The following is a 461,373-nucleotide window of genomic DNA, read 5'->3' on the forward strand; positions in this document are numbered from 1 at the left end:
CCTGTCCAAGTTTTAAATCCGCCTTGAAGTTGGTTTAATTGTGTATATCCTTTTTTCTTTAGGAACATTGCTGCACGTGCACTTCTTGCGCCGTTTTGATCATATAGATAAACTGGTTTATCTGGACGAATTTCTTTATAACGTTGACGAAGCTGTGTGGAAGGGATATTTCTTGCACCAAGAATATGACCTGAATCAAACTCCTTAGGTTCTCTCACATCAATTAATTGTGCCTTACGATAGCCTTCGATAAATTGTTCCTGATTAAGGTTTGTAACGGTCTTCTTTAAACGGAGAGCTTGGATACCAGCATAAACTAGTAAAACAATAATTACTACAAGTAGAGTGTATAAAATATTTAACACGGTCTTTCCCCTTTCTATGTTTCCATATTCATTATAAAAGATTCACTAGATACAATTCAATCTATTTGATAAAATGAATAAGGTTGTTAGGGGGAAGATTTGATGGAAAAGAAAAAATGGTACTTTATTAATTCTGGACCTTGTAGTCCATCTTATAACATGGCGCTTGATGAGGCTTTGCTAGATTGGCACAGTGAAGGGCTGATTCCACCAGTAATTCGTTTTTATGAATGGAATCCAGCGACTCTATCTATCGGTTATTTTCAATCTGTTGAAAAAGAAATAGATTTAGATGCAGTAAATCGTTTAGGTCTGGGGTTTGTTCGTAGACCTACTGGGGGAAGAGGAGTACTACATGAGCATGAACTAACATATAGCGTGATTGTGACTGAAAGTTATCCTGATATGCCAGCAACCGTGACAGAAGCTTATCGTGTGATAAGTGAAGGGTTATTGCTTGGATTTCAAAATCTAGGTTTAGATGCATACTTTTCTATTCCAGACACAGAAGAGAAAAAGCAAAATCTAAAGAAGCCTAAAACTGCTGTCTGCTTTGATTCGCCAAGTTGGTATGAATTAGTAGTAGAAGGAAAGAAAGTTGCAGGAAGTGCCCAAACACGTCAAAAAGGTGTTATTTTACAGCATGGTGCAATCTTATTAGATCTGGATGAAGATAAACTTATCCAGACGTTTAAATTTTCTTCTGAAGCGCTACGTGAGAGAGTAAAAGCAAGTTTATCTAAAAAAGCTGTGGCCATCAACAAAATTAGTCAAAATCCTGTAACAATCGACGAGTGCAAAAAAGCATTCAAAAAAGGATTTGAAGATGCGTTGCAGATTGAATTAGTAGAATTTGCCCTATCAGAAGAACAAGAATTATACGTAAATGCGCTTGAAAAAAAGCGTTATGATAATAATCAATGGAATTTTAAAAAATAAAATTTATTTTTTTAGGAAATAAGTCCATTGACCATTGCTACATATGACTTTTGAAGAAATTCATATATTTGCAAAAAAACACAACATATAGTATGGTTTAAAAATAACCATACACCATATATGGTGTGTTTTATTTTTAAATAAAAGGGAGGCAATATGATGGTATTAGCATCTCAGAACAATAATGCAACCATTAACATTGATCAGTTAAACAAAGACATTCAACTATTTCCACAAGTACATCCAATTACAGAAGACATGAAATTGACGCACAAAGGTGTTTCCCGACTAGTAATGATTGACCGTTATTCATTTAAAGATACGGAAAAGAAAACGCTAAAAGCAGGAGATTTTGTCGTTCTTACTGTAAAAGCTGACCCGAAATTTCCTGCACGCGGTTTAGGTCATATCGTTTCAATCGACCAATCGACAAAAACTGCAGAAGTGCTTATTGAAGAAGACTATAGAAGTGCAATTGATGATCAAGATGAACTTGAATCAGGAATTGTAAAACGTTCTCTTAATGTTATTGAGAAACCGTTGGAAGTGTATTATGAGCAAATTGCCAAACGCAATGCTACTGGACTTGCTTCGGTTGAAAAAACAGAGGAAAAACGCAAGGAATGGTTTGAGAAGTTCTACCAACAATTAGTTTCTTTGAAATTTATTCCAGCTGGACGAGTTCTTTATGGAGCAGGTACAGGTACAGACGTAACTTACTTTAACTGCTACGTAATGCCATTTGTTCCCGATTCACGCGAGGGAATTAGTGACCATCGTAAGCAAGTGATGGAAATTATGAGTCGTGGTGGTGGTGTTGGAACGAACGGTTCGACGCTTCGCCCGCGTAATACATTAGCTAGAGGTGTAAATGGTAAATCTTCTGGTTCGGTATCATGGCTAGATGATATTGCTAAACTAACTCACTTAGTTGAGCAGGGTGGTTCACGAAGAGGAGCACAAATGATAATGCTTGCTGACTGGCACCCGGATATTGCGGAATTTATCATTTCTAAAATGCAAAACCCTCGAATTCTTCGTTTTTTAATTGAAAATACGAATGATGAGACGATTAAACAATTAGCTAAGGACAAGCTTAAATTTACCCCTTTATCCAATCAAGAAGAAGCAATGTACCAGGGAATAGTAAATTATAAAGCGATTCCTGGATTAGGTGGCTTCAGCGATGATATCATTCGTGAAGCAGAAACAAAACTTCGTGATGGTGGTAATTTTACTGTTCACAATCCTGAATTTTTAACAGGTGCAAATATTTCTGTTACGTTGACAGATGACTTTATGAAAGCAGTCGAAGAAGATGCAGACTTCGAACTACGTTTCCCAGCGATTGAAACCTATTCTCCAGAAGAGATGGTATTTTATAACAAACATTGGCATGAAGTTGGAGATGTTCGTGAATGGGAGAAAATGGGTTATGCTGTTCGAACATATCGCACTGTAAAAGCAAAAGAGTTATGGAATTTAATTAATATTTGTGCTACTTATTCTGCAGAGCCAGGTATTTTCTTTATAGATAATGCGAATGAAAAAACGAATGCAAAAGCATATGGACAAAAAGTAGTTGCTACGAATCCATGTGGGGAACAGCCGCTTGCTCCATATTCAGTTTGTAACCTTGCAGCTGTTAATTTAGCTCAATTTGCTAACAAGGAAACTAAAACGGTTAACTTTGAAGCTCTAAAAGAAACAGTGAGTGTTGGAGTTCGTATGCAGGATAATGTAATAGATGCAACTCCGTATTTCTTAGAAGAAAATAAAGTACAAGCTTTAGGTGAAAGACGTGTAGGTCTTGGAGTTATGGGACTAGCAGATCTTTTAATCTACTGCGAAAAAGAGTACGGATCTGAGGAAGGCAATATTCTCGTTGACGAGGTATTTAAAACGATTGCAATTGCTGCTTATGAAACTTCAGCGAACTTAGCAATTGAACGAGGAAGCTTCCCATTTTTAACTGCAGAAACAGAAGAAGAAACAAATCGTTTACGTAAAGCATTTACAGAGACTGGTTTTATGCAATCTATGCCAGAGGAAATTAGAAATTCTATCGTTGAAAATGGAATTAGAAACTCACATCTACTAACAGTTGCTCCAACAGGATCTACTGGAACTATGGTAGGAGTCTCTACTGGTTTAGAACCTTATTATTCTTTCACATATTATAGAAGTGGACGTTTAGGAAAGTTCATTGAAGTAAAAGCGGATATCGTTCAAGAGTACTTGCAAGCAAACAATGATGCAGATGAAAACAACTTACCTGAATGGTTTGTTACTGCAATGGAGTTAGCGCCAGAAGCTCATGCGGATGTTCAATGTATTATTCAACGCTGGATTGATAGTTCAATCTCTAAAACAGTTAATGCACCAAGAGGCTATACGGTTGAACAAGTAGAAGGTGTATATGAACGTCTATACCGTGGCGGAGCTAAAGGTGGAACTGTTTATGTTGATGGAAGTCGAGATTCTCAGGTTCTAACATTGAAAGCAGAAGAAAATACGCTTGACGATCAAAGACAAGAAGAAAAAGTATTTGAAAAACGACCAATCGTTTTAATTGATACGATTCAGGATTTGCGTTCAACAAATGTTACAATCGGTTCTGAAGTTGGTAATACTTGTCCAGTTTGCCGAAAAGGAACTGTGGAAGAAATGGGCGGATGTAACACATGTACAAATTGTAATGCGCAATTAAAGTGCGGATTATAAAATAAATGCGTAAAAAAACACATGCTCGAGAGTAACTCCTCGGTATGTGTTTTTTTGTTTTTTTAGAAGTTTTATACCTTTTTGTTTAATATTCATCTTTCAGCATCAAACTGAAGCAAAAAGGAGAGATGATTATGAAAGAAAAGGGATTATCGATTAGTACTAGTTTTGTAGCTGCATTAATTTGCACTTTATTGCTTAAAGTGATCGATTTGTTTCATTGGATCAAGTGGAGTCCAATTGGTTATGCAGACAAATTACAAATGTTCGAATCAGTCCGTCCTCTAGGGAAATGGGTCATTCTTTTTATTGTAGTATGGTTTATTTGTTTTGTATTTTATTATATAAGTCTGATTTTTATTAAAATTCCTGCCTCTATTACTAGCTTGGCACTTGGAATCATTTTTGCAATTATTATGGAATGGATATTTTTAGATAAGGATACGCTTGCGAAAACAATTAAACATTTGTCGATTCCATTTATTTGTATCGTTGTAATGTTAGTAAGGTTTATGATGGAATCTGCTATTTTTCATGCACAGGATAATCCTCTTAGTAAATGAAAAATTTACCCGCGTCTCTTCCTATGATAAAATAAAGTGAAGATATAAATAGAAAATGAGATGGGGTATAATGATGAAACTTGAGAAGTTACGTGCTGCTTTAGAAGAACAAGGTGTGGATGCTTTACTGATTACAAACGGTTATAGCAGACGTTATATGACTGGTTTTACTGGTACAGCTGGTGTAGCAATTGTGTCTAAAAACGATGCAGTATTCATTACAGATTTTCGTTACACAGAGCAAGCGGCTAGTCAGATAAAGGACTACCGTATTGTACAGCATACAAAAACTTTAATAGAAGAAGTTGCTAACCAAGTTACAGAAATGGGCATTAATTCTATTGGATTTGAAAAAGACGATTTAACGTATAGTGGCTATGAATTGTATAAACAAGCTATCCAAGCAGATTTAGTACCACTTTCAGGACTAGTGGAAAAAATTCGCTTGATTAAGACTGAGGAAGAGATTAGTATTATAAAGTCGGCTTGTCGTATTGCGGATGAGGCTTTTAACCATATTGTTACATACATAAAACCGGGGATGACAGAGCTTGAAGTGTCAAATGAGCTTGAATTCTTCATGAGAAAACTTGGTGCCTCGTCTTCATCTTTTGATACGATCGTTGCTTCTGGTGTAAGATCTGCACTTCCTCATGGCGTAGCAACTAGCAAAGTCATTGAAGTAGGGGACTTTGTGACACTTGACTTCGGTGCACTTTATAATGGGTATATTTCAGATACGACTCGAACAATTGCTGTTGGGGAACCGAGTGACCAATTAAAAGAGATTTATCAAGTAGTTTTAGATGCACAATTACTTGCATTGGAAAAAATAAAACCAGGAATGACAGGTAAAGAAGCAGACGCAATTGCACGTGATTATATTGCTTCAAAAGGATATGGTGAAGAATTTGGTCACTCTTTAGGTCACGGAATTGGGCTTGAAGTACATGAAGGTCCAGGGCTTTCTTTCCGATCTGATATTACACTAGAACCAGGGATGATTATTACAATTGAGCCGGGAATTTACTTACCGAATATCGGTGGAGTTCGTATAGAGGACGATGCAATTGTAACTGAAAATGGTCTAGAAAAACTTACGCATTCGACAAAAGAATTACTCATTTTATCTTAATATTTGGAGGAAAAATAATGATTTCTGTAAATGATTTTAAAACAGGTTTAACAATAGTAGTAGATGGAGTACTTTATCGTGTACTGGATTTCCAACACGTTAAACCAGGTAAAGGAGCAGCGTTTGTTCGCTCTAAACTTAGAAACCTTAGAAATGGTTCAGTAAATGAGAAAACTTTCCGTGCTGGTGAAAAAGTAGAGAAAGCTCAAATTGATAACAGAAAAATGCAATATCTATATGCAAGTGGAGATCAACACATTTTCATGGATACAGATTCTTATGAGCAACTTGAATTAAACGAAACACAAATCGAATACGAATTAAAATACTTACGTGAAAACATGGAAATTCATATTATTCAGTACCAAGGAGAAACACTTGGAGTGGAATTACCAAAATCAGTTGAACTGGAAGTGACTGAAACTGAACCTGGTATTAAAGGGGATACTTCTGGCGGTGGTTCTAAAACTGCAACTCTTGAAACTGGTTTAGTTGTAACTGTTCCACTTTTCATCAATGTTGGAGATCGACTAATTATCAACACAGATGAAGGATCATACGTATCAAGAGCTTAATTTAAAAATAGTTATATAGTTTAATTTCATTAAAGAGTCATGCAAAAATGTGACTCCTTAATGAGAAATAGAGGCAGTTGGAATGATTTCATTCTAACTGCCTTTTTTGCTGCATCATATAATTATATCTTAATGAATAAATGTCATAATTGCTTCTTGTAACAAAAAACACGAATATTCACTTATATAGAGTTCTATTACGTTGATTGGAGCGGAAAGCGTCCGCCTGGAACGAAAATCAATAGTTTCAATTTTTAATGCAAAAGAAACAATAAACTTCAGGTTTATCTAAAGATAAAAGAGTCACGCAAAATGCGTGACTCTTTTTCATATTTGAAGAACTTGTATCATATGCTGAAGATATGGAAGGGGGAGGCATTGTGGAACTTCACGATGTACTTCGAGTTGCTGGTATAGGGTTATTAATTGCTATACTTCATTTGTTTTTTGAATCAACCGGAAAAAAAGAGTTTGCCTTTTTTTTATTTTTTGTAGGATATATTTATATGACCATTGAGCTGCTTCGTTTACTGAGGGTATTTTTTTATGAAATATCCACATTCCTTGAATGGCTTATTATGTCGAGTTAGCAAATGATAGTATACATAACGATTATAATCGCATTCATTTTGCTGCAATTTATTGATGAAACTTATCCACGACTTCACTCTATTATTTATACAATTTTTATATTTTTATTCTTAACATACTTATTAATGACTTATATTATCCCTAATACAAATCAATTTATCTCCGTTATACCAACTAATCTCTTACCAGTATTTAAGCTACTTATGTTCTCTGTCATTCTTTTAATAGTTTCTCAAATAATTGAGGAACTTTTGACGGATTATGAGTATACAAGCCTTGCAACTATACTAACTTTTACAACAAAAGCAATATTGCTACTTGCCTGGCTCGATCATATGAAACAATTTTACTCTAAATTCTTTTCCATAATGGGACTACTCTCTTGAAGGAATGAATCAAAATGGATGAAATGCTCACGAATTTGCTACTCCCAGTAAAAGAAGTCATTCAAACATTTACGTATATCCTGCTATTTGGTTTTATTTTTCTTTGCTTAGAATGGCTCATTCCAAAGAGCAAAAGATTGTTAAAGTTATTATTTATTTATCTTATTTGCTTCTTATGTTTAGAACCTGCTTATCGAACGCTAGAAATGATTCAAACCCTTACAAGCCAGTTAGTTACACTTTTTTTAGGAATGTATCCAGTACTAACCGCAGGTATTGCTGTTTCTGGTGGAGCGTTGCTAGTAACTTTATGGAATCCAGCGGTAGTATTCTTTTCAACGTTTACAGCATTTATGGCAGAGAAAGTATTGATACCATCAATTATGGCTGCATTTCTTCTAGATTTGATCAGTCGAATACATCCAGCAACCTCTTTTTCGAAACTGTCAGATCTCATTAGGATGACATTAATTGGTATGACGTCAGTAATCCTTGTATTATATAGCTTCTTCATAACAGTCAATGGTGTGATTACATGGACGGTAGGAGGAGCGGTTAATGAATCTGTTAAACGATTAATACAAAACTCTATACCATTTGTAGGGTCCTTATTAACTGAAAGTATTAGCACGATGAAAACATATTCTTCATCTGCCTCGGTTATAACTGGAAATTCATTACTAATCTCCGTATTAGTTTTAGTTTCGATTCCAACGATTCAAACAATATTAATTGCTTTTTTATATAGACTATTAGCTGCAATTTTGGAACCGTTTTTAGATTCAGGGATAAGTGGGCTTCTAGATGATATTGGAAGAACACTCTTTGTTCTATCTATTATTTCGGTATTGATTGCTTTTGCGTTCTTTTTCACGATTATATTAACGATGCTCTTTGCAAAACTATTAGTTAGTGGGAAAGGATAACTCTCATCATTCAAACAATTTTATTTGGCATATTAATCATTGTCGTGATTGGGGAGCTTATTTCAATTCTATTAGAACATGTAGATAAAGAGAAATCGAGCTTTATAGTAAAAATTGCGATAATATTTTGGATTCTGTCTAATCTCTTCATATAAATAGTTTTTGATGCATAAAGTATTATATCCATAATGAAAAGAAGGGTGAAGCACTATCACACTTAAACAAAAACCCACTTTTCGTTTTGTTGTTATAGGAGGAGCAGTACTTTTCATAAGTCTACTTTTTTCAGGTCTTCTTAATATGGATAATGTTAGTAAAACAGAAACGAATGTAGAAGAACTTCAAACACCAGATGAGTTAGCTTCTGTTCTTGAAAGAATTAGAGGCGTTGGTCGAGTAGCTGTTTATTATCATTATTCAAATGGATCTGAGGAAGCTACGGAGAGTGATGTATCATTTTTCCAATGGACAAGTGACAGCAAAAGGGACAAGGAGGAGCTAATTGGAGTATTAGTTGTGGCGGAAGGAGCGAGCGATAAACGCATTCAAAACAAGCTTGTAATAACACTTTCATCTGTTTTACAAATATCCCCACATAGAATTGTGATTGAAGAAATGGAATTGGAGGAATAATAACATGAATGTAAAAAAGAGATCTATTTGGTTTTTAACTTTAATTAGTTTAGTAGCTGTTATTACTGTTTTTTATGTAACAGATCGACCATCGCCATTCGATGGAATAGCATTATTCTCAAATGATACAATAGAAGATGTAGACCTAGTTGAAACTTCTTCCACAAACGAACAGTCATTTACTTCAAGTAGCAATGCCTTTGAAGAAATGAGAATGGAAGTTCAAGGGAAAAGAAGTCAACTTCGTGAGCAATTAACGACTAAAGTAGGTAGTAACGATTTCACTGCAGAAGAAAAAGATGAAGCATATAACCAAATTGAAGAATTAGTGAAAATAGATTCAACAGAGGCTATGCTGGAGCTAATTATCAAATCATTAGGTTATGATGATGCGCTAGTAAGAATTGAAAATGAATCTGTATTAATAGATGTTGTGTCAAATGAGCAGTCCTCTCAAAAAGCGGATGAGATCATTTATGCTGTAAAAAGAGAGTGGCCACAAGCTTATAAGGTAGAAGTTAAGTTTGACGGTCAATAACATATATTATCGGTTCTGTCAAAAAAAGTGCCATACTGGCGCTTTTTTTTATTATTTCCGAAGTTTTATCCTCTAGCTATTTAAAATTATCATAAAAACGTCTAAAATGAGAAGAGTAAGTATAATTATGTATACAAAAGGGAGACAGGTAAAATGAAGATCCAAGAAATTAGAGAAATTATTAAATTAATTGATCAGTCCACACTAGATGAATTTTTATATGAATCAGAAGGAACTAAAATCAAATTAAAAAAGAATGATAAAGGTTCTGTAACTTCTACTGGATTCGCATTAGAAAGTTCTGTTGTTTCAGAACAACCTATAGTAGTGGAAGAAAAACAAGTACAGGTAAGTGAAACTCCTAAAGAAAAAGTGGAGGAAAAAGTGGAAGAAGTTGTAGAAGAAACTTCATTACATAAAATCACATCACCTATGGTAGGTACTTTCTATCAATCATCATCTCCTGATGCTGATGCATACGTTCAAGTTGGAACGAAGATTTCGACTGATTCTGTTGTGTGCATTGTAGAAGCAATGAAGTTATTCAATGAAATTGAAGCAGAAGTAAATGGAGAAGTGGTTGAGATCCTTGTAAAAGATGGACAATTAGTAGAATATGGTCAGCCTTTGTTCCTTGTAAAAGAAGTTTAAAAAGCAGACGCTATCTTCAACAAGGTAGATTCGGTTTAATGAAAAAATTTGCTTTTTAATTACGGAGGAAGGGGCAAGATTGATGAAAAAAGTATTAATAGCCAATCGTGGAGAAATTGCGGTTCGTATCATTCGAGCTTGCAAAGAAATGGATATAGAGACAGTTGCAGTATATTCAGAAGCAGATCGCGACGCGTTACATGTTCAGATAGCGGATGAAGCTTATTGTATCGGTCCGAGATTATCGAAGGATTCTTATTTAAATTTTTCTAATATTATTAGTGTTGCTAAACTAACTGGTTGTGATGGAATTCATCCTGGGTACGGATTTTTGGCAGAAAATGCAAGCTTTGCAGAGTTATGTGAAGAATGTGCTATCACATTTATCGGACCATCCTCATCTGCCATCTCAAGTATGGGTACTAAGGACGTTGCAAGAGAAACAATGAGAAAAGCTGGAGTACCAGTAGTACCAGGTTCTGTTGGAATTGTCGCAGATGAAGAAGAGGGTTTGAAAATTGCTAATGAGATTGGTTTTCCAGTAATCATTAAAGCAACTGCTGGAGGCGGCGGTAAAGGAATTCGTGTTGCTAGGGATGAAGAAGAACTAGTAAAAGGAATTAAAATTACTCAAAAAGAAGCCGCTGCTGCATTTGGTAATCCAGGAGTTTACTTAGAGAAATTTATAGAAGAATTTAGACATGTTGAAATCCAAGTATTGGCAGATGGACAAGGAAATGCTGTACACTTAGGTGAGCGAGATTGTTCTATTCAACGTAGAATGCAAAAGCTCGTGGAAGAAGCACCATCTCCAGCATTATCCGAAGAAATTCGTTCTGCAATGGGAGAGGCAGCTGTAAAAGCTGCGCTTGCTGTAGACTATAAGAGTGCTGGAACAGTAGAATTTATATTTGATCATATCAATCAAAAATTTTACTTTATGGAAATGAATACGCGTATTCAAGTAGAGCATCCAGTTACTGAAATGGTTACTGGTATTGATTTGATTCAACAACAGTTAAAAATTGCTTCTGGAGAAAAATTAGCTTTTGAACAAAAAGATATTCAAATTAAGGGATGGGCAATTGAATGTCGTATCAATGCAGAAAATCCAGCTAAAAACTTCATGCCATCTCCAGGGAAAATTGACATGTATCTTGCTCCAGGTGGGTATGGTGTTCGTGTTGATTCTGCAATGTATCCAGGCTATAGTATTCCACCATTTTATGATTCGATGGTAGCTAAACTGATTACGTTTGGAGATACTCGTGAAGAAGCAATTGCAAAAATGAAACGCGCATTAGGTGAATTTGTCATAGATGGTGTGGAAACGACTATTTTATTCCACGAAAAATTGATGAATCACGAAGTGTTTGTTTCTGGAGATTTTGACACAAAATTTTTAGAGAAGTACGATGTAATCAATTCATAAAAGGAGTGAAAAAAATGTCAGAAACAAACGAACAAAAATTTGTTCAAATGACTCCTGAAGGAAAAGATGACTTAGGGACAATTGAAATTGCACCTGAAGTTATTACTGTAATCGCAGGCATTGCAACAAATGAAGTAGATGGTATCGCTGGAACACGCGGAAACCTTGCTTCGGGAGTTGTAGAGCGTCTGGGTAAAAAAGTGCATGGCAAAGGTATTAAGACAGAAATAACAGCTGATGGTTTGTTTATCGATGTATATTGCCTTGTAAAATACGGTGCTTCCGTTCCCACGGTTGCTAGAGAAGTGCAATCTCAAATCCGACAAGCAATTGAAAATATGACTAGTTTAGTGCCAAAAGAAGTGAATGTTCATATTACAGGTGTACAATTCGATTCAGCCGAATAAAAAGAAAGGGTCATCCATGGATGGCTCTTTTTATATTTAGTATGTATTCTCCATGCATTTTCTTTATATTTTCTGCTTTCTAGTACGCAATCTAAAGAGAAATATGCTATGATTGTTTAGATAGTTACATTTAAAGGAGAACTAAATAATGAAACGAAGAAAAGCAAGAGAGCTAGCATTACAAGCGCTATTTCAGTTAGATAACCATGAAATTTCTATAGAGGAAGCAATTGGTCATGTTACAGATGAACAAGATACTTTTCTAACAATGTTAGTTAGAGGTGTGATTGAGCATAAAGAGCAGATTGATGCTTCATTAACAGAAAAGCTAGAAAATTGGTCGCTTTCTCGACTACCAAAAATTGAACGCACAGTTCTACGTATTGCTGTTTTTGAACTAATGTTTACAGAAGAAACCCCTGCAAAAGTAGCTATTAACGAGGCTTTAGAAATTTGTAAGGTTTTCGGAGATGAGAAATCTAGCCGATTTGTAAATGGTGTATTATCTAAATATACAGATCAATAATGGTCCGGAGTGAAGGAGAGTTAATGGTGTTAGACAATTTAATTGATGGTAAACAAATTGCTGGACAAGTTACAGAAAAAGTCCAAAAAAGAGTAGAAGCTTTAAAAGCAAAAGGTATTACACCTGGATTGGCTGTTGTGTTAGTTGGAAATAATCCTGCTTCTCAAACATATGTAAATAACAAAACTAAAACTTGTGAGAGATTAGGGATGTATTCTATCCTTATCCAATTGGACGAGGATGTTTCAGAAACTGAATTATTGAAACAAGTGGAGCTATTAAACAACGATGAAAAAATCCATGGAATCCTAGTTCAACTACCTTTACCAAAACAAATTGATGAAGATCGAGTGATCGCAAAAATCTCACCACTTAAAGATGTTGATGGTTTTCACCCCGAAAGTGTTGGTAAAATGATGATCGGACAACAAACCTTCCTTCCATGTACCCCATTTGGTATTTTAAAATTATTAGAATACAGTAATATTGATGTTGCAGGAAAACATGCTGTAATTATTGGTAGAAGTAATATTGTGGGCAAGCCAATGGGACAACTTTTACTCCAAAAAGATGCAACTGTTACATATTGTCATTCCAGAACAAAAGACCTGCATGCATATACAAAACAAGCGGATATTTTAGTAGTGGCAACTGGTCGTGCTAAAATGATCGATGCTAGCTATGTAAAAGAAGGTGCAGTTGTAATTGATGTAGGTATTAACCGAGATGAAAATAACAAATTATGTGGGGATGTAAATTTTGCTTCTGTAAAAGAAGTCGCATCTAAAATTACCCCAGTACCGGGTGGAGTAGGTCCAATGACGATTGCTATGCTAATGGAAAACACATGCTTAGCAGCCGAAAATACATCTAAAAATTAATAAGCTATAAGCTGTTTTTCTAGAAAAGCGAAAGTGACTTATGACTTCTTGAGAGGACATAGGCGCCGAAGCCTAGACAGGTAAAAAGTAAAGTATAACTACTTTGTAATCTGTTTAGAAAGGCAGCTTTTACCTTGTGATCATAATGGAGTTGTTCTTGTGACTGCACAAACACATACATACTTAACGGTAAAAGCTTTAACTAAATACATAAAACGTAAATTTGACGCAGATACTCACTTACGAGACGTATACGTAAAAGGTGAACTATCAAATGTGAAGGTTCACAGTAGTGGACATATTTACTTCACTTTAAAAGACGATACTGCACGTTTAACATCCGTTATGTTTGCAATGCACGCAAGATCGTTAAAGTTTAAACCTGAAAGCGGGATGAATGTACTCGTTCGTGGTGATATTAACGTTTTTGAAGCTGCTGGGCAATACCAATTATACGCTTCCACTATTCAACCGGATGGTATTGGGGAGCTTTTTTTAGCATTTGAACAATTAAAAAAGAAACTGGAGCAGGAAGGTTTATTCCATCCTAGTCGTAAAAAACAGATTCCTATATTTCCTAAAATGATAGGTGTAGTTACTTCTAAAACCGGTGCAGCTATTCGTGATGTTTTGACAACGTTAGAACGTAGGTATCCAATAAGTGAGGTAGTCGTTTTTCCAACTATTGTCCAAGGACCTCAAGCTGCCCCATCCATTGTAAAGTCAATTGAGCAAGCAAATAATATGCAAAACATTGATGTCTTAATTGTTGGTCGAGGTGGAGGATCTATCGAAGATTTATGGGCATTTAACGAGGAAGCGGTAGCAAGGGCTATTTCCAATAGTGCTATTCCTATTATAAGTGCTGTTGGGCATGAGACGGATACAACAATTGCCGATTTTGTTGCCGATTTACGAGCACCAACACCAACTGCAGCTGCTGAAATGGCTGTTCCTAGTAAAGAAAATTTATTAAAAAATATTTTTTCCTTCCAATCCGCTTGCTTGAATTTTGTTTCTAAGAAGCTACAGGATGAAAAAAATAGATATAACCGAGCTATACAATCTCCTGTACTTGCAACTCCTGAGAAACTATATCGTCCTTTTATAGAAAGATACGTACGTGTGGAGCAGCAATTACAAAGAGAAACTAATCGCTTGTATCGTGAAAAAGAACGAAACTTTACGCAAGTAGAAAAAAGAATGCTCCAACTTTCACCAAAAAAATTGATTGATTTGCAGTATAAGTCAGTCCAAGTCTTAACAAATCAACTAAATCAAGCAACTGTTTCTACATACGAAAAACATCGACAGCATTTTCATGGGTCGATTCGTACGTTAGAAGCTTTGAACCCATTGAAAATAATAGATCGAGGTTTTAGTATTACGTATAAAAATGGAAAAGTGGTTAAATCGGTGGAAGAAGTAGCTAAAGGAGATTCCATCTTTGTTACACTCCCGGATGGCCAAGTTGAAGCGATTGTAAAAGATGCTGAGAAGAGAGGGAAAGGGGACTAATTTTCATGGCTAAAAAAGAAATCCCGTTTGATGAGGCGATGTTGCAATTAGAAAATATCGTTCGTCAATTGGAGCAAGGCGACGTACCACTTGAAAATGCAATCGAACTCTATCAAAAAGGGATGGAGTTATCAAAATTATGTAGTGAAAAATTACAAAGTGCTGAAAAACAGCTAGTCTCTTATATAGGGGATAATACGGAAAAAGAAGGTAATAGTAATGAATAATTTATTGCATTCTTTTATCGATTCAAATTTACCAACTATTGAGCAAAAGATGTCTATATTAATAAATGACCTTAAAGCACCCCAGGAACTGAAAGATGCAATGGATTACTCTTTACAAGCAGGGGGTAAAAGAATAAGACCGTTATTCACATTAGCAGTTTTAAAAGAACTGCAAACAAATAATGAGGATGCGCTTGTTGTTGCCAGTGCGATTGAAATGATTCATACTTATTCACTGATACACGATGATCTACCTGCAATGGACAACGATGATCTTCGCCGTGGTAAACCGACGAATCATGTAGTCTTTGGAGAAGCACTTGCAATATTAGCAGGTGACGCACTTGTGACATTTTCTTTCGGGATAATTGCACGACTACCGAATCTTACTGCAGAACAAAAAGTAAAATTGATTGACAAGTTAAGTTTTTCAGCTGGTGCAGAAGGAATGGTCGGTGGGCAGGTGCTAGATATGCTAGGAGAAGGAAGATCTTTAACACTAGCGGAATTAGAAAAAGTTCATGTAAATAAAACTGGTGCACTCCTTACAATAAGTATTTTAGCAGGAGGCATCATAGCTAATGCAAGCGATGAAATAATGGAAGCATTAATGAAATATGCATACCATATAGGATTAGCATTTCAAATACAAGACGATATTCTGGATATAGAAGGAACTTCTGAACAATTAGGCAAAACTGCTGGAAAAGATATTTTGAGTGAGAAAAATACATACCCATCTATCTTAACGCTAGAAGGGGCAAAAGAAGAGTTGCAAAACCAATATAATATGGCTATTCAAGCTCTTCAGGAAGTTAATTTACATCAAGGACTATTAGTGGAACTCGCAAATTATATAACGAAAAGGGCCAATTGATAGCGAATAATTTTGTTTTATAACAGTTTATTGGTATGATATTACCTAACGTATTACGAAGGAAATCTAAAAGAAGGTGTGTGATGGCAATGGATTTAACTTCAATTTCTAGCCCATCCTTTTTGAAAAGTTTAAATAACGAACAATTAAAGGAATTAAGTGAAGACATCCGATCGTTTTTAATAGAAAAGTTATCTGTAACAGGTGGACATATCGGCCCAAATCTTGGAGTAGTAGAGCTCACCATTGCACTTCATCGTGCATTTAACAGTCCGGTTGATAAACTATTGTGGGATGTAGGACATCAAGCGTATGTGCACAAAATTTTAACTGGCAGAGCAGATCAGTTTGATACACTACGCCAATTTAAAGGATTGTGTGGATTTCCAAAGCGTATAGAGAGCGAACATGACGTGTGGGAAGCAGGTCATAGTTCTACGTCTCTTTCTGCTGCAATGGGAATGGCAAAGTCTCGTGATCTACAAAAAAAATCTAATTTCGTTATTCCGATTATTGGGGACGGAGCACTTACTGGCGGCATGGCTCTTGAGGCGTTAAACCACATTGGGCATGAAAAAACAGATATGATTGTTATTTTAAATGATAATGAAATGTCTATAGCTCCAAACGTTGGGGCGCTTCATAATATACTTGGAAAATTACGCACCCATGGTACGTATAACAGAGCTAAAGATGATTTAGAATATTTATTAAAGAAAATACCTGCAGTAGGTGGAAAGCTAGCAGGAACAGCAGAACGTGTAAAAGATAGTTTAAAATATTTACTTGTATCTGGTGTCTTTTTTGAAGAACTAGGATTTACGTATCTAGGTCCAATAGACGGGCATAACTTTGAAGCATTAGAAGAAAATCTTAAAAATGCCAAAAAGATGAAAGGCCCTGTCCTTCTTCATGTGATAACGAAAAAAGGTAAAGGCTACAAACCTGCTGAAAATGATAAAATAGGAACTTGGCATGGAACTGGTCCATATAAAATGGAAACAGGTGACCTTATCAAATCCTCATCAAAAGCACCATCTTGGAGTGGTTTAATCGCTGAGACCGCACGTAAATTGGCAAGGGATGATAAGCGTATCGTTGCTATTACACCTGCGATGCCAGTTGGATCTAAACTCGAGGGATTTGCTTCGGAATTTCCTGATCGTATGATTGATGTAGGTATTGCAGAACAACATGCAACTACAATGGCTGCGGGTCTTGCAGTAGACGGTATGAAACCGTTCTTAGTCATTTATTCCACGTTTCTACAACGTGCTTACGATCAAGTACTGCACGATATTTGTCGCCAAAACTTAAATGTGGTCATTGGTATTGATCGGGCGGGATTAGTCGGTGCAGATGGAGAGACCCATCAAGGTGTATTTGATATTCCATTTTTACGTCATATGCCTAATATGGTATTAATGATGCCAAAAGACGAAAATGAAGGGCAGCATATGGTTAAAACTGCATTTGAATATGCAGATGGACCAATAGCGCTTCGATATCCTCGAGGAAATGGACTAGGAGTACCAATGGATGAGGATTTAAAGTCTATTCCTATAGGTACTTGGGAAGTATTGAAAGAAGGCACTCAAGCTTCGATTTTAACTTTTGGTACAACAATTCCAATGGCGCTTCAAGCTGCAGAACGACTTGAACAAGCAAATATTTCAGTAGAAGTGATCAATGCTCGTTTCATTAAGCCTTTAGATGAAGAGATGCTTCGTTCTTTACAACAACGTAATATACCAATTATTACTGTAGAAGAAAGCATGCTCGAAGGTGGTTTCGGAAGTGCAGTTCTTGAATTCTTCAATGACAACAATTTACAAGCAAATGTTAATCGTATTGGTATTCCAGATATGTTTATCGAACACGGTGACGTCAATCAATTATTAGAAGAAATTAATATCACGAGTGATGATATAGTTGAATTAGTAGAAAAATCAGTCGCGTCAAATAACAGGTATATATCATCATGACGAAGTCTTCAAAAGAACGAGTAGATATATTATTAGTTGAACAAGGCTTATTTGAAACTCGAGAAAAAGCAAAGCGCGCCATAATGGCCGGGCAAATTTATCTTAAAGAAGAACGTATAGATAAACCAGGCGAAAAAATAGATGCTAACTCTATTTTATCTGTGAAGGGTCAAGTATTGAAATATGTCAGTAGAGGCGGTCTGAAGCTTGAAAAGGCATTAGAACAATTTGAACTGACAATTGAAGACAAAATCATGTTAGATATTGGCTCTTCTACAGGTGGTTTTACTGATTGTGGATTACAAAATGGCGTTAAACATGCATATGCACTTGATGTTGGTAGTAACCAGCTTGCATGGAAAATTCGTCAAGATTCACGAGTTACTGTGATGGAAAAGACAAATTTCCGGTACTCAACGCCAGCTGATTTTCATGAAGGATTACCTTCCTTTGCATCAATTGATGTTTCTTTTATATCTCTTAAACTAATCTTTCCTACTTTAAAAACTATTCTTGTTCCAAATGGTGATGTTATTGCCCTAGTCAAGCCTCAGTTTGAAGCTGGAAAAGATCGAGTTGGTAAAAAAGGGGTTGTTCGTGACAAATCAGTTCATATTGATGTTTTGAACGATATTGCAGATTTTGCAGAAAGTCAACATTACCAACTGAAAGACGCTTCCTATTCTCCTATAACCGGTGGAGAAGGAAATATTGAATTCCTGTTTCATTTAGTAAATGTTAATGAAGGTGAAGTAATTCCACATCAAATAGATTTTAAACAGCTAGTGAACGAAGCGCATTCTTTATTATAGGTGAGCGCGACTCATAATTAGAGTCGCGTTTTTTCTTGTGCCTTTTGGAATGAAATGCTAATGTATTAATTAACCGGTATAATTATACGAAGAGGTGAAAGAAATGAATAAAGGACAAAGACATATTAGAATACGCGATATTATTGCTAATAATGAAATAGAAACGCAAGATGATTTAGTAGATTCTTTAAAAAATGCTGGATACAATGTCACACAAGCAACTGTCTCAAGAGATATAAAAGAATTGCATTTAGTGAAAGTACCTCTTCCTAATGGAAGTTATAAATACAGTTTACCAGCTGATCAAAGATTCAATCCAACTCAAAAATTACGCCGTGCATTAACGGATGCATTTGTCAGTATTGATGGAGCAAGTCATTTTTTAGTCATGAAAACGTTACCAGGTAATGCACATGCTATCGGATCTTTGATCGATTATTTAGATTGGTCTGAAATATTAGGAACGATTTGTGGGGATGACACGTGTTTAATCTTATGTAGACAAGAATCGGAGACAGAAGAAGTAAAAAACCGATTACTTGAAATGCTATAATATAATGTCTTTAGCGTAGCTCGTATTTTTTAATATGAGGGAGTAATCCTAAAGTTAATTTAATGAGGTGAAAGCTAGTGTTAAAAGAATTATCGATTAAAAATTTTGCAATTATAGACGAATTAACAGTTAGCTTTGAAGAAGGACTTACAGTGTTAACTGGAGAGACAGGTGCAGGAAAATCGATAATAATTGATGCTGTACATTTATTGTGTGGTGGAAGAGGTTCGCAAGAATTTATAAGACATGGAACAAAGAAAGCAGAATTAGAAGGGTTATTCATAATCACGAATCCAAAACATGTAGTTTTTAACAAAATGGCGGATGTAGGTATAGATTTAGATGAAGAAACCATCATTTTAAGAAGAGATATTAATGACTCTGGAAAAAGTGTTTGTCGAATAAACGGTAAGCTAGTAACCATTGGTATATTACGTGAGATTGGAGCCTCTCTCATTGATATACATGGTCAGCACGAGAGCCAAGAATTAATGGATGAAAAAGCACATATTTATTTATTAGATCAGTTTGCAGGGGAAAAAATAAGACTTGTAAAAGAGTCATATAAAGAACTTTTTACAAAATATAAAAAGTTGAAAAAAGATTTAGCGACTTTAACTGAGAATGAACAGCAAATCGCTCATAAAATAGACCTGTTTATATTTCAAGTAGATGAAATAAATGATGCCAATTTAATTGTTGGGGAAGAGGAACAACTTCAAGAAGAAAAAAAGAAGCTCCAAAATTTTCATAAGGTATTTGACAAAATGAGTAGCGCTTATGAAGCGATACTATCCGAATCTAAAGGGTTAGATTATATCGGAACTGCTATGGCAGACTTACAGGATATTTCCGAAATTGATAAAAAGATGCTCGAGTTAAGTGAAAATGTATCATCCGCATTTTACATTTTACAAGATGCTGCATACCAACTAAAAAGTGAATTAGACGAAATGGAGTACGACAGCAATCAACTTCAAATTGTAGAAGACCGACTAGCATTTATTCAATCCTTAAAAAGGAAGTATGGCCAATCGATTGAAGATATTTTAGAATATAAAAATAAAATATCAAATAGTCTCGAGCAGTTAGTCAACAGAGATGAGCAAATTCAAAAAACTGCAGAAAAGATAAAACAAATAGAAAAAGATTTAGAATTAGAAGCTAAAGATTTAACGGATAAACGAAAAATAGCTGCAAAGCAACTAAGTAAAGCTATTATGGAACAATTAAAAGAACTCTATATGGAAAAAGCGACTTTTTCTGTTATGTTTCATGAGCATGCCAATACAACGTATAACGAAAATGGTATAGACGATTTATCATTTTATATATCAACAAATGTAGGGGAACCACTTAAAGCGTTAACTAAAATCGCATCTGGTGGAGAATTATCGAGGATGATGCTAGCATTAAAAAGCATTTTCTCCAAGCACCAAGGAATAACGTCCATTATATTTGATGAGGTTGATACTGGTGTAAGTGGACGAGTTGCCCAAGCGATTGCAGAAAAGATTGCAGGAATTGCAACAGATTCACAAGTATTATGCATTTCGCACTTACCACAAGTTGCAGCAATGGCCGATCAGCATTTAATGATAAAAAAGATTGTTTCAAGAAACAGAACATACACGAATCTGGAAGAAGTAGTTGATGATCAGCGAGCAGAGGAATTAAGTCGCATGATGTCAGGAGCTGAAATTACAAGCACTACATTGCAGCATTCAAAAGAACTGCTGAAATTGGCAAATGAAAGAAAAAAAATGTTAAGACATGCGTGAAGACCTTTCTAAAAGAGGTCTTCTTTTTTTATCAATTATTTACCTCACATAGACTTTATTCAACAGGATATAGTATTTGTATAGGAGGTGAAATATGAAGCCAAGCTATCGTATATGGTCGCTAATTACAATACTTTTCTTTACTTTATTCTTTGCAGTCAACTCCACTTTTGCACAAAATACTACTTCCTCAGTTGTCCCATTAGGACAATCCATTCAAATTGACCTACAGTACGGAGCTGTGGTACTTGGCAATGATGTCTTACTAACCGATGATTATTGGTTGCGAACAGGTGACGCAATTAAACAGGTCAATTCCGAAAATGTTCGAACGATGGAAGACGTTAAAACCCATATAAAAGATAAAGAACAAATCACTATTCATTATGAGCGAAATAAAAAAATGTATACAAGAGAAATCACTTCTGACCAAATACTGAAACTTCTTCCATTTTTGAAAGATGCTACAGAAGGAATCGGTACATTAACGTATTTTGATTTGGAAACGAATGAATTTGGTGCCTTAGGACATCAAATTGTGGATCATCCATCCGGTTTAACACCTAGTTTTTCGGAAGGATCGATATACTTGTCTTCCATACTTCAAATAAAGAAAAGTATTCCAGGTAAGCCAGGATACAAAATTACCTCACATCAAAATAACACTTCTCCCATCGGAGGAGTAAATGAAAACAATGTGTACGGTATTTTTGGAAAACTTGAAAAAAATGCGATTGAAAATATTCCGATGCAAGAAGTAGAAGTAGCTGACAAGGAAGCAATAACGACAGGTAAAGCAATTATGCGAACTTCAATCGATGGCGAAAAAGTACAGGACTTTTCAATAGAAATTACAACTGTTGAGGACTATCTTTTTCAGTTTACAGTAATTGATAAAACGCTCATAGAAAAAACAGGAGGAATTCTCCAAGGCATGAGTGGAAGTCCTATTATACAGCAAGATAAGCTAATCGGTGTTGTCACGCATATGTATGTAGATAAACCAAAAAACGGTGCAGCTTTGTCCATAAAAGAAATGATGAAAAAAAATCCATGATAAAAATGTAAAAGGCTACACCGTAATTAGGTGTAGCCTTTTTTGATGACAACATATACAATGAAATAAAGAAAATTCGACAAAAGGGTAGAAACCATTACCATATTGTCGTAATTCAAAGAAATCGTATTAGTAAAGACTTATTTTTAACAAAAATAAAGGAAGAAGTCAAAAAAGAGCGAATACTATCTAAGTGAAAAATTACAAAAGGTGGATGAGGCAAAATGGAAAAAATAAAAATTGTAATAGTGGATGACAATAAAGATTTAATTCGGACAATGGATTCATATTTTGACAAACATTCGGAAATAGAAGTAGTTGGTACAGCTGTCAATGGGAAACTTTGTTTAGAATTACTCGAAACAGTTGAACCTGACGTACTGCTATTAGATATAATAATGCCTCATTTAGATGGTATTGCTGTATTGGATAGTTTGCAAAAAAATGACAAAATCAATAATCTTCAAGTCATTATGTTAACTGCCTTTGGTCAAGAGGATGTAATGAAACAAGCAGCTGAACTTGGAGCATCTTATTTTATGCTGAAGCCTTTTGAATTTGACCGTTTAGTTACACAGATCAAACAAGTGGCTGGTAGAAAAGAAAGCATACAAGAAGTACCAGCAAAAGCAAATCCGGAAAGAGAAGCAATGCAAAATAAACGAGTTATTGACAACATCATCACAAATGTTATAAAAGAAATTGGTGTTCCTGCACATATAAAAGGTTACTCTTATTTAAGAGAGGCGATTCAAATGGTTTACACGGATATTGAGTTACTTGGTTCCATTACAAAAGTTCTTTATCCAGAAATCGCGAAAAAGTTCCAAACAACGCCATCTCGTGTAGAAAGAGCGATTCGTCATGCCATCGAAGTAGCATGGAACCGCGGAAATTACGAAACTATTTCTAAAATGTTTGGTTATACGGTACATCATCTGAAAAGCAAGCCAACTAATAGCGAATTCATCGCAATGATCGCAGATAAGATTCGTATGGAGAATATGGCTAGCTGAAATTCATAAATTAACTGAAAAGTTATACATTACAAAGTATCTTCCTTTGCTATAATAAATGAAGATACTTTTTATATTGTTGCCCTTATATTTTGAAAAGTGAGTATAATAGAAAGAGGAAGGATGTGAAGCATTTATGATAATAGAAGAAACGGATGAAATTATTCTTTCAGAAGAAAATGGAAGGGTTTTCATCGAGATAAAAAATAATAGTTTTAATTTGAAAAAGTTTGATCAAATGACTCGTAAATATGCTCGATTAAGAATTTCAAATTTTATGGCCTTAAAAAAAGCAGTTGATAAAAAGTCACTCGAACAGATAGAAATTGGTAGTTGGATTGATAGTGTTGAACTGGAAATAAGTCCTGATAAAATGCAAGCATTGGTAACAATTTATGAATCCCAAAGTTATATTCAAGAGCATACACAAGAAATTCAAACGATAATTCGTAAACTTCTAGCTGATCATCAAATTATTTATGGACAAGTACCAATTGATTTTCAAAAAGTTATGACAGGAAAACCTTACATAGTTGCAACAGGCTTGCACCCAAAAAAAGGTGCAGATGCGCAAATAACATACTTACAACAGGCAGAAAAGAAACCTGAAATAAAGGAAGACGGAAAAGCAGATTACTTTGATATGAATTTTTTAGTCGAAATAAAAGAAGGATCATGGCTAGGAGAAAAAATTCCACCACGTAAAGGTATAGATGGTATAAATATTTTTGGACAAGAAATAGCTGCGAGTATGGGTGAAGATCTACCATTAAAATATGATCCGCAAACTGCATATGAAGTCGAAGAAGTTGGGAAGATCGTTTTGCGTTCCAAAACAAATGGAGTAATTGGAGAAGTAAATGGAGCACTCACCGTTCAGAAGCATCTAGTTATTGATGGAGATGTCGGTTTAGAAACCGGAAACTTAAAATTTGATGGTTCGATTCAGGTGAAAGGAACTGTGATGCCGGGTTATTCGATTGTCGCTTCCGGAGACATTTCTATTGAAGCAAAAGATGGGGTAAATGCCGCAGAGCTTATTAAGTCTACTGAAGGTGATGTCTTTATCAAAGGTGGTATTTTTGGAAAAGATGTCACGAAAGTAGAGGCATTTAGAAATATATTCATCAAACATGCAAATGAATGTTCTTTAGAAGCAAAAGAAAACGTTCATATTGGACTTTATAGTTTAGGTTCCACTGTTTTCGGGAATGAAATTATTTTAGACGAGAGAAAAGGCAAAATTATTGGTGGAAAAGCAATTGCTATTAATTCCATCACTACTGCATACTCAGGAAACAATTTGGAGAGAAAAACGGAACTTATTGTGCAAGGGATAGATCGAAAAATATTAACAGAAAATGCAAAGATAAAAGCAGAAGAGTTAATGAAGCTACAAAATGAGTCCACAAAATTAAATGCTACCGTTAGTCAGCTACACCAATTTAAAGATACAATGTCTAAAGAGCAAATTGCTGTCTATGAACAGACAAAACAAAAGTACAATGTGTTGCAAGCAAATATGAAGGATTTGGATATAGAGATTCAGCGTATATTGAAGATGCTTCGTCAAACAACTGACTATTTTATAAATATTACAAAAGAAGCAAGTCCAGGTACTATTATTCAAATTAGCAATAAGTCATCGTTATTAACAAAATCAACAAAAGGTAAATTTAAGCTTGAAAATGGGGAATTAAATGTATAACATACCGGTTTATGCGCATAGAGGTGTTTCCAATAAATCAGTAGAAAATTCTTTGAATGCTTTTAAAAAAGCTGTAGATGTTCGTGTAGATGGCATTGAGTTAGATTTGCAATTATCTGCTGACGGCGTTGCATTTGTTACGCATGATATCGATTTTTTCCGTTTAGCTGGCAATAAACGAAGAATTACGGACATGCTTGCAGAAGAGGTTTTACAACTGAAACTAGGAAGTAGTTTTTTTCGAAAGTTTTTCGGAAGTAGAGTCTTAACGTTTGATCAATTCCTACAATTTATCATTCCGACAGGCATGAAGCTTAATATTGAATTGAAAGAATCCTTTCTAGGAAAAAGTGAAATGATTCGTGAAGTTGTCGAAAAGAGCATGGCAGTAAATGATGTTCATTTTTCATCTTTTGAATTTAGTATTTTAGAAACGATACACGCTATGAATTTAGATGTGCAAACTGCTTTTATTGGGAAAAAAAATTCTGATTGGGATTATGTCCTTTCTATAAAAAAGTTCAACGCAATTCATTTGAACAAAAAGTTCTATGGAACTAAGTTGATGAACACCATTTGGAATGAAGGTTATCCTATGCGGTTTTACAATATAAAAGGAAATGAAAAATACCTACAAGATCCACATGAATGTGTTATTGGTTGGATTACTGACTATCCAGAAAAAGTATTAAACATACAAAAAAGACGATGATCTGTTTAATCATCGTCTTTTTTGTATTGCTAGTCCTTCTTCTTCTCAAAGCGAGGAGCTACTTTTCCATTTTTTCGATCTCTGTTCAACAAAAAGCCTGCGAAGAAACCAAGACCTAAAACAGTAAAAACTATTCCGCAAATAAATTGAAACCATAAAGCACCAAAAGGGAGAATATGTATTCCGAAAAAGGTATCTCTCATTAATTTAATCCCAAATGCAGCTAAAATTCCAGGAATCAATAATACGATCAAAGCAGCTAAACGAGCCAACATTATCACTCCTGTATCTTATAAGCTTCATGCGCCGTCCAAAATTTAAAGTCGCCTTAAGACAGACGCCTTCCGCATTTCTACTTATAATTTAATATTACATGTGAGAAAATTATTGTCAACTCATGGAACTTACGTTATGATTATGAAGAAGTGCAATTACTTGCAGAGTTTAAATGGGGGTGTGCATATTTTTGCAAAACATATTAATCGTTGGAGCAGGTAAAGGCGGATATGCACTTTTGAAGTTATTTGAAGAGGCAGACTACCTTCAAGTGAAAGCAGTAGTTGATATTGACGAAAATGCTCTTGGCATGCAATATGCAAAAAAACAGCAAATTCCTACATATACCGATTGGAAGGATCTTATAAAAGGTGATATCCAAATAATTATTGACGTCACTGGAAAAAAAGAAGTTTTTTTAGAACTTCTAGCAGATAGACCGGCAACGGCAGTTTTAATTCCAGGTGAAATTGCAAATTTAATCGTCACATTATTAGAAGAGAAAAATAAATTTATTCAAATTTTAGATAACAAAAATACAATACAAGAACTAATTTTTAATTCAGTTGAAGAAGGTATGATTGGTATTGATGAAAATGGCATTGTGAACTTTTTTAATAAAAGCGCCTCAAAAATGACTAATGTCTCTATAGAGGATGCCATAGGAGAGCATATTTATAATGTTATTTCTCAAAGTGAATTACCAAGAGTATTCGATACAGGACAGACTGAGTTAAATAAAGAACTAATTCTTGAAAGCGGTACCAAAATAGTCACCTCAAGATATCCGATGATTAATGAGGAAGGACAAAAGATTGGTGCATTTGCTGTTTTTAAAGATATAACAGAAGTTGTCCAACTTGCAGAAGAAATCACCAATTTAACAGAAATACAAACGATGCTGGAAGCAATTATCCAGTCTAGCGATGATGCTATTTCCGTAGTAGATGAGGATGGAAAAGGGATACTTATTAATCCTGCATATTCGCGGATTACTGGATTGAAGGAAGAAGAAGTAATAGGGAAACCTGCGACAGCGGATATTTCTGAAGGAGAGAGTATACATTTAAAAGTTCTCCAAACACGCAAGCCTATTCGAGGAGTTAATATAAGAGTAGGTAAGGAGAAAAAAGATGTTATTGTGAACGTTGCTCCAATTGTTGTCAATGACCGGCTTAAAGGTAGTGTAGGTGTTATACACGATATGACCGAAATGAGATCTCTCATGAAAGAGCTCGATCAAGCACGTACTCTCATTCGAAACTTGGAGTTTAGCTTTTCATTTGAAGATATTGTCGGTAAATCTGAAATCATTCAATTTGCAGTCAATCAAGCAAAGCTTGCTGCAAGCGTTCCGGTAACCGTGCTTTTAAGGGGAGAAGTCGGTTCGGGTAAAGAATTGTTCGCACATGCAATTCATAGTGCCAGTAATAGAAAATTTAAGCAATTCATCCGAGTAAATTGTAGCTCTCAGGAAGAACACTTATTAGAGCGTGAATTATTTGGTTATGATGATGGTGAAGTTAGCTATCCTGGCCTTTTTGACGAAGCAAATATGGGTACCATTTTCTTAGACGAAGTCGGTGAGTTAACTATTAGAACACAAGCGAAGTTACTCCGTGTACTTAGAGAAAATGCAATTGTAAGAGTAGGTGGTACCACACCTATTCCAGTCGATGTCCGAATAATAGCAGCGAGTTATTTTAATCTGGAAAAGTTAATGCGTGAAAGTACATTTCGAGAGGACTTTTATTTTCAGTTAAGCCGCATGCCGATCCATGTGCCATCTTTAAGAGAGAGAAAACAAGACCTACCAGATATTGCGGATCATTTACTTGTGAAATTAAATAAGGAATTCGGTCGAAATATCGAAGGATTTACAAAATCCGCAATGGAAAGCTTGTTGTTATATGATTGGCCAGGAAATATACGTGAGCTTGAAAATGTTATTAGTCGAGCAATGATTTTTCTGGAAGCGCAAGATCGAATAATAGAAGAACATCATTTACCTAAATCGATATTGTCTATTTCAGATGACGCACAAGATGAAGTACAAATAGGTACACTTGCAGAGCAAATGGATGTTATGGAGAAAAAAGTACTACTGAATGCTCTCCGAGTTTGTGGAGGAAATAAATCTCAAACTGCAAAAAAGCTGAATATTTCATTGCGTACTTTATATTACAAATTAGAAAAATATAATCTAGATTAATGAGGTATTTTACATGGGGATGTAAAATCAAAGGAATGTCCATTGATATTTTTTCAAAGGGGTTTCAAACATAAAATTACATGGGGATGTATTTTACGAAAATAATATTTTCGAAAAAATAAATAATAACTTAACTACTAGGAGGAACTACAGATGGAAATTTTTAAATATATGGAGACTTACGATTATGAGCAATTGGTATTTTGCCAAGACAAAACATCCGGATTAAAAGCGATTATCGCTATTCATGATACTACATTAGGACCTGCACTTGGAGGTACACGCATGTGGAACTACGCAACAGAAGAAGAAGCGATTGAAGATGCACTACGTTTGGCAAAGGGAATGACTTATAAAAATGCAGCTGCGGGCTTAAACTTAGGTGGCGGAAAAACTGTTATTATTGGAGATCCATTGAAAGATAAAAATGAAGAAATGTTCCGTGCATTTGGTCGATTCATTCAAGGTTTAAACGGACGATATATTACTGCGGAAGATGTTGGTACAACAGTAGCAGATATGGATTTAATTCATGAAGAAACAAACTATGTGACTGGAATTTCTGAAGCGTTTGGTTCGTCAGGTAATCCTTCTCCAGTTACAGCTTATGGTGTGTATGTTGGAATGAAAGCTGCAGCAAAAGAAGCATTTGGTTCAGATTCATTAGCAGGAAAAACAGTTGCGGTACAAGGCGTAGGAAACGTAGCATACACTTTATGTGAGTATTTACACAATGAAGGTGCTAAACTAATTATAGCGGACATCAACCAAGCTTCGGTTGATCGTGCTGTAAATGCATTTGGAGCAGTTCAAGTTGGCGTGGATGAGATATATTCACAAGAAGCAGATATTTTTGCACCATGTGCACTTGGAGCAATTATTAACGATTCTACAATTCCACAGCTAAAAGCTAAAGTTATTGCAGGTTCTGCAAATAACCAATTAAAAGATACAAAGCACGGTGATTTGATCCACGAAATGGGAATTGCATATGCACCTGATTATGTTATCAACTCTGGTGGAGTGATCAATGTTGCAGATGAATTATATGGTTATAATCATGACCGTGCAATGAACCGAGTTGCAGGTATTTATGATAAAATCGAACGAATTTTTGAAATTTCTAAACGTGATGGTATTCCAACTTACGTTGCGGCTGACCGTTTAGCAGAAGAGCGTATTGCACGCGTAAGCAAATCACGTAGCCAATTCTTACAAAACGGAAAACATATCATCACAGGAAGATAAGTCGAACAACTAATTTCATCCAATAACAGAATGGCCGTTTTTCTTAACAGTGAAGCGGCCTTCAAGATGGATTAATAAGGGGATGTAAAAGTTGGCAAAAGAATATGATGTAGTCATTATTGGTGGCGGTACAGGTGGTTATGTAGCCGCTATTCGTTCAGCTCAATTAGGTTTGAAAACAGCAATTGTAGAAAAAGGAAATTTAGGTGGTACTTGCTTGCACAAAGGATGTATACCAAGTAAAGCTTTACTCCGAAGTGCTGAAGTATACGCTACAACGAAAAATCATGCTGCAGAATTTGGTGTAAATACCTCAGAAGTTACGCTTGATTTTAATCGAGTTCAATCTAGAAAAGAATCGATTGTTAGCCAATTACATCAAGGTGTGCAAGGCTTGATGAAAAAAGGGAAAATTGATGTCTATGAGGGTACAGGAAGAATGCTAGGGCCATCTATTTTCTCACCTTCTCCAGGCGGAACTATCTCAGTGGAGATGAATAGCGGCGATGAAAATGAGATGCTTATCCCTAAAAATGTAGTAATCGCTACTGGCTCTAGACCGCGTACATTACAAGGATTAACAATTGATGGGGAATATGTTATGAGCTCTGATGAAGCATTAGCTATGACAGAATTGCCGAAGTCAATTTTAATAGTTGGTGGAGGAGTAATTGGAATCGAGTGGGCTTCTATGTTAAATGATTTTGGTGTAGAAGTGACGGTTATCGAATATGCCGATCGTATTATTCCTACAGAAGATAAAGATATTTCAAAAGAAATGCAAAAACTTCTATCTAAAAAAGGGGTAACCTTTGCCACAAGTGCTAAGGTTCTTCCAGAGACACTTCAAACAGCGGATAATCAGGTGAGTATTTCTGCTGAGCTAAATGGAGAAACTAAAACTTTTACTGCTGAAAAAATGCTCGTCTCAGTCGGACGTCAAGCAAATGTTGAGGGCATCGGAATTGAGAATACGGATATAATTGTTGAAAATGGATTTATTCAAGTTTCCGAAACTTTTCAAACGAAAGAATCTCATATTTATGCGATTGGTGATGTAATTGGTGGGCTTCAGCTGGCTCATGTTGCAAGTCATGAAGGTATTAATGCAATTGAACATATTGCCGGTAACCACACATTACCTATCGACTATAAATTAGTTTCGCGTTGTATCTATTCTAGTCCAGAGGCTTCAAGTGTTGGTATTACAGAACAACAAGCAAAGGAACAAGGCTTTGATGTTAAAATAGGAAAATTCTCATTTAAAGCAATTGGAAAAGCACTAGTTTATGGGGAATCAGATGGTTTCGTTAAAATTGTTGCGGATAAAGAAACAAATGATATTTTAGGAGTTCATATGATTGGTCCACACGTGACGGATATGATATCTGAAGCTGGTCTTGCTATGGTTCTTGATGCAACACCATGGGAAATAGCACATACGATTCATCCACACCCAACGCTTAGCGAAGTAATTGGTGAAGCGGCATTAGCTGTTGACGGAAAAGCTATTCATATGTAAAAGGAGGAGTCCTGATGACAACAAATCGTCATGAAGAATTAGGTTTAACAAATGAAGATGTGCTAAAAATGTTTGAAACGATGTTAATGGCTCGTCGTATTGATGAACGTATGTGGTTATTAAACCGAGCAGGGAAAATTCCATTCGTTATTTCCTGCCAAGGTCAAGAAGCTGCACAAGTAGGCGCTGCGTATGCGCTTGATAATACAAAAGACTATATCGCACCATATTATCGTGATATGGGTGTAGTATTACACTTTGGTATGACACCTAGAGATTTAATGTTATCTGCTTTTGCAAAAGCAGAGGATCCAAACTCTGGTGGTCGTCAGATGCCAGGTCATTTTGGTCAAAAGAAAAATAGAATTTTAACTGGCTCATCACCGGTTACTACTCAATTACCACATGCGGTAGGCGTAGCATTAGCTGCTAAAATTGAGAAAAAAGATTTTATTACATTCGTAACTCTTGGAGAAGGCTCTTCGAACCAAGGAGACTTTCACGAAGGCTTAAACTTTGCAGGAGTACACCAATTACCTTGTATAACTATGGTTGAGAACAACAAATATGCAATTTCTGTCCCATTTGAACGCCAAGTGGCAAGTAAAAATGTAGCAGACCGTGCTATTAGTTATGGAATGCCTGGTGTTACAGTAGATGGTAAAGATCCTATTGAAGTGTATAAAGTAGTAAAAGAAGCAGCGGATCGTGCTCGTAATGGTGGAGGACCTAGCTTAATTGAAGCGGTAACATACCGTTTGACAGCCCATTCTTCAGATGATGATGACCGCCAATATCGTACAGCAGAAGATATAGCAGAAGGTAAAGCCCTAGACCCACTTATTACATTTGCTAAATATTTAAGAGATCTTGATATTTTATCCACGGATTTAGAAAAAGAAATAAACGACCGTGTGATGAAAGAAGTAAATGAAGCTACTGACTATGCAGAAAATGCGCCTTATGCTGCTCCCGAAGATGCATTGAAGCATGTATATGCTGAAAAAGATGGGGGGAATGCATAATGGCAGTTATGTCTTATATCGATGCAATCACACTTGCAATGAAAGAAGAAATGACTCGTGATGAGCGCGTCTTCATCTTAGGTGAAGACGTAGGTCGTAAAGGTGGCGTATTCAAAGCGACAAATGGCCTATATGATGAATTTGGGGAATACCGTGTCCTCGATACACCACTTGCTGAATCTGCGATTGCTGGAGTAGGAATTGGAGCAGCTATGTATGGTTTACGTCCGATTGCAGAAATGCAATTTGCTGACTTTATCATGCCAGCAGTAAACCAAATTATTTCCGAAGCATCCCGTATTCGTTACCGTTCTAATAATGATTGGACGTGTCCAATTGTTATTCGTGCTCCTTTTGGTGGCGGTATTCATGGTGCACTCTATCATTCCCAATCAGTAGAGGCAGTTTTTGCAAACCAACCTGGTTTGAAAATTGTTATTCCTTCTACTCCATATGATGCAAAGGGATTACTAAAAGCAGCTATTCGTGATGAGGACCCAGTTATGTTCTTTGAGCATAAGCGTGCATATCGTCTAATTAAAGGTGAAGTGCCAGAAGACGATTATACAATTGAAATTGGTAAAGCAGATGTAAAACGTGAAGGGGAAGATATTACGGTTATTACGTATGGTCTAGCTGTTCACTTTGCACTCCAAGCAGCTGAACGATTAGAAAAAGACGGAATTTCTGCCCATATTCTAGATTTACGTACGATTTATCCTTTAGATAAAGAAGCGATTATAGAAGCCGCATCTAAAACAGGAAAAGTATTACTTGTTACAGAAGATAACAAAGAAGGTAGTATCATCAGTGAGGTTGCTGCAATCATTGCAGAAAACTGCTTATTTGATTTAGATGCTCCGATTATGCGTCTTGCTGGTCCTGATGTTCCTGCTATGCCATATGCACCAACGATGGAAAAATTCTTCATGATCAATCCAGACAAAGTCGAAAAAGCAATGCGCGAGCTAGCGGAATATTAACAGGAAGGAGTAATTCATATGGCTCTAGAACAAATTAAAATGCCCCAGCTTGGTGAGAGTGTGACCGAGGGAACGATTGAAAAGTGGTTAGTAAAGCCAGGGGATCACGTAAACAAATACGATGCACTTGCAGAAGTAAATACAGACAAAGTAACAGCTGAAGTACCTTCTTCCTTTACAGGTGTTATTAAAGAGCTTATCGCCAACGAGGGCGATACACTTGCTGTTGGAGAAGTAGTCTGTACAATTGAAACAGAAGGTGGCTCTTCAGAAGAAGTAAATGAAGCAGCTCCTGAACAGCCTACTGCTGAAACAGTTAAACCGGCTGAATTACAAAAGCTTGATACTCCTGCACCAGTTCACCGTGAAAAAGGTGCAAAAGCACGCTATTCACCTGCTGTTTTAAAACTATCACAAGAACATGGTATTGATCTCTCACTAGTAAATGGTACTGGTAATGAAGGTCGTATAACTCGTAAAGATTTACTGAAAATTATTGAGAGTGGAGATATCCCAGTTGCAGCTCCTGAAATCTCTAAAGAAGAAAAGGTACATGAAACAGTGCAAACTACTTCAGCCCCAAAATCAGCTCCAGCTAATATTCCTGTAGCAGTTGGTGATATAGAGATTCCTGTTACAGGCGTTCGTAAAGCTATCGCTGCAAATATGCTTCGTAGTAAACACGAAGCCCCACATGCTTGGACAATGATTGAAGTGGATGTGACAAGTTTAGTTAACTACCGTGACTCCATAAAAAATGAGTTCAAGCAAAAAGAAGGCTTTAACGTTACCTATTTTGCGTTCTTCGTAAAAGCAGTTGCACAAGCGCTAAAAGAATTCCCTATGATGAATTCAATGTGGGCAGGAGATAAAATTGTACAGAAAAAAGATATCAACATATCAATTGCCGTAGCAACTGAAGATGCTCTTTTCGTTCCTGTTATTAAAAATGCAGATGAAAAAACGATTAAAGGTATAGCTCGTGAAGTAAACGAGCTTGCTTCAAAAGTTCGTTCTGGCAAATTAAAATCAGAGGAAATGCAAGGTGGTACATTCACTGTAAACAACACAGGGTCATTTGGTTCTGTTCAGTCGATGGGAATCATCAACTACCCGCAAGCAGCCATTCTTCAAGTAGAATCTATCGTGAAACGTCCAGTAATAATGGATGGCGGTATGATTGCAGCGCGTGATATGGTAAACCTTTGCCTTTCTTTAGATCATCGTGTACTTGACGGTCTAGTTTGTGGTCGCTTCCTAGCTAGAGTAAAAGAAATTTTAGAAAATATTTCTAAAGAAAATACATCTGTTTATTAACAAAAAGAGGCTCAAAATCGGTGAGATACGATTTTGAGTCATTTTTACATAATGGATGAAAAAAATTATAAAACATAAAATTTGATCGTCCAAAAAACTAATTGCAAAGTTAAATTTAATGCAATTTAGTTCATTCTAAATGGTACTATTGAAAAATTAAAAGAAAGAATATCCCCGTTTGCTACTCTAATGTTAGTGTAACAGACCGGGGAGATGATTCTGCTTCATATTTATTATGATCCAGAGTCTTCCGTATCAGAATCCTCATTTTTTTTGTTCTCATCAGGAACACCACTGTCATTTTGGCCGTCATCTTCTAATAAAGGATCGTTTACTTCAATTTCTTCTACATCTTTGTCATCCTCTCCACATGCTCCGAGTAAGAAGATAGAAGACAGTGCTAATGGTAATGCAATCGTTCTTTTTTTCATTGTTTATCCCTCCTAATATTAGGTTCTTTCTATTTATCTACCTCATTAATAATTTTATAAACTTATATTGAGTGTAATTAAAGAATAAATAGATTAATTCGAAGTGTAATATCATGTATAATAGATTATTGTTTAAAATAAGTATTTTTAATGAATTAAGAATCTCTTGCTGCTAATACAGAAGAGAGGAGGATATCTATTGCTAGAAACTTTTTTGATAAATATATTATTTATGATTTTTCCTGTGCTATTGTTTGTGATTTTCTTTGATAATTATAAAAAGGAATATAGCTATTCTCTCGTTATATTTTCTTTCTCTATATCAATGATTCTTTGCATGCTATATCCGATCGAATTGGAACTGGGATTTAATATTGATTTGCGATATATTGCATTTATAATTGTTGGACTTTATGGTGGATATAGAGGATTATTTCCACTTTACCTAGTACTGAATATATATCGATTTTTTATTGGAGGAGAAGGTACATTACAATCTTTAATTCATTCGACTTTGGCTTTTATTGTTCTACCATTATTATCTAAACAGTTCAATGAATATAGTCCAAAAAGGCGTATTATTACAGCTATAATGGTTGCATCCTTGAATGTTATTATATATCTGATTGCATTGTCTAATTATTTTGATGTATTAACGAATGAATATTGGTCATCAGCGTTTTTTATGTTGATCACTTCAATTATGGTGATGGGTCTAAATATGGCTATGATTGAAAAGATAATTTCCAATATCAAAAATCGGGAGAACCTCCTACGAACAGAGCGTTTACATGTTATGAGCGAACTTTCTGCAAGTGTATCCCATGAAATACGAAATCCGCTCACTGTTACAAAAGGGTTTCTTCAATTATTGAATGTCTCCAAAACTATTTCAGCTCAAGACAAGGAATGCATAGATTACTCTTTAAAAGAATTGTTACGAGCAGAAAATATTATAAATGATTATTTAGCATTCTCTAAACCACAATCGGAGTATATGGTTTACTCAAATTTAAAAGAAGAGCTGGAATATGTTCAAAATGTATTAAGTCCTTATGCTCTATACAATAAAGTTGAGATTGTCACTAAATTTTCGAACACATTAAATAAGGAATATGACCAAAATCAAATAAAGCAATGTTTCATCAACTTAATGAAAAATGGAATTGAAGCAATGAAGGGAGAAGGTGGTATTTTAAATGTTGAAATAATGGACCAAGGCAGACATATTATCATTTGTATAAAAGATTGTGGTGTAGGAATGTCCAAAGATGAAATTCTTCAACTAGGAAAACCGTATTTTTCAAATAAAAAAGAGGGAACCGGACTTGGAATGTTAATGGTCTATGGAACTCTAAGCAAGATGAAGGGGAAAATTGATGTCCAAAGCAAAAAAGGAGTAGGAACAACTTTTACCATTACTATACCGACCTGAACCAATAACGGTCACATTGTCTATCAAATTGTAAAAGATTTGGTAGGCATTTTCTTTGTCAAAATACATCCCATTACAAAAGAAGGTATCTATCTTCAAATCGTACTTTTATCAGCATGAAAGATGAGTTCGTTATAAAAATAGAAAGAAATAATAATATGGGATGTTTTACATTGATCTATTTATGAGTTTCATATTCTTACTCAACTTGAAGGAATATAATGGTTGAGTGTTAAATTGTTCTAAAAACTATTTACTATGGAGGAACATACAATGATTATAAAAAAACAGGAGTTTAATGTTAATGGGATATATTATATAGTTAGATCAGCAATGGTTCAGGATGCAAAAGAATTGTCTGAACTAAGATTACAGATTGATAGTGAGACAGAAAATATGGACAGAGAAAAAGGAGAAGCTTTCATAGATACGCTAGGTTTTGAAAAATTAATCAAAACTGATACAGAAAGTAAGTGTAATCTTTTTTTAGTTGGAGTTGTGAATAATCGGATTGTTGCTTTTTCAAGGTGTGAGGGTAATCCCTTGAAACGCTTTGCGCATAAAGTAGAATTTGGGGTTTGTGTATTAAAAGACTACTGGGGGTTCAAGATTGGAACAAATCTATTAAAAGAATCTATTGCTTGGGCAGATGCAAATGGACTAAAAAAAATATCCTTAAATGTTTTGGAAACAAACCAAAAAGCAATCAATCTATATAAAAAATATGGTTTTAGAACCGAAGGAATTTTACAAAATGATAAAATCCTTTCAGACGGTGAATTTTACAATACGGTAGTTATGGGAAGATTTAATGGATAAAGACTATAGCTCAGCTGAACAGTAGAATAAGGGAGTAAATAGGTTACATAAAAATAGTACGGAGAGATGAATATTGAAAATACTTATATTAGGAGCAACTGGATTTTTAGGTTCTACTCTATTTTTATATGGCTTCACAAAGTCACAATGTGAAAGTATATGGCACTTCACGTTATTTAAATGAGAATGTAAACATCGAGCTTTCCTTCCTTTAGTAGGAATAAAATCATCCAGCATTTGCATATTGTATACTTCTCATGCATAGCTACCAACAGGATATCCACCTAAAAAAATCATTACCTTCGTCCATCATCTAAGATTGCACACTGCAATAATAATTCCAGTTGGAAGATCTCTTCGTTTCATACTTCGTCAGAACCTTTTCAAAGTCATTTTTTCCTATGTAATCCAAAAATAAATAAAAATTATTAGCAACTACTTAAAGATAAATGTGGTAAATATTGATTTTAGATTCACGTCATACATTTTTATATTAAATAAGGTAAAAATTTTTGAAAATGTTCAAAGATTTTATCGTTTTCAAAGAGGATATAAACATAGAAACATAGAATATATTTAGTGACATTTAACAAAGGGAGGCAATTGTTTTGAATAATAAATTGTTAAGAGTAGGAACTTCTTATATACCAGTATCAAATGTAGAGCTTTCATCAGAATGGTATATAAACAAATTAGGTGCAGAGCTTAGCTATAAGGATGAGGATAAAGCAATTCTAAATTTTGCTAACCAAAGTTTATTTCTTGTTCGAGCAAAAGATGGCCAAAGTTCCAACTTCCTTGATATTAACGGGGAAGAACGTTTTTCAATGACATTTGAAGTGAATGGTTTAGATGCTTTAGAAATTATTCATAAAGACTTTTTAGAAAAAGAGATAAAAGTAGGTGGAATTGAAAACAGAGGTCATGCAGGAAAGAACTTTGTATTTTACGATCCGGACGGTAACAAGTTTGATGTTTGGAGTGAATTGAGTCCAAAATTTTTACATTTAGTGTGAATGTAAGAAGTTAAGCGTATCATTACTCTTGCATGATAGAAGAATTAAAAGTGTTTGGGATTGTTGTTTGTAAATACAGTTAGGGGGCTAAGAGGAAATGGAATTCAAACAGATAAAAAAGAATTTTAAAGTAGTAGGTATGAAAAATAGTGGTGTTTTTGCTGATTATGGGAGTGAGGTTCCCAAGTTTGCACAGCAATTTTTGAGACGAGCAAATGAAATAAAAAATAGTTCAGAAACTGAAATTGCACTATATGAACCAAAAAGAAATGATAACCATCTCGAGGGTCAGTATTATGTGGGGTTAATTGTTAATGGTACTCTAAATGAAGTTCCAACCGGTATGGAATATATTGAAACTACACAGGACTACGTTAATGTAAGAGGTAAAATTTCTGATATTGGAAAACTACATAAAGAATTATTAAAATGGGCAGATGAACAAGGATTTCAAAGGGAGTTAGAATCTTATATTGTTGAAACATATCATCAAAATGAAAATTATGAAGAGGAGGTAGAGATATACTTGCCAATACTTTTATAAATTAAAGCAAACATTAATGCATGGGTAGGAGGTATTAAATGCAGTACGATAACTTGGAAGATTTTAAAATAATAATGGCTACTAACGATAAATGCATGACCATTATTGACATGTTAAAGCAAGTTGCTCTATGGCTGAAAAAAAAAGAAATTAACCAATGGAGATTTCTGTTAGATAGCGGTGAAGATAAAGAAATTGAGCAAGACATAAATAATCGAAACACATATATTGTTTTAAAAGATGATGAAATCGTAGCAACATTCACACTTCTATCTAAACAAAGTGAATGGGATAGGCATATTTGGGGGGATGATCTAACATCATCTTCACTATATTTACATAGACTCGCAATCCAGCCCAATTATATGAACAAAGGAATAGGATCTAGTATTTTAGAGTGGATTCAAAAGAATATTAGAAGAGATATAGAATGTATAAAACTAGATTGTGTTGCTGACAATGTAAAACTAAATGATTTTTATAAGAGCAATGGCTTTGAACTAGTGGGCATAGAAGACAGTCATAGTAAATTTCAAAAAAGTGTAATAATAGATTAATTCTTATAGTATAAAATGATAAAAAACTAATAGTCCCTCAGTAATGAAGAATATAGTTTAGTTGATAGCATTCAGCTTTTGACAGAACAGTTCTGTCTTCTTCAACTAAAGATTGTTTTAGTTGAAGAAGAAAGTACATAAAATTTTAAGGGAGCTGCTGAATTTTTCTTAAGAACAGCTCATCATCTCTTTAAATTTTTCGATTACTATAGTTTACAACATCTTTTCTTCAAAGCGTTTTAAGTCATTATTATTACCCATTGCCACTAGTACATCGTTTTCTCGAATAATATCAGTAGGTAATGGAGAAACGTTAATTTGTTCATTTCTAATAATTGCTAGAATTGTAATGCCGAATTTTGCCCGTACATCTAAATCAAGCAATGATCGATTATGTATTAGATTTGTAGCTCGAAGTTCTACTACACTATATTCTTTGGACAAGTTAATATAATCTAACAATCGATCCGAGGACATAGATTGAGCAGTTCGAATCCCCATTTCCACTTCAGGATGTATAACACGATCTGCTCCAATTTTCTCTAAAACCTTTTGATGGTACGTATTTTGGGCTTTGACCCATACGGTATGGACCCCAAATTCCTTTAAATTGAGCGTCGTGAGTACACTATCTTGAATATTCTCTCCGATTGCTACTACAACATGGTCAAAATTCCGTATCCCGATCGACTTAAGAAAAGCCTCGTCTGTGGAGTTTCCATGAATTGCATGGGTTGAATACTGTATAAAGTTTTCAACTCTGTCTAGGTCACGATCTATTGCCAACACTTCATGACCAAGCGTATATAACTCTCTACACACACTTCCTCCAAATCTTCCCAACCCAATAACAGCAAATAGTTTCTCTTGTTTTGGCATTTTATTACCTCCTCTTTTCATTTGTAGACATCTAAAAAAATACTATTCGATTTATTGGCAATCACAAAGTTAGTTAGGAACTAAAATGATTTATATAGTAATCCTAAAGGTGATTTATCCAGTAAATACTTGGTCATATGGATAGCGATAATGGACCTTTTTAGGTTTCATTAGCAAGAAAAATAAAGTTAATGGACTAATTCTTCCTACGAACATAACCATACATAAAAGGACTTCACCTATATCGCTTAGTTGAGCTGTTATCCCCATTGACAATCCAACAGTGCCGAAAGCTGATACCACTTCAAACGCAAGTGGAAGGAAGGGAATATTTTCGGTAATGGTTAACAGAAAGATAAATGAAAGGACGATGAATAACCCAATTGTTGCAATCGCTAAAGATCGTATTACTATATCGAGACGAATAGATCGTCCAAATAATTCTGGTTCTCCACGTTGACGCAAGAATGCCAGTGTAGCAAGAATAATAACGATAAAAGTTGTTAGCTTTATCCCTGAAGCAGTTGATGCACTTCCAGCACCAATAAACATTAAGACCATCGTCAAAAGAATTGTAGGATCTTCCATATCACCATAATTTAACGTATTAAACCCTGCAGTGCGAGGGGATACGCCTTGAAAGTAGGAAACCATCACTTTCTCATATAATGGCATATTGCCGATAGTTGCTGGATTATCATATTCGAGTATGAAAACTATGCAGACAGCTACAACATTAATGATAATTGTGCCGATAATCATCATTTTCGTATGAAGTGACCATTCCTTGAATGATTTTTTCTGATGAATATCATATAAAACGGTAAAACCGATTCCACCAATTATAAAAAGCGCTGTTATCACAATATTCACAATAGGATCGTTTGCAAATCCGATTAAGTTATCTGGAAATAAGGAAAAACCAGCATTATTAAAGGCAGAAATAACATGGAAAATACTTATATACAACGCATCCTTAAAGCCAAAAGTAGGAATCCAGTGTATGGCCAAAATGATAATTGCAAAAAGTTGAACCGATAAAACAAATGATAAAATCAGCTTAACTAATTTGATAATGCCACCTATTGACTCTTGATTAAAAGATTCTTGCATATATATACGATTTTGTAGCCCTATTTTCTTTTTAAGAAGAATAAGTATAGCTACTGCAAATGTCATCAAGCCGATACCACCACATTGTATTAAAATCATTAATACAATTTCGCCAAACAGAGTGAGCGTAGTACCAGGGTCAAAAACGCTGAGCCCAGTTACTGTAGTTGCTGATGTTGCTACAAATAACGCATCCGTCCATGATATATACGTCGTTGTAGCAAAGGGGAGCTTTAAACAGAGTGTCCCAATCATTATTAAAAATAAGAAACTTCCAGCAATAATAACAGGAGGTGAAACTACAATTCTTTTCTTTTTAATTCCACGCATGCGAACACTCCCCATAATGTAAATTTAGAAACAAAACTCGAAAATCTTTTCATTACATAACATCACAAAATGAAAAATAAGTACAAAAAAAGTCCACAAGGCATAGGTAATAGCCTAGTGGACATTATTTCATTCTCACTAGCTCCAATTCCTCTCTCAGAACGCTTACGAGGTTAGCTGTCGGATTTGGGCCAATAGAGTAGCCCTACCTACATTCATAGGATTCACCCCACGCGGCATAAATGCCACAAATGGTTCCCCCGTTTCTAATGAATTAAGCGATTTAGAAATATGAAACTGCAAGTAATAATACTCCTATAAATTTAACTTGTAAATAGAATTTTTATGAGTTTAACTTGTACTCAATATATACCCTTTTCTAAGTTCTGAATACGATGGTGTTTCCGCGAAGAAATAGCGCCTAAAAATTTTAGTTTTACTTCTTTAAGAGGAATATTTCTAGTGTTTGTAGAAGTTTATAAAGAGTGTTGATAGTTAAGGGGTGAAATTTATGACAAAACAATTCATACAGAATCCATCTATTGAATGCCTTGATGAAATTAAGTTAGTTGGCTTTCGTATATTATGTGAGGGTACTCAATATGTAAACGAAATACCCAAAGTTGCTAACCAGCTAAATGAACGATTAAGTGAGATTAAAAATGTTCTAAATCCATTTGTACAATTTGGAGCATTTGTTGTTAATAGTCTTTCCGAAAATCAAGATGGCTACTGGGTATGTATACAGGTTAAAGAGTATGAGGAGATTCCTGAAGGGATGGTTACTTTAACTGTTCCACCTCAAAAATATATTGTGTGGAGACATAAGGGACCAAACCTTAAAATCAGAGATGCTTACGAACGTTTACATTCTTGGATGGAAGCAAACGGGTATGAAAGACAATTGGATAAATGGCATTTAGAGAGGTTTCATAGTTGGAATGATACAGAAAATGTGGATGTAGAGCTATTGGACACGGTTAAAATTGATTAAACCTGGTGAACTCACATATTCGTATTTTATGAAGCTTTACAGCATAAAAAATATTGGTAAAAATATAGAGAAATTTAAGGGGATCTAAATGAAGATCAAGTTCAAACATTTTTTTAAAGAAGAATTAACGATACATGAAATACAGGATGCATTAGAAGAAGGGGAAATAACCTCAAAAGAGTTAGTTATGTATTACCTTGATAGAATAGCGAAATTTGACCAAGAAGGTCCGATGATAAATTCTGTCCTTGAAATAAATCCAGATGCTATTTTTATAGCCGAAGCACTTGATTATGAAAGAAAGACAAAAGGAGCTAGAGGGCTTCTACATGGAATTCCTGTATTGCTTAAAGACAATATTGAAACAAATGATTTCATGCATACAAGTGCCGGAACACTCGCTTTAGAAAATCATCTTAGTAAGCATGACGCATTTCTTGTTGAAAAACTACGCGTATCAGGTGCAATTATTTTAGGTAAATCAAATATGACTGAATTGGCTAATGGAATGTCCTCTACTATGTGGGCAGGTTATAGTTCTAGAGGTGGACAAGTATTAAATCCATATGGGAGTGATCTATTTGTCGGTGGTTCTAGCTCGGGTTCTGCTGTGGCGGTTGCTTCCAATTTTACGGTAGTATCTGTTGGTACTGAGACAGATGCTTCTATACTCAGTCCTGCCATTCAAAATTCAGTAGTTGGAATTAAACCTACAGTTGGATTAATTAGTCGAACAGGCATCGTACCATTTACATATTCACAAGACACTGCAGGACCTTTTGCAAGAACAGTTACGGATGCAGCAATTTTATTGGGTGCCATGACAGGAGTCGATAAATTGGATGCAGCTACTCTTAAAAGTGAAGGTATTTCAAAGCAAGATTATACTGTATTCCTAGATTCTAAAGGATTGAAAGGAGCTAGAATCGGAGTATTTAACAATGCATCTGAAGATTTTTATACATCAGGGGAATACGATGAAAAACTGTTGTTAAAAGTTATTCAGACATTAAACGAAGAAGGAGCAGAAATTGTTGAAAATATCGAAATTCCTTCTTTTAAAAGGGATTGGAGTTGGGGAGTTCCTATATATGAACTGAAGCATAGTTTAGGAAATTATTTATCACAGCTTCCACACTACATACCAGTCCATTCAGATACCGAATTAATTCAATTCAATAAACAAAATGAGCAGAAAACATTAAAGTATGGGCAAAATAAGTTGGAATTTAGAGAAAGCCTTCCAAACACATTAAGAAACCCTGAATATTTAAATGCAAAATTAGAAGATTTGTATTTTTCACAGGAGATGGGAATCGACTATACTTTAAAAAAATATAACCTTGACGCAATTCTTTTTCCATCTTATATAGGATCTACAATAAGTGCTAAAGCTGGCTATCCATCTATAGCAGTTCCTGCTGGCTACATAGATAGTGGAAGACCATTTGGTGTAACTTTTGCAGGTACCGCATTTAGTGAAGGCTTATTAATAAAGCTTGCTTATGCTTTTGAACAAGCAACAAAACAACGAGTTTGTCCTGAATTTACATAATATAACTGTTAGGGAGAAATTAATTTTGGAATAGTAGGGTATAATTTATTTTGCCTAAAAATTCAATTATTCTTATATTTTGTTGATAGGTATTATTGCTAGGGGGCGTTCATTATGGTAAACAAAAGACTCTATATTGTAAATGACATTAAGGGGATTACGCTTTTTTAAAATACACGCGTTTCCCCAAAACAAAAAGGGGAAGTTTTATGAGAACAAATAATGTAAGATTGGTAGAATTAAATGATGATAACTGGTATGAATGTTGTCAATTAGAGATTTCAGAAGAACAAAGCAATTATATTGAACCAAATGCCATATCTATAGCTCAGTCTAAGTTCGAACCTACATTAGTGCTATATGGTATTTACTTAGAAGAAAAAGTTGTTGGTTTTTTAATGTATAACTCTGTTCCAGAGGAACTTGAGGGACATTGGGTATATAGAATAATGGTGGATAAGCAATTCCAGGGTCAAGGTATTGGTAAAGCTGCAACTAAGCTAATGATTAATGAGATGGCTAAATTACCAAATGTAAAGAAAATCGTAGTTGGTTATCATCCAGAAAATTTGGGGGCACATAATTTGTATGCCAGTTTGGGATTTATTGATCATGGTGATAGATTTGGAAAAGAAATGGCAGTTATTAAACATATAATTGAGTAATATATAAATGGATGAGTGAAGAAAAAAGATCATTTATTGGTCCTTTTTTTATGAAAAATATTTTTTCTAAGAACTTAATCTTTTGCTAATCGTCTTATATTTAAAAGGTGGGTGTGTATGGAACAAGCAATTATATTTGATATGGATGGTACATTATTTCGAACTAATTTAATTTTAGAGCCTGCATTAGAAAAAACGTTTAATATGCTAAGAAAGGAAAATTTATGGACTGGAGAAACACCTATTAATAAGTACCGTGAAATTATGGGTGTGCCGTTACCAGAGGTTTGGAAAACATTATGTCCAAACCACTCTATTGAGATAAGAGAAAAAAGCAATGAGTTCTTCCAAGAAAAGTTAATTGAATTAATTAAAAAAGGAAAGGGTTCATTATATCCTTATTCGGAAATGGTACTGGAATTGTTAAGTAAGAACTATAATCTCTACATAGCTAGCAATGGACAAGAAGATTACTTACAAGCAATTGTTCATACATATACATTAGACAAGTATATTAAAAAGATATACAGTATTCAGTCAATACCTTCAGGACATAAATCTGATTTAGTAAAGAAGGTACTACAGGAAAATAATATTAGTACTGGATCAGTTGTTGGTGACCGTTTATCGGATATTAACGCAGCCAAGGACAACGGGTTAGTTTCTATAGGAGTGAATTTTGATTTTGCTCAATCGATTGAATTAGAAAAAGCAGATATAGTCATTGATGATTTAAGGGAGCTAATAAACTTCGAGTTAAGAATTTAAATGTGTCAGACACTTTAAAAAGTAACTTCCCCAAGAATATTGTATATAGCACCGAAAATTCGGTGCTATAAATTTAATTACAAGTAGGTCTAACCCAAAGCTTTGAAAAGTCTACGTACCCAAAATGTTTTATATTAATATTCATTAAATCTACGGAGAAAGGAATTTGACGTTTCGCATAATAAAGTGGAACAAAAATAGATTCGTCAATCAAAGCTTTCTCTACCTTTAAATTTAATGATGTCCACTCTTCAAATGGAGTGTTTACGTATTCCTCTAAATAGTCCATCCATTTATTATTTTCTTTCAAAACAGATGCTAATGGAGAAAAACCATTTCTTAAGAAATAAAAGAATGAAAAGTTTTGATTCATTTCAAAAACTTCACCATGAATAAAGAGATCTACTTCTTCGTTCTTCACATTATTTGCTATCGTATCTTTAAAAGAGACCCATTTTATATGAACTGGAACTCCTTCTCTTTCAAATATAGTTTTCAACCAATTAGTAGTATTTTCCGTGTAATTTACTAACTTTATTATAAGTGGTTCTGAAAATGATGGGCGTTCCACTTCTGACAACATGTATTTCTTACTATGACCAATAAGGCAGCCATGAGGATTAGGTAGAATTCTCTGATCCACTTTACCAATTGTATGTCTATGCTTTGCTATTATAAAATGTAAATAATCACGTACTTCTTTTCTTTGAATAGCAGAGTTACGGTTTACATTCATGACAACCAATCCAAAGCCAGAATCACTTTCCACTTGAAATGTAGGTTGATTTTCTGTTGAAGAACGATACACTATCTCAAATCCGACTGGTAATTGGACAAACTCAATAATGTCTAATAAAGGTCTTTCTCCGTAAAACTCTTTAAACGCGACTAATTTTGTTTTGTAATCATTGTTCTCCTCGAGATAAAAGCAACCAGTCCCTATTAAGTTTCCTTTGATTTCTTTATAAATACTAGCATTCATTGTACCGAGCATTTGTAAACAATAGGTACAACCTCTCGGAAAATGTATATCTACTACTAATGGTGCAGCTACAACAATTTTTTTTACTGGCTCCCATATATCTTTATAGCAATCATGATTTCGAATCCTTTCCAAACAGTCTGTAACATCTTCTGCAGTTAATATGGAACCATCATGGAATTTAATATCTTTTTTTAAATATATTCGAAGCTTAGTTTCTCCTATGTCCCAGCTATGAGCTAGTTCCGGGTATACAATTCCTTCTTCATCCACAAAAACTAATCGGTTATAAATCGTTGCGACAATATTTGCGCTATGTACATCAGCAGCTTCAAGAGGATGCTTTGTTAAAAATGGAAATTTTCTTGGGACGACAAGTTTGTCATTTGTATTTTGAACATAACCGAAATTTGACCGAAATTTATTCATTAACCGGAGTTTACTTTCCAATGACCATTCGAATAACAAATATTTGCTACTTATATCAACGGCTTCCTCATCAATGATCTTCATAGCATGTTCTTCAAAAATACTTTCCACATCTTTTAGCCATTGTAGGTTAGATACCTTGCCACGTCCACGTCCAGAAGTATAAGTGAGCCAGCCTTCTTTAGACCATTTCTGTATATTACGTGTGGTTTGTTTTGTGCTTAATTGGAGGACATCTGCTAATTCTTCTTGTTTTATTGGTCCTGAAGACACTGAATGCCAAAGCTTCAATAAATTCTTATCCATTCTATCCTCCTATTAAAGTGGACATAGATTAATTATTTGTCCGTTTTTATTTTTCTTAGTCTAGTTTAATATACTAAAGACAGAGGAGGGGAACAACATGGGTTGGAAGAACTATCCGCAAAATATTAAGGTTCGTCTCATTACTTCATTTTTTAATCGCGCGGTATCCTCCGCAGTAATGCCTTTTATGGCACTATTTTTTGCACAAGAAATGAATAAGGTATGGGCAGGACTTTTTCTTGTTTTTACTGTAATCATTAGTTTTTTTGTGAATCTTATCGGGGGCTATATTTCGGATCGTTTTCCACGAAAAAGAGTATTAGTACTAACTTCATCTATTAGTGCATTCCTTTTTTTGTTGATGACAATTAGTTTATATCCTAGAGACAACATCATTTCGATTTTTGCCTTTGCTTACACATTATACATAGTGACAAGTAGCCTTGGACGTCCAGCGATGCACGCGATAATTATCGATTCGACCACTTCTGAAAATAGAAAAGAGGTGTATGCACTCGATTACTGGCTCGTAAATTTATCAATGGCTATAGGTGCTGCATTAGGCGGTTTGTTATATTTGCATCATCAAATAGAATTATTTGTATTGCTAACGATTACTTCCACGATATTACCAATTGCTTATCAAATTTGGTTAATTGATGAACATACCATTAGAAGAGAAAAGCAGCATCAAAATGTGTTTTTGGATTTAATTCAAAACTACAAAGTTGCTTTTCAAGACAGACCCTTTGTGAAAGTAGTTTTAGGATCCATGTTCATTTTTGCAGCGGAGTTTTCGTTAAACAGTTATATAGGTGTTCGATTAGCAGAGACATTTGAAACTGTACATATAGGAAACTTTGAGATTGCTGGTGTTCGAATGTTAAGCATACTTAATATTGAGAATATGCTTCTTGTCGTATGTTTTACGTTTCTGATCAATAAACTAACGGATAAATTTAGTAATAAAAACGTTTTATTGATTGGCTTGATCATATATGGTATCGGTTATGTAACAGTTACTTCAGCTAATACTTTTTATGTGCTAATCTTGTTTAATTTGATAGCAACTATGGGAGAATTAATCTATTCTCCAGTTAGAAACGCTGAACAAGCGAATATGATTCCATCAGACAAAAGAGGTTCTTATTCTGCGTTCACGAACTTTTCTTTTAGCGGTGCAGATTTGATTGCCCGTTCCACAATAATCATAGGGGCGTTTTTAATACCTACCATGATGTCTGTATATATTGGCATTTTAATTATGTTTGGAACTCTGTTAGTATACGCAGGATTATTTATGAGAAAAACTTAAATTAGATTTGTTGAGAACTATATATTACTAACCCATTTTAATCGAAGTGGGTTCAGACTGTATAAAAAGTACCCCGAGAGTTCTTTCGGGGTACTTTGTCAATTTTAAAGGTTTAAGTTCAAATTTCCCCTGAATTTTATGTGTGAGTCATCTCTACGAGACGTTTTCAACTCGCATTAGGAAGCTTCCATGTCCAAGTGGTGAGCTTTTTCAAATTCATCGCACAAAAGAAGTAAGTATCGCTTGCATAGACAATTTTTTAAGGGACCGAAAGGTTGTCCAACGCATACCATGCTTTTCTTTCACATCAGCAAAGACGCGTTCAATTGTTTCTTTGCGTTTAGCATATATCTCTTTTACTTCCACATAATACGTAGATGTTCCGCTTCCTCCACATACCCTTCCTAAATGTGTCGTTGAATCAGCTTCGTTTTTCAAGTTGTTCACGTTCATTAATTTGGTTTTTAGTCAGAATGATATTCAACACCTCAACGTCTTAGAAGATTTAGAAACTCAACACTTTTTAAATTAGTCAACACTTGTCGATTGGAGTGGAAGGCGCGAAGACTCCTACGGGAACAGCACGAGCCGAAGCACCCGGACTGAGCGTAGTGAGGGAGAAGGCTGAGGCCGTGCCCGTGGAAAGCGTAGGGCCTGAAACGGAAATCGACGATTTCTTACTATTTATTGCTTTAATAAATTTAATAACTTGGATAGGATTTTGTTCTTTCGGATATCCTATACGTATTACAGATTCTCATTAATTGAGGTGTATAAATTGAATACAAATGAGAAAACGAATCCTCCAGAGTTAATGAAGCAGTTATCAGATAAGTTTAGTCCTTCCATTGATATTATGTTAATACCTTTGCAAATGGAAGGAAATATAGTATACATTTTCTATTTAAAAACAGTAGTCAATGGCGTTAAATTACATGAAATGATAATCAAACCTTTTTTTGAGATTAAATCATGTACAAATTATAATTCGTATATTAAATCTCTACCTGACTTAATTGAAATGAAATCAGGGGAAGAACTAATGATTGAAATAACGAAAGGACATGTTTTAGTTGCAATTGAAGATAATTTTTATCTTTTAGATATTAAATTTGTTAATTCGAATGTTGTACAACAAACATTAATGGAGCCAACGGTTTATGGTCCACAATTAGCTCTAAGTGAAGATATAGAAACGAATCTGAACATTATCAGACATCGTTATCACGAGCCTTCCTTAAAGTTTGAATTACATCAATTAAAGGATAAATCTCATCAACCGGTAGCAATTATTTATGATGAAAAGACAGTAAATCAATCTGTCCTACAAAATATTCAAAAAAGATTAAAAGGCATAGATGTATCTCTTATTCAATCCGCTGGAGATTTACAGCTACACCTAAATGGTTCAAAGATTTCCCTTTTTCCAACACTCATTTTAACGGAGCGGCCTGATCGGATATCCTATAATCTTGCTGCGGGTAAAGTTGTTCTTATGGTAAATGGGAGTCCTCACGCTTTAATAGCACCAGTAGTATTTTTCGATTTTATGCTTTCCATGGAAGATAATTATCATACTTTTTGGATAACTACGTTTACTTCTATTCTCCGATATATTGGTTTGATTGCTTGCCTGATTTTGCCTGCCATGTATGTAGCAGTGACGTCTTATACTCCTGACATTTTGAGGACCGAATTAGCACTGACAGTTGCAGGGAGTAGAATTGGGATACCTTATCCGTCTTTTATTGAGGTATTATTAATGCTTATATTTATGGAGTTTCTTGTTGAGGCAAGTATACGGTTGCCTAAAGCTATTAGTGCAACTGCTACAACGGTTGGTGGATTAATCTTAGGTACTGCTGCTACAGAAGCTGCATTAACCTCTAACATAATGATTATTATTGTCTCTGCTGTTGCTATTACGAGCTTTGTCATTCCAATTAGTGAAATGAGTTTTTCTATTAGAATCTGCAGATATATGTTGCTTATTTTTACAACGTTTTTTGGAACTATAGGGTTAATGTTAGGCTCTCTTGGGATATTAATGTTCTTGACAAACAAAAGAAGTTTTGGAGAACCTTACTTAAAAATGAATTGGAAGAGTGAGAAGAAGGAAAAAGAGGTGAAAACAACAGGATGAGCCGCTATCTCTATTACTTAATTATTGTCACAATGGTTACGAATATCATAGCCTCTGTACCTAAAATTTTAATGAGTGAGAGTAAAAATGGAGTAATAATCTCCATGATTATTGCGGTCATCGCTGGAGTTATCCTAACAACTGTAGTAATTAACTTGTTTAGCTATTTTCCTAGTATGACTTTACCTGAAATATTAAAGCAAAGCACTTCCAAATGGGTTTATTATCCAGTATTATTTTATTTTGCTGTTTCTTGGTATTTAGCAGGTCTCATAACACTTATTACTTATGTGTTTTTGTTCAATACGTTTTTGTCATATGAAACTTCAATCACAATTACCACTCTTGCATTCATATTGATTGCCTCTTTTGGTGTGTTAATGAAAGAAAAAAGCGTTCTTTATACAACTGAGCTCGTATTGGTCTTATTTTTACCTGTCATTTTCATTTTGTTATTAAAAGCGTATGCAGATCCTCAGTTAGAATGGGATTTTGTAAAGGTAGCTATCATGAACATCAATAAAGAACCAAGTTATACTGCTTTTTCAGCATCTACATATGTTTTTATAGGGGCTGTGAATATAATAATTTTTAACAAGTTTATGAATATCACCCAAAGAATTGGCATAAAACAAGTAATATTTTTAGGCTTGGTAGGTATTTTTAGTTTATTTACAACGTATTTCATTCCAATTGGTTTTAATGGCTTCGAACAAATCGAAAATCTTAACTTTCCTTGGGTATCTACTAGTGATTCTATACGTTTGAGATATGGAATAATTGAACGAGTGATTTTCGTGTTTGTTATTGTATTTTTAGGCGTTGCATTTATCAGCCTATTGATACACTGGCATGTTTCTCTTAAATTGTTTGAGAGTATATTTCATTTTAAAAAGTTAAAATGGAAAAGCAAGAACCTTACATCCTATTTATTTGTTTTTTTGTTTGGTGTGATGGGAATCATTTCCACGCGGCAAATAAATGAATATCAATTATTTAAATACTCCAGTTATTTTTATAATACTTTACCAATCTTTTATGTCATTTTAATCAGTATTTTGCTTTTTGCTAAACGGAGGTCAAATTCTTAATGGTACATATAAAATTTCTAGCAATAATATTTGTCGTTACAATCTTTCTTTCAGGCTGCGGCTTTAAAGATATTGATAATCGAATATTTGTAACTGGGATTGGAATTGACCCTTCCGAGAAAGAAAATGGTAAATATAGAATCACACTAAAATTAGCTATTCCTGTTTCTCAAATTAAACAAGAAAAAGAAGCAAGCTATCAATATTTAGTTCACGAAGGTGAAAATCTAGAAGAAGCGATTCGAATATTAGAAACACATACTGATAAAGTTTTAGATTTTGGCCACGCAAAAATAATATTAATAAATGAGTCACTTTTAGAAGAGGAATTAAAGGATTTTATGGACTATTTAGTTAGAAGAGGTGATATACAATTCATCGCTTGGATAGCGGCAGCTAAACCTACTGCAGAAGAAATTCTTCGAACAGAGCCAAAAGGGGAATCTCCGGTTGCATCTCCACTTATAAAATTTTTCGGTAATACTGGCAGTGAAAGTCCATACATTGTTTCAACATATCTTTATGAATTTAGAAGGGATTTTTTTGGAAAAGGTGTTGATTCAATTTTGCCGGTAGTAGAAGCAAACGAAACAGGTACTCAACTAATAGTAAATAAATCAATAATAGTAAAGAGAAAAACAAAGCCATTAGAATTGTCGTCAAGCTTTACAAGAGATTTCAATTCCCTTGCAAACAGTATATCTGGATATAGTTTTAAAATAACTACTGACGGGTTAAATTTAGTATTAAATATGCGTTCCACTAAGATGAAATATAAAATAATGAAGGAAAATGGACAACCTACTTCTATTAAGATTAATGTTAAAATGTCCGGTGTAATAAGCCAGTCAAATAAAAATTTATCTCTGAAAAATTTAGATAACTATAATAAATTGGCTGCGAAAGAAATAAAAAAGGAACTAGAGAAATTATTTACTACTCTTCAAAAGGAAAACCTAGATCCTTTTGGATTTGGACTGAGGTATAGAACAATGCAGCTAAACCATAAAGATACATTTAAAAAGTGGGAAGAGGCTTATCCCACATTACCTTTTGATGTTACTGTTGATGTCGCATTAAAAAGTACAGGAACAATCGAGTGATTTACTTCAGCTCTTCTATAGAGAAGAGCTGTTTTGTGATCACTAAGGAAGTTCTTCTTTATAATGCCCTGGCAGTCAGTTAAAATATATATAGCAATGTTTAGATTGCAAAGGGGGAAGCGTAAGCGATTATATGACAATACAAAAAATGAAAGAAACTACATTTAATCCTGCTACAATTACGGATTGGGAACAAGCAGCAATTAAAACATTAAAAAATAAACCATTTGAATCTTTATCAACTAAAACGTTGGAAGATATCATTTTGAAACCGCTTTATACTTTAGCTGATTTAACTAATATTCCTTCAAATCAAACTTCTATAATAAGAGATTCAAAGAGTTCCTCTGACTGGTTGATTGCACAAGGAGTTACAGGTAATACGAGTAAGGAGATACTAGAGGACCTGAAAGAATCGATCTCAAAGGGTAATGAAATGATTTTTTATACAGTAGATACTCAACATAGTTGGGAAGGTTCAGAACTAGAGGAACTAAAGCTCTTGTTTAAGGAACATACTGTTTTACTCGATGTTACGAGCAATCCATCTTTTTTACATAACTTTACTGATTTAAATGGAATGATTAAAGGCGCAGATGGAAAAGAAAAAGATTTTCCAAATGCTCGAACTTATTTTTTGGATGCCTCTACTGTTCACAAACAAGGTGGAGATGCTATAAGTGAGCTTGCGAGTGTTCTATTACAAGCAGATACATTTGTAACCTCAATAGACATAGATAAACTTAGCGAAAAAGCTTTTGTCCAATTTTCTGTGGATACAAATTTCTTTATGGAAATTGCAAAACTTCGTGCATTTCGTATTCTTTGGAAAGCCTTTGGAGAAGCACATGGCAGTTTTGATATTGCTTCAATTCCTGTTCATACCGAAACTTCTCTACGTTCATTTTCTGCATTAGATTCTAATGTGAACATTCTTCGGGTAGGGAATAGTGCACTTTCTGCAGTTCTTGGAGGTTCAGACAGTATTACCACTTATCCACATGATTATTTGACTGGTGCAAAATCAACGTCAAAACGTATTGCGCGTAATATGCAATTAGTTCTAAAAGAAGAGACTCACATTAATCGAGTATTAGATGCTTCAGGAGGCTCTTACTATATAGAAAAGCTTACGCATGAACTAGTAGAAAAAAGCTGGGCATATTTCTTAGAGCTAATGTCTGAAGATACATTAAATGAAAGAAATCAAAAGTTAAAAGAAAGAGCGGAGGCTAAATGGAATCAGCAAATAGAAAACTTATCTACTCGCAAAAAATCTCTCATTGGAACAAACGTGTATGCTAATCCAGATGATTCATTGGAAAATCCAATTAAACATACGGATTATTTACGCCTAGCAGAGCCTTTCGAATTATTGAGAAAAGCTTTCCTTCAAAACAGTTTGAAAACAGCAATTATCCCATACGGAATCCTCAAGGAATACAAAGCTCGAATGGATTTTGTAAGTGGATTTTTAATAGCGATTGGCATTTCACCTTTGATAGCACCGGAAAACTTAAAACCATTCGATTTGCAACAGTGGATTGATGAACAGAACATAGATTATGTTGTATTTGTAGGAAACGATGAGCAAACTACTGGTCTAGTTCCAGCATTATTAAACGAGAAGTTATCTGTTCCTATCGATGTTGCAGGAAAATTTGAAGAATATGAAGATTGGTTAGAAGCAGGACTCTTCGGAAGAATTTATGCTGGACAATCACTACTGGAAAAAGGTAATGAATTGTTAGCACTTGCTAAACAGGAGGTTTCACATGAAAATGCCTAAATACTCAGATGTGAACATCGTAAAAGTTCTAGAAAGAACAACGAAGCAATTTAAAAATGAATCAATATCCTTTTTGACGAACGAAGGTATTGAATTAAAACAAACTTATAATGAATCAGATATAGAAAACTTAGTGCACATTCAAGATCTTCCGGGGATAGCTCCGAATACACGTGGACCTTATCCAACGATGTATGTAGCGAAACCATGGACAGTACGCCAATATGCAGGGTTTTCTACAGCAGAAGAAAGTAACGCTTTTTATAGACGTAACTTGGCAATGGGGCAAAAAGGATTATCAGTTGCATTTGATTTGGCTACGCATCGCGGTTATGATTCTGACCATGAACGAGTAACAGGTGACGTTGGGAAAGCTGGGGTTGCTATAGATTCAGTAGAAGATATGAAGATATTGTTTGACGGAATTCCGCTTGATCAGATGTCTGTTTCTATGACAATGAATGGTGCAGTACTGCCAATATTAGCTTTTTATATCGTAACAGCAGAGGAGCAAGGGGTAACACCAGAGCAACTTGCAGGCACAATTCAAAATGACATTTTAAAAGAATATATGGTTCGTAACACATACATTTATACACCTGAAATGTCGATGAAAATAATTGCAGATATCTTTTCTTACACTGCTAAAAACATGCCAAAGTTCAATTCCATTTCTATTTCTGGTTATCATATGCAAGAGGCGGGAGCTACTGCGGATATTGAACTTGCCTATACTTTAGCTGATGGTTTGGAGTATGTAAGAACGGGCCTGAATGCAGGAATAGACATTGATGCTTTCGCACCTAGACTCTCATTCTTTTGGGCTATTGGAATGAATTATTTTATGGAAGTGGCTAAAATGCGTGCAGCACGTAGAATTTGGGCACAAATGATGTCGAGTTTTGATCCGAAAAACCCGAAATCTTTAGCATTACGGACACATTCTCAGACTTCTGGATGGAGTTTAACTGAACAAGATCCATTTAATAATGTAACAAGAACATTAGTAGAAGCAAATGCTGCAGCAATGGGACATACACAGTCCCTACACACGAACGCATTAGATGAAGCGATTGCACTTCCAACTGATTTCTCAGCACGGATAGCGCGCAATACTCAGCTATTCTTACAAGAAGAAACGAATATGACCAAAGTAATAGACCCTTGGGGCGGTTCTTACTATGTGGAAAAATTGACAAATGAACTGATGGAAAAAGCTTGGGCACTAATTGAAGAAATAGAAGAGCTTGGTGGAATGGCAAAAGCTATTGAAACTGGCCTCCCTAAAATGAAAATAGAAGAAGCAGCAGCAAAAAAACAAGCACAAATAGATTCTTCCAAAGAAATAATTATTGGCGTAAACAAATATAGATTAGAACAAGAAGATGCAATCGACATATTAAACATTGATAATACAGTCGTACGCCAAAAGCAAATGGAACGACTTGCTCAGTTAAAAGAAAAACGTGACGAAAATGCTGTAAAAGAGGCACTTTTGGCATTAACCGAAGCTGCTCGAACTGGAAACGATAACTTGCTATCTGCCGCGGTAATTGCTGCTAGATATCGTGCAACAATTGGAGAAATTTCAGATGCCATAGAAGTTGTAGCAGGAAGACATAAGGCGGTGATCCGTTCCGTGAGTGGTGTATATAGTGCAAACTTTAATGATGCCGAGGAAATTGAAGCTGTTAAACAAATGGCTGAGGATTTCCGAGAAAATGAAGGAAGACGACCTCGAATTTTAATCGCAAAAATGGGTCAAGATGGACATGACCGAGGTGCAAAAGTTATAGCTACTGCATTTGCAGATTTAGGATTTGATGTAGATATTAGTCCTTTATTTCAAACTCCAGCTGAAACTGCGCAACAAGCAGTTGAAAATGATGTCCATGTAGTTGGCGTTAGCTCATTGGCAGCTGGCCATATGACGTTAGTTCCTGCTTTGAAAGAGGAACTTGCTAAGCTTGGTCGGGAAGATATATTGATCGTAGTAGGAGGCGTAATACCTGCACAGGACTATGCATTCTTACGTGAAAACGGAGCTTCAGCTATTTTTGGACCAGGTACTGTCATTCCAGTTGCTGCTCAAAAAGTAATTGAAGAAATCTATAAAAGATTGGGTTATGAGGAAGTGGAGGGCTAATGGCTGAAACGGATAAGACAAACCAATCGGCAATGCATGTGATGGGTGGTATAAAGTCACAGCACGATGGAATGGGAAAAGCTTCTGTAAAAAAATTTTCAAAGAAGAAACCATTTGTCATAGATCAAGCAGAATATGTTCAAGAAGTTCTAAATGGCTCCAGATTACATTTAGCAAAAACGATTACTCTCATTGAAAGCACTGTGGCTGACCAACAAACAATAGGACAACAGCTTTTGAAAGAACTACTCCCATATACGGGAAATACGATTCGTATAGGTATTACAGGTGTGCCTGGTGCAGGGAAGAGTACATTTATCGAAGCTTTTGGAAAAATGCTATGTGACCAAGGATATAAAGTCGCCGTGCTAGCTATTGATCCAAGTTCCTCTTTGACAGGAGGTAGTATACTGGGAGATAAAACTAGAATGGAAGAGCTTGCAAAACATCCAAATGCCTTTATTCGTCCTTCTCCATCTGCTGGTACATTGGGAGGGGTTCATAAGAAATCTAGAGAAACGATGTTAATATGCGAGGCTGCAGGATACGATGTAATTTTAGTAGAAACAGTAGGTGTTGGTCAAAGCGAGACAATCGTTCGAGGGATGGTAGATTTCTTTTTACTACTTGCATTAACTGGTGCTGGTGATGAGTTGCAAGGGATGAAAAAAGGAATAATGGAGCTGGCTGATGCCATTGTAGTAAATAAGGCAGATGGGTCAAATGAAAAACTAGCTAAAAAGACTGTTGCGGAATATAAACAAATCCTGCATTTTTTAGCACCAGCTACACCTAACTGGACTACACCAGCTTTAGCAGTCTCTTCGTTGTACAAAACAGGCTTAGAAACAGTTTGGGAAACCATCCAAACGTTTAAGAAAGAAATGCTTTCGAATAATGTTTGGCAAAATCGTAGAAAAGAACAAACAGTCGCTTGGTTTAAAACAATGATTGTGGATCGATTATATGATGACTTTTTTTCTTCTACCGATAAAAAACAAAATATGGCTAAATTAGAAGGTTTAGTAAGGGATGGGCAAGTAACAGTTTCGCAAGCAGTTGAAGAGTTATTTTCCTCGAATTCTAAGCAATAATCTGCTAATATAAAATTAATTGAAAAGGAGTGTTTTGATATGAATATGATGGATTTTAATTTATTAATGAATGATATGGTTCAGCAGGCTCGTGGAGAAATGGAAGCTAGCGGATATGAACAACTAACTTCTCCAGAAGAAGTTGATTCTGCTTTTGCGCGCCCAGGAACAACACTAGTTATGGTGAATTCGGTTTGTGGATGTGCTGGAGGTATCGCTCGTCCTGCAGCAGCAAACGCAATTCATTACGATAAAAGACCTGATCATTTAGTAACAGTTTTTGCAGGACAAGATAAATTAGCAACTCAACAAGCCCGCAATCTATTTGGTGAAGATCATTTACCATCTTCTCCATCGTTTGTTTTATTAAAAGATGGTCAGGCAGTAGCTGAAGTAGGTCGCCATGAAATAGAAGGACATGATCCAATGTCAGTTATCACTCATATTCAAGCATTGTTTGAAGAGCACTGCGAAGAAATTTAATAATGTCATAAAAAAGAGCGGAGCAATTGATTGCCTCCGCTCTTTTTTATGAACATTATAAGATAAAACTTAATCCAAAAAGTAGTGATGAAGCGACCATTGCAAAGATCATTAAATAGATTACGATTTTACGAAATGTTTGATTACGCATGAACTTCTCTCCTTTTACAATTACTTATATTTTAACAAATTCGAAAAAAATCACAAGAGGTAGCGTTTAATTTACCGACGAGAAGGCAAAACTTTTCTATTTAGTAAATGTCCAGTTTTCAGCACATTGCCCCTCGAGGTAAAATCTTAATAGGCAATGGTGGTTGATAAGCTGCCTCCTCACCATTCACCATTTGTTCCTGTGCAAAGCTCGTAGCAGAAGAACGTTGCTTGTCGGGGCAACATATGCGCTTGCGCTTTTCTTATTGAAATATGTACAATAGATTATATAGTCAAAATATGGGGTGTGAGACAATGGAAAAAGTAGATCATATTGGTATTGCTGTTAAGAGTATAGAAGCAACTCTATCATATTATACAGAAACACTGGGGTTAAAACTATTACATATTGAAGAAGTTCCTACTGAAAAGGTTCGTGTTGCTTTCATTGATAGTGGTAATGTAAATCTAGAATTACTTCAACCAATAGATGAAACAAGCACAATTCATTCCTTTATTGAGAAAAAAGGAGAAGGAATACATCACATTGCTTTCGGTGTATCCAATATTCAAGAACGTTTAAATGAGCTAAAAGAAAAAGGGGTAAGGCTCATTCAAGAAACACCTAAAGCCGGTGCTCATGGGGCACAAGTAGCTTTTATACATCCGAAAGCTTCAAGTGGCGTTTTATATGAATTATGTGATAAAACAGGGGGAGCGAAATAAAGATATGGATATTTATGATAAAATTAATGATTTATATGATCGCAAACGAAAAATTGAATTAGGTGGCGGAGACGCTCGCATTAAAAAGCAACACGAAAAAGGGAAACTCACTGCAAGAGAACGAATAGACTTACTCGTTGATAAAGATTCTTTTGTGGAGTTAAATCCTTTTATACAACACAGAACGGTTGATTTTGGTATGGACAAGCTGGAAGGCCCAGGTGATGGGGTAGTTACTGGCTATGGAAAAGTTAATGGTCGACCAGTTTATTTATTCTCCCAAGACTTTACTGTTTTTGGTGGGGCACTCGGAGAAATGCATGCATTAAAAATTGCGAATGTAATGGATTTAGCTGCAAAAAATGGTGCGCCGTTTATTGGTCTAAACGATTCAGGTGGAGCTCGTATTCAAGAAGGTGTTGTTTCCTTAGATGGATATGGACAAATCTTTTATAGGAATGCTATTTATTCTGGTGTAATCCCTCAAATTTCCGTTATTCTTGGCCCATGTGCAGGTGGAGCAGTTTACTCTCCAGCAATTACAGACTTTGTTTTCATGACGGATGAAACAAGTCAAATGTTTATTACAGGGCCAAAAGTGATTGAAACGGTTACCGGTGAAAAGATTTCAGCAGAAAATCTTGGAGGTTCTAAAGTACATAATACAATTAGTGGTAATGCGCATTTCCGTGGGAAAACGGAAGAAGAAGTATTAGAAAGTGTCCGTTTACTTCTAAGTTATTTACCGCAAAATTTTGAAGAGAAACCAGCAATAGTGGAAGTAACTAGTGAAAATGATGACAGACCTGATTTAGCTGATATCGTCCCATTTGAAGCAATTCGTCCATATGATATTCGAAAAGTGATTGAGCAAGTAGTAGATACTGACTCTTTTTTAGAGGTTCAAAAAGAATTTGCTAAAAATATCGTAGTCGGTTTAGCTCGTATTAAAGGGGAAGTAGTTGGTCTTGTTTGTAACCAACCAAAAGTAATGGCTGGTGGTCTGGATATAGATTCATCTGATAAAGCAGCACGCTTTATTCGTTTCTGTGATGCATTTAATATTCCTATTATTACCTTCGAAGATGTGACAGGGTTTTTCCCAGGCATTAAACAAGAGCATGGTGGGATAATACGTCACGGTGCTAAAATACTCTTTGCTTATTCAGAAGCAACTGTCCCGAAAATGACAGTTATTCTACGTAAAGCTTATGGTGGTGCTTATGTTGCGTTAAACTCCAAATCAATTGGTGCAGATGTAGTGTATGCGTGGCCAAATGCTGAAATTGCAGTTATGGGGCCACAGGGAGCAGCAAATATTATTTTCGCTAGGGAAATTGCAAATAGCAAAGATCCAGAACAAGTTCGTGCAGAGAAAATAGAGGAATATCGTTCCAAATTTGCGAATCCATATGTTGCGGCATCGATGGGAATGGTAGATGATGTAATTGATCCTCGTGAAACTCGTATTAAACTTATTCAAGCATTAGAAATGATGCGAAATAAAAAAGAAACTAGACCGAAGAAAAAGCATGGAAATATACCATTATAAAGGAGTCTAAATACAAGATGAATCGTTTAATAGAAGAATTTTTTGAACTAGTTAAAATTGACTCAGAAACAAAACACGAAGAAGTTATAGCACCTGTTTTAATTGATAAATTAGAGAAACTTGGATTTTCCGTTGTTCAAGACGATGCCCACACTAGAAATGGACATGGTGCAGGAAATTTAATAGCAACTTTAAAAGGTCAAAAATCAGAAGTAGATAGTATATATTTCACCGTTCATATGGATACAGTTGTACCTGGTAAAGGAATTCAACCAGTTTTAAAAGAAGATGGCTATATCTATTCAGATGGAACTACGATTTTAGGGGCTGATGACAAAGCAGGAATCGCTGCTCTATTTGAAGCAATCAAACGATTAAAAGAGGAAAACATCGCACACGGAGATATTCAAGTAGTTATTACTGCTGGAGAAGAAAGCGGTTTAGTTGGTGCAAAAGAATTGGATCCATCCATGATAACAGCCAAATATGGCTATGCAATTGATAGCGATGGAACTGTCGGTGGTATCGTAACAGCAGCACCGTTCCAATCGAAACTTTGGACGACTATAAAGGGTAGAACTGCACATGCAGGAGTAGCTCCAGAAAAAGGAATATCAGCAATCACACTAGCTTCCAAGGCAATTTCAGCAATGAAGCTAGGTCGCATTGATGAAGAAACTACTGCTAACATTGGGCGTTTTGAAGGTGGACAAGCTACTAATATCGTTTGTGATGAAGTTCACATTTTATCCGAGGCACGTTCCATCAACAAAGAAAAACTTGATGATCAAGTAGCACATATGGTTCAAATTTTTGCTGAGATTGCAGCTAATAACGGTGGTTCGGCTGAAACTGAAACCCAGTTAATGTATCCTGGATTCCACTTTGAGGAAGATCATCATGTAGTTCAAGTTGCGAAACGAGCAGTTGAAAGAATAGGAAGAACTGCCGATATTAAGAGAAGTGGCGGAGGTAGTGACGCTAATGTAATTGCTGGTTTTGGTATTCCAACGGTTATACTGTCGGTTGGTTATGAAGAAATTCATACAACTAACGAGCGTATGCCAGTAGAAGAGCTAGAAAAGCTTGCAGATTTACTTGTCGAAATTGTAAGAGTAGCTGCAGAATAATTCTTACAGGAGGTGTCTATTATTGAGTAGTGAGAAAGTAGTTGTCTTTCAATGTGGGAATGAAGATTATGCTGTACCTATTGAACATGTTATTTCTATTGAAAAATTAGAGCATATTAATCCAATACCACATTTACCAAATTATTTAATTGGATTAATGAAAATCCGAGGCGAACTTGTGCCAATTATCGATTTTGAGCAAATTTTATATAATCGTAATGGTGCAGATTTTGAATCTTCACGAGTTATAACGATGTATACACAAGATATGTCCATTGGACTTCTAGTGAAGGAAGCCAAAGAAATACTAGATATTCCATCAGTAGATATTAAGCAAATTGGTTTAGTAAACTATACAAAAACACAGTACTTTACTGGTGTTGCAAATTTAGAAAATCGAATGATTACAATTGTTGAACCATCCATTTTAGTTCGAACATTAGACGGGATCAAAGATATTCAGTCCTATTTAGAATTAGCAAAAAAAGAGGAAGTAGGTAGCTTATTATAGCTACTTCAGATTGAAGTTTTGATTTTTGTCTATAAGTTTGGAGAAAGCCTCCGCTCGACTCCTGCGGGAAAAGCGAGACAGACGATACCCTTCAGGAGCATAGCGAAGGCACTGAAAAGTCTATAGAATTTGACTTTACACTAAATAAAATCGTCCGACAAATAAGAAAATCGTTGAAACGGCTCCCTTTCCGCGGGCGTTGCCTTAGCCTCCTCGCTACGCTGCGGGGTCTTCGGCTAACGCTATTCCCGCAGGAGTATCGCCTTTTTCAACGATTTTCTATAAATACTATTTGAATAGATTTTATTGATTAAAACTTCTCTATTAATGACATAATGGTTTTCTAATTCAAAAGCGGAAAATAGTTGATTGGAGTGGAAGGCGGTGACTCCAGCCGGAATAGCATGAGCTGAAGACCCTGGACAGAGCGTAGCGAGGGAAGCGGCTGAAGCCATGCCGGCGGAAAGCGTCCGCCTGGAACGGAAATTAACGGGTCCAACATACTGTTATGAAATCTCATAGAGGACTCTTTCAGTGCCCTCAGCGTAGAGCGACAAAGCGGATCGCGCTCTCCAGCGAAAAGCGAGCAGAAAGCTTCGGAAAATCTGATCTATCCTATATAAATTCGAGTTTGTCTACAGTCTGAGGTAGCTAATTATAGCTGCCTTTTTTTCCTTAAAGGGGGTATTTAGTTGAAGAGAAAAAATAGAATAATTTTTCATATAGATATGAATAGTTTCTATGCTTCTGTTGAACAGGCGTATGATCCCTCATTAAAAGGAAAAGCAATCGCAATTGCTGGAAACCCAAAGGAACGCAGAGGCATCCTTGTAACTTGTTCTTATGAGGCAAGGGCTAAAGGTGTTTACACGACGATGTCCGTTTGGGAAGCGAAACGTAAATGCCCGGAGATTATTTTACTTCCTCCCAACTTTGAAAGATATCGTATTGCTTCTAAAGCTATGTTTGATATATTACGTTCATATACACCTCTTGTGGAACCTGTATCGATTGATGAAGGGTATATGGATGTAAGTGATTTGAATCTTTCAGGAAACGCAGTAAGTTTAGCAGAATCCATTCAAAATAGATTGGTAAGTGAATTGGATTTACCTAGCTCAATCGGAATAGCTCCCAATAAATTTCTAGCTAAAACTGCTTCTAATATGAAAAAGCCAATGGGTATTACCGTTCTGCGTAAACGAGAAGTTGCTGAAAAGCTATGGCCTCTACCTGTTATTGAAATGCATGGGGTAGGTGAAAGCACGTCAAACAAACTTGCAGAGTTAGGCATTAAAACCATTGGTGATTTGGCGTCTATCGAAACTGGAGTTATTAAAGAAAGATTAGGTAAAGTCGGTTTGCGCCTATTGGAAAGAGCAAATGGTGTAGATAATCGCGATGTAGATCCAACTTCCGTTTTTGATACAAAAAGCGTTGGCAATTCCACTACCCTACCTTACGATGAAACCAATCCGGACGAGCTAAACAAGGTAATTTTGAAACTCTCCAAAAAAGTGGCTTCCCGTCTAGAGGCTAAAAATCTTGCTGGACAGTCTATTAACATTCATATTCGCGATGCTGATTGGAAAAATAAGACGAGAAGCAAAACTGTTCAGAACCGTCTATTCGAAGAACGTGAGATATATCAGTTAGCAAAGTCCTTATTTCACTCTACTTGGAATGGAGAGGCTATACGACTTTTAGGTGTGACAGTGAATAATGTACATGATAAAGGTGATTATGTAGAACAATTATCGATTTTCAACTTTGAAGAACATGCTAAAGAAGAACCAATTTTGAAGCTAGTTGAACAGCTACAGGAAAAGTTCGGAAAAGACACGATCAAGAGAGGAATTAAATTGAAAAAGAATCCTTCTTTGGAATCGAAAACAAGCTTTAGCAAAGACTTTTTAGATGATCATAAATTGTAAAGGAGCATTCTATAAATGCTCCTTTTGGAAGGATAAAGAGTGATTTAGAAAATGTAATGTGTCCATATCAGACTTAGTTGGTAAAGAGAACGTTTGTTGGTAATCTTCTATGCCTTTCCCTGTAATCACTACCCAATCCTGGTCATGTGCTAGTTCCCATGCATGTTGAATAGCTAATGTACGATCAGGGATTACGATGCATTTATTCTGTAAATTGAGTTGAGTTAGTTCATTTATCATTTGGTCAGGAGTTAAACCATTTAGATCATCGAATGTAAGTATACTTACATCACAATTGCTTGTTGAAATGTCAATCATATTTTTTCTCTTCTGGACATCTCGATTACCTCTGAATCCAAATACATGTATAATTTTTCGAGGCTTATAAGAATGAACAGTATCCAGAATATGATAAAAAGCATTGCTTGTATGTGCGTAGTCTATTACAAAATTAGCACCTGAAGGGTGAGAGAATAACTGAAATCTTCCAGGGACACCTTCAAAATTAGTAAGCGCTTCGACAATAGAGGAAGGTTCAAGACCTAATGAAATAGAAGTTAAAAAAGCTAAAGAGGCATTTTCAACATTATGCTGACCTCTCATACATGTTGTAAGAGGGTAGGATATTGTCTCCGAATTTGAAGTTGTTAATAGCTCTTCTCCAGAAATAAAAAAAGCAGAGTCTTTACCATTAACTTTTAGTACGTTTTTGTTTTTAGATGAAACATAGGAACTTAATCTTTCGCCCCATTCAGTAACAGAATTTACGATAGCGACACCATTTAATTTTAAATGATCAAATAGGGATTGTTTTGCTAAATAGTAAGACTCCATGTTTTGGTGATAATCAAGGTGTTCAGGTTCTAAGTTTGTAAAAATACAATAGTCAAATTCAATGCCTTCAACTCTGTATTGTGTTAAGCCATGGGATGACACTTCCATAATCACAACCTCATCATGGCTAAAGGATAATAGTTGGTGAAAAGTTAAAGGATCTAAAGTCGTATGAGTAGACGTGTTTTCAAATCCATTTATTACAGTTGATACACTTCCAAACAACGCACAGGATATACCATGTGATTCAAGAATATGCTTGAGCATATAAGAGGTCGTTGTCTTTCCATTTGTACCAGTTATGCCGATCATTATTTTATTTTGAGTTGGATTATGGTGAAAAGTACTAGCTAAAACTGCTAACGCTTTCCTTGCATTAGGGACTTTAAAGTATGGTACAGCTAAATCTTGTATATCTTTTTCCCCTATTATTGCAGCCGCGCCGTTTTTAATAGCATCATTTATAAATAGGTGACCATCCGTATTCGTGCCAGCAATTGCTATAAATATGAAATTTTTATCGATCTTGGAAGAATCAAAAGACAATCCATTAATTACTAAAGATTGATCCTTGTCGCTTACTGTAATACCTAATGGTTTTAACAATAAATCTAAATTCATAAGGGTGGTTCGCTCCTTCTAGGTGTCTATTTATTGTTAGCTGAAATAAAAAATACATGCATTAACAATAGTAATAATGAAGCTTATTCTCATTTTTCCTAAGTCGCTTGTACAAATTTTCGAATAATTTGTATATGTATAATAATAAACAGTATACAGAAATAAGATTAAAAAGTTATGGATATAGCTTAATGTAACGAAAACTTAATAAAGCTGGAAAAGTTTGCAGTTATTTTATTCAAACATTATGATGAATGGAATAGAAGTTGAGGTGGAGATAGATGAAATTATTATTTTTAGGAACAGGTGCAGGAATGCCCTCTAAACAACGCAACACAACATCAACTGTTTTAAAACTATTAGAAGAAAGAGGAACTTTTTGGATGTTTGATTGTGGGGAAGCGACTCAACATCAAATTCTACGAACTACTCTTAAACCGAGAAAACTAGAGAAACTCTTTATTACTCACTTGCATGGTGACCATATTTATGGACTCCCAGGGTTGCTAGGGTCTCGATCTTTCCTTGGTGGAGAAGAGGAACTCACTATTTATGGTCCATCAGGTATCAAAGCATGGATAGAGTTGACACTCACCACTTCCAAAACATATATCAAATATCCACTAACGATAATAGAGATAGAGGAAGGGATTGTATTTGAGGACGAGCAATTCATTGTGGAAGCAAAATTACTAGAACATGTCATTCCATGCTTCGGTTATAAAATTACGCAAAAGCCTCTACCACCCGAGCTGCTTATCAGTAAAACGGATGCGCTTCGTGTACCAAGAGGACCATTATTAAAGTTATTAAAAGCAGGATTAGATATTGAACTTGAAGATGGTCGAATAGTGAAGAGTGCAGAAGTGACAGGTACACCAAAGAATGGTTTTCAGGTAACTGTTTTGGGGGATACAAGGTTTTGTGATAATTCTATTTTGCTAAGTAATGGTTCTGATATTATCATTCATGAAGGAACGTTTGATCATGAAACGGCTAATCTTGCAAGGGAATATGGTCACTCAACTATCTTGGATGCTGCAAATGTATGTAAGGAAGCGAATGCTAAGCATTTAATCATCAATCATATTAGTGCGCGATTTATGCCATCAGATATAAAAGAAATGTTAGCACAGGTTGATCATTTTTCTTTTCCAGTATTTATAGCAGATGATTTTTCTGAATATGAATGGCAAAATGGTACCTTAATAAAAATAAAAGATTCCGAGTGATTATAATAATCAATCGGAATCTTTCTTCATCTTATTCATATTGTTTACCAAGCACTCTGGATTTATTTTGAGCTGCATCGATACAAGCAAAAATAGCATCTTTTACATTATGCTGTATCAATTGTTCTAAACCAGCTTCAGTAGTTCCGCCTGGGCTAGTTACTCTTCGCCGTAATTCTAAAGGTTCTGCGTTACCAGTTTTAAGCATTTGAGCAGCACCTTCCATCGTTTGAACAAATAAATGACGCGCGTCCGATTTATCCATACCATGCTTTATTGCTGCAGCTTCAAATTGTTCAGCAAAGTAGTAAAAGTAGGCAGGACCACTACCTGATAGTGCGGTAACTACATGTAAATCCTCTTCCTCTACAGCTTTTACTGTTCCTATAGATTCTAATAAATGTATGATGGATATTTTTTCTTCCTCGGTAACTAAGTCATTCCAACATATGGCGGTTGCACTCAAGCCAACAGCTGCAGATGTATTTGGCATTACACGTGCAATCGGACGTCTCCCTAAATAATTTGTAATAGTTTGGATGGTTACTCCAGCTATAACTGAAATAATTGTTGCATTTTTATTAATAAAAGGAGCTATTTCAGTAAACGCAACTTTTGCATCTTTTGGTTTCATTGCTAAAAAAATTATATTAGCATCTGTAAGGGCTTTTTTCTCTTCACATACAATTTGTACATTGTATGTTTTTTTTAATAACTGAAGCTGATCTACATCTGATTTATTCATTACATGTATAAATTCTGGAGCAACTTTTTCTTCCTTCGTTAGTCCATTAATAATAGCCTCTGCCATTGATCCAGCACCGACAAATACAATTTTCGTCATAAAAACTCCTCCTTATAAAATAAAAAAAAGCGTTCCCGTCCCTAATAAATAAGGACGAAAACGCATGTCTCCGCGGTACCACCTAGATTTGCCGCAATGCGGCACAGCTTATCCTTCATATCGTGAAGGTCACGACTATGTTTGCATAGTAGCTCCGAAGTAGGTTCGATATATGAGCGGGAGGTGAAAATTGCAGCAGGTCATTTCACTCTCTTGACTCCATCATATATGTACTATTCTTCATCTTAGCTTTTATTTTCTGAATTAATGAAATTATATGGCTCTTCCAAATAAAAGTCAACTTGTATTTAGTGACGTCTTCGTTAAAAAAATGTACAATTATAATGAATCATCATTCATTTAGAGGGAGTTTACATATGACTATACATAAAATTATTATTCCTACGCCATTTGCTGTAGGTGATGTTAATGCATATTTATTAAAAGGCGATGCACTCACCTTAATAGATGTGGGTCCAAAAACAGAAGAAGCATTAGTAGCCATTAAGGCTGGAATTAAAGAAGCGGGATATTCGCTTTCAGATGTCGAGCAAGTACTGCTAACCCATCATCATCCAGATCACTCGGGCTGGGTAGAAGCATTTGAACAAGCAACATTATTGGGGCATGCTTATAACGAACCATGGCTAACGAGAGATGAAGAATTCTTTCACTTTCATGATGATTTTTATCTACAATGTTTAAAGGAAGAGGGTGTTCCAGAAAGTTACTTTCATTGGGTTGAAAAGATGAAAAGACCTATACACTTCATTGGAAATCGACCTCTACAAAAGATTTTAAGAGAAGGTGATTCTCTTCCAGGTCATCCTGATTTCACAATTTTAGAGACATTAGGGCACGCCCAAAGCCATCTCTCTTTTTGGTCGGAGAAATATAGAGTATTAATCGGAGGGGACTTAGTTCTTGAAAAAATTTCTTCAAATCCATTGATTGAACCACCCCTTGATAAAGTTTTGGAACGATCCAAATCAATGATCCAATATAATGCTTCATTAAAACGAATTCAAGATTTACCTGTTGAAAAGATTTTTAGTGGTCACGGAAATGAGGTATTTAACGTGCATCAACTTATTACGGATAGACTTGAAAAACAAAGAGAAAGAGCATTAAAAGTTTTAGATATGATGAAAGAGGAAGAAAAAACTATTTTTGAACTTACTCAACAGCTGTTTCCAAAAGTATATGAAAAAGAACTTGGTTTGACTTTGTCAGAGACAATTGGTCAAATTGATTATTTATTGGAAGAGGGTTACATCAAGGAACAAAAAAATGAGAAAGGTATATTGTTATATGAGCAAGCCTAAAAAAATTTTTATAACTGGGGCAACAAGTGGGGTTGGGTTGTTACTCACAAAAAAACTGAAAGCTGATGGTCACGACGTTTGGGCAACTGGTCGAAACATGGATGTTCTTGGGGAATTTGATCAACTTGGAATTCATTCCATCTATGCAGATTTAACTAAAGAACAATCTTTTAAGGAGCTTTTTCAGGAAATGGAGACACCTGATACAATCATATATTGTGCCGGTGTTGGAACATTTGCATATTTAACTGATTTAGAAGAGAAAAACATGATACAAATGATGAATGTAAATGTTACTGCTCCGATGTTACTTACAAAATACTTTGCAGATAAAATGAAAGAAAAGGGTAGCGGCCATTTTATTTTTATCGCATCTCAAGCTGGGAAGGTTGCCACACCAAAAGCCTCTGTTTATGCTGCTTCCAAACATGCCATACTCGGTTTTGCCAATGCCATTCGTATGGAGCTTAAAGATTTCGGTATACAGGTAACTACGATCAATCCCGGTCCAATTGATACACCATTCCTCGATTTAGCCGATCAGACAGGCACTTATAGAGGGAAACTTAGTAAACATCTATTACAACCAGAAAAAGTAGTGACTTCTATTATTAAAACAATAGATCATCCTGTGCGAGAAGTTAACTTGCCTTCGTATATGGGCCTTACTAGTAAGCTATATGCAGTTTTTCCAAAAAGCGTGGAGACTCTAGGAAAAGGGTTTTTTAATAAAAAGTAGCTTTTATGTTTATAATCCTGGAGGAAAACGAGATGAATTTACAAGATATTATTAGTTTGGATTTTGCTTATTTAGAAACTTTTTCTATGCGTAAGGATACTAAATGGGGATCATTATTTTATAATGAGAATCAGCCATCATATTATGATGCAAATCATGCACATATTAGTGAATTAAGTGAAAATCCATCCTTCATAATGGAAGAAGTAGTGAAATTTTATAATAGTAAAAATATTATACCAAGATTTTATCTATACAATTTAGATCTACAAAAAGAGCTAATTTCTATTTTACTTGAGAATAGCTTTGGGTATGAGGAGTTAATTAGTCCAGTTCAATTATGGGATAAAAAGCTTTTAGAAAAAGAGAAAAACGAGAATATAGTGATTGAACGTGTCGATAAACATAATTATTTTGAAGCCCTTCAAATTGAATGTAGTATAAAAGAGCTTGGAGGTTAAGAAGTGAGAGAAAAAGCATTTGAGCTAGAGTTTAATCATCCAAGTTTTGAACACTATATACTTCGATATAATGGGATTGCCTGTGCCACTGCCTGTATTTTTGTAAATGATAAACAAGCTCGTATGGAGAGTGTAGCAACTTTAGAAGAGTTTAGAAGTAGGGGATTGATTGGGGAGCTAATTCATTTTATTCAAACTGAAATAGAAAAAAGATGTTATGAAAACCTATGGGTCTTTCCAATCAACGAAAGAGTTGAAAAAGTATATCAAAGATACGGATTTAAAACAGTAGAAAAGCTCAAAACGGGACATGCTTATTTAGGTGGAAGAAGTATAACTGAGATCCAGGGATGATTTATATTGAAAGAAAAAAATTTTAAAGTACATATTGAAACCGATTAGTTCCCTTATTAGGAGACTAATCGGTTTTTTAGTGAATTTAAATTCTGATTATTATATTTTTCTTGATATCTATTTAGTAGTTGATCTAGCTCTTGGCTAACGGATACAACAAGGGGATGCGATAATCCTAATTTTTTTGCTTTTCTATACATGTCTTTACGCTTAATATCGATTCGAACCATTAAAGCCTTCTTATCCAATTTACTTTTCACTATTCTTCCTCCAAATAATATTTTATATTTAGCTTCCACCAAGAGGGTAATTTTTTACTAGTAATGAAGCAACTTGTCCAATTGTACGATAGATAAATTGCGAAATTTGTCTAGTTGTGTAGGAATGGTTCTATTTAATATAATTGTAATAAAAGTAAAAATTCTAAAAAATATAACAAATGAAAAATTAATATGAATTCTATTTTACTCATAGAGTGGATGTATACAACAACTGCTAAAAGGAAAGGAGATAGCTGGTGATTAAACGAAATGGGTTAGTACCAAAAAAGGCTCTTGTAGCTGCTATATCAGGTATATTTATAATTATCATCCTTTTTATGTTTTTTCCTTTCGGTTATTCTTTACAAGAAGATGGTAACGGAAAGGTTACGATTTCAGAAAACGGCATCTTGCGTAATGAATTTACTGTAGAGGTTACGGAAGCAAATGAATTAACAATCGTGTTGTTAAAATCGGTTTTGAAAGAATTTAAGACAATATGCATAATATTATTAATCATTTTTCCACTATTGCTACTTTCTCTTGCTTTTAACTATGTGCAGAAATCTAAAGGGATTTTTATAATTATGTGTGTTATTTCTATTTTCATGATGATCGCAATTACAATTTTATATTTTAACAATATAGAAATCATGGAAAACCTAATAAAAAGTTTAAGTCAGAATAAATAAAGTATTGAAAAATGCTTTCAATCAATTTATGATTATTCCTTATAATGCTAGAAGGTTTTTGGAGGAATTCTGATGACGACAGATTATTTACAACAGCTTTTGAAGGATTGGGAAAAAGCTTACATGCAGAATAATTATCTCCATGGATCATTGTTGGTTGCATATAAAGGAGAAATGTTATTAAACAATGGGTATGGGATGGCAAACTTTGAACATGATATAGTTAATACATCTGAAACCAAATTTAGAATTGGTTCTATTACTAAAAGTTTTACTGCATTGGCTATTTTCCAATTACATGAGGAAAACAGGATTAATATACATAATACAATAAATAATTACTTGCCATATTTCCCAAATGGAGACAAAATCACTGTTTATCAATGCTTAACACATACAGCAGGGATAAAGAATTTCACAAGTTATCCAGATTTTTGGAGTAATACGATGCGCCTTTCTTCCAGTTTAGAGGAGATAATTAATTCTTTTAAAAATGAGCCGTTAGAATTCGAGCCTGGCTCACAATTTGATTATAGCAATTCAGGCTATTTGTTATTAACCGCAATTATTGAAGAAGTTACTGGAGTTAAGTATGCTGAATATTTAAAGGAAAACATATTGAATCCACTTGGAATGTATAATACTGGCTGTGATAATGGAATAGAAATCGTACCAAACCTTGCAGCGGGATATTCATACAATGGTAAGCCAGTTCACGCCCCATATGCAGATCTTTCTTTTCCCTTAGGCGCTTATGGTCTTTATTCAACAACAGGTGATCTACTAATATGGGATAGAGCTATTAGATCTTCTACATTAATAAGTGAGGAAGCCACTAAAATCATGCTAACTGCTTATCAGGACTCCTATGCTTGTGGTTGGTTTAGAAAACAAGTAGCAGAAAGAGATTGCTACTTTCATTTTGGTGATATAAGTGGTTATGTAAATGAAATACTCTGTTTTGAAGAAGACCTCACGATTATTTTTTTATCCAATATGAATATTGTTCCTGTTAAAAAGCTGACAAGAGATATTGCTAAGAAAATTTTTGAACAACCAATTGAACTTCCTCAACCATTAAACCAAATAAACATATTTAATATGGATTTCATATGCGGTACCTATCAAAGTGATAATGGTCATTTGTCATTGCACATCACACAAGAAAAAGGCTTATTCCTCTCAGTTCCAAAAGATTACGGTGTGGTTTATAAGTTTGGGCTTATTCCTATTAGGCAGGAAAAAAACAAATTAACGATGAAAACGACAATAATAGATGAAACATTAGTATTGAGTTACTCTACCAAGAATGTGCTTTCCATTTGTTATACAGATTGCTATGGCAAACATAGCAATCTAAAAAAAGGGTAAATAGGTTATGAAAGGAAGAACATTGGTGTTTCGAATCCCTTTATTCGAAGCGCCTTTTAATTTGTTCGTATTTGGCATATGATAGTTAATATTTGACTCTCGGCACTTGTAATTATATACTAGGTTACGATAGGTAAGTGGAGTTAGATAAATTTATCAAGACAAAAATGAAACAGACAGTACTGTAAAGCATGTACTTATGTTTAATCTATAAGAATGGTGAGATCGAAATGACGATATTAAATGATACTTTAAATGTTTTGCAAGATAAAATGGATATGATAAAAATTTCGGACCAAGAGAATTTATGTTTAGTTGGTCCTGTTAAGTTACCTATTAAACAAGGTGATTTTTCTGCAACTTTTAATTGGTACTCTTGGCTAAAAGTAGATGCGATGGAGTCGAAGGAAGAAGTTATTGCTTCCATTACAAACTCCCGGTTAGCTTTTGGTCAGCAATCTTCTGCATTAGTGTATGGTGATTTTGCAAACGAGGAAGATGCACTCATTCGTATGCATAGCATTTGTCATACTGGAGACATTTTTGGAAGCCAGCGTTGTGATTGTGGATACCAGTTACATGAATCAATGAAGATGATCGTAGAACATGGTTGTGGGGCGATATTTTATTTGGCAGATCACGAAGGACGTGGGATTGGTCTTTTTTCTAAATCTTTGGCTTACCTTTTACAAGAGAATGGGTATGACACAGTGGAAGCAAATCAAGCTTTAGGGTTTGAGGATGATACTCGTTCCTATGAAGAGGCTATTCGAGTATTAGAAGCTTTAAGAGAAAAGCCAGTTACGCTTATTACGAACAATCCTAAGAAGCTTGACGCACTAAAAGCTCACGGGTTATTAGCAGATCATCATGTACCTTTATGGGGTGGAATGACAGATACAAATCGTTTTTATTTGGAAACAAAAGTGCAAAAATCAGGTCATATCAAAGAATCTACTTTAAATAGTTAAGGAGTGCATGGCGATGAATACCGATCAAGATTATATGCGCCTAGCACTTAATTTAGCTGCAAGTGCAAAAGGTAATACAAACCCAAATCCAATTGTCGGAGCTGTGATTGTGAAGAATGGTGTCATAGTTGGAACAGGATTACATCGTAAAGCAGGGGAACCGCATGCGGAAGTGCATGCATTTAATATGGCTGGTGAGCATTCTAAAGGAGCCACACTTTATGTAACGTTAGAACCTTGCTCGCATTTTGGAAAGACTCCACCCTGTGCAAACCTTGTAAAGGAATCAGATGTAAGTCGTGTAGTTGTTGCAATGCAGGATCCAAACCCAGAAGTTGCTGGTAGAGGTATAAAGCTTTTGCGTGATGCTGGAATTGAAGTAGAAGTCGGTGTACTAGAAGAAGAGGCAAAAAAACTTAATGAGCGATTCATTCATAACATGATTACACAACGTCCCTTTGTCATTTCAAAATTTGCAATGACGTTAGACGGTAAGCTTGCTACCCATACAGGTCATTCGAAATGGATTACTGGTGAGGAAGCAAGAGCAGATGTACACAAACTCCGCGATGAAGTAGATGCTATTTTGGTTGGGGTTGGAACTGTGTTGGCAGATAATCCTTCATTAACAACTAGATTACCGGAGGGCCAAGGAAAAAACCCAATCCGTATCGTTTTAGACAGTCAATTAAGAACGCCATTAGATGCACATGTTTTACAAACTGATGAGGCCGATACAATTATTGTAACATCCAATAGTGTAGATTTAGAAACAGTAAAACCGTATAAAGAAAAAGGTGTTTCCTTCATTTTTGTATCAAAAGATGACAAAGGATTGAACATTCTGGAGATGTTAAAAAAGCTTTTTGAAAGAGGAATTACGGACGTGCTCGTAGAAGGAGGAGGCGAGGTTAATGCTTCTTTTTTAAGAGCAGGTTTGATCGATAAATACTTTGTTTATATAGCGCCAAAAGTGTTAGGTGGAAGAAATTCGCTAACACCCTTTGCGGGAAGTAATATAGATTCAATGAATGCGGCAAACCTTTTATCTTTTGATGAAGTGCAAATCTTTGGGGAAGATATTAGGATTACTGCGTATCCAAATCAGGGTGTTGATCAGAAGTGAATTATAAAGTAGATGTTTGTATAGTTGGGGCAGGTCCTGGAGGTGCGCTGCTTGCCTATTTACTGGCGAAGAAAAATGTTTCGGTAGTGCTTTTGGAAAGATCCCACGAAGTTGGAAAAGCATTTCGAGGTGAACATTTAAATGAAGAAGGCGAAGCAATTTTAAAAGAACACGGTCTTTTTGATGCAGTGGAACAATTAGGATTACTTCGAATGGAAAAGCTAGAGTATTGGCATGATGGAAAACCATTTAAAACAATACTACCTGACCCACAAGTGGGACATCTTGGTATTCATGTTCCTCAAAGTCATCTTTTAACTGTTTTATTACAGGCTGCACAGCAATATCCAGCTTTTAACTGTATGATGAATACTAAAGTACTGGAGCTATTAAAAGATGATTCAGGAATTTTTTGTGGTGTCAAAGCAACTAAAGACGGGGAAGAAGTTATCATAGAGAGTCAATTAGTAGTTGGAGCAGATGGCCGATACTCAACCGTGAGAAAAAAAGCGGGAATTGATGCAACTCTTCGTAAACATGGATATGATTTGCTTTGGGCTAAAATACCTGCTCCTACTAGCTGGGAGCCATCGATAAAAATGGCACTTATTGGTGACAAACAACTTTCTCTCTTTACTCAAGCGCAGGGATATATACAAATTGGGTGGAATATTGAGGAAGGTTCTTTTTCTTCACTTAGAAAACAACCATTTACACCTTTTATTGAACAGCTTATTTTGGCATTTCCACAGCTTAAGGAAACTGTTCATCAGCATATTCAATCTTGGCAGGACTTTGTCTTATTAGATGTGTATAGTAGTAAAAGTGAGAATTGGGGTAAAGAAGGCGTAGTGTTGATCGGTGACGCTGTTCACACGATGACACCAACTGGTGCATTTGGTTTAAATAGTGCATTAAAAGATGCTGATTTACTGGCATCTCTCATTGATGAAAATTATATATCTCAGCTTGATTTTACAAGTTGTGCTACGCAAAGAAAAAAAGAAGTTGAAAAGATTCAAGCGATTCAAATTGAGAAAGAACAATCATTTGCCTCACAATTTGTCGTTTTGGCTTAATTTAGGAGGATATTCGTGAAGTTTGGTTTTGATATTGACGATACATTAATTAATCTAAGAGAGCATGCCTTTCATTTATATAACAAAAAATTGAATCAAAATATAGCTTTGGATGTATTTCAAGCATTGAAAACTGTGGAAATACATGAAGCGTTTGGGATGGAAAAAGAAGCAGGAAATACTATGTGGAATAACTTATTGGAAGAAATTTATTTTACTGATTGTCCTGCCTTTGAAGGAGCTCTAGAAACATTACAGCAACTAAAAAAAGATGGACATGAAATTTTTTATATTACTTCACGCCCAAAAAAATATTGTCTGCAAACACGTGAATGGATGAAAGCTAAAGGTTTTCCAGTGGAAGATGGGCATTTTTACTGTGGGATGCAAGATGCAGAAAAAATAGCAACAATTCAAGAACTTGAACTAGACTTTTATTTTGATGATAAACCAGCTGTATTGGAAACCCTAAGTGGGGTAGCTTCCAAAGTGTATATAATGGACCAGTCTTATAACCAACAGGTGGAACTACCTAGGTTGAAGAACTGGGCGGATTTAGAAAAAATTATTCACTAAGCAAATGTGCATATGAGAATTCTTCTGGACAATGGTTAGACTGACATGTAAGTTTAAACGGGTGACTTCAGTAAGCAAGTAATTAGAAGTAGGCTTATTATTTCATAAGTTAAGAAGAGTGATCACGTTCGTTAGGGAAAGCCTATCGTCTCTTTATGGGATGGTAGGCTTTTTTGCATTTTATTCGACGAGAATTGTTTCATATATGTAAAACATAGTGGAAGCATATTGATCATCGAGGTAATGATACATGAAGTTGTATATGTGTATATCAGACATATAGATCGAATCCCTACGCTTGTAGACATGAACTTCAAAGATGCAATGACCTTTGGATTAATCATGAACAGTATAAGTAAAGCGTTTGTGAAATCAGAAAACCCAGATCATGTTTATGCATGAGATAGTACAACTATCATTTCCTGGTTTATAATTTTTGAATCTAAAGCTACGTTTATCAATAAGTAATGACAAAACTAATCTGTATTTCAAAATAAGTACGGATCAGTTTTAATAAATGATTTTTAAAGCACTGATTAAGTTTGTGTATAAGCAACTTATAAAGTAAACCATGGATGTGCGCTTGCTGAAAACTACGCAAGCGCGTCTGTCTTTTTAACTATTGAGGAGCACAAGTTAAATAATATATGTTTTTAAGACACTTTTTCAAAATACTTATTGAGTAACACGTCTAGTTCTTGACTACAGCAGACGACAAGTGGATGGCTATATCCGAACTTCTTAGCCATATTGTACATAACTTTCCTTTTCATCTCAATCTGAACTAATAATGTATTACCTTTCAACAAAGTTTTCACAATTCTTCCTCCATAAAGTATATTTCGCTTCATTTCTTGACGAGTTTTTCTAGTATGTAGGGAAGCAACTAGTACATTGTATTATATCCAATTTAAAAAATTTGTCGTATTGTGGAAAAATAATGAAAGTTCACAAATTTGTCATAAGTTATATGTATAAAAGTCGAAGAAGCGAAAATTTTGGAAATCCGAAATGTAAATGAAACAATTTTCCCGTATAAACGTATACATTTCATGTGGAGAGAAGAAAACAGAGCAAAAGGTAGATCAATAAAATGAAAGTATAAAATACAGGTTTCAAGGAGATTTTCATGAAAAAGTGGAAAAAGTTAAACTCACAATATGTATATAAAACAGAATTTGGAAATTTACGAACGGATCAATGTGAATTACCTGATGGGCAAATCATAAACAATTATTACGTGAATGAATATGCGGATTGGGTCAATGCCATCGTTCTTACAAAAGAGAATAAGATTATTCTTGTTAAGCAATATAGGTATGCTGCTGAAGACTTCTTCTTAGAAATTCCTGCAGGCAAACCAGAGGGGGAGGAAAAATATGAGCAAGCTATAGTAAGGGAAGTACGAGAAGAGACAGGCTATATTACGGATAAAAATCCTATTTTAATTGGAGAGTTTTATGTGAATCCAGCTACTCAAACGAATAAAGTAGTGACGTTTTTATTAGAAGATACATATAAAGTATTTGGTCAAGAGCTAGACACCACTGAGTTTATAGATGTGGAGTTAGTCGACATCAATCATATGCACTCTATGATTACAAATGGTGAAATTAATCAACTTTTTACTGCTAGTGCTTTCTATATGTTTAAGGCATACTTAAACGAAAGAATTGGATTAAAAAATTTATAAGAATTATATTGAAGTGAAGAGAGGTTATGTAATTGTTCAGAGGGATTATATTTGATTTTGATGGTTTAATTGTAGATACAGAGACAGTCTGGTATGAGGCTTTTAAAGAAGCTTTGTTTAATAGTCATTCTGTTGAATTAGGGCTACCAGGGTACGCTAATTGTATAGGGACTGGTAATGAAGTTTTATATAAACATTTTCGTGAGGTGGTTGGAAATACAGTAGACTGTGAGCAAATAGAAAACGATGCATTATTAATATATACAAATAAAATGCAAGAACCAGTTCTTAGAGAAGGTGTGAAAGAATATTTGGAGGAAGCAAAAAGCCACAACTTAATAATTGGCTTAGCTTCAAGTTCATCCAAACAATGGGTAACTACTTATTTAGAACAACTAGGTATTATACAATATTTTGATGTGATTAATACAAGAGATGATGTCAACAAAGTTAAGCCCCATCCTGAGTTATATGTAAAAACCTTAAAGGACTGTGAGCTATTACCGACAGAGACGATTGCTTTTGAAGATTCATTAAATGGATTAACTGCAGCAAAAAAAGCAGGAATAAGATGTGTGATAGTTCCAAATGATGTGACTAGTAATCTACCATTTAATAATCATGATTATCATTTGAATTCCATGAAACAAGAATCACTAGAAGAAGTGATGAAAAAATTGGGACGTATAGTCTAATTAAAGGAGACGATTAATTTGACTACTGTTGCACTAATTGGAATGACAGAATGGAATGTATTAGGAAAAGCCCATGGAATAACTGATATCCCTTTAAATTTATCCGGTGAAAACCAAGCATATGCACTAGCAGATAGACTATCTATGGAAGGCAAATGGGAGATGATTGTATCAAGTGATTTACTTCGTGCGAAGGAAACTGCTCAAATTATTTCTCGCAAATTAGATGCTCTTACATGCATTTTTGACGAAAGAATTCGTGAAATTAACTGTGGAGATATCGAAGGAACTACGGAAGAAGAAAGGATAAACAAATGGGGGAACAATTGGAGAGAACAGGAGCTCGGAATGGAGAAATTTGAAGAAGTTTCTGTTCGAGGGTCGTTATTTTTAGATGAATTAGTGACTACATATAAAAATAAGCATATTTTAGTTGTAAGTCATGGTGCGTTAATTGGTCTCACATTACAACATTTACTTCCTGAGAAATTTACAACAACTTATATTGAAAATGCATCGATTACATTACTGACACACATGAAAAACGAATGGAATTGTTCTCTTTATAATTGCACAAATCACTTAGTGAATTAAGTTCTTAAATAAAAGGAGGAACTCCATAAATGAAGCATCTTCTTATAGTATAGAAGTGCTTTTTTTTATTTGTAATTGTTTTACATGTTTTAGATGAAGGATTAAGTTATCATGATGAAGAATATTATGAAATACAGGTATATTTTTCAAAAATAGTAAGTGCTTAATATAAAAAAGGCATGGTAGAGTCCTTTTATGTTAAGAACATATTATTAAAGAGAGGATAGGAAAATTGTTACAGGAGGTATAAATGGATGAATAAATTAGTTATCCCTCTCCTTTTTTTACTGTTGTTATCAGGATGTAAGGATGATTCCACTAAAGTTAATGGAATAGAAAAAGATTTGCAATCGCAAATAGCTCAGCTTGAAATAGAAAAGAAGCAGTTGAAAGACCAAATAACGGAAATGCAAAAGATTCTTGATGAAGAGAGAGATTCTTTAAGGACGACAATGAATTTAACATTTAAACTTTTAACAGCTATGGAGAAAAAAGATTTTATATATATCTCCTCCATCGCTTCATCAAATGTTCAAATGGATGAACAAGACGCTTCCATTTTATTTGATCAACAAAACTATAGGCTCGAAATTACCGATAAAACTGTACATAATTTAGAAAACTTAGAGTATCGATTTTATGATTTAGAGGATGACAAGATGACTATAGGTTTCGCTGAATATTTTTTGGAAGGGCATAGTACCACATATTTTGAATTTATCAACGTTGAAGGTACATGGTTAATAAATTATATAGTTACGAATGCATAATAGTATGGTTAGTGGAAGGAGTTTACTAATGAATATAAGACTTGCAGAGAGAAAAGACATTGACCAATTAATACAAATGAGATGGGACTTTACAATTGAAGATTATGAAACGAAATCTTTCGGTGAAAACGAGATGGAATCTTTTAAATTGGAGTGTCAAACATTTTTAGAAGATGCGATGAATAGTGGGAATTGGTTTATTTGGGTCGCTGAGGAGGACGAAAAAATCGTATCCCATATTTACATCGAACTAATTCAAAAAGTACCTCGTCCAGGAAGAATCACTTTTCCATTTGCTTATATGACGAATGTATATACGATTAAAAAATACAGAAGCAAAGGGATCGGAAGTAAATTGATGAAGACGATACATGAATGGGTGAAAGAAAATAAATATGAATTCATTATCGTATGGCCAAGTGATGCTAGCAGAAATTACTACGAAAGGAATGGATATAAGCTTTGTAATGATCCTATGGAATTTTTTTATTAAGTTAATTTAAGTAGAGTAGGGGAAGTATAAAAATGACATATAAAGTGATTGAAAAATTAAATGAGAACCAGCTTAATCATTTACTTGCTTTGTTTAAAAATGAATGGTGGACGAAAAATAGACAAACGATAGATATTAAAAAAATGCTAGAAAATAGTAATGTAGTTATTGGGCTTATTCATGAAGAAACGGATGAATTGGTTGGTTTTGCAAGAGTTATTACAGATACTGTTTACCGAGCTTTTATATTCGATGTAATTGCAAAAGAAGAATACAGAAATAGTGGTATAGGCAAGATTTTGATGGATTCTATTTTAAGCCATCCACTTGTACGAGATGTTGATAGAGTCGAACTTTATTGTCCTGATCGATTAGTTTCCTATTATGAGAAGTGGGGATTTTCAACAGATGTTAATGGCAGCAACTTAATGAGAAAAAAATAAGATGAAAATGAAAGAACCTCCACTATGTATATGCAAAGGGAGGTTCTAATTTCTGTTCTATAAGATAGCCAATTTAAAAACCTCTTTTATAAGGTGTAGGAGGCTCGACTTTCCCTGTGATTGACTCTTCTGCGTGAAGTGCCCAATAAGGGTCCTTCAACATTCCACGGCCTATGGCTACTAATTCTGCATCGCCTTCTTCGATAACTTTTTCCGCTAGATTAACATCTTCTAATATACCTACAGCAATGACTGGTAAATCCAGTGCTTGTTTAAATGCACGAGCAAATGGAACTTGATAGCCTGGTGTATTTGCAGGTTTTACTTTACCAGGTGGTGCCTCACCTCCACTTGAAACGTGGAAAACATCAACACCAGCTTCTTTATATTTTTTAGCAAGTTCTAAAGAATGTTGTAGACCATATCCATTATCCATATATTCAACAGCAGAAATTCTCATGATTAACGGCATTCCATCAGGCATAACACTTCGAATTGCTTGAATAACTTCTACGCCAAATTTAGATAAATCTTTTCCATAATCATCTGATCTATTGTTAATAGCAGGTGAATGGAATTGATGAATTAGGTAACCATGTGCCCCATGAATTTCAATTGTATCGAAACCGGCTACAATTGCTCGTTTTGCTGCATCTTTAAACTTATTGACCATTTCTTTCACTTCATCAGTTGAAAGAGCTCTCGGTTTTTTCCACTTACTATCTACTGGAATATCGGATGAACTAACAGGTTCTTTGGCGTCTGTTGCTTTTCTGCCAGCATGAGCAATTTGAATACCTATTTTCGATCCATATTTATGTACTTCTGAGACAATTCTTTCATAAGCAGGAATCTGTTCATCAGACCACAGTCCTAAATCATTGTCCGTAATTCTTCCATCAGGCTCCACATCAGTCATTTCAACTATTATTAAACCTGAACCACCGACAGCTCTAGAAACATAGTGAACAAAATGCCAATCATTTGGTATGCCGTCCTTAGCTTCAACGGAATATTGACACATTGGTGGCATTACAACTCTATTTTTTATTTCAAGCCCTTTTAGTTTTATAGGTGAAAATAAATGACTCATTCTAACACACTCCTTTCGTATTATTATCTTTGTTTCTTCTCTGGTAATCAAATCATGTGCTTTTAAATTTTAATATATCTAGATGGAGGGGAAAGTTAGGGGTATACAAAATAATATCATTTCCTAAACCTAGGGTATTCACTTTAAGATGAAATAACCGGTATATTACAAATGAAGGTAATAAAGATGCTATCCAAAAGGTTATTTTGCATACACAGGTAGAAGTTATAAAGAATACAATTGACGAAATTGAAAGACAGCTTAATACAACAGAAATCATATACACTTTTATTTGATATATGATTAAGAATAAAGTAGAGAAACCTACAATATAAGATACTCTAGTAAAATAAAAAAATGAAATATATTCCTCATAATCATAAAATATTAGTTGTATTTATACATTAAGCATGTTACATTATGTATATTAATACTAAAAAAACGTATAAACATACATTGGAGGAATATAAAATGAATAAAAAAGTCGTTTTAGCTTATTCAGGTGGTTTGGACACATCTGTAGCAATCACATGGTTAAAGGATGAAGGATATGATGTTGTTGCTGTTTGTCTAGATGTTGGTGAAGGAAAAGATTTAGAATTCGTTAAAAACAAAGCTCTTCAAGTTGGAGCAATCGAGAGCTATATGATCGATGCAAGAGAAGAATTTGCAAATGAATACGCTCTTATAGCACTTCAAGCTCATACATGGTATGAAAATAAATACCCACTTGTTTCTGCTTTATCGCGTCCGTTAATTTCGAAAAAATTAGTAGAAATTGCTGAACAAACAGGTGCAACTGCAGTGGCTCACGGCTGTACAGGTAAAGGGAACGACCAAGTACGTTTCGAGGTTTCGATTAAAGCTTTGAATCCAAGTTTAGAGGTAATTGCACCAGTTCGTGAATGGAGCTGGAGTCGTGAGGAAGAAATTGAATATGCAAAGACGAAAAATATTCCTATTCCTATTAACTTAGACAGTCCATTTTCTATTGACCAAAACCTTTGGGGCCGTTCAAATGAATGTGGAATTCTAGAAGATCCATGGGCAGCACCTCCAGTTGATGCATATGATTTAACAGTTGCATTAGAAGATGCTCCTGATACTCCGGATATTATTGAAATCGATTTTAAAAATGGCGTCCCAGTAGCGCTTGATGGTGTGGAATATAAATTATATGAGTTAATCCTAAAATTAAATGATTTAGCTGGTAAACATGGAGTTGGACGTATTGATCATGTAGAAAACCGATTAGTTGGGATTAAATCACGTGAAGTATATGAAATTCCAGGAGCTCACACTCTATTACTTGCCCATAAAGAGCTAGAAGATATTACTCTAGTAAAAGAATTGGCACACTTTAAACCAGTAATGGAGAAAAAATTAACTGAGCTTATTTATGAAGGTCTTTGGTTCTCTCCACTAAGAACTGCTCTTGAGGCTTTCTTAAGAGAAACACAAGTATATGTAAATGGTACAGTTCGCGTGAAGCTTTTCAAAGGCCATGCAATTGTCGAAGGGCGTAAATCTCCAAACTCTCTATACAATGAAAAGCTTGCAACATATACAAAAGATGATGAATTTAACCATGCTTCTGCAGTTGGATTTATCGAACTTTGGGGTCTTCCAACTAAAGTTCACGCTATGGTGAATAAGGGAGCAGAGAAGGTGCAATCATGACCAAATTGTGGGGCGGAAGATTCCAAAAATCTGCCGAGCAATGGGTAGATGAATTTGGTGCTTCCATTGGCTTTGACCAAACACTAGTAATGGAAGACTTAGATGGCAGTATCGCGCATGTAAAAATGCTTGGAGATTGCAAAATCCTACCTTCTAAAGATGTCCAACAAATATTGGTTGGTCTAGAAGAGTTAAAAAAACGTGCAGCAGAAAATGAGTTAGAGTTTTCTGTTGCAAATGAAGATATTCATTTAAATTTAGAAAAAATGCTAATTGATCTAATTGGTCCAGTTGGTGGTAAGCTACACACTGGCCGTAGTCGTAACGATCAAGTAGCTACTGATATGCATCTATTCCTGAAAAATAGGGTAAGTGAAATCATTGAGTTAATTGAGCTCTTCCAAAAAACACTGGTGGAACAAGCAGAAACACATGTGGAGACTCTTGCACCAGGTTACACCCATTTACAACGAGCGCAACCAATTTCGTTTGCACATCATTTAATGGCTTATTTCTGGATGCTAGAACGCGATAAAGATCGTTTTCATGACTCGATTAAACGTATCGATATCTCTCCGCTAGGAGCAGGTGCACTAGCAGGTACTACTTTTCCAATCGACCGAAAATTGGCCGCTGATTATTTAGGCTTTTCAAATGTATATGCTAACAGCATGGATGCTGTAAGCGACCGAGATTTTATCGTGGAATTCCTTAGTAACTCCTCGCTGCTGATGGCACACCTATCAAGATTTGCCGAAGAAATTATTCTATGGTCTAGTTCAGAATTCAATTTTATTGAACTGGATGATTCGTTCTCTACCGGTTCTAGTATTATGCCTCAAAAGAAAAATCCAGATATGGCCGAATTAATTCGTGGAAAAACAGGTCGTGTGTATGGAAATCTTATGGGCTTGCTGACCGTAATTAAAGGATTACCCCTTGCTTATAACAAAGACATGCAAGAAGATAAGGAAGGTATGTTCGATACAGTTCATACAATTGTTGGATCGTTGAAAATTTTTGAAGGTATGGTTCGAACAATGACGGTTCATACAGAGCGACTTCACGACACTGTTCATAAAGATTTTTCTAACGCAACAGAACTTGCTGATTATCTTGCTTCAAAAGGGCTTCCATTCAGAGAAGCACATGAGGTGACAGGAAAGTTGGTTTTCCTATGTATCCAACGAGGCTATTTCTTATTGGATCTTCCACTAGAAGATTTACAAGAAGCAAGCAATCTAATCGAGTCTGATATTTACGATGTCCTATCACCATTAGCGGCCGTAAAAAGAAGAAATTCATTAGGTGGAACTGGATTTGAGCAAGTTAAAATACAAATTAATGAAGCTAAAAATCGTTTAGCATAATAATAACTGTAGAAACCACTCACATTCTTGTGAGTTTTCTACAGTTTATTGGTTTTTAAGCATATCAGTGCTTGTGAAATATCTTACTTTACTCCCATTGCTAACTTTATAGAAAGTCGAATCGGCAGACTAGGGTTAGCAAATTGATTAACATCCCCGACAAAAAAAATGTCCTTCTGGGGATAGTAAAATGCAAAGGAACCAGATGAGCCGGAGTGACCCAGTAATTCTCCCTTTTCCATAAACGGCATTAATAATCCACCAAGAGTAATTCTCATATATCCTCCCCCATAGCTAATCGGTCCCATTGTGATTTGAAGCTTGTTATAATTAGCTAGTTCGTCAAATACAATTTTATTAAACAACTTACCGCCAAAAAATGCTTTAATAAATATCATCATTTCTCTAGCAGTAGTAACAGCACCGCCACTCGCATGACAACTACAAATAAACATAGGGCGGTTCAATACTTTATCCTTATAGTAAATATGTGGTATAAAATCATTTTCACTTTGTGGAAGATAAGTATTCTTAAGCTCTAGTGGAATAAAAATTAATTGCTGGTAGGCTTCTGCCAGTGTCGTTCCATTTACCTTTTCAATAATTTCACCAAGTAAATCAAAGTTGAGGTCAGAATAATAGGCTTTTCCATTAGTACGCGGAATGAAATGTGGTTTTAGTTCTTTTGCCCAATTTAAAAGTTCATGAAAAGAAAAGCTGAAATCTTGATTAATAACTTTTCTTTTAGTTGAACTCTTCTTCTCTTCAAATTTATCAGGTAATCCGCTAATTTGAAACAACAAGTCGTATAAAAGTAAGTCAAATGAATATTCCTTTGACTTGTATATATGCAGTCCGCTTAAATGTTCTTGGTCAATAAATTCAGATATTTTATTCCTCAAAGATAGCTTTCCTTGTTCTTGCAAAATTAAGATACAAGCAGTGGTCAAAAGCTTTGTTATGCTTGCCATAAGCAATGGTGAATCTAATTCCTTACCACCATAGCCTTTGTACCAAGAAAATTCACCTCTCGTATCTTCCATATAAACAATTCCTTCATGAATGCGCTTATTAACCATAGTTTTATTAAAAACCTTTTCTAAAATTATAGATTTATACATTTTCATAAGGTCTCCTTTCTAAGATCTGATACAAATTGTTGCTATTATTAATTTCTTTAATACTCATAAGTAAAGTGGAAGTAAATGTACAGAATCCTTTTATATTATTCTTTAAATAAAAAATATATCCCTTCTTTAAACATTTAAACAAATAGACCAATAAGAAACTGTTTAAAACACAACTTATAGAGTAATTCTCTACTGGTATTAAAGTAGATATAATCCAGAATATACACTTGTGTATACTTGACTGATTGAGCAATCTGATATATTAACAAATATAGGAAAGACAATTTACGTGTATAATTATTCTTTACGTGGTATTATAATTGCATAGATGAATAGTCCTTCGGGGTCGGGTGTAATTCCCAATCGACGGTGATGAAAAAATTCTAAGCCCGTGAGCCTTTTTAAGGCAGGATTTGGTGCGAATCCAAAGCCGACAGTATAGTCTGGATGGGAGAAGGACATTTGAACAACTTTATTTACTTATGGAGAAAAACTTCTTCTATAGGTTTATTTGTTGATGAAAATAACTTTTCTAACGACCCCGTAGAGATTCTCTATGGGTTTTTCTTTTTATAAAAATGAAAAACCAAATTACAACTTTATATTATATTCCTTCGGGGTCGGGTGAAATTCCCAATCGACGGTGATGAAGAAATTCTAAGCCCGTGAGCCTTTTTTAAGGCAGGATTTGGTGCTAATCCAAAGCCGACAGTTAAAGTCTGGATGGGAGAAGGATGTAAGAGCAAGAAGCCTTTTAAATTTTCTGGATTTAGATAGGTTTATTAAGTATTGCTTAAATTACATAATCCCAAAACCCCTTAATTTCTAAGGGGTTTTCTTTTGTTTATCAGAGAATTTTGTTGTCGAGACAGGAGGTTTTCTGAATTAAATAAAATATTTCTGAATAGAGGTGTTTATGTTGTTTACTGGAATTATAGAAGACTTAGGTAAAGTTAAGGCCCTTAAAAGTGGTACGAACAGTATGAAGTTAACATTGGAATCTTCTAAAATAGTTGAAGACATTCATTTAGGTGACAGTATTGCTGTTAATGGTGTTTGTTTAACAGTTATTGCTTATTCTAATAATCATTTCACTGTAGAAATAATGCCAGAAACTGTTAAGTCAACAAATATTCGTTCACTGCAAATTGGCCATGTAGTCAATTTAGAAAGAGCGATGGCGGCAAATGGAAGGTTTGGTGGACATTTTGTTTCTGGTCATGTGGATGGAACGGGTGTCATCTTAAGAAAAAGAAAACTGGAAAATGCGGTGTACGTAGATATCGGTATTGATAGAGAACTCAGTAAATATTGCATGCTAAAAGGTTCGGTAGCGATCGATGGAATTAGTTTAACTATTTTCGAAGTGCAGCCCACACAAATAACAGTATCGCTTATTCCACATACATTCAGCGAGACAATCTTAGGTATTAAAAGAGAGCAAGACATTGTAAATATTGAAAATGATTTATTGGGGAAATATGTTATTCAACAATTAGATCAAAAACAAGAGAAATCAACGAACTCAACAATAACGATGGATTTCTTAAGACAAAATGGATTTTAATAAAGGGGCTTTTACTATGTTTCATACAATTGAAGAAGCTATAGATGATTTAAAAAAAGGTAAAGTCATTATTGTAGTGGATGACGAAAGTCGAGAAAATGAAGGAGACTTTCTTGTTTTGGCAGATTACGCTACACCCGAAAATATTAACTTTATGGCAACGTATGGTCGTGGATTAATATGCACACCTATTACGAAGAATTTAGCTGATTATCTAAATTTATCTCCTATGGTCGAAAATAATACGGATAACCATCAAACAGCCTTCACTGTTAGTATAGATTATAAAACTACAGAGACCGGTATTAGTGCATTTGAGCGATCTGAAACAATATTACAACTCTTGAATGCTGAGTCGGTAGGCTCTGACTTCCGTCGACCTGGTCATGTGTTCCCTCTAATAGCAAAAGACAATGGTGTACTTGAACGTCCGGGTCATACGGAAGCAGCGGTTGATTTTGCAAAACTTTGCGGAGTTAAACCTGCTGGTGTCATTTGCGAAATTATGAGTGAAAATGGGGAAATGGCTAGAGTACCAGAATTAAAAGAAATAGCAAATCTTCATGGATTGAAATTTGTCACTATTGAAGCATTAGTAAATTATCGAAATGCACATGAAAAATTAGTGATGGGTGAATAGCTTTAATTCAGAGGAAATATTAACTTATAAAATTAAAAATTTAGGAGAGATAAAGAATGGGACAAATATTTGAAGCACAATTAATAGGAACAGATTTGAAAATAGGTATTGTAGTTGGTAGATTTAATGAGTTTATCAATGGAAAATTATTAGATGGTGCAATGGACGGCTTGAAACGTCACGGTGTTTCTTTGGATAATGTAGATGTAGCATGGGTACCTGGAGCATTTGAAGTACCATTTTTAGCGAAAAAAATGGCGGAAACAAAAAAATATGATGCAATTATCGGTTTAGGAACTGTTATTCGAGGCTCTACTACACATTACGATTATGTATGTAACGAAACAGCAAAAGGTATTGCAAGTGTGGGGTTAACAACAGGTGTGCCAGTTATGTTCGGCATTGTGACAACGGAAACAATTGAGCAAGCTATTGAACGTTCTGGTACAAAAGCTGGTAACAAAGGTTATGATGCGGCAGTATCTGCAATTGAAATGGCGAATTTAAGCCGTTTATTTTAATAGACATAAAAAACAGGCTATCATTAGCCTGTTTTTTTATATTCCCTTGTTCCAATCGATTAAAGAGGGCTGAAAATTGGATTAAATGGAGAAATGTCTCAAATTACTTAAAATTCTCTTTTTTTTATATTTTACTATGTTATGATATTTTCATCTTAGTTTTCAGACAGCAGGGGGATTTTTGTGAAGAAATTATCAATATGGTTGCTTCAATTGACGGTAGCTTTTATAGGTATTTTACTGATAAGTGGCTTACCTATATTGATCACAGGTATACAACAAGGGGAGTTTAGGGGAAAGGAATATTCGCAACATATACTTGCACTATTTCCAATTTCTAATTTTATGGATAAATACTATGGTCCACATATAAGGGAGTATATTACTTATTCTTTAGAGATATTATTTTTGGCATTAGTAGTTGCAATTTTTTTAGCACTATTATTTACGATTCTAACAATGCTGTTTAAAGAACGAACAAGACAGCGAATTAAAACGATCTTTTTCTTTTTGGAATCCTTTCCAGACATATTAGTGATCTTGCTTGTTCAGTTAACGGTAATTATGATTCATAGAAATACAGGTATTTTTCTTTCTAAAATAGCCGTCACTGGTGGAGAAAAGATTTATATGCTTCCTGTTTTTTGTTTGATGATTTTACCGATGGTACAGCTGTATCGCTTAAGCATGCTGACATTTGAGGCAGAGGAACGTAAAATGTATGTAGAACTTTCAAAGTCACTTGGTTTTAGTAAATTAATTATTTTAATTATACATATATTTAGGAATGCAATTGTGAGTATATTTTTTCAATCGAAAAAGACAATGTGGTTTATGCTTTCTAATTTATTTATTTTAGAACGAATGTTCAATATGCCAGGTATTATGTTTCACTTGAGCCAAAACATGTCTGGCGAGCTTTTTTTAATTACAGTTTGCAGTTTCTTTTTACCTGTTTTCATACTTTACAGCTTTGGTGAGTGGTACTTTTTACGCCGTTTGAATCGGGGAGGTGCTATCCTATGAAGTCTGTTTGGAAGCAACCTTATTTTGTTTTTGGATTTATCATTCTTGCATTCTTTTTAATAGGAAGTTTTGTATTCGAATGGATTAATGGACCGGATCCTAAGCAAACATTTTTTATATACGAAAAAGGTAAATTAGTAGAAGCAGCCCCACTTTCACCTAGTTGGGCTAATCCTTTTGGGACAGACCAGTTCGGTTATGATATGTTTGCAAAAGTTATGCTAGGTGCAAAATATACTATTATTGCTGCAATGGGAGTTGCTGCAGTCCGTATGTTTATTGCAGTACCCCTAGGTTTTATCATAGGTACGTATTGGCAAAAGAAACGTTCATTATTGAATAGTTTTATTGATCCGCTACATTATGTGCCAATGACCATATTTTCCTATCTCATGTTATTTCCCGTATTATGGGAGCCGATGGAAGGGTTCTCTACAACGGTATGGGAACGTATTGTTATTCAAGTTGTGTTAATGGCTATTATAACCGTGCCTATTGTGTCCGCTTTAATTGGGAATGAAGCGAATTTACTTTATCAGCAGGAATACATTTTAGCTGCAAGAACACTTGGAGCGAGTCGTCGAAGAATAATAACGAGACATCTCTTTCCAATGATGCGGGAAAAATTGTTTGTACTTTATGGTCAGCAAGTGGTTGAAACATTAGTTGTTTTTACACATTTAGGACTTCTTCAATTATTTATTGGGGGGACAAATGTGAGCTATGATCCGATGTTTGGAGATCCACCTAAATCGATAGCGTATGAATGGGCTGGACTATTTGGTTCTTCGTTTCGATATTTACAAGGTGTTCCATGGCTGCCCCTTGCTCCAGCAATCTGTTTCGCACTCGTTATATTAGCTGTTGCCACGATGATCGAGGGCTATACGCGAGCAGTGAGTGGGCAAGTAATCATTCCGAAACGAAGAAAAGCTGTATTTGTTTCGGATGACACAATTGAATGGAATCAACGACAGTTAAAAGAAAAGTTGCTTTTGCTACATCAAACTGAAAAACAAAAATCAACAAAACTGTAGGCTTTAGTCTACAGTTTTTTTACAGCATTTAAATTTTAGGAGGAATTTAAAATGAAAATGCCAACACATATATTAGCAGTTGGGGGAATAGTAGAGAACGAAAAAGGAGATATTCTGTTAGTGAAGACACTTTATGGGGGCTGGGTTTTTCCTGGCGGTCAAGTGGAAATTGGCGAAAATCTAATGGATGCCTTATGTAGAGAAATAAAAGAAGAAAGCGGAATAGATATAGATGTTTCTCACATGATTGGTATTTATTCAAATACTGGTATTCATAAATGGTATGACAATAAAACGGATGTCCCTACTAAGTTGATAGTAGATTTTTTGTGCAAGCCAACTGGTGGAGAACTATGTACTTCTGATGAAACGACAGAAAGTGACTGGGTGGCAAAAAATAAAGTGTTAGATTTAATTACTGCTCCAGCTATACTTGCACGTTACCAAGCTTATTTAGATTTTAATGGGACTGTAAATTATATGGAATATGTAACAAAACCAGATTTTGTACAAAAGTTAAACAGGAAAATATAGATTTAGTAAATCCTCTTCTTTAAAAAGTGAGTCAAAGAAGAGGTCCATATCAATAGTTTGGTTCTCTAAATAATATATCGCTAGATACAGGTTTAATACCGATTTCCCTAGACCAAATAGATAATTGTCCTATATGATGCGTTTCGTGTGAAATGATATGTTGCAAAATTTTATCGTAAGAAAATGAATAAGTAATACCTTTTTTACTAGTAATTTTTAATACTTGATTGTCCTGATTAGAAATCCACTTTTGGATAAAATTATAAGTATTTTGCTTTGTTTCATTCGAAAAATTAATTACTTCTTCAAGGTTGGTAATTAAGTCAATATTACTCTCTATAACAGGTGTACCACTCATTTGATTGATCCATAGTTGTTCACAATCTATTACATGGTATAAATTATGTAAAATACTACCCATCCCACCTATACGTTTTTTTGTTAGCTCTTCAAAAGATAAATCGAGACACCATTCAAACCAATCATTCCTTATTTGCCAATTATACAAAAACATCTCAAGCACTTTCTTACCTCCTATTCTTAAACTATTATTTCATATTATCGCAAATATTCTATAATATTGGTAGGATAGAAAAAAGTCTTAAGAAGACGGCTGCTAGAAGAAAGATTTTGTTGGGTTTAAGGAGAAATACTTAAATATTTTATAGAGTTTAGTAAAAGATGCTACAGCTAAATTTAGTCTAGAAGGGGGATGTATTAGATTTACATACAAAATAGATCAAATTCTTTAATTATTGTAGTTCATGAAATTTACGGAATTAATCAGCATATGAATTATATTTGTCGAACATTATCAGAAAAAGGTTTTGATGTTATTTGTCCCAGTTTATACGAACGTGAAACATCATTTGAATATATTCAAGAGGAAGTTGCTTATAAACATTTTATGGAGAACGTAGGTTTTACAAATGCTTCTAAAAAAATCAAATGTGTATTGTCTGACATTAAAGATAGATATGAGAAAGTATATATAGTTGGATTTAGTGTGGGGGCTACGATTGCTTGGTTGTGTAGTGATGAAAATGGTGTCGATGGAATTGTCGGATTTTATGGTTCTCGTATAAGAAGCTATATAGATATAGAACCCTTATGTCCTTCATTGCTTTTTTTTCCAGAAATAGAGAAATCGTTTAATGTGAACGAGTTAATCCAACGTTTAGTAGAAAAGAATATAAAGGTACATAAATTTAACGGCCATCACGGGTTTAGTGACCCATTTTCTCATAAATATCATGAAAAATCAGCACAAAAAGCATTTAACAAGATGTTCGATTTTTTTCAGAAAAATTGAGTAAAAAAGAGATGTAAAGCGATAGAAAAACTGAATAAAGGAGTGCTTAATATGAATGAAAGATACCCGATAGGTGAGTTTGAATTTGATGGAAAAATTACTAGGAATGAGATTGAGGAATGGATTAAGCAGATTGAAGATTTGCCTGAATTATTAGCAGTTGCTGTAAGTGACTTGAATGACCAACAAATGGATACAGCTTATCGTTTAGGAGGGTGGACAGTTCGTCAAGTAGTTCATCATCTTGCGGATAGCCATATGAATGCATATATTCGATTTAAATTAGCAATCACAGAAGATACTCCAGTAATCAAGCCTTATAACGAAGGAAAATGGGCAGAACTTCCTGATTACGAACTTCCGGTTGAGACTTCCATATCTCTTCTTAAAGCCTTACATATAAGATGGGTTAAACTATTAAAAAGCCTAACCTTTACGGATTTAGAGAAGACCTTTGTTCATCCAGATTCAGGTGAAATTTCAATTGGAAAAAATATTGGCATTTATGCTTGGCATGGTCAACACCATCTTGCTCATATAACTTCTTTATGTATTCGTAAGGGCTGGTAAATTGGACTTTTTTTGATAGAAGCATGGCTGTAACTAGTTTACTTTTTTAGAGAAATTGCTACAGGACATGCTAGTGAACAAGCTACATTTCTTTAGTGATTCAATCAAAGTATGGTTATTTACTATTAGGGAAGGGGGAAAAAAAATGAAAAACTGGTTGTATACTTTGTATTTTATTGTCCTTGGAGTTATATCTTTTATAACCCGGGAGGTTGTTACTTTCGTTATGTTGGGTATTATTTTAATAGCTCTTAATAATATTCATTCAACATTGAAGGAAATACTAAAAAATAATAAAACTAACATTAACTAAGGGGGACGCTTCTAAAAGGAAGATGCTTTTCCCTTATAAGACTAAATAGTGTTTAAATTTATTTAAAAGTTACCTTTCTTATGGAAAGAGGTGTGTCCTTGTATGCCTCTAGAATGCCTTTCTTGTCAATTTGATCTTTTAATACTTCCTTGTATGGTAGTTGTACTTCTAATTCATTATTTAAAGGAGAGAAGGAAAGCGAAACGGTTTCTGGATTTTCCCAATGAGCAACGATGGGTTTGTCCGTAACAAAAAGAAACAATTGTGGAAATCCGTTTTGAAAAAAGGGATGATTCCTTTTATTATCACCAGGTTCATTTAAACTAATATAAAGAGAAAGATAATCACTAAATTTTAGCAAATCCAATTGGTACATTAAGGTTTCATTCTTATCCGCATTTTCCTTCAATCCCAGTTCCTTTGAAAGTCGCTTTTTTCTTTGCTTTTCTTCATTCCAAAACTCCTTAACTACGGATTGGGTAGCATCATGAAGTAATGAGGAATAGTGTAAACTACATAACAAGCCTGCATACTTGCTCATTTTTTCAACCTCATCCAGTCCCTTTTTATAAAAAGGGATTTTAAGCTCAGTCGGGTAGTCAATAAATGAGTAGGGCTTATCTGTTTTATCATTCCATACTGGAGAAGTATCTAACTCTATCCATCCTCTATCATGTTCTTTGATCGCCAGTAGCACTTCTGGTGTTCGTTCAAGCTCAAAAAAATAATCCTTCTTACAATTTTGGGCGATTTTCCCTGCAATTTTGGCATGATCATTCTGAGTAACCATTACATAGCTTTGTTCTCGTTCTAATATAATCATTTCTGTATATCCTTTCTTTGTATAACTCGATTATATTGAGTTTCTCATGTTTAATAGGTACCTCATAACCAACAGATTTAAACAAATTTACTTTAATTGACTTTGCCAAGGGTGAAGTTAAATCCTTAAAGTCTTTTGAATAGGATGTCCAATTTAACCATGATAGACTCATTGGGAATTTAGAATTTGGATCTGTATTAGTTACATAGAGGAGATTATATCAGTTATTATGTTAATATTTATATTGCTTATAGTGTAGTTCTCAAAATGATTGTGAATCTCAGAAATGAGGTTCACTTCATTTTTTCCACTTTATGAATCTTTTATAGGTACTAACAGAAGAATTTGTTGACAGGATTTAAAATGTTTGTTATTTTTAACTGACGAACGTTCGGAAGGGTGATAGTATGACAATAAATAGAATAAAAGAAGTTGCGCTTAACCGATTTGCCCAGAATGGATATGATGGAACATCAATGGCTCACATTGCTGATGAGGTAGGAATAAAAAAACAATCTATTTACACATACTTTAAAGGAAAAGACGAGCTTTTTCTTGATGTTTGTAACGACGTGTTTGCTAATGAATTAAGAATAGTTACCAATTTTATTGACGGTAACAAGAAGCTTCCTATTAAGGATTTCTTATTTAATTTTCTGTTGCATTATAAAGAGCAATATGAAAAAAATGGCTATACTAAATTTTGGCTTCGTATATCGTTTTTTCCTCCTACTCATCTCTATAATGAAGTCATGAAATATGTATATGAATACTTAGACAAGGTAGAAGAACTACTAGTTCCAATTTTAGGAGAAGCAATCATAAAAAAGGAAATTAGCTCTTCAATTGAAGCTAAGAAAGCTACAGTAGCATTCTTAGGGGTATTAGATGGAATTTTTGTAGAAATGTTATATGGTGGCCCTGAGCGTTCGAATAAAAGATTAGATGCTTCTTGGTATCTTTATTGGCGTGGATTATCGAAGGATTAAGAAGCTTTACGGAGGGAAACTATATGAATCGAAATTGGTCACTTGTAATTATTGCTGGTGTTATTGAAATTTTTTGGGCAATGGGTTTGAAGTATTCAGATAACTGGATTTCTTGGCTTGTGATTGCCTTCCTAATATATTTGTCATTTGTCGTGTTACTAAAAGCTTTACAAACCGTACCAGTTGCCTCGGCGTATGCTGTCTTCACTGGAATTGGTACAGCTGGAACCGTTGTGGTAGAGATGATTGTATTCGGAGAACCATTTAGTTGGACTAAAATATTTTTTATACTTTTGCTATTAGCTGGTGTAATTGGTTTAAAATTAATCACCACCGATTCAAGCGAGAAAGATGGTGTAGCATAAATGGATTGGGTATACCTTATTTTAGCTGGATGTCTTGAGGTTATAGGAGTTATAGGTTTGAACAGAGTCATTAAATACAAGAACATTCAATCATATGTAATCTTAATTGTTGGTTTTATATTAAGTTTTAGTTTTCTGGCATTAGCAATGAAAACTCTCCCTATGGGACTATCGTATGCAGTTTGGACAGGTATAGGAACAGTAGGGGGAACACTTGTAGGAATGTTTATTTATGGAGAATCTAAGGATTGGAAACGAATTGCATTTATAGGCATGATTGTAGCTGCAGTAATTGGGTTGAAACTGACTTCCTAAAAGAAATTATATAGAACTATTGGAATTAAAGAATGGAGCTCTAACTTGTCGAATTAAAATATTTGATGAAATTTCAAAGTGAAAAACTAAGTTCGTAAATATGGAATATTCGCAATGAGTAATATATTTTAATACAGAAAGAGATACTACCTTATTTCAAGGTGTATCTCTTTTTACAATTGAGTTTCAATAATGATGGAGTTGTCAGTTTAATATACATAGCGTTTGACCATATCATAATTTAAATGAACAAGAAGTTATTACTGAGTATTAAATCATACTATAGTTGCATGTATGTTAAATAGTTGTATTAGCAATTTTGTTGGTTATTATTTTGTACGTTTTTACGTTTAGTTTGATTTAAATCTTGTTCTTCCGCGAATTCTTCCCGATTGTTTTTTCTTGAATTAGGTTCTTTCTTTTTAAAGTTTGGTTTACTTTTCTTTGTCATGGTATCGTCACCTCCTAGAGTTTAATGTGCTCTGTAAAGATGGTCTTATTCAAAATGAATAGTTCTTTACAATGCTTAATGAAATTGGAAAAGATTCATTAGAAGATAATATTTTTAAACGGACTAGTTAAGGAATTTTTGTTATCAAGGGTTGCTAAGGCATCTTTTTATTATTGAGCTAACGGGATAAGTTAGTTGAAGAGGAAGGGATTTTTGAAAAGAAGTAGAAGTACTTATTATATGGAAAATTATACAAGTGTCGAGTAAGTAAATTAGAAATGGAAGTGAATCAATGTTAGTTAAAGGTCATATTGTCAGTATGCCTAAGATTTATTGGGTCATATTGATACCTATCTTCTTAGGGGTGAGTTACTATAATATTTTTTTTGATTGGATTTGCAACACTATGGTGTAATTGAACTAGAAGATTTTGGGCTATATGTGTTTGTCTTATGTCTAAGTTTTTGCCAATGCTTTATTTACATTTTATTTATTCGGTTAGCAGTGACTACTATATAAAGACTTCAACATAATTAGAGCTATTAGGAAAGAAGTGATCTTAGTAAACAAAAGTGTTTTTTCTACATAAAGTGGAGACTTTTTTTCACGGACGGGTCGTTAGTTCAAGTGTGTTGATTAATTTTGGGTACACCCAATCTATTAAGGTTTTCCTAAAAGGAGTAAATGTATGAAAAAATCTCGTAATTTCTTATTAATTATTGTTACTGCTTTAATTGGTTTTTTTATCTTATTCTATTTTTTAAATCAAAACGCTGTTATTGAATCTAAAACCGAAAACATTCAAGTAATTAGTAAAGGTAAAACTTCTGAAGAAAAGTGGATAGTCCTTTCAAATAATAATAAGATCTACATAGAAGATTTTAGTATATGGGCTTTAATTGAAGAAAATCAAAATTACACTATAGTTTATGATTTAATGAAAAAAACAAAAAGATACAAATTAATAACAATTGTACCGGGGGATTATAATGGACAATTTTAGGATATTAATATTTTTCTTATTCAACTAACAAGTGCTTTAGTGAAAGATCATAGAGTTGCTATATGTAGCTCTTTTTTCTTATTGAACTAAAGGGGCAGCTTAGCTGATGAAGGGATAATTAGGGAGATATAGAATATAAAGTATAAGGATTATTATTTTGAACAGAAACACTATTAAAAATTTTAGTACATGGTCATATTGACAAGTTATAGAGTTGTTCAATCGATTTTTTTCCTTAGCATAGGGGGAAGGAATGAAAGGGGTATTTCATTTGAAATCTAATATTCTTATCTTTGTATTTTTAACTTCACTATTATTTATCACTGGTTATACGCTAAGTAATTCCGTACAAACATATGATACAAATAATGAAAATGTAATCAGTATAGTAGACGAGAAAGTTTTAAAAATTGATGACTCAGAAGAAGAGTTTTCTTATTTAACCGACTTATCGGAAGAAGAATTAAAGTCTTATAAATTATTTACCCAGGAATATGATACAAATTATATAAAAGGTTTTTCACCAGAAAAGATTATGCTTATATACATTCATTCAGCAGTTATAGATGATATAGAAGCAATCTATTCGTTGGTTTATATTGATGGGGAGTTACTTGATTTCGATACTTTTAAAAAAATATATTACCAAAATCTTAACATATCCAACTTGGAAATGGCTTTAGATTTCAGATATTATGACACAATCAAAATAAAACAAGAAGACAGTAATGGATTATTAGTTGAATTAACGGTTAGTTATGGAAGGTTCACAGCTTCAACATTAATGGAATTAAAAAAAGAAAATGATATATGGAAAATTGTTCTCCCCCACTCGTTCAAAAAGTGAGCACTTTAAGCAGAGTATTCTCTATTTTAACTTGTCTTTTCTCCATTTTATTTTCCACAAAAAAATCCCCTATGAAAATGGGGACTTGCTTTTATGCTTGTGATTTATGGTGGAATGGACATTTTCCTTGAATTGGCTCAATATCATCACCAATAAAGAATTGCTTCCATTCATTATGCGTCGGGTCGCCGAAGTGACCGATATCTGGATGTTTAGGCAGCTGATCCCAAGCTTCTACACGTTTACGAACTTTTTCACGTGACATTATACCGCCTTTTTCAGTTCCTTCTAATCCTTCAAAAATCTTGCGAGGCTGGAATCCAAGAACCATCGCATTTCCTAAATGACGTGTCTTTCGCTTCTTATATGCAGGAGCATTTCCGAACACGAAGATTGGCTCTCCATTGAATCGGAAATCCCATAAATAGTGTTCAGGGTCGCGAGGGCTGTCTTCCGGCCATTCAACTTCATCGACCTCATGTAAGTATTGGAGAATCTCCCAAAATTGCTTTCGATAATCTGCGAGAGAACCCTCTTGCTCAAAAGGCTCTACAAATACAAAAAGACCGTGTCTCTTATAGTTTGGTAGTTTAAATAAATCTAGAAAGCCTTCTAGTGCAAGAGGTAGATTACTCCAGTCGTCTTGATTGATATATGCATAGCGGAGCTCGCCTTTCAGTTCGCCACTCATTCCAAAAAAACATGGAAACGTTTTATCCGTTACCGTGTTATGAAAGGTTTCGTATTCTTTATAGAGCCAATTCGGCAAGTCTTTTCTAGTATGAAAATCTTCTTTTGTTAATAAAGCTCGTTCCTTCGTAATCATACAATCGCCTCCACTATCTTTATTCACACATCTCGTTATGTCTAGTCTTTACCCCATCCTAAATTTCCTGAAACAACGAAGTTCAAATGAAAAAAATTCACAAATAGGTTATGAAATGAAAAATCAAGGGAATAAAAAAGGAATGAATTAAGAAATTGGAGGATGACTTATGGTGAAAACAATTCAAAATCAATCTCAAATACATTGTCAAAGTGAATATGGAACACTTCAAAAAGTCGTATTATGTGAACCTCAATACATGGAAATTAAAGAAGTGATTAATGATGTTCAAAAAAAATATATAAATGATAATATTGACCGTTCACTTGCTATTTCGCAGCATCAGATATTTGAACAAACATTACGGAATGAAGGTGTAGAAGTGATTAAACTACGACCAAGTAAAGACCACCCTGAACAAGTCTTCACTAGAGATATTGGTTTTACTTTGGGTAATCGTTTATTTATTTCCGAAATGGCGAATCCGATTCGTAAGGGCGAAGAGGAAGTATTAGCTCATTGGATGAATGAACATGACATTTCGTTTAAGAAGCTTTCAACGCATCCCATTGAAGGTGGAGATGTGATTGTAGATGGCAAGCGTGTATTTATTGGAATTAGCCATCGTACATGTATGAAAGCTATTCAAGCTTTGCAAAATGAATTACCTGATTTTGACATTCTACCTATTCCTTTTAAACCAAATTATTTGCATCTAGACTGTGTGTTCAATATTCTTTCCAAAAAAGATGCGTTGATTTATCCTGATGCGCTCGATCCAAAAATCGTGGACCGTTTATCGAGCATGTATAATTTAATCGAAGTGAGCGAAAGTGAGCAGTTCTCCATGGGTACGAATGTGTTGTCTATTGGTCATAATCGAGTGTTTAGTTTACCAATAAATCGTGACGTGAATCATCAGCTGAGACAGCATGGATATCAAGTGTTGGAGGTCGATTTCTCGGAAATCATTAAATCAGGTGGATCATTCCGATGTTGTTCAATGCCAATTGTGCGCCATTAAGAAAAAAGTCAATAGCATCTTTATAGGAGACTATGCTATTTTATGCAATGAAAAACCCTTTAGAATTTGTTCTAAAGGGTTTTTCTGATTATTTATTCCGTTTTCTTGCTATTAATACAGTACCTATGTACCTTTAAGAATCGACATAATTACACAAATTTAGATTTAGAGAAAAACTGTCACAGGGGTAGTAAAATATAATGATAAAGTACATTTGTCTGCAATTGTGAATGATCAAAATAACAAAACAAAGGTAATAGAGGAATTGCTCAATTAACATAACCTTTTAAAAGAGAAACTAAATTGAAAATATTAAATCAGAAGCTGAATTTATAATCAAAAATGGAATAACAAATCCAAAAGTATATTACACTAATCGTTAATTTTATATTAAACAAACGGTGCTTCACTTGAAGAGCGTTGAGCTGCTTACCTGGCTCTATTTCATTGAAGTAAAAGAGAAGGTTAGTTGAACAAGAAAGTATGGTAAAATCAAAAAAATTATTGAGGTGATTGTATGAAATACACTTGTCCTTGCTGTGGCTATAAAACATTAGATGAAGAAACGCCAAACACTTATGAAATTTGTGAAATATGTTTTTGGGAAGATGATGGTGTTCAATTTAGAGACGCTGATTATGAAGGTGGGGCAAATGATGTTTCGTTAAGACAAGCACAACTAAACTACATTATATTTGGGGCATGCCAAGAAGGCTCAATCGAATTTGTGAGAAAGCCGAACGAGAAAGATGTAGTAGACCCTGATTGGAAACAGTTAATTTAGAGTGTTATTAAGCCTAGGAGGAGTACATCGTGAGAAATAAAAAAATACTCGGTTTATCTTTTTTATTTATAAGTTTGCTATTCTTTGCCGGTTGTTCCGATTATCAAGAAGACTTCACTTTCACAGGAACTGTTGAGGAGATAGTTGTTGAAGATAAAATACTGGTAATGAAAGAATACGATGCACCTGAAAGTAGAAAAGAAGGAAATGTATATGAAATCCCAGTTGACAAAGTTGAAAGGTACATCGTCGGACAAAAACTGGAAGTAACAGTCTTTTCCAATATTGATGTAGATGTTTGGGATTTGGACCATATGAAATTCGAAATAGAAGCAATTGATAACTAGACTATCTTAATCATCTACCGGGATAGGTTAGTTGAAGAAGGTATTTCAACATTCAATAAAGAATTTCTGTAAGGCGTGAAAACATTGACTAGAATTGAATTTATTCGAAATGAAGAGAAGAAATATCACGATTATTGTTACGATAACTATAAATTATTTGAAGAAGGTTCTTAGTTATACAAACCTGTAAAAACGGTAACTGGGTTGCGTATGCAAATCTTTATTCTTATTGAACTAACGTAGCAGTTTAGTTGAAGAAGGATATTTCTGTATCCATATAGAATTAGATACAAACTGAATGATAATCTGAGAGAGTACATTAAAAGTAGTTCCTTTTATTTTATTCAACTAAAGGGGGGAGTCTAAAAATATTCTAGTAATAGAGAGATAATTAGGACAGGAGAGTTAAAACTGGTAAATATAAAAAAAATATGTTTAATTGCAATGATAGTTATGACTGCTGTTTCATTTGCAAATTTTTTAGGATTTAGTATTGCTGGGATATCAGTTATTATTGGTATTGCGTTTTTCTTTATTAATAGTAATTTGGAAAAAAATGTTTCTACTGACACTGGACTAAATGCAAAATCAATAGGAACGTGTCTGAAAAACAAAACAATTTATTTTTGGATTTTTTTACCACTGATTTTGAATGTTGTTTGTATTGTGTTGGCAAAATTAATTTTGCCCGAATACATAGAACATCTTTATGGAAGAACGGAGTTTGTTGTTTCGTTAGATAAGATAATGTTTCTCGTCTTCCAGCTTGCTATTTTAGCATTGGGTGAAGAAATTGCGTGGAGGGCTTTTTTTCAAAAGCAATTGAGTAAAGCACTACCAATAATACCTACTTTAATTATTACATCCATAATATTTGCATTTGCTCACATTGTGGAGGGGAGTATTGTTGTAGTCGCTTATGATATTTTCTTTATCTTTATAAATAGTGTTTTATATGGTGTGATATTTTATAAAACAAACAATGCGTGGATAAGTGCTATTTCGCATTTTATTGCTAATTTATTTAGTATTATTGTAATTTCATTTTTGTTGTGATGTGACTTTGAGATCTTTTTGCTAGTCATATTCTTAATACAGTACGTATGGTTTATTAAGTGCAATATTAACAATCGGAGGGCGTTGATCCAAGAAGGGATTGAGGCTCTTTTTGTTGAACTTATTGAACTAATGGGACAGGTTTGTTGTATAAGTTTTTTAAATAAACTATCAAAATACAGAAAGAAATAATATCGCTTATAAAGGAGGATTAAAATGAATCAAACAAAAAATGAAGTGAAAGTAATTTTCTTTGATGCTGGTGGTGTTCTTTTTGATACTTTTTTAAAAGGAGATGACAGAATAAGGTATATATTGCTGGAAAGAGGTTATCAAAAATCAAAAATTGATGTTGCTATTATGAAGGCAAAACAAATTAAACTGACTTTCATTTCGAATTGGAATGAAGAAGAACAATACTATAAGCGTTATTATGGAACTATTGCAAAAGAGCTTGGAGAAATTGAACTAACAAATGAATTATTCTTATTTACCCATTTTGCTGGTCACTGTGAGCTGTTTCCAGAAGTAAAAGGGTTGCTTGAGGAACTAAGTAAAGAGTACAGATTAGCTGTTATTTCGAATGCAATGCCAAGTATGGACTGGATATTTGATAGGTTAGGAATTCGTAAATATTTTGATTCTATTATTCTTTCTGCCTTTATAAAAGAAGAAAAACCAGGAGGAGCAATTTATAATATCGCGCTTAATCATGCAAAAGCGATAAAAGAAGAAAGTATATTTATAGATGACAAAATTGAAAATATTGAAGGAGCCGAACGAGTTGGGATAAGAGGAATTCACTTAGATAGAAATAGGGTGAATTTGTTAGAATTGCTAAGTGAACAACAGCTTATCCAAAATACCATTAAAAATTTTAAGAATGAAATTACAAACTAACCTTATTTAACTACCATGAAAAGAAGGTTCTTCAAAAAAAGAAAAATGATAATATAAAAAAAGACCCTACTCAAACGGTAAAAAAAGAGGAGAGCGTTAATTTCAGTAGATTGGATTAAGGTCAACTTTAGTATTGTCACGTCTTACCCATTTTCATTATCTTAGGTGCAGCAAATATATTGTGCTGCATGGATGGCTAACTGGTCAGGTTAGTTGAGAAAGTTATTTATAGAATAATATCGAACTAATAAATATGCAGGTTGAAAGGGTGATTGTATATTGTCTCAAATTTCGATGGTGGAAAACCTTTTAAAAGATTCATTTAAAGTAATTAATGGCATGCCTCAATATATTGGGATAGAAGAGAGAGAGAAAACAGAATATAACCATAATAACTGGAAAGATAAGATAAATACTTTAAATGACTTTGCTATAAAGCATAAGCTTAACAGAATTAGTGCTTTAATTAACAGATCTTCGGTACACTATTTGAGTCTTTCACAAATGCTAATTAACTTCGGATTTGAAAAGTATGCGTCAAAAGTTGAAGTATTAAGAGACTTAAAAGATATTAATAACAATAAAAAAGGATATGAATGGTATTCATTAAGTGACTATAAAATATCTGAAGATGAATTTAAGAGGATTTGGGAGAAATGTATGTATGGGTCTGAAAACTCTCCAACTTCATTTACAATGGATGAACATCTAGACTCTTTGAAAAATGAAATAGGGGAGAATTGGAGTAAATCTTGTAATGTCATTTATTTGGAAGACAAACTCATTGGTATATCTATCCCTCACATAGAAAGTGGCACTGTATATGAAGGAAGGTTATATTATTTCGGAATTTTACCAGAAGAGCGAGGGAAAGGACATAGTATACATATACACTATCAGTCCATGAATTTATTAAAGCAAATGGGAGCGACCTATTACATAGGAATTACACATGAGACCAATAAAAAAATGCAGAAAGTATTTTTAAAAAATAAGTGTTCAATAAAGGCCAAAACAGAATCCTATTATAAATATATAATTAATTAATTAATTAATTTATTCATTGATTATTAAACTACCATGAAAATAAATTTCTTCAAGAAAAGAAAAATGACACTTGAACTAACGGGTGCTTTAGTTGAAGAACAGTGATTTGCAATGCAGCTCTTTTTTCTTAATCAATTAAAGGGACAATTTAGTACAATATGCAGGTATATTTGGAAAGAGTGAGGAAGTATTTATTATACGTTAAATATTATAAGAAATAATATATATAAATTTACTAACTAATGATGGTTTATTATCCAAGTAAGCCATAAAGGAGGGTTAGCTATTTTCCAAATCAATAGTAGAAATTTATCGTTTTCGTTATTGATTTATTTTTGTTTAATAACAATACTTTTACTTTTAACACTGAAAACCAACTTCAATTTGACTGGTTATAATTACTACTTGAATGAAGAATCGATGATACTAACGATTGAAGAAGGGTTTGTAAAAAAAGAAAAGTACAATGTGCAAGGTACTGCAATTCAAGCTATAAAAGTTATGTTACCAATTAACCAAGCAAATGAGATGTGGAAACTTAACATTTATTTACTCTCGCTTTTTATAACAGTCTTTTTTGTATTATTTTTGAAACCTTTGAGACCGAAGAAAAACTTGAAAATGTATATTGCATTATATTTTTTATTCCTTATCACCTTTATTATTTGGGATATATACGTTCACAAAGAAATAAGTGAAGAAATAACAAATACTATAAATAGTTTATAAAGATAGGATGACATTTGTTAGAAAATAACCACTTATATAATGTTCGAAATATGTATGTAGCCAGTTAGTTATTTTCTTGTTCAACTAACGGGACAGTTTAGTTATACAAGGAGATATAACACCTTGAATAGATTGAATATTATTACATTTACTAATATAATAGTAGAATCAAACGGAGAATAAAACGGAAAAATAAAAGAAAGTAAAAGTTAATGAGGGTTTTATTTGTTTGTGCTATTTTTAACATATGTTTTACTTGGACTTTCTATTGCTCTACCTATTGGTACAGTTACAATAGAAATGACAAAACAAGGTCTTAAAAACGGATTTATGCATGGATGGATTGTCGGTCTTGGAGGAATGACGATTGATTTAGGTTTGATTTTACTTCTTTATTTCGGCTTAGCTTCTGTACTATCCATGCCCATCGTTCAAATTACGATGTGGTTGGTAGGTGCTTTATTCTTATTTTTTATTGGCTATGATAGCATAAAAACTGCTGACCATAATATCTCAGTAGCAGGAGAAAAGTCAACAAAATCACTGAAGTCTTCTTACTTTAATGGGTTACTTGTAGCTATATCACCTGGTAATTTAGTCTTTTGGGTAAGTATTTTTGGTACAGTATTAGCGGACTCGTTTGATTCATCCAATACCTTTAAATTCCTTATTGTTGGTGCAGGAATACTTACAGGAATTCTTATTCATGACATAGTTTTAATGACAATTGTTGCAGGTACGAGAAAGGTACTAAATCCTACATATATCAAATGGGTTTCTATTTTAACTGGACTTGTATTAATAGGATTTGGTATAAAATTTCTCTTTGAATTTTATAAAAGTATTCAAGGAGCTTTTTAATGAAAGAATAAGTGTTATAGGAGATATTTTCACCAAAAACATGGACAATTTTTTTTGTAATAAAGAAGAACCATTCCTCATTTAAGGAATGGTCCTTTAAGTCAATAATAAATTAGTTACTCTTCATTTTTTAAATTTAAGAAATTACTAATTACCTTTACATATTCATTTTTGGGATATTTCTTATATAAATCACTAGCTAATCGAATTGGGTCACCAAAAAAGTATCGCTCATATTGGGTTTGTCTTGTTCCGAATGCACTCATTGTTAGATCCCAAGCTAAACGAAATATTTTTACACGTTCCTCTGCGGTCTTAGTTGCTCCTTGAAGATAAAAATCTAAGTCATTTCTAACAATAGAATGGAATGCTTTTTCGGTTGGCAATGTAATCATTCCACTAGCTCCAATTAACTGGATAATTTCAGTGAAACGAGGATAAATTTTAGGAAAAATGTTACCAGCAACTTGAAGCGGGAAAATTTCTGGACGCATATATCCCCATTCATCTAATTTTGCGTTATTCTCTGATTTTTCTAACAAGGCTTTCATCGTCTCAAGACCAATGATGATTTCTGACATCTTTTCTTGAATATGTTGATACTCGCTAATATTAATCGTTTCGATAAGAAGCTCAGCAATACCTAAGATAAACTCTGTTTTTACAATTTGTCTAATCAATACTTGGTGCTTAGTAAAAGGATGGAAAGAGCTTTGAATTGGGAATTCTTCAGCTACTTCTGCATTGTTGTAATAAAATACTCTATTCCAAGGTACTAACACATTGTCAAAGACAACGATAGAATCCATTTCTTCGAACCGCGAACTTAATGGATGATTAAAAGGAGATTGTCCGCCGATGAACGTGTCCCTACAAATAAACTTTAATCCTTTTGTGTTAGATGGGATCGAAAAAGCAAAAGCTTCATCTTCATTAAATAGAAATTTACCTACGCTAAATACTAATACTTCATCTGTTAATCCACCTTGTGTAGCAAGAAGGCGGGCACCTTTAACGATAATTCCTTCTTCATTTTGATCAATTACTTTTGCTGCGATTGGCTCATCCGTATTTTCATAGTAGATATAAGAACGATTCACTTGTGGAGAAATAAAGGTATGTGCAAACGACAGATCATTTTCCCTAGCAAATTCATAAAATGCTTGCAGATTGTTTGGAAAACATTTGTCCTTATTATTTAAAAAGGATACGGAAGAGGCGAAGCTCATTAAAACAGTGTTCAAATAATCTGGGCTTCTTCCCATGATTCCCCCTGAATACCTAGCCCAATGTTCAATCATCTTTCGTCTTCTTATTAAGTCCTCTTTCGTTTTTGGTTGCAAATAGGAAAGACCAATAAGCTCTCCTGATACTGGGGAAATAAAAGTCATCTCATCTTTTATTTTTGGGTCATGTTGCAAATCATAAAGATTCGCTTTGGACTGAATTAGTCCCTTGAAGACAGGTTGTTCAGATAGCAACCCCTCCATTTTTTCACCGTCGTACCAAATATCATTGTTTAGCTGATTTAATCTGTTAATGAAATCTTTTCCATTAATAGCCCCCATGCTGCACTCCCCACTTTAATCGATATTTATATAAAATTATTCGATTATAGCTGTATTAACAAGTTAAGTCGTCAAATATCTATAGCTATTACTATAATTATTTTATGTGACTAGAGCATGCTATTATTACTTCGTCAACTAACGGAGCAGGTTAGTTCAATAAGAGGATTTACTGGAATATTACAACTGAATTAAGGAGGAAAGGAATGACCAAAGGTAAAAAGCGAGATAAAAAAATGCACCGAATAACTTACAAAGAATCATATAAAGAAGTAAAGGAAATGACAATTGAAGAATGGAATGCAAAACTTGAAGAAAAAAATAAGGCTAAAACAGGGATGATAAAAGATAAAAGACGATGGAAAAAAGTACAAGGGAAAGTAATACATGGGACGACACCAGAAGAACGATTTCAAGAAATACACGGAATGACAATAGAGGAATGGCACGAAGAACAATTCAAAACTAAAATGGGAATGACATCCAGTGATTGGTATATAGAACAAGTTAAATCATCATCACCGATTGACTATTTTAAATTACAGAACGGTACTATTACAGAGGAAGATGTAAAGCTTGTGAAGGATTTGCAGGAGTTAGGATTAAATGATGACGTGATAAATGTTTTATTAAGTTATGTTGTAGCTGTTAGTAATTTTGGACTCATTCACTCATTGATTAATGAAATGGGTGAATACTGGATCGAAGAAAATATATTAACTGTTGAGAAGGCAATTGTCTTTGTTAGGGAAGAACATAAGAAGTACAAAGAGTCATCAGAGAAATAATTATTAAATGAAACTTGTAAATCTATAAGCAATCAAATGGTATTCTATAAACAGGGGATATTATTAACCTTATAGTGCTAATGCTGCGTTAATTCAAAATACTAAAGGTCTTTATATTTGTGAAAAAAAGGGGACAAAATAAGTGTATGTAAAAATTTATCAATATCATATTCAAAAAGAAAAAGCAGAAGAGTATTTATACATGCAGCAAAAGGTGACTGCAATATATGAGAGATATTTAGATGTACATATTATGTTTTTAAATAGTCAAGACGATGTCACTAAATGGGTAGAGATTGCTAGATATAAAGATGAAGAAGAATACATAAAAAGTATAAATATCATTAATCATGAAAAAGAAATAAAAGAGCTGTTCGCATTATTCCAGTCTTTTTTGGTTGCTGATAAGAGTGAGGTCCAAGAAGAGAACTTTTTAGAAAGAATAGTGAAAAAGATGTAAAATACTTACTTTATAAGTATAAACTTTTATTGAATTAAAAGGACAGGATCTAATACGAAAGTGAACGGAACAACTATCCTCACAGGAAATTCAGATATACAAGACCCTAAAAGTTCATATCAAAGGGTTAAGAATATGTAGACATCTACTTTCTTAATAGACGTTCTGTAGGAGGAGTCTTTTAAGAAGAAACCACCAACCTACATAGAGGATGATGGTTTTCTTGTTAATAGATGTACTGCTGTTTTTCTTTGGACTTAAAGGGCAGATAATTTCCTTTGATTTTTAATCCGATTATTCAAATACTCCGTTTCTAAGTATCGTAAAATCTACTTTGATATTTACTTTCATTTCTTTAAACAACTCGTGCCACTTTTCTTGAGTAAGTTTAGAGTTTCTAACAGAGCTTCTATATGATTCCCCAAAACCAAAAACATCTGAATTAATTTTTTGTCCGTATTTTATTACTCTTGACATTTCACGAGATAAATTCTTACTTATAGCTTGTTCAAGTTCTGCCACTATTTTCGGGTCTCCTATGTTTAGATCTGACTTAATTTCTAATAATCTTCCTTTAATGGTAATGTGCAAGTCGAATTCAGGAGTATTCGAATTAACTAGTTTCAATTTTCTGTTCGTCTTAACTGTATCAAATGCTAAAGGAATCTCACTAACAGTATTCTTCCTTAAAGAAGTTGGAATATCTTCTTCTTGTAACTTAGTTTCAAAAATTCCATGTTCGTAATTTTCTCTTATCATCTTTACATAAAAACTATCTTCAGCGGAGAGTCTGCCTGCCATATTACCATCTTTAAAGAGAGCTATTCCCGATATTTCAACGAATTCCTCCTCTTTTTTGATAATTGGCATAACAATGTTTCTACCGGATGAATAATAATCACGTGCTACTTCATGAAGGGTCGATGAAATCATGTGTTCAGATTCAATGTTTTGTGCTAATAATCTAAATATATGTTGACCAATATCCTCGATATTTTCATATTGATATTCAAGTAAGGTGGTCATTGGACCTTCGACGACTGCCATATAAATACCATTACTAACACTAGGGTTTTCTAAGTGTGAATCAATGTAATGATGAATATCATTCTTTGCTAGCTCTTCGCTGAATAAAACAACTCTCATCTGACCGACCATAATTTTTTTGGATAGCTTGCGATTGGTTTTTGCACGTGCACCTTTACTTGTTTCGTCTTCAGTGGTAACAACTTCAACATTACTTTGAAATTCTGGATTTACTTCACGAATAACTGCGGTAGTTTTCATTTTATTATCTTCACTGCCCAAATCATAGCCCACTAAAGTGGTTAACCCAACTCTATCGAGAATATTTGTCTCTGCACACCCGACCAAAGTAATGAATAGAAGCAGTGTAATAATATAGAAGTTCAACTTTTTCATTCCTCTTGCTCCTTTTTTGTTGTGAATTTCTTTTTCACCACAGCGACCAAGTATAAGAAAATAGGGTATACAAATACAATATAAAAAGCAACTTTGGCAAACTGATTGTTAATCGTATTGATTTGAATTCTACTTTGAACAACTAAAGTGCCTATAAGAATAATAAAGGAAAACAACCAAACGAATTTATTTCCACTTATTTTTACTATACGTGTGACCCCTCTATAAGCAGCCCATAGGTAAAGACATAGGTTCGGTATAATAATCAACATCCAGTAACAAACCGCAGCAAATTCAAAACGTTCAATAAATGGAAAACTGATAAAACTAAATAGGGTTAAAGTTGCCCAAACTGTTTTAAGTAACTTTCCTTCGCTATAGTATGTAAGCGAAACCAACATAACAGAAAGATAAACAAATGTAGTGGCTAATAAAGCTAGATGAGCATGCTTCTTAACCTTTTCTTTTTCCTTTATATAAGGATAAATAATATTAAGAATTTCGAATCCAATAATAGTGAAAGTCATGGAACGTGCTCCATTTAAAATAGAACTAATTTTTGTTTCCAAAATTGGCAAAAGGTTAGCAGCTGTTGAAAATTCAAGAGGGAATATCAACATTGGGAGAAGCCATATAGACAGTATAATGCTAAAAAAAGAAACTCCCACAATTACACGGAGTCCACCCGTAAAGGCGTAAATTATGATTAACAGCAACGTGGAGGAAATGAACCACGTACTTAAACCCGGAAAAATCCATGTATGAATTACTTCAATATAGTTACGCAGTATGGAAAAGAATGCCATGGCACAATAAAAAATATAGGTAGCATTCAATAAATTTCCAAAAAACTTCCCAAAAACATCTTGATGGATTCCATAGAGGTCATTGGAACCATACAATTCTAACGTTTTTATCATGAAAAAAACGACAATATGTGTGGCGAATCCTGCAATAAGAACAGAAATCCAAGCATCATGTCTTGCTTCTTGATAAACTATACGTTGAAAACCCTGTATCCCAACACCAATTTGAGCGCTATGAATAACAAAGAAAAGTAAATAAGCATTAAGCATATCTTTAGGACTGACTTGTAAGGAACTTTTCATTCATGTCACCTTTTTTCAGGATTTATAGGCTCTGAATCGAATTTTTCTGTATCCTCTGCTCTTGTACTGGTAGGCCTTTTGGATGTAAATGGTATAGGCATACGGATAATACTATCTCTCCAGTCTTTTAAACGAGGAGGATAGAAAGGTGCAGTATATGGAGTACCCAAGCTAGATTGACGTAATAGATGAATGAGGATAAAACAAAAAGCTAGCATTATACCAATAAATCCCCAAAATCCTGCTAATATTATTATTGGGAATCTAAGGACTCTAATAACATTACCCATCATGTAACTAGGAGTTGTAAAAGATGCCAATGCACTTAATGCAATAATAATGATTAATATATTACTGGTAATTCCAGCTTGTACAGCTGCAGTTCCAATTACAATACCACCAACGATACCAATTGTTTGCCCAATCTTTGTCGGAAGTCGCCCGCCAGCTTCTCTTAGTAATTCAATAATAAGTTCTAACAATAATGCTTCAAATATGGGAGGGAAGGGTACCAAAGCTCTTGACTCACTTAGTGGAACCAAAAATGCTTGCGGAATAACTTCGTAATGAAAAGTCAATGCAGCAACGTATATTGGAGTCAAAAAAATGGATAAAAAAACGGCACTAAACCTTAATAATCGTAAAAAAGTTGCAATTTGCCATCTAAGATTTTGATCCTCTCTACTTTGAAAGAACTCTATAAACGATTGAGGGCAAATGATTGCCATGGAACTACCGTCAACAATGACTCCTACTTTTCCGATTACTAGTGAATCGCAAAACCTATCAGGTCTTTCAGTAAGAAGCATTTGAGGAAAGATTGACATTGAATTATCATCAATCATTTCTGCTAGAACTGCACTATCTATTAATGCATCTAATTCGAGGCTTGTAATTCTCTGTCTTAACGAATTGATTATATGATCTGAGGCTATTCCATTCATGTATAGTAGAGTAACTGTTGTGTTTGTACGTTTGCCAATTTTGAATTTTTCCAAATTAAGATCTGGACTCACTATGTATCTTCGGACAAGAGATACATTTGTAGAAAGGCTTTCATTGAATCCGACTTGAGAACCAATTACTTGAGATTCATTTTCCGGTGCTGATAAACTTCGCGACTCCCTTTTAGCGATAGTTGCTAGTACAACTTGAGAGTGTCCTTCAACATGAATCAGTACTGTTCCATTCATCATTGAAAGTATAGCTTCATCAAAATGATTTGTCATTTTTACTTCAGGTATGGATAGATTAGCTTTAATGCTTACTGGTGAATCTAACTTTTTTTGATATAAGTCTCGAATGATATGTTCATTTAATGTCTGACCATCTACAAGATTATCTATATAAACGATCACAACATTGGGAGGAATATCTTTAACAATCAAATCTGATGGATTGTTTGTTACCTCTCTTATCTCTTGTATAAATACATTCTTTGAGGGAGAAATCGTTTCTAATCTGGTTTCTGTTACTTTCCCTTTTTCGATCGAAGGCTTCTTATTTACGAAAGGTAGTTTAAATTTCATGTCGGCGATAATTCTCCTCTCATTTTTAACTTCATATATAGGATAGGTATTAGAAATAGTATCTATACTTACTACTTAAGATTTCGGATTTTTCATATAAAAAAATCCTGTTCTCATACACTTCCAGACAGTAAGGTACAGGTGGAGACTTGAAATATACCTTTAATAATGTAAAAAGACTTATCACTCTTGAATTAAAGTTGTTTTGTTAAAGATAAATGATAGTTGAACTGCATTTTATAAAAGGAAATCTAGACAATTGTTATTACAATTGCTAAATAATATGTATTAAAACTAACTGGGAGATTAGTTCAATAAGGAGGTATTTTTGAGAGTTTGTTGAAGTAGTAATTGTATGATGTCTTATTTGCAAATTAATTGAGCAAACGTTCGCTCATAATTGTTTAGACATTGATTTAAGGAGGAATAGCTTCTGAAAAAGTCCAGCATTATTTTCTTTGAAAGACAATTTCCAAGTGCAAACATGATTCTTATTAAGGATGAGCACCCCATCCTTATTGATACTGGTTTTGGAAGTGAAGTGAAAGATACAGAAAAATTAATTAAAGAAGCAGGTGTTTCTGCTGAAGAATTACACCTTATTGTGAATACGCACTACCATAGTGACCATGTAGGAGGTAATTTTCATCTTCAAAAGAATTATGGTGTGCCAATTGCTACTCATAAATGGGAAGCCGATTTAATTAATTTTTGTGACCCTGAAGCCTGTAGTGCAGAATGGTTAGATCAGCCTGTAGAACCTTATCGAGTAGATAGGAAGCTTGCTGATAACGATGAGATTAATACAGGAAGTAGAACCTTGAAGGTCTTGCACACACCGGGACATACGTTAGGGCATATTTCTTTATTTGAACCCGAAGAAGAGATATTAATATGCGGGGATCTCTTTCACCAAAATGATATTGGATGGTTAAATATCTTTCGAGAGGGAGTTACATCTATTCAAAGATCTTTAGAAAGTTTGGAACGATTGTCAACGCTCCGGATAAAGCAGGCATATTCAGGACATGGTCCTCAAATAGAGAATCCTCAAGCTGCCATTGAAACAGCAAGGAAACGGTTTGAAAAGTGGCTTAAGATGCCAGAAAAAGTTTCTTGGCATGCCTGCAAGAGGATTTTTTCATTTACATTAATCATTAAAAACGGATTAGCGAAAGAAGAAATCAATAGCTACCTACTTAATTGTGGTTGGTTTCAAGATTATGCGCGCTACTCTTTCCAACTTCAGCCTATAGAATTTATTCAAATTCTGCTCGATGAAATGATTCGTTCCGGAGCTGCAATCTGGCACGATAATCACTTAATCGCCACAGCCCCATACCATGCACCGGAAAAGGAATGGATGGATAAAAATATAAAACCAAAAGAATGGAAAATATAAGATTTTCTTATACATTTAAAGGACAAATTACCAAAACAATTTGTGAAATACATTTATAGTTAAAATTATTTTAAAGGGGGAGATTACTATGCCGTTAAAAGTAGGAGATATAATTACGTTTGAACGGGCTTTTACAATAAGGGATGTTGAATTATTTACAGAAATTTCAGGTGATGAAGGTATTCATCATAGAACCTTAGATGAACAGGGAAGACTTGTAATTCAAGGCTTATTAACTGCAACGCTACCAACAAAAATTGGTGGAGATAACAATGTACTGGCGCGTACAATGAATTTTGAGTTTATAAGACCTGTGTATACAGGGGATATAATAATTTGCGAAGTTAAAATTGAAAAATACGAAAGGCAAGAAAATAATAGAACAACTATTATTGCATCCTTTTTATGTAAAAATCAGCATGAAAAAGAAGTATTAAAAGGAAATTTTGCAGGTGTAATTCTTTAAAATTTTTAAACTTTTTTTTGCTAACAAAGGATAATTAAATAACACATTGGTTAAATCCAATGTGTTTTAAGTATGTTTATTTAAACTATCACTAAAGTGCAGTGTCTTATGAATTTGAACGATCTTTTTCTAGCAAATAAATGATTTTATCTAGTTTTGTTTCAATTTCTTTAGAATGAATATTACGCAGGCTTGAATTTATTAATAGTCTTCGTATTAACAATGAGAAAGAAATTACACCTAACAAAATTAAAAATATAGGAATAAGAGCAAAAATTACATTCATCATAAACCCCCTACAAACAATTTTTCCTAATTATACCATATTTTTTATAACAAATTTTGAAAATCGGATAATGAACACTTTGACAATAATGAGTAATTCAAATTGTAAAGAATCCTTTCTCAATAATGATAAGAGTCTTCTGTAAGAGTCAATTAAGTATTATTAATGTTTATGGTTTTGCGAAAAAGTAATATACTTATATAATAAATAATAGGTTGAAAAAGGTTTTATTAAAAATACATAAATCTTTTGAATATGTATCAATCAAATAACAAATTAAACGGGGAAATTAAAATGAGAACTAACAAAAAGCAAAAGTCCAATTTAAGTAAAATGGTATTTAAAGCAATAATGGTTATTATTGGGGGTTTTATAGCTGCATATGGATTAGAAGCAGTATTAATCCCAAATAATGTATCGGATGGTGGGGTAACGGGAGTAAGCATTGTTGGATCTCAATTATTCGGAATACCCTTAGGAATTCTAATCGCACTATTGAATATTCCATTCATTTTTTTAGGATATAAACAAATTGGTAAAAGCTTTGCAATATTTTCAGTGATCGGAATAGCTTCACTAGCAGTCGGTACTAGTCTCATGCACCATGTGCAAACGATTATTCATGGGGATACATTGTTAGTAACGGTAGTTGGAGGTATTATTATTGGTTTTGGAATGGGGTTAGCATTACGTAATGGCGGAGCATTAGATGGCATCGATATGTTGGCAGTACTACTATCTCGAAAATTACCTTTTGGTACAAGTGATCTAATACTATTCTTAAACACATTTGTCTTTATTGTCGTTTCAACAGTTTTCGGTCTACAAGGGGCTATCTTATCGGCAATAGCTTATTTTATTGCTTCTAAAGTAATTCATATTGTAGAAGTAGGTTTGAGCGGTTCAAAAACTTTTAAAATCATTACAAACCAACCCGAATTAATGGTAGAGACAATTAGAGACCGTTTAGGTCGTGGAGCAACGTTTAATATTGTGCAAGGCGGATATTCAAATGAACAATTCAAAGAAATAACATGTGTAATAAATCGTCTAGAAGAAAGTAAAATGAAAGAAATCATTAGTGATATTGACGTGAATGCTTTTGTCACAGTTTATGAAGTGGCAGAGGTTAAGGGTGGTAACTTCAAAAAGAATGATATTCATTGAATATATAAAAAAGCTATACTTCATTATGAAGTATAGCTTTTTTATAATACAAGATACAGAAAATTAGATGAATAAAAACAGGGAAATGAATATATCCATTTATTCAAATCCTTCTTGGATTAATGGCACTTATCTCTTAAAAAGAGTCCTATTTCATATAAAATTGAACTTTATTCTTCTGAATACTCTTGGGTATAATACTCCATACCTTCCTCATCCACAATAATACGTTCACCAATTTTTTGAAATTCCAATGATACACCATCGTCAGCAGAAATATAATACTTGTCATCTTTTGTCGAGATGTTCACATTTTTAAAATTTTTTAAAAAATGATTACCACTCTTGACCTGTTCGGATTCCAAAATCTTATCTATACTACTTTTCTCTTTTGACTGTGGATCATAATTAGCGCTAATCATTAATTCATCCCCGATAACTACTATTAGCTGACCTCTCCGACTTGTAAAGCCTGAATCTTCAAAATCACTGGCTTTAGCAATAAATTTGGATTCATTTTTTTCTTCCGAGCATGCGACTAATAGAAAGATTAAAGCGATGCTAAAAAATAATAGGGCTATTATCTTCTTCAATAACTTTCCTCCTCTATCTTTTGTATTACAATACGTTATGAGACATTAAAAGTTTCAAATCATTTAATATTCTGTAAATATACAAGCATTTAAATGTAAAAAGTTATTTTTCTCAATTGTCACGATTGTTTAACTAAAGCTACTTCAATCTTTCATATGTTTTGATTCGAATGGAAAATTTTATAATATAAGAAACTTATATTTGTTTAAGCCGTATTAGAAAGGAGGGCGAAGTTTACGTGTCAAAATAAATAGACCAATTGCTGTTTGTCTAAGGCGTAGGTTTAATTAACGTTAAATTTTGACTAATAGCATTAAGGATTTAAATCGTATGATGAGAGTTACAAAACGGTGGGAAATTATGAGAAATAAGAAAACATTTTGTATTATAATTGTAACGTTATTACTTCTAATTATTGTAACAAGTTTAAAATTATCAAAACCTATTAAAATTGAAGATTTATTAACAGAAGAATTCTTGTATGAAGATACGAATATTATTGTTGAAAGTATAAATGGTGTAAACTTCGAAGAAATCAATCTTCCAGATAATAAGAAGAAAGAGTTAATTTCACTCTTTGAAAATGCAGAATTGAATGAGGCTAAAGAACGGTATTCGCCTTTGGATGCAGAATATAAAATATATTCTAAAGTGGACCAAATTTATATATTTGTTGAAGAAAACGTAATTGTATTACCCAAAAAGAATATTAAGTCTTATAAAGTTATTAATAATGATAGTTTTGTAGAAGAAATAGAAGAAATATTACAATAGAATTAATTTCATTATTGTTTGGAGGAATGTATTTTGAAAAAGTTTGTTTTTATATTTGGGCCACAAGCAGTTGGAAAAATGACTGTCGGGCAAGAACTTGCAAAGGTAACAGGCTTAAAGTTATTCCATAACCACATGACTATTGATTTACTAGAGCCATTATTCGGATTTAGTCCAGAAATGTGGAGATTAACACATCTATTTCGGAAGGAAATATTTAATGCATTTTCTAAAAGTAATAATGATGGAATGATTTTTACTAAGGTATGGTATTTCGATCAAAAAGAGGATTGGGACGATATAGAAAATATGTGTCAAACAGTATCTACACATGGTGCAGATATTTATTTCGTTGAATTAGAAGCCAACGTAGAAGAGAGGTTAAAGCGAAATAAGACACCCCATAGACTTGAATATAAACCAACTAAAAGAAATATTGAACAATCGGAACAACATTTAATTAGTACCTTAGAAAGTAATAGATTGAATTCTAAAAAGGGTGAAATTGAAAAGGAGAATTATATAAGAATAGATAATACATACTTGAGTGCAGAAGAGGTGGCTCAAATAATTAAGAAAGAGTTTAAATTATAGTTTATATGTTCAACTTTTTTCTTGTTTATTAACGGTGTAGATTACAACCTTATATAGGATCTTTTCAAAATAAAAAGGATTATATAATAATGGAATAAGTTTTAATTTTTATGTATGGGAATCATAGGAATATAGGACTTCGGTGTAGAAGTTATTAACAGGTAATCAAAATTAAGGAGGAGAATATGAGTAAATTTAGTTTGTTTGGCAAGTTTCTAGTACAAGAAGGTGAACTTGACAAAATGGTAGATATTTTGCTGGAAGCGGCAGAATCAATGAAGAAATTAGATGAGTGCGAGATATATCTTGTAAATACTTCTGAAAACGAACCAAATTCTGTTTATGTTTATGAAGTGTGGAGCAATGAAAATGCCCATAAAGCGTCTCTTCAACTGGAATCTACACAAACATTAATAAAGCGTGCAAAACCAATCATTACTGGAGTTGAGAGAATCAACGCCCTAAAAACAAGGGGCGGGAAGGGTATTTCATAAAATTCTTTTTGGACAAATGTGTTGTATTGTAATAGATGTTGGGTTGCTTAGGCAACTCTTTTTTAATGGAACAGATTAGTTGAAGGAAATTTGAATATTTAGATGGATTTAATGTTACAATTAATGAAAAATAATCCATTTATTTTAAGAGTTATATCAGTAATATTATGTATTGATCAGTATGAATTATCAGAACGAGAAAGGACTATAGGAGGTGGAAAAATGTCTTTTAGAATTATTGTTCAATTATTTGTTGCTCTAATGGTTTTTATAATATCTATTCTTGTTGCGTGGTATGAGGGAAGCCAAATAAGAAATGTTTCTTGGGAGTGGAAATATACTACTATTTTTTCTGAAATGCTAAACGGTCCAGTGAAACAAGCAAGTGATATTTTAACTATTGATTATTTCGTATATGCCGCTAAATTTTTCCCTGCTTTCCCATTGCTTATGTTACTTAGTGGAACTTACCTTTTAATTCTTATAGGTTATTCTTTACTCAAACAAAACAATAAGAAGTTTTCGTATTTCCTAACATGTATTGGGGTTTTGTTCTTGACATTAGGTGGTTTAGTTTCAAATTCTCCAACATACGGCTTAAAATTATTTTTCTACAGTTTTATATTTATTGGGATATCATCAATTGGGATATCGTTGTTAAGACTTTCTAAGAATAAGACTAAAGAAATTTATTAACTCGAATTTCTGCATAAACTATTCTGTATTTAAACGTGTTACATAGTGACGAGCAATTAGTATGTAAATTAGTTGAAGAAGGTTTTTACAAAAGAATGAAGAACTAAATAATAAGTGTTGTTTAGATGAATTTAGGAGTTGAGCTATGTTAATCAGAGATATGAACTTATCAGATATCGATAGAGTCAGATCTATTGCATTTGCTACTTGGAGAAAAACGTATATTGGGTTTATTCCAGAACCTATTCAGGATAAAGTTTTAAAGGACGCTTACTCTAATGAGGAGATGGATAATCGTTTTAAATCCTCTCTAAATTTGATTGCTGAAAATAATGAGGGGATAATGGGATATGCTTTTTTCAAAGGAGCTTTGTCAGACAAAGACGTGTTCTTAGAGTCTTTGTATGTTCACCCTAACCATCAAGGAAAAGGGGTTGGAAAACATTTATTGAGAACTGGACTTTCAAGATTCAAAGATACGAATTCTTTATCTTTAACTGTGTACAAAGGAAATCCTAATATTTCATTTTACGAAAGAGAAGGCTTCAAGGTGATTAAAGAGATCGAAGGCGCATTTTATGGACATCCAGTAATTTTTACATTGATGAAAAAGAATCTGGTCAAATTGGATAATAACGTTTGATACATTTTAATTATCTTTAGCACTTTCAAAATTATTTTCGCTGTCTCAACTAGTAATGCAGCAATTTGTTGTTAATCCAAGAATTATCAGAATGGAGTTAAGTTCATGAAAAGGTTAGTAATTATGACAGTCGGTATAACCCATAGTGGTAAAACTACGTTCGCAAAAGCATTAGAAAAAGAGCTGCATAACTCAGTTGTGATTGACCAGGATAACCACGCGGAGTTCCTACACACTTATTACGAATCATTACTACCAAAACAAGGTCCAAATGTGATCAAGTATGCACTCACTCAAACTATTGTTAATTATGTAGTTAATGAGACTAATTGCCATCTTATTCTTTGTAACTCCAATCGCAATCGGAAAAATCGCTTGAAACTACTTGAACATTATCACAAACAAGGATTTATTTCTATCCTTGTGAATTTTGAAATTCCAGAACATGTTGTTAAAGAACGTGTTGCCATTAGTCAGCGAACTACAACTATTTTAAGAACAGCTTCAACTTTTGAAGAAGTGCTTATTCGACAGCAAAATGAGTCTAATAAAAGCGATGTTATACCTCCAAACAAAGGCGAAGCGGGCCATTTATTTTTGATCAAAAGCGAGAATGATTTTCCGTACATAATTAAAAAAATTATTAGTATTGCCCATACTAATAATACATAGGAACAAATTAGTAAAATAATGAATTTTAATTGAAGGTGAGGCTATGTAATTGGAGAATAGATTGTCATTATTAGAAAACGTACGTTCAATTGCACAACTCGGCTTACATTATGCAGTGAACCCATATGATATAGAAAGATACGAAAAATTGCTTTTATTAGCTAGTAAAGAGTACTCGGAAATCACTGAAGTTAAGGAAAGCATAATTATTGAAAAGTTTAAGAAAGAGCTTGGACATGTAACACCAAAAGTCGGGGTGAATGGAGTTATTTTTTCTTCAGATGGAAAAATGCTTTTAGAACATCGAGCTGATGATGGAACGTGGGGAATTATCGGTGGATGGTGTGAAACAGGAGAAAGTCCCGAAGAATCTTTAAAAAGAGAGTTTATAGAAGAAACTAGTCTAGTAATTAAGGTGAATGATCTCATTGATATATTTACAAGAAAGCCAGGAGATTTTGGCCAGCCACACACTTCCTATCATCCTCTATATGCTTGCGAAATAAAGGACGGAGAATTAAGAACTTCATTTGAGAGTTTGGAAATCGGATTTTATAGTATCGATGAAGTAGAAAAATGGCATGGTGAACACTTTGATATGGCTAAAAGAGCTTATCGATATATGAATATGCACTAGGTTTTGAACAAGTTTGGCGATTAGGAGATTATTCACTTAAAGTGCAAGTAATTTCATGGGAGGTTCGTATATTTAATGACAATTGAAGTTAGAGAGGTACTACCAACAGATTATATAGATTTAGTAGAGTTGATGAGCGAATTAGGTTATCCTACAACATTAGTAGATTTAACTGAACGGTTTGAGACTATACAAAAACATGAAGATTATCAGTCATTGGTAGCTGTAAAAGATAATGAAATAATTGGTTTTGCAGGTTTAAGTAAGGCCTTCACTTTTGAATTTTCGGGTTTATACGTACGATTACTTGCGTTTGTTGTAAGTTCAAAACAACGTAAGCAAGGAGTTGGTACAAAGCTACTAAAAGCTTGTGAAGAATGGGCACTTCAGCAAGGAGCAGTAGCAATAACTTTAAATAGTGGTAATCGAGAAGAGCGTCAAACTGCGCATCTTTTTTATAAAAGTAATGGATATGATGGCAAAAGTACAGGATTCTTAAAAAAATTTAACTGATGTACTGGAAGATGAATAAAATTAGGATGTTCGCTATTCCTTTATTAAAATTCTTAAAACAATAATCACACCAGGTGTCATCTTCAATTATTTTTTTACATAGTATTGATCAAATAAAGGATACTAAAATAAAGGAGTGATAATTTTGGCAGTGTGTCCTTTATGTAACGGATTAAAACGGTTAGAAATATATTGCCCAAAATGTAGTTCTCAATTAGACGACTCTGGCAAGGTTTCCGATTTTTTAGATCCTTATGGTCACTATAATGATGAAGAAACAGTGAAAATGGGTGATGGCTATCCTAATACAGCTAAAGATCAAATTTGCCCTCATTTAATGGTCTGTAATAATTGCAATTATGATGTTGTTAAGTTCATACAAGAAGAGAGCTAAGTTAATATCGATAATACAAAAAATAATTATTAGCAGGTATTTTGAAGTATATGTAGAAATAACAGTATACCAGTTATATGTATTTTAATTATGAAATGTTTAACGATGTTAAGGACAACTGTATTATGGAGGTGTTATATTGAATAGCCCAATTTTAAATCAGATTGGAACAGTGTTTATCCCTGTTCGTAATATAGAAAAAGCTAGGGATTGGTATTGTGATGTATTAGGGTTGCCTGCTGACGGAGAAATACAATTTGGACATTTGTTTGTTATTCCAATGAATGGGACTGGCATTGTATTGGATAGTAAGATTTATTCGGAGGAAAATATTTTTAAAACTCCTTCCTTCCATTTTAATACAAATGATATCGAGGAAGCATATAGGTTTATGGAAAGTAAAAATGTTGATTTAATAACTCAAATTGAACATAATCATTATTTCAATTTTAAAGACCCTGATGGTAATCAATTGATGATATGTAAGTGTTAGAGTGTGATTGAACATATATATTCTCATAAAGTGATTTTAAAGATTTCAAATAATCATTAGTGAAAGAATATAGGAAAAAAATTACAATGATTTCGTGTGAATACAACGCCCATTTGGGTGTTTTTTTGTTAGAAATTAAAGGATTAATGGATTTGATAGGGAAATAATATAATATGATTATATATACTAGTTGAACCATTTTATGTATAATTGGTAAATTATAGATTCTAGTTATTCTAAGGAGACCCTAAGTGGAGAATATACAAAAGGTAATTAAACAATTCAAACTTCCTATATTGTCGATTGATACCGTTCCAGAGTCTTTTAGTTCAGAAGTTTATAAAATACAATTAATAAACAAAAAGAATGTATATATAAAGATTCCATTCAGCAAAGACAAACTTTTTCGTGAGTATAAAATGTTAATTAAGCTAAAAAATTATATGTCGGTACCAACAGTTCTAGACTATTGGGAGGGGGATGAAACAGTAACAGGTGCATTGTTGTTAGAGGAAATTATCGGTGTCCCCTGTTTAGGAAGAATAGATTTCCAGTTAGCTTTCCAAATTGGAGTGAATCATGCAATGCTTCATGCTTTATCAATGCCTGTATATGGTGCAGAAACCGAGAATGGATTTAAACCATTAGAAAATAACGATTGGAGAAATTTCATTCAACAGACTTTTATTAAGTTCGAAACACATACAAGGCTTGAACTATCTAATGATTTATACGAAAAATCAATCCGACATTTTGAACTCATTTTTCCTACACTACCTGCTCCTGATGGTCCTTGTATTATTCATATGGATTTTCGTCCAGGTAATATATTAATACATGACAATAAAGTTAGTGGAATTATAGATTTTGAGAGTGCTCGAGTTGGGTCTACAGAAATTGATTTTGCAAAGATAAATCGTGATGTTTGGAGTAAATATGAAGGAACTAGAGATGCTTATATTTCTGGATATGAGTCGATTCGACCAATTTTGGATTTAGATAGTATACTTTCTTTTTATTCTTTTTATGATGCCTTTAACTCTATTGGCTGGTGCCGTTTACGGGGAGTAGACAAGCACCAAGCATTTCTTAACGAGAATATAGAGATTTTAAGAAAGATTTTGTAGGAGAAAACGAATCTTTTGGAAGGTGCAGTTAAAATTGGATTATTCAAATTAGGGGGTAACACATGGAGTTTTATACTTTCAATAAAAATAGAGGGAAAAAGATTCCGAATTTCAATTCGGATTTTATCATGACTCGTATTATCCACATACAAAAGGAAGCTCAAATAGGTTGTATGTATTTAGAAAAAAACGGAATTATTGGCTATCATCAGGCAACTGTACCTCAGCTTTTGTTAATTTTGAATGGAGAAGGATATGTACGGAATGGTGATGATAAATATTTTAAAGTTCTACCTGGTGATGCTGTATTTTGGGAGAAAGATGAATGGCATGAAACTAAATCAGATAATGGATTGACAGCAATAGTAATAGAAAGTGAAGAATTAAATCCGGCGTTGTTTATGTCTTTAAAATTATAGGTCTAATGAGATGAATCCTTTAATAGTGTAGATGAAGTAAAATAACCTTAAATGAAAATAAGCAGATTTCTATTTAAATAAAATACTATCCAAATACCCTACTAAATTTGCAGTTTATTTTCTGACAACAAGGGCAAACTATTTTTAAAAAAATTTAAACTACAATACATTAGGGGGAACAAAAATGAAGAAGGCAGTCTTTTTGGATCGTGATGGAGTAATAAATGAAGTGCTGAGTGATCGAGTTAAATTTGTGAATAAACCACATGAGTTGTATTTCTTACCGGGTGTTCCAGAAGCAATTAAAAAATTGAATACTTTCTTTGATTTTGTTTTTGTTGTAACTAATCAAGGGGGTGTTGGTTTAGGGTTTATGAAAGAAGCTCAGCTCAACAAAATACATGAACATATGGTTGCTGAATTAAAGAAGGAAGGTGCAACAATTCATGATGTTGCTTATTGTCCTCATAAGCCAAAAGCAGGTTGTGCTTGCCGAAAACCAAATAGCAAATTAATTGTCGATTTGGGTGAAAAATATGATATTGAATTATCCAAATCCTATATGGTAGGAGATACTGATACAGACATCATTGCAGGGAAGAAGGCCGGAACAAAAGGTGTATTTCTAGGAAAGAATGATCCACTTGCAGATGCCGTTTTCCCTGACCTAATTAGTGCTGTGGATTGGATTATTGAGGATGCAACAGCTGAATAATGTGCGAATAGTTATTCTGAAGTTCTTATAACTTTTTTAAATAAAGAGGTGAAAAATAGTGAAAAATAAATTATTCCATGTAGAAATAATCGTGTTTTCATTATTTTTCATCATTTGTTGTTTAATGAACGATGATGCTAAAAATACTAGATGAAATAAGTAGGAACATCCATGCTTTTATAGAAGTATGTAAAGGTTTTTTCGAAAATAAAATAATAGAATGTAGGTGTGGGAATGAGTAATATCATTAATTATTATAATAAGTTTGATGAATGGGGACGTTTAGAAAGAGAACCGATTGAATTCCAAGTTAATTTGCATTTTATAAAAAAATATCTGCCTCCAACAGGAAACGTGTTAGATAATGGTGCTGGACCAGGAAAATATTCTATTAAACTTGCTCAAGACGGTTATAGAGTAACCTTAACAGATTTAACGCCGAAACTTGTTGAAATTGCTAGAAATAAAGTACAGGCACTTAATTTGGAAAAACACTTTAATGGTTTTTTTACTGCAGATGCTAGAGAACTTAAAATGATTAATGATGAAGAGTTTGACGCATCATTAATGCTTGGCCCTATGTATCATATACAAGATGAAACTGAACGTATCAAAGCAGTTAGAGAGTTACATAGAGTTACTAAAAATAATGGTATTGTTTTTGTTGCGTTTATGCCAAGAATCAGGCATATATTGACTTCACTATTATATCCTGAACATTGGAAACCAAATGATAACATAGATGAGATTCAACAATTTTCACAAACAGGTAGTTTTAATCATCAAGATGAAGGACGCTTTACTGGTGCTTATTATTTTAATATAGATGAAATCAAACCTTTTATGGAATCACAGGGATTTGAAAGTATAGAATTGATAGGTTCTAATATAGGTGCAATATTAAATAATGATAATTGGAATTACTGGAGAAACAAAGGGGAAGCAGAACTTGAAAAACTCCTGAAAATGCTTATTGAAAAAGCTGACGACCCACATATTCTTGGAATTTCATCTCACTTACTTTATATTGGAAGAAAAAAAGGGTAATTAATTTACTTATATTTCTATTAGACATTTAGATCACCATAGAGGTCAATTACATAATTAGTTGAAAATGCCTGGTATCGCAGTTTCAAGGGAAACGTTATTTTATAAAATTGAAAGTAATAATTGACCTTAAGATTATTGCAAGGAGAGTGAGATTATGTTGTTTTTGATTATCTTATTATATTTCATTATCGTTGTATTTCTTATAATCAAAAATTCTATAAAAATTTCTACAGCTTTGCTGCCATTATTATTCTTTTCCATATTGTCCAATGTTGCTTTGTCTCAAAATTATACACAGAGTTTATTATCGGAAGCTAATGATGGAATCGGCGTATCCAATTTTTTATCTAGTTTCATATTACCAGACGATTATTGGTCTCAAGAATTGTTCCATTCTAGTTATGAACTTACAACAAATTTATCGTTATTACTACTGATTGTTTACATTCTTACAATAGTTGTTGAAAGTATTTTTCTATTAAAGAGAAAAACAAATTTAGCTTCCGACTCGAAATCCAATTAAAAAAAACCCTTCATTATAATTGTTGCTGTTATGTCTTTTCCGATATTTGTTTCGCTTAGTACGAATAAATGATATTAGGAGAGTAATATAGTATGAGAATTATTGATACAGTCCCATATTTTTTATATAACTATAATTCCTCTATCGATTTTTTAAGAACTTACTATAGTGTATATCCGGATGTATTTAAAGAATATTTCACTTATCACTGTAAAGACACGGAAGAGCGACATATGGAATCTCTTAAAAAGTATCCAGAATATATAGAACGAATAAAAAAAGTTCATCATAATATTTTACCTGTTATAGAAGAAACAGAAGAAGAGTACTTTAAGTTATTTCAAATTTCATTTCCTATTGATGTTAATTTGATTGTAGGTGGATTTGGATCAAATGCATATACGCATAGGCAATTTATACCGGACATAACTTTTTCTTTAGAGAAATTGTCTCCAAAAACGGAGCATTTGAGAACGATTGTTGCGCATGAGTTTGGTCATGCAGCACAGAATATCATGTCTGAAGAAGCAGGAATAGATTGGACAGAAGTCCAGTGGAAAAGTCCCCTTACATGGCTGAATCAGGAAGGTGCAGCCACACACTTTTCTCGTCGTACAGCAATAAATCTAAATTCTTCCATTTATTTTTCATATAACGATGAAGGAGAAGACTGGTTATCATTTTCAACAAAAAATAGAAAAGAAATAAAAAGAGCATTCTCAGAGGATTATTCAAATTTAACTGATGAATTATTATTTAAAAAGTGGTTTTCGATAAATGGGGAGAATCGGTTTGGTTATAGCAGATTAGGATACTTTGTTGGAGATATGTTCTTTCAACATCAAATTGAAAATCTAGGCGAAATAAATGCTGTGATTGCTTGGAAGGAAAAAGGTTTTGAAGAAAGTGTAAAACAATGGTTATTTCAAAATTAATATAATAGAAACATTGCGTAATTTTCGAGACACATATGATAGGTGGAAATAAATTTTGATATTCAGTAACGAAATACTTATCAGAAAAATGAAACAGAATGACTTTGAATTAATGGTTAAATGGCTAAATGACCCAAAGGTTTTGGAATTCTACGAAGAGTCTCCTACTAACTACGATAAAGTGGTAAATAAATATGGACCTAGAGTGGAGGGAAAACACTATGTAAATCCTTGTATGATAGAATTTCAAAATGAAACAATTGGATATATACAGTTCTATCCAATACAAGAAAATGAATTAATAAAATATGGCTATCCACAAAATCAAATTATTTATGGTATTGATCAATTTATTGGAGAAACTCAGTTATGGGGAAAAGGAATAGGTACATCCATGATTTCTATGATGGTAAATTATTTGAGTATACATAAAAGTGTATCACGAGTTGTGTTGGAAGTGAAAAATACTAATGTCAGAGCAATCTCTAGCTATGAGAAGTGCGGTTTTAAAAAAATGAAAGAACTTCAAAATGATTTAACTTTAATGGAATGGATGAAATAAGTGTTAATCTTTGCAGAGTTGGTGATCAATAAATTGATCACCAACTCTTTTTCCTTTTTGTGCTAATAGATAAAGTTAGCTAAACAAGAAGGAGTATTATCCCAACTTCTAGAATACAAAGTAATATGGCCATTCAAGGAGGGATAAAAATGATTTTTGAGGTTACTTTTCAAGTTCGTGTTTCTGATATTAAGGAAGGTCATAAGTGGTATGAAGTAGTATTAAACAAAAAACCAGATTTACAACCACATTCTGGTTTTGTTGAATGGGAAATTCTACCTGGTTGTTGGTTGCAAGTTGCTGAAGGAATCCCTTCAAAAGCTAGTGGACCTTTACGCTTGGGTGTCACTAATATAATTACTGAAAGAGAGAGACTTGTTAAGGAGTTAGGGATTGATCACTTTGAGATACATTCTAGAGAAGAAGTATCAGCCAAATGGGGAACTTTCACAGACCCATGGGGGAATCAACTAGGGTTCTTTGAGTATCTGGATAAAATAGAAGAAAAAGAGCGATTTAAGCAGATTGGGGAGGGGTCATTTTAAGCATTACCTTTAATAGAAAGTAGGTTTTAATAGTTGAAAATAAAACAAGAGTTGAACGATGTTTTTGATTCAGTTGTACTACATGTAAAAAAAACTTCTGAAGAAGTTGACTGCTCTGGCGCGAGTGTACTCATTATACATAAAGATAAAATTGTAGCGGAGAAATACTGGGGAAAACATTCAAAGGCAAGTGGTGCGAGGCCAATTCAAGAAGATTCGCAATTTCATGTTGCATCAGTTCGTAAAAGTTATATTGGTTTTGCTGCTTCCTACGCGATACATAATGGTTACATTAAATCGATTGATGATGAAGTGAATAAATATTTACCAGTACCGAATATGGACCTGTACAATAAAACAACTATAAGACATTTGCTAACACATACACATGGGTTGAATTTACAAGATAGCAATATAGTTAGAGAGTTTCCGCCAGGGCAAAGTTGGGCTTATCGAGATATTGGTGTTGATTTGTTAACACAAATTATCAAACTGACAACTGGTAAAACAATAGTTGAGATTCTTTATGAAGAGGTCTTTAATCCTTTAGACTTTCAGGAAACAGGTTGGCATGATGACTCCGATTCAAAATTAGTAGATGTTATAAGAAATCCGAATGATTCTCTATGGTCAAACGACAGGGGTAGAGATGGTGATAAGAAAAATATGTATGTTTCCACGAGAGAGCTTGCGTATTGGGGCTATATCCATTTAAAGCAAGGTTTGATTAATGGTAAGCAAGTTGTTTCAAAAGATATTATTAATAGTTCTACTAGCCTTCAGAGTCCTAACTTAATGAATAAGGATCTGCCCCAAAACGGTTTTTTATGGTTTGTTAAAGAACTCCCAGCTAAAAAATCTGAGATAGGTGAACTTGTGCCGAAAGAATCATTTCAAATTTTGGGTTATACCAATGTTGCAGTACTCGTTATACCTAAAAGAGATATTGTCGTAGTTCGAATGTTTAATAGTTATGGTTCCACTGATAACTATGATTATTTAGTAAATATTCGAGAATTTGGTGATACAGTCATGAAATGTTTTTAAATCAATAACATTGTTTAAAGTTGGTTTATAAGGAGAGATAATTTATGCAATATACAATTGAACCAATAGCATTTGTAAATAATAATAGATTAGATATAGAGGATGATAACTGGGAATCAATCATTTCTACAATTGAGCTCACTGAAAATATGACTGAATCTTCTTTGGCTGGTATTAATGAATTCTCTCACTTAGAAATCATATTTTATTTTGATAAGGTTTCTGATGATAAAATTCAATATGAAGCAAGGCATCCTAGAAACAATAAAGAGTACCCAAAAGTTGGAATTTTTGCGCAAAGAGGTAAAAATAGACCCAATAAGTTAGGGGTAACAATTGTAGAACTTGTAGAACATAAACAAAGAAAATTGATTGTTGAGGGATTAGATGCAATTAACGGCACCCCAATTATTGATATTAAGCCTGTAATGAAAGAGTTTCTACCAAAAGGTGAAGTAAAGCAGCCAGAATGGTCCGTCTCATTAATGGATAAATATTGGATCAAATCGTAGAAAAATGGTTTTCTTTAACTAAGAAGAGGGGGGTAACTTCCGAATGGGAGTAAGCCTTTTATATTATTAATAATGATGGAAATAATTGGTGAACAACATATATCTTTATTTAATAAAAAATTAAAGGACCTTTTTCGGTCCATATAATTTAATATGAAATTTAATTCATTAATCATGGTTGTGTTTTTATTTTTGATATATGCCTAAAGAAACTAATGCATCTTTAACACTGGACATTGTCGGTATTGTTTCTATTTTATAATCTAACTGTATCGCAGCTAGTGCTAATGAAGGTCTTAACCCCGTGATAATAGAACGCACACCAAGTAATGATAATACGCTATTTAACTTAAAGAGATAATCTGTAACAAGGCTGTCTAAATTGTAGATTCCAGAAAAGTCGATGATTAAACATTCAATACTTTGGTTTTTAACCTTTAAAGGTACATTTTCCAAAATCTGTATTGCTCTGTCTTCATCAATTGATCCAACTAAAGGAAGTATAGCTATCCCATTTAGAATAGGTACAACTGTAGCAGAAAGATCATTAATTTCCTTTATAATTTCTTTTTGTTTTGTTTCTGATTCTTTTCTACCCGTAATATCTTTTACATATGTTTGAATGGCTTTTGTATCCCCTATTTGAACAGGGTGACAATACAATTCTACATCTACTGTTGTGCCATCCATACGAAAAATTGTTTCCTCTATAACCTTAGCTGGTTGTTGATATGCGGATAGGATTCTTTTTTCTATTGCTACTTTGGATGTTTCTTGGAATATATCTAAAGGACTTGCACCAATAATATTTTCTTTGGGTGCTCCAAAAAACTTTTCTGCCATGTGATTAACATCAATTATCCGAAGGTTTGTATGGATTATTAATGGATCAAGTGAATATTCCATTATTTCACGGTAGTCAATATGTGCTATTTCTTCATTCAATCTACTCACTCCCTTGAAACTTATGGTTATTATAAAAACAAGTTATTAGACAATTGCTATTGCATAAATTGATTTCTCGTGCAACTCAATATAACTTTAACAGTTTTCAGCGAGATTCGCATGAGAAACTATTTTTGTAAATTTTTAACCTATAAAAAATACTCTATTGACTTTAACTCTATAAGAGCAAAGTAAGGGAATTTCATTATTGTATTTGCTCATGTTGATATAATACAACACTGGTTTGAAGATGCAAGCATATATACACATTAGAGAAGATGGCTGCTATGATAGAACAAATAGCCGTTTTTGGACCATATCAAGCTTTAGAAATTATGTGAAATTAAATCGTTATTTTTTATGTATTAAAAAAGGTAAAATTAATTTAAAAAAGGGATGAGAAAAATGGAAAAGGTTCAATCAAATTTTATAAATACAGCTCCGATGAATGCAAATGACCTAAAAATAATTTTAGAGGAAGTAAGAAGTGGGGGAAGGAATTGGGATGACGAGGATAAAGTTTTTCTCGTCAAATCAATGGTTGAACATATTGGCTCTACAGATAGTCGCCTTAGAGATCAATTGATATACACCTCTTTTTATCAACTAATAATAGAGAAAAATCTAATTGAGCATGATTTATTAAAGGAAGTCTTAGATTTTTGTTTAAATGAACGTTTGTTTAAAGGAATCGGAGAAACTGGTACCGATACAGTTTTTACAAGATCATTTACTACTCTATTAATCGCACTAGTATTATACAGAGATAACGAAGATAACTTTCTTACACAAGAGATGATTACTACTATTAAAGATCAGTTAGTTGAATATATAAGCTTGGAAAAAGATTTAAGGGGATTTATTTCAGGTAAAGGTTGGGCTCATAGTATTGCGCATGTTGCCGATGCTTTTGATGAACTAATAAAAAACAATCATATTGATAAAGAATTATATAAAGAAATTTTAATGCCATTATGGAAAAAGATTTTTGTGTCAGATAGTGTTTATGTCCACGATGAAGACGAGAGATTGCTAATACCAATTTTGGAAATGCTCAATAACGGGTTGGAACTTGGAGTAATTGGAAATTTATTGCAAAGAATACCTGATGAACTTTTAATACTAAAAAAGGAGTTAGATGAGGAAAATTATTGGTTTTTAGTAGCTAACTGTAAAGTATTTTTAAAAAGTTTTTACATAGAGGTAAAGAAAAATACAAGTTTACTACCTCTTCAAACTACTATTGAAAACTGCCTAACTGAAATATAGGCTTCCCATTAGTGTTAGTAAGGAAGAAAAGGCATCTCTACAAACTAAAATACCTTTTCTTATATGTGATTTCTATTCTTCTACTGGGTTTTTGGGGCCACTAAGATCTAATTGATAAAAAGCTAAGTCAAGCCATCTATTGAATTTAAAACCTGCTTTTTTTATAGTACCAGAGTATTCGAACCCAAAATTTTTATGCATCGCAATACTTTTTTCATTTGTTGCATCAATTCCAGCAATTAATGTACGATACTCTCTTTCATCAGCAATCGCTATTAATTCTTTCATTAATGAAGTTGCGATTCCTTTTTTTCTAAATTCCTTACTTACATAGATAGAATGTTCAATGGAATATTTGTATGCTGGCCAGGCTCTAAATGGACCGAAAGTTGCAAAACCTGCTACCCTGTTATCTTGTTCAAATACTAATATCGGATAACCTTCGTTCATTTTTTGTTGGTACCATTGTTGCCTATTTTCGAGCGTTTGAGGTTCGTATGTATACACTGCAGTCGTATTTAAAATCGCATCATTATATATTTCTAAAATATCCTGTAAATCTTTCTCTTGAATAGGTCTTATCATTATTAATTCCTCCTAATGTATCTAATGCAGTAAATAACACACCTTGACTGGACGAGTTAGCGTATGTTGGAATTCCTTTTCATATACAGGATTAAAATATTAAGGATATGAAAGGAATAAAAATGGAAAAAATTAATCTAATTAAGCAATATAATATCGTTACACCAAATTATAGTTTAGATGATAAAGAAATCTCATTTGACATATACATAAGTCCTAACCAACAGGTCTGTATAATAGCTAGACTAGATAATAACTATATATGTTGGTGTTCTATAACTGCTATTAATGATTATGATACCAATTCTTCTATATTTCAATATATATTGAATCTTAATGTAAAAACCATATCAAACGAGTTTAGTGCATTAGGGGAAAAATATAACGAAGTTAAAAACTGGCATCACCTGATTTTTAGTAAGAGAGCTTATCAAAATGAAAACCGTTTTTTTTCGCCAGTAAATTCTTGTTTCTTTATGGATGGAAAGTTTTTTGCAAGTGAGATTAATACATTTTACAAGCAAGAGAGGTCAAAGTGTGACTACAGATTAATCGACGATACTTATGTATCTATTTTAGAAAAATATAAAACTATTTTATATAAAGCAAATCAACATTATAGTTATTATCATGAGGTCAAACCAATTATTAAGATATTAGAAGATGAAAGTTATTTAAAACTTTCTCAAGTATTCGAAATTAGACAATTGTATTTGGAATGTATCCAAAAATCTAATGATTTATATAACCGCTATATGACAGAAATTCGATAAAAAATATGGAAAGAAGGCAGTTCGATGTTGGAAAGTTTGAATAAGCGCCTCCAGACATTGATGCCTATATTAACACCGCTTAGCTTGATTATCGGTGTATTGCTCGATGATGTAGGGGGCATTTATTATTTTTAGTTCCTTGGTTGTTTGCATTTATGACTTTTGCGGGTAGTTTGAGCTTAAATTTTAAAGGGTTGCAGAGCTTTACAAAGTATCCATTTGTCATTTTATTAACGATAGCATTTTTACATATTGTCATGCCCATTTGCGCTTATATTGTGGCAACTTTACTATTTGATGATCATTTACTGAAGATTGGTTTCATCTTGTCCGTTGCTGTACCAACAGGGGTGACTAGCTTTATATGGGTGTCGGTTTGTCGAGGAAATCTAGCACTGTGTCTATCCATTATTTTAATCAATACGCTCATTTCTCCGATCGTCATGCCATTTTTACTGCATCTAGTTATCGGACAAACAATTGAAATTGATACAGCTACTCTTATGCTTGATTTATTATGGATGATTGTGCTGCCTTCCATAGTGGGAATGTTATTAAATGAATTGACGAAAGGCAGTATTGAGGAGACACTTGGAAAAAAACTTGCACCGTTTTCGAAAATGAGCTTGTTTTTTATAGTCCTTATTAACAGTGGCGTTATTGCACCGTATATTAGAAGTATTACGTGGGAACTTGTTAGTGTTATTGTCATTGTATTTATTCTCGCATTTTCTGGATACGTAATGTGTTTCCTATTAGGGCATTTTCTTTGGAAAGATGTGGATATTGTAACGACAATTGTGTTTACAGGTGGAATGCGCAATATTTCGATGGGAGTGGTTGTGGCAAGTGCCTACTTCCCTCCGAAGGTTGTGCTGCCAGTTGTCTTCGGCATGCTATTTCAACAAGTACTAGCATCTTTTTTTAGCCGAGTTATAGAATTATATAGAGCTAAATTTGCTCAGGCTTCTGCTTAGTAAAAGTAAGTATTATTAGTAAAAATGTTAACAATAAAAAATAGCGTTAGGAGAAATCTGATGTATATTCCTAAATACTTTAAAGTCACAAATATAGATGAAATTAAAGAATTTGTCCAAATGAACTCATTTGGAACGATTGTAACTACTAAACAAGGCAAACCTATAGCTACGCACTTGCCCTTAGAATTGCATAAAAATGGAGACGATTACTATATAACCGGACACATGGCGTATGGAAATCCACAATGGAGAACCCTCGATACGAACGAAGATGTACTTGTTATGTATCAAGGACCGCATGCATATATCTCTTCCTCTTGGTACACACATGAAAATGTTCCAACATGGAATTATCAAGCAGTTCACATATATGGAGAAGCTAGCGTTTTGAATGAAGAAGAGCTAAAAGAAGACCTTGCTTCACTGCTTCATAAATACGAAAAGCATCGGAAGGATCCAGTTTTGTGGGAGAAGCTTTCTCCTCAGTTAATAAATAAAGAACTAAAAGGGATTGTTGGATTTAAAATAAAAGTAAAAGAGATCCAAGCAGCCTATAAATTAAGTCAGAATCGTAATGAGGAAGATTATCTTAACATCGTTGATCAACTGTCGGTTGAAGAAAATCTGACTTCTCAACAAATGGCAGAAGTGATGAAAAAGAGAGTGGAAAACCATCAGTAGTAATACTAATATCTGATTTATAAAAAGAACCGAGATTTAGTTGAATTCACGGTTCTTTTTTATTGCTTCAGAATAAAGAGTCTGAAGCCCTTCGATTAATTCTTTATCAGAAATATAGGAGTATGATAAGCGAATGTGATACGTATCTTTCGGTTCATATATATAACCGGGATTAATGAGTACCTTTTGATTCAATAAATTCATAAAAAAATCAGTTGTGACAATAGGTTCATTAAATTTTATCCATATATAAAATCCTCCTTTGGAAGATTCCCATGAAGCGATTTCCTTAAAGTATTTCTCTAATAAACTTTCCATTAAAGCAGCACGTCGTTTTAATTCTTCTTTTAATTTTTCAATGTGTTTTTCATATAAACCAGACGTTAACCAGTAGGTGACAATCTCTTGCGAAAAGGCACTAGAGCCGTAATCCATCTGCATTTTAATATCAGCCAAGCGTTTAATAACAGGTGATGGTGCTACAATCCATCCAATTCGTAACCCAGGGCTTAGTGTTTTTGAAACGCTTCCAAGATAAAGTACTCGTCCTGTTGTGTCGATTGACTTTAAGGAAGGAGTTAGAGCATCAAACGATAATTCAAAATAAACATCGTCTTCAATAATCGGTAGCTGCAAAGATTGGCACATGGCATAAAATGATTCCTTTTCTTCTAATGACCATATCCTACCAGTTGGGTTATGCAGTGTAGGGATCGCATAATAGATACCTTGACGTTTCCCGCTACGCATTTGAAGAATCTTTCCGTCTTGATTATTTGAATCAACACTCTGCATTTGCATACCAAAAGACTGGAAGGGATGAATGGAATTCAAATATGAAAATTCATCTTGAAACACAACAGAACCAGTCTCCAGTAAACCTACAGCAATTAATTGCAATGCTTGCAAGCCGCCTGATACGATGCAAATATTCTCAGGTGAAGTCGCAATTCCTCGATTTTTTAAATAATCGCAAAGTGCAACTCGTAATTTAAGGCTTCCCTGAGGAGAGGAGTAACCAATAGCTTTTCCTTCTAATTGAAGCTTTTGCAAGGAGGCTTGAATTTCAGCTGTAGGTAACAAGCTAGGGGCTAGCTCACCTGTGCTGAGTCGGATGATGGATTCATCTTGTTCAAACTCATTAATAAGTTGAATCGTTTGAAAGTTAGGTTTGTGAATACTTGCTTCAATATACTTTTGCCAATTAGGTTGCTTTTGTTTCAAAAGCATACTCCAAGAATCGTTGGATACATATGTACTTGAACCAACCTTTGATGATAAAATCCCATCAGCTTTTAATTCGTCTATTGCTTCTTGTAATGTACTCCTGTTAACACCAAGTGTAAGTGCCAGTTGTCGTTGTGCAGGAAGCTTTGTCCCGTTTGGCCATTGTCCAGTACTAATTTGTTCGGTTATCCATTGAATTATTTGCTTTGATAAACTCATTGGAAGTGAACGATTTGGTTTTCAATTCATACAGCAGCCCTCCTTTAAAAATTGGATGGTTAAAAAACAAACCAATTGGACCTTTTTCTTTAGTTATAACACAGCTACGATAGAGAGGAAAGGGGTTGAAAAGATGGAACCGATTTTTCATGGTATCATTTTAGCATTTGGACTGATTTTACCTTTAGGGGTGCAAAACGTCTTTGTCTTTACTCAAGGTGTCACACAACCAAGTATGATTTTAGCGCTTCCTGCGGCGATTACTGCAGCTATATGTGATACAATTTTAATCATTTTAGCGATTTTTGGATTATCTATGATTGTTTTACAATTTGAGTGGATTCGCTTGATATTAATTATTGGTGGAATTCTATTTTTACTGTACATGGGGAAAGTGATTTGGCTATCAGATGCAGCTAGTTTAGAAGGGAAAGAAGCATTGCCTTTAAAAAAGCAAATTCTTTTTGCACTTTCAGTATCCTTACTCAATCCACATGCTTTGCTTGATACGATAGGTGTGATCGGGACGAGTGCGGTTAAATATGAAGGACAAGATCAAGGATTGTTTATGATTGCTTGTATCATCGTTTCTTGGCTATGGTTTTTGTTATTAGCAACTACAGGAGTTTTCTTGAAAAAAATACAAATATCGAATAAAGTATTTATCTTATTTAATAAATTATCAGCTATTTTTATATGGGGCACTGCTATTTATTTATTGGTAGGTTTGTTTTAATTCTTAACGATTCGCACAGTGCGTTTCCTTTAACATAAAGCATAATGAATAAGCCATTTATTTTGAGTAATAAAATAAAGGGATTTCAATATCCAATGGAGAAGATGGAAGGGTTGGCAATTTATATGAGTAGAGATAGGGGATATAATTGTGTTAACTAGGATAACTACCCTACCAAAGGATAAAAGAATTGCTGGAGTTCATTGTATTCCTATAACAGAAACTGGTTCTATTATGATGGCATGGGACAAGGATGAACTTATACTAACTACTATTGGTGGAAGAATCGAAGAAAATGAAAGTTTGGAAGAAGCACTAGAACGTGAGGCTATGGAAGAAGTGGGAATTATTCTAGATTCCAATAGAATCCCGTTTGCTTCTTGGTACTGGCAATCAACTGATACATATACTGTATGGTTTTTAGTAAGAGTCGAAAAAATTTTAGCCTATTCATTTGATTTTGAGAAAACAGGCTATGTTATTTTTAATTTTGAAACGGCTAAGCAAATAGTCTCCAAAATTGAATCTAATAACGACAAAAGAGTTCAGATTTTAAAAATGGCAGAAGAGCAGGCAAAAAATCTGAGTTGGATATGATAAATAAATATACTGACAAGGGGTTAAAGTATGCAAAAGAGTACTGTCCTTTTTTACGGAGCTATTAGTTTGGATGGTTACCTAGCTAGGGAAAACCATTCGTTGGATTGGTTAATTGGAACGGAAGGTGAGGAAGACACAGGTTTTTCTGAATTCTATGAAACAGTTGATACAATTCTTATGGGAAGAAACACATACGAACAAATATTGATTCTTTCTCCAGAGGAGTTTCCATATAAAAATAAAAAGTGCTATATATTTTCCAGTACATTAACTGGCTCCAATAAGTATGTAGAATTCATTAACGAGGATATAATAGGCTTCACTAAATCGTTGAAAGAACAAGAAGGCAAAAGGATTTGGCTTGTAGGTGGAGGAGAGGTGTTGCAACCGCTTCTTAAAGCAAACATTATCGATGAATTTATCATTCAAATTGCCCCGTCCATAATTGGTCGTGGGATACCACTCTTTGTGCCAGGTAATTATGAAAAGGATTTAACTTTGGTCGATGTGAGACGTTATAAACAATTCGCAGAGTTACATTACACAAAATACTAAGTCATCTAGATTTGTCTTGGAATTTGCGTTGATAGTTTAACAAAGGAGTTTGAATGCATGATAAGTGAAAAAGAAAAAATGTTAAACGGTGAGCTTTATAATCCAACAGATCCAGAATTACTGAGAGAAAAGTTAACTGCCCGAAAGCTGACTAGATTATACAATCAAACATTAGAAACGGAGGAGGACAAAAGAACAGAACTTTTAAAAGAACTGTTTGGTTCAACAGGAAATAGTTTAAGTATAGAACCTACTTTACGTTGTGATTATGGCTACAACATTCATGTTGGTGAGAATTTCTATGCTAATTTTGACTGCGTGTTCTTAGACGTTTGTGAAATCCGGATAGGAGATCACTGTTTTATTGCTCCTGGAGTCCACATTTATACAGCAACCCATCCATTAAATGCCGAAGAAAGAGTATCAGGTGTAGAGTACGGAAAACCGGTGAAAATTGGGGACAATGTTTGGATTGGTGGTAATTCCGTTATTAACCCAGGGGTCACTATAGGAAATAATGTCGTCATTGCTTCGGGTTCAGTTGTCACAAAAGATGTCCCTGCGAATGTGGTAGTAGGTGGAAACCCGGCAAAGATAATAAAGCAAATAGATTAAATACCTTTAAGACAAACTGGGGGTTTTTATGTACAGTTCACAAGAATTTACCTTAGACAGTGTTACTTTTCAATTACGAGAGAAGCATGATTTTAAATGGATTCATAGTTTAGGTGAAGTTTTTTGCGTTTTTGATAAACAAGATTCTGGGAACATTAGTTTCGGTGTAGAAAAAAACAGTTCAAAAAAGTTTGTGAAGTATGCTGGAGCAAAAACTTTAGAGTATAAGGGGCATCCAGAAGATGCGGTAGCAAGATTAAAAGACTCAGTTAAAATCTACAACAATCTGTCCCATCCATACTTGGTAAATCTACTTGATCATTTTGAGGTTGAGAAGGGGTATGTTCTAGTGTTTGACTGGATCAATGGGGAGTCTCTCCATTCTCATTGGTCTTTTCCTCCACCCAAGAAGTACAATCATCCCGCTTCTCCTTTTTATCGTTTTAAACAATTACCTATTGAATTCCGCTTAAGATCTTTAACAAGTATATTTGAATTCCATGTACATATGGAAAAGAAAAATTATGTAGCCGTTGATTTTTATGACGGGAGTATCCTATATGATTTTGAGAATAACAGCACAAAAATATGTGATATTGATTTGTATATGGAAAAACCATTTTTCAATAAGATGGGAAGACTCTGGGGCTCCTCTAGGTTTATGTCGCCAGAAGAATTTACATTAGGCGCTCCAATTGATGAAAAAACAAACGTATTTAACATGGGAGCCACAGCATTCTGCCTTCTTGGAGGAGAACTAGACCGTTCATATTTAAAATGGGATGCAAGTGCTGAACTGTATAAAGTTGCAACCAGGGCTATTGAAGAAGACAGGAGTAAAAGGTATGCCAATGTAGAAGAATTCTATTTTGCTTGGAATTCTGCTTTAAAAGACACTTTTAACTATGAACATTGAAATACTATAATGATTACCCGCTTTCTATCAATTTTCAAAAGATAAAGTAAGGAGACATGCTAAGTTATGTGGATTCAACGATTTATCGATACGGAAAGAGGAACATTTGAACTATTTGAAAATGGTGATGGAGAGCCTTTAGCCGTTACACATTTATATAGTGCTTATGATGAGCGAGGAAATTCTTTTGCAAACTCGTTTACATTAGACTATCACGTGTATTTAATAAACCTTCGTGGTTGCGGAAATTCGGTCAAAGCTGAAAATGACAGTCAGTATAGTATGGACGAAACTGTAAGAGATTTGGAAGCAATTCGTATCGCTCTACAATTGGAACGGTGGGGTTTTGCTGGTCATTCTACAGGAGGCATGCTTGCACTTAAGTATGCAATCCTCAGGCCTTCATCACTTACAAAGATTATTGCTGGAGGAGCTGCAGCAAGTATAGAATATGGCTATGATCCTGACAGTATATATTGCTCTGAAAATCCTAACTTCAATCGAATTAATGACATTATGAACCAATTTAATGATCATTCCACATCAGTTGAAACTAGGCAGAAATTAGGCTATGAATGGGCTTTAATGTCATATTATTCCGAAGATAAATTGAAAGAGGCATTAAAAAAACCGAATAGTGGTAAGACAGTTGGCGATCGTTTAGATTACTTTAGAAAAAAAGAATGTACTACATATGATTTACGAAAAGAATTATTATATGTGACAGTCCCTAGTTATATATATTCAGGTAAATACGATGCACAATGCCCTCATAAATTCGGTGTAGAAATCGCGAATTTAATTCCTAATGCAATGTTTACAACATTTGAACAAAGTAATCACAATCCTTTTTCGGAAGAAGAGGAAAAATTTCAAGCATTTGTGAAGTCGACTTTATAGTGAAATAAGTATCATCATATTAGGCCTCTTAGGACACTATTTCCTAAGAGGTTTTAATTTATTTTATTTTTTCAAAACTTTTATCGTAGTTGTATGTCTAATAAATAAGAACAATGAAATGAGGTGAAATCTTGAGAGGAAAGAGTCTTGTTAAGAGGGCTATTAAAGGCGATGAAGAAGCATTTTTAGAACTCATGCATTCATATCAAGAAGCTTTATATCGAACTGCAATATCGTATGTAAAAAATGAAGAAGATGCATTGGAAGCGGTTCAAGAGGTGACGTATAGGGCTTATCGTAGCATAAAAACAGTGAAGGAGCCTGCCTACTTTAAGACATGGCTCATTCGGATTATGATGAACTATTGCCTAGATGTGCTGAAGAGAAGTAATAGGGAAATAGTTGAAGAGAGTCTGATTAATAGGACGGGTGTAAGTGAAGATTTTACTTATATGGAAGTAGAAGAGGCACTTTTAACTCTATCAGATTATGAAAGAGAATTATTGCACTTGAAATATTTTGAAGGGGTCAAAATAAAAGATATTGCTGTTATGTGGAATACTCCAGAAGGAACTATTAAAACTCGATTACATAAAGCATTACGTGCACTTCGGAACAATTTTGATGAGAAAGGAGATGTAAAGCGTGTTTAAGAAAGAAGAAAATAAATTGGAGCAGCGAAAGAATGCGATTGATCAAGTGAAAATACCAGCGGACAAATTACATTTTGCCGTACGACAGGGATTCGAAAAAGCAAAAAATGAAAGAGCATTAAAAAGAAATATTATTCGAAAACGGAGTACATGGTCAATTGTCGTAGCTGTAATTCTTCTTATTTCATTTGTCACTTCTATTACAGTGTCCCCAGTATTCGCAAGCAAAGTTGCATTAATACCAGGTATGGATAAAATTGTGGCGCTCATTAAGCAAGATAGAGGCTTGACTGCAGCGATTGAGAATGATTTTTATCAGCCTATAAATTTATCGCAAGAAAAGAACGGTATTACCGTGACACTCGATGGAGTAATTGCTGACAAAAAAGGCATGGTGATTTTTTATTCCGTTCAAACGAACCAAATGGATGTCAGCTCTCTTGAATTAAAGTATATACAATTGTGGTCAGGCATGAATTCCCGCTATAGATTTGATTTAAATGATTCCGTTCTACCTTTGACAGAAAGAAAGGATTCACAGTATTTTAGTTCTACCGAGCATATAGAAAGCAGTAAACTCGAAGAAGAACTATCCTGGGCGATAGGTTTGAAAAACGGAGAAAAAATAGAGCATTTTAAAATTCCATTTTCATATAAGAAGATGGATGTAGAGAGTAAGAATATTGTTGTGAATAAAGAAGTGACGATTGATGGCCAACGTATTAAAGTAAAAGAATTGATAGTCGATCCAATCCGTACTGTTGTTAGGTTAGAAGAAAATCCACATAACTCAAAGAAACTTCTTGCTCGTGCTTTTGATGAATTAGAGCTGAAAGACGACTTAGGAAGGACATGGTCAGCGTTACCTGGAAATTCATATAAACCACTTTTAAACGGTGATGTATGGGATGTACCACTTAAGGAAAGCTTTTACTTTTATGAACCGAATAAATTGAGCTTAACATTTGGGAAAATTGCAGCAATGGATAAAGACCAGGCTTATATTTTAATAGATACCGAATCCAAGGCATTTTTGAAACAACCATCAGAATCGTTATTCTCTAATCTAAAAGTGGAGAATGAAAAAGTTAGTTTTACAATTGAAGCTGATAATAACAATGATTTTGTTTATTTTCCTAGATTTACAGATGCTACTGGAAGAGATTTTATAATTTATTATAAAGGACTTTTTCCATCTACTGCAAATTATGTTAGAGGCTCATTAGTTAAAGTTTCTAATGAGGAAATGAAACTTGAATTTGATTTACCGTGGGAAAAATTTACCAATCCATTAAGATTTGAATTGGATTCTTATCCATCTTGGATTGAAGATGATGTAAAGGTGGATATAAAATAAATTAACAAGAACATTCGTTCATAATGATACATAGAGCGGATGTTCCTTTTGAATTAAATGTAACCGGGCTATAGATTCTAGCAGGAATAACGATCTTTTTGTAGAACTTATTGAAGAACGGAGCAGGAAAGTTAAACAATAAATCTTAAGTGAATTATTTATATGGAGGTATGAATATGAATTCGGTCGATGAAATTAATGTAGTGGTAGCAGGATTAAATGAATTGGATTTGGTTGCAACATTATTTGATAAATACAGAGTGTTCTATAACCAAGAATCCAACTTAGAGGCGGGAAGAAAATTTATTGAAGAAAGGATGAAAGAGAAGCAGTCTGTCATCTTCCTAGTTACCCAGGAACAAGTAAATGATGTGCTACCATTGGGATTTGTTCAACTATTTCCCTCATTCTCTTCGGTATCCATGGAGAGACTGTGGATATTGAACGATTTATATGTGGACCAATCAGCAAGACGTTTAGGTGTAGCGAAACTTTTATTAGAAAAAGCAAAAGAATATGCAATTCAAACAAATTCAAAAGGATTAGTCTTAGAAACTGCTAATGATAATCTTAATGCTCAACGACTGTATGAATCTATTGGATATAAAAAGGATAGCGGTACCATGCATTATAGTTTTTATCTTAAATGAATTGTTGGACCATTACAAACGGAGACTTTAGTGAAATATGGGGTTGCCAAAGGCAGCTCTTTTTTCTTATTGGACTAACTGGGTACAAAATCAAAGGGGAAGTATAATGAAAGGTTTCTATGTTAGTTTGTTTGCTTTACTCGGACTATGTCTTATAGCAGGATGTACCGATAATCAATTCGACAATAAAGCTACACCATTCGTAAAGACGGAGGAAATAAAAGAAAGCGACCCATTATATGTTGACACGATTGTAGACTATAAAGTGCCATTCAAAATTAGCCAAATTAAAAGTGTAATTGTTAACTTGAATGACAGTGCTTCAGAAATACCTCTTAAAGGAGTTAGATATGAAGTGTCGTTAATGTCAGAAAAAGAAATATCAATTGACGATAGAACATCTTTTAATTTTGAGATTGTAACTGATTCTTCCTTAAAGGAATCATTAGGGCCGATACATCCTTTGCATTTAACAGACACTCGTGATGGATACTTATATACTCTTTCGTTTGAAACAATATACATGGATTATTCCATAGAAGAACTCGAAGAATTATATAAAGAACGCAACTTTAAAATATATCTTAATTACAAAGGTGTAAATGAAATTGGCTTTTTATAAAAAAGGATTTATATTAATCTTCCTGAACGAACGTAGATTAGTTTAACAAGAAATACTGGGGGTAGTTCAGATAATTATTAGAAAACTAGTTTCTGCGATAGTTACTTGTGGGTTAGTTATGATAATTTACTTCGTAATAGAGCAGACGGGGTTTGTTATCATCATAGGTATGTTTTTACTCCCTATACTTTTGTTTTATGGAATACCGGTATCTATATTTTCTGATTATGTTACAAAAAAATCTAAAGGTATGTATAGAGGGTTTTTAGCATTATTGGTTCACTTATTGCTTGCATGTTTATTCGTTTTAATACCCATTATATTTTCAGAAGAAGAAAGGGAGATTTTATTTTCTGACTTCAAGAGTTCGTTTATATATTTCTTTTTAATTACATCTATTCTTTCTTCAAGTCTCTTCTGGTGTATAGATGAGTTTCTTAGGAATAAAAGAGTAAAAGATATTGGACAGAAAATTGGGGATTTAAAAATTTAATAAAGTTGTATGAATCATCATTCAATTTTTCAAGGGAGGGAAAAACCATGAAATATTATTTAAGTTTGGTACTTTTAGTTTCGATTGCATTAACTGGTTGTACTTCAGGTACACAAGTTACAAATAAACAAAGTAGTTCAGGAGAAGAAGTTGGTTCATACGCTGCTTTGTTGAGAATAAAAGGGGCTGAATATAGATCTATCGGGGTTAAAAATAAAGGAGAGTATACACTAAGTGACGAAATAGGTAAAGTTAAGAAAAGAGTACCTCCAGAAGTTCTCCCAAAAGACAATTTAGTATCTAATTATTTAGACGAAGGTATATTAATTTATTCTGTTGAGGAAGATAGTGACGTTATCCTTGTTCAAACAGAAGTAGATGGTGTCTATGAGATATTTAAAAAAACAAAAAAATAATTTGTTAATTTAGCTACGAAGGATAAACTTAATTGCCATCTTATCTAATACAGCAGCGAATATTATCCCTACTGTATATCGAATCAAATCCTCTGTAAGAAAACCTTTGCCAAATATTAAAGCCCCAAGAGATGTCCCGCGAATTTGATTAATCCAATCTTCCTGATACAACTGACTAAATTCAATGCCGAAGCTAAACAAAAAACTGAGCAAAATGACCGTAAGGGTGCTCTTATGAGCTAGCAGAAAACGAAATCCGAAATAGACCATCATTGCCCATAGAACGTCTCCTGCGTTCAGAGCTACAAATTGCATAAGTAGAAGACTCCATTTTCTAGAGGCAAGGCCAAACAAAATAGTGATAGCAATAGCTATCAAATAAAGTATTCGCATGTTACGGTATTGCGAGTTGTTAGGTTGTTGCTCATTATTCAATTGAATCACTCTTTCTGCGTGGTGACATTATTCATTAACTTACATTATCTCATAAATTGTCGAAGCAAGAATTATGTGTTTATGGAATTGTTGAAGCATGCTTGATAATAAACCGTATTAATTTTAAAGGGGGAATACTGAATGATTGATCGTAGGAATAGAACCTTATGTATTGTTATTTTTCGCATTTTGACAATGATGTCAGTGTTATTGATGACCGGTTGCTCGCAAACAGAAGAAGATCCATATAGAACAGCAATCACAAAAGTTCTGGAGCATCAGTTTAATGGTCCTGATGAAAAGTTTATGGAACTATTGTGGAATCCTAAATATACAACTGTTGTGAATAATAAAGAAGAGAACAAAGAGTTTGATAAGTATGTAGCAGAGGTATACGGACCTTACTTTACAGATTCTGAGCTCGATTTCTTTATTGCTGCATTTGCTACTTCATACCAAAGTCGCGCTTTTGACACTGGACATAAGTTAAGTCTAAAGGATATCACGATTGAGCAAAGTGATAAAATTTCAAATCGTTATACCTTCATAGCAAAGGTTGGTTATCAGAAAAATGGAGATGAAGAAAAAATTGCAAATGTAGAAGGTGAAGTCATGTTCTCTACAAAAGAAGATGGCCAAATAGGGAGATTTTCATATGGAGATGATGACGGTTTGTTGAGATAATGAGCAATTGAACAATGATTTTGTTTTACAACTGACGGGTGCTTTAGTTGAAAATTATTGGTTGGTTATTAAATGAACTTTTATATTTATATGGATAGGTCAGAATAAGCTTTATTTATTAAGGTTTTCATTGTAAAAATGTCATAACTGTAAATAAAAATCATACAAAAATTTAATAAAGGACTTCATCATAGGTTTTTATTTATGTAGAATAGTGAGGTTTTTAAACTTCGGTGGGGTTGTTATAAGAAGGATTAACGCAAAAACGACTGAAAATCGACCAAAAAAGAAGAAATAAGTGAAGATAAAGTAATTTTCAATCGAGTAGCAACGTCTGTTAAGACGTTGCTCTTTTAACATTTAAAAGTACTTCTGATAATATTCTTTTCTTAGCCTCCCGCTTAATTGAGCGTATATCCTGGTGGTTTCACTTTTCTCATGCCCCATAAGATTTTGTATGACTTCAATAGGAGCACCATTATTCAACAAATGAGTTGCGTAGCTGTGTCTAAGTTGGTGTGGATGAATCGCTTTATTGATTTCTGCCCGTTTGGAGATCCGCTTGATGATGTACCACATTTGGGCGACACTCATTTTATGTGGCTGTCTTGCAGTTACAAAGATGTCAGGATGATGGTCATTCCGGCTTTCTAAATAGCGTTTAAGCCATATGTCGCAACGTGTATTAAAATAAACTTCCCTTTCCTTATCACCTTTTCCTCTAACGATCGCGGATTGATTGGACCAATTGATATGGTTCTTTTCTAACGCAACAATCTCTCCAATCCGACAACCGGTAGAAAACATAAATTCGAAAATCGCTTTTTCCATTGGGGAATGACAGGATTCACGAAGGTGTTCAATCTCCCGTTCGGTTAGATACTTGGGTATCCGCTTTCCCACTTTGGGTTCTTTAATTTTGGAAGTTGGATTCTTACTCAGGTATCCTTCTTCATGAGACCAACGAAAAAATGATTTCATAAAGCGGATACGATGTGCAAGACTGGCTGGTTTTAAATGCTTGCCGGATATTGCAAGATATTCCTTCAGTTGATTTATATCGAGCAATTCCATCTCTACATCCTTAAAATAATCAATTAGTAGTAAAGACTGTAACTGGTAGGCCTTTAACGTTTGTAGCGAAAAGCCCTCTATTCGTTTATCGGCTTCAAACGAAGACCATGCTTTAGACAGTAACAATTCCATTCCCCCTAAAATAGTACTCTTAAAGGGATTATTGCCAACTTAATAGAATTATAGACATAAAGAGTGTTTTTACTGACGACGCAGTTTAGTTGAATAAGAATAATTTCTATAATTTGGATATTCCTTGAAAAAGAGTGTTTTGATAGTCGATTAGTTAAACAAGGGGCAGATTACGTATTGGGGTGTATTGAATGAAAAAATTTCTAATAATTGGGTTGGTAATTTTATTTCTTGTTCCGATTTATATTGTACAAACAAAAAAACGCTCGTACGAAAATAAAATTGAACACTTCCTGACAGAAGAGATGTCATACGTTAAGGAAGATATACAGTCAATTGAAGGTAAATGGCATCTTGCAGGGTTGCCAAGTTATTGGGTTAACGTCATTTTTTCAGATGAACCAAATGTTGTGTATATTTATTTTGCTCACGATAATGTACGGATTGGACAGTATGATTATTATTCAATAGATTCTACGATTCTTTCAACAGATAAATTAAAGCATTCCGAGCCATACGAATGAAATAAAAAGGGGGGACTATAAACTATTGCCTTTTGAAATACTTAATTTTGTTACCTCAGATACATGATGATATTTTATATGTTAGTTTGTGAAGGAATGAACTTAAAGTAACGGGTGCTTTAGTTAAGCATGTGGCTGCCTGTAAGAATAACTTTTTCTTATTGAACTAACGAAGCATGTTAGTTGAAGAAGCACTGTTTTATAAAGTTGATCAGGAAAAGGAGAAAAAATGAAATATAAAGACTTAGCAATACACTTTACAGATGAATTTGAAGAGTATAAGCGTGACTTACAAGAACATATTGAATTTTATGAAGAAATCTTAAATCACGTCTTCTTCGGTGAATGTAACAATTATTTTATTGAACTCATTGGAAAAGAGAAGGATATACCAAGGATAAAGGAATTATTTGATTTTCTTGAACTGATGGCTACTTCAGGAGATGATGAAGTTAAAGAATTACTAAGCGTTACTATTCTTGCACGACTTGGCGACTCTAAAGAAATACTAAAAACGTCTTATAAGTATATGGGTTCAGAGACGAGGAAAGCCTCAAATGAAATTGAAATGTTTTGGGGTAGAAATTAAGCTAACGGGTGCTCTAGTTGAACAAGTGGCTGCCTCTAAGGGTAGTTTTTTCTTATTGAACTAACGGTGCAGATTAGTTTAATAAGAACTTTTCTTAAAGAGGTGAGGTGAAATAATGATTTGGATTTGCTTGGTGCTTTTTCTTGTCCTCATTTACAGTATTATTTTAAGGAGTAACTCAAAAACAATACATAAGAGTTTCTCATTTTTATCGGCTGTCTTTTTTATAATGACAATTTCTCCGCTATTGAGTGAAGAAACATTTGATTTCTTATTAATAATAAGTTTGTTTTTACCTTTTGTGCTAGGTATGTTAGGAATAATTTTTGGATTGGCTGGAATTAAAGAGTTAAGAATAAGTTTACTGTTTATAAATTCCTTAGCTTTTATTTGTTATAGTATTTATTTTTTTAGCTAACGGGTGCATAGGTAACACTTTTTTCTTCTTGAACTAACGGGGCAGGTTAGTTCAATAAGAAACTCTTTTATTGGTGGTATAACCGTTTTATTTTATCCGAAAATATATAATAAGAGAGGTGAGTAAAGATGGCTATAATTTTTATAGGTTTATGGGTTGGTTTAACATTACCAATTCTTTTATCTGTTGTTTTTACCTTACTTAAACCTATTGTTATGGCTGATGTTACTGGAATAAGTATGATAATCATTGCTCTAATAATTGGGATATTAGATGCTTACATTGGAGTTAAAATATTTGAAAAGAAAATTCAACCTTGGTTGGTAAAGAAGAAGAAAAGAAAATTTCCATAATTAAACTAACGGGTGCTTTAGCGAAACATGGATTGCTTAGACAACTCTTTTTTCTTATTGAACTAAAGCACCACAGAGTAAATAAAGCAGGATTTAGTGTGAGGAGGAACTCCTTTGAAAAAAATACTAATTGGCTTAGTAGGTACTCTGGTAATGTTTTTTTTATACTTTTATCAGTCGCCTATTATTAGTACAGGTGAAGCAATAAATAAAGCAGAAAAATATTTGCTAAATCCCCCAGAAGAGTGGAGAAAATCAATATCCTTCAATGGTTTAGAGGAAATTCCACCTGAGAATATTAGTGTGAATCTCACTCCGAAGCACGGGTATTGGAATGAAATGACTAATAAAATGAAGTGGGAAGTTACAATTAAATACACTGGTCAAGAATCAACTATTGTGATGGATGCATACACTGGAGAATTAATAAATTTATATGGACCATTAAATTAAATGCATTACTCCTTATTAAACTAACGGGTGCTTTAGTTAAACAAGACCATCTTGTCGATGGTCTATTTTTTTATCCAAAATTTCAAGTAGATCTCAGAAATACATTGTGAAATGTTACACTTAAACTAACGGGGCAGGTTAGTTGAATAAGATTAATGGTAAGATTATGAGTATGGAAGTCAAAGGAGGCCTAAAATAATGTTAGGTGAAAACTTTTATGAAGAGGTACAGAAGAAACCATTATTCTTTTTGATTTATAGTATTCTAGCAATTGTATTTTTTACTGGTATCACATTTACTTTTGTAATCCCTGGGTTACAAGGCTTCAAATGGTACTTCTTCTTTATTGCACTTTTGATCTATTTTGGAGTTGCGAATATATTTGTAGGGTTATTTAAAGAACGACTATCATTGGTTTTTATACTCTCCTTGATATTTAGTGCTTTAGGAATGGGATGGAGGCTATGGCTTGAATGGGGAGAGTTTAGTTTAGTCGAACATATGAATCCAGTTGTGCTAATTGGCTATCCTTGTATTATCGCATTTATAATATTATTGATGTTTCATTTCTCTTCTAAATTTAAGACAAAAAAATAGTAATTATCGTGAATACAAGTCATTTTTTCTTATAGAACTAACGCAGCATTCGAATATATGAAGCAAATTGTGAATGATATTGACGTTGCAGTCAACCATAACGGAGAAGGAGAAATGTATGGTGTTACGTATCTATTGAACGGCGAAAAGGTTTCCGAAGTTGAAAAATTATCAAAGGGATGCCGTAACTAGAAGCGAAAAACAATTGTAACTTCTTATTGAACTAACGGGTACTTTACTCAAAAAGAGTAAAGCTTTTTTTCTTGTTAGATAAAGCCATATTCATTTAAAAAGGGGAAATTATATGACAAAAAGAACAAAAAAAATGAGTATAATCTTTTTATCAATTTTTCTACTAATAGGGCTGTCTTTATGGTTTTTTGGAAAGGATAAGCGGGAAGCGAAGGATTTTGCAGATAAACTCTACTCTTATCCGTTACCTCCAGAAACAGAAGTTATTCAAAAAGGTTATGATTATGGAAGCTCTTATGGTGGAACACCACTAGCTAATGGAAATTATATAACTGCGGTTGCCTACATGAAGTTGTCATCCAACCTCAGTGAGAAGGAATTAATTGATTACTACAAAGCAATAAATGTTTCAGAGATTTACTTTGAAGGTGACGAAGAGATTAATACATCCCGTACTGGTAGAACTTGGTATGAAGGGACAACCCCAGTAAATCCAAGTCAAGAAAAGAATATTCAAAAACCAATAGAACTTATTGTCCAAACAAGAACAATATTTTTATCTGCCTTTGCCGATTTTGCAAGACAATAAAAAGAAACCCCCAATTGCCTTTCTTCTTCAACTAACGGGTGCTTTAGTTAAACAAGACCATCAAAAATGATGGTCTATTTTTATGTACAATTTGAAATGTTACACTTAAACTAACGCGGCAGTTGAGTTCAATAAGGACTGGGAAGAACTTAGCGGTAAAGGAGACCATAATGAGAAAAATAGACCGTAGTATTGTTATTGGAATATCAGGTGGTTCAGGTAGTGGGAAAACCACTTATTGCAGTAATTTGGCGAAGAATTTAGATGCATTAAAAGTTAAAACCTTATCTACTGATGATTACTTTAAAGAAGTAAAACCGAAAGTAAATGCTCCATACAATGGAAGACAATATGATGATTACGACCATCCTACTTCTGTGGATATTGACAAGCTAAATAGAGATATAAATCATTTAATATCATCTAAAACGTTTGATGTCGTTATTGTTGAAGGCTTAATGGTCTTGTATTTTGAAGAAATTCGAGAGAAACTTGATTTGAAGATATTTGTTGATTGCCCTTCAGATGAAAGATTAGTCAGGAGATTAAAACGAGATATTAACGAAGAAAGCTTTGATGAAATTTCTTCGGAATATCTTGATGTAGTAAGACATCGTTATAATGAGTTTGTTGAACCTACAAAATGGTACGCGGATATAATCATAAACGGTTCCAATACTAGTAAAAACTCAATAGATGTTGTTCGGAAATGGTTACTAAATTAACTTTTTCTTATTGAGCTAACGGGTGCTTTACTTGAAGAACGTTGAGCTGCTGTCTGCTTAATCTTATGGAGTGGTATTAGGGGAAGGAACTAGGGGAGGATGAAATGTTTAAAAGAAAAATATTTGCTTTTATTTTCACAGTCATAATATCTGCACCTATTATAGGATTGTTTTTTATGCTTATAGAAGGCAGTACTATACAGCAGGTACCTGCATTGATTGCTTTTACCAGTATGTATACAATTCCAATTACTCTTTTATTTGGGATTCCTTTATCTATTCTATCTGATAAAATGAACAAGCATTTTTCTGGTAAAAAAAGAGTATTCTCTTCACTATTCGTCCACTTATTTTTTGGCACCAGTGTTGTAATTATATTTATGTTGACTCTTGATTCAAGGTTTATTTTGACAGATTTCAATGCTGGTGATTTATACTTCTTAGTTGCATCGACCCTTATCTCATTCATTGGATGGGGGATGGACGAGATTTTAAGAGTTTATTTTAAGAAAAGTCAAAGAGTTAATTATGACAAGAGTAATACTAATTTTAAGGTCTAAAAAATGAAATCTTCTTCAACTAACGGGTGCTTTACTTCAAGAAGGAATAGAGCCTTTTTATATTTACTCCTTTTTACAGGAAGTATGAATCTATAGAGAGTTTTTTAATCAAGCTCATACCAATAGCTAAATAATTTTTTGAAAATGAATGGAATAAGGGCTATTCTAAATTGTTGTGGTAATTACATAGTAAACATATTATTTTAAGGAGGGCCAATCAATTGAAGTGTCCCAATTGTAATAAAGAGAGAGAAATAAGATTTATAACAAAATCCTATAAAACAAAAGATGATAAGCAAGTAACTATACATGGAATACCTGCAACTGCTTGTGAATGTGATACGTATGTATCCATCCCCAATATGCTTTTAGTTGAGAAATATCTGAATGAACAACCTAAAATAATAGAAGATCTATCTTTTGTATATTTCGATAGTATTAAATTATAACCAACTTAAAACAGTCCAGGACAATTATATTGTTCAAGGGCTGTTTTAATTATATTGATTTACAATAGAATATCTTTAAAATGATATTTTGTAATATTACGAAAATGATAATTTATTATAAAAAATAGAGGAGGTGTAATCTCTTAAAGGATATAGAAATTAGATTTAATAAATACGAATCTAAGAATATTGATTATTGCATTTGAATTGAGCCACATGTGCGGAGTTTTGAGCCACTTAGTGTGGCAAATAGAGCCAGTGAATGCGGAACTGAGAGCCACCATGGTAAATGAATAGCCTTCTGTATAATGAAAATTGCATGCGAACAGGCATGACAATCCTATATTCTGTTCACAATTCTCACCAGAAGGGTGGCACTCTAAGTTAGGGCAAGCACAGATAGCAGATGCAGAATAATAATAAGTATCAAAATAAAGGGAGTGGTTTAGTTGAAAAAGTATTATTTGTTATTTTTTATCACAGCCTTATTAATTGTTTTTGGGGGCATTCCAATTAAAGGTGTTCAAGCAGCGTCTAATGAAATCAGTTTAGATGTTGCTAAACAAGCAGCATTAAACGAACTTAAACAATCTCCTTATGCTGGGGAAATAGATAGTGTAGAAGATTTTAAGTTAAAAACTTATCTCTATGATGTTGATGAAAGTTTATTGGGATACTATCTAACTTACAAAACAGGTGAAGGTAATACAAATCATATCCTAGTCTCGGCCACAACAGAACGTGCCCCTATTCTTCAATACGGAGAAGGTATACTTGATTCTGAACACGAATATCTTTTAGATAAAGGTAAAAAACTTTATTACCTAGGTCCACTCCAATTCCTTTATGGAAAAGATAATAATGAGATAATTGGAAAGTTTAATCAGAGAAAAGATCTGATATTAAAAGACCTTGAAAAGGAAAATAAAAAACAATCTCAAGCTTATGAAAAAATTCTAAAGAAAGATATTCCAAGTGTAAAAAAAGATATAAAAAATGAAGAAGAATGGAACAAGCTACTATCTTATGACCCGTCAATTCAAAATTCTACAATGGCTACTACTTATAAAGTTTTAGGGGTAACTCGATTATGGCAAAGGAGTTCTGGGGTAAATAGTCCAAACTCTGCATGTGGTCCAGCGACTGCAGCAATGGTATCCAATTACCTAAAAGGTCAAGGATTTAATGTAAAGGGAACTGCTGACTATAGTTCCGTAGGGTCATTTATCAATCATATGTATAGTGATCTAGGCACTACTGCAGTAGGAACTTCTATGGCACAATATAGAACAGGATTAGCCAAGCATGTAAGGGAAAGCTATACAGCCACCAAATGGGATGTATGGTCATATAGAGCCTATGGTTACTATGAACATTACAAAGACATGATTAATCTCAACAGGCCGATTGGGTTACGATTTGATTTTTTTATACGTGAAGGTACTTATGTGGATTATCATTTTGTTGCTGGTATTGGATATGATCACGGAAGTACGGCAAAGTTTGCAATTAAGGATCCAGATGGAGGATCAGGTAATACAGGTACCATTTGGTTAAACTGGAACGATAACAACAATGATATGGAAATGGGAATGGTAAATTATATAAATTAAAGGAAATTTGTAAATACTCAGCCCCTCTTCATAAATTTGGAGGGGTTTCTTACTTTCTATCGCTTGAAGGTTTAACTAATCGTGCCCGTTTCTAGTAGTTCTTGAATGGCATGGATTTTTGTTGGACATAAATAGAAGGGATTTCTGTTCCTATTGATTGTTGTCGATTTGAATTGCTGGATAGACTAAAAACCGCCAACACGACATCACGATGATTCCTTAGACGGTTCAACAGATTACAGCTGGTCTTTGGACGTCCATAATTAGATGACCCTTTCACAGAGAGGTAACACGCACAATTCTCCCCTCTCTTTGTTGTACAGATTTTTATTTGAGCTGAGTAGTTATATAATATTTTTATAACCTAATAAGTAAAGCAAAGGAGGATTCGAGCATGAACTCTATATTTTTATTAATCATATCAATTTATGCTTTTTTTATAGGGTATAAGTTTATTAAACCAAACTTTAAATCCTTATTTACAACTTTTATTATTATTCTTATTACAAGTACATTATTATTCTTCCTGGTAGATATAGTTACTTTCAAGCCACGACCAAATAAAGCGGTTTCTGGTAATGGGAATTTAGGTCTCATTGTTCTATTCTTCCTAATTCCAATTTTTCTTACCCTTTTATTTATATTAAGTAAAGGGATTTATCAAGGCTTTAAACGGCAACCACTATCTGAATTGAAAAAACATATCATGTTTGGGATTGTTTTACTTGTAATGGGGACTATATTGCAAATAACATATGTTTCAAGTACATTAAACGCTTTATCAAATCACCCGTATAATCCATTCGAAGAAGGATATAGAGGAAGTATCATTAATCAGTACACGAACACCTTGTTTTTCAATGGGAATATATATGGTATTTTTATTGCAGCAGTAGTTATTGGAACACTTTTAACTCTTAGGTTTAAAAGAGGTAAAGACCACACTAAAATGTAGATACCATAGTAAAGAACCTTAGGCATATTCTCTTCTTTTCCATAAAAGGGTACAGTACTTCCAAAATCCTCAAATAGAGAACTGAAGTTCAGTTCTCTATTTTTATATGTCGTTCATTTATATAAACTCACCAAATATCTCTGGTTTCCAACTATGAATCGCATGACGTTCTTATTCAAATATTTTCTCTAAGTAAATCATGGTAGTCTTTTGGTCTTCATGGCCTAATGAACGACTAATATCATGTAGTGTCACTCCATGCATATTGGAGATAATCGCAAAAGCATGCCTAAAAACATGGAGTGTGATAGTTATTCATAAAGAATTCAGGATTAACAGTCGGTGGACTTGTACTAGGGGGGGCTATTGGAAGCCTCGTTGCAGGAAAACCCCAGAATGTAACGAAAGCAGTTGATGGAGCTAGTCATGCAACTGTCGACTATAGTGAAACTCGTCAGTTTTTCGTACACGTGATCTTCCGACAATATCCCTTTTGGAAGAGCTTGTATTTCTTCTTTTACATATCGAGAAAAGTATGTGACGGTAAACGCTTTTCCTCTATTTGTAGTGAATAAGGGACTATTCTTATCGGCTGTTTCAAATGGTTCCAATCCTCTTGCTTTTCGAAACATACGAATGGTTTCCACTAGCTTCTCTATTATCGGTACATTTCTTTTCTTATTTCCCTTCCCATTAATCTTCAGATAATATCCTCCAAGTATTGAGTCCCGACAGATATCTTTCACTTTTAACTTACAAAATTCTTCGTTTCGAATTCCGGTAGTTGTTAATACATGAACAATAGTAAACATGACAATATGTTGCTGCTCCTTAAATGTATGGAGTAAGGCAAGAACATCTTTTGGTCATAGGTCACGATTAGGTCGGTCATCTTTGCGAACGGAAGAAATCTTAAAACCATCTGCTAATCGCTGTTTAATATAATTTTCCTTATACAGAAAGGAAAAGAAGGACTTCAGGATGGTTGTTTTTCGTGAAAGAGTTGCGGGTGAGATTTTTTTTCGGCAACATCTTTACATTTTTGCAGCGAAGCCATTTTTTCTTGAAGGTCAAGTTCGTTTGTCGAGTCAACAAGTAAAGAAGATTCATTTTTGAGCATAATGACCATATCTAGTAAACTCCGTTACTGATTAGTTAAATAATTGCACGTAAAGAAAGGTGAAATTAAATATCAAGATTTACTGCGTCAAATAGGTGCGATTATTATTGTATTTTTTGGTTTAGTAGTTCTTGGGATCTTTAAATTTGATTTTCTACTTTCGGAAAAAGAGTCCAGTTTAAAAAAAGACCTAAAGGTTACATAACGGTGAAACGATTAGACATTTATTTTCAGAGGAATACTGCGAACCAACGGACGATGCAAAACAGCTAATTGAGTTGAGAAATTATGTCTTTAATATAATTAAAACCAAGAGTGAATATAAATCACTCCCGGAGTCCAAAGGTGGGTACGAATAGTTATTCAACTAACGGGTGCTTTACTTTAAGAAGGAGTAAAGCCTTTTTTCCTATTCAACTAAAGAAGCAGGTTAGTTTAATAAGGGCGTTTGACCAAAAAGGCGAAACAATTAGAGGGGATTATTCTCTTCTTATTTCGCTTCATAGAGTAAAATAATCAATCTCCCTTTTTAATATTCTCTAGATAGTCCAGTTTATTTAAAATTTCTTTAAGTAAGATATTGCGTTCTTTTTGAGATTGAAAAATCCAAACAACGAACCAAATAATAAAAACAATGACAGCCACATAAAAAAAGAACTTCAGTAAAGGCAAAATAGCGATAATTTTAACCATTTATTTAATCCCCTTTTTTAAGAGGAATATAACATAAATGGCAAATATTGTATTTGTTAAATCACAATTCATAATGAGTAATAAAAGAGAAGGTTCTTATTCAACTAACGGGTGCTTTAGTTAAACATGACCATCATTTCGATGGTCTATTTTTATGTCCAAACATCAAGTAGGTTTCGGCGAGCCATTGTGAAATGTTACACTTAAACTAACGGGGCAGGTTAGTTGAATAAGAGGAATGAAAAAGACATTCCTCTTTAATGTTGCATAGGGACCATAAATACAAATATCCATAAAAAAAGCATCTCTAAAGATGCAAAATGCATGAATAGGAAGAACTTTTCAATCTTCTGGGGAGATTCATACTTGTTAGTCTGTTTCAACAATTTTCATTATTTCTTTTATTGCTTTGGATGTTTTTACATATATTAGCCATTTAGATGACACCATAATTTGCTTTTTAGTATGGATTTCAACAATGTCCCGATCTTGAAGTATTGTTTGGATTGATTTAACATCACCATTTACCTTTGCGAAAGCCATTCTGTTTGCAAGTGAAGGATTTAGTGCATAGGCAAAATCAATAATGTTTGAGTTTACTGGAAGTGCGATTGAATCCATATTTGAACTAAATACCGTTATTTCTTTTTGAAATAGTTCAAAGGAAATTAATTCACAGAATGCAACTGAATTATGTGCGATAGATTTTACAGTATGGATAGAGTTACCTAATAGGAATTCACTCAGATTTTGTATTTTGGTTTCTTTTAAGTATTCAAAAACACCATTTTCATAAAAGTTATGTGTAGCTTCATCGTGTATTATTACACGAATAATATGTTGTTTTATTCTGATCTTTGTTTCCAAGTATTTAATAGATTGATGCTGATCTATCGCTATTAGGTCAACAAATTGATTAGGCACTGGTTCAAATAAGGAGTGGATAATCCCAAGTACAGTATAGCAATTAAGTGTTGTTCTGGTTGTTACATGAATCGTAAATAAATCTGAAAGATTTTGACCTTCGCTTAATAAAATATAGGATTTGAAGAGAGGTGTTTTTTTCCACTCGGTATGAATAATGTCTTTATTGGTATCTATTTTTTGTACCTCATTAGTAAACTTAGTGAACGTCTTGGAATAGATTTGAATATATTCATTCATAGTCTTTTTATATCGAATATATTTTGGAGGATTTAAATAACTGAATCCTAAATCTTCTAATTCCTCTTGTAGCTTATATAATCCAATTTTTTCAGCCAGCGGAGAAAAGAATAGGAGTGTTTCATTGGCATAAGGTATTTTCTTTTCAATTCTTTTAATAGCAAGAGTTCTCATATTATGCAGTCGATCCGCAAGTTTAATTACTGCAACACGAATATCATGCATAGCCGTGGAAAGAAGTTTTTCCATGTTTATTGCTATGTATTCCTCCTTTTCATATTCACCTTTTTCAAATTTAGTTAATCCGTCCACAATGAAAGTCACCTGTGTTCCAAAATATTGTTCGATTTCAGACAAAGAAACCTCGGTATCCTCCACCACATCATGAAGTAATGCACATATCAATGTCGTTAAGTCCGCTTGATACTCTGATAATATTAAACATACTTCAAGTGGATGGATAATATAAGGCTCGCCTGTTGCTCTTGTTTGTCCAAGATGTGCTTTCTCTGAGAATGACATTGCATATTGTAATTGTGTTATTTCAGCTTCAGATAAGTATTCGCACTTTTGAAGAATTGTATCCTTCACTTCATTAATCAACAATACCACCTCATTTTTTAAATATTATACATTATAGATTGAATATTTAAAGGATTTAGTTCGCCAAAAATCAGCTAATTAAAATAAATATGTAATAAGCGTATATAGACTTGGTTTTAATTAAGTTAAGGGGTAGGTAAGTTTAACAAAAACTGTATTCGAATAGAGGATTATTATTGAAAAAGGTTTTTTACGAATAAACGGAGAATTATATGCTATCTCCAAATAAATTGATGGTATATGTTGTGGTTTGAAACAAAAATAAACGATATCAAAGGGGTTCATAAGGTGAGATTTTTAATAATGACAGTAGGGACAACACATAGTGGAAAAACTACATTTGCTAACCTTTTAGAAAAAAGATTAATAAATTCAGTTGTTATTGACCAAGATGCACAAGGAGAATTTTTAGAGAAACATTATCCATCTTTATTACCAGAAAAAGGACCAAAAATTTTAAAATTTGCTCTTTCACAAACAATTGTAGATTTTGCTATTAACAAAACCGATAATCATATCATTTTATGTAATTCTAATCGACAAAAACAATCTCGATTAAATTTAATAGAAAAATTTAAAAAAGAAGGTTTTCAAACCCTTATTGTAAATTTCGATTTACCGCTAGAGATATTAAAAGACCGTATCATAAATAGTCATAGAGATACAACAATCCTGAGAAACGTTTCAAACTATGACCAAGTATTAGATATTCAGCTGAAGCAAACAAAAATAAAAGGTTTTATTCCTCCTACTGAAGATGAAGTGGACCACCTATTTACTATAACTAATGAAACTGATATTAAAACAGTTATTGAAAAAATCATAAATTTAGTTTAAATGAAAGAGATAAGACGCTCTTATTAAATATTTATATGACATAATGCTTCTTCAACTAACGGGTGCTTTACTTCAAGAAGGAGTAAAACCTTTTTTCTTCTTGGACTAAAGGAGCAGTTTAATTGAACAGGCTTCGAAGAGTGAAAAGGTAATATTAGGAGGGGCATGATGGAAGATAATATTCAAATACTGGTGGATAGAATAAAGGTTCTTCGCAATCCTACAAGAGTAACTAGGCTTTCTAATTGTTACGTATAAGTGATATGGAAAGGTACGATAGGAAACAGGAAGAGTTTAAAGTTTTAAGTGATATTAGAAAGTATAAAGTTCATTCTCCACAACCAATTGATCTTGGAATATTAAAGGAGCTTGGTATTTGTTACAGCATATTTTTTTATATTGAAGGTGAAGATGCAAAAAATTCAATACGATTCTTTAAAGAACAAGAGCAGTATGAAATTGGAATAGAAGCTGGAAAAGACTTATCGCGAATTCATTTACACCCAGCTCCATTTAACATTAGAAATTGGCATGAAAGGTCTATACAAAAACATAATAGATATCTAAAGGAATATAAGAAGTGTGGTATAAAAATTAATAATGATAATAAGGTTATGAGTTTTATAGAAAGCAATTATCATTATCTAAAAAATCGTCCTAATCAATTTCAACATGATGACTTTCATTTAGAAAATATTATATTGAAGGATAAAAAGTATGTTGGTGTAATTGATTTCGATAACTATGATTGGGGAGATCCATTTCATGACTTTGTAAAAGTTGCTTTGGCTAGCAGAGTAGACAGTATTTCTTTTTCTGTTGGACAAATAGATGGATACTTCGCTAACAATATACCAGAAGATTTTTGGAGACTTTATTCAATATATTCCGCAATGGTTATTTTTTCGAGTGTTGTTTGGTCAATTAATAAATCTCCAGTACAGCTAGATAAATTTATAGAACGCATACATTTGATATTAGAAGATCATAAGAACTTTGAATTGTTAAAACCTATTTGGTATAGATCAAATCTTAATTAAGCTAATTGGCATTTCTACAATAAGTGGAGAAGCTTTTTTCACTAAAGGGGCAGTTTAGTTGAAGAAGCGGGTGTTTCGGGAACATTTAGAATTAGTAAAATACATGTTAATAAGATTTTTTTAATCCGTCTTTTTTTACGATATAATCTAAGAATAAAACAAAAAAACATAATACTTTAATTACTAGGGGTGGAGCATCTTCTGATGAAAATTATACTTTCAATTTTATTGGTTACTGTTCTTCTATCACTTGGTTATGTTGATATAAAAAAAAAACACATGGAAAAAAAGGTAGAAACATACTTGATAGAAAATAAGGGATATGATGCCCAAGAAATTAAATCAATTGAAGGATTGTTTTCCAAAATGCCCGTTTGGAGTGTGCGTGTTATTTTTGAAGATGAAAGTAATATAAATTACTATTATCAAATTGAATCAGATAAAGTAATACAAACTAGAGAATATCCAGCGAAAAATGTAAATACATCATTTTTACAAGACTTCATAGAAGGTAAAATGATTCCTAAACATCGTGAAAATAATCAATAACATTAAAGAGAGAACAATGAGGTTTATATGCTTTGAAAGAAGCAGGGAATGTCTTATTAAGCTAACGGGTGCTTTACTTCAAGAAGGAGTAAAGCCTTTTTTCTTATTAAACTAACGCGGCAGTTTAATTTAATAAGGAAATCGATTAACATGTAAATTATCTAGTAAACTGGAGGACTCTAATTGATACAAATAAAACCTAGTAATAAAAAACTAAATCAGAAAAGATTATTTGATTTTGAACAACTAATTAAATATAAATTACCAAAAGAATATATTGAGTTTTTAATAAAATACAATGGTGGCTACCCAGAAAACAATATTATTGAACTTCAAGATGACGAAATGCAATCTATTGCAATTTCAGATTTTTTTGGAATAGGAATAGAGAGAATTAATGATTTAAAGGCAACTTATAAGGTTTATAAAGATAGATTACCGAAAGGTTTTATTCCAATAGCAAGAACAGAGGGTGGTAACATTGTCTGTTTATCTCGTCATAATGGGTCTTTGTTCTTTTGGGACCATGATATTGAATTACTAAATGAAGATATAGATTTTAAATATCTTATTCCCATTGCTAATAATTTCGTGGATTTTCTAAATATGATTAAACCTGATGATTCGGAAGATTTGGATGGTTACGAGATTGAAGAAGTATGGATTGACCCCGACTTTTTAGAAGAAATGAAAAAAAGTGGCTTATTAAACTAACGGGTGCTTTAGTTGAATAGTAATAAACCGAAAACGGGCAATTCTTAAGAAATACAGGGTGATACATACCATTAACGATATGTATCACCCTGTATTTGAGTGGCTTGTTACGATTAGATCCCTTACTTATAAATCTTCTTAAAGTAATGGATAAACATTAAGTTATAAACAACTTCCACTACTATTGAAATAGTTAAATCCATTAAGTTTGTTTCATAAAGAGATTGATAAGGTAGGAAATCGTAAATGACAAAATATCCAATTCCATTTAAAGCGATAATAAGTAATATGTTTCTTAAAAAAATTGGAATCGTTAAACTAAAAAACGGGATAAAAAACCTTTTCTATTTCCTTTTTGATAGATACGAAATATTATAAATAAACCAATCCCATTGATCACAATAAAGCAAATGAAATCAATAACATCAATCTGATTCATTGTAGAAAAATCGTAAACTGTTGGTAATGATAAAACAGCGATAGCTACTATAATCCAAAAAACACTTCTGTAATTTTTCTTCTGTTTTTCAGTAAAGGAATCCTCCGTTAAAGCTGTAATAAGTGCGTTAATATTCCAAATATACATAATTGACTCCTTTATTGTTCTAAAAATAGATTATAGAGAAATAGTACCATCATAGCTATGATCAATTTTTGGAAAAGGGGAGGTTAGGATGAAAAGAATTGGTTTTTGGAGTTATATTGGTAGCATGTTTCGGAAAAAAGTAGGACAGCTTCAATTATTAGTAGTAACGAAAACAAAGGGTTTGGCGGCTTAGATATAGAAAATGCATTAAGTCTGAAAAATATTTTATTCAACTAACGGGTGCTTTAGCAAAACATGGCCATCATTTCGATGGTCTAATTTTATGTCCAAAACATTAAGTTGATATCAGATATGCATTGTGAAATGTTACACTTAAACTAAAGGGGCAGGTTAGTTTAACAAGGACTTGTAACTTAATTTAAAAATTAAAGTCTAAATTTCAGAGGAGGAATATTGATGAAAAAATTATTTGTTTTATTTATCGCATCTGGATTCATGTTAACTGGTTGCTCGCAAGAACAAGAAAATAATTTAGCTGAAGCTCAAAATGAAAGCAGTTCTGAAACAGTCACTAGCACTAAAGCGAATTCCTTGGAACTAAGAGAAACAGATGAAATAGAAATTTTCACAAAAGCGGTAAGTGATTCAAAGAAAGAGCCTGGTATTGTCAACATGACAGATCCACAATATCAATTTAGTATCGGTGAAGAATCCTATTTTCTTTGGATTACTGAAGATTCTGGGACAATAATGAGCACAAAAGACACACACACGATTTATACGTTATCCAGTAATTCAGTCCAAGAAATTTATGAGTTTGTTAATAAAGTCTAAAAATATTCTTCAACTAACGGGTGCTTTACTTTTCAGAAGGAGTAAAGCCTTTTTGAACGACAGCGGCAGATTATCTGAAGTGTACGACATATGATTAATTAAGTGAGGTAAACAATGACTGATAATAATAAATTACTCTTCTTATGTGAGAAGTTTATAAAAAAAGAATATGGTCTTATTGAATTTCAAAGTAGAATGGGAACAGCTAACTTCCCAGAACATTTAAGTGATTTTCAGGATGAAATTATAAATCAGTTAGAAATTATCCAGTTTACCGAGAAAGAAATAGACTACTATCGAAAAACATTAGTGGTTATAGAGGAATTAAAAAACCTACTAAAATAAGTATTCTTCTTCAAGTAACGGGTGCTTTGTTAGACAAGACCATCATTTCGATGGTCTATTTTTTTATCCAAAATTTCAAGTAGATCTGAGAAATACATTGTGAAATGTTACACTTAAACTAACGCAGCAGTTTAGTTCAATAAGTCAAAATGATAAGATAAAAGAAATAATGGCGAATACAGGGGTGATTCAAAATGGATAACTGGAGAAATAATACGATTTGGTTTGAACAAATACCAGATAATCTTCAGGCTGACTTAAACTTAAAAGAAGATATATTTAATGAGACGCAGCTTGAAAACATTGAGTATTTAACTCTTTGGCATCATAAAAAGAGTAAGCTGGGCAACTTTGTTAGTATTCCTGAAAATCTCCTCTATCTACAATTAAACTGGTCTAATATACAAAATTTCCTTGGGATAGAAAAATTGAAAAAATTAAAGCGTTTAGAATTACATTATTGTACTAAATTAGAAAATGATTTTGGTTTGTCTGGATTATCTAATACGCTAGAACATTTACTTATTGATCAATCAAAGAAATTTGTACCAAATGAAGAATTATTTTCTCTGAAAAATCTTCGGGTTCTTCGCATTAATTCCTGCGGTAATCTAGAGAATTTGAGTTTTTTAAATCACTTTCCTAACCTAATTGACTTTAGATTTGTTGATACTAATGTTTTAGACGGTGACTTATCACCAATTTTAGACCATCCAACAATCCGAAGTGTAGGCTTTCTGAATAAGAGACATTACAATATTAAAGATGTAGAGATGGACGCTTTGTTGAAGGATAAAAACGGTGGAGAAGAATTTGAAACTGTTATCAAGTATGGAAGATATGAGACTTATAGACATATTTATTAACTCAATTGTTATTGAACTAACGGGTGCTTTACTTCAAGAAGTAGTAAGCTTTTTTTCTTATTGAACTAAAGACGCAGGTTAGCTGAAGATGAAAATGGGAGTGAAAAAATAGTTGATCAATAGTATTTTTAGATTGATTGGTTTAATTTTGATGGCTAGTCCAGTTCTCTTGTATGGACAAAATATTGTTGGCGAAAAAGTGGCTATTATGATCCTTATTGTAGGTATAATAATTACATTTTTATTTAGAAAAAATAAAAAAGTACAAAGTAAATGATGAAGTAAACTATGGACACATTTCAAACATAATGTGTAATAAATGAAATTTGCTTATTCAACTAACGGGTGCTTTAGTTAAATATTCGATTTTTGAAATAATTAATAAAATTACTGTGTATTTTAAATTTAAAACTATAACATTATAGTACAGCTTATTAATATTTATTGTTTGTTTCCGATAACAAAAAAGATATCAATTCAATTTATGGAGGTTGTTATATGAAAAAAATAGGTATTCTTTTAATGCTTTTCCTATTAGTATTACCAATTAACATATTTGCAAGAGATTTAACTAGTTCTACAGCGGGTACAATAACTGCGAGTGGCGGAATCGATTATCAAAAAGCGTTTGATGATAATACTTCAACTTACACTAATGCTTGGCGTTTTGGCGCATCAGCTGAATTTATACCTCAATGGATCACATATGAATTTAACGAGAGTAAATTAATAAATTCAGTAAATTTGTGGTCCCATTATAATAAAGGTTATGAAGCGGTTAAAGACTTTAAAATAATCGCTTCTAACACAGGGGAATTTTCAGGTGAAGAAGTTATTCTGTTTACAGGAACACACCCCAACGAAACAACTAATAACTTCATAAATTATACATTTGATAATGAAAATAAATTTAAATTTTACCGATTAAAGGTAGAATCTATTTACCTGGGGAATGGTAGTAACAATTTAAATATAATGGAGATTGAATTAAGTAATTCTAGTTATTATGATAAAACATCAGTTAGTGGAATAATTTCTGCTAGTAGCGGAGAACATCCACAATATGCGTTTGATGATAAAACAAATCATTATGGAGTTGCTTGGACTAAAACAGGAAGTCAAGCTATGTTACCAGAATGGATTCAATATGAATTTTTAACAAATGAAGTAATTAACGAAGTACAAATATGGTCTCATTACAATAGCGGATATGAAGCTATTAAAGATTTTGATATCCAAGCTTCAAACACTGGAGATTTTACAGGAGAAGAAGTAACAATATATACCGGATTACACCCGAATGAAACTACTAATGGGTTTATAACTTATAGTTTTAATAACGAAAATGCTTATAAATACTATAGATTAGTAGTCAAAAGCCTGTATCCTGGCAATGGGGGCGATAACTTAAACATAATGGAAATTGATATGTTTGAAGTTAAAAAAGAAATAAATGTATATGGACTTCCGTTAGATATGACTAATAATTATAGTGTTGTTGCAGCAAGTGGCGGATTAGATCCGAATAAAGCATTTGACAATTTGACAGCTGATTATACGGATGCCTGGCGTTTTGGAAATATGTCTTCATTTGAGTCACAGTGGATACAGTATGAATTTAGTGAAAGTGAAGTAATTAATTATCTTAAATTATGGTCTAATTATAATAACGGTTATGAGGCAGTTAGGGATTTCACTATTAAAGGTTCAAATACAGGTTCCTTTACTGGAGAAGAAAATATCCTGTACTCAGGTGTTCATTTAAACGATACGACAGATAATTTTATAGACTATAGTTTTGAAAATACGAACCCATATAAATATTATAGACTTGAAATATATAGTATTTATCCGGGCAATGGTAACAATAATTTAAATATTAAAGAAGTCGAGTTATCGAATACCAGGTATTTCGATCGTGCCATTGAAGGAATAACTACATCTAGCAATGGACTCTATAGTGAAAAGGCTTTTGATAATAGAGTTGGAAGTTATGGTAATGCATGGAGACTACCAGAATCAACAGATACTCTGCCAATTTCATGGGTTCAATATGAATTTAATACAGAAGAAGTAATAAATTACATTAGAATATGGTCTGCATATACTTCTGGATTTGAAGCCGTTAAAGACTTTGAGGTCCAAGCATCAAATACTGGGTTATTTGCAGGTGAAGAAGAGATTTTATATACGGGTGTGCACCCTAATTCACATGCAATGTTTATTGATTATCCTTTTGCTAACTATAACGCTTATAAATTTTATAGATTTAAAGTCAATAGTGCTCATTTAGGTGACGGTGGTAATAATATAAATATTATGGAGATTGATTTACTGAATTACAAATAATTTTTTTCACAATCAAAGAAAAAAAATATTGTTTAATAGGTATCTTTTAAATCACTCTACTAATTGAGCTTATTAAACAATCGGGTACATTTATTGAATAAAGGCATAAGAAAACGACCAGATACAAAATCTGGTCGTTTTTAATATTCAATTATAGTGCTAATTCTTCTGCTAAAGAAGGACCCATCAGTACATTTTTTCACTTAAATTTACGGAAAAGGTTAGTACCAAATAGGGAGTTTCAGTGTTTAAAGGAAATATAAACCTAATTATTAAAAAATTAGTGATAAACTTGTTTATATAAGCCTATTACTAACTATAATGTAACTTTACAGTTTAGGTTTGATTTTAATAAGAATTGTTAAAATCACCTCTCTATTTTTTCTGAGAGGTGATTTTTTTATTGGATATTTATGTTATCAAACATTTATAATCTTATAAGAATCAGAAATGTGAGGGAAAATCATGAAAAAATTATTTAATTTATGTATCACGGTAGCTTTTTTAATACTTTTTATCCCTGCAGGTTTAGCAGCTGCACAAGCAAATCCGCATCAGATAACGATTACGGAAGTAGAAAAGCTTATTGATCAGAAACTAAGCGAAGAAACACCTTTGACAAAAGAGGAGTTACAAGTTGAGGTGAATAGATTAAAAGATGAAAAGATTGCTAATTTAGAAGGTAATATAGGTACAGTCATCGACAGTTTAGGTTTATTTATCGGGGTCGCATCATTGATCTTAGTAGGTATAACAGCAATTATCGGTTTAATTTATAAATCAATTATAGGTAAAAAGTTGACTAAAATTGAAGAATTAGAAAGTACAATTCACACCACTCATACCAACATTGAAACCAAGCACAAGCAAATTGAGGAGTACCACAAACAGATAAAGGAATTTTCGGAGGGACTAGAAAAGCTTAAGAAACAACTTAATCAAAATGAAAGCTTACTAGAAAAAAGAGAAATTGAGTTGGATGATTTACGTAAATACATTAATGCTATTGGAAACATAGCAGACAGTTCTATTGAGGTCCATAAATTCCTAAAAGAGAAACAAAAGTCATTAGAAACCATAGCAAAGACAAGAGATTTGCTCCAAAGACCTCTAAAAAATCAAGATATTGCCATATTGAAGTTATCACAGAAACTAGGAATGCTCAGTAAACTAACCACCTTAGACTCAATCACAAACCATCTGGAATATCTTATTAACAATTTAAACAATGAAGAAGATAGCCTTTGGGTAAAGATTCAAAGATTTGATAGTGCCTTAGAATTGTATAAAGAACACGATGAAGACGTCATGCAATTACATGAAGAAGTAGTATCAAACTTCAATGATTGGAAAGACCAACTCTCTTATATCACGATCATGAAAAACCATTGGGAAGCTCATTTGCAATATTAATCCTACCAATTAAGCATGATAGTAAGATCATTATTTTGATGGTCTCTTTTTAACGTCTAAACATCATGTAGTTTTTAGTGATTCATTGTGAAATGTTACACTTAAACTAATGGGGCAGTTTAGTTGAAGAAGAAGGTTTTTTTGCGATTGTGTTTAATAAGATAATATATGTAAATTATTGAAGAGGTGGACAAAATAGATAAATTCTTGAAATGGTTTATGGCATCATTTATATTGGGGATTGTAGGGCTAATAGCAGTTTTTTTTGTGGAAGATATAGCAAGAGTAACTGGTGAAATGAATCGAAGCGTCTTGTTAGTTAGCACTTTAACTATATTCGTTTTAATTCTATCTTCGTTATTTAGTATTGTTAAAGCTAATTCAAATAGAATCAGAAGAGAATTAGTTATCTCCGCATTTTTTGCCATAATTCCTTTATCAGCATTAGTAATAAATTGTTTAATTTTTACTGTTTATTTTGTAGGCAAATAAAGTGGCTATTGTGAAAAAATATACTTAAACTAACGGATGCTTTAGTTAAACAAGACCATCATTTCGATGGTCTATTTTTACGTCCAAAACATCAAGTAGATCTCAGAAATCTATTGTGAAGTGTTACACTTAAACTAACGGTGTAGTTTAGTTGAAAAAGAGGCGTTTAGATATTAGGGGGAATTTTGTGTCTAAGGTTACATTAACAAATATGTGTATGGTTTATGATATAGAAAATAATAAAGTTCTAGTTCAAGATAGGATTAAATCTTGGAAAGGTATTTCATTTCCTGGAGGACACGTGGAGGATGGGGAAAGTCTAATTGATTCCACTATCAGAGAAGTAAAAGAGGAAACAGGATTAACGATTTCTAATTTAGAACCATGTGGAGTTATTTATTGGTTTAATAATGAAACTGGTGAAAAATTTTTTGTTTTTAATTATAGAACAGAAGTGTTTAGAGGAGAATTGCTAGATAGAACTGATGAAGGTAGTATATTTTGGGTAGATAAAGAAGAGTTATCAAGACTTAATCTTGCAGAGGGAATGAAAGAAAGATTACCTATGTTTCTAGATAAAAAGCATTCAGAAGGATTTGGTATTTGGAATGAACATACTCTTGGTCAATTAAAATGGCAATAAATTAGAAAACTCGTCCTCTTGTTAAGCTAACGGGTGCTTTACTTTAATAGGGATTTTCCTTTTCCATTACTTTTTTTGGAAGGTGGAGATAAAACTCAGTTACCCATTCAGTTAGAAATAAAACAACAGTTATCATTATATTTTCAGCCCCATTTTGAAGAGGATCATAATAAGACGAGAACTGGCGTTCAAATTAAAACCGTAGATTCATTATAATAATTATGAAGAATCCGCCAATTAGATAGAAAAATAAACCAAAAGTTTAACACTACACGTAATTCAACTAAAGAGTGCTTTACTTCAAGGAGGAGTAAAGCACTCTTTACTTATTGAACTAAAGGGCAGTTTAGTTGAATAAGAAAAGCATCTAATTCACTTAACTTTTGGTTTATTATCTTAAATACATAAGAAGATTAATAAAATTGAAACGTTTTACTTATCTCGTTTGTCTAACGTTTAGAGGAAGGGAGGGGCATTATTTTGTCAGACAAAAAGAAGGTACAGCGTGCTAAAAAGGGTAATAAAAAAGCATTTCAGCAGTTAATAGAGAAGGAAAAGGTAAAACTTTATAAAATTGCTTATGTTTATACGAGAAATGAAGATGATGCACTTGAAGTTTTTCAAGAAACGGTATATAAAGCACTTATCTCGATTAATAACTTAAAAGATGAACAGTATTTTTCAACATGGTTGACTCGTATTCTGATCAACACAGCTATTGATTTTTTGAATAAGAAGAAAAGAATTATTCCTATGGAAAGGGAATTGTTGGAGAATAAAGTAGGTTCCTATCTACCAAATGAAAGAAACGATGACTTACTTCAGGCTGTTTTAAAGTTAGATGAAAAATATAAGACTGTTTTAATCCTAAGGTTTTACAGAGATTTTACAGTCAAGCAAATTGCGGATATATTAGATTGTCCAGAAGGAACAGTGAAAACAAATATCCATCGTGGTGGAAATCTGTTAAGAGAAATTTTAAAGGAGGACTGTGTTTATGGATAATCAACAGCCAGATTTTAAAAGAGAGTTCGATAAAATTAGCGTTCCATTGGACAAGCTAGATTCCATTATTACAAATACAATTAATGAAAATCAAGTCAAAAAATCGAAGAGGAAAATAGGTTTCTATTCGCTTAGTGCGGCAGTTTTAGGATTTGGGTTGTTTATTACTTCAGCAAGCATTTCACCAGTTATGGCACAAATCGCATCTCAAATTCCAATCATAGGTACCTTCTTTAATGAAGTCAGTGATGAAGGTTTAAGGATAGCAGGACAAAAGGGCTTAACGCAAATAGTTGATCAGTCTGCAAAAGATAAGGGAATTACTTTGACAATCAATGAAATTTTTTATGACGGAACACGCCTAACATTTGGTTACACACAAGAATCATTATTTGCTATTGGAGAGCTTGAACGACCTACCATTGAAGTGGATGGAGAGGAAATAAACTTTAGTTCCAGTTCTTCAGGTGAATTTGTCACACCCCAGAAATATAAAGGAATAATAGATATTAATCCAAATGTGGAGCTCCCCGAGGAGTTTGAGATAAAGTTAAGCTTTGACGCTATCGGTCTTATTCAAGGGAAGTGGGAGTTCGACTTTCCTGTGATGCAATCAAATAAAGTGACTGTTATTCGACCACAGGAGGTTAAAACAATTGAAAAAGCTGAAGTGCAAATTACTTCTGTGAAGCTTGGACCAACAGGAACTGACCTTGCTTTGAAAGTAAAGGTAGATGAAAAAGATAAAAAGTTTAACTCATCTATGTTGAATTATTATCTTATAGATGATAAAGAGAATGTATTAGACTTTGTAAGTGGAAGTATATATGGAGGGATAGAAGACAATGAAAAAGTAGAATATTTTAATTTTCTCTATCCGCCTTTAAAAGAAGGAACAAAAAACATTAGAATTATTCCTTATACAATTCCAAAGACAGAAGTAAATGCCGAAGAGGTTTCATTACCATTAAATGAGCATAGTGTACCCTTTGAATTGGACCAAGGTGATTTTGGAAAAATTCTTATAACAAATATAACCTATCAAGAGGATAGGGCAATTGTGTATTTTGAGGTTCAAAGTGATGTTATTATCGACAATAAACTTACGAACAATCCAATATGGCTAGAAGACGCTAACGGGAAGAACTTAAGGTTAGAAGACAAACCAGTTGCGGAAAGAATCGAAGGAAATACTTTTAAGCAAGAATTTTCAACTGGTGAGAAGCACGGTTTACAGCTTAAAACATTTAAATTCCCAAAACCAATTATGTATGAAGAATTTGAAGTTGAAATTCCATAATTTATGAGTAGTTTTTTTAACTTTAGAAACTGTTGAAGAAGTAGTGTTGATTATTAAAGAATATGATTACTGGTGCTAAACGTTTAGGATCCAGTAATATTATTAGGGATGTCAATTATGACATCCCTTCAAAAAATCATTAACTTAAAAGTTGGAACTCGCTAGCTTCTAGGTCTTCTTTATGTAAAATCAACAATTATAACCATCAATTGCATAGTCATCCTAAATATCGTATAGAAATTTATCAATCAGTTATAAACGATAATATTGAATACTTAAGCCAATTTGGTGAATAGTTATCTAAAAAGAATGGAACAAAAATAAAGCAATTTTAAACATAGAAAGCTTTTCTTCAAGTGGGAGAATGACTATTTCTTCAACTAACGCAGCAGTTTAGTTTAAGAAGGCTAAGTAATAACTTTGGTTGTTTTTTTTGTTGTAATCTTTATAAGGAGGAGGTGTTATTTTGAAGAAAAGATATATAGCTCTTCTTATTGCATTGGCAGTAGTTATGAATGTAATATGTGTATATTTGTTTTTTTACTTTTGGGAAATGAAAGCTCAAGGAGAGTATAGGAAATATGATAAAGGAGTTACTATTGAGGTAAATAATTTGAGTAATCAAAGTCTACCTGATCTTATATTTTCATATAGCGTCAATAAGACGGATTTCAAAGAGGTAGGAACGATAAAGAGTCTAAAAGCTGGAGAAACAACCCAAATAACTGGTAGCAGCAAAGAGATAATATCGAGTGATACAAGCTTATATTTGCATTATTACATTGATAATGGTGGAAAAGCAGTGAATAGTTTAGCTTATTTTTATTCTGCGGCACCTTCAAAAGCTGTCGTTGTTTTAAATATCCATGAAGTAAAACCTCATGGATTTTTAAAGTATGAATATAGAGGTTATAATGGCTGGGATAAATATGGGCCAGATGAAATTAACTATTGAATAATGAATTTATTATTCTATAGTAAGATGTTAATCTAGCGGGTGCTTTAGGTTGAAAACACGAACTGAAAAGCGGTTCTTTTTTCTTATTACGGAGTAGGTACTGTCGAATATTAGGAGGCTATAGGATTTGAAATATAAAACAGTTCTATTCTGTTTATTAGTATTTGTTCTTTTATTTATATTAGTTATGTTACTACCTTTTTTACAAGAGCCTGATGTTTATCAAAATTATGAAGAAGGCGTTACGATAGAGATAAATAATTTAAGTGGAATTGAACTAGCCAATCTTAATTTTTCATATGGTTATGTAGAGGATACAGTCACAGTCTATAGGGAAATAGGCAATATAGAACGATTAAAATCTGAGAATACCTCCATAATAAAAACAAAAAAAAATAAAAATATAAATAATAGAGGAAGGGATACAAGCATTTACATGAACTATAAGCTTTTAAATGGTTTTGAAATAACTGAAAATTTGGTATACTTTAATCCTCCTCAACCAGATAAAATCGTTCTTATCATTAATATTAATCAAATAGATAGCTATGGAAATATAGATTATGATATAAGAGGCTTTGATGGAGCACGATCATTTCCGTCTTACTAAGAATAGCTGTCGAGTAACCCCTATTTCTTTTTTGAAATGTTATTCTTAGCAGGAGATGAAATTAACCCGATTCGGATTAAACTCTGAATCAAAGATAATCCCAGATGTTCTTAACTTCATTCCATAAGCTTTGTAAATTGCTACTTTAATAAGCTTAGTGAAATCGCTAAAGTTAATGCGGTATAACACTCTAAAATAAATCAATATGCCAAATGAAAAATTTGATGAATTGGCTGAATATTGTCGGATACTAGATGAAAGAGAAGCCACCAACCGATAACTCGGAGGGTGGTTTATTATTAGGCAATATTAAAGGGAAAGGTTGATTTATCGTAATATGATATGACGACACCTGCACCATGTCTAATATTTTTTTAATAATAAGCTCAAGTTAATTGGATATTTATGTTAATATTTGAATAAGATTGTGAAGAAATATACTTAAACTAACGCAGCAGGTTAGTTGAATAAGAGGGATTTTAAGAGTATTAACGAATTAGTTTAATATAAGGATATTCAACTAATTCGTTATCTCATGGGAGTTGTAAGAAATGAAATTAATAAGTACGTTACTTGGTATTATATTAATTTTTATTGGTTCATTGTTTTTAAGTACCACAATTTATAATGAACCTTTTAGAAACGTAATGATTAAAATAGTAGGGATAATGGTGCTTATTTGTGGTAGTTTTGTATTGAAAAAAATTGCGAAGTTCGGAAAATGAAAGCCATACTAAACTAACGGGGCAGGTTAGTTAAAAAAGGAATCCGAAGTTAAATTGCAGAATATGTAATTAGGATAGAACTGGAGGAAAGGTGCAGTCTAGTTGGAGAAATGGATAATGATATAAATAAAAGGAGTAGGTTGTTTTATGATTCAATATAGTCATATCCCAAAGGGTTATGTTTGCCCTTTTTGTCTATTAGTAAAAGGTATAGAGGATGAAGAAAACAAGTTAGTTCAGTCCAAACAGCAAGATATTGTATATAAAGATGAATACGTAACAGCTTTAATCGCCACATTGTGGTGGCCAAATAACAATGGACATGTCATCATCATACCAAATAAACATTATGAAAATATCTTTGACCTACCAAATGAATATGCAACTCGAATTCACCAGTTGGTACAGAAGATATCCTTCGCATTAAAGGAGTGTTACAAATGCGATGGGATTTCTACTCGGCAACACAACGAACCTGGCGGTAGTCAAGATGTCTGGCATTACCATTTACATGTTTATCCACGATATAACGATGATGATCTTTATCGAACGGACGGTAAATTAAGTGCTCCAGAAGATAGGCTTAACTACGCTGAACAATTAAGAAACTGGTTTGATAAAAATGAGTTGAATAATGACAACTAAATTTATTAAATCCACTATTACTAAATAGACTAACGGGTGCTTTAGTTAAACAAGACCATCATGTCGATGGTCTATTTTTTATCCAAAATTTCAAGTGGAACTCAGAAATACATTGTGAAATGTTACACTTAAACTAACGGGGCAGGTTAGTTTAATAAAAAGATAAAGACAACAACAAGTAAATCACTAGAGTGGAACTCGCCTGCAATACTAAACTTTATTTAATAGAGTTTGTAAATTAGAACTTAGAAATTAAAGTAAGAATCGACTTTTTAACAAAGTTGATTCTTTTTTATGCTAAAGAAACAATGGATAATCCTTTAATAGTGGTATAAAGGAGATGATTCTTTTAAAGAAATGTGCTATATCCTTATATTACTTTAATTGACTATGTGACATTAATTTTATGACCGCTTATCATCCGATAACGACCGATTATCGAAAATTCATATACAGGAAGAAGAATTCTTTTTATAGTAAAGGTGAGCGGAAGGGATGTGATGAAATGAAAGTTGAAGTTTCAATTGATCCGTCTTGTAAAGATCCGAGAATCCTCATTCTCACTGATAAAATGACAGACGAGATTGCTGAGATAGTGAAACGCCTATCAGAACATACGGTGGATTCACTAGCAGTGTTTTCTCATCGAGGTGTTGAAATCGTTAACAATAAGAATATTATTCGGATCTATGCAGAGAAACAAAAAGTGTATGTTCAAACGAAAGATGGTATCTATACAGTTCGTTTAAGGTTATATGAACTTGAAGAAAAATTAGATAATCAATTGTTTATCCGTATTTCGAAATCAGAAATCGTGAATATCAGAATGATTAAGAACATGGATATTAGTATGACCGGAACAATTGGTGTGACTTTAAAAGGTGATATTAAAACGTTTGCTTCCCGTCGCTATGTCACAAAGATAAAGAAACTATTTGGAATATGAGGTGAAATAATATGAAATCTATACTCAGTCGAATAATTGGTGGTTTTGTCATTGGGGTATTGATTGGACAAGTGGTTCAGATCCTCATTTCATTGCAAGTAGGGCAAGGGACTTATCTTCCCGTACTAGATAATTTTCGTGCGTTCTTTACAAATGAAACAACAGCGTTCATCACTCAAATTATTTTAACCGGCTGTATTGGTGTTGTTTTTGCTACAAGTTCGCTTGTTTTTGATATTGCAAAATGGGGACTATTGAAGCAATATATGATCCATTTTTGCGTAACCTCCATTGTATGGGTGCCGGTAGTGATGCTGTTATGGACGCCGGAAACGTTCAAAAACGTCATTATTATGATGATTAGCTTTTTAGCGACGTATATTCTGACGTGGTGGATTCAATATAACCTTTCGAAAAAAGATATACAAAAGATCAACGCAGCTATTCAATCGAAACGAAATGAAGAGGGAGGAAACAAATAAATGGCGATTGTCATGAAAGAGTTAACTAAACAGTTCAAAGATCGCACAGCAGTAGATCATTTATCATTCACCATTGAAAAAGGAGAGTTTTTTGCACTACTGGGCCAAAATGCTGCAGGAAAAACAACAACAATTAAAATGCTAAGTTGTTTATTGACACCTACAAGTGGTGATGCATGGATGAATGGAGACAGTATTGTTGAAAAGTTAGATGCAGTGAAGCAAAAAATTAACCTTTCTCCACAAGAAACTGCTGTTGCACCAAATCTTTCGGTTAAAGAAAATCTGGAGTTCATTGCAGCAATATATGGTTTTAATAAACGTGATGCTATGAAAAAGTCTACTGAAATGATGGAGATATTTGGATTAACAAATCGTGCGAAAAGTAGAGCTAAAACGTTATCGGGCGGTTTACAACGTAGGTTAAGTGTTGCAATGGCAATGATTACAAATCCTGAAATTCTCTTCTTAGACGAGCCAACACTTGGATTAGACGTCCGTGCAAGACGTGGTTTGTGGGAAATTTTACTAAGCTTAAAAGGTAAAATAACGATTGTTTTGACAACACATTATCTAGAAGAGGTAGAAGCATTGGCAGACAGAGTAGGCATTTTGCATAACGGAAAATTACATGCACTCGGTACCAGTGAAGAGTTAAAAAATCAAACAGGTCAAGCAACATTAGAAGAGGTCTTTCTTCAATTAACGGAGGAGCAATAACCATGAGAATGCTGACATTTGCACAACGTAATCGTAAAGAGATATTACGCGATCCAGTAACACTGTTATTTGGTATTTTGCTTCCGATTATTATCATGTGGCTATTTTCTATAATGCAAAAAAATATGCCATTTGATTTATACAGTATTGAAAACTTAACGCCGGGTATTGTCGTGTTTAGTTTCTCGTTTATCACATTGTTTTCTGGAATGCTTCTTGGGAAGGATAAAAGCACTTCGTTCTTAACACGCATCTTTGCTTCTCCTATGACAGCTACAGATTTTATCGTTGGATATACACTCCCACTGCTACCGGTTGCAATCCTGCAAATTGTTATATGCTTTATTTCTGCCTTCGTTTTAGATTTGCCATTTAATATCAACGTCATTATTGCATTTATTGTACTTATTATTATTTCCTTTCTATACATTGGCTTTGGTATTTTACTAGGGACGTTCCTAACAGATAAGCAAGTCGGTGGGGCATTTGCGATCTTTGTGAACCTTTCAGCTTGGTTAAGCGGGGCATGGTTTGAATTGGATATGATTGGTGGCACATTCAAAACTATTTCCTATTTGCTCCCATTTGCTCATGCCAGAGATGCAACAAGGGCGACACTGGCCGGTGAATATGGAAATCTTGTCGTTCCATTACTTTGGGTAATCGGCTATACAATTGTTATTTACTTTATTGCGATTTCTGGCTTTAAAAAGAAAATGAAAAGCTAATATTATTGGGCTAGTTTTATTATTCTTTTTGTATGGTATCTTTCAATCACTTATTTTTATAAAAAAATGGTGAATTAAAATAAATTTAGGCAAGAGTGAATAAAATAGTTTGTGAAGGAATGTACTTAAACTAACGGGTGCTTTAGTGAAACAAGACCATCATTTTGATGGTCTATTTTTATGTACAATGTGAAATGTTACACTTAAACTAACGCAGCAGGTTAGTTGAAGAAGCAATTTTTCTTATATGGTAGTATACTTCAAAGGATAGTAGGAATGAAAGGAATGATAGGAATGATAGTATATGTCTTCTCTCATTGCATTCTTTACAATATCTATAATAATTGTTTTTTTTGCTATGGCAAAAACAGTAAAGGATAGTCAGCGAAAAGATAAAGATATGTATAATGATAATAAAGTTATTGAATTTTGATTAATAAAAGCTAAGAGCCATACTACATTCTACGTAGCAAGGCTCTTTAAAGTAGTTTCAAATTACTTCCATCTGTTTATATATTACTTAAAAAATGAATAATAAAGTTATTTACTTCTTATTGAACTAACGCATCTTTTCGTTTAAGAGTAACTCTTCACAATTACTTGATATTATATAGGTGAATTGAAAGATAAATTAATATTTAGTTTAGTAGTTGTAAAAGTAGATTATTTATATGATTCTCTTATAATTTTTCAAAAAGGAGAGTTTATGAAAAAGATTATTGTTTTTATATTAATGATATTTATATTATTCTCAGGATTCGCAACACAAAGTTATGCGCTATCAGATACGAAATCTGCGGCAATACAAGCGTTGCTAGATGATGCCCGTCGTATATCAGGTGTGCCGGGAATGTCAATCTCAATACTTGCTGATGATGAAGTGTTCTACTTTTCTTCAGGGTATGCAGACCGTGAAAAGGGGTTGTCTGCAAGTGAAAATACACTCTATGAGTTAGCCTCGGTCAGTAAAGCTTTTACCGGTATGGGTATTATGCTGTTGGAAGAGCAAGGGCTGCTCTCAATGACTGACCCTGTCCAAAAATATTTACCTTGGTTTACTTTAAAGTATCAAGGGAAACCTGTTGATATGCAAAGTCTTACACTAAATAACTTTCTTCACCATACCAGTGGTCTAACAAATATTAGGCATATTCAAAATATTCCACAAGGCAATACACCGGATATGTTGGAAAAGACTGTGGAAATGCTCGTAGATGCTGAATTGGCGTTCCCTCCCGGTGAACAGTATAACTATGGAACCGTTAATTATGACGTATTGGGTTTGGTTATTGAGATTGTCTCGCGACAAAGCTATGAAGATTTTATGAGGGAACAGGTATTTCAGCCGTTAGGTCTTCACCAGACGTATGTTTATAAAGAAGATGCTCAAGCCACTGGACAGTTGGCACAGGGCTACCGTTCTTCCTTTTTTATGACAACTCCATTTAAAGCTCCGGATTATGCTGGGAATAAACCAGCAGCCTACATCATTTCTAATACAAAAGATATGGCGCGTTGGATGGGCATACAGATGGGTATCGTGCAGGACATACCCGAAATATTTCACTCGGTTATCGAAAAATCACATAGGGGTGATATGTCTGTTTCGGCTGTCAACGATATGTATTATGCGGCAGGCTGGTCGGTAAACGCCGACCAAACGATTATAGAACACACTGGGGGCAATCCAAATTTCAGAACCCAAGTAGCCATACTGCTAAATGAAAGAACAGCCATCTGCTTGCTGAGCAACGGCGCAAATACCAATATAAACCTGGTACTAAAAGTTAAAGATATATTAGACGGCAATCTAACTCAGTCATATGAAATAAGCGGCACACAGCTTTTGGATATCATTTTGTCGTCTATCACAATTATTCTTTGCCTATTGGGCCTTTTGCTAATTCTCTTAGGATTACGCAGAAGGAAAACGAATGAGCGGCAGCCAATGACAAAAAAGAGAATAATCGTAACAGTTATTTTCCTGCTCGCTACGATTGCCCAGGGTATACTATGCTGTGCTTTCGATTGGTCAACAATACTTATTTGGCGAACATATAGCGTTCTTACAGCTTTGATTTCGTCAGCATTATTAACAGCAAGCATTACATGGTTTGTATACACTCACCGATAGAATACCTCGCTCCCAAGATAAGCATAATGTTAAGTAATTAAATTTCAATTTATCTGTATGCTTAATTTGAAAAACGTAAGACACTTCGGTGTCTTTTTTAAATTCATCGACAATTTTTTCAGTCAAACCTAATTAATATTGCTTCCACTAACCTGATCTGTTCGTGGAATAAGGATTTTTAAACAACTATATTATTTTTAAATGACTTTATTGTAAATTAAACATCTTTATTATTTCTGCACAAGATAAATAATTTCTTTATACTTTATTTAGAGGTTCTTATTGAACTACGGGTGCTTTAGTTGAACAAGTAGCTGCCTATAAGGGTATCTTTTTCTTATTGATGCTATTGTTGGTACCCCTTTTGTTCTTATAAGCATTTTCTTAAAACCTTATGTTTTCGGTCTCGCTTTAATAGTATTTATCTTTGTCTTTATTATTGGTGCATTTTTAATATTTTCAAGTGAAAGTAAATCCTAAATTAAAAGCTTGTTTCTTATTGAACTAACGGGTGCTTTAGCAGAACAAGACCATCATTTCGATGGTCTATTTTTATGTACACTGTGAAATGTTACACTTAATCTAACGCAGAAGGTTAATACAGCATAAGATAAAAACGACGCCTAGATTGATACGTTAAAATTATGGAGGAATGTTTATGTTATCTGATTTAGAATTGATGGAACATCATGTGAATGTGTTATTTAAACACGATACTGAAAATCGAGTAACAGTCGTAAATGAACCACCGTATGATGATGCACCTAGAATTTTCGTTGGTGCCACCAACCTAGGAAGTGTTGTAAGGTATTCAAATACGCTGGATGAGAGTCTTATAGAGAAGTTAGAACAGGTTATAGGTACAGATCCTGGTGCTAATCTAGGAGAAGTAATCAATGTTTTAAGCATATACCGTCCATTAAGTAATTTATGGATTGGACTTGCGTATGTGTTTCCTAATGAAAGGGACACGGCTCATACACAAGCAATACAAGTATCTCATGAAAATAAAGAACTTTTAAAGTCTAATTTTCCATATACATTTGAGGATTTTGAGTATAAGCAACCTTGTTTTGTAATAGTTGAAGACAATATTCCTGTTTCGATTTGTTGTAGTGCAAGGAAGACTACAAAAGCAGACGAAGCAAGTGTTTTCACACATGAAGATTACCGTGGAAGAGGATACGGTATAGATGTTACAAATGCTTGGGCAGCAGCAGTACAAAAACAAGGACGAATTGCTCTATATAGTACTTCGTGGGATAATTACGCATCCCAATCTGTGGCAAAAAAACTAAAATTGCTTCAATTTGGAACAGACATTCACATGAGTTAAAGTAACTGTAAAACGTAAGAATCCTTATTCAGCTAACGGGTGCTTTAGTTAAACAAGACCATCATTTCGATGGTCTATTTTTACGTCTAAAACATCAAGTAGATATAGTTGATACATTGTGAAATGTTATACTTAAACTAACGCCGCAGTTTAGTTGAAGAAGAAGGTTTTTTTTTCGATTGTGTTGAATAAGTTTATATATGTAAATTATTGAACAAAAGAGATGTTTTACTTCAAGTATAGGGGTGGCACTTTTTTCTTGAACTAACGCAGCCGGTTAGTTAACCAAGAACATACAAAGAATACCTTTAGGGAGTGTGTTAAAGAGATGAAATTGATGTGGGAGAAGAGCCGAACGTTATCTCTTTGGTTAATAGCTATAGCAGGAACATTTCCATTCACTTTAATAAGTATGACAGAAAATTTATGGGACACCCGTCTACTATTACGGAAGGAATCAATGTAGTTGTATTTATTTTGATTTGGCTCATTATTAGTATTTATATGGGGTACTATCAACATAAATATTTTATAAAGTTTTCTCTATTCTATTTTTTCTTCTTAATATTGAGTTGTCTTTTGGGATATATAAATACATTATTTATTTTTGTAGTCATTATGTTACTCTTGGCTGGACCTTTTTATGGATTGGAGTATTTTATATCTACAGATACTAATCTGTTTTTATGGGGCTCTGTTGCAATGCTAATGCTAGTAATATTATGCTATTATGGAGGTTCCTATTTGAATCGTTCAGCAGCGAATAGGATTGAGACTTAATATTTATCTCTAATACCTGCAAAAAGAAATTTAGGTTGTGCTTTTTTCATCTTCAACTAACGGGTGCTTTAGTTAAACTGGACCATCATTTGGATGGTCTATTTTTATGTCCAATACATCAAGTAGGTTTCGGCGATCCAATGTGAAATGTTACACTTAAACTAACGGGGCAGTTTTGTTCAATAAGAATAAATATTTACATTGAACTTTTTTATGTTATTATTAATGTAAATAAAATAACATGGTGCTGTTTTTATCCCCGGGTAAAAACATTAAATAAAGCATTGAGTCTCATTCCCATTAGGGCCTATTTATAGGCGGGGTGAGATTCAATGCTTTTTGTTTTTTATAACCATTGTTATTTAGACAAGTATAAGGAGGTAAAGTCAATGTTTGAATTTAGAGTTTTGAGTAATGAAATCGTTAAACAAGTATTAAAAGTCAATCAAGTGATTGATTTAGTTGAGACAGTTTATAAATCTAAGAGTGAGAGTAAAACTGAAACATGGCCAACTATTTTTTATGATTTTGAGCCAGGTAAGGCAGATATGGACATTAAATCAGGTTTTTTAAAGAGTGAAAAGCTGTTTGGACATAAGACAGTAACATGGTTTGGTGAGAATGAAGAAAAGGGCATACCAACTTTAATAGGATTGATTGTCGTATTTGATGCTGAAACAGGGAAACCTTTAGGGATAACGGATGCTTCGTTCATTACGGGAATACGAACTGGTGCGTCTGGTGCTATAGGAGCTAAATACTTAGCTAGAAAAAGTTCTAAGATTCTACTTGTTCTTGGAGCCGGAAACCAGGCAATTTTTCAAATTGCAGCTACCCTGACAGCATTGCCAAATCTAAAAAAAGTAATGATATCAGCAAGAAATAAAATTAAACTAGAAAGTTTCATTAGCAGTATTTCTCAAAGACTTCAACATGAATTTGGAATCGATACAGAAACAATAATATTTGAAGAAGTTGAATGTTTGGAAAGTGCAGTGAAAAACAGTGACATCATCATCACTGTGACGTCTTCTAGAGTACCGTTAATAAAAAATCAGTGGGTACAAAAAGGAACGCATATTTCCTGCATAGGGGCGGATATGGTAGGTAAACAGGAAATAGAATCTGAAATCATGTCAAAAGCTAGCATTTATGTAGATGACATGGAACATTGTGTACAAGTAGGTGAAATTGAACTACCTCTTAAGCAAGGCATAATTACAGAGAGTAATATCAATGGGGAGATTGGTGATTTAATACTGGGGAAAATTAAGGGAAGGTCCAACGATGAACAAGTAACTGTATTTGATGCTACAGGAATGGCACTTTTAGATCTCTATACAGCAAAAATTGCACTACAGACAGCCGAAGAAAAAGGTCTTGGGATAAAATCAGAAATTTAGAAGGTGGAGTATAAATGATGAGTTTTAATTATAATCATGTTAAAGACGCATATGAACGTATCAAAAATTATGTAACAAAAACACCACTTGAGGAATCTTTTTACTTGGGAGATGAAAGTAAAAAATATTTCTTTAAACTCGAATCTTTACAAAGAGTAAAAAGCTTCAAAATCCGAGGAGCATTAAATAAAATGTTGACTTTAACTAAGGAGGAAATGAGTCATGGTGTTGCTGCAATTTCATCAGGCAACCATGGAAGTTCCGTAAGTTATGCAGCTTCGATTCTTGGAATAAATAATGTGAAAATCATTGTTCCTAAAACTACCCCCCAAAGCAAAATAGACAAAATTCAATATTTTGGAGGTGAAGTAATACTATTAGGAAATAATTATGATGAAGCTCATTCATTAGGGACGGAATTTATAAAAGAACATAAATTAATTTATATTGATGCTTATTACAGTGATCCTCAAATTTATGGTGGTCAGGGTACAGTTGCGATTGAACTTCTTGAGCAAAATAGTGACATTGATACCATCGTAGTGCCGATAGGGGGAGGCGGGCTAATTACAGGAATAGCTGTTGCCGCTAAAACTATAAAACCAGGGATTCGTATCATAGGAGTACAAACAGAAGCATGTCCTGCCATGATAAAATCTTATGAAGACAATACTTTTTATGAAGAATATCACAGTGAGGAATCATTATGTGATGCTCTTGTTGGAGGGGTCGGTAAGCTCAGCTATGATTTGGCCAAAGATTACGTAGATGACTTTATAGCTGTATCAGAAGAATCTATTGCAAAAGCAGTTAGTTTCATGGCAAAAAAGGAAAAGTATATTGTGGAAGCAGGTAGCTGCACTACGATAGCTGCTGTTATGGACTATAGAGAGCGAGTTGGAGGGAAAAACATTGCTCTTGTTTTATCCGGTGGTAATATAGATGGAAATGTATTGACTGATATTTTATCAAAGTACTAAATGGAGTGCCTTTTTTTATATATTTGGAATAGCAAAGGCATTTTCGTTAACTTAGATAAGAACGAAATAGAATTAATATTTTAGAAATTTATAGTCAATAATTAAAATGAAAATTAAGTTCCTTATTCAACTAACGGGTGCTTTAGTTTAAGTTTCGGCTGCCTTTACATGGCAGCTTTTTCGTATTGAGTGATGGAGTTAGATACTTTTGAATCTAACACAATCCAAATATGCTAGATTTGCAAAAAGTCTCCCTTTTGAAATAAAAGAGAAACTTTCAAATCTAACATTTTCCATTGTGCATGATTCATGGTGTCAGCTATTTACTTAATTTTGCTTTGTACTTTTTCTTGATACTTTCCAAATAAGAAGGATACTCACCCCTTGAAATTCATAATAGATGAATAAAGAAAAAGTTAAAACTAATACTATAAAAGATAAATCTTATGAGGCGATAATAAAATGAACTTTTCAATTAAAACATATGATTCTAAAGAAGCTCAAAGCATCTTAGTTTATTGGACACCAGAGAGAAAAGCAAAAGCAACACCTACACCCACTTTAGATCAAGATATAAAAACAATCACAGAAGACCATAACCTAGAAGATCCGTTTGAAGTTGATATAAACCAATATCCATATAAATGTGGAGGGATAATTTTCTATACCAAAGTAACAGCCGATGGTACAGAAGATTTTTACGGATCAGCACAGTTTGTCGCACATTGTCAGATGATTTTAACTGTTGCCCATTGCATTATAGATTCTACAACTGGAGAGGAATACACTAATTTTCTATTTACTCGTGGCTATAGAAAAGAAGAAGAAGTAGTAGAAGGTCAAGATTTTGTAATTGACCAAGTAGGAACACCAGAAGAATTTGTTGGGAGTGAAGGTCACGTCAGACGCTCGTTTGACTTTGCATTTTGTCGTACAACAGAACCTTTTACTGACTGGATGCCCTTACAAATAGGCATACCCTACACTAATCTCCAATCAATCGGGTATCCTGGTAATTTTCAAGATGGAGAACGAATGGTAGCGGTCAATGGGACTAGAGGGGAAATTTTTTCTGATTTGAATTTGGTTCAAATGAAAAACAATCCATTTAGAGAAGGTGCTAGTGGTGGTGCTTGGATTTATAATCCATCTAACGAGCTTGGAAATGATAAGAACATTGTAGTAGGATTAAACGCTGGTGGTGAATCTGATCCTATAATTCAAAGTCCATTATTTCGCCAAGAAACCATTGATCTTTTTAATGAAGTACTTGATGCAACGTGGGAAAATCCAAGAAGATGTAATTAAAAGATTAAAAAACGGAGCGGTTCTTGAGTAAGTTGTTTATTTATATTTATTTCTACTGTATTCAAAATAACGTTCCCAAATGAAAGTTTGGGATTACATGAAAAATGCGTAAACGCTGTTAAATAAACGTTTACGCATTTTGTGTTGGAACATTGTCTATGCAGCTTTTTATGCAAAGTTATATAAATAAAGTTACAATAAGACTTTTCAAGATTTTGCAGAAAACATTGTATGTGTGTTATCTGAATAAAAACCTGTATATAGAGACCATTTATGAACGCTGTAAACCTACATTTTTTAATCGTTCCTAAACTTCAACTACAGGCCCTTTAGTTGAATAAGCGTCCCTTATCTTGTTCAACTAACGGGTGCTTTAGTTGAACAAGTGGCTACCGGTAAGGGTAGCTTTTTCTTATTCAACTAATGCAGCAGTTTAGTTAAACAAAGACTATACAGAGATATACAACTGGGGGGGAGAAAAATTGGAGGAAAACGATAGAGGCACTTTATATTTTAATATGTCTATTGGTACACTAGGACTCCTCATTATTGTGGTAGGATTATTCAAATATGTTGAAACGGTTGGTGGGGATTCTTCATTTGCATTGTTAGGTTTTCCTTTAACAATGATTTACTTAAATTATCTTGAAGGGAAAGCCGGCATAAGTAAAAAATATTATGGATTAAATCAATCATAGCGATTTCTTTACTGCTTATAATTTACATCTTCTTATTAAGCTAACGGGTGCTTTAGTTAAACAAGAAAATGTTATACTTAGCCTTATCATGAACCGATGTTACGTGATAGTAATTAGGGGCAATGGAGTAATCTACGTACTAGACATACGTATCCCAAGCCTAAATAAAGAAAGCAGAGGAATTCCAATGTATTTGAGGGATATAGGTTTGTATTTGGAGTATAAAGCAAATAAAGAATATATAGATGAAGTAATGTTAACTCAAAATTTAACTAAAGAAGAGGCAACAAGACAAGATTATTGGGAGAATTGTAAGGATTTTCATGTATTGTTTGGTGACCAAGTAAGATGTATAGCTAGATTGTATACAGATTTATTAGGAAAGTTTAAGACGGAAGAGACCAAAAAAATAAACATCTTTTGTGTAACTGATTTAGATAAGTTAAATAGTGTACCTAAAATTGCACTTGGATTTACAGATGTATATGTATTCATAGACTTAGAATCCTATTGGAAGCTATCCAATATTGAAAAGAAAAAAGTTATACTAGAAAAAATTAACGAAGGAATATTACAGGTAGCAAATCATTTTTCTTGGGATACTAGTATTTTTAGTAGGGTCTCCAAAGAGGTAATAGATAGAAACTATGTTAATGAATATTCTTTGAAGCAAAAAGCTTCTCCAGATAGAAAACATAAAGCAGAAATTTTTTGCCAGCACGATATTGACTTTATTACTATTTCGATGATTATTAGAGAACGAAAGTCAAATGAGATAATAAAAAATGAATTACTATTTAAAGATAGACCTCATGAATTTAGTTTTGTTCAAAAACTAGGAGATTTAAAATGGATTTCAAATAGCGAGATTACACTTACACATAAATACAAACTCCGTAAAAAGTGGATAGTTAAACTAGAAGAATAACAAAACTCGTTATATAGATGAAAAATAAGAATTATTGGCATGATTATCCTTAATTATTTTCATAATCCTTCTTCAACTAACGGGTGCTTTACTTCAGGAAGGAGTAAAGCCTTTTTTCTTATTGAACTAACGCAGCAGTTTAGTTCAATAAGGGATATTAATCAATTGTGTTGAAAAAGTATACTAGTGGAGAGTGATTCTTTCTTACTCGAACGAGAAACTGTATATTCCTCTCCAACCAACCGTCGATTTTGTTTTATGGGCATAGGCATACCCTCGGTCCACATACAGTGCGCCGTCTGCGTCGATAATGTGATTGACTGCGTCAGAATCAGCTACGTTTCCCGTAGATGGAATCATATTTTCCGGAAAGACACTATTGGGCGAAGCGACGACATTTCGGACATGTAGCTTGATTCCACAGGAATCATTTGAGATTGCCGTCCAATTTGCGGCGTTATTAGGCAACTTGATATAGGTATCATCAATGATTCGAAAGAGACCAACGTTGGCATTCAACCCTTTAGCATCCCCTTTTAAACGCCAGTAATGTGCAGCCAAACGGCCGAGAAAATCTCCTAAATGGGACGTATTCAGCTCTGATAATCGCCGGCCAATTGTCGAATGACTGATCGACTTTAATCCGATTTCTTCTAAAAACTTTGGTTTAGAACAAAGTAATAATAATCGACGTACTAACATATCATTCAAAGGATCTATACGTTTTTTTTCCATTGCGGAAGCTACTTAGCTTTGGACGCTGATATCCTAAAAATAATACATAATATTCAGAAATGTGTTGACATTCAGAAATAAGTAATGATATCCTATAGTAGTTAGATATTCAAATTAGAAATGGAGGTACGGAAAATGACTACATTTAGAACTTTAAAAATTAATCGTATAGTGATTTCGTGCCCAACCGCTAATTATTTTTTTATAAATAATTAATACGGACGGCATGTTATGCCGTTCTTTTTCTATGAGCACACGCTTATGTAAAGTAGCGTGTGCTCTTTTGTGTGCATTTTTAGAAACTTTGGTGTTTTCACGCATTGCGTGTTGCATATATAAACATAATAACAAGAAAAGGAGTGCTGGTGATGATGATCATGAAACAGCGAAGAAAGTTATTAATAAAGGAATCTCTCGAAAGTGGATAGCACCGGTTGGGGAAAGAAAAACCCCAGTTGACTAAAATGATGCTATTGGTTTAATCGGAAAAATAATAAATGAAGGAGGAAAAAAAAGATGATACCAAAAATGAGTGGTAAGCAGATTAATAAATTTGTAGGTAAAAATAAATTGGAGTCGCCAACACACTATTTAGGTGAAAAGTGGCTAACAGGAATGGTGCTAGCCACACCTTAACAATATAATTGGACTTCTCCTTAAGGAGAAAAAAAATGTTTACGATTAACGATATAGAATATGCAAAGCAACGGATGGCTGACTTGGAAAAGGAAGCAAGACAATATAAATTAGGACATAACTACCTATCTAGAAAAAAGAAAATCCAAAAATCTTTTTTGAAAAGAGTCTTGAGTTTTTTTACACGCGTAAATTCAAAATAACCTTCAAAATTGGTAACGATAAGTTGACATAAAGTGACCTTTAATCAGTGGGGGGATTACTGCCAGTTAATGCGGGATAAAGAATCCCATTGAATTCGCTACGGCGCTAGGGACCCCCTCGCTTAAGCCAAGCAGCTTCACCGCTGGTCTGATGACTTTGGCTACCCCTGTTAAGGCACCTGCACTTAGTTCGTTTAGATATTCATTTGTTCGATTTAGATAGATAGTAGTCAATTACCTATTCATAACTAAGAAAAGATCTCTAGGGCGTGTGAGTAGGCACTAGAGATCTTTTTGATTAGAAATATCGATAATTAAGTGAGAGGTACCCGTGTTCTAACACGATTATTGCTGGATTTGGAGATATCCCCTTGAGTCTTTTGAGATTAAAGTTGTAGTAGGTTGTAATTTTTCCTATTCATTAACGACTAATCAATAAATAGAGGGGGAAACACAATGAGAAAATCATGTAATATACTTTTATTTGCTAGCTTCTTTATATCAATAATGATAATAAGCATTACAGTTTCAGCTACAAGTTGGGTTGAATTAAAACCACAAGAGGTTGTTGATAGAGCTGAAGTTATTATTACTGGTAAATATGATTTTACAAGTAAGCCAAAGCCCAGTGGATTTGTTTTTCAAGGTTTAGAATTCAATGTTAAAAATGTTTATAAAGGAGCTATTTCTGAACAAATTATTACAGCAGGGATTGACTATAATGATGTAGGATGGGCTGAGGAATTTCAAAATGAAGAGGGAGAATTCCTCTTATTTTTAGAAAAAAGAAAGGATGCTGATTTCCTAATACCAGTTGGAGGTCCAAACGGTGTGATTCAAGTTCACAACGGAAAAGTTGAAGGTACAAATGATGAAAGAAGGACTTTTTTCGAAGGTTTTCTAAAATTACAACCAGAAAAAACAGTTGAAACAAAATTTGATACCGATAACAATAGTCAGAATAATAAGTCATATCTTTTCTTATATGTTAGTGCAAGTGTTTTACTTGGTATGGCAGTAATATTCCTACTTTATCGCTATAAAAGAAAGAAATAATTTTTTACTAACGGGTGCTTTAGTTGAAGAAGGAAAATTTTTAAAAAGAGCCTGTATTTATGATTACAAGGTAATCTAAGATACAGGCTTTATATTTTAGAACTTATTTCCTCTATAAAAATTTGAATCCAAGACAGACCCGTGAAAACTGTATTATTAAAAGGTGAGCGGAGCCATACCTCTATTTTACTTGTGTCAGCACTGCCTTAGATGGTGTTTCGTATTTCTGATAACCCTTTATGTTAGTGATGAAGAGGTTTCCCCCTACGCCATATTGTCCGCCATACTTGCTGTCATACCGGTAGACTCGATATACTTCTCCAGGTTTTAATACACGTTCGAAGACGAGCTTATCGCCTTCGCGCTTCCAAAGATTGATCCTTTTCGTAATTGTAACGAGTCCACTTTGGCCTTTTTTCAGCTCCAAACCTTTCCAAAAGACAGGCTTTCGTGGTTTAATTTCTTCCCTTATAGGCAAAGTAACAACAATTCTTCCTTCCTTGCTTTTATTTTTATGTTTATCCTCAGCAATAGCCGTAAAGATATCTCCTGGGCTTGGAGCCGGAATCGAGTACTTGAAAACGCCATTCTGATCTGCGAAAGTGTCCCCGATATACCTAGACATTTTATTGATTGTTACTTTTGCATTGGCTTCTGTTTTACCACTAATTTCCTTTGAATCACTTGTCACAGAATCAAAAGCCGGTACCGCAGGCGGCGTAATATCACGTACAGATGAACTGATATAATCGCTCTCTCGTCCTTCCTTATTTTTCGTGAAAAAAACAAGAGAATAACCACCTGGCAGCTTTCCGGTATAGAACTTAAATGTCCCGTCAGCATTTACCTTCTGGGATTGGTCCCGAAACAACCCATCTTTTCTTTCAGCAGTAACATAAATAGTCGTATTAGGCTCCGCTTTTCCTGTAATATATTCATTATGATCGAAAAAATCATCAATATTTGGCATCTGGGGCTTCTCCGTTATATAAATTGGTACGGTAATCGTATCGCTTTTAATCCCCAGTTTTGATTCTGCCCAAACCTGTAATTCCGTTAATCCCTCAAGGCTTGGAAGTGTAAATGTTAACATTCCAGAAGGTTCAACTTCTGCAATCACCTTGCCCTTACTAGATACGACCACTTTGTCTTCATCAAAAGCATGTACGGTCATCTTGTTCGTTTGAAGAGTCACTTCCCCATAAATGGTGGGATCTAGCGGTTTATAGTATTTATCCCTTACTGTTAACAGTAAGGAATGGGAAAAATAAGGGTCATTTGAACCTTTAACAGAGTAGGAAATGGTTGTTGTTCCTTGTTTTTTGGCTAAAATATTGCCTCTTTCCGTTAATTCGGCGACTTCTGGGTTTGAAAATATTATCGTTAAATTTTTTGAGTTAATCCGCTCGATCCAATCCTCATCCTGAATTGAATATTTTGATAAAATTGGCCCGTCATGCACAAAGCCAATTGACATTTCTAATGGTTTTGGTTTACGTAATTGAAATTGATGATAACCTACAAACCTTTTCGGATTTTTTTCATCAGAGACATCAATCAAATTGTATTCGGCAAACAATGATTGCAATACTGGTAGCTGGGTCATTTCACTAATAGAATGGATATAGTTCGATTCCGCGTAAATCGTCTTTAAAGCAGGGAATAGTTTAGCATGTTCTCCTAATATATTGATTTCGGCAATCTTATTTCCATCTATATCCAATTCATCTAAATGTTGATAAGGGATATCTGTTTGAACTAAATTCGATAAATCAGTAATCTCATTTCCTCTCAAATTTATTTTTTCAATTGACGGGAAAAGATAAGACAATTTCTCGGCACCCTCAATGGCAGTAAGTTCATTATTATCGCTTAAATCTATATTTCTAAGGTGCACCAAAGGTTCATTAATCGCATTGAATAAGGTACTAGTATCTTTTAATGAATATGATATCGACAATTCCTCTAATCTTGGCATCACATTAAGAAAGTCATAATTCACTTCGAACCTATTCAATCGAAGATACTTAAGCTTTGTTAGTTTTTTCAAGTCATCTCCCTGAATGACTTGAGTCTTATCAATAGAATTAAAGAGTGATAATGACTCTAGATTAGGTAGGGACTGTAAAAAATGAGAGCTGCCATTAAAAGACAAAGATAATTCCGTCAACTGTGGTGCCTTTGTTAATTCACTATAATCGGGAATCGAGACATCATTTATTGCCAATGTCTTAAGCTGTTGCATCCTTTCGATTCCAGCAAGCGAGGTAACTTGATTTCCCCTTAGTCGAAGTTTTTGTAGGTTCTCTATTAAGGAGATCGAAAGCAACGGTTGATTATGAGTAGAGTTGATCGCTAATTCTCTTAAATTCGGAAGTGCACCTAGCGGAGAGAAATCATTTGCGTAAGTACCAGTTAATTGCAAACTCTCTAAACTATTTATTTTTGAAAGCGGTGTAAGATCTGTGGGACGGCCACTTTCATGGGTGTTTTGAATGGATAATTGTTTAATAGGCAAACCAGCCAATTTCTCCACCCCTTTGAAAGTCCTGACATCCCCAGCATACCAACTCCCAAGCGTTAAGGTACCATTATTTTTCTCCAAACAGGTGGATATTCGATCGATGGTAATATTCTCGTTATATTGACGGTCACATGAGTCAACATATGACGCTAAATTTTCTTGAAGAATGGAATCCTCTAATTGTATGACCGTATTACTTGCTAAATCAGAAGCATATACAGGTGAGTGTAAACTAAGTAAGAATAATGCAAAAAAAATGGATAAAATAGTAAGTTTCATGTAAGTCTTCCTCCTAAATCATATATATCTACTATATTATCTTAGAAAATGAGGATGATAGATATAGGGAGAAAGTGAGTATTTAGAATTAAAAAAGAAAATCTGTATTGTATTGTTGGTAAAAAGAGGGAGTTCTTTTGAGGTCGGTCGAGGATAATACGTTTAAGTGTTTGTTAGGTAAATTGAGCGAATCTCATATAGTATACTATGTAAATGGTTACGAAATCAAACTGACTTTTCCTATAAAGGTTTAAGTTAACGGATACTTTAGTTAAACTCTTTTTTCTTATTTGAACTAACGGGGCAGTTTAGTTTAATAAAGGAAAACGTTTGTTTGATAAAACGCCTATTTTTAGGAGGGATAAAATGAAACTTTTACGGTATTTTTGTATAATTTTAATCTTGCTGAGTTTTATTCTCTTAATAACTGGATGTACAGAAAATAGAACCACACCGAAAGAGGATGTTTTAAAGATTGAAGGTTATATACTTGAAGTAGATGAAGGAAAAATATTGGTTGCAGAAGGTATTACTTCAGAACAATATGAAACAATTATAGATAAAACACTTCAAGAGTTGGATAAGGAAAGGATTTCACTATTCTACTTAAGTTATGAAGATACCAGTAGCTTAAGGAAAGGTTACAAAGTAGATGTATGGATTGATGGTGGAATTAATGAATCTAATCCTGCTCAAGCTGGAGCAAAAAAAATTGAGGTAATAGAATAAAAATAGCTTATTGAACTAACGCAGCAGTTTAGTTGAACAAGAAGTAGTAAAATGGATCTTATAAAACTATTTGTAGAAGGTGAAATTATGGATAAAAATGAGTATTTTCAATCCCTTGAAGAAATAGTTGTTGACCCTTTGTTTATTGGCGATAGTATGCAAGACATAGCCGAAGAAACAGCAAACAACACTTGGTCAATGTCTATTAGCAAGGAATTAGCGACTGAGATAGTAATGGAAGATTTCATAGATTTTTTACGAAGAGTGATGACGAACAGACGTGAGCAAATAAGAGATTCAAATAATCGAGATGGAATGCTCTTCTATATTTGGTTCGATTGGCAATCGGCACAAATAAAGTTTAGTTTAATATCAGATTATGACACTACCTTACCATTCGGATGTGAAATCGAGATTATACATAAACTTGAGCCTATTATTGGGGAGTTTCTAAGATTTCCATATCACGATGGCTTTCCGTTTGAAGATGTTAGAGATGATGAGCAAGTGGAAGAAGACGTAAATGGAGAAACTTTGAAAGTATGCCTCTTAAAAATAAATCGATAACCTTATTCAACTAACGGGTGCATTAGTAAAAAACGGTAAGCAAAATGCAATGAGCTTGGAAATACATTTCCTAGCTCATTTTTATATGTATTCTAAATAAACTTAACATAGCCTTTTAAAAAAGAAAGCTGGATAAAAAAAGAACTATGATAATTGGAGTAAATATATTAATTATTTTGTGGTGTTCTATTAATATTTATTTGTTGCCCTGTTTTATCAGATGTATATTGGAGAACTTGTCCTTCAGAATCAGTATTGTTCTCATCAAAAGAGACACACCACACGAAGTCATAGTTTCTCCCCTGATATGAATACTCGCCATCGATATAATAAACGTTCTTATAAATATCTTCAGTTTCATCATTTTCTAATTCAGGATGCTTATCAGCTCTAATTTGAGCATATTCTACCTCTACACCATCTAATCGATCATATTCCTCAATAATAGTTTCTGCACGAACTGCTAGATTAATTAAAAGTTTTTTATTCGTTATTTTACCTTGTGAGACTTTATAGGTATCGGTTTCATCAGTATTCACTTCATTCCCACAAGCAGTTAATAAAAATACAACTAAAGCAACGACGTAAAATATTCCTTTCATACTCTATCATCTCCCTTTATTCCCTTTTTTTAGTATATTGGAAAGATAAAGAGTAAACAACCTGATTGAGTTTCTTTTTATATAAGAACGATGAGTTAGGAGATACATTTCCAAGCATATTTTTATGTGAATTTTTATTCTCCTATGAAATAACCTGTATAATCTTGTCACTTAGAATGCGAAGTTTCTAAGCCTTAACTGATCTGCGGTCTCCCAAGTTCCGTGAACACTCGCCATGATAAGTATTTGCTTGATCCTATTGTCATCGACTTAAAAAAATAATAATGAATTAGTGTTGAAAGTTTTTGAAGAATTGTACTTAAACTAACGGGTGCGTTAGTTTAACAAGACCATCATTTCGATGGTCTTTTTTTATGTCCATAACTTTAAGTAGATTTTGGCGTTCCATTGTGAAATGTTACACTTAAACTAACGGTGCAGTTTAGTTGAAGAAGAATAATGAAAAATAAAATAGAAAATAAAACATAAAACATAAAACATAAAGGAGAAATAATAATGATTATAGAGGTGTCTTTAGGACCTGATACTCAATATGTACGATGTCTTACTAAAGTAGGAAGAAATATTCGTCAACTTCAAGATGAATTTTTTGAATGGCTTTTCGATAGAAACAATGACCATAAGTATTGGAAATATGATGAAGAGATAGGATATATGGTTAACTACGATGCGGAAGCTCTGGTTTACTGGCTTAATCACATTAGATTTAAAAAAGGAAAGAGGGTTGCTGCATTAATAGCTCATCCAACCATTTCTCCGAAGAAAAAAATTGAATTTTAAGCAATTCTTTTTTAACTAACGAGTGCTTTAGTAAAAGATCATGGGATGCTAAGGTAGCTCTTTTGTCTTCTTGAACTAACGGGGCAGTTTAGTTGAACAAGCTCTAATGCATCCTCGACCTAACTTGTATAAAACCACTATGGTAAATTATATAAAGTTATGGATGGCTAAAGATTCAGGAAAAATTAATAGGTTGGGGGTGAAATCAAATATTAGTTTCTTTTTATATTCTAATGGTAACGTGGGTTATTATATTTACTATGTTTTTATACAGTCAGAAAAGAAAAGGTAAATTAAAAAAGATTACTTTTAATCAATTTGTAATAGTGTGCCTAATTTCTATTGGGTCAATGATTTTAACAATTGGATTTTTGAATCTAATGGGATAAAAGGAATTTAGAGACGTTTTTTTACTAACGGGTGCTTTAGTTAAAGACCAAGGGGTGTTTAGGCAGCTCTTTTTTTAATTCAACTAACGAAGCAGGATAGTAGAATAAGGATTGGAAACTTTATTTGAAATTTAATGTCTAACTGAAAGAGGTGTTAATTATAAAAAAGGTATTTACTTTATTATTGTGTTTTGCATTAGTGGGATGTTCTCAAGAACCAAAAAAAGAAATAAGTGAACCAACTGAACTGTTTGTTAATAAAGGTCAATCACATAATATCGAAGAAGTAATAAATGACCACAATGATATTCAAAATTTAGAGGGTTTAGACAGATTTGTTAAGAATGTGAAAAATCAAACTGAAGCAATAATAAAGTATATTCAGTATGGGACAGAGGGACAAAGAGGAGTTAGGACATTAACGTTTGATGGAGTACAAGTAAATGTTTCTCATAGTGTAGATGGTAGTTTTGTTGAAGAATATAATTGCAAAAAAGTAATAGTTGAAACTGAAGTAGAGATACAAAAATATATTCTCAGCGAATGTACAGGGAGTTTTATTGGGGATTTCGAGTTATTATCAATTCCAAATTAATTCAACTAACGGGTGCTTTAGCTAACAAGTGGGCTGCCTGTAAGGGTAGCTTTTTCTTATTGAACTAACGGGGCAGTTTAGTTCAATAAAGAAGATTTAAAGGAAAGTAATTCATAAAAAAAGGGGGTATAGAAGGTGAACTTATTACTCTGGATAACTACTGGTTTCATGCTAATCGGATTTGTTGTTCTCGTTTCTATGAAAAAAAGTATGGAAAGTAAGCTCGCTTTTATAAAAGTAAATAAGGAAGGCGAGAAAAGTTCAACAACAGCTAAATCCATAATTTGGTGGATAATGAGTACCACAGCTTGGGGAATAGGGGGTATGTTCCTTGTTGTTTGGTGGTTTCATAATTATTTTGGATAACTGTCGGTTTCAAATGTACTTAAACTAACGAGGTGCTTTACTTCAAGAAGGAGTAAAGCATTTTTTCTTATTGAACTAACGGTGCAGGTTAGTTCAATAAGCAGGAACTATTGATTGGTTGTCGAAACAGTAATGATAAAGGAATTTTAAAGAAAAAGACTTAGTGAAAGGAATGAGTTTATGAAAAAAAGAATTTACCTGTTTAGCATCATAATCGTAGCACTTCTTATTGGAATATCTGCTTTGACCATAGTGTTAGTCAACAAGGACACTTCTGAAAAAGAAGCCGAAGAAATATCTAAAGTTAAATTTGAGGATGAATTTACAGACCTTTGGAATAAAATTAATATTACACTAAATGAGAAATCTCCAAATAACTACTATTTCGAAAATATGGATTTGCCACAATGGTGATATTTTCTTATTAAATGGAGAAAGTAAGGGGTTGAAATTAAAAGAAGGAGATAATGTATTGGTGGATTTAACTATAATCCCCGATGGCTTAAGTCATACTGGAGTTGGATACATATTAGATGGGAAATATACAGAGGTATTTTTTGCAGCCGTTTCTGATAAACTGACAACCTCTTTTGATGTAAAGGTGGATGGGGATTATATAATTTGTATTTTCGGTGGTAACGCAAACTTTATTACAATTACAGATGGCGTTATTTCAATTGATTAAATTTGAGTAATGTCTTGTTGATCTAATGGGTGCAAGTAGCTGCCTGTAAGGGTAGCTTTTTCTTATTGAACTAACGGGGCAGTTTAGTTGAATAAGAACAATTAAAGGATTTTATTATTTAACGTTGAAATATATAAACTAATCAAGTGCATTTTCATCGATATAATGTAACTTTTTGAAATTAAATATAGGGGGGTATTAAATGCAGTTTCATATCAGAGTACGAGCAGGTGCAATTATCATAGAAAATAATAATATATTATTAACAGTATATAATGACCCGATAAGAGGTATCGTCTATGATTTACCTGCTGGTGGAACAGAACCAAATGAATCTATTACTGATGCAGTTAAAAGAGAAGCCAAAGAAGAAGCATGTATAGATGTAGAAGTAGGTCCTTTAGCCTTTGTTTATGAATATACACCACATCTTAATCTTGAAAAGTTTGGAAAAATACATACATTAGTTATGATGTTTGAATGCAAAATAATAAACCACACGACTCCAAAATTTCCAGAAAATCCAGATTCGAATCAAATAGATGTTAAATGGCTACCTATATCAGAGTTACAATATGTTGAAATGTATGCTAATATCGGTTCTTATTTACAAAGTTATACCACTAACGGTAGAAACATTGACTTAATCGAAGAACATAAACTAAATCAAGCTGTTAGATGAAATTTTAAGGAAATTAATTCCTTACTTCCTCAACTAACGAGTGCTTTACTGCCAAAAGGGGTAAAGCGTTTTTTCTTATTGAACTAACAGAGCAGGTTTGTTGAATTAGAGAGGATAATATTATCAATGAAAAATATTAATTGGATTGAATTTATAGGAGGTTAATTTGGGCACTGTATTATCTTTTTTTTGTATTATATTAGTGGCTTCTGTCCTGCAAACAAGTACAGGTTTTGGATTTTCCATAATGGCGACACCTTTTTTGTTAATGTTATTTCTTCCACAAGAATCCATACAAATAAATATAATTTTATCTTTAATTATTTCAATTTCATTAATATGGAAAATAAGAAAAGACATTGATTTTTCAATTATAAAGAGGTTTATTATCGGGAGTACAGTAGGGGTACCCTTTGGTATAATGATCTTTATTTCCATTAATATAACCGCATTTAAAATTGGAGTTAGTATACTGCTTTTAGTATTAACTTTGCTGTTAATTCTAAACTTTAGAGTAAAGCCAACTCGCATTAGAGATTTCATAGTTGGGGGGGTATCTGGTCTTTTAACAACAAGCATTGGTATGCCTGGTCCTCCGTTATTGCTTTATTTTACAGGAACTGATACTGAAAAAGGGAAGATAAGAGCAACTACTTTAGCTTTTTATCTGTTTATATATTTTATCAGTCTAATTACTCAAATAATCTTTACTGGTACAAATAAATTAATATGGGAATCAAGTCTTTATGCAATTCCAGGCGTATTTTTGGGGTTGTTTATAGGTCAAATCATTTTCAAATGGCTGAATCAACGGATTTTCAAGATATTTACATATATTCTCTTGAGTTTTACTGGTATTTTTCTTCTAATCGAAAGTTTGAATTCATAAAATATGTCATTATTATACAAACGGCTGCTGGTGTTATAGATCCAGGAATTGTTGCGGCAGCTCCTTTGTTATTGGGGTAACGGCCAGGTTAGTACAGTAAGAAATGTTATATAGGATTATTTAAATTAGGAGTTGAAATTAAATTGACCATTTTATATTTTGTTAGGCACGCACACTCTACATATACACCCGATGAATTAAATAGACCTTTATCAGAACGAGGCTTTAATGATGCAACCAACGTTACTAAATTATTAAAAACAGAGAAAATAGATATTGTTGTTTCAAGTCCGTATAAACGAGCTGTTCAAACTGTCGAAGGCATAGCTGAACACATAAAGAACAAAGTTGAAATTATAGATGGTTTCAAAGAACGTATTTTAACCACAGTCCCTGCCGAAGATTTTAATCATGCTATAACTAAAGTATGGGAGGATTTCAACTTTTCATGGGAAGGTGGAGAGTCCAACATGGTTGCTCAAGAAAGAGGTATAGAAACCACTTATAATTTATTAGAGAAGTACAAAGATAAAAATGTCGTTATCGGTACACATGGAAATATAATGGTTTTAATCATGAATTTTTTTGACAAAAAATATGATTTTTCTTTTTGGCAAAATCTCGATATGCCAGTTATATATAAATTAACTTTTGATGGTAAAGTGCTAAGAAACGTAGAAAGGTTATGGGAAAGAATTTAATATTGTTCTTCAACTAACGGGTGCTTTACTTCAAGAAGGAGTAAAGCTCTTTTTTCTTATTGAACTAAAGGGGCAGGTTAGTTCAATAAGAGAAGGAGAAGTTTTATGTCGTATTTGACACACTATGTGCAACAAAAAAGCTGGTAATTACCAGCCTAAATGATGAGTTATTCAATTGTATCCCATTGTGGATTCCAAACTACTTCCCATAAGTGCCCGTCTGGGTCTTGGAAGTGACCAGAGTATCCACCCCAAAATGTGTCGTGAGCAGGATCAGTTATAGTAGCACCTGCCCGTTTCGCTTGTTCCATTACATTATCGACTTCGGCTTTACTATTAACATTGTGACCTAATGTAAACTCGGTAGGGCTTGATTTGGCTAATGGAACTTTTGCTTCGTGCGCGATGTCTTTGCGATTCCAAATAGCAAGTTTTAAGCCTGAGTGTAAATCAAAGAAAGCAACTGCACCATGGTCAAATTCTTCTCCAACTATTCCTTCCGTTGGTAGGCCAAGGCCATCACGGTAAAAACGCAACGATTTTTCTAAATTATCGACACCTAAAGTGATTACAGTAATTCCTAGTTTCATAAACATGGAGCCTCCTGATTTTTAAGTAAACTATACCATTTGTTTTAGGAGAAAACATAAAATTTGATGTACATTCCGAACATAATGTGTAATAAAAGAGAAGGTGCTTCTTCAACTATTGGGTGCTTTAGTGAAACAAGACCATAATTTAGATGGTCTATTTATTTATCCAAAACTTCAAGTAGATCTTAGAAATCCATTGTGAAGTGTTACACTTAAACTAACGAAGCAGGTTAGTTCAATAAGTGAAGGAGAAGTTTTATGTCGTATTTGACACAAAATGTGAATTTAAAAAGTTGCCTTTTGGCACCACAGAGATAAGAATTTATTATCTATAAGCACTAAGCCAGTCAATTAATTGGTTATAGTTACTTGAGAATACTACATTGTCCTTGGTATTAGAATTTTGAAGGTGATTTAAAATATCCCCTTCTTCTAACAAAAAAGCGATTGCAATAGTGTTGTCTAGTATATTATTAGAAAAAAATTTATCTTTCCATAATTTTTGTACAGAAAAATGTTCTGGAGTATAACCTTGACGATTAACAAATAACTTATACTTTTTTCCTTGACTAATAAAGGAATAGGAAGTTTTCTCAAATGAATTAAACCAAGTATTTACATCGGAAGTGGTTATGTAACCTGTCAAATTAGTAATAATAATATCTTTATAAATGGATGTACTTATATTTTTAATCGAAAATCAACTCCTCACTTATTATTATAAATTAAATAAAGGAGGAGTGTAAAAAAAAATATGTTTAATAGCACACTTCGAACAAATTACGTCATAAAAAAAGACCTTCCAATTGAAGGTCTATAGGAGAAATAAACTAAAAGCCTAACGGTTAATTGGAGGTTCTAATTCTCTCTTTTCCACATGAAGAAGGTAAGCCTCAGTTAAAAAATCAATATCATTAATGATTTGTTCCTTTATCTGGGTAATTTCACATTTGTAATAATCATCTACTAAACGATTAATTTCATGTTTAACCAAATCCATTGGTATTACCTCTTTCAATAATTCTTATAGCATAGTATGTACTATATATGAACTATTTGAAAGAGATTTTACAAAAACTAACTTCATAAGATAAAAAAAGACAGAAAGCGACAGGTAATATTGTTTCTCAAAGGTCAATCAATAAGACATAGAGCTTCAGTTAAGAGCCGTATATCAACTAGTATATATTCTTTGATTAGTAAGTTTTCGCATTTAAAATAGTCATTAACTAATCGATTCAACTCATGATAAATAAGACTCAATAATTTCAACTCCTTATATTTAACTCAATTAAGTATAGGTGTTTTTAGGATTATTGGAATAAGATTGCCCAAAAGTTAAAGAAAATATCACATTTGAAGATAACTTAACCTCCTGAGGTATATAATTTTATAATATTAGCTTTATGTATTTAAAATTTTAATTACGTTTAGGTCTCTCTTTATTGAATTGTCTCTGCAAAGGAGTGGAAAGAATGGCAGTACCTAAATCATGTGAAAATTGTCGTAAGAAACCATGGACAGAGACTATGAATTATATGGGCGACATTCATTTTTATTGCAAAAAATGTTTTATAAAAATTCAATACCCAGTCAAAGCGGATTAGTACGCAGTTCGAACATAATGTGGAATAAAAGAGAAGGTGCTTCTTTACTCGGTAGTTGAAAAAGAAAAAATAATTGGAAGAGGGTTTACCTTGATTAAAATAATTGACATTAGTGTTAGAGATAACGCTATGGATGTATTAAACATTCAAATACCATCCTATATGGTAGAGGCTGAAATAATCGGTACCAATGAAATGCCGCCATTGAGAGATACCGTCGAAACATTGCAAGAATGCGAAGAAGTATTCTTTGGTTATTACGAATATGAAGACCTATGTGGAGCAATATCATTAAAAAATTGAAAATGATGTTGTTGATATACACAGGTTAATTGTACATCCAACACATTTTAGAAAAAGAATTGCCCAGAAGCTTTTAAATTTTGTAACAAATAATTACAAAATTAAGAAAATAAAAGTGGCGACTGGTTCCAAAAATACTCCAGCAGTTAGTTTTTATATAAAGAATGGCTTTGAAAATATTAAAGAAGTCACTGTAAATGAAAATTTATCTCTAACCTTTTTTGAAAAGAAATTATAATTTTCTTTTTGAGGAACGTCCGGATTATTAAAAAAAGATGTCATTTAAGTCAGCAGAGATTTGCTGGCATTTTATTTAGCAACCGAAACATAATGTCCATCTTTCTTCTTCAACTAACGCACCAGTTTAGTTCAAGAGTGCTGTTTGATTTTTGTTCAACAATTGGGCCATTTTGTTGAAGATCAGCAGAAACTTTTGAGATCTTAATCAAAATAGTAATTAATCTATCGAAGTTGTAAAATAAGGGTAAGAATAGTTCTGGGGGGATTTATATCAATTATAATGCTATTAATCTAAGCGAGAAACTGTCCAAATTCAGTGAACACTGGTCGCCCAAAGTCATTGGTGAAATGAATGATTATCAGTTTAAGTTAGTTAAGATTTTGGGGGATTTTGTATGGCACCATCATAAAGACACCGATGAGGCATTCATCGTGATAGACGGCGAGTTGTCCATTGCTTTCCGCGATGGAGAGGTTAAACTTTCCAAAGGAGAAATGTATGTGATACCAAAAGGTGTGGAACATAAGCCTTATGCTGAAAAGGAATGCCATATAATGCTGGTAGAGCCTAAAGGTGTAGTCAACACTGGTGAAACTAATTTAAAACTAACTGCTGAAAATAACATATGGATTTAAACCAATAATTCAGTTACTTTCTTTGGATCAACATATAAAGGAAGTTACATATATTCCGTAATCGGGAGCGATTCTTTAATAAGAATCGCTTTTCTATGCTACAAATAAATTGCAGTACAAAAAAATTATATGATTACAATTAGCGACTTACTCTTAATTGAGTAGGTCGGTTATTATAGTCTATAGAAACTATTTGGGGTAACCTTAACTTACTTCCACTAGTCCATTCTCTTGCTCTTATTTCATAATGGAATGGAGGAATCATAGAAAGTAATCCTTCCTTTACCTCCTTTGTGAAACTCTTATGCTGCTCTAGTTCGCCAGCTATCTTCCAATAAAAGTAAAAAATTACACAAAAAACGTGAATTTCACCGAATATGGTGAATTCACTGTTTTTTTTGTTACTCCTTTTACTTCATTTAATCTAATTCATCCCAGTTATAGTGCACTTGAGTTTTTAGTGTCTTGTAGAAATTCCTCTTTTCGCATCTTAACTTGCCGCAACTGATATAGTCCATAAACCAATAAGCCCACAAATACAAATAAAGAAGAAGACAAAAACATACCGCTGTATCCAATATAATTTGCAATAGTACCTAAGACAAAGGCTCCACCTGCGATACCTAAATCGACTGACATTAGATAAGTAGCTATGGCGGCACCTCTACGTTCGGAAGGCACAGCGTCTATTACAAGCGCTTGTAAGCTTGGTTGTATAGAACCTAATCCAAGACTTATTAGAAATGCTGAAAGCAAAAAGATAGTAAGGGTATTCGATTGACTTAACACAAACGTTCCTACGATACACAATAACATTCCCGGATAGATGACAAATGAAGCTCCGTATTTATCGGATATTTTTCCAGTAAGAGGCCTTATTACTAATAGCACACATGAATAAACAGCAAAAAAGTATCCCGATGCTTCTACCATTTTTAATTCTTTTGCATAAAGAGAAATAAACGAAACAATACCGCCATAAACAGATACGATCATGACAGAAACAATACAGATATGTATTACTTTAGGTTCGACAAGTTTTTCCATAAGCGACCGTTTTTGGTCTCCACCGTTTTTTTGTGTATGATCATCAACCTTAATCAAATTTCCTAAGAAAGCGCTAATTCCACCTAGAACACAACAAAAAATAAATAAAACGTTAAAATTCCCATTATTCATAATCCATACCCCTAATGAAGGACCTATTACAAGTGCTAAGCTGACGAAGGCTCCGTAATACCCCATTCCTTCAGCACGACGTTCAGATGGCACGACATCAGCTGCCATTGTTCCCGATGCTGTTGTAGCAATTCCAAAGCTAAACCCATGAATTAATCTTAAAAGGAAAAATAAAAGTAGTCCCGGAATATTTAAATAGAGAAACATTAATACAAAAAAGGCGATACGTGCATACAAAAACACTTTCTTTCTCCCGATTTCATCCAACCATCTCCCAGCTAGAGGGCGAGCAAATATTTGAGCTGTTGTAAAAAATGCGATAATTAACCCCACTTGTCGTTCTGTACCATCAAGATGCTCTACTAAGAAAACAGGCAAAGTTGGTAACAACATATAAAAGCTAGTAAACATAAAAAAATTGCTAAAACATAATAGCAAAAAATTTCCACTCCATAATTTGTTATTATTCTTCATTGCATCATATCTCCTCTCTTTTCATATTCTTCAGAACTTGAATCTACTATTATATTATAAAAAGGTTATAAATGGAAACAGAGGCGGCTGAGTGGTAAATTTACAAAAACAAGAATATAAAAAATAAATTCTTCTTGATTTGCTAGTTAATCTATCAATCTATAACTAAGCAATTACATGAGGAATCATTAATTGTTGCCAAATACATGGTTGGCGAAATAGATAAAACTTACAAAATTTTCTCGTGCAAAATAAAACAAATGAAACAGAAGTAGGGAAGGAATGTGCGTATTATTATTCTGAAGGTACTAGAACACGGGGAAGTTGCAGAAATGATTTACATGAAAAACAATGGTGAAATCAGCAAAGGCAAGTTATAGTAGTTATTTTGTTTATAATATAGGGAAAAACAAGGTGAATGAAAGTAACTTAATTTACTTTCATCCACCTTATCTTTAAAAAGTATTTTTAATGGCTTGTGTTGAGGCTCTCTCCCATCATCAAGTCGTTCTTGTAGGCAGCCATCGCCAGTTCATACCTCACTTTTTTGCTCATTTCAACGAAATCCGCTTCCTTCACAAGACCTGATAATGAATACCGGTGACCCCTGAAATCCACGTTCAGTTCGGTGATTTGGTTGAATTTGAAACTCTCCACTGGAACGCCGTTCTCATCCTTCAACAGGTATTCACCGTATTTCTCGTTGCATGTTTGTGCTACTTCCTCCATCACCTTGAAAGCATCGTCCGGATTTTGCCTATAGTTGAGGATAAGGCTTTCGTTCACCCGGCGCATTCCCCGGTTCCCGTTCTGAAGTTCCGAGATGTTGCTATAGGAGACCGAATAGAGATATCCGTCATACTGGCGGATCTTTAGGTGGCGCATGCTGATTTCCTCGATTTTTCCCTGACGGTTCCCATTGATAATGACATAATCCCCGTGATGGATCTGGCGCTCAAACAAGTAGGTCAACCCCATAATGTAATCGCGGATGATATGCTGAAGTATCAATGCCAAGGCACCTGCCAACACGACCGAACCAGTGACAAGCTTTGCCAGGTCGAAGAAATGGCTAAGCACATAAATAAAGAAGAACACCAGTCCCAATACCTTTGTCACCTGGTTGGCAAAATGCATCAATGTCTCTTCTCGCTTTTCATCCAAGATGCTTGTTTTTTCAAAGAAAAGCTTGATGGATTTGCGGATCAAATAAATCGTGAGTGTAATCAGCAGAGCCACCGTTAAAATTTTTACGGGCAACTGCTGGGACAGTCCCAAGAAAAACATCCTATCAACCCCCAATTTTTTACACTATACCAAAGGAATACGAATAAGGAGAAAACCTTCCTTTCCAACAAACCTTAAAGATAGCATGGTTGCATTAAAAAGAGAATCCCTCTCAGTACTTCTTGAGGAACGATTAGATTGCCAATAATTTGTTTTCCGCTGCTGAATGGATATTAAAAGATACAGAGATAAAGATAAATGAGAGAATTGAACCTGTGCTACCCTTTTTTCGTTCTTATTGGACTCCCTCAGTTTGTTGAAGAAAGAACAGTGTAAGAAGTAGCATGAATTTTAGCGGTCTCTGTCTCATATTTTGCAAGGACGGGTATTAAGGTAACTAATACATAATATCAGAGGTACCGATAGTTCAAGAATCTTCTTCTTCAGCCATTAAACATTATGGACTTGGAATTCCATTTTCATTCTCTGTGGTGAAGCGCTGATTTTTTCGGGTCTTGGATTTCTAACGGGGGAGTTAATGCAAAAAAAATAGTCTTTGAGACTTTAAATATTTATGTCAGGTGAGTGAATATATTCTTCAAGTAACGGTTGCTTTAGTTAAACAAGACCATCATTTCGATGGTCTATTTTTACGTTCAAAACTACAAGTAGTTTTCGGCAATAAAATGTGAAATGTTACACTTAACTAACGGGGCAGGTTAGTTAAATAAGCGACTCATGATGTTTAAAACCGTAGTTGGGTTTTAAACTTAGAAAGGAATTTTAAATGGAAAGTATTTTAATATTAATTTTCGGTATAGGATTTATAGCTTTTGGGATTAGACACAATAAAAATATTCATAAAGAAGAAGGTTTTGGTTCAAGTGGTTCTGTCATTCTTGAATTTATAATGAGTTGGTCAGATAAATTTCCATATTGGTTTACAAAAACAATTTATATATTGATTGGTCTTGGCTGTCTGATTAGGAGTTACCTTACATACTTTTAAAGGAGATTGTGAAGGATTCTTCTTCAACTAACGGGTGCTTTAGTTGAAGATGAGAATGGGAGTTTTTATGTCGCATTTGACACAAACTATTCATCAGTATAGGCAGTAAATGACCTTTTTAAAGTTCTAATTCAGGTGTCTTAGTAAAATAAGATTGTATTAATAAAAAGGGGTAAACCATATAAATCTGGTTTACCACCTTCTAATCTCACATTAATTACGAAAAATTTAATTTATCTAGTGTTGTAATCGTACTTAAGCCTGGAACAAAAGTAAGGAATTCTTTGATTTCACAAATGCTAATAAATATTGTAGGGGCACTATACCCTATAGCTAATGCTCCGACGCCTATATTTTTGGTTATATTTTCCATTACAAGCATAGAATCATCGATAACATCTCTTATGGTTCCTTGGACAAAAGCATTCTTTTCAAAAACGACAACGAGCTCGCCTATATGTTGCTCAAGTTGTTCTGCCAATCCCTCAACACACTCACATTGGCAATCTATTTTAAATCTCTATAAGATATTCAGATTATCTCTGGGTGTCTGTATGATTGTCCAATAAAGTTTGAAGTTATTTTAAAAATCTAAGAGATTTTTTGGGGCTACAACCAAAGAGAGACGAAGAAATTATGTATGAAAGGGAACATGAAAGGAAAGAGGAATAGATAAATTATTTAGAAAAGCTATGAAGAAGTAGTCGCAGCTTAATGAACAGTTCGACCAAAAAGCGATGTAAAACTGAGACTGATTATACTCTCTAAAGGAACAGTCATCCCTAATGTTATATTTAGGGATGACTGTATTAACTAAGTATTTCTAGTTGTTGTGTTGTTTTTATTGTTGTTTCGCTCATTATTATTACTATTATTATTTAGATTTTGATCATTTAGGATTATTTCGTTTAAATTGTCGAAGTTGAAATCCTCACCGAACTCAGATCTATCATTTGGATTGATATTGTTATTGCTATTTCGGTTATTGTTGTTGTTGCGAATATTGTTTGGGTCATTTCTATCTAAGTTTAGATATTCCAAATTTAAATTTTCATAGTTGTAATCATCACCAAATTCATTGTTACTATTCATCATTACTGTTCACCTCCTTAACCACATTAGTGTGGTTTAGTAGGCCAAAAAAATACTCTGAAAGTTAAATCCTGAACACAAGCCGAACAAAATATGTCCTAAAACAAAAAAAGACCTTTTGCATGAAGGTCTTTAACACCTTGAGGCAGTAAATTTTAGAAGTTAGATAGGAAGCCTCACAGTTATTTATATTATTATATTCAAAAATCACAAAATTATAAGTAGAACCCTAGGAAATGGTTAGAGAAATTGGTGACTAGAAAATAAAAAGACCTTCCGATTGAAGGTCTTAAGGAAGTGTAACGTCACCCAATAAATAGATTGCTCAGTTATTAGAAATATATGCATACAAAATAAAAAGATAATACAAAAAAGACTAGGACCATATCAGACTTTCCCGACTGATTTGGATCTAGTTTGTAAAGTATGTGCAGTAAAAGGGTGTTTAATTCAACTGAAGGATGATGAGGTTAGGTGATTCCTCACAGTTGCTTTATAGAGTATTCCAGATATTAAGCTGTATCTGGGCAACTGGTTAGTTGAAGAAGCAGTCAAAGCGGAGTATAGGGATGCCAATAACGAGTTCTTCCATAGAAATTATGAATTCCTCCGAATTTAATGCATTATAAGTGGAACTCGTCTCTTCAATTAACGGGCGCATTTCCAGAGTATGGATCTGCGCTTTTTTGCATTAAAGGGCCAGAATGTAGAAGATTTAATAAGCTATTTAGAGAACAGGAAATTAATCGACTATTGCTATGCCTCAAACAAAAGAGTATACGGAGAAAATATTATGGGAATATTTTAAGTAAAAATCAAATTATTTAGGATAGGGTGATATATATGGATCCAGAATATGAGGTATTAGTTTTTTTATATCAAAAATATAGTGCCATAGAAGCAGAAAGAAAACAAAAGAAAGAACAACAAAAAATGATGGAACAGATAATTAATGAAATTACATCGTTTACGAGGAAGTACATTGATAGTATGCGGGTCGAACAGTTTAAAGCACAGTATGAATCCTTAGTCGGATATTATAGCGATATGAAAAATTCAACCGGTCAAGATGGTGTACCTAATTTCCAAAAAGGATGTAGAGATGTACTAGAAGGGACAGAAAATTTCATTATAGAAAAAATGGCGACACCTCTAGAAGATGAAATTATAAAAGAAACATATCTACTACATGCTCAAATTGTTTGTTTAATGACTGCTTCGTATATAGAAATTAATGAATTGTATGGATATGAACTAGAGAGCAATATATTAGAAATATATGAAAAAAATTTAAAACTAACTTGGGACCTGGAGAGTACAATATTTAATGCTTGGTATCAGCACCTTCTAACACATAACGAAAGATTTGCAAGAGTAGAAAGATGGAGATCTGTATACTTAAGTCAGGTGAAACGGAAATTAACAGTCTATCGTCAATATCGCGACAAATTATTAAATTTAATACAAATAGCACAAATAAATAATAACCCTAATTTCAATAGCAAAACCCCGGATCTTCTTTATGGTGGATTTGATTTTCCAAGGTGTTCTGATTACTCAATAATAGAAGATTTAGAGGATAAGACTAGAAAATATTTGGCGATAAATGACAGAGGAATGAAAGATCCGAATATTGCCTTCGCTAGTATTGTTAAAGATACTCCATTCAATACTGTTGAAAGAGATACTGAAATTGATTTTGATGTAGTGTTGAAGTCCCTTAAACCAGGTAGACAGGTAGCATTAGTTATTTATGAACTTAGACCTTCAGATAGAGGTGCGATAGAGAATGGTGAAGCTAGTACAGGTATTCTAGAAATTGGAGATGAATGGGTGCATCAAACCGTTAAATATAGAAAGCAGTTTGATGAAACAAGTATTCGATGTGAAATTTATTGGTATGATCGGGATCCCGAGAATCTTTTAATAGACAAGGCTTATATCACATTGTCCCCAAAATTGAACCCATATTTAGACTCAAAAGAACCTACCAGAGATGATACTCTGCATTTATTGGGATGGCGAGCTGAGGAACAAAGGTGTCGACATCTTTCTTTACACACCGACTTTAATAAGTCTTATAGAACATGGCAGTATATTTATGCACATAATAATGGAGGCAATGTAGGAGATCCAAGTATACATCAAGATTCATGGGTTTTACGTAAAGATAATGAAATGGAAAATGAATTTGTATTTGAAGCGTTCGTAAAAAATGAAGAAGATATAACTCGAAAAATTCAATTAACACTTTGGGAGTTAGGTAATACAAAACTTAGTCCTATAGATAACCATAGTGAAACTTATGAAATTACGGCAGAATGGACAAGAGTACAGGTTCGCTACAAAAAAAAATACCCTATAACATTTTTAAGAAGTGAAATATATTGGTTCGATCAAGAACTTGCAGCACTATTAATTGATAATGCAAGATTATTTCAAACTGAGTAAAAGATAATAAAATGAACAAACTTTTTTATACTTAAATCTGCTGGAGAAGAATACACTTTGACCAATCTTTTTTCAAAATGGATTCTTTTATTTATCGTAAAATATGGGTTTGCGAGGTATTATTGATCAAACTTTATTTCAAATCTACAGCGATTAGGTTTCTTCGATCGAACGAAAATCAGTCAGTGGTTTTGAACGCCAAGTGGTTTTTGTACGACCACAATGTGTAATAATAGAGAAGGTGCTTCTTCAACTAACGGGTGCTTTAGTTAAACATGACCATCATTTCGATGGTCTATTTTTATGTCCAAACATCAAGTAGGTTTCGGCGATCCATTGTGAAATGTTACACGTTAAACTAACGCAGCAGTTTAGTTGAAGAAGAAAATGGGAGTTCATATGTCGCATTTGACTATTACTGCACAGTGAAGTTCTTAATTCTTAATTTCCTTGCTCACTTTTTAAAGGAAAAGAAGCAGATGGTAGTGAATAAATATATTAGTAAATAATAGTGAGAGTAGGGATATGGTATGGAATTTGGGGATTATTTAAGAAAGAGTTATCATTTGGGAGACAAATCTGTAAATGATTATATTAGTCGGTGGAACGGGATCCTTAACAAAGGTTTATATAATGGAGAAACAGAGCTTACTCCTTCTTTGTTAGCAACTGTCGATAGGGAGTATTCAGAAGACTCTCATTATCGCCTCACACTTAAACGATATATTGAATTCCAAAACAAACAGAAACAAAAAAGTTAATAAGGATAAGTAGGAAATGAGAAATGAGTAGAAATGAATCTAATCATTTTTGTTACTAAGATCAAGAGTATTTGATCTGATGATAAATGGATAAATATGATGTATAATTTATTTGTAATTTACTAATCCTTGGAGTGATTTTATGTTAAAAAATCTATTTAAGAAGAAAACAGATCTAGACGAATTATCTTCAACTAATATTGTTGAAGTAGACGAAATTGAAATTGAAGAAAAACTATTTGCTGAGTTAAAAGATGACGCAGAAAAACTGAATGCTGAAGATATAAACCAACACGAAGAGCATTTCTCAGAGGAAAAGTTTTGGATTAAGGTTCAAAAATTTTCTAAAAGAGCTGGAACTTCTGTAGTCTACGCCGTTTTATTACTTTATTACACACTTCAAAAGCCAGATGTACCATTAAAAGTTAAAGCAACCATTGTTGGGGCTTTAGGTTACTTTATTTTACCTCTAGATATTATACCCGACTTAGCAGTTGGTGTAGGATATGCTGATGACTTAAGTGTTGTAATATTCGCTTTAGTTCAAGTAGCTTTATATGTGGATGATGAAATTAAAATGCAAGCCAAAAATAAACTAAAAGATTTATTTGGGGAGAATGTAGATACAACTGAAATTGATAATAAACTAGGAAGATAATGATATTATGAGTCTGTTTCCAAGGTTTTAGGGAACAGACTTTATTTTCTTGAATTAGTGGTAAGTACTTTAACGTTTTTATTGGAGTTTAAATACATAGAGAATTAGACGAATCACTAATAAAACAAAATCATTTGTTGCATTTTACGTAAGAAATGCGTAATAGAAGCGAAGGTTATTTTTCAACTAAAGCAATTTTTGTATATTTTGGATGGAAAAAGAGAATGTATTAACAGTTCCCTTAGAAGAAGGATACTATGAATATGAAGTAGTCGAAACATGGAAAAAAGGTGTAACTACTTCGGTATTTGATATTGATGCAAAATAGAAGTTTGTGAAGTAATGTACTTAAACTAACGGGTGCTTTAGTTTAACAAGACCATCATTTCGATGGTCTTTTTTTATGTCCATAACTTTAAGTAGATTTTGGCGATCCATTGTGAAATGTTACACTTCAACTAACGCGGCAGTTTAGTTGAAGAAGGAATAATTAAATCTTTATTGAATATGAATAGGAGGGTTCAATAGTGATAATTGAATGTTTGATGGAAAAAAGGGAGAGTTCAATTTTAGAGATAGTCATAGAGGTTAGTTTAAGATGATTAAATATAAGGGGATGCCTTAGGAAGAATATCAAAAAGCTAGTTACAAATATCAAGAAGAATCGAGGAGATTAAATAAATGAGTAAACCTGTAATTCGAACTTATAAAGATTCAAGTGATTTAAAACGAATGCAGAAACTTACACAAGCTATATGGTCACTGGAACCTAATTACCATATAGGCGATCTAGCTTGGCAACGCCACCGACACGCTGGACGCGAGGATGATTGGGATACTGCAATTTGGGAAATGGATGGGAAGCCCGTTGCTTGGGGATGGATTCAAAAACCTGGTGAGTTAATATGTCAAGTTGATCCCGATTTTCCTGAGGTGGCCAAGGATGTCATTGACTGGTTTGATAAAATAACTAAAACCAATGAGCAAAAAGTGACTGTCCTAGAAACGGAGTCGCATCTTATTTCAGCCTTAGAAGATTCTTTATTCAACCCATTAGCAGTAAATCCAGAAGTCCTCACAAAAATTTCATTGGATAGTTGTTCATTCCCTGTTCAATTGCCAGATAAGTTTAAAGGTCGCCATATCAAGGGTTCTGAGGATTTAACAAATCGTGTGGCAGTACATAGGGCTGCATTTCATAAATCCAGAGTCACAGAAGAAAGTTACTTGAATGTTATGAATACCTATCCTTATGATTCTTCTCTTGATTGGGTAATAGAATCCCCAAATGGTGGGTTCGTAGCATCTTGTTTAATTTGGTTTGATGAAGATAACAAGGTGGGGTTACTGGAACCTGTTGGAACGGATCCGAGATTTAGGAGAATGGGGTTAGCGAGTTCAGTCTGTAAGCTTGCTCTCAATGCGTTGAGTGATAAGGGGGCAAAAACGGCAGTTGTTGTTTGCACTTCCCTAGATGCATGTGAGCTTTACAAGTCTATTGGTTTTGAACAATTCGCTCAAACAAAATCATTTCATCGTCTTAAAAATACTTTATAAACTTCGATTTTCTTCTTCAACTAACGGGTGCTTTACTTCAGGAAGGAGTAAGGCCTTTTTTCTTATTGAAGTAACAGGTTAGTTGAAGAGTGTTGTTCAACAATCGGGCCATATTATTGAATAACATTTTTTTATTAAAGGTTACCAAACGACGCTTTGGGCACATTTTTGTTCTACATATCACTAAAAGAATATTATTTTAGAAAATTAAGATATAATAAGAGTGACTTTATTTACAAAAGATTGATTAATATGAAACAGGTAACAAAGGTGATTGAAAAGTAGATATAGTTTCTCTTTTCAAAGCAATAGTTAGTTCGTATAGGTTTTACAAAGTGGTCTGGGAACAAAAGAATGATTCATTTTGGGGACAAACAAGTATGATTTAGGAAGTAGGTAAATAAATGATTCCACTAGTGTATGACCAAGTTAATGGCTGGGGCAAAGACGATGAATTTTTTTTAGCAATATTGAAGAAGATTAATGTAAAAACTATAGCTGATTTAGGCTGTGGGACAGGGAGATTGACAACTCATTTTGCGAAAGCAGAATATCAGATTACAGCTATTGACCCGAATGAAGAAGCGATTGAATATGCGAAAAGTAAAGAGTATCCAGGAGAAGTGATATGGATTATTGGTGATAGTACAAATTTACAAACTAATGCGTTTGAAGCTATCATTATGACAGCGAATGTTGCACAAGTGTTTCTTACAGAGGAAAGTTGGGTAAATGTCGTTGCTGATGCGTATCGAGCATTAAAACCCGGAGGACACTTTATTTTTGATACACGTAATCCATTAGCAAAGGCGTGGGAACAGTGGGAAAAGGTCACGGAACCGGATGTTGCAACAGATTTGGTGAACGGTGAACCACTTGAAATTTGGACGCAATATGAGGGATTAGTAGACGATGTTTTTACGTTTTATGAAACGGTGAAAAAAGCACGTACGGGGGAAGTAGTTATTCATGAAAAAATGCAATTAAAATTTAGAACACAGGAAACAATCTATGAATCATTAAAAAAAGCAGGTTTTTCACAGATTCAAGTTTATGGAGATTGGGAGTTTAAACAAGCAACTTCAAAAACAAAATCTTTTATTTTTCACAGTATAAAATAAATAATTTTCTTGATTTTTTAGGAATTAAGTTTATAAAGGCGAAAAAAAGATTGTAATGTATTTTACTTAAACTAATGGGTGCTTTAGTTTAACAAAACTATCATTTCGATGGTCTATTTTTTATCACGAACATTTATCCAGAATATCAAGAAGATCTCAAAAATTGTTTGTGAAATATTACACTTAAACTAACGAAGCGGTTTAGTTAAAAAGACAATAATTTTGATATATATTGTTTTATCCAAAATAACTTTTTTAATAGGATTTTCAGGAAAAAAGTATATTAAAAAGACCGCCAAAAATAAAAAAGTAAAAACTTATTTAGAGAGACTTTTTCTTTTAGGATTATTGCTTGCAGTAATATTTGTTAGAGGCTTTATTACGTTTATTGATTCAACAAACGGGTAACGGGTAGCCCTAGTAAAAGATCATGGGGATGCCATATGAAACTCTTATTCTTATTGAACTAACGCAGCAGTTTAGTTGAATAAGGATTATTATTTTTAGGGATGGTTATAGTATGAAAAATGATATATTGAAAGCATTCTTTATATTATGGGGGCTAATTTTATTTATTGAGCTATTCTGGTTTGGTTTGTTGACTAATAGACCTCATTCAACTTCAGAAGTTTTATTTGCTGTCACTGTGATTGCTGTAACAAGTGTATTTGGTTCGGTTGGAATGTATTTATTTAAAAGTTAGAGGAAATAAAATCTTATTCAACTATAAGGTGCTTTAGTGAAACAAGACCATCATTTAGATGTTCTATTTATTTATCCAAAACTTCAAGTAGATCTCAGAAATCCATTGTGAAATGTTACACGTTAAACTAACGGGGCAGTTTAGTTGAACAATCGGCATAAGCTTTTTTTCAACAATCTGGCAATTTAATGGAATAAGATTTTCGAACAAAATTAGATTATTATGTTATTATTGTTTTGAGATTTTGAGAAAATTGATATCTAAAGAAGCAGAACAGAATAAATGGATTTTTTGTGGTGATGTAGAGGTAGATTGGTAATGGGAGATGAACAAATGAATAATATTTTTAATCAATTGCATTCAGAGGAAATTTTAAACCGTATTGACAAATTAAGCCCAATTTCAAAACCCCAATGGGGTAAAATGGATGTTGCCCAAATGCTAGCACATTGCTCATCCTTTCAAGACATTGCAATGGGACATTCTTTTCCAGCGAGAGGTTGGTTAGGAATATTAATAGGAAACTTTGTGAAACCAATTTTTTATAACGACAAGCCATTAGCCCAAAATATGTCCACAATTCCGACCATTTTGATTGTAGTTGAAAAAGAATTTGAAACAGAGAAGGAAAAACTAAAACAAAAAATTATAACTTTCCAAATTAATGGTCCAAAGAAGTGTACGACTCATCCACATCCATTTTTCGGTAAACTTACTTCCGAGCAATGGGGAAAAGGAATATACAAGCACCTTGACCATCATTTAAAACAGTTTGGTGTTTAGTTAGTTTTTAGAAATATAAATAAAAGTTGACCAAAGAGAAAAGTAACTAAATGCCATAACGGCTTAGAAATAAATAATTACCTTATTGTTAAAAAGAATATTCTTTTTTTAACTAACAGGTGCTTTAGTTAAACAAGACCATCATTTCGATGGTCTATTTTTACGTCTAAAACATCAAGTAGATATAGTCGATACATTGTGAAATGTTACACTTAAACTAACGGTGCAGGTTAGTTGAACAAGGGTTGGTAGGAATCAGCCTGTAAAGGATATAAATATCGAAGAGGCAATAGCAATTAAAGTAAATGACAAGTTAAATAAACCATATATAAAAATTTTGAATGAACTTAGGATAAGTTTCAGAGATTGAGCTACCATGAAAATAAATTTCTCCTTCTAAATCGTTAAATAATGAGGAGAGCGTGCATTAATAAGTCTATGGGTTTCGGTGGACTATTATAGACACCTTTTAACCTTTCATTCTCTGTGGTGCAGTTCTATTTTGAGCTGCATGGATTGCTATACGGGTGCATTATTCAAGTAGAGAAACGTCCTTAATACGTTGCTCCTTTTACATTTAAATTTACTCCTGATAATACTCCTTCATTAATATTCCGTATAACTGAGCGTAAAACCTGGTAGTTTCACTTTTCTCATGACTCATAAGACTTTGTATGACTTCCTAAGGGCTCCATCACTCACAAATGAGTTGCATTGCTGTACTTTAAGTGATGAATTATTATAGAAAGCTATGTCAAAAAGCCAATGAAATTTAAGGGGACACTTTAAATGTCCGGTGAGTAAAGGTATCAACAAGGTCGACTTAAAAGAAGCAGTTAATAAATTGTGTTAACAAGTAAATATTCAGTGATTAAATCGAAACAGGTAATTTATGAAGTTGAATCAGTAGGTTGAAAATACTGTCTCTTAGTTTATAATTGAAAGTATATATAATGGTTATTATTGGGAATGAGGGGATTCTGATCAGTGTTATATGGGATAATATTTGTCGTTTTATTTGCGTAGTTATTGGTTTAATTCTCCTAAGTGCCTTTGTAGGGGTATTTATGAATGGACTTCAATTGGATTTTAATTCATATATAGACATAGTTCTTCTTATCATTAAATCATTAATTCTTCCACAAACTATAGAATTCACAGGACCAACAGGATTTGAGTATTCTATATTTACAAACTTCTGGGATTCCTACTTATATTCTGCATATATATTTCTTGCTGCATTATTCTTATCAATAGTACTAGGTATCTTCGTTGCTTATCTAACTACATTATTACCTAAAAAAATTAACTTGTTTACTATAAGAATTGCCTCACTATTAGAGTCGTTACCAGACTTGTTTATAATTATAGTAATTCAGTTTTCTGTTTTATTTTATTTTAAACAAACTGGGATCCAATTGTTTTCAATTGTTGGTACGGCCCAGAATAGATCCTATATACTACCAACAGTAGCTTTGACGTTAATCCCATCTTTAATGATTTATAAAGTTGTTCTTTTCCTGGTGAATGAAGAATTGAAGAAATCATACGTACAATTAGCAAAGAGTATAGGTTTCAACAAATCTCAAGTATTTTTCATTCATGTTTTAAGAAATATTACTCCAAGTATTATTCTGCAAAGTAAGTCTGTCATCATAATTTTGTTATCTTCCATGGTAATCTTTGAAAAACTTTTTAATATAAATGGAATTTTCACGTTTTTAATAACTTATCCAGAACCTGAAATCATTGCTTTTACACTTATTATGATTTATTTGCCTATTTTTATAGTTAATACATCGCTGATTGAATATATTCATAGAAAAACAGGGCAAAGATTGGAATGGTGATTTAAATGAGTATAGCGAAGAGAACTTTTCGAAATAAACTATTCCTATTTGGATTTATCATAATCAGCGGCCTATTGTTAGCTAGCATTTTATATTTTATAATTTATCATGATCGTATACCTACGGCTCCATTATTGTTTGATAATAATGGGAAACCAATACCAGCACCGTATAGTGGAATACTTTATCCACCCTTTGGTACTGATAACTTTGGAAGAAATATTGCAATAGTGATGCTTATAGGTGCGAAATATACTATATTTGCAGCTATTGCTATTACACTAATAAGAGTTGTCCCTTCTTTATTTTTTGGATTCCTTATTCATTTTTACTTAGGAAAATTCAAGAAACCAATTAAATACATTGCTGATTCTATTAATTATTTTCCAGTTACCCTTTTTGCTTTTTTAATATTAAACTGGATAAGTTTTGAATCGATATTAATGCAAGAAGGTATTTATTCGATTTGGGAATTAGTATTAATATATATTTTAGTTCTATCTATTTTTTTTATTCCTTTCAATTCAGTATTAATTGCAAATGAAGTCCAACTAATAAGTAAGATGGAATTTATTGAATGCTCTCGAACTTTAGGGGCAACCACATGGCATATCATTTCAAAGCATATTAGAACTTTTTTAGTTCCAAAGTTATATTTAATTTTAATAAAAGAGTTTATGCAGTCACTCATTCTCATGGCTCACTTAGGTGTATTGAAAGTATTTATTGGGGGAATCACTTTTAAAGAAGATTTATTTGGGATATCTAGACCTGTTTCTCCATCAAGTGAATGGGCAGGTACCTTAGGTATGTGGTGGAGTTTCCTATGGACTTCATATCCTTGGATATCGTTAATACCTATTATCCTATTAACTGTTTTAATATTAGCTGCTAAATGTATATTAGATGGATTACAAAATGTTTTGTTAACAGATGAGCGGGTAGCAAAAACTGTAGATGAAGACTTAAATGTGAAATTTAAAAATCTGAGTGCATTTCAGTTACTTAAACACAAAAAAAATTCAGAATGATTTTTCTAAGTTAAAAGCAACAAGTAGAGCTCGTAATCTTTCTTATGTCTAAGTTGTTAGCATGTTTTTTCAATATTAGTGGTGACTTGTATATTCTTTATCCTTAGACGCCTATATATTGGCGTCTTTCTTTTGAAAAGGTTTTTAAAGGAAGTTTGATTTATTGTAAATGGTATTATTGCTGTCGTCTCCCCTACATCAAATAAAAGAAGTTTCATCTCAAATAGATATTTATATTAAAATAACAATAATTTTTGTGAAGGAATATACTTCAACTAACGCAGCAGGTTAGTTGAATAAGAAGGTTTTTTTTGGAAAGGTGTTGAATAAGTTAAAGCATGTAAACTTTTGAACAAACACCCGAGTGTGAGGAACTAAATATTTAATCCACCAATTTCCGAAGATGACGACTATATAATCATAGAACAATAGCAAGGTTGTAGTACTGTCCGTTGCATTACTACACCAGTTAACGAGGGTTCTGTTCTATCTCATTTCATAAATCAATGGGTTTTTCCGTATCCTTAAAAACTGATTATGCTGGTCCGGGACAAGACCGTATTTTATTTTCTATAAATATTGCTACTTAAAATTTTTCTTATTTAACTAACGGGTGCTTTAGTTAAACATGACCATCATTTCGATGGTCTATTTTTATGTCCAAAACATCAAGTAAATTTCGGGGATCCATTGTGAAATGTTACACTTAAACTAACGGGGCAGGTTAGTTGAAGAAGGGGTTTTATTTCAAATTGCAGAATATCTATGAAAAGGTATGGGTTAACAAAATAGATGCAAAAGACGGGGGCGGCACTATTGAGCGAAGAAATTTATAAAACTGTAGAACAACTGATAAAGAAAACAAATAGAAAAGAGACTGTAATTGCGATAAATAACTTACAAAAAAATAAAGATGGATTTAGTAACGACATTTCAATGTTTCATCTTACTTACTCTCAAGGTGAGGATATATTCTCCAAGGAAGTTGTCTTAAAAGAATTTAGTGAAAATGTGAAGTTTAATAAAGAATTAAATATTCTAAGGAGTAAGGATGTAAATTCGTGCATTAATATTCCAACTGTTTATTTTGAAGATAAAGAAAAGAGAATAATGTTGATGGAACTAATAAAGGGAGTTACTCTGGACAAATATTACTTAGCAAACCCAGAGGATATACAGTCAGCATTTAGAAATTTTGGTGTCACGCTCGCACAAGTTCATTCAATTTGCACTGATACGGTTCGTGACTTTTTTACGGATAACGATTTACGACAAAAAGAGTATATCAATTTCTACATAGAGAGTTTAAAAACCATTTTGCTGATGAAGTTACAATAGAATACGAGGATACTGACAGTAATGTTGTCTATAAGTTCACTGGTTGCTACAAAACAGAATTTGAACACAACATTGGACATGAAAAAGATGTGCCAGTGAAAGAATTAACTCGCTTACAAATACCGTACTTTCTCCATAATGTTGATGTAGGAAGTGTTATATTTGAAGGAATCGAACTTTACATTTATAAAATAGGCATGTCACCTATGAGCATAGAAATATGGTGTAAAGAAATACAAGTCCAGAAGCGTACTCAATAGGTATTTATTAAACCAAGTGTATATCGTTAATGATGAGGTAGTTTTGCAGTATCTCTTCAACAAGTAATTTTTATTACAATTGGTACGATGATCTTATCTAAACTTAAGAAATAATCTTCTTCAGTTTCTTAAATTCCACATACTTATTAGTTATGAAACAAAAAAAATGTTTGCCTAACGGCTAAAAAGTAGGTTTTTAGTTTGAAAAAGTATGAAAAAATGTTAATTGCATTTAACAACGAAGAGTTTAATTGCTTTGCTTTAAAAGGAAGTTTGTTGTATATCGCAAACAAGAGAGATACTAAAAAAGGGCTTTATAGATTACGTAATGATCTTCATTATTTTGTTTCCATAGACAATCAACGATTGCCCTCTGAATTTGGAGTAGTAAAGAAACTAGATGTACCCATCTCTGCAATGGAGTTAGCAGAACTTGATTATGTTAGTAGTAAAAAGGATACGTCATTATTAACTGCTGATGTGGTGAAGGAGTATGAATGGTTCCTCGATAAAGTTAATTCTCAACCTGAAAATACGCCTATGGCTGTAACTTGGCTCGAAAGAGTGTTTCCTAAAAAGGAAAAAGTACTTCGCCTACATAAAGTATTCTTCTCTGGTTTAACAAAGGAAGAAAAACAAGAATTGTTTAAGAATTAATACTAGCTGGTAGAAAGATCTTCGACTAAAGGTAACTCTAGTGAAGACTTTGAATTCGGACAGTTTTATTCATTTGTAATGGTTTGGAAAAAAGGATTTTCAACTCTAGAAAAGGCAATAATGTGTTGTAATTAAGTAACGATGAGTAAGTCGGAACTGAACCTGTTTTATGGCATCCTTGTGCTATATATGTTGATAAACTATAAGGCTAAATCAACTAACGGAGCAGGTTAGTTGAACAAGGATTAAGAATTCTTTTCTATGCCTCGAGAAAAAGTAATGGATACATTAAATCAACTATTACATATGCCAAATGAAAACTTTGATGAGTTGGCAGAATATTGTCATATACTTGATGAAAGAGAAATCACCAACCGATGATTCGGATGGTGGTTTTTTAATTATGTTTTTTTGATTATAGCAGTGTTTCTTATTGAACTACCGTGTATATAAGTTTCTTCAAAAAAAGGGAAATGACATATTAAATAAGACCCTACTCAATCCTCAAAAAGAAAAGAGCTTTAATGAATAAGACTATTGATTACAGTTTTAAGATTATTATTAGGATTCGCATATCTTAACCATTTTCATTCTCGGTGGTGCAGCACGGATGGCTAACGTGGCAGGTAAGTTTAAAAAGACTATACATAGGGAAAATAAGTACGAATTTATTGTATCCCATTTCTTAGTAACTTTTAAAAATAGATTATCAGCTCTTTCTATAGGTTTCTGGTAAAACTATCTTTTTTTTATTGTTATATATGGTAAAGTTATAGGTATCATGATAAACTATTTGAATATCTAAAAACAGGACTTTAGAATCAAAAAAAGTAAGGAGGAGCTTATACCATGGCAAAGCATATAGATAAAGATACTTTTTACCGTTCCTTGTTTGAGCATAACCCAGAGATTGCCCTTTATTTAGATAGAGAAGGTGTTATTGCTAAAGCAAATCAAAATCTGTCTAAATTGATAGGGTATAAGGTTGAGGAAGTTACCGTTACCCCATTTATCAAGTATTTACCAAAGCACGAACAAGATAATTATCACAAAATTTTCTTAGAAGTCCTTAACGGAGAACCAAAAAATATGGATTCTTTCTTTGTACACAAAAATGAGGAGAGCATACCGATTCATATTATACTGATTCCTGCGATTGTAGAGGGGAAAGTCACTGGTGCTTTCGGAATTATAATAGATAAATCTGAAGCACGAAAAATTGAAAATAGTTTAATGGAATCGGAGGCGAAGTTTAGAGGTATTGTGGAAGAAGCTTTGGTAGGTGTTTATATCTTAAAGGATGAACATCTCTTATATGGTAATCCATACTATCATCAACTATTAGGAACTAAGTACCCTGAAGTCAATTTCAATATTATTAATTATATTCATCCTGAAGATATTAATGAACTCCAATCCACTTTTGATTCGTTAATAGCCGGAGAAGAAGGAATAACACATTATTGTCGTGTAATTCGTAAAGATGGATCTGAGATAAGAATAGAAGCACATTCAAAATTAATTTATATAAATAGAGACCCAATAATTTTAGGTACAATTATAGATATTACAGAGAGAGAAAAATCTTGGGAACAGATCAATTTTCTTGCATACTATGACCAATTGACAAAGTTACCAAATCGAAAGTCCTTTGAAGAAACATTGGAAAAGGAATTAGTAATCGCTAAAACGTTGGGTCAGAGGATGGCAATTATGTATCTTGATTTGGATAGATTTAAATATACAAATGATACACTGGGTCACCGTGTTGGGGACGAGTTATTGAAAGCTATTTCTAATCGCATTCAGATAGTACTTGGATATGGACACCAACTGTTTAGGATGAGCGGTGACGAGTTTGCAATCATTTCTCCTAATTGTATAAACATCAACATGGTAATTGACATAGCTAATCAAATTATTAGTTCAATGGAAGAACAATTTGTCATTGGTCCATATAGACTCTTTATGACGACAAGCATTGGCATCAGCCTTTACCCGACTGATGGTGTGGATTCAATCTCTCTCATGAAAAATGCAGCTGCAGCACTACATATCGCAAAAGGAGAAGGGAAAAATACATTTAAAGTTTATTCTTCTACAATGGATATTCGGACATTTAGGGCTTTTAAGTTAGGTTCTGACCTTCGTTTTGCACTAGAAGAGAATCAAATGGAGTATTACTTTCAGCCAAAGGTAAGCACAGAGAATAATAAAATAATAGGGGCAGAAGCGTTGATTAGATGGAATCATCCAGAATGGGGGATACTATCTCCAAATGAGTTTCTTCCGATTGTTGAAGAAAATGGGTTAATAGCTGAAATGGGTAAAAAAATGAATTGGAAGGTAGCCAAGCAAATTAAAGCTTGGCAAGAAATGGGCTTACCACAAATACCTATTTCAGTGAATTTATCAGCAAAACGATTTTTGGATAAAAACCTCGTAAGTAACTTTCAGGAGATTTTGGCCGACACGAAACTCGATCCTGAGTTTCTCGAAATCGAAATTACTGAAACTTCTATGTTAGAAACTGAGAAAATTGTGTTGACGACTTTAAATGATCTCATGAGAACGGGAATAACTATTTCCTTAGATGACTTTGGTACAGGATACTCATCACTTTCTTATCTAACCAAGTTTAAAAAATATATCAATACATTGAAGATTGACCGTTCTTTTATAACACATTTAAGTACACATGAGGAGAATGAATCTAACCTCATCACTCAAACAATGCTTAAACTTGCAGAAAGCTTGAAGATGAACGTTGTAGCTGAAGGAGTAGAAACTTATGAACAATATCATCTTTTAAAGCAAATGGGATGTAAGATAGTTCAGGGGTATTTACTCTCAAAGCCCCTACCAGCTACCGAATTTGAAGAATTATTAAAGATAGGGACAATTGTTATACCAAATGCCCCCAAATTAGATAATCGAACATTAGAGGAACGAAGAAAGTTTTTCAGAGTCCCTCTTCATTTCCCGCTAAGTGGTTCAATGACTCTTACACGAATCAATGGTCGTACAGTGGACGTAGGAAAAACAGTAATATTAATTGAGGATATTGGAATTGGTGGACTTCGCTTTTTAACAGATTTAAAGCTTACAGTAAATTCTAATATCATTTTTGAATTTGAGACTTACTTATTTGGAGAGACAATTAAACTACTTGGCTCTATAGTTTGGATGAATGAAGTAAAACCCTATATTTATCAATATGGCTTAGAATATGCTATAGATGAGAGCGAACGTGCTGAGCTTACGCCATTTTTAAATAAACTTCTTATAAAGCTTCGCAAAGCCCCTTTAGTCCCTGACTGTAGTTTTGTAACTGAGGATCGTTACACTTTTATAAAAAAATTACGCAATTAAAGATTAAAGCACTTTTTTGACTGATAGGGGCAGGTTAGTCAAAAAGAGAAGTAAGATTGTGAAATATTGTACTTAAACTAACGGGTGCTTTACTTCAAGAATGAGTATTTCTCAGCAAGTAATTAGTGGAGGGGATTAAATGAAGATTGAGAAAATATATGGTGATTTACCTATCTTAGAAACAGAACGTCTAATTCTTAGAATGGTCACTATTGAAGATATTGAAGATATGCATCTATACGGTTCAGATGAAGAAGTATCTAAGTATGTAACTTGGAATACCCATGAAACAATATCTGATACAAAAGGTTTTGTTGAATTTGTATTGAACAAATATGAAAACAAGCAGGTTTCACCATGGGGAATTGAATACAAGAAAAATGGAAAATTTATCGGGACTATCCATTTTGTTTGGTGGCAACCAAATCACCAAATTGCTGAAATCGGATATGTTATTTCTAAAGACTATTGGGGAAAAGGTTTAACTACTGAAGTAGCAAAGGAAATAATAAAATTCGGTTTTGAAGAAATGGATTTAGTTCGTATTCAAGCAAGGTGTGATGTAGAAAATATCGGTTCAGCACGAGTAATGGAAAAAGCAGGAATGTCTTTTGAAGGGATAATTAGAAAAGGTATATTTGTAAAAGGGAAACATCGAGATTTAAAGATGTACTCTATCTTAAAAGAAGAGTTTTAATTATTTCACTGAAATTCGAACTTGAAGATAAAATTTCTTGTTCAACTAACAGGTGCTTTAGTTAAAGATAGTTGAGCTGCTAGATGGCTCTTTGTGGAATACAAGTAGGCAGATTAAGGGGGAGTTTTGTGAAGTTATTGTTATCCATTCTATTAGCTGGTGTTTTAGGTATCTAGAATCTATATCTTGTGTGCAATTATTGTCGGAGTTATTTTCAGGTCATTTATTTTAATTAATGAGATTCATAAACAAGTAGTACTAGCCAATAGCAATGTCAGGGTGAAAGAGGCGTACGAAAGATATATAAAAGAGAGAGCCGATAAAGAACAGAAAATTAATGTATGACGTTTTTCAACTAACGGGTGCTTTAGTTAAACAAGACCGTCATTTCGATGGTCTATTATTTTGTCCTAAACATCAAGTAAATCTCAGAAATATATTGTGAAATGTTACACTTAAACTAACGAAGCAGGTTAGTTGAAAAAGAAACTTGATTCATTAATAGTTTTGATAGAAAAAGCATTTAGAGTTCTAAATAAGGATTAAATAGTATATAGATACAGAGAATTACTTATTTTTCACAACCACGAGACTAATCCACCCCCTTCTTTCATGAAGAAAGAAGGAATTTCCGACTACATTATTGAAAAGAGTAAAGGTTACTCAAGATGAGGAAATCTTATTAATTGATAGAGAATAAAGGAGGTTAGACAGATAAAAGCAGCTATTTACAGATCCTATGGTCCCCCCGAAGTCCTGGAGATAACAGATGTCGAACTACCATCCATCAAGGATGACGAAAGGGTATTGATCAGAGTGCATAACGCTTCGATCAATGCATATGACAATCTGTTTCGAAAGGGCTATTTGCCTACCAGGTTAGAGAATGGTCTTTCAAAACCCAAAACATTAATACTGGGCTTAGACGTTGCAGGTACTGTTGAAGCGGTCGGCAAAAATGTACACAGATTCAAGGTTGGAGATTATGTTTTCGGGAGTTGTCTCGGATCACATGCAGAATTTGTCTGTCCTCCCCAGGGTGTTCTAAGTTTTATGCCGAAGAACGCAACCTTTGAGGAGGCAGCGGCTATACCATGTGCTGCTCAAACAGCGCTGCAAGCATTACGAAATGTAGCACAGATAAAGCAAGGCCAAAGAGTTTTGATCTATGGTGCATCAGGTGGTGTTGGACACTTTGCTGTTCAGCTTGCCAGATACCTTGGGGCTGAAGTAACCGCAGTTTGTAGTACCTCGAATCTTCAGTGGGTTAAAGACCTTGGGGCACATTACGTGATAGATTATACCAAAGAAGATTTCGCGGATAACGGAAAAAAGTACGATGTCATTCTGGATGCGGTTGGTAAGCGGACCTTTTTCAGTTGTTTGCGTTCTCTAACTGAGAGAGGTATTTATATAACAGAACATCCAATTTATCCCAAGTATCACCCGTTTCAATTGATGATAAGTCCTTTAATTGGTCGCAAGAAAGCAAAGGTGCATCTTACAAAACCTAATGACAAGGATTTAGATTTCTTACGCGTGCTTGTGGAGGAAGAGAAAGTAAAACCCGTTATTGAGAAGTGCTATCCATTGGATCAGATTATACAGGCTCACAGGCATCTTGATGGAGGACGCACAAAAGGGAAAATCGTCCTTGAAATCTAAATGGTATGATTGTCATTCTAATGGAAAATTAATATTCCACATGAAACGTTTTGTATAGTGAAATTTAATAGATAATTCAGCTACCATGAAAATAAAGTTTCTTCAAAAAAAGAAAAAATAAGACCCTACTCTATCGTTAAAAAAAGTGGAGAGCTTTAATAAATAAGACTATTGATTACAGTATACCGGATTAAGGTCAGTATTAGTATTAACCATTTTCATTCTCGGTATTGCAGCACCTATTTTGTGCTGCATGGATTGCTAACGGGTGCTTTAGTTTTACAAGACCATCACTTCGATGGTCTATTTTTTTATATGAAACATCAAGTAGTTCTCAGAAATCCATTGTGAAATGTTACACTTAAACTAACGCAGCAGGTTAGTTGAAGAAGGATTTCGGTAATTGGAGGTGTTTTTCTTGAGATTAAGCAATCAAGAGATGTTGGATAAATTGGGTACGGCTTATATAGATGAAGAATTAAAGGTACTGTCGTATGATCCATAAAAATGGTTTAGTACAAATGAGTTATGGGGATAGCGGAGAAGAACGTACTATTCTATTTGAGAGTTGCTTATCTGTAACATTTAATAAGTGGCACACAGGAAATATTAGTTTCTTTTTTCACGAAATCACCATTGAGGATATTGAAATTGACGGTCAGCAATTTTATAAGTGCAACCTTGTGATACCAATGATGGATTGTCAAATAACGTGTCAATCAATTGAAATAAGTTGAACAAGCCTGAGAGGACATTGGTTCAAGTAGATGCACTTACTGAACTAAAGACGCAGTTTTGTTCAACAAGAAAACATTATAAAAAGAGGTTATATAAAGTGTAATTAATCGGTGATTGAAGTAATGATATGGGTAAGAAAATATGGATATTAATTAGTTTAGTTCTGACGGTAGTCCTCGTATGGTGAAAAAGGGTATCTCAAATGACAGAAACAGGAGCATAGCAATTTATGCTCCCTGTCTTTTTTTATTTAAATTCGAAAAGAACCATCTAGGCAGAAAATAGCAAAAGAAGGTAATAGTAATTTTATGTAGAATTAGAATATGTCTGGCTATTGATTTTTTAGCCGAAACTTAAGGAAGGGGTGACATATTGAAAATGATAGAATTTCAAAATAGTATGCTGATGAGAGGGATTATCTCTTAACTAAGGTTTAATCCTCTCAAAAGTAATGGGAGGAAAAATAAAAGATGATGAATTTAGGAAACATGGTAAGAGGATTATCTTCCGATACTGTTGCCCAGAGTCTCATTCAATTCTGGGAATATGACGAGGGAACTTTGGAGGTTTGGCGTGCAAGTTCAAACTTTGTGTATGCTTTTGAATATAACCAAGTTCAATATTTTTAAGATTTAGTTTTGATCAAGATAACTCTATTGAACAAATAAAAGCTGAGCTAGAGTTCATGCAGTATTTACAATTGAATGAATTTCCAACTGTAACACCAATCTACTCAATAAGTGGAAAACTAATTGAAACACTAAAGACTCCAGAAGGAACATATATTGCTGTTGTCTTTAGTGCGGCAAACGGTATAAATTTGGATTCCGATACAATTACCGAAAAACAGATGGAGGAATGGGGAAAATCACTTGCCACACTTCATTGTTTGTCTAAGACTTTCGAACCTGTATCTGAAAGAAGAAAGAGTTGGTTGGACACGGTACAGTTCATGGAAAGTGTATTTCAAAAGCATCCAAGGGAACAATTAGCCCTTCAAGAGCTACGCAGGGTAACCACTTGGCTTCAATCGATACCTACTGGAAATGATGTGTACGGATTGATACATTATGATTTCCAATTGGATAATATCTTTTTTGAAGAGAATAAGGATCATAGTTTCAATATCATCGACTTTGATGATGCAATATATCACTGGTATGCACTTGATATTGTAACAGCCCTTGATGATTTTATTGATGATGACAATCCCCATTCAAAATTACTAATTCAGTCTTTTTTGAACGGATATCGTTCCATTACTGTCCTAGAAAATGATGCAGTGGCTCAGTTTCCACAGTTTCAAAGATATGCGAACTTATATAAGTTTTCCAAATTGCTAAGATCTTTGGATTATGGCAAAATTAATGAAACTCCACCTTGGTTTGATGAATTAAAGGTAAAGTTAGTTCGTGTTGCAGATGAATTAAGACTGAGCTTTCAAAAACCATGGTAAAAGGAACAAGATATCTCGTAAAAAATTGATTTTATGTTTATAACGCGTAATGAAGATAAAGGAGTTGCAGGTCAATTTATTTTGATCTGCAACTCTTTTTTACTAAAGACGCAGATTAGTGGAAGTCCAATATAAAAATAGTCCATTCATTAGATAATACTGATTACAATAATAAAGAATTTGTAATTGAAGATATAGATGGAAGATGGATTGGATTCAGGATTAAAGTCAGTTAAAAGAGAAAAGTTAAGTTTGTGAAAAAATGTACTTAAACTAACGGGTGCTTTAGTTAAAGATGGATAAATAAAAAAAGTCGATTCCTTAATACTGGAATCGGCTTTTTAAAGGTTGATAATCACAATCGCTTTTCTGCTAATTTTTGCTTTTGGAATCCATATCTATATAAACCTAGCAAAAGAGGAAACATGATAATAAAGGTAAAAACAGCAAGAAAAATAATTCCTTCTGTTCTTAGTTCAGCATCTTGAAACCCATAATAAAGTATAGATACAATTACATCTATTACAGTAACTATGAGTATGATTTTCCAAAAAGATTGAGAATAGAATTGTTTCTTATATACATAACCATAAAATCCTACTGTGTTAATAATGGCAATAATTGTACTCACAATTCTTAATACAGTTTCTCCCCCACCATATTCATTTTCTAAAAACATTGACACTATCAACAAAACTAACATTATCCAAAAATAAGTTTTCCAAAGCATCCTTATACCTCCAATTTCCTATATATTATATTGGCACGTATTTCTTTATTAATCTACATACAATAATTCCCAAAGAACCTGTTTGGTGTGTGTTGGGAACCTCGTTATTGAACTAACGGGTGCTTTACTTCAAGAAGGAGTAAAGCTTTTTTTCTTATTGAACTAAAGCGGCTGGTTAGTTCAAAAAGGTACCCCTTTTGTTTTGGTACGAATTATTTAGGTGAAGACAGATAGGAGATAGACTATGAAAGAGAATTAGATGTATGTTTATCATATAGTTACTAGGAAAAAAATGAGTCTAGGTCAAATAATTAGCTTTGACAAGAATCAAAGAAATATCTTATTTAGCTTCTTTTTTAAAAGAGAACAATGGAATTCTAAAGGAGAAGACTTTTTTCGGATTTTACAAGAACATTATTGAAATGAAGGCTTGTACTTGAATAAAGAAAATGCCGATGTAGCTATTAAGTATGCAGACCAAACAATGAGAGCTATCAGAGAAGTAATAGTAGAAATGGTCAGACTACAAGAATATCCAAAATACCCTTCAAGAATGTCTTGTTTATACGCTGCAAAAAACTATGAAGACGTATTGAAATGGAAAGAATTATTTGATTCATTTAATTTGAATATAGATATTACAGAGGAAGGATTTATAGCAAATCAAAGGTTGTTTATTGAAGCTGAAATAAAACGGTATCATGAGTTGCCAAATAGTAAAATAATATTTGATAGAGAACCATAAGATATAGAATTTTATACTTTGCATTTTCCTAAAGCTAACGGATTTACATGGAATATAGAAGATCAATTAAAAAAAGAACTTCAAGAATTACGGCAATGTCGTTCTGATATGATTTTATATTTGGATGGTAACGAAGAAGCTCTTCGAAAGAGAATGCAGGAGGAATGGACAATTTGTTTTTTAAAGAGGAATAACTTTTTGTAACAATATCAATTTATTCACTCACATAATTTTATGCAAACGATTTTTAAACGCTGTCCTTTTCACTTAGGATCAGCGTTTTCTTGATTCTTCTTAGGACATTGAACTGTTCCTTTCTTTTTCCTCGATTTTATTTCTACCATTCCCCCTCCACTAAACGTTGTCTCAACCACAGTCGAGAGTTCACTTTTTTGTAATACGATAATGAAGATAAAAAAATTCTGAATTTTGTGTTGACTTATACGATTCGAACTATTAATCTAATATCATATTACTGTATATTATATCTCCGTATTTTATTTGTTATATGAGACTGATGTTGATAACTCCATTCCATAAAGAAAGAAAACTAGGAGGAATGATGTTTGTATAATCCATTAATTGAAACGATGCAGCGTAAAGATATGGAAAGCCTACAGCTAGATCGACTCCGTAGTACAGTTAAGAACGTTTATGAGCATGTTCCATTTTATCGAAAGAAATTTGATGAGCTTGGGATTAAGCCAGAAGATATTCAAAGTTTAGAAGATTTAACGAAGCTGCCATTTACAATAAAAAAAAATTTGCGAGATCATTATCCTTTTGGATTATTTGCAGTATCACAAGAAGAGGTTGTTCGGATTCATGGATCTTCGGGAACGAGTGGGAAACCAACAATTGTTGGATATACAGCAGAGGATATAGAAATGTGGGCTGAAGTTGTAGCGCGTTCAATTGTGGCGGCAGGTGGTAAAAAGACAGATATTTTCCATAATGCATATGGCTATGGTTTATTTACAGGGGGAATCGGGCTCCATTATGGTGCGGAAGTTCTCGGAGCAACGGTTGTGCCAATATCAGGTGGAAACACGGAAAGACAGATTACATTAATAGAAGATTTTAAACCTAGAGGCATTTGCGGGACGCCTTCATACATGTTGAACATAGCGGAGAAAATGAAAGAGAAGGGTATAGATCCGAGGCAATCATCGATGGAATATGGAATTTTCGGAGCGGAGCCATGGTCGGAAGAAATGAGAAAAAGGCTAGAGCAAACTTTCCATTTGAAAGCAGTTGATATTTACGGATTGAGCGAGATTATTGGACCAGGTGTCTCCGTTGAATGTTATGAAGCTCAAAATGGTCTACATGTACAAGAAGATCATTTTTACATCGAGGTAATTAATCCTAAAACACTTGAACCAGTTGCTGAAGGGGAAGAAGGAGAGTTAGTTTTTACAAGTTTAACGAAGAAAGCGCTTCCAATCATTCGATATCGCACTGGTGACATTTCGTCCATAACACGCGAGAAGTGTACTTGCGGCAGGACTTTGACGAGAATGTCGAGGGTGAAAGGTCGTACAGATGATATGTTGATTATACGTGGAGTGAATGTCTTTCCAACGGAAGTAGAACGGGTTCTTTTACAGGTGGAAAATCTTGTACCTCATTATCAAATTCATTTAATTAGAAAAGACGCGATGGACATCGCCGAACTACATGTAGAAATAGATAATAATCTCTATGAAAAAATCAATGGTGATTTAAGCGATTCACAAGTAACTCAACTGAAATTAGAAATTCAAAGTTCATTGAAATCGAGCTGTTTAGTGTCTATGGATATTGTTTTTAATAGTCCTAAAACGATACCAAGATCTGAAGGAAAAGCGATTCGAGTTGTAGATTCTCGAGATAAAAATGTAATAGGTGTGAAAGTTCATAGTTAGAAGGAGGAAGTCTGCTTGTCTCACAACGAGGAAATTTTTGATGTAACCATAATTGGGGGAGGACCAGTTGGCTTATTCACTGCGTTTTATGCTGGCCTTCGAAATATGTCTTGTAAAATAATTGAAAGTCTTCCGCAGCTAGGTGGACAATTATCCGCTTTATATCCTGAAAAGTATATTTACGATGTTGCAGGTTTCCCTAAAATAACAGCGCAAGACCTCATCGATAGATTAAAGAAGCAAATGGAGCAATTTGAACAAACAGTTTGTTTGAATGAAGCAGTGGAAGAGATAGAAAGACAACCTGACAATTCTTTTAAACTATTGACGAACAAAGGGACCCATTTTTCTAAGACAATCATTATTACTGCAGGAAACGGGGCATTCCATCCGAAAAAACTGGATCTTGTAAATTCTTCAAAATTTGAAGAAACTAATCTTCATTATTTTATTAATGATTTACAAAAATTTGAGGGAAAAAAAGTTCAGTTGTTCGGCGGTGGTGATTCTGCTGTAGACTGGGCTCTTATGCTAGAACCAATTGCAGAAAAAGTAACATTGGCTCATCGCCGTGATAAGTTCCGAGCACATGAACATACTGTGGAAATGTTGAAGAATTCATCTGTAGATGTATTAACTCCATTTGTTCCTTCTGCATTTATAGGAGAAAAACGAATTAAACAAGTCGAGTTAATAGATGTGAAAGGCAATGAAACAATGATTATCGATGTTGATGATGTCATTGTCAATTATGGTTTCGTGTCCTCTCTTGGTCCAATCAAAAATTGGGGATTTAATTTGGATAAAAACAGCATTGTCGTAAATTCAAAAATGGAAACAAATATTGCAGGAATTTACGCTGCCGGTGATATTTGCACATATGAAGGAAAAGTGAAGTTAATCGCAAGTGGATTTGGTGAAGCGCCGACTGCTGTTAGCAACGCAAAAGTGTTTATCGATCCAACGTCTAAAGTTCAGCCTCTTCACAGCACTAGTGTTATGGATAAACCGAAGAGACAGGCTGAAAAAGTCTGATAAACATAGGAAGGAAGACATTATGCCAAAGTATACAATTGTTGATCAAGAAACATGTATTGCATGTGGATCTTGTGGAGCCAGTGCACCAGACATCTTCGATTATGATGATGAAGGACTTGCGTATGTAATTCTTGATGAAAATAAAGGGACAACTGAAGTACCTCTAGAGTTGCAAGAAGATTTAGAAGATGCGTTTGATGGATGCCCTACAGATTCTATAAAAATAGCTACCAGCCCAATAATAATAGAAATGGTTTAAAGTGGGCTAAATTTTATAGACTAGCATAATTTTTAAATGATATAACGTTATATAGTTATAACGTCATTAAAACGTTATATACAATCGTATAAAGGCATAACTTTATTAAGGGGGGTTAGATATGACCAATTTGCAAAATGCGGCGGAAGAAGAACAATTGGCTCATTTCATGCAGCGAATTGAACGTGGCGACAAGATTGAAGCAGATGATTGGATGCCAGAAGAATACAGACTGACATTGATTAGATTGATTTCAATGCATGGCATTAGTGAAATAATGGGGGCACTTCCTGAAAAAGAATGGGTACCTAAAGCTCCTTCGTTAAATAGAAAGCTAGGCATTATGGCAAAAGTGCAAGATGAAATGGGTCACGGCCAGTTGCTTTTGCGGGTAACGGAAGACTTACTAGTTCCTTATGGAAAAAACCGTGGAGATATAATGCAAGACTTATTTAATGGAGATTTGAAATTCCATAACGTTTTCCATATGGAAACGAAAACTTGGGCGGACGCTGGAATTATTGGTTGGCTCGTTGATGGAGCTGCTATTATTACACAAACAAATATGCTTGGGGCTTCTTACGGACCGTATGCAAGAGCACTACAGCGAATTTGTGCAGAAGAGGTGTTTCATGCTCAACATGGTGAATCAATTATCATGGCGCTCGCTGAAGGTACAGATGTACAAAAGGCGATGATTCAGGAATCTCTCAATCGCTGGTGGGAAGCTCTGCTCATGTTCTTTGGACCGGCAAGCAAAGAGACGACAGGATCGTCGAAACAAGACTTGACGATAAAATATAAAATTCGTACTAAGACAAACGAAGAATTTAGACAACTTTTTTTTGATAAATACATTCCGCGTATTTTATCTCTTGGTTTGACCATTCCGGATCCGACACTCCGTTTTGATGAAGAGAGTAAGCTTTGGTCTTATAAACAGCCAGATTGGAATGAATTTAAGAAAATCATAAAAAACGGAGGACCACGTTCACATGCACGTCTGAATTTACGAAGGTCATCTTACGAAAATAATGCATGGGTGCGTGATGCGCTGAGCGTGAAAGCCACCTAGCGAAAGGAGGCAGAATAAATGGCCGAAGAGAAAACATTTTATCAAGAATATGAAGTATTTAGCAAGCGAACGCCAAGCTCTGCTTTCCAACATCAATTTAGCTTATTAGCACCAAATGAAGATATGGCATTTATTTTGGCACAGGAAAACTTCATGAGACGTGAACCGGTTGCTGACATTTGGATTGTGAATCGAAAGAATATTCGAAAGATGGATGTAGAAGAGAAGATGACGCTTGGCAGACTTGACAATAAAGATTATCGGACAACAAAAGGTTATGGTTACTTAAAGAAAAAGTGGCGCCAGTACGAGCAGCAAATATTGGATGAAAAAGAGATTCTATCATGGGGAGGAGAGCGTAAATGAATGAAAATGAAACAGTCATGAGCCAGGAGTATAAAGAAGCATTAACAAGTTTATTATTCCAGCTTGCCGATGATGATTTCTTGTACGCCTATCGTGGATCTGAATGGCTCGGACTCGCTCCCCATATTGAAGAAGACGTCGCTTCTTCTTCCATTAGCCAAGACAGCATGGGGCATGCAGCGATGTTCTATAAACTACTCGAAGATTTAGGAGTAGGAAATGCAGATGATCTTGCCCATTCACGTCCTGCACTGGAAAGAAAAAACAGCGTTTTGATGGAGCGAGTGAATGGTGAAGGTTATTATATGGAAACCCCCTCATATGATTGGGCTTATCAAGTTGTCAGAAGTTATTTTTACACACAGGCGAAAAAGATAAAAATCACTTCTTTATGTGAAAGCTCGTACAGTCCACTTGCAGATACTGCAGTAAAAGTGAGAATGGAGCTTTATTATCACAGGCTACACTGGGAAACGTGGTTTAAGCAATTACTTAGCTCTACAGATGTAGCGAAAAAGAAAATGGAAGAAGCTATCAAAAAAGTAATGGATGATTTTGGTGATGTATTCTCTTATGGAAACGAAAAATTACTAATTGAAAAAAGTAAATTAATAAGTAGTGAAGAGAGTTTGAGAGATAAATGGAAAGCAAGTATCGAACCAGTATTTGCGGCGCTTAAAATGGAAGTTCCAAAGATATCGGATAAGCCTACAAAAAACGGACGAAACGGTGAACATACGCAAGACTTGGTAGAAGCACTACACACACTTTCAGAAGTTTACAAATTCGATCCAATAGCAACTTGGTAATTTTCGAAAATGGAAAGAGGTGACTTGCATGGAAGCATCCATAGAAATTTCTCCTCAGCGCGTATATGAAGTACTTGAAGGGGTAAAAGATCCGGAAATGGATTCCATTAGCATTATGGACCTAGGTATGGTGGGGGAAGTCACTACAGAAGAAAATAACGTAAAGGTAGTTTTGCTCCCTACTTTTTTAGGATGTCCAGCACTCGAAATTATTAAAAAGAATACGATCAATGCTGTAAAAGAATTAGCGGAAGTAAAAGATGTCCAAGTGGAATTCGTCTTTCACCCACCGTGGACATCAGATCGAATAACGGAACGAGGACATGTGAATCTTAGGAAGTTTGGAATTGCACCACCACCAAGACAAATTGAAGCGGACGGTTCATGGCATATTGATTGTGCTTATTGCGGATCTACGTATGTCACGATGGAAAATATTTTCGGTCCGACTGCATGCAGAAGCATTTTGTACTGTAAGAGTTGTAAAAACGTATTTGAAGCTATGAAACCTGTTTCTACATTAATGTAAAGCGAGGAGAAGAAAAATGGCAAAGTTAATCGCGTTGTACAAACACCCTGAAAACAAAGAGGCTTTTGATGCACATTATTTCAACGTGCATGCTCCACTAACAGCGAAGATTCCAGGACTTCGTGAGATGAAAGTGACGAAAGTAACAGGATCTCCAATGGGTGGAGATGGAAAATACTATCTCACATGTGAAATGCATTATGATAGTTTGGATGCACTGCAGGAGGGCTTACGTTCACCGGAAGGAAGAGCTTCTGGTAAAGACTTAATGGGATTTGCAGGTGATCTTGTCACATTAATGATTGGTGAGGAAGCGTAATGAATCGTTTCGAATTCATTGAAACAACTTTAATGAAAAACATAGCAATTATTGAGCTGAATCGACCTCGACAGTTTAACTCATTAAATCGAAAAATGGTCAATGAAATTGTCGTAGCGATGGAGGAATTTGACCGGGATGAAAACGTTCGTGTAATAGTGCTTACTGGTAAAGGACGGTCTTTTTCCGCAGGTGCCGACATTGACGAAATGATGGATGATAATCCAGTAAGCCTAGAACAACTAAATCAATTTGCTGATTGGGACCGTTTTGCGCTCATTAAAAAGCCTATACTCGGTGCGTTAAAAGGGTTTGTCTTCGGTGGTGGATTTGAGCTTGCCCTTTGCTGTGATCTATTAATCGCTAGTATCGGTACTGAATTTTCATTTCCAGAAGTAGGTCTTGGCGTAATGCCAGGTGCAGGAGGAACACAAAGGTTAACGAAACTTGTGGGTCGTACGAAAGCACTCGAGTGGCTCTGGACTGGGGAGCGTATTTCTGCAGAAACAGCTCTCAAACATGGAGTTATTAATAAAATCGTTGCACCTGAACTATTAATGGAGGAAACGATGAAACTGGCAGACCGTCTTGCTAATCAACCCCTTCTATCATTGCGGCTTATAAAAGATTCGGTTAATAAAGCTGTAGATTATCCTTTATATGAAGGAATGCAATATGAGAGAAAAAACTTCTATCTACTTTTCGCTTCGCAAGATCAAAAAGAAGGTATGAACGCATTTGTTGAAAAAAGAAAACCGAATTACAAAGGGAAGTAAGGAGGTCGTTGCATGTTCGAAACGATTCGTTATGATGTCAGAGATGGAATTGCATGGCTTTATTTAAATAGACCTGACAAATTAAATGCATTTACCGCACAAATGAACCGAGAAGTAAAAGATGCGATCAAAGCTGCTACATTCGATGAACAAGTTCGCTGCATAGTCATTTCAGGTGAAGGAAGGGCTTTTTGTTCTGGACAAGATTTGGCAGAAGTCGATGAGAATATGGATCATGGCCAAGTTTTAAGAGATCACTATGGACCGATGATAAAGCAAATTAGACAATGTGAAAAACCGATTGTCGCAGCAGTAAATGGAGTTGCGGCTGGTGCAGGGTTCAGCTTAGCACTTGCTTGTGACTTTAGAATTGTATCGGAACGCGCCAGTTTTTTGAATGCTTTCATACATGTTGGCCTCATTCCAGACTCGGGTAATCTGTATTATTTAACCAAGTTAGTCGGTCATGCTAAAGCTTTGGAATTATCCATTCTTGGAGAAAAGGTATCGGCTACTGATGCAGTCTCATTAGGTCTAGCGAATAAACTTATTCCGTTAGATTTATGGGATGAAGAGGTGTCGGCATTTGCAGCAAATCTTTCTACTTTACCAACAAAGGCGATTGGTTTGATTAAACGATCATTGAGATTCGCTACAGAGCTTACTTTTGAAGACTATCTTGAGCAAGAAGCACAAGGACAACGGATTGCTGGTTTAACAATTGATCACCGCGAAGGTATACATGCATTTATGGAAAAAAGAAAACCTGTTTTTTCAGGACAATAGGGAGAGCTGAGCACATGACAACTATTCGGGATAATGATATCGAGCAAGAGGCAATGAAACGATCGTTTTATCATTTGATTGTTAACGGAGAAAAAATAAAAAGTAGTACAGGTGAAACGATTAAAACTTACAATCCAGCAACAGGTGAGCTAGTTGCGGAAGTTGCAAAAGCGTCTAAAGAAGATGTTGAAAAAGCCGTTGCAAGTGCTCGAGATGCATTTGACAATGGTAAATGGAAAATGTATCCGGTTGGTCGCCGAGCGCAAGTATTGAACAAAATCGCTGCAATAATGCGTTCTCGTTTTAATGAGCTAGTTGAATTGGAAATTCTCGATACTGGTAAAACGCTTCATGCAGCGCAAGGTCAAGTTTCTCAAGCGATTGAAGATTTTGAGTTTTATGCGGGTGCAATTGTTGGTCACCGAGGAGTCGTTAACAATGTTCCTGGCCAATTCCATAACTATACAGAGAAAGAGCCAGTTGGAGTTTGTGCACAAATCATTCCGTGGAACTATCCACTTATGATGGCTGCTTGGAAAGTGGCGCCGGCTATTGCAGTAGGTTGCTCGGTAATTGTAAAGCCAGCTTCCCACACACCATTAACAGCAATAATCTTGGGAGAAATTTGTCTTGAAGCAGGTGTTCCTGCGGGTGTGGTGAACATCCTTCCAGGTTCTGGATCTGATATTGGTAACTTTTTAGTGGAGCATCCTCAAGTGGATAAAGTAGCTTTCACTGGCTCAACGCCTATCGGTAAAGACATTATGGGGAAAGCATCTCAATCGCTAAAACGTGTAACACTGGAGCTGGGTGGAAAATCTCCTAATCTTGTATTTGAAGATGCAGATATTGACGCTGCAGTAGATGGTTCACTGTTTGGTATTTTCTATAATTCAGGTCAATCATGTGAAGCTCGATCTCGTTTGTATGTACATGAGGATATTTACGATGAATTTTTGAATAAGTTTGTTGAAAAAACGAAAAAATTACAGCTAGGCAACCCATTTGATAAAGGAACACATGTTGGTGCAATTATCGATCAAGTTCAACTTGATACAATCGATAGTTATGTACAATCAGCTCGGAAAGAAGGAGCAGAAATTCTTGTTGGTGGAAATGTTTCGAAACCAAATGGATACGAAAACGGATTCTGGTATGAGCCAACGATTATTGCAAATGTAAATCACGATATGACAGTTGTAAAAGAAGAAATTTTTGGTCCAGTTGTTGTATTAATGAAATTTAAAGATGAAAAAGAAGCAATCCGACTTGCAAACGATACAGAGTTCGGGTTAGGCTCAGCCATTTGGTCAAAAGATGGTGCACGTGCGACGCGTGTTGCAAATCAGATCCAAGCAGGCATTGTAATGGTAAACTGTCCATTCTCAGCATTTCCTGGGACACCATTTGGCGGATATAAGCAATCAGGGTTCGGACGTGAGCTATGTATTGAAACGCTAGACCTCTATACGGAAACGAAAAGCATTTTATCTTACTACGGCAGTCGACCACTGAATCCATTCGGACTGTAAAAATAAACTGAAAATACGGACAGGGAAAAATTCAAACCCTGTCCGTATTCTTTCATTAACATAAGGGGAGTAGAATAATGATCAACCATATTGTTATCATAGGTGCAGGTATTATGGGAAGAGGGATTGCTTATGTAGGAGCAGTTGGTGGCTATGCAGTGACAGTTGTCGACAATCATAATTCTGCATTACTAAACGCGAAGAAAGATATAGATAGCATGTTTGAAAAAGGACTTGTGCACGGAAAGATTACATCGGTACAGGTTGAACAAGCAAGACTTAATTTAAGCTATGAAAGCGATCTTTCAAAAGCAGTAAGTACTGCTGATTTAATTATTGAAGCTGTACCTGAAATAACAACTATTAAAAAAGAAGTGTTTGAAACGATAGAAGAACATGCTCCTTCTCATTGCTATTTTGCTACAAATACTTCGACGATGAGCCCAACAGAAATCGCTTCTTTTGGAAAACGACCAGAAAAAACAATTGCGATGCATTTTTTTAATCCTGTACATAAAATGCCTTTAGTCGAAATTGTACGAGGGTTGGAAACAAGTGATGAAACGGCAGAAAGAATTAAAGAAGTAGCTATAAAAATGGGAAAAGAAACTGTTGTCATTAATGAATTTCCAGGGTTCGTAACGAGCCGAATTAGCGCACTTGTTGGTAACGAAGCGTTTTACATGCTTCAAGAAGGGTTAGGTACACCAGAAGAAATTGATAAAGCGATTAAGCTAGGATTAAATTACCCAATGGGACCATTCGAATTAGTAGATTTAGTAGGACTTGATACAAGATTAAATAATTTGAAATATTTACATGAAAAGCTTGGGGAAAAGTATCGTCCTGCACCTCTTTTAGAACAATATGTCAAAGCAGGGCGTCTAGGACGAAAGAGTGGAAAAGGTGTATACGACTATTCTATTGATGAAGAGTTGGTTTCGAAATGAGAGAAGTAGTCATAGTAGATGCTGTCCGAACGCCAATCGGAAGATATAACGGATCACTAAGAGAAGTTCGACCAGATGATTTAGGAGCTATTGTTATTAAAGCACTTGTTGAACGTAATCCGAACCTCCCCGTAAAGGAAATTGAAGAAGTTGTTTTCGGAAATGCAAACCAAGCAGGTGAAGATAACCGCAACGTTGCAAGAATGTCGGCATTGTTAGCTGGCCTACCTGTCGAAGTAGCAGGAACAACTATAAACCGTCTGTGTGGTTCTGGACTTGACGCTGTTATGTACGCTGCAAGAGCAATATCAGTTGGCGAAGGCGATATTTACATCGCTGGTGGCACTGAAAGCATGACGCGAGCACCGTTTGTCATGGCAAAGCCAGATAGAGAGTTCCCACGAGGAAATATGGAACTGCAAGATACAACAATCGGGTGGCGTTTTACAAATAAAAAACTGAAAGAGATGTACGGTGTAGATACGATGCCAGAAACTGCCGAAAATGTTGCAAAGCGATTTCATATAACGCGTGAGGATCAGGATTTATTTGCATTCGAGAGCCAGCAACGTGCTAAAAAAGCTATGGCAGAAAATCGATTTGCGGAAGAAATCGTTCCGGTTATGTATAAGGACCGTAAAGGGAATGAAATCATTGTCGACCAAGATGAACATCCAAGACCAAATACAACGTTACATCAGCTTGGGAAATTAAAACCATTACTTGAAGGTGGTACGGTTACACCAGGTAATGCTTCGGGAGTCAATGACGGTGCATCTGCCTTACTTCTTATGAGTGCGGAAAAAGCAAAAGAATTGAATGTGAAGCCATTAGCAAAATATGTTACAGGCGCAACAGCAGGACTTGAACCAGCTGTTATGGGACTTGGTCCTATTTTCGCTTCAAAAAAAGCACTACAACGTGCAGGGTTGAAAACAACTGACCTTGGTCTTGTAGAATTGAATGAAGCTTTTGCTTCACAATCTCTGGAGTGCATTCGCCAACTAGAATTAGAAAGTGAAAAAGTGAATGTCAATGGAGGAGCAATAGCTTTTGGACACCCTCTAGGTGCGAGTGGTGCTCGAATAGTAACGACACTTTTATATGAAATGAAGAAAAGAAATGTTCAATTCGGAATGGCGACAATGTGTATCGGTGTCGGTCAAGGGATTGCAACTATATTTGAGAATGTATCAGAGTAGGTACTACCATTTTGCTGTCCTTCAAGCGTCAAAGCTCTTTAAAAGAAGAGTAACGACGAGAGAAGGGCATTTTTATAACCAATACAATAGATTGTTCTTGGAACAAAAACAAAGCGACAGGAGTAATTCACTATAGTTGTTCGAATAGGAGATGTCATAATGACGAATATTTTATTAAGAAAAGAAAACAACATTGCATATATCACCATTAATCGAGAAGAAGCTCTGAACTGTTTTAATTACGATACATTGCATCAGCTTCAACAAGTAGTAGATGCTATCTCAATTAATCCGGAAGTGAAAGTGATTATATTTACTGGAGCAGGGGATAGATCTTTTAGTGCTGGTGCCGATTTGAAAGAGCGGAAAACATTAAAAGAATCAGAAGTTAGAAGAAACGTGAAAGCGATACGAGATGTGTTCAACAGTATCGCAAATCTGCCACAGCCAACTATAGCTGCAGTCAATGGGTATGCATTTGGCGGAGGCTTCGAGCTAATGATTGCGTGTGATTTTTCCATTGCAGCTGAAGGAGTGAAAATGGGTCTAACTGAAACAAGCTGGGCAATCATACCAGGAGCAGGTGGGACGCAAAGATTACCAAGATTAGTAGGGGAAATGAGAGCGAAAGAGCTGATTTTCACTGCAAGAAAATTCACGGCAGAAGAAGGAGTCCAGCTTGGAGTGGTATTAAAAGTAGTCCAAATAGAAAATCTTCTGAAGTCTTGTGAACAACTAGCAAATGAAATAATGAAAAATGGTCCTGTAGCAATTAAACAAGCGAAGTATGCAATTACACAAGGAATGAATACCGACTTGCATACAGGGCTTGCAATTGAGTCTAAGGCATACGAATTAACAATCCCAACTGAGGATCGCTTAGAAGCGTTACTTGCATTCAGTGAGAAAAGGAAACCAGTCTTTTTAGGGAAATAATTAGTAAACTCTAATAACAAAATAATGAAAGAAGGGAAGAAACGTGTTATATTGGTAATCAGGGAAAAAGAAAGAGTGAGTTTACATGTCGAATACACAATCAATGATATTTACAATTTACGGTGATTATATCCGTCATTACGGAAATAAAATATGGATTGGAAGCTTAATCCGACTGTTAAAAGAGTTTGGACATAATGAACAGTCGGTACGAGTAGCAGTTTCAAGAATGATGAAACAAGGTTGGCTCGAGTCCGAGAAGGAAGGGAATAAAAGTTATTACTTTTTGACGACTCGCGGGGAAGTTCGGATGGAAGAAGCTGCCATTCGAATTTTCAAATTAATGCCAAACGACTGGGATGGAAAATGGCGTATGCTAATGTATACGATTCCAGAAGAAAAAAGACAAGTTCGAGATGAACTACGAAAAGAGCTTTTATGGAGTGGATTCGGCAGTTTTTCTAGTGGATGCTGGATCTCACCGAACAATCTTGAAAAAGAAGTTGAATTTCTTATAGAAAAATATGGTATACAAAATTATGTAGATTTTTTCGTAGCAGAATACAAAGGTCCTCAAGCAAACAGAGCTCTTGTTGAAAAAAGTTGGCCGCTTCAAGAAATTGAAGGAAAATATCAAGATTTTATCTCTACCTACAGCAAACAATATATAATCCATCAGAGCATGATGAACGATGGAAGAATGTCGGATGCAGAATGTTTTGTTGAACGAACAAACCTTGTACATGAATACCGTAAGTTTCTATTTTCTGATCCTGGTCTTCCGAAGGAACTGTTACCAGAAATATGGAGTGGGAACCATGCAGCTCTTTTATTTGAGCAATATTATAAATTGCTCGCACAGCCAGCAAACCATTTTTTCGAAGAAGTATTCCAAGAAGATAATGATATGCGTCGTAAGGACAAAGCATATGATGCAGATGATCATCCACTTCTTATGGACTAACGTTTTTGGTGAATAGAAAAATACTTACATTTTTTGTTTGTAAACACATATCGAAATATAGTATCAGAAAATCAAAAGGTTTTGGGAATGTTGGACATTTCCAAAACCTTTTGATTTATTATGCATACATTATTTTAATTTTCGATTCAAATGATCAGCTGTTCTATTTGATCAATCGTAATTATCTCTTGCTAATCACATTCGGGGCACCACCATTATTTAGTATCTATAATTAAAAAAGCGAGATGGACTTGTCAAAAAAACTAGAAAAGTAGAGTGAGGGGAAGTTCTAGAATTCCCCTCACTCTACTTATTTAATTCTAGAAAATCGTTGAAAAAGGCGACACTCTTGCGGGATTAGAGTTAGTCGAAGACCCCACAGTTGAGGGGAAGGCAATCTAAGTTCGCCGCATCCTGCGGCAACGATTGCATGACCAACATCGTGTTGGCCTAGGATGCTGAGGCAACGCCCGCGGAAAGGGAGCCGTATCAACGATTTTCTTATTTATTGGGTTTCTGAGAAACCCCATGTGGCAAAGTTAATTATAGGAACTTTTTAGTGCCCTCAGCGTATATCTCCAAATAGAAGGATGCTCGATGTCAGGTTTTTCTTTCTCTTTTTGTACTTACTATTCTTCTTTTTCAAAAATTTCTCGATAATCGTATCCTTTTTGAACATACGTATCAATGGAAAGCTGAATAATATCAAAATCTTTTTCGTTTAATTCTCGCACTACCTTCCCTGGTGAACCGACGACTAGTGAGCGTGGAGGAATTTTCTTTCCAGGCGGAATTAACGTATTAGCACCAATAATGCACTCTTCTCCAATTTCAGCATGATCTAGAATTGTTGATCCCATTCCAATAATAGAGCGTTTTCCAACCTTACATCCATGAAGGATGACATTATGTCCAACAGTAACTTCGTCTTCTATTACAACTGGCGCATCTTCATATAAATGAATGGTCGAATTATCTTGGATACTGCATCTTTTACCAATTGAAATTAAACCTTCATCTCCTCGCAGAACTGTATTAAACCATATAGTAGATTCTTCTCCAACTTGGACCTCTCCGATAACTTTTGCACCTGGAGCTACAAAAACAGTAGGATCTAACGCAGGTTTTTTCCCTTTAAAAGTGATAATCATAAATTTACCCCCATTTTTCAAATAATCTCAATTGTCATTCTATTGATTTTACTATAACATATTTTTATAGGGGTGGATAAAAAATGATATATATTTGTGAAAAGTTGCAAATAACCTATCCGATTATTCAAGGAGGTATGGGGAATATTAGCAATGCAAAGCTTGCTGCAGCTGTCTCAGAAGCAGGGGCCCTTGGCACGATCGGGTGCGGAACAATGACTCCAAAGGAAGTAGAGAACATAATTTTAGAAACAAAAGCGCTAACAAATAAGAACTTCGCTATAAACATTGCAATTAGTATCACACCTTTTACAGATGAATTAATTGATCTTGTTATCAAACATAAAGTACCAATTATTTCGTTATCAGCGGGAAACCCAGCACCATATATTCCTCTACTGCATGAACATGGAGTAATAGTAATAGCTCTAGTAGCTTCTGTAAAACATGCACAGAAAGCGGAAGCTGCTGGGGCAGACATACTCGTGGCAGAAGGGTTTGAAGCTGCTGGTATAAACTCAAACTTAGAACTAACTACTTTCACACTCATTCCGCAAATTGTGAAACACGTTAACATTCCCGTACTTGCAGCTGGAGGAATTGGGGATGGCAAAGGATTGGCAGCTGCAATTATGCTTGGTGCAAGCGGTGTCCAAATCGGTACGCGTTTAATCGCAACAAAGGAAGCACCTTTTCACGATGTTTATAAGGAAAACTTATTGAAGGCCAGTGACACGGAAACATTGATTGTCGGTCGAAGTGTAGGAAGACTGAGAAGAATCTTAAAGACATCTTATGCTATGAAGCTCTATGAATTGGATAAAGCAGGGATGACACTGGATCAATATAGTGAACTGACCTCGGAAAAACAACATCTTAAAGGTGCATTAGAAGGCGATATCGAAAATGGTTTTATGAATAGTGGACAAATTGCAGGACTTATTGAAGATATTCCAACAGTAAAAGAACTAATTGACGACATGGTGGAAGTAGCAGAAAATCGTATGATTAAATCTGCAAAAGAATTTAAGAGAATACTAGAGTTGTAAAAAGTAGTGGGGACCTTACTCACTACTTTTTTTGTGTGAATCAGTTAATTTTGAATTGATAGATTTTTCTAATTACTATATTGACTATCGTATTACAAATTGATACGATTACGTTGTAATAGTGTTATGTTAGATGAAATATAATTGTTTATGTAAGCGTTTACAACAATTTGTGTAATGGTGAATAGAAATACCTAACACCATTCAGTATTAAGAAGATTCGAGCATATAGTAAGTAGAGGTGTTGTAATGAGAAGCGGAATGGAAATAGGCAGAGAAGAGACTATACAAATATCAGTAACAGATGATATGTTTGCATCTTTTGAAGGGAAAATAGTTCATCCTGTCTATTCAACGGTAACAATGACTTATCATATGGAGTGGGTTTCCAGGAAAATTATTCTTCCATTTTTAGAAGACCACGAAGAAGGAATGGGAGCATCCGTAAAACTAAGTCATATAGCGCCTTCCCCACTCGGTACGGTAGTTACGCTAACTGCAACTTTAGTTGATGTACAGGACAATGTAGTACTGACAAAAATTGTGGCATCCAACCAATTAGGTATTATTGGTAAAGGTGAAGTGAAACAAGTTATTTTACCTAAAAAAACAATAGCTGAAAAACTAAGAAATGCTTCCATATTTCCAGAGAAAGAAGAAACTATTTTAGACTAGAAAGTAATTCCTTAGGGGGTATTAAGGGTGATAATGGCTGAAAAAATGGCAATAACAAAAGAATTTGATCTTTTCGAGAAGATGGCGAAACATGAACAAGTGGTTTTTTGTAACGATCCATCTACTGGATTACGTGCAATTATTGCAATCCATAATACAACGCTTGGCCCAGCACTTGGTGGATGTCGTATGCAACCATACAGTAGTGTGGATGAAGCGCTAGAAGATGCTCTTCGTCTTTCCAAAGGAATGACTTATAAATGCGCAGCTGCTGATGTCGATTTCGGAGGCGGGAAAGCAGTAATTATTGGTGATCCTAAAACAGATAAATCACCGGAATTATTCCGCGCATTCGGACAATTTGTAAACTCTCTAGGTGGACGTTTTTATACAGGTACCGATATGGGGACGACAATGGATGATTTCATTCATGCAATGAAAGAAACGAATTTCATTAACGGACTTCCAGAAGAATATGGTGGAGGTGGTGATTCTTCTATACCAACTGCTGCTGGTGTTTTGTACGGCATCAAAGCAACCAATCAATTGTTGCATGGAAATGATGACTTAGGTCAACATAGTTATGCGATTCAGGGATTAGGTAAGGTCGGGTTTAAAGTTGCAAAAGGACTTCTGGAAGCTGGTGCTCGCATTTTCGTAACAGATATTAATAAAGATAGCCTTCGAGCAATCGAAGAAGTAGCTGCAAAAACAACTGGCAAAGTTCAGTTTGTTGAAAATGATGATATTTATTCCCAAGAAGCAGATATATTCGTTCCATGTGCATTTGGAGGAATTATTAACGACACTACAATTCCTCATTTTAAAGTGAAAGCAATTGTAGGATCGGCTAACAATCAATTATTAGAAGATAGACATGGAAGATTATTGAGAGATAATGGGATTTTGTATGCACCGGATTACATTGTCAATTCTGGTGGTCTTATTCAAGTGGCAGATGAATTGTACGGTATAAATCTTGAGCGTGTACTTGCAAAAACGAAACATATTTACGATGTAATGTTGGAAGTGTATAAAGATGCTGCGAGCAGCGGAAAAACAACAGAGGAATCAGCGAATGCAATGTGTGAAAAAAGAATAGCAGATCGAAGCAAACGGAATAGCTTTTACTCAGCACCAGCGAAACCAAAATGGTCGTTTAGCAAACTATTCTAATGGGAGGCGAGTTAAGTGGAAGATAACTACCCTATAAAAAGAATCATAGACGATCAAGGATATCTTGTTGATACGGGATTTGAAAAACAAATAGATGAGCAATTGGTTCAAGAACTTTACTATCACATGTTACGAATTCGTACTTTTGATAGAAAAGCGATTAACTTGCAACGACAAGGACGTTTGGGTACTTATGCCCCTTTTGAAGGACAGGAAGCTGCTCAAGTTGGTAGCGCACTCGCATTAAAAGCTGGAGACTGGGTTTTCCCAACTTATCGAGATCATGGTGCGACAATTACATTCGGAAAAAGTATGGCTAGAACGTTTTTGTATTGGAATGGGAGAGTAGAGGGCTGTGTAGCACCGCAAGATAGAAATATATTCCCGCCCGCTGTTCCTATTGCTACTCAACTACCTCATGCGGCAGGTGCTGCTTGGGCTGAGAAGAGAAGAGGAACACAAAATGCATCAATTGCTTATTTTGGGGACGGTGCAACTTCGGAAGGTGATTTTCACGAAGGTTTGAATTTTGCGAGTGTATTCAAAGTACCAGTTGTCTTTTTTAGCCAAAATAATGGATATGCGATTTCAGTCCCGATTGAAAAACAAATGAATTCTGAGACGATAGCTCAAAAATCAGTTGCCTATGGTATACCAGGGGTGCGAATCGATGGAAATGATTGTTTCGCAGTATATTTTGAAACGAAAAAAGCCTTTGACAATGCACGTGCTGGAAATGGCCCAACATTGATAGAAGCAGTTACTTGGCGAAAAGGTGCACACACAACTGCTGATGATCCGTCAAAATACCGTCCTGAAAAACAAGGGGAGGTTTTTGTTGACCCATTAACAAGATTAGAACTGTTTATGAAAAATTACGGCTATTGGAATGATGAATGGATCCAAGCAACTAATGATAAAACGAGCAGTGAAGTTGAAGCGGCAGTTGAAGAAATGGAAAAGTTTCCTCCGCCGAACTTAGAAGACGTTTTTAATCATGTATATGCTGAAATGCCAGCCCAACTTGTTGAACAAAAAGAATCGTACCTTGCACATCTAAGGAGGCGGTAATGAATGGCACAAATAAAAGAGTCAGTCACAAAAAATGAAACGACAAAGCAGTTGACTTTAATTCAAGCAATTAATGATGGTATGCGACTCCTGTTAGAAGAGGATGATCGAACCATTATTTTGGGAGAAGATATTGGTAAGAACGGCGGCGTATTCCGAGCGACTGAAGGACTGCAAGAAACATTTGGTGATGATAGAGTAGTAGACACTCCACTTTCAGAAGCAGGGATTATCGGAACGTCAATTGGTCTTGCGGTTAACGGTTTTAGACCGATTGCAGAAATCCAATTCCTCGGTTTTATTTATCCTGCTTACGAGCAGATCATGACACATGTCTCACGAATTCGAATGCGTTCGATGTCCCGTTTTACAGTGCCAATGGTTATTCGAGCACCATACGGGGCTGGAATACGCGCACCCGAGATACATTCTGATAGTACTGAAACCTTATTCACACATATGCCTGGCATTAAGGTCGTTTGTCCTTCAAATCCTTACGATGCAAAAGGATTGTTAATTGCTGCCATGGAAGATCCTGATCCAGTATTGGTTTTGGAGCCTATGAAAAACTATCGTTCGAAGAGAGAAGAAGTACCTGTTGGAAAATATACGGTGGAAATTGGTAAAGGAAAAATTGTGCGTGAAGGTACGGATGTAACACTAATTGCTTGGGGAGCAATGATATCGATTGCAGAGAAAGCAGCTGAATTGGCTGCGCAAAAGGGAATTAGTTGTGAAATTATTGATCTAAGAACATTGTATCCAATTGATCGTGACATAATAGCTAACTCTGTAAAAAAGACAACAAGAGCAGTTATTATTCATGAAGCTCAAAATACTGGAGGATTAGGTAATGATATCGTGTCGATTATTAACGATACAGCCTTCCTTTATTTACGAGCTCCAATTGAACGAATTACGGGATTTGACGTACCGGTACCATTCTTTGCATTAGAAGAACATTATCTACCAACACCGGCACGTGTCGTTGAGGGAATTGAAAAAGTGGTTCATTTTTAAGGAGGATATGGAATGCTCGAAGTAAAGCTGCATGATGTCGGGGAAGGAATGACCGAAGGAGAAGTACTTCATTACTTAGTGAAGGTCGGAGATTCGGTTATGACTGATCAACCACTTGTAGAAGTACAAACAGACAAAATGGTTGCTGAACTTACTTCTCCTTGCTCAGGCATCGTTAAAGAAATTCGTATTGATGAAGGTGAAGTTGTACAGGTCGGAACAAGTTTACTCTACATTGAATCCGATGAATCTGTACGGACGGAACAAAAATTACATGTAGAAATGAATCCAGTTTCAGAAATGAAAGGGAAGACTACGAATAACAATGAAGAAAAAGCTCATCCGATGACTTATAAACGAGTGCTTGCTACTCCATACACACGCAAAATTGCACGCGACAATAACATTAATATTGAAGACGTCCGTGCTACAGATCCATCTGGAAGAGTAACAGAGGAAGATGTTTTTCGATTCTTGAAAGGAATACAATCAACTGAGGAATCAGTAAAGGATGAAAAGCAAACAGTATTTTCTCAAGAAATACCCGATGAAATTCCTTTTAAAGGGATTCGCAAAAAGATTGCAGAAAAGATGACGAAATCACTCTTTACAATTCCCCATGTCACTCATTTTGACGAAGTCAATATGACAAACTTACTTGAATTGAAAGAGCAAATGAAAGCATCTGGAGAATCAATCAGTGTCCCAGCATTTCTTATTAAAGCACTTGTTATTTCATTAAAGGAATTCCCTATATTCAATGCGGAACTCGATGAAGAAAATAGCAGGATACTACTAAAGAAAAACTATCATATCGGTATCGCGACAAACACAGAAAGTGGTTTAATGGTCCCGGTTATTCATCATGTCGATAAGAAATCAATTAAACAGATTAACAAAGAGGTCAAAGGGTTAACTGAAAGAGCAATTGCAGGTAAACTACAACCATTTGAAATGCAAAATAGTACCTTTACAGTGAGTAATGTTGGACCTTTAGGAAGTACAGGAGCTACCCCAATTATCAACTATCCTGAAACCGCTCTGATTGCTTTTCACAAAACGAAAAAACAACCAATTGTCAATTCTCATGATGAAATCGTAATTGGCCATATTATGACATTTTCTATGGCGTTTGACCACCGTGTAGCGGATGGCGCTACGGCAGTTGAATTTACGAACCGCTTTGCAGGTTTGATTGAACAGCCACATAAACTGATGTTGGAGTTGATATAAAATGGTTGTTGGAGAAATCAGTCAAGAGCGGAATCTTATAGTTATTGGGGGAGGGCCAGGTGGCTACAGTGCTGCCATACGGGCTGCACAGCTTGGTCTTACGGTCACGTTAATTGAACAGGCTGATATGGGGGGGGTCTGTTTGAATAATGGTTGTATTCCCTCCAAAGTTTTTACACATGCAGCATCAAAATTATCAGAAACCGCTCATCTAAACAGCCTTGGAATTGGAAGTTCAGAAATGCTCTTTGATTTCAAAAAGCTAAGCTCTTATAAATCGAATATTATTAATCAGCTTAGGTCAGGTGTAGAAGGTTTGTGTAAGGAAAATAAAATCGAAATTATACGTGGAAAAGCTACATTCCTATCTGTTGATAAAATCGGAGTAGAAAATGGACATCAATTCGATATTTATACATTTGAGCAACTCATTATTGCAACTGGTAGTAACCCGATAACCCCTGATGTTAGGAAAGAGAAAGATCCAAGGGTTTTATTGGCGCATGAAATATATAAGATGGATAAGATTCCAGAGCATCTCATTGTAAGAGGGCAAGATTATATTGCACTTGAGATTGCTTCTAGCTTTGCGGTATTAGGGGCTCATGTCAGTATTTTAATAGATGGTAAAATAGGTCTTCCTTTCGATGAATCTCTAAATAAAGAATTAACTCGCTTGTTTAAAAAGCGAAAAATAAAAATGTATAAAGAAGTAGATTTCATTGCAAAACATGAGACTGAAGAAGATATTTCTATTACCTTTATATCGGATAGAAATGAAGTAGAGACAATTAGTGGATCTCATCTATTTGTTTCGGAAATAAGGAAGCCTAATTTGGAGGAGCTAGGAATAATCCGCTTCGGAATTGAACTTACCTCAGAAGGATTTATTAAGATTGACAAAGATATGAAATCATCGATCCCTTCTATATATGCAATTGGTGATATAACTGGTGGTCCTATGCTCGCTGGAAAAGCTATTAAACAAGGAAAAGCTGCAGCTGCATCCATTGCTGGAATACAAACAGAAGTTGATCTGACATTTATGCCAGTTGTTGCACATACCATTCCACCAGTCGTTTCAGTGGGGCTAACGGAACAAAGTGCACGTGATATAGGGATAGATATTCGTGTTAGCCAATTTGCTCTTGGTGGTAATGGTTATGCAACAATTACTGGGAAAAAAGATGGATTTATTAAAGTTATTTCAGATTCAACAACTGAAATAATACAAGGCATTCATATGATAGGAGAAGGGGCAGTAGAAATGTCTGGCTCCTTTGTCCAGTTGCTTGAAATGGCAGCCAAAGAAGAAGATATTATTTTTCCACACTATGCGCATCCGGGATACAATGAAGGACTACTTGAAGTAGTAGAGGGTTTAGTTGGACAAGCAATTCATACTTCACCGATGAAAAAGAAAGACTTAACGAAGATTTCATAAAAGTTACTAACCGTTTTACGAAAATAAAAGACTGAATATTGTAATTTTTCATATTTGAGTCAATTTATTACCATTTTTATTTATAAAGCGAAATTTTATATAAAAAAATGTTATTGCTAGTAAATGCGAAATTTTATTTTTGTTGATTGAAGCGGAAGGCGGTGACTCCAGCGGGAAAAGCTTGAGCTGAAGACCTGGACTGAGCCTAGCGAGGGAAGCGGCTGAAGCCAAGCCCGCGTAAAGCTTCCGACTGTAGCGTAAATCAATCTTGTTCGGATTTTAAGGCTATATTCCTGTTGGTGAAATTGATTGTATATTGAGTCAGTTAAAAATGCTCACGTTTTTTTACATTAGATTCAAATAAATACTAAATAAAATGGAGTAAAAGAGGGGGAATTGTAATGAAGAACGGTTGGAAAAAAATGTTGGCTGTTATTTTCAGTTCTACGTTAATTCTTGCGGCATGTAGTGATGGAGGGGAAAAAGAGGCATCTTCGAAGAAATATAAAATAGGCGTTACTCAGATTGTTGAACATCCTTCACTAAATGCGGCTTTCGATGGCTTTAAAAAGGCTTTAGAAGATGCAGGAATCAATGCGGAATATGAGGTTCAAAACGCTCAAGGTGATAATAGTTCTAATACGACAATCGCAACGAATCTTGTTAGTGCAAATGTAGATCTAATTTTTGCAAACTCAACACCGAGTGCTCAAGCAGTAGCTAGTGCTACATCAGAAATCCCTATCGTTTTCACTTCAGTAACAGATGCAGTTGGAGCTGAGCTTGTAGACTCTATGGAAAAACCTGGTGGTAATGTAACTGGCACAATTGATGCTCATCCGGATGCAATTACCAATACTATGAAGTTCCTTAAAGACGAATTGGGAGCAAAAAATGTTGGAATGGTGTTTAACTCTGGAGAGCAAAATTCTCGTGCTCAAGTAGATGCAGTAAAAGAAATGTTGAAAGATATGAATATGTCTGTAGTGGAAGCTTCTGTAGCAACATCTGCAGACGTGAAACAAGCTACAGAATCATTGATTGGTAAAGTAGACTCGATGTATATCATTACAGATAACACAGTTGTTTCCGCTCTTGAATCTGTAATTTCAGTAGCAAATGAAAATAAAATTCCAATGATGGTAGGCGAATTTGACTCCGTTAAACGAGGAGGTCTTGCAGCATACGGCTTTGAATATTTTGACATTGGATACGAAGCAGGACAAATGGCTATCAAAATCTTAAAAGGGGAAAGTAAACCAGCTGACTTGCCTGTTCAAATTCCTCAAAAGCTTAAATTGATAATGAATAAAGATACAGCTTCTACCTTAGGACTTGACGTAAAAGACGAATGGAAAGCCGAGTTTAGTGAATAAATAGGAGTTGATTCTACATGTTTTTAGCAATGTTTGGCTCAGTAGAACAAGGAATCATCTATGCAATAATGGCACTTGGCGTGTATTTATCATTCCGAGTTTTAGATTTTCCAGATTTAACAGTTGACGGGAGTTTTGTAACAGGAGCCGGAGTTGCTGCCACGATGATTGTCCTAGGATATCATCCGGCAGCTGCTACGGCAGTTGCTATAGTTATCGGATTTCTTGCTGGATGTGTAACCGGCTTCCTACATACAAAAGGAAAAATAAATGCACTATTATCTGGAATATTGATGATGATAGCTTTGTATTCTATTAATCTACGCATAATGGGGCTGACTTCTGCAAATTCCATTGGTCGTCCGAATATACCGTTATTAAATGCCGAAACAATATTTATTCAATTCCAAACTTTTTGGAGTTCGTTAGGTATTGATAGTACCATCAATCAATTTTTCAGCATGATGGGAGTTCAATACTTGCCAGCCACCTGGGGTACATTGTTCATCATGATCATTATCGTTTTACTCATTAAGTTTATCGTCGTTTGGTTTTTAAAAACAGAAGTAGGTCTTGCAATTAGAGCTACTGGTGATAACAAGAAAATGATTCGAAGTTTATCTGCTAATACAGACACACTTGTAATTGTTGGTCTTGGATTTTCAAATGCCCTAGTTGCTTTTTCAGGCGCACTTATTGCTCAATATGCAAAGTTTGCGGACATCGGAATGGGAATCGGAATGATTATTATCGGACTTGCTTCAGTCATTATTGGTGAGGCGGTATTTGGTACGAAAACGATATTGCGAACAACCTTTGCTGTAATTGCGGGAGCGATTATTTATAGAATTGTACTAGGTCTCGCACTTAGAGTAGATTTGCTTGATACAGGAGATATGAAATTAATTACTGCTGTTATTGTAATTTGCGCGTTGATTTTACCGCAATACTTTGAAAAGAGGCGGGAAAAAAATAGAAAAGCTAAACGCCATGCGGAACGGCAAATGGAACATGAACACTTGCTCTTGAGGGAGGGAAATGCCATTGCTAAAGCTCAGTCAGATTAATAAATTATTTAATGAGTCAACACCAGATGAAAAAATTGCCTTAGATCAAATTAATCTAACGTTAAACCCTGGAGATTTCATGACTGTGATTGGTAGCAATGGTGCCGGAAAATCGACGATGCTGAATATGATTTCTGGCGCTCTTACTCCTGATTTTGGTGAAATTGAAATAGCAAATAAAAACGTTACAAAAATGCCGGAATATAAACGTTCACAAATGATAGGAAGGGTATTTCAAGACCCAATGGCTGGAACTGCACCTACGATGACCATCGAGGAAAACTTGGCGATGGCTTATTCGCGAAACAAAAAACGTAGATTAAAAAATGGAGTTGATAAGAAGCGACGAGAGTTGTTCCGGACATCACTTGAAACACTTCATTTAAACCTGGAAAATCGGTTGAATGCAAAAGTAGGAATGCTTTCTGGAGGGGAGAGGCAAGCGCTTTCTCTTTTGATGGCTACATTTACGCAACCATCTATTTTACTTCTGGACGAACATACTGCTGCACTCGACCCATCACGAGCGGAACTTATTACTAATTTAACAAAGCAGCTCGTTGAAAAGGATCAGCTTACTACGCTAATGATCACACATAATATGCAACAAGCGTTAGACCTCGGGAACAGGCTTATTATGATGGATAAAGGACAAATCATTCTAGAAATTGAAGCAGAGGAAAAGAAAAAACTAACCATTGCTAAACTAATGGACGAATTCCAACGCATTCGTGGCGAGAAATTAACTAGTGATAAAGCATTGTTATCCGTTTAATAATCTGTTTCTGTGTTTCGAAGCTTAAGGCGCTTTTCCACTACTTTGCGGTTTCAGGACTTCATTTTACAAGAAAAGCGCCTTTTTTAATTTCTATCTGTAAATACTCCAATTCAAAGCTTTAGTAGACTTAGAAGCTTACGTTTTTCATATAGTATTTCTTAGGAAATAAATTGTTAGCACGATGGAAAAAGGAGTGAAGCGTATGAGCCGAGCTAGTTTTAAAGTGTTGGGGGAACCCGGATTAATAAAAGCGGAAGTGAATACACATAAGAATACTGTTGTGATAGAGGACTACGAGTTAATACCGAATGAAATCCAGTTTGACAACCCGATTACAGGAACTGTTTATGGGACAATGCTGAATTTTAAAGGTGAACTTGAAAGATTAGGTGATGATGTAAATAACGAACCATATTTTTCGCCTCCAATCGCTCCTGTCCTTTATATAAAACCTGTGAATACGTTCAATTGTTATGGTGGTTCAATACCGATGCCAGTAGGGATATCGAAATTAGAAATGGGAGCGGCTCTCGGAATAGTAATAGGTAAGAAAGCAGTAGCTGTGGATGAATCTACTGCATTATCTTATGTGGCAGGGTACACGATCGTAAACGATGTTCGAATACCGCATGATAGCTTATATCGGCCAGCAATTCATTTTCAAGCAAGAGATGGTTTCTGTCCAATTGGGCCATGGATTATCGATCGTCATGGAGTAGAAAATCCAGATAACGTATCAATCCGCGTATTCATTAATGATAAACTTCAGCAAGAAAATTCAACATCCAATTTAGTTCGTTCCGTCTCACGGTTACTTGCGGATGTGACCGAGTTTATGACATTAAATCCAGGAGATGTGTTACTCGTAGGTGTCCCTGAAGACGCACCGCAAGCAAAGGTAGGAGATAAAATTCGAATTGAAATTGACGGTATTGGTAGCTTAAAAAACGTAATTGTTGATGAAAGCGAGTCAAAATGGAGGAAGCCAATATGAGAAGAGCACGAGTAGCATATGGGGGTGCCATCCATGAAGCAATTGAATGGGGAAATCAACTCAAATTAGCGGATGGTCGAGTAGTCAAAGAAGAGGAAATAATGTGGCTTACGCCGATAGAGCCTCGAACAGTGTTTGCATTAGGGCTTAACTATGCGGATCATGCAGCAGAGCTTTCATTTGATGCACCATCAGACCCCCTTGTCTTTTTGAAAGGACCAAATACGTTGATAGGTCACCAAGCATATACACGTCGCCCAGCAGATGTTACTTATATGCATTGTGAGTGTGAATTAGCTGTAATTATCGGAGAAACAGCTAGAAATGTCCAAAAAGAAGATGCCTATAAATATGTAAAAGGCTACAGTGTCGCCAATGATTATGCGATAAGAGATTATTTAGAAAACTACTACCGTCCCAACTTGCGGGTGAAAAATCGAGATACATGTACACCATTAGGACCATGGTTAGTCGACGTTATGGATATTGCCGATCCGATGAATCTAAGATTAACAACACATGTTAATAGCGAATTAGTCCAAGAAGGAACAACAGCGGATATGATTTTTGATATTCCATCAATTATTGAATATTTAAGTAGCTTTATGACGTTGAGTGAAAATGATGTCATTCTAACAGGTACTCCTAAAGGATCGGTTAATACAGTAGTCGGAGATGTTGTCGTCACAGAAATAGAAGGAATTGGTCGCTTGGTAAATACGATTATCGGGGATGAGGCCTTTACAAATCGATAGTGCGAAAAGGAGGGTCTATATGCCACATTTTATTGTCGAGTATACGGATAATATTAAGGATGAGGCGAATCTTGGAAAGTTGTTTGAGGAAATTCATAACGTGCTCATTACACAGAATAATGTTTTTCCAATTGGTGGAATCCGTTCAAGAGCGATTGAACTAAATGAGTACAGAGTGGCTGATGGTACGGAAGATGATGCTTTCGTTCATGCAGTCTTAAAAATTGGTGCCGGTCGTTCGGAGGAAATAAAAAAAGAAGTGTGTTCTACAATATTTGAAATAATGAAGGAACACTTCTCCCAATTGATGGAAAATAGGTATCTAGCATTGTCCATGGAACTGATCGAATTTAGTGAAGCAGGTACTTATAAACATAATAATATTCACGCTAGATTTATAAATAAGTAGTAATCGTCTAGTTCAATAGAGTGAAGTAACTAGTATAAAAATGAAGATAAATTGGAAATATTTATCCGAAAATAGGAGGGAATAGGATGGGTGCACGAACTGGAAAAGAATATATAGAAGGTATAAAAAATCGGAAAACGGAAGTATGGATTCACGGAGAGAAAGTAGACGATGTAACGACACACCCAGCATTTAAAAATGTTGTAGAAAGCGTAGCAGGTCTTTACGATTTGCAACATGAGAAACAAGAAAAAATGCTATATACCTCACCTACATCCGGAAAAAAAGTTGGGCTTTCATTCATTACTCCTAAAACGAAAGAAGATCTGTTCAAAAGACGTGAAATGCATACCGAATGGGCAACTTTTTCTGGTGGTATGATGGGACGTTCTCCAGATTATTTAAATACAAGTATTATGGCATTCGGTACTGCTAACCAATTTTTTGCACAAGAAGGTGGAGGAAGTGACCAATTTGCTAAAAATGCATCAGACTACTATGAATATGCTCGTGAAAACGACATTAGTTTAACTCATACATTAATTCACCCACAAGTGAATCGATCCATGTTAACGCAGTCTGAACAAAAAGATCCTTATCTTTCCGCGCGTATTACGAAAAAGACTCCAGACGGAATAATCGTAAATGGCTGTCGACTTTTGGCAACATTAGGCGGGATTACGGATGAGATCGTTGTATTCCCTTCTACTATAAATAGAACACCTGGAACTATAGACGATCCATTTGCATTTGCATTTGCAATCCCAAATAATACTCCTGGTTTAAAATTTCTATCCCGTGAATCCTTTGACTATGGTAAAAGCAAATGGGACCATCCACTAGGCGCTCGGTTTGATGAGAGTGATGCAATCATTTCATTTGAAGATGTACTTGTCCCGTGGGAAAGAATTTTTGTGTGTGAGAGTACTGATATTTGTAATCGTACGTATGCCGAGACTAATGCAGTTATCCATATGACGCATCAAGTTATTTCTAAAAATGTCGTAAAAACAGAGTTCATTTTAGGTGTAGTCATCAGTATGATGGAGGCAATTGGTATTGATAAATTCATGCATGTAAAAGAAAAAGCAAGTGAAATTATGGTTATTTTAGAAGTGTTACGCTCTCACCTATATAAATCTGAACACAATGCAAAAATTGATCAATATGGCAATATGACGCCAGACTTTGAACCATTAAATGCAGCGCGCAACTGGTTCCCAAAAATGTATCAGCGTATGCATGAAATCATAAAAATTCTAGGTGCATCAGGATTAATGGCGCTTCCAACTGAATCCGATTTCAGCAATACAGATGTTGGTCCATTAGTACATCGTTACACTCAAGGTGCAAATATCAATGGTGAAGAAAGAGTACAACTATTCCGCTTAGCTTGGGATATTTCCATAAGTGCGTTCGGTAATCGTCAAGCACTCTACGAATACTATTTCTTTGGAGATCCAGTGAGAATGTCAAATGCTTATTATGATGGATTCGATAAACAACCTTATAAAGACATGGTTACGAACTTTTTAAATAAAACGAAAAAAGAAGCCGGAATATTTTAAGCTTTTCATGCTCTTCATATTAGTTGAAAGGAGAAGGGATTATGCACCAAATAAACAACGAAATAGATGATCGTCTGTACCGAAATGTGATGGGCAGTTTTGCAACAGGTGTAACAGTTATTACTACAAAAGTAGCTGATGTTGTGCATGGCATGACTGCAAATGCATTTATGTCGGTTTCCTTAAATCCTAAGCTTATCGCAGTTAGTATTGGAGCAAACGCAAAGATGCACCAGCATATAAAAGATTCAAAGAAATTTGCTATTAACATTTTATCGTCAAATCAATTAAAAGAATCGAAACAATTTTCGGGTCAGCTTCAATCAGAAACTGAAATAACATTCGTTACCTATAATGGATTGCCGATTTTAGAAGATACATTAGCTGTTGTTACATGCGAACTGCATAGCGAATATGTAGTAGGAGACCATACGATTTTTATCGGTCAGGTTACTGGCGTTAAGATTGAACAAAAAGATCCACTATTATTTAGTCAAGGGAAGTATAGGGAACTAAAAGAATTACAGGAATAACAATGGTTGGTACCTAGACTAAATAGATGAAAGAAGTTTACTTAAAAGGAGCAGATTCTATTGGCATACGAAGAAGCTAAAAAGAAGTTAAGAGGGTCCATTTGTCCTGTCGTTACACCATTTACGGAAAGTGGCGAGATTGACGAAAAGGCATTCATTGATCTAATTGATTGGCAAATAGAAAGTGGAAGTCATGGAATTTCTGTAACGGGAACAAGTGGTGAACCAAGTTCACTAACAATCGAAGAAAGAAAAAGAGTAATGGCTCTAGCGAAAGAAACGATTGGTGGTAGGGTATTTTTTGCACCCGGCACTGGCTCTACTAATCATGATGAAACAATGGAGTTAACAAAGTATGCAGAAGAATTAGGTGCTGATGCTGCTATGGTTATCGTCCCTTACTACAATAGACCAAACCAAGAAGCACTTTATCAACATTTTAAAACAGTAGCTGATTCCGTTAAAATCCCTATTATTATCTATAATATACCAGGTCGATCAGCGGTAAATATGGAAGTTAGTACGATGAAACGTTTAGTAGAAGATTGTCCAAATATTATTGGAGTAAAAGAAGCAAATAAAGACTTCGAACACGTAAACCGAGTACTCCTAAACTGTGGTAGAGACTTCCTTCTGTTCTCTGGAATTGAACTACTTTGCTACCCTATGCTAGCAATTGGCGGTGCTGGATTTATTAGTGCCACAGCAAATGTAGAGCCAGTAAAAGTAGCAGAACTATACAACGCATGGGAAACAGGAGACGTTAAAAAAGCACAAGACCTTCATTTCGAATTAATGCCATTAAATGACGTACTTTTCAAAGACACTAATCCAGCTCCAGCTAAAGTAGCACTAGGTATGATGGGGAAAATCACGCCGAAACTTCGATTACCTTTAGGATTACCTTCAACTGAAATACAAGAGGAAGTACGTAAAACACTTATAGAACTTGATATTTTGCCGAAGGAAGCAGCTGTAAAATAAATCACTACAAAATTATCTTAAGAAAATAGGTGATGATAGTATGGTATCCTCCCATGAGTTAATTTCTTTGAAACACGAAACACAAAAGGATATATCTCTATATATAAATGGAGAATTCACTTCCGCATTAAGTGGAAGTACATTTAAAAATATGAATCCATTTACTAATGAACAAATTAATGAAGTTGCTGAAGGTCAAACGGATGACATAAATAAAGCAGTTGCAGCTGCGCGTGAAGCCTTTGATCACGGGCCTTGGAAAACAATGAAATTGAGTAAAAGACTATCGTACATTTATCGTATTGCAGATTTGATTGATGAAGAAATAGAAAGAATTGCTTATTTAGAAGCACTTGATACGGGACTTCCCATTAGTCAAACTAGAAAAATGGTGAGCCGCGCATCAGAAAACTTTAGATTTTATGCGCGTATGGTGGAAAATCGCTTAGTTGGAGATGCCTATCAAGTAGATGATGAATTTATCAACTACACGATTAATGTACCTGTAGGAGTTGCAGGATTAATCACACCATGGAACGCTCCTTTCATGTTAGAAACATGGAAAGTGGCGCCGGCATTAGCAACTGGTAATACTGTTGTGTTAAAGCCAGCAGAACTTTCTCCACTTTCAGCGAATCTATTAGCTGAAGTGATTCACAAGGCTGATCTTCCAAAAGGTGTTTTCAATGTTGTTCATGGATTTGGCGAAATAGCAGGTGATGCGCTTGTTAAACATCCTGATGTTCAGCTAATTTCATTCACTGGAGAAACAAAAACTGGTTCTACTATCATTAAAAATAGTGCCGATACACTTAAAAGCTGCTCAATGGAACTTGGTGGTAAATCGCCAATTATCGTATTTGAAGATGCCGATTTCGATCGTGCTTTAGATGCTTGTGTGTGGGGAATCTATTCTTTTAACGGTGAAAGATGTACTGCGAACTCACGGTTATTTTTACAAGTAGGTATTAAAGATAAATTCATTGATGCTTTAAAAACACGTGTTTCTAATATTAGAGTTGGTGACCCGTTAGATGAAAATACGGAAGTAGGGCCACTGATTGATAGAGGGCATTTTAGTAAAGTGAAAAGCTACTTAGAAATTGCAAAAGAAGAAGGCACTGAAGTTGTAACTGGTGACATCCCAATGGAGTTTGCTAGAGGGAACTTTGTAGCACCGACGATTATATTAAATGCTAAAAACAACATGCGTGTTTCTCAAGAAGAAATTTTTGGACCGGTACTAACTGTTTTGACATTTAAAGATGAGGAAGAAGCTATTAAGTTAGCAAACGAAGTCGAATATGGTCTTGCGGGCTATGTATGGACGAATGATATTAAGCGAGGACATCGTGTTGCGCATAGGGTCGAAGCTGGAATGCTTTGGGTGAATGCACAGAACGTTCGTGATTTAAGAACACCTTTTGGCGGTTCCAAATCCTCTGGAATCGGACGAGAAGGTGGACATTACGGTTTCGGTTTTTATACGGAACAGAAAATTATTCATATTTCCATTGCTGATCATCATATACAGCAATTCGGGAAAAAATAGAGGAAGGAATGGTGAAAACGATGGATTTTTCAATCATTCGTATCGCGAGAACTGTTCTTCATGTAGTGGACTTGGAAGTATCAAGAAAGTTCTATGTGGATGGATTAGGCATGATTGAAACAGAAAGCGATGAAAATCATATATACTTAAGAGGTTTAGAAGAGCACTCACATCATAGTTTACTGTTGAAAAAAGCGGATAAAGCCGTAGTAGAAGTACTCAGTTATAAGGTTGAAAAAGAAAAGGATCTGGATGAAATTGAAAAGCTTTTTATTTCTAAGGGCTTGAAAACAAAATGGATGGAAAAGGGGAAACAACATGCAATGGGTAGAACCCTTCGAGTCCACGATATATCAGGCATCCCCCTAGAATTTTTTGCCGAAATGACTACCGTTGACCGAATGCTGCAACGTTATGACCTTTATCATGGGGCAAAAATTCAGCGAATAGATCATGTAAATTGTGCAGTACCCCATGTTCAAACAGCCTATGATTTCTTTGTGAAGGAATTAGGTTTTTTATGCTCTGAGTATACGGATACAGAAGACGGGAATTTGTGGGCTGCATGGCTATATCGAAAACCTACTGTTCATGACCAAGCATTTATGAGTGGTCCCGGACCAAAATTACACCACTTCGCATACACTCTAACAGATCGATTAAGCGTGCTTGATTGCTGTGATGTATTAGCGAGTATGGGGTATGCTAATTCGATTGAACGAGGACCTGGTCGACACGGTTTATCCAATGCTTTCTTCTTGTATTTGAGAGATCCAGATGGTCATCGTATAGAGCTTTATACAGGTGATTATTTAACTAGTGACCCAGATTTAAAGCCGAAACGTTGGGATTTAAATGATCCACTTCGTCAAACGTTCTGGGGACATAAAGCACCAGACCAATGGTTTAATGAAACAAGTACATTTATTGATATTGAAACGGGCGAAGAAATAGAAAGCAAAGAACCGTTTTTAGAACAAAGAAAACCAAAAATAATGGCTTAAGGACATAGCTCCATTAAATAATAAAGACAATATAAACCACCTATGAAAATGGTACCTTATCATTTTCGTAGGTGGTTTTCTCCGTATGTTCAATATCAGACACGAATTCAGCCATGTGTATCTAAACTTTCTGGCCTAACCGATTCATTTATTAAATTAAATTTAGATAATTTTTATAAATCTATAGTATATCTTTTTAACAATGCTTACAATTAAAGAATTAACATAAGGAGTAATTAAATGGTAATAAATAACGTTCTAGAATGTAGCAAATGTAAAAATTGTTCAAGTGATAGAAACACTCTGTTTTAGAGATTCCTAAAAGACAGAAGATAGAAAATAAATACAAAGTAATCTTCCTAATCATATTTATTATTGAACTTTTAATTTATCTTCCATATATTATAATATCTCCTTTTATATATACTAAACGGTGCTGATTTTAGAATTCAAACGATGAGTGAGCTCCCTCAGTTAATTGATAATATCAATATTCTTATTTTAGAAGGCAAGAGACCAGGTTCAAGATAACTACTCTTATATAAAAGCAGGTGGAGAAAACGTATCATTTTTCTCCACCTGTTTTTTTGAATATATGTGCAAATCGCAAGATAGGACCTCAAATCGTAATGTAGTTGCTCCTAATCACAATATAGAGTCTGAGAATCGCAACATATAATAGTATAGACTACATCACTTCTAGCTTCGGCTGATGTTTTTTCAACATAATGACGAATAAACTCGCTAATACACACATGCCTCCTGCCAGGAGGAATGCCCATTGATATGAACCGAATACATTAAAAATAACACCACCACCATACGCTGCAACTCCTGCTCCTACCTGATGAGCTGCGACAATCCAGCCATACATTAAAGTACTTTTTTCTAATCCAAATGTACGTCTTGCTAATCCAATTGTAGGAGGGACAGTGGCAATCCAATCTAAGCCATAAAAAATAGAGAAAATAACTAGCCATACATAAGAACCTTGACTTAAAGCAAATGGTAAAAATAGTAGTGATATGCCACGTAATGAGTAATACCAAAATAGGAGCCAACGATTATCAATTCGATCTGATAACCAGCCAGATAATGTCGTACCTATTAAATCAAAAATCCCCATAAATGATAGCATTGAAGCAGCTGTTACAACCGGTATTCCAAAACTGATACAATAGGAGATAAAATGCGTTCCAACTAATCCACTAGTAGACAAGCCACAGATGAAGAAACTCCCAGCAAGAAGCCAAAACTCCTTTACTTTCAAGCCTTCCATCAGTGTACCTAAAGCTAATTTGAATGGATTTTGTTGGTTTTTCGTCTCTTTAGGCGTTTGTTTTTCATCCACCTGCCCGTATGGTAGAATCCCTTTTTCTTTTGGTGAGTTTTTCATGAAAAGTGCGATTATGATGAACATCAAAATACTAAGTATGAAGATGAGCCCAGTTGCATAGCGCCAAGAATTTTTACTGATTATTGCAGCTAATACTGGCAATAACACTAATTGTCCAGTTGCCGTACTAGCAGTTAATATTCCGACTGCAAGACCGCGTTGTTTCACGAACCAGCGATTCGCTATTTGAGTACTTAATACGGATAAAAATAATCCGGAGCCAATACCAATCATGACACCCCAGATTAATACCAACTGCCACTCAGTTTGCATGACAAAGGTTAAAGCAAGACCAACCGTCATCGTTAGCATTGAATACAGCATTACTCGTTTTAATCCGAAAACTTCAACAAAAGCTGCCATAAAAGGACCTGAGAAGCCATATAAAATTAAGCTTACTGCAAAGGCAAATGAAATGGCTGGACGACTCCATCCAAACTCAAGTTCAAAGGGTTCAATAAAAACACCCGATGAGGATCGCACAATGCCTGCGACAATAATAGAGAAAAATGCAACCGCTAAAATAATCCAGCTGTAATGAATCTTTTTCATATGCTTTCCAACTCTTCTCGTTAATTGGGGTACAAGGTTCTCAAATATTTCAAGAACCTTGTACCTTTAATAGAAACCCATTAGATCTTTTACATGTTTAACGTTCTCTTTAGACGTTAGTATTTCAAGTAATGAAAAGGCAACATCAAAAGCCGTGCTGGGGTTTGACGAGGTGATGATATGTCCATCGCGAACAATGGGTTCCTCTTGTACGTTTACACCAAAGTTCTTTAGCTGCTCTTTTCTAATACTTGTTGGATGATTATAAGTAATGGCATTTCTACCATTAAGAATGCCACTTTTACCAAGTGCAAGCGATGCAACGCAAATACTAGCAATCGGTTTTTGATTTTTATGAAAATACTTTATCACATTCAAAAATGGCTCACTAAATGCGTCTTTATAAAAGCCTGCTTCTTCAAATCCACCTGGAATTGCAAGTGCATCAAATTCCTCTAATTGAATGTCCTCTATTGTTTTTTCGGGTAAAACAGTGAAATTCCACGTACAAGTTAGTTTTTCTCGAAGACCTACTGTCACAACTTCCGTCGAACCATCACCTTCCCATTTATTCCAACCAAGCACATCTGTAAATACACTTGCTTCTACTGCTTCGAAACCATCTGCTAATAGTAATAATATTTTTTTCATTGTTTCAATCACCTCCCTATGCACCATTTTAGTAGAGCAAAGCGAATGTTTATATAAGTATAAAAAGGATATCTATTTATTTAACTTTAAATTATAAGGAATTTAGGTTATTCTAACTTATAAAAAAAGGAGATGACGTTTATGGATCAAATCGATAAAGAAATTGTAAAAGAATTACAGATAAATGCTAAAATTTCAATGAAAGAATTGGCAGAAGTCGTTCACTTATCATCTCCAGCAGTAATAGAACGAGTACGTAAACTTGAGGAGCAACAAGTAATTGAAGGCTATCATGCTCAAGTTGATGTAAAAAAAATGGACCGTCCTATTAGTGCTATTATTTTGTTCGAGTCAAAAGACTGTAAAGCATTATCAAATTTTTGTCATAACCACCCTGATGTACTGGAATGTTACCGAGTAGCAGGGGAAATAAGCTATATTGTAAAATTAGCAACTAATTCTGTTAAAAGTTTAGAAAAATTTATCGATGCATCCATGCTTTACGGTACCCCTTCCACTAACATCGTGTTATCATCATATGAAAATAAAGTTATAGAACCATTTTCACTGGAAGGTTAACGAAAGAATAGTGGAAAGCGACTCGATAGATACTAGACTCTCACACAAATTAGAATTTAATGAGAGCCTGGTACTCAAAATTATAAACACCAACCTCACTGAAGAAGCGTGAATATTGGGTGATACGAGCCGAGTACTTTGAATAGAAGCTATTCGGAAGTAATTAGATAAAATGAATGATAATAGGGAATTCTTGTCTTGTTAGTTTGATAGCTATGTTGCGGTACCCCATAAGGAAGATTTAGAATACAGATTGATGTTCCAACCGAAGGGCCTAATTAAGGGGGATTATTCAATGAAAGATTATGGGGACGATTTATTTAAAGGTACAGCTTGGTATTATTCTCGATATAGACCATTATATTCTGCTACTTTAATCAGATATTTAAGAGATAAGTTTTCTTTAGATGGGAATGGCAATATGCTGGATTTAGGATGCGGTGATGGACGATTATCACTAAGGTTCTCTGATTGGTTTGAAAAAGTCGTAGGGTTGGATACAGAGCCTGAGATGATTCAGGAGGCTGAAAGAATCAGTAAGGAAATTAGAGCTGAAAATACAGAGTGGTTAATTGGTGATGTAGAAAAATATAAACGTAATAACAACACGACCTTTAGATTTGTAACTATTGCAAAGGCATTTCACTGGATGGATAGACCACGAGTTCTTGAAAGTCTGTACGAAATGATAGTTGTTGGTGGCGGAATAGCTATTATAGATAATTACTCTCCTAATGAAATGCTTCTACATTGGCAACAGACAGTTCAAGAAGTTGTAAAACATTGGTATGGGAATGAAAGAAGAGCAGGGAATATTACATACAGTCATCCAACAGTTAGCCATCAGGAAATTATTTCAGGTTCAAAGTTCGACCTAGAAATTCATCAAATACCTTCATATGAGCAGATATGGACACTGGATTCTATTATCGGAAATCACTATTCTACTTCATTTGGTGCTAAACGGTTTCTAGGAGAAAACGTTGATTTATTTGAAAAACATTTAAAAGAGGAATTATTAGCTATTGATAAAAATGGTGTGTTTAAAGAGCAAATAAATACGACAGTTAAACTTGCTCTAAAAACAGTATAAAAAGTGCTTTAGTTAAAGATAATGGGTTGCTTTTGCAACTCTTTTTTCTTATTGAACTAACGCAGCAGGTTAGTTGAAGAAGAAGTTTTTTTACGATTGTGTTGAATAAGTTAATATATGTAAATTATTTATTAAAAAAGGTGCTTTACTTCAAGTCTGGTGGTGGCACTTTTTCTTGAACTAACTGGGCAGGTTAGCTAAATAAGGGTGTAGAATAAATCACTAAAAATGTATTTTAAAAGAGGGGATATTATGAACCACTACCAAATTGTAAAAGAAGTAATTAATGATTGGGACCCGAAGCACCTTTTACGTTACACATCTGAGGATGAATATGATCAAGAAATAAGTCGCATTGTATTGCTATTAGCAACTGCAACATCTGTTGAAAAATTGGCAGTAGTGATACATGAGGTATTTGATAAAATGTTTTCGGTGAGTGAAGTACATTCGATTAATAATTGTTATCCAAGTGCATTAAAAATTTGGAACAAAATTAATAACAGTGAATTTCCAAATGTAAAAAAACGACATAATATCTAAAAATGACATTAATCAAAAGAAATATTGTTAAGCTAACGGGTGCTTTAGCAGAGCAAGAGGCTGCCTTGAGAGGTAGCTTTTTCTTATTGAACTAACGGGGCAGTTTAGTTGAATAAGCGATATGAAAATTACATTCTTTTTATGTCGCTTTTGACACAAAAAGCGTAGTAAGGAAGGAATTATATTAGAACATATCGAGAGGGGTTTTCTCAGGGAATAAAAGACAAAAAGATTATGAAGTGCATTTGTCGTTTTGTGTTTAACAACACTCCTATAAGCAAGTTCACTAGTAGTATGGAAACGCCAATTCATTAAATTAAATTAAATTAAATTAAATTAGCATTGCTGCACGTGAAGGTTCCCCAAGCAAATAAGCCAATTCGACCAACTTGGATTTTACCATTTTTAATTTATCTCCATTTGCATTCCATATTTCGACCGTAGCTGAAATGTATAGAAGTTATAATAGACACAGATAGCTCAGTATAATATGTAGGGAGATAAAAAATGAATACTTTCAAATTTACGTTGTTAATACTCTTAACGACATCTTTAATGGGTTCTTCTTTTGCTGTAGGTAAAATAGGTTTGTCTTATTCATCCCCGTTGTTATTAGCAGGATTACGCTTCACACTTGCTGGATTCATAATGACAGTAATCGTTATCGTTTTAAGAAGACCGCACCCAGTATCTAAAGGAAACTGGATAAAGATGCTTATTATTGGTACTTTCCAAACAGCAGGTGTTATGGGTTTTATTTTCTTGAGTTTACGAACCATTACAGCTAGTGAATCCTCAATTCTTACATTCACTAACCCGTTACTTGTTGTTGTACTCGGTACCATATTTTTAAAAACACGCTATAAATTTTATCAATGGATTGGTGTTCTTTTAGGGTTAGTAGGGGTAAGTATTGCAGTAGGTGCGCAAATAGAATTAAAGATTGGCGTTCTTTTTGGCATTCTTTCTGCTGTTTTTTGGTCAATTTCAACATTATTAGTTAAAAAATGGGGGTCACTTTTCAATACGTGGGTTCTATCCGCTTACCAGATGCTTTTTGGTGGATTACTACTTTTACTTGGCAGCTTTATTCTTGAAAAACCAGTCTTCATTTTGAACAGTAATTCATTGTTCATTTTATTATGGTTAAGTATTATGTCTTCTATTGTTCAATTTGCCGTCTGGTATTATCTTTTACAAAAGGGGGATCCAGGAAAAACAAGTGCCTATTTATTTTTGGCACCTTTCTTCGGTGTATTATCTGGCTGGTTACTATTAGGGGAGACGTTATACCCTTCTCTCATAGTTGGTGGCTTGTTTATTATTATTGGTATCTATCTTGTAAATAGAACTTTTCAGGAGAAAAATAACCTAGTTAAAAGAACTTTATAAATAAATGAATAGTTTGTTCTAAGCGTTCAAGCGCTTATATGGCCCCTCATAGTGTACAGAAAAAAGAAAGTTATCCTAAACTGTCTTCTAAGGAGGGGTTTTTCTCAGCGCTAAATTACATATTAATATTAAAGTCTTGTTTAAACCCTACTTTTCCTTTATCTGTGACTTTCACAGCGCGAATAGATGGAACTCGAACTATCTAACCTAAATCAAAAAAGTGTGTAATAAGCCCGTGTTCTAAAACGCCACCAAGATGATGGTGGCGTTCACTCCAGTCTAAACATGTGTGAGAAAATGAGCGGCGTTTTCTTTTTAATTCACCTAGATTAATGCCGAAATCAGAAAAATTGTTCTCCTTTAGGTGTAACTACAAATTCTCTCTCTTCTTTTTCCAAATAACCAGCGTTCAACATCGAATCGGTTAAATGACTCCTAATTTTCCTGCTAAGTGGTCATAGCAAGTTCTGGCTTCCCGAAGTAGTTTTACTTGGCTAGATTGTTTTAACGAATGCACATCAGGAGGTGGAGAAATCGCAAGAAACGATTCTAAAATGCGCGCGATCTCACCATTGGTTAGCTGATAATAGCGATGACGTCCGTTTTTTCAACGTTAACAAGGTTACCTTCTGAAGGAGTAAAGCCTTTTTTCTTCTTCAACTAACGCAGCGGGTTAGTTCAACAAGCAAATGGGGCATTTGTTTAAAACTGGAACCTCAATTCGTTTCAAACGTATTCAAGTAAAGCGCAGATTAGTTGGAGTCTATTTAAAAATATTTACTTGGGAGGGTATTGTTAATTATGGAAGGATATATAAGTATTGGGTTTATGATTATTGGATTTCTTATATTATATTATGTGATTCAGATAGCAGTTACAAAAGGAATTAACAATTCAGCTATTGGCAAATTACTCGAAAAAGAAAACGGGGAAAGAGTAAATGAAAGAGTGAATGAAAGTTTAACAATTGAAGACGTGCTTGAAAAATATAAAAAAAGAGATAATAACAATAAGAGTTGATACTATTTAAAGTGAAATTCTTTAACTAACAGGTGCTTTACTTAAACAAGACAATCATTTTGCTGGTTCTATTTTTTTATCTGAAACATCAAGTAGATCTCAAAAATCCATTGTGAAATGTTACACTTAAACTAACGGGGGAGGTTAATTTAAGAAGGAAACAGTCTTTACAACGTCGAATTTAATTACATAAAATCTAACTCTTAGATTAAGGTGGGGCATATGGGTAGAATTCCAATTGGACCAATTATTGAAGGTGGAAAAAAAGCAGGAAAAATAATTAAAGAAAACCGCAAAGAAATTACGGCAGTATTAGGTTTATTGGGTGCTGGAGGAAAGGTAATAAAAGAAAATACTGCTAAGAAAAAAGAATCAAACAAAACTGAAGGAAAATTGCATCATAGGAAAGGGCGTTATGATCATTATAAAATTAAAATACTAATGGAATTGGATAGCCAAAACAGGAATGAGCTTTTTCAATATATACTTGAAGTAGAACAATTTATTCAACAGATAAAAAATGAAGAAAATAAGGAATTGCGAGTAAAAAATCCTATTCATAAAAAAAGAATTAAAAATTGGAATGATATTCTTATTCAAATTATAGATAAAATGTATACAAAAGATTATCTTGAATTTATTAAAATTTATAACAACTCAAGTTATCATAGTGAATATTTTAAAGGTTTTGAGGGTCTTGTTGAGAAATTTAAAAAACTAAATAATCGAGAAAAATATGATGATTTATTGGATTACATTGCAGAAATAACAAATAGGAGCATTGAACAAATCAAAAAGGATTTTTCACTAACCGACTAAAACATACTCCTTTTTCCGGAAGGTATATATCTATTGATCAATTAGTTTTAAACTTTTTTAGAGTAGTAAGGATAATGAACGATACAAAAAACTGTAATAAAAACCGTGTGACTTATTCAATTAATTGTGGCAATATCACTTAGACCAATACAGATAAATCTTATTCAACTAACGGGTGCTATACTTCAAGAAGGAGTAAAACCATTTTCTTATTGAACTAAAGTAGCAGTTTAGTGGAATAGGATTTCATTACCTTTTTAAACGAATATAAAAAAAAACTGTTTGGAGGGGTTTATTGCAAATGGACCAAATTTCATTAAATGTAATGAAGGATAAAGAAGGAATGGAACACGTTAAGATAATCATTAACGGCGAAAATCTCATTGAGGTGCTTAAACGGATTGAAATTCAATATGATAAAAGTATTGCTGGACAATATATAGGACTTCCCCCTGCAGTTGTATTTTCCCCTTCAAACCATTTCTTAGGTATAACTCACGAAGATCTTGATTACCACGATGATAAATCAGCGATTTTTATATGCGAGTGTGGGGTTGCGGGATGTTGGGATTTTATTGTTAAAATAACAATCTCCGATGAAACAGTTACCTGGAGTGACTTTGAACTGCCACATAGAGGTCCTGAATCTGCAAGCGGTTACTGGAATTATAAATGCCTGAACTTCTTTGTATTTGATAGAAGACAGTACGAATCTCAACTAACCAAAATCAATTTATGAGAAGGTGTTTCTTATTAAACAAATGCAGCAGGTTAGTTGAAGAAGGAACGAGATATCAATGCATAAGTTTTAATATTTTGAGATAATTAAAAATGCATCAAGGTAGGGATAAAAATTTAAACTATTGGAGGTGCAAAATGACTAGAATTAAGGGATACACTTGTAATTGCTGTGGGGAATATCATGAAGAACTTCCTACAAGTTATGGAATCCCTGCACCAGTTTATTATTATGATGTTGCACTTGAAGAACTTAATAACAGGTTTGAATTAGATGATGACTTATGCATTATGGACAATGAACATTTCTTTATTCGTGGATGTATTGAAATTCCTATAATCAGTACAACTGAATACTTAATATGGGGTGTATGGGTATCAATAAGCGAAGCTAATTTTAATAAAACAAATGTCCACTGGGACAAACAAGAATTGTTAGAACCAATGTTAGGTTGGTTATCTACCGCTTTGCCTTGTTATCCTGATACTGTGAATTTAAAAGCAATGGTTCATTTTAGACCAAATGGAATGAGACCTTATATTGAACTCGAACCAACCAACCATCCTTTAGCAGTGGAATATAGGAACGGAGTAACCATTGAAAGGGTATAAGAGATAGCAGGTGAACTATGTGGTAATAGTGATAATTGAAAAGAAGAGTAATCTTTTTTGAATCTATGCTTCTTCAACTAACGCGGCAGGTTAGTACAATAAGGAAAAAATAACATATATAGATTAAGGGAATTTATTGTTAAGATTTGAGAAGTCAAGAATTAGTAGACAATGGTATATATGAAGAAACGTGAGGTATAAGGATGCTTTGGAAAATTTATTTTTGGATAATGTTTGTTTTGTTGATAGTGTCAATGTTTTTAGAAAATGAATATGTTTGGGGAGAAACTGTATTAAGAATTGTGAGTACGATTATTGCCATTATTAACACAGTTGGATTTTATGGTTATGTATATAAGAAACAATTATTTTCGCAATCTTTTAGGAAAATCATATTCATAGTTACTGTAATAGATGCAATTGTATCTTCACTTTATTATGGGTTTCAAAATGCTGAACTAGGAAAAGAAATAATTATTTTTGTTACTGTTTTATCCTTTATTATCATGTTTCCTCTTTTGCTAGGTTTATATAGATATGGATTCCAAAAGCAAAATTTAGCATAGTGATTTCTCGTTTAGTGTGAATGGTCAAAGTAATTACGTGAGTTAAAGTTGGAAATTCTTCTTCAACTAACGGGTGCTTTTGTAAAACAAGACCATCATTTCGATGGTCTATTTTTATGTACAATGTGAAATGTTACACTTAAACTAATGCAGCAGTTTAGTGAAGAGGAAGTAAAATACTTAAAGTTATTCTTATTAGCGTTGTTAACCATTCTTTAATTAATTTCCTCGGGTCCAAATTTCCACAAACCATCAAATCCTCTTTTCTTATACTTTAAGAATCCATGAGCATCCACTTCTTTTATATCTAAGATAACAACAGCTTTACTAGGTTGCATAAGACTAAAATAGATCATACTGTCCTCTTTTTTCCCACCATTATTAATATAATAATGCAAATACATGCTTATATCACTCGAATCTATTTCTTTACTGCTACCAGTTATTTTCGCTGTTTTTCCAGGTTTTAGACTTTTTATTGTTCCTATCTCTTCGGGATTCCCACTATATGAAAATTTAAGATCAGGTAGATGTTGATTACTCAAATTATTAACCTCAATAGTAATTCCTGAATCATATTTCTTATACACACCTTGTAAACTCCATTCTAAAAGGAAAAAAATAAATATATAGAAACTACACTTAATGAAATAAAAAGAAAAATTCTAATTTTCTTCATTAATTAACACCCTTTCTCATAATAGGTATTATATTACAAAACGGATTATTATTCTTATTAATTTTAACTAACGGTGCAGTTTAGTTGAAGAAGGTAAACCAATAGAAATTAAAGAATACAGTAATCATAGGGGTGTTTGGTTTGAACAATAGAAAAGAAACTCCAAAAGAAAAAAGAGAAAGATTAAGACAACAAGAACTAAAAAAAATCCTGCTGGTGCATTAAGAGATGGATTAAGTAGAAGCGAAAATGGAAATTTAACTGATTTAACAGGTGGTATGGGTTGGAAAGGGACAGTAATATTAATTGTTGTTTTAATAGTTGGATATGTTTTATTTAAACTATTTTTTTAACTAACGGGTGCTTTACTTCAAGAAGAGGTAAAGCATTTTTTCTTATTGAACTAACGCGGAAGTTTAGTGGAATAAGAAGTTTTTTTTGGAAAGGTGTTGAATAAGTTAAAGCATGTAAACTTTTGAACAAAAGTGAAGGCGTTCTAAGGGTGCTTTACTTTCGGCTGGGACAGGCACTTTTATATTGAACTAACAAGAAAGTTTGTTGAACAAGAAGTTGGAGGGATAAGATGAAAGAATGGTTTGGTTCCGCAGCAATTTGTATTATGAGGACAAAGAAGTTTTAATGGTAAAAACAGCTGCTGCTACGAGAATTCAAGTAATTCAGGCGATTAATATGGCCGTATCTGTAATGTAAACTAAAAAACTACCCAAGCAATTATTGATTAAAAGGTTAAATGAAATTACTGAAGGTAAGTTTATAAGTTAAGTTTCTTAAACATAAGCCTTGAAATATAGCAATATAGACAAACACCCGCCTTGGGTGAAAATGAAGTCAGTAGGAGAATTATAAATCATAATGAAGTTACTAAAATATACGAAGCTTATTTAAGTCCACTAGTATCAGAGTTGTACGAGTTGGAAGGCTATGAAACAAGTCTAATTAATGCTCATGCCGGAGGGCGGAATGTCGTTTATAACTGTGAGAAAGAGGGCGCTATTGCAAAAATACTCAGAATCGCCTATTTAAATGACAGGAGCCGAGAGGATTTGTTTGGCGAAGTTGAATATATCCAATATTTATTCGAGCATGGCTGTAGTGTCTCAAATGTGATCAGCTCCTTGAAGGGGAATCTACTGGAAGAGATCACTTATAATAATCACACCTTTTTTGTCTGCCTGTTCGAAAAGGCTAGAGGAAAAATGCTTGTAGAAAATCATTATCAGTATCGCGAAGGAGTTCCTATTACGGAATACTATTATAACTGCGGTAAAGTTCTCGGGAAGCTGCACCAATTGTCGAAAGGCTATGCTCCTGTTCATCGCCGGTATAGTTTCTTTGATAAATACAATGTCGAGTATATCGATAATCTGATACCGGGGACGTTACCACTGCTTAAGGAGAGGATGGTAGAGCTTCTTAAAACCTTAGAAGGATTGGACAAGAACTCTGAGTCTTTCGGTATGGTACATTTTGATTACAATGATGGTAATTATATGATTGACTTTGATACCGGACAAATCACTGTATTTGATTTCGATAACTCTTGTTTCTGTTGGTATATGTATGACTTGGCGAATGTCTGGATGCTCGGATTGGGCTGGATACAATTCGAATCAGATGCCGTTAAACGAAAAGACTTTATGGATGATTATTTCAAAACAGTTCTCGAGGGATACACATCTGAGACCAAAATTGAAGATTCGATGTTGAATAATTTGTCCTTATTTATCCAAATTACCCTCATGGAAAATATTATAGATGCAATCGAGGTCATGCGGAACAACGGTGAAGAGCTGAAGTGCGATGAGGAGTTGTCATATAGTATAAAATGCCTCGAAGAAGATATCCCTTATAAGGGATTTTTCCATGAAGTTTTCTCGTTCGAAGAACCTTTTGAGTGTGAGGAACGAAATATTTAATCCACAAATTTCCGAAGATAACTACGGTGTATCGTCATCTTCAAGTTTCTATTCTTGTTCAACTAACTGGTGCTTTAAAGATTAATGGGTTGCTTAAGCAACTCCTTCTCTTATTGAACTAACGGGTCAGGTTAGTTGAAGAAGAATCTAATGAAAAGTGCTATCAGAAAGGAATTAAAATTTTTGGCGAAAACACTAATTGAAAAGGCAAAGAGTATTTTAAGTGGAACAGAAATTGGCTTTTTTATTACAAGTAAAAATTGGGCTAAAGAAAACTATGATGATTATTATCAATACTTTTTGCATCCTGATTATGAAGTACGAAAATATTCGCTTCTTGTCTTTGGGGCAGGACTTGGTAATTGGTCTGCTAAATCTGCTTTTATCTTTACTCATCGTGAAAAAAAAGACCCTGATTTTGCCCCCAAAAAAATCTATCATTTGAAACATTATATTAAGTCATTTCTTGATAATAGAGAACCTATTAAACAAGAATTTCCATTTTTATATAAGGCAATCATTTATTATTTAAACGAATTAGATTATGAAAAACCTTTTGAAATTGTCTTTCCTTCAGTTGATGAACAACTGTTTATTTCTTTAAGAAAAGTTTTGAGGAATTCTGGAATTGACGAAAAATATGCTTATGAATTCAATTTTAATGACATTTTAAGAGAAGTTGGACTTCCCACTTTCTTTAAGGATTAATCATATTCCTCTCTTAGAACCAGAAAAATATCGGGACTCTGTAACATTGGATTTTTGTTTATTTTGATTGGGAAATTATACAAAATGGGAACCGCTATTCATTTCACACGTATTAAAGTAAAAGGACAGGATAGTTCAATAATTGAAACTTTTGACACTCATAGTTATATGATAACAATGGGGAGATAAATTGAGATATTTTTTAATCGGAATTCTACTATCTCTACTAGGTATCTTAGTCTCGATTGTGATATGGAATCTTGGAATGGTTACTACTATTACAAGTGGAATAGGTTTCTTTTTTATTGGAATATCATTTATTTTTTCAGGTGTATTAGTAAGCGGAGACCGAATGAGAGCTAACATTTCAACTGAAACTGTTGAAGAAAGGCATAAACGAAGTAATGTTACTTTTCGTTCAGCTATGATTGGAATTCCAAGTTTTGTGGTAGCAATTTTGTTTTATTTTTTTTGAACTAACGGGTGGCTTTAGTTAAACAAGACCATCATTTCGATGGTCAATTTTTATGTGAAAACATCAAGTAAATTTCGGTTATCAAATGTGAAATGTTACACTTAAACTAACGCAGCAGTTTAGTTTAACAAGAACTATTTATTTATAAGGATGAGGTAGAAAGGAATTGAAATTGATAAAAACTTGAATGACTATCGCTCTTGGCATACTATTTATTGCTATATTAAGCAAACTATTTACTAAAGATTTGTGGGATGTAAACGCAAAGTTATTAAAAAAAGAAGTGTTAGCAATTGAAGAACCAGTTGATACTATAAATTTACTAGATGTCACACCATTTGAATGGGATGTCGTCTATTCCTTTGATCCCTATACACCTGTAGATACAGTGTATGAAGAAGTAGGGTATAAATGGGATAATATAACGGATACAGTAAGTGAAGCAATGAATCAAATAGTTTTTATGAATAAAGGAAAAGTTGTCTGTTACATTTATGGTTATCCCGAATGGAAAGGTTATGGTATATCTTTTATAAAGAGAAAAAATTTAGAGATTACCGGTTCTACGCTTAAATTAAATGATGAATTAAATTTTCAAGTAACTAGAAAAAATGGAGTAATTTATTTGAGCAACTATGAACTGTTTAAATAAGACCTATACTTCAAGTCTTGGGGGTAGCACTTTTTTCTTGGCTAACGCAGCAGGTGTTCAGAGATTTTTTTGTACTTATGGTACCCAATCCGACATTAAAGAGGAGGATACTCAGTAAAAATGCACGAATAGGAAGTATTGTTCTATCTCCTAGGAGATTCATTTGTCTTTTAATTTTTTGTATTTCAGAGGTCATGAGTCAATAGCCGTTGACAATTATGATTATACAAGAGGGTTTTACTTTTTTAAGATCGATGAAAAATCTTTCAAAAAGGGATATTTTCCTATGTTTAAATAAGGTCCACCTAGCAAAAAGCTAGGTAGACCTTTATAAGAACATAGTCTGTGAGAAAAATGCTAATTCTTATTTATTGGCACTTGAATGGATTCAATAGTGTAAGGTTCCATAACTGGCACTAGGGGACCATCACCATTTGAATCAGGATTAGCAACTTTCATCACATTTATGATTGGCGTTATCGTGAGAGTTGTCGCTGCATCATCGAAAACATTCGTTGTAATTCTTGGATAACTTCTATGATTCGCATCAAAATCTGTACTGTGACCAGTATCTCGGTAATGTACATATTTGTATTCTTTTCCTAAATTATCGGATATTAAGTATTCGATTGAAGCGCTTCTCATTTCTTCCTCTTCTTGTGAAACTACCCGCTCGTCCACTAGTTCCGACAGATATATAGTAGAGGAAATAGGAGTTTGCGTTATTTTTGTTAACTCAACTTCAATCCCTTCCTCTTCTGTGGAAAATTCACTAGTAGCAAATTTTCTTGTTTTATTATCTAACATGTCTAAAGAAAATTGGAAAGACCAACTTCCTAACGTGGCTTGTCGAACATTATTTAAATTAAGTACTGTATCCCCCGACCATGTAACATGAAGGGTGTCGGGTTTAGATCCGTCGAGTAATTGATAGATATATATTACAGCGTATTCATGGTCATTTATTTTTTCTACTATATAATTTTCAAAATATCCATTATCCTTATAACGATCTCCAAATTCATCTACAATTATTTTACCTTCTAAAACAGGTCTCTCTCCTAAATCCTGTTCACTCTTAATCGTGTAGGCAATTGTTATATTTTCTCCATCATATACTGCATTAGTTGTAGTAATATTTATCCCGTTACTTTCTTGGGTTATCCCTATATCGGTCGAATGCTTGTCATATTCCTCAAATACATAGTTTTCATCATGAATCAATAATTCAAATATGTTACTAATAATTGGTACCTTAGCGGCCAAGGCTGGAAATGTAAGAATAAATGTAAAACTAGAAATGACGATAAAGGAGGCTACAGCTAATAAAAAATAGTTTTTCTTTTTCTTCATCTTAGTCTTTGTTGATATTTTGTTATAGATCCGTTTTTGAATGCGCTTTCGTTCCATTGTTGAAAGTGGTATTTCTTCAAACTCACTTACGTCTAATCTTACGTCATTTAACTCTTTAAATATGGACATCCTTTACACCCCATCCTTCAATAAAATAGTTTTCAACTTTTTTCTGCCTCTAGAAAGTTTATTATGCACCCAAGATTGTTTTACTTTGTATTCCTTGGCAATTTCGTTGGCTGGAACACCTTCCACATAGTATTTTTCAAATATCGCTCGTTCCTTATCGTTTAACGCACTTAATATGGTAGCTAAGTCGATTCCACTTGGCTTGACTATTGATTGATTATATACATGTTCATCAAACTCAAACTTACTTACATGTCGCTTTAGTTTTTCAACTTTGCGTATATAGTCAATAGCACGGTATTTGGCAATTGCAGCAATCCATTGCCTGAACTCATTTTTTTTAGCATCAAATGAATCAATATTAAACCATATCGAAATTATCACATCCGCTAAGCATTCTTCTATATCTTGTTGATTGCCGTTCAAATATCTTCGAATGATACTATTAAGCAGACCTTCATAATTTTTAATAAGATAAGGAATAGTCTTTTCGTTTTTTAAGATTATTTGTTGTACAACGTTTTCATCCGTTATTTTCACTTCAACCTCTCCTTGTTTGTTTTGGGGTACCCTGCCAATTAATACGTATCTCAAGATAAAAACCTATCAAAGAAGTAAATATTTTTGTTAAATACAGTCCTAATCTCAGCTTACACGAACTATTAGACCTCATCAAAGGTTGGTTTTTTGTGTTGTACACCTGGAACATAACGTAATCGTATCACCTAATAGGTGGTGTTTTTTATGTTGTATAATTTAGAAAAATATGGTAGTGTTGAAATGGATTATGTAATTTAACTAACTTCCCGGTAGTTGAAAATAAAAAAAATGGAAGAGGTTTTACCTTGATTAAAATAATTGACATTAGTGTTAGAGATAACGCTATTGATGTATTAAACATTCAAATACCATCCTATATGGTAGAGGCTGAAATAATCGGTACCAATGAAATACCGCCATTGAGAGATACAGTCGAAACATTGCAAGAATGCGAAGAAGTATTCTTTGGTTATTACGAAGATGGAGACCTATGTGGAGCAATATCATTAAAAATAGAAAATAATGTTGTTGATATACACAGGTTAATTGTACATCCAACACATTTTAGAAAAAGAATTGCCCAGAAACTTTTAAATTTTGTAACAAATAATTACGATGTTAAAAAAATAAAAGTGGCGACTGGTTCCAAAAATACTCCAGCAGTTAGTTTTTATATAAAGAATGGCTTTGAAAATATTAAAGAAGTCACATTAAATGAAAATCTATCTCTAACCTTTTTTGAAAAGAAATTATAATTTTCTTTTTGAAGTAACGTCCGTATTATTTTAAAAAGATGTCATTTAAGTCAGCAGAGATTTGCTGGCTTTTTATTTAGCAATTGAAACATAATGTCCATTTTTCTTACTCAACTAACTTCGCAGGTTATTTCAAGAAAAATTAAGAGTTGAAAAACTATTCTCATAGGAGGTAAGAAAAGTGAAAGAAAATATAGTACCTTATATATCAATGTAATATTAGGTGCAGCTGGAACTATACTTGTTGCATCAGCTGCTATAAGTAGTTTCTCTCTCAAAGATAATTCTTCCTATTTTATGCTTTTTTTTGGCTTTATTTTTATTATTAATTACATAAATTATTTAGAGAAAAAAGCGGGAATTAGTAATAAAACAACTTGGGTCAGGACGATAGGATCGATTGTTATATTTATTTCTTTGGGATATCTACTGTTTTACTAAGCATATTGAACTAAAGAGGTAGGTTAGTTCAATAAGTCACTATATAAAAGGGGGGATTGTTAGTGAAGAAGCAAGTGTGGTATTTCATATTGGGGCTAATCGTAATAATTTTAAGCACACCTTTAGGATATTTCTCAATTAATGTAGTGTATTCTAATGAAAACTTAACTGGAGAATATGTTTCAATATTAAATGGATTCATACATTCATTCATGTTAATAGGTACTTTAATATTTAGCGTTGGATTATTAAATATCTTGAGAGATAAATATTAGTTTGTGAAGAGTTTTACTTAAACTAACGGGGCAGTTTAGTTGAAAAAGAAACTTATGATAGAGTATTTCCGACTATATATATAAAGGGGGTATTACATTACATTGGTTCAAAAGTTACTTTATGTCCTGATTGCTTTAGCTTTATTTATGATTAGTGGATGTTCCAATGAAGGGGAAGTAACTACAGTAACAATTGATAGTATTGATGCTGAAGAAGTTTTAACATTGGATTCTGATGCTGATATTTTTCAGTATGATGGAGTTATCTACAAAACTAATATTGATTGGGTTGAAGAATTGTCTTTAACAAAAGATGTTCAAATCGGTGAAATAAAAACAAAAAATGATACAAATACAGATTTTAAAGATGAGATGTCGAATAAACTTCCTGTTGGTGCAAAGATTTTTTCCACCAAAGAAAGAGGAGATATTTTAATTGTTGAATCTGAAGGAGAAATCAAAAAATATCTTGTAATCGTTGAAGGGTAAACAAAATGTCTTCTTCAACTAATGGGTGCTTTTAGTTGAAGAAGGAGGAATACTATTGCTGTTTTGAACATCTCTTAATAAGGGGGTGTTTAAATGAAAGCTTATGTTTGAAAATACTTTATGAAAATATATGTTAGAAAATTATTAGAGATTCTATCATTGCATTTGGCAATAATAGGGCTTTTTTATTTGTATACATAAAATTATTGTCCAACTTTTATACGATAATTATTCAAAAAAGAGCAATTTAGTTGAGGTGTTAAGTAATAATAAATTTATTTGAAATGCCAGTCATACTATTCTGCAATCGGGCAAGATTGTTGAATTTCTCGTTAAATTGTATATCGAATAATTTATATTGAAAAAAGGAATTATTAGTTATTATCAAGAATTGTAAAGATAGAATTTATATTTTATTTAATAGTAACTCACAGCAAATATATATTATGGATTGAGGAGGTGAAATAATGGATTTACAGAGAATTGTGGGACAAACGAAAACCGTAGGGTTCCAAGTTGGAGTTAGAAGGACATTCCCAATTTCACAGGAAAAAGCATGGGAACTAATCACAAGTGAAGAAGGATTAAAATTATGGCTAGGAGAGAGTACCAATATCATTCTTAAACAACGTCAGAAATTCGTGACGAAAACAGTAGCAGGTGAAATCAGAGTTGTTAAAACGCTACAACAAATTCGTCTTACTTGGCAAAAAGTTGGGTGGCAAAAACCTTCTACAGTACAAGTCCGTTTTATTCCGAGAGATAGTAATAAAACAACTATTAGTTTTCATCAAGAGAATCTTTATGATAGTAATACGAGGGAAAAAATGAAAGTGTATTGGGAAGAAGTATTAGATGAAGTTAGAGAAAGAATACCAGATTTTATGTAAAACACTAAAGGAGAATTAAATATGAATCCATTTAGTCATATCGACCTTAGAGTAACTAGCTTGGAGAAGGTATTACCGTTTTATGAAAAGTTTTTACCTGAACTTGGGTTTACTAAGACATATCACAGTACAAATTGGAAGGTTTTCGCAGCGGAAGGAACTCTCCCAAGTGTAGCATATTTTGCAATAACGGAGGATGTTTCGCACAGTCCAAATCAAAATCTCATAGGTTTTTGGGTAAAAGACCGCATTGAAGTTGATAGACTTTCCCAACTTATAAAAGAAATAGGTGGGCGAATTACAAGCGGACCGCAACAATTTCCAATCAGCCCAACTTATTATGCAGTATATTTCGAAGACCCTTGTGGCAATCAATATGAAATTGTCCACCGTTTAAACTGATAGTAAGTAATAAAAATTGTTCTTTTTGAAAAGATAGTAGGTATAAAGTTTAAAATGGGTCAAACAGCAACCCTTTTTTTGATGAAAGATTGTGAAAAAATGTACTTAAACAAGTATGTACAATACCATTATTTGTACTATTTCTTTATTGGGAATATTCCTGCCGTACTTTAAGTCTATCAATTTGAATATTGCACTTGAATTAATGATCATTTAAGGAGTGTATCAACCAATATTTTAGGAGGGTCTAAATGGATAAAAGAGTTCAATTTGACTTTGAAATAGAGTTTACTAATGGCGGTGGGCTTCAAGGGCAGGAATTCCGCCTTGATATTGATGGAGATGACATCACTGACCAAGAGTTAGCCAAGTATATTGTAGAGGATATGAGGTTACTAATGGTTGGAAAAGTTAGGATTTTTAATAAGAAAATAATCAATGAAAAACATAAACGCAAAATCGTTGATTCTGGAAAGTAACCGACTTCTTCAGTTAACGGGTGCTTTAGTTTAACAAGAGGCTGCCTTTAGGGGTAGCTTTTTCTTATTGAACTAACGGTGCAGGCTAGTATAACAAGATTATGTTTCAATTTGAAACTTTTACCAATAGATACCGTCAAACTTACGTATGGAGAATTGTTGTGGAATGTGTAATTTATTTTTGAAAGGAGAATTAAGAAGTGATGAAAAAAGTTATAATTTCAGGGATTTTATTTAGTTTAATTTTGTTAGTTGGGTGTAATGGAGAGCCGGAAGTGGAAGTAATAGATGCTCCGAATAACGGGGAAAATGAAGCAAATTTATTATCAGAATCAGAATCAAATTTCTTATCAGAATTACAAAATGAAATAATAGTATCTATTACAGAGCAAACGGGATTTGATAGTGAGTCAATAGCAATAATGTTAGGTGGTAGTATTAAAGAAATTTCTGTATCAGTAAGTTTCCCAAAGGATGTAAAAGTTGATGATACGATGATTCAACAAATAGTTGAAGATTCTATAAAGAAAGTTTCTGAAACAGAAAACGTAACAATTAGCGAAGAAAATATAACAATAAAAATCGAGAAATACTAACGGAGAAGTTCTTAAAGGATACAATCAACCTTAAAAGTACAGTTGCTTTATAAGATTTGTGAAAAAATGTACTTAAGCTAACGGGTGCTTTAATGTAGAAAATATTATACTAAAGAAGAAGCTTAGTTTAACAGAAGAAATGTTTTAGTTAAGTTATTTTATGAATATAACTGGATAGTGGGGGAAAATGAATGCAAATTATTGAATTACTGGAAAGGAATAACCTATTCGAAAAAGCAATTCAAGTATTCTGGAAAGAATGGGGAAATGAGCATAATTATAAATTTTATGAAGATGCTATGATTCATTCTTGTTGTATTTCATCAGATATTCCAAGGTTTTATGTGTTGATAGAAAAGGAGGAAATAATTGGTACTTATGCATTATTAAGAAATGACCTTAACAGCCGCCAAGACCTATGCCCGTGGCTCGCCTGTTTATTCGTGAAAGAAGAATATAGAGGTAGAGAAATAGGTTCTAAGTTGCTTCAACACAGTCTGAAAGAAGCAGCAAGAAAAGGATATGATAAGCTTTATTTGTCTACAGATATTGATGGCTATTATGAAAAATATGGATGGAAAAATAGCGGCGTCGTATACGGAGTTAGTGGTGGGCATATCAAGCTATATGAAAAAGAAACAGGTTTAAAGTAAATACAATTCTAAAGTAAATATAATGTGAATGATTTCACTTAAACTAACGGGAGCTTTAGCAGAACAAGACCATCATTTTCGATGGTCTATTTATTATCCAAATCGTCAAGTTGATCTCAGAAATCCAGTGTGAAATGTTTCACTTAAACTAACGACGCAGTTTAGTTTAAGTACATTCCTTAACAAAGTTATAAAAAAACCGAACTCGACAATTGGAGGCTTTTTCTTTATATTAATTTCTAATTTTAATTGATTAATGGACTTCTTGCTTCAAATTCAAATCTTTTAAATACCACGCATCCATAGCAGAATGGTCAGAACCTGATAGTGGTTCGTGTAAAAGTATAAATCCAAATTTTTCATATAATATACATGCAGCTTTTAATTCATGCATTGTTTCTAAGTAACACTTTTCATAATGTTTAGAGGCAAATGACAAAGCCGTTTCCACTAACTTCTTTCCCAATCCTAAACCTTGTGTTTTTTTATTTAAATATAGCTTTTGCAATTCGCAAACATTATCATGTTCATTAAACGGTGCTATACCAATTCCACCAACAACTTCTCCTTCCATTTCTACTACCCAATAGTTCGCATGTTTAAAATTATTATAATATTGGTGAAGGTCGTTGAGTTGGGGGTCAAAATAAGCTGAACCAGGAATCGCTAATCCAAGTGATTTTAGTGAGTCTTGTATTATTTCCTTTACCTTTACATTGTCTTCTTTTCTAATTTCTCTAATGATCATATATTATCTCCTTCAATTCGCTTTAAATAAAGATTGCGAAAGATTTTTGAATATGGGCATCCTCAAAAAAGTAGACAAAGTCCACGTTTTAGGGTTATAGTTATATTAAAATTAAATGTGGACAAAGTCAACTAAAGGAGAATATATGGATAAAGATATTATTTATGATATCAGACAATTCAACAGATTTTATACAAAGTTACTAAGTTTATTTAATAACCAAATTTTAGATACAGATTATTCATTAATCGAAGCACGAGTACTATTTGAAATTAGCGAAAGAACCGAATGTATTGCCAATAATCTCGTTCAAGAACTGAATATTGATAGAAGCTATATGAGCAGAATTTTACGTAAATTAGAGAGAGAAGAATTAATAGAGAAAAAAAGCTCAATAATCGACAGTAGAAAAAACTTTCTTTATTTGACCAAAAAAGGAGAGGAACTGCTGGATAAAATTAATATTCAGTCAGATGAACAAATAAATCAATTGTTTAATGGACTAACTGATAGTGAGATTAATGAAATTCGTATTTCGATGATGATAATAAAAGAAAAATTAGATAAAAATAAGTAATGAAAATTCGTAAGAGCATTTTTGGAGGCGATGTTCAATCAGTTTATCTTGGTATAAGTGTAAACTAAATTAACCTAGTAAACATAATTCTGAGGTGAATCTTGACAAGTGTGAAATGTTACACTTAAACAAACGAAGCAGGTTAGTTGAAAAAGAAGACAATTAATTTTCTTTTTCGCAGAATAATTAAATTATAATTTATACTCTTAATATGAAAGTGAGTGAGACTTTTGAGATTAGTTTTTGATTTAGATGGAACAGTTTGTTTTAAAGGACAACCAATATCTAACAGGATACTTCTTTCATTATCACAGTTAAGGGAAGCGGGTATTGAAGTCATTTTCGCATCTTCCAGACCTATTCGAGATATGCTACCTGTCATAGACGAAGAGTTTCATCATTACACTATGATTGGGGGAAATGGCTCTTTAATATCAAAAGGAGGAAAAGTAATCAAATCCAATTCGTTTTCAACAGATGAAATTAACGAAATAAAGAGTCTTATTAAACAATATAATGCTACTTATCTAATAGATGGTGAGTGGGACTATGCTTATACAGGTCCAGATACACACCCTATACTTCAAAATTTAGACCCTGCAAAATTAGCTAAAATGGTTAGGTTAGAGTCTCTTGATTCAGTAGTTAAAGTTCTGCTTCTAACCTCAAATAGTATGGATGAATTAGCAGAAAAACTTTCAAAACTTAATGTATATGTAAATAAACACAGTAACGAGAATGTACTTGATATCAGCCCAAGTGGGATAAATAAATGGAGTGCATTAAAGACTCTTGGGATAAAAGAAAATACATATATTGCTTTTGGGAACGATGCGAATGATATATCAATGTTTGAAAAAGCATTCCATACAGTTATGATTGGCTATCACGAACAATTAGCTCCTTTTGCAAAAGAAAGTATTTCATTGAGTGGGGATTACGAACAGGAAATCGCAGAAAAAATACTTACTCTTTCAAAAGAATATAGATCAATCCAAGTATAGTTCTAATTTCACTAACTGGTGCTTTAGTTGAATAAGACCATCGTTTCGATGGTCTATTTTTTTATCCAAAATATCAAGTAGATCTCAGAAATCCATTGTGAAATGTTAAACTTAAGCTGACGATCAGTTTTGTTGAATAAAGATATAAGGTGTCTGGAGGAAAAGTACCATTAAGGTGGTTGATAATGTGGAAACAAATGCTTTATTTTATAAGATTCAAAAGAGAACTATTTCGACTGAGGATTATGTAAATTGGTCGCACAACTTATTAGAAAACGATGTGTCATCACCTTCCGTAAATATAATTTCTTCATTTTCATTTGACGAAAATATTTTCGACGTGGAAGTTTATTTTAAAAGAGCTTTAAATGAGTTGGGAATACAGAAACCAACCTTTGAAATATGTGCTAGAGCCTATATAGGTCATTTAGCAATAAAAATAATAAAGGAAAATAGCCATTCCGTGACATTTGATTTTGCTTATAGGATTTTTCGGATTGTAGCTTCGGATTTACATTATCCAGATGATTTGATTGAGTGGTATGAAATAAGTGAAATGATTGATGAACTACGATATGGTGATATACCTTTAGAGTTTAATGAAGATGAAGTAATATCAAGGATTAAAAATGGGGCAAATATCTTTTTAGGGTTAGATATTTAGTATTTATTCTTCAACTAACAGGTGCTTTAGTAAAAGAATATGGGTTGCTTAGGCAACTCTTTTTTCTTATTGAACTAACGGGGTAGGTTAGTTTAACAAGAAAATGGAAAATTTATTTAAAAATGGAATCTCGATTCGTTTCAAACGTATTCAAGTAAAGACGGAGGTTAGTTTAGTGTAAAGTTGGACTGAAATAGAAAGGGGTTATAATATGCAAAAGTGTAACAACTGTAACCATCCATTAAAATGGGGTAAAATCTACAATTCGGTAATCTGGTTCTACAAATCTATTCAATGTGAAAAGTGTGGTACTGATTATAAAATATCTTTTCCTTCAAGGTTGATAGGGGTTTTTCTTACTTTACCAATACCAATTTTCGGATTGATTTTGTCACCCTTTGATAATGATTTTGTAAATATTTTGATAGGTATTTGTATTAGTTTTACTGGCTCCTTACTTATACCATTTCTAGTGAAATATAAAAACGTTATTACATAAAATATGTAGATTGTGATGATTTACACTTCAACTAACGGGTGTTTTAGTTAAAGATCATGGGGTTGCTTAGGTAGCTCTTTTTCTTTTTCAATTAAAGCGGCAGTTTAGTTGAAGAAGAAAAGAAAATTAAAAAAGGAGAATTTAATATGAAAAAATGGAGCAAGGTTATACCGATACTAATTGTAATCATTGTGTTATTTATTATTAGTGGATATAGGTTTACTGCATTAAGTGCTGCCAAAGGAAACTCATTCCTACCAAAAGATGCTGAGTTAGTGGAGGAATATGATGTAGGTAAATCTACTATATTTTTATTTAAGAGTAATAACGAAGAGATATTTCAAACAGTATTATCCGAGAAGTATGGATTACTACATCGAAGCAGTGTATCTACCAATGTACCCTTCAATGCAGATGAAATTCAAACTGTAGGTGGTTTTAGCTTCACAGGGAAAAATGATGCAGCTACATTATTAAGTGTCATATCTAATGATAATGAAGTTGTTTATATAGAGGCTGGTGTAGACCCTTATATTGAAAGAAAAGCAATTAAAAAAGGTGAGCGAATCTCTTTCTTATTTTCATTTAGCAAACAATTGGACTCACTAAATGCAACTGCATTTAATAAAGAGGGGAAAGCACTTTATTATTACGGTCTTCCCAAAAACGTAAATCAGGTTCATATTCCCGAAGATTTAAAGTGGCATAAAATCGTTGATTAAAGTTTTTAAGTGATATGGGCTTCAGTGAAGACTGTAGAGTGGATAAGAGGTCTCTTTTACTAAAGTTCTGTGTGAAAAGATTGGGGATATGAGAATATAGGGAAGTTGTTTTATCTTGTTCAACTAACGCGGCAGGTTAGTTTAATAAGTAATGTTTCAAAAACGAGGAGGTAATTAATTGAAAATCACTAAGAACAATGGTTTTGATTTTCTTGATTTTCTTTTAGTAAAAGAAGAAGAAATATACGATTATCAACGATTAGCTGGCTCGTATGCAGTAATCAAGTGTGATGACAAATATCTTTTATGTTATAACACTTGGAGAAAACAATGGGAATTGCCAGCGGGACAAAGAGAGGAGAATGAAACGTCAAAGAATTGTGCAATCAGAGAACTTTACGAGGAAACTAGTCAAATCGTTTCAGATTTAGAATTTAAGGGTTTATTAAAAGTGAAAAACCTATCAAATGATGAAGTGAAATATAATCCTGTCTATTTTACTACTCTTGAAGAACTCCAACCATTTCAAAAAAATAATGAGACATCTGAAATAAAATTGTGGGATTTAAAAGAACAGGTTGGATATATAGATGTGGTAGACATTAAAATATTTGATTATATAAAATAAAATTTTGCTGTGGTCCTTATTGCACTAACGGGTGCTTTAGTTGAACAAGTGGCTTCCTGAAAGGGTAGACTTTTCTTATTGAACTAACGCAGCAGTTTAGTTTAAGAAGGCGTATGTTAAAATACAGAAAAATACTAGGGAATGATTTGAGTGGCACGATAAAGACGAAACCATAGGTGAGTTAATCCGAATATTACCCTACTTATTTGAGGAGGGTTATGTTATAGAAGATGAATTACTGAAAAAGATAGAATTATATCTTATTCATTTCCCTTTAGGAACAGCTCTAAATCAAAAGTTAGTAACTAAAAAGGGTAGTTATTCAATCCTACAAGATTTTAAATTACCTAAAAAATTTAGAAGTGAATATATGGTTAATGGTGAATTGATCTGTTGGCATATCATTCATTATGATACTTGGAAAAGAGAAACAGTCGAAAGAATGACTGAGGAACAATGCAACTATCACCTTGGGGAATTTGGAATGACACCTTACTTAAACAGAGATTAGCTGAAGGATGGACATTAGATAGATGGATTTAATTTATTAAACTAACGGGTGCTTTTACTTCAAGAAGGGGTAAAGCCTTTTTTCTTATTGAACTAACGCAGCAGTTTAGATAAGAAGGAATCGCTATAATTATTGTTGTTGAAATAGATCGTGCCATTTAATTTAACAAAGGAGGATTTACAATGAAATTGGAAAAAGCGAAGGTTCTTGTACTTGGAACTTTTCATATGTCTGAACATGTAGGTTTAAATTCTGAAAGAAGGCAAACTGAAATTGAGGAATTAGTATCTAAACTATCAAGCTTTAAACCAACGAAGATTGCAGTTGAAATGGTACCAGAGGATTGTGAATATTGTAATGAAAAATTTAAACAATATAAATTAGGTACACACAAACTAGAAATGAATGAAATATTTCAAGTAGGCTTTCGTTTAGGTTTAAAGATGGGGCATGAACAGATTTATCCAACTGATTGGATGGGTGAGTCAGACATGGATTATGGAGAGGTTGAAAGTTGGGCAAAAGAAAATCAACCAGAACTTTTAAATGAAATATATGAGGGTTTTGTGTTCCCTGAATTGTCGGAAGATAAAAGTATAATAGATTACTATAAAGAATTAAATGCCCCCACTTTACTTAACAAGTTGCATAAAATGTATGTAAATTTAGCACGTATCGGTGATCTTAATAATTATGTTGGTATGAACTGGCTAAGTTGGTGGTATAAAAGAAATTTGATTATGTTTGCTAATTTAACTCGTCTAATTGATTCAGAAGAGGAACGAGTTTTATTTATAGTAGGTGGCTCGCATTCAAGTATAGTTAATAAATTTCTTGAAGAGAGTGAGATTTGTGAGATTGTCCAACCACTTACTTATCTATCCTGAAAGGGTACTTTGCTTTAGATGGATATTCTGCAAAAAGGGCGTGCTTGTTTAATATGCGTCTCTTTTTCTTCTTCAACTAACGGGTGCTTTAGTTAAAGAACATGGGTTGCTTAGGCAACTCTTTTTTCTTATTGAACTAACGCAGCGGTTTAGTTTAATACGCCCCAAGACCTAGCTTAAAACAATTCTTAGGTACATTACTAGGAATTCCCCCACACAGTAAAGTGGAATCAAGAAGAATGAAAGCTACAGGAGTGGTGAAAATAATGAAAACCAAAATAAAGTTTAGATTTTGGACTGTTTTAAGGAATATTTTATTAGCTATAGTTGCAGCACTTGTTATTTGGTTCATTTTCAGTAACGTAATGACTACATATGAACAAAAAAAATATCCAGCAATAGGGAAATTAGTCGAAGTAGATGGTAAGAGTATGCACGTCTATACAAAAGGTGAAGGGAATAATACAATAGTTTTATTAAGTGGCCTTGGAACCGCAGCGCCAGCACTGGATTTTGAGCCTTTGATAAATGAATTGGCAAATAATAATAAGGTAGTAGTGGTAGAGTCGTTCGGATATGGGTGGAGCGATATAACCGACAAGGCACGAACAGTGGAGAACATAGTAGAAGAAACAAGGACTGCTCTAAAAAAGTTAAACATAAACGGCCCATATATATTGATGCCTCATTCAATTTCCGGAATCTATAGTATGTATTATGCTAATAGATATCCCGAAGAGGTTAAAGCAATCATAGGAATAGATTCTACCCTACCACAGGCATTGGAATATTTCGGTGAAACTGTTCCTACTATGCCTAAATATTTGAGTTATGTGGCACCAACTGGAATTGCAAGATTAGCATTATACTTAACTCCAGATAATTTTCTACCTATTTCTGAGAAAGGCACTTATACGGAAGAAAATCTAAGAATGACAAAAGCTATCTCTGCTTGGAAAGGCTACAACAAAAATGTAGTTAATGAAGCGAACGAGATAAATAATAACATTGATAAAACAATAGATATGACATTCCCACATGATCTACCTGTTATGATCTTTACTACGAAAGAAGAAAATGTAAATGGAGATGGTAAATCAAATATAAATTTCTATAAATCACAAATACAAAATATAGATGTTAATAATCTAGTAACTATAGAAGGACACCATTATTTACATTGGACTCATTATATGGAAATGAGCGAACACGTTGATGAATTCACAGAAAGATTTAAGTGATTGAATTAAATGATGGGAAAGCACTATTGTTCTTCAACTAACGGGTACTATAGTTAAACATGACCATCAATTCGATGGTCTATTTTTATGTCCAAAACTCAAGAAGATTTCGGCTATACATTGTGAAATGTTACACATAAACTAACGAAGTAGGTTAGTTCAAAAAGGTGTGATAAAATATTCCATGTAAATTAGGAGTGAAAAAGTGATATCTAAATTAAAAAAACTTGTTAGTTATTTTATATTTAAGATTGGACTGAAATCAAAACAAAGTTCGGTGGGATGGACAACCTTTGCTCCAATAAGAATCGTACCCGAATATACAAATATAGATTTAGAGAAAAAACAAGTCACAGGGGTAGTAAAATATAATGGTAAAGCATATTTTACTGTAATTGTGAATGTTCAAAATAATAAAACAAAGATAAAAGGAAGTCTAAGAAGGATTGATGAATTAACAAAACCTTTTAAAAAAGGTAACTACATTGAAATAATTAAATCTGAAGCTAAATTTTTAATAGAAAATGGAATAACAAATCCAAAAGAATATTACTCTAATCGTTAACTTCTTATTCAACTAATGGGTGCTTTAGTTAAACATGACCATCATTTCGATGGTCTATTTTTATATCCAAAACATCAATTTGATATTTGTGATCAATTGTGAAATGTTACACTTAAACTAACGCAGCAGGTTAATTGAACAAGGACTTTATTGGCTTACGTTGAATATACAAAAAGACTAGAGGAAAGCTAATGTAAATAATGAGCTGTTAAATCTTCTTCAACTAACAAGGCAGGTTAGTTGGAAAAAGAAACTGATAAACAGTCTCTGTAATGTCAGCTGTATTTCTATTATTCTTTTTAAATTTAATAAGGAAGTGACAGCAAATGCCCTCAAATGGCACGGTTCAAGATCACTGAACCAAACAGAAGGTATGGATTATTTTATCTTTGGCTATTCCCGCAATAATCGAAAATATATTGCAGACTGTGGTGGGTTTCGTGGATACACTTTTTATTGCTCGGTTAGGATTAAATGAAGTTACAGCTGTTGGTATTGCAAACACTATTTTTCCCGTTTATATAGCTATCTTTATGGCAATTGGTGCAGGGTGAATTTTTCTTGTTTTCCCCTTCGAAAACTGAAATAGCCTTTTGAAAGAAAAGTGGTGAACCATTTACATCCTGTTCACCACTCTTAAATCTTATTACGATAAATTTAATCTAGTTTGTAAAGTATGAACGGAAATTGGGGTGTTTAATACTCAGTAATTAATTCCAAGCAGTGAGTTACCTCGATGTTGTTTTATATCTTAATCGAAAGATTGATATGTATGTAAGGCAATAACCTAAAATTGATTAGAATGGGCAAATCACGAGTTAAAACCAAGAAGTTTATGTACAAACAAAGCAAAAGAACTGTACAGTAATATACTTACATATTTTTTATCTTTGTTGTTTCTTTTTTCTTTTATTATAAATGGTACGAAATGGACCAACAATCATAAGAACAATTAAGAGAAAGAAAATAACTATTTCTGTTACTTCCATCACTAGAAAAGGCCTAATAGCATTATTAATGGAGGTGTTTAGGTCAAAACCTAAAAGAATGTCTATGCATAGAGAAAAAGCAGTTAAAAAGACGAACATCAGAATAGAAATACCGATTATTTTCATTTTTTATCACGCTCCACTATACGATACTTCCTTTTTGGAAATAAATTTTTGCTATGCTTGCTTTTCTTTTTTTGGTTCTTAATAAATGCAATCAGAAGTAACAGAATTGGAATAATTACTTGAAGTGGGAGATGCAAATAAAGGGTGATAACATGAAGCCCTTCTTTAACATGTTCAGAAAAATTACTGGCGATTGTTATGGAAAGAATCAGGATGGCTAGTCCTAATGGGAAAGCTAATCGTGCGGATTCTTTGACTTTAAATAAATTGGCTGTTCCTACTACAGATGCATAGAAAAACACACACATTTTAAAAAATACACCGATAACCGTTATTAGTATAAAATAAACATCTAACCGTTCTAAAAAACCGGCTACCTCAATTGTTTGTATAGTAGAAAGTAGGGGGAAGGGTGAACGGGTAACGTTATTTACACCTAGTACACTAACATTTATTGCCATTACTGAAGCTAATATGAGTCCACTGAATCCTATTGCTAATAAACCAATTCGTTTCACTTTATTCGGTCGATTTAAATAGGGGAAGATCATAGCAAATATAATCACCTCACCAAATGGAAAGTACAGGGTTTGAGTAAATGTCGTTTTTATAACAGGCTTGATACCTTCTTCAAGCACAGGTTCTAAGTTAGAAATTTGTATTATCCCGGAAAAAACTATTAATAAAAGACCGCTAATTCCAAGTAAAAAGATTAGAACAAATAGTAATTCGCTTGTTCGCGCTAATACCTCAATACCCTTACGAATTGTATATATAACTAAAAGAACCATCAATGTATTCAAAATAAACAAAGGAGTTTCCCAATAAAAGGTTGTAATTAGCATTTCTCCGAAATCCCTCAACACTCTTGCAGAAAGATATATAAAATAGAGTACGTAAATGAAGGCCAATATTTTCCCAAAAAAACTTCCCATAATTTTTTGTATATATTCAGTTGGAGGTATGTCTGGATAATATGAGTAGAGACCATGATAGACCAAATATAAGCAAAAACCACCAACCATACCGATCAAAATAGCAAGCCATGCATCCTGATTTGCTTCTATTGCAATAGGTACCACCAAGGCACTACCAAGTTCAAACAAGACAATTAGAATGAATAGCTGATATGCGCTGATTTTTGCCTTTTCCAATGATTTTTCACTCCATTTCTTGACACTTATTGTTTCATATCTGAAAGATATGAATTGGTTCTAAGACCAGAACGTCGTATAAATGCTTCTACCTTCACATTTACCTTTAAATTTGGAAAATATGTGTCATTCCAATCGTTCTTCATCTTTTTCCATTTTTCTGGATCAGAACGATGAACCACTTCCCCAAATCCAAAAATATCTGATTTGTTTTGCTGCGTTCTTGTAACAGTATTTTCTAATTGCTTTTTAATTTCTTTTTCTAATTCCTTTTCTATATCCAAAATCTCATAAGGATCGGTTAGATCAATTTGTGACCTTACTTCGCGAATATCACCTTCCGCTCGTACATTAACTGTTATGACAGGGAGGTCGTTTGTTGTATCAGCTGAGACTTTTGTTTTTTGACGGACCACGTTGTAAGTCAAGGTGTTTTTCTGTTCTTCCCAATCTAATATCACATCTGTCTGTTGGATTTTATCCAAGATCCATACTACTCCTCTAGACATCTCACCTTGATACCAGTCAACCAACTTTCCTTCTTTAAAAATGGCCAGTCCGTCAGATTCAAGAGTGGTATCCAGTTCAGACTGTTGAATATTCTCCATCTTTTTTCCTTGTTGGATATCTCCTTTTAAGCTAAATCCGCTAATAACTGTTTCTTTCCCTGAAGAGGTGAGAGTAGTAATAACGTCCTGAAGAGTTACTTCCATACTTTCTCCTCTTGCTCTTTCTGTAGTCTGTAAAGTTCCGTTCACTTTCTCGGCTGGAATATTATCAATGGCAGTCAAAGATTTAAGAAGATCACCAGCTTTTGTATGATGGGCTATTACAACCCTTGACGTCATTCGAATTTCTGGATCACGTTCAAAGGCGTCTAAAATATCTGTAATGCCTTCTTCTTTTGCTAACTCTTCACTAATAACAATTAGATTTGCATGTGCGTGATATAGCCTTCTTGAGATTTTTGATGTCGCATGGAAATGTGCTTCCAGAACACTGTCTCCCATAGCTGTGTAAACGGTAACTGTGGGGCTTTGGCCACTTCCTCCACCTTGAAGTCCTCCCGCTACGTTTTCAGGATTGATAAGTTGAATGGTCTTGACATACTTACCCTCTTCATTTTTGTCAATCGCCATGGCAGATATTATCGCTAATTCATTTAACTCTTTTTGACTCCAACACCCTGAGATGAAAACTGTGTTTGTCATAATCAAGAAAAGAAGAATCCATTTATGATTCATTCCGTTCACCTTTTTCCATGTTAGTAGTATTTTTCATAATACGAGTACGAGGAGGCTGTGGTTTTTGATTTTCCCCTTGACTAACCCTATTTTGGCCACTCATCAATCGTGGTCTTTTCTTGTAAGCCCAAATTGGTCTTCGGAAAATGGTATCACCTGCTTCCTCACGGATAAATGGTGCAAGAGGTGACATATATGGAACACCGAACGAACGCAGGCTGCATAAGTGAACTATCAGCAGAATAAACACTAGAATAATTCCATAAAAACCGAATGTCGCTGCACTGACCATAAAAATAAATCTAACCAAACGGGCAGATATCGCAACTGTATAGGAAGGAGTCGCAAAACTGGCGATTGCTGTTAAAGAGACTACTATTACCATTGCAGGTGACACAATGCCAGCCTGTATTGCTGCCTGTCCAATGACAAGTGCTCCTACTATAGATATAGTGGAACCCATAGCTTTGGGCATACGAATGCCGGCTTCTCTTAAAATTTCAAAAGTTATTTCCATTATGAGGGCTTCAATAAATGCAGGAAACGGAACAGATTCCCTTTGTGCAGCAATAATAATAGCCAATTCTGTTGGAATCATCTCCTGATGAAAGGTGGTAGCTGCGATGTATATAGCAGGGCCGACAAGGGATATTAAGAAGATCACAATACGTAAAAAGCGAATAGCTGTTGAGATATCAAAACGTTCATAATAATCTTCAACTGATTGAAAAAAATCTATAAATAAGGCAGGTACCAGCAATACAAAAGGAGTCCCATTTACAAAAATGGCAATTTTTCCTTCTAATAAATTACCCGCCACGCTATCCGGCCTCTCTGTATGATGTATCGTAGGAAAAGTAGTATTTGTTTGATCTTCTATAAGCTGTTCAATATATCCGGATTCTAAGATGCCATCAATATTTATTCTTTTTAAACGTTTACGTACTTCTTCTATGATTTCATTCTTTGCGATGCCATTTATATACATAATTGAAACTTCTGTTTTTGTCATTTTGCCAATATTGATGGACTCAACCCATAAATCTGTATTGTTAATTATTCGACGAACCATGGCTGTATTTGTCTCTATTGACTCGTTAAACGCTTCTTTAGAGCCGCGAATAGAAACATTTGTAGTAGATTCCTGAACAGACCGTCTCTGTCCACCTTGTGTGCTCGCACAAATCCCTTTGCTTATTCCATCGATGAGCGTAATAGTTTCACCCGACATTAATGCAGTATATAGTTTTTCCCAGTCACTAACTACTTTGATTCCACCTACAGCAACTACATCTTCGGTAAGAACTTCTAACACGTCTTGTGGTATGAGCTTTTCACTTAAATTTTGGTTATTCATAATTGAATCGATTACAAAATCATTAACCGATTGATTGTCAACCATTCCTTTTACATATAAAATAGCTATTTTTATCTTGGAATTATGACCAATTTTTAACGGGCGGATTACGATATCTGAACTGTTTCCTGTTTTTTGTTTAATGACTTCAAGATTCTTGGACAAGGAGCTTTCAATGAGGTTCGGTGGTCTGTTGTTAGATTGTTTTTGATTGTTTATCTCTTGGATCTTTCTATCATTTTTTTGATTCTTTCGTTTTAAAAATGAAAACATAGCTCAAATACCTTTCTTTTTTAACCCATTTTGTTCATGATAGAACCTTTTTAAACAAAATGGAAAAAGATTAGTCATGAATAAAAATCCAATGAGAGATTTCTCAGAAAGATTTTAAAACTTTTTTTATCATACATACCATTTAAAAACCTCAATTATACTGAATATATACCTCATTTTTGGGGCAATCTTCAATGGATGAAAAAATACGGAGGTGGAGGAATGTTTGAAAAAAAATTAGCATTTCATGAAATTTTGGAATTTCATGAAGTAATAAATTTTAAGACAGTATGTTTACTTAAATCTAAAATGATGCAAGGTATCGTTTTTGACCAAGATCTTAAAGCACTAATGGAGAAGGACGTAAAACAATCTATACCAGCTTTAACTGCAATGATTAAATTATATTCAAATTCGGAGTTAAAATAATCGGAGGTCGGTTCGTATGAATGACTATTTAGATCCTATAAATTCTGTTGGCATGCCTGAACTTACTGATTCAGGTATAGCCCTTGAATTTTTGTTATCAACAAAAACTGGAGTTAGAAATCTTTCAATTGCATTGACAGAAACAGCAACACCTACAATTAGAAAGTTATTACAGGAACAACTTGATGTAACCATTGCCTTATATTTCGAAATTGCAGATCTCATGATGAAAAAACAATGGTTAAACCCATACGATTTGGAACTTCAAAAACAATTGGATATTAAATCTGCTCAAAATGCAGTAGATATAGCTAATTTAAATCTCTTTCCGGGTGTTACAAATCGGAAAGGAATGTTTCCAAGCCCACCGAAGAAATAATGAATAAAGAAGGAGATTTAAATAATGAAAGCTGTTACTTTTCAAGGTGTTAAAAATGTTCAGGTAAAGAACGTGAAAGATCCAAGCATCCAAAAAGCGGATGATATCATAGTTAAACTGACTACTACTGCCATTTGCGGATCAGACATACACTTAATTCATGGGATGATACCAAACCTTGGAGAGGATTATGTTATTGGACATGAACCTATGGGAATTGTAGAAGAAGTCGGTAAGGATGTAACGAAAGTTAAAAAAGGGGATCGCGTTATCATCCCATTTAATATAGCATGTGGCCAGTGTTGGTACTGTAATCATGAATTAGAAAGTCAATGCGACAATGCGAACGAAAATGGAGAAATGGGCGCATATTTTGGCTACTCAGACACGACGGGAGGGTTCCCAGGTGGTCAAGCGGAATTTATGCGAGTTCCATATGCTAATTTTACACCTTTTAAGATTCCAGAAAACAGTGAAGTAGCGGATGAAAGTTTAGTGTTACTTGCAGATGCTGCAGCTACAGCATTTTGGAGTGTAGACAATGCGGGAGTGAAAGCAGGGGATACGGTCGTAATTTTAGGATGCGGTCCAGTTGGTCTGTTAGCACAAAAATTCGCGTGGTTAAAAGGTGCAAAAAGGGTTATTGCAGTTGATTACGTTAGTTATCGTTTAAAACATGCAAAACGTACGAATAACGTGGAGATTGTTAACTTTGAAGATCATGAAAATTGTGGTGAATATTTAAGAGAAATAACACAGGGGGGAGCAGATGTAGTCATTGACTGCGTAGGAATGAGTGGAAAAATGACTCCACTGGAATTTCTTGCATCTGGTCTGAAATTACAAGGAGGAGCAATGGGAGCTCTAGTAATTGCAAGTCAAGCTGTTCGCAAAGGTGGAACAATTCAAATTACAGGAGTTTACGGGGCACGTTATAATGCATTCCCATTGGGTGACATCTTTCAACGAAATGTGAATATTAGGACAGGCCAAGCTCCAGTTATTCACTACATGCCGCATTTATATAATTTAATTGCGGAAGGTAAGGTTGATCCAAGCGATATTGTCACTCATGTACTTCCTTTAGATCAAGCTAAGCATGGCTATGAAATATTTGACACCAAAATGGAAGACTGTATAAAAGTTGTACTAAAACCGTAAATATACCGGGTTAGTTTTTGAGCATCTCTTATGAGGTGCTTCTTTAGATTTTGGAGAGAATAAAAATTGTATTCCTAAATAAAAAGAAAAATGCACATGATGAAATAGTATTTCATCATGTTCAATTTGATTCATTTATCAATTTGTTGTATATACATGGATTGTTCCATCCAATCACGATAGAAAAATTTATCAAGAACCAGGCACTAAAAAATTTTTTCAACATATATAGGTGATATCCGATCGAATTTGATGAGGAGGATATCATGCAGCCTATATTACCTATGGAAAAATATTTTGGGCAGTTTGAACTGGTGCATGCTTTTTATGGGGCTATGCCAACAGGTGTCAGCGTTTCCGAAACTGGTCGTATTTTTGTTTGCTTTCCGAAATGGGGAGACGACGTTCAATTTACTGTGGCGGAAATTGTTGAGGGTGAATTGCAACCTTATCCGAGTTTAGAAACTAATTTGGATAATGCTGGAGAAATTACGATGTCTTTCGTCAGTGTGCAAAGTATCATTGCTGATGGAAGAGGAACACTTTGGGTACTAGATACAGGCGCACCAAATTTTTCTGAACCTATTCAAGGGGGAGCAAAATTAGTTGCTGTTGATTTAAGCACGAATACAATAAGGAGAGTATATACCTTTACAGAAGATGTTGTCTTGCCAACAACTTATTTGAATGATGTCCGTTTGGATTTTCGGGTTGGAAGAGCAGGCTATGCATATATAACGGATTCTTCTTCCAGAGGGCCAGGGGGTATTATCGTCGTAGATTTAGAAAATGGGAACGCGTTTAGACGGTTAAATGGGGCAATATCAACTTCACCTGATCCCTATTTTTTACCGAAAGTAGAAGGTGAAATTTTGATGAATCGAAACCCGGACGGCACGACTTTCCCATTTAGATTGGCTTCCGATAGTTTAGCAATTTCTTCTGATGGAAAGGTTTTATTTTATGCTCCGCTAACCAGCCGTCAGCTGTTCTCGATCTCAACAGAAGCCCTTAGAGACAGAAGGATACAGGACTTGAATTTATCCCAATATGTGCAGTATTGGGGAGAAAAAGGTGCGTCTGATGGAATGATCACCGGCGCAAAAGGAACCGTTTATGCGGGAGACTATGAGAACAACAGTATCCGGAAGATATTGCCGAATGGCGCAATGGAAACCATCGCACATGACCCGAGAATTTTATGGCCGGATACTTTTTCGATTGGCCGCGATCAATACTTATATGTCATAGTGAATCAATTACATCGGCAGGCAAGATTTCATTATGGAAGAGACCTGCGGGAAAAACCATACAGTTTACTTCGTATGAGAATTGATGAATTCCCTGCTCCTACCTTTTCATAATAATCTTAAACGAAGGTAGCTATCCCTCATTAGGGAGCTGCCTTTTTTGTCGGTTAAAATAAAAAACAGGTACCTGTGCAAGAAACAATTCAGATAGCAAACTACAATAAAAGATCTACCAAATTCCCAAAACGAACCCTCATATGAAAAAGTAGCTAAATGGTTGTAATGAATACAGACACAGACATAGACTCAGACACAGATAGAATTTATACATCCTCATATTAAACTAACGGCTGTTTTAGTTAAACAAGACCATCATTTTGATGGTCTATTTTTAAGTCTAGAATATCAAGTAGATTTCGGCGTTCCATTGTGAAATGTTACACATCAACTAACACAGCAAGTTAAAAAACTCTCTCTTTACAAGAGGAAGTTTTTTCTTTTAGTTTTGAATTAGAAGAGGGGAATGAAATTAGAATTTTTAGATTCATATAACCAGATAAATAAGATTGAAGCATTCCGAGCTACTTAAGCAATGTAAGTATCTCTTTTATTGCATTATCAACAAATGATCGTTTTGGACGAGATTTCATTATTACTGTAAGTCCAATTAACGATACGATTAGCGCTTGTGCTAAGGCTTTTGCGTTTCCATCGGTCTCAAGTTCACCTGATTGTATACCACGTTCAATGGTTTCTTGAAATATGATCGAAAGGTACATTTGATGTTCCCTTGTAAGAATTTCAAATTTCTCATCATGAGGCGCAAGTTCGACCATTGTATTAATGCAAAAGCATCCTCTACTGAGACTTTCTGTGTATTCCTCAGCAACCACTTCTTCAAAAAAAGTGTGAAAAGCTTCCTTTACAGATGGAAAATTTTGAAGTCTGTTTCGGATTTCAGAAGCATGGGACATCGTGTATTTACGTAGAGCGGCTTCAAACAATTCTTTTTTACCACCAAATGCAGAGTATATACTGGGTCGTTGAATTCCCATTCTGGAAGTTAAATCACTTAATGAGGTTGCTTCATATCCCTTCTCCCAAAATAGCTGCATAGCTGCATCTAATACTTTTTCTTCATCAAATTCGCGGGTTCGTCCCATAATCAATACCTCTCGTTACTTTTGATTTTTATGTTTAATTATTTTTGTCATATAAAAATGCCACTTTTCTTTGTTTTTGTACTGAATAGTATAATATAAATTTATATTATTCACTTTATAATGTCAAATGTTGACTAGTTAATCCTAACAAGAGATTTAACGCTAACATAGACGTTATTGCCCAAAATATAATTTAAACGTTGACAGAATTAGTTTCTGTAAGTTATATTAACCAAGCAATATAACATACTGTTCGGTACAGTATATTTCTCTGTATCTAAAATTAATGGGAAAAAAGGGGTGACAGAGTGGAGGAAATTAAAGAAAAAATAGCAGCCAATGCAGAGATAAATGCGAATTCGACTCAGGGAGCATTTATCTCATCTGATTCAATCCGTGTCTCTTCTATGTCTCGTAATGTGTCATTATTATTTGCGGCTGCCTGCGGGATGTCAGTAGCAAATATCTACTTCGCACAGCCGCTACTTGATCAGCTGTCGAGTGAGTTTGGTATAGACTATTCCATCATAGGAATTGTTATTACCATCACTCAAATCTTTTATGGATTAGGATTGCTACTGCTAGTGCCACTTGGTGACTTGCTGAACCAGCGCCTATTAATTATCGGCCAGATGTTATTATCCATATTAGTTTTGGTTATAGTTGGAACTGCTCCCACCAGCACGATACTATTTGCAGGAATGGCTTTAGTGGGACTTCTTGCGGTAGTAACTCAGACTCTTGTGGCGTTCGCAGCATCTATGGCTGCTCCTGCAGAACGAGGGCGTGTGGTTGGTATTGTAACAAGCGGAATTGTAGTCGGTATACTTCTTGCGAGGTCCTTTGCAGGAATATTAACGGATGTTGCGGGGTGGCGTTCCGTATATCTAGTCTCTGCTGCACTAATGCTTTTTATGGTTTGTATGTTTTTTAGGGTATTGCCCAATATTGAACGAGAGGTAAAGTCACTGTCCTATCCCCAATTGCTAAGATCGGTGTTTATATTGTTTAAACAAGAACGGATCTTACGTATCCGCTCTGTTCTTGCCCTACTGATTTTTGCTGATTTCAGCATTTTGTGGACTTCACTTGTACTCCCTCTTAGCACACCGCCATTATCTTTTTCACACAGCGCAATTGGTGCACTTGGTCTTGTAGGAGTAGCGGGAGCTTTAGCTGCAGCACGCGCGGGGAAGCTTGCTGATCTGGGTTACGGACAGAGAACAACGGGCATTTCTTTGATCTTATTGTTGATTTCATGGTTATTCATCAGCTATACAGAGCAATCGCTATTCGCATTAGTTTTAGGTATTGTACTGCTTGACTTGGCTGTGCAAGCCATACATGTTACTAATCAAACGATGATACTTCCTTTGCGTCCGGAGGCACGGAGTCGGTTAACAGCTGGGTACATGGTGTTTTATTCTATCGGAAGTGCTAGCGGATCAATTGCTTCTACTCAAATGTATGCGCACTACGGGTGGGAAGGAGTATGCTTGCTTGGGGCGTCTGTTAGTGCTTTAGCTCTTCTATTTTGGGCAATGACAAGGAACCTAAAGTTTCCGCATTAAAGTATGCATATGTTTTAACCTATCTCAGATACCATCATGAATCTGAGATACATAGCAACCAGTCTAAAGGAAATCAATTCTAGTACAAAACTATTCGTTTAACAGCTTCAAACGAAGACCATGCATTTGACGGTAACAGCATTGAAATAAATATGGAGGTGTTCAAATGACACCAGAACAAATAATTAGAAAATTTTTTGAAGAAGTACGATCAGGAAAAAATCCAGACTACTCAAATCAATTAATGTCCGAACAAGTATTGGCTCATCAAATTGTATCCGAGGAAGAACAAACAGTTTTAAGGACGCCTAAAGATTATGCTGAACACGTAAGAGAAATGATTGAAGCCTATGGTAATTATTCTTTAGAAATTCAAGAATTATTGGTACAAGGACATAAAGTATATGTCCGTTGGAAACAAGTAGGTGCACACGTAGGAGTAGTCGATGGATATCAACCTACAGGACTTACGATAACTCAAATGACAAGTGCAGTATATAAGATAGAAGATGGAAAAATTTCCGAGTATTGGATTCAAATTGATAGGTCAGGGGTTCAAAAACAATTAGAGTACAATAAACATATTAAATAGTTATTTAATATTCTAAAGGGTTAGGATAATAAACTTTTCTTGAACTAACGGGTGCTTTAGTTATACAAGTGGCTGCCTGTAAGGGTAGCTTTTTCTTATTGAACTAAAGATGCAGGTTAGTTCAACAAGGGATTGGATATTTGTGGTAAAATATAGAAGGTGAAATAAAGGGGGAAAAGTTGAATGAATAAGAATTTACAGGCATTTTCGATTATCTTTTTAGGTGTATGTATTGTTATTAGTTCTTGGTTCATTTCTGAGGCTTTGAAGACTAATAATAGTGAGATTGTTGAAAGGCAAAATGAGAACGTACAAAACGAAAACCGTTACGAACATATAATGATAGTTACTGACTATTTTAGAATTTTTGATAAACAAACGGGAGATTACTGGGAACAAATTGGTGGCGGAGATTGGGAGAAAAATACACCTATATTAAACCCTAATAATTAGTAATTACATCACTAACGGGTGCTTTACTTCAAGAAGGAGTGAAGCTTTTTTCTTATTGAACTAACGGAGCAGTTTAGTGTAAAAAAGCAGGTTAGTTAAAGAGTGCTGTTTGTTCTTTGTTCAACAATTGGGCCATATTGATGAACAAGCTTCTTTAACTAAAGAGGTTTAATAAAAATGACTCTTGAATGTATGTTCTTAAAGTAATATGTAATAAAAAACAAAGGAGTAACAACGTCTATGGAAAAAATTGAGTACGTTGAGTTAAAACATTTTTCGAATGAATATTTAGATGTATTAAATTCTTTTGAACTTCCTGAAGAACAAGTGTTGTTCACTGCATTACCAAGCAAAATCTTAGAGGCGACAGAAGGACAACATCGGATTGTTATTTTAAGTGAGAATGAACCTGTAGGTTTCTTTTTATTTCATTCAACTGAACGAGTAAAGGAGTATTCAGATAATCCGAAAGCTATGTTGTTAACTGCCTTATCTGTTAATCATGAGAAGCAAGGAAAAGGTTATGCTAAACAAGGTATGCTCTTGCTAAGCGATTTTGTTAAATCTGAATTTCCTAATTGTGATGAAGTCGTTTTATATGTAAACCATAAAAATCTTCCTGCACAGCTACTGTACTTAAAAGTAGGTTTTAAAGATACAGGTAAGAGAATAATTGGTCCTAAAGGTGAACATTATATAATGAATTTATGGTTGCAAAATACTTGACTTTCGGTGAGATTTAGTTGAAGCTCGTGGGTTGCTAAGGCAACTCTATTTCCTATTGAACTAAAGAAGAAGGTTAGTTGAATAAGGGATTTCCATTTAGGCATAGGCTATGAAGAAAGAATTGAATTGATGATTAAGAAAATTGGTATGAATGAATGGACTGAAGGAGACTTAGATTTTCTAGGTTATCTCTATTAAGTAAGAGGAATTTTACAATTAAAATCAACATTTATAGGTTCATCTTTATTACACAATAAGAACAAACTGTTCATTGATCTTGTTCAACAAACGGGTGCTTAAGTTAAACAAGATCAATAATTAGATGGTCTATTTTTTTGTTAAAAAAAGTAAATATCGATGATGCTGTGTGAAATGTTACACTTCAACTAACGAAGCAGGTTAGTTGAAGATGGATAGTATGAATAACTAGCTGTAGATAGGAGGTATGGATATTGAAAATGGATACTTTTTCTCTTATCTCATTTATAATTTTGTGGGGAATACCAACTTTCATTGTTGTTAGAGGTTATCTAAAAATGAATTCTGATGATAAAAAATTAGCAATCAATGATTTCAGATCACCCTGTTTTATTTTTACAACAGGTTTTATTGTAATTGGTGCTCTTTTTTTACATTTAGGGCTTTTATTCACCCTAAGCATAATAAAATTAATTGGGTTCGTTTTCCTTGCTCTAGGAGGAATTTTATCAGCAATTAATAAGTGGAATAAAAGCAAGATCAAAAGTGTCTTAGTGAAAAAAATATTTAAATACACAATTATCGGTATTGCTACTTTCTTTCTTATTTTACTCGGATTTTACTACTTAATAATAAGAAGTTGGCAAGGAGAGTTTTTTCAGTACGATAATGGTGTGACAATTGAGGTTTACAATTCAAGTAAACAAGAAATAACAGATTTAAACTTCTATTTTTCATTTTATAAAACTCATGTACATCAGAATTTAGGTAATATCAATAAATTAGAACCAGGAGAAACAACTATTCTATATAGTCATCAAATAAAAGACGTTGGTAATGATAGAAGTCTGTATTTACAATATCCACTTAACAAGAATAAGACAGATGTTGTGAGCCTCGCTTATGTACCGTCTTATAAACCTAGTAAGATAGTAGTCGTTTTAGAAATAACCGGAACTGATAATTATGGGAAATATTTATTTAGGTTAAAAGGGTTTGATGATATAGGACAATTTGAAGTTGATTTGACATCCGCTAGAGAGTGATTGCTTTAATGGTACCAAGGAGTGCTTATTCAACAAACGGGTGGTTTACTTCAAGAAGGGGTAGCATTTTTATTCTTATTGAACTAATGGTGCAGTTTAGTCCAATAAGAATAAAAAAGGACGGTGTCAAATGGAGAAAAATTTGTGGGATTTCAAAAAAATTGGAATCGTAATTATAGTTTTATTACTTATTATGGTGGGTTTCTTTATCTTTGCTAATGCTAATAGGACTTATTCAGCATCAGATGTATTAGGTGATCATGCTGACTTAAATGCAGAAAACCCATTTGTAGACATTGAAAGTATTGATCATGAAACAGAGAATATATTCACATCAATTGAAATTCCAGAAGAAACGCAACAGGAACTTATAGAGGCTTTTAAAAATTTAAAATTCAAAAAAGCAACTGATGTTTCAAGTGACTACGATTACCGAATCAATATTACATTAAATACAGGATATGCAATGTTTGTTAATTCGGATAAAAAATCACTAATTATTCTTGATACTTACGAAAACTATACAATGGAAAATGATAGTGATTTCATTCAGATTTTAAAGAATGCGACTAAGAAGTAAACCTGAATTTTGATTTTTCACTAACGGGTGCTTTACTTCAAGAAGGAGTGAAGCTTTTTTCTTATTGAACTAACGGGGCAGGATTGTTGAAGAAGGATATTTCCTGTTTTAAGTGAAATAGAATTTCAAACAAACTTTACACGAATACAGATATTGAAAATAATAGGAACATAGGAGGTATGAGATATGAAAATCAATAGAATAGATCATGTGAGTATAAACGTAAATAATCTTTCAGAGGCTAAAGCTTTTTTCCTTGATTTAGGACTTCAAGTGCAAGCGGAATGGGAATTGGATGGAGAACAGTTGGATAGAATAGTTGGGCTTAATGATGTTAAAACGGCGTGTGTAGGATTGGGGATGCCAGATGGTCAGACATGGATAGAGCTAGTCAAATTTTATACGCCATCAGATGAAAAAGATATTCAGCAACCTTTTGCCAATACGCTGGGTATCCGACATATTTGTTTTGCTGTTGAAGATATTGAAGCTATTGTCGCAAGATTGAAAAAGAATGGCACAGAAATCTTTAGTGAGATACAGCAATATGAAGAAAGCTATAAGTTATGCTACGTTCGTGGTCCAGAGGGAATTATTTTAGAGTTGGCGGAGAAAATCAGATAAATATTGAATGGGACTTTAAATGATTAGTTCTCCAACTTTAAAGGTTTCTTCTTAAACTATCGGGTGCTTTAGTAGAACAAGTAGCTGCCTGTAAGGGTAGCTTTTTCTTATTGAACTAACGCAGCAGTTTACTTAAAGAAGAAGGAGGACATTGTGGGGACTTTTTAGTGGATTTTTGACATACCTTCTTAACAGGAGGGATTATGTGTTAAAAAGGATATTAATTATTACTAAAAACTTATAGTGGGAATAGCATCATTTAGCCTGTTAAATAAGCCTTCAGAAGTTGATACTGCTGTTGCGAATAAGGGGGAACCAGAACCTTTTTCTACTAAAGAACGAGAACTACATGTTTCTACATTGAATACGGTAACTGAAAAAATTCATGAGAAATATGGAGATTTGGAATTTGCTGTAAGTTCGAACTCGGAGATAGAATTGAATGTAAAAGTTAAAGAGAATGAAGAATATTTTTATTCAGTAAAAAAGGATATTGAGTCCATTGCAAAAAATGTAATTAAATCTTCCACATTAAAAGACTATACAGTTATTGTAGAAAGAATGGATTTATCTTTAATTTCCGAAGAAGCTGAAAATGCAAACAAAGAACTTTTACATTTAGCATCGAGTTTAATGGAAGGTCTTAAACATAACGACGTATTCGGAAATATAAATACTGAGTATCAAAAATCCATTACCATCCAAACTTCAATAAAAGGTTCAGATAATGATGCACATAAGTTAGCAATGGAAATTGAAGAGACAGTGAATGAAATCCTACATTCTAAGAAACTAAATTCTGTATCTAATATTTACTCTTATAAAATTAAAATATTGAATTCCAAAGGGGAAGTAGTAAATTAGTCAATTTATTGGCTAAACAATATTTGCACACCTTCTTCAACTAACGGGTGCTTTAGTTGAAGATCACTGAGCTGATAAGACAGATCTTTTTCTTATTCAACTAACGCAGCAGGTTAGTTAAATAAGAAGGGTTATGTTGCAATGGTATTGAATAAGTTAATATGTGAATTAAACAATTATTAAGGGGTAGAAAAAAATATGGATATATCTATTCGAAATGCCGAGCAAAACGATTACGATTTTTTGTTGCCTTTATTTAGGCAGGTTCATGAATTCCACGTTTTTTTAAGACCAGATTTGTACAAAGAGAATTCCACTCCAGTTGAGCAAGAGTTTTTTGAGAGCCAGTTGATTGATGGCAAACAGCATGTTTTTGTGGCTACCGTAGGTGATGATATAGTCGGTGTTGTAGTGACAAAGGAAGAAGAAATAACTGAAAATTCTTTTGTTAAAGCGAGGAATGTATTAGTTATAAACAGTTTATGCGTTGCTGAAACGCATAGAAAGAAAGGAATAGGAATAAAACTAACTAACTACGTTTTGGATTTTGGGAGGAGCCTCAGAGTTGATAGTATTGAATTGGGAGTATCCGAGGAAAATACAACTGCCATTGAATTTTATAGGTCAATTGGGATGAGAACAAAGGGTAGAAAAATGGAGATTATATTAAACTAACGGGTGCTTTACTTCAAAGGAGTAAAGCCTTTTTTTCTTATTGAACTAACGCAGCAGGTTAGTGAAAGAGGAAATAAAAAACGAGAATAGAATATAAACATTGAGGAATAGGATTCTTATCAATTAATAAACATTAAATTATTTGAGGGGAGGGAGTGACATTAATATTAATCAAAATGTATAAACGTCGGGTGCTTACGTTTTATATCGGGGGCTGTTTATTTTTCAGGTTGGTCCTACAGAAGAGGCAGATAACCTTGGAGTAGTTAGACTTGGTGGGCATAAAGAATTTGAAGAAACCGCATTAGAGACAGCTAGGCGTGAAGTTTTTAAAGAGGCTTCAATGAAAATAACTCCAATAAATTCTCCAATAACTTATCATATGAGTGAGTGGGGAAATAAGCCTTCCATAATACGGTTAGGCGAGGAAATAGCTCCAATTTTAGTTAAAAGAAATGAGCAGGAATCTTTATCAATAATGTATCTTTCCTACTCTGAAAATGAACCAAATCCCTCTACAGAAACTAATGGACTTCTACTACTAACTCCAGAAGATCATTTTATCTTAAATGATTTTATTAAACAAAATGGAAAAGCGATATTAAAAGGAAATATAAATAGAGATTTATTTTTAATACCTTTTCCCCAACTATTATTTCTTTCAAAATTGTTAAAAGAACATCCAGATTTATTCATCATAAAATAAAATCAATTAAATGAGGATGTTTGTGAAACTATACAATTAAACTAACGGGTGCTTTTGTTGAACAAGACTATGAAAGGTGAAATATTAGGAGGAACGTGATGGAAGATAATATTCCAATACTGATGGATAAAATAGAGGTTCTTCGTAATTCTACTATGGTTACTATGCTTTCTAAAGGTTATTCACTTGATAAGAAATATGTCGTTATAGATAAAGATGAAAACAAATATTTGTTACGTATCAGTGACATGGAAAGGTACGATAGAAAAAAGGAAGAGTTTCAAATCTTAAGTGATATTAAGAAGTACAAAGTTCATTCTCCACAACCAATTGATTTTGGAATTTTAAAAGATCTTGGTATTTGTTACAGCATATTTTCTTTTATTGAGGGTGAAGATGCAAAAAATTCAATACGATCCTTCACAGAACAAGAACAGTATGAAATTGGAATAGAAGCAGGAAAAGACTTATCGCAAATTCATTTACACCCAGCTCCATTCTCTATTAAACATTGGCATATAAGAGCTATACAAAAACATAATAGATATCTAGAGGAATATAAAAAGTGTGGTATAAAAATTATTAATGATGATAAGGTATTGAGCTTTATAGAAAGCAATTACCATTATCTAAATAAACGTCCTAGTCAACTTCAGCATGATGATTTTCATTTAGAAAATATTATATTGAAGAATAAAAAGTATGTTGGTGTAATTGATTTTGATAATTATGATTGGGGAGATCCATTTCATGACTTTGTAAAAGTTGCTTTGGCTAGCAGAGTAGACAGTATTTCTTATTCTATTGGACAAATAGATGGATACTTCACTAACAATATACCAGAAGATTTTTGGAGACTTTATTCAATCTATTCAGCTATGGTTATTTTTTCTAGTGTTGTTTGGTCAATTAAGAAATCCCCAGAACAGCTAGATAAATTTATAGAACGCATACATTTGATATTGGAAGATCATAAGAACTTTGAGGTGTTAAAACCTATTTGGTATAAATGATTAGATTTAATATACTGAATATTATTTTTATGTTTGGTAATCAAGGGGGAATTATATGTATCCAAGGGCAAATGCTTTAGGAATAATAATGAACAATAATAAAATTCTTTTAGAAGAACAAGAGGGAAAGCATTCAAAAGGGACAGGTACATATTATCGACCAATTGGCGGGACAATTGAATTTGGAGAGAATTCTAGTGAGACTATTATAAGAGAATACAATGAAGAAATAGCAGTGGACATAGAGATTAAACGTTATATTGCCTGTTTAGAAAACATCTTTAGAATAGACGGAAATTTAGGTCACGAAATAACTCAGATTTACTTGGTGGGATTTATAGACCAAACTCTATACCAAAAAGATAGTTTTAAAGTTGTAGAAGGAAATAAAACTACATTTACGAAATGGATTTCCTTAGAAGAAATTATTGATGGAAAGAAGATACTTTATCCCAATGGTCTGAAAGAATTATTACAGAAAAATATTTAGATTTCTTATTAAACTAACGCAGCAGGTTAGTTTAAATGGGAATTTTACTAAAGATGACATTTATCCGTATAATCGAAATAATATAAATGGATATTATAGGAGGGGATTCCAATTAAAAATATACATATATTTGGCGCTGCTGGTTCAGGAACTTCGACACTCGGAACTGCGTTATCAGAGGAACTTTCTTATACTCATCTTGATACAGACGATTATTTTTGGATAACTAAGTTTACAGAACAAAGAGCATTAACTGAAAGAAGAAAAATGCTAAAACATGATTTATCGAAATATCAAAACTGTGTTCTTTCGGGTGCGATATGTGGTTGGGGTGACGAATTTAAAACCTGTTTTGACTTAGTTATATTTTTATGGATTCCCCAAAATGTAAGACTTGAGAGATTGCAACAAAGGGAATTTCAAAGGTATGGGAATGAAATATTAGCTGGTGGTAGTTATCACGACCAATCAAAGGCTTTTTTGGAATGGGCTTCTTTATATGATGAAGCAGGAATGGAAGTTAGAAGTAAAATGTTACATGAACATTGGATGTCGGACTTAGTTTGCCCAATATTGAGAATAGAAGGAGACTATACGGTGAAAGAGCGAGTGAATTTAGTCCTTAATTATTTAAGTTCCAACTAAAAAAGTTATTAAACTAAAGGGTGCTTTAGTTAAAAATCATGGGTTGCTTAGGCAACTCTTTTTTCTTATTGAACTAACGGGGCAGATTAGTTGAAGAGGATATATATATATATAGTTTTATGGAATTAGTTATTAATAATTAATAAAAGGTGGGAATGTATTATGAAAAATAGACATTTATTTTTATTTGGGGGAAGCCCGCCATTCTGTAAAAAGCTCGGAAGGAAATTTGCTGACCATTCTTTGAATAACAATGCAAAGGTAGCTGTTTTATTTATTGAAAGAGAAGGCTGGGAAGAGTATATGCAAAAATATACGAGTGAGTTGGAGCTATATGGGGTCACCAACTTTGTATATTTGCCCCTTTCTTCTGACCTTTCGAATAACATTGTAAATGAATTGGTTTCCTGTACAGGAATAATCATAGGCGGGGGAGAAACAGAACTATATCATAAATATATTGTAGAGACAGCTGTAGGTGTACATATTAAAAAGCTTTATGAACAAGGAATTCCAGTAGCAGGTTTTTCTGCTGGAGCTTTAATAAGTCCGGAAAACTGCATAATTCCTCCGATTGATAATTCCAGTGGTAACCACTTATATCTCACGGGATTGGGTCTTATTAAAAACTGTGTAATAAGTGTTCATTTTACTAAATGGAATGAAGAAGAAAATTTAAAAACAGCTTTATCTAAATTTAATGCTTCACTTGGTTACGGAATAGAAGACGAGGAAGGTATCTATTTTATTAATGAAACTCTCTCAGAAGCTGAGGGTGAAAAGTATTACATTCTTAAGGAATAAAACTAGCCTCTTATTAAACTAACGGGTGCTTTAGTTAAAGATCATTGAGAAAATGTATCCATGGACTTTTTCAAAAATGACGCTAAGTTGGGAGAATGAAATAATCGGCATCAACTACCAAATATAACAAGTAGCCGAAGAAGCAATTTCGACTACCCATAGACTTGCTATTAAAATGAACAGTCATCCACCTGATTAATCCAGCTTTTGACCTTTTCAAGAAGCCTCTCCATCCTTCCATCTACAAAAGGAGACTTTAGATTTGCACTCTTTAAAAGCTCAGGGTATGAGAGCCGTCCCCCTTGTTTGCGCATTGCTAGGAAGCTGTCCCAAGCAGAATTCGGGTCATCTTGCTGTTTAATCCATAGCTGGACTGCAGCAAAATGGGCCAAATCATAGTCCATGTAATAAAAAGGCGAAGTGAACAGATGCCCAATTTAATAAAACCCTGTGCCTTGCCCTAAAAATTCATTGCAATCATAGTCCCGTTCCGGCAAGTTAACAGCTTCAAACAAAGACCATGCTTTTGACAGTAACATTTCCATTTCCCCTTAAAAAGTAATATTAAAGGGATTATTGCCAACTTAATAGAATTATAGACACAATGAGTTTTACTAAGGGGGCAGTCGAATAAGAGGTTAGTTTTTGGGGCGGAATATTGGGGGATAAGGGGAACCAGTTTGGAAGAACTTCCGTATGTAATTATAATATCGATTGTATTGATTAGTAGTTGGATTGATTACAGAAAGAAGGTCAAGAAAGCTTAAAACGAAGAAGATATAAGAAGGGCATTTGTTCCCTTTCTTTTAGTAGTGGTCCTATTTGTTGTATCTATTTCAGTATTTCTTACTTAACTATCAGCATTTTAGTTTAAGATTAATGAGTTGTTTTATCAGCACTTAAAACAAGATTCGGATTTTTTGAGGGATTTCTTAGTCGGGATATCATTTGCTTTCCTTTCGGTATCTACAAGTTTTTTTTCAAACCTCCCACCGAATAAATTCCTTGATAATTGGTTCTCTAATGATTATAGGTTCTCTTGTCATGATTTATTCTGCTTTATTAGAGTATAAAAAACGACCATTATAATTCTTGTATATCTAGTTTTAAACGACCACTAATACTGGTGGATAAATCCTGTTACACTATATATATTTAACTAAAGGGGTCTTAAGGATGAATAAATTCCAAAAGGCATACTATGTAGTAACTTTCTTTTTAGTATCTCTTATGAGCATTTTAGCTTTCTTTTTTATTGAAGTGCCAGAAAATTTATGGGCAAGACTAGCGAGATTACTTTTAACTTTAATTTTATTTAACGGATTTATTTATATGTCATATAAGGTACATGAAAAAATTGCTCAATTGTACAAGAATAATAAAATTTAATAACTTGAATACTCACAGTTTAAAAGAGCCGAATTGAAAGAAATCAATTCTATTGTGGTGAAGATCATCAACTAAAAAAGAATACAGATAAAAACTATAAAAAAAGTAACTTCATTCTTTCACATTTTGGGTTAGACAGGATAATATAATTTTTCTACTTCAACTAACGGGTGCTTTACTTCAAGAAGGAGTAAAGCATTTTTCTTATTGAACTAACGAAGCAGTTTAGTTGAAGAAGGAATAATTCTCAGTAATCTAGAATCTAATAATTGTTCAATATTAAAATAACTATTTAAAGGATGATTTTTATGAAAATTAAATATCCCACACCTCTGAAGCCAAACAGTTGTATAGGTGTAACTGCACCATCCAGTGGAGTTGAAGAATCATTACATATACTTGTGGATGAAGCAAGGCTACAAGTAGAAAAAAAGGGATTTAAAGTCTTAATCGGAGAAACTGTACTAACACAACATAAAGGGAGAAGTGCCTCTAAAGAAAAAAGAGCAGAGGAACTAATAGCTTTTTTTCAAGATGATAATATTAGCGTCATAATGCCTCCTTGGGGTGGTAGCTTTGCAATGGAAATCCTTCCAATTATAGATTGGAATAAACTAAAAGAATCGAACCCGAAATGGATATTAGGCTATTCAGATATTAGTACATTAAATTTTGTATACACTTCAATAACAGGTCATGCATCTGCTCATGGAGTAAATTTCACTGAACTATCAGCTCCTGAGTGGGATGGACTATCTAGTAAATGGATAGATGTACTTAGTTGTAATGAAAATGAAGAAATTACACAATATTCATCTGAAAAATATCAATCTAGTTGGGATAAAGTGTACTCAAATCCTGCCACAGGATTTTATCTCGATTCACAAACAGAATGGAAAACATTAAACAATGAAGATGAAATGACATTTTCAGGGAGATTGATTGGAGGATGTGTAAGTACTTTACAAGTCTTGGTGGGAACTCCATTCGATAATGTTAATAATTTTGTTAATCAATACTGTCATGATGAAGGTGTCATTTGGTATCTTGAAACTGTCGGAATGGATGCTGCAAAAATTTATAGGGCTTTATGGCAAATGCAACAAAATAATTGGTTTACAAATATTAAAGGCGTGCTTTTTGGACGGACGAGTGGATATAAAGATATAGGTGACTTTACACTAAACGATGCCTTGATGGATGTTTTTGAAAGCTTTAATATCCCTGTTATTCTAGATGCTGATGTGGGGCATACACCCCCACAAAATATTTTAGTGAATGGTGCATATACGACAGTAAAATATAGTAAAGGTAAGGGTTCAATCACCATGAAATTTATATAGGTCTAATAAGGAAAATAGATAAAAAAACAGACAACTTTAATTGTCGTCTGTTTTATTATCTGCTTTTTGTTTGCGTTATCTTGCCTTCAAGCTGAGAATTATTATCTGGAATATAAGCAATTGAGTTTACTTCATTATCATCTTGCTTGATCTTCATAATAGGCTTCATTAGCAGCCTTGTGATTAGTGCCCTTGATATAAGCTAAAATCATAGCAGGTCGTTTAAGTAAAACCCAGTCCCCATAATGGTCAAATCTTCTGCACGAAGTAATCATTCCATTCTTAATCGTTCCATATTTTTTACCATTTTTCTTACCCCATTGTTTTAATCGCTTTGCAAAATCAGCATCTTCTGCCATTAGCATATTCTCGTTAAAACCTTTAATTGCCTGAAAATCTTTTTTATAGCACCAAAAAATTCCTACAGAGATAAAACCATACTTGAACAGTAAGGGAACAATTAGTAGCATGGTAGAAACCACTATACCTATGGACATTCTTTCGAAATTTCCATTCACGCCTCCCCCAATGTATTGATTGGATGCTAAATGCTTTTCAACCACAGATAACAAATGTTCTGTCATTCGAGTATCAGCATCAATTGTAATCAGGATTTCACCTTTTGCTAGTGCAGCGCCTGCATTTCTAATTTTGGATAAATTCTTATCGTAATTTTCCAATGTCACGCAATTGTAGGACTTTGCAATTTCCTCTGTTTTATCCGTACAACGATTTAGCACAACGATCACTTCAACTTGATTCTTATATGGTTGTGCGGCCATTGCAATTGATTCTAGGCATTTCCCTAAGTACTTTTCTTCATTGTGCGCAGGTATTATAATGGAAAATTTTACATCGTCATCAGGAACATCTTTTATAAATCGTTTGCTTTCGGACATATAAAATCCCTCTTTCTAGTAAATTGGTCCTTATAAATTCAGTATATCATATACACATTATTCTGAATTTTGGTTTGTATGTCTATTTTGTAACAATATATTCAAAGTGCATCTGACTTCATCACAACGAGAATTCTTTTTAATCTTACAAATATGGGCTATTGGGGTACTATTGATGTGGAGAATCTTTTCCAAAGTAAAATGAGAAAATACTACTTATTTTAAAATTATATTGAAAAACTTTTTGCTTTGGGTAACTATCACTATCGGTTTTATATTCTCGCATCTCTTTATATAAGAAGATTTGGGAAAAGAAAAAGAATTAAGTTGTTTTCTTATTAAACTAACGGGTGAGCTTTAGTGAAAGATCGTTGAGCTGCTAAGGCGGCTCTTTTTCTTAATTAACTAAAGAAGGGGAAGGAATGAAGGAAGGATGCTGTAAAAAAGTTGACAAAACCATTAAAAACAAAAAAATAAGGGTGGAAAAGCAAAATCAAAAGAAACGAGGGAGGGTTCAAGTCATACTTTTGCCTAATTAGAATAAAATGGTAGTAAAAAGATATTGGAGGGGTTTTATGAAGCTAGTAGGACAACAAATTTATCTTCGATTTTACAAAACTTCTGATGCCAGCGAGTTAGCTAACTTACATACTAGAAATCGCGAATTTTTTCAACGAGTTAGCCCATTACTCCCAGAAGCGATTTATACAGAAGAACATCAAAAAATACGCATTGAACAGGCATTAAAAAAGACAGATGAAGGGCAATTATATGCCTTTGGAATCTTTTTAAAAGCAACTGATAAACTTATAGGAGACATTTCATTAACTCAAATTGCTAGGGGAGACCTTCAAAGCTGTTATACGGGATTTATTTTAGATAAGGAGTATAATGGAAAGGGCTATACAACAGAAGCTCTTCAACTTGTTGTAAACTTTGCTTTTAAAGAATTAAAATTACATAGAATTGAAGCAGGAGCTATGCCTGACAACATAGCATCTATTCGGGTATTAGAAAAAGTAGGGTTTAAAAAAGAAGGTATAGCTAAAGAAAATCTAAAGATTAATGGCAAATGGACAGATCATCAAATATTGGGTATCATCAACAGCTTGGATGTGTAAGCTCATTTCACGCTTCATATAATATGTAAACGAAACACAGTATCGTGCGAGACTGCCTTGTACATTTTTTAAAATTTTACCACCACTACTTCAAGAAAAGTACGTAGCAATAAAATTAGATTATCGCAAATAACCATATTTATAAAACAGTTTAAAGCCTTATATAACAAGGTTTTGGCTGTTTTTTATTTTTACCTGAGTTAGAAACATGTATGTGGCTAAACTTCATGTGCATCCTCACCTCTATCAAATCTTGTACCAAAAACCATTCTTGATAAATATTGTTACTAATAATATTGTTGTTACACTCATTATTCGGGTTATCTAGACAAAATTTGATCACCCCTACAGTTAACAAAAACGTTCGTTTTTGTCACTCCTAAAGCAACGTCCTTACGGAAACAAAAAATATGAGATTAAATTTAATTATATGTTTTACTACCGGGACCCAATTAAAAAATAAAAGATGATGATTTGGACGAATAAAGAACTGATTTACAAAACCTTAACATCGGATTAATGTGGGATTAAGATTCACTGATTATGATTAAACCGTAACAAACAGTAATAAACGTTAAAAATCCCACACTAAATGGAGGCACTTTTTATGAATTACAAATTCAAGAAGAATTGTTACAAGTCTATTCAAGTTTTGATGTTAGGAGTGAGTGTACTAGGATTAGCTGCTTGTGGAGCTACTAAAGAGGAGGCTGCTCCAGTTGTTAAGGATCCAAATACGTTAACCCTGAAAGAAATTGAAACAAAGGCAAAAGAAGAGGGGACAATTAATAGTGTCGGTATGCCTGATTCATGGGCTAACTGGGGGGAAACTTGGAATGAAGTGATGAAAAAATATACACTGGAACACAATGATACAGATTTATCCAGTGCCGAAGAGATTGCCAAAATGGAATCTGAAGGAGAGAATGCAACAGCTGATATCGGCGATGTAGGGATTTCATTTGGGCCAATCGCGGAACAAAAAGAATTAACGACGCCATATAAAACTTCCTATTGGGACGAGGTACCTGACTGGGCAAAAGATGACAACGGAGATTGGGTTGTTGGCTACCAAGGAACGATTGCATTCTTTACTAATAAAGAATTAGTAGATAACCCGCCAAAATCTTGGGATGACATATTAAAAGGAGATTATAAAGTAACAGTTGGAGATGTTCAGCGTGGTACACAGAACCAAATGGCTGTTCTTGCTGCCGCTATCGCTTACGGCGGTGATGAAACAAATCTCCAACCAGGAATTGACTATTTTGCTAAGCTTGCCAAGCAAGGTCGCCTTAGCTTAACGGATGCCAAGCCGGCTAACATAGAAAAAGGGGAAGTGGAAGTTGCACTAGTTTGGGATTTCAATGCTCTTGGTTACGCTGACCAAATTAACCGTGATCAATTTGAGGTAGCCATTCCAAATGAAGGTTCAGTCGTAAGCGGCTACGCAACTATTATTAATAAATATGCAAAACATCCGCATGCGGCGATGGCAACTAGAGAATATATCTTAAGCGATGAAGGACAAATTAACTTAGCTAAAGGATTTGCCCGTCCAATTCGCGATGTAGAACTTCCGAAAGAAGTAGCTGAAAAAATGGTTCCAGAAGTACAGTACAAAAATGCAAAACCAATTGAAGATTACAAAGCTTGGGAAGAAACAGCAAAAAATTTACCTCAGCTTTGGCAAGAAGAGGTGTTAGTCCATGTCAAATAAAGTAATAGCAATTGTTGTTGATGGTATGAGATATGATAAGGCATGTGAGGCTCTTGGATTTATTCAACATCTAGTTGAAACAAATCAGGCAGCACTTTACAAAGTGAAGTCGGAACTTCCAAGTCTTTCCCGTCCATTATATGAAGTGTTACTAACGGGTACACCCGCATCAGTGAACGGTATTACGTCCAATCAAGCCGTTCGCTTATCTACTGAGAAAAGTCTCTTTCATCTTACGAAAGAAAACGGCTTAAGAAACGGAACGGTATCTTACTACTGGGTAAGCGAACTTTATAATCGCGCTCCATTCCATTTTATTGAAGATCGTGAGCAAGAGGATGAGTCTAAGACGATTCAATATGGAAAATTTTATTGGGATGATGACTACCCAGACAGTCATGTGTTAATGGATGCAGAAGCTTTGCGTAGAAAGTATGACCCACACTTTTTATATATTCATCCGCTCGGTGTAGATGTAAAAGGAGAAAATTTCGGTTCGGAATCGAAAGAATATCGTGAACAAATCTTAAAAATGGGAAGCTTGTTGGCACAACTTTTGCCAATTTGGATTAAAGAAGATTACCACATTTTAATTACATCTGATCATGGCATGAGTGAATATGGCAACCATGGCGGCATAACTGATGGTGAGCGTGATGTACCACTCTTTATCATTAGTCCAAAAGTCGAGCCTGGCGTTTACAGTGAAGTGGTTCCGCAATTAGCTTTTGCACCGCTCGTTTGTGAACTTTTAAATATTGAGCCGTCCAATAAAATGATTTCATATCAATTGCCAGGTCTGAAAGGAAAAATTACTCTTTAAAAAAATAAACGATTCAACATTAAAATGAAGATTGTAGGTGGATTGGAATTGGTTTAACAAACGTATTGTTAGACCAATTCCCAAATTGTTAGAGAACATAGAGGAGCGAGAAGTCTTGCGAAAAATCAAAAAACAAAAAATATATTTATTAGCTCTTTTACTGCCATTTATTATGTTTGTGGTTGGATTTGAATTAGGCCCATTAGTGGCAATGATTAAAAATAGTTTTTATGCAGACGATGGAATTCAAGTTACGATAAATCAATATATTACCATATTTAAGAGTGAATTTTATTTACAAGCCATTCAAAATAGCCTTGTCATTTCCTTATTTTCTGCTGTAACTTCTGTGATTATAGCAGTCATTTCAGCCTATTCGCTTACAAAGTTCTCACAAAAAATACAAAATCGCTTACTAATGATTACCAATATGACCTCGAACTTTGAGGGGATTCCCCTTTCATTTTCATATATTATTTTACTTGGAAACAATGGGTTGTTTACGTTGCTTTTTTCTAAGATTGGTTGGAATGTGTTTGCAGATTTTAATTTATATTCATGGACAGGCCTTATTCTTGTTTATGTTTATTTTCAAATTCCGCTTGCTGTTATGCTCATCTACCCGTCATATCAAGGAATTAAGAAACAATGGAAAGAAGCCTCTTCATTATTAGGAGGGTCAACAGTATCATTTTGGCTTCACATTGGGATTCCAGTTCTTTTACCTAGTATTGTAGGTACATTCAGTATTTTGTTTGCTAATGCGATGGGAGCTTACGCTACAGCCTATGCATTAGTCGGCAGCAACTATAACTTATTGTCATTGCAAATTGCCTCTCTAGTTGCTAGTGACGTTGCACTAAAGCCTCAGTTAGGTAGTGCGTTGGGAGTTCTTCTAGCAGCGACTATGATAGGGGCGATGTGGTTCAATGGACGAATGATGCGTCGCATTAGGAGGGATTTACGATGAAATATTCATTGACTTTTCATAAAGTGATAGTTGGTTTATTAGTTATTTATTTATTAATTCCTCTTGTAGGAACATTTTTATTCTCGATTGCCGGTAAATGGGATCATACCATTTTACCTGAGAGTTATACAATAAAATGGTATATTGAATTATTTCAAGATGAACGGTTTTATGATGCTTTTCAGCGCACGCTGTTTTTAATTGTCACGTCTGTAGGCCTTAGTGTTGTTATTATGCTTCCGACTATCTTTATCGTCACGGTATATTTCAGTAAATGGGAAGGATTACTTCAAGCAGCAGCTATGCTTCCTTACGGAATTCCTCCTATTGTTGGAGCTGTTGGATTAATCAAGATATATTCAGATGGACCAATTCAAATTGCCGGAACACCTTGGATTTTAATCGGTGCTTATTTCATAACGATTCTACCATTTATGTATCAAGGTATTCGTAACAGTCTTCGTACGCTTAATGCTGTGCAACTTGTTGATGCAGCAGAACTACTCGGTGCTACAAAATTCCAGGCGTTTCGCACGGTGGTGTTTCCAAATATTATATCTGGTATTTTAGTTTCTACCTTGTTATCAGTCGCTCTTTTATTTAGTGAGTTTGCTTTTGCCAATTTGCTTGTCGGGGGCCGATTTGAAACCATTCAAATTTATCTTGCCGACAAACTAAATAGCAGTGGTCACTTAACAAGTGCAATTGTTATTACTTATTATTCAGTGATTTTGCTTTTAACGGGGACTGTATTAAAACTTACGTTTAGAAACGAAAAAAAACCTCTCGTGTCAAATAAGAAGCGAATTCTTTCATTTCATAAAAATACTACTTTAGAAGGTGACAAATAATGAGCTATGTAACTATTGATCAAGTAACTAAAGGGTATGAAAATCAAGTCGTTTTAAATGACATTTCTTTCATATTAAAAAAAGGAGAATTTGCTACACTTCTTGGGCAAAGTGGATGCGGGAAAAGTACATTATTACGTTCCATTGCGGGGCTTGAAGACGTAGATTTAGGAAGAATTTTAATTGATGGAAAAGATATTACTAATTTATCACCGCGTCAGCGTGAAGTCGGTATGGTATTTCAGTCTTATGCACTTTTCCCGAATATGAACGTTTTTGACAATATCGCTTACGGCCTTAAAATGAAGAAGGAAAAAAATATTAAATCAAGAGTGAAAAAGATGATTGATATGGTTGATTTAATAGGAAAAGAAGAGTCTTATCCTCATCAGTTATCTGGTGGGCAACAGCAGAGGGTTGCTCTTGCCCGTGCACTTGTCATGGAGCCGAAAGTACTGCTTTTGGATGAGCCGTTAAGTGCATTGGATGCGAAAATTAGAAAAAGTTTGCAAAAAGAATTAAAGAGAATACAGAAAGAATTAGATATTACAACTATTTTTGTTACTCATGATCAGGAAGAAGCAATGACGATGTCTGATCGAATCTTTGTCATGAATAAAGGACAAGTTGTACAATCCGGTTCCCCTTCAGAAATTTATACTTCTCCAATCAATACATTTGTTGCTAAATTTATCGGAAATTATAATGTTTGTAATTTGGAAGTTTTCCGTAAACTTGTTCGCAGTACAGAAATAAAAGGGAATGAAGTCGCAATTCGTCCTGAAGTTTTACAATTAGTTTCTATTGGTGAGGATAGCTTAGATTTACAAGAGAACTGGGTAATTAAAGGGTTTATTAAAGATGTTTCCATGATAGGGAATGTTTTAAGATATGAAGTAGAAACAGAGAAGTCCGCTTTCCTTGTAGACTATCTTCACCACAGAGGGAATATGTTCGAGCAAGGAGCATGTGTTCATATTCTTGTACCGAAGAAAGATTGCATTATTTTATAAATAATTAATGATCAAGGGGGAAGAAATATGTCTGTTTTTCCAGAAGAAAGAAAAAATGAAATTTTAAAAGAACTTAACAAAATAGGAAAAGTAAAAGTGATGGAATTAGTTGATCAATTTAATGTTTCAGAGGAAACGATTCGACGTGATTTGATGATATTAGAGGAAAAGGGACTTTTAAAAAGGGTTTACGGTGGAGCGATTAAATCAGTCTTTGAATTTGAGGAGCCTCCATTTACACAGCGTACAACGGTGAATAAAGAAGCGAAAGTCAAGGTTGGTGAAAAAGCAGTAGAACACATTTCTCACGGAGATGTGATTGCCATCGATGTAGGGACAACCATGCTTGAATTTGCGCAGTGTATTAAAAATAAAAAAGACATTACGATTTTAACCAATTCTCTTCCTGTGTCATCTGTGTTAACCGAAAAGCTCAATCAAAATAAGTTTACAGGACAAGTTCTATTATTAGGAGGACAAATTGATCCAAAGCATCAATCTATTAGTGGCGGTCTTACTGAACAAATGTTAAATCAATTTAATATTGATAAAGCGTTTATTTCAGCCGGGGGTGTTTCCATTCAAAGTGGGGTTAGTAATTATCATTTACATGAAACATTAGTTTCACGCAAGATGATAGAGGTATCAAAGCAAGTTATATTACTAACGGATTACTCTAAAATTGGTGTAGACACTTTTTGTAAAGTGTGTCCTCTAGAAAAAGTCGATGTGATTGTCTGCGATCAACCATTTCCAGAGGAATGGAGAAATCATTCAAAATTTGAGGAAATCAATTGGAATCAAGCATAGGCAATCTATAAAAGGAAATATCGACATGGAAGGGCGAGTTCTCTTTTTTAATTAGCTTTATATTGATAATACGAAAAAAAAGCTAGAAAGATAATTTAATAGCTAGAATGAGAAAAGGAGCTATATAACATGCGTTTCATTGCGATAGATTTAGACGGGACATTATTAAACAACAAGAATGAAATTAGTGAAGAAAATATAAAGGCGATTCAATATGCCCAAGATAGAGGCTTTGAAGTAGTTATTTCAACGGGCCGGGCTTATTTTGACGTTCAAATAATTTGTGAAAAAGCCGGGATTTCCCCATTTGTAATCGGGACAAATGGCGCAACCATTCATTCAAAAAGCGGAAAGTGCATTTCTTCTATAACGATAACTAAAGATTGTGTCCAATCTATTATCCAATGGTTAGATGAACGGAATTATTATTACGAAGTGTTTACTGATAAAGCCATTAATACTCTTAAAAAGGGAAGAGAACATTTCCATAATGAGATTAATAGTTTGAAAAACACAGAGTTGAATACAGATATGAAAGAATTACTTGAAGTAGCGGAAAGGCAATTTGATCAGTTTGGATATGTTTTAGTTGAAAGCTATCATGATATCTTAAAACAAGAGGAAGAATTCTATAACATTTTAGCATGTTCTTTTGATAAAAAGAAGTTAGAGGAAGCATGGAACCAATTCAGAAAGTTTGATGAGTTGATGGTTGTTTCGTCTGCTGATCATAACATTGAAATTACTAGTATAAGAGCTTCAAAAGGAATCGCCCTTGAAAAATTGGCTATCTTGATGAATGGCTCCTTAGATCAGTCTATGGCAATCGGGGATAGCATCAATGATTTATCCATGTTCTCGAAAGTTGGATACAGCGTAGCGATGGGAAATGCTAAAGATGGCATAAAAACTGTTTGTACAACGACAACCCTTAAAAATGACGAGAATGGGGTAGCTTATGCGATTTATCGATATATGGAGAACTTCGTATTTCAAAAATAAGTGTCAATGCCAAAGGAGAGAGCGATAAAATATAGTAAGGGTAGTTATTATACTCTTTAGTTACTTTTTACTTTCAAAAGCTTTACATTCAATTCCCTTGGAACTGGTTACCATTTTTACTGGATTGGGAACGGTGGGAACAGTAGTAACTGGGGTACTATTATATTATTATGCTAAAGTTATTGCATGAAAAATTGCTGATTATGCAATTTATCTATACACATGAGGTGATTTCAGATGAAACCTACCTCTAACAGATATAAATTCGTTATTTATCACTGTATTGATTCTTTCGAGTGCATAATCTAGTAACCTGATCCATCAAGTACTCTGTAGAAATCTCTGTTATGATTTTGGTGAAAAGTTCGATATAAATTTCTCTGATATACAGGATTTTTTCTTGTTCAGTAAACGGGCGCGATTGTGGAATAGGCGTTTTCTTCTTCAACTAAAGGGTGCTTTAGTTAAGCAAGACCATCAATTCGATGGTCTATTTTTATGTCCAAAACAAAGTAAAATACGGTGATCAATTGTGAAATGTTACACTTAAACTAACGCAGCAGGTAAGTTCAATAAAAAGGTAATCATATATAATAGAGATAAAAGGTGATTTTCAAAAAGAATTGAGGAGAAATGGATGTCGCAAGATGGAACTGTTTTAGTAGCAAGCGTATCAATTTTTAATGAAGCTGAAGTCTTGATTATTAAAGAGAATAAACCTACCGCTGTTGAAAAGTGGAATTTTCCGAGTGGACGTATTGAATATGGCGAGGACATTCTCTATTCAGCTCGGAGGGAAGTAAAAGAGGAAACAGGGTTGGACGTAAAACTGATTGGGACTACTGGTGTATATAATTTTATAAGTAGTACAAACAATCAAGTTATTCTATTTCATTTTATAGGTGAGGTTACTGGAGGTTCTATAAACCTCGAAGAAGATGAAATTTCTGAGAGTAAGTGGATTAAGGTAAGTGACCTTGTAAAATTTGAGGATGAATACTTACGGGAACCATTAGTATTAAAGCAAATAATAAATAATTTATTAAAAAAGAACCTATACCCACTTAATATTTATAATGAGCAAGTTTGTGAAAAGTTTCACTTAAACTAACGGGTGCTTTAGTTAAGCAAGACCATCAATTCGATGGTCTGTTTTTATGTCCAAAACAAAGTAAAATTCGGTGATCAAGTGTGAAATGTTATACTTAAACTAATGAAGCAGTTTAGTGGAATAAGAGAGTTTTCTTCTTTCGTTAAAAAGCGATATATTTAAGTAAACAAAAACCATCTATTCATAAAAAATAGACGGTTTTGTAAGGTACTTATTTTACAGGTTGACAACATAAATTACCTTCGCCCTTTTCAAGAACAGACTTTAAGCTACTAAGAACGCCAGACCAAGCCATTTGATGCCATTGAAATGCATCTTTCCAACCCTCATTATTCTTAAATCCTGTATGGTGTAAACTGACTTTCGTAGAGTTTTCACTAATAGATTCAAAACTAACATTTACTATTGTGAGGTCATTTTCATTATTCATTATATCTTCAAACTGGTCTGGTCCCTTCCAAGTGAACACTAGCTCTTTTTCATCAACAAGTTTAATTATCTTGCAACCTTTAGTATTCATACCAGTTTTATTTCCTGGAACGAAATATAGTTCATATGCTCCCCCTTCTTTAGCTACTACTACCGTTTCACTAGCGAACCACTCTGAAACTCGTTCAGATATTGTCCACGCATACCAAACCAAATTTAAAGGTGCATTAATTGTAACTTCATTAGTAACAGCTTTTTCATTAGAAGTGGTTTTCAAAAAAATCTCCCCTTTTAGATATATTTAACATTTAATATCGTATCACTAATCGAAAACTAGATAAAGAATATTCTGATATATATTTTAGTTTGTTAATTAACTAATGGGACAGTTTAGTTCAACAAGGGGACGGGCTGTTATCATTATATTAAGAAGGTAAAGAATGAAGGTGAACTAATGGAGAGCAACGATAATTATTATATAACCATTTGTAATAGAGTTTGATCGTTTATAAAAATGTTTGATCAAAAATCATGTATTGTAATTTAATTTGGGATTTTTCTTTTTTTGACTTTCTTATAACCTGAAAATTTTGAGTATGTAATATTCGAATTTCCAAGGTTTTTTCTACTTACAATAACTTTGGTATATCATCTTCAATAAGAATCTTCCTCATTTTTCCATTTGGTTATAAGGGACCAAACCGATGAATTCATTACTTTACCTGTCTCCTTGTATTATCTTACACATAGGATAAGCCTAGTATGAATAGGATGAAAGTAAGTCTTGTAAAGGATGGCTTACAATACAAACTAAGGAGAAAGAGTGTGACTAACATGTTTCCTCCTGTGTCACCCGATCAAATGATTTGGACAATTCAACATGGACTAAAAAAAACACAAAATCCCAAAAAGATTCTCATTGTCGGCGCAGGTATGTCAGGATTGGTCGCTGCCTCATTGTTAAAGGAAGCCGGACATAACGTAGTTATCCTTGAAGCTTCTAAAAGAGTAGGAGGACGTGTCTACACAAAACGGTCCCCTTTTATCAATGGGCAATACATGGAAGCAGGGGCAATGCGTATTCCAAATCATCATTATTTGACTTTGGAATACATAAAAAAATTCCGCTTACCAGTAAATTCTTTTATTAACAGTACGCCTAACGACCTGATCTATGTGAATGGGATCAAAACACGCCAATATCTGTATAAACAGACTCCTGATATCCTTGGCTACCCAGTTGCCCCTAATGAAAAGGGAAAAACAGCTGTGGAGTTGATTCAACCAATACTTCAACCGGTTATAGACTTTATCAATCTAAATCCGTTGGAAAATTGGAGTTGGGTAATAAAAGAATATGATAGATTCTCAATGGATGAGTTTTTAAGATATAACCCTAATGGGGTGACTTTATCTCCTGGTGCAATTGAAATGATTAAGGTACTACTTGCAATCGAGGGCTTGTCTGAACTCGCATTCCTGGATCTATTACGTGAATTTATGATTCTTTTCAATCCTAATATCAGTTTCTATGAGATTACTGGAGGAAATGACCAACTCCCACAAGCATTTCTCCCACAATTAAAAGAAAATATTATTTATGGGCAACAGATGACCAAAATTGTTCAATATAATAACCAAGTTACACTTCATACTAAGAATACAGAGTCGTTAAAACCCACTGAAATGACATGTGACATTTGCATCTTGACCATTCCTTTCTCGATCTTGCAATTCGTTGATGTTGAACCCCATGATTCTTTTTCCCATAACAAGTGGAAAGCGATTAGAGAACTTCATTATGTGACTTCTACAAAGATTGGCCTTCAGTTTAAAAGTAGATTTTGGGAAGATGAAGGGATAAAAGGTGGTCAAACGGTTTCTGATTTACCCATCCGATTTAGTTATTATCCAAGCCATGGAATTGGAAAGAACGAGTCGGGCGTAATTTTAGCTAGCTATACGTGGGAGGATGATGCCATTCCGTGGGACAGCTTGAGTGAAGAAAATCGGATTCAACAAGCCTTAAAGAACTTGGCTACCATCCATGGAGAACAAGTATATGATGAATTTATAACAGGAGCTTCTTACAGTTGGGCTCAGAATCCATATTCAGGTGGGGCTTTCACGTTGTTCAAACCAGAACAAGAAACAGAACTTTTTCCTTACCTCGGCACTCCCGAAGGAAGGGTACACTTTGCTGGGGAACACACTGCACTGCCACACGGTTGGATACAAGGTGCAATTGAGTCTGGAATACGTGTAGCACATGAAGTCAATGGCTTGCCTTGAAAAAAATATTACTTGGAGTAAGGGAAATTATTATATTTTGCATACTTAACGATTGCGTTCTTGGTACAGCCAGGAACGCTTTTCTATGGGTCTGAAAACTTTATTTTAAGTTAACATTTCCTTGAATTTTGATCAAACTTTTTTATAAAATTTTAATTCGAATGTGAAAGAGAAGAATCCATTTTGATCAAACTTTTATTCTCCATAAAATGCGACTTCGCCAAATATTTTTAATCAGACTTTGTGTTGCATTGGACTCTATAATGGAACAGGATGAAGCATTTAGTAGTGATATGGAATATATAGCAATCGATATGAGTAATTTCGAGGACGCAGATGAAAGTGATACTGAAGAAATCTTAAGTTACTTTAAGGAAAAATATAAAGTTAAAGGAGTGGACGCTACTCTTGAACAACTGAAAGAAAAGGGATATTCAGATACGATGTGTTTGGATGGCGTACTTCTTAGAATAGAAAAAGTTGATTTTAAGTACAACAATGAAATCTTTTTTGAGGGTTCCATGTATCGTTCGGGTTTAGGGGCAGTTGGAGTAGAAGTTAAAGTTCATTATAAAGATAATAAATGGGAATCCAAAGAAGTGAAAATGACTTGGATTAGTTAAGATTATTATTGTGATAACGGGTGCTTTAGTTTAGACAAGACCATCATTTCAATTGTCTATTTTTTTATCTTAAACATCAAGTAAATCTCAGAAATCCATTGTGAAATGTTACACTAAAACTAACGCAACAGGTTAGTTGAACTAGGAACCCTTGTTTTGGTACGAATTAATTTAGGTGAAGACAGATAGGAGATAGACTATGAAAGATAATGAGCTGTATGTTTATCACATTGTTACTAGGAATAAAATGAGTCTGGGTCAAATAATTAGCTTTGACAAGAACCAAAGAAATATTTTATATAGCTTCTTTTTTGAAAGAGAACAATTGAATTCTAAAGGAGAAGATTTTTTTCGGATTTTACAAGAACATTATTCAAAAGAAGGATTGTACTTGAATAAAGAAAATGCCGATGTAGCTATTAAATATGCAGACCAAACAATAAGAGCTATCAGAGAAGTGATAGTAGAAATGGTCAGACTACAAGAATATCCTGAATACCCTTCAAGAATGTCTTGTTTATACGCTACAAAAAACTATGAAGACGTATTGAAATGGAAAGAATTATTTGATTCATATAATCGGAAGGTTTTGCAGATTGTTAAACTTCGAGTTATTGGAAATTCTTTTGAGGGTGATGGAAACCTTTTACCAAAGGAAGATGGGGTTCCATTCTCTCAAAAAATTGAACAAGCTAGAGAATATTGGCAGGGTAATGTGAAAAACGAGCTTCCTGAACTCTTAATTGACGGGAAAATAGAAGTGGTTGAAGTTATTGAAGATTTCACAGATTAAAATAAATATTTGTTAGTAAAAGATTGTTTTCTTTCGAGATACAGGTGCAATCTTATTTAGCTAACGGGTGATTTAGTTAAAGATCGTTGAGCTGCTAGATGGCTCTTTGTGGAATACAGGTAGGCAGATTAAGGGGGAGTTTTGTGAAGTTATTGTTATCCATTCTATTAGATGGTCTTTTAGGTATCTTGGTTCTCCTCGGTTCTATTGGAATCTATATCTTATGTGCAATTATTGTCGGAGTCATTTTCAGGTCGTTTATTTTAATTAATGAGATTCATAAACAAGTAGTACCAGCCAATAGCAATGACAGGGTGAAAGAGGTGTACGGAAGATATATAAAAGAGAGAGACAATAAAGAAAAAGAAAATTAATGTATGACGTTTTTCAACTAACGGGTGCTTTAGTTAAACAAGACCATCTTTCCGATGGTCTATTTTTTTATCCAAAACATCAAGTAGATCTCAGAAATCCATTGTGAAATGGTACACTTAAACTAACGGGGCAGGTTAGTATAACAAGCAAAAGTGATACAATAATAAAATAGGTCTTGTTTTCAAGGAGGTAAAACATGGATTACATTTTACCCAAAGAAGAGGTGTTAAAATTGAAACGGTGGCCAAAAGATACCATAACGGCGGGGAGTCGTCATACCGTTGGGCTTAAATCTGACGGCACGGTGATGGCTGTGGGTGATAATAAATATGGCCAATGTGATATAAGCGGTTGGCGCGATATTGTGGCGGTCGTGGCTGGTAATGTTCATATGGCAACGAACACGGGTAATGCTCATACAATCGGTCTTAAATCGGACGGCACGGTGGCGGCTGTGGGTTGGAATAAGCATGACCAATGCGACGTAAACGACTGGCGTGATATTGTAGAGGTTGCGGCAGGTTGGCGTCGTACCATTGGGCTTAAATCGGATGGCATGGTAGTAGCAGTGGGCCGAAATAATGAAGTTGAATGCAATGTAAACGGCTGGCATGATATTGTTGCGGTCGCGGCGGGTGACTGGCATACCATCGGGCTTAAATTGGACGGCACGGTGACGGCTGTAGGTAATAATCGGTATCGCCAATGCAATGTAAGCGGTTGGTGCGATATTGTGGCGGTCGCGGCGGGTTATCTTCATACAATCGGTCTTAAATCGGACGGCACGGTGATGGCTGTGGGTTGGAATAAGCATGACCAATGCAATGTAAACGACTGGTGCGATATTGTGGCGATAGCAGTGGGTAGTAATCATACTATCGGCCTTAAATCGGACGGTACTGTGGCGGCTGTGGGTTGGAATGAGTATGGCCAATGTAATGTAAGTGATTGGCGCGATATTGTGGCAATTGCGGCGGGTTGTGCCCATACCGTAGGGCTTAAATCGGACGGCACAGTGGTTGCTGTGGGTGATAATGAATATGGCCAATGCGATGTAAGCGGCTGGCGAGGTATCCAACTACCCAACAATTAGTTTTCGGGTAAAAAGGATACAGTTCCTGCAACTAATAAATCCAAAAAATGATTAAACATAAAAGGTAAAATTTCTTCTTCAGCTAACGGGTGCTTTAGTTAAACAAGTGGCTGCCTGAAAGGGTGGCTTTTTCTTATTGAAATAACGCAGCAGTTTAGTTTAATAAAAATAAATAGAAGAAGGTGTTAATAAGTGTCTGGTAAAGCACAAGATTCAATTGAGAGTTATATAGATTCACCAGAAAAATTAAAGAGCTTGTATAGACGTGTGTTGTTCGTTGTAAGTTTATCACAAATCTTCGGTGGTGCAGGGCTTGCAGCAGGAGTTACAGTAGGTGCCCTGTTGGCTCAACAAATGCTTGGAACTGATGCTTATGCAGGAGTGCCGGCAGCTTTATTTACTTTAGGTTCAGCAGGAGCTGCTTTAATTGTTGGGAAAATTTCACAACGATATGGACGCCGTACAGGTTTATCAATAGGTTTTATTGTAGGTGGACTTGGTGCAATTGGAGTTGTGATTGCTGCCTTGATGAATAGTGTCATTTTATTATTTGCTTCTCTACTGATCTATGGTGCAGGAACTGCGACAAATTTACAAGCTCGTTATGCGGGAACAGATTTAGCAAACAAAAAACAACGAGCAACAGCTATTAGTACTACGATGGTTATGACAACATTCGGGGCTGTTGCCGGCCCAAACCTAGTAGAAGTTATGGGTGAATTTGCTAGTTTCATAGGTGTTCCGCCACTTGCAGGTCCATTCATATTATCAGCTACTGCATTTATCTTAGCAGGTCTTGTTCTTTTAATTATGTTGCGTCCCGACCCGTTAGACATTGCAAACAGGATAGCAGCCTATAAACAAGAATATGAGCCTGTAAATAAAAGGGATTTTGTTGATAAAGCAATAAATAGAAGAGGTCTAATGATTGGTGCCACGGTTATGGTTCTTACCCAAATTGTAATGGTTGCAATTATGACTATGACACCGGTACATATGAAACACCATGGACATGGTCTAAATGAAATTGGAATTGTTATTGGTTTTCACATAGGTGCAATGTATCTTCCCTCACTTATCACAGGAATCCTTGCAGATAAAGTAGGTCGAACAACTATGAGCATAGCCTCTGGGATTACATTGTTATTCGCTGGTTTATTAGCAGCATTCGCACCAAGCGATTCAATGGTTCTATTAGTACTTGCTCTTTCTTTACTTGGATTGGGATGGAACTTTGGCTTAATTAGTGGAACTGCTCTAATTGTTGATTCTACAGAGCCTTCAACACGTGCGAAAACTCAAGGAACACTTGATGTTTTTATTGCATTAGCAGGTGCTTCAGGTGGTGCTCTTTCGGGAATGGTAGTAGCTAATACAAGTTATGCTACATTGTCTTTAAGTGGGGGACTTTTATCCTTAGTTCTCATACCTATTATAATTTGGTCGCGAAGAGGCAAAGCATGATAAAGTCTAAATAAAAAATGAGACAACAGTAAAAGCCTTGTTACGAAAAAGTATAGCAAGGCTTTTATTTTTCTTCCAGTGAAGATGAAGTGAACGACGTATTCACTATTATTATGAAACTTATGTTTAAGTGAAAAAGATAAGACGCTTTTATTCAATATTTATTGCCAGAATACTGCTTCAACTAACATGTGCTTTAGCTAAACGAGACCAGCATTTCGATGGTCTGTTTTTACGTTTAAAACATAAAGTGGATTTCGGAGATTCATTGTGAAATGTTACACTTAAACTAACGCAGCAGGTTAGTTGAATAAGCAAAACTAGACTTTTTAAAATTTTTAATGATTGAATTTAAATGTGACGTATATTTTCTATTTTACACTTTACATACCACACCAGGGTATGGTAATATAAAATCAAGTTAGGAGGTTGAGCTGATGGAAAACACAGTGAAAGAAGCAGCTTGCCATACAGAGATTGTAGTGTCTTGTCGAAAAAGTCATCATCCAGAACGTGTAAAAAAGGATTTAACAACTCGATTAAATCGTATTGAAGGTCAAATTAGAGGTATAAAGGGAATGATAGACAAAGACGTTTACTGTGACGATGTAATCACACAACTGTCTGCGACACAATCTGCTTTAAATAGCGTAGCCAAAATCCTTTTGGAAGGTCATCTAAAAGGTTGTGTGGTAGATCGACTTTCAGAAGGTGATGAAGAGGTATTAGACGAATTAGTTGTCACGATTCAAAAGCTAATGAAAAAATAAAAACGAAATAGCACGATAAAAAATAAAAAAAAATTTTAAAGTATTTATACCCCTATATCGTATAACAAGTCTGGATTAAAATACTTCAATTAAAGGAGAGAGAAAACATGAAAGATATAACATTAAAGGTACATGGAATGTCATGTGGACATTGTGTGAATGCTATTGAGGGAAGTGTTGGTCAATTAGCAGGAGTTGAACAAGTAAAGGTAAACTTAACGGAAGCTCAAGTAGATGTAGTATTTGATGAAGTGAAAGTGTCACTTGATAAAATTAAAGAAACGATTGAAGATCAAGGTTATGAGATCGAATAAATTTGATTGAGTGCTTCATTAGCACTCTATTATTTTCAAAAATATATACCCCCAAGTGGTATGGAAGAGGTGGAAGTAACATGAGTAAAGAAGTCAAAGAAGCTAATCTGCAAATTACAGGGATGACATGCGCTGCGTGTGCGATACGTATTGAAAAAGGGTTAAATAAAATGGATGGTGTCGAACAAGCAAATGTCAATCTAGCACTTGAAAAGTCTTCGATTAAATATGACCCGTCTAAACTGAGTGCTGCCGATTTTGAAAAGAAAATCGAAGCACTTGGCTACGGCGTAGTGAAACAAAAAGCAGAGTTTGATATTACGGGTATGACATGTGCAGCATGTGCGATACGTATTGAAAAAGGGTTAAATAAAATGGATGGAATCGCATATGCGAACGTCAACTTAGCATTAGAAAAAGCAACAATTGAGTTTAACCCGTCTGAGGTAGCGATATCAGACATGATTGCGAAAGTGGAGAAACTAGGCTATGGTGCACACCAAAAGAAAGATGACAAAGAACGGGTCGATCACCGTGAAAAAGCAATTAAAGACCAAAAACGTAAATTCATTATTTCGGCGATTTTATCTTTACCATTACTTTGGACGATGGTTGCACATTTTTCATTTACATCGTTCCTTTACCTACCGGATATCTTAATGAATCCATGGCTGCAAATGGCACTTGCAACACCTGTCCAATTCATTGTCGGAAAACAGTTCTATGTTGGTGCTTACAAGGCTTTACGAAATGGCAGTGCCAATATGGACGTACTAGTTGTTATGGGTACATCTGCAGCTTATTTTTACAGTGTGTACCAAGCGATTGTCACAGCTGGTTCCCATCATGATGCGCACCTTTATTTTGAAACAAGTGCGGTACTGATTACACTCATTATTTTAGGTAAGTTATTTGAGGTAAAAGCAAAAGGTCGTTCATCGGAAGCGATAAAAAAATTAATGGGCTTACAAGCGAAAACAGCGATTGTCGTGCGTGACAGTGTTGAAAAAGAAATTCCATTAGAAGAAGTCGTCATTGGTGACACGATTTTAGTGAAACCAGGTGAAAAAATCCCGGTTGACGGTGAAGTATTAGAAGGAAATACAGCTGTTGATGAATCGATGTTGACAGGGGAAAGTCTTCCGGTTGATAAAAAGCATGGTGACGTGTTATTCGGTTCAACGATTAATAAAAACGGTTTTATTAAAATGAAAGCAACAAAAGTTGGTCGCGATACTGCGTTAGCACAAATCATTAAAGTCGTAGAAGATGCGCAAGGTTCTAAAGCACCGATTCAACGTTTAGCAGACCAAATTTCAGGTATTTTTGTTCCAATCGTTGTAGGGATCGCCATTATTGCCTTCCTTGTTTGGATTTTATGGGTACAACCAGGTGAATTTACACCAGCACTTGAAGTGTTAATTACGATACTTGTAATTGCATGTCCATGTGCTCTAGGTCTGGCTACGCCAACGTCCATTATGGCAGGCTCTGGTCGTGCAGCTGAATTCGGTATTTTATTCAAAGGTGGAGAGCACTTAGAGCAGACACAAAGTATTGACACGGTTGTAGTTGATAAAACAGGTACTGTTACACATGGTAAACCTGTTTTAACAGACGTTGTGCTAGCAATTGGTCAAGTGGAAGAAAAAATCTTATCTTTAATTGGTGCGGCTGAGAAACAATCTGAACACCCATTAGCACAAGCAATCGTTGAAGGTATTCAAGAAAAAGGCATCGAACTTGGTAACGTTCAATTTTTCGAAGCAATCCCGGGTTATGGTGTGCAAGCAACCGTTTCAGGTCAAGCAGTTGTTATAGGTACACGCAAACTCATGCAGCAATACGGCATCGATATTACAGCAGTTCTCCCGGCAATGGAGAAATTGGAGAGCGATGGTAAAACCGCGATGCTAGCTGGAATTAATGGGCAATATGCAGGGCTAGTTGCTGTAGCGGATACAATCAAAGACACATCAGCGGAAGCCATAGGTCGTTTAAAAGACATGGGTATCAAAGTCATCATGATGACTGGTGATAATGAGCGAACAGCACAAGCCATAGGAAAAGAAGTAGGCGTTGACGCAGTCATTGCTGAAGTTCTACCTGAAGGTAAAGCAGAAGAAGTGAAGAAACTGCAAGCGGCCGGTAGAAAAGTAGCGATGGTCGGTGACGGTATCAATGATGCACCAGCCCTTGCAACAGCCAATATTGGGATGGCCATTGGTACAGGAACTGACGTAGCGATGGAAGCCGCTGATGTGACACTAATTCGTGGAGATTTGAATAGTATTGCCGATGCGATCATTATGAGTCGTAAAACAATGCGCAACATTAAACAAAACTTATTCTGGGCATTTGGCTATAATACACTTGGTATACCGATTGCAGCAATCGGGTTACTTGCTCCTTGGGTTGCAGGTGCAGCGATGGCATTTAGTTCCGTGTCAGTTGTACTGAACGCTTTACGTTTACAACGTGTGAAATTAGATAAGTAAAATTACTGTTGACTATAGAGTAAACTACATTGTTTGCTCTATAGATTACATAGAATAAATTCAATGAAGGGTAAGGGTGAGAATGGTAATGAACCAAATCGATAAAAAGATTAAACTTGCTGTAAATGGTGGCATTTCATTTGGAGCAAAACTAAATGCAAAACAATTGGCTGTAATTGTGGAGTATATGAGCGATAGTGATGAACTGGAGTTGACCACATTTCAACAACTTTACATCGAGATACCTGAAAGTAAGCTGGAATTAGTGGAAGAGAAATTTAAGGAAGTAGGATTGTCCTGTTATCCAGTAGGAAATTTTGTGAAAAGCTTAAGGACCTGCAATTTTTGTAAAGGCTCAGAAGAAGAAGGAATGCCTGTAGCCATTGAACTAAACAAGCGAATAGCAGGAAAACCTGTTCCTTTCACACTTCGCCCAGCTTACACTGGATGTCCTATAGGATGTGGTGAACCGCTCGTAAATGATATCGGCATCATGAAAGTAAAAAACGGATATGACTTATACATTGGTGGAAAAGCAAAAGGAAAGGACGCTCAAAAAGGTACTTTATTGATGGAGCAGCTAATGCCTGAACAGCTGTATAAAGTTGTCGAAAAAATCATTCACATCTATGCTGAACAAGGCAAGAAGAGGGAAACGTTTATAAAATTTATTAATCGTTTTGGATTTGAAAACTTGAGAAATGAAGTAGCTAGTTAGGGTTTTGTATTGCAACCCAAGTATCAGACACAGGATTAGAAATAAGGGGGTATAATATGTCTTCCCTAAAAGATATATTAGAATTTAATGGTAGATTCGTTGAAGAAAAAGGGTATGATCCCTACATCACAACAAAATATCCGAATAAAAAGCTAGTTGTATTATCTTGTATGGATTCACGCCTTGTCGAACTTTTACCAAAGTCGATGAATCTACGTAATGGTGATGTGAAAATTGTGAAAAGTGCTGGGGCAATAGTAAACCATCCATTTGGTAGTATTATGCTCGTTTGCGCTATATGAGCTAAAAGCAGAGGAAGTGTTCATTGTCGGTCACAACGATTGTGGTGTGAGCGCAGTGGATCCGGATAGCATGATTGAGCATATGAAAGAACGTGGTATAACAATTCCTGTACATGGTCTTGTCATGGAACCAAAAACAGGTTATTTGGATCTTTTATCAGATGGGAATGCTTAAATCGAAAACAAAATAAAGCGTAATGAATAAAGACTGTCCAGAAAAAAAAGCATCTGGACAGCCTTTTACATTTAAATGTTCTTTATGATTTGTTAGTTTTTTTGTAGGAAATCTTCGGTCGATTCTACAGCGCAATACATACCGTTAAGCGCACCGACAAACGCATAATGAACTTGTTCAGCTGGAACGACCTTACCTTCATAAGACAAGTCTCGTGTTGCACATGCATCTTCAATAAGTGTCGTCTCAAATCCTAGATCCACTGCCGCTCTGACTGTTGCATCAATACACATATGTGTCATCATACCTACAACTACTACTTTAGTTACGCCATTTTTTCTTAATTTGCTTTCTAATTCTGTCTTTAAAAAGCTGTTAGGGAAATGTTTGATGATAATGTTTTCAGTTTCCAATGGTTGTACAGTTTCATGTATTTCAGCCCCCTCAGTATCCGGAAGGAAGAATCCTAATGCTGGATCACCTGCGATATGTTGAACATGAAAAATGTTATCTTTATTGTTTTGTCTAAACCATTCAAGTACTTTCGCAGCATTAGCGGCCGCTTTTTCAGGGTTGCTTAATTCCATATTTCCATTTGGGAAATAGTCATTTTGAATATCTACAATAATTAGAGCTGTGCTCATTTTTCTCCACCTCATTTAAATTATTTTGTTACACTATAATCATAGATTGTTTATTGATTTTTATCGATAAGTTGACGAAACACTTTTATCTCTAAAAATTTCATGGTGAAAGGAATTTATAATGGAACTTGATAATATTGATTTTCAAATTCTTCGGTTATTATCCGAAAATTCACGTGTTCAATGGAAAGACTTAGGTGAACAAATTCATATGACGGGACAAGCAGTAGGGAATCGTATAAAAAAACTAGAGGAAAGTGGTGTAATTAAAGCTTACTCTTTAATAGTTGATGAAATGAAATTAGGACTTACATATACTGCGTTTGTTATTATTTATATGAAAACAGCAAACCATGATTCGTTTATCCGATTAATGAATGATCGTAGTGAGGTAGTGGAAGTTCATCGCGTATCGGGAGAAGCCTGTTACCATATAAAAATAAAAGTTAGTTCTCAAGAACAATTGAATCATTTTTTGGATAAAATTCTTGAGTACGGGAATTATACCGTACATTTATCCATTCAGGAGATTAAACTACAGAATCCGTTGACTGCTACATGATAAAAAAGTGATTTACTTTTCTATAAGATTAAAAAACAGCAAAAAAGGTATAATTCATCGTACTGAGGAATTATACCTTTTTTGCATAGAGACAAAGGATCTTTCAATTATTATGTTCTCCCCATTGGCACATTTCCTGATTAATAGGCCAGAGAGTTTGCCCCTTTTCAGTAATGCTATATTCGACGGGGAGCAGGCTTTTAATGATTTCATCCACAATTTCGATATAGGCAATTTTATTGATGTTGATGGAAATATGTACTCTACGAAAACAAATGAAAAAACGCTTAGTATCAGAAATTATGTTTTGCTTGGAAAAGCATTGCATACATTACCAGAAACACACTTTAGAAGGGCATCATGGAAAAAAGTTAGACCAAAAAAAATAGTTCTATCTTTTGTAAAGATTGTTTGGATAATAATATTGTTCCGAATGGGATGTATGGAATCAAACAAGCCATCTATTGCAGTTGGAGAAAATATAGGATTCAGAAATGTATTTAACTATATAGGATATGAGTTTCCGTTTAAGTAATTATTACTTCAACTAACGAGTGTTTTACTTTTAAAGCCTTTTTTCTTATTAAACTAAAGATAAGGTGAAAGAGAGGGATATTAATGGATGTAGAGTTAGATGCAAATATGAAAAGATGGCTTTAGTCAAAAGGTGAGCATGTTTCAGTAAAAACCATTCAAGTTAATGATTGCTGTGCTCCTCCTATTCAGGATTTAATAACTCATCTAGGAAAGCCAAAAGATTTGCATAACTATGATGAAATATAAGTAGACAATTTATCAATTTTTGTTAGTAACATCTTTCATTAAATGAAAAAATGACGTTGAAACTTACGGGAATGGGTATTTTACGATTATAGTCAAGTTTTAGTTAGGTTAAAGTATAGAGTCGGGACATAGGGGACAGAGATAAACCTCATTTAGATGCGTTAAGTTGAACCGTATGATAAATAAATGTCAAGGCTATTTGGTACCAAGGTTTATTATTAGTTCTTCAGCAAACGGGTGCTTTACTTCAAGAAGGAGTAAAGCTTTTTTCTAATTGATATAAAGCAGCAGGTTAGTTCAATAAGAAGTGACTGTATAGAGTGTCAATAATCATTGATTGGAGAGTAAAAGGCAAGATGAAATGGAAAGTAATTAGTTTAATTCTTATGTTAGGAATATTTTTGTATTGGTTGAACAAGCAAAATAATGAAACTAGCGTTGTTTATCATTTACCTGAAGATTTCAAAGGATGTATTAACATTTACTTTAACCAACCTAATGAGAAAGAACTCGAAATTATAGATGACACCTTGCTATTTGTAGTGCCTGAACACGGAAATATTTTAACTTCATCATCTCACGAATTTATTGTGGACTTAGGATGGTACAAAGAAAAAGCATTTTAAGTCGACAAAGACGGAAAACCAGTAAATGAATAAATAATACAGAATTTCCTATCGGCGGACACACTTCGAACGGTAATCCGTTATCCGAAAGATGACAAGAACGTTTGATCCAAATCAAGAACAATGTTATTGACGTAGCTTTCTTCTTCAACTAACGGGTGCTTTACTTCAAGAAGGAGTAAAGCCTTTTATCTTTTTGAACTAAAAAGTAGGATTGTTTAAAAAAAAAGTGAAAAGTAGGAAATACTAATACCTGAAGTTTCGAAAAGAATTGAAGTAGAAAATTGATACGTTTAGTAATTGTTCTAATCCTTCTAAATTGTTACCCAATAATAATTATGGCTAAAGAAATAAAGTATAATCACAATAGCAAAACTATATCCGAAATACAGAAAGAAGTTGACTTTACCGTTTTAACTCCAAAAAGGAATCCTGGTGATTGGACATTAGATACCAAAACATCCCCTTGGATAATGCTACATTATATGGACAGCAAGGACACAAAGTTGATGGGCGCTATTGATTTGAGAAAAGGATTTCGATTATCCGATGACGATTTTCCTTATCGTCAGAAAGTTAATATAAGTGGAAACAAAGGTTATTTTCAGGAGTGGGAAGAAAGTGGCGAAGTTTATAAAAATGGAGACACCATCACTGGTGGCTTACTTAATTGGGTTCAAGATGGTACCTCTGTAGAAATGAATAGTTCCAGATTATCGAAAGAACAAACGTTAGAAATTGCAAGGTCAATGAAATAACATTCTTCAACTAACTGGTGCTTTAGTTAAACAAGGCCATCATTTCGATGGTCTATTTTTATTTCCAATACATCAAGAAGACTTCGGAGATCAATTGTGAAATGTTACACTTAAACTAACGCAGCAATTTAGTTGAAGAAAATAAGGGGGATAGTGAGAAAAATTTAATTCTCACTATTATTGAAATTCTACTGCGACTGTTGGGTCGTACTCACTCAGCACATCAATTATATAGTCTGAAGTAATATATAAATGATGTTCAGCTTTGGGTTGTAGACTAGCTCTAGCGGGAAAAATATTGTCATACCAAGATAAAAAACTAGAGTTTTCCACTTTATAAAAATTAGGTTCATAAGTGAGTTTACTTAGTCCTTCTTCTTCTCTTTCTTTACCTACTTTTGATATTAGTTCTTCAATATCTGGTCTTGTCATTTCATCAAATAAACGAAAAGTGATGATTGCATATTTTTGGGGTTTATTGTAATCGTAAGTAAAAATATATTTCTTTGAATGGTCTGTATCTTCAAAAACAAGTACAAAATCTTTTTGATAGTGCATTTCAAAAAAAACTAGTTCATTATATAATCTGCTAAACTGATTATCCTTTGTTTTGATAGGTTCCCAAACAGTTAGTTTTTCTTTATTCATTAATCTACCTCCTTATATAATAGGTAAAATAACAATTGTACAATATTATTATTATTATTATTTTATTCGCACTTTAGAGGATTATAGCACAAATGGGAAATATTGTTTTTATCTGTTAGGTATCACATCCAGCATAATGTGTAAATAAGAGAAGTTACTTGTTCAAAAAAACGGGTGCTTTAGTTAAACAAGTAGCTGCCTGTAAGGGTATCTTTTTCTTATTGATCTAACGAAGCAGTTTAGTTTAAGAAGGAGTTTAGTTAAGTAGATCGAATTAGTATATATAAAGGGAGATATTAAATAGGAGGGAATAGAAAATGGATGTAAAGACACTTTTGTTACAACAATGGGCAAGCTGCTTAGATGAGGAAGACTGGTTTCCACCACTTGAAAAAGTGCTAGAGGATATTACTTTTGAACAGGCAATTTGGAAACCAGCTGATGGGGCAATGAATTCCATTTGGGAATTAGTTTGTCATTTACTTTTCTATGAAAAGAGATTTCTGATGCGATTTCTTGGTGAAACAGCGAATGAACCACAAGCAGAAAATAATCAATCTACATTTCGATTACCAACTGAGACGATAGAAAATTGGAAGGAAACAAAACAAGAATACTTTTATGTTCATCGTGAACTTGGAAAAGTACTAGCAAAATCAGAACATGAAGATTTGTATAGACAGATCCCAGGAGAAGATAATTCATTAGTGCTTGAACTGAAGAGTTTAGCATTACACGACGCATATCATATTGGGCAAATTGTATTCCTAAGTAAAATGCAAGGAGCTTGGCCACGGAAACGCAGTTTCTAAAAAAGCTACCTTAGATTTACAGTTATTCCATTATAGGGAGCTTTAATGGAATAAGATCGGGAACGTCAAAATAGGACGTTCCCATATTTTATACCTGAAAAACAACAATACTACTTAACAAAGCCTTTGATTATGAACACGTAATGGAATTTGAAGAAAATTCATTTCAAATAGAGGTTGCTGGAATTACTTGGACTTTTAGTATGGGATAATAGGAATCTTTAAATTTTCAAACTCTGGAAAAGTAATTTCTTCTTAAATTAGTGGAGGCTTTAGTTAAAGAACATGGGTTGCTTAAGCAACACTTTTTTCATATTGAACTAACGAAGTAGTTTAGGTTAGAAGGGGTTTACTTCAATTTGTAGAATTATTATAAGATATTCAAAGGTTAGGAGGAATAAAGATGACGAAGAGAAATAACCAAGTATCCCTAAGAAAAGGAAACATAAATGATGCAGAAGCTGTGTTAGAACTTCAAAAGGAAGTTCTTTCAGAAAGTGAGTTTATGATTCCGGTAATAGAAGAGTATGAAGAAACATCGCAGCAAATAAGAAACTGGATTGAGAAAATCTTAGAGAATGAAAGAGAAAAGCTAATTGTGGCGGAAAGCAAAGGGCAGATTGTTGGTTTGATCGTTTTTCTCTCAAAAAGTACTAAAAGGCTTTCTCACACTGGTTCTTTTACGACAATGGTGAAAAAAGAGTACCGCAATCAAGGCATTGGTAAACTGCTTATTAAAGAACTTTTAAACTGGGCGGAACATAACATTTTAATAGAGAAAGTTAGTTTAGGTGTATTATCAACAAATCAACGAGCTATCGAATTGTACAAAAGTATGGGATTTGTTGAAGAAGGACGTAAAATTAAAGAAGTTAAGTTTAGCGATGACTTATATGTTGATGATATACTTATGTATAAACTGATTTAACCTTTTTCGTCCAACCTTTTTATCAAACGGAGTACTACTATATAAGGCAGCATTTTTGCTTGTGAAGAAATGCATTTAAACTAATGGGTGCTTTACTTCAAGAAGGAGAAAAGCCTTTTTTCTTATTGAACTAAAGTAAGCAGGTTAGTTCAATAAAAACTAGTAAAGTTGTACAGTGAAAAGTGCTTTCGTTTAATCGTTTGCATCATCCGCTGAATCGTTTATTGAACCCTCATCCTGCATTTCTTCATCCTCATCTTTTACATCATCTTCCTCTATTTTCTCTTCCTCATCGTTTGCTTCGTTTTCAATTCCTGTGTCATTTTCTCCATCACCTTCTTAAATGAGGGCGAATTGTCGATCATTTGCGAATGAAAGACAGTAGCGTAATAAAAAATTAATGAAGAAAGGGGTAAATAATGTGTCTAAAAACAAAAGTGTAATTATTTTATTGATGTTAATTATTTCGATTCCTCTATTGTTTGTTCCTTTACCAGCACAGGCTGATGAAATGTTCGATACAGCGAAAGTTGACGAGTATGTTACGAATTATATGGTGAAAAACGGATTGCCTGGTGCAGCTATTGTAGTCATAAAGGATGGGAAGACACTATATGAAAAAGGTTTTGGGCATGATTCTGACGGAGATCCACTGACAGCGAAGTCTATTATTGGTATTGCTTCTGGTTCGAAGCCATTTACTGCATTTGCAGTTTTACAATTGGTTGATAAAGGAAAAATTAAATTGGATCATTCTATAGTAAATTATCTTCCTGAATTAAAACTAAATGATAAAAGGTGGGAACAGGTGACAGTACGTCACTTGTTGAGTCATACATCTGGTCTACCGAATCCTACCATTGTAGCACCAGCGAATACCTTAAAAGAAGGTGTAGGACGTCTTCATGATTGGAAACTACAATCCAACCCTGGAGAAAAGTATTTATATAGTAATGCAAACTACTGGACATTAGCTTATTTAGTAGAAGAAATTAGTGGGATGGAGTTTAATGACTACCTAACACAAAATGTGTTCTCACCGCTCGGAATGAATGATTCCCTCTCAGTAGTTAACTCTGGGGATATTACAAAATATTTAGATATACCTAGAGGATATGTCACGTTATATGGTACGGCAATGCCATGGACGGAGCTTGAAAAAATGTTCAGTGGTTCAGGGAGTATTTTTACGACTGCTAGTGATATGGGGAAATGGTTAGCTATGCATACGAACGACGGGAAAAATGAAAAAGGAGAACAATTACTATCACAAGAGTTACTAAAAGAGTCCTATTCACCACAATCTGAGGCCGAAAAATATGGACTTGGTTGGTCTTTAAGCTCTTCCAATATTAAGCCGGCTCGCATTTCTCATAGCGGTTCAATCTCTACTTTTCAATCCCAGCAAGATATCGTTCCAAGTAGCGGCTATTCGGTTGCCGTTTTACTGAATAGTTTCACCACTACATTCGAACATGCATATGAGATCAGTTCTGGAGTTATTCAATTGACAGAAGGAAAAGAACCTGAAATAAAATCTTCAATTCCTAAAATGATCGATTTATCACTTGGTGCTATCACATTGATTTGCTTGATATTAGGAATCAGAGGTATACGAAGAAGTAAAAAATGGACGGATAAACGTAACCAGCATCCAGCTTGGAGGTTCTTTCTACGTTTAATACCGCAATTGATACCTGTCGTTGGTATAGGATGGTTATTATTTATTCTTCCAACATTAAAAAATAACAGTTCCACCACATTAGATGCATTCGGTCTTTGGCCAGCTGCGATGTTCTTATTGGCGATTATTTTCATGATTGGATTGGTACTCACAATTTTGAGAATCTATTATCGAATAAGATTAATTAGAAATGGAAGATTGTGAAGAATTACACTTAAAGTAATGCGTGCTTTAGTAGAATCATAGGGTTGCTTAGGCAACTCTTTTTTCTTATTGAACTAACGGGGCAGTTTAGTGGAAAAAGAAACTTAATAGAGAATTAACGTTAAAATAATAAAGAGGGATAATATGATGGTACAAAGGTTACTTTATGTTTTGTTTACATTAGCTTTGTAACGATTACAGGATGTTCTAACAAAAGAGAAACTATCACAGTTCAAAACAAAGTTTGATAAAACCCTGTATTAATATAGGTTTTTTCTTTGCCCCTTAAATTCCAGCTGTATTATTTAATTAAAGGGCCAGATTGTTGAATATAATTTGACGATGTGTCGTATGAATTTATATTGAAAATAAATTCATTAAAAATGAAAGGAAAATGCAATATGAAATCTGGAGGTAATAAGTTTCTAATTGTAAAAGCCGATGAAGTTGATTTAGATGTAAGGACGCAAATGTCTGAAATTTTTGCGGAAGGCTTCAGTCAATGGCTTGTTTTTTTTTCCAAAGATAAAAACATCATTGCAAAGGCTTTTTCCCACATGTTTGTATTAGATCAATTTTATATAGCCATAGTTAATGATAAAGTTGCAGGAGTGACGGCATGTACGGACGGGAAAACATCATCGGTAAGATTAAATAAAAAAGAGCTGAGAAAGCACTTAGGTTTCTTCAAGGGAAGCATGGCCGGGATCTTTTTAAAAAAGGAATTTGAAGTCCCTTTTGAAAATTCCCCTCCCAATACAGGCTCGATTGAATTTGTTGGAACAGCTCCTGAATTCAGAGGACAGGGCGTAGCATCTCAAATAATCCAGCATATCCTCGAAAATACAACGTACAACAATTACGTTATTGAAGAAGTTGCGGATACGAATACTCCAGCAATGAATTTATATAAAAGAATGGGTTTTGAGGAGTATAAACGGAAGGCTATTCCGCAAAAGGTAGCGAAAAAAATTGGAATCAATAATTTTTTGTCTTTGAAATATGGGAAAAAATAAGGATGATTTTCCGCTAGGTGATAGAGCGAAAAAGAGCGAGAGTTCTTGCCTAGAATAAAAGAACAATTTGAAGCACTGAGAACGGCAACTAATTCAAAAGCTACTAGATATAAAAGGTATGCGAATACGTTTTTGAATTGGCGATAAGTTATATACCACTGTTAATCGTATTTTATTTGACAGATATCATTGACCCTAAGGTGCTCATTAATCCGAAAGAACTTTATTTTACACCTGGTTTATGGGATCAGACTGGAACATCTTTTTGGTTTTCTTTCCTATTTGAAACACCCTTCGCATTAACGAGGGGTTCGCTTGGTCATTTATTCCGCTAACAAATTCTTTGTTATAAATCAAATAAACTGTATTTGCTAAATAGAAGATATTATCGAAAGGGCTCGATTGTTGAATAAGTGTATGTTGTGCTTAATAGTCCTTGTTATGTATTTTTTAATGACAAGATAAGAATTACACTTACTAAAGGAACAACCACGATTCAATGGATAGCACAAGTAATCATAATAAAATTTTAACAAATTTAATTTCTTTTCAATCGAATATCATTGGTTACAAAGGTAAAACTAAAAAGATTAAATACGAAAGGAGTGTTCACGATGAAAAACCGTAAGCAACCACATGAGCAGTTCACAATGAAGGATAATGGGTTGTCTTCAATGCAAGAAGTTTTATATCAAAAAGAATTTAATCGTGCTGACAAAGAGACAATTAAGAAAAAACAAAATAAAAAGTAAACACATTAATAGGCCATACACGGAGTTCACTTTTTAACAAATAAGGAGACACGTGTTTAAGATGAATAAAACAGTACGATTCGATTACGTATATCAAAAAAAATTTGAATCTAATCGAAAAAAGTGACCTTCTCCCAAATGAGATGGTCACTTTTATATATCATTTTTTTGTTAAGTTGTAATAATAAAAAAGTTTTTAACAAAAATGATGATTTTTGTATACTTTCACATTTAGGAGATGAGTCAAGGCGTTTAGTAATTCCTAAAAATATGATCTATGTAGCTATACGAAGGTGAAGTAGTAGAAATTGAAAAACTAGATATCGGATATTATATAAACATAGGAACTATAACAGTCGTTTTGTAGGTAGATTTAAAGCTGTTTCTAATTCTAATATATCGATAAGGCTTTTTAATATAGTTTTCGCACATAAATTTTTACAGCTTTAATATACGGAGTGATTATGAACTAACGCAGCAGGTTAGTTGAAGAAAGTGTAGAACATTCTTCGATCTATCTTGTCAGAATTTACATTATCTAATGAAAGAGGTTCAGTAGTTGCAACATTATATGCAGTCATGTTAGTCCCTGAGGATTATGCACAGGCAGCATTAATGTCCTCTGGGATTATTAATGGAGTAGCACTGTATAGAGTTGAGTTTTTACTTTAAAAATAGTCTCTTCTTAATTAGCTATTAAGAAGAGACTATGATTAAACTTATTCTTATTTATTTCAATGTGATGATTTAAAATTAATCCGTTATTGTTTAATTTCCCTTTGATAAAAGTCGTATAAATGGTTAATAGATGAACTGGATAAGATATGACTAGCTCGTTCAATTTTCTCACGTTCCCAATCGAACCAACGCATTTCTTTCAACTTTTCGATTTCTTTGTCTGTAAATCGTTTCTTTATCTCTTTAGCAGGGTTGCCTCCTACTATCGTATATGGTGGGACATCTTTCGAAACAACTGATCCAGCCGCAACAATTGCACCTTCACCTATTGTCACACCGGGCATAATCATTGCATTCATACCAATCCAGGCATCATTTTCGATTATTGTATCCCCTTTTGGTTCGTAAGAAGTTTCAATTTGCTCCATAAAAGGATAGACGGTAATCCATTCAGAATGATGATTGTGATTTCCACCCATTAATATAATTACACCACTTGCAATGCATACGTAATTTCCTATAATCAACTTATCTAAATGCCAACCATTGTCTTCGATTGGGTTAAATAACTTTCTAGATTTTTCATCTCCCCATAAGTATCTAACGCACCCATCTTCAAAATCATGATTATCGTAATAACCAGAGTAGTAGGAGTATTCTCCTACTTCAATCATTGGGTTGGTGACAATATCTTTTAAATACTTAATTTCAGACCAGTGGTTAAATCGATGTTGTTTCATTTTTTTCCCTCGCTTCTAAGTAGTATAAATTATTTTTTTACTTAGAAGCTTAATGCCGTAGCAACATTCTTAAACCGTTTCAAACGACGAACCATCGTCCTCATCCTTTTCCTATTTAATAGGGAGATTGTAACAAATGAATCATCTGTTCGTCAAACCTTACTGCACAGTGCGACCATAAAGCGAAATACATTTTTGAAATTGCATTTAAGATAAACAATTTTGTGGCAATTGGATATATCACCATTATCAAGGTAAATATTTAAATAATAAACCCTCTCAAAAATAATAAAGACTTTCCGATTGGTAGAAAGTCCTGACCTCTTGGGTTGGGGTATAGGCGAAATAGAATTAGATAAAAAAGGAATCTATATCATGCCAAAGATCGTTGCTAGACTGTACGACCATGTTGCGAAGAATACAGAACCTAGACTGGTGTATAGTCAATAGTGCTTCCCAGACTGCTTTCGGTTCAGTGTATAGGCATTATCAACAATTGAATTGAGATTTATACTTCATAGTTCCGTCTCAAAGAAGCAACTACATAATGAATTAATAGAATTACAGACTACTAAAACGGATCCGTTTACTATTACTGCGGGGCATTCATACCAAACTTTGCCCATTCCTCTTTTGACGGACCATAAATGCCTGGAACAGTTAATCCTGCCTGTCGCATAAGAACAGTCATTTGTCCTCGATGGTGGTTTTGATGTTGAATCAAAAACAATAATAGTGAACCATTTGGCATTTGTTGACCTATAAATTCAATTCGTTCTTTCAATGTATGGTCAGTCCATTGAGTTTTTAATGCTTTTACAAATGCATTACTGGATTGGTAATAGTTTTCTGCTATAAATTGAGCCGAAGTAGGAACGGGAAAATCGTTAGTTGGTGCTTCGAACGTTAAGTTTGTATTGGAAGTAATAATATGAATAGCTGTAACGGTATGCCAAGCAATACGTCCTAAACTCCAATTTTGTGAAGTTATTTCCTGTTTAAGTGATTCATCAGTTAGAATATTTAGTAGTTTCTGTGTAGAACTAGCTTCGAACTCCCAAGATTTCAAAAAATGGTCTAAGCTTTGGAACATAAAAATCCTCCTAGTATTTGTAGTTTTATTTCTATGAATCTTAATTCAATTATACTTTCCCCTTGAGCATATTATGTTTATCTTTTTTACAAACAGTTTAACTTTTACAAAACGGTACAACTTTATTTTTCGTGAACAATAATTAAGTAAACTGTTTCTTTTACTGTACACTATGATAAAAATGTGTAATAGAAGAGAAGGCGCTTGTTTAACTGACGGGGCAGTTTAGTTGAGGAAGGAATCGTTATAATCTTTGTTGAAATAGATGTATTAAGAGAATATTTTAGTGAAAAATTGTTTTAATTAAGGAGAGAACCTATTTGAGTCAGTTATTGTTTATAGAACCACCTGTCTTAGAGAGTGAAAGCATCATACTCAGACCTTTACAACAAGAGAATGCAAGATATTTATTTTCTATTAGCTACCCTGAAGTTTGGACATATATGTTTGGTGAAATTAAATCGGTAACTGAAATGGAAAAACATGTGTCCAAAAAAATTCAACTTCGCAATCAAATGAAGGCATTACCGTTTGTTGTTGTTTTAAAAGAAACTAATGAAATTATTGGAACAACAAGTATTTACGAAATTAACATAAGTCAGAAGTCATGTGAAATAGGTGCAACTTGGTATGCAAGAAACTTTTTAGGGACTTTTGCCAATTCAGAGTGTAAGTATCTACTACTAAAATATTGTTTTGAGGAATTAAAGATGATAAGAGTACAATTTAAAACAGATGAGAGAAATGTCCGTTCTCAAAAAGCAATCGAACGTTTAGGAGCTATTAAAGAAGGTATCTTAAGAAAAGAAAGAATTCTTGAAAACGGATATATTAGAAATGCAGTAATATACTCAATTACAGATGATGATTGGAGAAAAGTAAAACAAGTGATAATAGAAAAAAGCATGAGAAACACATTGTGAAAGAATGCACTTAAACTAACGGATGCTTTAGTTGAACAAGACCATCATTTTGATGGTCTATTTTTTATCTAATATATTAAGCGAATCTCAGAAATCCATTGTGAAATGTTACACTTAAATTAAGGCGCAGTATAGTACAATAAGTATCTTGAGTTTTATAGTAAATTTAAATAAGGGAGGGGATCTATATGGGGTTACAAAACTGTGTGAAATGTAAATCACAATTTAACTGGAATAAAATATTTATATCTCTTTGGCCAGCATACAGACCTGTTCGATGCAGTCAAAGTGGTACTTCTTATTTTGAACATAAAATAATTACCAATTAAGATAGTGGAGGAATTGGAGCAAAATGGAAGAAAAAAAGGTCACTTGGTTAGAGCTATTTTATGATTTGCTAATTGTAGCAGCTATTGCTACTGTAACTCATGTTTTGCTTCATGTTGAAAATGGATATATCCATTCAGACTATCTATTAAAGTTTGTATTGATTTTTATACCCATTTGGTGGGCTTGGGTAGGACAAACAATGTTTATCAATCGATTCGGGGAAGATTTATTTCATCACCGTATATTTTTAATTCTTCAAATGTTCTTTGCGTTAGTAATGATTGCGAGTTTGTCAGTAGATTTTGATTCGTATTATAAATCTTTTCTAATAGGTTATATTGGACTAAGGGCATTAATTGCAATTCAATATCTTGTTGTACAACGGACAGAAGTAGGGACTAGAAAGAAAGCAGCACACTTTTTTGGAAAATACTTTTGGGTTGGCATTATTATTTCATTGTGCTCCGTCTTTTTTGACTCATGGATTAGGTATCTTATATTGTATACAGGTATCTTTGTGGATATTTTAATCCCAATTATTGGACGGAAGCGATTATTGAAGGTGCCTACAAATACAGCTCATTTATTAGAGCGATTTGGTTTATTTACTATCATTCTCTTCGGTGAAACTCTAGTTAGTACGCTTGTTGTAATCCAACCGAAACAAGGAGATTGGAATTCCATTTTGTTTACTATAGTTTCGTTTCTTTTAATCATATCAATGTGGTGGCAGTACTTCGATAATTTAGAAAAGAAAGTCGATAAATCTAAAAAAACAGCGGGTCAAATGATAATTTATGGTCATTTATTCATTTTAATGTCTTTAAGCATGATTGCAGCGTCGATCAGATTACTGTTTGTGCATGAGGTTAATTATTATTTTATTTTATTTTTCGTTTTTGGATCGGTATTACTCTACTTTTTATCAACTTCATTTGTTTTTCATCAATATAGACATAAGAAACAACGATTAAAAGTATATCATTTAGGGTTATTTTTAGGTATTTTAATTGGATTTCTCCTTATTAATTTAATCATTACAGTACCTAATATTATTATTATGGGAGAATTAGTTGTATTTTTTGTTATCTATGCTAAGTTAACAACTTTTTAATGAAATCAGTAAACTTTATTTGAACGTAATTTCATATTATCTTAAATTGATTTGATTGGTAGTTTACTATAAAATGAAGAAAAAATGAGGTGTGATAAAAATGAGCTACCGGGAGTACAAAGGAGAAAATATTACAGTTTATTTCGATGGAGAAATTTGTAAACACGCTGCTGAATGTGTTAAAGGATTACCAGAAGTTTTTAATGTAAAAGCTAGGCCGTGGATTTCTCTTGATAAAGTAGATGCTAAAAAAGTAGCCGAAGTAATTAATAGATGTCCAAGCGGTGCATTAAAATATAAAATGTAAGGAGGGAATAAGGTTGCTGCAAATTAAACAAGGTAGTCAGTCATTTTATATTGGTGATGAGAAAAATAGCGAAGCAGAAGTACATTTTGTTCGTGCAGGGGAAACTCGAATTATATTAGATCATACGCACGTAGCAGAGCATTTAAGAGGACAGAATGTAGGACAACAATTAGTAAAAGCAGCTGTTGAATATGCAAAAAAAGAAAAATTACATGTGACTCCGCTATGTCCTTTTGCAAAAGCTGAGTTTGATAAGAATCCAGAATATCAAAAGTTATTAGGGTAAAGACTGTAAAGCAGATAAGTATACTCAGTTACTTCTCTGCTTTATTTTATTTAGAAGCAATTTTATAAAAGTTGGTACTATGGAACGACTAACACTGATACAAAATAAGTTATACAATAATAAAACTGTATTGTTTTTGCTTTCCTTATTACCGTTTATCAGGGGAGAAGCCCTCCAAATGATCAGCTTAAAATGGAATTACACAAATGAATTTAGGTGTACCTATGCATTTAGCGTTCAACGGGTGCTTTAGTAAAAATAGACCATTTTTGATGGTCTATTTTTACTTTCAAAACATCAAGTAGATTTAGGCGATTTATTGTGAAATGTTACACTTAAACAAACGTAGCAGTTTAGTTGAAGAAGAGAATCGGAGTTTTTATGTCGCATTTGACACAAAATACGTCATAAACAATCTCAATCTCCACTCATAATTTAAATGAGTGGAGATAGAGATTGTCTAATAATTAGTATGAATTACAAGGTTAGTCATTCGGATTTATTATAGCTAACATCTGATGATCTTCCCAAGCCCCATTAATTTTAACGTTTTTCTTAGCTATTCCTTCTTTATGGAAACCAGCTTTTTCTAATACTCGAATGGAACCTATGTTATCTGGCATCACTCCAGCTTCAATTCGATGTAAGTTTAGAATTTCGAAAGCATAATTAACAACTAAATTGGCAGCTTCGGTAGTATAACCTTTGCCATTATGTTCTTGGTCTAAGGAATAGCCCAAAAGCGCACTTTCACGAGGTCCACGGAGAACTTGAAATAAACCGATAGTACCTATAAGAATATCATCGTTAATTTTAAAAATTCCGAACCGATATTCAGTTTCTTTTTTTGTATTTTGTTCCCATTTTTCGATTAATTCTTTGTGAGTTTCTAAAGTCCAGTAATTTTCTGGATGAGTTATAGAATAGTTTTCAAAAAAAGCTCGATTTCTCTTTTCTAAACTTAGTAATTCGACAGCATCTGAGAGGATAAGCGGTCGTATGTATACATTAAAATTTTTGGACATCTAATCTTCCTTTCTATATGTATGGAACCTATAAAATTATATCATGCAGGAGGGAAGATTGAGATTTTAGTTAGAAGATTGTACACAGTACGATCATAATGTGTAATAAAATAAAAGGTGCTGATTCAACTTTGCGTGTTTTAGTAAAGATTATTGAGCTGAATAGGAAGCTTGTTATTCTTTTTAATGTCCTGCTAATGAGTTGAATAAATAGGAGTTTTTTAGAAGAGTGTCGAACTAGTTAATATATATGGAATTCCGAATGTAGGAAAAATCGGAATGGGGGTGAGATTATTAGCAAAGACATAATGAAGAACATCGTCTTTTTATTCCTATTTGCAGTACTGTTGGTTTTACTTCAAACAGGGAATTACACGTTATTGATCGTTTGGGCAACTATTGTACTCTTTATATATTTTATAGTGGAAAAGTCGGGCAAGCTGTTTATTGTGACGACCATACTTTTCGGACTTGGTTTTATCATCTATTTATTCGCCAAGGATTTTGCGGTGCCAGGCGTAGAAACATCGGAAATGGATATCTTCCTCAATCGGCTTTCCTTGGTTTTTATCCTAATTCCATTATTCACTTATTCCTTATACATAAAGGTTCCATTTATAAACTATCTAAAGAGGCCAGATTGGAACGGAATTATTATATTCCCATTCATCTGGACCGGATTCCATCATGTTAAGATAAAAGTTTTCCTTCCAATTGCCTTCCTGATTAACATTGCTGTCATGTTGCCGTTCATTATCATGAATGGATGGAATTTTATCATGGAAGTTTTTTGGGTTGCCATTATTTTCTCATTCTCCAATGCAATCCTAGAAGAACTGGTATGGCGTGGGGTACTGCTGAGCAGGTTTACAGAGCAGTTAGGTGAGAAATGGGCTGTTATAATCACCAGTTTGGGATTTGGATTGCAGCATTACTCACTTGGTTTTCCATGGCCTATCTGCATCGGCTTTGCATTTGGTGGATTCTTTTATGCTGTTGTAACTATCAAATCAAATAGCATCATTCCGGCCATCATCTGGCATATCCTTCTAAATTTCCTTATGGTATTCAGTGGAGTGATTGGAAATTAACGACGAATTGTTTTAGGAGGCTATATTAATATTTAGGAGTTGAATAAATTATGAAGCAAAACAAATATGATGATGTGAATTTCTTTTCTGCATATGAAAAAATGCCACGTTCAGTCAAAGGACTTGAAGGTGCGGGAGAATGGCACGTATTAAAAGAACTATTACCAGAACTAGTAAATAAAAGTGTACTTGATTTGGGATGCGGTTTCGGTTGGCATTGCCGTTATGCTCGTGAACAGCAAGCAAGGTCTGTTATTGGAGTAGATATATCTGAAAAAATGCTTCAAAAAGCTCGTGAAATGACGAATGATTCTTTAATTACATATATTAAAATGTCGATTGAAGACATTAATTTTTCAGACTCTCAATTTGATGTTGTCATCAGTTCATTGGCTTTTCACTATATTAAGTCGTTTGAAGCAATCTGTAAAAAGGTCTATGATTGCCTTAAGCCTGGAGGTTCTTTTGTTTTTTCAGTTGAACATCCAATTTTCACTTCTCGGAACGAACAAGATTGGTATTATGATGACAAAGGGAATCGTCTGCATTGGGCAGTTGACAATTACCAATCGGAAGGATTGCGTGAAACAACATTCCTAACTGAAAACGTTATAAAATATCATCATACATTTTCAACTTATATCAATGACATAATTAATGCTGGTTTTATTGTAAGGATAGTCAAGGAACCAATTCCTTCTGAAGAAATGTTAAAGAGTATTCCTGAAATGAAAGATGAACTCCGTAGACCTATGTTCTTAATAATCTCAGCAGAAAAGTAAATGTTTATTATACGTCCCTTCGCCATGTAGGGTCGTTTTTCTTATTCGACTAACGCGGCAGTTTAGTTGAATAAGAGTAGGAGAGTTTTTATGCCGTATTTGACACAAAAAACGAAACAATAAAAGAGAATTGAACTCTTATGTTTGCTTCATCGAATAACAATTTTTTATCTAGGTAAAGTAGATACTTTAAATTTAATTAACTAAATTTTCGTTTATAGTATTGAAAATATTCATATCCGAAACAGCCTAGTGCAATCGCTAACAATATTGTTGGGAAAAAGAAAAAGCCTGAATTGTATTTAACTGAGTAATCAGCTTTTAGACCGTACAAATAGATATATAAAATAAAAGATATTGATAAGGATAAAGTTCCGCTTAAAATATTCATAAATTTCCTCCTTTACTTTTATCGGAATTTTCATTCAATTACTATTATACACAATTTAATTGTTTTTTCAGTTGAAATTATTTAAATAGGAGTAAGGCACTCTACGAACATAATTTGTAATAGAAGAGAAGTTGCTTGTTTAACTAACGGGTGCTTTAGTTAAAGAAAAAAGTCCAAAACTGATATACCTCTTACTTAAGATGGGTGGGAAAAGCTTGTTCGATAAATATAAAAAGTTATTTAAACATGATGAACAAAATAATATTGATGATAGGTATGTTTTAATACCAGTAAGTACGATAAACGAAGAGTTAACAAAGAATATAGTTGAATTAGAGAAGTTAGGAGAAGAACTGACTATGGTTCTTCAAAGAAAATACGCAAAAGTATTCGAAAACCAAGGTAAAACGAATCTTAGTATATGGATTAGTAGGGATATTGATGGGGATGAAATTGAAGATTCAACTTCTGAGAAATGTCTTGTAAAAGAATACCGTTCTCAAATAGCAATCGATTACGATGGGCAAAAGTTAAATGAAGACATTTATGCAGAGACCATAGGCTTATGGTATTACTTCGGAGGTTATTTAAAAGGTTCTGGTACTTTATATGACTTATCGAAAAATAACTTAGAGGAAGATATTGAAAAAGCTTTAGTAATGTTGCTAAATTAATTAGTTTGGAATTTCCTTGTTCAAAAACCCTTATACGACAAGGGTATGGCCGTTTTTTATTTTCTCGTTTACTTAAACAAAATTGTTCGGTATGTAGGGTCATTCTAAGAAGTCCCCATACTAGTAAAGGAGACAAAATAGGATGGATAACAGTATCGAGTATGCTGAGTTTGAGTGGGTTAAAAAAATGATTATGATTAATTTTAAGAACTTGAAAATTAGTCATATAATGCAACTTGGCGAGGGATGGATGAGTCGTGCCTATCTGATCAATCATGAGATAGTATTTCGATTTCCGAAGGAAAAAGAAGGAGCTATTGATACAGAAAAAGAAATAAATGCGTTACCAAGCATAAAAAAACATATTTCTCTAAAAATACCGGAATTTATTTATTGTGGGAAACAAGATAATGGTTATCCCTTTGTCGGTTACAGATTATTGCCAGGAGAGCCTATGGATGAAAAACTATTTTGCTCATTACCATCAGAAACAAAGAGTAAAATCGCCCATCAAATCGCCGAGTTTATGAATCAGATCAGTTCATTCTGTGTTGAACAGGCGAAGAATTTAAATATACCTGAATCGAATTTCTATCAATATTACTTAGAGACTTTCAACGAGGTGAAGGAAAAAGCCTTTCCTAAAATCAATCATGATATGCAATCATATATTGCTTTTCGATTCGAAACATACCTAGAAGATAAAAACCATTTCAGATATTCACCTAAGCTTATTCATGCTGATTTATCGATGGACCATTTATTATTTGATCTAAAGAGGCAAGAAATAACTGGAATTATCGATTTTGGTGACATGAAGATTGGTGACCCTGATTATGAATATTTATATTTGTTAGAAGAGTGTGGAGAAACATTTACTAAAAAAGTGATGGAATTGAGAGAGGAAGAAAACGCTCAAGATAAGTTCGAAAAGCTCTCTTTTTTCCTGATAGCTGATAACGTGACACTATTATTAGCAGGACTAAAAAGAAATGATAGAGAGATGTTTGAAGAAGCAGTAGAACTCATTCAGTGTGAAATGAATACAAACCACAAAGGATGGCCGTAAATACTCTCCAAACTTTTAGAACAGAGAAAGGGAAAAATGTTTTTCCTTTTATAAAGAGAGCCAAAATTATTCCAACATCGTTGCATTAGAGGGATTTTCCGAAAGAGAAGTAGAAACCATTTTTAATCTTCTTCAAAAAGTAAGAAAAAATATAGAAAAAGACTGAGGATTTGTTAAAAAGGGACACAAGAAAAATTATTGATTATCTATAGGAGCAACTTTTTTAAGTAAATTGTTATGGGAAAAAATAAAAAAGTCCTGGTTACAGGAACGCTGAAATTAGACATCTTTCAATTGGAACACCCCTCAATCGTTAAACTCAACTAACGACGAAGGGGTGTTTTTATGCCCACGCCTCTTTTAAAAGCTTCACGCCTACTTGAATTTCATCACAGGTAAGATTACTGAATCCAAGTTTAATAATTGCTTCTGCAGGATGGTTTTTTATGAAATAGATGGAGGTAGGATACACTTTAACCCCATAAATGGAAGCACGCTCGATTAACCATTCTTCTGAACGATTTAGATGTACCTTAACTAAAACGTACAAACCAGACTGTTCCCCAATAATGGATATACTTTGTTTGAAGTGCTTTTTTAATTCTAAAACTAAGCACTGCATTTTTCGCTTATACACAAGCCGCATTCGTTTAATATGGCGATTCCATTCTCCCTCTTCCATAAATTTAGCCATTGTAAGCTGGCTTAGGAGTGAAGTAGTACTCTCAAAATGAAGAAATTGATTTTTATAAAGATTTAATACTAACTGGGGCAATACCATATAACTTATGCGGATTCCTGGAAGAAAGGACTTTGAGAAATTCCCTAGGTAAATGACTCTCGTTGAATCAATGGATGCAAGTGCTGGAAATGGTTGTTGAGTATAGCGAAATTCACTATCATAATCGTCTTCGATAATAAATCCATTTTTGTTATTAGCCCAATGAATAAGCATTTGTCTTTGCTGGATAGACATACTTACACCTAGTGGACTTTGATGGGAGGGGGTTACATAGATTAACCTTGACCTCAATTTTTCTAATTTTGAAAAATTAGCCCCTGTCTCATAAACTGGTAAAGTCTCAATCGTGAAACGATGAAATCGAAAAGCTTCCATCGCTCCATCATAACCCGGATCCTCTATAATTATTCCAGCAATATCATCCTTCAAGATTTGTCCAAGATGAATTAACATTTGTTGGGTACTACTGCCGATTATAATCGCATTTGGATCTGTTTTCACTCCACGAGATTGGAATAAATAAGCGGCGATTTGCTCACGCAAGCATACTTCACCAAAGGGTTCCCCGTATAGAAAACTCTCCCGTAATGTTAAAACTTGATTTGATATTCTTCTCCAAATTTTCAGGGGAAAATTGGTTTGATCCACGGCCCCTGCTCTGAAATCAATTTCGACACGCGTTACCGCCTCTTTATGCTTTTTATCAGGTGGGATGAAGGTATCTTGAAATAAAACCGGCTCTAATTCATTTACAAAATACCCTTTTCTCCCTTCTCCGCGGATATAGCCTTCCGCTACAAGCTGCTCATATGCCATCAATGTCGTATTGCGGCTGACTTGAAGGGACTCTGCAAGTTGTCGAATGGATGGCAATGGGTCATTAGGATGTATGTCGCCACGCTCAATAAAAGACTTAAACTGCTCGTATATTTGCTTGTATTTGGGGGATTCATCATTCAAAACAAAAATAGTATTTTTCATTTACAACCACCTTGACATGTTTATTTGTTTGTAATTGTACCTTTTTAGATGTCAGTTTGTATAGTAGGATACTTATATCGAAAATTTATAAAACCAATAAAGGAGTTGTTCAAACATGTTTATTCCTAAATATTTTAAAGTCACGGACATGGATGAAGTCAAAGAGTTTATTCAAGCAAACTCTTTTGGAACCATCGTCACAACAAAACAAGGGAAACCAATTGCCACTCATATACCTTTGGAGTTTAGAAAAAAAGGCGATGAATTTTATATCACTGGACATATGGCCTATGGGAATCCTCAATGGAGAACATTCGAGACGTGTGAGAATGCACTTGTTATGTACCAGGGACCGGATGCGTATATTTCTTCTTCATGGTATGGTCATGAAAATGTCCCAACATGGAATTATCAAGCCGTCCATGTATACGGCAAACCGGTTATTTTAGAGCAAGAAGAGTTAAAGCAAGACCTGGTTATGTTACTAGAAAAATATGAAAAACATCGGAAAAATCCAATTTTATGGGATAAGCTTTCGCCTCAGCTATTGGAAAGGGAACTTAAAGGTATTGTAGGATTTAAGATTAAAGTACAAGAAGTTCAAGCCGCTTATAAATTAAGCCAGAATCGAAATGAGGAGGATTACGGCAACATCATTGGTCAACTACAGAAGGAGGAAGACCTGAATTCTCATCAATTGGCAGAAGCGATGAAAAAAAATAAAAAATAGGGGGAAATGAAAAAAAACATTATGTATAACCTAAACATTTTCAACTCGTGTGCAAAAGTAAAACAAGGAGATGCATCTTATGGATTTTTCAACTATTTGGCTATTTGTAATTGCTGCTGCTACAGTGTTAATAATACCCGGACCAGCTGTGTTATATATTATGGCAAGAAGTATAGAACAAGGAAAGAAAGCAGGTCTGGTATCAGTTCTTGGTGTATCTCTTGGTGGTTCGGTTCACGTTTTAGCTGGAGCAATTGGAGTTTCTGCGATCCTTATGACATCAGAAACAGCCTTTAGTATAGTGAAATACTTGGGTGCTGCTTATCTTATCTATCTGGGGTGTAAGACTTTATTTTCTAGACCTGATAAAACGACTTCAGAAATTCCAAAAGCCTCTAGCCAAAAATTATTAAAGATTTTTTACCAATCTGCGCTCGTAGAGATAATGAACCCTAAGACAGCACTCTATTTTTTAGCATTCTTTCCGCAATTCATATCACCTTCGGCTGGATCAGTCCCAGTACAATTTTTGCTTTTAGGAGCAATATTTCTTCTCTTGGCTTTTATTTGTGATGGTCTGTATGCAGTTCTTGCAGCAAGTATTAGAAAGCGGATTTTAGGTGGTAAAGTGAGTTCAAAGTTACAGAGTCGGATAACTAGTTATCTGTATATTGTTCTAGGAGTAATCTGCGCCTTTGCGAGCCCCTCCAAAATATAAGAGTGTTATGATTAAATATAAAATTGCTACACCATAAATAGCGATTATACCAAGAAAATGAGTAAAATAAAATGGAGTGATATTTTTATGCCTAAATTTATCATAGAAGAAGGTTTTTGGAAGTTATTCCCTCATGCAAAAATAGGAACCGTTATTTGCCAGGGGATTGATAATTCAATAAGGGATGTAGAAATTTACGAAATGATGCTGCTAGAGGCAGAGAAAGAAGCACATAAATTTCTTAGTCAGGAGGAATTCAGTAGTAATCCAGTCATATCCGTTTGGCGAGAAGCATTTCAGAAATTCAAGACAAAGAAAGGGGCAAGGTGTTCCATCGAAGCCTTATTAAAAAGAGTGAAGAATGACAATCATATCGGAACAATAAACCCGCTTGTTGACATCTATAATTCAATTTCATTGCGTCATGGGTTTCCATGTGGTGGAGAAGATATCAATACTTTTGTAGGTGATATTAGGCTAACACAGGCAAATGGTAATGAACCGTTTACCCCATTGGGAAATGATGAAAATGCTTCTCCATATGAAGGTGAAATTATTTATAAAGATGATGACGGTGCAATATGCAGATGCTGGAATTGGCGTGAAGCTCAGAGAACAATGTTAACAGAAAATACTAAAAATGCATTCCTCTGTATTGAATCAATAGATGAAACAAGAAACGATGAGTTTCATAAGGCGCTTAACGGTTTGGCTGATTTGGTTTCACATTATCTTGGTGGTAACGTGAAGATTGAGGTATTAGATAATAACAATAGGGAAATTACAGTTTGTTGAGATTTTCATTTAAACTAACGGGTGCTTTAGTTAAAGAAGGAACAACAAATTAATCAAGCTTTTTTATGAAACTGAATACTAAATCACAACGAAAGAATCCATCTTGAACAATCTATTTTCAAAATGGATTCTTATATTTTATGGTTATATAAGGGTTAAAGAGGGAGTATAGTATTTAGTTATTTTCAACATATGTCTTTAAATCTCTACTATTATATATACTATCCAAACTTTCAAACAAGCTATTGATTTACCTGAAGATTAGTCGTGGAATGAAGTTATCATTAGACCAACAAAACAAGTAATGTAAATCACCAGAATAACTGAAAATAGACAATTGGCAGGGGACAAAAGCCTTTTTTTAAAACTAATAATTGAGTTCATTCATAAATATAGAGTGTTCAATTAAAATTTTCATTTAATAATTGTTTGGCAATGGTATATCCAATTAGAAATGTAGGGGCAGAGGTATTGCCATCTACCGTAAAGGGAATGATCTGTGCATCTGCAACGATTAAATTATTTACTCCATGCACTCTGCCAAAACGATCCACTACACCTCCCTTATTTATTGGTGCCATCCGTAATGAACTTTGTTGATGGTGATTATGACCGAAGTTTTCTTTAATGAAGTCTTCAAGAAGTTCATCATCATTTATGGTTTCAAGTGTTGGATTTATAAGCTGGTAAGTTGGGTCGAGCTTTGAAAGCTTTTCGGCAATATCTTTAATATACGTTCGATATATTGCTTTAATGGCTTGTAGGTCATCATCGTTTTCAAAAAATCCTTCATCGGCCAGTACAATTTTCAAAGGATCATTGTTTTGTATTTTAATGGAACCTCGGCTTTTGGGTTGTAAAAATATTATCGCAATATTTAATTGCCCCTCTGCCACAATTCCTATTAGTTGCACCGCTCTTCGGCGAGTGCCATTTCCTGAAAGTGGGTGCGGCAAAAAGGCTCCACCTGTATAGAGGGCAAACGGGTCGTTTTGAAGCTCAGGAATATCCTTTTGATTCATCGTAAAGGTTGCGGTATTCAACGTGTGATTCGTTAAATATTCCCCTACATTCGGATTATCAAAAACGACTGGTATGCCAGCCTGTTTTAAATCTCTGGAAGGGCCAATTCCAGATAGCATTAGAAGGTGGGCGCTGTTGATTCCTGCTGAAATAATCACTTTTTTACGGGCAAATGCTTGTACCTTTTGTCCCTCTTTTAGAAATTCAATTCCAATTGCCCTTTTTCCCTCGAAGAGAATACGGAGGGCATTGGATTTATAAAAAACTCTTAATTTCCGTCCATTTACGCCAATTCCATCTGGAGTCATATTATTGGAGGATAAAAATGCAGTGGATGCACTTTCACGCTCACCATTCGTTTTTTGAAATAATTGCCAGCGGTAAAAAGGGCCAATTGGGGTTTGGGGATCATTATAATCAAGAATTTTTTTAAAGCCTGTTGCCTTTACTATCGCTGAAACCAATTTTTTTGTCACGCTTGACGGTTTAGCAGGAGCTTGCCTGATATTTAAACGTCCATTAAAGCCATGAACGTCTGGATTATTCGTTTTGCCATGATAGTCTTCTAACTGTTTAAAGCTTTGAATTGCTTGTTCGGGTGACCACAATGAACCTAAAAGTCTTTCCCATTCTCTTAAAACAGCAGGTGTGGGTCTGACATATTGTTCTCCATTAATGGAAGATCCACCGCCAGAAAGCCGGCCGGTTGTCCATTCGAACGTTCTATCATCCACAAATTCTTGGGGAACGCCTTCTCCTTGCCAAAAATATTGTGGAAAGAATTCCTCTTCCAGTTCAAGAGCAAACCTGGAATCTCTAATTGGTCTATCTCGATCATTATTTTCTCCTGCTTCCAATACTAAAACAGAAGTTTTTTTGTCATCCGTGAGTGTCTTAGCTATAACCGCACCAGCTGGTCCAGTTCCTACAACAATATAATCAAAAAATTTTTTTGACTGGTTCGAGTTCATTTTTCATTCCCCTTTTTTTCATTTATTTATCTTATGAATAATCGAAGGGGAAGAAGTGGGTGAAGATAATCTAATTTATCAAATATAACTATAAATTATAAATTAAACAGACACCAAAATATTATTAGGGGGCCGATACTTAATAAGGTGTCGCTTTTTCGTCGTGCAATAAACAATAAAGTCTGTAAAGAAATGCACTTAAGGTACCGGGTGCTTTAGTTAATGAACAACGGTTGCTATAGTCAGCTCTATTTTATTATTAAACTAACGTTACAAGTTAGTACAATAAGTTAAACCGGCGTTAAGTTAGCTTTATTGTTATAAATTTGGAACAAATTGTGAACAAACTAATTAAAGTAGGAAAAGGTAATGAAAGATTTAAAAAATATTTGAACAAGCTCAAAAGGAAATGTTTCAAGAATTAAATGGTATTTCAGACTAGCAAAACGAATTTATCTAATCGATTAGAAACTCCTTTCGCCTAATAGCAATATTCATAAACTTTTATAGTTCCACGTTTGTCTCTATCTCTATTAATGTAGTTTCATACAATAATATAGAACAAAGACTATTAATAGAAAGGAGGGACAAAATGAGATTAGAGTCGAGAGGAGACTTATGTGGAGAATTTGGACGAATCCTTGGAGGAAGTAGTAGTATAGTTAACGGAGCTTGTCTTGTACAAAAATTTAGAAATATTCGATTTACTATTCTTGGAAGAAGAACAAGGTCACCTTTAGTGATTCCACAATTTTTTTCTTTTGAAGATTTGGACAGTCGGGGTAACGCACTAAACCTTGGGGAAACCGTGCTGTTACAAGAGGAGATTAACCCATTGCTCACAGAGTTGAGAAAGAGAAATATCATCGTTACTGCAGTCCACAATCATTGGTTGTTTGAGGAACCACGGGCAATGTATATGCACTTTGAATCTGTCGAACCCCCCCTTGAATTTGCAAGGAAAGTTCGGGAAGCATTTAGAGTACTAAAAAAATGATTTCAATAAATTAAAGAGCGTTCCAAACGGAGCGTTCTTTTTTATATGTATAAAACTAATGGGTGAACCTAATGGTGGTAGTCACTCATGTTGTTACTACTTAGATCAAATCCTTTATATTGGAAACTATATTAAAGACAAAGAATGAACTACATTAAGCAATACTAAAAACGGGTCAAAAGAATTTAATAAGACAGTAGTTAAAGAAGGAACAACAAAATATTCAAGCTTTTTTATGAAACTGAAGATCATAACGAAAGAATCCATTTTGAATAATCTGTTTTCAAAATGAATTCTTATATTTTATCGTTAAATAAGGGTTAAAGAGGAAGTATAGTATTTAGTTATTTTCAACATATGTCTTTAAATCTCTTCTATCTATAAATACTCTCCAAATGGTAGTAAGACTTCCAATAAGTCAATAAGTATAATCATAATGTTCATCTGAACTACGGACGTAAAAGAGAGGCCCAAAAGCCTTGCTTTCAAGTCACTCTTTCTATCACTCATCAAGTTCTGAAACAGTAACAAATATATATCCTTCACTTTTCAAAAATGCAAGCACATTTTCTAACCCTTCCGCAGTAGATAAATGAATATCGTGCATTAAAACGGTGCTTCCGTCATGAACACTACTTTTCACAGATGCTAATAATTGAGAAGCATCACGGTGTTTCCAATCAAGCGTATCAACATCCCATAAAATAACTGGTAAGCTCAAAATGTTCAACATGTCATCATTAAAAGCACCGTAGGGTGGACGAAAAACAGTAGGTGCTTGGCCAGTGGCTTGTTCGATAATGTTATTTGTTCTTGAAACTTCCTCCGTTATTTCATCCGATGCCATATTCGTTAAATTTGCATGAGTCCAAGTGTGGTTGCCCAGCTCATGGCCAGCTTCCAACACATCGTTTGCGATTTCTGGATAGAATTCTACTCTGCTCCCGAGCATAAAGAATGTTGCTTTAGCATCGTACTTTGCTAAAGTTGCGAGAATTTTGGGAGTGACTTTTGGGTCTGGCCCATCATCAAAAGTTAGGGCTACTTGCTTCGTTTTAGCATTTCCAATTTGTACGTCAACTGGAGTTTCAGTCTCGCTGCTATTGTTATCTTCTTCAATATCCTCAGAACCTTCTTCAACAGGCGGTTTCGGTAATAATTCAACTGAGTTATCGGGTTTATAAGGTGCAACTAGTTGTTCAGTTAGCTCTGCAAGTGGGACAGCAATAATCGGTGCGCCTGCTGCACCACTAGCTATTTCATACTCGTCAAAATACAAAACAAGTGTATCTTCTATTAACGCAAACTTCTTAAAGTTACTCCATTTCGGTTCGGTAGCTAGCATCATTTCTTCTTCTAGCACTCTATCTTTCAAGCTTGGGTCATTCTTAATGCTATCTCGTACTAGTGATGAAAGTTTTGCAAGTTTAGATTCGTCATGTCCAAATAAATCATCAACCTTTATAATTTCTTCAGACTCTGTGTGGAAATGAATCGTTTTAAAATTTGTATAACCATTCGCACCCCCTAAATACGTTCCTGTAATCATTACAAACGAATAAGACCCTGATGTATGTGGAAATATTTCAAAGGCGATGTTCAATTCTCCGGGAGTCTTACTACCGATCCGTTTATTTTCTTGCATGGCGATTAAATAAGTATCAAGTTGTTCATCTATGTATTTTTTAATCTGTACATTAAATGATTCTACTTTGCTTTGTGGATATTGTATTGAGTAAGGAGAATATTCGTCATTTGATACCTCCGTTTTAATAAGTATTCCAGGAAAAGCCGATTCTTCTTTTGTTATTTCAGGGGCATTTCTGTTGTTGGTGGTTTGTTTTGCATTGCTCTTTGTTGAGTAACTGAGGAAGATGAGGCTTATACTCAGAAGAGCAATTATACCGATACAGGCAACATCAATCCAAGGTCCCCGTTGTTTGTTACGGGATTTGGTCATAAACTGGGATTCTCCTTTCTTTCATTAACTGTAATTCTGTTATTTTGGTATCTCACTTTTACGTTTCGCGAATACGTATCATACTATTAGACGCTTGGCTTGATAAAAAAGTTTGCTATAAAAATAACTTCTAGAAAATTAATGTTCAGTTTTCATATTTATTTCATCTCAAGAACGTAGTCTATCAGAATTTTTACTGATAACTAAACTTTCGTAGAGTGAAAGTAGACTGTAAATCTGTTAATAATATTTGCTTTGATTAGTCCTTGACGAGGAGTTTAGCATTCCATTTCTGCTCTTTCATATCGGTCATTCCACATAATACTGCTTTCATATCCGGAACTAATTAACAGAAATTAATTTAAACTAATTGTTGTCTAATACAGCTTAAAAACAAAAAGTGTATTGAAGAAAGTGTCTTTTCCCCGTTACTAAAGAGGGGATACCTCTGGCAAAACGAAACATTTTTATGCTTTCTACAACTTCTTCTTTTATTGGAACAAAGCGACGTTTATTTCTCTTCCCAATAATATTCAGGGTATACCCACCTAGTGTCTTGTCCATCAATAAATGATGTTCAGGGACATTGTAGTAAAAAGTGGTTACCTGCGATGGTAAACTTTTATTTATTCTTCACCATACTAATTTCCAATAAATATATGAAACTTTCTAACTATTTTGTAATATAATCAAACCGTTTACAGCTTCCCTTCGTTACCTTTGATAGTACCGTTAAAAAAATGTATGAAATGGAGTGAGAATCATGAAGAAGACCGTGTTTCTATCAGCTTTACTGCTCTTTGTCATTACGGCTACCGGATTATCTACCTATGCAAAAATGGACCGTAAGACGGCGTCCCAGTCGACACCAAATTCCAGCCAAAGTGATTATGTCATTCGGGTGTACGGACCAGGAGGACCACTTGGACCGATCAAGGAAGCTGCTGAACATTTTTCAGCAGGAACGGGAATCAAGGTAGAAGTAACAGCCGGACCTGAGGGCAATTGGATAAGCCAGGCAAAGCAAGATGCAGATATTATTTTCGGTGGCTCCGAGTATATGCTGCAGGACTTCATCTTTAACCACCCCGAAATGATCGACACTAAATCACGTACGGAACTTTACCCTCGTGCTGTAGGAATATTGGTGAGGAAAGGAAATCCTAAAAAGATTGAAAGCCTGGAGGATTTAACGAAAAATGGAGTAAAAATACTCGATGTGAATGGGGCTGGCCAGCTTGGCCTGTGGGAAGACCTGGCAGGCAGAAAAGGGCTAATCGAAGGCATTTCCCAAAATATTAACCTTTCTGTAAAGTCGAGTGCCGAAGCCATTGAACGATGGAAATCGAATTCCAGCCTAGACGCCTGGATTACCTATGAATCGTGGCATCATCGGCTCAAAGATGTGACCGACCTGGTCGAACTGCCCGAAGAAGATAAACTCTATCGTGGAACGCCGATCGCCCTGACGAAAATCACCGATCAAAAAAAAGAGGCACAGCAATTTATTGATTATTTAAGAACGGAAGAATCACATCAAATCTTTCAAAAATGGGGTTGGAAGTAAGAGTGAGCCTTAAATCTTAAAAACTGGGAGGAACATACATGAAAAAAGTAATTTTTACGCTCACGATACTTTCGATTATTTTTGCTTTGGCTGCCTGCGGAATAAGCACTGAGGAAAAAACAGAGACGAATCAACCCAATCAAGCCCAAACGGAACAATCGGAGCAAGTCCCGGCAGACAGCCTTCAGCTTTTGGAGAATGAGAAAGCTGGAGAGTATTTGGCGGATCCACAGGGAAGGGCCCTGTATTACTTTAAAAAGGACGAAGCAGGAAAAAGCAATTGTAGCGGAGACTGCCTGGCAAACTGGCCGGCATTTACACAGGAGGATTTCGCCGTCCCGGAAGGTTTTGACAAAAAGGATTTCAATACGATCACAAGAGAAGACAAAGGGGTGAAGCAGGTCACGTACAAAGGCTTTCCTCTATATTATTTTGCAAAAGACCAGCAAGAAGGGGATGTAAACGGACAAGGAGTAAAAGATGTATGGTTTATCGTAAACAGCGAAACAGAATTTGAATAAGCTTGCCCAGGGAACGATCAGTCGCGGTCGTTCCCATCCTTACTTTTAATATAGTATAATGGCAATATATTTTTATCCATTAGCAGGGAGTGTCACATGAAAGAAAATTATGATGCGGAATTAATGAGATTGGTAAAAGAAAAACATGGTCACGCATTAGAAGAGCTTTATGATAGATACATAAAACTTGTTTACGGCTTCGTTATGAAGTTTTGTAATGGGAATGAGGATAAGACGAAAGAGATTATTCAGTTAGTCTTTTTGAGGCTATGGACAACAAACAGCCATTACGATCCCGCTCAAGGCAGCTTTGTAAATTGGCTCCTCACGATTACTCGCAATATTTGCATTGACTACCACCGTAAAGAGAAGAGGTATACGCAGCACTATCAAGAGGAACATGAAGAGATTGCCGACCTTGCCAATACAAACGAGCGACGAGTAAATACAAATGAAATTGAGATGGCGAAAAACAAATTGCCGACGGCACAAAGAAAATTAATCGATTTGCTTTATTGGAAAGGGTATTCTCTTTCAGAGATCGCCAAACTCGAACAAGAGCCGCTCGGCACGATTAAAAGCAGGCTGCACCAAGCTCTTAAAGGATTGAGGAAGCATCTGAAATTGGAGGATATAAAATGAGAAGGGATTGCGACCATTTAATTCCATATATAGCAAATGAGCTCAAGGAGAGCGAATGCATGGCCTTTGTTGAACATTTAAAGAATTGTACGGAGTGTAAGAAAGAATATCAGGAATTGTCTCAAGCCTGGAATGCTTTGCCGTATGATTATACCGAAATTGAGGTACCTGAATCGTTAAAAGGCGAGGTGCTGGGGTTTGTTTTTGATCACAAAACGAAAAGCGGTATGGAAACATCCAAGGCTAAGATGAGCAAGCTTGCTATAATGCTCAAAAACCATTTCACTCCAGTTTCAACCAGTATCGTGGCCGTCTTGTTGCTCGTCATTATTGGCTTTGGAATAGCTAATATACAGGAAAAAAATCGCCATGCTGAAAATATACCCATTGAGATTTTAACGGCCATTCCCTTAAAAGCAGCCAATCAAAGCCACCCGGGAACAAACGGCATCGCATATATTGTCCAGCAGGGATCAGAGAAAAATTTGGTGATACAGGTTCACGAATTACCCGGCGTCGAAGGTTCACAGGTTTACCAGGTTTGGCTGCTGAAAAACGGCATGAGGGAAAATAGTGGCATATTCAAGCCGGACGAAAACGGATCCGGTATACTGACCTACCAGCTCGCAAAAGGGCAGACTTTTGATCAAATCGGCATCACCGTCGAACCGGACGCCAACAGCACCCAGCCAAGGGGAGAAAAAATAGCCGGTTCATAGAATCAAACATTTTTATAAGTCGACATTTAAAGTGGTCAAAAAGAGGAGAACGTACTTTAATAAGTCTATTGATTTTGGTGGACTACTAATATTGACTCCTCTAACCATTTTTATTCTCTGTGGTGAAGCGCTGATTTTGCGCTTCATGGATGGCTAAGATGCAATAGTTGAAGAAGGAACAATAATGTAATAATGCTTTTTTATGAAAATGAATACTAAATCACAACGTAAGAATCCATTTTGAACAGTCTGTTGTAAAATGGATTCTTATATTTTATGGTTATATAAGGGTTAAAGAGGAACTTTTAAATTTAGTTATTTTCAACATATGTTTTTAAATCTCTTCTATATATATAATCTCCAAACAACTTCGGTTTCCAACGATGAATAGCATGATTTTCTCTTGCGAATACTTACTCTAAATAGATGTCTGTAGTTTCTGTCCCAACGATCTCATGATGTCATAGTTAACGGAAATAACCTGAATTATATGGAACGCCCGAAATCCTTGATGCATAAGGATTTCGGGCGTTTTGGTTCACCTATTCAAGTTATAGTAAGAAGGATTAACGCAAAAGCGACTGAGTCTCGTTCAAACAAGAAGGAATTAATGAAATTAAAGTTGTTTTCTAATGAGTTGAACATTGATAAGGGGGTTATAAATAAACTTATGAAACAAATATGAGCGTTGACTCTGGAAGGGATTAACTCTCTTATTGTAGAACTTATTAATGGGGAAATAGTTAGTGAAGAAGCAAGTGTGGTATTTTATATTGGGGCTAATCGTAATAATCTTAAGCATACCTTTAGGATATTTCTCAATTAATGTAGTGTATTCTAATGAAAACTTAACTGGAGAATATGTTCCTTTATTAAATGGGTTCATACCTTCATTTATGTTAATTGGTAATTTAATATTTAGCGTTGGATTATTAAATATCTTGAGAGATAAATATTAGTTTGTGAAGAGTTGTACTTCAACTAACGCGGCAGGTTAGTTTAACAAGGATAGTTAAATAAATTATCTTTAATGATGTAATCACTACATTAAGAGTGTCAGGATATGGAAAAAATGAATGGGGTCTTATATTATGGAAAATTTTAGCGGTGTTGAACTGAAGCATTTTTCAAGTGAGCATATGATAGTATTGAACTCTTTTGTACTTACAGAAGAACAAAAACAATTTTCTGCATTACCAAACAAATTTGGAGAAGTTACAGAAGGACAGTATCGTATTGTTATTTTAAGTGACAAAACACCTGTTGGTTTCTTTCTTCTAAATTCAAATGAACGAGTTAAGAAATACTCCACTAATCTGAACGCTTTGTTATTAACTGCACTATCAATTAATAATACAGAGCAAGGAAAAGGCTACGCTAAACAAGGGATGTCATTATTGATTGAGTTTGTTAAATCTGAATTCCCTGAATGTGATGAAATTGTATTAGTGGTAGATATAGATAATATTCCAGCTCAAAAACTATATTTAAAAGTAGGATTTGAAGATACAAATGAGAGACAAATAGGACGTATCGGCGAAGAAATTATCATGAGACTATCAATAAAATAATGTATAAGACCATAACTAAAAATAATTGCATTTGCACCAAATTTATCAATTATACATATAGAAAAACGGTTAGCTAATTACCATAAATTTTTAATAAAGATTGATTAAAATGGATTCATTCGTTGTGATTTAGTCTGCATTATATGAGAGTTAAAAGGTCATTAAATACTAGGTAATACTTTCCTTTTAGAAACGTGTTCGCCAACTTAATTAATTGTGCATCCATCGGCCCCAAATAGTACAATTCTTTAAGGAAAAGATAAATGTTCTAATTCAACTAACGGGTGCGTTGATCCAAAAAGGATTAATGCACTTTTTTTGAAGTTCTTTTTGAGCTAACGCAGCAGTTTAGTTGAAGAATCTTTATTAACTCTTATTCAACAATCGGACCATTTTCTTGAATAAGAGAAGGGATTATTCGTAAGTAAATCGAAGTTAATCAGAAGATGTTATTTAGTTTAGCATCCGGACGTATATACAACATTAAGGAGGAAATCGATTATGAGCAATACACAGACATTACGAGGACTCACCACAGTCAGTTTTTGGACGGATGATCTAGTAGCGGCAAAGAGGTGGTACGCTGAGCTATTGAGCATCGAACCATACTTCGAACGTCCAGGATATGCCGAGTTTCGCCTCGGCGACTACCAGCATGAGCTGGGCTTAATCGATAGCCGCTACGCGCCCGAGAGTTCAGCGACCGGACCGGCAGGTGCTGTAGTGTACTGGCACGTCGACGATGTAAAAGCAATTTTCAAGAAGCTGCTGTCTATGGGAGCGAAAGAGTACGAGGCACCCACAGAGCGCGGCGAGGGGTTCATCACTGCTTCCGTGGTCGATCCCTTTGGAAACATCCTAGGCATTATGTATAATCAGCACTATTTGGAGTTTCTGGGTTCGACCAGAAAAGGATGACCCTCAATGTCAGTTTTCAAAGTTCACCGCGGCTTGGCAAGTTGTACTGTGGTGAGTACCAATTATCTGTGCAGTGGCAGCTGTTTCGATTTATGTTATGCTTACCCCAACGGTTATTCAACTACTATTCTGGAGAAAAAAAGCACAAGAAATATGAAAAGTTGAAAAGGCTTGAAGAGATAATATTAATAAAAGACGGTGCTTAAGTTAAACAAGACCATCAGTTTGATGGTCTATTTCTTTATCCAAAACATCAAGTAGATCTAAGAAATCCATTGTGAAATGTTACACTTAAACTAACGCAGCAGGTTAGTTCAAGAAGGAAAACAATTAAGTTGTGGAGAATACATAATAAAATAAACTAAAAAAGGAAATATTTATGAGAATACTTATATTAGGAGCAACTGGCTTTTTGGGCTCGAATTTATTCCAACTGGCTTCAGAGAACAAAAATCTAACAGTGTTTGGCACCTCACGTTTTCAACATAAGAACTCTAATATTATGCAAGTAGATGTTACAAACAAACAATCACTAAGAAGTGCCATTAGAAAAATAAATCCAGAAGTAGTTATATGGTCACTTATGAGTTCTGAAGAAGAAACCAAATTAATTAATTTAGGGCTCGAAAATTTATTAACAGAAATAGAGAGTGCTACAAAACTTATATTTCTATCAACGGATGCGGTTTTTGTTGAAGGAATTGGTGGTTACAAAGAAACGGACCCAATTGGTACCTTGCCTAAAGAAGCAGCCCTAGCTGATTATGTGAACGGTAAATATACTGGAGAAAACCTAATTCTCAATAAACATCCAAATCACGTGATTCTTCGTACTGGCCCACTATATGGTAATAATGGCGATCAAGGTATTGAAAAACGAACCATACAAATAATCGAGAAAATAAAAGAGAATCAGTCATTTGATGCATGGACAAATGTGTATAAAACTTTTGTAAATGTTAATGATTTATCAAATATGATTATTGAATTGACTAATATAAAATTTAATGGAATTTTGCATGCTGGACCCATACATAAAGAAAGCTACTATACGTTTTATAAAAAGAGATTGGAACAACTTGGATGGAATAATAGTCTTCTCCGCCAAACTATAAAATCTAAAGAAGATGCCCCTTATCTATCTCTTGATACGTCTCTAAATACACAAAAAGCTCACCAATTGCTTAAAACCAATTTTCGCACAGTTTGACTAGTTATTGATTTTTCTGAGATTGAAAGAACAAGGTGATTGTTATTCAACTAACATCGTGCTTTAGTAGAACAAGGCTAGTCAGGATGGGAAGATATTAGGAATATATTATAATTATGCTTCTTCAACTAACGGGTGCTTTAGTTTAACAAGCTAAGCCAACAATCTTTGGTTTAGATTCGGTACATAATATGTATATCCTTTTTCATCTAACGAATCAGGTTAGTAGAAGAAGGATTTTTTACTTACAATTTGAATATATATTGGTAAAGACTATTGATGGAGGGCTCTTTATGGCATTAGTTTCAATTTATACTATTGGTAGGCTTTACCACCCTTATGATCACCCTGCCTCTCGTGAATTTTTTCAAGTTGGAAATGAAGTATATCGTCAGGCAAATAGATCAGGACTAATAGAAGCTTTTTCACCTGAGGGAGTCACTATCTCTGAAGAAACCATAAAGGGTAATGGATCTCCCATTCTTACACTAACAGTATGGAGAGACCTTCAATCCTTATATCGCTTTTCCTATTCAGGCAAGCATTTGGAAGCAGTACGAGATAGAAACAGATGGATTGAGACATATCCAGAAAAACATCTTTCATATGTAGTTTGGTGGACAGAAAAGGTGACGGATGTCTCTTGGGAGGAAGCATTCAAGAGGTACAACTATTATATTCAGCATGGTTCCACACCTTTTGCATTTGATTTTAAGCATACATTTGATGAAAAAGGGGAGACGTTCTTGATTAGAACCACTTAAAGTAACGGTGTCCTTTAGTTTAACAAACTACGTTAACAATCTTTGTTTCACATCTGGAACATAATGCGTATTATCCTTGTTCAACTAACGAAGCAGGTTAGTTCAACAAGGTTTTTCATTTAAGTGGTAAAATATGTTTATAAGAAGGAGCTTTTTATAAAATGATATTAGCAATTTTTATAATACTAGCACTTGCAATTGTTTGTTTATCTTTATACCTAACTACAAGGAATAAGAAAAATAGAATAATAACTGGAATTGTCTTGATATTATCGGTTTTAACGTATCCGTTATCTTTACCTTTGTTACATGAAACTAAAGTGCTTCAAGGATTAGAAGGAACAGCAACTTTAATGCTTTTTTATTTTATAATATTGTTAGGTGGAATTATCACAATCATTGCAGGTCTTTTCACAAAAATGAAATTCGGTGAAAGTAATAAATAAAACTCTTAGTAAACAAACGGGTGCTTTAGTTAAACAAGACCATCATTTCGATGGTCTATTTTTATACCCAGAACATCAAGTAGATGTAGTCGATCCGGTGTGAAATGTTACACTTAAACTAACGCAGCAGTTTAGTTGAGTAAGGATTAATTAAAAGAAATATTTTAATGATATACAAACTTTAGAGTCCACTCAAGAAGAAGGGTACTTTACGTAAGAAGTATTATCGTATCTTAAAAAAGTTGTAAGTAGGAACTATATAAATTAGGAAGAAGTAAAATAAAAATACTCCCTGTATTTCATATCTACACTTGTGAAATTCAGGTGATTCTGTTACGTGTTTGTAGTGATTTCAATCTTTTTTATATGAATATCTTCCGTTCCGGCATCTAATGCAGTCCTGTAATATAAACATTTATGCTCGATGACTTCCATTGTTTTTTTTAGTTCTTCCATTTGTGCTTCAACAATCGCTTTTCGTTCTAAAAACATGTTAGATCTTTGTTGCAATGTAGAATCCCCATCAGAACACCAATCAATGAATTGTTTAATTTCCTTAATAGGCATTCCTGTGGCTTTTAAACATTCAATTATTTTTAAGGCGTCAATATCGGTTTCTTTAAAAACTCTAATTCCGCTAGGTGTACGTTCTACAAAAGGCATAAGTCCCTCTTTGTCGTAGTAACGCAAAGTATATACTGTAAGATTCAGTTCGTTTGCAACTTCACTAATAGAATAGGTCTTCATCATTAATCTCCTTTTTTGTAGATAGACTTCGAGTTAACTATAGGTTATTTGGGCATCTTATCATTGTATATGCGGGATGTCAAAGACACCATATAGGGAAGTAGAAAATTATATTAATCACTTGACCTAGAGTTAACTATAGGAATTAACATAGTGTTGTAAGGGAAAATGGGCTGGGAAAAATGAATGAATAGAACATTATTATTCATTATGTATTAATAACCAGTACAGCACATTCTCTTGGTTAATATAAAATTCGTAGGAGGTTTTACTTATGATAACTGCTAAAGCGCGAGCTGTTGACGGTCCGGACAAACCCTTTAGAGCGGCTGAAATTCAACGACGTGATCTTGATTTGCATGATGTTCTGATCGAAATTAGATATGCAGGCATATGCCATTCCGACATCCATACTGCTCATGGTGAATGGGGCCCAGTAAACTATCCACTCGTACCTGGACATGAGATTGCCGGAATCGTCACAGATATTGGTGCAGAGGTCACAAAGTACAAGGTTGGTGACCGGGTAGGGGTCGGATGTATGGTTGACTCCTGTGGTAAATGTGAGAACTGCAAAAAAGGAGAAGAACAATACTGTCTCAAAGGAAATATCCAAACATACGCGGGTGTTGATAAATACGGTGAACCTACTCAAGGGGGCTATTCTACACACATTGTTGTACAGGAAGATTTTGTGCTCAGAATTCCTGATAGTATTAAACTAGACGCTGCAGCTCCATTACTTTGTGCAGGTATTACGACATATTCACCGCTAAATCACTGGGGGGCTGGTCCAGGTAAAAAAGTAGCGGTTGTTGGTTTGGGCGGTCTTGGCCACATGGCTGTTCAAATTGCACATGCTATGGGTGCAGAGGTCACTGTGCTTTCTCAGACAATGAAGAAAAAAGACGATGGTCTGAAATTAGGTGCTGACAGTTACTATGCAACAAGTGAGCCAGAAACATTCGAGAAACTTTCTGGAACTTTTGACTTAATTATTAATACTGTAAGTGCAAAGATTAACTTGGATGCTTATTTAGGACTGCTAAATCTTGATGGCACGTTAGTAAACGTGGGTGCTCCTGCTGAACCGTTGTCACTAAGCGTCATTAACTTAATCGGTCATCGTCGTTCCTTTGCTGGTTCGATGATCGGAGGAATCCGCGAGACTCAGGAAATGTTAGACTTCTGTGCAAAGCAAAACATTTTTCCTCAAATTGAGGTTATTTCGGCCGATCAAATCGACGACGCATACGAACGCGTATTAGCTTCCGATGTGAAGTATCGATTCGTTATTGACATTAGTACAATGTAATTTTCGTAAATTAATAATTTTTCTTTATACACGAGGATGTTCTAAAAGTATTACTTTGGGACATCCTTTTATATTAGTTGCTTCAAGGTTGGAATAAGTTGTTAAATTGCTTTTGAAAATTAAGATAGGTGGTTTTAATAATGGACATGAAAGATTTTATAGTTTTTTGTAAGAAAGGCAATCCAATTTCAGGAGAGGATAAGGAACTTCACGGTCTATTAACCAAGTGTAGTTATGAAGCCCAAAGGATTACTATGAAATTGAATACATCATATCATTCTAAAGAAGAAATAGTGGAGATTTTTAGAGAACTGACATGTAACCAAATTGATTCCTCTTTTATGTGTTTCCCTCCATTTTATACAGACTTCGGTAAAAATATCACGATTGGAAAAAACGTCTTTTTTAATACAGGGTGTTCTTTCCAAGATAGAGGTGGAATTAGTATAGGAAATGGATCAATGTTAGGTATGAATGTCACGATTGCTACACTTAATCATGGGTTATCATTAGAAACAAGAAACACAACATATCCCTCACCAGTTATAATTGGCGAAAACGTATGGATTGGTTCAAACGCAACTCTTCTACCGGGTGTTACAATAGGGGACAATTCTGTTGTGGCTGCAGGAGCAGTGGTTACTAAGGATGTTCCAGAAAATGTGGTTGTTGCAGGAGTACCTGCTAAAGTATTAAAAGAAATCAATAAAGGTGATAACTATTTTAATTTTGGTATTTTTGATTAATAAAATCTGTTTCAAAAAATGTTCCTTAAGAAGTTACCTCAAGGGTAACTCTTTTGAACTAACAGGTGCTATAGTTAAAGAACATGGGTTGCTTAGCCAACTCTTTTTCTTATTGAACTAACGAAGCAGTTTAGTTTAACAAGCAAATGGAAAATTAATATAAAAATGGAACCTCGATTCGTTTCAAACGTATTCAAGTAAAGAAGTAGGTAAGTTTAAGTGTTGTATAACTTGTGACCAACTATCGGTGCAGTTAGGGGCAATGTATGAAAACATTTAAAAAAATAATTGAATTCCTAAACAGAATGAAAGAAATCGATTTATGGGGAGATAAAATGGAAGATCTATCCAATAAAGAAGAAGGATACATACACAGAGTTTCAACTCAAAATCCCTATGGGCTTATAGGATTGATTTTGGGTGGAATTGCATTCACTTTCGGACCGCAATACGGCTTTATTCCCGTTATTACTCTTATCTTTTGCATAGTGACCCTATTTACTTTTGATAAAGAAAAAGAAGATAATCCTTGGCCTTTCTACTTGGGGATATTACTTTCATTAATCGGCTTTTGTATGTTTATTATCGGAGCGACACACCAGATAATTCTCTAATTATGCAGCGATAATTTATTCCTGAATCTGGCGAAATTGTGGAATAAGCTTCACTTTTCTTATTCAACCAACGGGTGCTTTAGTTAAACAAGACCATGATTAGGTATTGTTTTTTTTATGTAGAATAGTTGAATAAAATAATACTGAAATAGATGTATTTGAGGGGGTTTAAGTATGAAAAAATTAAGTTTGCTATTCTCAGGTTTATTTTTTTTATTATTAACAGCCTGTAATAATGAAGAACCCTTAATAGAAATTGAAGTAAAAGTTTCTTCAATTAGTGATGATGAATACAGTAAAGTTGATGCCACTAAAGATTTAATTGAACCAAAGCAAGAAGATTTTAAGGTACTTGAATATACATTTAATATGAAACACACAGATGCTGTGACAAATCGACAAATTGAGAGTTTTGAAGATTGGAGAAAAACGCTAAATAGCATAGATGAAATTGACCGTTATTGGTATGGAAGTGCTTCATCACAAGATAACGCATCTGAAAACTTTGCGGAATATCAATATAAACTTGTTTATTACGCAAAAGGATTATCTGAAGAGGATATTAAGAAAGCGTTTAGTGATGCAAAGCTTACAGTTTCGTGGACTGAGAATAATAATGAACAAGAAGAAAAACAATACAAAATAGCGGATTTAATAGAGTTTAATAACGATTAAGAAGGTCTTATTCTACTAATGGGTGCTTTAGCTGAAGAACACGAGTTGCTTTAGATTTTTTTAATATTGAACTAATGCAGCAGTTTAGTATAACTAGCAGGTATTATTAAAGGGAGGTCGAATAAGATAATTTAATGAGTTATTCAAGTAAATGCTAAGTGTTTAAAAGAGAAAGAGGTGTTGAAAGTGAAAAAAGTAAAAGAAAAAAATGAATTTTTGGAATGGGCAAAAGCAATAGGAATTGCTATTTTATTTGCATGTGGTATTCGATTTTTCCTATTTACACCTATTGTAGTTGACGGTGCTTCTATGATGCCCACATTTGAAAATGGTGACAGAGTAGTAGTAGATAAAATAGGACCAAAATTGATGGAGTATGAAAGATTTGATGTGATAGTATTTGAAGCAAAAGAAGATACTAATTATATCAAACGTATTATTGGTATTCCTGGTGACCAAATCACTTATGAAAACGATGAACTTTTTATTAACGGTGAGGGGTACGAAGAACCCTACTTAGAGGAATACAAAAAAGCTTTGATAGACAATGGTACACTTACTGGAGACTTTACATTAGACGAATATTTAGGTGAATTAACTGTGCCAGATGGATACTTTTTTGTACTAGGAGATAATCGTCGTAACAGCACAGATAGCAGAGACCCGAGTGTTGGATTTATTTCGAAGGATAAAATATTGGGTACCGCAAAAATTGTATTTTTACCTCTAGATAATTTAAAGATGATAAAATGATAAAGTGAATTGTAAATGAAATAAGTTAGTTGATGTTCAAGTTCAACTAACGGGTACTTTAGTGAAACAAGACCATCATTTTGATGGTCTATTTTTACCCCCAAAACAAAAAGTAGATTTTAGCAATCAAATTTTTCTAAATTTAAAAACCATCTAAGGTGACTTTTAAAAATTAATTCACTTTATAATAATTATATATTATATATAACTCTTTTCCCTAACCAATGAGCAAATAAAACAAGGGGAATTATAAGAAAACTAAAAGGTAGACTTATAATAAGAATCTTCCACTTTATGACTTCTTTTACTAACAAAGCTTTATATAACACTAAACTACATGGAAGAATGATTATTAACGACGTTATGGCTCATGGAGTTATGGAACGGAAAAATATTGCTTGTCCAACCACAGGTAACCGCTAATTTTTTTGATGTCGAAGCTAAAATTTTTAATAAACATTTGCATATATTACTTAATGTACATTATCCATTTATGGCTTTTGCTTTTGATGTGGAATATGGAAAGATTATTTTTATTGATGAACCTGAGTTATTTAAACAGTTTAGCCCTTTCTATAATGTTCTGGATACAAAGGAACTGAATGCACCTGTAATACTAAGGTTAGATTCTAAAAAGAGTATTGTACAAAATGACAATGAATTTAATAGTGATGAATTGAAACAAATAGCTTATTGGAAGCCTGAAAGAATTGGAGACATTATCTTTAATTATTGGGATTAGAACTACGCAAAAAGAAATGATCTTATTCAACTACCTGCTTCTTTAGTTGAACAAACGCAGCAGGTTGATTCCATGCAAATGAGAAATAGCTAATTGAACTAACAAGGCAGGATAGTAGGGAAAAGACTCTGATAAACAGTTTCTAAATGTCAGCTATATTTCTATTATTCTTTTTAAATTTAATAAGGAAGTGATGGCAAATGTCCTCAAATGGCACGGTTCAAGATCACTCAACCAAACAGAAGGTATGGATTATTTTATCTTTAGCTATACCAGCAATAATCGAAAACGTATTGCAGACTGTGGTTGGTTTCGTGGATACACTTTTTGTTGCTCGGTTAGGTTTGAATGAAGTTACAGCTGTTGGTATTGCAAACACTATTATTGCGGTTTATATAGCTATCTTCATGGCAATTGGTGTAGGGACTTCTTCTCTCATCGCACGAAGTGTCGGTTCTGGAGATTTTGCTAAGGCTAAGTCAATTGCAAAACAATCTACATGGATTTCAATAATCAGCGGAATCTTATTTGGAATAATATCTTACTTTTTTGCAGAACCACTTCTAAAAATTATGGGTGCAGACCCGCAAGTACTAAAAGATGGTATAACCTATTTCCGTATTGTAGCTGTACCTTCTGTTTTCATTTCTCTCATGTTTATCTTCGGAAGCATTCTTAGGGCTGCCGGGGATACGAAAACTCCTATGAAAGTAAGTGTTTGGATTAACGTCATCCATATTGGCTTAGATTATGTCTTAATATTTGGCATTTTAAATTTCTCTGGCTTGGGTGTGGCAGGGGCAGCGATCGCAACAGTTATAGTACGGGTATTAGGGACAATTGCCTTATATCGTTCCATAAGAAAGTCAAAACTCAGTTTCTCTCTTTTTGAGTATACATTCAAAGATACTCAATATATATCTCCAATTTTAAATTTATCTACTCCTGCTGCTGCTGAACGACTTATTATGCGGTTAGGACAGGTGCTATACTTTGGACTCATCGTTCGAATCGGGACTGAAACGTATGCTGCTCATTCGATAGCTGGTAATATAGAAATGTTTTCATATATGCCTGGTTATGGTCTAGCAATAGCGGCAACGACTTTAGTTGGGCAGAGTATTGGGGCAAATCGTCATAAGGAAGCTTACCAGTATGGTTTATTAACAACGTGGATCGGAATCATAATAATGTCTATTGGAGGGTTATTTTTATTCTTCCTATCTCCATGGATGGCCACATGGTTCACGAATGATAAGGTAGCTATTGATATGGTAGTAACAGCACTCAGAATAGATGCTTTTGCACAACCTTCTTTAGCAGTAGGTTTAATATTAGCTGGTGCATTACAGGGGATGGGAGACACAAAAAGTCCGATGTACAGTACTGCGATTGGAATGTGGTTTATCCGTGTGTTAGGAGTATATATTTTAGGAATCCAACTTGAAATGGGAATAGCAGGGGTCTGGTTATCTATAGCCATTGACTTGATAGTTCGGGCTATATTCTTGTTTTTTAGATTTAAAAACTTTTTCACAAAGGAAAAATGGAACAAACAACTTTTATGATGTTCATTCTAGAGATCAAGTTAATTATTTTCTTCTTCAACTAACGGGTGCTTTAGTTAAAGAAGGAACAATAAAATATCAAGCTTTTTTATGAGAATGAATACTAAATCACAACGAAAGAATCCATTTTGAACAATCTTTTTTCAAAATGGATTCTTATATTCATGGTTATATAAGGGTTAAATAGGATGGTTAATCATTATCGTAATTCCATATATCCCTAAATCTTGTTTTAAATTTCGATTCAATTAAATCTAGGAAAGAGATTTATCTGGTATTAAGTCGAATTTTATAGTTATGAATCATGGAACAATTTCAAAAACAGTACCTTGGTTAAAATCAGTCACATTCATAGAGCCATAAACCCCTAAATATAGTCTAGTTTGATCCAGATTCGTTCCTAAGCTAACATAATAAGCTGATTGAGACCCAAAATTATAATCGGTTTGAATAACACTAAAATCATTTGGTTTACCATCTGTTCTTACCCTAGTATAAGCTAAAACCCCTCTAACCGGTGGTTGAGATCCTTCATCCCGGGCAAAATCGGTAAACACAACGCTGCCCGTTAAATCGGGGATTCCATTCCCCAAATATGCTTGCACTCCTGTAAGTGCAGTTCCTCCAAACTTATCGGGTCGTGGATCTTTATGAAAATAACTAGTTAAAGGTTGAAGGCGCCTGAATGAATTTTTTACTGTATCTTTGTAATAAGCAATTGTTTTCTCTTCCAAAGTCGGATTTGCAGAGCAGCCCCTTATAATCGAAGTAGGAAAAGTACCTTCCCATCCTCGCCAGCCAAAGTTAATAAATCCTTCTTTTTCAGTTTCAGATTTCATTAAAGAAGCTTGAATAAGTTGAGTAAGCGGTATTGGTTTATAATGAATGAATGAAAAAATCGACTCTACTAAATCCTGGCCGACATTTCCCACATATTTGATATACTGATTATAAAACCTATGAAATGAAATACCAGGTATATTACGAACCCCTTTGGCAATTACCGTTAGTGTTTCCTGAATAGGTACGGGAAGTTCATTAAAACGTGTGACTACGGGTGGATTACCGATAAATGTATTATTAGCTACATCAATTTCAATTATTTTACCCGCGATTTCCATATCATCCTGACTTAAATTAAATGGATCATAGCCTGATCCACCATCTCCGGTTGTTAAAACAAGTTTTCCTGTTTCAGGTGAAAAGTTTAAGCTATTGACACCATTATGATTAAAAAATGGTCTTCTTAAATTAAGTAATGCCCGCCGTTTTTGAGGTTGACCATTCGATTGTAAAATCCATTCCTCAACAGTATCAATATGATCAAATTGAGTTTCTCTATTAATCCACTTTAGGTTTAAGGTTCTGGGGTCACATGGATTAGGCTGAAAAAATTCAGGAAGACCATCTTGGCCTCGTCCTGCAGCTTCTGAATTAGGAAGAGCACTTGGACCTTGTGTACCAGCTACAGAATAATGAAGATAAAACAGACCGTTATAATGAAATTCGGGATGAAACGCTAGCCCTATCAATCCTCGTTCATCATATCCACCACCAGAAACCCCTAGTTTTATGATTCGCGGGCGAATATCTAAAAAAGTCCTTATAACTCCGTTTCCAATGTAAAAGATCTCTCCTACCTGGGTTGCAATAAATAATCTTTCAATTGAGTCACCCGGAAGTATTGCTGTTTTTAAAACAGTGGGTAAATTTATTTTACTTACTATGGGTCGTAAACTTACCTTTACATTTAACAATTAACTTGATGCTCCTTCTTATTGTTTTTTTATAAGAATATGATTAGAACTGTTCTATTAGTATCAAACTAGGCCCCGGGAAATTTCGGGAATATACTTAATAATATAAACATATATAGAACAATCTCTTCTTTGTCTTCAGTCATTAAATAGTATGGATTTCGTCTTAACTAAAATCTGAATCCAATATGGAGGCACTGAGTAATTGTATTTAATTGAAAAGACTGCTGTTTACTCTGAATTACCACTCGAAATATGATTATTTTTCTATTCTTTTTTAGTGATATTAGTAGGTATAAGTGATGTAATGATGGCTATTGCATATATAAATGCGTTTCTTTTGTACCGAAAAGGATAAAGCTTATGTGTTGTAAGAAGAGAAGGGGGAACTCATGAATTGTTTAGCGTTTTATCACATGAATCATACAAGCTCCACCATTATTTTAAAACGTTTTCTTATTCTAAAAAGCTCGTATTAGCCGCCATTTTTTCAGCACTTGCAGCTATCCTGCAGTCAACCGGAAACTTTCTCCCAGGGATTGGTTATTTAATCAGTCCTTTTGCCACTCTCCCTATCTTGATTTGTACTATTATATCAATCCCCTTTGGACTTCAAAGTTACGTTTTAACGTTTTTTATACTGACTCTGATTCAACCTAGCGAATCTTTTGTTTTCCCGTTTACAACAGGGATAGTAGGTTTAGGAATTGGAATAGCTCTTCTTATTTTAAAAAGACGAATTTACATTATAGTTTTTACGTCTGTATTATTAATGAGTGGAATTTGTTTTCTTCTATATATTGTCCATTTCCCTGTTTTAGGGCCTATCGCTAGTACATTTCTTTCATTAAAGGTTATGGGGTTTATTTACATTTTTTCTTTTGCATATAGCTGGGTTTGGGTTGAATTAAGCAGGTTTATCTTTAAGAAATGGTATAAATTGATGGGGGAAAAATAGGTAAGAAAATTGGGCGCATTGTTATGATAAGAAATGCGCTATATCTTCGCAAGGTTCATATAGTTTGCTAAGATGTTAGTCACAAAAGGATTTCTTGTTAAAAGTATACTCATATTAAGATGCTTTTCACAATTCCGTTAACGGGAGCGATTGTTTAACAAGCGTCTCTTTTCTTATTAAACTAACGAGTGCTTTAGTTAAACAAAACCATCATTTCGATGGTCTATTTTTACGTCCAAAGCATGGATGGCTATCGTGGCAGCATTCCTGTTTGAAAGATGTTCAGGGACTTGAAAGAAAAAGAGCCCTCTAGTATGTTGCTGATTTTATTGATTCCAATAATCTGCTTATTAGGGTTTTGAGGATAATAATATTATAAAGACAACTATAAATTAGAGGAGTGGACTTTTCCAAACTTGTTCCTATCATTATACTAATTATCTCTTGATTGTTTTAAACTCCTCTACGGAGAGGGAAGAAGATCTTTTTCTATTTTTAAATATGTGCATGTGTTTGTAAACAATATTCCGGGAACCGCAAGATAGGAGGGAATTCTAAAATGAGTGAAGCTTGAAGGTGAAATGTGTCTAGTAAAACTAAAGAACGGGTAAAGAATACATAGCTGAAGCAAATAGGAGGTAATTTTTAATGAAGAATCATGTTGTTGGCGTATACGAAAATGAACAACAAGCGGCTGAAGTTGTTGAAGACTTAAAAGAGAAAGGCTATACAACTGAGGAAATTTCAGTTATTGCTAAAAATACAAAAGAACTATCGGAAATCACACAGGAAGTAAAACCCTCCACCAAGGATGGAGCCATTGCTGGAGCTGTAACTGGAGGAGCAATTGGTATAGCTGGCGTGATAGCAGGGTTATCCACTGTATTGATTCCCGGATTTGGTGCTGTGTTGGCTGCAGGTCCCATTATTACAACAATTGGAGGAGCAGTCGTAGGGGCCAGCTCTGGTGCTGGCGGATTAAAGCATGCTCTTATGGAAATTGGAGTCCCAGATGATGAAGCTGAACGCTATTCTAAAGACGCTCAGGATGGTAAAATCCTGGTATTTCTTCATCCCAAAGAGTGAGGGCGTATTAGATGGTCCGATGTTTGCATAAATAACACGCAGTGATTTTAGCTAAAAGTCTCTAAATCACTTGATTTAATAGTTTTACTCGGGAATTGACACATGATGGACTACAATGGATAGCGCGAGAGATTCCGGTTCTAAAGAAGTTCGTTTGAATTCTGCCGAGGGCATAAGAAAAATTAGTGAGTTCCTATATTTGTACGAGTCTTGTACAAACATAGGAACTTTTTTTGTTTAGATGCTTTTCAATTGCTGATACAACGCAATGGAGGGAAGTATCATGTCAAGAAAAAAATCAGTTAGCACAAAATTTATTGGAAAAATTGGCTCAAAAGTATAAGGACTAAGTACACTTAAATCTTCCGAGGTATAACCGCAGTCAAATCTAGGGCGCTTGAGTTGAAGATTAAGCTGCCAAATTGGTGGCTTTTTTTTGCTCTAAAGGAGCGTCAGTTTAAGAAATAACAGATTAAGTTTAATTAACCTTAATCCGTTTTGGTCTATTAGATCTGTTTTTCAGTAATGTAAGTTTTTACTGTTGGTGGTTCATATATATTAAATTTATCAAGTATTCCTTTTGGTTCATTATCGACTAATGCCATAGTAAGGTACTTTTTATGTAAAAACTGTTCCTCTGACATATGATTAAATAAAGCGATAAGAGGATCATAATAATGATTAATATTTAATAGACCACATGGTTTTTGATGAAGTCCTAATTGAGCCCACGTAAAAATTTCAAAGAACTCTTCCAAAGTTCCTGGCCCACCAGGTAAAACTATAAATCCATCTGCCAAATCTGCCATTTTTGCTTTTCTCTCATGCATAGAATCTACGATGATCAACTCTGATAAGTTCTTATGGGAAATCTCTCTATTTTCTAGAAAACTTGGCATAACACCTATTACATATCCTCCTTCTTCTAAAAGTGAATCTGCAACAGCACCCATAATTCCAACACTCGCTCCACCATAAACAAGTGCAATATTTCGTTTAGCTAGTTCTTTACCAAGTTTTTTTGCACCTTCTATATAGACATCAGATGCTCCATTACTCGATCCACAAAATACGGCTAATTTTTTCAATATATCGCCTCCTAAATAATCACCATTAAAGATTATATAAAACTTTCATTTATTTGTTAAACTTAAAATATTGAAATTGGAGGTTAGATAAAATGAATGTCACTGAATTTCAACAATGGGTAAAGGATTATTATGAAAGTAGGGGCTGGTCTGAGTTAGACATTTTTATTCGTATTGGCTTTTTAGCAGAAGAAACGGGAGAAGTTGCACGAGCTATAAGAGCCCTTGAGATTGGTAGGGATAGACCCGATGAAGTTCAGGGTTCTTATGAGGAAAATAAACAGGAATTAACTGAAGAATTAGGGGATGTATTAGGTAATTTAATTGTGATTGCAAACAAGTACAATATCCCTCTAGATGAAGTGTTTCAGTCACATAAAAAGAAACTATTAGAACGTTATTCTAATGATTAGGTTAATAAGCATTATTTCAAAAATAGGGCGCAATTGTTGAAGAACCTTTGGACTTAACGACTTTATTGCTATATTTTTAAGTGCCATGAAGTATTTTACATCAATATTTAAACAATTTTATTTCAACACCGTCCTACTCTGAACGATGGGAAAATTTATAAAAGAGATTTTTGGTTTATAGGTGAATTAAAGTTAGTTCAACAAGACCATCATTGCGATGGTCTTATTTTTATTAAAACTTCAAGTAGATCTCAGAAATCCATTTTGAAATGTTACACTTAAACTAACGGGCAGGTTAGTTGAATAAGGATGGTATAAAATTAATATAATAATTGGATGTACAGAAAATGAAGCTACATCGACAGAAGAGTATTTAAAAATAGAAGGTTATATACTAGAAGTTGAAGAAGGAAGAATATTGGTTGCTAAAGAAATTACTTCGGAAAAATATGAAGAAATTAAAGATAAAACAATTGGCGAAATTCAGGAGTTGGATAATGAAAGGATTTCACTTATTTTCCTAAGTTATAAAGATACAAGTAGCTTAAAGATAGGTCACAAAGTGGATGTATGGGTTGATGGTGGTTTTAATGAATCATATCCTTCTCAAGCTGGAGCAAAAAAAATAGAGATAAAAAATTAAAAATTTCTTGTTCAACTAACGGGTGTTTTAGTTAAACAAGACCATTATTTCGATGGCCTATTTATATGTCCCAAACATCAATTTGGTTTCGACGATCCATTGATAAATGTTACTCTTCAACTAACACGGCAGGATAGTTCAATAAGTTTGTTTAAGTAAATGTAAGTACTAATATTAAAAATATCTGAAAGAGGGGTTTCTTATGCCATTAGAAGAAGGTGTTTTCGAGCTGTTAATTGGAGGCTTTTCTGTTGTAATGGGGATTGCAATTTTAACTTTATTGTTACTTTGGTTACAAAAGAAAAATAATAGTTCTGCATATGTCTGGACACTATTGCATCTAATATTATTCTCAGTTGCAGTATATTTTTTCTTAAAGGCTATTTCTTTTGATTATGAACACGTAATGGCATCTGAAGAAAATTCATTTCAAATAGGGGTTGCAGGAATCATTTGGACATTTAGTATGGTTTGTTTGATAATAGGAATCTTTAAATTTTCAAACTCTGGAAAAGTAATTACTTCTTAAATTAATGGAGGCTTAAGTAAGAACATGGGTTGCTCAGGCAACTCTTTTTTCATTTAACTAACGAGGTAGTTTAGTTGAATAAGAAAAGAGCATTAGGGTGGATAGAATGTTACAATTAATGAAAAATAATCCATTTTTATTAATAGGAATATAAACAGGGGGAAAATTATGTTTTATTTAGTCATAATATTCGTTGTTATGTTGATTAGCGCAATTATTTTTTATCCTATATTTTATTTTATTCCCATTGAAAAAAGAAAGAGATGCAATCAATTTTTCCTTGTAGTATTGATTTTGTCGTTCTTAACTATTCTGGTAATAAGTCCCTTTATGGTAATAGTACAGCTACAATTATTGTTGATATTATCTATTATAGTATCTTCGGTTTCGTGGATTGGATATCTGTATTCTAAAACAAAACCCGAAACTTAAACTAATGGGAGGGTTAGTTGAATTACCGTTCTTATTCAACTAACGAGTGGTTTACGTGATAATGTAGATGAAAGGAATAAAAATTGATAAAAGTAAGATTAGCCACGTCAAACGATCGGCAATAATTGGTGAATGTATTAAATAAGGCCACGTTGGCTTTGCAACAAAAAGGGATTTGCCAGTGGGATTATCCTTGGGATGTAAATAAAATTATTAGCGAAATAAAGAATAATTATGCGTATGTATTATTCTTAGATGAGGAAATAGTTGGGACTTTTTGTATAAAGGACATAGATAGTTTAAGTGAATTAACAATTGATCCAAAAAGTAATTATTTGTTTCAAATTGCCCTTCTACCAGAATACCAAGGTAATAATTATGGATCAGAAATAACGGACTTTGCCCGTTCTTTTGCAATTGAAGGAAAGAAGACGATTTATTTAGACTGTTGGGCTGGAAATGAGAAGTTAAAAGGTTACTATTTAAATAATAGGTTCGAGTATTTAGGTGATTTTCCCGAAGAAGATTATTTCATTAGCATTTTTAATTACAACTAATTACAATCCTTATTGTACTAACGGTGCAGGTTAGTTTAATAAGGAATTCTACTGACAAGAGGAATAAAGAGTATTAATCAATATTGGGGGATACTTATGCGTAGTTTTATTATCAATTTGTTAGTTTTTGGACTGTTATTAACTGGTTGCTCAAATGGAGCAAGTATTACAGAAGTCGGAGCTTATATGGCAGAAGATATACCTTTTGAAGATGGAACAGGTAGAGTAACTGTTGCATTTGAGGCAATCGATGACAGTACGATTGAAGACGGAATTATTGATGTAATTGTATTAGCAAAAGGATTAAAACCAACTGGAAACTATGAAATTTCACTTGGAGGAGTTGTTTTTGGTCCTGAAGAAAATGTAGAGATTCGATTTGGAACTATGGTTGGTGGAACTTTATTTCAGCCTAATGAGCAAGGAGAACTATATGTTTCAATGAAGAACCCATTAAGAATAATAGATGGTAAAGAAGTGCGAGTTATTGTATCAGAAAATGGAAAAGAAGTTTTAAGAACTCAACCTTTTATAGTGTCGAAAAAAACTCCGCTATAAAAGAAAGATCAATAGCGTTGAAACTTTGTGGAATTCTAATCGAACTAACGAAGCAGTGAATTAATGGGGTATACCAATTTTAAATGGAGGAAAATTTCATATGAATGAAAAGCAAAAGCTACTTTTTCAAAACTTAAAAAATATAAAGGATTCCTGGACAACAACAGCCGTTGATGGCTTAAATCCTATTACAGATTTAAGTTGGTCTGAAAATGAAGACGAGTATAAAATTCTTCAAACAAGAATCACATCACAAGAAGAAATAAATGCTTTTCATAATATTCAAAATGATATTATTCAAGGTGTAATTCACTCTATATTAGTTATGATTGATGGTGGAAATGAACTTGCTGACCATTTTTTAGTTGATTTAGTTGATAGAGACACAAAAGAGTCACTACAAGAAGATATTGCATTACACGAAGAATTCTTTGGTTATTTATGTGATATTGAAGAGTGGTAACAAAGTCTCCTTATTAAGCTAACGGGAGCATTTCTACAATAGGTTATGACGTACTTATATTGAAGTAACGAAGAAGTTTCTTTTGAGAAGGAAAATATTAACGAAAGCAGGATAGTAAAATAATACTCAAAGAATACTTCTCGTCATGGAGAATATAAATAGAAAAGGAACCTAGATATTTACTTTCTGGTGAAGGGAGAATTTCATGATTAATTTAGTAAATGACAAACTGTATGAAACGAGAAATAACTTAGTAAAGGAGATTACTTCATTAAGTTATTCTCAATTTAATGGTAGGCTTGGTATGGATATGTGGAGTATAGCACAAGTTTGTCATCACTTAGTTTTAGTGGAACAGGCAACAATAAAGGCTATAGAATGGGGATTAAAAAAGGTTGATAATACACAGACAGAACGTAAAAACGTTCATCTTATATTGGATCGAACGAAAAAGTTTAAAGCTCCCGAAATCGTTGATCCAGATGTAGAACCATTTGAAGTTCAGTCAATCCTTGATTTGTTAAACGATTCGAGAAAAAAATTTTTGACTTTCCTTAATACAATAGAGGATAAATCGATATTGGCGGAAAAGTCATTTAAGCATCCTGCCTTAGGTGAATTACCACTTGACCAATGGATTGAACAGATATATTTACATGAACAGCGACACACAGAACAAATAAAAGAAATAAAGTTACTTTTAGATGCAAGGCACTAAACTTATGATTAACAACAAATTCCTGTTTAAATAAAGGGGAAAATAATTTTTTAGCTATGTGAAATAATATATTTATAGTAACGGATGCTTTACTTCCAGAGGGAGTAGGGCCTTTTTTCTTTTTCGTCTAACGTAGCAGGTTAGTTGAAGAAGAACCCTTCACTTGATACAGTGATACTCGGCAATTACGATTTATCTTTTCCTGTTTATTCTAAGACTGCAGCAGGTTTCAATATGTGTAAGGAGATTGTTGAAAAAATGGCTTATTTATACGGCAATAAGAGACGAAAGAACGGCAGGAGTACGATTCCTTTTTAGTGAAAGAAGGTATGAACAAAGGAATGGAGAATTAATATCTTAACCTGTATAAAAAGTAGGTGTTATTTTGTCACAAGCAGCTGCACAATGGAGTGCATTTATAAAAGAAATTATTAAACATCGTAAAATATGGACAATTAGGGACGAAGTTGGTATTCCAACTTCAACAAATATTAACGGTGAAACATCAATGCCATTTTGGTCTTTAAAATCGAGGGCAGAAAAAATCATTGGAAATGTTCCTGATTATAATGGATTTCAACCATATGAAATAGAATTTGAAGAATTCCTCAATCGATGGTTAAAAGGTCTAGAAAAAGATGGATTATATCTAGGGGTTAATTGGAGTGGAAAACGGGCAACAGGTTATAATATTAATCCAAAAAAGGTTTTGGAACGTATTCAATATGAACTTAGTTTAATTGATAAATCTTCTTAAACTAACAGGTGCTTTAGTTGAACAAGTGGCTGACTGTAAGGATAGCTTTATCTTTTTGAACTAACGCAGCAGGTTAATTGAACAAGGATTCCAAAGGTTGGAAGGTGAACAATTAAATTGCCGTTGTTGTTTAGGCAAAAACTTAAGGAGAGATATCTAATGAATTTAGGCACTCCAATAGCAATAGGAAATACAGCGAAAATCTTTCTTTACGAAAACAGGATTATCAAACTATTTAATGACAATTTGCCTGAAACGGAGTCTTCAAATGAAGCAGATAAGCAAAAATATGCTTATTCGTGTGGACTTTCTGTACCTAATGTATTGGATGTCACGAAAATAGATGGGAAACAAGCTATCATAATGGAATATATTAAGGGTAGAACAATAGGAGACATTCTATCCGAAAACATGGAAAAAGCCGAATATTACATGAATGTTTCCGTTGATATACAACATAAAATTCATCTGGTTGTGGCTGATTCACTTGAATCCATGGCTGAAAAATTAAGCCGCCAAATTGAATCGGCTAATAATCTAGATAATAGACATAAGTCTGCTTTAATACAAAAATTGGATACGATAACATTTGAGAATAGGCTGTGTCATGGAGATTATCACTTGTTTAACTTGATTATGTCAGATAACAACGTGACAATTATAGATTGGGTTGATTCCAGCGCAGGGGATATACGTGCGGATGTATATCGTACATATCTTTTATATTTACAGTTTTCGAAAGAATTAGCCGATATGTATTTGCGTATTTATTGTAAGAAAAGCGGTTTGTTAAAGGATGAAGTCTTTCAATGGGCTCCAATAATAGCGGGGGCAAGATTATCTGAAAGTGTACTGTCAGAAAAATCAGGACGTCTTATCGACATAGTAAATTATTACTATCCTTTATAACTATCAATTAAGGGTAGGTAATTTCATTTACTAAGGAATAAAGAAGAATTATTATTACATTTACTTTAACTAACGGTGCCTATATTTCAAGAAGGAAGTAAAGCCTTCGTCCTTTTTGAGCTGACGGGGCAGGAGTGGGATTATTTGCTTATAATAATTATATTTATTATCGTAGTCATTTCATTCTATGTTATATCGATTTGGCAATATATAAATCCAACAAAGGCTATACGTTTATGGCATCAACCAGCATATAAGGAGGACCCTAAAGTATATGAGGCATTTGTAAGGCGTTCTATTATAACAAGTGGTATTTTCTTCACGTTGGCTTTTATCGTAATAATTGTTATGACAGTAGTTATATAAAATAGGAGCGATCGCACAACAAGAGCAGCAGTAGCTTCTTCACTAACGGATGCTTTAGTAAAATTGCTACACCTAGATCTCTAGCTTAAAGTTTAGGTGAGATTATGAGAGGTAGTACTTAATGTAACTTTGTACAATCTCCTAACTTTTTAATTTAAGTGCAGAACTTCATAATCTCAAGTCATTTAAACCATTATCCACTAACCTCTGATAACCATTATCAAAAAACCAACAACAAAAATCCAAACAAAAAAAGGAGTAGCAAATACCCCTTTTCCTAAACTATTTTACAGTAATATTAGTTTCTAGGATCTACATAATCCGGATAATCAGAAATGATTGCGTCAACGCCCATTTCGAGTAAGAAGTCTGCTGCTTCTTGACTACGTACTGTCCATGAACCAATTTGCATTCCTTGAGAGTGAACTTGATTCACTAATTCTTCTGTCACAATTCCATAACTTGGGTTAAACCAATCCGCATATGTTGAAAATTCTTGTAAAGCTTCCAATGTTGTATCTGCACGGTTAGAAGTTAATACACCGACTGGAACTTGAGGAAGAAGCTGGTCCACTCTTTTCACTGATTCAAAGTTAAAAGATTGAATAATGATTTTTTCATTTTGTGGTTTATCGAGATTTCGTTCTTTTAATACTTCTGCTACTTGTTCTTCAATACCAGGGTAAAGCTCTGGAGCCTTTAATTCTATTAAAATTCCAATTTTTCCATGGTAGAGATCAAGAATCTCTTCAAATGTTGGGATAGGTTCTCCCACAAATTGTTCCCCTTTCCAACTACCTGCATCAAGACTTCTAAGCTGTTCAAATGTTAAATCTCCTACTTTTCCCGTTCCATCTGTTGTACGATCAACTGTTGTATCATGAATCAATACTAATTTACCATCTTTACTTCTTTGAACATCAATTTCAATATAATCGGCTTTCATATCAACTGCTAGATCAAAAGCAGCAATTGTATTTTCAGGAGCATAACCTGTTGCACCACGGTGTGCTACATTTTCAACTTGTTTTCTTTCACCTACTGTTTGTTCTACTGCAAACGCCTGACTGAATGGGCTGAATATTAACGATAAAGCCACTCCTGTACCTATTAATAATTTTTTGCTCATCTTCTCCATCTCCTATCTAAAATATCTTTCAAATTTATTTTAGAAAATGGATGTTAAACTAATATGTAGATATATTTATAGATTAATGAAGTTTGTGTTAACGAAATTTGACCTTTTTCCTTACGTTTTTTTACAAATCTACTAGAGGAATCAGTAGAATAAGTGTACTACATTGCTACATTTTACCAAAACACTCGAATAACTCTTAGCCAGCATCATAATAACGCCAGTTAAGAAAATAGATAAAAAAACCTAAATATAGAGCAAAATTTTATAAGGTATCAATTGAAAATTATCCTATAATACACTTTGGAAACAATTTCAATATCTAATTCGTTTATATAAAGTAAATGGGAGTTATAGACAAGTTATCGGAATACTATTTCAAACAAATAAAAGTGGGGTAGGTATTGTCTTTGGAATTTTTCACAACGCAATTAGTAATGATTGCATTATTTATCTTAATAATTCATTCAATTGAAACCTTAGCATATTCAGTACGTTTATCAGGGGCAAGAGTGAAATTATTAGCATCGGCACTTTCCCTATTTAATGTGATGGTAATGGTTTCAAGGCTAGCGAATATGATGCAACAACCTTTTACAGGAAGTTTGATTGATAATGCACCAAAAGAAAATGCTTTAGAATTTGTCGAGAGTCAGTATCGAATTCTAATTGGTTCTGCAACATTAGGTACGATAATCGGTTTACTATTGTTACCGACATTTATTGCTGTTTTTTCGAGGGCAATCATTCATTTAGCACAAGAACGCGGTTCGATTCCAGCGTTATTGAAAAAAGGATTTACAAAATCATATTTTAGACGTGCAAAAAAGCATATTCATCTACCTAGATATGCATATTTAAAAGATATGAGCTGGCGTGATATACCGATTAAATTATTTTGTATTAATATTTTGATTACAGCAATTTATACAATTGGAGTTTTATCTGCACTATATGCAGCATTGCTTGCACCTGAACGTGCAACAACTGCTGTTATGGCATCGGGTTTAATTAATGGTGTAGCTACCATCTTGCTAATTGTCTTTATTGACCCCAAAATTTCAATCCTAGCGGATGATGTAATCAACCAAAAAGGGAACTATGTTACTTTAAAAAGTGCCTCTATTATGATGGTAACATCAAGATTGTTAGGAACACTTTTAGCACAGGTGTTATTCATTCCTGGTGCAAAGTATATTGCTTGGTTAACGCAGTTTCTTATGTAGTTTTTAAAAAAATTACATGTAATATTACAAAGAGGATGGGGAATATATAATCTGTATAATTGGTTTTAACGCAAACTTTATAACAATTTCTGATGGTGCTATTTTAGTTGATTAGGTTTGAATGATGTATTCTTACTAACAAGTGTCTTTTTTCTTATTGAACTAACGCAGCAGGTTAGTTGAACAAGGACTATATAAATATAGTGTAGGAGATAGACATGCGTAGAGAATTGGCGCACTTTTAGATAGATTATTATTTTTGGGGGATGATGTTAGTTTGAAACATGATATATTAAAAGCATTCTTCATATTATGGGGGCTTATATTATTTATTGAGCTACTCGGGTTTGGATTATTGACTAATAGACCTCATTCAACTTCAGAAGTTATCTTTGCTGTCACTGTAATTGCTGTAACCAGTGTATTTGGTTCGGTTGGAATGTATTTATTTAAAAGCTCGAGGGAATAAAATCTAATTCAACCACCGGATGCTTTAGTTGAAAATCAAAGAGTGGTATTAGACTGCTCTTTTCTTATTGAACTAAAGTGGCAGTTTAGTTCAATAGAAATGTTATAATAGATGCTACTAAAAGTCGTTAAAATGGTCAATAAAAGAATAAAAGAATTTAAAATCTCCTTCAAAGTAGGTGTCTAAATGAGTAAACAATGGTTAGAGTGGGCAAAAAGAATTCAGGCTTTGTCCCAGTCCGGATTGGCCTTTTCTAAAGATATTTATGATATCGAGCGTTATGAAGAATTACGTAATATAAGTATAGAAATTATGGCAGAACATACTGAACTCGATATGGATAAAGTTAGGGATTTATTTACAAATGAAACTGGTTACCAAACTCCAAAAGTTGATGTTCGTGGTGTGGTTTTTAAAAATAATCAGATCTTAATGGTAAAAGAAAATATTGATGATAAATGGGCTTTACCAGGTGGATTTTGCGATATAGGCCTATCTCCCTCTGAGAATGTTGTGAAGGAAATTAAAGAGGAATCTGGTTTTGATGTAATACCGATTAGATTAATTGCTTTATTGGATAAAAATAAACACCCACATCCTCCAGAAGCTTATCATTATTATAAGATATTTATAATGTGTGAAATTGTTGGAGGGAAACCTACTCTAGGTACGGAGACGAATAATATTAATTTTTTTTCGGAACATAATTTACCACAGCTTTCTACTAATAGGAATACTGAATCACAAATTAAAACCCTCTTCGAATTTTTGAGGAACCCTGAAAAAGAAACGATATTTGATTGACACTAAAGATATTTTGTTTAGAACCTGTTATTTAAAGTGTGATTCATAATGTAGCTTTGTAAAAAAGAGTAACAAGACCATCAATTCGATGGTCTATTTTTACGTCCAAAAAATCAAGTACTTTTCGGCGATCCATTGTTAAAAGTTACGCTTAAACTAACGTAGAAGTTTAGTTTAACAAGTTTTTATTTATATGGTAAAATAATACAAAGAATACTCAAAAATGAGAGAGGTGATAAGTATATGTCATCTATAATTGTATTCTGTACTATATTAATAATAATTGTTTTTTTTGCTATGGCAAAAACGATAAAGGATAGTCAAAGTAATGATAGAGATAAATAATACTTTTTTCTAGGATCGATTACTTCACTAACGGGGCAGTTAAGTTTAATAAGAAAGCATAGATGAAGGGTTATTAGTGGATCTTTCAAAAGAACGGTTAGTATTAAGATGAATTATTGAAAATGATTGGAAGATGTGTATAAATACGCCAGCAGAATTTATGCTCTTTTGTTGAACTTATTCAACAGGCAGTTTAGTTGATCAAATACATTGAATTAACTAAACAGTTTTAAGTAAAAAGCAAAGGGTGGTGATTATTATAGAATCCTTAGGAGTTATTCTATTTTTATGGATTTTTTTATGGTCTATTACAAAAACGTTAGAAAAATTAACAGATAGGATTTTAGAGAAACAAGATAAGCAGTATAAATTATTAGAAGAAATAAAATCGAAATTAGATGATAAATTTGAATAGAAGATTGTGTTTTATAAAAGGCATAATAATGTTTCTCCTAATTTAACTACCGGGAGCTTTATTTCAAGAAGGAGTAAAGGCTTTTTTATTCTTCAACTAAAGCAAGGTTAGTTGAAGAGGTATTGTTTAGACGCGTGTTGAAATAGATATTATATAGAAAAAATTCAATATTAGATTTGGGGAGAGGGAGAGTTATGTTCAGGAATGTACTCACATTATTACTTACAATATTGCTTTTAACAGCTTGTTATTCTAATCAAGAAACTATTAAAGCAACTGGTGAAGGGGACTTATGGAAAGTACATTACATATACGAAGTAACAGAGAAGGAACTCTATAAGAGAGGAGGAATTGAATATACAGGAGATGAAGAACTTCTTTATGTCAATTATTCGTTAGTTACTGACGAAGGCGAACGTAGTGGGGAACGAAAACCTCAAGAAAATCAAACCGCTATAGATTTTGGGACGAGCGCAGGTAATAACCCTCCAGGTATAGATGCCGCAATTATATCGTTAAATCATGCTTATATAGAAATTAAATGGCGGACTAATACAGGTGAATATGAAGAAAAAATTAACTTGAAAGTTAACTAATTTTGAGTGGATATTAATCAAACTTTATTTTTAAAGCAATATCTAAAATGCCTTATTCAACTTAAGAGGCAGTTTAATTAAATAGGAGAAAGTGAGTTTTTTTCACACTTAACACGTATTGTGAATCAAACATAAAAGGGCAATCAAAATAAGATTGCCCAAAAAATTATTATTCTTTATCTGGAAAGTTTAAGTGTAGTGGTGGAGGTATAAGCCAACCTTTATCTTTGTTTAATCGTAATAGCTTTGCTCCTAATTGGGCTTTGCTTAAATGGAATTGGCCATACATTAAAGCAATATCTTCTCTAATACACTGACCCATTGCCTTACTGCATGCGACTAAACCTGTGGCACAATCCATTGATAGTGCAGCACTTATTTCAGGATCATTAAATCGTGCACCAGCAGGAATGTCTTCTAGTCTTGCAACTGGCCGTTCAGGTGGTGCAGGTGGTAGTCCAATTCCATTAATTTTTAATATTACTTCAACTTGTTTATTTTCGTCTTTCATACATTGAATCGATTCTTCAATAATCTTTACTAAATCTTTATCACCTGTGTGATTAGCAAAGGTTTGATATGCAGCGATTAAACCGTTGTTTGTAGATAAATTAGTCCATAAAGCAAATACTTCACCGTAATGTAACGGTTCATCTTTTGGGTTACCGCTTAGAACTCCCATTATTGCACTCCCTATCATTCATAATAATTTTTCATTCAAAAATATTATGTGTGTAAATTAGAAAAGTATTCATATAGGGTTTAGAATCAATACTTAAATCACAGTTCGACTAAAATGTTTCAAAAACAAAAAATACCTTTTACATGATGGTCTTAAACAACTGAAAGAATAGTTAAATAAAGGTATTAGGGTAATTTTTATAAAACCAGTTGATAATGGGAAGTGATATCTGTCAAAAAGTTAACTTTAGCAACTTTATTTTTGGTAATCCTATTATTGTTTGCATGCCAGACAAATAAGAACGATTTAGTTTTTGTTGGCGATGGTGAAAATTGGTCCTCCAAAGTATCTGTTAATCAAACTAACGGCGACGAAACATATCAAATTCAGATTAACTACAAAGGATATAACAAACAGGATATTGAAACTTTTACTTACTATGTTGAAACAAAGAGTAACGGAGTAATAGATTTTGGTGAGAATAATGCTTCTTTAAATATAGAGGGCATATATCAAAGAGATCTACCGATTTCTAATAGCCCATCTACAAGTATAAAAGATGAGTTAGTAATAAAAGTAGAATGGAATGGAAAAAGCGAAGATTTTACCTTAATAAATGAATGATTTATTACTAACGTGGTGCTTTAGTAAAACATGACCATCATTTGATAGTCTATTTTTCAGTGCTCCATTAAGTAGTTGTTTAAAAGTGTAATGAAAGAAAAATAAATTCTTGGGGAATGGCAAGAGTGTTAAATGTTGAATAGAGAAAAGAGTAATCAAATTTTAATGACTTTACCAAAAGAAGAAATAGAAAATACCTATAAGATGGCTCTGTTTTCTAGTTAAACTAAAGCAAAAGGTTAGTTAGAAAGAAGACTAAAAAAGTCCAACAATTATGTTGAACTTATTATACTTGTTACAAATTTTCAAATTGAAGGTATTCTAAAATATTTCCGAAGGGGTCTCTAAAACTAATATATTTTCCCGGAGGACAATTAGTTGGTTCATCTATAATAAAATATACTTCTTTCTCTTTTAAGAATTTAACTTTTTCATAAATATCTTCCGTTCGCAATCCTAATACAACTCCAGAAATATCTTGATTATAGGTTGAATTATTTTTCTCTTCTAAAACAAGTGGTAACTCTTCATGTACTAGTGATACAATCTTCGGACCATACTGTTTGTTTAATTCAAAACCTAAAGTATTCGTATAAAAGTCAATTGCTTTGATTAAATTTGGCACGTAAATGCTTATAACACAAACTTGATTTTTCATATTAGTCCTCCTATTTTCGGTATTATTAGCTATATTCTACACTATTAATAATTATCCTTTTTTAAAATAACATTTTCTTTTTGTTTTTCATTAAACTAGCGGGTCAGGTTAATACAAGAAAAAAATTTGAATATTGATTCGAAAAATATTGAATTTTGTATTCGAAATATGTATTGTTTAAATTAAGTCGACTAATAATCTAATTGGGGGTACTTAATTGAAGTATGTAAATTTAGATGAACCTGAATCAGTGTCAATAATAGTAGAAACATCTCCTGTTTGGGAAACTATCCTTGGGATTGCTGGTTACACCCATGGTCAAATTAGGCACACTTTTGATTTAGATCAAAGGTGGGAGTCATCAACTATGCCAAATACACTTAAAGAATCATTAAAGGAAATCCAAAAGACTAATTTCTGGTACAGCTTAATCTTGTTGCAAGACAAGTGTTCAGCACAAACGATAGAGGAATTTTCTAACAACATGTTAAATATGGATAGAAGAGAGTTTTATGGAACACTACTGCCCTATAAAGACCGCAAGAGTGAAATTATTCGAAAGGAACTGATTAATAAGATAGATCAAGGCGGCAACTTTAAGGAATATGCGTCCTATTTTAAGGGTCACGATTATTTAGAAGGATATGTTCTTAATCTTGAACGGTATTCGCAAAGTGAACTTATTGAGAATTTTATTAACGTACTGAACGAATGGTTTGATTGGATATCGAAGTTTGACGAGTGGACAAAGTGGAATCGAGCAATAGAGTTTGAAGGGAAACAATATCATTCTATAGATAAAACAAAACCAATTGAGGCCATTGAAATGATTACCGGCGGAGTTGAATATTTTCCTGAACCATCAGTTTGGACGGTAAAGCTTATTCCTCAAGTGTCCTATCGTCCCTGGACTTTAACAGTACGAACACCTGAGACGAAGTTATTTTTTTATCCCTTGAAGGAAGAGTATTTTTTGGAACCAGGCATTCCTCCTATGGAATTGATTCGTGGACATAAAGCATTAGGTGATGAAGTACGACTGAAGATACTTTACCAATTGACGAAAGGTGCATCTTCTTTACAAGATTTAAGTATACAATTCAATGTTTCTAAAACAACCATTCACCATCAGCTTTCCTTATTGAAAGCAGCCAAATTTGTTCAAGTAAACAAAGGAATTTACACAATCAATAAAACTCATATCAATGCTTTCTCTGGTCACCTTAGAAAATTCCTTGGAGAAAATCAATGAGAAAGTTTTCAAAATCTCTCCAAGCACTATGGGTTGGTCAAATTGTATCTGAATTTGGTGGTGCTGCAGGCGGGATTATAAATGGGTTACTCCTGTATGAACTTACGGGATCCAAAGAATGGATGGCAACTATTTGGTTAATTTATTTTATTCCATCTCTTCTATTACAAAGTATAAGTGCACCTTTCATGAATCATGTTGTGAAAGAAAAAATGCTTCGAAATATTCAGCTGGTACGAGCTGGAGCATACTTAATTCCTCTTGCGGGGTATCTGATTGGTTCAGAAATTGGAGTAATGATTGGCTTGGTTTTGCTCCAATGTGTGTTGGGTTTGATGCAACCGATATACGCAACCCTTTCCTTTTCTTTAATTCCTGAAATATGTAAAGAAGATGAACTTGTTGAAGCAAACGGTTTGTTGGACACTACACTCAGACTTATGAGTATTATCGCTCCAGGAATTACATCTTTATTACTTTTGATTATTCCGATGCAATATATCTATTTAGTGTCTTCTCTCATGTTTTTGATAAGTTTTATCTCACTTTCCAGAATGCCTGTTATGAGTATTAATAAAATGGCAACATGGTCAAAAAAGTTTTGGTGGGAAGAACTAAAAGAGGGATACAGAGTTTTCTTTAGTTTTCCCATTCTGCTTAGACTAACTATACTATCATCAACAGTTCAATTTGCTGTAGGAGCTACGATGGTTTTAAGCATACCCTTTATACAAGGGGAACTTGGTGGCCAACCATGGCAATATGCAATATTTAAAGGTGCTTTTCCTGTGGGTTATATTTTAGGTACGGTACTACTTTTAAAAATACCCAAAACTCCATCGGTTATGTACCTAGGATTACTTGGTGGAGGATTATCGTTTATTCTTTTATTCTTTGTACAAACAATTCAATTCGCTTGGTTATGTGAATTAATGGGAGGACTATTATTTCCTCTTTTTAATGCACAAAGTGCCGCCATTTTCCAACAAGAAGCTCCTCGTAATCGTTTAACTCAACTAAGTGCTGTTCGTCTTTTTATATTTAGAGTATCTATGCCTGTTGGGATATTATTTGCTTCATCAGCTTTTTTCGATATTAGCACTCGGAGCATGTACCTCATTATCGGTTTATCAATTGTACTTCCTGCCATGTTTTTCTTAATTAGTTCAGTTAACCACTTAAATAAATTTTTTATTCGTGTAAAGGAGAAATAACAATCAGCTTTCTATTAAAAGAGCGTTCTTAATGTTTTACGCTCTTTTGGTTGAACCTTTTGAAAAGATGAAGAAGCATTTGCTATATGGGGAAATATAGCTAAAAACTATTCTCATGAGGAGTGGTTTATTAGAAGAACATCAGTACAAAAAACAAGTTGGAGAAGCATGAGAAACATTTATACAATATGTGTTGATGATAATATAACAAAAATCAGGAGGTAATTATATGGGAAAATCTATAAATTACACGATAGAACCCCCTAATAACTTTGAGCAATTACTAACCTTATATGAATCTTTAGGATGGAATTCACTTAAATTAACAAGTAATGATTTGGAGCGAATGTGCAATCAAAGTTGGTATGCGATTTACGCATTTGATGAAAAACAATTAGTCGGTATGGGACGTGTTATTTCAGACGGTGTAATAACTGGATTAGTTTGTGGATTGTGTGTTCTACCAAGCTATCAGTCAGAAGGAATCGGCAAGGAAATGGTGAATCGAATAATTCAATATTGTGAGCTAAATCGGGTAATTCCTCAATTAATGTGTGTGGAAAGTTTAGAACCATATTATGAAACTTTTGGGTTTAGGAAATTCACTATCGGAATGTCAAAAAATATAAATAGATAGATTTAATTTGATTTCTTGATTTAACTAAAGGATGTTTAAGTTAATGATCATGGGTTGCTTAGGCAGCTCTTTTTTCTTATTGAACTAAAGAGGCAGTTTAGTTAAAAGGAGTATTTTGAAATGTTATTGAATAAGTTAATAAATGTAAAAAATATTAGGTTTGTTGTTTTAAAGGGTGTTGTGAATTACAACTTGAAAAGAAGATTGGAATCCTACGTTCTATTCAAAACATGCTTTCAAATCTATTATTAATTTCTGATGAAAAGATAAGTAACTATTTACGTTTTTTCATAAACTGAACAGAATCAGCAATAAAAAAGGGGATATAAAAATGAGTTTACAAATTTATAGCAAAAAACGTTCTATACAAAGTTATCTTTTTGAAAAATATTTAACTTTGCGAAATACAAAAAAGGGTTTTTCCACTATTGAACATACCTCGCAGTTCGTAAAACAAAGGGGAACTGAAAATATTAAGCCATATGTTATAGGGAATGCTAAATTTGCCAGCGATATTAAGGAGCAAGTAATTGAGGACATAAAGGTTTTTACATTAAATGACCAAAAATCTTTGAAACAAAAAGTGATTCTCTATATACATGGAGGTGCATGGACTAATCAACCTTTAATTTTTCACTGGAGGTTCATGGATAAAATGGCTCAATCATTAAATGCAAAAATTATTGCTCCTATTTATCCTAAAGTACCTAATTTTAATTATCAGCACACCTACCCAAAACTCTTAAACCTATATAAAGAAATCCTTGGAACCGTTGAAAATCCTAAACAACTGACCATCATGGGGGATTCGGCAGGAGGAAATATATCACTTGGTTTGGCACATCTCTTAAAGACGAATAATATACCTCAACCAAAAGATATCATTTTGTTATCTGCATGTGTTGATATGGGGCTTGATAACCCTCTAATACCTGAATATGAAAAAAAGGACCCAATGTTGGCTATTGGAGGAATGGAAGTGATTACAAAGATGTGGGCAGCTGATAAGAACATAGATGACCCATTAATTAGTCCAATCTATGGTAACTTTAAAGGACTTGGAAAAATCACTCACTTTATTGGAACACACGAAGGTTTATATCCAGATGCTATGAAACTTGATGAAAAACTAACAGAGCAAGGAATTGAAATCAATACATTTGTATATCCAAAAATGAATCATGTGTTTGTTGTAATGCCAATCCCTGAAGCTAAAGATGCGCAACAAAAAATTATTGAGATCATTAATAACTAAGTGAGGAGAGCGTACATTAATAACCTTATGGATTTCGGTGGATTATCAGCATTGACACCTCATAACCATTTTCATTCTCTGTGGTGAAGCGCGATTTTGTGTGGCATGAATGGCTAACGGGTGCTTTAGAGAAAGAACATTGGGCTGGTAAGATGGCTCTTTTTCTTATTGAACTAAAGCAGCAGGTTAGTTCAATAAGAAACGTGTTAAAAATAAAAAAACGTACAAGGTGCTTATAAATTTAACTAGTGTGTTGATCTAATGAGGATTAATGCACTTTTTTATTAAATTCTAATTTATATAATGGCACAACTACAATTATTGGACTTTCACATGTTAATATTGCATGGTTACTTTATCACGCAACCATGCAATTGCATATGCTTGACGAGCAACCGTAGAGTTGCTTATACTAGATATATGAATTGGGACAACGAAGCTATATTCAAAGCACTTGGCGACTCGACTCGACGGCTAATATTAGACGAACTTTCCGAACGCAACGAGTTGACCTTGTATGAACTAACGGTACGTCTTATTACGAAGCACGACCTTTCCATTTCGCGACAGGCGATAGCTAAACATCTTTCTGTATTAGAAGATGCAGGGCTCGTAAAATCAAAACGAAAGGGTAAATATCGTGTGCTTATCTTCAACAACGAACCACTTAAAAATTTGCTGAAAGGATGGATAGAGTAATTTTATATAAAATATTTCTGAAGAATGTATGGTTTTTTCTGCTTGTTGCCAGATTGTTTGCAGAGTCCCATACGTCGCAACTATCAAAGGAGGCAAAAACATTATGAAAATCATTGTTACCAGTATATTCGTAGAAGACCAAGATAAGGCACTAGCATTTTATTCAGAAACACTGGGATTTGTAAAAAAGCATGACGTTCCCACAGGAGAATTTAGGTGGATAACGCTTGTTTCTTCCGAGGATCAAAAAGGTACCGAGCTTTTACTTGAACCGAATAACCATCCAGCCGCAAAAGAGTATCAAAAGAAGTTATTCGCTGAAGGCATCCCAGTTACAATGTTTGGCGTTGCAGATATTCACGCAGAGTACAAACGATTAATGGAAAGTGGCGTGAAGTTTACTATGGAGCCGACAAAAATGGGCGAATTCACAATAGCTGTCTTCGACGATACATGCGGCAACCTTATTCAGATAATTCAGCAGTAACTTTATGACGAAATAATCTATATTCTGAACGACTTTATTGGTAAGTTTTAAGTACGTTGATGCTTTTTATCAAAATTAAACATTTTTATGCTAACCCTGTCCTAATTTTGGGACGGGGTTATACATGTTTAAAGTTTAAAAATAAATGACAATGTTATCATACTACAATAGAAATGTAACATTGTGAATGACTTCACTTAAATTAGGGACATGCATAGTTTTTGTCGAGATTGTATAACTAATATACAAAAAATAGTATGTTAAAATTTATTACAAAATTTGTTTGGAGGAATAATTTTGACAGTAGAAAAAAGTTTAAGGGTTTGTGAAAAGGGACATAAGTATTACAAAAGTAGTGAATGTCCAAGTTGCCCAACCTGTGATAAAGAGAATAAGCCTAAAAGTGGCTTCCTTTCGAAACTTAGTTCACCTGCAAGAAATGCATTAGTTCACGAAGGGATTAACACTTTGCAAGAACTATCCAAGTACACTGAAAAAGAAATTTTAAAAATTCATGGTATTGGACCAGCTTCCTTACCTATTATGAGAACTTCATTAGAAGGAGAAGGGTTATCATTTAAAGAATAAATAATTTATAATACGTGACGTACTTTACTTAACAAACGGGTGCTTCAGTTGAACAACAAAAAAAAAGTAATCTTAACTTAGGCTGGATCCAATATGGGTCCAGTCTTTTTGTTTCAATAGTTCTTCATCCTCTTTTCTACCAAGGATTCATAAAAGAAGTAAATAAAAATAAAAATGGGTTTGACACAATCAACTACTTTGTAATACTATATAGTAGTACTCAGTATTACTAAGTAGAGTATTAGGAGGATATATGAAGGATTTAACTGAAATGCTTAAAGGTGTTCTTGAAGGAGTGGTGCTTCAAAAGATTCATGCTGGAGAAACCTATGGCTATGAAATAACAAAGTACCTAAATGATTTGGGTTTTGAGGATATTGTGGAAGGAACTGTCTATACCATTCTTGTTCGAATTGAGAAAAAAGGGCTCGTAGAGATTGAGAAGAAGAAATCTGAACTTGGACCTGCGAGAAAATTCTACAAGCTAAATGCTAAAGGGGAGGAAGAATTAAAGGAGTTTTGGCAACGTTGGACATTTTTAGAGGAAAAAATGAATGAAATAAAGGAGCAAAGAAATGTTTAAGAAGATGATCCAAGAAAAACGAGAATTTCGTGCATACCAAAAAAGAGTAAATGAATTACCGGAAGAATACAGAAAAGCAATGAAAGCTATTGAAAGTTATATGTGGAATTTTGCAAAGGGAGGAAGCATGCTAGAGCTTTTACGCAATATTTTAGAGATGTTCGAGAACAGTGCTACGGATGGATTAAGTGTGCGAGATGTAGTCGGAAATGATATCGCTGAATTTGCGGACTCCTTATTAGCAGAATTTCCAGAAGAAACATGGATGGACAAAATGAGAAAAAAATTAAGGGATTCTATGAAATAAAGGAGAGATAGTCATGAGTACAATCGTCCTAGAAATCAAAAATACTAAAAAGAGTTTTAAAGGGAATGAAGTTTTAAGAGATGTCAATATTACGGTTAAGGCTGGCTCGATTTATGCCTTATTAGGGGCAAATGGAGCCGGGAAAAGCACCCTATTAAAAATTGTTACAGGACTATTAAATAGCGATGGTGGAAAGGTAACAATTAAAGATATTGATGTTGCTGACAATCCGGTGGCAGCACAAAAGCTATTTAGTTTTAGTTCGCAAAATACCACTGTTGACGGCGTGCTTACTGGATATGAAAATCTGCACCTAATTGCAAAATTGCGACATAAACTCAATCCGAGAAAGGTCGCCGAGGGTCTGTTAGATAAATTTGATTTGACAGAAGCAAAAGATAAAGCTGTCTCTACTTATTCAGGAGGAATGCGTCGCCGTCTTGACTTAGCCATGAGTTTAGTTGGGGATCCAGAAATCATTTTTCTGGATGAACCTACTACTGGATTGGACCCGAAAAGCAGGCAGGAGCTTTGGAATACGATTAAAGAAATGAAGTCCCAAGGGAAAACCATTTTATTAACGACTCAATATTTAGAGGAAGCAGACTATTTAGCTGACCAAATCGGTTTTTTACGTGAAGGTGAAATTGTTGCCAATGGCACTCCAGATGAAATGAAACGTTTGGCAGGAGCAGATAAATTACTTCTTGTATTTAATAATCTTCAAGATACTGAAAAGGCTTTAAAACTTTTGGTATCTTATTCTCCTATCAAAAGGGCAGATTGTGAGATTTCCATAGATTTAGATGAAGAAATCAAAACGACCTTGAACGTATTGAATACCCTAACAACTGAAAAAATTGAACTTAAGATGTTCAAAATGATTACTCCAACTCTTGATGATGTATTTATGACACTTACGAAAGGATGAAAATTATGAATGTTTTTCAAAATTTAAGTGACACATTAACGCTTGCAAATCGGATCATTAAACATAATATACGTAGTGTCGACACGCTTATTACCGTTGTTGCGATGCCTGTTATGATGTTATTGGGTATGGTTTTTATATTTGGTGGAGCCATCCAAATTCCAGGCGTAACCGAGGATGAGTATATTAACTATATCCTTCCTGGAATCCTATTAATGACGATTGCCACTGGCTCTGCTTACACTTCGTTACGAATTAATTTGGATAAAACATCAGGGATGTTCGATCGGTTTAAGTCAATGCCTATCGCAAAGTCATCCGTATTAGGTGGTCAGGTGGTTGCGTCAGTTATCTTTATGATAGTTTCAATTCTAGTTGTTTTGATAGTAGGATTTATAGCTGGATTTAGAAGTGATGCAACATTTTTAGAATGGTTACTTGTAGCGTTATTGATAATTCTTTTTTCTCTTGCATTAACATGGATTTCAGTTCCTTTTGGTTTAGCTGCGGGAAGTATAGAAGGAGCTAGTTCTTTTTCTTATATCTTATTGATGCTACTGTTTGTCAGTTCTGCATTTGTACCTGTCGAAGGAATGCCAAAGGTAGTTCGAATATTTGCGGAAAATCAACCAATGACACCGATTATTCAGACCATTAGAAATCTATTAGACTCGCAGGCTGTTGGGAATGATCTTTGGCTGTCGTTCGGTTGGATGGTGTTAATAATATTGATTTCATATATTTTTGGATTAAAGGTTTATGGAAGAGTCTAAAGAGTCATTGCTGCAAATTAGTCGTTACTATTATAAATATTTAGTATCGAAACAGCAAAAAATATAGTGGAAATAATAAAAGTGATTTAACCGGCTTTAGTTCTATTTTCCAAAGGGCTAGGGCCGTTTAATAGTTTTTGAAATAATATACTTTTCTAATTCGATTTTAAAATGCTCCACACTTTCAAACAACATTAGATAGAGGAATTCCGATTTCATAATGCCAGCTTCAATACTTTCCTATATATTAACTACGATAAGATAGAGCCTAACATAAGGCTCTTAATTTCTTTAGGAAGAATATTAATGAAGATTATAAAGTGAGGGTAAAAAAGAACGAGTAATCACTAGAACCCCTTTATGAATTTAAAGTTGTAGTAGAAGAGTATTTAAATGCAGCATTGTCATATCGATTAACCGTATTGAGCTGTTTATACAGCTCTTTTTCTTATTCAACTAAAGCAGCAGGTTAGTTCAATAAAGACTTGAAACAATCGTTCATATCAAACGTCTAACTCAGTTAAAGAAGGTAATTGGATATTTATGTTTAAAATATAATAGAAATAGCGAATGGATCTACTTAAATTACATAGCAGGATAGGAAAGTAATTCAAAAAAAGGGGGAGAGAGAATGGATTTATTACTTTGGGTTACTGTTGGTTTCATCATAATCGGATTTGTTGTTCTCGTTTTTATCAAAAGAAATATGGAAAGTAAGAAAAGTTCAACTACCGAATCCATAGTTTGCTGGATAGTGGGAACCACAGCTTGGGGGGTAGCGAGTATTTTTCTAATTGGTTGGTGGTTTAGTAAAATTTAGAAGTTTTTGGGAATAGTTTTAGAGGGAAGTAGTTCATTTTTTGAAGAAATGTTCTTAAATAAACGGGTGCTTTAGTTAAAGAAGAACATCAATTATATGCTCTAATTTAATGATTAAAAATATCAAGTATATTTCGATGAACATATGTGAAATGTACACTTAAACTAACGCAGCAGGTTAGTTAATAACGAATGGATGTTATACTTTAAAGGAATTATAAAAATTCGAAGTTCAGCTATTTAATTAAAGTCTAAGAATATATTAGTGAGGTATTCAAAATAATGATGAAACTAGTACCCCCTAAGCCTTTTTTCTATAAAGGTGGAGAGAAAGCCGTTTTACTATTACATTCGTTTACAAGCAATACGAATGATATGAAAAAGTTAGCGAAGTATTTGCAAGAGAACAATTATTCTTGCTATGCACCATTATACAGTGGGCATGGTTTAACACCTGAAGAACTTCTCACATATAGACCGTCAGATTGGTGGCAAGATGTACTAAACGGTTACCAGTTGTTGAAGGATGAAGGTTTTGAAAAAATAGCTGTGATTGGTCTTTCTCTTGGTGGTGTGTTTGCATTAAAAGTTGGTCAAGAGTTGGAGATAAATGGTGTTGTGACAATGTCAGTGCCAATACATCGGGAAGCTACTTTTCTACAAAAGCGTGTCTTTCATTATGCAAAAGGATATAAACAACTTGAAGGGAAAAATGAAGAACAAATAAATTTAGAAATGATACATCTTCAAAATATGCCTATCGATTCATTAAATGAATTCCAACAGCTAATTGATCTAACGATGAATAAATTAGCACTATTAAACTCGCCAATTCGTATATTATATGGTGAATTAGATGAACCATTGTATAAAGAGACTGCAGAGGTAATTTTTCAAAGCGTTGCGACGAATCGAAAAACAATGAAGGGGTATCCGAACTCTAAACATTTAATGACCTTAGGAACGGACATTAACGACGTGAACAAAGATATTCTAACATTCTTAAATGATTTAACTTGGTAGTTTTAATGAATCTTCAACTAACAGTAGTTTAACTTCAGAAAGGAGTATTGCTGTTTCCTTATTCAACTAACGGTATTTAGAATGAGTGGCTCTTGTATAAAAGTACCTTATTTTCTTCTACAATCGAGCCCAATTGTGGAGCAACACAGATAGAAAAGAATCAAACTTTTTAATATAACCGGAACTTAAATCTGATAGATAAGTATCCATTTTGATCAATCTTTTATCAAAATGGATACTTTTTATTTATCGTAAAATATTCGTTTTTGGTATTTTTGATCAAACTTTATAGGGTCAGATCACTATAGTTTTTTATAGAGGCGTTTTTTTGGATATTATACTATGATGAAGATTGTGAAAAAATGCACTTAAACTAACGGGGCAAGTTAGTGAAAGAAGAATATTGAATTTTAAATAAATGTTCTAAGTAATTAAAGGATTAATTGATTATTTTATTGAAGTACAAGTATAAAGAATAGAAACACCTAGGAGGGATAATGATTTTTAATAAGGTGATAGAAGTACAACACGTTCAAGGGGATATTAAGGTAAATTACAGAGAAGCTATAAGAGCTATTATATTTCATAAAAATAAAATCCTTTTAGTTCATTCGAATAAAGGGGATTATAAATTTCCTGGCGGCGGGGTTGAAGGTGATGAAAGCCATTCGGAGTGTCTTATCCGTGAAGTGGCAGAAGAAACTGGGTATATTAACTGTATTATTAAAGACAAGCTGGGTTCAGTTATTGAAAGGAAATTAGACGAATTTGACAATAACGCTTTATTCCAAATGACTTCACACTACTACCTTTGTGAATTAATAAATGATAAAAGAATTGCTCAACAATTGGATAAATATGAGTCCGCACAGGAGTTTAGACCAGAATGGGTTTCCCTTCATGATGCAATTGAGCAAAATGAAAAAATTATTAATAGCTTTGATATTGAAAAGAACGGTTGGGTAAAACGTGAAATCTTTGTTTTAAAGAAACTCAAAAATATATTAAGCTTATAGATTTCAGAAACAGTGAAGCGAATATTCTGTATAAGATCGCTTAATGTGCTAAGGGGTGCTTTACTTCCAGAAGGAGTAAAGCCTTTTTTATTCTTCAACTGAATGGACAGGTTAGTTTAATCAAGAAACTCAATTTATATATTGTCTTGAGGAGGGATTCTATGAACTTAACAAAAGTTGAATTATTTACAATATGCCTATTGTTATTGTGGTTGGTCAGTTGTTCATCTTCCCCTGCTGAAAGTGGCAGTTATAAAATAGCAGAAATAAATGAAGATATTCCTGTTCCAGCAAATGCGGAATCAAGTAAAGCACAATTTGATAATCCTAATATTAAAAAAGGCGAAAAATATAGTTTAGAGAATTTTGGGGGAGAACAAGGACTTTATCCACCAAATGAATATTTTGAAGAAATTAAAAATTGGGGTTGGGAAGAGTTGGAAAAAGAACAAATGGGGCACGTCCACTTTTTTACAAAAGGAGATACTATTATCTCTATTGTTATTAAAGAGGATTATTTTTATTTGGTTGAAATGAAGGAAGACTTCGAGTTTAGTCACTTAAAAAGCCCTATTTCTTATTGAGCTAACGGGGCAGGTTAGTGGAATAAGAAGGTTTATGTGTGGATGGTGTTGAATAAGTTAATATATGTAAATTATTTGAACAAAGTGAAGGTGTTTTAAGGCATACTTTACTTAAAGTTGGAACTGGTACTTTTTTATGGAACTAACGAGTTATACGATTTGATAATGAAAAATTACGAGTAGTTAAAACTGGGAGGGTGTCTGTGAGCTATTTTTATACGATGATCATAATCTCTATAATGATCATGAGTGGATGTTCTAATAACGGGTCTGAGTATGATTTAAAACAAGAAAATGAACAATTAAAGCAAGAAAATGCAAAGTTATCAGTAGTTAAAGAGGGATTAGAATTAGATTTGAAAATAGCTAGCTTGGAAGCATCTAGAAAAAAAGAACAATTAACTAGTGAAATAACTTCATTAAAGATCGACAATGAAAAGCAAAAAGAAATAATTAATCGTTATCAGAATGTACTAGGATTCTCCAAATCGGGTAATCGTACCATCGCCGATGCTTTGAGTATCTTTTCTCCTGATCAAGTAAAAACGGGTAACCAAATCGCCGATTTAATCGTTTCAGATGTAAAGAGTGAGTCAATTAATGACGCAACAGGTTACTCTATAAATTTCACTGGTGAATTTAAAGTCAAAGGATCCATCATACATGATGTGAGTGGTGAAAGAGAGTATTCCTTTATAGTCAAAGAGAATTTAGAGACCATGCCACACACATTATGGCAATTTGAAAAAGGAAGTATCTTTTTTGAAATTACAAACAATGAAGATTTAAGAAAATCATTGGGCGATAAATTAGAGACTTTACCTGAGGATGGTCAACTAGAAATAGTTGGGGTTTTTAAAAATTATTCTTATAATGAAGTTCCTGAATCGGACTCTCTGCCGAGTAATGCAGAATTTGTACGATTAATATCAGAGAACTAATCTTTGCATTGAGGATAGGTGTTTTCTTGTTAAACTAACGGGGTGCTTTCGTTAAAAAACAAAGGAAGCATTTTAGTGGAAGGTTATATATTATTCGGGGGGTAATTCATACGTCTTTAGGTGTGTATGATGGATCAATTTAACCCTAGGTCCAGAAGAAATTTCATAGGTCATTCGGTCCTTCCCTATTGGAACCCAGTGTCCACCATCGGTAGGCTCAATTTCAATTGTAATTTCCAATAGAAAGCCACGGAAACCATTCACTCTTCTTGTTTCAATCACTTCAATTTTCCATGGAGTAACCGCAGGTGAAAAATCCTTTGAAATCTTCGGATAATAATAGTTATTCAAATCTTTTTCAATATAAGGAGTAAGCATGTTCATAAGCATATCCTGTAACCTAAGCTCTTCGGAGTCCTGAGTTGGTTTAGCTGATGAAACGATTGTTTTTTGAAAAGAAATAATAAGAACAAAGGATAATATTAAAACGATAAACATCTTTTTCATTTTCTTCCACACTCCTCTTTACAACTTTATCTCATTAATTGTATTGTTACCTTTTCTGTATAAAATATGAACTTATTGAAACTAACGGGTGAGTATTTATCGTTAAATAAAAAATGGGAGAGGTTAGATGAATAAAGAAATTGAAGAAATAATTGTTAAAACTTTTTTCGTAAAAAGAATTCAGCAGAGAGTTCTATTCGAACTTTCTTCACCACAAAAACGCTACGAAGCTTTTGGAAGACGAAACGATTTCATTCGTACAGAATTAATGTTTGAAATTCCAAAACCGAATTCAGATCCTGAAGAAATGGAGAAGCTGTTGAAAAAACAAGGGGCTGGAAATATGTGCTATGTAATGACTTCGGCAGACAGTGATATTGACGGAGAAGAATTGCCACTAATAAAAGCTTTAGAGGATTTAATCTGGTCAGGACTGCCGTTTATTATTTCTTGCATACCAAATAAATTAGCATACTATCAAGGTGAACAGGCATACGGGCCTCCTCAAAGGTATATTTTAAAAAGACAATAGCTTCTTTCACTAACTGATGCATTAGTAATTGATCATAGGTCAGGTTTGCATAGGCAACTCATTTTTCTTATTGAAAATATTGGCGGGTAGATTGAAGAAGAAAATAAGAATGGTAAAAGACAAGAGGAGTTTTTATGTTTAAAAATGGTAATATTTTGAGTAAGAAAGTACTAATTTTAATCATTTTTCTTGTAGTTATCTTTGGAACTTTCTTTGTAGCAAATCTAAAAATAGAAAACAATAAAAAAATGTATGAAAAGAGGGTGACTTGTTTTCTATTGGAAGAGAAAGGTTATGACAGAACAGAAATAAAATCTGTTGAAGCATTTTACGGATTTAAATTGCCGAAATACTATGCTGTTGTAGTTTTTGAAGATGAATCTTATGTAAAATATATTTATTATGCACATGATGGTGTTATACAAATTAAATATATTCTCACAGATGAGGCGATAAAGATGAATATTGATAAATCTGAATTAAAACATTATAATCCTATTAATGAAATTGATAAATATATAATAGAATAATGAAGCAAATGCGAATAAAAAAAGTTATCTGGAATAGAAAGTACGAACTAGTGGGTAAGAAGGAACACAATATGTGTTGGAACTTTTTTATAAAACAGAATATTAATTAAAAAATTAAAAGAAGCCATTTTGAATATACTTCTTTCAAAATGGCTTCTTTTTGTATTGAAAATTTGTAAATTCGGAAGGGAAATCGTCAAGAATGGCTATGTCTTTTTATTCCTGATCAAACCACAATTGTTCTTTGTCATCAACGTCGCCATTATAATTGATTAGAACTTCTTCACCTGCTTTAATATCTTTATAAGCATAGAAATCAAATGTTTGATTTTCAAAATTAATCTCATATGTTGCATTAGGTTCATAAGAATGGTTAAACAACATTCCATAACCTAAAAGGATAGCAGATTTATTTGTCCCATACTCAAAAGCGTAATCCGCGAGTAAGGTTTGTTCAATGAATTGATGCTGCTCGTTTGGATATGAAATAACAGGTGCTTCATGTAATAACATTCCTTTTTTTATATCACATGTAGCAAATACTCCTCTGTTGAATTCTCCATCACTTATTGGAGATGTTTTTACCTCTATCATGTTTGTTCTCCTACTCACTTTTAAAATTTACTTTCTAACTTTAACATTAATTTGTTCTTTGTACCTCTTTTTTTGTTTTTTCAACGCCTTTATTTGGAGAATTAATTCAACTGACTGGGCAGATTTATGAAAGAAGAATTAGAAGTAGGAGCTATAATCCACTTGTTCTTCTATATATGATAAAATATCATATTTTTACAGGTACACATATTTCGCAATAAGAGCTATTGATCATCTCAGCCGTGTATCTTTCCAAAATAGGTTTGTTTTCAATTTCGTATTCATTATTATTTGTTAGAGTATGAAAAATATCGGTATATGCTTTTTGAATTTCGTCTGCTGTATGTTTCACTTCGTAAATAAGGTATTTTCCACCAGAAAGTTCACCTTCACAAATTGAATCATCTAGTTGATAATCCTTTGAAATCACAATACAAGCATCAAATCTACAGTCTTCCGGAACAGTTGTTTCAGGGTTATCTTGCGGAATTGCAAGAAGAATTGCAGTCTCAAGAAGATTTTTCTCCGTTGCCCATTTTTTTAACTTCTCCATTACTTCCATATTTGCAGGACCGTATTGACCAATTCGTCGCATATAAGCGATGCGATAGTTGGGAAGTGTTTCTACTTTTAACTTCATAAGTTCTTTCAACCTTTCTACATTTATTTTTTGTTTGCTACATATCGAATGTAGCATGCTTAAAAAATATATACATATTACTTCTTTAAGATTTTTGGATATATTTTAAAATAATAATTTCATTCTTCAACTATAACTTGTACATGGAGGTATGTTATATATCGTGTCTAAAATTAAGGAGATGTTTACAAATCAATAAAAAAATAATTAGTATCAATAATACTTTATTGTAAAACGATAAAAGCTATGATAAAATCAAAATGAAAATAAATAAGTGAGGTGCTTTTTATGAAAAGTGGATCAACACTCTTTTTAAAGATAGCTGTTATTCTTATGGGTATACCTATTCTAGCTCTATGCATATTTTTGGTACCTGAGATAGCAAATTTTGCAGCAGAATTGTATCCAGATATAGCTTATTTGAAATATCTTGTTTTTATCGATTTGTATGCAGCTGCAATACCCTTTTACTTTGCTCTGTATCAAGCTTTTAAACTTTTAAGCTATATTGACAAGAATAAAGCTTTCTCGGAATTATCTGTAAGTGCTCTAAAGAATATAAAATACTGTGCAATTGCAATCAGTACAATATTTGCTGTAGGCATGCCACTCTTCTATCTCGTGGCTGAGAGAGACGACGCTCCAGGAATCATACTAATTGGAATGGTCATAATTTTTGCTTCAATTGTAATTGCAGTCTTTGCTGCCGTTCTTCAAAGGCTATTACAAGAAGCTATTAATATAAAATCTGAAAATGATTTAACAGTCTGAGGTGAATAACATGCCAATTATAATCAATATTGATGTGATGCTGGCCAAAAGGAAAATGAGCGTAACAGAACTTTCAGAGAGGGTTGGAATAACAATGGCTAACCTTTCTATATTGAAAAATGGAAAGGCAAAAGCGATTCGATTATCAACTTTAGAGGCAATATGTAAGGCTTTAGAATGTCAGCCTGGAGATCTTTTGGAATACCTTGGTGAGGAAGAAGCTCAAGAATAATACAGTAATTTATACATTGAGGATGAGTTGCTTCGGCAACTCTTTTCTACTAATGGAGGGTTTAGTCCAATCCATTGATTAAATTCATGCATGATCCTAAATTTCTAATAATGTGGCATTGAATTTTGCTATTAGCATTAGCACCTCTTTTTGTCATATGTAAAGCGTACATTTAAATGTACGCTTTTGGGTATTTTTTACAACTGGTCATCTGGATGCAGGTTATTTTGCATAAGTTCCTGTACATTGCCAACCTGCTCCGTAGAAGCAAGCTCGGTCTTATACCAGCCATTCTTACTCAAGATTTCAAAAAGCTGATAATGGTTTGAGCTCGCATTTTCAAAACATTGTTCATAAATTTCCCGTAGCTGCTGATGTGCAGTCTCTAACATGGTATTGCTGATGCTTCGGCAGCGTCCTTTCTCCAGTTCTAGACAAAGCTGAAGTATTTCACGGTCTGTTAAACCGCGTTCCGCAATATTATTTGGCATTTGAACCCCACCTTTTGCAGTTATTGAATATTGTTAGTTCGGTTAAAATATTGGGAAAGGTCGGCAATTTTTAACTGGTGTTTTTCTGCCATCTCCTCCAGTGTTTTACTTAGCTCTTGGTCTTTGCATAGTGTTGCACACCAGTTCATCGTTTTTGCGATTATCACTTCTGAACGGATTTCATCTTCAATAAATGCCAATTCTTTCATTGTTAGGACGGTCATCTTGTTTCATCTCCCAAACACAATAATGTAAAGTTAGTATTGTTTGTATGGAGCTATTTTATCCTTTATTAGAATATCTTTTGATTAACTCGTTTATAAATTTGTTTTAATTAGTTGTGAAATTGGTACAAACCGAAACATTTCAACAGTACTTATTACATGTAACTAGTTTTTAATTGTTTAATCTTTCCCATTGATTTTAATAACTGGAGTGTTACTGTGCATGTATGTTAAGAGTACTTCCTCATGGCTATCATCATAGAAATCTTCTTGGATGGCAATGTTCACCTCAGTTGTAGAGCTAGCTCCCTTTTTGGAGGTAATTTTATTGTCCTTATTCTTTATTTCATCCAATTCAATATTTGCTTCAGCTGTTTCCATCTTTAAAAACTCATCTTTTTTCATTTTTTCACCCCTTAATTTCTTAATAGCATGTAACAAAAACGGATAATAATTCGATGTGTACCTTAATTTTTACATTACTAATCAACTTTTGTGTAGAAATTCACTTAAATTACCGGGAGAATTAGTTGATTTAGAGTGTATTCATAAAAAAAGATTATCAAGTGTCTATAATTGTTTTTTGTGCAAACTATTTCCATTTGATACTCGTCTTTATTGAGAAGAGAGAAGATGGTGTGAAATTGAACTTTCATTCCATCTTTTATTGTTTCTTGTATCAATTGAGAATTTGAATTTTTTATTTTATGAACTAAAGAGTCAGGTTAGTTTAATAACTGTATAGAATAATTAATGTAGGTGACGCAATGTTTAGAAGTGATTGTGAGTTTAAAAATTCTATATTGAGGTTATCAAAGAGTTATTGTCGATTTGGGTGGGATGATGATTTCACATGTCATTATTTTTTTAGTGGCTTAAACAACAAGAATAATTTATGTACTTTTAAAGCTTATGATAATGAATTATTGGTTGGAAGTTTGAATTTCATCCAAATTCTCCAAAAACCAAAAGTGCACTATTGTTGAAGAATAAAAATTACACAAATCCAATAGTTGAGGTAGGGAAATTTATGAATACTGATAAAGATAGGTTTTTCTTAGAAATGGCGTTGGAAGAGGCAGAGCAAGCATTAATGGAAAATACATACCCAGTAGGCGCAGTAATTGTTGATGAAAACTTTAACTTAATTTCAAGAGGACGAAATAGAGTACATCCAGCAAAAGATGCAACTGCCCACGCGGAAATTGATGCTATAAAAAATGCAGGACAAGCAATATTTAACGCAAAAATAAAAAGAGAGAAATTCACCATATACACTTCGTTAGAGCCTTGTCCTATGTGTACGGGTGGGATTTTATTTGCAAATATAAAAAGAGTAGTTTGGATACTAAATGACGACTTAGGATTTGGTGGCTATAGAAAAATAAAAGAATCTAAGGTCTTCGATGAAAGGTTTAGTATAGTAGAAATGATTGAACAACCATATGAAGACTTAAAGTATAGGCAAAAAGAGCTTATGATTGAATGGGCAGTTAATCCAAATAATGTTATAAACTTACGAAATGCATTAAAATAGAAAAAACTTACTCAACTATTTGCGCAGGTTTGTGAAATAAACTAGGAATGAATTTTATAAAGCTATAAAACTTGCAACAGTTAATATGCATCGAATAGCTAACAGGAAAATAACATAAATTAAATAGACTTGAGGTGGTTTTTAGTGAACCAACACAAAATAATAATTACTCATTATACACCCAAATACGCTAAGCAGACAGTGGATATGTGGCGAGATAGTAAGGAACAGGCTGTTAATCAGAAAGAAATTCACAGCTTTGAAAATCACGTGTATTTTTTAAATCATATATTATCCGAACAGTATCAAGTAGATATAGCGATAATTGATGAAGAAGTAGTTGGAATGATTGCCTATAATGAAAGAGAAATAAGCCAACTATATATTCACATAGATTATCAAGGAATCGGCATAGGTCATACATTACTAGATCGAGTAAAAGCACAATCAAGTGGAAGATTAACATTATACACATTTGAAGTAAATGTAAATGCACAACGATTTTATGAAAAACACGGATTTAAAATCATAGGTAGAGGTCATGAAAATGAAGAAAATTTACCAGATATTCAATATGAATGGATATCCAAATAAATCGTGTAACCCATGCTTAATGAATGTTAGAAAAGGGGGGAAGATAGAGATGGAAATGACCAATTTATTTACAATAGACTGTGGTGAAATATATCTGAGAGAGTTTAGAATTGAAGATGTAGAAAGCATTTATGAAATTACCTCACAACCTGAAGTGTATGAATTTTTGCCTGATTGGCGTTCAACAATGGAACAACGATTGAACTGGGTTTCAAATTATGAAATACCATCTAATAAGGAGTTTTTGTTAGCTGTACCTAATATAGGTAGTCAAAATTATTTGAAATTGGGAATTGTTTTAAAAGAAACTGGCGAATTTATAGGTTTCTGCAATACAGGTATTAAAGAAGAACTAAAAGAACCAAACCGAGAAATTGCTTATGCTATTTCAAAGCATTACAGAAATCGTGGATACATAACGAAAGCAGTAAAAGGATTGATTACATATTTGTTTGAGAATACAGATGTAGAACAACTTAATACAGTTGTTCTGCCTCGCAATGTAAGCTCAAGTAAAGTTAGTCAAAAATGCGGTTTTCGTTTTAATGGAGATATTGAAATTGAAGACCAAACGCATTATCATTACATTCTTACCAAAGAAGACTGGAAAAATATAAATAGTCACTAAGTTAATATAACGAGTAAAGCCAACATTAAGTTGGCTTTTAGTTTCGCAATTTGAATATAATGTGTATCCATTTCTCAAACTCATTTACGAAGTTTTATTAGAGGTTATTTAAAGATACAATTAATTCTCTATCTTATCGACTTTTATCATAATTTTAGTGACGAAATGTTCTTTATGATTTTTTACGACTGTATCATAAATGTACTCTTCAAAAATATAATCTCCTAAGGTTAAATTTAAAGCTTCCATCTCTGAAAAAAGTAGCTTATATGTTTTATGTATTGTTTTCTCATCCCCAATATGATATCCAATGAGAAAATCACCCTTAACAGTTCGAAAATAAGGATGTCCTTCCTGTGGATTTGGTTGTTCAATATATAAATAGCTATAATTAGTAAATTCTCCCTTTAATACATGCTCTCGTTTCGTTATACTACCTATTGGATATCCTGTATCAAGATGTGATTCGTTCAATTCATTAATAAAATCTGAAAAAACCTCTACAAATTCTTCATCAGTTATATTTTCAATATTTCTGCTTATATAAAGTGTTACATCAGGTAATTGTTCAAGTGTAATTTGATGAAAATCTATGTGTGCTGCTTCTTCCATTAAAGCGATTTTTGCCTCGATAATTTTTTCCTTCGTCTCAATCTCCTGACGCTTTTTAACTATCTCTTCCTTTTTTTGATACATTAAGGATAAAAAACTTTCAGGTGTTTTATTTTGCGTGTAATGTTGAATTTCAATTAGCGACATACCAAGATCCTTTAATAAATCAATAACAAAGAATAGTTCTAATTGGCGAATTGAATAATATCGATATCCTTTTTCACTTTTCAATACCGGAGAAAAAAGACCGATTTGATCGTAATAAAAGAGTGTCTGTTTGTTTACTTTACAAAGCTTTGCAAATTCACCTGTAGTTAAATATTTTCCATTCTTTTTATTCATTTTTTTACAACACCACCCTTGACTATATAGCTACTATATACACTAGGATAAAAATTGTAAACAAATGAAACCATACAAGTTAGTTTACAGCAATTAGTATGTTAAGGAGAATATAGCAAATGAAAACACATAAAGTCACCTTAGGATTATTATTAATGAATTTATTTATCGCCTTTTTGGGAATTGGTTTAGTAATTCCAGTCTTACCTACGCTAATGAATGAATTAGGCATAACTGGAACAACAATTGGTTATTTAACAGCGGCGTTTGCAATTGCTCAATTAATTATTTCACCATTTGCAGGGAAAGCAGTAGATAAATTGGGTAGGAAAATTATGATTGTAATTGGTTTGTTTATTTTCGGCATCTCCGAATTTTTATTCGGTCTCGGTAAAGAAATCGAAGTGTTATTTATTTCTCGTATTTTAGGTGGTATTGGTGCTGCATTTATAATGCCAGCTGTTACAGCTTTTATTGCTGATATTACAAATTTGGATACTCGCCCTAAGGCACTCGGTTATATGTCAGCTGCAATTAGTACAGGATTTATTATTGGCCCAGGTATTGGTGGATTTTTGGCGGAATTTGGAACACGGATACCGTTCTTCTTTGCAGGAGCACTTGGTACAATTGCTGCTATACTCTCTATAATTTTATTATCTGAGCCAAATCGTACAAAAGAAAGTAATGAACAAGTATTAGAAGGTAAGAAGGGCTTCAAACGTATAATTGCACCAAAATATTTCTTAGCATTTATTTTAATTTTTATTGCCTCGTTTGGATTAGCAGCTTTTGAATCATTCTTTAGTTTATTTGTGGACCACAAATTTCAATTTAAACCATCGGATATCGCAATTGTTATCACAGGTGGTGCAATTTTTGGTGCAGCATCTCAAGTCATATTATTTGATAGACTAACAAGAATTTGGGGAGAAATTAAACTGATTCGTTACAGCTTAATATTATCAGCCTTACTTGTCTTTTTAATGACTGTAGTTCATTCCTATTTTTCCATTTTACTTGTTACATTTATTGTTTTCGTAGGATTCGATTTATTTAGACCATCTGTTACTTCATATCTTTCGAATATCGCAGGGAATGAACAAGGTTTCGTTGGTGGAATGAACTCTATGTTTACAAGTTTAGCGAACATTTGTGGTCCAATTTTAGGGGGGATGTTATTTGATATAAATATTAACTATCCTTACTATTTTGCGACTGTAATACTTGCTCTCGGGATAGTTCTAACATTGTTCTGGAAAAGTGCAAATGATTCAAAAGAAGGGGAAATTAATATCCTCGATTTAGAGAAAAAGGTAATTTAAATTCAGAAGCAGCAAATTATGGAATCCAATAGATTAATAAGTACGCAGATTACTAACGTTGTGTTGATCCAAGAAGGGAAAGCCTCTATTTGTGTTGCACTTATAGAACTAATAGGCAGGTTAGTTCAACAATATCGTTATTGAACTAACGACGTCGGTTAGTAAGTTAAAACTATTACTTACGTTTTTTGAAGTCTCAGTTTTGTATAGAAATCGCTATTGATGATTCATACGACTTTAGAAATGAGTAAGGAACGGTAACGTAATGCAGTTGGGGTAATAACTGAACAATTAATACAGGAGAATTCTTTTGTTGTGTAGAAAATAACCATAAGATTCTTTTTTGGAGGTAAGAATATGTTTATCGTAAATGTTGAAGGTGCAATATACAAAAATGAAAAATGGCTCTTAATAAAACGTAGCGAAAAAGAAGAACACGCAGGAGGTTCACTATCTCTTGTTGGTGGTAAGGTAGAAAACGAAGGAAACTCAACAGATGTTTTAGAAAGAACACTTAAAAGGGAAATTGCTGAAGAAATTGGAGTAGAGGTTTCAAATCTTAGATATGTTAATAGTTCTTCCTTTGTTACAGACACGGGAATAAGTGTTGTAGATATCGTCTTTCTATGTGACCACGAATCTGGAGAAGCCTTTGCTAAGAGTCCTGATGAAGTTGACAGTGTTTTTTGGATGACAACCAAGCAAATTCTTGAAAATTCAACTATACCTATTTATTTAAAGGAAAATATAAAACTTACGGATAAATTAGTAAGCACTAATGAAACAGTTGTATTGTAGTTGGCATTCTCTTATTCAACTAGCGGGAGCTTTACTTCAAAAGGAGTAAGGCCTTTTTCTTCTTCCACTAAAGGAGCAGGTTAGTTGAAGAAATTTTTTTCGAAAGATTAGGAGGTGTTAATATGGAAATCTTGTATTTTTTAGGAGCGTTATTATTCTCGATATTATGGTTTATTAATTTAGTTCAGCTCTTAGAGAAAATACATCAAGGGAAAAATATACATAATCAAAAGCTATTAGGATGTGTCTGGAGTGTTGGTTTAACCTTTTCTATTATTATTTCAATATCTGTATTTATATAAATTTAATGAAGAGCGATTGTGTTTTAGTTGAAGATCGTGGGATTGCCATAGGTTGCTCTTTTTCTATCGAACTAATGAAGAAGGTTTGTTAATAAACATGGAGTGTAGTAAAAGAACATGTTTTTTAGGATCATACTAATTTAGTTTGGCGATTGCAATCATTTAGCTAACAGGAGAGTATTTATATGATAATAAGTAATTTAGCTCAAAAAGTTCTAGTTAAAGTATTTAAAATGGGAATTAGAAATTCAGCAAAAGCAGTAATAGTTAAAGAAGAAAAATTATTGGCCCTAAAAATGCATGAAAATGGTGGAACATATTATATTCTACCTGGTGGTGGTCAAAAACATGGGGAAAATCTTCACCAAGCATTAGAAAGGGAGTGCAAAGAAGAGTTAGGTGTAGAAGTTGAAATTGGAGAATTGATATTTGTTCGTGAATATATTGGGAAAAATCATGAACTAGCTGCCTACCATTCTCATGCACATCAAACTGAATTTTTATTTTTATGTAATACTAATCAAGATATATTTATTAATGGAATCCGTCCAGACAAGGGTCAACTAGGAACAGAATGGTTACCAATTAACGAGTTGTTAGAATATAAATTATTTCCCCAAGCATTAAGGACCCATTTAATTTCTTATTTTGATAGCGGAAAAACTGCTACTTATGTAGGTGATATCAATTAATAATTATTAAAGATTTTCCTTCTACAACTAATGGAAGCCTTAATTAAAAATCATAGGGTTGTTTAGGCAACTCTTTTTTTCTTATTGAACTACCGGGGCAGGTAATTTTAATAATTAATTCATGGATGGATTAGTTTAATCAACAGTTTTGTTAGTCATTGATGAAAAATTTTTATTCAATGCCAACAATAAAGTCATTCCTATTATACAAACAGTACCAACCCATTGAAAAAATCCAAAAGGTTCACTTAACCAGAATACGGTTGTTAAAACTGCTGCTGAGATGGTCTATTTTTAAGTTCAAAATAACAAGTAGGTCTCGGTGTTTCATTGTGAAATGTTACACTTAAACTAACGCAGCAGGTTAGTGAAAGAGGAAATAAAAAACGAGAATAGAATATAAACATTGAGGATTAGGAGTCTTATCAATTAATAAACATTAAATTATTTTAGGGGAGTCAGTGACATTAATATTAATCAAAATTTAAAAACGTCGGGTGCTTACGTTTTATATCGGGGGCTGTTTATTTTTCAGGTTGGTCCTACAGAAGAGGCAGATAATCTTGGAGTAGTTAGACTTGGTGGGCATAAAGAATTTGAAGAAACCGCATTAGAGACAGCTAGGCGTGAAGTTTTTGAAGAGGCTTCAATGAAAATAACTCCAATAAATTCTCCAATAACTTATCATATGAGTGAGTGGGGAAAAAAGCCTTCCATAATACGGTTAGGCGAGGAAATAGCTCCAATTTTAGTTAAAGGAAATGAGCAGGAATCTTTATCAATAATGTATCTTTCCTACTCTGAAAATGAACCAATTCCCTCTTCAGAAACTAATGGACTTCTACTACTAACTCCAGAAGATGTTCATTTTATCTGTAATAATAAAATTACTTTAAATGATTTTATTAAACAAAATGGAAAAGTGATATTAAAAGGAAATATAAATAGAGATTTATTTTTAATACCTTTTCCTCAACTATTATTTCTTTCAAAATTGTTAAAAGAACTTCCAGATTTATTCATCATAAAATAAAATCAATAAAATGAGGATGTTTGTGAAACTAACACTTAAACTAACGGGTGCTTTAGTTGAGGATAGTGGATTGTTTAGGCAACTCTTTTTCTTTTGGACTACCTGGGTAAGTTAGTTGAATAATTATGATAAAATAGGTAGTAAAAAAAATTGGTGATTATTCTATGAATTGGAATGAGACCTCAATTAACCTCCCTTATACTTTTGATAACTTAAAGGAATTGTTAAATAACATTTGTAAAAGAGAAAATAAGTTCTCACAATACGAGTTTGCAAAGTGGTGTGATAACTTTACAATGGCTTTTGAAGACGATGAGCATGATGCTGATGATTTGAATGATAAAGATGAATTTGCATTAGGTGTTGCACGAGATATAGAATGTCAATGGAATTTATATTTAATCAATACATATTCAGATAAAGTATTGCAAACATTAGACTTATCTCAAGTTGCCTTGCCACAAGAATGGCTTCTTAATTGGTTTGAGGAATTGAATAGTTTATAAGCTGAAAGTTACCAATCTTGTTCAACTAACGGTTGTTAGTTAAAGATGAGAAAAAAGATCGTTCACATTAAATGAACGATTTTTTTTTAGGAATTCAACCTATCGATTTCAGCTTTTTTTGAAAATTTTACAAGAACATGAAATTATTTAACTATATAACTCGTTATTAGTGAAGAGAGAAAGAAACGAGATATGCGCATAATCGTTTTACAAGGAGGTTCATATGGAAGAAGAGCTGCAGTGGATTCAAGAAGTATTAACTGGCAACAAGCAGGCTTATACTCACATTATAAATAAATACAAAAATTTGCTATATGCGACTATTTTACGGATGACCAAAAATCCGCAAATTGCTCAAGACTTGGTTCAAGAATCATTTATTAAAGTATATCACCAGCTTGGGAAGTATGATAATAAGGGTTCTTTTTCGAGTTGGATTTACCGGGTGACTATAAACCATTGTATGGATGAGTTCAGAAAGAAAAGCTACCAAATGAAACAAGTAGAAATAGACGAAGAAAGAGTTGTAGATTCTATTCATCCAGAAGTTATTTTATTGAAAAAGGAAAAAAGTAGACAGTTAGAACGATTGATCTCAACTCTTCCAGAGGATGAAAGAATGATTATTCTATTACGATATGTAAATGAATTAAGCTATGAAGAAATAAGTGAACTGGTTGAAGTACCACTTTCAGGGGTTCGTAATAAACTTCATCGAGCAAAGAAAAAAATGAGAGAAACGGTAAATCGGGAAGGAGGCTATTTTTATGAACTGTCCGAAGGTAGATAAACTTTCCCAGTACGCTGATAACCTACTAACACAACAAGAACATTCTCAAATACTTACACATATAAACACTTGTGATACATGTACAAGTATTGTTCAACTCTTTAAAGAGGAACAACAATTTTTAAAAGAAAATTTACAATCACCAACATTACCGGATGATTTTGCATCACTTGTTTTGGAACAACTGGAACCATACAAACAGAAAGATGTACGAAGAAAAAAACAAATCTGGAATCGTATATTTCTATTAGCAGCTAGCATTGTGTTAGCTTTAGGTTTGACTGCTACATTAAGCCCTAGCTTTGCTCAGTTTATAGAAGGCATGTTTAGTACAAAACAGGTAGATGAAGGACTAAAGATGGCATCAGATGAAGGGTTGAGCGAAAGGGTTAATTTGGAAGTATCAGATCAGGATCTTACATTTAAAGTAGAAGATATAATTGTAGATTCATCACGAGTGGCATTATCTTTACAAGTGATTAATGAAGATGGTGTAGCAGAAAGACCAAACATAAATGAATCAAATAAAGGTAACCAAATTTCAGTTAATGGTTATAATGGTGAGTACACCTACTCCATGGGTTACAGAATGGATAGAGGGTTAGATTATAATTCTTTTCAAGTGTTTATTAGTGATGAACCTGGATTGGAAAAAGTAACTATCAATTTTCATCTTGTCGAGTTAAACGGCAAACAGGGAAACTGGGAGTTAGAGATACCAGTTGAATTAACAGATAGCAGTGATAAAACTAAAAATGTAATTCTAAATAATGCTACCCAAAATATTAATGGAGTAGCAATTAATCTAAAGGAAATACAGTACGCTCCCACTTCTAATACATTGTTGTATGAAACTTCTTATGAATCATCAGAGCAAGTAAAAGTAGAGGATAATTTTCAATCTTTAAAAGAACAGTTTGGATTTGACGTAACTGAGTTCAATACTTTTGGAACATCTATAAAATATCATATAGAAAATGAAGAAAAGGAAGTTATTCTGAAATTTTCACCTTTTAATCAGGAGGAAGCAATGGACGAAAAACTAATCATTAGTTCTGCACGAGGAAAAGGAAAAATAGGTCATGCAGCTTGGAAGGAAGCTTTTGTACCAGATAAAATTGACAGTAAACTCACTTTTGTATTGGATGGTGTCTATAAAGTAGTTCCCACTGATTTTTCTGTTAAGTTCAATCCAAATAAAATAAAGGAAAATCCTGTTTCATTTAAATATATGGGAAATGGAGTAACAATAAAAAAGGCAGAATTACAGAGTGCAGCTAATACAAGTGATCCGACTATTTTTGAAATTGAAATGGAGGTGAATAATGAAAGCGGTGCAGCGGAACTTGGTATATGGGTGTTGAGGGACGATACTGGAAAGTCTTTTAGAATTGATAATGAAACTACAACAAAGGGAAATGAAAGTAACATGCGATCCATCTATTTCAAAACTAATGGTTTAGATGAAATCCCAGAGGAAATGTCTTTACATTTGCTTACTGCAACTAGCTATTATGAGCTAGAGGAAAAATGGAGAGTTCCGTTATATGAATAAAATAATAAGCCTATAGGATAGAAAATAAAGAAGAAAGTGTCTTCGTCAACAAATTTTGTATAAAGTGGTCGCTTTTTTATATGCATGATTGCAAACAATAATGACTACAATCTTCTTCAATTAACAGGGCACTTTAGTTTAAAGTCTTGGGGGTTGCTTCGGCAACTCTTTTTCTTATTGAACGGAAATATAAGTAATAAGAAATAATAAATGAAGTACATTATTTAACAAAATTGTTAAGGTGAAAAATGAAGAATAATAAAAATAAATCAAATGTTGGATATACAATATTTAAGCCAACGGGAGTATGTCACGAATTTCCTCAAGAGTAAAACAACAAGTGATTGGTAACGTACTTTTATCGAAAAAACATATATGACAGTTATAGTTGAGTAAAAACTGAAAGTGTAAATGTCCAAGGAAGTATTGATAAAGAAGCGCTGATTTTCCGTTTCATGGATGGTTAACAGGAAATCTTTACAAATTCTTATTAATTCCCTGTTTTATTAAACTGTATAATTAACGTGTTATTCAAGCTCTATATAAATGTAACAGGAGGGGAATCTATGTATAAAAATTAAAATTTACTTTAAAAAAGACAGATTACAAGGCTTATTAAAAAACTACATATAAAAGGAAAATTATAATTATGCAAAAAAACAATATGCTAATGACAAACATTAGGCAAATTGTTATTGGGTCAGTTACTAAATATGTGATGTAACAATTTATGTGCTTGAATAATAAAATAGTAGATTGACTTTTTGTCATCTTCCTTATGTACAAATTAAAAGGAGAATGTAGTTCTGAAAACAAATTTTGAGGGATTAATATAATTATGAATAATATTCTTTGACTAATAAGAGCTTTAACCCGATGAGGAATAATGCTCTTTTTTGTTGAAAAGGACAATTATTTGGGAAATATTTTCAACCTTAAGATGCATAAAATCTCGGTCTTGAGATGTACTATAATTTTTTAATTATCTGTTAGATTTATATTATGAAAGAAAACCTAATACGGAGGTGACTTATGTATAACAGAATAATAGGCAATGACATTTTAAAGAGCAAAGCGATAACGTTGACAACAATGATATTTGTTGCTGCTGCGGCTATGCTTGTTTCGCTCGCGGCGATACTCGTCGTCAATCTTTCGGGTTCGCTAGATACACTTATGAAAAATGCTAAGACTCCTCATTTTATGCAGATGCATTCGGGTGAAATTGATACTGAGCGGCTTGCATCATTCGCTGAGCAAAATAGCAATGTCGATGATTATCAGGTGGTTGAATTTCTCAACATAGACAGTACGCAAATTATATTGGGCAATAATTCACTTGAGAATAGCGTTCAGGATAACGGCTTAAGCATACAAAACGAAAAATTCGATTATCTTCTTGATCTTAATAATAACATCATCAACGTTTCCGACGGTGAAATTTATGTTCCAATAAGTTATATGAGGGACAAAACCACAAAGGTAGGTGACAAAGCGGTAATAAGCGGGAAGGAATTTACCGTTGCGGGATTTCTCCGTGATTCCACTATGAATTCCTCGCTCTCTGCGTCAAAGCGATTTCTTGTAAGCATCAATGATTTCGCGGAAATTAAAGACCTTGGAAGTATCGAGTATCTGATTGAGTTTAGATTAAAGGATTTCTCGGCGATAAGTGAATTTGAAACAGCTTATGCTTCCGCTGGACTTGAAGCGAACGGACCAACAGTTACATATACGCTTTTCAAAACGATGAACGCCATTTCAGACGGGATGATGATTGCGGTTATCCTTCTTGTAAGCGCACTTGTCGTTGCCATCGCATTTATGAGCATTCGTTTTACGCTCCTAGCAAAAATTGAAGATGACTACCGTGAAATTGGCGTTATGAAAGCAATTGGGCTTCATCTTTCCGACATAAAGAAGATATATCTTGCAAAATATGCAGCTATTGCGGCGGCAGGTAGTATCCTTGGTTTTGTTCTTTCGCTTATGTTTCAAGGCATTCTTCTTGAAAATATACGGCTTTTTATGGGCGAAAGCGAAAATTCTTCTTTTGCAATAGTTTTAGGAATCATTGGAATACTAGTTGTATTTCTTGCAATTATTGCTTATGTAAATGGAGTGCTGAAACGTTTTAAGAAAATCTCCGTTGCAGAAGCTATACGCTTTGGTACTTCCCATGAAAAAAAGGCTGGCGCTAAGCGTTTTTCCTTAAATAAAAACAGACTGTTTAGTACGAATATTTTTCTCGGAATCAAGGATGTCTTCGCAAGAAAAAGACTTTACGCCACAATGCTTGTGGTACTGGTGATTTCAGCATTTATAATTATTGTTCCGCAGAACCTTTACAACACGATTTCTGAAAAAAGCTTCATTCAATATATGGGAATTGGAAACTACGATCTGCGCATACAGACCAATATAACTGACAAAAGCGATGAAATTGTGAAGACAATCAACAGCGACAGTACCGTTTCGAAATATGCTGTTATGACAACTAAGACATTCAAAGTAAAAACGAGTAACGGGTCAGAGGAAAATATAAAAGTTGAACTTGGTGACCATTCGGTATTTCCTATAGAGTATTCTGAGGGCAGAGCTCCTGTTGCAGAAAACGAAATCTCTCTTTCGTCTATAAACGCCGATGATCTGGGCAAAAAGGTCGGCGAGGTCATGACGCTGGTGATTGAAGGGAAGGAGAAAAATCTCACGGTAAGCGGAATATATTCGGATGTCACCAACGGCGGCAAAACCGCAAAGGCTGTATTCACCGACAATTCGGCGAGCGTCATGTGGACCATCGTCTGTGTTGAACTTTCGGATAAGTCTCTTGTCGAAAGCAAGGTTTTAGGATATTCGGAAAAATTCGATTTTGCAAAGACTTCCGACATTGATGAATTTGTTTCTCAGACCCTAGGCTCGACAATAACTTCCGTTAAAATGGCTTCCTACGCAGCAATTGCCGTTGCACTGATTATTACAGTACTAGTTACACTGCTGTTCATGAAAATGCTTATTGCAAAGGACAGATATTCCATTGCTGTCATGAAAGCGCTCAGTTTTACAAACTCGGACATTAAGACACAGTATGTTTCTCGTTCCGTTTTCGTTCTGATTGTCGGAATTATTCTGGGTACGCTTCTTGCGAACACTCTCGGAGAGGTCCTTGCCGGCGCGCTTATTGCTTCGTTTGGAGCGTCAACATTTAATTTTACAGTTAATCCGCTTACAGCGTATTTGCTTAGTCCACTGATGATGATAGTCGCGGTGCTTATCGCTACAGTGTTGGGAACATCAGGTACGGGGCAAATAAAAATTTCTGACAATATAAAGGAGTAGGCATATGAATAAGATTATTATCGGTGATCACATTGTGAAATCTTTTGGCGTGGACGATGAACAACGAAATGTTCTCGACGGAGTGTCCGTTGATATTAATGAGGGTGAATTCGTTGCAGTTATGGGTCCTTCGGGATCGGGAAAATCTACACTGATGTTTGCTTTGAGTGGAATGGACAGCGTAGACGGCGGAAAGGTCGTTTTTGATGGCATGGATCTAACGGAGGTCGGGGAGAAAGAGCTTTCAGAAATACGCAGAATAAAAATGGGATTTATATTTCAACAGCCTACTATGCTGAAAAATCTAAATATACTCGATAACATTATTCTTCCGTCAATGCGAAACAACAGAAAAAACGCACCAAAAATATCTGAGAAGGCAAGAATGCTAATGCAAAGGGTAGGCATTGGAGATCTTGAAAAGCGCGATATTACACAGGTTTCGGGAGGTCAGCTTCAGCGTGCAGGAATATGCCGAGCGCTTATGAACAATCCGAAAATCATCTTCGGTGACGAACCTACTGGCGCGCTCAACTCTAAATCTTCGGAGGAGATTATGGACATATTTTCCGAAATCAACTCGGACGGAACCGCGCTTATGCTTGTAACTCATGACGCAAAAGTTGCAGCTCGGACAGATCGTATTATGTTTATGCGTGACGGAAAAATCGTGAGCGAGTTGAAGCTTCCGAAGTTTGACGGGAAGGAAATTGAAAATAGAGTTGATGAAGTTACAGTTAAAATGAGAGAAGTAGGAATATGATTTAATTTCTTCAAGAAAAGAAAAAAAACAACAATTAAGTAGACCCTGCTCCATCTTTAAAATAGAGGAGAGCGTACATTAAGAAGTCTATGATTTTCGGTGGACTACTTGTATGGACTCCTCTAACAATTTTCATTCTCTGTGGTGAAGCTCTGATTATTGCGCGTCATCGATTACTAACGGAGGAGAGAGACAAGGTCTTATAAAAAACTACATATAAAAGGAATTTTTAAATTATGCCAAAAAAACAATTTGTAATCGTTAAAATGTTAGTAATCACCATATTATTGCTAATGACAAACATTAGCGGAGTTGTATTTGCAAACGAAGATGAGTCTACAAATGGTAATCTAGATATTTCTGAGATCGATGAATTTATGACCAATGAAATTGAGAGACTGAACCTTCCTGGTGCTTCTTTGGCTATCGTAAAGGGAGATCAAGTTGAATACTTACAAGGGTATGGTTTTGCAAATGGAACAAATATAACACCGCAAACGCCAATTGTTATTGGGTCAGTTACTAAATCCTTTACAGCGCTTGCCATTATGCAGTTAGTAGAACAAGGAAAAATTAGATTAGAAGATCCCGTGCAATCTTATATACCTTGGTTTCAAATTGAAGATAAAGAGGAATCTAAAAAAATCACCATTCAACACTTATTGAATCAAACAAGCGGTTTTTCTACATATGATGGTCAAGTTGCTATTTCACAAGGAGATCAAACATTAAAAGAACATATACAAAGCTTAGTAAATATAGAATTGACATACCCTGTTGGGGAGCAATATCAATATTCGAATTTGAATTATAGCATTTTAGGTTTAGTGGTCGAGGAAGTGACGAATACATCGTATAAGGACTACATAAATAAATATATATTCAAACCACTTGAAATGAGCAATAGCTTGACTGATCCTAAAGATGATATAAACAATACAATTGCGAACGGATATCAAACAATATTTGGCATAAAAGTGACGACAGAGCAATTAAACCATGAGGGCAATGTTCCTTCTGGTTACATTATTTCTAGTGCGGAAGATATGGCAAATTATATGATCGCACAACTGAATCAGGGAGAATTTAAAGGAAAGAGTATTCTATCATCGAATGCCATGAACACATTGCATCATCCATCATCTTTCATAGGAAATGAAACCTACTATGCGATGGGCTGGGAAGTGAATAAAGAAGGAATCTCCCATAATGGTTGGACAGAAAACACATACTCAAAAGTTCTGTTAGATGGTGAGTATGGCATCAGCCTACAAATCAATTCCATGGATTATTTTAATCTTAATGAATATGATTCCATCGTAAGTGGAATAAACAAGCTGGTACATAATGAAGATCTTTCTATTTCTGATAGTAATCCATTTATGAAATATATAATTATTGATTTGATTTTACTTGCATTCATCGCTTTTATTGTTTGGTCAGCTTACAGAATCTTTAAATCTAAAAATCGAAAAGTACCGACATTCCGTAAGATTCTATATGGGTTGATTATATTAGTATTTAACTGGCTGCTGCCGTTGATTATTTTAATTGGATTCCCTAAATTATTTGGCCCATTGTCTACGGTGACTTTATTTGCTCCTGGAATAGGGCACCTGTTATTTTTAATACCTTTGCTCCTTTTAATTGTGGGAGTCGTTAAATTAGGTAAAGTAACACTAACATTAAAGAAAAATACTTTGGATGCATAAGCTCTCTAAAATCGTGAATACAGGGGGTACTACTATAACGGGTATCGCCATTTCTTATTCAACTACCGGGGCAGGTTAGTTGAATATGTTTATAAATAGAATAGTTTTTTAGTTTTATAAAGCATTTCTTTGTAAAGAGGAATGCTTTTTTATTATTTTTTTAAAATGAAAATGATATCACTACAATCACCGTCAGTACATTGATAGTAGTAGGAATTATATTTGGAGTTATATTAGTTTCAGGTGAAGGTGAAGACATAACAGGTTTTATAAGCTTGGGATTAATGCTCACTTTTACTTCAATGGTGATTGGAATCTTTGCTACTGCTCTTCAAAAACTTTTACAAGAAGCAATCGACATAAAATCAGTGAATGACTTAATTGTCTGAGGTGGATTATCTAACTGATTTTAAACAGAAAAAGAACTAATTCAAACTGTTGAGAATAATATTTACTACTATAACTATAAACGGTTCCAATAACGACTGAGCCACCGAGCTCCGATAGAATATCGAATCTCGATGGCTCAATGTCTCTTTAGAACTGTCTACTTGACACAGGGGCGAGTGCAAATTTGGTCCTTTTTAATTATGATTGAAATTTCAAGAATATAGTTCTTGCTATTATGACAGAAGCATTTGTTTGTATATCAAGGTTAATATCGTTATCTCAAAATTTATTTCAAAGCTATATTAGTGTTAAATGATGTAGAGAAATTTCAGGGCGACTTCCAAAACGTATATTGACGCCAGTTTGTCCTAATCCTTCGCTAATATAAAATGATTTTCCCTGATGACTATGCAATCCTTTTATCATATTTAAGCGAACTAGTTTCCCCATTTTTATAAGATGATACGGTTTCGGCCAATGAATTTGCCCCCCATGAAAATGACCAGATAGTAAATAATCATAAGGAACATCTTCCATGCTAAGTACTATGTTCGGATCATGAGTTAATACAAGATTGTATCCATCCGTCAGTCCTTCGTATGATTTATCCACGTTACTCCTATTTGTAGAGAAATCATCTATTCCAATAATGTTAATTTTCTTCCCATTATTCCATAGCACATCATTTTCATTTATCAACGTTTTACATCCATTCTGATCTAAAACTTGCTTTAATTTAATGAAATCTGGATGTCTTAAAACATAATCGTGGTTTCCAAACACTGCATAAGTTCCGTGTTTTGGATTCAATTCATTTAAAACTTTTAAATATGGTAATAGTTTAGGGATAGTACGTTTACGATCTAAAAAATCTCCCGTTAAAGCAATCAGATCAATTGACTGATCTTCTAGAATAGAATAAAGGTGCGAAGGTGAAATGGAAATGTTTTCAAGATGCATATCTGAAATATGTAATACACGAAATGGATTTCTGTCTACCTGTGTATTCACATTGGAATTAATAAACACATTATTAAATAATACTAGCTTGGTATTTTTATATCCTTTATAAAATAAAAAAGACAGGATAGTTACAATGAAAAACGAAAACAAAATTAACAAGTAAATTCCCCCTTCTAGGAAAATAATATAGGAGAAGAGAGAAGATTGTTAGTTTTAATTTATGGATACACAACCAGTTATGTTTATGATGAAACAAAATGAAGGATAATAATACTAAGCATAATAGCAAATTGATTACCGATACTAAGTGGGTTCAAAAATATATTTAAAAGAAAGGAGGAAGATTGTAATGAGGTTTCTTACTTGGGGTGCAATCGGGGTTGCTATTTTTGGTGTAGTTCGAGGGATGCGAAATGGTACCTTAAAACAATTTACTCAAAATATGCCGAACAAATTAAATTTACAGAACCTACAGCAAATGACTAAACCATTGCAACAAGCGACGCAGCCATTACAAGGGATGGCAAATAACCCTTTAACCGATAAACTACCAAAGCAGCAAGGCTTCTAATTTGTTGTAAAAAGATATAGAAATTTTTTTTTAAATTGCCTATAAGCTATGCCTATAATATTAGGCAGGCCTATAGGCTTTTATTCTTCAAGAAGCAATAACCTTAGATGTTTTACCATATTTTTTATATATCATATCTTTTGACATAAACAAGTAATGAGGATAAGGGGTCTTGTTACTTTTAGAAGAGTGTTTAGAATTTGAAAGGTAGTGGATTGGGTAAAGAGCAATCCGTTTATACCATAAATACGAAAGACTAGAAAATGAAACAGATTCAAACCCTAAACGCCTAAACCCTTTATTAATCATTGTAATACCAATGATTCCTTTTATTTGTTGATTATTTTTATGATGGATAATATATAATGCAAGATCAGGTAAAGATTCCTGAACTTTCTTATAAAGATAAAGGGATTTTTTAAAATTTTCGTCCTTGTTTTTCATTTCTTCTAATATACGGACGTTATGGAGATGAATCTTGATAAGAAGGTCATTTTTTTTAATTGAAGTTCCGTCAGAAAGAACTACTTCACGTCCTTTATAACGCGTTAACCGAACACGGAAAATATTATAATTCGTGCTAATTTTTTCAAGACATTTTAAACGAGTACAAAATAAGTAAACCTGGTCAAACATTCCCCATATTTGTATTATGAATTTTTTCATTATTGTTTACATTCCTCCTTGCATTTAGAAGTTACTATCCTGTTTAGATTAACCATTTCTCACTCTAATATTAATAAAAAATAGCTGGATATATTAGTGAATGGGGAACATACTACACAAAAAGACAGGTGGATGCATGTATGAAACGGATATTATTTATGCCCTTCTTGCAAATGTCATCTGGTCATCACCAAGTAGCAAATGGAATAATAGATTCACTTCAGGAAACTAATGACTTGTTTGAATGTGAAAAAATCGACATATTGTCGTACAGTTACGGAAATGTTGAAGGATTCATATCGAAATTATATTTAAAATGGATTTATCTCTTTCCAAACTTATACAGCTGGTTATATAAGAAATCTGCATATAAAAATGAAAAAGAGGCAAAACGTTTTTATTTTTATGAATGGTTGTTCCTCTATTGGATGAAAAAATTGATTAAAGAAAAAAATCCGCAACTTATCATTTGTACACATGCATTACCTTCTTATTTGTTAAACCATTTAAAACAAAAAGGGAGTATATCTGTTCCAGTTATTAATGTCTATACCGATTATTTCATAAATCAAATATGGGGAATGGAATGTATCGACTGCCATTTTGTACCCACCAAAGAAATAAAAGAAGTTTTAATTGAGCGCGGAGTCAAGTCTGATCATATTCTTGTTACAGGGATTCCGATTCATCCTCGATATAAGGAGCAGGATAAGGTACTTCATCAAAAAGATAAATTTTCGATATTAATATCTGGAGGTAATCTTGGTATAGGTTTAATAAAAACCTTTGTTGAAACCCTTCAACCTTCAGGAAAAATTAATTATACGGTACTTTGTGGGGAAAATAATAAATTGTATAATTGGATTAAACAATTGAATAATCCGTTCATTAATGCTGTACCTTATATTTCATCGAAAGAAGAAATGAACAAATTGTACGATAAGGTTGACGCAATCATTACGAAGCCGGGAGGCGTGACGATAAGCGAATGCTTATTTAAAAGAATTCCTATCTTTATTTATCATGAGTTGCCTGGTCAGGAAGAAATTAATTTACAAAATTTAAAAAAGTGGGGTCTTGTGTATCACTTGGATTGCTGGCGAGACACCCCTAATTTTGAGGAAAAAATACTAAAGGTATTACATTGCGACAAGCTTCAGAAATTGCTGAATCAACAATTAAATACTTATCATCAACATTTATCAAAAGAGAAAGTTTCTCTTTTCATTGAAAAGCTATTAGCTGAGAACAACATAGGTAAATAACATGGTTATCGCTAAATATCATGGGATGCGAGAAGTCACCATTCTTATACTGAAATAGAGAAGAGGCTGGTCAATTAAAGGTGTTGACTAATTCTTATTTGACTAACGGATACAGGAATAATCCGATACTTTTATTCAAAATTTATCGAAATCAACAATTTTTTTGTGAGTAAAGAATAGAAAAGAAAAGCAAGTGAAATTATCTAGTAATAGCGAAAGAATATGGATTATGGAAGAAAGAAAGATTTGAACTATATGGAAGAAATCTATTTTGAAATTTTCAAAATAGATTTTTTTTATTTATCGTAAAGATTCCCTAAAGAATAAATAAATAAATGTGGTTTAATACAACATTGATTCAACAGACAACAAATGAATTACAAGTATTAAGTGCTGATTAATTGAACTTTTAAGGATTTAGAAGGTTTATTACTAGAAGTATAAACTGCTAATTAAAAGGGTAAAATAGCGATTGTTCCAATTGACAATTAATAATTGGAAATGAATCATTTTTTATTAATAGAATTTAGAATTCAAAAGACAAAAGGTGGTGTTAATCATGACAGTAGTTAATGACATTAAGACAGTTATAGCAGAATTGAAAAGTGCTCAGGCAAGCTTTGAAACATTTGCTTTAAGTACAGAAAATCAACAAGCGAAGTCGCTTTACCAAGATGCTGCTACACAAACCCAATCTATTGTAGATAGTATTGAACCTCGACTTCAACAAATACTACAAGAAGAACCTCAATACAAACAGGAATAATTAATATTGAGAGACAAAAGGTTGGTTACCTCAACTTTTTGTCTCGAAAATTATGCATAAAATATAGAGGTGAAATCATGATTTCCAAAACAACAAAATTGAAAGTTGCTATTTTAATATTAATGGTTATTGGATTATGCTCTGGTTGTAACGGAAATCAGAAACAAATTGCTGATACTAATAAGGATTTTAATGATTCACTCGTGAAAGTAAGTAATCCAATCAGTCAATCGGTCGCTAATCAAGTAAAAGAAAATATCAGCACAGAAGAGGAAATATCAGATGTAAAAGCTGTGAATTCTGATAAAGAGTTATTAGTGGCCATAAAAGTGAAACAATTTGATCGTTTCCAATTAAAAAAGATTGAGAAGAACTTAAAATCAGATTTGGAAAAAATGCATCCAGATTATAAAGTCTTGGTTTCTTCTGATCAAAAAATGTATTTTGAACTTGATAAATTGGAACAGAAACTTCTAAAGAATAACTTGAGTATGAAAAAGCTAGAAAAAGATATAAAAAAAATCAAAAGTCTCATGAAGGAACAATCGTAGAGGAAGGGGGGCTTGCTCCCATGTCGAATAATAAAAAGAAACAATTGACACCAGTACAACAGGAATATCAAGAACTTCAAAAGCAACACGAAATAAAAAGACCTGTAATTCGAAATTGTATAAAGGCATTTTTTACTGGTGGATTTATTTGCCTCATCGGGCAGCTAATTCAAACATTCTATATATATTTCTTTGATTTTACAGATCAAACCGCAGCAAATCCAACAGTTGGAACATTAATATTTATTGCCATGCTTCTAACTGGATTTGGTGTTTATGATAGAATCGCCCAATTCGGTGGAGCTGGTTCAGCTGTTCCAGTTACTGGATTTGGTAACGCGATTATTTCTGCTGCAATTGAACATCGAACAGAGGGATTTGTGTTAGGTGTAGGGGGTAATATGTTTAAACTTGCTGGTTCCGTAATTGTATTTGGAGTATTTTCTGCATTTGTTATTGCTTTGATTAAAACTATGTTAATACAGTGGGGTGGTTTGTAATGTTAGCAGGTCATCGTACATGGATCTTTGATCATAAACCTGTCATTATTTCCACTGGAACAGTTGGTGGACCATTTGAGGCAGATGGAGCTATAGCAGACGATTTTGACCTTCTGCATTCGGATTTATGGCTGGCTCAAGATTCATATGAAAAAGCACATAAAATTCTTTTTGAAGAAGCTTGTCAAAAAGCACTCGAAAAAGGAGGAATCCAAAAGGAACAGGTACAATTTCTTCTCGCTGGTGATCTGATTAATCAAATAACCCCAACGAGTTTTGCAAGTCGAACTATTGGAGCACCTTATTTTGGTTTGTTTGGTGCTTGTTCGACATCTATGGAAGGCTTAGCTCTAGGTGCTTATATTATTAACACAAATGGTGCTAAATATTTATTAACAGGGGCTTCAAGCCATAACACTGCCGTTGAAAAACAGTTTCGATACCCAACTGAATATGGTGGACAAAAACCACCTACTTCACAATGGACGGTAACAGGTGCTGGGGCGGCTTTATTAAGCTCTTCCGGAGAAGGACCCCGTGTCACTTCTGCTACGATAGGCCGTGTAATTGATATGGGGTTGACTGATCCTTTTAATATGGGAGGGGCTATGGCTCCAGCTGCGGTAGATACAATTGAGGCGCATTTAAAGGAACGAAACATTGATCCTTCATATTACGATTTAATTGTAACAGGTGACCTCGGTAGAATAGGCCAGGAAGCATCCTTTGATTTATTCAAAAAGCATGGCATCCCTATTGTAGAAGAACAATACCAAGATTGTGGTCTTATGATTTATCGAGAAGGACAACCAATTTTGGCGGGAGCAAGTGGTGCAGGTTGCTCAGCGACAGTAGTTTATGGCCATTTATTAAATAGAATGAGAAAAGGTGAATTTAAAAGAATGTTAGTAGTAGCTACAGGTGCTTTGTTATCTCCCCTGTCCTTTCAGCAAAATGAAACGATTCCTTGTATCGCACATGCGGTTTCGATCGAATACGGGGGTGAAGAATAGATATGATCTTTTTTTGGGCTTTTGTTGTTGGTGGATTTATTTGTGTAATTGGACAAATTATGTTTGATGTGTTCAAACTTACTCCGGCACATACGTTAAGTACCCTTGTAGTGATTGGTGCTATTTTAGATGGGGTAGGTTTATATGAACCGTTGATTGATTTTGCTGGCGCAGGAGCTTCGGTGCCTATTACAAGCTTCGGTAATTCTCTGGTACACGGTGCTATGCAAGAAGCTGAAAAACACGGTTTAGTTGGTGTACTAACAGGGATGTTTGAAGTGACGAGTTCAGGAATTTCATCTGCGATTATTTTCGGTATGTTGGGTGCGCTTATTTTTAAACCAAAGGGATAAGGAGAAGGAAAGATGACCGTTGTTTCAGATGTAAAAAAATGCCTCGCAAGTCTTAAAGGAGTAGAAGCTAGTCTCTCCCATTTAGCGGAACGGACACAAGATTATGAATCCAAACAAACCATACATCAAACGATGATGACAGTGTCCGAGGTAGTTGAGGATTTAAAAAAAAGAGTTGGAGAATTGGAAAGTGAAGAATTTCAATATAAAGGATTTTAAAAATAAAGGAGGTCTTTTATATTATGCCTGAATGGCTTGATGTCATAGTTCGATCGTTAACATTTGTGATTTTTCTGTTTTTCGTTACGAAGATGCTAGGTAAAAAACAAATTTCCCAACTTTCATTTTTTGAATATGTTACTGGAATAACCATAGGAAGCATAGCAGCAGAAGTTATTATGGGATTAGAACAAAACATGTTTTTAGGCTTCGTAGCGATTGTAATCGTTTCTATTTTACCGTTTTTAGGTGGTATCGTTTCTTTGAAAAGCAAAAAGTTTCGCGATTTTGCTGAAGGCAAAGGGACTATATTCATCAAAGATGGCAAGATTATGGAAGAAAATTTAAAAAAGGAAAGATATACAGTGGATGAAATGTTAGAATTACTTCGTAAGAAGGATGTCTTTCAAGTTTCTGATGTGGAATATGCAGTATTAGAGGCAACTGGAGAGCTATCTGTCCTGTTGAAGAAAGAAAATCAACCTTTAACAGCAAAGGATTTAAACATTAAAGTAGCTTCAATTAAGGAGCCACAGACTGTTATTATGGATGGCAAGATTCTGGATGAACCCCTTTCTACCATTGGGTATAATCGGGGATGGTTAAAGACCGAACTTGAAAAACTAGGGGTCACTATTGAAAATGTTTTTGTAGGGCAAGTAAACTCCTATGGGGAATTAACGGTAGATGTCTTTGATGATAAGCTACAAGTTCCATCTCCTCAAGAAAGGCCATTAATCCTTGCCACAATGAAAAAATGCCAAGCGGACTTAGAATTATTTGCGCTTTCAACAGAAAATAAGGATGCCAAGAAGTTATATGTAAAAAACAGTGAATTACTACAAAATGCTATTGATAAAGTTACTCATATCTTAAAGAGTTAAATCTACCGTATTAGGGTTGACCTTATTTAGGAAGTTCTTATGAAGGAGATGAACCCAAACAAGCGATAAATTTCGAACAAAATAGTGAACTTCTATAAGTTTAGATAAATTATTATGGCCAATACGGAAGTAAATGCGATTAATATAATTAGAATGAAATTACTATACTTAAATTTTGGTCTGATAATGATATAAAAAATTAGAATGCAAATGAGGCAGGTTACTAATACTGCTAAATTTTCTATTGTAGTTGGATAAAGATTTAACATATGATTACCAATCCTTCTTAATTTAGCTTAACCAACCTAGCCATAAAGTATTGTAGTACCAAAAAATAATCAAACAAATTTAGGCTTTCCCAATATATCTTGATGTTGGCTTTATCAGTTTAGACAAACATGCTAGAAACGATACTACTGAGGTTTTATCAAACAAAGGCTGTCTAGGGGGAAGTAACCTAGGGGGGGCTTTAGTTGAACAAGTGGCTGCCTCTAAGGGGAGCTTTTTCTTATTGATCTCACTAAGCAGTTTAGTAAAACATTGACTTTTAAATTAAAAAACACAAGTGGAAATAGGATACCACTTGTGTTTTTTTGACTTTAATTTTAGGTGAAATTTTTAAGCTATGCTCATTACAGACCTTATCCTAATCGGTCTCCTTTTTTTACTTTTTGTTGTGGTTCTATAAGAACAACACCCTGTTCTGCATATACTCCCATCACTAAAACCTCAGAACTAAAACCAGCAACTTTCATAGGAGGAAAGTTAACTACTCCTAATACTTGTTTGCCAATTAGTTCATCCAAATCATAACAATCTGTTATTTGAGCACTACTTTGTTTAATCCCTATCTCTTCTCCAAAGTCAACCCACAGTTTATATGCTGGTTTTCTTGCTTTAGGGAATGCTTCTGCTCTGGTAATTTCTCCAACACGCATATCTAGCTTTTGAAAATCGTCGAAAGTTGCCATAGTAAAGCCTCCTATAATTTGTATTCGCTTATTTATTGAGATAAAGAGTTTTGTTCTTCATGTCTATCTTTAATAACTATTAAGACCCCTAAGAGAATTAAAACAGAGCCTATCCAAAAGGTTATACTAATCGTTTCACCTAGTATTAACCATCCTAATAATGTTCCAACAACGGGTTGAACGAAAAAGAAAACTCCACCACTGGAGGCATTTAGCATTTGTAATCCACGATTCCATAATAGAAATGCAATAGATGTCGATATTACACCCAAATAAATTAATCCTCCCAAAATGGTTGGATTAGTTAAATCGTTTAGATCAATTTGTGGTAATTTTGTTATAACAAAAGGAGTTAAAACAACAAAAGCAATTATAGTAGCATAGGTCGTAACAACAATTTGTGAATAATCACTAGGTAGACGTTTTATGAGTACAGACATTAACGCCCATGTTAATGCAGCTATTATAAGTGATACTCCACCAAGCATGCTAGACATATTAATATCATCAATTCCAACAATGGTAATCACACCAATAGTGGCTAAACTAACTGAAATAGCCTTCTTTAAAGTTAAACGTTCTTTAAGTATTAAACTAGCAAACAAAACCATAAATGCTGGTGTTGTAGAAGTTATAATAGCACCCATTTGTGCAGTAGAAAGCATTGTACCTGTTTCTTGAGTAACAATGGAAATGACGTACCCTATTATAGAAATAGCAATTATAATGCCAAAGTGACGTCTTTTAATTCTCCAATTTTGTCTAGTCACCAGTCCAATTATGACTAGTGCCACTAGTGCTATTAAATAACGCATCCATACAAGTTCTAATGGTGGTATGACTGCCACTAATATTTTTACGACAACATACATACCTCCCCAGATACTCGAAGCTAATATTAAATATAAAGAACCAATAAGTGTATTTTTCATTTTATACCCTCCGTTTTATTTTAGGCTAGATATGCCCTAACGGAGAGAAGTAGTATTATAATTTTCTCTCCATTAGAAGCGGGAGAGTACTACTGGTACATCGTTTTCGAATAAAGGTGCTAAAAACAAGATTTTTTCACTCCCTTTTAATATTAAGTAACGCATTTATTTTAGCAAATAACTATCCTAATTAAAATATAATAGGAGGTTGAAAATTAATAATATTAGAAAATCTATTTTGCCTAACGAAGTGCAATGCCAATATTATTATGGTGCTAACTGGTCCTTTAGTTAAATAAGAACATTAATTCGATGGTCTATTTTTATGTCCAATACAAATTTCGGTGATCAAGTGTGAAATGTTACACTTAAACTAACGTGGCAGGTTAGTTCAAAATCTAGAATCCAATGCCATATATTAAAACAGGAGGTGACAAGATCATACTAGAAAAAAAGGAAGGTATAATCAACGGAATTGTCTATGAACATACCGTTTACCGTAATAGAAAATACAGACTTTATCCAACTATTACAGATTTAAATACTCTTATTGATAAATTAATTGAAGCAAACACAACAACTGAATATATAAGAATCACTCCATTTTATGTGAACGAAAAGGTAAACTTACAGCGTGAATTTGATCAATACATGTTCTTTGTAGAATGCATGGAACAGTTTAATGAACAAGATGCAGAAGATCGTATTTTAGAATCCTTAGACATGGATGCTACATCTGTGACACTAGAAGAATATGATAGGGGCAAAATACTAACCCCGATATGTAGATACGATGATTCAGAATCATTTAAAGCCTCACTAGATAAATACCGAAATTATTTAGATGTGCTATTACCCTGTTTATTTGATTACGCGAAAGTGGATTTGGAACTTTCAGAAAAGGATTTGGCATTTGGTTATTTTTGTTTTGAAATCCATAGCGAATAACTCTTATTCAACTAACGGGTACTTAGTTAAGGATCATGCGTTGCTTATGCAACTCATTCTTCTTATTGGACTAACAGGGCAGGATTAGTTCAATAAATTAAAGTAAAATAAAGTAAAATAAAGAAAAGAACCAATATAGGGGGTGTTCTAATGCATACAGACAACAAATCAGTATTAGAATTAGTGCAATTTGATGAATATGACGTATTAGGGTTAATAGAACTTTCTGCATCAGTTAACTGGGATTATGATGAACATGAAATTAGAACTGTTATGTCATCTGGGAAAATATTCGGACATAAAAATGCTGTGGGGAAAATTGTTTCGAGTGCTGCAATAATACCTTATGATACTGATTTAGCTTCCATTGGTATGGTTATCGTTAATAAAGAATATAGAGGTTTAGGCTTAGGAAAAAAAGCTACTCAGAAATGTATAGACAGTGTCTCTAAAGATACCTCTATAATGTTAATTTCTACTGAAGATGGGAAAGCCCTATATGAAAACTTGGGTTTTATTACTGTTGACTATGTACATAAGTATTTAAGTGATAGTTATATTCAGACTAAAATGTCTATTAATCAAGAAATAACCTTAGGGAAATACAGTGAGAATGATTTTAATGAAATTGTTGAATTAGATTCGGCTGCGTTTGGTGATAAGAGAAGTAAATTTCTTCTTAACCGGATAGAACAATCAAAGCTATGTTTGGTCGTTAGAAATCAAAAGGGGAAAATTATTGGATATGGATTGTCTATATTAGGACCAATAAATCTAATATTGGGACCTATTGTAGCACCGAATCCCCAAACCGCAGCTTTAATAGTCGATGAGTTAGCTCTTAATCATCAAGGAAAGTTAAGGATTGATGTACCTTCCAGTAATAAGGAGTTAATGTTTTTCTTGCAGAAAAGTGGATTTATAAAAGTTAGTGAACCGCCCATTATGATAAAAAACTCTGTTAATATGCCATACAGGAATAAGGAGTTATTTGCTATTGCTGCCCAAATCTTTGGGTAAGGACAGAAATACCTTATTCAACAAACAGGTGCTTTAGCAGAAAATCATCGTGCTGCTTAGTTGAAGAAGATCAATATAGTATTTTAAAAGAGGTGTTACTTTGATAAAAGGTTTATATGAAGCACACTTACCAGTAAGTAACTTAGAAAATTCAATTTTATTTTATCAAAATTTAGGATTAGATATAGCCTATAAACAAGATAAACTAGCTTTTTTCTGGATTGCAAAAGGTGAAAGTTGGCTTGGTTTATGGGAAAGCGATAAAGTTGAGATACCTTATCATCCTTCGATACGTCATATCGCGTTTCGAGTAGAGAAAGAGGATATCATCTTCGCTAAGAAATGGTTAAGTGAAAAAGGAATAGGTATTCGTTCTTCATTTGGCTTTGATGAACATCGTCAACCACTTGTATTACCTAATAATCCTCATGCACATGCTGCGATTTATTTTGATGATCCAGATGGTAATTCAATTGAGTTCATCACTCCAATTAGATTAGATTTTCAAGAAGATTTTAAGATGATGACATTTGAAGAATGGCTGAAACGATAGGAGTCACAGCAGAAAACTTTCTTCAACTAACAACTAACGGATGCTTTCGTTCAATAAGAACTACTAAATTAATTTAACTTGATTACAAGGTTTTGGATAAGTTAAATGAGAACTTAATTTTATCCATCTTGGATTGAAGAGGATGTAAAGGTGGATATAAAGTAAAACCTATTATTTACCATTGAATAAGAACGTTCGTTCGGCATATAATATGAGAACAGATGTTCCTTATGAGAGGAGTAAATAATATGTATGAAGGGTTAGAAAGTCGGAAAATAATATGTATTGATATGCGAAGTTTCTTTGCGAGCTGTGCGGCGGCCGATGCGGGGCTGGATGTGATGAATACACCCATTGCGGTGATTGGTAATATGGAGCATAAGGGAAGTATTGTACTCGCAGCATCTCCTATGATGAAGAAAAAATTTGGTGTGAAAACAGGAACACGGCTATTTGAAGTTCCAGATCATCCGTCTATTCATTTAATTGAGCCGAAGATGGAATTTTTTGTTCGAGTTTCCGTTGAAATCGTTCGCTATTTAAATCAGTATGTTCCGAATGAAGCAATTCATGTGTATAGTATCGATGAGTGTTTTGCTGATTTAGGCGGTACCGAAAAGCTTTGGGGTCCAATCGAAAAAACAATTAAGCGAATCCAAGACGGCATGTACAGTCAGTTTCAATTGCCGTGCGCTGTTGGGATGGGACCAAACATGCTGATGGCAAAGCTTGCGCTAGACTTAGAAGCAAAAAAGACAGGTTTCGTGGAGTGGACGTATGAGGATGTGCAAAAAAAATTATGGCCCGTTACTCCTTTAAGTGAGATGTGGGGCATTGGTTCTCGTTTAGAGAAGACATTGAATAATATGGGGATTTTTACAGTTGGGCAGTTAGCGCAAACTTCTCTCGCTACATTAGAAGCAAAATTTGGTGTCATGGGCAACCAACTTTACCATCATGCGTGGGGAATTGACTTGTCCGAGCTTGGCGCTCCTTTAGTGAATGGACAAATCAGTTACGGGAAAGGCCAAGTATTGTATCGTGATTACTGTACAAAAAAAGAAGTGATGGCAGTGATTTTAGAAATGTGTGAGGATGTCGCTAGACGCGCCAGAGAAGCGAACATGGCAGGAAGAACCATCCATCTTCAAGTCGGATACAGCAAGGATTCATTTGGAGGGGGATTTAATCGTTCTCGCTCGATAGAAGAACCGACAAATGCCACGATGAAAATATATAAAGTATGCGAACAGATTTTTGATGAGTTTTATGATCATCGTCCTGTTCGTAGGCTGGCGATTTCTATTACCAATTTAGAGCCGGAATATTCGATGCAGCTCAGTTTGTTTGAAGAGGGAAAGTGGAAGGAACGAAAGTTAGGAAAAACAATGGATTTGCTGCGAAGCAAATACGGCTCCACTGCAATTCTACGCGCTGTATCCTATACAGAAGCAGGAACAGCGTTGAAACGTGCTGGTTTGCTTGGAGGGCATAAGAAGTAGAAGCGAGAACCAATCGAACGTTTTTGACCCTAAACGAAAACATGACGTAATTCCTAAAGGACAACGTTATGTTTTTTTCGAGTAGGTATGACATTGTGATGGCAACTGTTGTTAAACCAATAATGAGACCGAATTTTGTTAAATTAATCTAGATTTTTGCATAGATTTTCTCTGACATATCTAATAAATTTATATTGATAAATCCCATGAAATATGTCCAACCTATGCCGATAATAAAAATAAATAGATACTAAATTAATGTATACACAAGTGATTTAATGTAAGAACAATTGCATCAATAGAAGAAGTGGCAGCATCTATTCATTTACAACTAGCATGTAAATGAAATTATTTTCGAGAATTCAACTAAACTCATATCACTATTTTTTGGAAACTGACAGTAGGAATATATTTACGATTCATATAAAGAGATATTTAATACTAGGAGAAAATACTTTTGATAAATCAAAAAAATAGGAAAAGATTATTAATTACGTCAATTATTTTGGTTATGCTCGTATGCTTAGAAGGCTTTCAAGCGACTTCAATGAGTGCTTCAACAATCCGTGTTGCCTGTGTGGGCGATAGCATTACTTATGGATATGGGTACCCTGCCGAATTACAAACCCTGCTTGGTACCAGTTATAGTGTGGAAAACTTTGGTTACAGCGGCAGGACTGCGATGAGCACTGGCGACAAGCCATATGTGAATGAAAAAATTTTTCAGGACAGTTTAAATTACTTACCGGATATTGTTGTAATTATGTTTGGAACGAATGATTCAAAAGTACAAAACTGGGTGAGTAAAGAGGAATTTAAAAAGCAATATAAAGAGCTTGTGCAGTCCTATACTCAGTTAAAATCAAAACCCGTTGTCTATCTCAATACACCAGCAACTCCCTTTTATGTTGATGGAAAAGCAGAAGGCCCAATGGAATTTAATATTCAGAAGGATATGGTCCATGAAGCAGCTGAAGCTGTACGGGAAATAGGAAAAGAGCTTGGATTACAAGTAATTGAAATTAATGATATAACAAAGAACCATCCAGAATGGTTTAGAATAGACGGAATCCATCCAAATGCAGACGGAGCAAAAGCAATTGCCAATATGGTATACGATGCCATCAAAAAATAATTTATTATTTCAAACAAATCTGATTCAGCTTTAGAGCCGGATATTCGAAATGATCGAACGTTTACATGCGTTCGATTTTTTTGTTTTAAGATACGGACTTCAACTTTCCTATTTTGGAAGGGGATTCTCTCCTATATGTGGAATTAAATATAAAGGGAGAATAAGCGAATGAAAATGAAAAGTCTATATCTTATGAATTTCGTTTACATATTACTGTCGCTATACATGTTCCTCATCGCAAGAAAGTATATATTTGTTGATGAAACCGCGAGAAGCGCAGTGAGCACACTAGCTATAGGGATTATTGGAAGTATGAATACATTTTATATTAAACAAGATCGACTACAAAAAGCTTTCAAGCATTTACTCGCGATTTATACAATAGGGCTAATAAGCTTAACTATTTTATTTTATATGGAATTACCTACTTATACGTACAAAGATGCAATAGCTAAAATAGAGAGCGAATCTGGTGAAGAAGTGGGTAAAGGAAAAGAAGTTAAAAAAACGATTGGGCACTATATTATCGAAACAAACGGTGGCACATACTTATTTAATGTAGAAAGTGGAGATTTTGCGAAGAGACAGGAAAATGCAAAGGAGTGATAGAAAGTGAGCTACAAAAACACTTTTATCCTAATATCTGAAGATTCACCAGTGGAATCTGCCATAATACCGATGTCGAGAAAAGAAAAACCAACTATCGCTTCAATTGAGTATGAATTAATCTACAATAATCCTTATAAATACACGCAAGACGATGTGCAATTTCAAACTTATGTCATAAAAAATGAGATTGAATCAGACCAGCTAGACGAACTTCGCGAACAATTTTTCTCCAAACCTAAAGCATGCTTTAGAGCATCTCCATTAGTTAAAAAATATGGATGGGGAATTCACTATAATGAAGAAGGAAAAGTCTCCATCTACGAAATGAATAGTAGACCATATCATCAATTTCTTCATTCGGATGAAACCACGATTTTAAAAGGAATGCGATTTAAGCGTAAATAAAGAGGGAGGACTTGAATTGGAACAAATGATATTTCATCATATGGAAACCGTACGAACAATAACAGAGAAGTCAATTAAAACGATACCAGAAGAGATTGCGGATATAGTACCAAAAGGTTTTAATAATAATATTCGTTGGAATTTCGGTCACATTGCATATATCCAAGAAAAACTCGTTTATGGTGTTTTGGGAGAAAAGATGAGCGTTCCAAATGAATATGAAGAGCTATTTAGTGCAGGAACAAAGCCCGATGATTGGAAAAAGACGCCTCCTTCTTTAGCGGAAATTTCAGTAGTATTAAGCGAACAAAAACTAAGAATAAATAAATCTCTCCAAGGAAATTTGTATAAGGAGCTACCAAAACCATTTACAAACAAAGCCGGCATCACTTTTAATACATTAGGAGAAACCTTTCTGTTCAGCTTTTATCATGAAGCACTCCACATGGAAGCAATTAAAAGAATTTATCTAGAATGCAAAAAATAAATATGTACTTGTGACCGTAAAAAAAGTTTTCTGCCCGGATAAGAAAAAATATGACCGGATAGATAAATTTCTGTCCATATAAAACTATTTGTGACCGCATAAAGAATATGGAGATATCAATATGAACTTAAAGTCTTTCTCAGTGGAGTATCTGTAGCTTTTTCTATCATACTCTTTAGATTGATAGATGAACACGTTTATAGAATGCCTATTATCTTTGGTGCAATCTTAGTAGGTTTGTTCGCAGGCGCATTAGTTAAAATAATTCATTCTATACCGAATTTAAATAAAGAAATGAACAAATACATCTTTTATACACTATCAAGTATAGTTTTGTTGTGTATAGTTGATTCCTACTATTTATTTAATTTATAACAACAGACAGTAAGGAGTCGATTTTATTGGAGTATCAATTTCCAGAGTTTATATATTTAAGACCAGTATTTATCGGTTTCATTATCATTTTACTCGTATTATTATTCGGAGTTATTTTTCTAAATAAAAACATAGTGAACCTATTTTCAGTTGTAAGTATAACGTTCATTTGTACATCCGTCTCTGCTATAACGCTTTATTCAAGTGGATATATTGTAGATGAGTATAATTTAGCCGGAGATCCTATTTCTTTTTACATGTTTTTTGTCATACTAGTATTAGCTTTTCTTAATTTAATTATTTTTATAACAAGATATAAAAAGAGCATGTTGTGAAGCATGCTCTCAGCTTGTCAACAAAAGGCTTCGAGATTTCATCCTCTCAATACCTTTCGATTTTGCCTAGAGAAATCTTAACTTATATAATATTTCATTAGGTAATTATTAAATAGATTGATTGGAGCGGAGGCGGCGACTCCAGCGGGAAAAGCGGGACAGCCGAGACCCTGGACTGAGCTTTGCGAAGGAAGCGGCTCGGCCCCGCCCGCGGAAAGCGTCCGCCGCGAGCGGAAATCGCAATTCTATTTATCAAACTTTTTATTTTAAAAAAAGACTGTAGAGAAACTCAAAATCCTAAGAGTTTTTCTACAGTCTGAGAGCATGTTATGAAACATACTCTTTCGTCTAATTATCATTACGTACGTGAATGAACTTTTTCACCTTGGACCCAAACTTCTCGAATGTTTTCTGGGCGAACTAAATACATTATTTTTTGGAAGACATCGTTTAAGTCCTCATTCGAATTAAAAATAGGTAGTCTTGCGGATGGTAAAAGAGTATCAATGATTTGTACATCCCATGCATAGTTTTCTTCTAAACGACCAATTGGTAAGCTTAAACTTTCCCCACCACCAGCAGTTGCGAAGTAAAACGCCTCATTAATGGTAATCCGTGAATTTGACACACCGCGTTCATCTGCAGGTAATGACGTATTCACACCATCCTCTAACATTCTGGATGATATAACAGCTTGTCTAGCATTATCGAAAAGACTAGGTGAAAATCCACCGGAAATATCCGATCCTAACCCAATCTCAACACCTTTAGAATGCAAATGAGCGATTGGTATGACGCTATTTGCAAAGTAAGCATTGGAAACGGGGCAGTGGCTGACAGCCGTTCCCGTTTCTGCAAATAACTCTGCATCCGCATCATTTAAAAAATTACAATGAGCCATCACAGATTTTTCGCGTAGAAGCCCGAAATCATTTAAAGCAAACGCGTCATTCTTCTGAAAACGATTTTGTACATACTCATGTTCCCAATCACTTTCACTACAATGCGACTGAATATATGTATCATATTTAGCAGCTAATTCTCCCAAACCTTTTAAGGCATCGTCTGTACAGCTAGGAATAAAGCGTGGCGTAACTACAGGATAGACACCTTGTTTAGTAGATTTTGCTAACTCTTTCACTGCAAGGATAAATTCCTCTGTGTCTTCTAATGCGGTCTGAGTGTCAGTATCTCGATAGAAATCAGGATTTTCTTCTTGAGAATCCATTACTACTTTTCCAACTAGACCTCGCTGACCTTTTTCGGCACAGATTTCAGCTAGCAAGAGGCTCGCTTCCTTATGAACCGTTGCAAAATAAAGTGCAGTAGTTGTTCCGTTTGCTAAAAGCGTGTTTACTACTTCATCGTATACATTTTTTGCAAATGCTAAATCAGAGAATTTAGATTCTAGAGGGAAAGTATATGTGTTAAGCCAATCATAGAGTGGAATGTCTAATGCTGTTCCAGCTTGAGCCCATTGGGGTGCGTGTACATGAAGATCAATAAATCCGGGTAAAAGATATTGTCCATCGGCTAAACGGTGAAAATTTTCACTGTCATGATAAGTCTCCAGTAAGGTTACATAATCCGTGTCATCTGAAGCAATTATTCTTTCAATCATTCCGTTCGAATTAATGCAGAAAAGATAATCTTTTAAAATTTGGACTTCTTTTGATGACTTACTTGAAAAAGCAGTTCCTTGAAATATTTGCGTATATTTTCCCATAAATTACACCTTATTGTTCGTATTTTTATAATTACAGTTGTTATTATAGAGGATAAAAAATAATTAGTCTATTTAAAGAGGAGATAGTTACCTGAGTACCGAATACTATTTACAAACATGGGGGTGCTGTGTAATGTATTTATACTTTAACGGCTTAATAATTAGAGAAGGTACCGAGGGGGTACCGGCACAATATGTAGAACAACTTTTTGAAGATGCTGGATGGGCGAGAAATACTCCAGATTGGCAGAAAGAAAAATTCCCATTAATATTCAATAATTCTACCTGGGCATTTACTGTATGGAAGGAGAATAAAATGATAGCAATGATTCGAGTTATTTCGGATCAAATAATGGTGGCAAACATATTAGATTTAGTTGTATTATCTGAATATCGCGGGACAGGTATCGGTAAAAAGCTAGTGGAACTATGTGTACAGAAATTGCCTCACGGTGATTGGTTTGCTCATACTTCTTCCAACAATTTTAAATTCTACGAAAAGTGTGGGTTTGAAGTGAAAGATATCTCTCAAAACGGAACTTGTGCATATTATGGATATATACAAGCAAGAAAAGAAGGTCATAGATAAAAGAAGAAGAAGCCCTTGCCAAGTGTTTTTAACGGCAAGGGCTTCTTCTTTTTTTACTGATGTTTGTTTTGAAATTCAACCATGAAATTGCTTAGTGCTTGGCATACTTCTAAAGGAACAGCGTTATAAGTAGATGCACGGCAGCCACCTACAGATCGATGTCCATTTAAGCCTACAAAACCTGCCTCTTTTGCTTCCACTAAAAACTGCTTTTCCAGTTCTTCATCAGCTACTCGGAAAGTGATGTTCATAAGAGAACGGCTTTCAGGAGAAGCATGTCCAGTATAAAAACCATTGCTATGATCAATAACATCGTAGATAACTTTTGCTTTTTCCTCATTTAGTTTGGCGATTTCTGTTAGTCCACCTTTTTCTTCCATCCAATTCAACACTTCTCCTAACATATAAATACCGAATGTAGGGGGTGTATTATATAAAGAATTGTTCTCAACAAATGTACTGTACTTTAGCATAGTTGGAATTTCTGTGTTTGCAGTTTCAAGAAAATCTTTGCGGATAATAACAACAGTTACACCAGATGGACCAAGATTTTTCTGTGCACCAGCATAAATCATACTAAATTTACTTACATCAACAGGTTTAGACATAATATCACTAGACATATCCGCAATTAAAGGAACATCCCCAGTATCTGGGAAGTCAAACCAGCCTGTACCATAAATTGTGTTATTTGAAGTTAAATGTACATAAGCAGCATCTGAATCATATTGCATATCTTGTAATGAAGGAATGTTCCGATACTTGTTTTCTTTTGTACTTGCAACCTGATAAGGTTCTCCAAACAATTTTGCCTCTTTAAATGCTTTCTCTGACCAAGAACCAGTCATAATATAACCAGCTTTTTGTCCAGCATTAAGAAAATTCATTGGGATCATAGAGAATTGTAAGCTTGCTCCACCTTGCAAGAAAAGTACTTCATAATCATCTGGAACAGAAAAAAGTTTTTTCAATCGGGCAATTGCACCATTATGTATTTCCTCGAATGTTGAACTACGATGACTCATTTCCATTATGGACATTCCTGTACCACGGAAATTAATCAGTTCTCTTTGTGCTTTTTCTAGTACCTCTAACGGAAGTGCAGAAGGCCCTGCGTTAAAATTAAAAGCACGTGTATTAGTTTGATTCAAATGAAACACTCCTTGTCGATATAAATTTTTTCATGTTAAAAGTATATACTGTTTTGTAGCTTTAGTTAGCTAAAGTAGCAAAATTTTTTTAAAAAAGTGAATAAAGTGTTAACAATAAATTTATTTCCGCAACAATAGGTATAGTTATTTCAGAATCCGAATAATTTTGTTTTCGTACCTTTCCCAATGTTCAAACATTTGCTAAACTAGTAAAGTCTTAATATGTAAATATGGGGGAAAAATTGTGAGGGTTTTTTTAGATTTAGGATGGTTTTTTAAAGAAAGGAAAAAGCAGTATTTAATAGGAATTCTAATGCTGATGTTTGTTGCTTTTCTCCAGCTACTACCGCCAAAAATAATTGGATATGTAGTAGATGAAATAAGTAAAGGAACATTAACTACAGCATTTTTAGTAAAATGGCTCGGTATACTTGCACTTGCTGCTACAGGGATGTATATTTTGCGTTATTATTGGCGTATTATGATTTTCGGATCAGCCATCTATTTGGCAAGACTGCTAAGAAGGAATCTTTTTCATCATTTTACGAGAATGTCTCCATCGTTCTATCAAAAAAAACGTGTTGGGGATTTAATGGCCCATGCAACGAATGACTTGTCAGCAGTACAACAGACTGCAGGTGCAGGCGTATTGACTCTAGTAGATTCTATTACAACAGGTGGATTTGTTATTGCAGCCATGGCATTTACGATTAACTGGAAACTAACGATTATTGCACTTTTACCGCTTCCTCTTATGGCCATTTTAACAAGTTATTATGGCAAGCTTTTACACCAACGTTTTCGTTATGCACAGGAAGCATTTTCCGATTTAAATGATAAAGCACAGGAAAGTATTTCAGGTGCTAAAGTTATAAAAACATTTGGGCAAGAGAAAGAAGATACGGAAGAATTTGTTCAATTGTCCCAAGAAGTAGTAGAAAAAAATATTCGTGTTGCAAAGGTAGATTCCTTATTTGACCCTACAATATCACTTATAGTAGGAGCATGTTTCTTCTTATCTATTATATTCGGTACTCGTTTCATCCTTGCTGATGAAATGACTATTGGTGACTTATTTGCTTTTACATCCTATTTAGGACTACTAGTATGGCCAATGTTAGCATTTGGATGGCTATTTAACATTGTCGAGCGAGGTAGTGCCTCCTATGATCGAATTAAGAATTTGCTTGAGGAAAAAATAGAGATTGATGATAAAGAAGGAGCTTTAGATCAAAAACCTGAAGGAGATTTACAATTTGATCTAGAGGAATTCAAATTTCCAGAAGATGATCGAGTTGCCTTACATGATGTTCATTTTACTTTAAAACGTGGTGAAACGTTAGGGATTGTTGGAAAAACTGGTTCTGGAAAGACTGCTATATTAAAGCTATTAATGAGAGAGTTTGAAGGTTATCAAGGTGAAATTATCTATGGTAATCATTCCATTGATGCGTATAAGAAAAAAAGCTTACGTGAAGCTATTGGATATGTACCACAAGATCATTTTTTATTCTCCACAACAGTTGCTGGGAATATAGCCTTTGCAAATGCTAGCGCAACAAGTGAACAGGTGGAAGAAGCGGCGAAGCTAGCATATATTCATGAGGATATATTGCAATTCACAGATGGCTATAAAACAATCGTTGGAGAACGTGGGGTTTCTTTATCTGGAGGTCAAAAGCAACGTATTTCGATTGCTCGGGCATTACTGATGGAACCAGAGCTCCTCATTTTAGATGATTCCTTATCTGCAGTTGATGCGCGAACAGAGGAAGCTATTTTAGAGGCATTAAAAGAAAAACGAACGGATGAAACTACTATTATAACTTCTCATCGTTTAAGTGCTATTCAACATGCCCATCAAATTATTGTAATGAGTGAAGGAACTATTATTGAAAAAGGCTCTCATGACCAATTGATGGACTTAAAAGGAATGTATTATGAAATGTATCAATTACAGCAACTAGAATCTTTAGTTGAAAAGGGTGGTGAGTTACAATGAACGAGAAGCAGCCACAGCTAACCGGAAAAGACCAATGGATGATTTTAAAAAGATTATTAACATACTTAAAACCACATACGAAAGCAGTATGTATAGCTTTATTTTTACTAGTATTAACTGTAACAGGAGATATATTGGGACCATATTTAATCAAGGTATTTATGGACAATTATTTAACACCTAAAAGTTTTCCAACTGGACCTCTAGTGGGATTAGCACTAGGTTATATATTTATACAAATCGGGAATGTAATCATTAGTTATTTCCAACTTTTAAAATTCCAAGAAATTGCACTGAAAATTATTCAACAAATGCGAATTGATGTGTTTTCTAAAGTGCATAAGTTGGGGATGCGTTACTTTGACAAAACGCCAGCCGGAAGTATTGTGTCACGTGTAACAAATGATACAGAAGCTATCAAAGATATGTTTGTCAGCGTATTAGTAGGCTTCCTTCAAAGTGGGTTTTTAATAGTTGGTGTTTATATTGCTATGTTTATATTGAATGTAAAATTAGCATTGTTCGCAACGATTTTATTACCTATAATGTTTGTAATCATTCGAACATATAGAAAGTACAGCTCTGTCGTTTATCAGGATTTACGTGAAAGACTGAGTCAATTAAATGCAAAGCTTGCAGAATCTTTACAAGGTATGACTATGATTCAAGCTTTCAGACAAGAAGACCGTTTACAGGATGAATTTAATGATATTAATGACTCACACTGGAATGCAGGAAAACGTAATATTAAGTTAGATAGTATTCTTCTTCGTCCTGCGATCGATTTAGTGTACGCCTTAGCCATTATTATGGTATTAAGCTACTTTGGGATAACTTCTATGAACAATTTCGTAGAAGTAGGGGTAATTTATGCTTTTGTAACTTATATAGATCGATTCTTTGAACCAATCAATCAAGTGATGCAACGTCTTTCGATATTTCAACAAGCAATCGTTGCGGCATCCAGAGTGTTCACTTTACTAGACGAGAAAGATTTAGCCCCTGCTCAAAAGGATAATGCAAAAGCTAAAATTGAAGAAGGAAAAATTGAATTTCAACATGTAACGTTTTCATACGATGGTAAAACGGATGTGTTAAAAAATATCTCCTTCACAGCAGAACCTGGTCAAACAGTAGCTCTAGTAGGACATACGGGAAGTGGAAAAAGCTCCATTATCAACTTACTAATGCGTTTTTATGAGTTTGAACAAGGTGATATTAAAATAGACGGGCATTCAGTTAAGGATTTTAAAACAGAAGAAATCCGAGAAAAAGTAGGCCTTGTGCTTCAAGATCCGTTTTTGTTTTATGGTGATATTGAAAGTAACATCCGATTACATGATAAAGATATGTCTGAAGAGGAAGTTAAGGCAGCAGCAGAATTTGTGCAAGCTAACAACTTTATTGAAAAGCTACCGTTTTCATATAAACAAAAAGTGACAGAAAGAGGATCTACATTCTCCAGCGGACAAAGACAATTGGTGGCATTCGCACGTACAATTGCTACAAATCCGAAAATTTTAGTTTTGGATGAAGCAACAGCAAATATAGATACAGAAACTGAAGTGGCAATCCAAAGTAGCTTAGAGAAGATGCGTAAAGGTAGAACTACAATAGCCATCGCCCATCGATTAAGTACGATTCAAGATGCAGAATTAATACTAGTACTACATCACGGAGAAATTGTGGAACGAGGTACACATCAAGAACTCTTGAACGAAAAAGGTTTGTATCATAAAATGTATCTGCTTCAGAATGGCGTTGTTGAAGCCATAAGGTAATTACCAATCATTTTAAATAACGAGATATAAAATAGTCAAAAAGCTGTCACAAGCATTAGTAGAGTAAAAGTGAATGAAATTTGGTACGATAGGGAGAGTAACTCGGAAAGGAAGACAGCCGTGAGTACCGATATTAATTTATTTTTGGCCTTTGGTGCAGGGTTTTTAAGTTTTATTTCTCCTTGTACATTGCCTTTGTATCCAGCATTTTTATCTTATATAACTGGAATGTCATTGGAAGAAATAAAAACAGATAAGAAATTGATGCAAAGAAGAGGGATGCTACATACTTTATTCTTCTTATTAGGTTTTTCCATTATTTTTATCGCATTAGGTTTTGCAACTTCGTTAGTAGGGACATTTTTCATTCAATATGATGATTTAATACGCCAAGTCGGTGCTATTTTTATTGTTATTTTTGGTTTAATAGTAATTGGTGTTTTTAAGCCAGAGTTTTTGATGAAAGAAAAAAGATTACAGTTTAAAAACCGT

General features: G+C 34.1%; 504 protein-coding genes, 13 pseudogenes, 3 riboswitches and 1 other annotated feature (2 of these 521 only partly in view). Of the genes and pseudogenes, 430 read left to right on the forward strand and 87 right to left on the reverse strand.

Features of this window, described 5'->3' with window-relative positions; translation table 11 throughout:
• Nucleotides 1-356, reverse strand: the 5' portion of a protein-coding gene (locus tag P2Q73_RS07815) for a rhodanese-like domain-containing protein (RefSeq protein ID WP_375219389.1). The gene continues 19 nt to the left of window position 1, outside the view; only the first 356 of its 375 coding nucleotides appear in the window; it begins with the start codon at nt 354-356; its stop codon lies beyond the left edge, outside the window.
• A gap of 111 nt (nt 357-467) precedes the next feature.
• On the opposite strand from P2Q73_RS07815, the gene P2Q73_RS07820 reads away from it, so the two are divergent.
• The 26 genes from P2Q73_RS07820 to P2Q73_RS07945 all read left to right on the forward strand — a co-directional run bounded on the left by P2Q73_RS07820 (nt 468) and on the right by P2Q73_RS07945 (nt 25,518).
• Nucleotides 468-1,304 carry a lipoate--protein ligase family protein gene (locus P2Q73_RS07820; RefSeq protein WP_056831729.1) on the forward strand — a complete coding sequence of 279 codons (837 nt, stop codon included), beginning with the start codon at nt 468-470 and terminating at the stop codon, nt 1,302-1,304.
• Nucleotides 1,305-1,463: 159 nt separating this feature from the next.
• Nucleotides 1,464-4,028, forward strand: a complete 2,565-nt coding sequence (locus P2Q73_RS07825; RefSeq protein ID WP_053588902.1) for a vitamin B12-dependent ribonucleotide reductase — start codon at nt 1,464-1,466, stop codon at nt 4,026-4,028.
• Nucleotides 4,029-4,162: 134 nt separating this feature from the next.
• Nucleotides 4,163-4,591, forward strand: coding sequence for a hypothetical protein (locus P2Q73_RS07830; RefSeq protein ID WP_056831731.1), 429 nt, complete (start codon nt 4,163-4,165; stop codon nt 4,589-4,591).
• Between the two features lie 70 nt (nt 4,592-4,661).
• On the forward strand, nt 4,662-5,726 hold the full coding sequence (locus tag P2Q73_RS07835; RefSeq protein WP_275785585.1) for a M24 family metallopeptidase: 1,065 nt from the start codon (nt 4,662-4,664) through the stop codon (nt 5,724-5,726).
• Nucleotides 5,727-5,743: 17 nt separating this feature from the next.
• A complete protein-coding gene (gene efp, locus P2Q73_RS07840; RefSeq protein WP_056831734.1) occupies nt 5,744-6,301 on the forward strand; it encodes an elongation factor P in 558 nt (185 codons plus the stop codon).
• A gap of 380 nt (nt 6,302-6,681) precedes the next feature.
• Nucleotides 6,682-6,891: a SpoIIIAC/SpoIIIAD family protein gene (locus tag P2Q73_RS07845; protein WP_053588906.1), complete on the forward strand. Its 210-nt coding sequence runs from the start codon at nt 6,682-6,684 to the stop codon at nt 6,889-6,891.
• Nucleotides 6,892-6,894: 3 nt separating this feature from the next.
• Nucleotides 6,895-7,278, forward strand: coding sequence for a hypothetical protein (locus P2Q73_RS07850; protein WP_053588907.1), 384 nt, complete (start codon nt 6,895-6,897; stop codon nt 7,276-7,278).
• A 14-nt stretch (nt 7,279-7,292) separates the two neighbouring features.
• A complete protein-coding gene (locus P2Q73_RS07855; RefSeq protein WP_275785593.1) occupies nt 7,293-8,204 on the forward strand; it encodes a stage III sporulation protein AE in 912 nt (303 codons plus the stop codon).
• A 300-nt stretch (nt 8,205-8,504) separates the two neighbouring features.
• Nucleotides 8,505-8,837 carry a hypothetical protein gene (locus tag P2Q73_RS07860; protein WP_056831738.1) on the forward strand — a complete coding sequence of 111 codons (333 nt, stop codon included), beginning with the start codon at nt 8,505-8,507 and terminating at the stop codon, nt 8,835-8,837.
• A gap of 4 nt (nt 8,838-8,841) precedes the next feature.
• Entirely contained in the window at nt 8,842-9,375 is a 534-nt protein-coding gene (locus tag P2Q73_RS07865) for a SpoIIIAH-like family protein (protein WP_053588910.1), read from the forward strand.
• Nucleotides 9,376-9,528: 153 nt separating this feature from the next.
• Nucleotides 9,529-10,026 (forward strand): acetyl-CoA carboxylase biotin carboxyl carrier protein, encoded by a 498-nt coding sequence (gene accB, locus P2Q73_RS07870; protein ID WP_053588911.1) that lies wholly within the window; start codon nt 9,529-9,531, stop codon nt 10,024-10,026.
• A gap of 79 nt (nt 10,027-10,105) precedes the next feature.
• Complete coding sequence (gene accC / locus P2Q73_RS07875; RefSeq protein ID WP_275785599.1) at nt 10,106-11,458, forward strand: acetyl-CoA carboxylase biotin carboxylase subunit; 1,353 nt, start codon at nt 10,106-10,108, stop codon at nt 11,456-11,458.
• A 14-nt stretch (nt 11,459-11,472) separates the two neighbouring features.
• Nucleotides 11,473-11,865, forward strand: coding sequence for an Asp23/Gls24 family envelope stress response protein (locus P2Q73_RS07880; RefSeq protein WP_053588913.1), 393 nt, complete (start codon nt 11,473-11,475; stop codon nt 11,863-11,865).
• 148 nt (nt 11,866-12,013) lie between these two features.
• Entirely contained in the window at nt 12,014-12,391 is a 378-nt protein-coding gene (gene nusB / locus P2Q73_RS07885; RefSeq protein WP_275785604.1) for a transcription antitermination factor NusB, read from the forward strand.
• Between the two features lie 26 nt (nt 12,392-12,417).
• A complete protein-coding gene (folD, locus tag P2Q73_RS07890; protein ID WP_275785607.1) occupies nt 12,418-13,272 on the forward strand; it encodes a bifunctional methylenetetrahydrofolate dehydrogenase/methenyltetrahydrofolate cyclohydrolase FolD in 855 nt (284 codons plus the stop codon).
• 159 nt (nt 13,273-13,431) lie between these two features.
• On the forward strand, nt 13,432-14,790 hold the full coding sequence (gene xseA / locus P2Q73_RS07895) for an exodeoxyribonuclease VII large subunit (protein WP_275785610.1): 1,359 nt from the start codon (nt 13,432-13,434) through the stop codon (nt 14,788-14,790).
• 5 nt (nt 14,791-14,795) lie between these two features.
• Nucleotides 14,796-15,017, forward strand: a complete 222-nt coding sequence (gene xseB, locus P2Q73_RS07900) for an exodeoxyribonuclease VII small subunit (protein WP_053588917.1) — start codon at nt 14,796-14,798, stop codon at nt 15,015-15,017.
• Entirely contained in the window at nt 15,010-15,894 is an 885-nt protein-coding gene (locus P2Q73_RS07905; RefSeq protein WP_275785615.1) for a polyprenyl synthetase family protein, read from the forward strand. Before xseB ends, P2Q73_RS07905 begins: the two co-directional genes overlap by 8 nt.
• Before the next feature lie 89 nt (nt 15,895-15,983).
• Nucleotides 15,984-17,879 carry a 1-deoxy-D-xylulose-5-phosphate synthase gene (dxs, locus tag P2Q73_RS07910; RefSeq protein ID WP_056832104.1) on the forward strand — a complete coding sequence of 632 codons (1,896 nt, stop codon included), beginning with the start codon at nt 15,984-15,986 and terminating at the stop codon, nt 17,877-17,879.
• Nucleotides 17,876-18,691 (forward strand): TlyA family RNA methyltransferase, encoded by an 816-nt coding sequence (locus tag P2Q73_RS07915; RefSeq protein WP_275785617.1) that lies wholly within the window; start codon nt 17,876-17,878, stop codon nt 18,689-18,691. The genes dxs and P2Q73_RS07915 overlap by 4 nt, the downstream gene beginning before the upstream one ends.
• A gap of 103 nt (nt 18,692-18,794) precedes the next feature.
• Nucleotides 18,795-19,244: a transcriptional regulator AhrC/ArgR gene (ahrC, locus tag P2Q73_RS07920; protein WP_053588920.1), complete on the forward strand. Its 450-nt coding sequence runs from the start codon at nt 18,795-18,797 to the stop codon at nt 19,242-19,244.
• 77 nt (nt 19,245-19,321) lie between these two features.
• Nucleotides 19,322-21,025, forward strand: coding sequence for a DNA repair protein RecN (gene recN / locus P2Q73_RS07925; RefSeq protein WP_275785622.1), 1,704 nt, complete (start codon nt 19,322-19,324; stop codon nt 21,023-21,025).
• Between the two features lie 94 nt (nt 21,026-21,119).
• The gene (locus P2Q73_RS07930) at nt 21,120-22,082 is read left to right on the forward strand and encodes a SpoIVB peptidase S55 domain-containing protein (RefSeq protein WP_056831756.1); all 963 of its coding nucleotides are present in this window, start codon (nt 21,120-21,122) and stop codon (nt 22,080-22,082) included.
• A 224-nt stretch (nt 22,083-22,306) separates the two neighbouring features.
• Nucleotides 22,307-23,098, forward strand: coding sequence for a sporulation transcription factor Spo0A (gene spo0A / locus P2Q73_RS07935; protein ID WP_053588923.1), 792 nt, complete (start codon nt 22,307-22,309; stop codon nt 23,096-23,098).
• Nucleotides 23,099-23,234: 136 nt separating this feature from the next.
• The gene (locus P2Q73_RS07940; protein WP_275785627.1) at nt 23,235-24,806 is read left to right on the forward strand and encodes a DUF342 domain-containing protein; all 1,572 of its coding nucleotides are present in this window, start codon (nt 23,235-23,237) and stop codon (nt 24,804-24,806) included.
• Nucleotides 24,799-25,518: a glycerophosphodiester phosphodiesterase gene (locus P2Q73_RS07945; protein WP_275785630.1), complete on the forward strand. Its 720-nt coding sequence runs from the start codon at nt 24,799-24,801 to the stop codon at nt 25,516-25,518. The genes P2Q73_RS07940 and P2Q73_RS07945 overlap by 8 nt, the downstream gene beginning before the upstream one ends.
• Before the next feature lie 29 nt (nt 25,519-25,547).
• On the opposite strand, the gene P2Q73_RS07950 is transcribed toward P2Q73_RS07945, so the two are convergent.
• Nucleotides 25,548-25,790, reverse strand: a complete 243-nt coding sequence (locus P2Q73_RS07950) for a DUF2627 domain-containing protein (RefSeq protein ID WP_053588926.1) — start codon at nt 25,788-25,790, stop codon at nt 25,548-25,550.
• Between the two features lie 194 nt (nt 25,791-25,984).
• Here P2Q73_RS07950 and P2Q73_RS07955 point away from each other — a divergent pair, with 194 nt between their 5' ends.
• From P2Q73_RS07955 to P2Q73_RS07980, 6 genes are all read left to right on the forward strand, one after another.
• Nucleotides 25,985-28,006, forward strand: coding sequence for a sigma-54-dependent Fis family transcriptional regulator (locus P2Q73_RS07955; protein ID WP_053588927.1), 2,022 nt, complete (start codon nt 25,985-25,987; stop codon nt 28,004-28,006).
• Nucleotides 28,007-28,159: 153 nt separating this feature from the next.
• Nucleotides 28,160-29,254: a Leu/Phe/Val dehydrogenase gene (locus tag P2Q73_RS07960; RefSeq protein WP_053588928.1), complete on the forward strand. Its 1,095-nt coding sequence runs from the start codon at nt 28,160-28,162 to the stop codon at nt 29,252-29,254.
• A 91-nt stretch (nt 29,255-29,345) separates the two neighbouring features.
• Nucleotides 29,346-30,776 (forward strand): dihydrolipoyl dehydrogenase, encoded by a 1,431-nt coding sequence (gene lpdA / locus P2Q73_RS07965; RefSeq protein WP_275785635.1) that lies wholly within the window; start codon nt 29,346-29,348, stop codon nt 30,774-30,776.
• A gap of 14 nt (nt 30,777-30,790) precedes the next feature.
• A complete protein-coding gene (locus P2Q73_RS07970; protein WP_053588930.1) occupies nt 30,791-31,801 on the forward strand; it encodes a thiamine pyrophosphate-dependent dehydrogenase E1 component subunit alpha in 1,011 nt (336 codons plus the stop codon).
• Complete coding sequence (locus P2Q73_RS07975) at nt 31,801-32,784, forward strand: alpha-ketoacid dehydrogenase subunit beta (protein WP_053588931.1); 984 nt, start codon at nt 31,801-31,803, stop codon at nt 32,782-32,784. The genes P2Q73_RS07970 and P2Q73_RS07975 overlap by 1 nt, the downstream gene beginning before the upstream one ends.
• A gap of 18 nt (nt 32,785-32,802) precedes the next feature.
• Complete coding sequence (locus P2Q73_RS07980; RefSeq protein WP_275785641.1) at nt 32,803-34,101, forward strand: dihydrolipoamide acetyltransferase family protein; 1,299 nt, start codon at nt 32,803-32,805, stop codon at nt 34,099-34,101.
• Between the two features lie 233 nt (nt 34,102-34,334).
• On the opposite strand, the gene P2Q73_RS07985 is transcribed toward P2Q73_RS07980, so the two are convergent.
• Entirely contained in the window at nt 34,335-34,532 is a 198-nt protein-coding gene (locus tag P2Q73_RS07985) for a hypothetical protein (protein ID WP_275785644.1), read from the reverse strand.
• 199 nt (nt 34,533-34,731) lie between these two features.
• On the opposite strand from P2Q73_RS07985, the gene P2Q73_RS07990 reads away from it, so the two are divergent.
• From P2Q73_RS07990 to P2Q73_RS08010, 5 genes are all read left to right on the forward strand, one after another.
• The gene (locus P2Q73_RS07990; RefSeq protein ID WP_275785646.1) at nt 34,732-35,967 is read left to right on the forward strand and encodes a sensor histidine kinase; all 1,236 of its coding nucleotides are present in this window, start codon (nt 34,732-34,734) and stop codon (nt 35,965-35,967) included.
• A gap of 273 nt (nt 35,968-36,240) precedes the next feature.
• Nucleotides 36,241-36,786 carry a GNAT family N-acetyltransferase gene (locus P2Q73_RS07995; protein WP_275785649.1) on the forward strand — a complete coding sequence of 182 codons (546 nt, stop codon included), beginning with the start codon at nt 36,241-36,243 and terminating at the stop codon, nt 36,784-36,786.
• A 608-nt stretch (nt 36,787-37,394) separates the two neighbouring features.
• Nucleotides 37,395-37,802: a VOC family protein gene (locus tag P2Q73_RS08000; RefSeq protein WP_275785651.1), complete on the forward strand. Its 408-nt coding sequence runs from the start codon at nt 37,395-37,397 to the stop codon at nt 37,800-37,802.
• A 97-nt stretch (nt 37,803-37,899) separates the two neighbouring features.
• Entirely contained in the window at nt 37,900-38,346 is a 447-nt protein-coding gene (locus P2Q73_RS08005; RefSeq protein WP_275785653.1) for a GyrI-like domain-containing protein, read from the forward strand.
• A gap of 38 nt (nt 38,347-38,384) precedes the next feature.
• The gene (locus P2Q73_RS08010) at nt 38,385-38,903 is read left to right on the forward strand and encodes a GNAT family N-acetyltransferase (RefSeq protein ID WP_275785655.1); all 519 of its coding nucleotides are present in this window, start codon (nt 38,385-38,387) and stop codon (nt 38,901-38,903) included.
• A 213-nt stretch (nt 38,904-39,116) separates the two neighbouring features.
• On the opposite strand, the gene P2Q73_RS08015 is transcribed toward P2Q73_RS08010, so the two are convergent.
• Both P2Q73_RS08015 and P2Q73_RS08020 read right to left on the reverse strand, forming a co-directional pair.
• Nucleotides 39,117-39,782 (reverse strand): potassium channel family protein, encoded by a 666-nt coding sequence (locus P2Q73_RS08015; RefSeq protein WP_275785657.1) that lies wholly within the window; start codon nt 39,780-39,782, stop codon nt 39,117-39,119.
• Nucleotides 39,783-39,896: 114 nt separating this feature from the next.
• On the reverse strand, nt 39,897-41,225 hold the full coding sequence (locus P2Q73_RS08020) for a TrkH family potassium uptake protein (protein ID WP_275785661.1): 1,329 nt from the start codon (nt 41,223-41,225) through the stop codon (nt 39,897-39,899).
• Between the two features lie 146 nt (nt 41,226-41,371).
• A riboswitch (cyclic di-AMP (ydaO/yuaA leader) is annotated at nt 41,372-41,516 on the reverse strand.
• Nucleotides 41,517-41,736: 220 nt separating this feature from the next.
• Here P2Q73_RS08020 and P2Q73_RS08025 point away from each other — a divergent pair.
• The 4 genes from P2Q73_RS08025 (at nt 41,737) to P2Q73_RS08040 (ending at nt 45,207) form a co-directional block, all read left to right on the forward strand.
• Nucleotides 41,737-42,219 carry a GyrI-like domain-containing protein gene (locus P2Q73_RS08025; RefSeq protein ID WP_275785665.1) on the forward strand — a complete coding sequence of 161 codons (483 nt, stop codon included), beginning with the start codon at nt 41,737-41,739 and terminating at the stop codon, nt 42,217-42,219.
• 88 nt (nt 42,220-42,307) lie between these two features.
• Nucleotides 42,308-43,774: an amidase family protein gene (locus P2Q73_RS08030; RefSeq protein WP_275785667.1), complete on the forward strand. Its 1,467-nt coding sequence runs from the start codon at nt 42,308-42,310 to the stop codon at nt 43,772-43,774.
• A gap of 209 nt (nt 43,775-43,983) precedes the next feature.
• A complete protein-coding gene (locus P2Q73_RS08035) occupies nt 43,984-44,439 on the forward strand; it encodes a GNAT family N-acetyltransferase (RefSeq protein ID WP_275785670.1) in 456 nt (151 codons plus the stop codon).
• Between the two features lie 117 nt (nt 44,440-44,556).
• Nucleotides 44,557-45,207: an HAD hydrolase-like protein gene (locus P2Q73_RS08040; protein WP_275785672.1), complete on the forward strand. Its 651-nt coding sequence runs from the start codon at nt 44,557-44,559 to the stop codon at nt 45,205-45,207.
• 73 nt (nt 45,208-45,280) lie between these two features.
• Here the strand turns inward: P2Q73_RS08040 and P2Q73_RS08045 are convergent, their stop codons facing one another.
• Nucleotides 45,281-46,924 (reverse strand): ABC transporter substrate-binding protein, encoded by a 1,644-nt coding sequence (locus P2Q73_RS08045; protein WP_275785675.1) that lies wholly within the window; start codon nt 46,922-46,924, stop codon nt 45,281-45,283.
• Nucleotides 46,925-47,021: 97 nt separating this feature from the next.
• On the opposite strand from P2Q73_RS08045, the gene P2Q73_RS08050 reads away from it, so the two are divergent.
• Complete coding sequence (locus P2Q73_RS08050; RefSeq protein WP_275785677.1) at nt 47,022-48,239, forward strand: MDR family MFS transporter; 1,218 nt, start codon at nt 47,022-47,024, stop codon at nt 48,237-48,239.
• 166 nt (nt 48,240-48,405) lie between these two features.
• Here the strand turns inward: P2Q73_RS08050 and P2Q73_RS08055 are convergent.
• Nucleotides 48,406-48,667 (reverse strand): annotated as a pseudogene (locus P2Q73_RS08055) (transposase); the annotation flags it as partial.
• A gap of 350 nt (nt 48,668-49,017) precedes the next feature.
• Between P2Q73_RS08055 and P2Q73_RS08060 the strand changes: the two are divergent.
• From P2Q73_RS08060 to P2Q73_RS08090, 7 genes are all read left to right on the forward strand, one after another.
• Nucleotides 49,018-50,382: a spore germination protein gene (locus tag P2Q73_RS08060; protein WP_275785680.1), complete on the forward strand. Its 1,365-nt coding sequence runs from the start codon at nt 49,018-49,020 to the stop codon at nt 50,380-50,382.
• Nucleotides 50,379-51,473 carry a GerAB/ArcD/ProY family transporter gene (locus P2Q73_RS08065; protein ID WP_275785682.1) on the forward strand — a complete coding sequence of 365 codons (1,095 nt, stop codon included), beginning with the start codon at nt 50,379-50,381 and terminating at the stop codon, nt 51,471-51,473. Before P2Q73_RS08060 ends, P2Q73_RS08065 begins: the two co-directional genes overlap by 4 nt.
• Nucleotides 51,473-52,576 (forward strand): Ger(x)C family spore germination protein, encoded by a 1,104-nt coding sequence (locus tag P2Q73_RS08070; protein WP_275785684.1) that lies wholly within the window; start codon nt 51,473-51,475, stop codon nt 52,574-52,576. Before P2Q73_RS08065 ends, P2Q73_RS08070 begins: the two co-directional genes overlap by 1 nt.
• Nucleotides 52,577-52,709: 133 nt before the next feature.
• Nucleotides 52,710-54,365, forward strand: a complete 1,656-nt coding sequence (locus P2Q73_RS08075) for a methylmalonyl-CoA mutase family protein (protein ID WP_275785687.1) — start codon at nt 52,710-52,712, stop codon at nt 54,363-54,365.
• On the forward strand, nt 54,352-56,511 hold the full coding sequence (gene scpA / locus P2Q73_RS08080) for a methylmalonyl-CoA mutase (protein ID WP_275785689.1): 2,160 nt from the start codon (nt 54,352-54,354) through the stop codon (nt 56,509-56,511). Before P2Q73_RS08075 ends, scpA begins: the two co-directional genes overlap by 14 nt.
• Nucleotides 56,511-57,605, forward strand: a complete 1,095-nt coding sequence (meaB, locus tag P2Q73_RS08085; protein ID WP_275785692.1) for a methylmalonyl Co-A mutase-associated GTPase MeaB — start codon at nt 56,511-56,513, stop codon at nt 57,603-57,605. The genes scpA and meaB overlap by 1 nt, the downstream gene beginning before the upstream one ends.
• A 39-nt stretch (nt 57,606-57,644) precedes the next feature.
• Complete coding sequence (locus P2Q73_RS08090; protein WP_053588953.1) at nt 57,645-58,088, forward strand: BrxA/BrxB family bacilliredoxin; 444 nt, start codon at nt 57,645-57,647, stop codon at nt 58,086-58,088.
• Nucleotides 58,089-58,143: 55 nt separating this feature from the next.
• Here P2Q73_RS08090 and prli42 read toward each other — a convergent pair whose 3' ends face one another.
• On the reverse strand, nt 58,144-58,239 hold the full coding sequence (prli42, locus tag P2Q73_RS08095) for a stressosome-associated protein Prli42 (protein WP_156316738.1): 96 nt from the start codon (nt 58,237-58,239) through the stop codon (nt 58,144-58,146).
• Between the two features lie 314 nt (nt 58,240-58,553).
• Here prli42 and mce point away from each other — a divergent pair, with 314 nt between their 5' ends.
• The 5 genes from mce (at nt 58,554) to P2Q73_RS08120 (ending at nt 64,091) form a co-directional block, all read left to right on the forward strand.
• On the forward strand, nt 58,554-58,964 hold the full coding sequence (gene mce, locus P2Q73_RS08100) for a methylmalonyl-CoA epimerase (RefSeq protein WP_275785697.1): 411 nt from the start codon (nt 58,554-58,556) through the stop codon (nt 58,962-58,964).
• Nucleotides 58,965-58,968: 4 nt separating this feature from the next.
• The gene (locus P2Q73_RS08105) at nt 58,969-60,516 is read left to right on the forward strand and encodes an acyl-CoA carboxylase subunit beta (protein ID WP_053592086.1); all 1,548 of its coding nucleotides are present in this window, start codon (nt 58,969-58,971) and stop codon (nt 60,514-60,516) included.
• Nucleotides 60,517-60,533: 17 nt separating this feature from the next.
• Nucleotides 60,534-61,646 carry a M20/M25/M40 family metallo-hydrolase gene (locus P2Q73_RS08110; protein WP_275785699.1) on the forward strand — a complete coding sequence of 371 codons (1,113 nt, stop codon included), beginning with the start codon at nt 60,534-60,536 and terminating at the stop codon, nt 61,644-61,646.
• A 22-nt stretch (nt 61,647-61,668) separates the two neighbouring features.
• Entirely contained in the window at nt 61,669-62,157 is a 489-nt protein-coding gene (locus P2Q73_RS08115; RefSeq protein ID WP_056831797.1) for a chemotaxis protein CheW, read from the forward strand.
• A 692-nt stretch (nt 62,158-62,849) separates the two neighbouring features.
• Nucleotides 62,850-64,091 carry a DNA polymerase IV gene (locus P2Q73_RS08120; protein ID WP_156350804.1) on the forward strand — a complete coding sequence of 414 codons (1,242 nt, stop codon included), beginning with the start codon at nt 62,850-62,852 and terminating at the stop codon, nt 64,089-64,091.
• A 9-nt stretch (nt 64,092-64,100) separates the two neighbouring features.
• On the opposite strand, the gene P2Q73_RS08125 is transcribed toward P2Q73_RS08120, so the two are convergent.
• Nucleotides 64,101-65,546, reverse strand: coding sequence for a UDP-N-acetylmuramoyl-L-alanyl-D-glutamate--2,6-diaminopimelate ligase (locus tag P2Q73_RS08125; RefSeq protein ID WP_056831799.1), 1,446 nt, complete (start codon nt 65,544-65,546; stop codon nt 64,101-64,103).
• 281 nt (nt 65,547-65,827) lie between these two features.
• Between P2Q73_RS08125 and rnz the strand changes: the two genes are divergently transcribed.
• Nucleotides 65,828-66,778, forward strand: coding sequence for a ribonuclease Z (gene rnz / locus P2Q73_RS08130; protein WP_275785705.1), 951 nt, complete (start codon nt 65,828-65,830; stop codon nt 66,776-66,778).
• A 31-nt stretch (nt 66,779-66,809) separates the two neighbouring features.
• Here rnz and proC read toward each other — a convergent pair whose 3' ends face one another.
• On the reverse strand, nt 66,810-67,622 hold the full coding sequence (gene proC, locus P2Q73_RS08135) for a pyrroline-5-carboxylate reductase (RefSeq protein ID WP_056831802.1): 813 nt from the start codon (nt 67,620-67,622) through the stop codon (nt 66,810-66,812).
• A gap of 47 nt (nt 67,623-67,669) precedes the next feature.
• Nucleotides 67,670-67,878: a binding site (T-box leader), on the reverse strand.
• A gap of 121 nt (nt 67,879-67,999) precedes the next feature.
• On the opposite strand from proC, the gene P2Q73_RS08140 reads away from it, so the two are divergent.
• The 3 genes and pseudogenes from P2Q73_RS08140 to P2Q73_RS20335 all read left to right on the forward strand — a co-directional run bounded on the left by P2Q73_RS08140 (nt 68,000) and on the right by P2Q73_RS20335 (nt 70,501).
• Nucleotides 68,000-68,947, forward strand: a complete 948-nt coding sequence (locus P2Q73_RS08140; protein WP_275785709.1) for an MBL fold metallo-hydrolase — start codon at nt 68,000-68,002, stop codon at nt 68,945-68,947.
• A complete protein-coding gene (locus tag P2Q73_RS08145; RefSeq protein ID WP_275785712.1) occupies nt 68,934-69,686 on the forward strand; it encodes an SDR family NAD(P)-dependent oxidoreductase in 753 nt (250 codons plus the stop codon). The genes P2Q73_RS08140 and P2Q73_RS08145 overlap by 14 nt, the downstream gene beginning before the upstream one ends.
• 32 nt (nt 69,687-69,718) lie before the next feature.
• Nucleotides 69,719-70,501, forward strand: a pseudogene (locus tag P2Q73_RS20335) (GNAT family N-acetyltransferase).
• A gap of 56 nt (nt 70,502-70,557) precedes the next feature.
• On the opposite strand, the gene P2Q73_RS08160 reads toward P2Q73_RS20335, so the two are convergent.
• Nucleotides 70,558-70,761, reverse strand: a complete 204-nt coding sequence (locus P2Q73_RS08160; protein WP_053588963.1) for an aspartyl-phosphate phosphatase Spo0E family protein — start codon at nt 70,759-70,761, stop codon at nt 70,558-70,560.
• 257 nt (nt 70,762-71,018) lie between these two features.
• On the opposite strand from P2Q73_RS08160, the gene P2Q73_RS08165 reads away from it, so the two are divergent.
• The 7 genes from P2Q73_RS08165 (at nt 71,019) to P2Q73_RS08195 (ending at nt 76,978) form a co-directional block, all read left to right on the forward strand.
• Nucleotides 71,019-71,453 carry a hypothetical protein gene (locus P2Q73_RS08165; RefSeq protein WP_053588964.1) on the forward strand — a complete coding sequence of 145 codons (435 nt, stop codon included), beginning with the start codon at nt 71,019-71,021 and terminating at the stop codon, nt 71,451-71,453.
• Nucleotides 71,454-71,525: 72 nt separating this feature from the next.
• The gene (locus tag P2Q73_RS08170; RefSeq protein ID WP_275785720.1) at nt 71,526-72,824 is read left to right on the forward strand and encodes a serine hydrolase domain-containing protein; all 1,299 of its coding nucleotides are present in this window, start codon (nt 71,526-71,528) and stop codon (nt 72,822-72,824) included.
• A 230-nt stretch (nt 72,825-73,054) separates the two neighbouring features.
• A complete protein-coding gene (locus P2Q73_RS08175; RefSeq protein WP_275785723.1) occupies nt 73,055-73,795 on the forward strand; it encodes a GTP cyclohydrolase II in 741 nt (246 codons plus the stop codon).
• Nucleotides 73,796-73,808: 13 nt separating this feature from the next.
• A complete protein-coding gene (gene ribD, locus P2Q73_RS08180; protein ID WP_056831813.1) occupies nt 73,809-74,921 on the forward strand; it encodes a bifunctional diaminohydroxyphosphoribosylaminopyrimidine deaminase/5-amino-6-(5-phosphoribosylamino)uracil reductase RibD in 1,113 nt (370 codons plus the stop codon).
• Nucleotides 74,918-76,000: an FAD-dependent monooxygenase gene (locus P2Q73_RS08185; RefSeq protein ID WP_053588967.1), complete on the forward strand. Its 1,083-nt coding sequence runs from the start codon at nt 74,918-74,920 to the stop codon at nt 75,998-76,000. Before ribD ends, P2Q73_RS08185 begins: the two co-directional genes overlap by 4 nt.
• Nucleotides 76,001-76,015: 15 nt before the next feature.
• A complete protein-coding gene (locus P2Q73_RS08190) occupies nt 76,016-76,576 on the forward strand; it encodes a 5' nucleotidase, NT5C type (protein WP_056831816.1) in 561 nt (186 codons plus the stop codon).
• Between the two features lie 228 nt (nt 76,577-76,804).
• Nucleotides 76,805-76,978, forward strand: a complete 174-nt coding sequence (locus P2Q73_RS08195) for a hypothetical protein (RefSeq protein WP_275785727.1) — start codon at nt 76,805-76,807, stop codon at nt 76,976-76,978.
• A gap of 251 nt (nt 76,979-77,229) precedes the next feature.
• On the opposite strand, the gene P2Q73_RS08200 is transcribed toward P2Q73_RS08195, so the two are convergent.
• Nucleotides 77,230-77,397 (reverse strand): aspartyl-phosphate phosphatase Spo0E family protein, encoded by a 168-nt coding sequence (locus tag P2Q73_RS08200; RefSeq protein ID WP_481747150.1) that lies wholly within the window; start codon nt 77,395-77,397, stop codon nt 77,230-77,232.
• A gap of 308 nt (nt 77,398-77,705) precedes the next feature.
• On the opposite strand from P2Q73_RS08200, the gene P2Q73_RS08205 reads away from it, so the two are divergent.
• The 6 genes from P2Q73_RS08205 to P2Q73_RS08230 all read left to right on the forward strand — a co-directional run bounded on the left by P2Q73_RS08205 (nt 77,706) and on the right by P2Q73_RS08230 (nt 81,264).
• Nucleotides 77,706-78,269 (forward strand): NUDIX hydrolase, encoded by a 564-nt coding sequence (locus P2Q73_RS08205; protein WP_275785732.1) that lies wholly within the window; start codon nt 77,706-77,708, stop codon nt 78,267-78,269.
• Between the two features lie 32 nt (nt 78,270-78,301).
• On the forward strand, nt 78,302-78,964 hold the full coding sequence (locus P2Q73_RS08210; RefSeq protein ID WP_056831820.1) for an HAD family hydrolase: 663 nt from the start codon (nt 78,302-78,304) through the stop codon (nt 78,962-78,964).
• An 18-nt stretch (nt 78,965-78,982) separates the two neighbouring features.
• Entirely contained in the window at nt 78,983-79,558 is a 576-nt protein-coding gene (locus tag P2Q73_RS08215; RefSeq protein ID WP_275785737.1) for a histidine phosphatase family protein, read from the forward strand.
• A 254-nt stretch (nt 79,559-79,812) separates the two neighbouring features.
• Nucleotides 79,813-80,328 carry a hypothetical protein gene (locus P2Q73_RS08220; RefSeq protein ID WP_275785740.1) on the forward strand — a complete coding sequence of 172 codons (516 nt, stop codon included), beginning with the start codon at nt 79,813-79,815 and terminating at the stop codon, nt 80,326-80,328.
• A 28-nt stretch (nt 80,329-80,356) separates the two neighbouring features.
• Complete coding sequence (locus P2Q73_RS08225; protein ID WP_275785743.1) at nt 80,357-80,821, forward strand: GNAT family N-acetyltransferase; 465 nt, start codon at nt 80,357-80,359, stop codon at nt 80,819-80,821.
• A 32-nt stretch (nt 80,822-80,853) separates the two neighbouring features.
• Entirely contained in the window at nt 80,854-81,264 is a 411-nt protein-coding gene (locus tag P2Q73_RS08230) for a GNAT family N-acetyltransferase (RefSeq protein ID WP_056831828.1), read from the forward strand.
• Between the two features lie 73 nt (nt 81,265-81,337).
• On the opposite strand, the gene P2Q73_RS08235 is transcribed toward P2Q73_RS08230, so the two are convergent.
• Nucleotides 81,338-82,357, reverse strand: coding sequence for an NADH:flavin oxidoreductase/NADH oxidase (locus tag P2Q73_RS08235; protein WP_275785747.1), 1,020 nt, complete (start codon nt 82,355-82,357; stop codon nt 81,338-81,340).
• 471 nt (nt 82,358-82,828) lie between these two features.
• Between P2Q73_RS08235 and P2Q73_RS08240 the strand changes: the two genes are divergently transcribed.
• The gene (locus P2Q73_RS08240) at nt 82,829-84,037 is read left to right on the forward strand and encodes an argininosuccinate synthase (protein ID WP_275785750.1); all 1,209 of its coding nucleotides are present in this window, start codon (nt 82,829-82,831) and stop codon (nt 84,035-84,037) included.
• Entirely contained in the window at nt 84,034-85,407 is a 1,374-nt protein-coding gene (argH, locus tag P2Q73_RS08245) for an argininosuccinate lyase (RefSeq protein WP_275785753.1), read from the forward strand. Before P2Q73_RS08240 ends, argH begins: the two co-directional genes overlap by 4 nt.
• 83 nt (nt 85,408-85,490) lie before the next feature.
• Here argH and P2Q73_RS08250 read toward each other — a convergent pair whose 3' ends face one another.
• Nucleotides 85,491-86,534, reverse strand: coding sequence for a serine hydrolase domain-containing protein (locus tag P2Q73_RS08250; RefSeq protein ID WP_275785755.1), 1,044 nt, complete (start codon nt 86,532-86,534; stop codon nt 85,491-85,493).
• Nucleotides 86,535-86,869: 335 nt separating this feature from the next.
• Nucleotides 86,870-87,000: riboswitch (FMN riboswitch) on the forward strand.
• A gap of 143 nt (nt 87,001-87,143) precedes the next feature.
• Nucleotides 87,144-87,276: riboswitch (FMN riboswitch) on the forward strand.
• A gap of 180 nt (nt 87,277-87,456) precedes the next feature.
• On the opposite strand from P2Q73_RS08250, the gene ribE reads away from it, so the two are divergent.
• From ribE to P2Q73_RS08280, 6 genes and pseudogenes are all read left to right on the forward strand, one after another.
• Complete coding sequence (gene ribE, locus P2Q73_RS08255) at nt 87,457-88,104, forward strand: riboflavin synthase (protein ID WP_275787408.1); 648 nt, start codon at nt 87,457-87,459, stop codon at nt 88,102-88,104.
• 16 nt (nt 88,105-88,120) lie between these two features.
• Nucleotides 88,121-88,741 (forward strand): annotated as a pseudogene (ribB, locus tag P2Q73_RS08260) (3,4-dihydroxy-2-butanone-4-phosphate synthase); the annotation flags it as partial.
• A gap of 59 nt (nt 88,742-88,800) precedes the next feature.
• Entirely contained in the window at nt 88,801-89,265 is a 465-nt protein-coding gene (gene ribH / locus P2Q73_RS08265; RefSeq protein ID WP_053588980.1) for a 6,7-dimethyl-8-ribityllumazine synthase, read from the forward strand.
• Between the two features lie 183 nt (nt 89,266-89,448).
• The gene (locus tag P2Q73_RS08270) at nt 89,449-90,291 is read left to right on the forward strand and encodes an ABC transporter permease subunit (RefSeq protein WP_275785760.1); all 843 of its coding nucleotides are present in this window, start codon (nt 89,449-89,451) and stop codon (nt 90,289-90,291) included.
• Nucleotides 90,288-91,328, forward strand: a complete 1,041-nt coding sequence (locus tag P2Q73_RS08275; RefSeq protein WP_275785764.1) for an ABC transporter permease — start codon at nt 90,288-90,290, stop codon at nt 91,326-91,328. Before P2Q73_RS08270 ends, P2Q73_RS08275 begins: the two co-directional genes overlap by 4 nt.
• A gap of 51 nt (nt 91,329-91,379) precedes the next feature.
• Complete coding sequence (locus P2Q73_RS08280) at nt 91,380-91,862, forward strand: NUDIX hydrolase (RefSeq protein WP_275785766.1); 483 nt, start codon at nt 91,380-91,382, stop codon at nt 91,860-91,862.
• A gap of 49 nt (nt 91,863-91,911) precedes the next feature.
• Here P2Q73_RS08280 and P2Q73_RS08285 read toward each other — a convergent pair whose 3' ends face one another.
• On the reverse strand, nt 91,912-92,376 hold the full coding sequence (locus P2Q73_RS08285) for a DinB family protein (RefSeq protein WP_275787411.1): 465 nt from the start codon (nt 92,374-92,376) through the stop codon (nt 91,912-91,914).
• 213 nt (nt 92,377-92,589) lie between these two features.
• On the opposite strand from P2Q73_RS08285, the gene P2Q73_RS08290 reads away from it, so the two are divergent.
• On the forward strand, nt 92,590-93,174 hold the full coding sequence (locus P2Q73_RS08290) for a dienelactone hydrolase family protein (protein ID WP_275787414.1): 585 nt from the start codon (nt 92,590-92,592) through the stop codon (nt 93,172-93,174).
• Between the two features lie 51 nt (nt 93,175-93,225).
• Nucleotides 93,226-93,744 (forward strand): YfiT family bacillithiol transferase, encoded by a 519-nt coding sequence (locus P2Q73_RS08295; RefSeq protein WP_275785769.1) that lies wholly within the window; start codon nt 93,226-93,228, stop codon nt 93,742-93,744.
• A gap of 371 nt (nt 93,745-94,115) precedes the next feature.
• On the opposite strand, the gene P2Q73_RS08300 is transcribed toward P2Q73_RS08295, so the two are convergent.
• Complete coding sequence (locus P2Q73_RS08300) at nt 94,116-94,880, reverse strand: DUF3891 family protein (RefSeq protein ID WP_275785771.1); 765 nt, start codon at nt 94,878-94,880, stop codon at nt 94,116-94,118.
• Between the two features lie 407 nt (nt 94,881-95,287).
• On the opposite strand from P2Q73_RS08300, the gene P2Q73_RS08305 reads away from it, so the two are divergent.
• From P2Q73_RS08305 to P2Q73_RS08315, 3 genes are read left to right on the forward strand one after another with little or no spacing between them, the layout of a single operon-like run.
• Entirely contained in the window at nt 95,288-95,869 is a 582-nt protein-coding gene (locus tag P2Q73_RS08305) for a TetR/AcrR family transcriptional regulator (RefSeq protein ID WP_056831853.1), read from the forward strand.
• A 23-nt stretch (nt 95,870-95,892) separates the two neighbouring features.
• Nucleotides 95,893-96,234: a DMT family transporter gene (locus tag P2Q73_RS08310; RefSeq protein ID WP_275785776.1), complete on the forward strand. Its 342-nt coding sequence runs from the start codon at nt 95,893-95,895 to the stop codon at nt 96,232-96,234.
• Nucleotides 96,235-96,549: a DMT family transporter gene (locus P2Q73_RS08315; protein ID WP_053588990.1), complete on the forward strand. Its 315-nt coding sequence runs from the start codon at nt 96,235-96,237 to the stop codon at nt 96,547-96,549.
• 310 nt (nt 96,550-96,859) lie between these two features.
• Here the strand turns inward: P2Q73_RS08315 and P2Q73_RS08320 are convergent, their stop codons facing one another.
• Nucleotides 96,860-97,000, reverse strand: coding sequence for a hypothetical protein (locus tag P2Q73_RS08320; protein WP_156316741.1), 141 nt, complete (start codon nt 96,998-97,000; stop codon nt 96,860-96,862).
• A gap of 688 nt (nt 97,001-97,688) precedes the next feature.
• Here P2Q73_RS08320 and P2Q73_RS08325 point away from each other — a divergent pair.
• The gene (locus P2Q73_RS08325; protein ID WP_053588992.1) at nt 97,689-98,003 is read left to right on the forward strand and encodes a hypothetical protein; all 315 of its coding nucleotides are present in this window, start codon (nt 97,689-97,691) and stop codon (nt 98,001-98,003) included.
• Nucleotides 98,004-98,256: 253 nt separating this feature from the next.
• Nucleotides 98,257-98,850: a hypothetical protein gene (locus P2Q73_RS08330; RefSeq protein WP_275785781.1), complete on the forward strand. Its 594-nt coding sequence runs from the start codon at nt 98,257-98,259 to the stop codon at nt 98,848-98,850.
• Between the two features lie 91 nt (nt 98,851-98,941).
• Here the strand turns inward: P2Q73_RS08330 and P2Q73_RS08335 are convergent, their stop codons facing one another.
• A complete protein-coding gene (locus tag P2Q73_RS08335; protein WP_275785784.1) occupies nt 98,942-99,676 on the reverse strand; it encodes a YqcI/YcgG family protein in 735 nt (244 codons plus the stop codon).
• A 169-nt stretch (nt 99,677-99,845) separates the two neighbouring features.
• On the opposite strand from P2Q73_RS08335, the gene P2Q73_RS08340 reads away from it, so the two are divergent.
• From P2Q73_RS08340 to P2Q73_RS08380, 9 genes and pseudogenes are all read left to right on the forward strand, one after another.
• A complete protein-coding gene (locus P2Q73_RS08340) occupies nt 99,846-100,700 on the forward strand; it encodes a dimethylarginine dimethylaminohydrolase family protein (RefSeq protein WP_275785786.1) in 855 nt (284 codons plus the stop codon).
• 517 nt (nt 100,701-101,217) lie between these two features.
• Nucleotides 101,218-101,484, forward strand: a complete 267-nt coding sequence (locus tag P2Q73_RS08345) for a CPCC family cysteine-rich protein (protein ID WP_056831863.1) — start codon at nt 101,218-101,220, stop codon at nt 101,482-101,484.
• Nucleotides 101,485-101,513: 29 nt separating this feature from the next.
• Nucleotides 101,514-101,831 carry a hypothetical protein gene (locus tag P2Q73_RS08350; RefSeq protein WP_275785789.1) on the forward strand — a complete coding sequence of 106 codons (318 nt, stop codon included), beginning with the start codon at nt 101,514-101,516 and terminating at the stop codon, nt 101,829-101,831.
• Between the two features lie 84 nt (nt 101,832-101,915).
• Nucleotides 101,916-102,002, forward strand: a pseudogene (locus P2Q73_RS08355) (class I SAM-dependent methyltransferase); the annotation flags it as partial.
• Nucleotides 102,003-102,275: 273 nt separating this feature from the next.
• The gene (locus P2Q73_RS08360; protein ID WP_275785791.1) at nt 102,276-102,887 is read left to right on the forward strand and encodes a CPBP family intramembrane glutamic endopeptidase; all 612 of its coding nucleotides are present in this window, start codon (nt 102,276-102,278) and stop codon (nt 102,885-102,887) included.
• A gap of 216 nt (nt 102,888-103,103) precedes the next feature.
• A complete protein-coding gene (locus P2Q73_RS08365) occupies nt 103,104-103,787 on the forward strand; it encodes an HAD family hydrolase (RefSeq protein ID WP_275785794.1) in 684 nt (227 codons plus the stop codon).
• Nucleotides 103,788-104,066: 279 nt separating this feature from the next.
• Nucleotides 104,067-104,834 carry a GNAT family N-acetyltransferase gene (locus tag P2Q73_RS08370; protein ID WP_275785796.1) on the forward strand — a complete coding sequence of 256 codons (768 nt, stop codon included), beginning with the start codon at nt 104,067-104,069 and terminating at the stop codon, nt 104,832-104,834.
• 420 nt (nt 104,835-105,254) lie between these two features.
• The gene (locus P2Q73_RS08375; protein WP_275785799.1) at nt 105,255-105,563 is read left to right on the forward strand and encodes a hypothetical protein; all 309 of its coding nucleotides are present in this window, start codon (nt 105,255-105,257) and stop codon (nt 105,561-105,563) included.
• 225 nt (nt 105,564-105,788) lie between these two features.
• Entirely contained in the window at nt 105,789-106,424 is a 636-nt protein-coding gene (locus P2Q73_RS08380) for a LysE family translocator (RefSeq protein WP_053589003.1), read from the forward strand.
• Between the two features lie 116 nt (nt 106,425-106,540).
• Here the strand turns inward: P2Q73_RS08380 and hpaB (P2Q73_RS08385) are convergent, their stop codons facing one another.
• Complete coding sequence (hpaB, locus tag P2Q73_RS08385; protein ID WP_275785802.1) at nt 106,541-107,992, reverse strand: 4-hydroxyphenylacetate 3-monooxygenase, oxygenase component; 1,452 nt, start codon at nt 107,990-107,992, stop codon at nt 106,541-106,543.
• Nucleotides 107,993-108,198: 206 nt separating this feature from the next.
• Here hpaB (P2Q73_RS08385) and P2Q73_RS08390 point away from each other — a divergent pair, with 206 nt between their 5' ends.
• Both P2Q73_RS08390 and P2Q73_RS08395 read left to right on the forward strand, forming a co-directional pair.
• Nucleotides 108,199-108,780, forward strand: coding sequence for a DnaD domain protein (locus P2Q73_RS08390; protein WP_275785805.1), 582 nt, complete (start codon nt 108,199-108,201; stop codon nt 108,778-108,780).
• A 142-nt stretch (nt 108,781-108,922) separates the two neighbouring features.
• Complete coding sequence (locus P2Q73_RS08395; protein WP_275785807.1) at nt 108,923-109,240, forward strand: hypothetical protein; 318 nt, start codon at nt 108,923-108,925, stop codon at nt 109,238-109,240.
• Between the two features lie 294 nt (nt 109,241-109,534).
• Here P2Q73_RS08395 and P2Q73_RS08400 read toward each other — a convergent pair whose 3' ends face one another.
• From P2Q73_RS08400 to P2Q73_RS08410, 3 genes are read right to left on the reverse strand one after another with little or no spacing between them, the layout of a single operon-like run.
• A complete protein-coding gene (locus P2Q73_RS08400; protein ID WP_275785810.1) occupies nt 109,535-110,662 on the reverse strand; it encodes a Ger(x)C family spore germination protein in 1,128 nt (375 codons plus the stop codon).
• Nucleotides 110,659-111,771, reverse strand: a complete 1,113-nt coding sequence (locus tag P2Q73_RS08405; RefSeq protein WP_275785813.1) for a GerAB/ArcD/ProY family transporter — start codon at nt 111,769-111,771, stop codon at nt 110,659-110,661. The genes P2Q73_RS08400 and P2Q73_RS08405 overlap by 4 nt, the downstream gene beginning before the upstream one ends.
• Before the next feature lie 5 nt (nt 111,772-111,776).
• Nucleotides 111,777-113,300, reverse strand: coding sequence for a spore germination protein (locus P2Q73_RS08410; RefSeq protein ID WP_275785816.1), 1,524 nt, complete (start codon nt 113,298-113,300; stop codon nt 111,777-111,779).
• Nucleotides 113,301-113,751: 451 nt separating this feature from the next.
• Here P2Q73_RS08410 and P2Q73_RS08415 point away from each other — a divergent pair, with 451 nt between their 5' ends.
• Both P2Q73_RS08415 and P2Q73_RS08420 read left to right on the forward strand, forming a co-directional pair.
• Nucleotides 113,752-114,702: an MBL fold metallo-hydrolase gene (locus P2Q73_RS08415; protein WP_481747151.1), complete on the forward strand. Its 951-nt coding sequence runs from the start codon at nt 113,752-113,754 to the stop codon at nt 114,700-114,702.
• 88 nt (nt 114,703-114,790) lie between these two features.
• The gene (locus tag P2Q73_RS08420; protein WP_056831888.1) at nt 114,791-115,168 is read left to right on the forward strand and encodes a hotdog family protein; all 378 of its coding nucleotides are present in this window, start codon (nt 114,791-114,793) and stop codon (nt 115,166-115,168) included.
• Nucleotides 115,169-115,274: 106 nt separating this feature from the next.
• Here the strand turns inward: P2Q73_RS08420 and P2Q73_RS08425 are convergent, their stop codons facing one another.
• Complete coding sequence (locus P2Q73_RS08425; protein WP_275785822.1) at nt 115,275-115,454, reverse strand: DUF4083 family protein; 180 nt, start codon at nt 115,452-115,454, stop codon at nt 115,275-115,277.
• 294 nt (nt 115,455-115,748) lie between these two features.
• On the opposite strand from P2Q73_RS08425, the gene P2Q73_RS08430 reads away from it, so the two are divergent.
• Nucleotides 115,749-116,621, forward strand: a complete 873-nt coding sequence (locus P2Q73_RS08430; protein ID WP_275785825.1) for a YitT family protein — start codon at nt 115,749-115,751, stop codon at nt 116,619-116,621.
• A 170-nt stretch (nt 116,622-116,791) separates the two neighbouring features.
• Here the strand turns inward: P2Q73_RS08430 and P2Q73_RS08435 are convergent, their stop codons facing one another.
• Nucleotides 116,792-117,214: a protein-disulfide isomerase gene (locus P2Q73_RS08435; protein ID WP_275785828.1), complete on the reverse strand. Its 423-nt coding sequence runs from the start codon at nt 117,212-117,214 to the stop codon at nt 116,792-116,794.
• A gap of 331 nt (nt 117,215-117,545) precedes the next feature.
• Here P2Q73_RS08435 and P2Q73_RS08440 point away from each other — a divergent pair, with 331 nt between their 5' ends.
• The 20 genes from P2Q73_RS08440 to P2Q73_RS08535 all read left to right on the forward strand — a co-directional run bounded on the left by P2Q73_RS08440 (nt 117,546) and on the right by P2Q73_RS08535 (nt 130,560).
• Nucleotides 117,546-117,989 carry a hypothetical protein gene (locus P2Q73_RS08440; protein WP_275785830.1) on the forward strand — a complete coding sequence of 148 codons (444 nt, stop codon included), beginning with the start codon at nt 117,546-117,548 and terminating at the stop codon, nt 117,987-117,989.
• A gap of 78 nt (nt 117,990-118,067) precedes the next feature.
• Nucleotides 118,068-118,583 carry a shikimate kinase gene (locus tag P2Q73_RS08445; protein WP_481747152.1) on the forward strand — a complete coding sequence of 172 codons (516 nt, stop codon included), beginning with the start codon at nt 118,068-118,070 and terminating at the stop codon, nt 118,581-118,583.
• 185 nt (nt 118,584-118,768) lie between these two features.
• Nucleotides 118,769-119,077: a putative quinol monooxygenase gene (locus tag P2Q73_RS08450; protein WP_275785836.1), complete on the forward strand. Its 309-nt coding sequence runs from the start codon at nt 118,769-118,771 to the stop codon at nt 119,075-119,077.
• 222 nt (nt 119,078-119,299) lie between these two features.
• On the forward strand, nt 119,300-119,773 hold the full coding sequence (locus P2Q73_RS08455) for a YjdJ family protein (RefSeq protein ID WP_275785838.1): 474 nt from the start codon (nt 119,300-119,302) through the stop codon (nt 119,771-119,773).
• A gap of 145 nt (nt 119,774-119,918) precedes the next feature.
• On the forward strand, nt 119,919-120,416 hold the full coding sequence (locus P2Q73_RS08460) for a GNAT family N-acetyltransferase (protein WP_275785841.1): 498 nt from the start codon (nt 119,919-119,921) through the stop codon (nt 120,414-120,416).
• A 105-nt stretch (nt 120,417-120,521) separates the two neighbouring features.
• Nucleotides 120,522-121,088: an AAA family ATPase gene (locus tag P2Q73_RS08465; protein WP_275785844.1), complete on the forward strand. Its 567-nt coding sequence runs from the start codon at nt 120,522-120,524 to the stop codon at nt 121,086-121,088.
• Between the two features lie 49 nt (nt 121,089-121,137).
• On the forward strand, nt 121,138-121,725 hold the full coding sequence (locus P2Q73_RS08470; protein WP_275785847.1) for an NUDIX hydrolase N-terminal domain-containing protein: 588 nt from the start codon (nt 121,138-121,140) through the stop codon (nt 121,723-121,725).
• 75 nt (nt 121,726-121,800) lie between these two features.
• A complete protein-coding gene (locus P2Q73_RS08475; RefSeq protein ID WP_275785850.1) occupies nt 121,801-122,238 on the forward strand; it encodes a GNAT family N-acetyltransferase in 438 nt (145 codons plus the stop codon).
• Between the two features lie 151 nt (nt 122,239-122,389).
• Nucleotides 122,390-122,632 (forward strand): hypothetical protein, encoded by a 243-nt coding sequence (locus P2Q73_RS08480; protein WP_231687558.1) that lies wholly within the window; start codon nt 122,390-122,392, stop codon nt 122,630-122,632.
• A gap of 139 nt (nt 122,633-122,771) precedes the next feature.
• Nucleotides 122,772-123,125 (forward strand): VOC family protein, encoded by a 354-nt coding sequence (locus tag P2Q73_RS08485; protein ID WP_275785853.1) that lies wholly within the window; start codon nt 122,772-122,774, stop codon nt 123,123-123,125.
• Nucleotides 123,126-123,376: 251 nt separating this feature from the next.
• Nucleotides 123,377-124,252, forward strand: coding sequence for a phosphotransferase family protein (locus P2Q73_RS08490; protein ID WP_275785856.1), 876 nt, complete (start codon nt 123,377-123,379; stop codon nt 124,250-124,252).
• 62 nt (nt 124,253-124,314) lie between these two features.
• Entirely contained in the window at nt 124,315-124,671 is a 357-nt protein-coding gene (locus P2Q73_RS08495) for a cupin domain-containing protein (RefSeq protein ID WP_275785858.1), read from the forward strand.
• 184 nt (nt 124,672-124,855) lie between these two features.
• Nucleotides 124,856-125,386 carry a D-glycero-alpha-D-manno-heptose-1,7-bisphosphate 7-phosphatase gene (locus tag P2Q73_RS08500; protein WP_056831909.1) on the forward strand — a complete coding sequence of 177 codons (531 nt, stop codon included), beginning with the start codon at nt 124,856-124,858 and terminating at the stop codon, nt 125,384-125,386.
• Between the two features lie 234 nt (nt 125,387-125,620).
• The gene (locus P2Q73_RS08505) at nt 125,621-126,433 is read left to right on the forward strand and encodes a class I SAM-dependent methyltransferase (protein ID WP_275785860.1); all 813 of its coding nucleotides are present in this window, start codon (nt 125,621-125,623) and stop codon (nt 126,431-126,433) included.
• A gap of 157 nt (nt 126,434-126,590) precedes the next feature.
• A complete protein-coding gene (locus tag P2Q73_RS08510; protein WP_275785862.1) occupies nt 126,591-126,959 on the forward strand; it encodes a hypothetical protein in 369 nt (122 codons plus the stop codon).
• A 92-nt stretch (nt 126,960-127,051) separates the two neighbouring features.
• Nucleotides 127,052-127,894, forward strand: a complete 843-nt coding sequence (locus P2Q73_RS08515; RefSeq protein WP_275785864.1) for a hypothetical protein — start codon at nt 127,052-127,054, stop codon at nt 127,892-127,894.
• A gap of 55 nt (nt 127,895-127,949) precedes the next feature.
• A complete protein-coding gene (locus P2Q73_RS08520; RefSeq protein ID WP_275785866.1) occupies nt 127,950-128,456 on the forward strand; it encodes a GNAT family N-acetyltransferase in 507 nt (168 codons plus the stop codon).
• A gap of 149 nt (nt 128,457-128,605) precedes the next feature.
• Nucleotides 128,606-129,001 carry a VOC family protein gene (locus tag P2Q73_RS08525; protein ID WP_275785867.1) on the forward strand — a complete coding sequence of 132 codons (396 nt, stop codon included), beginning with the start codon at nt 128,606-128,608 and terminating at the stop codon, nt 128,999-129,001.
• Nucleotides 129,002-129,034: 33 nt separating this feature from the next.
• Nucleotides 129,035-130,048: a serine hydrolase domain-containing protein gene (locus P2Q73_RS08530; protein WP_275785869.1), complete on the forward strand. Its 1,014-nt coding sequence runs from the start codon at nt 129,035-129,037 to the stop codon at nt 130,046-130,048.
• A gap of 44 nt (nt 130,049-130,092) precedes the next feature.
• Nucleotides 130,093-130,560, forward strand: coding sequence for an SAM-dependent methyltransferase (locus tag P2Q73_RS08535; RefSeq protein WP_275785872.1), 468 nt, complete (start codon nt 130,093-130,095; stop codon nt 130,558-130,560).
• 186 nt (nt 130,561-130,746) lie between these two features.
• Here the strand turns inward: P2Q73_RS08535 and P2Q73_RS08540 are convergent, their stop codons facing one another.
• Nucleotides 130,747-131,505, reverse strand: a complete 759-nt coding sequence (locus tag P2Q73_RS08540) for a PAS domain S-box protein (protein ID WP_275785875.1) — start codon at nt 131,503-131,505, stop codon at nt 130,747-130,749.
• Nucleotides 131,506-131,910: 405 nt separating this feature from the next.
• On the opposite strand from P2Q73_RS08540, the gene P2Q73_RS08545 reads away from it, so the two are divergent.
• Complete coding sequence (locus tag P2Q73_RS08545; protein WP_275785878.1) at nt 131,911-132,774, forward strand: DUF2785 domain-containing protein; 864 nt, start codon at nt 131,911-131,913, stop codon at nt 132,772-132,774.
• A gap of 72 nt (nt 132,775-132,846) precedes the next feature.
• Here P2Q73_RS08545 and P2Q73_RS08550 read toward each other — a convergent pair whose 3' ends face one another.
• Nucleotides 132,847-133,359, reverse strand: coding sequence for a GNAT family N-acetyltransferase (locus tag P2Q73_RS08550; RefSeq protein WP_275785880.1), 513 nt, complete (start codon nt 133,357-133,359; stop codon nt 132,847-132,849).
• Nucleotides 133,360-133,481: 122 nt separating this feature from the next.
• Here P2Q73_RS08550 and P2Q73_RS08555 point away from each other — a divergent pair, with 122 nt between their 5' ends.
• The 3 genes from P2Q73_RS08555 to P2Q73_RS08565 all read left to right on the forward strand — a co-directional run bounded on the left by P2Q73_RS08555 (nt 133,482) and on the right by P2Q73_RS08565 (nt 135,793).
• Nucleotides 133,482-134,132: a hypothetical protein gene (locus tag P2Q73_RS08555; protein WP_275785883.1), complete on the forward strand. Its 651-nt coding sequence runs from the start codon at nt 133,482-133,484 to the stop codon at nt 134,130-134,132.
• A gap of 155 nt (nt 134,133-134,287) precedes the next feature.
• Nucleotides 134,288-135,109, forward strand: coding sequence for a bile acid:sodium symporter family protein (locus P2Q73_RS08560; protein ID WP_345798833.1), 822 nt, complete (start codon nt 134,288-134,290; stop codon nt 135,107-135,109).
• Between the two features lie 60 nt (nt 135,110-135,169).
• Nucleotides 135,170-135,793: an FMN-binding negative transcriptional regulator gene (locus P2Q73_RS08565; RefSeq protein WP_275785886.1), complete on the forward strand. Its 624-nt coding sequence runs from the start codon at nt 135,170-135,172 to the stop codon at nt 135,791-135,793.
• A 36-nt stretch (nt 135,794-135,829) separates the two neighbouring features.
• Here P2Q73_RS08565 and P2Q73_RS08570 read toward each other — a convergent pair whose 3' ends face one another.
• Nucleotides 135,830-137,239 carry an aminotransferase-like domain-containing protein gene (locus P2Q73_RS08570; protein ID WP_275785888.1) on the reverse strand — a complete coding sequence of 470 codons (1,410 nt, stop codon included), beginning with the start codon at nt 137,237-137,239 and terminating at the stop codon, nt 135,830-135,832.
• A 133-nt stretch (nt 137,240-137,372) separates the two neighbouring features.
• Between P2Q73_RS08570 and P2Q73_RS08575 the strand changes: the two genes are divergently transcribed.
• The 11 genes from P2Q73_RS08575 to P2Q73_RS08625 all read left to right on the forward strand — a co-directional run bounded on the left by P2Q73_RS08575 (nt 137,373) and on the right by P2Q73_RS08625 (nt 145,752).
• Nucleotides 137,373-137,975: a LysE/ArgO family amino acid transporter gene (locus tag P2Q73_RS08575; protein ID WP_275785890.1), complete on the forward strand. Its 603-nt coding sequence runs from the start codon at nt 137,373-137,375 to the stop codon at nt 137,973-137,975.
• 150 nt (nt 137,976-138,125) lie between these two features.
• The gene (locus P2Q73_RS08580; RefSeq protein ID WP_275785893.1) at nt 138,126-138,572 is read left to right on the forward strand and encodes an NUDIX hydrolase; all 447 of its coding nucleotides are present in this window, start codon (nt 138,126-138,128) and stop codon (nt 138,570-138,572) included.
• A 30-nt stretch (nt 138,573-138,602) separates the two neighbouring features.
• Nucleotides 138,603-139,130, forward strand: a complete 528-nt coding sequence (locus P2Q73_RS08585; RefSeq protein WP_053589041.1) for a dihydrofolate reductase family protein — start codon at nt 138,603-138,605, stop codon at nt 139,128-139,130.
• Nucleotides 139,131-139,187: 57 nt separating this feature from the next.
• On the forward strand, nt 139,188-139,745 hold the full coding sequence (locus P2Q73_RS08590; protein WP_275785897.1) for a sugar O-acetyltransferase: 558 nt from the start codon (nt 139,188-139,190) through the stop codon (nt 139,743-139,745).
• Nucleotides 139,746-139,773: 28 nt separating this feature from the next.
• Nucleotides 139,774-140,661, forward strand: coding sequence for a protein kinase domain-containing protein (locus P2Q73_RS08595; RefSeq protein ID WP_275785900.1), 888 nt, complete (start codon nt 139,774-139,776; stop codon nt 140,659-140,661).
• Nucleotides 140,662-140,727: 66 nt separating this feature from the next.
• Entirely contained in the window at nt 140,728-141,561 is an 834-nt protein-coding gene (locus tag P2Q73_RS08600) for an alpha/beta fold hydrolase (protein ID WP_275785903.1), read from the forward strand.
• 131 nt (nt 141,562-141,692) lie between these two features.
• Nucleotides 141,693-142,214 (forward strand): sigma-70 family RNA polymerase sigma factor, encoded by a 522-nt coding sequence (locus P2Q73_RS08605; RefSeq protein WP_275785906.1) that lies wholly within the window; start codon nt 141,693-141,695, stop codon nt 142,212-142,214.
• The gene (locus P2Q73_RS08610; protein WP_275785910.1) at nt 142,207-143,571 is read left to right on the forward strand and encodes a DUF4179 domain-containing protein; all 1,365 of its coding nucleotides are present in this window, start codon (nt 142,207-142,209) and stop codon (nt 143,569-143,571) included. Before P2Q73_RS08605 ends, P2Q73_RS08610 begins: the two co-directional genes overlap by 8 nt.
• A gap of 176 nt (nt 143,572-143,747) precedes the next feature.
• Nucleotides 143,748-144,221 carry a GNAT family N-acetyltransferase gene (locus tag P2Q73_RS08615; protein ID WP_275785913.1) on the forward strand — a complete coding sequence of 158 codons (474 nt, stop codon included), beginning with the start codon at nt 143,748-143,750 and terminating at the stop codon, nt 144,219-144,221.
• Nucleotides 144,222-144,327: 106 nt separating this feature from the next.
• Nucleotides 144,328-144,843, forward strand: coding sequence for a hypothetical protein (locus P2Q73_RS08620; RefSeq protein ID WP_275785916.1), 516 nt, complete (start codon nt 144,328-144,330; stop codon nt 144,841-144,843).
• 540 nt (nt 144,844-145,383) lie between these two features.
• Nucleotides 145,384-145,752, forward strand: a complete 369-nt coding sequence (locus P2Q73_RS08625) for a hypothetical protein (protein WP_275785919.1) — start codon at nt 145,384-145,386, stop codon at nt 145,750-145,752.
• A 9-nt stretch (nt 145,753-145,761) separates the two neighbouring features.
• On the opposite strand, the gene P2Q73_RS08630 is transcribed toward P2Q73_RS08625, so the two are convergent.
• Complete coding sequence (locus P2Q73_RS08630) at nt 145,762-146,196, reverse strand: ribosomal maturation YjgA family protein (protein ID WP_345798834.1); 435 nt, start codon at nt 146,194-146,196, stop codon at nt 145,762-145,764.
• A 132-nt stretch (nt 146,197-146,328) separates the two neighbouring features.
• Between P2Q73_RS08630 and P2Q73_RS08635 the strand changes: the two genes are divergently transcribed.
• A complete protein-coding gene (locus P2Q73_RS08635; protein ID WP_275785922.1) occupies nt 146,329-146,871 on the forward strand; it encodes a hypothetical protein in 543 nt (180 codons plus the stop codon).
• Between the two features lie 360 nt (nt 146,872-147,231).
• Here P2Q73_RS08635 and xerA read toward each other — a convergent pair whose 3' ends face one another.
• Complete coding sequence (gene xerA, locus P2Q73_RS08640; protein ID WP_275785924.1) at nt 147,232-148,071, reverse strand: site-specific tyrosine recombinase/integron integrase; 840 nt, start codon at nt 148,069-148,071, stop codon at nt 147,232-147,234.
• A gap of 197 nt (nt 148,072-148,268) precedes the next feature.
• Here xerA and P2Q73_RS08645 point away from each other — a divergent pair, with 197 nt between their 5' ends.
• The 12 genes from P2Q73_RS08645 (at nt 148,269) to P2Q73_RS08700 (ending at nt 156,094) form a co-directional block, all read left to right on the forward strand.
• On the forward strand, nt 148,269-148,601 hold the full coding sequence (locus P2Q73_RS08645; RefSeq protein WP_275785926.1) for a DUF3139 domain-containing protein: 333 nt from the start codon (nt 148,269-148,271) through the stop codon (nt 148,599-148,601).
• Nucleotides 148,602-148,830: 229 nt separating this feature from the next.
• Nucleotides 148,831-149,190: a DUF7674 family protein gene (locus tag P2Q73_RS08650; RefSeq protein WP_275785929.1), complete on the forward strand. Its 360-nt coding sequence runs from the start codon at nt 148,831-148,833 to the stop codon at nt 149,188-149,190.
• A gap of 546 nt (nt 149,191-149,736) precedes the next feature.
• Entirely contained in the window at nt 149,737-149,961 is a 225-nt protein-coding gene (locus P2Q73_RS08655; protein WP_275785932.1) for a hypothetical protein, read from the forward strand.
• A gap of 114 nt (nt 149,962-150,075) precedes the next feature.
• The gene (locus P2Q73_RS08660) at nt 150,076-150,414 is read left to right on the forward strand and encodes a PepSY domain-containing protein (RefSeq protein ID WP_275785935.1); all 339 of its coding nucleotides are present in this window, start codon (nt 150,076-150,078) and stop codon (nt 150,412-150,414) included.
• Nucleotides 150,415-150,612: 198 nt separating this feature from the next.
• Nucleotides 150,613-151,011, forward strand: coding sequence for an ABC transporter permease (locus P2Q73_RS08665; protein ID WP_275785938.1), 399 nt, complete (start codon nt 150,613-150,615; stop codon nt 151,009-151,011).
• A 57-nt stretch (nt 151,012-151,068) separates the two neighbouring features.
• Nucleotides 151,069-151,203 carry a hypothetical protein gene (locus tag P2Q73_RS08670; protein ID WP_275785941.1) on the forward strand — a complete coding sequence of 45 codons (135 nt, stop codon included), beginning with the start codon at nt 151,069-151,071 and terminating at the stop codon, nt 151,201-151,203.
• A gap of 112 nt (nt 151,204-151,315) precedes the next feature.
• Nucleotides 151,316-151,792, forward strand: coding sequence for a hypothetical protein (locus tag P2Q73_RS08675; protein ID WP_275785943.1), 477 nt, complete (start codon nt 151,316-151,318; stop codon nt 151,790-151,792).
• 170 nt (nt 151,793-151,962) lie between these two features.
• Nucleotides 151,963-152,517 carry a uridine kinase family protein gene (locus tag P2Q73_RS08680; protein WP_275785946.1) on the forward strand — a complete coding sequence of 185 codons (555 nt, stop codon included), beginning with the start codon at nt 151,963-151,965 and terminating at the stop codon, nt 152,515-152,517.
• 104 nt (nt 152,518-152,621) lie between these two features.
• A complete protein-coding gene (locus P2Q73_RS08685; protein WP_275785949.1) occupies nt 152,622-153,077 on the forward strand; it encodes a hypothetical protein in 456 nt (151 codons plus the stop codon).
• A 221-nt stretch (nt 153,078-153,298) separates the two neighbouring features.
• Nucleotides 153,299-153,526: a YgiT-type zinc finger protein gene (locus tag P2Q73_RS08690; protein ID WP_275785951.1), complete on the forward strand. Its 228-nt coding sequence runs from the start codon at nt 153,299-153,301 to the stop codon at nt 153,524-153,526.
• A gap of 449 nt (nt 153,527-153,975) precedes the next feature.
• On the forward strand, nt 153,976-155,139 hold the full coding sequence (locus P2Q73_RS08695) for a C39 family peptidase (RefSeq protein ID WP_275785953.1): 1,164 nt from the start codon (nt 153,976-153,978) through the stop codon (nt 155,137-155,139).
• 394 nt (nt 155,140-155,533) lie between these two features.
• Nucleotides 155,534-156,094, forward strand: coding sequence for a hypothetical protein (locus tag P2Q73_RS08700; protein ID WP_275785955.1), 561 nt, complete (start codon nt 155,534-155,536; stop codon nt 156,092-156,094).
• 171 nt (nt 156,095-156,265) lie between these two features.
• On the opposite strand, the gene P2Q73_RS20410 is transcribed toward P2Q73_RS08700, so the two are convergent.
• The 4 genes and pseudogenes from P2Q73_RS20410 to P2Q73_RS08720 form a co-directional block, all read right to left on the reverse strand.
• Nucleotides 156,266-156,358 (reverse strand): hypothetical protein, encoded by a 93-nt coding sequence (locus tag P2Q73_RS20410; RefSeq protein WP_481747143.1) that lies wholly within the window; start codon nt 156,356-156,358, stop codon nt 156,266-156,268.
• Between the two features lie 89 nt (nt 156,359-156,447).
• Nucleotides 156,448-156,945: pseudogene (locus P2Q73_RS08710) on the reverse strand (tyrosine-type recombinase/integrase); the annotation flags it as partial.
• A 785-nt stretch (nt 156,946-157,730) separates the two neighbouring features.
• A complete protein-coding gene (locus P2Q73_RS08715; protein ID WP_275785958.1) occupies nt 157,731-157,907 on the reverse strand; it encodes a hypothetical protein in 177 nt (58 codons plus the stop codon).
• Between the two features lie 369 nt (nt 157,908-158,276).
• Nucleotides 158,277-159,674 carry an HD domain-containing protein gene (locus P2Q73_RS08720; RefSeq protein ID WP_275785959.1) on the reverse strand — a complete coding sequence of 466 codons (1,398 nt, stop codon included), beginning with the start codon at nt 159,672-159,674 and terminating at the stop codon, nt 158,277-158,279.
• Between the two features lie 288 nt (nt 159,675-159,962).
• Between P2Q73_RS08720 and P2Q73_RS08725 the strand changes: the two genes are divergently transcribed.
• The 4 genes from P2Q73_RS08725 (at nt 159,963) to P2Q73_RS08740 (ending at nt 162,814) form a co-directional block, all read left to right on the forward strand.
• Nucleotides 159,963-160,511, forward strand: coding sequence for an AAA family ATPase (locus P2Q73_RS08725; RefSeq protein ID WP_275785961.1), 549 nt, complete (start codon nt 159,963-159,965; stop codon nt 160,509-160,511).
• Nucleotides 160,512-160,756: 245 nt separating this feature from the next.
• A complete protein-coding gene (locus tag P2Q73_RS08730; protein ID WP_275785963.1) occupies nt 160,757-161,551 on the forward strand; it encodes an aminoglycoside phosphotransferase family protein in 795 nt (264 codons plus the stop codon).
• Between the two features lie 204 nt (nt 161,552-161,755).
• On the forward strand, nt 161,756-162,100 hold the full coding sequence (locus P2Q73_RS08735) for a DUF3139 domain-containing protein (RefSeq protein ID WP_275785965.1): 345 nt from the start codon (nt 161,756-161,758) through the stop codon (nt 162,098-162,100).
• Between the two features lie 183 nt (nt 162,101-162,283).
• Complete coding sequence (locus tag P2Q73_RS08740) at nt 162,284-162,814, forward strand: SMI1/KNR4 family protein (protein WP_275785968.1); 531 nt, start codon at nt 162,284-162,286, stop codon at nt 162,812-162,814.
• A 313-nt stretch (nt 162,815-163,127) separates the two neighbouring features.
• Here the strand turns inward: P2Q73_RS08740 and P2Q73_RS08745 are convergent, their stop codons facing one another.
• Entirely contained in the window at nt 163,128-163,400 is a 273-nt protein-coding gene (locus P2Q73_RS08745; protein ID WP_275785972.1) for a hypothetical protein, read from the reverse strand.
• A 417-nt stretch (nt 163,401-163,817) separates the two neighbouring features.
• On the opposite strand from P2Q73_RS08745, the gene P2Q73_RS08750 reads away from it, so the two are divergent.
• The 23 genes from P2Q73_RS08750 (at nt 163,818) to P2Q73_RS08860 (ending at nt 187,989) form a co-directional block, all read left to right on the forward strand.
• Complete coding sequence (locus P2Q73_RS08750; RefSeq protein ID WP_275785975.1) at nt 163,818-164,195, forward strand: YhfM domain-containing protein; 378 nt, start codon at nt 163,818-163,820, stop codon at nt 164,193-164,195.
• A gap of 114 nt (nt 164,196-164,309) precedes the next feature.
• Nucleotides 164,310-164,540: a hypothetical protein gene (locus P2Q73_RS08755; protein ID WP_241600680.1), complete on the forward strand. Its 231-nt coding sequence runs from the start codon at nt 164,310-164,312 to the stop codon at nt 164,538-164,540.
• Between the two features lie 194 nt (nt 164,541-164,734).
• Nucleotides 164,735-165,406, forward strand: a complete 672-nt coding sequence (locus P2Q73_RS08760) for a hypothetical protein (protein WP_275785981.1) — start codon at nt 164,735-164,737, stop codon at nt 165,404-165,406.
• A gap of 498 nt (nt 165,407-165,904) precedes the next feature.
• The gene (locus P2Q73_RS08765; RefSeq protein WP_275785983.1) at nt 165,905-167,755 is read left to right on the forward strand and encodes a discoidin domain-containing protein; all 1,851 of its coding nucleotides are present in this window, start codon (nt 165,905-165,907) and stop codon (nt 167,753-167,755) included.
• 465 nt (nt 167,756-168,220) lie between these two features.
• Nucleotides 168,221-169,168 (forward strand): hypothetical protein, encoded by a 948-nt coding sequence (locus P2Q73_RS08770; protein ID WP_275785985.1) that lies wholly within the window; start codon nt 168,221-168,223, stop codon nt 169,166-169,168.
• Nucleotides 169,169-169,847: 679 nt separating this feature from the next.
• Complete coding sequence (locus tag P2Q73_RS08775) at nt 169,848-170,303, forward strand: 8-oxo-dGTP diphosphatase (protein WP_275785988.1); 456 nt, start codon at nt 169,848-169,850, stop codon at nt 170,301-170,303.
• Nucleotides 170,304-170,783: 480 nt separating this feature from the next.
• Nucleotides 170,784-171,308 (forward strand): sigma-70 family RNA polymerase sigma factor, encoded by a 525-nt coding sequence (locus P2Q73_RS08780; protein WP_275785991.1) that lies wholly within the window; start codon nt 170,784-170,786, stop codon nt 171,306-171,308.
• Entirely contained in the window at nt 171,301-172,608 is a 1,308-nt protein-coding gene (locus tag P2Q73_RS08785) for a DUF4179 domain-containing protein (RefSeq protein WP_275785993.1), read from the forward strand. The genes P2Q73_RS08780 and P2Q73_RS08785 overlap by 8 nt, the downstream gene beginning before the upstream one ends.
• A gap of 466 nt (nt 172,609-173,074) precedes the next feature.
• A complete protein-coding gene (locus tag P2Q73_RS08790; protein ID WP_275785995.1) occupies nt 173,075-173,563 on the forward strand; it encodes a hypothetical protein in 489 nt (162 codons plus the stop codon).
• Between the two features lie 130 nt (nt 173,564-173,693).
• Complete coding sequence (locus P2Q73_RS08795; RefSeq protein WP_275785997.1) at nt 173,694-174,176, forward strand: hypothetical protein; 483 nt, start codon at nt 173,694-173,696, stop codon at nt 174,174-174,176.
• A gap of 551 nt (nt 174,177-174,727) precedes the next feature.
• Nucleotides 174,728-174,901: a hypothetical protein gene (locus P2Q73_RS08800; RefSeq protein WP_275786000.1), complete on the forward strand. Its 174-nt coding sequence runs from the start codon at nt 174,728-174,730 to the stop codon at nt 174,899-174,901.
• Between the two features lie 147 nt (nt 174,902-175,048).
• Nucleotides 175,049-175,546: an HIT family protein gene (locus tag P2Q73_RS08805; protein ID WP_275786004.1), complete on the forward strand. Its 498-nt coding sequence runs from the start codon at nt 175,049-175,051 to the stop codon at nt 175,544-175,546.
• A gap of 505 nt (nt 175,547-176,051) precedes the next feature.
• Nucleotides 176,052-176,492: a LytTR family DNA-binding domain-containing protein gene (locus P2Q73_RS08810; RefSeq protein WP_275786007.1), complete on the forward strand. Its 441-nt coding sequence runs from the start codon at nt 176,052-176,054 to the stop codon at nt 176,490-176,492.
• An 11-nt stretch (nt 176,493-176,503) separates the two neighbouring features.
• Nucleotides 176,504-176,974 (forward strand): DUF3021 domain-containing protein, encoded by a 471-nt coding sequence (locus P2Q73_RS08815; RefSeq protein WP_275786009.1) that lies wholly within the window; start codon nt 176,504-176,506, stop codon nt 176,972-176,974.
• Entirely contained in the window at nt 176,975-177,694 is a 720-nt protein-coding gene (locus tag P2Q73_RS08820; protein WP_275786011.1) for an ABC transporter ATP-binding protein, read from the forward strand.
• 2 nt (nt 177,695-177,696) lie between these two features.
• Nucleotides 177,697-178,422, forward strand: coding sequence for an ABC transporter permease (locus P2Q73_RS08825; RefSeq protein ID WP_275786014.1), 726 nt, complete (start codon nt 177,697-177,699; stop codon nt 178,420-178,422).
• Between the two features lie 706 nt (nt 178,423-179,128).
• A complete protein-coding gene (locus P2Q73_RS08830; protein ID WP_275787423.1) occupies nt 179,129-180,556 on the forward strand; it encodes a serine hydrolase domain-containing protein in 1,428 nt (475 codons plus the stop codon).
• Between the two features lie 658 nt (nt 180,557-181,214).
• Nucleotides 181,215-181,892, forward strand: coding sequence for a GNAT family N-acetyltransferase (locus tag P2Q73_RS08835; protein ID WP_275786017.1), 678 nt, complete (start codon nt 181,215-181,217; stop codon nt 181,890-181,892).
• Between the two features lie 1,169 nt (nt 181,893-183,061).
• Nucleotides 183,062-184,075: an ornithine cyclodeaminase family protein gene (locus P2Q73_RS08840; protein ID WP_275786020.1), complete on the forward strand. Its 1,014-nt coding sequence runs from the start codon at nt 183,062-183,064 to the stop codon at nt 184,073-184,075.
• Nucleotides 184,076-184,089: 14 nt separating this feature from the next.
• Complete coding sequence (locus P2Q73_RS08845) at nt 184,090-185,055, forward strand: threonine ammonia-lyase (RefSeq protein ID WP_275786022.1); 966 nt, start codon at nt 184,090-184,092, stop codon at nt 185,053-185,055.
• A 462-nt stretch (nt 185,056-185,517) separates the two neighbouring features.
• Nucleotides 185,518-186,363 carry a trypsin-like serine peptidase gene (locus tag P2Q73_RS08850; RefSeq protein WP_275786025.1) on the forward strand — a complete coding sequence of 282 codons (846 nt, stop codon included), beginning with the start codon at nt 185,518-185,520 and terminating at the stop codon, nt 186,361-186,363.
• 482 nt (nt 186,364-186,845) lie between these two features.
• Nucleotides 186,846-187,061, forward strand: coding sequence for a hypothetical protein (locus tag P2Q73_RS08855; protein WP_275786028.1), 216 nt, complete (start codon nt 186,846-186,848; stop codon nt 187,059-187,061).
• Nucleotides 187,062-187,248: 187 nt separating this feature from the next.
• The gene (locus tag P2Q73_RS08860; protein WP_275786031.1) at nt 187,249-187,989 is read left to right on the forward strand and encodes a hypothetical protein; all 741 of its coding nucleotides are present in this window, start codon (nt 187,249-187,251) and stop codon (nt 187,987-187,989) included.
• 204 nt (nt 187,990-188,193) lie between these two features.
• Here P2Q73_RS08860 and P2Q73_RS08865 read toward each other — a convergent pair whose 3' ends face one another.
• Entirely contained in the window at nt 188,194-188,724 is a 531-nt protein-coding gene (locus tag P2Q73_RS08865; protein ID WP_275786035.1) for a hypothetical protein, read from the reverse strand.
• Nucleotides 188,725-189,395: 671 nt separating this feature from the next.
• On the opposite strand from P2Q73_RS08865, the gene P2Q73_RS08870 reads away from it, so the two are divergent.
• Both P2Q73_RS08870 and P2Q73_RS08875 read left to right on the forward strand, forming a co-directional pair.
• Complete coding sequence (locus tag P2Q73_RS08870; RefSeq protein WP_275786038.1) at nt 189,396-189,563, forward strand: hypothetical protein; 168 nt, start codon at nt 189,396-189,398, stop codon at nt 189,561-189,563.
• Nucleotides 189,564-190,019: 456 nt separating this feature from the next.
• Nucleotides 190,020-190,619 (forward strand): hypothetical protein, encoded by a 600-nt coding sequence (locus P2Q73_RS08875; protein ID WP_275786041.1) that lies wholly within the window; start codon nt 190,020-190,022, stop codon nt 190,617-190,619.
• Between the two features lie 181 nt (nt 190,620-190,800).
• Here P2Q73_RS08875 and P2Q73_RS08880 read toward each other — a convergent pair whose 3' ends face one another.
• Nucleotides 190,801-193,422 carry a leucine-rich repeat domain-containing protein gene (locus tag P2Q73_RS08880; RefSeq protein WP_275786044.1) on the reverse strand — a complete coding sequence of 874 codons (2,622 nt, stop codon included), beginning with the start codon at nt 193,420-193,422 and terminating at the stop codon, nt 190,801-190,803.
• A 366-nt stretch (nt 193,423-193,788) separates the two neighbouring features.
• On the opposite strand from P2Q73_RS08880, the gene P2Q73_RS08885 reads away from it, so the two are divergent.
• Nucleotides 193,789-194,151 carry a YobA family protein gene (locus P2Q73_RS08885; RefSeq protein WP_275786046.1) on the forward strand — a complete coding sequence of 121 codons (363 nt, stop codon included), beginning with the start codon at nt 193,789-193,791 and terminating at the stop codon, nt 194,149-194,151.
• Nucleotides 194,152-194,202: 51 nt separating this feature from the next.
• Nucleotides 194,203-194,718 carry a hypothetical protein gene (locus tag P2Q73_RS08890; RefSeq protein ID WP_275786049.1) on the forward strand — a complete coding sequence of 172 codons (516 nt, stop codon included), beginning with the start codon at nt 194,203-194,205 and terminating at the stop codon, nt 194,716-194,718.
• 167 nt (nt 194,719-194,885) lie between these two features.
• Here the strand turns inward: P2Q73_RS08890 and P2Q73_RS08895 are convergent, their stop codons facing one another.
• Complete coding sequence (locus P2Q73_RS08895; RefSeq protein ID WP_275786051.1) at nt 194,886-195,320, reverse strand: hypothetical protein; 435 nt, start codon at nt 195,318-195,320, stop codon at nt 194,886-194,888.
• Between the two features lie 516 nt (nt 195,321-195,836).
• Between P2Q73_RS08895 and P2Q73_RS08900 the strand changes: the two genes are divergently transcribed.
• From P2Q73_RS08900 to P2Q73_RS08935, 8 genes are all read left to right on the forward strand, one after another.
• Nucleotides 195,837-196,121, forward strand: a complete 285-nt coding sequence (locus tag P2Q73_RS08900; protein WP_275786053.1) for a hypothetical protein — start codon at nt 195,837-195,839, stop codon at nt 196,119-196,121.
• Nucleotides 196,122-196,694: 573 nt separating this feature from the next.
• Nucleotides 196,695-197,105 carry a DUF4362 domain-containing protein gene (locus P2Q73_RS08905; RefSeq protein WP_275786055.1) on the forward strand — a complete coding sequence of 137 codons (411 nt, stop codon included), beginning with the start codon at nt 196,695-196,697 and terminating at the stop codon, nt 197,103-197,105.
• 135 nt (nt 197,106-197,240) lie between these two features.
• Nucleotides 197,241-197,471: a hypothetical protein gene (locus P2Q73_RS08910; RefSeq protein WP_275786058.1), complete on the forward strand. Its 231-nt coding sequence runs from the start codon at nt 197,241-197,243 to the stop codon at nt 197,469-197,471.
• A gap of 180 nt (nt 197,472-197,651) precedes the next feature.
• Nucleotides 197,652-197,885 carry a hypothetical protein gene (locus P2Q73_RS08915; protein ID WP_275786060.1) on the forward strand — a complete coding sequence of 78 codons (234 nt, stop codon included), beginning with the start codon at nt 197,652-197,654 and terminating at the stop codon, nt 197,883-197,885.
• A 61-nt stretch (nt 197,886-197,946) separates the two neighbouring features.
• Entirely contained in the window at nt 197,947-198,156 is a 210-nt protein-coding gene (locus P2Q73_RS08920; RefSeq protein WP_275786063.1) for a hypothetical protein, read from the forward strand.
• A gap of 202 nt (nt 198,157-198,358) precedes the next feature.
• Nucleotides 198,359-198,838 (forward strand): NUDIX domain-containing protein, encoded by a 480-nt coding sequence (locus P2Q73_RS08925; protein ID WP_275786066.1) that lies wholly within the window; start codon nt 198,359-198,361, stop codon nt 198,836-198,838.
• Between the two features lie 166 nt (nt 198,839-199,004).
• A complete protein-coding gene (locus P2Q73_RS08930) occupies nt 199,005-199,727 on the forward strand; it encodes a sulfite exporter TauE/SafE family protein (protein ID WP_275786068.1) in 723 nt (240 codons plus the stop codon).
• A 143-nt stretch (nt 199,728-199,870) separates the two neighbouring features.
• Entirely contained in the window at nt 199,871-200,428 is a 558-nt protein-coding gene (locus P2Q73_RS08935; protein WP_275786071.1) for a histidine phosphatase family protein, read from the forward strand.
• Between the two features lie 167 nt (nt 200,429-200,595).
• Here P2Q73_RS08935 and P2Q73_RS08940 read toward each other — a convergent pair whose 3' ends face one another.
• Nucleotides 200,596-201,018 (reverse strand): VOC family protein, encoded by a 423-nt coding sequence (locus P2Q73_RS08940; protein WP_275786074.1) that lies wholly within the window; start codon nt 201,016-201,018, stop codon nt 200,596-200,598.
• A gap of 841 nt (nt 201,019-201,859) precedes the next feature.
• A complete protein-coding gene (locus P2Q73_RS08945) occupies nt 201,860-202,021 on the reverse strand; it encodes a hypothetical protein (protein WP_275786077.1) in 162 nt (53 codons plus the stop codon).
• A 697-nt stretch (nt 202,022-202,718) separates the two neighbouring features.
• On the opposite strand from P2Q73_RS08945, the gene P2Q73_RS08950 reads away from it, so the two are divergent.
• The 3 genes from P2Q73_RS08950 (at nt 202,719) to P2Q73_RS08960 (ending at nt 203,807) form a co-directional block, all read left to right on the forward strand.
• Nucleotides 202,719-202,931 carry a hypothetical protein gene (locus P2Q73_RS08950; protein ID WP_275786080.1) on the forward strand — a complete coding sequence of 71 codons (213 nt, stop codon included), beginning with the start codon at nt 202,719-202,721 and terminating at the stop codon, nt 202,929-202,931.
• A 58-nt stretch (nt 202,932-202,989) separates the two neighbouring features.
• Complete coding sequence (locus P2Q73_RS08955) at nt 202,990-203,169, forward strand: N-acetyltransferase (protein ID WP_275787425.1); 180 nt, start codon at nt 202,990-202,992, stop codon at nt 203,167-203,169.
• A gap of 272 nt (nt 203,170-203,441) precedes the next feature.
• Nucleotides 203,442-203,807 (forward strand): cupin domain-containing protein, encoded by a 366-nt coding sequence (locus P2Q73_RS08960; RefSeq protein ID WP_275787426.1) that lies wholly within the window; start codon nt 203,442-203,444, stop codon nt 203,805-203,807.
• Between the two features lie 438 nt (nt 203,808-204,245).
• On the opposite strand, the gene P2Q73_RS08965 is transcribed toward P2Q73_RS08960, so the two are convergent.
• A complete protein-coding gene (locus tag P2Q73_RS08965; protein WP_275786082.1) occupies nt 204,246-205,460 on the reverse strand; it encodes an MFS transporter in 1,215 nt (404 codons plus the stop codon).
• 468 nt (nt 205,461-205,928) lie between these two features.
• Entirely contained in the window at nt 205,929-206,747 is an 819-nt protein-coding gene (locus P2Q73_RS08970) for a mechanosensitive ion channel family protein (protein ID WP_275786085.1), read from the reverse strand.
• A gap of 727 nt (nt 206,748-207,474) precedes the next feature.
• Here P2Q73_RS08970 and P2Q73_RS08975 point away from each other — a divergent pair.
• Entirely contained in the window at nt 207,475-207,696 is a 222-nt protein-coding gene (locus P2Q73_RS08975; RefSeq protein WP_275786088.1) for a hypothetical protein, read from the forward strand.
• 217 nt (nt 207,697-207,913) lie between these two features.
• Here the strand turns inward: P2Q73_RS08975 and P2Q73_RS08980 are convergent, their stop codons facing one another.
• The gene (locus P2Q73_RS08980; protein ID WP_275786091.1) at nt 207,914-208,177 is read right to left on the reverse strand and encodes a hypothetical protein; all 264 of its coding nucleotides are present in this window, start codon (nt 208,175-208,177) and stop codon (nt 207,914-207,916) included.
• A 332-nt stretch (nt 208,178-208,509) separates the two neighbouring features.
• A complete protein-coding gene (locus P2Q73_RS08985) occupies nt 208,510-208,791 on the reverse strand; it encodes a hypothetical protein (protein ID WP_275786093.1) in 282 nt (93 codons plus the stop codon).
• An 840-nt stretch (nt 208,792-209,631) separates the two neighbouring features.
• Between P2Q73_RS08985 and P2Q73_RS08990 the strand changes: the two genes are divergently transcribed.
• The 16 genes and pseudogenes from P2Q73_RS08990 (at nt 209,632) to P2Q73_RS09065 (ending at nt 229,886) form a co-directional block, all read left to right on the forward strand.
• Nucleotides 209,632-211,239, forward strand: coding sequence for a hypothetical protein (locus P2Q73_RS08990; RefSeq protein ID WP_275786096.1), 1,608 nt, complete (start codon nt 209,632-209,634; stop codon nt 211,237-211,239).
• A 903-nt stretch (nt 211,240-212,142) separates the two neighbouring features.
• Nucleotides 212,143-212,658 (forward strand): YkvA family protein, encoded by a 516-nt coding sequence (locus tag P2Q73_RS08995; RefSeq protein WP_275786098.1) that lies wholly within the window; start codon nt 212,143-212,145, stop codon nt 212,656-212,658.
• A gap of 681 nt (nt 212,659-213,339) precedes the next feature.
• Entirely contained in the window at nt 213,340-214,215 is an 876-nt protein-coding gene (locus P2Q73_RS09000) for a GNAT family N-acetyltransferase (RefSeq protein ID WP_275786100.1), read from the forward strand.
• A 404-nt stretch (nt 214,216-214,619) separates the two neighbouring features.
• On the forward strand, nt 214,620-215,336 hold the full coding sequence (locus tag P2Q73_RS09005; RefSeq protein WP_275786103.1) for a class I SAM-dependent methyltransferase: 717 nt from the start codon (nt 214,620-214,622) through the stop codon (nt 215,334-215,336).
• Nucleotides 215,337-215,856: 520 nt separating this feature from the next.
• On the forward strand, nt 215,857-216,039 hold the full coding sequence (locus P2Q73_RS09010) for a hypothetical protein (protein WP_275786106.1): 183 nt from the start codon (nt 215,857-215,859) through the stop codon (nt 216,037-216,039).
• A 333-nt stretch (nt 216,040-216,372) separates the two neighbouring features.
• Nucleotides 216,373-216,822, forward strand: a complete 450-nt coding sequence (locus tag P2Q73_RS09015) for a DUF1569 domain-containing protein (protein ID WP_275786109.1) — start codon at nt 216,373-216,375, stop codon at nt 216,820-216,822.
• A 1,067-nt stretch (nt 216,823-217,889) separates the two neighbouring features.
• Nucleotides 217,890-218,672 (forward strand): ABC transporter permease subunit, encoded by a 783-nt coding sequence (locus P2Q73_RS09020; protein ID WP_275786111.1) that lies wholly within the window; start codon nt 217,890-217,892, stop codon nt 218,670-218,672.
• A gap of 5 nt (nt 218,673-218,677) precedes the next feature.
• The gene (locus P2Q73_RS09025) at nt 218,678-219,703 is read left to right on the forward strand and encodes an ABC transporter permease (RefSeq protein WP_275786114.1); all 1,026 of its coding nucleotides are present in this window, start codon (nt 218,678-218,680) and stop codon (nt 219,701-219,703) included.
• Between the two features lie 816 nt (nt 219,704-220,519).
• Nucleotides 220,520-221,041: a protein kinase family protein gene (locus tag P2Q73_RS09030; RefSeq protein WP_275786115.1), complete on the forward strand. Its 522-nt coding sequence runs from the start codon at nt 220,520-220,522 to the stop codon at nt 221,039-221,041.
• Nucleotides 221,042-221,502: 461 nt separating this feature from the next.
• Nucleotides 221,503-221,958: a hypothetical protein gene (locus tag P2Q73_RS09035; RefSeq protein ID WP_275786117.1), complete on the forward strand. Its 456-nt coding sequence runs from the start codon at nt 221,503-221,505 to the stop codon at nt 221,956-221,958.
• 849 nt (nt 221,959-222,807) lie between these two features.
• Nucleotides 222,808-225,330: an EAL domain-containing protein gene (locus P2Q73_RS09040; RefSeq protein ID WP_275786119.1), complete on the forward strand. Its 2,523-nt coding sequence runs from the start codon at nt 222,808-222,810 to the stop codon at nt 225,328-225,330.
• A 139-nt stretch (nt 225,331-225,469) separates the two neighbouring features.
• Nucleotides 225,470-226,027, forward strand: a complete 558-nt coding sequence (locus P2Q73_RS09045; RefSeq protein ID WP_275786122.1) for a GNAT family N-acetyltransferase — start codon at nt 225,470-225,472, stop codon at nt 226,025-226,027.
• Between the two features lie 807 nt (nt 226,028-226,834).
• Nucleotides 226,835-227,044 (forward strand): annotated as a pseudogene (locus P2Q73_RS09050) (alcohol dehydrogenase catalytic domain-containing protein); the annotation flags it as partial.
• A 36-nt stretch (nt 227,045-227,080) separates the two neighbouring features.
• Nucleotides 227,081-227,692, forward strand: coding sequence for an NAD(P)-dependent alcohol dehydrogenase (locus P2Q73_RS09055; RefSeq protein ID WP_275787428.1), 612 nt, complete (start codon nt 227,081-227,083; stop codon nt 227,690-227,692).
• A gap of 1,208 nt (nt 227,693-228,900) precedes the next feature.
• Nucleotides 228,901-229,059: a hypothetical protein gene (locus tag P2Q73_RS09060; protein WP_275786125.1), complete on the forward strand. Its 159-nt coding sequence runs from the start codon at nt 228,901-228,903 to the stop codon at nt 229,057-229,059.
• Nucleotides 229,060-229,094: 35 nt separating this feature from the next.
• Nucleotides 229,095-229,886 (forward strand): phosphotransferase enzyme family protein, encoded by a 792-nt coding sequence (locus tag P2Q73_RS09065; RefSeq protein ID WP_345798842.1) that lies wholly within the window; start codon nt 229,095-229,097, stop codon nt 229,884-229,886.
• Nucleotides 229,887-230,241: 355 nt separating this feature from the next.
• On the opposite strand, the gene P2Q73_RS09070 is transcribed toward P2Q73_RS09065, so the two are convergent.
• Nucleotides 230,242-230,616, reverse strand: coding sequence for a hypothetical protein (locus P2Q73_RS09070; protein WP_275786131.1), 375 nt, complete (start codon nt 230,614-230,616; stop codon nt 230,242-230,244).
• A gap of 259 nt (nt 230,617-230,875) precedes the next feature.
• On the opposite strand from P2Q73_RS09070, the pseudogene P2Q73_RS09075 reads away from it, so the two are divergent.
• From P2Q73_RS09075 to paaX, 16 genes and pseudogenes are all read left to right on the forward strand, one after another.
• Nucleotides 230,876-231,250: pseudogene (locus P2Q73_RS09075) on the forward strand (DUF2441 domain-containing protein); the annotation flags it as partial.
• A 701-nt stretch (nt 231,251-231,951) separates the two neighbouring features.
• Nucleotides 231,952-233,268 (forward strand): phenylacetate--CoA ligase family protein, encoded by a 1,317-nt coding sequence (locus P2Q73_RS09080; protein ID WP_275787430.1) that lies wholly within the window; start codon nt 231,952-231,954, stop codon nt 233,266-233,268.
• A 15-nt stretch (nt 233,269-233,283) separates the two neighbouring features.
• On the forward strand, nt 233,284-234,303 hold the full coding sequence (locus tag P2Q73_RS09085; RefSeq protein ID WP_275786133.1) for an NAD(P)/FAD-dependent oxidoreductase: 1,020 nt from the start codon (nt 233,284-233,286) through the stop codon (nt 234,301-234,303).
• 22 nt (nt 234,304-234,325) lie between these two features.
• Nucleotides 234,326-234,565, forward strand: coding sequence for a ferredoxin (locus P2Q73_RS09090; RefSeq protein WP_275786135.1), 240 nt, complete (start codon nt 234,326-234,328; stop codon nt 234,563-234,565).
• A gap of 121 nt (nt 234,566-234,686) precedes the next feature.
• Nucleotides 234,687-235,640 carry a 1,2-phenylacetyl-CoA epoxidase subunit PaaA gene (gene paaA, locus P2Q73_RS09095; RefSeq protein WP_275786137.1) on the forward strand — a complete coding sequence of 318 codons (954 nt, stop codon included), beginning with the start codon at nt 234,687-234,689 and terminating at the stop codon, nt 235,638-235,640.
• An 18-nt stretch (nt 235,641-235,658) separates the two neighbouring features.
• Nucleotides 235,659-236,006 carry a 1,2-phenylacetyl-CoA epoxidase subunit PaaB gene (paaB, locus tag P2Q73_RS09100; protein ID WP_056832136.1) on the forward strand — a complete coding sequence of 116 codons (348 nt, stop codon included), beginning with the start codon at nt 235,659-235,661 and terminating at the stop codon, nt 236,004-236,006.
• Nucleotides 236,003-236,815, forward strand: a complete 813-nt coding sequence (gene paaC, locus P2Q73_RS09105; protein WP_275786141.1) for a 1,2-phenylacetyl-CoA epoxidase subunit PaaC — start codon at nt 236,003-236,005, stop codon at nt 236,813-236,815. Before paaB ends, paaC begins: the two co-directional genes overlap by 4 nt.
• A 28-nt stretch (nt 236,816-236,843) precedes the next feature.
• Nucleotides 236,844-237,344 carry a 1,2-phenylacetyl-CoA epoxidase subunit PaaD gene (gene paaD / locus P2Q73_RS09110; protein ID WP_275786143.1) on the forward strand — a complete coding sequence of 167 codons (501 nt, stop codon included), beginning with the start codon at nt 236,844-236,846 and terminating at the stop codon, nt 237,342-237,344.
• A gap of 16 nt (nt 237,345-237,360) precedes the next feature.
• Nucleotides 237,361-237,663 (forward strand): EthD family reductase, encoded by a 303-nt coding sequence (locus P2Q73_RS09115; protein WP_056832140.1) that lies wholly within the window; start codon nt 237,361-237,363, stop codon nt 237,661-237,663.
• Nucleotides 237,663-238,439, forward strand: coding sequence for an enoyl-CoA hydratase/isomerase family protein (locus P2Q73_RS09120; RefSeq protein WP_275786145.1), 777 nt, complete (start codon nt 237,663-237,665; stop codon nt 238,437-238,439). The genes P2Q73_RS09115 and P2Q73_RS09120 overlap by 1 nt, the downstream gene beginning before the upstream one ends.
• A 12-nt stretch (nt 238,440-238,451) precedes the next feature.
• Nucleotides 238,452-239,225 carry an enoyl-CoA hydratase-related protein gene (locus tag P2Q73_RS09125; RefSeq protein WP_275786148.1) on the forward strand — a complete coding sequence of 258 codons (774 nt, stop codon included), beginning with the start codon at nt 238,452-238,454 and terminating at the stop codon, nt 239,223-239,225.
• Nucleotides 239,226-239,239: 14 nt separating this feature from the next.
• The gene (locus P2Q73_RS09130) at nt 239,240-240,757 is read left to right on the forward strand and encodes an aldehyde dehydrogenase family protein (protein WP_056832144.1); all 1,518 of its coding nucleotides are present in this window, start codon (nt 239,240-239,242) and stop codon (nt 240,755-240,757) included.
• Nucleotides 240,758-240,834: 77 nt separating this feature from the next.
• A complete protein-coding gene (locus P2Q73_RS09135; RefSeq protein WP_275786151.1) occupies nt 240,835-241,707 on the forward strand; it encodes a 3-hydroxyacyl-CoA dehydrogenase in 873 nt (290 codons plus the stop codon).
• A complete protein-coding gene (locus P2Q73_RS09140; RefSeq protein ID WP_275786154.1) occupies nt 241,704-242,909 on the forward strand; it encodes an acetyl-CoA C-acyltransferase in 1,206 nt (401 codons plus the stop codon). Before P2Q73_RS09135 ends, P2Q73_RS09140 begins: the two co-directional genes overlap by 4 nt.
• Nucleotides 242,910-243,068: 159 nt before the next feature.
• Nucleotides 243,069-243,845 carry an enoyl-CoA hydratase-related protein gene (locus tag P2Q73_RS09145; protein ID WP_275786157.1) on the forward strand — a complete coding sequence of 259 codons (777 nt, stop codon included), beginning with the start codon at nt 243,069-243,071 and terminating at the stop codon, nt 243,843-243,845.
• A gap of 85 nt (nt 243,846-243,930) precedes the next feature.
• Nucleotides 243,931-244,809 (forward strand): phenylacetic acid degradation operon negative regulatory protein PaaX, encoded by an 879-nt coding sequence (gene paaX, locus P2Q73_RS09150; RefSeq protein ID WP_056832152.1) that lies wholly within the window; start codon nt 243,931-243,933, stop codon nt 244,807-244,809.
• A 629-nt stretch (nt 244,810-245,438) separates the two neighbouring features.
• Here the strand turns inward: paaX and P2Q73_RS09155 are convergent.
• Nucleotides 245,439-245,960 carry a gamma carbonic anhydrase family protein gene (locus P2Q73_RS09155; protein ID WP_053589231.1) on the reverse strand — a complete coding sequence of 174 codons (522 nt, stop codon included), beginning with the start codon at nt 245,958-245,960 and terminating at the stop codon, nt 245,439-245,441.
• Nucleotides 245,961-246,043: 83 nt separating this feature from the next.
• On the opposite strand from P2Q73_RS09155, the gene P2Q73_RS09160 reads away from it, so the two are divergent.
• From P2Q73_RS09160 to hpaD, 18 genes are all read left to right on the forward strand, one after another.
• The gene (locus tag P2Q73_RS09160; RefSeq protein WP_056832156.1) at nt 246,044-247,009 is read left to right on the forward strand and encodes an NAD(P)H-dependent flavin oxidoreductase; all 966 of its coding nucleotides are present in this window, start codon (nt 246,044-246,046) and stop codon (nt 247,007-247,009) included.
• A 249-nt stretch (nt 247,010-247,258) separates the two neighbouring features.
• Nucleotides 247,259-247,684: a thioesterase family protein gene (locus P2Q73_RS09165; protein ID WP_056832158.1), complete on the forward strand. Its 426-nt coding sequence runs from the start codon at nt 247,259-247,261 to the stop codon at nt 247,682-247,684.
• Nucleotides 247,685-247,717: 33 nt separating this feature from the next.
• Nucleotides 247,718-248,860: a Leu/Phe/Val dehydrogenase gene (locus P2Q73_RS09170; protein ID WP_481747153.1), complete on the forward strand. Its 1,143-nt coding sequence runs from the start codon at nt 247,718-247,720 to the stop codon at nt 248,858-248,860.
• A gap of 15 nt (nt 248,861-248,875) precedes the next feature.
• The gene (gene pdhA, locus P2Q73_RS09175) at nt 248,876-249,931 is read left to right on the forward strand and encodes a pyruvate dehydrogenase (acetyl-transferring) E1 component subunit alpha (protein ID WP_275786168.1); all 1,056 of its coding nucleotides are present in this window, start codon (nt 248,876-248,878) and stop codon (nt 249,929-249,931) included.
• Between the two features lie 3 nt (nt 249,932-249,934).
• On the forward strand, nt 249,935-250,951 hold the full coding sequence (locus tag P2Q73_RS09180) for an alpha-ketoacid dehydrogenase subunit beta (RefSeq protein ID WP_275786171.1): 1,017 nt from the start codon (nt 249,935-249,937) through the stop codon (nt 250,949-250,951).
• A 12-nt stretch (nt 250,952-250,963) separates the two neighbouring features.
• Nucleotides 250,964-252,184 carry a dihydrolipoamide acetyltransferase family protein gene (locus P2Q73_RS09185; protein ID WP_275786174.1) on the forward strand — a complete coding sequence of 407 codons (1,221 nt, stop codon included), beginning with the start codon at nt 250,964-250,966 and terminating at the stop codon, nt 252,182-252,184.
• 1 nt (nt 252,185) lies between these two features.
• Entirely contained in the window at nt 252,186-253,628 is a 1,443-nt protein-coding gene (locus P2Q73_RS09190; protein ID WP_275786177.1) for a dihydrolipoyl dehydrogenase family protein, read from the forward strand.
• A 401-nt stretch (nt 253,629-254,029) separates the two neighbouring features.
• Nucleotides 254,030-255,004 (forward strand): ABC transporter substrate-binding protein, encoded by a 975-nt coding sequence (locus P2Q73_RS09195; protein ID WP_275786179.1) that lies wholly within the window; start codon nt 254,030-254,032, stop codon nt 255,002-255,004.
• A gap of 17 nt (nt 255,005-255,021) precedes the next feature.
• Entirely contained in the window at nt 255,022-256,071 is a 1,050-nt protein-coding gene (locus P2Q73_RS09200; protein WP_275786182.1) for an ABC transporter permease, read from the forward strand.
• A complete protein-coding gene (locus tag P2Q73_RS09205; RefSeq protein ID WP_056832172.1) occupies nt 256,049-256,846 on the forward strand; it encodes an ABC transporter ATP-binding protein in 798 nt (265 codons plus the stop codon). The genes P2Q73_RS09200 and P2Q73_RS09205 overlap by 23 nt, the downstream gene beginning before the upstream one ends.
• A 205-nt stretch (nt 256,847-257,051) precedes the next feature.
• Nucleotides 257,052-257,843 carry a fumarylacetoacetate hydrolase family protein gene (locus P2Q73_RS09210; protein ID WP_275786186.1) on the forward strand — a complete coding sequence of 264 codons (792 nt, stop codon included), beginning with the start codon at nt 257,052-257,054 and terminating at the stop codon, nt 257,841-257,843.
• Nucleotides 257,840-258,598: a fumarylacetoacetate hydrolase family protein gene (locus P2Q73_RS09215; RefSeq protein WP_275786190.1), complete on the forward strand. Its 759-nt coding sequence runs from the start codon at nt 257,840-257,842 to the stop codon at nt 258,596-258,598. Before P2Q73_RS09210 ends, P2Q73_RS09215 begins: the two co-directional genes overlap by 4 nt.
• A 19-nt stretch (nt 258,599-258,617) precedes the next feature.
• The gene (locus P2Q73_RS09220) at nt 258,618-259,007 is read left to right on the forward strand and encodes a 5-carboxymethyl-2-hydroxymuconate Delta-isomerase (protein WP_056832178.1); all 390 of its coding nucleotides are present in this window, start codon (nt 258,618-258,620) and stop codon (nt 259,005-259,007) included.
• 86 nt (nt 259,008-259,093) lie between these two features.
• The gene (hpaB, locus tag P2Q73_RS09225; protein WP_056832180.1) at nt 259,094-260,575 is read left to right on the forward strand and encodes a 4-hydroxyphenylacetate 3-monooxygenase, oxygenase component; all 1,482 of its coding nucleotides are present in this window, start codon (nt 259,094-259,096) and stop codon (nt 260,573-260,575) included.
• Between the two features lie 62 nt (nt 260,576-260,637).
• Entirely contained in the window at nt 260,638-261,108 is a 471-nt protein-coding gene (locus tag P2Q73_RS09230) for a flavin reductase family protein (protein WP_056832385.1), read from the forward strand.
• A 60-nt stretch (nt 261,109-261,168) separates the two neighbouring features.
• Nucleotides 261,169-262,092, forward strand: a complete 924-nt coding sequence (gene hpaI / locus P2Q73_RS09235; protein ID WP_275786194.1) for a 2,4-dihydroxyhept-2-ene-1,7-dioic acid aldolase — start codon at nt 261,169-261,171, stop codon at nt 262,090-262,092.
• 40 nt (nt 262,093-262,132) lie between these two features.
• Nucleotides 262,133-263,644 carry a 5-carboxymethyl-2-hydroxymuconate semialdehyde dehydrogenase gene (hpaE, locus tag P2Q73_RS09240; protein WP_275786197.1) on the forward strand — a complete coding sequence of 504 codons (1,512 nt, stop codon included), beginning with the start codon at nt 262,133-262,135 and terminating at the stop codon, nt 263,642-263,644.
• Nucleotides 263,645-263,664: 20 nt separating this feature from the next.
• Nucleotides 263,665-264,648 carry a 3,4-dihydroxyphenylacetate 2,3-dioxygenase gene (gene hpaD, locus P2Q73_RS09245; RefSeq protein WP_056832386.1) on the forward strand — a complete coding sequence of 328 codons (984 nt, stop codon included), beginning with the start codon at nt 263,665-263,667 and terminating at the stop codon, nt 264,646-264,648.
• Between the two features lie 688 nt (nt 264,649-265,336).
• On the opposite strand, the gene P2Q73_RS09250 is transcribed toward hpaD, so the two are convergent.
• Together P2Q73_RS09250 and P2Q73_RS09255 are read right to left on the reverse strand one after the other, a co-directional pair.
• Entirely contained in the window at nt 265,337-266,596 is a 1,260-nt protein-coding gene (locus tag P2Q73_RS09250) for an MFS transporter (protein ID WP_275786199.1), read from the reverse strand.
• A gap of 66 nt (nt 266,597-266,662) precedes the next feature.
• On the reverse strand, nt 266,663-267,247 hold the full coding sequence (locus P2Q73_RS09255) for a DJ-1/PfpI family protein (RefSeq protein ID WP_275786202.1): 585 nt from the start codon (nt 267,245-267,247) through the stop codon (nt 266,663-266,665).
• A 141-nt stretch (nt 267,248-267,388) separates the two neighbouring features.
• Between P2Q73_RS09255 and P2Q73_RS09260 the strand changes: the two genes are divergently transcribed.
• The 9 genes from P2Q73_RS09260 to P2Q73_RS09300 all read left to right on the forward strand — a co-directional run bounded on the left by P2Q73_RS09260 (nt 267,389) and on the right by P2Q73_RS09300 (nt 274,609).
• Nucleotides 267,389-267,826: an Lrp/AsnC family transcriptional regulator gene (locus tag P2Q73_RS09260; RefSeq protein WP_053589248.1), complete on the forward strand. Its 438-nt coding sequence runs from the start codon at nt 267,389-267,391 to the stop codon at nt 267,824-267,826.
• 295 nt (nt 267,827-268,121) lie between these two features.
• Nucleotides 268,122-268,919 carry a class I SAM-dependent methyltransferase gene (locus P2Q73_RS09265; protein WP_275786205.1) on the forward strand — a complete coding sequence of 266 codons (798 nt, stop codon included), beginning with the start codon at nt 268,122-268,124 and terminating at the stop codon, nt 268,917-268,919.
• 252 nt (nt 268,920-269,171) lie between these two features.
• A complete protein-coding gene (locus P2Q73_RS09270; protein ID WP_275786207.1) occupies nt 269,172-269,462 on the forward strand; it encodes a DUF1871 family protein in 291 nt (96 codons plus the stop codon).
• Between the two features lie 507 nt (nt 269,463-269,969).
• The gene (locus tag P2Q73_RS09275; protein ID WP_275786210.1) at nt 269,970-270,854 is read left to right on the forward strand and encodes a DMT family transporter; all 885 of its coding nucleotides are present in this window, start codon (nt 269,970-269,972) and stop codon (nt 270,852-270,854) included.
• A gap of 801 nt (nt 270,855-271,655) precedes the next feature.
• Complete coding sequence (locus tag P2Q73_RS09280; protein WP_056832319.1) at nt 271,656-271,874, forward strand: hypothetical protein; 219 nt, start codon at nt 271,656-271,658, stop codon at nt 271,872-271,874.
• 222 nt (nt 271,875-272,096) lie between these two features.
• Nucleotides 272,097-272,693 carry a hypothetical protein gene (locus P2Q73_RS09285; RefSeq protein WP_275786215.1) on the forward strand — a complete coding sequence of 199 codons (597 nt, stop codon included), beginning with the start codon at nt 272,097-272,099 and terminating at the stop codon, nt 272,691-272,693.
• Between the two features lie 301 nt (nt 272,694-272,994).
• On the forward strand, nt 272,995-273,432 hold the full coding sequence (locus P2Q73_RS09290; protein ID WP_275786218.1) for a hypothetical protein: 438 nt from the start codon (nt 272,995-272,997) through the stop codon (nt 273,430-273,432).
• A gap of 137 nt (nt 273,433-273,569) precedes the next feature.
• Entirely contained in the window at nt 273,570-274,043 is a 474-nt protein-coding gene (locus tag P2Q73_RS09295) for a DUF2199 domain-containing protein (RefSeq protein ID WP_275786221.1), read from the forward strand.
• A gap of 203 nt (nt 274,044-274,246) precedes the next feature.
• Complete coding sequence (locus P2Q73_RS09300; protein ID WP_275786223.1) at nt 274,247-274,609, forward strand: hypothetical protein; 363 nt, start codon at nt 274,247-274,249, stop codon at nt 274,607-274,609.
• A 215-nt stretch (nt 274,610-274,824) separates the two neighbouring features.
• Here P2Q73_RS09300 and P2Q73_RS09305 read toward each other — a convergent pair whose 3' ends face one another.
• Entirely contained in the window at nt 274,825-275,199 is a 375-nt protein-coding gene (locus P2Q73_RS09305; RefSeq protein ID WP_275786224.1) for a hypothetical protein, read from the reverse strand.
• A 230-nt stretch (nt 275,200-275,429) separates the two neighbouring features.
• On the opposite strand from P2Q73_RS09305, the pseudogene P2Q73_RS09310 reads away from it, so the two are divergent.
• The 5 genes and pseudogenes from P2Q73_RS09310 (at nt 275,430) to P2Q73_RS09330 (ending at nt 279,060) form a co-directional block, all read left to right on the forward strand.
• Nucleotides 275,430-275,641: pseudogene (locus P2Q73_RS09310) on the forward strand (DUF6366 family protein).
• A gap of 510 nt (nt 275,642-276,151) precedes the next feature.
• A complete protein-coding gene (locus P2Q73_RS09315) occupies nt 276,152-277,225 on the forward strand; it encodes a phosphotransferase enzyme family protein (RefSeq protein ID WP_345798843.1) in 1,074 nt (357 codons plus the stop codon).
• Between the two features lie 150 nt (nt 277,226-277,375).
• Nucleotides 277,376-277,933 carry a hypothetical protein gene (locus P2Q73_RS09320; protein ID WP_275786230.1) on the forward strand — a complete coding sequence of 186 codons (558 nt, stop codon included), beginning with the start codon at nt 277,376-277,378 and terminating at the stop codon, nt 277,931-277,933.
• A 190-nt stretch (nt 277,934-278,123) separates the two neighbouring features.
• Nucleotides 278,124-278,408 carry a DUF5316 family protein gene (locus tag P2Q73_RS09325; RefSeq protein ID WP_275786232.1) on the forward strand — a complete coding sequence of 95 codons (285 nt, stop codon included), beginning with the start codon at nt 278,124-278,126 and terminating at the stop codon, nt 278,406-278,408.
• Between the two features lie 187 nt (nt 278,409-278,595).
• The gene (locus P2Q73_RS09330; RefSeq protein WP_275786234.1) at nt 278,596-279,060 is read left to right on the forward strand and encodes a hypothetical protein; all 465 of its coding nucleotides are present in this window, start codon (nt 278,596-278,598) and stop codon (nt 279,058-279,060) included.
• A gap of 357 nt (nt 279,061-279,417) precedes the next feature.
• On the opposite strand, the gene P2Q73_RS09335 is transcribed toward P2Q73_RS09330, so the two are convergent.
• Together P2Q73_RS09335 and P2Q73_RS09340 are read right to left on the reverse strand one after the other, a co-directional pair.
• Nucleotides 279,418-280,542 (reverse strand): DUF4179 domain-containing protein, encoded by a 1,125-nt coding sequence (locus tag P2Q73_RS09335; protein WP_275786236.1) that lies wholly within the window; start codon nt 280,540-280,542, stop codon nt 279,418-279,420.
• Nucleotides 280,543-280,545: 3 nt separating this feature from the next.
• On the reverse strand, nt 280,546-281,082 hold the full coding sequence (locus P2Q73_RS09340; protein WP_275786239.1) for a sigma-70 family RNA polymerase sigma factor: 537 nt from the start codon (nt 281,080-281,082) through the stop codon (nt 280,546-280,548).
• A 305-nt stretch (nt 281,083-281,387) separates the two neighbouring features.
• On the opposite strand from P2Q73_RS09340, the gene P2Q73_RS09345 reads away from it, so the two are divergent.
• The 8 genes from P2Q73_RS09345 to P2Q73_RS09380 all read left to right on the forward strand — a co-directional run bounded on the left by P2Q73_RS09345 (nt 281,388) and on the right by P2Q73_RS09380 (nt 286,062).
• On the forward strand, nt 281,388-281,837 hold the full coding sequence (locus tag P2Q73_RS09345; protein ID WP_275786242.1) for a GNAT family N-acetyltransferase: 450 nt from the start codon (nt 281,388-281,390) through the stop codon (nt 281,835-281,837).
• Between the two features lie 503 nt (nt 281,838-282,340).
• Entirely contained in the window at nt 282,341-282,553 is a 213-nt protein-coding gene (locus tag P2Q73_RS09350; RefSeq protein ID WP_275786245.1) for a glycosyl transferase, read from the forward strand.
• A 102-nt stretch (nt 282,554-282,655) separates the two neighbouring features.
• Nucleotides 282,656-283,042 (forward strand): hypothetical protein, encoded by a 387-nt coding sequence (locus tag P2Q73_RS09355; protein WP_275786247.1) that lies wholly within the window; start codon nt 282,656-282,658, stop codon nt 283,040-283,042.
• A 467-nt stretch (nt 283,043-283,509) separates the two neighbouring features.
• Nucleotides 283,510-283,932, forward strand: a complete 423-nt coding sequence (locus P2Q73_RS09360) for an SRPBCC domain-containing protein (protein ID WP_275786249.1) — start codon at nt 283,510-283,512, stop codon at nt 283,930-283,932.
• 21 nt (nt 283,933-283,953) lie between these two features.
• A complete protein-coding gene (locus P2Q73_RS09365; RefSeq protein WP_053589256.1) occupies nt 283,954-284,334 on the forward strand; it encodes a VOC family protein in 381 nt (126 codons plus the stop codon).
• A gap of 251 nt (nt 284,335-284,585) precedes the next feature.
• Entirely contained in the window at nt 284,586-284,813 is a 228-nt protein-coding gene (locus tag P2Q73_RS09370; protein WP_056832244.1) for a hypothetical protein, read from the forward strand.
• Between the two features lie 203 nt (nt 284,814-285,016).
• Nucleotides 285,017-285,409 (forward strand): topoisomerase, encoded by a 393-nt coding sequence (locus P2Q73_RS09375; protein WP_275786254.1) that lies wholly within the window; start codon nt 285,017-285,019, stop codon nt 285,407-285,409.
• A gap of 191 nt (nt 285,410-285,600) precedes the next feature.
• On the forward strand, nt 285,601-286,062 hold the full coding sequence (locus tag P2Q73_RS09380) for a GNAT family N-acetyltransferase (RefSeq protein WP_053589258.1): 462 nt from the start codon (nt 285,601-285,603) through the stop codon (nt 286,060-286,062).
• Nucleotides 286,063-286,315: 253 nt separating this feature from the next.
• Here the strand turns inward: P2Q73_RS09380 and P2Q73_RS09385 are convergent, their stop codons facing one another.
• Entirely contained in the window at nt 286,316-286,810 is a 495-nt protein-coding gene (locus P2Q73_RS09385; RefSeq protein ID WP_275786259.1) for a GNAT family N-acetyltransferase, read from the reverse strand.
• 145 nt (nt 286,811-286,955) lie between these two features.
• On the opposite strand from P2Q73_RS09385, the gene P2Q73_RS09390 reads away from it, so the two are divergent.
• The 11 genes from P2Q73_RS09390 to P2Q73_RS09435 all read left to right on the forward strand — a co-directional run bounded on the left by P2Q73_RS09390 (nt 286,956) and on the right by P2Q73_RS09435 (nt 294,662).
• Entirely contained in the window at nt 286,956-287,387 is a 432-nt protein-coding gene (locus P2Q73_RS09390) for a MarR family winged helix-turn-helix transcriptional regulator (protein WP_053589262.1), read from the forward strand.
• Nucleotides 287,388-287,617: 230 nt separating this feature from the next.
• Entirely contained in the window at nt 287,618-288,391 is a 774-nt protein-coding gene (locus P2Q73_RS09395) for an HAD-IIB family hydrolase (RefSeq protein WP_275786262.1), read from the forward strand.
• 187 nt (nt 288,392-288,578) lie between these two features.
• Nucleotides 288,579-289,055 carry a hypothetical protein gene (locus P2Q73_RS09400; protein ID WP_275786265.1) on the forward strand — a complete coding sequence of 159 codons (477 nt, stop codon included), beginning with the start codon at nt 288,579-288,581 and terminating at the stop codon, nt 289,053-289,055.
• A gap of 211 nt (nt 289,056-289,266) precedes the next feature.
• Nucleotides 289,267-289,554, forward strand: coding sequence for a TIGR04104 family putative zinc finger protein (locus P2Q73_RS20415; RefSeq protein WP_481747144.1), 288 nt, complete (start codon nt 289,267-289,269; stop codon nt 289,552-289,554).
• Nucleotides 289,555-289,700: 146 nt separating this feature from the next.
• Nucleotides 289,701-290,276: a hypothetical protein gene (locus P2Q73_RS09405; protein ID WP_275786268.1), complete on the forward strand. Its 576-nt coding sequence runs from the start codon at nt 289,701-289,703 to the stop codon at nt 290,274-290,276.
• A 178-nt stretch (nt 290,277-290,454) separates the two neighbouring features.
• The gene (locus P2Q73_RS09410; RefSeq protein WP_275786270.1) at nt 290,455-290,904 is read left to right on the forward strand and encodes an NUDIX domain-containing protein; all 450 of its coding nucleotides are present in this window, start codon (nt 290,455-290,457) and stop codon (nt 290,902-290,904) included.
• A 370-nt stretch (nt 290,905-291,274) separates the two neighbouring features.
• Nucleotides 291,275-291,415 carry a hypothetical protein gene (locus P2Q73_RS09415; protein ID WP_275786274.1) on the forward strand — a complete coding sequence of 47 codons (141 nt, stop codon included), beginning with the start codon at nt 291,275-291,277 and terminating at the stop codon, nt 291,413-291,415.
• A 182-nt stretch (nt 291,416-291,597) separates the two neighbouring features.
• Nucleotides 291,598-292,302, forward strand: coding sequence for a DUF5694 domain-containing protein (locus P2Q73_RS09420; RefSeq protein ID WP_275786276.1), 705 nt, complete (start codon nt 291,598-291,600; stop codon nt 292,300-292,302).
• A gap of 266 nt (nt 292,303-292,568) precedes the next feature.
• Entirely contained in the window at nt 292,569-293,543 is a 975-nt protein-coding gene (locus P2Q73_RS09425) for an alpha/beta fold hydrolase (RefSeq protein ID WP_275786279.1), read from the forward strand.
• A gap of 205 nt (nt 293,544-293,748) precedes the next feature.
• Nucleotides 293,749-294,108, forward strand: a complete 360-nt coding sequence (locus P2Q73_RS09430) for a hypothetical protein (RefSeq protein WP_275786281.1) — start codon at nt 293,749-293,751, stop codon at nt 294,106-294,108.
• 389 nt (nt 294,109-294,497) lie between these two features.
• The gene (locus P2Q73_RS09435) at nt 294,498-294,662 is read left to right on the forward strand and encodes an MATE family efflux transporter (protein ID WP_345798835.1); all 165 of its coding nucleotides are present in this window, start codon (nt 294,498-294,500) and stop codon (nt 294,660-294,662) included.
• Between the two features lie 330 nt (nt 294,663-294,992).
• On the opposite strand, the gene P2Q73_RS09440 is transcribed toward P2Q73_RS09435, so the two are convergent.
• The 4 genes from P2Q73_RS09440 to P2Q73_RS09455 are packed head-to-tail and all read right to left on the reverse strand — an operon-like array spanning nt 294,993 to nt 299,251.
• Nucleotides 294,993-295,223: a YczF family membrane protein gene (locus tag P2Q73_RS09440; RefSeq protein ID WP_275786284.1), complete on the reverse strand. Its 231-nt coding sequence runs from the start codon at nt 295,221-295,223 to the stop codon at nt 294,993-294,995.
• Nucleotides 295,220-296,377, reverse strand: coding sequence for a GerAB/ArcD/ProY family transporter (locus P2Q73_RS09445; RefSeq protein ID WP_275786287.1), 1,158 nt, complete (start codon nt 296,375-296,377; stop codon nt 295,220-295,222). Before P2Q73_RS09445 ends, P2Q73_RS09440 begins: the two co-directional genes overlap by 4 nt.
• A gap of 26 nt (nt 296,378-296,403) precedes the next feature.
• The gene (locus tag P2Q73_RS09450; protein WP_275786290.1) at nt 296,404-297,621 is read right to left on the reverse strand and encodes a Ger(x)C family spore germination protein; all 1,218 of its coding nucleotides are present in this window, start codon (nt 297,619-297,621) and stop codon (nt 296,404-296,406) included.
• Nucleotides 297,611-299,251, reverse strand: a complete 1,641-nt coding sequence (locus tag P2Q73_RS09455) for a spore germination protein (RefSeq protein WP_275786293.1) — start codon at nt 299,249-299,251, stop codon at nt 297,611-297,613. Before P2Q73_RS09455 ends, P2Q73_RS09450 begins: the two co-directional genes overlap by 11 nt.
• Before the next feature lie 222 nt (nt 299,252-299,473).
• Between P2Q73_RS09455 and P2Q73_RS09460 the strand changes: the two genes are divergently transcribed.
• From P2Q73_RS09460 to P2Q73_RS09475, 4 genes are all read left to right on the forward strand, one after another.
• Nucleotides 299,474-299,680 carry a spore coat protein gene (locus P2Q73_RS09460; RefSeq protein ID WP_275787432.1) on the forward strand — a complete coding sequence of 69 codons (207 nt, stop codon included), beginning with the start codon at nt 299,474-299,476 and terminating at the stop codon, nt 299,678-299,680.
• A gap of 16 nt (nt 299,681-299,696) precedes the next feature.
• Nucleotides 299,697-300,059: a spore coat protein gene (locus tag P2Q73_RS09465; protein WP_211894093.1), complete on the forward strand. Its 363-nt coding sequence runs from the start codon at nt 299,697-299,699 to the stop codon at nt 300,057-300,059.
• A gap of 24 nt (nt 300,060-300,083) precedes the next feature.
• Nucleotides 300,084-301,220 (forward strand): zinc-dependent alcohol dehydrogenase, encoded by a 1,137-nt coding sequence (locus P2Q73_RS09470; RefSeq protein ID WP_275786301.1) that lies wholly within the window; start codon nt 300,084-300,086, stop codon nt 301,218-301,220.
• A 266-nt stretch (nt 301,221-301,486) separates the two neighbouring features.
• Nucleotides 301,487-302,584, forward strand: coding sequence for an L-dopachrome tautomerase-related protein (locus P2Q73_RS09475; RefSeq protein ID WP_275786304.1), 1,098 nt, complete (start codon nt 301,487-301,489; stop codon nt 302,582-302,584).
• Nucleotides 302,585-303,051: 467 nt separating this feature from the next.
• Here P2Q73_RS09475 and P2Q73_RS09480 read toward each other — a convergent pair whose 3' ends face one another.
• Nucleotides 303,052-303,633 carry a TetR/AcrR family transcriptional regulator gene (locus P2Q73_RS09480; RefSeq protein ID WP_275786307.1) on the reverse strand — a complete coding sequence of 194 codons (582 nt, stop codon included), beginning with the start codon at nt 303,631-303,633 and terminating at the stop codon, nt 303,052-303,054.
• 347 nt (nt 303,634-303,980) lie between these two features.
• Here P2Q73_RS09480 and P2Q73_RS09485 point away from each other — a divergent pair, with 347 nt between their 5' ends.
• The 16 genes from P2Q73_RS09485 (at nt 303,981) to P2Q73_RS09560 (ending at nt 317,352) form a co-directional block, all read left to right on the forward strand.
• The gene (locus tag P2Q73_RS09485) at nt 303,981-305,204 is read left to right on the forward strand and encodes an MFS transporter (RefSeq protein ID WP_481747154.1); all 1,224 of its coding nucleotides are present in this window, start codon (nt 303,981-303,983) and stop codon (nt 305,202-305,204) included.
• 166 nt (nt 305,205-305,370) lie between these two features.
• Nucleotides 305,371-305,796 carry an ester cyclase gene (locus P2Q73_RS09490; RefSeq protein ID WP_056832273.1) on the forward strand — a complete coding sequence of 142 codons (426 nt, stop codon included), beginning with the start codon at nt 305,371-305,373 and terminating at the stop codon, nt 305,794-305,796.
• Between the two features lie 183 nt (nt 305,797-305,979).
• Nucleotides 305,980-306,249 carry a hypothetical protein gene (locus P2Q73_RS09495; protein WP_275786314.1) on the forward strand — a complete coding sequence of 90 codons (270 nt, stop codon included), beginning with the start codon at nt 305,980-305,982 and terminating at the stop codon, nt 306,247-306,249.
• A gap of 240 nt (nt 306,250-306,489) precedes the next feature.
• Entirely contained in the window at nt 306,490-306,975 is a 486-nt protein-coding gene (locus P2Q73_RS09500; RefSeq protein WP_275786316.1) for a GNAT family N-acetyltransferase, read from the forward strand.
• Nucleotides 306,976-307,427: 452 nt separating this feature from the next.
• Nucleotides 307,428-308,219 (forward strand): hypothetical protein, encoded by a 792-nt coding sequence (locus tag P2Q73_RS09505; RefSeq protein WP_275786318.1) that lies wholly within the window; start codon nt 307,428-307,430, stop codon nt 308,217-308,219.
• A 130-nt stretch (nt 308,220-308,349) separates the two neighbouring features.
• Complete coding sequence (locus tag P2Q73_RS09510; protein WP_275786320.1) at nt 308,350-308,799, forward strand: hypothetical protein; 450 nt, start codon at nt 308,350-308,352, stop codon at nt 308,797-308,799.
• A 186-nt stretch (nt 308,800-308,985) separates the two neighbouring features.
• Nucleotides 308,986-309,423, forward strand: a complete 438-nt coding sequence (locus tag P2Q73_RS09515) for a VOC family protein (protein ID WP_275786323.1) — start codon at nt 308,986-308,988, stop codon at nt 309,421-309,423.
• Nucleotides 309,424-309,666: 243 nt separating this feature from the next.
• Nucleotides 309,667-310,287 carry a hypothetical protein gene (locus tag P2Q73_RS09520; protein WP_275786325.1) on the forward strand — a complete coding sequence of 207 codons (621 nt, stop codon included), beginning with the start codon at nt 309,667-309,669 and terminating at the stop codon, nt 310,285-310,287.
• 198 nt (nt 310,288-310,485) lie between these two features.
• Entirely contained in the window at nt 310,486-310,962 is a 477-nt protein-coding gene (locus tag P2Q73_RS09525) for a GNAT family N-acetyltransferase (RefSeq protein WP_275786328.1), read from the forward strand.
• Nucleotides 310,963-311,176: 214 nt separating this feature from the next.
• The gene (locus P2Q73_RS09530) at nt 311,177-311,668 is read left to right on the forward strand and encodes an NUDIX hydrolase (RefSeq protein WP_275787438.1); all 492 of its coding nucleotides are present in this window, start codon (nt 311,177-311,179) and stop codon (nt 311,666-311,668) included.
• Nucleotides 311,669-311,766: 98 nt separating this feature from the next.
• Complete coding sequence (locus P2Q73_RS09535) at nt 311,767-312,681, forward strand: aminoglycoside phosphotransferase family protein (RefSeq protein WP_275786331.1); 915 nt, start codon at nt 311,767-311,769, stop codon at nt 312,679-312,681.
• 55 nt (nt 312,682-312,736) lie between these two features.
• A complete protein-coding gene (locus P2Q73_RS09540) occupies nt 312,737-313,171 on the forward strand; it encodes an NUDIX hydrolase (protein ID WP_275786333.1) in 435 nt (144 codons plus the stop codon).
• A 111-nt stretch (nt 313,172-313,282) separates the two neighbouring features.
• On the forward strand, nt 313,283-313,816 hold the full coding sequence (locus tag P2Q73_RS09545; RefSeq protein ID WP_275787441.1) for an ATP-binding protein: 534 nt from the start codon (nt 313,283-313,285) through the stop codon (nt 313,814-313,816).
• A 162-nt stretch (nt 313,817-313,978) separates the two neighbouring features.
• On the forward strand, nt 313,979-314,620 hold the full coding sequence (locus P2Q73_RS09550) for a Type 1 glutamine amidotransferase-like domain-containing protein (RefSeq protein ID WP_275786335.1): 642 nt from the start codon (nt 313,979-313,981) through the stop codon (nt 314,618-314,620).
• Nucleotides 314,621-315,796: 1,176 nt separating this feature from the next.
• On the forward strand, nt 315,797-316,009 hold the full coding sequence (locus P2Q73_RS09555) for a hypothetical protein (protein ID WP_275786339.1): 213 nt from the start codon (nt 315,797-315,799) through the stop codon (nt 316,007-316,009).
• Between the two features lie 308 nt (nt 316,010-316,317).
• Nucleotides 316,318-317,352, forward strand: a complete 1,035-nt coding sequence (locus P2Q73_RS09560) for a S66 family peptidase (RefSeq protein ID WP_275786342.1) — start codon at nt 316,318-316,320, stop codon at nt 317,350-317,352.
• A gap of 137 nt (nt 317,353-317,489) precedes the next feature.
• Here the strand turns inward: P2Q73_RS09560 and P2Q73_RS09565 are convergent, their stop codons facing one another.
• Nucleotides 317,490-318,251: a glycosyltransferase gene (locus P2Q73_RS09565; protein ID WP_275786344.1), complete on the reverse strand. Its 762-nt coding sequence runs from the start codon at nt 318,249-318,251 to the stop codon at nt 317,490-317,492.
• A 575-nt stretch (nt 318,252-318,826) separates the two neighbouring features.
• Here P2Q73_RS09565 and P2Q73_RS09570 point away from each other — a divergent pair.
• From P2Q73_RS09570 to P2Q73_RS09615, 10 genes and pseudogenes are all read left to right on the forward strand, one after another.
• The gene (locus P2Q73_RS09570) at nt 318,827-319,372 is read left to right on the forward strand and encodes a GNAT family N-acetyltransferase (RefSeq protein WP_275786347.1); all 546 of its coding nucleotides are present in this window, start codon (nt 318,827-318,829) and stop codon (nt 319,370-319,372) included.
• 607 nt (nt 319,373-319,979) lie between these two features.
• The gene (locus P2Q73_RS09575; RefSeq protein WP_275786349.1) at nt 319,980-321,092 is read left to right on the forward strand and encodes an ABC transporter substrate-binding protein; all 1,113 of its coding nucleotides are present in this window, start codon (nt 319,980-319,982) and stop codon (nt 321,090-321,092) included.
• Nucleotides 321,082-321,915 carry an alkaline phosphatase family protein gene (locus P2Q73_RS09580; protein WP_275786353.1) on the forward strand — a complete coding sequence of 278 codons (834 nt, stop codon included), beginning with the start codon at nt 321,082-321,084 and terminating at the stop codon, nt 321,913-321,915. Before P2Q73_RS09575 ends, P2Q73_RS09580 begins: the two co-directional genes overlap by 11 nt.
• Before the next feature lie 703 nt (nt 321,916-322,618).
• A pseudogene (locus P2Q73_RS20420) lies at nt 322,619-322,741 on the forward strand (ABC transporter permease); the annotation flags it as partial.
• Nucleotides 322,742-322,881: 140 nt separating this feature from the next.
• Nucleotides 322,882-323,736 (forward strand): ABC transporter permease, encoded by an 855-nt coding sequence (locus P2Q73_RS09590; protein WP_275786358.1) that lies wholly within the window; start codon nt 322,882-322,884, stop codon nt 323,734-323,736.
• Nucleotides 323,736-324,749, forward strand: a complete 1,014-nt coding sequence (locus P2Q73_RS09595) for an ABC transporter ATP-binding protein (protein ID WP_275786360.1) — start codon at nt 323,736-323,738, stop codon at nt 324,747-324,749. The genes P2Q73_RS09590 and P2Q73_RS09595 overlap by 1 nt, the downstream gene beginning before the upstream one ends.
• Before the next feature lie 27 nt (nt 324,750-324,776).
• A complete protein-coding gene (locus P2Q73_RS09600; protein ID WP_275786362.1) occupies nt 324,777-325,559 on the forward strand; it encodes a DeoR/GlpR family DNA-binding transcription regulator in 783 nt (260 codons plus the stop codon).
• 129 nt (nt 325,560-325,688) lie between these two features.
• Complete coding sequence (locus P2Q73_RS09605) at nt 325,689-326,561, forward strand: Cof-type HAD-IIB family hydrolase (protein ID WP_275786364.1); 873 nt, start codon at nt 325,689-325,691, stop codon at nt 326,559-326,561.
• A 31-nt stretch (nt 326,562-326,592) separates the two neighbouring features.
• On the forward strand, nt 326,593-326,751 hold the full coding sequence (locus P2Q73_RS09610; protein WP_345798844.1) for an SMR family transporter: 159 nt from the start codon (nt 326,593-326,595) through the stop codon (nt 326,749-326,751).
• 447 nt (nt 326,752-327,198) lie between these two features.
• Nucleotides 327,199-327,672: an NUDIX hydrolase gene (locus P2Q73_RS09615; RefSeq protein ID WP_275786367.1), complete on the forward strand. Its 474-nt coding sequence runs from the start codon at nt 327,199-327,201 to the stop codon at nt 327,670-327,672.
• Between the two features lie 211 nt (nt 327,673-327,883).
• Here P2Q73_RS09615 and P2Q73_RS09620 read toward each other — a convergent pair whose 3' ends face one another.
• Entirely contained in the window at nt 327,884-328,378 is a 495-nt protein-coding gene (locus P2Q73_RS09620; protein ID WP_275786370.1) for an SRPBCC family protein, read from the reverse strand.
• Nucleotides 328,379-328,935: 557 nt separating this feature from the next.
• Between P2Q73_RS09620 and P2Q73_RS09625 the strand changes: the two genes are divergently transcribed.
• From P2Q73_RS09625 to P2Q73_RS09675, 11 genes and pseudogenes are all read left to right on the forward strand, one after another.
• Nucleotides 328,936-330,393, forward strand: coding sequence for a flavin monoamine oxidase family protein (locus P2Q73_RS09625; RefSeq protein WP_275787447.1), 1,458 nt, complete (start codon nt 328,936-328,938; stop codon nt 330,391-330,393).
• Between the two features lie 263 nt (nt 330,394-330,656).
• Nucleotides 330,657-331,016, forward strand: coding sequence for a peptide ABC transporter substrate-binding protein (locus tag P2Q73_RS09630; RefSeq protein WP_275786373.1), 360 nt, complete (start codon nt 330,657-330,659; stop codon nt 331,014-331,016).
• Nucleotides 331,017-331,215: 199 nt separating this feature from the next.
• Nucleotides 331,216-331,809, forward strand: coding sequence for a DUF2441 domain-containing protein (locus tag P2Q73_RS09635; RefSeq protein ID WP_275786376.1), 594 nt, complete (start codon nt 331,216-331,218; stop codon nt 331,807-331,809).
• A 143-nt stretch (nt 331,810-331,952) separates the two neighbouring features.
• Nucleotides 331,953-332,183: an ATP-dependent Lon protease gene (locus tag P2Q73_RS09640; RefSeq protein ID WP_275786378.1), complete on the forward strand. Its 231-nt coding sequence runs from the start codon at nt 331,953-331,955 to the stop codon at nt 332,181-332,183.
• A 197-nt stretch (nt 332,184-332,380) separates the two neighbouring features.
• A complete protein-coding gene (locus P2Q73_RS09645; RefSeq protein WP_056830219.1) occupies nt 332,381-333,277 on the forward strand; it encodes an RCC1 domain-containing protein in 897 nt (298 codons plus the stop codon).
• A gap of 192 nt (nt 333,278-333,469) precedes the next feature.
• Nucleotides 333,470-334,741: an MFS transporter gene (locus P2Q73_RS09650; protein WP_275786383.1), complete on the forward strand. Its 1,272-nt coding sequence runs from the start codon at nt 333,470-333,472 to the stop codon at nt 334,739-334,741.
• A 437-nt stretch (nt 334,742-335,178) separates the two neighbouring features.
• Nucleotides 335,179-335,511 carry a metal-sensitive transcriptional regulator gene (locus P2Q73_RS09655; protein WP_056830215.1) on the forward strand — a complete coding sequence of 111 codons (333 nt, stop codon included), beginning with the start codon at nt 335,179-335,181 and terminating at the stop codon, nt 335,509-335,511.
• 107 nt (nt 335,512-335,618) lie between these two features.
• Nucleotides 335,619-335,825: a copper chaperone CopZ gene (gene copZ, locus P2Q73_RS09660; RefSeq protein WP_053589296.1), complete on the forward strand. Its 207-nt coding sequence runs from the start codon at nt 335,619-335,621 to the stop codon at nt 335,823-335,825.
• 80 nt (nt 335,826-335,905) lie between these two features.
• On the forward strand, nt 335,906-338,323 hold the full coding sequence (locus P2Q73_RS09665; protein ID WP_275786387.1) for a heavy metal translocating P-type ATPase: 2,418 nt from the start codon (nt 335,906-335,908) through the stop codon (nt 338,321-338,323).
• A gap of 88 nt (nt 338,324-338,411) precedes the next feature.
• Complete coding sequence (locus P2Q73_RS09670; protein WP_275786390.1) at nt 338,412-339,041, forward strand: NAD(P)/FAD-dependent oxidoreductase; 630 nt, start codon at nt 338,412-338,414, stop codon at nt 339,039-339,041.
• A gap of 56 nt (nt 339,042-339,097) precedes the next feature.
• Nucleotides 339,098-339,518: pseudogene (locus tag P2Q73_RS09675) on the forward strand (carbonic anhydrase).
• 92 nt (nt 339,519-339,610) lie between these two features.
• Here the strand turns inward: P2Q73_RS09675 and P2Q73_RS09680 are convergent.
• Complete coding sequence (locus P2Q73_RS09680; RefSeq protein WP_275786393.1) at nt 339,611-340,162, reverse strand: cysteine hydrolase family protein; 552 nt, start codon at nt 340,160-340,162, stop codon at nt 339,611-339,613.
• Nucleotides 340,163-340,283: 121 nt separating this feature from the next.
• On the opposite strand from P2Q73_RS09680, the gene P2Q73_RS09685 reads away from it, so the two are divergent.
• The 4 genes from P2Q73_RS09685 to P2Q73_RS09700 all read left to right on the forward strand — a co-directional run bounded on the left by P2Q73_RS09685 (nt 340,284) and on the right by P2Q73_RS09700 (nt 342,891).
• A complete protein-coding gene (locus tag P2Q73_RS09685) occupies nt 340,284-340,724 on the forward strand; it encodes an Lrp/AsnC family transcriptional regulator (protein WP_275786397.1) in 441 nt (146 codons plus the stop codon).
• Between the two features lie 7 nt (nt 340,725-340,731).
• On the forward strand, nt 340,732-341,259 hold the full coding sequence (locus P2Q73_RS09690; RefSeq protein WP_275786400.1) for a single stranded DNA-binding domain-containing protein: 528 nt from the start codon (nt 340,732-340,734) through the stop codon (nt 341,257-341,259).
• Between the two features lie 604 nt (nt 341,260-341,863).
• Nucleotides 341,864-342,133, forward strand: coding sequence for a DUF6843 domain-containing protein (locus P2Q73_RS09695; protein ID WP_275786403.1), 270 nt, complete (start codon nt 341,864-341,866; stop codon nt 342,131-342,133).
• A gap of 284 nt (nt 342,134-342,417) precedes the next feature.
• Complete coding sequence (locus P2Q73_RS09700) at nt 342,418-342,891, forward strand: DUF4367 domain-containing protein (RefSeq protein ID WP_275786407.1); 474 nt, start codon at nt 342,418-342,420, stop codon at nt 342,889-342,891.
• 177 nt (nt 342,892-343,068) lie between these two features.
• On the opposite strand, the gene P2Q73_RS09705 is transcribed toward P2Q73_RS09700, so the two are convergent.
• On the reverse strand, nt 343,069-343,539 hold the full coding sequence (locus P2Q73_RS09705) for a hypothetical protein (RefSeq protein ID WP_275786410.1): 471 nt from the start codon (nt 343,537-343,539) through the stop codon (nt 343,069-343,071).
• Between the two features lie 317 nt (nt 343,540-343,856).
• Between P2Q73_RS09705 and P2Q73_RS09710 the strand changes: the two genes are divergently transcribed.
• The 6 genes and pseudogenes from P2Q73_RS09710 to P2Q73_RS09735 all read left to right on the forward strand — a co-directional run bounded on the left by P2Q73_RS09710 (nt 343,857) and on the right by P2Q73_RS09735 (nt 348,935).
• A complete protein-coding gene (locus tag P2Q73_RS09710; RefSeq protein ID WP_275786411.1) occupies nt 343,857-344,351 on the forward strand; it encodes a DinB family protein in 495 nt (164 codons plus the stop codon).
• Between the two features lie 403 nt (nt 344,352-344,754).
• Nucleotides 344,755-345,279 carry a GNAT family N-acetyltransferase gene (locus tag P2Q73_RS09715; protein ID WP_275786414.1) on the forward strand — a complete coding sequence of 175 codons (525 nt, stop codon included), beginning with the start codon at nt 344,755-344,757 and terminating at the stop codon, nt 345,277-345,279.
• A gap of 421 nt (nt 345,280-345,700) precedes the next feature.
• Nucleotides 345,701-347,167, forward strand: a complete 1,467-nt coding sequence (locus P2Q73_RS09720) for a serine hydrolase domain-containing protein (protein WP_275786417.1) — start codon at nt 345,701-345,703, stop codon at nt 347,165-347,167.
• Nucleotides 347,168-347,568: 401 nt separating this feature from the next.
• Nucleotides 347,569-348,183, forward strand: coding sequence for a GNAT family N-acetyltransferase (locus P2Q73_RS09725; RefSeq protein WP_275786420.1), 615 nt, complete (start codon nt 347,569-347,571; stop codon nt 348,181-348,183).
• A 93-nt stretch (nt 348,184-348,276) separates the two neighbouring features.
• Nucleotides 348,277-348,514, forward strand: a pseudogene (locus tag P2Q73_RS09730) (DUF2812 domain-containing protein); the annotation flags it as partial.
• 283 nt (nt 348,515-348,797) lie between these two features.
• On the forward strand, nt 348,798-348,935 hold the full coding sequence (locus P2Q73_RS09735; protein WP_156350754.1) for a YfhE family protein: 138 nt from the start codon (nt 348,798-348,800) through the stop codon (nt 348,933-348,935).
• A 761-nt stretch (nt 348,936-349,696) separates the two neighbouring features.
• On the opposite strand, the gene P2Q73_RS09740 is transcribed toward P2Q73_RS09735, so the two are convergent.
• Together P2Q73_RS09740 and P2Q73_RS09745 are read right to left on the reverse strand one after the other, a co-directional pair.
• A complete protein-coding gene (locus tag P2Q73_RS09740) occupies nt 349,697-350,353 on the reverse strand; it encodes a CatB-related O-acetyltransferase (protein ID WP_056830192.1) in 657 nt (218 codons plus the stop codon).
• Nucleotides 350,354-350,945: 592 nt separating this feature from the next.
• Nucleotides 350,946-351,446 carry a DinB family protein gene (locus tag P2Q73_RS09745; protein WP_056830190.1) on the reverse strand — a complete coding sequence of 167 codons (501 nt, stop codon included), beginning with the start codon at nt 351,444-351,446 and terminating at the stop codon, nt 350,946-350,948.
• A gap of 320 nt (nt 351,447-351,766) precedes the next feature.
• Between P2Q73_RS09745 and P2Q73_RS09750 the strand changes: the two genes are divergently transcribed.
• From P2Q73_RS09750 to P2Q73_RS09770, 5 genes are all read left to right on the forward strand, one after another.
• Nucleotides 351,767-352,369 carry a GNAT family N-acetyltransferase gene (locus P2Q73_RS09750; RefSeq protein ID WP_056830188.1) on the forward strand — a complete coding sequence of 201 codons (603 nt, stop codon included), beginning with the start codon at nt 351,767-351,769 and terminating at the stop codon, nt 352,367-352,369.
• A gap of 188 nt (nt 352,370-352,557) precedes the next feature.
• Nucleotides 352,558-352,698, forward strand: a complete 141-nt coding sequence (locus tag P2Q73_RS09755; RefSeq protein ID WP_156350752.1) for a hypothetical protein — start codon at nt 352,558-352,560, stop codon at nt 352,696-352,698.
• 23 nt (nt 352,699-352,721) lie between these two features.
• Nucleotides 352,722-353,813: a low temperature requirement protein A gene (locus tag P2Q73_RS09760; protein ID WP_275786438.1), complete on the forward strand. Its 1,092-nt coding sequence runs from the start codon at nt 352,722-352,724 to the stop codon at nt 353,811-353,813.
• A gap of 100 nt (nt 353,814-353,913) precedes the next feature.
• The gene (locus P2Q73_RS09765) at nt 353,914-354,120 is read left to right on the forward strand and encodes a (4Fe-4S)-binding protein (RefSeq protein ID WP_053589306.1); all 207 of its coding nucleotides are present in this window, start codon (nt 353,914-353,916) and stop codon (nt 354,118-354,120) included.
• 13 nt (nt 354,121-354,133) lie between these two features.
• On the forward strand, nt 354,134-354,406 hold the full coding sequence (locus P2Q73_RS09770) for a GNAT family N-acetyltransferase (protein ID WP_253278895.1): 273 nt from the start codon (nt 354,134-354,136) through the stop codon (nt 354,404-354,406).
• A gap of 485 nt (nt 354,407-354,891) precedes the next feature.
• On the opposite strand, the gene P2Q73_RS09775 is transcribed toward P2Q73_RS09770, so the two are convergent.
• Nucleotides 354,892-355,431, reverse strand: a complete 540-nt coding sequence (locus P2Q73_RS09775; protein ID WP_275786440.1) for a GNAT family N-acetyltransferase — start codon at nt 355,429-355,431, stop codon at nt 354,892-354,894.
• Nucleotides 355,432-355,739: 308 nt separating this feature from the next.
• On the opposite strand from P2Q73_RS09775, the gene P2Q73_RS09780 reads away from it, so the two are divergent.
• Nucleotides 355,740-356,522, forward strand: coding sequence for a CPBP family intramembrane glutamic endopeptidase (locus P2Q73_RS09780; protein WP_056830180.1), 783 nt, complete (start codon nt 355,740-355,742; stop codon nt 356,520-356,522).
• A gap of 50 nt (nt 356,523-356,572) precedes the next feature.
• On the forward strand, nt 356,573-357,304 hold the full coding sequence (locus P2Q73_RS09785) for a class I SAM-dependent methyltransferase (protein ID WP_275786443.1): 732 nt from the start codon (nt 356,573-356,575) through the stop codon (nt 357,302-357,304).
• 199 nt (nt 357,305-357,503) lie between these two features.
• Here P2Q73_RS09785 and P2Q73_RS09790 read toward each other — a convergent pair whose 3' ends face one another.
• Nucleotides 357,504-357,695, reverse strand: coding sequence for a hypothetical protein (locus tag P2Q73_RS09790; RefSeq protein WP_053589310.1), 192 nt, complete (start codon nt 357,693-357,695; stop codon nt 357,504-357,506).
• 215 nt (nt 357,696-357,910) lie between these two features.
• On the opposite strand from P2Q73_RS09790, the gene P2Q73_RS09795 reads away from it, so the two are divergent.
• The 3 genes and pseudogenes from P2Q73_RS09795 to P2Q73_RS09805 all read left to right on the forward strand — a co-directional run.
• Complete coding sequence (locus P2Q73_RS09795; RefSeq protein WP_275786444.1) at nt 357,911-358,369, forward strand: hypothetical protein; 459 nt, start codon at nt 357,911-357,913, stop codon at nt 358,367-358,369.
• Between the two features lie 142 nt (nt 358,370-358,511).
• On the forward strand, nt 358,512-359,438 hold the full coding sequence (locus tag P2Q73_RS09800) for a phosphotransferase family protein (RefSeq protein WP_275786446.1): 927 nt from the start codon (nt 358,512-358,514) through the stop codon (nt 359,436-359,438).
• A gap of 14 nt (nt 359,439-359,452) precedes the next feature.
• A pseudogene (locus P2Q73_RS09805) lies at nt 359,453-359,604 on the forward strand (MarR family transcriptional regulator); the annotation flags it as partial.
• A gap of 177 nt (nt 359,605-359,781) precedes the next feature.
• Here P2Q73_RS09805 and pdxR read toward each other — a convergent pair.
• Nucleotides 359,782-361,161, reverse strand: coding sequence for a MocR-like pyridoxine biosynthesis transcription factor PdxR (gene pdxR / locus P2Q73_RS09810; protein WP_275786448.1), 1,380 nt, complete (start codon nt 361,159-361,161; stop codon nt 359,782-359,784).
• 115 nt (nt 361,162-361,276) lie between these two features.
• On the opposite strand from pdxR, the gene P2Q73_RS09815 reads away from it, so the two are divergent.
• The 3 genes from P2Q73_RS09815 (at nt 361,277) to P2Q73_RS09825 (ending at nt 363,404) form a co-directional block, all read left to right on the forward strand.
• The gene (locus P2Q73_RS09815) at nt 361,277-361,891 is read left to right on the forward strand and encodes an FMN-binding negative transcriptional regulator (RefSeq protein ID WP_056830171.1); all 615 of its coding nucleotides are present in this window, start codon (nt 361,277-361,279) and stop codon (nt 361,889-361,891) included.
• A gap of 79 nt (nt 361,892-361,970) precedes the next feature.
• Nucleotides 361,971-362,609 (forward strand): LysE family translocator, encoded by a 639-nt coding sequence (locus tag P2Q73_RS09820; RefSeq protein WP_275786450.1) that lies wholly within the window; start codon nt 361,971-361,973, stop codon nt 362,607-362,609.
• 87 nt (nt 362,610-362,696) lie between these two features.
• Nucleotides 362,697-363,404 (forward strand): B3/B4 domain-containing protein, encoded by a 708-nt coding sequence (locus tag P2Q73_RS09825; RefSeq protein WP_275786452.1) that lies wholly within the window; start codon nt 362,697-362,699, stop codon nt 363,402-363,404.
• A gap of 401 nt (nt 363,405-363,805) precedes the next feature.
• On the opposite strand, the gene P2Q73_RS09830 is transcribed toward P2Q73_RS09825, so the two are convergent.
• On the reverse strand, nt 363,806-365,398 hold the full coding sequence (locus P2Q73_RS09830) for a GMC family oxidoreductase (RefSeq protein ID WP_275786454.1): 1,593 nt from the start codon (nt 365,396-365,398) through the stop codon (nt 363,806-363,808).
• A gap of 592 nt (nt 365,399-365,990) precedes the next feature.
• Between P2Q73_RS09830 and P2Q73_RS09835 the strand changes: the two genes are divergently transcribed.
• Nucleotides 365,991-366,395, forward strand: a complete 405-nt coding sequence (locus P2Q73_RS09835) for a DUF1259 domain-containing protein (protein ID WP_056830163.1) — start codon at nt 365,991-365,993, stop codon at nt 366,393-366,395.
• Nucleotides 366,396-366,897: 502 nt separating this feature from the next.
• Here P2Q73_RS09835 and P2Q73_RS09840 read toward each other — a convergent pair.
• Nucleotides 366,898-368,355 carry a polysaccharide deacetylase family protein gene (locus P2Q73_RS09840; RefSeq protein WP_275786457.1) on the reverse strand — a complete coding sequence of 486 codons (1,458 nt, stop codon included), beginning with the start codon at nt 368,353-368,355 and terminating at the stop codon, nt 366,898-366,900.
• 763 nt (nt 368,356-369,118) lie between these two features.
• Between P2Q73_RS09840 and P2Q73_RS09845 the strand changes: the two genes are divergently transcribed.
• The 10 genes from P2Q73_RS09845 (at nt 369,119) to P2Q73_RS09890 (ending at nt 376,713) form a co-directional block, all read left to right on the forward strand.
• Nucleotides 369,119-369,922, forward strand: coding sequence for an extracellular solute-binding protein (locus tag P2Q73_RS09845; RefSeq protein WP_275786459.1), 804 nt, complete (start codon nt 369,119-369,121; stop codon nt 369,920-369,922).
• A gap of 38 nt (nt 369,923-369,960) precedes the next feature.
• Nucleotides 369,961-370,443, forward strand: a complete 483-nt coding sequence (locus P2Q73_RS09850; RefSeq protein ID WP_275786461.1) for a hypothetical protein — start codon at nt 369,961-369,963, stop codon at nt 370,441-370,443.
• A 96-nt stretch (nt 370,444-370,539) separates the two neighbouring features.
• Entirely contained in the window at nt 370,540-371,085 is a 546-nt protein-coding gene (locus P2Q73_RS09855; RefSeq protein WP_275786464.1) for an RNA polymerase sigma factor, read from the forward strand.
• Between the two features lie 59 nt (nt 371,086-371,144).
• Nucleotides 371,145-371,804 (forward strand): anti-sigma factor, encoded by a 660-nt coding sequence (locus P2Q73_RS09860; RefSeq protein WP_275786467.1) that lies wholly within the window; start codon nt 371,145-371,147, stop codon nt 371,802-371,804.
• A gap of 746 nt (nt 371,805-372,550) precedes the next feature.
• Nucleotides 372,551-372,763 (forward strand): glycosyl transferase, encoded by a 213-nt coding sequence (locus P2Q73_RS09865; RefSeq protein ID WP_275786470.1) that lies wholly within the window; start codon nt 372,551-372,553, stop codon nt 372,761-372,763.
• A 132-nt stretch (nt 372,764-372,895) separates the two neighbouring features.
• A complete protein-coding gene (locus tag P2Q73_RS09870) occupies nt 372,896-373,375 on the forward strand; it encodes a GNAT family N-acetyltransferase (protein ID WP_275786473.1) in 480 nt (159 codons plus the stop codon).
• 501 nt (nt 373,376-373,876) lie between these two features.
• Entirely contained in the window at nt 373,877-374,293 is a 417-nt protein-coding gene (locus P2Q73_RS09875) for a VOC family protein (RefSeq protein WP_275786475.1), read from the forward strand.
• A gap of 379 nt (nt 374,294-374,672) precedes the next feature.
• Entirely contained in the window at nt 374,673-375,503 is an 831-nt protein-coding gene (locus P2Q73_RS09880; protein WP_275786478.1) for a sugar nucleotide-binding protein, read from the forward strand.
• A gap of 293 nt (nt 375,504-375,796) precedes the next feature.
• Nucleotides 375,797-376,267 carry a DUF3291 domain-containing protein gene (locus P2Q73_RS09885; protein WP_275786481.1) on the forward strand — a complete coding sequence of 157 codons (471 nt, stop codon included), beginning with the start codon at nt 375,797-375,799 and terminating at the stop codon, nt 376,265-376,267.
• Between the two features lie 161 nt (nt 376,268-376,428).
• Entirely contained in the window at nt 376,429-376,713 is a 285-nt protein-coding gene (locus tag P2Q73_RS09890; RefSeq protein ID WP_275786484.1) for a hypothetical protein, read from the forward strand.
• A gap of 333 nt (nt 376,714-377,046) precedes the next feature.
• Here P2Q73_RS09890 and P2Q73_RS09895 read toward each other — a convergent pair whose 3' ends face one another.
• Entirely contained in the window at nt 377,047-377,460 is a 414-nt protein-coding gene (locus P2Q73_RS09895) for a MerR family transcriptional regulator (RefSeq protein WP_275786487.1), read from the reverse strand.
• A 274-nt stretch (nt 377,461-377,734) separates the two neighbouring features.
• Here P2Q73_RS09895 and P2Q73_RS09900 point away from each other — a divergent pair, with 274 nt between their 5' ends.
• The 7 genes from P2Q73_RS09900 (at nt 377,735) to P2Q73_RS09930 (ending at nt 383,873) form a co-directional block, all read left to right on the forward strand.
• A complete protein-coding gene (locus P2Q73_RS09900) occupies nt 377,735-378,775 on the forward strand; it encodes an NAD(P)-dependent alcohol dehydrogenase (protein WP_275786489.1) in 1,041 nt (346 codons plus the stop codon).
• 140 nt (nt 378,776-378,915) lie between these two features.
• Nucleotides 378,916-379,521 carry a sugar O-acetyltransferase gene (locus P2Q73_RS09905; RefSeq protein ID WP_275786492.1) on the forward strand — a complete coding sequence of 202 codons (606 nt, stop codon included), beginning with the start codon at nt 378,916-378,918 and terminating at the stop codon, nt 379,519-379,521.
• A gap of 266 nt (nt 379,522-379,787) precedes the next feature.
• Entirely contained in the window at nt 379,788-380,135 is a 348-nt protein-coding gene (locus tag P2Q73_RS09910; protein WP_275786495.1) for a cell division protein FtsK, read from the forward strand.
• 174 nt (nt 380,136-380,309) lie between these two features.
• Complete coding sequence (locus P2Q73_RS09915) at nt 380,310-380,810, forward strand: fructose-bisphosphate aldolase (protein ID WP_275786499.1); 501 nt, start codon at nt 380,310-380,312, stop codon at nt 380,808-380,810.
• Nucleotides 380,811-380,996: 186 nt separating this feature from the next.
• Entirely contained in the window at nt 380,997-381,563 is a 567-nt protein-coding gene (gene lepB / locus P2Q73_RS09920) for a signal peptidase I (protein WP_275786501.1), read from the forward strand.
• Between the two features lie 370 nt (nt 381,564-381,933).
• Nucleotides 381,934-382,305: a hypothetical protein gene (locus tag P2Q73_RS09925; RefSeq protein WP_275786504.1), complete on the forward strand. Its 372-nt coding sequence runs from the start codon at nt 381,934-381,936 to the stop codon at nt 382,303-382,305.
• A 200-nt stretch (nt 382,306-382,505) separates the two neighbouring features.
• Entirely contained in the window at nt 382,506-383,873 is a 1,368-nt protein-coding gene (locus tag P2Q73_RS09930; protein ID WP_275786507.1) for an MATE family efflux transporter, read from the forward strand.
• Between the two features lie 302 nt (nt 383,874-384,175).
• On the opposite strand, the gene P2Q73_RS09935 is transcribed toward P2Q73_RS09930, so the two are convergent.
• Nucleotides 384,176-385,630, reverse strand: a complete 1,455-nt coding sequence (locus P2Q73_RS09935) for a PQQ-dependent sugar dehydrogenase (RefSeq protein WP_275786510.1) — start codon at nt 385,628-385,630, stop codon at nt 384,176-384,178.
• A 397-nt stretch (nt 385,631-386,027) separates the two neighbouring features.
• Here P2Q73_RS09935 and P2Q73_RS09940 point away from each other — a divergent pair, with 397 nt between their 5' ends.
• Nucleotides 386,028-386,588: a YybS family protein gene (locus tag P2Q73_RS09940; RefSeq protein ID WP_275786512.1), complete on the forward strand. Its 561-nt coding sequence runs from the start codon at nt 386,028-386,030 to the stop codon at nt 386,586-386,588.
• A gap of 648 nt (nt 386,589-387,236) precedes the next feature.
• A complete protein-coding gene (locus P2Q73_RS09945) occupies nt 387,237-387,674 on the forward strand; it encodes a YflT domain-containing protein (RefSeq protein ID WP_275786514.1) in 438 nt (145 codons plus the stop codon).
• A gap of 506 nt (nt 387,675-388,180) precedes the next feature.
• On the opposite strand, the gene P2Q73_RS09950 is transcribed toward P2Q73_RS09945, so the two are convergent.
• Nucleotides 388,181-388,762 carry an LOG family protein gene (locus tag P2Q73_RS09950; protein WP_056830118.1) on the reverse strand — a complete coding sequence of 194 codons (582 nt, stop codon included), beginning with the start codon at nt 388,760-388,762 and terminating at the stop codon, nt 388,181-388,183.
• 92 nt (nt 388,763-388,854) lie between these two features.
• On the opposite strand from P2Q73_RS09950, the gene P2Q73_RS09955 reads away from it, so the two are divergent.
• From P2Q73_RS09955 to P2Q73_RS10000, 10 genes are all read left to right on the forward strand, one after another.
• On the forward strand, nt 388,855-389,175 hold the full coding sequence (locus tag P2Q73_RS09955) for a MazG nucleotide pyrophosphohydrolase domain-containing protein (RefSeq protein WP_056830116.1): 321 nt from the start codon (nt 388,855-388,857) through the stop codon (nt 389,173-389,175).
• Between the two features lie 391 nt (nt 389,176-389,566).
• On the forward strand, nt 389,567-389,818 hold the full coding sequence (locus P2Q73_RS09960) for a DUF3221 domain-containing protein (RefSeq protein ID WP_275787450.1): 252 nt from the start codon (nt 389,567-389,569) through the stop codon (nt 389,816-389,818).
• Nucleotides 389,819-390,020: 202 nt separating this feature from the next.
• Nucleotides 390,021-390,347, forward strand: coding sequence for a hypothetical protein (locus tag P2Q73_RS09965; protein WP_275786517.1), 327 nt, complete (start codon nt 390,021-390,023; stop codon nt 390,345-390,347).
• A gap of 584 nt (nt 390,348-390,931) precedes the next feature.
• Nucleotides 390,932-391,336, forward strand: coding sequence for a GNAT family N-acetyltransferase (locus P2Q73_RS09970; protein ID WP_275786519.1), 405 nt, complete (start codon nt 390,932-390,934; stop codon nt 391,334-391,336).
• 96 nt (nt 391,337-391,432) lie between these two features.
• Complete coding sequence (locus P2Q73_RS09975) at nt 391,433-391,894, forward strand: hypothetical protein (RefSeq protein ID WP_275786521.1); 462 nt, start codon at nt 391,433-391,435, stop codon at nt 391,892-391,894.
• 100 nt (nt 391,895-391,994) lie between these two features.
• Nucleotides 391,995-392,357: a histidine kinase gene (locus P2Q73_RS09980; protein ID WP_275786523.1), complete on the forward strand. Its 363-nt coding sequence runs from the start codon at nt 391,995-391,997 to the stop codon at nt 392,355-392,357.
• Between the two features lie 205 nt (nt 392,358-392,562).
• Nucleotides 392,563-393,075: a DinB family protein gene (locus P2Q73_RS09985; protein ID WP_275786525.1), complete on the forward strand. Its 513-nt coding sequence runs from the start codon at nt 392,563-392,565 to the stop codon at nt 393,073-393,075.
• Nucleotides 393,076-393,460: 385 nt separating this feature from the next.
• On the forward strand, nt 393,461-393,832 hold the full coding sequence (locus P2Q73_RS09990) for a DUF2750 domain-containing protein (RefSeq protein WP_275786527.1): 372 nt from the start codon (nt 393,461-393,463) through the stop codon (nt 393,830-393,832).
• A 159-nt stretch (nt 393,833-393,991) separates the two neighbouring features.
• A complete protein-coding gene (locus P2Q73_RS09995; RefSeq protein ID WP_275786530.1) occupies nt 393,992-394,741 on the forward strand; it encodes a phosphotransferase family protein in 750 nt (249 codons plus the stop codon).
• A gap of 144 nt (nt 394,742-394,885) precedes the next feature.
• The gene (locus P2Q73_RS10000) at nt 394,886-395,107 is read left to right on the forward strand and encodes a hypothetical protein (protein ID WP_275786532.1); all 222 of its coding nucleotides are present in this window, start codon (nt 394,886-394,888) and stop codon (nt 395,105-395,107) included.
• 298 nt (nt 395,108-395,405) lie between these two features.
• On the opposite strand, the gene P2Q73_RS10005 is transcribed toward P2Q73_RS10000, so the two are convergent.
• Nucleotides 395,406-396,236 carry a glycerophosphodiester phosphodiesterase gene (locus tag P2Q73_RS10005; protein WP_275786534.1) on the reverse strand — a complete coding sequence of 277 codons (831 nt, stop codon included), beginning with the start codon at nt 396,234-396,236 and terminating at the stop codon, nt 395,406-395,408.
• Nucleotides 396,237-396,679: 443 nt separating this feature from the next.
• Here P2Q73_RS10005 and P2Q73_RS10010 point away from each other — a divergent pair, with 443 nt between their 5' ends.
• The 4 genes from P2Q73_RS10010 to P2Q73_RS10025 all read left to right on the forward strand — a co-directional run bounded on the left by P2Q73_RS10010 (nt 396,680) and on the right by P2Q73_RS10025 (nt 400,097).
• On the forward strand, nt 396,680-397,468 hold the full coding sequence (locus P2Q73_RS10010) for a lipid II flippase Amj family protein (RefSeq protein WP_275787453.1): 789 nt from the start codon (nt 396,680-396,682) through the stop codon (nt 397,466-397,468).
• A 277-nt stretch (nt 397,469-397,745) separates the two neighbouring features.
• A complete protein-coding gene (locus tag P2Q73_RS10015) occupies nt 397,746-397,937 on the forward strand; it encodes a hypothetical protein (protein ID WP_275786537.1) in 192 nt (63 codons plus the stop codon).
• 186 nt (nt 397,938-398,123) lie between these two features.
• Nucleotides 398,124-398,741 (forward strand): NUDIX hydrolase, encoded by a 618-nt coding sequence (locus tag P2Q73_RS10020; protein ID WP_275786540.1) that lies wholly within the window; start codon nt 398,124-398,126, stop codon nt 398,739-398,741.
• Between the two features lie 954 nt (nt 398,742-399,695).
• Nucleotides 399,696-400,097 (forward strand): hypothetical protein, encoded by a 402-nt coding sequence (locus tag P2Q73_RS10025; RefSeq protein WP_275786543.1) that lies wholly within the window; start codon nt 399,696-399,698, stop codon nt 400,095-400,097.
• A gap of 169 nt (nt 400,098-400,266) precedes the next feature.
• On the opposite strand, the gene P2Q73_RS10030 is transcribed toward P2Q73_RS10025, so the two are convergent.
• Nucleotides 400,267-400,779 (reverse strand): DUF3231 family protein, encoded by a 513-nt coding sequence (locus P2Q73_RS10030; protein WP_275786545.1) that lies wholly within the window; start codon nt 400,777-400,779, stop codon nt 400,267-400,269.
• Nucleotides 400,780-401,001: 222 nt separating this feature from the next.
• Here P2Q73_RS10030 and P2Q73_RS10035 point away from each other — a divergent pair, with 222 nt between their 5' ends.
• Entirely contained in the window at nt 401,002-401,403 is a 402-nt protein-coding gene (locus P2Q73_RS10035; protein ID WP_056830090.1) for a hypothetical protein, read from the forward strand.
• A gap of 295 nt (nt 401,404-401,698) precedes the next feature.
• Here P2Q73_RS10035 and P2Q73_RS10040 read toward each other — a convergent pair whose 3' ends face one another.
• The gene (locus P2Q73_RS10040) at nt 401,699-402,061 is read right to left on the reverse strand and encodes a VOC family protein (protein ID WP_275786549.1); all 363 of its coding nucleotides are present in this window, start codon (nt 402,059-402,061) and stop codon (nt 401,699-401,701) included.
• A gap of 217 nt (nt 402,062-402,278) precedes the next feature.
• Here P2Q73_RS10040 and P2Q73_RS10045 point away from each other — a divergent pair, with 217 nt between their 5' ends.
• The 16 genes from P2Q73_RS10045 (at nt 402,279) to P2Q73_RS10120 (ending at nt 415,170) form a co-directional block, all read left to right on the forward strand.
• Complete coding sequence (locus tag P2Q73_RS10045; protein ID WP_275786552.1) at nt 402,279-403,313, forward strand: ArsR/SmtB family transcription factor; 1,035 nt, start codon at nt 402,279-402,281, stop codon at nt 403,311-403,313.
• Nucleotides 403,310-404,527, forward strand: coding sequence for an MFS transporter (locus P2Q73_RS10050; RefSeq protein ID WP_275786555.1), 1,218 nt, complete (start codon nt 403,310-403,312; stop codon nt 404,525-404,527). The genes P2Q73_RS10045 and P2Q73_RS10050 overlap by 4 nt, the downstream gene beginning before the upstream one ends.
• Before the next feature lie 229 nt (nt 404,528-404,756).
• Complete coding sequence (locus P2Q73_RS10055; protein WP_275786558.1) at nt 404,757-405,164, forward strand: GNAT family N-acetyltransferase; 408 nt, start codon at nt 404,757-404,759, stop codon at nt 405,162-405,164.
• Nucleotides 405,165-405,495: 331 nt separating this feature from the next.
• Nucleotides 405,496-406,419 (forward strand): alpha/beta hydrolase fold domain-containing protein, encoded by a 924-nt coding sequence (locus tag P2Q73_RS10060; RefSeq protein WP_056830079.1) that lies wholly within the window; start codon nt 405,496-405,498, stop codon nt 406,417-406,419.
• A gap of 420 nt (nt 406,420-406,839) precedes the next feature.
• Nucleotides 406,840-407,118 carry an ArsR/SmtB family transcription factor gene (locus tag P2Q73_RS10065; protein ID WP_275786563.1) on the forward strand — a complete coding sequence of 93 codons (279 nt, stop codon included), beginning with the start codon at nt 406,840-406,842 and terminating at the stop codon, nt 407,116-407,118.
• A 103-nt stretch (nt 407,119-407,221) separates the two neighbouring features.
• Nucleotides 407,222-407,605: a VOC family protein gene (locus P2Q73_RS10070; RefSeq protein WP_056830075.1), complete on the forward strand. Its 384-nt coding sequence runs from the start codon at nt 407,222-407,224 to the stop codon at nt 407,603-407,605.
• 297 nt (nt 407,606-407,902) lie between these two features.
• The gene (locus P2Q73_RS10075; protein WP_275786566.1) at nt 407,903-408,193 is read left to right on the forward strand and encodes an RNA polymerase alpha subunit C-terminal domain-containing protein; all 291 of its coding nucleotides are present in this window, start codon (nt 407,903-407,905) and stop codon (nt 408,191-408,193) included.
• Nucleotides 408,194-408,446: 253 nt separating this feature from the next.
• Entirely contained in the window at nt 408,447-408,776 is a 330-nt protein-coding gene (locus P2Q73_RS10080) for a PadR family transcriptional regulator (RefSeq protein ID WP_056830072.1), read from the forward strand.
• Nucleotides 408,769-409,083 carry a DUF1048 domain-containing protein gene (locus P2Q73_RS10085; RefSeq protein WP_053589361.1) on the forward strand — a complete coding sequence of 105 codons (315 nt, stop codon included), beginning with the start codon at nt 408,769-408,771 and terminating at the stop codon, nt 409,081-409,083. The genes P2Q73_RS10080 and P2Q73_RS10085 overlap by 8 nt, the downstream gene beginning before the upstream one ends.
• A gap of 13 nt (nt 409,084-409,096) precedes the next feature.
• Nucleotides 409,097-410,014, forward strand: coding sequence for an ABC transporter ATP-binding protein (locus P2Q73_RS10090; protein ID WP_275786568.1), 918 nt, complete (start codon nt 409,097-409,099; stop codon nt 410,012-410,014).
• Between the two features lie 5 nt (nt 410,015-410,019).
• Nucleotides 410,020-410,787 carry an ABC transporter permease gene (locus P2Q73_RS10095; RefSeq protein ID WP_275786571.1) on the forward strand — a complete coding sequence of 256 codons (768 nt, stop codon included), beginning with the start codon at nt 410,020-410,022 and terminating at the stop codon, nt 410,785-410,787.
• Nucleotides 410,788-411,418: 631 nt separating this feature from the next.
• A complete protein-coding gene (locus tag P2Q73_RS10100) occupies nt 411,419-411,607 on the forward strand; it encodes a hypothetical protein (protein ID WP_056830063.1) in 189 nt (62 codons plus the stop codon).
• A gap of 281 nt (nt 411,608-411,888) precedes the next feature.
• On the forward strand, nt 411,889-412,629 hold the full coding sequence (locus P2Q73_RS10105; protein WP_275786573.1) for an alpha/beta hydrolase: 741 nt from the start codon (nt 411,889-411,891) through the stop codon (nt 412,627-412,629).
• Nucleotides 412,630-413,126: 497 nt separating this feature from the next.
• Nucleotides 413,127-413,645 (forward strand): NUDIX hydrolase, encoded by a 519-nt coding sequence (locus tag P2Q73_RS10110; RefSeq protein WP_275786575.1) that lies wholly within the window; start codon nt 413,127-413,129, stop codon nt 413,643-413,645.
• Between the two features lie 161 nt (nt 413,646-413,806).
• Complete coding sequence (locus tag P2Q73_RS10115) at nt 413,807-414,229, forward strand: hypothetical protein (RefSeq protein ID WP_275786577.1); 423 nt, start codon at nt 413,807-413,809, stop codon at nt 414,227-414,229.
• A gap of 203 nt (nt 414,230-414,432) precedes the next feature.
• Nucleotides 414,433-415,170 (forward strand): hypothetical protein, encoded by a 738-nt coding sequence (locus P2Q73_RS10120; protein ID WP_275786580.1) that lies wholly within the window; start codon nt 414,433-414,435, stop codon nt 415,168-415,170.
• Between the two features lie 90 nt (nt 415,171-415,260).
• On the opposite strand, the gene P2Q73_RS10125 is transcribed toward P2Q73_RS10120, so the two are convergent.
• Complete coding sequence (locus tag P2Q73_RS10125) at nt 415,261-415,677, reverse strand: DUF3888 domain-containing protein (protein WP_275786584.1); 417 nt, start codon at nt 415,675-415,677, stop codon at nt 415,261-415,263.
• Nucleotides 415,678-415,804: 127 nt separating this feature from the next.
• Between P2Q73_RS10125 and P2Q73_RS10130 the strand changes: the two genes are divergently transcribed.
• A complete protein-coding gene (locus P2Q73_RS10130) occupies nt 415,805-416,209 on the forward strand; it encodes a hypothetical protein (protein ID WP_275786587.1) in 405 nt (134 codons plus the stop codon).
• Between the two features lie 134 nt (nt 416,210-416,343).
• Entirely contained in the window at nt 416,344-416,739 is a 396-nt protein-coding gene (locus P2Q73_RS10135) for a DUF3139 domain-containing protein (protein ID WP_275786590.1), read from the forward strand.
• A gap of 216 nt (nt 416,740-416,955) precedes the next feature.
• On the opposite strand, the gene P2Q73_RS10140 is transcribed toward P2Q73_RS10135, so the two are convergent.
• Together P2Q73_RS10140 and P2Q73_RS10145 are read right to left on the reverse strand one after the other, a co-directional pair.
• Nucleotides 416,956-417,333, reverse strand: coding sequence for an SET domain-containing protein (locus P2Q73_RS10140; protein WP_056830055.1), 378 nt, complete (start codon nt 417,331-417,333; stop codon nt 416,956-416,958).
• Between the two features lie 187 nt (nt 417,334-417,520).
• Nucleotides 417,521-417,973 (reverse strand): AraC family transcriptional regulator, encoded by a 453-nt coding sequence (locus tag P2Q73_RS10145; RefSeq protein WP_053589369.1) that lies wholly within the window; start codon nt 417,971-417,973, stop codon nt 417,521-417,523.
• A 288-nt stretch (nt 417,974-418,261) separates the two neighbouring features.
• Between P2Q73_RS10145 and P2Q73_RS10150 the strand changes: the two genes are divergently transcribed.
• Together P2Q73_RS10150 and P2Q73_RS10155 are read left to right on the forward strand one after the other, a co-directional pair.
• Nucleotides 418,262-418,744, forward strand: a complete 483-nt coding sequence (locus P2Q73_RS10150; protein ID WP_275786594.1) for a DUF2975 domain-containing protein — start codon at nt 418,262-418,264, stop codon at nt 418,742-418,744.
• Nucleotides 418,745-418,754: 10 nt separating this feature from the next.
• A complete protein-coding gene (locus P2Q73_RS10155; RefSeq protein WP_275786597.1) occupies nt 418,755-418,976 on the forward strand; it encodes a helix-turn-helix domain-containing protein in 222 nt (73 codons plus the stop codon).
• Between the two features lie 197 nt (nt 418,977-419,173).
• On the opposite strand, the gene P2Q73_RS10160 is transcribed toward P2Q73_RS10155, so the two are convergent.
• The 3 genes from P2Q73_RS10160 to P2Q73_RS10170 form a co-directional block, all read right to left on the reverse strand.
• Nucleotides 419,174-419,467 carry a spore coat protein gene (locus P2Q73_RS10160; protein ID WP_053589372.1) on the reverse strand — a complete coding sequence of 98 codons (294 nt, stop codon included), beginning with the start codon at nt 419,465-419,467 and terminating at the stop codon, nt 419,174-419,176.
• A gap of 20 nt (nt 419,468-419,487) precedes the next feature.
• Complete coding sequence (locus tag P2Q73_RS10165; protein ID WP_275786600.1) at nt 419,488-419,691, reverse strand: hypothetical protein; 204 nt, start codon at nt 419,689-419,691, stop codon at nt 419,488-419,490.
• A 180-nt stretch (nt 419,692-419,871) separates the two neighbouring features.
• Nucleotides 419,872-420,096, reverse strand: coding sequence for a hypothetical protein (locus P2Q73_RS10170; RefSeq protein ID WP_275786603.1), 225 nt, complete (start codon nt 420,094-420,096; stop codon nt 419,872-419,874).
• A gap of 625 nt (nt 420,097-420,721) precedes the next feature.
• Here P2Q73_RS10170 and P2Q73_RS10175 point away from each other — a divergent pair.
• The 3 genes from P2Q73_RS10175 to P2Q73_RS10185 all read left to right on the forward strand — a co-directional run bounded on the left by P2Q73_RS10175 (nt 420,722) and on the right by P2Q73_RS10185 (nt 422,450).
• Nucleotides 420,722-421,228: a nucleoside deaminase gene (locus P2Q73_RS10175; protein ID WP_275786606.1), complete on the forward strand. Its 507-nt coding sequence runs from the start codon at nt 420,722-420,724 to the stop codon at nt 421,226-421,228.
• A gap of 144 nt (nt 421,229-421,372) precedes the next feature.
• Nucleotides 421,373-421,822, forward strand: coding sequence for a GNAT family N-acetyltransferase (locus tag P2Q73_RS10180; RefSeq protein ID WP_275786608.1), 450 nt, complete (start codon nt 421,373-421,375; stop codon nt 421,820-421,822).
• Nucleotides 421,823-421,877: 55 nt separating this feature from the next.
• Nucleotides 421,878-422,450: a GNAT family N-acetyltransferase gene (locus P2Q73_RS10185; RefSeq protein ID WP_275787456.1), complete on the forward strand. Its 573-nt coding sequence runs from the start codon at nt 421,878-421,880 to the stop codon at nt 422,448-422,450.
• A gap of 120 nt (nt 422,451-422,570) precedes the next feature.
• On the opposite strand, the gene P2Q73_RS10190 is transcribed toward P2Q73_RS10185, so the two are convergent.
• Nucleotides 422,571-423,404, reverse strand: a complete 834-nt coding sequence (locus tag P2Q73_RS10190) for a MerR family transcriptional regulator (RefSeq protein ID WP_056830037.1) — start codon at nt 423,402-423,404, stop codon at nt 422,571-422,573.
• 119 nt (nt 423,405-423,523) lie between these two features.
• Here P2Q73_RS10190 and norA point away from each other — a divergent pair, with 119 nt between their 5' ends.
• From norA to P2Q73_RS10210, 4 genes are all read left to right on the forward strand, one after another.
• Nucleotides 423,524-424,729 (forward strand): multidrug efflux MFS transporter NorA, encoded by a 1,206-nt coding sequence (gene norA, locus P2Q73_RS10195; RefSeq protein ID WP_275786611.1) that lies wholly within the window; start codon nt 423,524-423,526, stop codon nt 424,727-424,729.
• A gap of 357 nt (nt 424,730-425,086) precedes the next feature.
• Nucleotides 425,087-425,527 carry an NUDIX hydrolase gene (locus P2Q73_RS10200; RefSeq protein WP_275786613.1) on the forward strand — a complete coding sequence of 147 codons (441 nt, stop codon included), beginning with the start codon at nt 425,087-425,089 and terminating at the stop codon, nt 425,525-425,527.
• 122 nt (nt 425,528-425,649) lie between these two features.
• Nucleotides 425,650-425,829, forward strand: coding sequence for a hypothetical protein (locus P2Q73_RS10205; RefSeq protein WP_275786616.1), 180 nt, complete (start codon nt 425,650-425,652; stop codon nt 425,827-425,829).
• Nucleotides 425,830-426,014: 185 nt separating this feature from the next.
• Complete coding sequence (locus P2Q73_RS10210) at nt 426,015-426,521, forward strand: NUDIX domain-containing protein (RefSeq protein ID WP_275786618.1); 507 nt, start codon at nt 426,015-426,017, stop codon at nt 426,519-426,521.
• A 135-nt stretch (nt 426,522-426,656) separates the two neighbouring features.
• Here P2Q73_RS10210 and P2Q73_RS10215 read toward each other — a convergent pair.
• Nucleotides 426,657-426,800, reverse strand: a pseudogene (locus P2Q73_RS10215) (EamA family transporter); the annotation flags it as partial.
• A 187-nt stretch (nt 426,801-426,987) separates the two neighbouring features.
• Here P2Q73_RS10215 and P2Q73_RS10220 point away from each other — a divergent pair.
• The 8 genes from P2Q73_RS10220 to P2Q73_RS10255 all read left to right on the forward strand — a co-directional run bounded on the left by P2Q73_RS10220 (nt 426,988) and on the right by P2Q73_RS10255 (nt 436,608).
• A complete protein-coding gene (locus tag P2Q73_RS10220; protein ID WP_275787459.1) occupies nt 426,988-427,554 on the forward strand; it encodes an NUDIX hydrolase in 567 nt (188 codons plus the stop codon).
• Between the two features lie 164 nt (nt 427,555-427,718).
• On the forward strand, nt 427,719-428,060 hold the full coding sequence (locus P2Q73_RS10225) for a hypothetical protein (RefSeq protein WP_275786622.1): 342 nt from the start codon (nt 427,719-427,721) through the stop codon (nt 428,058-428,060).
• Between the two features lie 223 nt (nt 428,061-428,283).
• The gene (locus P2Q73_RS10230) at nt 428,284-428,850 is read left to right on the forward strand and encodes an RNA polymerase sigma factor (RefSeq protein ID WP_053589383.1); all 567 of its coding nucleotides are present in this window, start codon (nt 428,284-428,286) and stop codon (nt 428,848-428,850) included.
• The gene (locus P2Q73_RS10235) at nt 428,828-430,405 is read left to right on the forward strand and encodes a DUF4179 domain-containing protein (RefSeq protein WP_275786626.1); all 1,578 of its coding nucleotides are present in this window, start codon (nt 428,828-428,830) and stop codon (nt 430,403-430,405) included. The genes P2Q73_RS10230 and P2Q73_RS10235 overlap by 23 nt, the downstream gene beginning before the upstream one ends.
• Nucleotides 430,406-431,437: 1,032 nt before the next feature.
• A complete protein-coding gene (locus P2Q73_RS10240; protein ID WP_275786629.1) occupies nt 431,438-433,744 on the forward strand; it encodes an ABC transporter permease in 2,307 nt (768 codons plus the stop codon).
• 4 nt (nt 433,745-433,748) lie between these two features.
• Nucleotides 433,749-434,507 (forward strand): ABC transporter ATP-binding protein, encoded by a 759-nt coding sequence (locus tag P2Q73_RS10245; RefSeq protein ID WP_053589386.1) that lies wholly within the window; start codon nt 433,749-433,751, stop codon nt 434,505-434,507.
• A 236-nt stretch (nt 434,508-434,743) separates the two neighbouring features.
• Nucleotides 434,744-436,219 carry a serine hydrolase domain-containing protein gene (locus tag P2Q73_RS10250; RefSeq protein WP_275786634.1) on the forward strand — a complete coding sequence of 492 codons (1,476 nt, stop codon included), beginning with the start codon at nt 434,744-434,746 and terminating at the stop codon, nt 436,217-436,219.
• 185 nt (nt 436,220-436,404) lie between these two features.
• Nucleotides 436,405-436,608 carry a DUF2975 domain-containing protein gene (locus P2Q73_RS10255; RefSeq protein WP_345798845.1) on the forward strand — a complete coding sequence of 68 codons (204 nt, stop codon included), beginning with the start codon at nt 436,405-436,407 and terminating at the stop codon, nt 436,606-436,608.
• A gap of 298 nt (nt 436,609-436,906) precedes the next feature.
• Here the strand turns inward: P2Q73_RS10255 and P2Q73_RS10260 are convergent, their stop codons facing one another.
• Complete coding sequence (locus tag P2Q73_RS10260; RefSeq protein WP_481747145.1) at nt 436,907-437,731, reverse strand: metallophosphoesterase; 825 nt, start codon at nt 437,729-437,731, stop codon at nt 436,907-436,909.
• A 190-nt stretch (nt 437,732-437,921) separates the two neighbouring features.
• Here P2Q73_RS10260 and P2Q73_RS10265 point away from each other — a divergent pair, with 190 nt between their 5' ends.
• Nucleotides 437,922-438,143 (forward strand): hypothetical protein, encoded by a 222-nt coding sequence (locus P2Q73_RS10265; protein ID WP_275786640.1) that lies wholly within the window; start codon nt 437,922-437,924, stop codon nt 438,141-438,143.
• A gap of 87 nt (nt 438,144-438,230) precedes the next feature.
• Here P2Q73_RS10265 and P2Q73_RS10270 read toward each other — a convergent pair whose 3' ends face one another.
• Nucleotides 438,231-438,809 (reverse strand): YkoP family protein, encoded by a 579-nt coding sequence (locus P2Q73_RS10270; RefSeq protein ID WP_275786644.1) that lies wholly within the window; start codon nt 438,807-438,809, stop codon nt 438,231-438,233.
• 140 nt (nt 438,810-438,949) lie between these two features.
• Here P2Q73_RS10270 and P2Q73_RS10275 point away from each other — a divergent pair, with 140 nt between their 5' ends.
• The 8 genes from P2Q73_RS10275 to P2Q73_RS10310 all read left to right on the forward strand — a co-directional run bounded on the left by P2Q73_RS10275 (nt 438,950) and on the right by P2Q73_RS10310 (nt 444,360).
• Nucleotides 438,950-440,074, forward strand: coding sequence for an MGDG synthase family glycosyltransferase (locus P2Q73_RS10275; protein WP_275786647.1), 1,125 nt, complete (start codon nt 438,950-438,952; stop codon nt 440,072-440,074).
• A gap of 559 nt (nt 440,075-440,633) precedes the next feature.
• Entirely contained in the window at nt 440,634-440,840 is a 207-nt protein-coding gene (locus P2Q73_RS10280; protein WP_053589392.1) for a DUF1657 domain-containing protein, read from the forward strand.
• A gap of 5 nt (nt 440,841-440,845) precedes the next feature.
• Entirely contained in the window at nt 440,846-441,391 is a 546-nt protein-coding gene (locus P2Q73_RS10285) for a YhcN/YlaJ family sporulation lipoprotein (protein ID WP_345798846.1), read from the forward strand.
• A 20-nt stretch (nt 441,392-441,411) separates the two neighbouring features.
• Nucleotides 441,412-441,891: a stage V sporulation protein AC gene (gene spoVAC / locus P2Q73_RS10290; protein ID WP_056830009.1), complete on the forward strand. Its 480-nt coding sequence runs from the start codon at nt 441,412-441,414 to the stop codon at nt 441,889-441,891.
• Nucleotides 441,891-442,904 (forward strand): stage V sporulation protein AD, encoded by a 1,014-nt coding sequence (spoVAD, locus tag P2Q73_RS10295; RefSeq protein WP_056830007.1) that lies wholly within the window; start codon nt 441,891-441,893, stop codon nt 442,902-442,904. Before spoVAC ends, spoVAD begins: the two co-directional genes overlap by 1 nt.
• Nucleotides 442,905-442,906: 2 nt before the next feature.
• A complete protein-coding gene (gene spoVAE, locus P2Q73_RS10300) occupies nt 442,907-443,257 on the forward strand; it encodes a stage V sporulation protein AE (RefSeq protein WP_053589396.1) in 351 nt (116 codons plus the stop codon).
• Between the two features lie 12 nt (nt 443,258-443,269).
• Nucleotides 443,270-443,476, forward strand: coding sequence for a DUF1657 domain-containing protein (locus P2Q73_RS10305; RefSeq protein WP_056830003.1), 207 nt, complete (start codon nt 443,270-443,272; stop codon nt 443,474-443,476).
• A gap of 23 nt (nt 443,477-443,499) precedes the next feature.
• Nucleotides 443,500-444,360 carry a DUF421 domain-containing protein gene (locus P2Q73_RS10310; protein ID WP_275786656.1) on the forward strand — a complete coding sequence of 287 codons (861 nt, stop codon included), beginning with the start codon at nt 443,500-443,502 and terminating at the stop codon, nt 444,358-444,360.
• Nucleotides 444,361-445,001: 641 nt separating this feature from the next.
• Here the strand turns inward: P2Q73_RS10310 and P2Q73_RS10315 are convergent.
• Both P2Q73_RS10315 and P2Q73_RS10320 read right to left on the reverse strand, forming a co-directional pair.
• Nucleotides 445,002-445,331: a tRNA-binding protein gene (locus tag P2Q73_RS10315; protein WP_275786659.1), complete on the reverse strand. Its 330-nt coding sequence runs from the start codon at nt 445,329-445,331 to the stop codon at nt 445,002-445,004.
• 32 nt (nt 445,332-445,363) lie between these two features.
• Nucleotides 445,364-446,263: a DMT family transporter gene (locus P2Q73_RS10320; protein ID WP_275786661.1), complete on the reverse strand. Its 900-nt coding sequence runs from the start codon at nt 446,261-446,263 to the stop codon at nt 445,364-445,366.
• Nucleotides 446,264-446,671: 408 nt separating this feature from the next.
• Here P2Q73_RS10320 and P2Q73_RS10325 point away from each other — a divergent pair, with 408 nt between their 5' ends.
• From P2Q73_RS10325 to P2Q73_RS10365, 9 genes are all read left to right on the forward strand, one after another.
• On the forward strand, nt 446,672-447,211 hold the full coding sequence (locus tag P2Q73_RS10325) for a hypothetical protein (RefSeq protein ID WP_056829997.1): 540 nt from the start codon (nt 446,672-446,674) through the stop codon (nt 447,209-447,211).
• 150 nt (nt 447,212-447,361) lie between these two features.
• Nucleotides 447,362-448,231, forward strand: a complete 870-nt coding sequence (locus P2Q73_RS10330) for a GNAT family N-acetyltransferase (RefSeq protein WP_275786665.1) — start codon at nt 447,362-447,364, stop codon at nt 448,229-448,231.
• Nucleotides 448,232-448,331: 100 nt separating this feature from the next.
• Entirely contained in the window at nt 448,332-448,784 is a 453-nt protein-coding gene (locus tag P2Q73_RS10335) for a VOC family protein (protein ID WP_056829996.1), read from the forward strand.
• Nucleotides 448,785-449,032: 248 nt separating this feature from the next.
• Nucleotides 449,033-450,286: a Y-family DNA polymerase gene (locus P2Q73_RS10340; protein ID WP_275786669.1), complete on the forward strand. Its 1,254-nt coding sequence runs from the start codon at nt 449,033-449,035 to the stop codon at nt 450,284-450,286.
• 457 nt (nt 450,287-450,743) lie between these two features.
• A complete protein-coding gene (locus tag P2Q73_RS10345) occupies nt 450,744-451,421 on the forward strand; it encodes a GDSL-type esterase/lipase family protein (protein ID WP_053589406.1) in 678 nt (225 codons plus the stop codon).
• A 168-nt stretch (nt 451,422-451,589) separates the two neighbouring features.
• Nucleotides 451,590-452,027, forward strand: a complete 438-nt coding sequence (locus P2Q73_RS10350; RefSeq protein ID WP_275786672.1) for a hypothetical protein — start codon at nt 451,590-451,592, stop codon at nt 452,025-452,027.
• A gap of 6 nt (nt 452,028-452,033) precedes the next feature.
• Complete coding sequence (locus P2Q73_RS10355; RefSeq protein ID WP_275786674.1) at nt 452,034-452,435, forward strand: DUF6157 family protein; 402 nt, start codon at nt 452,034-452,036, stop codon at nt 452,433-452,435.
• A gap of 25 nt (nt 452,436-452,460) precedes the next feature.
• The gene (locus P2Q73_RS10360; RefSeq protein WP_345798847.1) at nt 452,461-452,922 is read left to right on the forward strand and encodes a DinB family protein; all 462 of its coding nucleotides are present in this window, start codon (nt 452,461-452,463) and stop codon (nt 452,920-452,922) included.
• Between the two features lie 401 nt (nt 452,923-453,323).
• On the forward strand, nt 453,324-453,632 hold the full coding sequence (locus P2Q73_RS10365) for a hypothetical protein (RefSeq protein WP_275786678.1): 309 nt from the start codon (nt 453,324-453,326) through the stop codon (nt 453,630-453,632).
• 358 nt (nt 453,633-453,990) lie between these two features.
• Here P2Q73_RS10365 and guaD read toward each other — a convergent pair whose 3' ends face one another.
• The gene (gene guaD, locus P2Q73_RS10370; protein ID WP_275786680.1) at nt 453,991-455,358 is read right to left on the reverse strand and encodes a guanine deaminase; all 1,368 of its coding nucleotides are present in this window, start codon (nt 455,356-455,358) and stop codon (nt 453,991-453,993) included.
• A gap of 133 nt (nt 455,359-455,491) precedes the next feature.
• On the opposite strand from guaD, the gene P2Q73_RS10375 reads away from it, so the two are divergent.
• Entirely contained in the window at nt 455,492-455,947 is a 456-nt protein-coding gene (locus tag P2Q73_RS10375; RefSeq protein WP_275786682.1) for a GNAT family N-acetyltransferase, read from the forward strand.
• A 53-nt stretch (nt 455,948-456,000) separates the two neighbouring features.
• On the opposite strand, the gene serC is transcribed toward P2Q73_RS10375, so the two are convergent.
• Nucleotides 456,001-457,098 carry a 3-phosphoserine/phosphohydroxythreonine transaminase gene (gene serC, locus P2Q73_RS10380; protein ID WP_275786684.1) on the reverse strand — a complete coding sequence of 366 codons (1,098 nt, stop codon included), beginning with the start codon at nt 457,096-457,098 and terminating at the stop codon, nt 456,001-456,003.
• 244 nt (nt 457,099-457,342) lie between these two features.
• On the opposite strand from serC, the gene P2Q73_RS10385 reads away from it, so the two are divergent.
• The 3 genes from P2Q73_RS10385 to P2Q73_RS10395 form a co-directional block, all read left to right on the forward strand.
• The gene (locus P2Q73_RS10385) at nt 457,343-459,100 is read left to right on the forward strand and encodes an ABC transporter transmembrane domain-containing protein (RefSeq protein WP_275786686.1); all 1,758 of its coding nucleotides are present in this window, start codon (nt 457,343-457,345) and stop codon (nt 459,098-459,100) included.
• Entirely contained in the window at nt 459,097-460,881 is a 1,785-nt protein-coding gene (locus P2Q73_RS10390; RefSeq protein ID WP_056829974.1) for an ABC transporter ATP-binding protein, read from the forward strand. Before P2Q73_RS10385 ends, P2Q73_RS10390 begins: the two co-directional genes overlap by 4 nt.
• Before the next feature lie 120 nt (nt 460,882-461,001).
• A protein-coding gene (locus tag P2Q73_RS10395; RefSeq protein WP_275786689.1) for a cytochrome c biogenesis CcdA family protein crosses the window boundary here: on the forward strand, nt 461,002-461,373 show its 5' portion. Its footprint extends 339 nt past the window's final position; 372 of the gene's 711 nt are visible here — the first part of the coding sequence; it begins with the start codon at nt 461,002-461,004; its stop codon lies beyond the right edge, outside the window.

It is taken from the genome of Bacillus sp. Cr_A10 (assembly GCF_029222665.1).
Taxonomy (GTDB): domain Bacteria; phylum Bacillota; class Bacilli; order Bacillales_A; family Planococcaceae; genus Psychrobacillus.

Excerpts from the sequence above, each read along its gene's own strand:
- P2Q73_RS07820 (WP_056831729.1), top strand. The coding sequence starts at position 468 with ATGGAAAAGAAAAAATGGTACTTTATTAATTCTGGACCTTGTAGTCCA.
- P2Q73_RS07825 (WP_053588902.1), top strand. The coding sequence starts at position 1,464 with ATGGTATTAGCATCTCAGAACAATAATGCAACCATTAACATTGATCAG.
- P2Q73_RS07830 (WP_056831731.1), top strand. The coding sequence starts at position 4,163 with ATGAAAGAAAAGGGATTATCGATTAGTACTAGTTTTGTAGCTGCATTA.
- P2Q73_RS07835 (WP_275785585.1), top strand. The coding sequence starts at position 4,662 with ATGATGAAACTTGAGAAGTTACGTGCTGCTTTAGAAGAACAAGGTGTG.
- efp (WP_056831734.1), top strand. The coding sequence starts at position 5,744 with ATGATTTCTGTAAATGATTTTAAAACAGGTTTAACAATAGTAGTAGAT.
- P2Q73_RS07850 (WP_053588907.1), top strand. The coding sequence starts at position 6,895 with ATGATAGTATACATAACGATTATAATCGCATTCATTTTGCTGCAATTT.
- P2Q73_RS07855 (WP_275785593.1), top strand. The coding sequence starts at position 7,293 with ATGGATGAAATGCTCACGAATTTGCTACTCCCAGTAAAAGAAGTCATT.
- P2Q73_RS07860 (WP_056831738.1), top strand. The coding sequence starts at position 8,505 with ATGGATAATGTTAGTAAAACAGAAACGAATGTAGAAGAACTTCAAACA.
- P2Q73_RS07865 (WP_053588910.1), top strand. The coding sequence starts at position 8,842 with ATGAATGTAAAAAAGAGATCTATTTGGTTTTTAACTTTAATTAGTTTA.
- accB (WP_053588911.1), top strand. The coding sequence starts at position 9,529 with ATGAAGATCCAAGAAATTAGAGAAATTATTAAATTAATTGATCAGTCC.
- P2Q73_RS07880 (WP_053588913.1), top strand. The coding sequence starts at position 11,473 with ATGTCAGAAACAAACGAACAAAAATTTGTTCAAATGACTCCTGAAGGA.
- nusB (WP_275785604.1), top strand. The coding sequence starts at position 12,014 with ATGAAACGAAGAAAAGCAAGAGAGCTAGCATTACAAGCGCTATTTCAG.
- xseB (WP_053588917.1), top strand. The coding sequence starts at position 14,796 with ATGGCTAAAAAAGAAATCCCGTTTGATGAGGCGATGTTGCAATTAGAA.
- P2Q73_RS07905 (WP_275785615.1), top strand. The coding sequence starts at position 15,010 with ATGAATAATTTATTGCATTCTTTTATCGATTCAAATTTACCAACTATT.
- dxs (WP_056832104.1), top strand. The coding sequence starts at position 15,984 with ATGGATTTAACTTCAATTTCTAGCCCATCCTTTTTGAAAAGTTTAAAT.
- P2Q73_RS07915 (WP_275785617.1), top strand. The coding sequence starts at position 17,876 with ATGACGAAGTCTTCAAAAGAACGAGTAGATATATTATTAGTTGAACAA.
- ahrC (WP_053588920.1), top strand. The coding sequence starts at position 18,795 with ATGAATAAAGGACAAAGACATATTAGAATACGCGATATTATTGCTAAT.
- P2Q73_RS07930 (WP_056831756.1), top strand. The coding sequence starts at position 21,120 with ATGAAGCCAAGCTATCGTATATGGTCGCTAATTACAATACTTTTCTTT.
- spo0A (WP_053588923.1), top strand. The coding sequence starts at position 22,307 with ATGGAAAAAATAAAAATTGTAATAGTGGATGACAATAAAGATTTAATT.
- P2Q73_RS07940 (WP_275785627.1), top strand. The coding sequence starts at position 23,235 with ATGATAATAGAAGAAACGGATGAAATTATTCTTTCAGAAGAAAATGGA.
- P2Q73_RS07945 (WP_275785630.1), top strand. The coding sequence starts at position 24,799 with ATGTATAACATACCGGTTTATGCGCATAGAGGTGTTTCCAATAAATCA.
- P2Q73_RS07960 (WP_053588928.1), top strand. The coding sequence starts at position 28,160 with ATGGAAATTTTTAAATATATGGAGACTTACGATTATGAGCAATTGGTA.
- P2Q73_RS07970 (WP_053588930.1), top strand. The coding sequence starts at position 30,791 with ATGACAACAAATCGTCATGAAGAATTAGGTTTAACAAATGAAGATGTG.
- P2Q73_RS07975 (WP_053588931.1), top strand. The coding sequence starts at position 31,801 with ATGGCAGTTATGTCTTATATCGATGCAATCACACTTGCAATGAAAGAA.
- P2Q73_RS07980 (WP_275785641.1), top strand. The coding sequence starts at position 32,803 with ATGGCTCTAGAACAAATTAAAATGCCCCAGCTTGGTGAGAGTGTGACC.
- P2Q73_RS07985 (WP_275785644.1), bottom strand. The coding sequence starts at position 34,532 with ATGAAAAAAAGAACGATTGCATTACCATTAGCACTGTCTTCTATCTTC.
- P2Q73_RS07995 (WP_275785649.1), top strand. The coding sequence starts at position 36,241 with ATGATTATAAAAAAACAGGAGTTTAATGTTAATGGGATATATTATATA.
- P2Q73_RS08005 (WP_275785653.1), top strand. The coding sequence starts at position 37,900 with ATGGAATTCAAACAGATAAAAAAGAATTTTAAAGTAGTAGGTATGAAA.
- P2Q73_RS08010 (WP_275785655.1), top strand. The coding sequence starts at position 38,385 with ATGCAGTACGATAACTTGGAAGATTTTAAAATAATAATGGCTACTAAC.
- P2Q73_RS08015 (WP_275785657.1), bottom strand. The coding sequence starts at position 39,782 with ATGCCAAAACAAGAGAAACTATTTGCTGTTATTGGGTTGGGAAGATTT.
- P2Q73_RS08020 (WP_275785661.1), bottom strand. The coding sequence starts at position 41,225 with ATGCGTGGAATTAAAAAGAAAAGAATTGTAGTTTCACCTCCTGTTATT.
- P2Q73_RS08025 (WP_275785665.1), top strand. The coding sequence starts at position 41,737 with ATGACAAAACAATTCATACAGAATCCATCTATTGAATGCCTTGATGAA.
- P2Q73_RS08030 (WP_275785667.1), top strand. The coding sequence starts at position 42,308 with ATGAAGATCAAGTTCAAACATTTTTTTAAAGAAGAATTAACGATACAT.
- P2Q73_RS08035 (WP_275785670.1), top strand. The coding sequence starts at position 43,984 with ATGAGAACAAATAATGTAAGATTGGTAGAATTAAATGATGATAACTGG.
- P2Q73_RS08040 (WP_275785672.1), top strand. The coding sequence starts at position 44,557 with ATGGAACAAGCAATTATATTTGATATGGATGGTACATTATTTCGAACT.
- P2Q73_RS08045 (WP_275785675.1), bottom strand. The coding sequence starts at position 46,924 with ATGGATAAGAATTTATTGAAGCTTTGGCATTCAGTGTCTTCAGGACCA.
- P2Q73_RS08050 (WP_275785677.1), top strand. The coding sequence starts at position 47,022 with ATGGGTTGGAAGAACTATCCGCAAAATATTAAGGTTCGTCTCATTACT.
- P2Q73_RS08065 (WP_275785682.1), top strand. The coding sequence starts at position 50,379 with ATGAGCCGCTATCTCTATTACTTAATTATTGTCACAATGGTTACGAAT.
- P2Q73_RS08070 (WP_275785684.1), top strand. The coding sequence starts at position 51,473 with ATGGTACATATAAAATTTCTAGCAATAATATTTGTCGTTACAATCTTT.
- P2Q73_RS08075 (WP_275785687.1), top strand. The coding sequence starts at position 52,710 with ATGACAATACAAAAAATGAAAGAAACTACATTTAATCCTGCTACAATT.
- scpA (WP_275785689.1), top strand. The coding sequence starts at position 54,352 with ATGAAAATGCCTAAATACTCAGATGTGAACATCGTAAAAGTTCTAGAA.
- meaB (WP_275785692.1), top strand. The coding sequence starts at position 56,511 with ATGGCTGAAACGGATAAGACAAACCAATCGGCAATGCATGTGATGGGT.
- P2Q73_RS08090 (WP_053588953.1), top strand. The coding sequence starts at position 57,645 with ATGAATATGATGGATTTTAATTTATTAATGAATGATATGGTTCAGCAG.
- prli42 (WP_156316738.1), bottom strand. The coding sequence starts at position 58,239 with ATGCGTAATCAAACATTTCGTAAAATCGTAATCTATTTAATGATCTTT.
- mce (WP_275785697.1), top strand. The coding sequence starts at position 58,554 with ATGGAAAAAGTAGATCATATTGGTATTGCTGTTAAGAGTATAGAAGCA.
- P2Q73_RS08105 (WP_053592086.1), top strand. The coding sequence starts at position 58,969 with ATGGATATTTATGATAAAATTAATGATTTATATGATCGCAAACGAAAA.
- P2Q73_RS08110 (WP_275785699.1), top strand. The coding sequence starts at position 60,534 with ATGAATCGTTTAATAGAAGAATTTTTTGAACTAGTTAAAATTGACTCA.
- P2Q73_RS08125 (WP_056831799.1), bottom strand. The coding sequence starts at position 65,546 with ATGAATTTAGATTTATTGTTAAAACCATTAGGTATTACAGTAAGCGAC.
- rnz (WP_275785705.1), top strand. The coding sequence starts at position 65,828 with ATGAAATTATTATTTTTAGGAACAGGTGCAGGAATGCCCTCTAAACAA.
- proC (WP_056831802.1), bottom strand. The coding sequence starts at position 67,622 with ATGACGAAAATTGTATTTGTCGGTGCTGGATCAATGGCAGAGGCTATT.
- P2Q73_RS08140 (WP_275785709.1), top strand. The coding sequence starts at position 68,000 with ATGACTATACATAAAATTATTATTCCTACGCCATTTGCTGTAGGTGAT.
- P2Q73_RS08145 (WP_275785712.1), top strand. The coding sequence starts at position 68,934 with ATGAGCAAGCCTAAAAAAATTTTTATAACTGGGGCAACAAGTGGGGTT.
- P2Q73_RS08170 (WP_275785720.1), top strand. The coding sequence starts at position 71,526 with ATGACGACAGATTATTTACAACAGCTTTTGAAGGATTGGGAAAAAGCT.
- P2Q73_RS08175 (WP_275785723.1), top strand. The coding sequence starts at position 73,055 with ATGACGATATTAAATGATACTTTAAATGTTTTGCAAGATAAAATGGAT.
- ribD (WP_056831813.1), top strand. The coding sequence starts at position 73,809 with ATGAATACCGATCAAGATTATATGCGCCTAGCACTTAATTTAGCTGCA.
- P2Q73_RS08205 (WP_275785732.1), top strand. The coding sequence starts at position 77,706 with ATGAAAAAGTGGAAAAAGTTAAACTCACAATATGTATATAAAACAGAA.
- P2Q73_RS08220 (WP_275785740.1), top strand. The coding sequence starts at position 79,813 with ATGAATAAATTAGTTATCCCTCTCCTTTTTTTACTGTTGTTATCAGGA.
- P2Q73_RS08225 (WP_275785743.1), top strand. The coding sequence starts at position 80,357 with ATGAATATAAGACTTGCAGAGAGAAAAGACATTGACCAATTAATACAA.
- P2Q73_RS08230 (WP_056831828.1), top strand. The coding sequence starts at position 80,854 with ATGACATATAAAGTGATTGAAAAATTAAATGAGAACCAGCTTAATCAT.
- P2Q73_RS08235 (WP_275785747.1), bottom strand. The coding sequence starts at position 82,357 with ATGAGTCATTTATTTTCACCTATAAAACTAAAAGGGCTTGAAATAAAA.
- P2Q73_RS08240 (WP_275785750.1), top strand. The coding sequence starts at position 82,829 with ATGAATAAAAAAGTCGTTTTAGCTTATTCAGGTGGTTTGGACACATCT.
- argH (WP_275785753.1), top strand. The coding sequence starts at position 84,034 with ATGACCAAATTGTGGGGCGGAAGATTCCAAAAATCTGCCGAGCAATGG.
- P2Q73_RS08250 (WP_275785755.1), bottom strand. The coding sequence starts at position 86,534 with ATGAAAATGTATAAATCTATAATTTTAGAAAAGGTTTTTAATAAAACT.
- ribH (WP_053588980.1), top strand. The coding sequence starts at position 88,801 with ATGGGACAAATATTTGAAGCACAATTAATAGGAACAGATTTGAAAATA.
- P2Q73_RS08275 (WP_275785764.1), top strand. The coding sequence starts at position 90,288 with ATGAAGTCTGTTTGGAAGCAACCTTATTTTGTTTTTGGATTTATCATT.
- P2Q73_RS08280 (WP_275785766.1), top strand. The coding sequence starts at position 91,380 with ATGAAAATGCCAACACATATATTAGCAGTTGGGGGAATAGTAGAGAAC.
- P2Q73_RS08285 (WP_275787411.1), bottom strand. The coding sequence starts at position 92,376 with ATGTTTTTGTATAATTGGCAAATAAGGAATGATTGGTTTGAATGGTGT.
- P2Q73_RS08295 (WP_275785769.1), top strand. The coding sequence starts at position 93,226 with ATGAATGAAAGATACCCGATAGGTGAGTTTGAATTTGATGGAAAAATT.
- P2Q73_RS08300 (WP_275785771.1), bottom strand. The coding sequence starts at position 94,880 with ATGATTATATTAGAACGAGAACAAAGCTATGTAATGGTTACTCAGAAT.
- P2Q73_RS08305 (WP_056831853.1), top strand. The coding sequence starts at position 95,288 with ATGACAATAAATAGAATAAAAGAAGTTGCGCTTAACCGATTTGCCCAG.
- P2Q73_RS08310 (WP_275785776.1), top strand. The coding sequence starts at position 95,893 with ATGAATCGAAATTGGTCACTTGTAATTATTGCTGGTGTTATTGAAATT.
- P2Q73_RS08315 (WP_053588990.1), top strand. The coding sequence starts at position 96,235 with ATGGATTGGGTATACCTTATTTTAGCTGGATGTCTTGAGGTTATAGGA.
- P2Q73_RS08320 (WP_156316741.1), bottom strand. The coding sequence starts at position 97,000 with ATGACAAAGAAAAGTAAACCAAACTTTAAAAAGAAAGAACCTAATTCA.
- P2Q73_RS08325 (WP_053588992.1), top strand. The coding sequence starts at position 97,689 with ATGAAAAAATCTCGTAATTTCTTATTAATTATTGTTACTGCTTTAATT.
- P2Q73_RS08330 (WP_275785781.1), top strand. The coding sequence starts at position 98,257 with ATGAAAGGGGTATTTCATTTGAAATCTAATATTCTTATCTTTGTATTT.
- P2Q73_RS08335 (WP_275785784.1), bottom strand. The coding sequence starts at position 99,676 with ATGATTACGAAGGAACGAGCTTTATTAACAAAAGAAGATTTTCATACT.
- P2Q73_RS08340 (WP_275785786.1), top strand. The coding sequence starts at position 99,846 with ATGGTGAAAACAATTCAAAATCAATCTCAAATACATTGTCAAAGTGAA.
- P2Q73_RS08345 (WP_056831863.1), top strand. The coding sequence starts at position 101,218 with ATGAAATACACTTGTCCTTGCTGTGGCTATAAAACATTAGATGAAGAA.
- P2Q73_RS08360 (WP_275785791.1), top strand. The coding sequence starts at position 102,276 with ATGATAGTTATGACTGCTGTTTCATTTGCAAATTTTTTAGGATTTAGT.
- P2Q73_RS08365 (WP_275785794.1), top strand. The coding sequence starts at position 103,104 with ATGAATCAAACAAAAAATGAAGTGAAAGTAATTTTCTTTGATGCTGGT.
- P2Q73_RS08375 (WP_275785799.1), top strand. The coding sequence starts at position 105,255 with ATGATACTAACGATTGAAGAAGGGTTTGTAAAAAAAGAAAAGTACAAT.
- hpaB (WP_275785802.1), bottom strand. The coding sequence starts at position 107,992 with ATGGGGGCTATTAATGGAAAAGATTTCATTAACAGATTAAATCAGCTA.
- P2Q73_RS08390 (WP_275785805.1), top strand. The coding sequence starts at position 108,199 with ATGACCAAAGGTAAAAAGCGAGATAAAAAAATGCACCGAATAACTTAC.
- P2Q73_RS08400 (WP_275785810.1), bottom strand. The coding sequence starts at position 110,662 with ATGAAAAAGTTGAACTTCTATATTATTACACTGCTTCTATTCATTACT.
- P2Q73_RS08405 (WP_275785813.1), bottom strand. The coding sequence starts at position 111,771 with ATGAAAAGTTCCTTACAAGTCAGTCCTAAAGATATGCTTAATGCTTAT.
- P2Q73_RS08410 (WP_275785816.1), bottom strand. The coding sequence starts at position 113,300 with ATGAAATTTAAACTACCTTTCGTAAATAAGAAGCCTTCGATCGAAAAA.
- P2Q73_RS08420 (WP_056831888.1), top strand. The coding sequence starts at position 114,791 with ATGCCGTTAAAAGTAGGAGATATAATTACGTTTGAACGGGCTTTTACA.
- P2Q73_RS08425 (WP_275785822.1), bottom strand. The coding sequence starts at position 115,454 with ATGAATGTAATTTTTGCTCTTATTCCTATATTTTTAATTTTGTTAGGT.
- P2Q73_RS08430 (WP_275785825.1), top strand. The coding sequence starts at position 115,749 with ATGAGAACTAACAAAAAGCAAAAGTCCAATTTAAGTAAAATGGTATTT.
- P2Q73_RS08440 (WP_275785830.1), top strand. The coding sequence starts at position 117,546 with ATGATGAGAGTTACAAAACGGTGGGAAATTATGAGAAATAAGAAAACA.
- P2Q73_RS08445 (WP_481747152.1), top strand. The coding sequence starts at position 118,068 with ATGACTGTCGGGCAAGAACTTGCAAAGGTAACAGGCTTAAAGTTATTC.
- P2Q73_RS08450 (WP_275785836.1), top strand. The coding sequence starts at position 118,769 with ATGAGTAAATTTAGTTTGTTTGGCAAGTTTCTAGTACAAGAAGGTGAA.
- P2Q73_RS08455 (WP_275785838.1), top strand. The coding sequence starts at position 119,300 with ATGTCTTTTAGAATTATTGTTCAATTATTTGTTGCTCTAATGGTTTTT.
- P2Q73_RS08460 (WP_275785841.1), top strand. The coding sequence starts at position 119,919 with ATGTTAATCAGAGATATGAACTTATCAGATATCGATAGAGTCAGATCT.
- P2Q73_RS08465 (WP_275785844.1), top strand. The coding sequence starts at position 120,522 with ATGAAAAGGTTAGTAATTATGACAGTCGGTATAACCCATAGTGGTAAA.
- P2Q73_RS08475 (WP_275785850.1), top strand. The coding sequence starts at position 121,801 with ATGACAATTGAAGTTAGAGAGGTACTACCAACAGATTATATAGATTTA.
- P2Q73_RS08495 (WP_275785858.1), top strand. The coding sequence starts at position 124,315 with ATGGAGTTTTATACTTTCAATAAAAATAGAGGGAAAAAGATTCCGAAT.
- P2Q73_RS08500 (WP_056831909.1), top strand. The coding sequence starts at position 124,856 with ATGAAGAAGGCAGTCTTTTTGGATCGTGATGGAGTAATAAATGAAGTG.
- P2Q73_RS08505 (WP_275785860.1), top strand. The coding sequence starts at position 125,621 with ATGAGTAATATCATTAATTATTATAATAAGTTTGATGAATGGGGACGT.
- P2Q73_RS08510 (WP_275785862.1), top strand. The coding sequence starts at position 126,591 with ATGTTGTTTTTGATTATCTTATTATATTTCATTATCGTTGTATTTCTT.
- P2Q73_RS08515 (WP_275785864.1), top strand. The coding sequence starts at position 127,052 with ATGAGAATTATTGATACAGTCCCATATTTTTTATATAACTATAATTCC.
- P2Q73_RS08525 (WP_275785867.1), top strand. The coding sequence starts at position 128,606 with ATGATTTTTGAGGTTACTTTTCAAGTTCGTGTTTCTGATATTAAGGAA.
- P2Q73_RS08535 (WP_275785872.1), top strand. The coding sequence starts at position 130,093 with ATGCAATATACAATTGAACCAATAGCATTTGTAAATAATAATAGATTA.
- P2Q73_RS08545 (WP_275785878.1), top strand. The coding sequence starts at position 131,911 with ATGGAAAAGGTTCAATCAAATTTTATAAATACAGCTCCGATGAATGCA.
- P2Q73_RS08550 (WP_275785880.1), bottom strand. The coding sequence starts at position 133,359 with ATGATAAGACCTATTCAAGAGAAAGATTTACAGGATATTTTAGAAATA.
- P2Q73_RS08555 (WP_275785883.1), top strand. The coding sequence starts at position 133,482 with ATGGAAAAAATTAATCTAATTAAGCAATATAATATCGTTACACCAAAT.
- P2Q73_RS08560 (WP_345798833.1), top strand. The coding sequence starts at position 134,288 with ATGACTTTTGCGGGTAGTTTGAGCTTAAATTTTAAAGGGTTGCAGAGC.
- P2Q73_RS08565 (WP_275785886.1), top strand. The coding sequence starts at position 135,170 with ATGTATATTCCTAAATACTTTAAAGTCACAAATATAGATGAAATTAAA.
- P2Q73_RS08570 (WP_275785888.1), bottom strand. The coding sequence starts at position 137,239 with ATGAGTTTATCAAAGCAAATAATTCAATGGATAACCGAACAAATTAGT.
- P2Q73_RS08575 (WP_275785890.1), top strand. The coding sequence starts at position 137,373 with ATGGAACCGATTTTTCATGGTATCATTTTAGCATTTGGACTGATTTTA.
- P2Q73_RS08585 (WP_053589041.1), top strand. The coding sequence starts at position 138,603 with ATGCAAAAGAGTACTGTCCTTTTTTACGGAGCTATTAGTTTGGATGGT.
- P2Q73_RS08590 (WP_275785897.1), top strand. The coding sequence starts at position 139,188 with ATGATAAGTGAAAAAGAAAAAATGTTAAACGGTGAGCTTTATAATCCA.
- P2Q73_RS08595 (WP_275785900.1), top strand. The coding sequence starts at position 139,774 with ATGTACAGTTCACAAGAATTTACCTTAGACAGTGTTACTTTTCAATTA.
- P2Q73_RS08600 (WP_275785903.1), top strand. The coding sequence starts at position 140,728 with ATGTGGATTCAACGATTTATCGATACGGAAAGAGGAACATTTGAACTA.
- P2Q73_RS08615 (WP_275785913.1), top strand. The coding sequence starts at position 143,748 with ATGAATTCGGTCGATGAAATTAATGTAGTGGTAGCAGGATTAAATGAA.
- P2Q73_RS08620 (WP_275785916.1), top strand. The coding sequence starts at position 144,328 with ATGAAAGGTTTCTATGTTAGTTTGTTTGCTTTACTCGGACTATGTCTT.
- P2Q73_RS08625 (WP_275785919.1), top strand. The coding sequence starts at position 145,384 with ATGAAATATTATTTAAGTTTGGTACTTTTAGTTTCGATTGCATTAACT.
- P2Q73_RS08635 (WP_275785922.1), top strand. The coding sequence starts at position 146,329 with ATGATTGATCGTAGGAATAGAACCTTATGTATTGTTATTTTTCGCATT.
- P2Q73_RS08645 (WP_275785926.1), top strand. The coding sequence starts at position 148,269 with ATGAAAAAATTTCTAATAATTGGGTTGGTAATTTTATTTCTTGTTCCG.
- P2Q73_RS08650 (WP_275785929.1), top strand. The coding sequence starts at position 148,831 with ATGAAATATAAAGACTTAGCAATACACTTTACAGATGAATTTGAAGAG.
- P2Q73_RS08655 (WP_275785932.1), top strand. The coding sequence starts at position 149,737 with ATGGCTATAATTTTTATAGGTTTATGGGTTGGTTTAACATTACCAATT.
- P2Q73_RS08665 (WP_275785938.1), top strand. The coding sequence starts at position 150,613 with ATGTTAGGTGAAAACTTTTATGAAGAGGTACAGAAGAAACCATTATTC.
- P2Q73_RS08670 (WP_275785941.1), top strand. The coding sequence starts at position 151,069 with ATGAAGCAAATTGTGAATGATATTGACGTTGCAGTCAACCATAACGGA.
- P2Q73_RS08675 (WP_275785943.1), top strand. The coding sequence starts at position 151,316 with ATGACAAAAAGAACAAAAAAAATGAGTATAATCTTTTTATCAATTTTT.
- P2Q73_RS08680 (WP_275785946.1), top strand. The coding sequence starts at position 151,963 with ATGAGAAAAATAGACCGTAGTATTGTTATTGGAATATCAGGTGGTTCA.
- P2Q73_RS08685 (WP_275785949.1), top strand. The coding sequence starts at position 152,622 with ATGTTTAAAAGAAAAATATTTGCTTTTATTTTCACAGTCATAATATCT.
- P2Q73_RS08700 (WP_275785955.1), top strand. The coding sequence starts at position 155,534 with ATGAACTCTATATTTTTATTAATCATATCAATTTATGCTTTTTTTATA.
- P2Q73_RS20410 (WP_481747143.1), bottom strand. The coding sequence starts at position 156,358 with ATGCATGGAGTGACACTACATGATATTAGTCGTTCATTAGGCCATGAA.
- P2Q73_RS08715 (WP_275785958.1), bottom strand. The coding sequence starts at position 157,907 with ATGGTTAAAATTATCGCTATTTTGCCTTTACTGAAGTTCTTTTTTTAT.
- P2Q73_RS08735 (WP_275785965.1), top strand. The coding sequence starts at position 161,756 with ATGAAAATTATACTTTCAATTTTATTGGTTACTGTTCTTCTATCACTT.
- P2Q73_RS08745 (WP_275785972.1), bottom strand. The coding sequence starts at position 163,400 with ATGTATATTTGGAATATTAACGCACTTATTACAGCTTTAACGGAGGAT.
- P2Q73_RS08750 (WP_275785975.1), top strand. The coding sequence starts at position 163,818 with ATGAAAAAATTATTTGTTTTATTTATCGCATCTGGATTCATGTTAACT.
- P2Q73_RS08755 (WP_241600680.1), top strand. The coding sequence starts at position 164,310 with ATGACTGATAATAATAAATTACTCTTCTTATGTGAGAAGTTTATAAAA.
- P2Q73_RS08760 (WP_275785981.1), top strand. The coding sequence starts at position 164,735 with ATGGATAACTGGAGAAATAATACGATTTGGTTTGAACAAATACCAGAT.
- P2Q73_RS08765 (WP_275785983.1), top strand. The coding sequence starts at position 165,905 with ATGAAAAAAATAGGTATTCTTTTAATGCTTTTCCTATTAGTATTACCA.
- P2Q73_RS08770 (WP_275785985.1), top strand. The coding sequence starts at position 168,221 with ATGAAAAAATTATTTAATTTATGTATCACGGTAGCTTTTTTAATACTT.
- P2Q73_RS08785 (WP_275785993.1), top strand. The coding sequence starts at position 171,301 with ATGGATAATCAACAGCCAGATTTTAAAAGAGAGTTCGATAAAATTAGC.
- P2Q73_RS08800 (WP_275786000.1), top strand. The coding sequence starts at position 174,728 with ATGAAATTAATAAGTACGTTACTTGGTATTATATTAATTTTTATTGGT.
- P2Q73_RS08805 (WP_275786004.1), top strand. The coding sequence starts at position 175,049 with ATGATTCAATATAGTCATATCCCAAAGGGTTATGTTTGCCCTTTTTGT.
- P2Q73_RS08810 (WP_275786007.1), top strand. The coding sequence starts at position 176,052 with ATGAAAGTTGAAGTTTCAATTGATCCGTCTTGTAAAGATCCGAGAATC.
- P2Q73_RS08815 (WP_275786009.1), top strand. The coding sequence starts at position 176,504 with ATGAAATCTATACTCAGTCGAATAATTGGTGGTTTTGTCATTGGGGTA.
- P2Q73_RS08820 (WP_275786011.1), top strand. The coding sequence starts at position 176,975 with ATGGCGATTGTCATGAAAGAGTTAACTAAACAGTTCAAAGATCGCACA.
- P2Q73_RS08825 (WP_275786014.1), top strand. The coding sequence starts at position 177,697 with ATGAGAATGCTGACATTTGCACAACGTAATCGTAAAGAGATATTACGC.
- P2Q73_RS08830 (WP_275787423.1), top strand. The coding sequence starts at position 179,129 with ATGAAAAAGATTATTGTTTTTATATTAATGATATTTATATTATTCTCA.
- P2Q73_RS08835 (WP_275786017.1), top strand. The coding sequence starts at position 181,215 with ATGTTATCTGATTTAGAATTGATGGAACATCATGTGAATGTGTTATTT.
- P2Q73_RS08840 (WP_275786020.1), top strand. The coding sequence starts at position 183,062 with ATGTTTGAATTTAGAGTTTTGAGTAATGAAATCGTTAAACAAGTATTA.
- P2Q73_RS08845 (WP_275786022.1), top strand. The coding sequence starts at position 184,090 with ATGATGAGTTTTAATTATAATCATGTTAAAGACGCATATGAACGTATC.
- P2Q73_RS08850 (WP_275786025.1), top strand. The coding sequence starts at position 185,518 with ATGAACTTTTCAATTAAAACATATGATTCTAAAGAAGCTCAAAGCATC.
- P2Q73_RS08860 (WP_275786031.1), top strand. The coding sequence starts at position 187,249 with ATGTATTTGAGGGATATAGGTTTGTATTTGGAGTATAAAGCAAATAAA.
- P2Q73_RS08865 (WP_275786035.1), bottom strand. The coding sequence starts at position 188,724 with ATGGAAAAAAAACGTATAGATCCTTTGAATGATATGTTAGTACGTCGA.
- P2Q73_RS08870 (WP_275786038.1), top strand. The coding sequence starts at position 189,396 with ATGTTTACGATTAACGATATAGAATATGCAAAGCAACGGATGGCTGAC.
- P2Q73_RS08875 (WP_275786041.1), top strand. The coding sequence starts at position 190,020 with ATGAGAAAATCATGTAATATACTTTTATTTGCTAGCTTCTTTATATCA.
- P2Q73_RS08880 (WP_275786044.1), bottom strand. The coding sequence starts at position 193,422 with ATGAAACTTACTATTTTATCCATTTTTTTTGCATTATTCTTACTTAGT.
- P2Q73_RS08885 (WP_275786046.1), top strand. The coding sequence starts at position 193,789 with ATGAAACTTTTACGGTATTTTTGTATAATTTTAATCTTGCTGAGTTTT.
- P2Q73_RS08890 (WP_275786049.1), top strand. The coding sequence starts at position 194,203 with ATGGATCTTATAAAACTATTTGTAGAAGGTGAAATTATGGATAAAAAT.
- P2Q73_RS08895 (WP_275786051.1), bottom strand. The coding sequence starts at position 195,320 with ATGAAAGGAATATTTTACGTCGTTGCTTTAGTTGTATTTTTATTAACT.
- P2Q73_RS08900 (WP_275786053.1), top strand. The coding sequence starts at position 195,837 with ATGATTATAGAGGTGTCTTTAGGACCTGATACTCAATATGTACGATGT.
- P2Q73_RS08915 (WP_275786060.1), top strand. The coding sequence starts at position 197,652 with ATGAAAAAAAGAATTTACCTGTTTAGCATCATAATCGTAGCACTTCTT.
- P2Q73_RS08925 (WP_275786066.1), top strand. The coding sequence starts at position 198,359 with ATGCAGTTTCATATCAGAGTACGAGCAGGTGCAATTATCATAGAAAAT.
- P2Q73_RS08940 (WP_275786074.1), bottom strand. The coding sequence starts at position 201,018 with ATGAAACTAGGAATTACTGTAATCACTTTAGGTGTCGATAATTTAGAA.
- P2Q73_RS08945 (WP_275786077.1), bottom strand. The coding sequence starts at position 202,021 with ATGGATTTGGTTAAACATGAAATTAATCGTTTAGTAGATGATTATTAC.
- P2Q73_RS08965 (WP_275786082.1), bottom strand. The coding sequence starts at position 205,460 with ATGAAGAATAATAACAAATTATGGAGTGGAAATTTTTTGCTATTATGT.
- P2Q73_RS08970 (WP_275786085.1), bottom strand. The coding sequence starts at position 206,747 with ATGTTTTTCTTGGGACTGTCCCAGCAGTTGCCCGTAAAAATTTTAACG.
- P2Q73_RS08975 (WP_275786088.1), top strand. The coding sequence starts at position 207,475 with ATGGAAAGTATTTTAATATTAATTTTCGGTATAGGATTTATAGCTTTT.
- P2Q73_RS08985 (WP_275786093.1), bottom strand. The coding sequence starts at position 208,791 with ATGATGAATAGTAACAATGAATTTGGTGATGATTACAACTATGAAAAT.
- P2Q73_RS08990 (WP_275786096.1), top strand. The coding sequence starts at position 209,632 with ATGGATCCAGAATATGAGGTATTAGTTTTTTTATATCAAAAATATAGT.
- P2Q73_RS08995 (WP_275786098.1), top strand. The coding sequence starts at position 212,143 with ATGTTAAAAAATCTATTTAAGAAGAAAACAGATCTAGACGAATTATCT.
- P2Q73_RS09000 (WP_275786100.1), top strand. The coding sequence starts at position 213,340 with ATGAGTAAACCTGTAATTCGAACTTATAAAGATTCAAGTGATTTAAAA.
- P2Q73_RS09005 (WP_275786103.1), top strand. The coding sequence starts at position 214,620 with ATGATTCCACTAGTGTATGACCAAGTTAATGGCTGGGGCAAAGACGAT.
- P2Q73_RS09010 (WP_275786106.1), top strand. The coding sequence starts at position 215,857 with ATGAAAAATGATATATTGAAAGCATTCTTTATATTATGGGGGCTAATT.
- P2Q73_RS09015 (WP_275786109.1), top strand. The coding sequence starts at position 216,373 with ATGAATAATATTTTTAATCAATTGCATTCAGAGGAAATTTTAAACCGT.
- P2Q73_RS09020 (WP_275786111.1), top strand. The coding sequence starts at position 217,890 with ATGAATGGACTTCAATTGGATTTTAATTCATATATAGACATAGTTCTT.
- P2Q73_RS09025 (WP_275786114.1), top strand. The coding sequence starts at position 218,678 with ATGAGTATAGCGAAGAGAACTTTTCGAAATAAACTATTCCTATTTGGA.
- P2Q73_RS09040 (WP_275786119.1), top strand. The coding sequence starts at position 222,808 with ATGGCAAAGCATATAGATAAAGATACTTTTTACCGTTCCTTGTTTGAG.
- P2Q73_RS09045 (WP_275786122.1), top strand. The coding sequence starts at position 225,470 with ATGAAGATTGAGAAAATATATGGTGATTTACCTATCTTAGAAACAGAA.
- P2Q73_RS09055 (WP_275787428.1), top strand. The coding sequence starts at position 227,081 with ATGCCGAAGAACGCAACCTTTGAGGAGGCAGCGGCTATACCATGTGCT.
- P2Q73_RS09060 (WP_275786125.1), top strand. The coding sequence starts at position 228,901 with ATGATGAATTTAGGAAACATGGTAAGAGGATTATCTTCCGATACTGTT.
- P2Q73_RS09070 (WP_275786131.1), bottom strand. The coding sequence starts at position 230,616 with ATGCTTTGGAAAACTTATTTTTGGATAATGTTAGTTTTGTTGATAGTG.
- P2Q73_RS09080 (WP_275787430.1), top strand. The coding sequence starts at position 231,952 with ATGCAGCGTAAAGATATGGAAAGCCTACAGCTAGATCGACTCCGTAGT.
- P2Q73_RS09090 (WP_275786135.1), top strand. The coding sequence starts at position 234,326 with ATGCCAAAGTATACAATTGTTGATCAAGAAACATGTATTGCATGTGGA.
- paaA (WP_275786137.1), top strand. The coding sequence starts at position 234,687 with ATGACCAATTTGCAAAATGCGGCGGAAGAAGAACAATTGGCTCATTTC.
- paaB (WP_056832136.1), top strand. The coding sequence starts at position 235,659 with ATGGCCGAAGAGAAAACATTTTATCAAGAATATGAAGTATTTAGCAAG.
- paaC (WP_275786141.1), top strand. The coding sequence starts at position 236,003 with ATGAATGAAAATGAAACAGTCATGAGCCAGGAGTATAAAGAAGCATTA.
- paaD (WP_275786143.1), top strand. The coding sequence starts at position 236,844 with ATGGAAGCATCCATAGAAATTTCTCCTCAGCGCGTATATGAAGTACTT.
- P2Q73_RS09115 (WP_056832140.1), top strand. The coding sequence starts at position 237,361 with ATGGCAAAGTTAATCGCGTTGTACAAACACCCTGAAAACAAAGAGGCT.
- P2Q73_RS09120 (WP_275786145.1), top strand. The coding sequence starts at position 237,663 with ATGAATCGTTTCGAATTCATTGAAACAACTTTAATGAAAAACATAGCA.
- P2Q73_RS09125 (WP_275786148.1), top strand. The coding sequence starts at position 238,452 with ATGTTCGAAACGATTCGTTATGATGTCAGAGATGGAATTGCATGGCTT.
- P2Q73_RS09130 (WP_056832144.1), top strand. The coding sequence starts at position 239,240 with ATGACAACTATTCGGGATAATGATATCGAGCAAGAGGCAATGAAACGA.
- P2Q73_RS09135 (WP_275786151.1), top strand. The coding sequence starts at position 240,835 with ATGATCAACCATATTGTTATCATAGGTGCAGGTATTATGGGAAGAGGG.
- P2Q73_RS09140 (WP_275786154.1), top strand. The coding sequence starts at position 241,704 with ATGAGAGAAGTAGTCATAGTAGATGCTGTCCGAACGCCAATCGGAAGA.
- P2Q73_RS09145 (WP_275786157.1), top strand. The coding sequence starts at position 243,069 with ATGACGAATATTTTATTAAGAAAAGAAAACAACATTGCATATATCACC.
- paaX (WP_056832152.1), top strand. The coding sequence starts at position 243,931 with ATGTCGAATACACAATCAATGATATTTACAATTTACGGTGATTATATC.
- P2Q73_RS09155 (WP_053589231.1), bottom strand. The coding sequence starts at position 245,960 with ATGATTATCACTTTTAAAGGGAAAAAACCTGCGTTAGATCCTACTGTT.
- P2Q73_RS09160 (WP_056832156.1), top strand. The coding sequence starts at position 246,044 with ATGATATATATTTGTGAAAAGTTGCAAATAACCTATCCGATTATTCAA.
- P2Q73_RS09165 (WP_056832158.1), top strand. The coding sequence starts at position 247,259 with ATGAGAAGCGGAATGGAAATAGGCAGAGAAGAGACTATACAAATATCA.
- P2Q73_RS09170 (WP_481747153.1), top strand. The coding sequence starts at position 247,718 with ATGGCTGAAAAAATGGCAATAACAAAAGAATTTGATCTTTTCGAGAAG.
- P2Q73_RS09180 (WP_275786171.1), top strand. The coding sequence starts at position 249,935 with ATGGCACAAATAAAAGAGTCAGTCACAAAAAATGAAACGACAAAGCAG.
- P2Q73_RS09185 (WP_275786174.1), top strand. The coding sequence starts at position 250,964 with ATGCTCGAAGTAAAGCTGCATGATGTCGGGGAAGGAATGACCGAAGGA.
- P2Q73_RS09190 (WP_275786177.1), top strand. The coding sequence starts at position 252,186 with ATGGTTGTTGGAGAAATCAGTCAAGAGCGGAATCTTATAGTTATTGGG.
- P2Q73_RS09195 (WP_275786179.1), top strand. The coding sequence starts at position 254,030 with ATGAAGAACGGTTGGAAAAAAATGTTGGCTGTTATTTTCAGTTCTACG.
- P2Q73_RS09200 (WP_275786182.1), top strand. The coding sequence starts at position 255,022 with ATGTTTTTAGCAATGTTTGGCTCAGTAGAACAAGGAATCATCTATGCA.
- P2Q73_RS09210 (WP_275786186.1), top strand. The coding sequence starts at position 257,052 with ATGAGCCGAGCTAGTTTTAAAGTGTTGGGGGAACCCGGATTAATAAAA.
- P2Q73_RS09215 (WP_275786190.1), top strand. The coding sequence starts at position 257,840 with ATGAGAAGAGCACGAGTAGCATATGGGGGTGCCATCCATGAAGCAATT.
- P2Q73_RS09220 (WP_056832178.1), top strand. The coding sequence starts at position 258,618 with ATGCCACATTTTATTGTCGAGTATACGGATAATATTAAGGATGAGGCG.
- hpaB (WP_056832180.1), top strand. The coding sequence starts at position 259,094 with ATGGGTGCACGAACTGGAAAAGAATATATAGAAGGTATAAAAAATCGG.
- hpaE (WP_275786197.1), top strand. The coding sequence starts at position 262,133 with ATGGTATCCTCCCATGAGTTAATTTCTTTGAAACACGAAACACAAAAG.
- hpaD (WP_056832386.1), top strand. The coding sequence starts at position 263,665 with ATGGATTTTTCAATCATTCGTATCGCGAGAACTGTTCTTCATGTAGTG.
- P2Q73_RS09250 (WP_275786199.1), bottom strand. The coding sequence starts at position 266,596 with ATGAAAAAGATTCATTACAGCTGGATTATTTTAGCGGTTGCATTTTTC.
- P2Q73_RS09255 (WP_275786202.1), bottom strand. The coding sequence starts at position 267,247 with ATGAAAAAAATATTATTACTATTAGCAGATGGTTTCGAAGCAGTAGAA.
- P2Q73_RS09260 (WP_053589248.1), top strand. The coding sequence starts at position 267,389 with ATGGATCAAATCGATAAAGAAATTGTAAAAGAATTACAGATAAATGCT.
- P2Q73_RS09265 (WP_275786205.1), top strand. The coding sequence starts at position 268,122 with ATGAAAGATTATGGGGACGATTTATTTAAAGGTACAGCTTGGTATTAT.
- P2Q73_RS09270 (WP_275786207.1), top strand. The coding sequence starts at position 269,172 with ATGAACCACTACCAAATTGTAAAAGAAGTAATTAATGATTGGGACCCG.
- P2Q73_RS09275 (WP_275786210.1), top strand. The coding sequence starts at position 269,970 with ATGAATACTTTCAAATTTACGTTGTTAATACTCTTAACGACATCTTTA.
- P2Q73_RS09280 (WP_056832319.1), top strand. The coding sequence starts at position 271,656 with ATGGAAGGATATATAAGTATTGGGTTTATGATTATTGGATTTCTTATA.
- P2Q73_RS09285 (WP_275786215.1), top strand. The coding sequence starts at position 272,097 with ATGGGTAGAATTCCAATTGGACCAATTATTGAAGGTGGAAAAAAAGCA.
- P2Q73_RS09290 (WP_275786218.1), top strand. The coding sequence starts at position 272,995 with ATGGACCAAATTTCATTAAATGTAATGAAGGATAAAGAAGGAATGGAA.
- P2Q73_RS09295 (WP_275786221.1), top strand. The coding sequence starts at position 273,570 with ATGACTAGAATTAAGGGATACACTTGTAATTGCTGTGGGGAATATCAT.
- P2Q73_RS09300 (WP_275786223.1), top strand. The coding sequence starts at position 274,247 with ATGCTTTGGAAAATTTATTTTTGGATAATGTTTGTTTTGTTGATAGTG.
- P2Q73_RS09320 (WP_275786230.1), top strand. The coding sequence starts at position 277,376 with ATGAAAAGTGCTATCAGAAAGGAATTAAAATTTTTGGCGAAAACACTA.
- P2Q73_RS09330 (WP_275786234.1), top strand. The coding sequence starts at position 278,596 with ATGACTATCGCTCTTGGCATACTATTTATTGCTATATTAAGCAAACTA.
- P2Q73_RS09335 (WP_275786236.1), bottom strand. The coding sequence starts at position 280,542 with ATGTCCATATTTAAAGAGTTAAATGACGTAAGATTAGACGTAAGTGAG.
- P2Q73_RS09360 (WP_275786249.1), top strand. The coding sequence starts at position 283,510 with ATGGATTTACAGAGAATTGTGGGACAAACGAAAACCGTAGGGTTCCAA.
- P2Q73_RS09365 (WP_053589256.1), top strand. The coding sequence starts at position 283,954 with ATGAATCCATTTAGTCATATCGACCTTAGAGTAACTAGCTTGGAGAAG.
- P2Q73_RS09370 (WP_056832244.1), top strand. The coding sequence starts at position 284,586 with ATGGATAAAAGAGTTCAATTTGACTTTGAAATAGAGTTTACTAATGGC.
- P2Q73_RS09375 (WP_275786254.1), top strand. The coding sequence starts at position 285,017 with ATGAAAAAAGTTATAATTTCAGGGATTTTATTTAGTTTAATTTTGTTA.
- P2Q73_RS09380 (WP_053589258.1), top strand. The coding sequence starts at position 285,601 with ATGCAAATTATTGAATTACTGGAAAGGAATAACCTATTCGAAAAAGCA.
- P2Q73_RS09385 (WP_275786259.1), bottom strand. The coding sequence starts at position 286,810 with ATGATCATTAGAGAAATTAGAAAAGAAGACAATGTAAAGGTAAAGGAA.
- P2Q73_RS09390 (WP_053589262.1), top strand. The coding sequence starts at position 286,956 with ATGGATAAAGATATTATTTATGATATCAGACAATTCAACAGATTTTAT.
- P2Q73_RS20415 (WP_481747144.1), top strand. The coding sequence starts at position 289,267 with ATGCAAAAGTGTAACAACTGTAACCATCCATTAAAATGGGGTAAAATC.
- P2Q73_RS09405 (WP_275786268.1), top strand. The coding sequence starts at position 289,701 with ATGAAAAAATGGAGCAAGGTTATACCGATACTAATTGTAATCATTGTG.
- P2Q73_RS09415 (WP_275786274.1), top strand. The coding sequence starts at position 291,275 with ATGGTTAATGGTGAATTGATCTGTTGGCATATCATTCATTATGATACT.
- P2Q73_RS09420 (WP_275786276.1), top strand. The coding sequence starts at position 291,598 with ATGAAATTGGAAAAAGCGAAGGTTCTTGTACTTGGAACTTTTCATATG.
- P2Q73_RS09425 (WP_275786279.1), top strand. The coding sequence starts at position 292,569 with ATGAAAACCAAAATAAAGTTTAGATTTTGGACTGTTTTAAGGAATATT.
- P2Q73_RS09440 (WP_275786284.1), bottom strand. The coding sequence starts at position 295,223 with ATGAAAATAATCGGTATTTCTATTCTGATGTTCGTCTTTTTAACTGCT.
- P2Q73_RS09450 (WP_275786290.1), bottom strand. The coding sequence starts at position 297,621 with ATGAATCATAAATGGATTCTTCTTTTCTTGATTATGACAAACACAGTT.
- P2Q73_RS09455 (WP_275786293.1), bottom strand. The coding sequence starts at position 299,251 with ATGTTTTCATTTTTAAAACGAAAGAATCAAAAAAATGATAGAAAGATC.
- P2Q73_RS09460 (WP_275787432.1), top strand. The coding sequence starts at position 299,474 with ATGTTTGAAAAAAAATTAGCATTTCATGAAATTTTGGAATTTCATGAA.
- P2Q73_RS09465 (WP_211894093.1), top strand. The coding sequence starts at position 299,697 with ATGAATGACTATTTAGATCCTATAAATTCTGTTGGCATGCCTGAACTT.
- P2Q73_RS09470 (WP_275786301.1), top strand. The coding sequence starts at position 300,084 with ATGAAAGCTGTTACTTTTCAAGGTGTTAAAAATGTTCAGGTAAAGAAC.
- P2Q73_RS09475 (WP_275786304.1), top strand. The coding sequence starts at position 301,487 with ATGCAGCCTATATTACCTATGGAAAAATATTTTGGGCAGTTTGAACTG.
- P2Q73_RS09480 (WP_275786307.1), bottom strand. The coding sequence starts at position 303,633 with ATGGGACGAACCCGCGAATTTGATGAAGAAAAAGTATTAGATGCAGCT.
- P2Q73_RS09490 (WP_056832273.1), top strand. The coding sequence starts at position 305,371 with ATGACACCAGAACAAATAATTAGAAAATTTTTTGAAGAAGTACGATCA.
- P2Q73_RS09495 (WP_275786314.1), top strand. The coding sequence starts at position 305,980 with ATGAATAAGAATTTACAGGCATTTTCGATTATCTTTTTAGGTGTATGT.
- P2Q73_RS09500 (WP_275786316.1), top strand. The coding sequence starts at position 306,490 with ATGGAAAAAATTGAGTACGTTGAGTTAAAACATTTTTCGAATGAATAT.
- P2Q73_RS09510 (WP_275786320.1), top strand. The coding sequence starts at position 308,350 with ATGGAGAAAAATTTGTGGGATTTCAAAAAAATTGGAATCGTAATTATA.
- P2Q73_RS09515 (WP_275786323.1), top strand. The coding sequence starts at position 308,986 with ATGAAAATCAATAGAATAGATCATGTGAGTATAAACGTAAATAATCTT.
- P2Q73_RS09525 (WP_275786328.1), top strand. The coding sequence starts at position 310,486 with ATGGATATATCTATTCGAAATGCCGAGCAAAACGATTACGATTTTTTG.
- P2Q73_RS09535 (WP_275786331.1), top strand. The coding sequence starts at position 311,767 with ATGGAAGATAATATTCCAATACTGATGGATAAAATAGAGGTTCTTCGT.
- P2Q73_RS09540 (WP_275786333.1), top strand. The coding sequence starts at position 312,737 with ATGTATCCAAGGGCAAATGCTTTAGGAATAATAATGAACAATAATAAA.
- P2Q73_RS09550 (WP_275786335.1), top strand. The coding sequence starts at position 313,979 with ATGAAAAATAGACATTTATTTTTATTTGGGGGAAGCCCGCCATTCTGT.
- P2Q73_RS09555 (WP_275786339.1), top strand. The coding sequence starts at position 315,797 with ATGAATAAATTCCAAAAGGCATACTATGTAGTAACTTTCTTTTTAGTA.
- P2Q73_RS09560 (WP_275786342.1), top strand. The coding sequence starts at position 316,318 with ATGAAAATTAAATATCCCACACCTCTGAAGCCAAACAGTTGTATAGGT.
- P2Q73_RS09565 (WP_275786344.1), bottom strand. The coding sequence starts at position 318,251 with ATGTCCGAAAGCAAACGATTTATAAAAGATGTTCCTGATGACGATGTA.
- P2Q73_RS09570 (WP_275786347.1), top strand. The coding sequence starts at position 318,827 with ATGAAGCTAGTAGGACAACAAATTTATCTTCGATTTTACAAAACTTCT.
- P2Q73_RS09575 (WP_275786349.1), top strand. The coding sequence starts at position 319,980 with ATGAATTACAAATTCAAGAAGAATTGTTACAAGTCTATTCAAGTTTTG.
- P2Q73_RS09580 (WP_275786353.1), top strand. The coding sequence starts at position 321,082 with ATGTCAAATAAAGTAATAGCAATTGTTGTTGATGGTATGAGATATGAT.
- P2Q73_RS09590 (WP_275786358.1), top strand. The coding sequence starts at position 322,882 with ATGAAATATTCATTGACTTTTCATAAAGTGATAGTTGGTTTATTAGTT.
- P2Q73_RS09595 (WP_275786360.1), top strand. The coding sequence starts at position 323,736 with ATGAGCTATGTAACTATTGATCAAGTAACTAAAGGGTATGAAAATCAA.
- P2Q73_RS09600 (WP_275786362.1), top strand. The coding sequence starts at position 324,777 with ATGTCTGTTTTTCCAGAAGAAAGAAAAAATGAAATTTTAAAAGAACTT.
- P2Q73_RS09605 (WP_275786364.1), top strand. The coding sequence starts at position 325,689 with ATGCGTTTCATTGCGATAGATTTAGACGGGACATTATTAAACAACAAG.
- P2Q73_RS09615 (WP_275786367.1), top strand. The coding sequence starts at position 327,199 with ATGTCGCAAGATGGAACTGTTTTAGTAGCAAGCGTATCAATTTTTAAT.
- P2Q73_RS09625 (WP_275787447.1), top strand. The coding sequence starts at position 328,936 with ATGTTTCCTCCTGTGTCACCCGATCAAATGATTTGGACAATTCAACAT.
- P2Q73_RS09630 (WP_275786373.1), top strand. The coding sequence starts at position 330,657 with ATGGAACAGGATGAAGCATTTAGTAGTGATATGGAATATATAGCAATC.
- P2Q73_RS09635 (WP_275786376.1), top strand. The coding sequence starts at position 331,216 with ATGAAAGATAATGAGCTGTATGTTTATCACATTGTTACTAGGAATAAA.
- P2Q73_RS09645 (WP_056830219.1), top strand. The coding sequence starts at position 332,381 with ATGGATTACATTTTACCCAAAGAAGAGGTGTTAAAATTGAAACGGTGG.
- P2Q73_RS09655 (WP_056830215.1), top strand. The coding sequence starts at position 335,179 with ATGGAAAACACAGTGAAAGAAGCAGCTTGCCATACAGAGATTGTAGTG.
- copZ (WP_053589296.1), top strand. The coding sequence starts at position 335,619 with ATGAAAGATATAACATTAAAGGTACATGGAATGTCATGTGGACATTGT.
- P2Q73_RS09665 (WP_275786387.1), top strand. The coding sequence starts at position 335,906 with ATGAGTAAAGAAGTCAAAGAAGCTAATCTGCAAATTACAGGGATGACA.
- P2Q73_RS09670 (WP_275786390.1), top strand. The coding sequence starts at position 338,412 with ATGAACCAAATCGATAAAAAGATTAAACTTGCTGTAAATGGTGGCATT.
- P2Q73_RS09680 (WP_275786393.1), bottom strand. The coding sequence starts at position 340,162 with ATGAGCACAGCTCTAATTATTGTAGATATTCAAAATGACTATTTCCCA.
- P2Q73_RS09685 (WP_275786397.1), top strand. The coding sequence starts at position 340,284 with ATGGAACTTGATAATATTGATTTTCAAATTCTTCGGTTATTATCCGAA.
- P2Q73_RS09695 (WP_275786403.1), top strand. The coding sequence starts at position 341,864 with ATGAAATGGAAAGTAATTAGTTTAATTCTTATGTTAGGAATATTTTTG.
- P2Q73_RS09705 (WP_275786410.1), bottom strand. The coding sequence starts at position 343,539 with ATGAATAAAGAAAAACTAACTGTTTGGGAACCTATCAAAACAAAGGAT.
- P2Q73_RS09710 (WP_275786411.1), top strand. The coding sequence starts at position 343,857 with ATGGATGTAAAGACACTTTTGTTACAACAATGGGCAAGCTGCTTAGAT.
- P2Q73_RS09715 (WP_275786414.1), top strand. The coding sequence starts at position 344,755 with ATGACGAAGAGAAATAACCAAGTATCCCTAAGAAAAGGAAACATAAAT.
- P2Q73_RS09725 (WP_275786420.1), top strand. The coding sequence starts at position 347,569 with ATGAAATCTGGAGGTAATAAGTTTCTAATTGTAAAAGCCGATGAAGTT.
- P2Q73_RS09735 (WP_156350754.1), top strand. The coding sequence starts at position 348,798 with ATGAAAAACCGTAAGCAACCACATGAGCAGTTCACAATGAAGGATAAT.
- P2Q73_RS09740 (WP_056830192.1), bottom strand. The coding sequence starts at position 350,353 with ATGAAACAACATCGATTTAACCACTGGTCTGAAATTAAGTATTTAAAA.
- P2Q73_RS09745 (WP_056830190.1), bottom strand. The coding sequence starts at position 351,446 with ATGTTCCAAAGCTTAGACCATTTTTTGAAATCTTGGGAGTTCGAAGCT.
- P2Q73_RS09755 (WP_156350752.1), top strand. The coding sequence starts at position 352,558 with ATGGGGTTACAAAACTGTGTGAAATGTAAATCACAATTTAACTGGAAT.
- P2Q73_RS09760 (WP_275786438.1), top strand. The coding sequence starts at position 352,722 with ATGGAAGAAAAAAAGGTCACTTGGTTAGAGCTATTTTATGATTTGCTA.
- P2Q73_RS09765 (WP_053589306.1), top strand. The coding sequence starts at position 353,914 with ATGAGCTACCGGGAGTACAAAGGAGAAAATATTACAGTTTATTTCGAT.
- P2Q73_RS09775 (WP_275786440.1), bottom strand. The coding sequence starts at position 355,431 with ATGTCCAAAAATTTTAATGTATACATACGACCGCTTATCCTCTCAGAT.
- P2Q73_RS09780 (WP_056830180.1), top strand. The coding sequence starts at position 355,740 with ATGAAGAACATCGTCTTTTTATTCCTATTTGCAGTACTGTTGGTTTTA.
- P2Q73_RS09785 (WP_275786443.1), top strand. The coding sequence starts at position 356,573 with ATGAAGCAAAACAAATATGATGATGTGAATTTCTTTTCTGCATATGAA.
- P2Q73_RS09790 (WP_053589310.1), bottom strand. The coding sequence starts at position 357,695 with ATGAATATTTTAAGCGGAACTTTATCCTTATCAATATCTTTTATTTTA.
- P2Q73_RS09800 (WP_275786446.1), top strand. The coding sequence starts at position 358,512 with ATGGATAACAGTATCGAGTATGCTGAGTTTGAGTGGGTTAAAAAAATG.
- pdxR (WP_275786448.1), bottom strand. The coding sequence starts at position 361,161 with ATGAAAAATACTATTTTTGTTTTGAATGATGAATCCCCCAAATACAAG.
- P2Q73_RS09815 (WP_056830171.1), top strand. The coding sequence starts at position 361,277 with ATGTTTATTCCTAAATATTTTAAAGTCACGGACATGGATGAAGTCAAA.
- P2Q73_RS09820 (WP_275786450.1), top strand. The coding sequence starts at position 361,971 with ATGGATTTTTCAACTATTTGGCTATTTGTAATTGCTGCTGCTACAGTG.
- P2Q73_RS09825 (WP_275786452.1), top strand. The coding sequence starts at position 362,697 with ATGCCTAAATTTATCATAGAAGAAGGTTTTTGGAAGTTATTCCCTCAT.
- P2Q73_RS09830 (WP_275786454.1), bottom strand. The coding sequence starts at position 365,398 with ATGAACTCGAACCAGTCAAAAAAATTTTTTGATTATATTGTTGTAGGA.
- P2Q73_RS09835 (WP_056830163.1), top strand. The coding sequence starts at position 365,991 with ATGAGATTAGAGTCGAGAGGAGACTTATGTGGAGAATTTGGACGAATC.
- P2Q73_RS09840 (WP_275786457.1), bottom strand. The coding sequence starts at position 368,355 with ATGACCAAATCCCGTAACAAACAACGGGGACCTTGGATTGATGTTGCC.
- P2Q73_RS09845 (WP_275786459.1), top strand. The coding sequence starts at position 369,119 with ATGAAGAAGACCGTGTTTCTATCAGCTTTACTGCTCTTTGTCATTACG.
- P2Q73_RS09850 (WP_275786461.1), top strand. The coding sequence starts at position 369,961 with ATGAAAAAAGTAATTTTTACGCTCACGATACTTTCGATTATTTTTGCT.
- P2Q73_RS09855 (WP_275786464.1), top strand. The coding sequence starts at position 370,540 with ATGAAAGAAAATTATGATGCGGAATTAATGAGATTGGTAAAAGAAAAA.
- P2Q73_RS09860 (WP_275786467.1), top strand. The coding sequence starts at position 371,145 with ATGGCCTTTGTTGAACATTTAAAGAATTGTACGGAGTGTAAGAAAGAA.
- P2Q73_RS09870 (WP_275786473.1), top strand. The coding sequence starts at position 372,896 with ATGGAAAATTTTAGCGGTGTTGAACTGAAGCATTTTTCAAGTGAGCAT.
- P2Q73_RS09875 (WP_275786475.1), top strand. The coding sequence starts at position 373,877 with ATGAGCAATACACAGACATTACGAGGACTCACCACAGTCAGTTTTTGG.
- P2Q73_RS09880 (WP_275786478.1), top strand. The coding sequence starts at position 374,673 with ATGAGAATACTTATATTAGGAGCAACTGGCTTTTTGGGCTCGAATTTA.
- P2Q73_RS09885 (WP_275786481.1), top strand. The coding sequence starts at position 375,797 with ATGGCATTAGTTTCAATTTATACTATTGGTAGGCTTTACCACCCTTAT.
- P2Q73_RS09890 (WP_275786484.1), top strand. The coding sequence starts at position 376,429 with ATGATATTAGCAATTTTTATAATACTAGCACTTGCAATTGTTTGTTTA.
- P2Q73_RS09895 (WP_275786487.1), bottom strand. The coding sequence starts at position 377,460 with ATGAAGACCTATTCTATTAGTGAAGTTGCAAACGAACTGAATCTTACA.
- P2Q73_RS09900 (WP_275786489.1), top strand. The coding sequence starts at position 377,735 with ATGATAACTGCTAAAGCGCGAGCTGTTGACGGTCCGGACAAACCCTTT.
- P2Q73_RS09905 (WP_275786492.1), top strand. The coding sequence starts at position 378,916 with ATGGACATGAAAGATTTTATAGTTTTTTGTAAGAAAGGCAATCCAATT.
- P2Q73_RS09910 (WP_275786495.1), top strand. The coding sequence starts at position 379,788 with ATGAAAACATTTAAAAAAATAATTGAATTCCTAAACAGAATGAAAGAA.
- P2Q73_RS09915 (WP_275786499.1), top strand. The coding sequence starts at position 380,310 with ATGAAAAAATTAAGTTTGCTATTCTCAGGTTTATTTTTTTTATTATTA.
- P2Q73_RS09925 (WP_275786504.1), top strand. The coding sequence starts at position 381,934 with ATGGAGTTATGGAACGGAAAAATATTGCTTGTCCAACCACAGGTAACC.
- P2Q73_RS09930 (WP_275786507.1), top strand. The coding sequence starts at position 382,506 with ATGTCCTCAAATGGCACGGTTCAAGATCACTCAACCAAACAGAAGGTA.
- P2Q73_RS09945 (WP_275786514.1), top strand. The coding sequence starts at position 387,237 with ATGAAGAATCATGTTGTTGGCGTATACGAAAATGAACAACAAGCGGCT.
- P2Q73_RS09955 (WP_056830116.1), top strand. The coding sequence starts at position 388,855 with ATGAATGTCACTGAATTTCAACAATGGGTAAAGGATTATTATGAAAGT.
- P2Q73_RS09965 (WP_275786517.1), top strand. The coding sequence starts at position 390,021 with ATGCCATTAGAAGAAGGTGTTTTCGAGCTGTTAATTGGAGGCTTTTCT.
- P2Q73_RS09975 (WP_275786521.1), top strand. The coding sequence starts at position 391,433 with ATGCGTAGTTTTATTATCAATTTGTTAGTTTTTGGACTGTTATTAACT.
- P2Q73_RS09980 (WP_275786523.1), top strand. The coding sequence starts at position 391,995 with ATGAATGAAAAGCAAAAGCTACTTTTTCAAAACTTAAAAAATATAAAG.
- P2Q73_RS09985 (WP_275786525.1), top strand. The coding sequence starts at position 392,563 with ATGATTAATTTAGTAAATGACAAACTGTATGAAACGAGAAATAACTTA.
- P2Q73_RS09995 (WP_275786530.1), top strand. The coding sequence starts at position 393,992 with ATGAATTTAGGCACTCCAATAGCAATAGGAAATACAGCGAAAATCTTT.
- P2Q73_RS10005 (WP_275786534.1), bottom strand. The coding sequence starts at position 396,236 with ATGAGCAAAAAATTATTAATAGGTACAGGAGTGGCTTTATCGTTAATA.
- P2Q73_RS10010 (WP_275787453.1), top strand. The coding sequence starts at position 396,680 with ATGATTGCATTATTTATCTTAATAATTCATTCAATTGAAACCTTAGCA.
- P2Q73_RS10020 (WP_275786540.1), top strand. The coding sequence starts at position 398,124 with ATGAGTAAACAATGGTTAGAGTGGGCAAAAAGAATTCAGGCTTTGTCC.
- P2Q73_RS10025 (WP_275786543.1), top strand. The coding sequence starts at position 399,696 with ATGTTCAGGAATGTACTCACATTATTACTTACAATATTGCTTTTAACA.
- P2Q73_RS10030 (WP_275786545.1), bottom strand. The coding sequence starts at position 400,779 with ATGGGAGTTCTAAGCGGTAACCCAAAAGATGAACCGTTACATTACGGT.
- P2Q73_RS10040 (WP_275786549.1), bottom strand. The coding sequence starts at position 402,061 with ATGAAAAATCAAGTTTGTGTTATAAGCATTTACGTGCCAAATTTAATC.
- P2Q73_RS10050 (WP_275786555.1), top strand. The coding sequence starts at position 403,310 with ATGAGAAAGTTTTCAAAATCTCTCCAAGCACTATGGGTTGGTCAAATT.
- P2Q73_RS10055 (WP_275786558.1), top strand. The coding sequence starts at position 404,757 with ATGGGAAAATCTATAAATTACACGATAGAACCCCCTAATAACTTTGAG.
- P2Q73_RS10060 (WP_056830079.1), top strand. The coding sequence starts at position 405,496 with ATGAGTTTACAAATTTATAGCAAAAAACGTTCTATACAAAGTTATCTT.
- P2Q73_RS10065 (WP_275786563.1), top strand. The coding sequence starts at position 406,840 with ATGAATTGGGACAACGAAGCTATATTCAAAGCACTTGGCGACTCGACT.
- P2Q73_RS10070 (WP_056830075.1), top strand. The coding sequence starts at position 407,222 with ATGAAAATCATTGTTACCAGTATATTCGTAGAAGACCAAGATAAGGCA.
- P2Q73_RS10080 (WP_056830072.1), top strand. The coding sequence starts at position 408,447 with ATGAAGGATTTAACTGAAATGCTTAAAGGTGTTCTTGAAGGAGTGGTG.
- P2Q73_RS10085 (WP_053589361.1), top strand. The coding sequence starts at position 408,769 with ATGTTTAAGAAGATGATCCAAGAAAAACGAGAATTTCGTGCATACCAA.
- P2Q73_RS10090 (WP_275786568.1), top strand. The coding sequence starts at position 409,097 with ATGAGTACAATCGTCCTAGAAATCAAAAATACTAAAAAGAGTTTTAAA.
- P2Q73_RS10095 (WP_275786571.1), top strand. The coding sequence starts at position 410,020 with ATGAATGTTTTTCAAAATTTAAGTGACACATTAACGCTTGCAAATCGG.
- P2Q73_RS10100 (WP_056830063.1), top strand. The coding sequence starts at position 411,419 with ATGGATTTATTACTTTGGGTTACTGTTGGTTTCATCATAATCGGATTT.
- P2Q73_RS10105 (WP_275786573.1), top strand. The coding sequence starts at position 411,889 with ATGATGAAACTAGTACCCCCTAAGCCTTTTTTCTATAAAGGTGGAGAG.
- P2Q73_RS10110 (WP_275786575.1), top strand. The coding sequence starts at position 413,127 with ATGATTTTTAATAAGGTGATAGAAGTACAACACGTTCAAGGGGATATT.
- P2Q73_RS10115 (WP_275786577.1), top strand. The coding sequence starts at position 413,807 with ATGAACTTAACAAAAGTTGAATTATTTACAATATGCCTATTGTTATTG.
- P2Q73_RS10125 (WP_275786584.1), bottom strand. The coding sequence starts at position 415,677 with ATGAAAAAGATGTTTATCGTTTTAATATTATCCTTTGTTCTTATTATT.
- P2Q73_RS10130 (WP_275786587.1), top strand. The coding sequence starts at position 415,805 with ATGAATAAAGAAATTGAAGAAATAATTGTTAAAACTTTTTTCGTAAAA.
- P2Q73_RS10135 (WP_275786590.1), top strand. The coding sequence starts at position 416,344 with ATGTTTAAAAATGGTAATATTTTGAGTAAGAAAGTACTAATTTTAATC.
- P2Q73_RS10140 (WP_056830055.1), bottom strand. The coding sequence starts at position 417,333 with ATGATAGAGGTAAAAACATCTCCAATAAGTGATGGAGAATTCAACAGA.
- P2Q73_RS10145 (WP_053589369.1), bottom strand. The coding sequence starts at position 417,973 with ATGAAGTTAAAAGTAGAAACACTTCCCAACTATCGCATCGCTTATATG.
- P2Q73_RS10150 (WP_275786594.1), top strand. The coding sequence starts at position 418,262 with ATGAAAAGTGGATCAACACTCTTTTTAAAGATAGCTGTTATTCTTATG.
- P2Q73_RS10155 (WP_275786597.1), top strand. The coding sequence starts at position 418,755 with ATGCCAATTATAATCAATATTGATGTGATGCTGGCCAAAAGGAAAATG.
- P2Q73_RS10160 (WP_053589372.1), bottom strand. The coding sequence starts at position 419,467 with ATGCCAAATAATATTGCGGAACGCGGTTTAACAGACCGTGAAATACTT.
- P2Q73_RS10165 (WP_275786600.1), bottom strand. The coding sequence starts at position 419,691 with ATGACCGTCCTAACAATGAAAGAATTGGCATTTATTGAAGATGAAATC.
- P2Q73_RS10170 (WP_275786603.1), bottom strand. The coding sequence starts at position 420,096 with ATGAAAAAAGATGAGTTTTTAAAGATGGAAACAGCTGAAGCAAATATT.
- P2Q73_RS10175 (WP_275786606.1), top strand. The coding sequence starts at position 420,722 with ATGAATACTGATAAAGATAGGTTTTTCTTAGAAATGGCGTTGGAAGAG.
- P2Q73_RS10185 (WP_275787456.1), top strand. The coding sequence starts at position 421,878 with ATGACCAATTTATTTACAATAGACTGTGGTGAAATATATCTGAGAGAG.
- P2Q73_RS10190 (WP_056830037.1), bottom strand. The coding sequence starts at position 423,404 with ATGAATAAAAAGAATGGAAAATATTTAACTACAGGTGAATTTGCAAAG.
- norA (WP_275786611.1), top strand. The coding sequence starts at position 423,524 with ATGAAAACACATAAAGTCACCTTAGGATTATTATTAATGAATTTATTT.
- P2Q73_RS10200 (WP_275786613.1), top strand. The coding sequence starts at position 425,087 with ATGTTTATCGTAAATGTTGAAGGTGCAATATACAAAAATGAAAAATGG.
- P2Q73_RS10205 (WP_275786616.1), top strand. The coding sequence starts at position 425,650 with ATGGAAATCTTGTATTTTTTAGGAGCGTTATTATTCTCGATATTATGG.
- P2Q73_RS10210 (WP_275786618.1), top strand. The coding sequence starts at position 426,015 with ATGATAATAAGTAATTTAGCTCAAAAAGTTCTAGTTAAAGTATTTAAA.
- P2Q73_RS10225 (WP_275786622.1), top strand. The coding sequence starts at position 427,719 with ATGAATTGGAATGAGACCTCAATTAACCTCCCTTATACTTTTGATAAC.
- P2Q73_RS10230 (WP_053589383.1), top strand. The coding sequence starts at position 428,284 with ATGGAAGAAGAGCTGCAGTGGATTCAAGAAGTATTAACTGGCAACAAG.
- P2Q73_RS10235 (WP_275786626.1), top strand. The coding sequence starts at position 428,828 with ATGAACTGTCCGAAGGTAGATAAACTTTCCCAGTACGCTGATAACCTA.
- P2Q73_RS10240 (WP_275786629.1), top strand. The coding sequence starts at position 431,438 with ATGTATAACAGAATAATAGGCAATGACATTTTAAAGAGCAAAGCGATA.
- P2Q73_RS10245 (WP_053589386.1), top strand. The coding sequence starts at position 433,749 with ATGAATAAGATTATTATCGGTGATCACATTGTGAAATCTTTTGGCGTG.
- P2Q73_RS10250 (WP_275786634.1), top strand. The coding sequence starts at position 434,744 with ATGCCAAAAAAACAATTTGTAATCGTTAAAATGTTAGTAATCACCATA.
- P2Q73_RS10265 (WP_275786640.1), top strand. The coding sequence starts at position 437,922 with ATGAGGTTTCTTACTTGGGGTGCAATCGGGGTTGCTATTTTTGGTGTA.
- P2Q73_RS10270 (WP_275786644.1), bottom strand. The coding sequence starts at position 438,809 with ATGAAAAAATTCATAATACAAATATGGGGAATGTTTGACCAGGTTTAC.
- P2Q73_RS10275 (WP_275786647.1), top strand. The coding sequence starts at position 438,950 with ATGAAACGGATATTATTTATGCCCTTCTTGCAAATGTCATCTGGTCAT.
- P2Q73_RS10280 (WP_053589392.1), top strand. The coding sequence starts at position 440,634 with ATGACAGTAGTTAATGACATTAAGACAGTTATAGCAGAATTGAAAAGT.
- spoVAC (WP_056830009.1), top strand. The coding sequence starts at position 441,412 with ATGTCGAATAATAAAAAGAAACAATTGACACCAGTACAACAGGAATAT.
- spoVAD (WP_056830007.1), top strand. The coding sequence starts at position 441,891 with ATGTTAGCAGGTCATCGTACATGGATCTTTGATCATAAACCTGTCATT.
- spoVAE (WP_053589396.1), top strand. The coding sequence starts at position 442,907 with ATGATCTTTTTTTGGGCTTTTGTTGTTGGTGGATTTATTTGTGTAATT.
- P2Q73_RS10305 (WP_056830003.1), top strand. The coding sequence starts at position 443,270 with ATGACCGTTGTTTCAGATGTAAAAAAATGCCTCGCAAGTCTTAAAGGA.
- P2Q73_RS10310 (WP_275786656.1), top strand. The coding sequence starts at position 443,500 with ATGCCTGAATGGCTTGATGTCATAGTTCGATCGTTAACATTTGTGATT.
- P2Q73_RS10315 (WP_275786659.1), bottom strand. The coding sequence starts at position 445,331 with ATGGCAACTTTCGACGATTTTCAAAAGCTAGATATGCGTGTTGGAGAA.
- P2Q73_RS10320 (WP_275786661.1), bottom strand. The coding sequence starts at position 446,263 with ATGAAAAATACACTTATTGGTTCTTTATATTTAATATTAGCTTCGAGT.
- P2Q73_RS10325 (WP_056829997.1), top strand. The coding sequence starts at position 446,672 with ATGCCATATATTAAAACAGGAGGTGACAAGATCATACTAGAAAAAAAG.
- P2Q73_RS10330 (WP_275786665.1), top strand. The coding sequence starts at position 447,362 with ATGCATACAGACAACAAATCAGTATTAGAATTAGTGCAATTTGATGAA.
- P2Q73_RS10340 (WP_275786669.1), top strand. The coding sequence starts at position 449,033 with ATGTATGAAGGGTTAGAAAGTCGGAAAATAATATGTATTGATATGCGA.
- P2Q73_RS10350 (WP_275786672.1), top strand. The coding sequence starts at position 451,590 with ATGAAAATGAAAAGTCTATATCTTATGAATTTCGTTTACATATTACTG.
- P2Q73_RS10360 (WP_345798847.1), top strand. The coding sequence starts at position 452,461 with ATGATATTTCATCATATGGAAACCGTACGAACAATAACAGAGAAGTCA.
- guaD (WP_275786680.1), bottom strand. The coding sequence starts at position 455,358 with ATGGGAAAATATACGCAAATATTTCAAGGAACTGCTTTTTCAAGTAAG.
- P2Q73_RS10375 (WP_275786682.1), top strand. The coding sequence starts at position 455,492 with ATGTATTTATACTTTAACGGCTTAATAATTAGAGAAGGTACCGAGGGG.
- P2Q73_RS10390 (WP_056829974.1), top strand. The coding sequence starts at position 459,097 with ATGAACGAGAAGCAGCCACAGCTAACCGGAAAAGACCAATGGATGATT.